Genomic DNA, 461,373 nt, shown 5'->3' with positions numbered 1-461,373 from the left:
CATGTGTATCGAGATGGACATTTTCGATGAATTCCCTTTCGATATTGTCAGATCGGTCAATGGCGGAAGGGGTGGGCGTTTTAGAGAGTCCATCTGTATAGATGATGAAACGGCTTCCTGGTTCATAATGAAAGACTATTTTTTTTATGGGCAATTCGGGAATCGGTCCGCTTGGGGTGGCCCCTTCGTTCAAATTGAGAATTTGATTGGTGCATGGGGAATACAAAAAGGCTGATGGAAGTCCGTAGTTCACATATTCGATGAGTCGATCCTTTGTATTCACGTATGCGATGAAGGCTGTAATACGAGCATGGTTTTTATTTTCCTGTTTAACTCCTTGAAATAAATACCGTATATGTTTGTCCAGTTCCTCCGTTATGAAAATGGGGTCTTTTACACGTTTGATAAGGTCAGGCATCAATGTACGTATCGACATGTTTATAAGTGCTGTATGGATGCCCTTTCCGAATACATCGATCATTATGAAGCCGTAAAGCCTGTCATCAACCTCCGTCCAGTAAAATAAATCCCCTGACAGTTCACTCCAAGGCTGGGAAAGACCTTTGACCTCTATATCTTCATTATTGATCGACAAAGGTAAACCTGAAAGTTGAATTCCCTTTGCAATTCGAAGGCTCCTTGCTGATTTTTGGTGTATCTTTTCGAGCTCCAGCCCCTTCATTTTTGCCGAAAACAGTTGCATGCTGATGTTTCGTAGTGACTTTAATTTAATCCTGACTTCTACCGAATCGGCAGGGACCGCCATGGTTTCATAAAAGGTCTTTTCTGGTAAAGCCAGAGGGGCCTCCATTCCTAAAGCACGTTTGTAAATGAATAAGATAGGGATTTCGTGAGATTCAGCTAAGGCGAACAAAGATGTTTGCTGCCAAGAATCTTTTGATAGGTGTAAAGGTAAAATAAATAATGAATTCATTAAGTCCGTTGAATCCTTGAATAGATGACTTTGATTGAGTGGATCCTCCAAAAAGGTTACTTTCTTGTTCATTTTCTTTAAGATTCGACCAAAATCCCTACATAAAGGAACATCTATTGTGAATATATTCATATAACCCCCATTGTTTTGTTGATAGGTCAATCATACTGCATTTAGACTTATTTACTATAACTTTCGAGTGAAAAGATGGAATATTCGAAAATCTAATGATCCCATATACCTGGAAATTCAAAGGAAATTCATAATAAGTCCTTTCTTTTTCCAACGGGGATAACCGTGGAAGGTGTCCGTTCATTCGAACTAATCCTTCTAATCCTTCCTGAAAAAGGTTTGTTGAAACTATTTGATTTACACACATATCATATATATAAATGGATGTTCGTTTTGTAAAACATATAATATTTCTATTCATAAATGGATACAGTAAGTCGACAAGAGGGTTTGGAAAGGTCTCTTAAAACAGGACTAGGTTACTGTTTCATGGAATCCTCCTAACTGGATTTCTGAAAACGACTGAAACGTTTTTTTAAGGGAAAAACTGTAGGCAAACCCGCTTTCTTCAAATTTTTCTGCAGAATCCACTTTTGCATGAATGGATATAGTAACTACGGTAATCCTATTGAATAAATTAGGCTACACAAATATCAGGTGTAAATATCCAATTTCTTTGTTTTTGAAACGATCTAAAGTTTTTAGTAACTCTGAATGGTGCGATATCCTTTATTGCATTAACAGTTTGAAAATGGTAATATGAGTATGAGTTTAAATGTCTTATCATTGATGATTATTTAAATTAATCAGGTTGAGGCAACAAAATTGTATGTTCTTACATGTTTCATGAGTTCATTCTTGAGATTATTTTAGATTAAATAGGCCGCGCGTCTGGTCATATATAAAAGCTGCATCTATTGGCGGCTTTAGTAGCTATTAGGGAATCAAGCCGCATTTAAGCGCTTTTCCACTTCTGCAAATCCTCAACGCACCGGGCCTGTTTTGTATAAGAATCTTGGCTCTCGTCAAGTTTTGTTCATACAGCCTTTTTAAGTCTGATGAATAATAGGTGCAGCAGCCCTCACCTGAATAAAACGGTGAAACACCCGTTTATGCTACTTTTAATTTTCCATATTGAATTTAATTTTGGTTACATGTACTTTTAAAAAGATGAGCGTATGTAAATGATAAGTATACACGTGCGCGAAGTTAAAAATGCCAGTGAAAGTCCGTACTGGTATATTTCCTTTTTAAAAAATCATATTGAGTTCATTTGAACTAAAAGGCAGACATACTTTTAGGTGATAATGATAAACTTTTTATAAGAGATAAAGAAGAACATCCGTCATGATGATGAGGATTTGAACTAAAACATCTGTGCATGATCCATGAATGCACGTGTAAATTTACGATATAAAAAGGAGTACGAAAACATTGACATTGTTTAGCGAATTAGGATTAGATAGAACGTCCATGAAATCAATAGAAAAAATGGGATTTGAAGAAGCGAGCCCGATTCAATCCCAAACGATACCTCTAGCTCTTGAAGGTAAAGATATCATTGGTCAAGCGCAAACGGGAACAGGTAAAACGGCGGCATTCGGTATTCCATTGATGGAAAACATCGATATTAATAACGAAAACGTGCAAGGGATTGTCATTGCACCTACACGTGAGCTTGCGATTCAAGTTTCCGAGGAACTTTTCAAGCTTGGTTACGGAAAACGCGCTCGTGTACTTGCTGTTTATGGTGGACAAGACATCGACCGTCAAATCCGTGCATTAAAGAAAAAACCACATATTATCGTTGGTACGCCTGGTCGTCTTTTAGACCATATCAAACGTAAAAACATTAAATTAGGCGGAGTACACACTGTAGTTCTTGATGAAGCGGATGAAATGCTTAACATGGGATTCATTGAGGATATCGAATTGATCCTTTCAACGGTTCCTGACGAAAGGCAAACATTGCTTTTCTCAGCTACAATGCCTGATCCAATCCGTAAAATTGCTGAAAGATTCATGCGGGAACCCGTTCTTGTACGTGTAAAAGCAAAAGAAATGACAGTGGATCGTATCGAACAATATTACTTGGAGTTAAAAGAAAGTGAAAAATTCGATACACTTGCACGCCTTTTCGATATTCAAACACCGGATCTTGCTATCGTCTTCGGACGTACGAAACGCCGTGTCGATGAATTGGCATCTGCCTTGAATATCCGCGGTTATATGGCTGAAGGCATTCATGGTGACCTTAGTCAGGCCAAACGCCTTTCTGTATTGAAAAAGTTTAAAGACGGCAGCATCGATGTACTCGTTGCTACTGATGTGGCTGCACGTGGACTTGATATTTCAGGCGTCACTCACGTATACAACTTTGATATCCCTCAAGATCCGGAAAGCTACGTTCACCGTATTGGACGAACAGGACGTGCGGGTAAACATGGTATTGCCATTACGTTTGTAACACCAAGGGAAAGAGGCCAACTGCATGCAGTTGAACATACAACGAAAAAACGTATGGAGAAACTTAAGACTCCTACGTTAACTGAAGCGTTGGAAGGTCAACAAAAAGCAGTAACGGAAAAAATCCTCAATACAATCGAGAATGATGATTTAACATTATACCTCGGTCAAGCAGAAGAATTATTACAAAAACATAGCGCAGCGGATTTAGTTGCAGCCATGCTTAAATCAATGACAAAAGAACCGGATCAAACGCCTATCAAGTTAACGGAAGAATCTCCATCTCCAATGCGTCGCAATCGCGGAGGAAGCAGTTCTTCTAGTAACAGACAGCGCAATGGCCGCAGTTCTTCAGGCAGAAAAGATTACGGTAGCGGATCAAGTAAACGCCCAAGCACAAACCGTAAATCGAATGGTTACGGAAACCGCAGCACGAGCCAAAAAAGAGAAAAAACAAATAAGATTTAATTGAATTGGAAATGCCGCTCATTTGAGCGGCATTTTTTTATGTGCATCTCCATATATGTTATCCGAATGGTTGGCGGTTTTTGGATGGACTGCTCACCTTTGTTTGAAAAGGGGTTAATTCCCAGTATTTAATTATAGTATAATGGATGAAAGCAAAGGATGGATGATGAAGATTCATTTAAAATTACCTGTCCAGAAGAGGAGAAGCACATGGAACCTGAAAATCGTATATCGAATAAGGCCTTGACCGTATGGAAAATCAGTGGTCTTATAAGCTGTTCAATAACTTGGATTATAAGCATCGCCGTACTCGTGCTTACAATCATTTTTGATTGGACATATTGGGTGTTTGGAGCGTTGATCATAATTTCGATAATCCAATCCTATCTGGCCATCTTTCTGATTCCATCGGTGAAATGGAAGAGATGGCGTTACGAAGTAAGAAATACCGAAATTGATATCCAAAGTGGGATTTTCGTCATTAAAAGAACACTCATACCCATGATTAGGGTTCAGCATGTTGAAACGAAGCAAGGGCCATTATTAAGGAAATACGATTTAGCCTCCGTTGAAATTTCCACTGCAGCGACCCTTCATGTCATTCCTGCCCTGGACCTAGCAGAGGCGGATGAATTGCGGCACTATATTTCCAGAATGGCAAGTGTGGAGGAAGAAGATGTCTGAACCTAAAAGGCTTCACCCCATAGCTGTATTGCTTAACATTATTAAATCGATTAAGGAGTTAGTCATCCCTTTTTTATTAGTGGTCGTCATTCCTGGGAAGAATGAAGGGATTCCTGGATGGATACAACCGCTGGTCATTGCCATTATTATACTTTTAATTATAGGGAATGCATTCCTTCAATGGTTACGTTTTACATACCGCATAGAAGATGGTGAATTCAGAATTGAGTCTGGAGTATTCGTAAGGAAGAAACGGTATATAAAGTTTGATCGGATCCATAGCATAGATATATCAGAGGGCATCATCCAGAGGATATTCAGGCTGGTGAAGTTGAATATTGAAACGGCCGGCGGATCTCAGGCCGATGCCGTATTATCAGCTATCAGCAAAAGTGATGCTGATCGAATCAATGCTTTTATAAGTGAGGAAAAAAATGCGAAAAATCTTTTGGATAAGGATAAAGATGAAGTCGCGGATAATGAATATGCAGCAAAATCGTCTTCCGTTTTTAAGCAGACGCTGCCACAACTATTCGTTATGGCTGCCACTTCGGGGGCGGTGGGTGTCTTCCTATCTGGGGCGATCGCTTTTATTTCACAGTTCGATGAAATGATACCTTTCGAGAGGATATTTAAGGATTATGAAGATTTTATTGAAATGGGGACCATCATTCTGACCGTGTTTGCACTTTTGGCCTTATTGGTGGTTTATGTACTGGCCACATTAAGTATGGTAATTAAATATGCTTCCTTTACCGTGATAAAAACGGATGAGGAAATCGTTATTTCCAGAGGGCTTCTCGAGAAAAGACAGCTGACGATCCCTATCCATAAAATACAAGGTATCCGGATCATGGAGAATTTGATTCGAAAGCCATTGGGATTGGCGACGGTTTATATTGAGTATGCGGGAGGCAGTATGGAAGATAAAGAAAGTCTATCCATCATGCTGTTCCCTTTAATCAGGAAGAAGTATTTACATGAAAAAATCCTGGAGATTTTACCGGCATATGAAACAGCTACGGAGATGACACCGATACCTAAGCGTGCACTGTCCCGTTATGTATTTCGTAAGATTCTATACCTAATCCCGATCATTGGTGCCATGGTATGGTTTTTCAGACCTTGGGGTTATCTTTCCCTTTTGCTTGTACCGTTGGCGATTTTTTGGGCTTGCATGCAATATAGGGATGCAGGATGGAGCATAGAAGGGAATTTGTTGCTATTGAGCAGCCGTTTTTTCTCAAAGCAAACATTGATCATGCAGAGAAGCAGAATTCAATCAATCACATATAAAAAAGGTTGGTTTCAGAATCGAAAACAATTAGCTACGATTTCAGCGTCGATTAAATCAGGAATCACCTCCCGGGTCGGCATGGTTGCGGATGTGGAAGAAAAGGATTGCCTAATAATTGAATCATGGTATTTACCTAAAAAAGCAGTCGACTCCCAATGATTGAAAGGAAGAGTCGGCTGTTTGTCCTACCATTTTTTTCTTAAGTATAAGGGAGCTGTTAAAAATCCGGTTGCCAGTCCGGCCAAATGACCGACAACGTTGATCTGTGGTTGAATGAATGTCATGATAATGGCAATTCCGGTCAGTGTATATACTGTATTTCTTTCGTTGTTCGTAAAATTGGTTTTATTGAACAGTACAAGATATAGAAAGAATCCGAGTAAGCCAAAAATTGCTCCGCTGGCACCTACGTGGTTATATGTCAGTGGGTTAATTAGGAAGGTTGCGATATTGGCAAGGATTCCTGTCGATAAAAAGAAGGTTGAAAACTTGACGGTTCCAAGTAATTTCTCTAGGAATGGACCAAAGATGGCAAGTGAGAATCCATTAAACAGTAAATGTGTAAACGTGCTATGTAGAAAGATGGGGGTGATCAAACGCCACCATTGTCCATCAGCGATATATAAGTTTACACCTGTGCCATAATAAAAGAGTACACTTCCGGGAAATATGGGGAAAAGGACGAGAACGAAAACAATCATCATAATGAGTATGAGCACAGTTACAGCTCGATATGAATTTGCGTATTCGCGGAAGCCTTCTGTTCTTGTAAACATAAATTCCTCCTTATTATCGTTTTTAATTAGATACAATATTATCATTTTCAGGTAAAAGAGTCCTCCTAATGATATGCAGCTTATTAAATTAATAGAAGAGGTGTCAAAGTGATTAGAGGTATAGGCGTGGACATTACTGAGTTGGATAGAATGGAAACATTGATTAATCGGCAACCCCGTTTAAAGGAGCGAATATTAACAGAAAGTGAAATCTTGATTTTCGAAAAGTTAAATGGAAGAAGGAAGGTCGAGTATTTTGCTGGGCGTTTTGCGGCAAAGGAGGCCTTTTCAAAGGCAAACGGTACAGGGATCGGTAAGCACTTATCCTTTTTGGATATTGAAATCATATCGGATGATAAAGGAAAGCCGGTGATTTCAAGGCCGTTTTCTGAAGGGGTCCATCTTTCGATTAGCCACAGCAGGGATTATGCGGTTGCTCAAGTCGTAATTGAAGGGTGAATGGAGTTTTGTCCAATCGGGTCATAAACCTTAAGGTTGTCTCATATACATTTAGTGCTATAGGGAGACAAGGCCCGGTAAAAGGTACATGGCAGAGTAGGTGCTCTCGAAAAGTTTTTAGCCGGATCGAGAATGGATCCGTGTCTAAAATACTGAGGAATCTAAGACATCAGTCGAGCCAATGTCCGGATCCTGCCTTTTCCTCTCCCTTTTACGTTCAAATGACAAAAAGGGGTTGAAAAGATGAAGAAGATGTTAATGCTTTTTGCAGGGATCATGCTCTTGCTTGCTCTTTCTGCTTGCGGCCAAAAATCACAGAGTGACGTAGTGAGTGAATTGAATGAGAAGCTTGGCGACATGAAAGGATATAAAGCTAACGCGAAGATGACATTAAAGATGGGTACGGAACCTCAAGTGTATAATGTGGAGATTTGGCATAAAGACCCTTCTTTTTACCGCGTAAATCTGAAAAATGAAGAGAAGGATCAAAGCCAGATGATATTGAAAAATGATGATGGTGTATACGTTTTGACACCAGCTTTGAATAAAAGTTTTAAATTTCAAAGCGAGTGGCCGGAGAACAGCAGTCAGGCCTATTTGTTCGAGTCGTTGGTGAAAGACATTACGGAGGATAAAAGTGCGACATATAAAGAAACGGATAAACATTATGTCTTTGAAACGAAAACGCGCTATCAAAACAATAAAATGTTGCCATATCAAGAGATTACTATAAACAAAAAGGATTTATCTCCAGTCAGTGTAAAAGTCATGGATCCCGATAAGACCGCATTGGTTCTTGTTGAATTCTCAAAAGTTAAATTCGATACGACTTTTGATAAAGATTCATTTGATATGAAGAAAAACATGACAAGTGCACAACTTGAAGCTCCCGTTATGGCAGAAGTCCAAAATGAGGGGTTTGCGGTTAAATACCCTGAAAATATTGGTGATATGAATTTAACGGAAGAAAAAGAAATTACGACGGAAAAGGGAGAGCGTGTCGTTTTGACCTATGAGGGTACAAAAAGTTTTACATTAGTTCAGGAAAAAGCTGAGGTAGTTCAAACTTCCGTTTCGACGAATGTGAATGGAGAACCGGTTGATTTGGGTTATACTGTCGGAGCCATGACAGGAAATACGATTGCATGGACTTTTGAAGGTGTCGATTATATGCTTGCATCAAAGGATTTGACACAGGAAGAGATGATAGAAGTCGCCCGTTCGGTTGGGGAAGATCCAGTCAAATAGGATTACATAACAAGCTGATGTTTCCCGTCTCCTTACGAAGGTTTCTTCTAGGTAGGATAGGCGGGGAAGCGGCTTGTTGACATTTTTAATCCTTCCATCTGATTTAGGTTGGAAGCTGGGAAATTAGAATCAAGGTGAAAAAGCACTTTATCTTTTTAGCGGTTGGTTATAGAATGGTCCTATAATGAAACGAAAACTTCGCTACTGGGAAGAATCTTATTGTGAGTGTAGGAAAGAAGGAAATGGTCTTGGAAACGGAAATATTTCATCGAGATACGTGGGCAGAAGTAAATTTGGATAATATTTTTGAAAATATCTCTTCAATGAAAAAAAGACTGAGAAATGGCATTAGTCTTTTCGCTGTCGTTAAAGCGAATGCTTATGGCCACGGCGACTATGAAGTGGCTAATACGGCGCTTGAAGCGGGGGCGGATTTTTTAAGTGTCGCTTTTTTGGATGAGGCTCTCGCCTTACGGAAAAAGGGAATATTGGCTCCGATTCTTGTACTTGGGGCATCGAGGCCTGAGAGTGCAGCACTTGCTGCCGAGTATGGGATTTCCGTGACGGTTTTCGATGTATCATGGTTGGAGAAGGCAAAGGATTTGTTGAAACCGGGACAAGTTTTGCAAATCCATGTAAAAGTGGATAGCGGCATGGGGAGAATCGGCATTCGTGATAAAGTCCAACTCATGAAAGTGGAAAGTTTGCTTGAGAGGGAAGCCTGTTTCAATTTCCAGGGGATATTCACTCATTTCGCGACGGCGGATGAACTGAAGACCGACTTTTATGAAACGCAGCTTGCTTTCTTTAAAGGGATGCTTTCCGAATTGACTAGAAAGCCGGAATATATTCATGCAGCCAATAGTGCAGCTTCTTTAAGGTTCACCGATCCTGAATGGAATGCAATAAGGTTGGGGATTTCCATGTATGGTTTGAGTCCTTCCATGGAGATGAAGCCGATATTGCCATATCCATTAAAACAGGCCATATCATTGAGAACGAAGATGGTCGCGGTTAAACAGCTTGCTAAGGGTGAAAGCGTAAGTTATGGAGCGACTTATACGGCTGAAGGTGATGAATGGATTGGTACTTTGCCAATCGGTTATGCTGACGGCTGGATCCGTAAGCTGCAAGGTCAGGAAGTTCTTGTGGATGGAAAAAGAGTACCCATAGTCGGAAGGATTTGCATGGATCAATGCATGATCAAGCTGCCTGGACCATACCCTGTAGGAACAGAGGTCACACTCATGGGGAATGATGGGGATGAATCGATTACTGTCGATGAGATAGCGGCAAAACTGGAAACGATCAACTATGAGGTAACATGTATGATAGGAGCAAGAGTGCCCCGTATATATATAAAAGACAATCAGATGAATCATGTACGCAACTTCATTTTGGAATGACCGGATTGTAAAAAAATCCTAAGATTGTGAATAAGATTTCCTTTATTATGCTGATAATAGGATTGAGAATAGAATATACTCTTTGCAGATAGGCATTTTAATGGTAATATTGAAAAGGATATATAATAAAGGTGTGTAGTGATGGTGGAGGTGTATGTTTGTGTCTGAATCCAGCGCAACAAGAGAGATATTAATTCGATTACCTCAAAATTTTTTAACAGAGTTAGATGGGTATGCGAGTGAGGAAAATGTAAATCGCAGTGAATTTATTTATCGTGCCACAAAAATGTATCTTCGCGAACGTAAAAAGAAAGAGTTTCGTGAATCGATGAAACGCGGTTATATTGAAATGGCGGCCATTAATTTAACGATTGCTTCTGAGGCCTTCCAGGCTGAATTCGAGGCTGGTCATTGCGTTGAACGATTAGTTAGCGGAGGCTGAGCCATTGATTGTTGTTAAGCGTGGTGACGTATACTTCGCAGACCTTTCCCCGGTAGTTGGTTCAGAGCAGGGTGGGACCCGTCCGGTACTAATTTTACAAAACGATATTGGTAATCGCTTTAGTCCGACTGTGATCGTGGCAGCCATTACAGCTCAAATTCAAAAAGCGAAATTGCCTACACATGTTGAGATTAATGCAAAAAAGTACGGTTTCGAGCGGGATTCCGTCATTTTATTAGAACAGATCCGGACAATTGATAAGCAGCGTTTAACTGATAAAATTACGCATCTTGACGAACCTATGATGCAAAAAGTCAATGAAGCTTTGCAAATCAGTTTAGGCCTCATTGAGTTTTAAAGAAAATTTTTCCCGTTAAACCGGGCGTTATTATAATACAAATCATTCTTGATGTTATTTAGATGGCACGATTCCTGCAACTGTGGGAATCGTGTTTTTTTTGTGAAATAACATAAGCATGTATCCAAAAAGTATACAGCAGGAAATATGAAAAATTTGACGAATAAAAACAGTATACAGTTAGATATCGGATAGAACGTTATTTTTTTATAGTATCTCCATAACTTTTCTTTAATTGATGTTTTTCTAACCTGAAATTCGGGTATGTAGTTATGTTGTAAATACTTAAAAAAAGCAAAAGTCCCAGTGGGCAGTGGGGATACTCAAAGAAAATCCAAATGGAAATAACATCATTACAGTTAGTTAACATCCTTGTGACGAGGACAGGGAAACATGGCAATTGTGTTAGAATGGGAGGATATTATGAATCAATTGGTTTACGATTTTATTAAGCAAAATCAGGATTACATCCTTACTGAATGGATGGGCATCATGAGAGAAAGTACGGACGAAAGATTAATTAAAGTCGTCTCAGATCGAATGTTCACGCAAACGAGCAGTGAATTTATAGATATGATCATCACGAATGTTGATAGTAAAAACAAGGAATTCACATTGAAGCTTTCAGATTTTGCCGAGAAAGTCGTCCAATTGGGGTGGCCTCTTACTTTCGTCAATGAAGGACTTCATAAATTCACGTTAATTGTCATTAATGGAATGGTGGAAAAGGGTCTGGTGACTCCCGATAATCAAGTCAATCTTGTTAACCATCTGGATAAATGGGCCACACCGATAAATAATGAAATAGTCAATATATATACCCAAACTTGGGAAAGAACTGTTTCCATGCAAAAAATGGCGTTGCAAGAACTTTCGGCACCGCTCATTCCTGTATTGGAAGGCATTACGGTTATGCCGCTGATTGGTACGATTGATACAGAACGTGCCAAACAGATAATGGAGAACCTGCTGACTGGCGTGGTTAAGCATAGATCTGAAGTTGTTCTTATTGATATAACGGGCGTGCCGGTCGTGGATACCATGGTTGCTCATCATATCATTCAGGCGGCGGAAGCAGTCCGATTGGTGGGCGCCAAATGTATACTCTGCGGCATTCGCCCTGAAATAGCCCAAACAATCGTTAATCTTGGAATTAATTTAAATGAAGTGATTACAAAAAATACATTGAAAAAAGGGATAGAAGTTGCGTTGGAATTAACGAGCCGTAAGATCGTAAAGGTGGAGGGATAAGGTATGAGGATTCCGATATTAAAGCTTTATGACTGCTTGTTAGTCTCTATACAGTGGGAATTGGATGATGTGACAGCCCTTCAATTTCAAGAGGATTTACTGCATAAGATTCATGAAACAAGCGCGAATGGCGTTGTTATAGATATTACCTCAATAGATTTTATTGATTCTTTTATCGCAAAGGTATTAGGCGATGTCTTTAGCATGTCTAAGCTTATGGGGGCCAAGGTTGTAATTACGGGGATCCAGCCTGCTGTTGCAATAACATTAATTGAACTGGGAATCAGTCTCGATGATGTTCTGACAGCATTAGACTTAGAGAAAGGCCTGGAGAAATTACAACAGGAATTGGGGGATTAAAGAATGGAGTTCCAATCCTGCGTGAAAATCATAAATGAATGGGACATCGTAGCTGCAAGGCAGCTCGGAAGAAATGTCGCTAAGGAGTTGGGATTCGGTACTGTAGACCAGGCCAGGATCACAACGGCTATTAGCGAATTGGCCCGAAACATATACCTATATGCTGGACAAGGCAGTGTTAGCATAGAAAAGCTAAATATAAATGGGAAGTCAGGATTGAAAATCATTGCAGAGGACCAAGGGCCGGGAATTGAGGATATCCGCAGAGTCATGGAAGATGGATATACCACCTCAGGGGGACTGGGAGCAGGCCTTCCTGGAGCCAAACGTTTAATGGATGACTTTGATATTGAATCAATACCAGGTGAAGGGACTAAGATTATCGCTACGAAATGGCTCCGTTAGGGGGGGACTATGGATATTAGGGAGAACATGGAGAAAAAGTATCATGAGGCGCTTTCTACTTATCTTAAAGACCAAAATGAGCAGGCACTCTACCAAGGGCAAAAGATTAGCCGCCTACATATCAAATACAATATATCTCCAGAAGAAATCATCAGTATGCATAAAAATAACTTATTGGAACTTTACCCGGAATTACCGGGAAAAGTATTGGATTCTTTCGATTTTCTGCTAGAAGTCATGATGGGCTACGGCATTGCATACCGTGAACATCAAAGCCTTAGACATCAACAGCAGGAACTGAAAACGGAAATCGAGATCGCGGCAAACGTACAACATACACTTTTGGAAACGGAAATTCCTGATATCAAAGCTCTTGAAATTGGGGCAATCAGTGTTCCTGCGAGACAGATGAACGGGGATTACTATCACTTCGTCCAAGACGAAAATGACCGTATAGGGGTAGGGATAGCCGATGTCATAGGAAAAGGGATTCCTGCTGCATTGTGCATGTCGATGATCAAATATGCGATGGACAGTCTACCGGAGCATCGTCATGAACCGAAGAGTGTGCTTGAGAGTTTGAACCGTGTTGTGGAGCATAATGTGGATCCAAGCATGTTCATAACCATGTTCTATGGTTTGTATGATCCGCATGACAGGCAATTTTCCTATGCTTCAGCCGGGCATGAACCTGGTTTTTACTATGACGCCGCAACAGGTACTTTTAGCGATTTGGATGCAAAGGGCTTGTTGCTTGGAGTTGATAAAAAAACAAGGTATCGCCAATATGAAAAAACGGTGAATCGCGGAGACATGATCATTTTATTATCTGACGGAGTTACGGAGTGCCGGACGAATGATGGGTTCATAGAAAGGGAAACACTTATTGGTTTCATAAAAAAGAATATGCATTTGCAAGCCCAGGAAATGGTGAATAATATATATAAACAATTGGAGAAAATGCAGAACTTCCAACTGAGGGATGATTTTACACTAATAATTTTAAAATCAAATGTTTAGTATTTTTTCTGCTGGGTATAGATATTAGGAATGAAGAGGATTTGAAGAGGTGGGTCAAGGATGAATATAACAGTGGATGTTAATGAATTAAATACTGAATTTATTGTAAAACTAAAAGGTGAAATCGATGCCTATACTGCACCGAAATTAAGAGAATCACTATTTCCAATTTCAGAGCAGGACAATGTTTCGATTACCATTGATTTAACTGAAGTTTCTTATATGGATAGTACGGGACTTGGGGTATTTGTCGGTGCTTTTAAAAGCGTAAGGGCACATAATGGCGAATTCACTTTAGTTGGCTTATCAGAAAGGTTACGACGTTTATTTGATATTACAGGTCTTGCAGATATTATTGATATAAAAAGTGGTACAGAGGGTGGGTTAGAATGAGTCAAGTATATGATTACATCGAAATGAAAATACCTGCAAAACCAGAATTCATCGGTGTCATTCGTTTAACGCTTTCTGGGATAGGAAGCCGGATGGGCTTTGCATATGATGAAATTGAGGATTTGAAAATCGCTACCAGTGAGGCTTGTACAAATGCGGTACAGCATGCATATAAGGATTCTGAAAAAGGTGAAGTGAAAGTAAGTTTCGGCCTTTATCCTGACCGTTTGGAGGTCATGGTTTCTGATAGCGGTAAGAGCTGTAATTTCGAAGAGGTACGTCAAGGACTCGGTCCATACGAAAATGGACAAAAAGTCGAACTCTTGAGAGAAGGAGGCTTGGGTCTTTACCTCATTGAAACTCTGATGGATGATGTGAAAATTCACCAGCATGACGGGGTTACAGTATTTATGACTAAGTTTTTAGAAGGAGAGCAGGTGGAGATGGATGCAAAAACAGTCTCAACCTAATCAGGCACAAAGAGAACAGGTAAATGAATGGATTAGAGCTTACCAGCAGAATCAGGATGATGAAGCACAGAGTAATCTAGTCATCCATTATAAAAGTTTAGTTGAAACAATCTCCCGTAAATATGCAAAAGGGAAATCATTTCAGGAGGATATCTCCCAGGTCGGCATGATTGGTTTGTTAGGTGCCATTCGGCGATATGATGAATCTTTCGGTAAGAGCTTTGAGGCATTTGCCGTCCCTACTATAATCGGCGAAATCAAAAGGTTTCTGCGTGACAAAACATGGAGTGTCCATGTGCCAAGGAGAATTAAGGAACTTGGTCCGAAAATCAGGGTGACTGTCGAGGAATTAACTACAACCCTGCATCGTTCCCCAAGAATAGATGAAATAGCCGATAGTATAGGCGTGACTGAAGAAGAAGTTTTAGAAGCGATGGAAATGGGAAAAAGCTATCAAGCTTTATCTGTGGATCATTCTATTGAGGCGGATTCTGATGGCGGTACTGTCACATTGCTTGATATATTTGGAAATGTCGATGAAGGTTTTGAAAGGGTCAATCAGCGTCTTGTGCTTGAAAAGGTGCTGCATGTGCTTAGTGACCGTGAAAAGATGATCATACAGCATACTTATTTAGAGAATTTAAGTCAGAAAGAAGCGGGCGATAAACTTGGAATTTCCCAAATGCATGTGTCGAGGCTCCAACGCCGCGCGATCAAGAAACTTCAAGAAGCCATTAATGCTGAAAACTCGGAGTTAATTCAGTGATCAAAGATATTCTGAGGGGAGAAAAAATAGAAGTCCTTGTCTCTCAATCGTCTAAAAACGGGATGGTTTATTGTGGTGATGATTACTTTTTTCTTCATACGAAAGAATACTTTGTGTGTGTACTGGCAGATGGTCTAGGCAGCGGAAAAAATGCTTACGATTCCTCCCATGCTGTCATCGAGGAAGTTAAACGTAATCATGAGTTGGATGTAGAATCACTAATGGCAGTGTGTAATCAAGTTTTAATCGATAAGCGGGGGGCAGCCGTTTCCATTTTAAAGATATTTTATGACAAGAATGAATTTGTATACAGTTCAGTGGGTAACATCCGCTTTTTCCTGTATAATCCAAGCGACGATAAACTAGTTTACCCTTTACCTGTTACAGGTTATTTATCCGGCAGGAAACAAAAATACAGGACGCAGAGATACAAATATGAACCAAATGCAAAATTCATTCTTCATTCCGATGGTTTAGAACTTAAGGGAGCTAAATCTTTTTTGAAAAGGCTGGCCCCTATCGATAAGAACGCCCAATGCATATTAAAAAGCAGTCCATTAACTGCAGATGATACAACTTTCATTTTAGGAAGCTTACTTTCGCCTTAATTCGGAAGTGAGCTTTTTTGTATTGAATTCGCAACTTCATCACTCATTTGCTAGACTATACATATTAGATTAAAAGGTTGGAGGTAAACACAATGATGGTTGTAGAAGATACATTAAAAGAATTGATTGAAAAAATATCCAATGAGCTAACTTTGAAAAATCATCAAGTTCAAAACGTCATACAGATGCTGCAAGAGGGTAATACTGTCCCTTTTATTGCGCGGTATAGAAAAGAAATGACGGGTTCACTTGATGAAGTGCAGATTCGTTCCATTATGGAAAGATGGAACTATCTAGAAAACCTTGGCCAGAGGAAAGCAGAAGTTACGCGTTCGATTGGTGAACAGGGGAAATTGACGGAAGAATTAACAAGACAAATCGAGAAGGCAACAAAACTGCAGGAAGTCGAGGATTTGTACAGGCCATTCAAACAAAAAAGGAGAACGAAAGCGACAGTTGCTAAAGAAAAGGGTCTTGAACCATTGGCTAACTGGCTTCTGGAATGTCAATTGCATGGTCGAGTTAGAGAAAAAGCCGCAGAATTCATATCGGCAGAAAAAGAAGTTTCTTCTATTGAAGAGGCTATTACGGGAGCACAGGATATCATAGCTGAACATATTTCCGATGATGCAGAATTAAGGAAGTGGATAAGGGCTGAAATTTTCAAAGCTGGAAAAGTGATTTCAACTGTGAAAAATGAAGAGAAGGACGAGAAAAAAATCTTCGAGATGTACTATGAATATGAGGAGCCGGTTCAAAGAATCGTACCGCATCGGGTGTTGGCGCTAAATAGAGGTGAAAAGGAGGAGGTTTTACGAATCTCCATTCAGCCTCGAACTGAAATCATCATTGGTCATCTGGAACAGAAAATCATTAAAAATAACAAATCTGAAGCCCAGGTTGTTCTTAAATCTGCGATTGAGGATGGGCTCAAGCGTTTGATCATGCCTTCTGTAGAACGGGAAATCAGAAAAGAGCTGACGGAAAAGGCTGAGGATCAAGCTATCCATATTTTCTCTGAAAACCTCCGGAACCTGCTCTTGCAGCCCCCGCTTAAAGGGAAAGTGGTCCTAGCGTTAGATCCGGCATATCGGACTGGCTGTAAGTTGGCTGTCATTGATGAAACCGGAAAGGTGCTCGATATCAGTGTAATCTATCCGCACCCTCCAGTTGCGAAGCTTAATGCTGCCCGTGAAAAAACGATCGAAATACTTCAGCGGTTCTCGGTTGAGATCGTGGCAATCGGCAATGGTACCGCATCACGTGAATCAGAGCAATTCATCGCAGATATTTTAAAAGAAGTGAAAGGGAATATTTCATATATAATTGTTAATGAAGCGGGAGCCAGTGTGTATTCAGCCTCGGATATTGCCCGTGAAGAGTTTCCGGATCTTCAAGTAGAACAGAGAAGCGCCGTTTCGATAGGCAGAAGGCTTCAAGATCCCCTTGCTGAACTTGTTAAAATTGATCCCCAATCCGTGGGGGTAGGTCAGTACCAACATGATGTGTCGCAGAAAAAGTTAACGGAATCCCTCACGTTTGTAGTAGAAACGGCTGTTAACCAGGTGGGAGTGAATGTCAATACAGCTTCATCATCTCTATTACAATATGTAGCTGGTTTATCAAAATCGGTTGCTCAAAATATTGTAAAGAAAAGGGAAGTCGAAGGGAAGTTTTCAAGCAGGAAGGAATTAAAGAAGATTCCCCGGCTTGGTGCCAAAACATATGAACAATGTATAGGGTTCTTACGTATCATTAATGGAGATGAACCTTTAGATCAAACTGCGATACATCCTGAGAACTACAGTGCCGTGAATAAATTATTAAAGAAAATGGGATTCGCATCTGAGGATTTAGGCAGTGATTCACTGAATGAAGAGTTGGGTAAACTAAAACCGGCTGATTTGGTCAATGAATTGGAAATTGGGGAAATTACGATTAAAGATATCATAGATGATTTGATGAAACCGGGAAGAGATCCTCGGGATGAATTATCAAAACCGCTGCTTAAGCAGGATGTACTAAAAATGGAGGATCTGCAAACTGGGATGGAATTACAAGGCACAGTGAGGAATGTTGTGGATTTCGGTGCGTTTGTGGACATCGGTGTTAAACAGGATGGACTGGTGCATATTTCTAAACTGAGCAACCGGTTTGTAAAGCACCCATTGGATGTAGTTGCCGTTGGGGATGTTGTTACGGTTTGGGTCGAACTGGTTGACTCCCAAAAGCAAAGGGTATCTTTAACGATGCTTGAGCCAAAGGATCAAAACTAGCCTTAGGAAAGCTCCTTCTATATTAGAAGGGGTTTTTTTGAAGTGATGTATTTATTAACAAAGTTGAATCTATAACCTGAGACTTTCTTTCTTTTGATAAAAAAACCAACATTGATTCAACATCTTCACTTGATAATAATCCTTTTCATAAAAGGCTTTGCGGATTTGATTCTGGAACCAATTAGGCATAGCTTTTCCTCCCTTAGTTTCCTATTGTATTATTAGTCTATGTTATAATGGGTTGTCATGTTACCAAGGAAAGGGAGGGGGAAATGGATAATCGGCAATTGCAAAAACTAGTAGAAGAAATTTCGTTGAAAGACTTTAAAAAGGCCTTTAGACACCAAGCCAGTTTTAATCCGCGTCTCCGAACAACAGGAGGACGGTACTTGCTCCGTTCACACAATATAGAAATCAATAAGAAGTATCTTGATGAACGCGGTGTGGATGAAATCATTGGAATCATTAAGCATGAATTGTGCCATTATCATCTGCACATTGAGAGGAAAGGGTACCAACATCGTGATGCGGACTTTAAACATTTACTCAAGAAAGTGGGGGCACCGAGATTTTGCCAGGCGCTGCCATCTAACCAATTAAAGAAAAAGATGAATACTATTCAATATAGATGTGAAGACTGTCAGCACGTATATATAAGAAAAAAGCGAATCGACACTACCCGTTTCGTTTGTGGTAAATGTCGTGGAACATTGATTTATCAAGGGTTTAAGGAGCAAAAAACAAAAATATAAAAAAACATAAAAGAACCCTTGACTTTAAGTTGTAACCTCTTTATAATCATAAGAGTCGACAAGATAACAACTTGTTCTTAACGACAAACACTAAGGTCCTTGAGCGTAAAAAAGGAACCCAATTTTCATTATTCCGCAGTAGCTCAGTGGTAGAGCATTCGGCTGTTAACCGAACGGTCGTAGGTTCGAGTCCTACCTGCGGAGCCATTTTTTGGGGAAGTACTCAAGAGGCTGAAGAGGCGCCCCTGCTAAGGGTGTAGGTCGCGTAAGCGGCGCGAGGGTTCAAATCCCTCCTTCTCCGCCAGTTACATTTTTTATATCAAGGCCCATTGGTCAAGCGGTTAAGACACCGCCCTTTCACGGCGGTAACACGGGTTCGAATCCCGTATGGGTCACTTTTTTACACATAATGCTGGTCCCGTGGTGTAGCGGTTAACATGCCTGCCTGTCACGCAGGAGATCGCGGGTTCGATTCCCGTCGGGACCGCCATTTTTTTTAAAAAACACTTGCTAAAATAACATTATTGTGATAAAATATTATCCTGGTTGTTGATTAGTATTTGATTATTGGGCTATAGCCAAGCGGTAAGGCAACGGATTTTGATTCCGTCATGCGAAGGTTCGATCCCTTCTAGCCCAGCCATTATATTTAGAGCCATTAGCTCAGTTGGTAGAGCATCTGACTTTTAATCAGAGGGTCGAAGGTTCGAATCCTTCATGGCTCACCATTTATTTTCGCGGGTGTGGCGGAATTGGCAGACGCACCAGACTTAGGATCTGGCGCCGCAAGGCGTGGGGGTTCAAGTCCCTTCACCCGCACTGATATTTTTCTTCTTGACATCAAGTAGAAAAGGTGTTAAACTTACAAAGTCGATTTCGCGGTCGTGGCGGAATGGCAGACGCGCTAGGTTGAGGGCCTAGTGGGGGAAACCCCGTGGAGGTTCGACTCCTCTCGGCCGCACCAATAACATCATAGAAATTAGCGCCCGTAGCTCAATTGGATAGAGCATCTGACTACGAATCAGAAGGTTGTAGGTTCGACTCCCGCCGGGCGCACCATATTTTACGGGAAGTAGCTCAGCTTGGTAGAGCACTTGGTTTGGGACCAAGGGGTCGCAGGTTCGAATCCTGTCTTCCCGACCATTCTTTCTGAAAATATTTCAAAATTAAATGCGGGTGTAGTTTAGTGGTAAAACCTCAGCCTTCCAAGCTGATGATGAGAGTTCGATTCTCTTCACCCGCTCCATTATTGCTCTTTGAAAACTGAACAAAACAAAGCGCCAACGTTAAATTTTAAGTGAGCACACACTATCAAAAAAGCAAATGAGCAAGTCAAACATTTCTTCGGAGAGTTTGATCCTGGCTCAGGACGAACGCTGGCGGCGTGCCTAATACATGCAAGTCGAGCGAATCGATGGGAGCTTGCTCCCTGAGATTAGCGGCGGACGGGTGAGTAACACGTGGGCAACCTGCCTATAAGACTGGGATAACTTCGGGAAACCGGAGCTAATACCGGATACGTTCTTTTCTCGCATGAGAGAAGATGGAAAGACGGTTTACGCTGTCACTTATAGATGGGCCCGCGGCGCATTAGCTAGTTGGTGAGGTAATGGCTCACCAAGGCGACGATGCGTAGCCGACCTGAGAGGGTGATCGGCCACACTGGGACTGAGACACGGCCCAGACTCCTACGGGAGGCAGCAGTAGGGAATCTTCCGCAATGGACGAAAGTCTGACGGAGCAACGCCGCGTGAACGAAGAAGGCCTTCGGGTCGTAAAGTTCTGTTGTTAGGGAAGAACAAGTACCAGAGTAACTGCTGGTACCTTGACGGTACCTAACCAGAAAGCCACGGCTAACTACGTGCCAGCAGCCGCGGTAATACGTAGGTGGCAAGCGTTGTCCGGAATTATTGGGCGTAAAGCGCGCGCAGGTGGTTCCTTAAGTCTGATGTGAAAGCCCACGGCTCAACCGTGGAGGGTCATTGGAAACTGGGGAACTTGAGTGCAGAAGAGGAAAGTGGAATTCCAAGTGTAGCGGTGAAATGCGTAGAGATTTGGAGGAACACCAGTGGCGAAGGCGACTTTCTGGTCTGTAACTGACACTGAGGCGCGAAAGCGTGGGGAGCAAACAGGATTAGATACCCTGGTAGTCCACGCCGTAAACGATGAGTGCTAAGTGTTAGAGGGTTTCCGCCCTTTAGTGCTGCAGCTAACGCATTAAGCACTCCGCCTGGGGAGTACGGCCGCAAGGCTGAAACTCAAAGGAATTGACGGGGGCCCGCACAAGCGGTGGAGCATGTGGTTTAATTCGAAGCAACGCGAAGAACCTTACCAGGTCTTGACATCCTCTGACAACCCTAGAGATAGGGCTTTCCCCTTCGGGGGACAGAGTGACAGGTGGTGCATGGTTGTCGTCAGCTCGTGTCGTGAGATGTTGGGTTAAGTCCCGCAACGAGCGCAACCCTTGATCTTAGTTGCCAGCATTCAGTTGGGCACTCTAAGGTGACTGCCGGTGACAAACCGGAGGAAGGTGGGGATGACGTCAAATCATCATGCCCCTTATGACCTGGGCTACACACGTGCTACAATGGATGGTACAAAGGGCTGCAAACCTGCGAAGGTAAGCGAATCCCATAAAGCCATTCTCAGTTCGGATTGTAGGCTGCAACTCGCCTACATGAAGCCGGAATCGCTAGTAATCGCGGATCAGCATGCCGCGGTGAATACGTTCCCGGGCCTTGTACACACCGCCCGTCACACCACGAGAGTTTGTAACACCCGAAGTCGGTGAGGTAACCTTCATGGAGCCAGCCGCCTAAGGTGGGACAGATGATTGGGGTGAAGTCGTAACAAGGTAGCCGTATCGGAAGGTGCGGCTGGATCACCTCCTTTCTAAGGATAATTACGAGAGCGCTTTTGTTTTGTTCAGTTTTGAATGAGTGATTCATTCAAATAGGAAAGACAAACATCACGATGTGATGGATTCTTTCTGCTTTGTTCCTTGAAAACTAGATAATAGATAGAAGGCAATTAATTTTTTTCAAAGCATCTGTAAGATCTTTTTTAACGGTTAAGTTAGAAAGGGCGCACGGTGGATGCCTTGGCACTAGGAGCCGATGAAGGACGGGACTAACACCGATATGCTTCGGGGAGCTGTAAGTAAGCTTTGATCCGGAGATTTCCGAATGGGGAAACCCACTGTTCGTAATGGAACAGTATCTTTACCTGAATACATAGGGTACTGAAGGCAGACCCGGGGAACTGAAACATCTAAGTACCCGGAGGAAGAGAAAGCAAATGCGATTTCCTGAGTAGCGGCGAGCGAAACGGAATTAGCCCAAACCAAGAGGCTTGCCTCTTGGGGTTGTAGGACACTCAACATGGAGTTACAAAGGAACGGGGTAAATGAAGCGATCTGGAAAGGTCCGTCGAAGAAGGTAAAAACCCTGTAGTTGAAACTTCGTTCCCTCCTGAGTGGATCCTGAGTACGGCGGGACACGAGAAATCCCGTCGGAAGCAGGGAGGACCATCTCCCAAGGCTAAATACTCCCTAGTGACCGATAGTGAACCAGTACCGTGAGGGAAAGGTGAAAAGCACCCCGGAAGGGGAGTGAAATAGATCCTGAAACCGTGTGCCTACAAGTAGTCAAAGCCCGTTAATGGGTAATGGCGTGCCTTTTGTAGAATGAACCGGCGAGTTACGATTTCATGCGAGGTTAAGTTGATGAGACGGAGCCGCAGCGAAAGCGAGTCTGAATAGGGCGAATGAGTATGAGGTCGTAGACCCGAAACCAGGTGATCTACCCATGTCCAGGGTGAAGTTCAGGTAACACTGAATGGAGGCCCGAACCCACGCACGTTGAAAAGTGCGGGGATGAGGTGTGGGTAGCGGAGAAATTCCAATCGAACCTGGAGATAGCTGGTTCTCTCCGAAATAGCTTTAGGGCTAGCCTCAAGATGAGAGTATTGGAGGTAGAGCACTGATTGGACTAGGGGCCCCCAACGGGTTACCGAATTCAGTCAAACTCCGAATGCCAAATACTTATTCTTGGGAGTCAGACTGCGAGTGATAAGATCCGTAGTCGAAAGGGAAACAGCCCAGACCACCAGCTAAGGTCCCAAAGTATACGTTAAGTGGAAAAGGATGTGGAGTTGCTTAGACAACCAGGATGTTGGCTTAGAAGCAGCCACCATTTAAAGAGTGCGTAATAGCTCACTGGTCGAGTGACTCCGCGCCGAAAATGTACCGGGGCTAAACGTATCACCGAAGCTGTGGATTGACACCATTAGGTGTCGATGGTAGGAGAGCGTTCTAAGGGCGTTGAAGTCAGACCGGAAGGACTGGTGGAGCGCTTAGAAGTGAGAATGCCGGTATGAGTAGCGAAAGAAGGGTGAGAATCCCTTCCACCGAATGCCTAAGGTTTCCTGAGGAAGGCTCGTCCGCTCAGGGTTAGTCGGGACCTAAGCCGAGGCCGAAAGGCGTAGGCGATGGACAACAGGTTGATATTCCTGTACCACCTATACATCGTTTGAACGATGGGGGGACGCAGAAGGATAGGGTAAGCGCGCTGTTGGATATGCGCGTCCAAGCAGTTAGGCCGGAAACGAGGCAAATCCCGTTTCCATTAAGGCGGAGCTGTGATGGCGAGGGAAATATAGTACCGAAGTTCCTGATTCCACGCTGCCAAGAAAAGCCTCTAGTGAGATGTAAGGTGCCCGTACCGCAAACCGACACAGGTAGGCGAGGAGAGAATCCTAAGGTGTGCGAGAGAACTCTCGTTAAGGAACTCGGCAAAATGACCCCGTAACTTCGGGAGAAGGGGTGCTTTTTAGGGTGAATAGCCCAGAAAAGCCGCAGTGAATAGGCCCAGGCGACTGTTTAGCAAAAACACAGGTCTCTGCGAAGCCGCAAGGCGAAGTATAGGGGCTGACACCTGCCCGGTGCTGGAAGGTTAAGGGGAGAGGTTAGCGCAAGCGAAGCTTTGAACCGAAGCCCCAGTAAACGGCGGCCGTAACTATAACGGTCCTAAGGTAGCGAAATTCCTTGTCGGGTAAGTTCCGACCCGCACGAAAGGTGTAACGATCTGGGCACTGTCTCAACGAGAGACTCGGTGAAATTATAGTACCTGTGAAGATGCAGGTTACCCGCGACAGGACGGAAAGACCCCGTGGAGCTTTACTGCAGCCTGATATTGAATTTTGGTACAGCTTGTACAGGATAGGTAGGAGCCTGAGAAGCCGGAGCGCTAGCTTCGGTGGAGGCGTTGGTGGGATACTACCCTGGCTGTATTGAAATTCTAACCCGCGCCCCTTATCGGGGTGGGAGACAGTGTCAGGTGGGCAGTTTGACTGGGGCGGTCGCCTCCTAAAGAGTAACGGAGGCGCCCAAAGGTTCCCTCAGAATGGTTGGAAATCATTCGTAGAGTGTAAAGGCACAAGGGAGCTTGACTGCGAGACCTACAAGTCGAGCAGGGACGAAAGTCGGGCTTAGTGATCCGGTGGTTCCGCATGGAAGGGCCATCGCTCAACGGATAAAAGCTACCCCGGGGATAACAGGCTTATCTCCCCCAAGAGTCCACATCGACGGGGAGGTTTGGCACCTCGATGTCGGCTCATCGCATCCTGGGGCTGTAGTCGGTCCCAAGGGTTGGGCTGTTCGCCCATTAAAGCGGTACGCGAGCTGGGTTCAGAACGTCGTGAGACAGTTCGGTCCCTATCCGTCGCGGGCGCAGGAAATTTGAGAGGAGCTGTCCTTAGTACGAGAGGACCGGGATGGACGCACCGCTGGTGTACCAGTTGTCTTGCCAAAGGCATAGCTGGGTAGCTACGTGCGGACGGGATAAGTGCTGAAAGCATCTAAGCATGAAGCCCCCCTCAAGATGAGATTTCCCATGGCGCAAGCTAGTAAGATCCCTGAAAGATGATCAGGTTGATAGGTCAGAGGTGGAAGCGTGGCGACATGTGGAGCTGACTGATACTAATAGATCGAGGACTTAACCAACGCTTTAAAAAAATGAAATACCTTCTTATATTATCTAGTTTTGAAGGAATGAAAATTTCTTCTTGCATTCTGATCTCATACATGATATGATAATGGATGTACTGAAAAAAAGATAAAATGTTTGGTGGCGATAGCGAAGAGGTCACACCCGTTCCCATTCCGAACACGGCAGTTAAGCTCTTCAGCGCCGATGGTAGTTGGGGGTTTCCCCCTGTGAGAGTAGGACGCCGCCAAGCTATAATCTTTGTATTCTTTTTGAATAAATGGGAATACTTTAATTATAAAAGCAGCATTTATACCGTCGCGGGGTGGAGCAGTCCGGTAGCTCGTCGGGCTCATAACCCGAAGGTCGCAGGTTCAAATCCTGTCCCCGCAATCATGAAAAAAACGAAACTTAGGTTTCGTTTTTTTGTTTTATCTGAAATTCGAATAATTATGTCCCTAACTTATTTGTTTCTTCTTTTGAAACAAGGTAAACTACATATAGAATGGTTTTTGTTCCATAATATTGCGTTTATGGTTCTCGACTGAACTATAGGACGTTTTCCTAATAATGATAAAGGTGATTGATATATGCAACATGTTGAATTGATTTCGCAGAATGAGGAAGAAACAGCGCAATTTGCGCATAAATTGGCACAAAAGCTTTCCAGTGGAGATGTGTTGGCTTTAGAAGGTGACTTGGGTGCAGGGAAGACGGCATTCACAAAAGGGCTGGCTAAAGGATTAGGTATTACCAGAATGGTGAATAGCCCTACCTTTACGATAATAAAGGAATACATGGGTCGCTTGCCTTTATATCATATGGATGTCTATCGGGTAAGTGAATCGGAAGAAGATTTAGGCTTTGATGAATATTTTGATGGTGATGGTGTGACTGTCGTTGAATGGGCCCATTTAATAAAGGATCACCTTCCAGAGGAAATCTTGACCATTTATATCTATCGTCTGGGCGATACAAGCAGGCGTATTGTTTTGGAAGCCAAAGGCGAAAGATATGTAAAGTTATGTAAGGAGATTATTTGATGAAGGTTTTAGCAATAGATACATCGAATTTCACATTAGGGATTGCACTGGTTAACGGGAGTCAAGTAATTGGTGAGTATACGACGAACCTAAAGAAAAATCATTCGGTGCGGGTAATGCCAGCAATTGAAACACTGCTGAGGGATTGTGATACTAAACCGAAGGAATTGACTAAGATAGTGGTCGCTCAAGGTCCAGGTTCCTATACAGGGGTCAGGATTGGAGTGACGATTGCGAAAAGCTTGGCCTGGACGCTTCAGATTCCGTTATCAGGTGTTTCCAGCTTAGAGGTTTTAGCAGCTAATGGACGTTATTTTAACGGGTTGATATCTCCCTTGTTCGATGCAAGAAGAGGGCAGATTTATACTGGATTATATGAAATGGAAAAAGATTCTTTAAAGACAGTCATTGAAGATTGTAATATTCTATCCTCTGAGTGGGCGAATCAATTGAAGGAATTAAATCGTCCTGTTTTATTTGTTGGTCAAGATGTGGACATCCATCGGGATGCAATTACGGATGCATTAGGCGAATTAGCGATATTTGCTCCAGTACAGTCATATAATTCAAGGCCAAGCGAACTGGCCTTCATTGGTCTTGATAAGACTGAAGTGGATGTTCACCAGTTTGTACCGAATTATATCCGCATGGCTGAAGCAGAAGCTAAGTGGCTTGAACAGCAGGGGAAATAAACAAGGAAAGCGACCGATTATTATGAGTAAAACATTGACGTTCCGAAAGATGAATACGGAAGATATCGACCAAGTGCTTAACGTGGAAAAGCAGTCCTTTACTTTGCCTTGGAGCCGGGAAGCTTTTTTTAATGAATTGAATCATAATCAATATGCTGTATACATGGTGATAGAGGATGAAGGGGAAATTGCCGGTTATTGCGGTGCGTGGATCGTCATTGATGAATCGCACATTACCAATATAGCGATATTACCAGAATACCGGGGGCAAAAGCTTGGAGAAGCTTTGCTCAGGAAGATGATTGAAATCTCCATTTCGATGGGAGTGGTGAGGATGACGCTTGAGGTCCGTGTCAGTAATACAGTAGCCATTTCGCTTTATGAAAAACTAGGTTTCCAAAAGGGTGGAATCCGAAAAAATTATTATACAGACAATCAAGAAGATGCTTATGTTATGTGGGTGAATTTTTCATGAAAAAAGATCAATTTATATTAGGAATTGAAACGAGCTGCGATGAAACTGCGGCAGCTGTCATAAAAAATGGAACGGAGATACTGAGTAATGTCGTGGCTTCACAAATCGAAAGTCATAAACGTTTTGGCGGTGTCGTCCCCGAAATAGCTTCCCGTCATCATGTAGAACAAATTACGATTGTTCTTGAAGAAGCACTGCTTCAGGCAGGTGTTACATATGAAGATTTGGATGCCATTGCCGTTACAGAAGGTCCCGGACTTGTAGGGGCACTATTAATAGGTGTGAATGCGGCGAAGGCTGTAGCTTTCGCACATGGAATACCGATTGTCGGTACGCATCATATCGCGGGTCATATCTATGCAAATCGACTTATTCAGGAGATCCAATATCCTGCGCTTTCTTTGGTCGTTTCGGGGGGGCATACGGAATTGGTGCTTTTAGAGGAACCGGGTTCTTTCAAGGTGATAGGGGAGACGCGGGATGATGCAGCAGGAGAGGCGTATGATAAAGTGGCTCGAACCCTGGGGCTCCCTTATCCTGGTGGGCCTCATATCGATAGGCTTGCACAAGAAGGCTCACCATCTTTGAAACTGCCTCGGGCATGGTTGGATGGCAGCTATGACTTTTCTTTCAGCGGGTTGAAATCAGCTGTGATCAACACTTTGCATAATGCAGAACAGCGCGGGGAAAAAATCGAACCTAAAGATTTAGCGGCAAGTTTCCAAGCAAGCGTCATAGAAGTGCTTGTAATGAAAGCTGTAAAGGCTGCAAAGGAATTTAATGTAAAGCAGGTATTGCTTGCTGGAGGAGTTGCGGCAAATAAAGGCCTTAGGGAAGCATTAACGGAAGCTTTTAAGGATTTACCTATGGATATATCCATTCCGCCCCTCTATCTTTGTACGGACAATGCCGCCATGATCGGTGCTGCTGGCAGTGTCATGTTTGAAAAGGGAAAACGATCTGGTTTGGATTTGAACGGAAATCCTGGATTGGATATAGAAGCATTTTAATTGACGAGAAAACAGGATCCCTCACTTCGGGATCCTGTCTTTTTTATCCTGTTAATAAAAAAATAGAATATTCTGTGGATAAAGTTTTTTTGATATTCATACTGCATGTGCATAAAGGGGTGTTTTTGTGGATAAGTGGATATGTTTCTGTGGATAATGTGTATAACTCAAATTATTGGCTAATGAACGGTAAGCAGTTTGTTAACAAGTTTGTGGATAACTTTCAAGCAACATTTGATTGGAAAAGAAAAGACCGAGTCAATTGACTCAGTCTTTTGTCATTCTTCCAGTTCAGTCCATTCTTCGAGAAGCTGGTCCAAACTTTCCTGTGCTTTATCAAGTTTTGTTTGGACTTCCATTACTTTTTCATGGTCCTGAAAAACATTTGGATCACAAAGGAGGTCATTATATTCGTTTATTTCGGTTTCAAGAAGCTCCATGGCTGCCTCGATTTCCTCAATGCGCCGTTTTCGCTGGCGTTCAGCTTTTTTTGCTTCTTTATCAATTTTGTAATTTGTTTTTTCTACGGCTGCATCTAAAGCTTTAGCCTGATCCTGCTGTTCAAGTGCTTGGATTTCAGCTTGCTCCTGTTTCTTCTCTAAATAGTAATCATAATCACCGAGGAATTCTTCGTTGCCGTCTTTGGAGAGCTCTATCACTTTCGTTGCTATCCGATTTATGAAATAACGGTCATGTGAGACAAAAAGAATAGTTCCCGGATAATCGATCAATGCGTTTTCAAGCACCAATTTACTATCGAGGTCCAAATGGTTCGTTGGTTCATCAAGAATTAAAAAATTCCCTTTTTCCATCATCATTTTGGCTAGAGCAAGCCGTGCCTTTTCGCCCCCGCTAAGTGTGGAAACGGTTTTCAAAACATCGTCCCCGCTAAATAGGAAATTACCGAGTACGGTGCGAATGTCCTTTTCCGGTTTAAGGGGATAGTCGTCCCATAATTCATTGAGTACGCGTTTATTGGAAACAAGGTTAGCCTGTTCTTGATCGTAGTAGCTGACTTCTACGTTCGTTCCAAAACGGAAGTCCCCAGAAAGTGCAGGCAGCTTAGAAATGATCGTTTTCAGCAACGTTGATTTTCCAACTCCATTTGGGCCAACAAGAGCTATGCTCTCTCCTTTTGTCATCCGGGAATTTATATTCCTTGACACCGTTTCCCCTTCGTATCCGATAGCCAAGTCCTGGAGGTGAAGTACTTCATTTCCGCTTTGCCTTTCAATCTGGAAAGAAAAATTCGCGGATTTTTCATCACCTTGCGGCTTGTCCAATACATCCATCTTTTCGAGCTGTTTGCGTCTGCTTTGTGCTCTTTTCGTGGTGGAAGCCCTTGTGATATTACGTTGGACAAAGTCGCGAAGCTTTTCAATTTCCCCTTGTTGCTTCTCGAACAGTTTCATGTCCCGCTCATAATCTTCCGCTTTTACCTCTAGGTAAGAACTATAATTACCATGGTATTTTTTCATGTTATTCCGGGAAATCTCATATACCAGGTTAACTACTTTATCTAAAAAATAACGGTCATGGGAAACAATAAGGACAGCTCCCTGGTAGCTTTGTAAATATTGTTCAAGCCAAGAGAGGGTTTCGATATCCAAATGGTTCGTCGGCTCATCCAGAATCAATATATCCGGTTTCCTTAAAAGCAGTTTTCCTAATGCAAGCCTTGTTTTTTGCCCACCGCTTAAAGTGGAAATCGGGGTAGAATAGTCAAAGTCAGCAAACTGAAGTCCATGCAATACGGAACGGATATCCGCTTCATATTGATAACCGCCCTTCTCTTTGAATGCCACCATCAAAGTGTCATATTCATTCAGCACTTTTCGGTAAATAGTTTCGTTTTCAAAGATGTCAGGTCTGGCCATATCAACCTCAAGGCGACGCAGTTCCTTTTCTTGCTCTATAAGGTCCCTGAATACAGTCAGCATTTCATCCCATATGGTCAGATCGGATTCCAATCCCGTATCCTGGGCCATATAGCCGATGGTGACGCCTTTTGGTTTGATTATTTCCCCGCCATCATGGGAAAGCTGCCCGGCTATGATTTTTAGCAGAGTGGATTTACCGGCGCCATTTCGGCCGACAAGTGCAATTCTATCTTTATTTTGAACTTCGAGCTTCATATTTGATAAAATAAGTTCAGCTCCATAATATTTCGATAATTGATTGATTTGTAACAAAATCATAGATTTCACCTCAATTGATTATTGTTAGTGTAACGTATTTTAGTTATTATCGGCAACAGCTTGGTTCCAAGCTAAAAGAAAAGCTGTTACATAAAGTGGAATAATAGTGTATTATTTAGGAGGGGTTACTTAAATGGGAGACTTAACGCATTTTAATGAACAGGGCAGGGCCAAAATGGTCGATGTGAGTGCTAAGCCTGAAACAACCCGGACGGCTGTAGCTCAATCGAGCATTTTATTGAATGATGAAATATATGAATTGGTCACGAACGAGAAAATGAAAAAAGGTGATGTACTGGCTGTTGCACAAGTTGCAGGAATAATGGCCAGCAAAAATACATCCAATATAATTCCGATGTGCCATCCCATTGCTCTGCAAGGGGTCAATATAGCCTTTGATTGGGAAAAAGAAGAACAGGGATATAGGCTTAGGATTGAAACGGAAGCTAAGACAAAAGGCAGTACAGGTGTTGAAATGGAAGCGTTAACAGCTGCATCCGTGACTGCCTTGACTGTTTATGACATGTGTAAGGCCCTTGATAAGGGAATGGTGATCGGGCCTACATTCTTAGTGGAGAAAACAGGCGGAGTTTCCAGTAACGATTATAAAAGACAAGTAAAACAAACAGATACAGATTAAGTTGAAAAGCATGTGTGAAGGCGGGGAAGAACAATGAACCATGACCCAAAGATACCGCAGGCGACAGCCAAAAGGTTGCCATTGTATTATCGATTTTTAAAGAACTTACATTCCTCAGGCAAACAAAGAGTTTCCTCGGCAGAGCTAAGCGAAGCTGTAAAAGTGGATTCTGCTACCATTCGCCGTGATTTTTCCTACTTTGGCGCGCTTGGGAAAAAAGGCTACGGCTACAATGTCAATTATTTATTATCCTTCTTTAGAAAAACACTAGATCAAGATGAATTGACCAAAGTCGCTTTAATCGGGGTAGGAAATTTAGGAACCGCTTTTTTAAATTACAATTTCATGAAAAATAATAATACAAAAATTGAAATGGCTTTCGAAGTTTCTGAAGAAAAGGTCGGCAAGCGTATAGCTGATGTGCCCATCTATCATATGGATCAAATCGATACATTATTGCAGGAAAATAATATTACTGCGGCTATATTGACAGTGCCTGCACAGGTAGCCCAGACGATAACAGATCGTCTAGTCAAAGCTGATATAAAAGGAATATTGAATTTTACACCTGCACGGCTGACGGTGCCTCCATCCATAAGGGTTCACCACATTGACCTGGCCGTGGAGCTTCAGTCGCTCATCTACTTCCTGAAACATTATCCTGTAGTGGAAGAAGCCGCATTGGAGGAATGAAAAAAACGCTGCATCATTGCAGCGTTTTTTTATTAAATCTTTTCTGTTTGTCTACAAAATGGGGGTGGAACGTTCGCATCCCAAACCATGATTTTAAAAGAAAACTAGATTATCCTTCATGTTTTTTACTTTTTTGGAGTGCAATTTAAACGTTGATTTCCACTCCAGGCACTCGCTTTCCGCGGGCGGTCCGCCCTCGGCGCTCTTTGCGCCTGTGGGGTCTCACTTGGACGCGCTTTTCCCGCAGGAGTCTCGTACCTTCCGTTCCAATCAACTGTTTTTTAAAATTTAGATAGAACCCCTTTGTCTACAATCGGAGGTTCGGAACGGTCTTATCCCGAAACATGATTTTAAAACAAGACTAGATTATCCTTAATGGTTTTTTACAGTAATTCTTATTAGATTGAAGAAATTTGCGACACTCCTGCCGAATAACTGGCTAGCCGAGACCCCACAGGCGCTTGCGGCGAGGAGGCTTGGCAGACAGTCGGCGGAAAGGGAGCGGATTTCTGAAATCAACTGGAACGTTTTTCAAATAAAAAGACTGTAGACAAACTCAATTTTCATCGAGTTTGTCTACAGTCTGAACGCTGTATCATTACAGCGTTTTTTTATTTTTTCTTATTTTTTTGTGCGGCTTTAATCTTAAAGTGCAGCATGATCATGCGTAATCCCGATCCAAAGTCAAGAGTTGCAATAAGGACAAGTATGTAGGCAAAGATTCCCCATCCAGAAGAATTGACGGTTTGAATCGCGATAGCGGTAAAAAGAGCTCCTAAGCCTGCATAGATGATGCCCATGAATAATGGTGATTGACGTTTCATAATAAACCTCCGATGAAGGCCTGTGCAGTATCTAGCATCTTCTCAATATCCTCCCGATATACCACTTGAAGGATGATAACAAGCGTATTCATCGCAATATGAGCGCTCATGGAAACGAGAATGCGGCCTGTTTTTGCATAAAGGAAAGCAAAGGTGAAGCCCATTGCTGTATATAAAAGAAGATGTTCAAATTCACCATGCGCCAAGCCGAAAATAACTGAGCTGATTAAAGCTGAAATAAAGAAGTTAAAGCGTTTATGAAGTGATCCGAAAATGATTTTCCGGAAAATTAATTCTTCCAATATAGGTCCAATTACTGAAGTGACGAAAATGACCATGGGGACTTTGTAAATGAGTGAAATGAGTTGCTGCGTATTTTCAGATTCAGACTCCACCCCAAGCATTTGTTCAATGCTGCCGGCAATGCTTTGCGCAAAAAGAGCCATGAAAACTCCTGCAATTGCCCATAATATGGACATGGGAACGGAAGTTTGGTTTCTCGTGTCCAACTTTTCCCTCATATCTTTTCTCATTAAAAAAAGAATCAAGAATAAAGCAGCGAGAAAACTGAAAACTATCCAGTATGCTGCAGACTTCACATCGAGTTCATCAGCCGGCATTCCGGTATAAGACCCGATCAGCATGAAAATGGGTACCCCAACAATACTGGATAATTGCATGGCAATATAAGTGATGATGACGAACCAATATTCTTTTTTCAAAAATGAAAACTCCTTTTATTTAGTCACCCATTCCGCTTGGAACATATGGGGACAATCTATAAACGCATACTCCAAAATGGTATCAAATATTTAGGCAGAACACCACTTAAAGGTACCCCTAACAAAACATTTTAATTACTTTGTTCAGTAAATCATTATGCTAAAGTAGTATACCCGTAATTTATCAGAAATTAATAAAAAATTTTCAATAAGATACTTGCAAAAAAGGCTCGGTTTATTTAATATTATAAATGTGTTAGCACTCGATGATGAAGAGTGCTAATAATCATGAAACAAATTATCAAGAGAATATGAGGAGGTTGTTTCACTTGTTAAAACCATTAGGTGATCGCGTTATTATTGAACTAGTTCAAACTGAAGAAAAAACTGCAAGCGGTATTGTTCTTCCTGATACTGCTAAAGAAAAGCCACAAGAAGGTAAGGTAGTAGCAGTTGGTACTGGCCGTGTCCTTGAAAATGGCGAACGTGTTGCTTTAGAGGTTGCCCAAGGCGATCTAATTATCTTCTCAAAATATGCAGGTACTGAAGTTAAATACGAAGACACTGAATACTTAATTTTACGTGAAAGCGACATTCTGGCTGTTATCGGCTAATTATACATCATACTTAACTGAACGAAAATTTTCTTAAAATTTTAGGGAGGTACTTATAAATGGCTAAAGAAATTAAATTTAGTGAAGAAGCTCGCCGCTCCATGCTTCGTGGTGTGGACGCACTTGCAGATGCAGTTAAAGTAACGCTTGGACCAAAAGGTCGTAACGTTGTTCTTGAGAAAAAATTCGGTTCACCGCTTATCACAAATGACGGTGTGACGATCGCTAAAGAAATCGAATTGGAAGATGCATTCGAAAACATGGGTGCGAAATTGGTTGCTGAAGTAGCAAGCAAAACAAACGACGTAGCTGGTGACGGTACAACTACTGCAACGGTTCTTGCTCAAGCGATGATCCGTGAAGGTCTTAAAAACGTAACAGCTGGTGCTAACCCAATGGGTATCCGTAAAGGAATCGAGAAAGCGGTCAATACTGCCATTGCAGAATTGAAAGCCATTTCCCAACCTGTTGAAAACAAAGAATCAATTGCACAAGTTGCTGCCATCTCTTCAGCTGATGAAGAAGTGGGCCAACTGATTGCGGAAGCAATGGAGCGCGTTGGTAACGACGGCGTCATCACAATCGAAGAGTCCAAAGGTTTCACAACTGAGTTGGACGTAGTAGAAGGTATGCAGTTCGATCGTGGATATGCTTCTCCATACATGGTTACTGATTCAGATAAAATGGAAGCTGTCCTTGAGAATCCATATATCTTGATCACAGATAAAAAAATCACGAATATCCAAGAAATCCTTCCTGTACTTGAGCAAGTTGTTCAACAAGGGAAACCGCTATTGTTGATTGCTGAAGATGTAGAAGGCGAAGCGCTTGCAACTCTTGTTGTGAACAAACTTCGTGGAACATTCAACGCAGTTGCGGTTAAAGCTCCTGGATTCGGTGACCGTCGTAAAGCAATGCTTGAAGACATCGCAGCTCTTACAGGCGGCGAAGTAATCACTGAAGAAATCGGACTTGATCTTAAATCTGCAACAATCGATTCATTAGGCCGTGCGTCTAAAGTGGTTGTTACAAAAGAAAATACAACGATTGTTGAAGGTGCTGGAAATACAGCTCAAATTCAAGCTCGTGTAAACCAAATCCGTGTTCAATTAGAAGAAACAACTTCTGAATTCGACCGTGAAAAATTACAAGAACGCCTTGCTAAATTAGCTGGTGGCGTAGCGGTAATCAAAGTCGGTGCAGCTACTGAAACAGAATTAAAAGAACGTAAACTTCGTATTGAAGATGCATTGAACTCCACTCGTGCCGCTGTTGAAGAAGGCATCGTAGCCGGTGGTGGTACAGCACTTCTTAACGTATACAATAAAATCGCTGAAATTCAAGCGGAAGGCGACGTAGCAACAGGCGTGAAAATCGTTCTTCGTGCCATCGAAGAGCCTGTACGTCAAATCGCTCACAATGCTGGACTTGAAGGCTCTGTAATCGTAGAGCGCCTTAAAGGCGAAGCAGTAGGTACTGGCTTCAACGCAGCTACTGGCGAATGGGTCAACATGATTGCATCCGGTATCGTCGATCCTACTAAAGTAACTCGTTCAGCTCTACAAAACGCTGGTTCTGTAGCAGCTATGTTCTTAACAACAGAAGCTGTTGTTGCTGACAAACCAGAACCTGCTGGCGCTGGCGGCATGGGCATGCCTGATATGGGCGGCATGGGCGGAATGGGCGGCATGATGTAATCTGCCTGCTTGAATCCCAGTAATAATAGGATTTTAAGCCCCTTATATTCTCTGAAAAAACCTGAAGGGTAACAAAAGGGTAACCTTTTCTTGAATAAGGGATTAAATTAGAGGTTTTCCATGAGTTCTTTGAACTTTTGGGAAGCCTCTTTTTTCATTTCTTTTGTTACATGTAAATAAACATTTTTTGTAGTATCCTCATCCTTGTGCCCTAAACGCTCCATAATTTGTGGAAGACTTACCCCAGCCTGTGCTAATAGAGAGGTATGGGTATGCCGCAATGAGTGTGGTGTTAATTCAGTATTTAATTCTGCTATTTTCAATAAACGTCGCATACGATTCTCTATTTTCTTAATGTAAATCGGATAACCAGGCAGTTCATCATCAATACTTACAAAAACAAAATCTTCACTATGGTAAATATCTCGATATTTCATTATTGTTTGTTTTTGTGCTAACTTATGCTTACTTAGTTCATTAATCACAACCTCATCAATATCAATAATACGTACCGATGTTGGGGTTTTAGGTGTTAACAGCTTATATTCTTTTTTGTTGTTAGTGGGATTATAATATGTTTTTGAAATGTTAATCGTATGCCCTTCAAAATCAATATCTCGCCATTTTAATGCACACAGTTCGCCAGCTCGTACACCAGTATATGCCATTAGTAAAAAGATTGGGTAATCTTGGTCTAATCCAAACTTTTTAGCTATATTGAGGAAGTGCTTAAGTTCCTTTTTCTCTAAATAGTTAGGTAAACCATTTTGTTCTTCCAACTCCTCAATCGTGATTTGCTGTCTAGGAACCTGAGTATACTCTGTCGGGTCTTTTTTAAGTATCTCTAATTCAACAGCTTTTTTAAAGATCATTCTACCAGTACGATGGGCACCGTCAATTGTATTTTGGGCATATCCTCTTTTCTTTAAGTCGTTTAAGGCGTTCTGGTATTGTCTTCTGGTGATGTCTTTTAATTTTAGCTTCGCAAAATAGTCAGATAACCGTTTGATTTCGTGTTTTCGAATTCGTACAGTGCTTACTTTTACAATACCAGTTCCTTCATACAGGGATAACCATTCGTAGGCGAAGTCCTCAAATGTCACATCGCTCTCTTCTACATAGAGGCCTTGATTTATTTCATTTTTAATTAGAGCGGCAGCGGCTTCCGCCTCCTTTTTAGTCCGGAAACCGCTTTTTTTCTTTTGTTTTCGTTTCCCGTTTTTTGGGTCTTTACCTACATCCACGATATAGGCCCAACTTGCGCCACATTTGCATTTTTTACCCTCGCATTTGCAACGTGGTTTATATATATGCATTTCCTAGCCCTCCCCTTCTTTTTCTGATATACGTATTCTATATGCTTCTTGTTTACATGCCTCATTACAGTATTTTTTGCGACCGTATTTTACAAGAGGTAATCGGCAATTCTTATTTTCACAGAGGAATACATTTTTAGAATCGTTGATGGTTTGCCATAAATCATAATAAACTGCGGCAAGCAAATACCTAGTGTATCTCTGTTCTGTAATCATAAATCCCTTTGTTGTAGGATTGGAGATAAGGTCTCCTACAGATAAATTGATCCCATCGGATAAATGTGATTCCAATATTTTTGCAAGTGTATATTGGGCAATTTCCAGCGTAGGCTTGCTCTCAAAGCTTTCGGGTAACATAAGAATTTCTTCTCCATCCCTCCAATGGACAAAATAACGGTCTGTTACCTCCTTATCCTCTGTTAGAATATAAACCATCCCTCTCCGCATTTTAATTTCAACTATTTCGTATATTAGTTCATCAGAACTTGCTTTTCTCACTGCATGATATAATCTCAAAATCTTGCGAACTTGATTAATATGCCATTGCCATACTTGGATAGGCTCCAAAACACTGAAACCATAATTATTGAAAATGAATGAAGGTTGCAAGGTGAATTTAACTGCCGGAGAAAGAGAATTTACCTGTGCATTTTCTGGATGTTGAATACCTAATAGACCATACTTCATTGAAAATGTTTCTATATCATTAAGGGTTTTTAAACTGGAGAATTCCTCCATTAAACCATTAATATTAAAAAATATTTGACGGGATTTCCTTTCTCTCCCAGCAATTTTCAAAGCAGATTTTAAATTCCCCCCTAAAACTATCCTCCAATTATTCTTACTCTCGTTTAAGATTTCTTCGGAGGCAGGCCCCAAATTCTCCTCTTCGACTGCTATGCTGTTTACCTCAACAAGTTCAATTGGGTATACGTCAATTGTCGAACTATAAGACAAAGGATAATAGTTGAACATTAAAGATTCTCTCCTTTTTGGAATAAAGTTACTATCCGTTACGATATATAGTTGTTTTTATGCTTTTTAACGTAACGAATGTAGTTATAATGATTGTATCACCAACACCATCACCAATCAATACAAAAAGGAGGGGTATGATGAAATATCATACTAGAAATGAAGATATTCGGATGGCTAAAGGTTCTGTCCCCAATTGGCTTATAGCTGAAAAATTAGGAATTCATGAAAATTCCTTGTACCGAATATTAAGACAAGAATTACCAATGGAGAAAAAGGAAGAGATTTTAAAAGTAATTGAAGAATTAAAGCGGGAGATGGGGGACTGAATTGTGGAAAAGGCAAACCTTCCCAGCATTTTAACGGCACAACATATTGCAGACTACTTAGGGATATCAAGACGTCGTGTGTATGAGCTGATGCAAATGAGTGAAAAAGCTGGTGGGATAAGAAGTTTTAATATCGGCACATCAAAACGTGTGGATAGGGAAGATTTCCTTCGGTGGATTGAAATGAAGAAATACCAAAAATGGGATTATTATTAGGCGGTGCAAAATGGATAATTCTAGCATATCCCTAAACAGGAAAGCTGCTCAAGCGTATGCAAGTAAATTGAATTGGGCAGTCTTTCCACTTCATACACCAAACAATAAGCATTGTTCATGTCAAAATCCTAATTGTCCAAGTTTAAAAATCCAGGCCAGGTCAAAAATCGGACTAATATATTACCAGGATTAGATGTTAGGGGAGAAGGAGGGTACATAGTTGTATCGCCCTCCCTGCATGCTAGTGGGAAAAGATACGAGTGGGAGTTATCTAGCAGGCCGCTTGAAGTACCATTATCTGATATGCCGGAATGGTTGTTGCGGATGATAGTCGAACCTGTACAGGATAAGCCTGCGAGGAAACCAGACAACTATTGGGTAAAGATTATTCAAGGCGTTGGGGAGGGAGAGCGGAACATGTCTGCTGCTTCCCTTGCTGGGTATTTACTAGGGCACGGTATAACTGCTCCAATAGCCTATGAGTTAATGCTTTTATGGAATGAGAGAAATGATCCACCGGAATCTATTGAAGTTATAGAAACTACATTTCATAGTATTTTAAAAAGAGATTTGAAGCGGTTAAAAGGGAGGCGTAGAGCATGAGTCTTAACATTGAATTAATGGCTGAATACGAGGCCGTAAAAGAGGTTAAGAAAGCAGAACGTAAAAAGGAGCATCAAATAGAATGGCAAGAACCTATCCAATTTGATGACTACATGCTTCCTCCCTTTCCGGTGGATGTGTTTCCAAAATGGTTACGTCATTATGTGGAAGGAGTAGCGGAATCGACACAGACACCTATAGATGCACCGGGAATGGCGGCTATATCCGTATTGTCCACAGCGTTAACCAAACTATTTTATGTTCGCTTAACAGGGGAATGGAGCGAATCGTTAAACACATATACAATTCTAGCGCTGCCTCCAGGTAATCGAAAAAGTTCTGTCTTTAAAACTTTACTTGAGCCAATAATGCACTATGAAAAAGAGGAAAGAGAACGCCTAGCCAAGGAAGTATCAGAGCAAAAGGCAAAGCTGAAAGCTAAACAAAAACGTTTGGACCATCTTGAAAAGGAATATGCAAAAGATGGGAACCCAGCAACGTTAAATGAAATTTTTGATTTAACAAATGAGATTGAAGAGGAAAAAATATTATCCCTTCCTCGTTTTATAACTGAAGATGTCACACCAGAAAAATTAGCTGATTTAATGGCGGAGAATAACGAAAAAATGGCCCTGCTGTCTGCAGAAGGTGGTGGGATATTTAGCATTATGGCCGGACGTTATTCTTCTGATGGAAAAGCAAACATTGAAATTTTTTTAAAAGGGTTCAGTGGTGATTATTGCGCCGTTGATCGGATAGGAAGAGCAGCCATAATCTTAAATGAACCGGCCTTAACTATATGCCTGTTCTTACAGCCTCATGTGGTTCAAGGAGTTCCAGCAATTTTCTTAGAGCGTGGATTAATGCCAAGGTTTTTATTTTCCTTCCCCCATTCATTGGTTGGTCATCGTAAAATTACCCCACAGGTTATAGAAGCAGAAGTAAAGAATGAATATTTGTTGAATGTCAAAAAGTTATTGTATCTGAAAGCTGCAGAAGAGGTTCAGCTTACCCTTCATAACAACGGAAGACAAGCTGAAGAAGCGTTTAGGGGAGAAATAGAAAAGATGTTTTTAGATGGTGGCGAACTGGCAGAGATGAAGGAATGGGGAAGTAAATTATCGGGGCAAATTATCCGGTTGGCAGGATTACTCCATGTAGCCGAACATGTCCAAGCCTTACCAATGGACGTGCCTAACATTGAGGGAATACCAAAACAAATACAAGCGGAAACAATTATCAAGGCTCAGCAGCTAGCTAGATACTTTATTGAACATGCCAAGGTGGCTTATGGCTGCATGGGAGCAGATAAGGGAACACAAGATGCAAAGTATCTACTTGGATTAATTAAGAGACAAAATAAGCCAGTAATTGAATACAGAGAAATTCAGAATCTTACGAGGAAGCGGTTTATAAAAGCCGTACACCTAAAAACGACATTGTTGGAATTAGAGGAGCGAGGGTATATCCATCAAAAAAAGGATGGCCGAAAAAAATTATTAGAAGTAAACCCATATATTTTAGATACTCTGAAAAGCACCCACATTACCCACAATAGTCCACAGACCCCTTCAAAGAGAGAAAAACCACGTGGGGATGCTAAGTACACATCCTTACACAATACACACAATTCAAGTAGGGATAAATCAAAAGTGGGTAATGTGTACCAACGTGTACCTGAAGCGCCCACGCCACAAAACCAAAAGCCACAAGAAATTACACAAAATGTGGGTAATGTGGGTAAATATCCAGGGGTAGAAGGTGATGAGGATTTAATTATCTGATGGACTGTGCAAATATTATCCAATCAGTTGAGCAGTTGGGAGCCGAGTTGTTACTTGATGGTGATCATATTCGCATCAAAAAAGGCAAATATCTCCCTGATTCTCTTATTGCCAGTATACCAGGCAATAAGAGGGGGATATTAGCCATTCTAGAAAGGGATGACCAAGTCAAACGAATTGGTTTTATGGTTGCCATTCCTGGGGAACTTTACACTGTTACCTTAAGCAATGTTAGTTCCATCTTTATTGAGTATATAGAAGGCGGATGGCAAGCCTGGAGGGAAACTAATTATCCGTACAAGCGCAATGCAATAAGCAGCCAAAATAATAGCAATTGGCAACACGTTTGATTTTGTTCTTCTAAAGGTAAAGCAATACCTTGCTTATATTAAAAAAAAGTGAAGAAAACATGACACTCATCCCTTGTTGTGCTTAGATTGCTTCAAAATTCCCCATATTCCAAGGGGAATGAAATGTACTAAAACTTGCTAAAAAATGTACCAGTATATAGGCTTGAGGGCTTGAGTTTAAGCCTTTTAAGGGAGGATTGAAAAAATGGCTCCACTGTATAAAAACGAAGTAAGGTTGAATAAGCCCCAAGACGTTAGGAGAATGTTATCAAGGGTTATCAATTATTTATTAATTACCGGAGAGATGACCAATGAGAAGGCAAAAGCTATAAATGCACTGTCAAACACTACTCTAAAAAGTATGGAAATGGGAGAATTGCAAGAAGAACTGGAACAACTCAAGGAAGTGGTCCAAAAGCTGGAAGGGAGGAATAAATAAGTGAGTGTTAAAGGCAGCGTAAATGCATTGAAAAAAATGAACGAAAAAATGTACCCGAAGTTAAGTGTAGATGAACGTTTTAAAATGGTCATCAAAACCATGGTAAATGGTGACGAAGTGCAACGAGAGAAGCTTGCAAGGTTATGCCCAAGAGTTACCACGCCTATACAGAAAGAATAGAGGCTTCAAGGGATATTGTTACAGTCTTTATAATTCAACTTTTAGAATACGATAAAATTATATCTATTATGAAAATCCTTAAAGGGCTTAATTACGAAGTACAAGGGTTTAATGTCACAAAAATAGTTAATGAGGTTCAGGCCTTTCTATTAGCATTTGATTCCTTTTGTGAGGAGCATGTAGGGCTGGCTTCAAAGGATATGATTCAAGCTTGGTACGGTTATGATGAAAGGTATATAAATATGATGGAAAAAATCAAGCATTTTATAGATTTTTATAAAATCAGTACGGATGCGGAACTTAAGGGTATTTGGTTAGAGAAGGTCTTTTTAAACGCATGGAAAAACAGGGTTAAAGCGTGGTAATAATCCGATCCATGCAGTTTTTTAGGAATGTTATGAGCCATACTTAGTTGAGGCTGAAAATTCCATAAAGAGCAAAAATGAAATCAAGCACTACCCAATGAATCTTGAAAAATAATTTAAAAAAATAAGACCCCTAATGTTTCGTAAGTAGTTCAGATAACGTGGAGAAAATGCTAAATAACAGATTGAATTTCATATCAAAACACAGCAATATTAACACACTAAATAACATACAAAAACGCTTGATTTTATACTCCAAGCGTTTTTTCATTTATCCATATTTCTTTGTTCAACTAAAGCACCCGTTAGGTGTTTTCCATCCTTGCTGATGTTGGTCAATATGGGTAGGGTTCGATGTTTTTATTGGCAGCGTTCCTCAAAATTTTTGGAATCATCATTGCGAAAGAATGGGTACGGAAGGTTGGATTAGTTTTTTTCATGTTTTTGTATGCCCTGATAGCATCAGGGTATATTTTATCGGGTGAAGCCATGAATACAGCAACAGGTGTTTATTTAGCTTTAGCAGTCCTTGCATTATATGGGATTCATGAGGTGAAGGCCCATGCAAACTGAAGTAGCCGTCCTTCGTAAAAAAATCAATTATTTTGAACATGAAAATGTGGAATTAAAAAATCAGGTCAAGGATTTATCGAAGGATGTGGTTTCCCTGATTACCATAAGGGAAACCATGTTGATTAAGTTAGACCAGATTCAGAGACAGCTTGCCGATATTCAGGGAACCATGAATAAGGATTCGGGATGGAGAGGATTCTTTTTGGATTTCATCAAGGAGGCGGTGCAAATCGCCGTTCTGTTGGGAGCGGGTAAGTGGATATTTTAAAGGATAAACCCTCCCATTAAGTCGAGATGCTAAAAATCTGCCAATATGCTGTTCAAGAGAAAGACCCTTTCCTCAGTCATCGCCTCCATAATGCAGCAAACAGCATGATTAATGTAAATGAAGATGATTCTGCAAGAACCATAAGGAGGGTACTGAGAATGGTAAAGAGTGTATACTGAAGCGGTAGGTAAAGTCGATTAGTTAGAAACAGCTGGACATAAATACTTCTACTAAACTCGTAGTTTAAAAGCTGAAAATATGTATATGTTTTTATAACTGCGAGTACTCCAGATTTAAAAAGAGGGGAGCGGGCTCACTTAGGGCAACTTCCAAATTATTTGATGATATTAATTGGAAAGAAAGGGCAACTCAATCCGGATTTTGTAGAACAAATAATGGGATTCCCAATCGGATGGACAGAATTAGATCATTAGGAAATGCGGTTGTACCACAACAAATTTACCCAATATTTGAGGCGATTAAGAAAATAAGCTAAAGTCGCACTTCGAACAAAATATGTACTAATTTTAGGGCGTATCAAAAAGAAATATATATTTTGACACGCTCTACTTATAATTGTTTTTTTAACTTCAAAGCGGGCGATTGTCATAAACAGTCGCTTTTTGTTTGACGAGGATGGATAAAATAAAGTGAATTTATTTAATAAGATTAAAGGCTGATAGAATTAATGATTATATAAAAAAATTATATAATGACGGCAGGAATGTAGTTTAATGTAATTAATAAAAGCGGACTAAGGTTTAAATACTTTTGTCCGTTTTTATATTTATTTCTACTTTAAGTTTAATGATAATATTGTAGTTAAGATACAAATTATTTACAGGGATAATTTTGAAGGAAATTGGTTAATGATCATTTTTTTGTATAAAGGCAAATGTGTCTCACTCTAGGAGGGGTATAAATGAGTACATATTTTTGGAAGCGGCGTTCTTTTTGGAATGATGTAGAACAAGAAATAAAGATAAAAAAACCAAAAAAGATTATTATCTCAAGCGCATACTTGTCACTAAGTGGCGTGGATTATCTAAAAAACTTGGTAGAGACGATTAATCTTAAAAGGGAGGACATTATTGTCTACTGTAGTATTGATTTCAAATAGGAAATTGTTTCGTTTGGCATTTTTATCATGCAAAAACTGATAAGTCAAAATACCGCTTTGAAATAGATAAAGGAACGGCAGAAGAATTTCTTGAATTTTATAAAAAATACGATGAGGACGGGCTTGAAAGCTTTTGTATGCGACATTATCCATTAAATGATGAAAGAATTAGAACGAAAGAAAGTATCGTGAAAGAAGCCCTTAAAACCTTTATAGCACTAATGCCCATTTATCAGGCGATGACTTTCCGTATTCCAACTTCCTTGCGGTAAGGAATTGGTATTGTAATAGAAATACCTGAAAATAATACCTTAAAAAGGGATTCGAAGAATTTTTAAATATGAGGTTAATACAAGATGAATGAACATTTTTTTAAAACCACAGTGAATTTTTGGGGAGATGAAAGGTTAGGACCTAGAGTCGAGTTTTCCCGAAATTCTTATAAAGAATATATATATTGCGGCAAAAGATCTGATACCAGAGAACATGTACCTTCTAAAGTATTTCTTAATAAACCAATTCCTATCGATTTACCAACTTTGCCTGCATGTTTTTTATGCAATAATTCATTCTCGGAGGATGAGTTATTTCTCGCCCTTCTTGTACAAATAATGAAAAAAAGATTTTATGGTTCTCAGTATACCTTTGGTTATATGTGTATAGGAAGTCAATATCATGTGTCATAAAACTAATACATTATTTAAATAATTAAATGAAAAAAACGGATGATTCAACACATATTGAACGCCTGCGGAATATCTTTAGTTTATGAATTTAAAACAACAGTCTTATCATAAGTATTCCTTCTTGCTCATATAAATTATGATGATTGACTAGTCTGTTACTATCTAAAATAATATGAAGAAAGGGGTAGGTGATGAAAGCACTTTATCTAAAAGAGATCATCCCTATATTTAGAGGGGTTTTGGTTCAGGGAAAGGGCAATCCTCTCATAAAAAATGCAGTAACGAAACCCTCAAAGGTCGGTCCTAATACCCTGCTCATCGACTTATATACAAAATCAAAAATTGATTCCGCGTTATTGAGAAAATCAATGCCTGTAGTTGTTGTAACAGAAAAACCAAAGGATTTTACCCGGTATGGAGATGGAATCACGATAATAAAAGTGGATGACATAGATTATGCTTATTGGAGGTTCATTGATTATTATCGAAGTCTTTTTGATATCCCCATTATTGGTATCACAGGTACTGCCGGAAAGACAACGACGAAGGAAATGATCAAACATATTCTTGAAAAACGCTATAAAGTCCAAGCAACCTATAAAAGCTTTAATGGAGGGCAGCGAAGTCACCGTTATTTACTTGGCATTGATGAGAATATTGGGGCAGCTGTTATTGAAATGGGTGTTGACTACCCTGGTGATATTCTAGACTATCTGAAATATTTTCGCCCGAAGATAAGGGTGTTATTAAATATTGATGTCTACCATTTAGTAGGCTGTAAAACACCCGAACGTTATTTGGAAGCAAAATCAGAGATTCTTCATGATTGGGATCCTGTGAATGGAACACTAATCATAAATGCCGATGATCAAAACATAAAAAAAATAGATGTTAGTAAGTTTTCATCTATAACTCAATATATTGGGTGCAGTGAGGGCTGTCACTTTCGAGCGGAAAATGTGACCGCCGACGCTAAAGGTATTCTGTTTACACTCCACCATCAAAATCAAACTTATCCTGTCAGCGTGCCAGGTAGCGGAAAGCATAATGTGTATAATGCACTTGCTGCGATTGCAGCTGCTTGGAGTGCAGGAGTAGAAATAAAAGAGGCTTGTGAAACTTTGTCCACATTCAAACATATGATTGAACATTTAGAGTTCAAAAATGGGTTGGGAGGGGCAACGATTATAGACGACACGTGGAATGTAACACCTATATCCATGTCATCTGCACTTCGGGTATTGGATGAAGTGTCTCTCAACAGAAAAATAGCACTTTTAGGATTTATGCCTCAACTTGGAGATGGAGAGTTTGCGCAGCAAGAGTATGCCAGAATGGGTGGAAAAGCGGTCGATGCCAAGTTAGATCTGCTTATTGTTGTGGGAGATCAGGCAAAAAAAATTGGAAGCCGGGCAATAGAACTTGGTATGGATCCCAGTAAAGTATTTTTTTCTAACGATGGAAACGAAATCTTCCAAATTCTTCAGCCTTATTTAAAACAGGATTCGACCATACTTATTAAAATTCCTCATCGTGTTATGATTCAAGATTCATTTAAAGAGCTAATGACAAAAATCATTGAATCATGAAGGGGGGTACGGTATGAAACATTTATATCTCCAACAGATTGTTGATCAGATAGCCGGAACCTATGTAAAGGGATCCGGGAACCCTTTGATTAAGAATGTAGAATATCGACCTAAAAAATTAAAAGACTTTACCTTACTTTTTTATCGCTATCATGATATGGATATTGAAAAAAAGTTATTTAAGAAATACAAATCTGTTGTTGTAGTGACTGAACAACCTGATAAATTCAAAGATTTGTCAGAGGACGTTATTATCATAAAAGTTTCAAATGTTGAAAAAGCATACTGGAAGTTCATCACCTATTATCGCCAGCTTTTTCAGATACCTGTTATTGGAATCACGGGAACATGCGGAAAAACAACAACAAAACAAATGATAAAACATATTTTAAGAAAACGCTATAAAGTCCATTCTACATTTCTAAGCAACAATCAAAGATCACTCAATTTGAAATATTTACTTGGAATTGATGATGAAACAGAAGCTGCCGTTTTTGAAATGCCTGTTGCCTCACCTGGTTACCTAACGAATACAATCCAATATTTCCAACCCCAAATTCGAATCCTTCTAAACATTGACGTTTACCACCTAACAGATAGCAAAACACCGGAAGCCTATATGAAGGCCAAGGCAGAAATCATAAACGGGCTTAATCCCCAAACCGGTGTCATCATCTTAAACGCAGACGATGAGAACATTAAAAAAGTTTTGGATGTTACGGGCTATCAGCATGTCATATATTTTGGTTTTAGTGATGGCTGTCACTTTCAGGCTAAGAATGTTCAATATGCTGAAGGTGGAATGATGTTTTTATTGGAACATAAAAATCAAACTTATCCTGTTTTCGTACCCGGTTTCGGCAAACCCAATGTTTATAATGCCCTTGCCTCCATAGCTGCAACTTCCTCAGCAGGAATGGGTGTAAAGGAATGTTGTGATAGACTGTCATCATTTGAACAAATGAATGAACATTTGGAATTTCATATCGGAGCCGGAGGATGCACAGTTATTGATGATACATGGAATGCAGCTCCTCTCTCTATGGCCTCTGCCCTTGAAGTCCTTCAAGAATCTTCAGGGACCAAAATTAAAATTGCTCTTTTAGGCTATATGCCACAATTAGGCGAGAGTGATTATGCAGTGGAGCAGTATGCACGCATGGGAGTGAAAGCAGTAGAAACCAAAGTTAATCACTTAGTTATAGTAGGCGATGAAGCAGCAGAAATCGGCAGGAAGGCTCTTAAAGTGGGCATGGATCCAAGTAAAGTCCATTTTTGCCATAACGGATTCGAAATTTATCAACTAATAAAACCGTATTTAAATGAAAATACTGCCCTCCTAATGAAAATACCACACCGTGTCATGGTTCAGGACTCCTTCCAAGAATTAAAGCAAAAAATCCTGAATGAAGGCCAATGATTTTTATACAACTGAAAGGGAGATGGAGATGAAGAAGACAACAAAATTGAGAAATTTAATAAATTCAAATGAATTGGAATTTATTATGGAGGCCCACAATGGTTTATCAGCAAAAATTGTAGAAGAAGCGGGCTTCAAAGGAATTTGGGGGAGCGGGTTATCCATCTCAGCTTCAATGGGAGTCCGTGATAACAACGAAGCATCGTGGACACAAGTTCTCGACACCCTGGACTTTATGAGCGAGGCTACCTCCATTCCCATTCTTCTCGATGGTGATACAGGATATGGGAACTTTAATAATGCTCGGCGGCTTGTAAAAAAATTAGAGTCGAGGCAAATTGCCGGAGTATGTATTGAAGACAAATTATTCCCAAAAACGAATTCTTTTATTGGTGGAGAGGCACAGCCCCTTGCAGATATAGAAGAATTTTGCGGAAAAATTAAAGCAATGAAGGATAGTCAAATGGATGATGGCTTTGTCGTCGTTTCTAGAGTCGAGGCATTTATTGCAGGCTGGGGACTTAGTGAGGCACTTCGGCGTGCCGAGGCATATCGCCAGGCTGGTACTGATGCAATCCTAATGCATAGCAAGAGAAGTGATATCACTGAAATTGGGGCTTTTATGAAGGAATGGGGAGGAAGACTCCCTGTCGTGCTTGTACCAACAAAATACTATACTGTTCCAACCCCAAAATTTAAAGAATTGGGCGCCAACCTCGTTATTTGGGCAAACCATAATCTAAGGTCAGCGATAACAGCGATGCAAAAAACCACTAAGCAAATCTTTGAAGAAGAAAGTCTAATCAATATAGAAAAACGGGTTGTCTCCGTTGATGAAGTGTTTCGAATACAGGGTGCCGATGAGCTAAAAAGAGCGGAAAAACGATATCTTCCATCCACTGGAAAGAATGTAAATGCGGTCATCTTGGCAGCCAGCCGCGGGGAAATGGAAGAGTTGACTGAAGAAATTCCAAAAACCTTATTAGAGGTTGGGGGAAGACCACTGCTGTCTATCCAGGTAGACGAATTTAACAAGGTTGGTATTAAAGATATTTCTGTAGTTAGGGGCTTTGCGAAAGACAGAGTTGACTCTGCAAATTTTTCAGTTATTGATAATGATTTATTTTCGGAAACGAAGGAACTTTATTCATTAAATCTCGCTCGAGATAAAATCAAAGAGAATACTGTCATAAGCTATGGAGATATCATTTTTAAAAATTATATTCTAAACGACCTCCTTAATGATATGAGCGACATTACCGTCATTGTCGACGCAGATGTTGAATCCATCACCAACGATCGCGACTTTGTATCCACTACCACTCCTTACTCCAAAAAGCTATACTCCAGTACTGTTCAATTTACGAAGATGTCCGGTGACTTGAAAGACAAAGAAATCCATGGGGAATTTATCGGCCTCTGGAAGGTAACAAAAAACGGTGCTAACATCGTAAAAAAAGCTCTTGCAGATTTATCGGAAAGAGAAGACTTTAAACAATTGACGATGGCAGACCTCTTTAATCACATTAGTCTTTCACACCCCATCGCTGTTAAATATATCAAAGGTTCATGGCTTGATATTGATACAATTAAAGATCTCCAAAAAGCTGGTGATTTGTTTGATAAACACTAAGGAATTTGGCAATGAATTAAAAAGGCTCGGATTTGACTTTTTTGTCGGTGTTCCCTGTTCATTTTTAAAGAATTTAATAAACTATGCCATTAATGAGTGTGATTATATTGCGGCAACCAATGAGGGGGAAGCAGTGGCCGTTGCCGCCGGAGCCTGCCTTGGTGGAAAGAAACCAGTGGTTATAATGCAAAACTCCGGGCTAACCAACGCCGTTTCACCATTGGTTTCACTAAATTATCCCTTCCGGCTGCCAGTTCTGGGGTTTGTCAGTTTACGAGGAGAGCCGGGAATCCCAGATGAACCTCAGCATGAGCTGATGGGCTATATCACAACGGAAATGCTGGAGCTTATGAATATTAATTGGGAGTATTTATCCACCGATTTTGAGCAGGTAAAGAAACAATTAATTAGATCACATTCATTTTTCCAAAACAATCAACCCTTCTTTTTTGTAGTCAAAAAAAATACGTTTGAGAAAGAACCATTAAAGGAACAAAAGCAACTCTCAAACCAAAATATTACCAAAATCATGAATACAAAAGAAAATGAATTTCCGACAAGATTTGAATCATTAAAGCTGATCAATTCTTTAAAGGGTGAAAAAACGGTTCAATTAGCGACAACAGGAAAAACGGGGCGTGAGCTTTACGAAGTAGAAGATGCAGCCAATAACCTTTATATGGTTGGTTCAATGGGCTGTGTAAGCTCCTTAGGTCTCGGACTTGCAATGACAAAAAAGGATCATGACATAGTTGTGATTGAAGGAGATGGAGCATTGCTGATGAGAATGGGTAGTCTAGCAACGAATGGATACTATGCTCCCAAAAATTTGCTTCATATTCTATTAGACAATAATACTCATGATTCTACAGGCGGGCAACTCACTGCATCACACAATGTTCAATTTGTTGACATTGCTGCAGCATCCGGCTACGTAAATTCTATTCACATCCACAGCCTGACAGAAATAGAAGCCTATATAAATGCTTGGAAGAATGACAAACAACTTACCTTTCTTTATATGAACATTGCAAAAGGATCAAAAGAAAATCTCGGCAGACCAAAAATGAAGCCACATGAAGTAAAAGAGAGATTGAAGGTGTTCCTGGATGGTTAAAACGGCCGTTATCTTAGCTGGGGGTATGGGAACTCGCCTGCGTGAAAAAACAGAAAACCTGCCAAAAGGTTTTCTGAAATTGGATGACAAGCCCATTATTGAGCAATCTATTTTAAAGTTACTGGAGGCAGGTATCGAGACGATTATCATAGGGACTGGGCATTTGTCTGAGGCCTATGAGCAGCTGACTACAAAATATCCACAAATTCACTGTGTACGGAATGATAAATATAGTACGACAAGCAGTATGTATACTCTTTATAACGTAAGGGGACACGTTTCCGAGGACTTCCTTCTTCTGGAAAGTGACCTTATCTATGAAAAACTAGCTTTGGATCGTTTAGTCCAGCAGAAAAAGCCAGATGTCATCTTAGCAAGCGGTTTTACAAATTCTAATGATGAAGTCTTTCTTGAGATAGACGAAAATCAGCATTTAGTGAATATGAGTAAAAACAAACATGATCTAAAGTCTATTGACGCAGAGTTAACGGGAATCTCAAAAATTTCCCATCAAGCATTTCTCGCCATGTGTAATTATGCTAAGACTAGTTTTTTAGAAAATCCACTATTGGATTATGAATCGGCCTTAATTGGCATTTCGAAACAAATTACATTATATGTTGATAAGCTGGATCAATTAATCTGGTGTGAAATTGACAATGAATCGCATTTGATTCGTGCAAAGCAATTTATATATCCGATGATTAAAATGAAAGAAAAGAATTTTCCGTCCGTAAAAAGAAACATATTATTAAATCCTGGTCCTGCTACAACGACTGATACTGTAAAATTTGCCCAGGTTGTTCCAGACATTTGTCCGAGAGAAGAAGAATTCGGTGAAGTAATGGAAATGATCTCAATTGAACTTACAAAGTTGGTTGCAGATCCGACCAATTATACGACCGTATTGTTTGGCGGGTCTGGAACTGCCGCGGTTGAGTCGATATTAAGCTCTGTTATTGGTGATGAAGCCGTGCTCATCATTAATAACGGTTCTTACGGAAAAAGGATGTGTCAGATAGCAGAGGTTTATAGGCTGAATTATCTTGAATACAAAAGTAGTTCGCATGAAGCTATAGACTTAATTGCCTTAGAGGATTACATTCAAAACGCATCCAGGAAAATTTCACATTTATGCGTGGTTCATAACGAAACCACGACAGGACTACTAAATGATATCGAGGAAATTGGGCGTATATGTGGAAAGTACAACATTCTATTAATTGTGGATTCAATGAGCTCATTTGCGGCTATTCCAATCAATATGGACCAAATGAATATTAGTTATCTTGCTGCTTCTTCTAACAAAAACCTGCAAGGCATGGCCGGTGTGGGATTCGTGATTGCCAGAAAGCGAGAATTGGAAAAGACCAAAGTCCTTCAACCACGGAACTTCTATCTTCATCTTTATTCACAGTTTAGCTATTTTTTTAAAACGAAGCAGATGAGGTTTACCCCTCCTGTTCAGACTCTTTATGCACTTAAGCAAGCAATCATAGAAGTGCAGATAGAGGGAGTGACGAGGAGGTATGAGAGATATAAAAAGGCATGGGAGGTTCTCATTAAAGGCATTGAACGGCTGGGATTAACTCATTTAGTCAGGAAGGAACATCACTCCTGCATCATTACTTCCATTATCGAGCCTAATATTGATAGCTATAGCTTTGAGGATATGCATAATTATTTTTATTGTCAAGGATTTACGATCTATCCTGGAAAACTCGACGGTCAGAATACCTTTCGTGTAGCTAATATAGGGGAAATTACACGTGCTGATATGGAAATCTTCATAAAGCTTCTTGAACAATATCTTATAAAGATAGGTTATTGCCCCGAAAGGAACGATATGAATGGCATTTCCAAAACATAGGTTAGCTGTTTCTGTTGCTGTTCTAAATAATAAAAATGAGATTCTTCTTGTTAAAAATTGGAAAAGAGGATGGGAATTCCCCGGAGGCTATGTAGAAAATGGGGAATCATTACATTCGGCAGCCATAAGGGAAGTCAAAGAGGAGTCTGGAATCGAGATTCAATTGTCGAAAATGTGCGGACTGATTCAGGATGTAAATAACAGCCGATGTACGGTTCTTTTTTTAGGAAATCCATTAAGCGGTACGTTAACAGGAGGGGATGATGCCTTGGATGCTAGATATTATTCCATTGAAGAGGCACTAAATAAAGTAACTTGGAAAACTTATAAGGAAAGAATTATTAAATGTCTAAATGTAGATACCCATCCGTTTATTATAGAATCTTAAATCTTTATAAGGAGTTAAGTAATGAGTGTCTCATTTGTCTTGTTATCAACTGATGAAGCAATCGCTAAGTACAACAAGAATTACAATGACTATGACCAAAAAGAATTAGTGAAAGTAGATAAATATCGGGAAACCTATCGAAATTTAAAAGGCAGTCTGGCTGACCAAATTGTGGAAAGAGCGATCTGGTATATGCATCATGGCTATACAGTTTATGGAAATGGTTATAATTCCTATCACTCCCATGGAGTTATTGATTGTTCGGGATTCACCAAATTAGTGTTTGGTGATTTTGGCTTTAAATTAACAGGGGTATCTAAAAAATATGAATCAATTGGAAAAAGAATAGAAGGAATTCGTCATAAACTAATTGATTCATATTGGGGTCTTGATGGTGTTGAAAATCTGCGGATAGGGGATATTTTAACCTGGTGGAAGGAAAGAGCTGACGGAACGTATTTCATCGGTCATGTTGGCATATATATGGGGCAAATTGACGGGAAACCATCGGTTATCTGCACAACCCGAGGAGTACCAACTGCCATCGGGATTATTAGTAAATATAAACACTGGTATGGGAAGCATTTCTATAATGCACAACGGATCCTTCCGGAAGGCTCGTGGACACCTGGTGTGGAAATTGCTGATCACAAAGATAATGGGCCAGTAATTCCGAAGAGTTATGTACTGCCGCCTCAAAATCCTATTATCATGCCCTTAAACCTATGATTATTGCATACTTTTACTAAACGTCATCAAGTCCTTTATTTTTTTTTGATTTTGCTAGTGGAATTCGGTTTTGGGCATATATTTGTGAATTCTTCTCATAAAATAAAGTATTGACTTTTTACCCATTGCAACAAAAAGAGGTGAAGAACGTGCAATCCGATACCGTTGATTTTGGTTTCATCTATCATGAAAAAAAGCAAGAGCAGCTTTATAATATGATGATTGAACAATTCAGTCATTTGTCAAAAACCAAAAATATAAAACTGGTTCTCTTTACTTTAGATCATTTGGATTTAGAAGAACTTGTCGTTACCGGCACACTGATTACGGGTGACCAGATTAGTCAAGGACGATGTAAAGTACCAGCTTATATTTATAATTTTGCTCTCCATTCAACAGCTGATAAAATTGATAAAATGCGCAATTTAAGGAAAATGGAAGCTATTACTGTTATAAATCCTGTAAATCGATTTATACAAGGAATCATTTTCGAAATGTTAACTTCCTGCCCATCCTTTCAGCCCTATCTCTTGCCATCAACATCATTTACTCCTTCCACCTTAAGCGATTATGCACACAAATATGATACATTTTTTCTTCTGCCGGATCATTCATTTCACCCGCCAAAAGCTGTTGTAATCAAAAAAATTCACAACAACGACTATATGATTTACATCGGACAAAATGGGCAGCTCCGAAAAAAGGACGATATAGTTAGTTATATAAAAAAAATGATAAACAAAAAGAAATATCTCTTATTTAAAGGAATCGAGTTTTTGAGAATGGGAAATGATCCGTTAGAGACAAAGATATTTCTGCAGAGAAGTGAGAAGGGCGAATGGTCCATTACAGACCTGGCAGTTAAAAAAGGAATTTTTTCAAGGAAAGAGTTGTCTCATTCTAAATCAATCGGAGCGATTTGCGATTTAATAAGTCAAGTAAACGAAGATCAACTATCAGATGTTTCAATCCAAATCTGCAGGTTTTTAGATTATTATATCCCTTTTATTGGAAGTTACACATTTGACTTTATTTTTGATGAAAACAATTGCCCCTATTTGATTCATGTTAGCGGTTTCGAACAAGATCAAACCTTTTTTCAGCTTCTTGATGTGGATACTCAATTAAGACTTCTCAATAATACGTTTCATTATCTGTATAATCTAATGAATAATTATGTAACGAAAAGGGTGCAGTGAAATGGATTGGATAACCGTTGAGCGAGGTGCTGCTGATTCTTCAAATCTTTTCCAACATATTATTTATACTTCAAAGGAAATGGCCGACAAATTAAAAACCAAGACCAAACTGATCTTTGGCCAAAAAGAAATTCCTATAACAGTAAAAGCAAATCCTGCCATTTTATCTTCAACTGGAATTCATTTTGAAAATCCAGCAATTTTTCAAATGTCCCAAGGTACGATTGAAGAACTACTGCTTCATACATCGGCCACTTATCAAATGTATTATTCCGATTCCACAATTCATATTGGCCCAGTTATTGGCTTCTTGTTAGGCGATCAGCATTTTTATTATCATCACCGCCGAATGAAGGAACTGACGGATGCCATGGGAGTTTATGAACAAGTAGGTGGACTATTCGTTTCTTTCCGATATTGTTCAATTGATTGGAATGATAAATGTATTTTCGGGCAATTTTTTAATTTTATTTCTCAAAAATGGGAGTATGGAAAATTGCCTATACCTTCTGTCGTTTATCGAAGAGGGTTTAACTCTCGAAATAATTTTGTAAATCAGTTTAAAGATGAATTTAATTGGACGGTTTTTAATGACGTTAGATTTGATAAATGGGAGATTTATAATCGAATAAAGGATAATGAATACCTAAATCCCATAATACCAGAAACGGTGGTTTTGAATTTAACAAATCTTATAACGTTTCTTCATCGATATAAAAAAGTGATCCTGAAACCCAAAAATCTTTCTAGAGGCAGAGGCATTTCAATTATTTCTGAGAAACCCAACGGATGGATAGAAATTCACGATCATCAACTATATAACGATTTTATTATTCATCAAACTCAATTAGAGGAGTATTTAAGAAAGGGCATATACCAACAAAATGAATATATTATCCAGCCCTATATAAATTTGGCCAAAATTGATGGCAGACCATGGGATATCAGAGTGGTAATGCAAAAGAACGGAAGTAATCAGTGGCTTTGTAATGGAATCGAGTGCAGACTTGCTCCTATTGGCAGGATGATTACAAATATTTCGAACGGAGGCAGGGCGCTTTACTTAAACGAGGCTTTGGAACTGGCGTTTGGTACGAAGGTGGATATTGATCAAATCGAAAAAGAAATTTTATCAATCTCGCTTGAATTTTGCAAAATAATGGATGAAACAGGACATCATTTTGCTGAATTTGGTTTGGATTTAGCACTTGACCAGCAACAACATCTTTGGTTTATAGAAGCGAATGTCCGACCAGCGTTTAAAGGATTTAAAGAGTTGGATAAGAGAATTTATCAGCGGATTTGCTATGAGCCAATTCTATATTCTGCTCAGGTGGCAGGTTTTGGCAGGGAGGGGCAAGATGAGAACAAAATTCAACATCATTCCGGACCTGAATGCACTAAACTGCATAACCATACATCCGAATATGGCAAAACAGAATAATATTACTGCCAGAAAAAGATGGTTTCTGCGCTTTGGTATTCAAGCTTTAGAAATAAAGCTTAGAACATCCTCTTCTTTAGAAGAAAACGAGTTAAAAATATCAGTCGATGTCATTGAAAATCTAAGGATCCCGCTGAACTGTCGTTTTGAAATTCGCCGGGAGAATAACGAAATTCTCCTCGGACCTTATATCGGAATCCTTACAGCATCTAAAAAGTCTAGTTTGGATGAAAGTGTACAGTATTTATCCAATTATTTATATGATTACGATCATATCGGAGGAGCGGCCTTGGCTTTCTCACTCGAAAGCATCAATCCAATTGAAAACACAATCGAAGGTTATTTATATAATTCAGAAATGAAAAAATGGGAGCCAGGCGTGTTTGCCTATCCTGCATCTGTATTCAAAATTATCTTTTTAAATAAATATTGGCGAAATCATTTTCAAACCGTTTTCGGCAGCCGTTTCTTTAATAGCTATGTGTTTAATAAATGGGAGATGTATAAATGGTTAAGTGAATCTTCAGAGTTCCTTCCCTATCTGCCTAAAACTATGATTTATAATCATGACGAGGATCTTGATTTCCTCCTGGGCATTTATAATGAAATATTTGTAAAACCAGTTCATGGCAGCATGGGAGACCGGATATTTAAGGTATCAAAAAATGGGGTAAATGGACTAAAGTTAGAATATCATCAAAACGGTGTTCCGCATGAAAAGCAATTTTCAAACATTCAAGAGCTGGACGCATATTTCAAAAGCCAATTCAAGAGGAAAATAATCATCCTCCAGCAGGCACTTGATTTGATTTCCTATGAGGGAAAAAGAATTGATTTCCGTATTGTTATGGTGAAAAACCAATCAGGTGTTTGGGAAGATATGTGTATGGTTGCAAAATATGGGCAGCAAGGAAGCATTGTAACCAATATTCTTGCTGGAGGTACTGCCGAAATTGGAGAAATAACCATTCAAAAAATATTCGGTTTGTCAGATGAAGAGGTTTATCGGTTTCGAAAAGAAATTAGTAGAATCGTCCTTAAGGCTGCGGACCGAATTGAGGAGTGCGGCGTGCATTGTGGAAATTTAGGGATAGATGTCGCGATTGACACCTCTAGAAACGTATGGATTATTGAAATGAACAACCTGAATCCTAGTCCGTTGTTTGCTCTGGATATCAATGACAGACAGCTTTTTTATCAAATAAAACGGTTGAATATGCTTTATGCAAAAAGACTTGCTGGTTTCCCGGAGGATTTGCCATGAGTCATTATATAAAAAGGATGCCTATGAAAAAAGACCAACTGATCCAACTTCCCGATGCTTTGTTAAAGGCAGGTGATGCACGGCATCGCAGGATGATCGTGAATATTGGCAAATGGAAAAATGAGGTGGATGTAGAATTTCACAAGGACCTGCCAGATTATTCTATTGGAGTATCAAGTGCGCTAGATATTCCTTTTGAACTTCCTGATCAGCTTCAATATGAATTGAAAATACACAGCAGGAATATTCACATAGGTCCTGTCATTGGATTTCTTGCATTTAGGGAAAAACAGGATATGAATATAGCGGCATTAAATCAATATTTAAGTTATTTTACAAGCTATAACGATGTCAAAGGCCTAATCTTTATTTGTGCGGTAGATAGTATCAATTATTCTAATCAAACAATCGAGGGTTATTATTATCAGGGAGAGTGTGATGAAAAAGAAGTTGTCTGGAAATTTGGTACATTTCCCTTTCCCGATACTTTATACCTTCAAATTAATGTAAACAAAAAGGATTATTATCAAATGGTTTCAGTTTTGGGAAAATGTATGGTGAACACACATTTATATAATAAGTGGGAATTATGGGAATGGCTTAACACGGATAAACACCTTTTAGAACACCTGCCATATACTGAGTTGTTGGAAGACATTCAAAACCTTGAGGAGATGTTAGACAGATTTGGAACAGCTTTTATTAAGCCCGTCGAAGCAGGAACGGGACAAAATTTTTTCAGGGTTGAAAAAACAGGTGAAGAATATCGTTTCGTCGATAATTTTTCTGATGAAATTATTTTTGATAACAGTGAAGAAGTAATGAAATTTTTGAATGTCCTATTATCAAACGAAATGTATATCGTTCAGCAGGTTGTTTCTGCTACGAGATTCGATGAACGAAGCGTTGATTTTTTCGTAATGATGCAGAAAAATGCAACGATGCATTGGAAATGCTCTTATATCGCTGCTCGATTTGGTGAAAAAGGAATTACGCCTTCTAATTCCAATAAGACAGCATTTATTTTAAATGGCAGAGATACTTTTAGGAAGTTATTTCAAATGGATGAAAGAGATGTTTTTTTAAAGGAGCAGGAAATCATAGAACTTTGCATCATTGCTTGTAAAAATATGGAGAATTTTGGCGGAAACTACGCTGAACTGGGCATTCACATTATTTTTGATGAAATCCAGAATGTATGGCTGATCAATATCAGTCCTATGAACAATCATAAGGATTTCATAAACTCAGATAAGCAATTGTATTTGAAAGTTGTTACAGCTCCATTAGATTATTCAAAATCAATAGCAGGTTTCAATTAAAACGGCTATGGTTGAATATAAAAACCGTTTGTTAACCCTTAAATTTTGGATATAATTTAAGGGTTTTTTAAATTTCATAAACTATTAAAACACTCTATTAAGCTTGTTATATTTACATAAAAATTTGCTAGTAAGTATTAATATTAGTAGAAATTATTAATAGATACTTAAAAAAGCAAAAAGAAGTATATGATCCATGACCATATACTTCTACTTGATAAATGTTGTTAATTCTTCTTTAATGTAGGAACCTCTCTTCTCAATAAAATCAAAAATGACTTCTTTTTCCTTCTCTAAAGTTTCGGGATTTGCAGTAATATACGAGTCAAAACTCATAAACGGCTTGATAGTCTCAAAAAGATCTTTAATTATGGGCACTTGTACTTGAGTATTAAAATCATTCTCCAAAATATTGGAAAGAATATCCTTATATTTTCGTTTAAAAGGTGTTAGATGAAGGAGTCTTGCTGTAAGGGTATTATAGCCAGTGAAAGGGACGTAATCGTATTCCATCAGCCGTCCGCGAATATTTCTTCCCCAAGTGCCATCATGGTTCCATGGGTTGATTTCATATAACTGAGTTTTTCCATTTTTATACAATGCATAATTATAGATAAAACCGTCATAGTTTTGGGTGCATACAACGCCTGCAACCCATTTTAAATATTTATCCACATCCCTACCTGATTCCCTTCCAAGTTTAAATGTACCTGCTTTAACAGAAAAAGACATTCGTGATTTACCCTTTATTATAGGGAATGCCGACATTTTGGGGATTTCATTTGTCCACACTCCACTAGACCTGAAAAAACTTCGAGAGGAAATTGAAAGAATTTCCGGAACGAATATCGCGGTTGTTGCAAAAATTGAAACACAGGATGCCGTCCATCAATTAGCAAGAATTATCCTTGAAGGCTTAAAGTTTAGCAGTTTTGGAATTATGATTGCCAGAGGCGATTTAGCTGTGGAGGTTGGTTTGGAAAATTTACCAATTGTGCAGGAAGAAATCCTTAAAATTTATTCCGCCGCTTATATTCCTGTGATTTGGGCAACAGGGGTTTTAGAAAAATTAACAAAAACCGGAAATCCTTCCCGTGCAGAAATGACAGATGCATCCTGTGGAAAGCAAGCTGCCTGTATCATGCTTTATAAAGGACCTTATATTATCGAATCTTTAAAAATGCTACTTTACTCGTCTCAGTTAATAACCCTACGAAAAAGAAAATTAAAATGGTTCTCGGTGAAATTATTGAGGAACAGGATACTTCTATAAAGTTAATGAATAGAAAGAATATCAGAACCAAGTTTAAGAAGGATAAAAAAACAATAAAAATAGAGTATTTGTTCACCGGGCCTTTGTTACCCTGGTTTTACAAAGGCTAGCAGAAGAACCAAATGAAAAGCATAATAATCCACCAGGGCGATTTGATCTTTTAAAAAATGTTATTGATGAACCATGTAAATGGAAATTCTGGAGACCTTGGAAAAATAAAAAAAGTCACTATAATAAATTAAAACAAATAATTGATAATATAGGTTCTCTTAAATTCGTTCAATTAAAACAAGAGTCCGATGGAAAGAATCAATTTATTAATAATTACCAAAGATTTTCTCAGACACTAAACTTCTATACTGAAATGGCAAGGAGAACAACAAGTAAAATTATTGATCGGAAAAGATGGATTACTTTTTGGAAATGGGTTCTTGCCGCCGGTTTATTATTAACAATTTTTATATATATTTGGCAGTTAAGTGGAAATCAAACCACAGTACGCATAATTATTTTTAGTTCTCTAATAGTGGCCACTATGCAGCTGCTCATTGCTATATACAATTCATTATTCAAAAAAGGATGATTTAATTATGAAACCAACTTTAAAAATTAAAAAAATTAATGAAGAAGCGATAATTCCAAGATATGCACACCCAGGTGACGCTGGAATGGATTTACACTCTGTTGAATTAAAAACTATTAATCCTGGGGAAACAGCACTAGTCAAAACGGGTATTCAAATAGAATTGCCTGAAAATACCGAAGCGCAAGTTAGACCTAGAAGTGGACTAGCACTAAAAAACTCAATAACAGTTCTAAATTCACCTGGTACAATTGATGAGGGGTACAAGGGTGAAGTTGGCGTAATTCTTATTAACCACGGAAATCAACCTTTTATAATTGAAAAAGGAATGAGAATAGCTCAAATGGTGATAAAACCAGTTATTAAAGTAGATATTAAAGAGGTATCTATGTTAACCGAAACAGAAAGATCTGAAGGGGGATTTGGGTCAACAGGAACAGGTAAGAATGTTTAAATTGAATGTTTTGGTATATTTAAGCAGATCATATGAGATATGATTATATATTGTAATAGGTAAAACGGGAAGAAACATCCTACTAGATAAGTTATACGATAAATTTTTGCATTATTTATACAGAGCCAGTGATGAAGAAGGAAAGAGGAAATAAGAGCAAAATGATATAAAGTTCATTTAAAAAAATAATGAAATAGACACCCACCAGGAAGGTGGGTGTCTTATTTTTTGATCACATTTTGGTCACGAAACATATAGAAAAGTATATAATTTCATTTCCCTTTTTTAAATAAAATCGGGCTAAACCTCGGTATAAAAAGGATTGTATAATTTTGTTTTTCTTCCTATTATATAAACGAATATAAGAGCGTAAAAAATACGGTCTAAAAAGTTTAGATACTTTAACTATGGATGGGTTTTAGTTTAAGTAGAAATAGATATTGGTTCAATATAAATGCCTATTTATCATACCCTATAATGATAAAAGTGGAGTAACAAAAGGGTAACATAACCCTGTGTTAATCCATGAAATTAAGTTAAAGATGTTACATTACGAATCATATTAAAAACGTTTGATGATGCGGGTTAATTGGCATATGTTAACTCACGTTAAAAATGTTACAGCATAGTGGAAATATGGGCGGCATGATGTAATTTAGCTTATAAAACCCTTATATATTAAGGGTTTGTAGGTGGAATCATCATTTTAGGTGCCGAAAAGGTGCCCGAACCGATCCGAAATTATAATTAGAGGCTTCTCATTAGTTGAGCAAACATTTGAGAAGCTTCTTTTTTTCTGTCTTTTGTAATGTGTAAATAAACCTGTGTAGTTGTTTCATCTTCTGTGTGACCAAGTCGATCCATAATTTGAAGTAATTCAACACCAGCTTCTGCTAACAAAGATATATGGGTGTGTCTTAAAGAATGAGGTGTTAATCGTTTGTTAATAGAGGGTGTTTTTTTTAACAAGCTTTCCATTCGATTTTCTATAGTCTTAATAAAATGTGGATAACCGAAATAAGGAGAATTTAACCTTCCAAAAACAAAATCCTTATCATAGTACTCTTTGCCAACTTGTAGTTTGATTTCTTTTTGCTTCAATCTATGTTTATGGAGGGCATTAATAACTTCATCTTCTACATCAATCTTACGTATTGAACCGTTAGTCTGGGGAGGAAGCAATTTATAATCTTCGGTATTATTCTTTGGATTATAGTAAGTCTTTGTAATATTGATCGTATTTTCTTCAAAATCAATGTCCTTCCACTTAAGGGCTACTAATTCACCAGCTCTGAGACCTGTCCATGCTAAAGTTAAAAAGATAACATAATCATCAATTTCACCTTTAGTTTTAGCTGTTTCTAGAAAATCCCTTAATTCATGTTTTTCTAAATACTTCTCTTCAACTTTTTGGTTCTCTATGTCCTCTACTGTCTTTTTGTCTTTTGGGATAAAAGCATATTCTGTCGGATCAGCAAGAAGTAAATCTTGTTCTAATGCTCGTTTAAAGATCATTCTTGCTGTTCCGTGAATACCAGAAATGGTATTATGGGCTATTTTTTTCTCTTCAAATTATTTAATGCGTTTTGATACATTTTTTTAGTGATATCTTTGATCATATACTTAGCAAAATACCGATTTAAATGCACTATTTCGTGGTTTCTAACACGAATAGTACTAATCTTTACGTCTGTCTCACTATAGACATCAAGCCATTCTTCTGCCATTTCTTCAAAAGTTATATTTGTATGTTCAAATTTTTTACCACTTGTTTTACGTTCGAATTCTTTAAGAGCGTCCTTAGCGTCCTTCTGTTTAATAAATCCCTTTTTAACAATCCTTCTACGTGTGCCAGTCTGTGGATCGATGCCATTCTCTACAACATACATCCACCGATCACCTTTTTTTAGTTTCGTATTTTTTTACATAGGCCATTACAATTCCTCCCTTACTTTTTTAGTTATAAAGAAGTTTCGCTTAGAGATACTTGAACAAGATACCAGAGAATTATTTCAGTTTATTTATAACAGAGAAGACAATAAAACAGTGTATTCCCTTATAGCTAGTACACAAGTTAACAATAGAGATAAAATGAATACTAATAGCTTTTTAGACTAATTGATGAACTATCCACTGAAATGTTTGGTATGGATATTAAGCATTAAAACCTATTTCAGTAGTTCTCTTTACAGACATATAAACCACCAGTCAATTATGATTGTTGTTTTTTAGCGCAAAATGTAATCCACTAAAGGGCCAACACGAGGAAAGACGAACTTATTACGCGTTCTCAATTCGCATCAATCGAGACTCTACTGTTAAGTAATAATAAAGTTGTTTAATTATTTACAATAAAGTCGTTTCTTCCATTTGCTTTTAATTTTCGGTATATTATTTGGTCCGATTTGGCTTCCAATGCTTTCTTTATTTCCAGGGTTAGGAATTGGATTTATTATTCGTTTTCTTTTAATAAAATTTACATCTAGACCCCATTATAGTAGGTGAACTTCCTAAAAGGATATAAGAACAAGATAATTTTTGTGACTATTATTCAATCGGAAAAATTCAAATAAAATATTAACTCACAAAAACGGAATGGATTTCAGGCTCAAAATATTCATTTTACACAAACATAATCATGCCTTGGTAATAGTAAAGCTATCTTTATTAGTGAACTTTTGTAAATAAAAATGACTACTTTTTGCTAAAGAAAAAGTGGACATTTTTATTTAGAAATTAATTAATTAAATTCAATAAATTGATAAAGCATTATTATCACTTTTACAATAATACAATTAATATTTTCGAGACTTTTTATTGAAATTTTGCATAATAAATCCCCCACAGTAAAAAATGAAGGTAGTCTTTTTAGAAGGGGGGATTTTTTATGTTAAGGGTTAACAAAGCTGGTATCACTGTTGAAGAAATCACGGGACGTCTAGGAAAATCACCTGATTTTATATGTAAAAAAATAGAAGCCGCTGAGGGATCCAGCCTTTACTGCATTTATCTTGCATCGATCGTAACGACGAATCAGGTCGATGAAATGCTATTGAAACCCATTTCTGAAGACGATCAGAACATAAAAGCGTCAAAACATACTCCAATTAACTGGTTGAAAAAAATAATCCCCCTTATTCAATGGAAAGAATTATCCGGATCCAACGAAGGTATTTCCGATCTTCTTGAAGGTCATTGTCTTCTTATTCCGGCCTGTGGAAATACTTATCTAAGTTATGATGTCTCAAATGAACAATTTCGAAGTATTTCGGAACCAACAGGGGAGGCTTCCGTTCGTGGTCCAAGAGAGGGTTTCGTTGAAGATGCAGCAAGAAATGTCGCTCTGATCAGAAAGAGATTAAAAAACGAACACCTAATATTTGAGCCATTTACGATAGGATCTGCAACAAGGACGAAAGTGTACCTAACTTATCTCAACAATGTGGGATCAGCGAAAATTTTAGATGAGTTCCGTCGACGCCTTCATTCCATTCAAGCTGATAGTATTTTGGAGAGCGCTTATATTGAAGAATGGATCCAAGATAAGACATTTTCACCTTTTCCTCAACTAGTAAGTACAGAAAGACCAGATTCTATTGCAGCAAAATTACTCGAGGGACAAGTTGCGCTTATTACGGACGGTACACCTATGGTTTTATACGGGCCCATAACCTTTTTTCAAATGTTTTCATCCCCAGAGGACTATTACGAGCGAGCAGATATTGCCACACTCACGCGTTGGCTGCGCATGCTTGCTTTTTTGTTTTCCATATTCGTACCATCTCTTTATATCGCAGTGGTAAGCTATCACCAAGAATTACTGCCAACCTCACTATTAATCAGCTTGGCAGCCCAACGTGAGGAAGTGCCGTTCCCCGCGGTTATTGAAGCGATTATCATGATTGTAACATTCGAGATTTTACGTGAAGCCGGGCTTCGTATGCCACGTATTGCCGGCCAATCCATCTCTATCGTCGGCGCACTCGTTTTAGGACAGGCAGCGGTGGAAGCCGGACTCATTTCTGCAGCGATGGTTATTGTTGTTTCTTTTACGGCTATCTCTAATTTCGTCTCTCCTAACTACAGTTTCAGCATTGCTCAAAGAATTGTTCAATTTTCTTTTATGCTATTAGCTGGGTTTCTGGGTTTCTTTGGAATCATGGTTGGCTTATATTTTCTTTTAATTCATTTAGTATCGATACGATCATTTGGAGTCAAGTATATGACCCCACTGGCACCTTTGGCCTTTTCCGATTGGAAGGATACTTTTGTTCGGTTCCCTCGATTTTTATTGAAACGCATTCCTCGTACGTTTTATGAAAAAAAATTAAAGGAGGGTGAAGAATGAGAAGATCCTATCTTACATTATTAATTCTCTTGTTCTGTTCCGGCTGCTGGGATATGAAGGAAATCAATCAATTAGCGATTGTCAACATAGCTGGAGCCGACAAAGACCCGAGTACGGGAATGATTACTGCTTATTACCAGATTATTAACCCCTCAGGCGTTTCAACCAAATCAGGCGGCGCAAGTGGCGGTGCCGTTTATACATATAAATTAAAGGAATATAGTTCCGGGAGATTTGCGGAAAAAACAAGCTCGGTAATGCCAAGGTTGTTTTACACCCCTCATGTACAGTTATATATCGTATCTGAACGTTATGCTCAGCAAGGTTTATTAGATTTAATTAACTTTCTGGAACGCGATCCTGAGCGTCGGACGAATGTGAATATTGTAGTGACAGATTCCCCGCTATCCACAGTCATGAACAGTTATACCTTTCTGGAAAGAGTGCCAGGCCGGTTTGTTAAATCAATGTTTGACCTTCATGCACGCAGTTATCGTAACAGTATTATGCCTACACGTTTTAGAGATTTGGCAAAAGCGATTAATTATCATCAACCGACAATCATTCCGATTCTGCACTATAAAAGCGAACAGCCTGCTTCTAAAACAGATAGAATGGAAAACATCAACGCAAGTACAGAGGCTATGAGTTTTGAGGATGGAGCGGTTTTCCTTAATGGCCGCATGGTTGGCCGAATTGATTTTGATACAAAAAAGTATTTTTTTATCTTGAATGACAAGCTTAAGAAATTTGTAGAATCGATTGAAGTGAATGGAGAGAATGTCGATGTAGAGGTGCAGGATGTGAAATTGAATAGGGAATTCGACCGTTCTTCCTCTCGTTTAACTATAAAGATTCGTGCTGAACTGCGGATCATTAACAGTAAACAACCTAAACCAATGACCGCAGACAATCTTCATGAAGTAGAATCGGCATTTAATCGAACGCTGAAAGAGAAAGCAAAGTCCCTTGATCAGTTGGGTAAAGATAAAGAATGGGATCTGTTAGGTATTCAGGATGAAGGCGTTAACATTAAAAATTGGAAAGAGTTTCCTGTTGCGTTTGTAGTGAACTCCAAGGTAACAACCATAGGAAATACTGGATCCCCATACAAAGTAGAAAAGAGTGAATAAGAAAATGGAAAATGCTCGACTAAGTGGATGGCAGATGATCACCTTAACTTTTACTTTTGTCTGCGCTACAACGTTCCTTATGTTACCAGGAAAACTTATGGAAGATGCAAAGCAGTACAGCTGGATTGTTTGTGTTTGGTCGTTCTTGTATGGGTTGGTTTTGGCGGGTTTTTGGCTATACTTATCCAAACTTCACCCTGGAAAAAGCCTCGTTCAGATTGCGATACAAGTCCTTGGTAAATGGGCGGGTGGAATGATCGCCTTTCTTTACATTCTCTATTTCATCCAAATTGCATCTTGGGTAACACGTAACTTAAGTGATTTTATGCATAATAACCTTATGCCACGAACTCCCCTTTCCATTTTCAATGTAGTGTTGTTGCTCGTTTGTGCATATGCCGTCGTAAAAGGAATTGAGTCGATCGCAATGGTAAGTGAGCTTGTTACACCGTATATTATTGTGGCTTTCTGGATTCCATTCACGGTCATGCTAAAGGATTGGGACTTGCGGACTTTCCATGTCCCTTTTGACTTTCAGCTTTGGACTACGATCCTTCATACAAAATATGCACTTGCGTTTCCTTTTATGGAAACCATTATGTTTATGATGCTCTTCCCTTTTGTTAAGAGCAGATTGAAAACGGCATTTTTTTTAGGAATTAGCTCCGCTGGTGTTATCCTTTCTATCTGTGTATACATGACGATTGGCATTTTAGGAGTCGATCGAGGCTCACATCTTATATACCCAGTTTACACCATTTTTCGTGAAATGCAGTTTTCGGGATTTTTGGAACATTTAGAGGCGATTCTTTCGATTAATATTCTTCTTTTATTATGTCTAAAATTAAGCTTATTGTTTTATTGTGCAGTCCTCGGGCTTTGCCAGCTATTTAAAATTGAAAGACGCGACATAGTAGCCTTTCCACTAGTATGGATCATCTCCGGTTACTCTCTTTTATTTACCAACGTGATAGAGAACATCGAATGGATTGAAAATTATTTATTTAGCTACTATATGTTGTACGCTGTTATTGTTCCGACCATTCTGATTATTGGTTCTTGGTTACAGACGCTATATAAAATACAGAGGAGAGACAAACCAGCATGATCGGAATGTTAGTCTTATATACACTGTTTCTCAGCGGTGGTTTGATGATATTAAACCGAGTACGAAAGTTGAATAAAAAGGAATGGTTTATTTTTATCGGGGTGACAACAGTGGGGGGAATTCTCTGGGGAAGCATCATTGTACATCATCCACTTGATTTAAATAAGATCATCGCATTGATTATTAATCAATTTAGATAGTTACAAATTTGTTTCACATACATATTGGTTTTCAGCAGCTCCAGATTAAATAAATACATCCATGATCCATTTTCTGCTTTACCTGATAGACTGGTTGGTGGATTTTTTGATTCTTTTGCACATTGCATCAGCTAAGATTAGCAATGTGCATAGTAACTTAAACATCCCTTCCTATTTAGAAAGGGATGTCGGCTTATAAGGTTAACTTTGGCCATCCGTACTTTGTAGAGTTGAAAGTATCTGAGGAGGTGAGGATGCAATCTCTTCTCTCACCACACACCAGTCCTTGTCTTGCTCCACTCTTACAAGATAATTGAGGGTTCCTTTGAATAGGTCAATTCTTGGCCATTCTGGATCTCTTCTCCATCCACAATTTAATTTTACGTTTGCAAATGACGCCCTCTTACCATGGATGGAGGCATGCCAAATCTTTTTTTAAAGACCTTTGAGAAATGAGTCACATTTTCAAATCCTGTTGAGTAGCAAACATCTGTAACCGACAATGCCGAATTTGCAAGTAATTCCTTGGCACGATCTAATTTACGATTTCGAATCCATTGAAGGGGCGAAGTGTTGTAGATTGATTGAAAATCACGTTTAAAGGATGACAAACTCCGCCCTGACAAATAGGCAAGATCGTTTAAAGATACTGGATTGAACAAATTTTCTTCAATGATCTCAGTAATATGCCTTTTTTCTTTGCGTTTTATTTGCAAAAACTGAAACAATAACTTGTCATCTGCGTCTGCGAGATCAAACAGCAACTCTAACAATTTAATTTTAATTAAACCAGGATTAATTCGGTCTGGTTCTTTAATCATCAGTTTTAACGATTCTATAAAGTGAATGAGCCTTTCATTAACTGACAAGACCGATATTGGGACCATAACCGAGGGATAAACAGGCATTACATTCGCCATTTTGATAAAATCGTTTAGTATTTCATCTTTCAAGAAAAACATCATGTAATCAAGACGGTTTTCCGATCCGTCCTCGCCAGATTTCTCATATTCAATGACAATAGATTTTTGCAATAAAACCATTTCATCTTTGCGGACAGTATGTACTTGGTTCCCAAAACGAACGGTGTATGTACCATTGAGCACGAATAATAGCAGGTGGTCTTCTAGAAATAATGAACCTGCTTTACTTTCCAAATAAACGCAGGACTCAAAGACCGTTAACCCATTCAACTTTAACGCTATTTGATGAACATCATTGGTTAAACCCTGTGGTACTTTCATTATCTTTTCGGAACGTACAATCATTTATACCCCTCCTCGCTATTCCATAACATAATATTAAGCCAGTCCGTACAACTTTGCTAGTGCGATTCAAAATAACTACCTTAAGAGCAGCAAGCTGGCATGGGCCATCAAACGGCGCCTACGACTATTCTAAGGGGGGTGAAATGTTGAGTTAAATATTATTGCAAATCATCCAACCGATCGCATTGTTACTCTAAGAAACCTTTTTATTTCCCCAGGTTACAATTCGGCAGGTAGCTGGACATCGAACTTGAGCTAAATAGACAAATGGTTTGAACTACACAGATAAGCACCATCGCTTAAAGTACGATAAAGTTAACTTGTCAGCAGGCATGAGATCGAACGAAGGGAGGGAAAATGATGAAGACATTGTTAATTGTCGCTCATCCTAACTTGGACACATCTCGCGTGAATAAGACTTGGTTGGAGGAAGTTAAGAAGTATCCGGATAAGATCACCGTTCATGATCTATACGCTTCCTATCCGGATTGGCGGATTGATGTTCAAAGAGAACAAGAACTTGCCATGCAGCATGAACGGATCATTTTTCAATTTCCGTTCTATTGGTATAGTTCACCTCCGCTTCTCAAGAAGTGGTTGGATGATGTACTGACTCATGGCGTGGGGCTACACGTCAAAAGGAGGGAAACTGCGGGGGAAGGAGCTGGGTCTGGCTATTTCTATCGGTGGTTCAGAAATGGATTATCAGCCTGGAGGAGGCGATCTCTATACGATTCATGAACTCCTTAGCCCCTTCCATGCTACGAGCAATTTAATCGAAACCGATTTGTTGATACCTTTTACCATCTTTGATACGGATGATAAAAGCGAGGGAGAATTAGTTGAGAGCTCTCGGCAATATGCAGAATATCTCCTTGCTGATAAGATTCCTAGGTTTCCAAGTAGATAACATACAACAAAAATAATAAAAAGGATGGGATTCTACATGACAAAGCAAAAAGTTTGGTTTATTACTGGTGCAGCAAGGGGCATTGGTTTGGAAATACTGAAGGCCGTGTTGGAAACTGGAGATAACGTTGTTGCGACGGTCCGTAGCTCGGCGAAGTCTTTAGCTGATAAATTAGGAAATCCGGAGAATCTTCAAGTTGTTCTTCTGGATATCACCGATGAACAACAGGCAATTGCAACTGCGAATCAAGCCGTACAGAAATTCGGCAAAATTGATGTGCTTGTAAATAATGCAGGATCCGGTCTGCTGAGTGCCGTTGAAGAAGCTACTGCTGAAGAGGTTAGGAAAAATTTCGAAACCAACGTTTTTGGTTTGTTGAATGTGACCCGGGCAGTCCTGCCTCATATGCGCAAAAAACGTTCCGGACATATCATCAATATCTCGTCCGTTGGAGGATTGAGCGGTTATATTGGCTGGGGCGTATACGGTTCAACCAAGTTCGCTGTTGAAGGATTAACGGAGGCACTTGCATTGGAATTAGCTCCGCTTGGAATTCATGCGACCGTAGTAGCCCCGGGCTTCTTCCGTACGGAATTTCTGGATGCTGCGTCACTAACGCGCTCAGGTCACATCATTCCGGATTATGACCAAACGGTAGGAGAGATGAGAAAATTCGCTACCCAGGCAAATAAGAAACAACCGGGCGATCCTGTCAAGTTGGCCAAGGCAATCGTGAAGGTTGCCAACGCGGAGAAGCCGCCGGTTCACTTGCCGCTAGGAAAGGATTCGCTGCAAAGATACCGGGAAAAGACGGCTAATTTTGAAAAGGATATTGAAGCTTGGTATGACGTGATTACAGGTACAGAACACGAAGATGTAAATGTTCAATAAAAATGGCTGAAATGAAATCTTATTAAGACTTGATGGGCTCATCTTTGGATAATTAAGTGTTGCTTTATAAAAGTTTGATTAAAAGCATGCTGCAAATGTTGATTTTATAAAAAGAAGAAACCCATCTTTTAAATAAAGATTGATTAAAATAGATGGGTTTAAATGTTATACACTTCGAGTTTTTATATAAAAGTTTGATAAAAAAAGTTGGTGGAGTTATATAATAGAAGAAAAACACCCTTGGTGCCAAAAAGGTGCCGAATGGGTGCCGATATCTATATTTTTGCATATTGTTGAGTGAATATTCTTGTGAGGAACGAATGTTCATGAGTGTGCTTAAATTAGGGTTAGATGGCATGATATTATCAGGTGAAACCCCGCAATCTATGGGCGGCATGATGTAATCATCGCCTAGAACCCTTGATATAGGGGTTTGTAAGATGGAGATTAGTGAAATGCTAACCTTTTGCTAACTTTCAGTTTTTGAAACAACTTTACTTCATCAATTAGAGGAGACCTTTCGTAAGTTCACTGAACTTACAAAAGGTCTTTTCTTCGATATTTTTTGTCATATGAGCGTAAATGTTCATCGTAATACTTTACGGGCCTATTGTACGGCTTTAAAATTCTACTTTACATATCTAGAACAGCTAGAAAACAGGGGAAAGAAAAATAGACGTTTCTCAGGAATTAATGGATATATACGATGACTATTTGTATGAAGTGATTAATGAATATAAACCGGATCATAAATTTGTTTTTGTTAAACTGGCTGGTGAAAGTCCAGGAACGCCAATGGAATATTATAATATTTATTCTGCTTTTCAAGAACTTAAGGGGAAAATCGGAATCCATATAACACCACATATGTTTCGGCATTCTCATGGTACCCTTTATTATCTTGAAACCTAAAACATCAAAATGGTGCAAGAGGGTTTGGGACATTCACAAATCAAAACAACGATTAAATACTATTTCCACCCATCCGAAGATGAGATTTGGAAGGATTGGGAAAGGCAGCCCACGCTTTTGAAATTGGGAAGCTACTAATTGATAAGGAGAACTCCATTGGAAAATTACATATCGTATCCTCTACGCATAAATCAATATAGGGATATAATAATATCGACTTTATCCTGCTTTTGAGGTTAAGACTATTGCAACTTATGGTTGTGAAAAACAGGTGAATGATGATTACTTCTTCACAACGGATATCTGGAATGTTAATCATATTGGTCAAATTCCTAACTATCACGAGCAATACCGGCTTTACAAGGGGCCGAACGTAAGAATATTTGGAGTAGCATCATCATTCATGGATGAAAAGGCTATTGAGGTTCTATTTTTCTAAATATGATTTGTTATAAACATATTTATATTTTTCGAGAGTTTCGACATTATATTGACAATAATATAGTTACTCTTTACAATTGAAAATGATTCTCAATATTGTACTGGAGGCACCAATGTTATGTCAAAAAGAAGAAACAGCAAACAAGTGTTATTTATATCCGCAATCGTTTTAATTTTATCAACGCTTTTACTTGGATGTACAAATGAATCAAAAGAAAATTCAACTTCAAATAAAGACAGTAAAGACATGCTTACTTTGGCTTGGCCTAGGGATATAGGTGAAATGAATCCGCATGTCTATAATCCTTCTCAATTATTCGCTACATCAATGATATATGAACCTTTGGTCAGCTACCAAGATGGAGGTAAGCTGAAACCGCATTTAGCTGAATCTTGGGAAATTTCCAAGGATGGGAAGGAATATACGTTCAACCTCCGTCAAGATGTGAAATTTTCTGACGGTACGAGCTTTAATGCTGAAATTGTGAAAAAGAACTTTGATACTATATTGAAAAATGTTGATTTACATAGTTGGTTGGGCTTTATTCCGAAAGTGGATCAAACGGAAGTAATTGACCAAAACACATTTAAACTAACATTAAAGGAGCCATATTATCCTACTATTCAAGAGTTAGCCGTTGTTCGTCCAGTCCGATTCTTAGGTGATGCTGGATTCCCTAAAGATGGTGACACTTCTAAAGGTGTTACAAAACCAGTCGGTACAGGCCCATGGATTTTGGAAGAATATAAAGCAGATGAATATGCCATTTTCAAACGCAATGAAAATTATTGGGGTGAACTCCCTAAAGTAAAGAAAATCAAAGTCAAGATCATTCCTGATGCTGAAACCCGAGTTCTTGCTTTTGAAAAAGGTGACCTAGACCTTATTTATGGTGAAGGTGTTATCAGTCTGGATGCTTTCAAACAATTAGAAACAACAGGTACCTATAAGACTAGTATTTCTGATCCGGTTGCGACAAGACAACTAGTTATGAATACGAAGAAAGAACAACTTTCAGATTTACGTGTTCGTCAAGCGTTACAATATGGATTTAATAAAAAAGCAATGGTTGACGGAGTTACTTCTGGGTTGGAAGAGAAGGCAGATTTCATTTTACCGACAAACTTCCCGTATACTTCAGACATTGATGTAACACCGATTGATTATAATGTCGAAAAAGCAAAAGCTTTATTAGATGAAGCAGGATGGAAGCTTCCAAAAGGAAAAAACGTTCGTGAGAAAGACGGGAAACCACTTGAAATCGAGTTAATGTACGACTCTGCAGAATCGATTCAAAAAGCAATGGCCGAAACATTACAATCTGAGTGGGCGGCACTAGGTGTTAAATTAAACATCGTTGGAGTTGAGCTTACGGTACAAATTGAAAGATTCAAAGCTAATGATTTTGAATTGAATTTCTTTAGTAACTATGGCGCTCCATATGATCCACATACTTTCGTAAATGTCGTTGGTTCAGAAGGATTTGGTTTTAATGAAGCCATTTCATCTTATCCGAACAGAGATGAGTTGTTAAAACAAATTGCAGATGTTCCTGGAACAACAGATGAAAAAGAACGTCAAGAACTTTACTTAACTATTTTGGAATCACTGCAAGACCAAGGAGCGATTGTGCCTATTTCTTATATTAAGAAAATAGCTGTTTACCAAAAAGATGTATCTAATTTTACATTCCCTGCTAACCGGGATGAACATCCATTCACAGGAATTAGCATCGAGAAGTAAGTTACAGGAGGGTTTTCATGGGCACTTATATCTTGAAACGAATTATGGCCATTATTCCCATCTTTCTTTTGGCCACTCTTCTAACGTTTGGAATGATTCACCTTTCACCCGTGGACCCGGCTGAGGCATATTTATCTGCAGCACATATCCAATCCACAGATGAGATATTGGCTCAGAAAAGACATGAGTTTGGCTTAGATCAACCCCTCCATGTTCAATATGTAAATTCTATTATTAAGATATGCCAATTTGATTTTGGCATATCTTATCTTTCGAATAAACCTGTTTGGGACGAGGTTACATATCGAATGCCAGCGACCATTCAGTTAGCTTTAGGTAGCATCATATTAGCTATCCTGGTCAGTGTCCCTCTTGGATTTTTGGCAGGCATTAAGAAAAACAGTGGTATTGACCATTTTAGTCGCCTTCTCTCTTTTTTCGGGGCGTCCATCCCTTCTTTTTGGCTTGGTTATTTATTGATTTTTTTCTTTTCTGTTAAACTCGACCTATTTCCTGTCGAAGGAATCGGGACTTGGCAACATCTGGTTCTTCCTTCCGTTACTTTAGCTTTGCCATTAATAGCTTTGTATACTCGACTATTACGTGCTAGCGTTCTTGAAAATTTACAGGAACCTTATGTCCTTTTTGCTCGCACAAGAGGGATTCAGGAAAAAGTCATTATGGGAAAACATGTATTGAGAATAGCCATATCCCCCATGATTACTGGACTGGGGATGAATTTAGGAAAGCTGCTGACTGGAACGATTATCGTCGAAGCGGTCTTTTCCTGGCCAGGATTTGGTCGTTATTTCATTGAGGCTATTTTTAATCGGGATGTTCCTGTCATTCAATGCTATGTGCTTTTAGCTGCGGGACTATTCATTTTTAGCAACTTGATTGTTGACCTAATTCAAATGTGTATCGACCCACGCATCTCCAGAAAAGGAGGGCAACGTCAATGATGACAAGTCTTCGTATTATGATGAGAAGTCAGAAAGTGATTGTCCTTTGTTCGATAATATTGAGCTTCCTATTTATCATCACCATCTTGGCTCCTTGGATTGCACCTAATGATCCTATTGCTGTCAATTTAGCTAATAAACTGCAGCCCTCTTCCTTTGAGTATCCATTAGGAACTGATCATTTAGGAAGATGTACGTTATCACGCATCTTATATGGAGCTCGCATTTCGTTAGGATTTGCCACATTAATCTTTATTTCATCTTTAGGAATCGGTTTGATTGTTGGAACCATTGCTGGTTATAAAGGTGGTTGGGTGGACCAGGTGCTAATGAGACTTTGTGATGGTGTTATGGCATTTCCGAATCTTTTGCTCATTCTTGGACTTGTTGGTATATTGGGACCTGGCCTTAAACAAGTCATCATAGCATTGATGCTTGTGCAATGGGTGTATTATGCGAGAATTTTCCGAGGAATGGTACTTAGTCTGAAAGAACAAAACTATATAGCGGCAGCTAAAATAAGCGGTTCTTCTCAATGGAAGATAATAAGGAAACATATTGTTCCAAATGTACTCCCTCCGCTCGCTGTTATGGGTACATTAGAAATGGGTTGGGCCATCATGGATATATCGGCTATGTCGTTTCTAGGTTTAGGTGTGCAACCCCCTACACCAGAATGGGGAGCAATGATTCATGAAGGGAAATCGTATATTCGGACGAATCCAGAATTAATGCTATATCCAGGTTTGATGATTATGCTCGTTGTCGTCACCTTCAATTTATTAGGCGAAGCGTTATCAGAACGTTTTGGAGTCAAACGTCGTTAATAAAAAGGAATGAGAAGATTGGGAACAGAACGATCGAATGTATTAAAAGTGAGCGATCTACATGTACAAGTACAAACAAATGATGGTGCTTCCACCCTCGTTCAGGATATTAGTTTTGAACTGAAAAAAGGGAAGGTACTGGGTCTTGTTGGGGAAAGTGGGAGTGGTAAAACCGTTACGAGTATGTCCATTCTGCAGCTTCTTGATCGGAAAACAACGACGATTGAAGGTAACATTACCCTCCAAGGACGAGAACTAAATGGATTAGACGATAAAGAAATACGTGAAATTCGCGGCAAGGATATTGCCTTTATCATGCAAAATCCGATGAATTCATTTACGCCTGTTTTTACAATTGGCAATCAATTTATCGAAATGATCAGGTCCCATACCTCATTGAATAAAAAACAAGCAAAAGAGCTTGCCATCGATGCGATGCAAAATGTAAACCTGCCAAATCCCGCGAAACTATTAAAAAGCTATCCTTTTCAATTGAGTGGAGGTATGCTACAACGCGTGATGATTGCGATGGCTGCATGTTTAAAACCTTCCGTTATTATTGCTGATGAGCCGACAACTGCACTTGACGTTCATAACCAATTACAGGTACTTCGCCACTTGGATAAAATTCGTTCTGAATATGGAACATCCATTTTACTCATTTCTCATGATCTTGGAGTCATTTCTGAAATGGCAGATGATGTAGTCGTTATGCAACATGGCAGAATTGTAGAAACTGCAAATGTGTTTGAACTATTTGATAATCCGCAGCATGAGTATACAAAGAAACTGCTAAATGCCTGCCTTAGCATAAATCTTGAAGAACCTATCGCCCATATGTTGTGATATATAGATTGCATTCTTTTGAGGGGTGAACAAATGAGTTTATTACAAGTAAAAGCAGTAACTCATAGCTATAATTCTCATACGTTTTTTAAATGGAAAGACCATTCTAAAAAAGTACTCACTGACATTTCCCTCTCTATTGACGAAGGAACATGTTTAGGACTACTCGGAACGAGTGGAGCTGGAAAAAGCACATTAGGAAAAGTGATTCTTGGCTTGGAACGTCCACAGCAAGGACAGGTTCTGTTTCAAGGGCATGATATCTATACTGCTGATAAGCATATTCGTCAAAAGATACGCCGAGATCTACAAGTCGTCTTTCAGGATTCGTATTCATCTGTCAATCCACGAATGACAGCCGAGCGTATTATAGGCGAGCCATTAGAAAACTATGAAAAACTAACCGTAGCCGAACAAAAAAGAACCGTTATTGAGTTATTGGAAAAAGTAGGTCTAAGTGAAAAGGATTTAAAAAAATACCCACACCAATTTAGCGGTGGACAATTGCAAAGAATTAATATTGCCAGAGCAATCTCTCTTAAGCCACTGCTAATCGTCTTAGATGAATCCGTAAGCAGTCTGGATATGGTTAATCAAACACTAATTTTAGAATTATTAAGTGAGTTAAAAAAAGAATTCGGCTTATCTTATCTTTTTATTACACATGATATTAAAGCGGCCTATTCAATCGCGGATACTTTGGGTGTACTGGAAAAAGGAGAATTAATCGAGCTTTACGATTCTAAAAATCAGTTTTTTTCGTCAGAACATCCTGTCGTTAAACAGATGAGAGGTTCTATCCTTGCTGGGCATCCACGTTTTCGTTCTCTTCCAACGAGGATTAACAAGACCTAGTCTAGAATATATATTTGTTGATTGGAATTCCTCGATTTCAGTTTGAAAATCGAGGCTCTTGTTTATATTTTTTGGAAGAACATATTGGAGGAGTTGCAGTAGGTAGCATTATTTTTAATACTTTATATTGGTTATTCGTTTTTTTACGAGTTAGCGATGTGGATGTTTCGTTTATTATGAATAACGGGTGCTTTAATTGAATATCCGGCTGCCACCTGGCAGCTTCTTTTACTAATACAAGTTATAAATTGAATAGTTTAAAGTTATAGAGCATTTCGCTGTAGAAGAGGGAATTAAAACACAACCGTACTTAGATTCTGTTTTTGAAAAAAATTGAGATCGGACTGGAAGGGCTTTTGTAATCTCTCAGAATTACCAATAATATTCTGGATTGTTTGGCGGCAAAAAGGAAGAAGACAAACATATTTTTTCACAACTTTATGGGGATATATGGATATACAAAAAGGTACACTTTAAATTGAGTGCACCTTTTTGTTTTATGAATTAGATATTTCTCTGTTCATATTCACAATTCTTTACTTGAGAGGGGTTTGAAGTTAGAAGCTGATAACTTCTCTATTACCTTATCCCGTAGGAATGGGGATTTTTCTTTATTTGCTTTTTCCAATGCTTTTGTTAGTTCTTCTTTTGTTAGTTCTGTGCAGTATCCAGAAGTTCCTGGCTGTTGTCTCCACGAATCACTTAAACACTTAGGTGGATTAATGGAATTGGTTTCAATAATCGGCCAGCCGCTTTTAGTAGAAAAGGACTCAGAGCTGGTTATGTAAAAGAGCCTATGAATTATGATGGATTTCTGCTCTTTTCAAGCACTGCGATAGAAAATATACACAAAGTTATTCTAGAAAGCCTGCGATGATAGAATATCATGTATCTAGTGATGGAAATCATCGAACGTTATGGGCTAAATCAGTGGGTGCAGACTATATTAGAGCTAGAGTATACTACTATAAGTTACTATCTTATCAAGCATGACAATTATAAGAGGGTACAATTTAACTTAAGTGATTATACGAAAATTTGTGCGAGTGTGTAACTTGCAACAAAAAAGGGGAATCTTGAGGTTAAGGCTGGCCAGTTTTTTCTAAAGGCACGGGACCAGCCGCCAGGCCCAACCAGTTGTAACATCCACAATGGATAGGTATAGATAGAGGCTATGCAAGAAAAGGAAGGTAAGCGAATAGATTATTTAATCCTATATGGAAACAGAAGAAAGGAAAAGGAAATCTTATCGCTATCCCTAACAACTTCTGGATAGGCTATACTCATCTAGACAGAAAATTTAAGGTCAGGTAGACTACAGATACAACTAGTTATAGAAAAGAGGTCCGATATGCGACGTGATATACAACTGAATGAACGAGCTTTCTCTTCCAAGGAAGTGGCAGAAGAAGTGGGTATTGCAACTCCCACTGTTCGAAAGTATGGTCAAATCTTGGAGCGGAATGGATATGAGTTTTTGAAAGATGGAGATCGACGTATCTTTGTTCAATCTGACATCGTAGCGCTTATAGCGCTACGCGATACGGACAGGCCCCTAGACGATACAGCAAAAGACCTTGTATATCAACAAAAAGAAAGATTAGAAGGATCCAATGAAACACAGATAGCGATACCCGATACATATGAAAATTCACCCCACGATCCCAATCAATTAAACGAGGTCTTAATGTTTTTAGTCAATGAACTCGCAGCCACACGTGAAATGAATGTCCAACTGACAAACGATATGTCCCAGCTTAAAACAAAGGTTTCCCGGCTCCAGCAAGATCATCATGTTATAAGTTCTAGTATTGGAAATTCAGCGCAAAGAACTAATGCTAAAATTGAACAATTAACTGAACAACAAAATACCCAATACGAAACATTGCTGGAACAAGAAAAACAAAAAAGTGAACTCTTACAAAAAGAAATACAAAATATGCGGGACGAACAGAAAAAAGAATGGAGTTCACAAAATGAATTTAATAAACGTTTAGAAGAGGCTATACAAAAACGTTCCGAAAAATGGCGGGGGCTTTTTTCCATATTTAGAAAATAAGGTGACTGTTAAGGTTTTTTGCCTAGCTGTGTATTGATTTGTGGAGCAAATTATTGATGTAGAAACGTTTGATAAATATTTTTTAAATAAATAATGATGGATAAAAGCATTGAGATGCGAATCCATAAAACTTTAAAAAATTCATAGTGCCATATATGATTCGCGCAGCTGAAACATAGATTTTAAGAAAGAATATTTCAACTTTGCAGGATTTGGTACCTACTATATAAGAGCTTGACGATACCAATGTATCGGACGTTCTACCAAAGGCAAACGAAGGCTCAATTGAAATTCATTGAAGATTTGTTTAAGCGATATGCGTCTAAAACAAAATACACAATTTGAAGCAAGCAAAAAAGGTAGTTTGATAAAATGGGAGTTGAAAAGGTTAAGAACTTGTATTCAAAAACAAGAGTCATCCTTACTAGAGTTCCTCCAGACAGGGATTGAGCGGCACTTTTTTTTTGTTTCATATCGCTGGACGATATAACTTGCAAATAAATTCGAAACCTTTAGGTTTAATAGAAAAGCGGCGGTCGATATGCACACATGATATACATCCGAATGAACGAGTATTTTTTTTCTAAGAAAGTGGAAGAAGAAGTGGGGATGCAACACCTACCGTTCTTAGAACGAAACGGATATGAGTTTTTAAGATGGAGGTTGCCTATCTTTATTCAATCTGACATCGAAGCGCATATAGCGTTACGCGATACGGACAAGTCCCTAGAGAGTACAGGTAAAGACCTTGTGTATCTACAAAAAGATAGATTAGATGAACCTAATGAAACAGAGATAGCATACCCGATATATATGAAAACTTAACCCATAATTCCCAACAAATAAAAGAGACTTTGATTGTTTTAACCAATGAACTCGCAGCTACACAAGAAATGAACGTCCACTGACAAACGATATGTCTCAGCTTAAAACAACGGTTTCCTAGCTCTAGCAAGATCCATGTCCTTAATAGTGTTCCTCAAGAAAGGGGCTTATCGCTTCTTTTTTGTGTTTCGTATCGCTGGGCGATATAACATGAAAGCAAATCCACAGAACCTTCATCTTTAAATAGAAAGGAGGTCCGATATGCAAAATGATATACATCCGAATAAATGAGCATCCTCTTCAAAGGAAGTGGCAAAGAAGTGGAGATGCAAAATTAATGTTCGAAAGTATGTTTAAAACTTAGAACGAAATGGATGAAATGTGGAAATTTACATAGCTTCGTATAAAGAAAAAGAAAGATTAGAAGGAACCAATGAAACAGAGATAGCGATACCCGATACATATGACAATTTAACCCATGTTCTCATTCAATTAAAAGAGAGCTAAATTTTTTAACCAATGAACTCGCAGCTACGTGTGAAATGAACATCTGACTGACAAACGATATGTCACATCACTATTTTCAAATTTCAACAATTTCCCGAGAAATAACTACAAATTCTGAGTAGATATCGACAAAATTAGAAGCTTCTAAAAGATGTAGTAAAACATAAGTACATTGAAAAGGCTAAATATGACTAAATTCTTAGCCAGGCACACTTATTGGGTACAATTGATATCTATGCAATAATTATTGCAGGATTTTCAGAAAAAGTTGCAAAGATATATTTTTATGATGGCTAGATTTCTTACTTACTTTACTAGTAATACGATCAGTAAGAGTTGACTTTAGCTTTGATAGTAGGGTATTAGCAAAAATTACAAACAACAAAGCAGTGATCCCAATTTTAGGGATGCACTGCTTTGTTGTTTGTAGATATTCTACGCATTCATCATTAGCTCGATATCTTCTTACCATTTCGTAAATCAAAATCAGAATGATCCTGAACCCTTTCGATTTTACCAACCAAGAAAATGTAGGACAGGGCTCCTGCAAAGGTTATACAAGCAAAAGCGCATGGTGAGGAATGCAATGGAAAAAAATAATACCAAGTATTCATAAGTTATTTTTGCACCAAAACCTTCTAAACTCCCAACAAACTTTGACTATATTAACGAGAATCCAGTTGAATTCAAAAAGCTTGCATTACTAATTATTTTAAGATTATAATACTTGTATACAAGTGTACTTGAACTCTACAAGAAGGTGAATTTATGGTTGAATCAAAGGAATTTCTTTATCCTATAAAATGGCTTTCAAAAGCTTCAGCTGGTGATCGTGTAACATCCGAGCTTAGAATGCGTATTATTTCGGGGATGATTGAAAGCGGTACCATACTATCTGAAAATAAATTAGCTGCTGACTTTGGCGTTAGCCGCTCACCAGTTCGTGAAGCGTTAAAAATACTGGCATCTGAAAATATCATCCGATTAGAAAGAATGGGTGCGGTTGTCATTGGTTTAACAGAAAAAAAATATGCAGAAATATATGATGTACGGATACTCATCGAGACGTTTGTATTTGAACGCCTAGTAAAGGTGGACACTAGTGAGTTAGTAATGGAACTTAGTAAAACACTGGAAATGATGAAAATTTCCATAAAATACAGAGATGCTGATGAGTTTTCCTATCAGGATGTCCTGTTCCACGAAACGATCATTCGGTCCATCAATCATTCCTACATACTGATGATCTGGGATAATTTAAAACCTGTGATGGAAAGTTTGATTCTTCTATCCATGCGTTGTCGTTTTAAAGAAAAGTATGAAGACTTTACACGGATCATTAATAATCATCAACTTTATATTGATGCGATCAGAACAAAAGATCGAGACCTCATGATTAAGTCGTTACATGTAAACTTTGATGATGTTCAAGGGGAAGTTGAAGACTTATGGATGGCCCAACAGATGCTTTCAAAAGGAGTCGAACAAGAAAATGACTAGCTATATGTTAGGTGTAGACATCGGTACAACAAGTACAAAAGCTGTATTATTTACGAAAAAAGGCGATGTCATTCAGCAAGAGAATGTTGGCTATCCCCTTTACACACCGGATATGACAACAGCGGAACAAGACCCTGAGGAGATTTTCCAGGCTGTTCTGAAAGCCTTTTCAAATATAACGAAACAGCATCCAGATAAAAAACTATCATTTATTTCATTTAGCAGTGCGATGCATAGTGTTATAGCTATGGATGAAAATGACCAGCCGCTAACCCGTTGTATCACTTGGGCAGATAATCGCAGTGAAGCTTGGGCCCATAAAATAAAAGATGAATTAAATGGGCATGAAGTTTACAAACGGACTGGAACACCGATACACCCGATGTCACCATTATCCAAAATCACCTGGATTGTGAATGATCGTCCAGAGATCGCAACCAAAGTTAAAAAATATATCGGAATTAAAGAATATATCTTTAAAAAGTTCTTTGATCAATATGTTGTCGATTATTCCCTTGCTTCATCCATGGGCATGTTGAATCTCAAAAACTTGGATTGGGATGAGGAAGCCCTAAGAATTGCTGGAATAACGCGTGATCAATTATCTGAACTCGTACCAACAACAAAGATCTTTAACAACTGTGACCCGGATTTAGCCAAACAAATTGGGATTGATCAACAAACCTCCTTTGTCATTGGGGCAAGTGATGGTGTCCTTTCAAATCTAGGTGTAAACGCTATCCGGAAAGGCGAAATCGCTGTCACGATTGGGACAAGCGGTGCGATTCGGACGATTATTGACGAGCCGAAAACAGACGAAAAAGGAAGAATCTTTTGCTATGCCTTAACGGAAAAGCATTGGGTGATTGGCGGGCCGGTAAACAATGGAGGGATGGTCCTTCGCTGGATTCGTGATGAGTTTGCTTCTTCCGAGGTAGAAACAGCTAAAAGGCTCGGAATCGACGCTTATGAAGTCTTAACCAAGATTGCCGAACGTGTTAGACCAGGCGCTGATGGATTGCTATTCCATCCATATCTTGCAGGTGAACGTGCACCATTATGGAACCCAGACGTACGGGGTTCATTTTTCGGATTAACACTGTCGCATAAGAAGGAACATATGATTCGAGCGGCTCTAGAAGGAGTCATTTACAATTTATACACAGTATTTTTAGCCTTAACCGAATGCATGGACGGTCCCGTGACCCGAATTCAAGCTACGGGAGGCTTCGCAAGGTCGGCTGTTTGGCGGCAAATGATGTCCGATATCTTCGAATCGGAAGTCGTGGTTCCAGAAAGCTATGAAAGTTCGTGCTTGGGCGCTTGTATATTAGGATTATATGCCACCGGGGAAATTGATTCCTTCGAAGTAGTTTCTGACATGATAGGCAATACCCACAAGCACACACCGAAAGATGATTCTGTAAAAGAATATAGGCAGCTACTGCCGATTTTTATTAACCTATCAAGGGTATTGGGAAACGAATATACACAGATTGCGAATTATCAAAGAAACTTAATAAATGCTACAAATTAAAGACAAGGAGGAATTACAATGCCATTAGTTATTGTCGCTTTAGGAATTGTCGCTTTATTAATTTTAATAATGGGCTTAAAATTAAACACCTTTATTTCCTTGATCATTGTATCGTTTGGAGTAGCTTTAGCACTTGGGATGCCACTTGATGGAATTGTCAAAACCATTGAAGCTGGATTAGGCGGAACACTTGGTCACTTAGCGTTGATCTTTGGTCTTGGGGCGATGTTGGGTAAATTAATCGCAGATTCAGGCGGCGCGCAGCGCATTGCCATGACCCTTGTTAAAAAATTCGGTGAAAAGAATATTCAATGGGCAGTCGTAGCAGCATCATTTATTATCGGTGTCGCGTTATTTTTTGAAGTGGGATTAGTATTATTAATTCCAATCGTATTTGCCATTTCAAGAGAATTAAAAGTTTCGATATTATATCTTGGTATTCCAATGGTAGCGGCATTATCCGTAACTCACGGTTTCTTACCGCCGCATCCAGGACCAACCGTTATCGCTGGTGAATATGGTGCAGACATTGGTCAGGTTTTACTTTACGGCTTCATTATTGCGGTTCCAACCGTTATTTTAGCTGGACCAGTATTTACGAAGATAGCTAAAAGATTAGTACCTGAATCATTTACGAAAACAGGCAGCATTGCTTCTTTAGGAGAACAAAAATCATTTAAACTTGAAGAAACACCTGGATTTGGAATCAGTGTATTTACCGCTTTACTTCCGGTTATATTAATGTCAATTGCTACGATTATCACTTTGATGCAAAAAACAATGGGCTTTGAAGACAATGGTCTACTTGCAGCTATCCGTTTTATTGGTGAAGCCGGTACTTCCATGTTGCTTTCCTTATTATTTGCGGTCTATTCAATGGGATTAGCAAGAAAGATTCCAATGAAAGATATTATGGAATCTTGTACATCGGCAATCTTGCATATTGGAATGATGCTCTTAATCATAGGGGGCGGCGGAGCCTTCAAGCAAGTATTGATCGACGGCGGTGTAGGTGACTATGTAGCTGAATTATTCAAAGGAACATCATTATCACCAATCTTACTTGCCTGGATCATCGCGGCAATCCTGCGTATTTCCTTAGGGTCTGCAACCGTTGCTGCTTTAACGACAGCTGGTTTAGTTATTCCGATGTTAGGTCAGACGGACGTTAACCTTGCTCTAGTTGTACTTGCTACAGGAGCGGGAAGTTTAATCGCTTCACACGTCAACGATGCTGGTTTCTGGATGTTTAAAGAGTATTTTGGTTTAAGCATGAAAGAAACATTTGCAACATGGACCTTGCTTGAGACGATTATTTCAGTAGCTGGATTAGGATTTATTCTATTACTAAGCTTATTTGTATAGGCTTTTCCCGGCAGTAAATCCCCCACTTATGGCAGGGATTTACTGCCTATTATTCTTACATAAAAGGAGCAGAAATAAATGTTCAATACAATTGGTGTCATCGGTTTAGGGGTCATGGGCAGTAATATCGCTTTAAATATGGCTAGTAAAGGGGAACAAGTAGCTGTCTATAACTACACAAGAGATTTAACGGATCAGCTTGTTGCTAAATTGGACAGTCAGTCGCTCCATCCGTATTACGAAATCCAAGACTTTGTTCAGTCACTGGAAACTCCAAGAAAGATTTTTCTAATGGTGACTGCGGGTAAACCGATTGACTCGGTGATCAATTCATTACTTCCTCATCTTGAATCAGGCGATATTATCATGGACGGCGGTAACTCCCATTATGAAGATACTGAACGCAGATATGATGAATTGAAATTTAAAGGAATCAGTTATCTAGGAATTGGTATTTCTGGTGGAGAAGTCGGGGCGTTAAAAGGACCATCAATCATGCCAGGTGGAGATAAAGGCGCCTATGAAAAAGTAGCTCCGATTCTGACAAAAGTTGCAGCCAAAGTAAATGATGACCCTTGCTGTACCTATATCGGTCCAAAAGGAGCAGGTCACTTTGTAAAAATGGTACATAACGGGATTGAGTATGCAGATATGCAATTAATCGCCGAAGCTTATACGTTTTTAAGAGAAAAGTTGCATTTGGAAGTTAATGAAATTGCGGACATCTTTGAAACATGGAATCAAGGTGAACTGAAAAGTTATTTAATCGAAATCACAGCCGAAATTTTAAGGAAAAAAGATGAAGTAACGGGCTTACCCTTGATCGATGTGATTCTTGATAAAGCAGGACAAAAAGGCACAGGTAAATGGACCAGCATGCAAGCGATTAATAACGGAATACCAGCATCGATTATTACAGAGTCTTTGTTTGCCCGTTACATTTCCGCTTTAAAAGAAGAACGGGTTAATGCAGAAAATATTCTAACAGGCCCTGAGAACGTTCAGCAAAAATTAGATAAAAATGAGTGGATTGACTATATTAGACAAGCATTATATATGGGAAAAGTCTGTGCATACGCACAAGGTTTCACTCAATATAAAATGACTTCTGAACTTTACGGCTGGGATTTGCCTTTAAAGGATATTGCGCTGATTTTCCGCGGTGGTTGCATCATTCGTGCCGAATTTTTAAACATCATTAGCGAAGCCTATCAAGAGCAGCCGAATCTGGCTAATTTATTAATCTCACCATATTTTGCTGAAAAGGTTACAGGTTATCAGGTAGGATTGCGAAAGGTTGTTTGTGAGGGAATAAATTCCGGTATCTCGTTTCCATGTTTAAGCGCTTCACTTACTTATTACGATAGTTATCGAACAGGCATTTCAAATGCTAACCTTTTGCAAGCACAACGTGATTATTTTGGAGCACATACCTATGAACGACGTGATTTAGCGGGAGTCTTTCACACAAACTGGCAGTGATAGAGTGACAAAAGGAACAGTCATTCCTCAATAACCGTTCTTGAATTTGAGACAGATACTTTACTTCAATAAGAGAGTTGCTTTGGCAGCTCTTTTCCTTATGTAACAAAAGGGGCAGGGTAGTGGATAAAGGAATTTTAGTTATGGCAAAAAGATTTATTATGTTATTTCCAATCAGCAAACGAAGTAAACACAAATTTTAACCCTGGGATAACTTCTACGAAAAGAGGGAAAGTCTAGGTGGAAACATTTATGGGCAAATAATAATGTTTTTGGGGGAGGTTTAATACTCAGGTTAGGTGGTATATAATGGATATCAGTTTATAGCGGTTTATTCCCCTGCTACCTTAAATGGCCGGGGTTCTTTACGAAAGAGTATCGTTTCATGAATAATGTCTGCAAGTAACACATATTCTTCATTTGATTATTACCAATTATTTCTGGATAGAGAAGGAGTGATATATCATGAGGCAAATGTGTATTTACTGTTTTAAATGGGCTGACATAGATACCATGACACCAATTTTTGAACAAGGTAGAGAGTTCGTCAATTATTATTGCGAAGATTGTGTTACTGCTGTTATGGATAATTTGTTTAAGCTCCCATACAAACATGTATGCGAACAATCAAGAACCCACTAGCATCAAGCAATGCGATTTAAAAGTTAAGCGATTGCGCTGAAACAGCAAAACTAGAGGCCATCTCAAACGAGAAGGGCTTTTTTTGTTCGGGTTTGTCCTCTTATTAATAATAACGCATTTTAATTTAAGCTAGTCGAACCCTTGTGAAATAAATATTGATATATAGTCCTTTTTTTATCCATTACTTTCTTTTTTATTTAAAGATGAATGGGGAGATTAAATCTCCTGGTTATAGGGGGGAACGAGGAATCAGTAATGAGTACTCACCTAACATATATTTAAAGTTGAAGGCCTCCCACAGTTTACTGTGTGGGAGGCCTTTTCTTCATGCGAGAATGGAGCTTCATCTTTGTTTGAACATGGATATCGATAATGAATATTAATGTAACTGCAAGTAATTATCTTCAACTAATTTGTATCCAGTAAGCAGATGGTTTAACCCTAGTTATTTCAACCCACTTAAACAATAGGATCATACCGAATATTATTAAGTAGTACTTATGAGGTAGTATATCGGAGTGAGGAAAGATTAAATTTGATGCATGATTTAATTAATGAATTTGGATTAGATATCAACAAAATAGATCTTGTATACAACAGATGGGTAACTATATAAAGTTATAGTAATTTGTCGTTAGCTTTAACAATATTGCTCTTTATTTCTTGTGTATCGATTTTTATCAAAATAAAAACAGTTAAAGAAACTAAAGCATTTAAGGAGAAGATTAACCTGTTAAAGGAATTCCATGTTTGTTATACTCTTGACGCTGATGTTAAGTGGGAGAAAATAAAAAAAGGATTGAGTAGTAAAAAAGAAGACGTTTTACAAGAAGTCTTAAAAAAGATGGAACACTGCGAGTATTTTATTGTAAAAAGTGATAGTAAGCATCATATTATCAATACATCTTTAATACGTTATATACGTATTTTTGATGGAAATAAGTAATCTCACTACTGCTTTCTTAGAATATAAGTTATGTTTGTATTCTCCTAACAGTCTATCTGTGAGGGGATTTTTCTATGGCGAAAAAGGGGCAAACCTTTCATACATATACAGAAGAATTAAAGCGGAAAGTTACCGAAAGTGAGCACAAATAGCGAATTAGGTAAAGAAAGTTCAAAATAATGAGCCATTAGAAGACCAGCGTGGTATATGGAACCGTAAGAATTTTACTATCTAAAGCACAGGTGGACTATTTAAAAAAGCGCAATCCAAATGTGCAGAGAAGGTATATTTGGTACGCCCAAAAACAGCAGAGCAAGCTTATGTAGCTATTCAGGGTTGGTTAACACTTTGAAAGGAGTGTAAAGATGAATAAAGAATTAGATGATGGTTTTATTGGGGCATTAATGGTTTCCCTTCAAGACGAAAGGGTCATTGAAAAGATAAAAGAAATAGCAGAAGCGGGCTCGTTTAGTCAAATGGGGGAACATAAGGAGCTGCTGAGAGAAAAAGAAGAAGAAATTGCAAAGCTCCAACAAGAGATTGATTCGAAAAATGAGGAAATTAGTGAGTACCAAATAATGATCCACCATCTAAATGAGAAAATGGAATCCTATTTTAATGAATTGCAAAAGAGAAGAGCAGACTATCGGGAAGCAGAAGAACTTTACGAAGCTGTTCAACAATTATCCGAAACCACTAAATGTTCCTTAAAAGGAATCTTCAAGGGAGGTTCGGTTCAGGAATTTATTGTCTGTGGTGTGCAATATGAAAACATTTCTTCTTTGTGGGATTTTATTAAAAACGAGATTTTGGAAGGACGAGAGAAGGAAAGAGAGATTTTGCTCGCCCTTTTTCTGTATTTCTTTCAAGAGTACAGTAAAACATACGATACCCCTTTATATAAAATACAGGAAGTGAAAATGAATGAGCTCTTCAGAGAAGACTTGTACATAAGAGCCCTTAATAGCAAAATATCCGGGAACATTACGGACATCCTGCTGCCAGGATATATAAGCATTAATGGTAAAACCATTAAAAAATCCGTTGTGAGAATCTAGCAGGCGAAAAAGAGAATGATAATAAAGGAGAAATAACAATGACATCGATTATTATCCCAGAGATTGAAGAAGGCATTGAAAAAGTCCTTCTTGTGCAATGGTATAAACAGCCAGGCGATTATATTACGGTGGGCGAAAGCTTAGCCAAATTCAGCTGTGAGGGCATCGAATTTGACCTCTTTTCAGAAAAAGAAGGTACCCTTAAAGAATTGCATGTAGCGGAGGACACTATAGCCAAGATTGGTGATCTGATATGTTATTTGGATTCTGGTGAAGCTCTTTCAGGAGAATTATTAAAAGAAGTTGAAAAACAAGAAACAATAGAAGATAAAGAGCCCCTTGAGAATGTAACAAGTTTAGCTGAAAAAAATAACATAGACAGTTCTATTTACTTAATGAATAAGAACGAAGAGCAGGTTCTAGTCTCACCTGACTCCCAAACCGTTCCGGTCTCTGCCATTTCAATGACTTATAAAGAAGTGAGATCTTTAATCAGCCATTTATATCAGAGTGCAGAAGAAACCTTTTTTAAGGATGAAGCGAGCTTCTTTCAAGACATTAAAAAGATGCTCCGTTCCAGATGGGTTTACATGAATAACGGGAATGTTATATATGATCATAACATTGCAGCTTTATTTCCTTATAGAAAATACTATGAATTAGTGGACGAAGATTTTGACTACAAAAAGCATCTGGACGTTTCCGGTTTCATAGGTGATGCCATGACACGGGAAGAAGCTGCCAAAAGTTTCAATACAACCGATCACCCTGTATATAAGAGAATAATAGCTTTAGATGATTACTCCACGAGTAAAAATCCTTCCATTTCAAGGATATTTGCCAATCAAACGGCGAACTCTTCTAAATCAATAGCTTTTAAATTCAACGGGTACGACATTCAAAGTTTCGATGTGGTAAATCAAAAAACCAATTTGCTAGGAAAAGGATTTTTCGTTCCTATTTTCCGTTTAAATGGGGAAAATGCCTTTGAAATCAATGATCAAATGGCTCTCAAACTCTGGCTGGAAAACCGATTGGTACCAAGTGGATTAAGCGCAGAACGCCAGAAGGAGTATGATTATTTGCTGGCATTGTATCAATTAAAGGGTTTAGATCATGAAAGTTTTCTAAAAGAATTGCCATCAATCGCTATCGATTCCAAGACGTTTTATGAGAAGCTTTTAAACTCTGAAAAAGTAAGAGCTGATATTGATACATATGATGAAAAGATGTTAATAGATCCAAACCGAGGACATTGGGATTTATGGCCTGTCGAATCTGATGAAAAACCTTTAACGATAAAACTGAACGAAGAAATAATGGCCAGAAACCCTAAAATGGATATTAGGGAGGACGGCATAGTTGGCATTGATTTTGGAACGAAAAGTACAGTGGTCGTTCATCAAGAGGAAAGTGATTTTACTCTTCCCATGCGTATTGGGGTTGGCTACCTTAACACGGAAGTACAAGACTGGCATTATGAAAATCCAACCGTGATTGAATTTATTGATTTAGAACATTTCCTGGAGATTTATCAAGAAAAAGAAGGAAGACCAGATACAAGGTGGCAGGATGTGACGGTTTCCCACAATGCCCTTAACAACTTGATGAATGGAAAGAGTGACCATTATTATTCCATATTGAATAATCTAAAGCAGTGGGCTGGAGAAAAGAGAAACGAACTCCGATTAAAAGACAAGAGGGGATATGCGGTTGTACTGCGTTCCTTTCTGGATTTAACCGATCAGGAAATCAACCCAATTGAGTTATACGCCTACTACCTCGGTTTGTATATCAATAACCAGAACAATGGAATTTACCTGGACTACACCTTATCTTTCCCGGTGACGTATGAAAAAGAGGTAAGGGAAAAAATTCTAAAGTGTTTTGAGCGTGGGTTAAAAAAGACGCTTCCTATGCCGATTCAGCAGGATGAAGAATTAATGAAAAAGTTTCGTGTTACCGCTGGGGCGAGTGAACCTGCTGCCTATGCCGTTTGTGCGTTACAGGAATACGGGTTTGAACCGGAAGAGGATGAAAAAACGTACTATGGCGTGTTTGATTTTGGTGGAGGAACGACAGATTTTGATTTTGGTATTTGGCGTGAAGCAGGCTTGAAAGAAAGCAGATATGATTATGTCATCGAGCATTTTGCAGCGGGCGGGGACCGTTATTTAGGTGGAGAGAACATGCTAGAGCTTTTGGCGTTCCAAGTGTTTAAAAACAACCAAAGAACAATGCGTGGGCTAAACATTCCTTTTACTCTCCCAGCAGAATGTGTGAAATTTCCCGGAAGTGAAACGCTGATTAATGAGTCACAAGAATCCTATTTAAATACGAAACAATTGGTAGAAAAATTAAGGCCACTTTGGGAAAGACATGAACGGTATGAAGAACAGTTTGGAAAAGGCATGATCCGGGCAGACTTGTTTGACAAAGCCGGCCACGCAAAACTAAATGTGGAACTTTTGATCGATCAAGATGAAATGGAACAACTGATTGAGGAAAGAATTGAAAAAGGCATTAAAAATTTCTTTGAGTCATTAAGGCGCGCTTTTGCCCGGTCAGAACCCGGCAAAATTAGTAAAGTAAATATACTGCTTGCGGGTAATTCAAGTAAATCCCCGGTCGTTATGAATTTATTTAATAAATGGATTGAAAGGGAAGTACAGAACACTCAAAACTGGGGAGAAGTGTCTGATAATCTTTTTGAGATTCTTCCACCACTTGGGACAGAAGGCGCTTATTTAAAGCAAGAAGAGAGAAACAGAGTGGTTAACCGAGATATTTTAACAGCTCCTACAGGAAAAACAGGCGTTGCTTTTGGACTTGTACAAAGCAGAAAAGGCGGAAGCATAAAAGTCATTGACCGCGATATGGTGAATGGCGAATCAAAATTCAAGTATTTTCTTGGCATCGGGAGAAAAGGGAAATTAAAAACAGTGATTGATCAAGAGGAAGAGTATAACATATGGCATCTTTTCATTGATGCGTCAGAAGAAGATTTTGAAATTTATTACACTAGCCTTCCGGAAGCTAGTACCAACCAGCTTGAAATTAAGCAGGCACAGAGGAAAAAGCTTCGAATTGAGCATGCAGATGATTCAGCTTTTGTTTATATTCGAACCATAAGCCCGACTGTTATTGAATATGTTGTTGCAGATGAAGACTCGATTTTAAATGGGGTTTATTTAAGTGAAATTACTAAAGTGGAATTAAGCTGATCTTTGACTTAAAAAATTCAGGAAGATATGTTAAACGAAAAATATTTTCGTAAACACACAACAGATATAAAGATGGGTTACCCATGACAATCCATGTATATGCTGATATACTGCAACAAATGAGACGTGAGATAGCTGAAAGTGCACGAAGACGATTACACCACGTATTAAATTTAGGATATGAATAAATAAAGAAGCTATTTGAGTGTTATAAATGGTAGATGTCCCAACCTGGTGCATCGGTTAAGGTTTTATGTAAAAGGGCCTGAGTGGAAAACAACTCACTTTAAAGTTGAAGGCCTCCCCAGTTTACTGTGGGAGGCCTTTTCATGCTATCGTTATTGTATTTTCATGGTCACCGTTTAATAGCTTCCCGTGGTACTTGAAAATGTTTAAGAAAAAGTTTTCATTCCCAACATTTAATGCTAGAAGCTCATATGTGTTTATCCTGAGGGCTCACTTCTTTAATCCTCCTGATGTTCCATAATCGTTAATGGTTAATTTCACATCATAGTTTATAGTAGTTTCACTAAATCTTTGATCCCAATCCTTTTTGACCTTCTTCCATACTTTGGGGTTCTCAATTCTCAATCGATTTCCAAACCCAGCAACGTCCACTTGGTATTCTTTTTGCATTTTTTCTACTACATTTCTCACCAAGCGTTCCACTTCTTTTTCAAAGGATTTTTCTGCTTTTTTTAGAAATTCATTTTTAAAAGTATTTCCCGGAACCACCCAAGTTTCAGACAGTCTTCCCATTGATTCAATGTTTACATCGAAAGAGATGTTGTCTCCTTTAACTCGTGGTATGATCGTGCTTTTCATGGACTCTATCTCATAAACAATCAGCTGACCCGTTTCTTTATCAAAGCTTTTCACTACACCGCCTTTCCCCTTACCTGTTATCCATGTGACGCCCTCCAGTTCCTCCTCATTCAAAGTACCAGTCATTTTGTGTGTCTTTCCATCGATCACGGCAGCTCCCGCAAATTTGACTTCCCCATTCACTGATAGTACATTTTGCATCAGAAAACTAGATTTTGAATGGATCTGGCTCGCTATTTTAATAAGCGACATAGGAGGCAAAATCCTCGTTGTTCGAAAGGTATTTTCTACAATACCAACCAGACGAAACGCTGGAATTTCTCCTGCTGTCTTTGTTTCCAGTGTTTTGCTTGCTCTTTCTTTACTAATGAGCACAAGACAGCTTGGTCTAAAATCATTATCACGAAGATTAAGATCAAGTAATTGTTCCAAACTATACGATTTTGCAAGCTTTTCACTGACAACAATCACTTTCATATGGTAAGCGGATAAAGGTTGTTCGCTTCTCAATGATAATTCACGAGTCATTTGAAGGACGGAATCTCCCGTTTGAGATACATTAATATAAGCTTTTTTTTGTGGTCCGGCTTGTTTCGTTGTTGAACTTGCTACTTGTGGAGTGATAAGTTGATAGGTTGAAGTAATCAGGTCCTTTCTCAAATATCCCCCCACTTGTTCATTTAACTTTTTCTCGTTGGAGGATTGCTTGCCTTTATCGAATGCCAAACCTATACCTAAACTTTGCTCTTCAATTTCATGACTGCTCCAACATCCTGTAAGGGATAAGAACAAAAGAACGAAGAGGGAAACGAAGAGGGGACGTATATTTTTATGTGTTTGTTTCATAGTTTCCTCCCTTAACTCTTGAGATAATAAGCAGGAGGAGCGGTAGTAAACCAAATAAAAACAATGCGGCATTACCGACGTTATCTCCAAGTTTAAATAGGTCATTGATATTTTTCGGAAGCATGGCAATGATGTATAGAATCGGAAGCAAGCCAAACATAAATGGGTGAATGCTCTTTTTCGTAATTTGAGCTAGCCCTAAAGCGGCAGCGAAGTATGTAATGGTAAATGTCGCAAATATTTGCATGATCCATACCGCGAGCAATAAAGATTCAAACCGTTCAAAAATCAAACCGGCGACTTCAAAACTTCGTATAAGATCAAGTGTCGGCCATGTTCTCGTGACCACTCCATCAATAGATAATGCTCCGATAACCATTACGACCGTTATCACGTAAAAAATCAATGGAATGGAAACTCCAACAAGAACCGCTTTTACTGCTTTTTTGGGCTGATTCATAAACGGAATAAGCAGTAACATGATTTCAGCCCCTGTAAAAGCGAGAGCCGTTGTTTTTACTCCTTTAAGTACAGGGATAACTCCTTCTCCTAATACCGGACGAAGATTATCGATCTCAAATATTTTAATGCTCATAAAGGTAACGACCAAAAAAAGGATTACCGTCAAAGGTAATATAATTTCAAAAAGACGGGCAATCGGGTTAATGCCGCCGATGATCAGATAGAGACCCACCCACATAAACATCATAATAATTGCCCAGATAGGCGTACTTTCAAGAAGTAAATACCTTACAACCTCCGCCATTGAACGGAGCTGAAACCCGGAAGTCGTAAGGAAATAACAGATTATAACTAAACTGAGTAACCCACCCACCCATTTTCCTAAAATTTCATTGATGTATTGATAAAAGGTCTTATCGGGAAACTGTTGGCTTAATTTGACCATGATCACCCCTGCGATTATCGCGATAATTCCGCCTATAATAACGCTTATCCATGTATCTGGTGTATGTACCTTCTCCGTGGATGAACGGGGTAGGGTGAGTAATCCTGTACCAAGTATAAAGTTGATGATAATGACAGCTGTTTGAGGAGTCGTGATTTGGTCTTTCGGATTGAGAATCATTCTTTAACCACCCTTTCACCGATAGGTTATCCTTTACGTATGGGGTTTTTTGTATGCATCATCTTTGGACGGCGCTTCATCATCATAAGTGGCATGCGAACCATCAGGTCTTTCCATTCACTTAAGCGATAAGGAACGGCTGGACTCATATAAGGTACACCAAAGCTTTTTAATTTAACTAAATGGCTGGTCATTAAAAGAAAAAAGAGAATGACCCCGTATAATCCAAATGTGGCAGCACAAATCATAGCTGGAAAACGCAGAATCCGTAATGTAATCCCAATACTATAGTGCGGAATGGAAAATGATGAAATAGCAGTTAACGCTACTACAATCACCAAAACAGGGCTAACGATCCCTGCCTGTACAGCAGCTTCCCCAATGATTAAACCGCCGACGATACCCATTGCTGGACCAATTGGCTTTGGTAAGCGCAGTCCTGCTTCCCTCAGAATTTCGATGGATATTTCCATGAATAATGCTTCGATAAGTGCCGGAAACGGAACCCCGGACCTGGTTCCTATAATGGAGATGGCCAGTTTGGTCGGAATCAACCCTGAATGAAATGAGATGAAAGCTATATATATAGACGGTGTAAAAAGAGCCAGAACAACTGTGAGATAACGGAGTAAACGTATGAATGTTCCAGGAATCCATCTTTCATAATAATCTTCTGGTGATTGCAACATCATGCTTAATGTAACTGGAGCCATCAAAGCGAATGGCGTCCCATCCAATAGGATGGCCACCCGGCCTTCCATCAAAGCAGCAATCACGCGATCAGGACGCTCCGTATTCTGTACCTGCGGAAAAGGACTAAGGTAATTATCCTCGATGAGTTGCTCTACATAACCTGATTCCGGAACATTATCAATATCAATTTTCTTAATTCGATTTTCTACCTCTTGAACTAATTCGGGATCAACAATATCTTTAATGTAAGCGACAACTAAGTCTTTTTTTGATTGCTTACCTACTTGGAATTGTACTAACGATAAACTTTCAATTTCACCACTACTCCTTAAAAAAGATGTATTATCAACTAAAGATTCAGTGAAACCGATCCGTGGACCTCTGACTAATGCCTCTGATACCGGCTCTTCAACAGTCCTTGTTTTTAGTTTTGTTGTACCTAGGATTAGGGCATCCACTAATCCATCAATTAAAAGCGCGGTAGAACCTGTTAATACTTTTGATGCTAACTCTTTAATGGAACCAACTTCTTCTACCTCACTAATAGATAACACTTCATTTTTTATGAATTCTTTTGAAATGCTTCCTTTGATGTACGGTAGGTCCTGTTTATATTCTTCTGAAAAGTCAACCATCAATGATGTCATGATATGTTTATCAATGATGTCTTTATCTGATAATCCATCCGCAAAAATGATAATTGACCGAATACCGGTACGCCCTATATTAAATTCTCGAAAATGCACATCCCAATTATGTCCAATTTCTTGCCTGACCATTTCGAGATTCAAATTAAAATTATCTGTAAACTGATCAGTTGAAACTTGGGAGGTATTTGCTTCTTGTTTGTCTTTATTCGTAACTTTTCCCTTTTTGCTGATCTTTGATATCCACTCTTTCATTTTCATCACTCATCCTTTGAGTTGCGAAGCCGATTAAACAATTTGGAGATTAAATACGGAATAAAAAACACAATAAAAGCTTGTATAAAAACCTGCCATTCTGGAAGGTAGGAAACAATCGTTTTCCACATTTTCATCACCCTATATTTGTCTCAGATGCAGCTGAAATTTCTTTATTTCTTAAATAGTATTAATATCTTCTGCGTTTCTTATGCAAGTTAAAAGCAATTAGCCGTATCTGCATCTCTTGATACTTCGTATTGGCTATGTGGAAAAATATAGTTGAGGAGAGAAAGAGGAGAAATTGAAGTAAGGGGCTATCCGAATGACTCATTTATTATAGTGAGATTTAATAAACGGAGTCGTGGACAATTGATATATATATAGTGAAGCATTAGAAAGAATAAAAGAGGGGATTTTTTATCGGTGCTTTTACTGGGTATTTTAATTAACGATGAAATGCTTTTTATTTTTAATAATTGGCTTTTCCTCTTTGAAAAATGGAGAAGACTTATGCTCAAGATTTGAAATGAAATTTCAAAAATATAAATATCAAATTGAAATGATGTTTGAAGTAATATATACTTAAAATTAAGAATTATTGGTAATTATTATCCACTTTTGGTAAATATCCGCATTTATCAACTTTAGATATCCTAATCGCAACCAGGAACGGAAAAGGATACACGATTAGAGCTTTATAGGGTTGTGAAGCCCGGTGAAAAAAGAATGGAATGAATGAGAATATTATCTTTCGGTATGGGTCAAAAGGTAAAGTTGTTCCTTATTTTCTAAAGTGCGATTTCAAAGGGGTGGAAAATGATGAATATATGGACAAGCTGCACACTAAGTTCAATTCTGGCACTTTCCTTACTAGCACCATCCGTGTCTTTTGCTAATGAAAATCCAAATCAGGAAGCCGCTGTGAGTAAGGAAACTGCCAGCCAGTATCCAATATTAAAGAAAGCAAAAAAACCAGAAGAAGTGGGCTTTTCGTCTGAAAAGCTGGAAAAGGTGGATCAGCTTATTGAAATGGAAGTGGCTGCCGGTTTCCCTGGTGCTGCCCTGATTGTCATAAAGGACGGGAAGATCGTTAAAAATGAAAGCTACGGGTACAAACGGAAATATAATGAACATACACCTCTTAAGAAGTTTCAGAAAATGGAAAATGACACGTTATTTGACCTTGCTTCAAACACGAAGATGTATGCAACCAATTTTGCTATTCAGAAATTAGTCAGCGAAGGCAAGCTGAATATCCAGGCAAGAGTCCAGCAATACATACCTGAATTCAAAGACACGGAGGAGGATGTGATCAAAGGAAAGGACAAGCTGAGGATTATTGATGTTCTTCATCATACTGCAGGGTTTAGACCTGATCCGCAATACCATAATCCAAAGGTTTCGAAAGAACTTTATTCCCAGGAACGGGATAAGACCATCGAGTTCATTTCCCAAACACCGCTCACATATGTACCTGGAACACAGAATGTATACAGTGATGTCGATTATATTCTGCTTGGCGCCATTATTGAAGAAATAACGGGTCATCAGCTTGACACCTATGTTGAAAATGAATTGTACAAGCCGCTTGGTTTGAAAAATACAAAGTTCAATCCTCTTCGAAAGGGCTTTAAGCCAAAGGATTTCGCCGCAACTGAATTGCTTGGTAACACCCGGGATGGAGTAATAGATTTCCCTAACATTCGCACATACACACTTCTAGGGGAAGTACATGATGAAAAAGCCTTTTATTCGATGGGAGGCGTTTCAGGGCATGCAGGTCTTTTCTCCAATACGAAAGATATGGCTGTCCTTCTGCAGGTGATGCTGAATGGAGGGGGATACGGTAAACATACATTGTTTGATCAAGAAACAATCGATGAATTCGTCGCACCTTCCGAAATGAATCCTACATATGGACTTGGGTGGAGACGAAATGGCGATGCTAGCATGGAGTGGATGTTCAGTCCCTATGCGAGCGACAGTGCTTACGGTCATACTGGATGGACTGGGACAGTCACGATCATTGATCCTGAAATAGATTTAGGGATTGTTTTACTTACAAATAAAAAGCACTCTCCGCTCGTTAACCCTGTAGCCAATTCCAATCAGTTTTTCGGAGACCTCTTCAAAACGGGAAGCTATGGAAGTGTTGTAACCGCGATTTATGAAGCATTGGAAACGAATGAATAAATGTATATATCCATAAAGTGAAAGGCCTCCCATTAGTGTCGGGAGGCCTTTTTTCTTGTTATATCAGAATGTCTGGATTTCTTTTAGCCAAGCTTTGATTTATACAGTTTGGGCAAGGATCAGATTTTTATATGCTCCGTCTTGATGGAGCAAATTATCATGGGCACCTTGTTCGATGATTTCCCCATTTTGTACAACGATGATGCGATCGGCATGTTTAATTGTCGCTAATCTGTGTGCAATAACAAGTGTAGTCCGATTAATCGAGAGTCGTTCCAATGCTTTCTGAACTGCTTTTTCGGTCTCGGTGCCAAGAGCGGAAGCGGCTTCATCAAGGATTAATATCGGTGGGTTCTTCAGGAATATACGAGCAATCGAGACACGCTGCTTTTGCCCTCCCGATAATTTCACTCCACGTTCTCCTATCAACGTTTCCAGGCCTTCGGGGCAATTGTTCGATCAAGTCATGCCTCTGTATTGCCGTACATGATGTTATCCCGAATGGTTCCATCAAATAAAAAGACATCTTGTTGTACGATACCGATATGTTTTCTTAATGAAGTCAATTTGTAGTTCCGGATATCATGCTGCCATCACTTTGAATACTGCCTGACTGGATATCGTTGAAGCGGGGAAGCAAACTGCATAATGCTTGTTTTACCACCACCTGAAGCACCTACCAATGCTATCGTGTTACCTGCAGTTACAGAAATGAGATATCTTTTAGTATCGTTCTGTCCTTATCATAGCCAAAAGAAACATTTTCAAAAACTGCATCACCTTTTATATGATCAACTTCGATTGCATCCTTGGCATTATGGATATTTGGAAACATATCAACCAATTCGAGGTACCTTTTAAACCCTGCATAACCCTTGGGCAAGGTTTCCAAAATTGAGCTGGTTTGTTTGATTGGTGCCATGAAGATATTGGATAGCATGATGAAATTCTTCATAAGTCATTTTTCCATGGATGACATACCAAGCCCCGCAGACTAACACGGTTAAGGCAACTAATTTCATGAGAATGAAGTTCATGGACGTACTCCACGCCATAATTTTATTAGTAAGGAGCTTTGTTAGGCGAAATTCTGAGTTGCTGCGATCGAATGGCTGAATTTCATGAGCTTCTTTAGTAAAGGATTGAACAACTCGGATGCCGCTAATATTATTTTCGATACGGGCATTATAATTCGCGATATCACCAAACATCATTTTGAAAGCCCTTGTCATTTTACGGCTGAAATAAACGGATAAGACTAAAAAAAAGCCCATTTTCCAGGATGTTTATGAGAATGGGCTTTTTTGCATTATGGGTGATTTTCAAAGGATATAAATGAGAGCCGTATGGTAAAAAGCAGCATTGGGGTGTTATAAATCATCCCCTAAAAGAAATATTTCAAAAAATATGTTGACTGAATAGCTTGTATCCGCTTACAATGATATTTAGTTATTAGTGTATTTAGAAAATTGTAAAAGAGGTACCTGCATGACAAAGGAATTCGACAAAAGAATCGGGCGCCATGCAATCATGTACGCGTTTGCGGACGAAGAGGAAGAAGTCATATTGACGAATGAACTAAAGCGGATGGATTGGCTTTATGGAAAAGGTAAAGTCGGTTCAATGGAGCTGCAGAAAATAGTTGCAGCCATTGAGACATCAGCGAAAAGACTTGGATTAGTCAATCCCGATATGTATCGTGAAATGCATGCGCTGTATCATGCGATCATCGAAGCACTCCAAGGCGTGACTCGCGGCCAAGTCGAGCTTGGCGGTCTTTTGAGGACTGCAGGCCTTAGGTTTGCAATCGTTCGGGGGAGGCCGTTTAAAAGCGGGGACGAAGGTGAATGGATTGCAGTCGCCGTGTATGGAACGATTGGAGCACCGGTTCGGGGATTTGAACATGAAGCCGTTGGCTTGGGAATTAACCACATTTAAATAATTAAAAGCCTATAGTTATTTAGTAAATTAGGGGGCTGTATTGGAAGACTGGATAAGTCTGTCAATATGGCCTCCTTTTGTTTGTTTAAAAAAAGAATAGGGGTGCAGGAAATGATTATGTTAACGGGTCAAACTTTAACGATTGAAGAAGCGAAAAAAGTATTGTATGGGGAGGCATTTGTCACGGCTTCTGCCGAGAGTGTCAAGAAAGTTGAAAAAAGCCGGGAAGCGGTTGAAAATATTGTGAAACAAAAGAAGGTCATCTATGGTATCACAACAGGTTTTGGAAAGTTCAGCGATGTTTTGATTGATGCAGAGGACGCAGAGCAGCTACAGTGGAATTTGATTCATTCTCATGCATGCGGAGTCGGGGAGCCGTTTCCTGAGGTGGTTTCTAGAGCTATGGTTCTTCTCCGTGCCAATGCACTATTAAAAGGGTTTTCCGGCGTCCGTCCTGTTGTCATTGAACGTTTGATCGATCTTTTGAATGCTCATATCCACCCGGTCATCCCTCAGCAAGGTTCTCTTGGGGCAAGTGGGGACTTAGCGCCGCTTTCCCATTTGGCGCTAGTATTGATGGGAGAAGGGGAAGTGTTTTATAAAGGAGAGCGAATGGAGGCCATCGTAGCTTTATCGAAAGAAGGTATTCTTCCAGTTACACTTAAAGCAAAAGAAGGTCTTGCATTAATTAACGGAACACAGGCCATGACGGGGATGGGCCTCGTAAATTACATTGAAGCTGAACAGCTGGCCCATCAAACTGAAGCGATTGCTTCACTGACATTAGAGGGATTACGCGGCATTGAAGATGCCTTTGATCCGGATGTTCATCTAGCACGCGGTTACCGCCAGCAAACAGAGGTCGCGGAACGGATTAGCCGCATGATCAGCGGCAGCCAGCTCATCACCAAGCAAGGAGAACTGCGGGTACAGGATGCTTATTCACTCCGCTGCATCCCGCAAGTGCATGGGGCATCATGGCAAACTCTTGATTATGTAAAAGAAAAATTGGAAATCGAAATGAATGCTGCAACGGATAATCCGCTTATTTTTGACGATGGGGAAAAGGTTATTTCAGGAGGGAACTTCCATGGCCAGCCGATCGCATTTGCGATGGACTTCATGAAAATCGCTGTTGCTGAGCTTGCGAACATTTCAGAGCGCCGCATTGAGCGACTCGTCAATCCTCAGCTAAATGATTTACCGCCATTCTTGAGTCCTTCACCTGGCTTGCAATCGGGAGCGATGATCATGCAATATTGTGCAGCTTCACTCGTCTCTGAGAATAAAACACTCGCACATCCAGCAAGTGTTGATTCCATTCCATCTTCAGCAAACCAGGAAGATCATGTAAGCATGGGAACGATTGGGTCCCGACACGCCCATCAAATCATTCAAAACGTTCGCCGCGTTTTGGCGATTGAGCTCATTTGTGCCTTACAGGCGGTGGAATACCGTGGAATAGAAAAGATGGCTCCGTTTACAAAAGAGTTTTATACAGAAGCAAGAAAGCTCATCCCAAGCATTACGCAAGATCGTATCTTTTCAAAAGATATTGAAGCAACGGCAAGCTGGTTACATCAAATCGATTGGCATTCATTTATTCATAGGAGTTTACCTACCGCATAATAGGAAGTGCGGAATATCCGAACCTTAAAAAACGGTGTTTCTTTTTTCAATAAACGTTAGGCTTATAGCCCTTTGGTTTGGGCTTTTAAGCCTAACATCGTTATGTAAATGCTACATAGATCCCTGAAATCCAAAAAGGTCCAGCATTAGAGAAAATGACCTTGAAATAGTAATAAATGCAGGAAATGACTATTGATGGAATGATCGACTTTACCTATTCGTGCTAGATTAAATATGCATTTTTGGAGGGGAATCTAATTTGGAAAATCGGCAATTGCAACCACCTGTCATAAATGAACAAAACCAGCCGTCAAACACTTTACAAAGAAAGCTAAAAGCACGCCATCTTACGATGATTTCACTGGGCGGTGCAATTGGAACAGGGCTGTTTCTCGGAAGCGGACCGGCCATTCACTCTGCGGGGCCTGGCGGTGCTTTGGTCGCTTACGCCGTAATTGGTATAATGGTTTATTTTATTATGACAAGCCTCGGAGAACTGGCCTCATTTATGCCGGTCAGCGGAGCTTTCAGTACCTATGCATCGCGCTTCATCGACCCGTCATTAGGGTTTGCGCTTGGTTGGAACTATTGGTTCACTTGGGCGATGACTCTTGCCGCGGAACTATCTGCTGCAACGATGGTAATGAAGTTTTGGTTTCCGAACAGTCCGTCATTTTTATGGAGTTCTTTGTTTTTAGTATTGATATTCTTATTGAATTACGTATCTGTTAAAGGGTATGGAGAAGGGGAATATTGGTTTTCCCTCATTAAAGTGGCAACCATCATCATTTTTATCGTTGTCGGAATATTGATGATATTCGGAATCATGAACGGAGAGGCAATTGGTTTTAAAAACTTCACAGTTGGTGACGCTCCGTTTGCCGGTGGTTTTTTGGCAACATTGGGTATTTTCATTGCTGCTGGATTTTCTTTTCAAGGTACAGAAATAGTCGGTGTGGCAGCCGGTGAAAGTGAAGACCCGGCAAAAAATGTACCTCGTGCAGTTCGCAGTATCTTTTGGAGAATCTTCCTTTTTTACATCCTGGCCATACTTGTAATTGGATTGATCGTTCCTTATACGAATGGCAGTCTGCAGGGACACACGATCATGGTCAGCCCGTTTACGATGGTGTTTGAAAAAGTGGGACTGGCATTTGCTGCATCCGTGATGAACGCCATCATTTTGACGGCCGTATTATCCGCTGGTAATTCAAGTCTTTACGTGACAAGCCGAATGTTGTACTCAATGGCAAATGAAGGGTTGGCACCGCGTATTTTTGGGAAGCTTAACAAGCGCGGCGTTCCCATTTGGGGACTGGTTGTCACTTCTCTTGTAGGGATGTTGGCCTTTTTTGCTTCCATTTTTGGTGATGGAGTTATTTATATTTGGCTTATGAATGCGGTTGGAGTCACTGGATTTATATTTTGGCTCGGTATAGCGGCAAGCCATTACAGGTTTAGAAAAGCTTATATTGCTCAAGGGTATTCACTGGACGATCTTCCCTATAAGTCAAAATGGTTTCCTTTCGGACCGATATTTTCCTTTGCTCTTTGTTTTTTCGTTTTGTTGGCGCAAAACTATCAGGCCTTTATTGGCAATGACATTAACTGGGCTAGTGTGTTCGCTGCCTATCTTGGCATCCCATTCTTTCTGGTGATGTGGCTTGGTTATAAGTTCATTAAGAAAACAAAAGTAGTTCCGCTAGAGGAATGCCAAATTGATTTTGATGAACATAGGAATGCCAATTAGTATGTATCGATAATATGCATTAACCTTGAAATGAAATAGTTGTTTCAAGGTTTTTTTCTGTATATGTGACATATTTCCATGTATGTCTCCAGTAAAACATAACCAATAAAAAAAGTATGAAATTCCAATCTTGCCAGATCCGGAACCGCTTAAATTTACCCGTTATTTATGACTGAAAATCGCTTTTCCCTTTTTCTGGATCATTTAGGGTTTAAAAAAAACTGAAAAAAATTTGTGGCGGATGATGGCCGTTTATGATTATAGGAAGCCAAAGTGTTGGTATATCAAGGTTTTTAGAGTCTTCCGGACCCTTTAGAATCGATGGCGTAAATGGGCTTTTTAGGCAAGAATTCCGTCCCACATCATTTGAACTTATATTCATTCTTTGTTAAGGTAATGAAGTACTTTAGGGATACAGGTTCAGTCAGTGTGCTTGGACTGAACAAAGCCCTAAAATAAAAAACCATTATATTTCAGTTGGTATATGCTGTGCCTGTTAGATTCCTCAGTTGTATTGCACCTCTTTTCCCTGCAAAGCTCAAATTAGACACATTGGGAATCCCATAATCATATTTCTATGCGTTTTGGTGTTATACTGCACTGCAAGTATCATTCCACCTGGTTAAGGAAATGAAGTACTTTAGAGGGTAGTCGTAAGTCCACCATCTGGACAAAACTCTAAGTGGAAATCGTTTATAATACAGTTGGTATATGTTGTGCCTGCTAGTTTCCTCAGTTGTGATTGCACCTCTTTTTTCCTACTTGAAATGCTCAATTTATCACACATAATATAATCCAAGTAAAGAATTACTTCTTGGGAATAATAAATATAGATTATTTTTCTATGCACGTTATGCCCTCTGCCACTGAATAAGTGTCACTTCCGCTTTTTTTGAAGAAAAAAGTAATGGGGCAGAATAGCTTTGTTAATTTCGGTTATTTCAAGATACTTGTGCATTAATAATCATCATTCGCATAAAATGGGGGAATTCAGCAAAACTGAATATCATATGGGCAACTATTAGAATGAGGTGACTTGATGAAGCCGTATGTAGAAGTCAGAAATGTCTCGAAAATTTTTGGCAAATCTCCAAAAGCAGCAACAGACTTATTGAAGCAAGGCAAATCGAAAAAAGAAATCTTGAAAGAAACGGGACAAACGGTCGGAGTGAATAATGTTAATTTCGAGATTTATCCCGGCGAGATTTTTGTCATCATGGGCCTATCAGGAAGCGGGAAATCCACTTTGATCCGCATGTTCAATCGTTTGATCGACCCCACATTGGGTGAAATATTAATTGATAATGAAGATATCGTGAAGATGAACGCTGCCAGGTTAAGGGAAGTCAGACAAAAGAAAATAAGCATGGTATTTCAGAACTTTGCTTTATTCCCGCATAAAACGATATTGGAAAACGCTGAATTTGGGCTCGAAATTCAAAAAGTGGATCCAGCAAAACGTCATGAAAATGCGATGAAGGCTCTTGAGGCCGTTGGATTGAAAGGCTACGAAAATCAGCTGCCATCACAGCTTAGCGGTGGTATGCAGCAAAGGGTTGGGTTAGCCCGGGCACTCGCGAGTGATACGGATATCCTATTGATGGATGAAGCCTTCAGCGCCCTTGATCCATTGATTCGTAAGGATATGCAGGATGAACTGATTCAAATCCAAGATCAGTACAAAAAAACGATCATTTTCATTACCCATGATCTTGATGAAGCATTAAGAATCGGGGATAGAATTGCCCTTATGAAAGATGGAAGTGTAATTCAATTAGGAACCCCTGAACAAATCATGATGAATCCAGCCAATGAATTCGTCGAGAAGTTTGTGGAAGATGTTGATCTATCAAAAGTATTGACAGCATCTCATGTGATGATACGCCCAGAGAAGATCGCGGTGGACAGAGGTCCTAGGGTTGCCTTGGAAATCATGCGCAAACAAGGGTATTCCAGCATTTTTGTTGTGGATAGAAAGCAGAAGTTATTGGGGGCCGTGACAGCTGAACAGGCTCGTCAGGCAATGAGCAATAACCAATCGATCTCTGAAGTGATGTCAACCGATATCCCAACTGTAAAAGAGGATGAATTACTTGGAAACCTCATGGATGTGATGGCGACTTCAAGCTTGCCAATCTCGGTCATCGATGATCAGAAAAGAATTAAAGGGATTCTGCTTCGCGGTGCCGTTATCGGTGCTTTGGCAGGAAATAAAGATTCCTTGAATGAAATGGAGAGTGAATAATTCAATGAATATGCCGAAAATCCCACTAGGAGCTTGGGTTGATTCTTTAGTGGATTGGATAACTATTGTATTTGCTGGATTATTTACACTTATTACGAATGTGATCGAGGGACTACTGGATATCCTGGTCGATGTAATGAGTGCTGGACCTGCCATCTTGTTAATTATAGTCCTAACCCTTCTGGTTACCTATACAAGCAGATGGCCCTTAGGGATATTTACATTCATCAGCTTACTATTGATCGAAAATCTTGGTTATTGGGAATCAAGCATCCAAACACTGGCAATCGTTATATTGTCAGGAGTCTTAACGATAGTGATCGGGATACCGATCGGAATATGGTGTGCCCAAAATAACACGGTGCGTAAGATCGTAACCCCGATCTTGGACTTCATGCAAACAATGCCTGCATTCGTTTATTTGATTCCTTCGATCTTATTCTTTGGAATAGGGGTAGTGCCGGGGATCATTGCGTCATTCATTTTCGCAATCGCACCGACAATCCGTATGACCAATCTTGGGATTCAAGAAGTGCCTAATGATCTGATCGAAGCATCGGATGCTTTCGGTTCAACAAGCAGCCAAAAGTTATTCAAGGTACAAATACCATTGGCTACTCCGACGATTATGGCAGGAGTCAACCAAAGCATCATGCTGGCACTATCCATGGTTGTTACAGCCTCATTGGTTGGAGCACCCGGACTTGGGGCGGATGTCTACAGGGCTGTCAGCCAAATTAATGTGGGACAAGGATTTGAAGCAGGATTATCCATCGTAATCATTGCAATCATACTCGATCGTATCACGCAAAACCTTCGTAAACCAGCTTACGAACATATCGTTAGCAGGAAAATCATTTTTACAATACTGGCCTTACTAGTTGTGGGTACTGCACTATTCAGTGCTTTTACAAAAGATACGGCTGTGAACGGGGATAAAAATAGTTTTGCTGCCAAAGCCAATTATGAAATCATCGGAATTGAACCCGGAGCAGGATTGATGAAGTTGACTAAAACGGCTATAGATGATTATAAGCTGGATGATTGGAAGTTGGTTGAAGGGTCTTCGGCGGCAATGGTTGCTGAATTGAAAAAAGCGATTGATAAAAAAGAACCAATCGTCGTTACAGGATGGTCACCGCATTGGATGTTCTCGAAATATGACTTGAAATATCTCGAAGATCCGAATGAATCCTTTGGCGGGGCTGAAAATATCAATTCGATTGCCAGAAAAGGCCTCGAGCAAGACGCTCCCGGCGCTTATAAAATTCTTGATCAATTCTTCTGGGATACTAAAGATATGGAAGATGTAATGGTCAAAGTTACTGAAGGTATGTCTCCTTCAGAAGCAGCAGAAAAATGGATAAAGGAAAATCAGGACAAAGTATCCGAATGGACCAAAGGTGCTGAATCAGGAAATGGTGAAAAGATCAAACTGGTTTATGTTGCATGGGATACTGAAATTGCCAGCACAAATGTGATTGGCAAGGTTCTGGAGCAAAATGGTTATGACGTAACATTAAGTCAAGTTGAAGTCGGACCAATGTTTGCCGGCATTGCAAACGGAAGTGCGGATGCAATGGTGGCTGCATGGCTCCCGGGAACACATCTTGAATACTACAATAAGTATAAAGCTGAAATGGTTGACCTTGGACCAAACTTAAAAGGAACAAAGAATGGTCTGGTCGTACCGGATTACGTTGATATTGATTCAATTGAAGACTTAAAATAAGGAAAAAGAGGGAATTTGGCATTATCCCCTACAAGTGGACTGAGAAAAAGGAGAGCATGAAAAAATGTTCTTAACAGTTTATCTGGTAGGGGATTTTTCTGTGGAAAAAAGGGGCAAACCTATCAAGCATAAACAGAAGATATAAGCGGGAAGTCTATCGTTTGAAGTTGGAGGGTGATTGGTCATATCGTCAGTAGCGTGAGCGATTTGGTTAGAAAAACCAGCTCTCTTATAGGCTTGGCCTTGGATAAAAGTTAAGGACGACAGTATCCGTCCAGTTTTAACATTGTATAATACCAGTTACGTTAAATCGCCTTAATAAAATTGAGGCGATTTTTTTTTTTTTATCAGAAGTAACATATTGTTTATTCTATTTCAGTTAAACGACGCCTTAATAAAATTCTTGTTAACCGATATGTTAAAGAATCATTTTATACAAGTAGATTTTATTACAGATGCAAAAATAGTTCCTATTCCTAAGAAGGCTTCAGGCTTGATGAAAAAGTCTTTTTAATAGAATGGTGGCAAAATTGAGAATTTTATAAAGTGTAGGGTGTGTAAACCAAGCCGTTTTACAGGAGAAATAAGTTGGCATGGTTTTTGCTGTATAAAATGGTGAGTAAAAATTGGTAGTCATTTACATCCTAATCATTCATGCTGAAGCATTTAGATAGGTGAGCTACTTTAAAAAATGGAAATGAGGTGCTTAGAATGGCAAAGATGAAGAATGAAACACATTACAAGATTTTGATTGTAGGAGGTGGCAGTGCCGGAATTACGGTCGCGGCTCGTCTCTTGCGGGAATCACGCACTCTGAGCGGAAACATTGCCATCATTGAACCTGCGACGAAACATTATTATCAGCCATTATGGACGCTTGTAGGAGCTGGCGAAGCTGACAAAATTGTGACACAAAGGGAGGAAGCATCCGTTATTCCGAACGGAGCCGTTTGGGTACAGGATGCGGTTACCACATTTCAGCCAGATGAAAACGTTGTTGTAACAGCATCTGGAAAGAAATTGCACTACGAATATCTAGTTGTAGCTGCAGGGATTCAAATTGACTGGCATGAAATCAAAGGTTTAAAAGAGAGTATTGGGAAAAATGGGGTATGTAGTAATTACTCTTATGATTATGTTGATAGCACTTGGGAGGCGATCAGAAACTTCAAGGGGGGGACTTCCATTTTTACCAATCCGAACACGCCGGTAAAATGCGGTGGAGCTCCTCAAAAAATTATGTATTTGGCAGAAGACTATTTCAGAAAATCAGGAGTTCGCCAGCAATCCGAGGTTATTTTTGTTTCAGGGAACCCATCCATATTCAATGTGAAAAAATATGAACAGGCACTAAATAAAATAATTGAACGAAAAGAAATCACGACATGTTTTATGCATCATCTCATTGAAATTGATGGTGACAAGAAACGAGCGACATTTGAAAACCTTAACACAAAAGAGCGCGTGAATATGCAATATGACATGATACATGTGGTACCGCCGATGAGCGCTCCTGATTTTATAAAGAATAGTGCGCTCGCGACAAGTAATGGGTGGCTGAATGTGGATAAATATACGCTGCAGCATCAACACTTTGACAACGTATTTGGCATAGGGGATTGCACAAACCTGCCTACGTCGAAAACGGGGGCTGCGATTCGCAAACAAGCACCCGTTCTTGTGCAAAATTTGCTTCATCGGATGCGTGCCAAACTTATGGTTCATAAATATGACGGCTATACATCATGCCCGCTTGTTACCGGATATGGGCGGCTTATACTGGCTGAATTCAATTATGATTTACAGCCGCAAGAAACCTTTCCTATCGATCAATCCCGTGAGAGGTTCAGTATGTATGTATTGAAGAAAAACTTGCTTCCCGTTATGTATTGGAACGGGATGCTTAAAGGTATGATGTAATAACATTTCTGATAGACATAACAAAACAAAAGTAAGCAAGGCCCTTAAAAGGAGGATGATTTATGCTACTCAAGTATTTTTATGATGAGAAACTGGCTCAAGCTTCATATCTTGTGGGATGTCAGGCTACTGGCGAAGCGATCATTATTGATCCGTCACGTAATATTGAACCTTACATAAAAACGGCAAGAGCACATGGTATGAAGATCGTGGGTGTAACGGAAACGCACATCCATGCCGATTTTTTGTCTGGTTCACAGGAGCTGGCTTCAAGGCTTGATACCACATTGTATTTGTCTGATGAAGGAGGGCCGGACTGGAAATATGAGTACGCAACTGCGTATGAACACCGCTTTCTGAAAAATGGAGATGCATTTGCCATTGGAAATATCAATTTTGAGGTGGTACATACGCCGGGACACACACCCGAACATATATCACTGCTTACAACAGATGGGGGTGCATCTACCAAGGATCCACTCGGCATATTTACCGGGGATTTTGTATTTGTCGGTGATGTGGGGCGTCCCGACTTATTGGAAAAAGCTGCAGGGGTGCATGGGTCTTCGGAAAAAATGGCACGCATGATGTATCGGTCTTTACAGCAGTTTAAAAATCTTCCTGACTATCTGCAAGTATGGCCAGGGCATGGAGCGGGCAGTGCCTGTGGAAAAGCGCTAGGTGCAATTCCGTCGTCAACTACGGGCTATGAAAAACGGACAAATTGGGCACTGCAATATAATAATGAAAATCGCTTTATGGAAGCGCTACTGGCTGGACAGCCTGAGGCACCCCCTTATTTTTCAAAGATGAAGCGGTTGAATAAAGAGGGAGCGCAACAAATTCGAGGGCTAGCAGCACCACTTCCAATGGAGGATTCAATAGATATTGTGCAGGAATGGACGGAACAGGGAATTGTCTTGGATACGCGTCCAGCCTGTGAATTTGCCACCAAGCATATACGAGGCGTAATTAATATCCCATATAACAAATCATTTGTAACTTGGGCGGGATGGCTCTTGGATTATGACTTGCCTATATATCTTCTAGCAAGCAATGCAGTTGTTGCAGATATTGTAAACGATCTCCAGTCCATTGGATTGGATCGCGTCATTGCAACAATGGATCCATATATCCTTGAGCACGCTGGCGAATCTGATTCACGCGTTATGAAATATGAAGAAGTGACTATGGATAAGATAGATGACGCAATTCAAACAGAAAGCATATATGTGCTCGATGTCCGAAGCATGGGCGAATGGAAGGAAGGCCATATTCCACGGGCTAATCATGTCATGCTTGGTCATTTACAAGAACAAGCACATAAACTTCCACATGATAAACCAATTTTGGTTTATTGCAAAACCGGAGGAAGATCAGCCATCGCTGCAAGCCTTCTACAAGTTCATGGTTTTAAAGAAGTACAAAGCCTTGTAGGCGGTTATGAGGAATGGAGAAAACAGAAGAAGTTTTGACCCACCGCAGATCTTTATCATCCGTGCGAAAAAATTTCCTAATATTGCAAAAGTGCTAATGCTTAGAATGAAATGTTTTTTAAAAAATGACCGTGTTATTAGGGAATTCAAACAAGATATTCTTGAAAATAAGGAGATTTAATAAGGGAAGTGAGTTGGCATGACAATTGCTTATATAAAAGTCAGGATACTCAAGCAAACATGAGAAGGAGAGATACTCGATGAAATATAATTTTGACCAAGAAATTCGTCGACTAGGTACAGCCTGCGAAAAGTGGGATGATCTTGAAAATCATTTTGGCGTAAAGGATGTTATTCCGATGTGGGTGGCCGATATGGATTTTCAGTCTCCACAACCTGTCATCGAAGCATTGAAACAACGTGCGGAGCACGGTGTATATGGCTACATGCTTAGGCCTGACTCGTATATGGAATCCATTGTTGGTTGGCTAAAAAGAAGACATCGATGGTCCGTTGAGAATGAATGGATTACCCACAGCCCAGGTGTGATTCCAGCCCTATCGTTGGCGATTCAGTCCTTCACGCAGACAGGGGACAAAATTATTATCCAACCGCCTGTATACCATCATTTTGCCCGTGTGATCCAAGCGAAAGGCCGTGAAATCGTAAACAACCCGCTTAAGCTTGAAAATGGACGTTATTCCATAGATTTCGATGATCTAGAGGCAAAGATAGATTCAACGGTAAAAATGTTGATTCTGTGTAGTCCTCATAACCCAATCGGAAGGGTATGGAGCAGAGAAGAATTGACGAGATTGGGACAGATTTGCATGAAGCATAACATTCTCGTTGTGGCAGATGAAATTCATTTTGACTTTGTTTATAAGACACATACACACATTCCTTTTGCCTCTATTTCAGAAGAGTTTGCGAATCATTCTCTTACCTGCATTGCGCCAAGCAAAACTTTTAACCTGATGGGTGTACAGACGTCAAGTATCATTATTCCAAACCAGCAGCTGCGTGAAATGTATGATCGAGAACTTAATGCATTATCCATTGGTTCGCCGAACATATTTGGCGTTGTTGCATTAGAGGCTGCATATCGACACGGAGAAGAATGGCTGAATCAGCTCCTTGAATATTTGCAGGGGAATTTGGAGTTCACTCTGAGTTACTTCAGCAAAAACATCCCGCAAATCAAAGTCATTCAGCCTGAAGGCTCATACCTTGTATGGCTTGATTGCCGGGAATTGGGAGTTGAAGAAATGGATCAATTTATGTTGCGCCGAGCAAGGGTTGCAATGAATGAAGGGCACATTTTCGGTATAGAAGGAGAAGGGTTTATGCGACTTAATATCGCTTGCCCGCGTTCGATGTTGAAAAATGCCTTGGGTGGCATAGAAAAAGCTGTTTCCTCTTTGTGCAAAGCGTAGAAGTTTATTTTATAATAAAATTATTTCATTATTTCATATAGCGCTATAGCAGAGGAGGATAATATGGCAGGCTTTATCGGCATACAGCAGTTTATTCAAGATTACGCTGAGAACACAGCAGGGATCCTTGGTCTGGATATAACCGTGCTTGATGAAAAGGGCGTTCGCATTAGCGGAACCGGCTACTATAAAGATCTCATTGGCAAAACTGCTCCGGAAGGCTCCTTTTTCAGAATGATATTGGAAACAGGGGAGCCTGGAGTGGTTTACGATGTGAAAAGGGATGAGTCGCAGTGTAGGAGTTGTAAATTCGTAAATCAATGCAAAGAACTCGCTACCATCGGGTTTCCTATTGTAAAGCAAGACAAACCAGTTGGCGTCATCGGCATGATTGGTTTTTCCCATGAACAAAAGGAGAAAATGATTATAGAGTCAGAGAATCTGATACAGTTTTTACGCAATGTAAGTACATTGTTAGTCAATAAATTAGCAATGCTGGACCCTGGTAAAGAACCGGGTTGCAAAATTCAAGAAGATATCCCGATCCCCCCGAAATCTATTACTTTTGAAAACATTCTTGGTAAAGATTCCGGGCTTCAAGATGTTATTAAAAAAGCAAGACGGATTATAAACAGCCCATCCACAGTCCTGATTAGGGGAGATAGCGGTACGGGGAAGGAATTATTAGCCAAAGCGATTCATTTTGAAAGCAAGCGCCGGATGCATTCATTTGTAGCAGTTAATTGCGCTGCCATACCTGAGAGCTTGTTGGAAAGTGAGTTGTTTGGTTATGAGGGCGGATCATTTACCGGCTCAAGTCGGAATGGGAAAATGGGGAAATTCGAATTAGCGCACAACGGAACCATTTTTCTTGATGAAATTGGAGATATGCCGCTTTTCTTGCAGCCAAAGTTATTACGGGTTTTACAAGAAAGAGAGATTGAAAGAATCGGAGGAAAAAAAGCAATCGAGATTAATGTACGGGTGATTGCAGCCACTCATCAAAACTTGGAGGAAATGGTGCGAAACGGCACTTTTCGCGAGGATTTATATTATCGTCTCAATGTCATCCCTCTCCATACCAAACCCTTGCGAGAGCGACGTGATGATATCACTTTGTATCTTGAACATTTCATGCATAAACATTGTAAGATCATGAAGAGGTACCCATTGAGACTTGACCCCATGCTGGAGCGATGGCTCATACGCTATGATTGGCCGGGGAATATACGGCAGTTGGAAAACGCTGTAGAATATATGGTCAATATGGCCGAATCAGATATTGTGGGCTTCCATGATTTACCTGACTATCTCTTTCAACAGGATCCTCTCTCTTTTGAGTGTAGTGGATTAAGTTTAGAACAAATGATTTCAGAATATGAAAAAGACATAATCCAGAGCTTTTTCCTGGCTGAAAAATATCGAGATGATAAAGAACAAATTGCCCGGGAACTAAAGATTAGCCTGTCTACTCTTTATCGCAAGTTGGAAAAGTATAAATTATGTTAACTTCATCTATTTCACTCAAGAATGCGGGAGAGTGCTTATAGCATTTTCTCGGCTGAATTTGATAGGAGTGAAGACAAAAACAGAGGTAGAGGTATTTTATGAGTTGACCGAAAATTATAAAAGTAGTCCATCAATAAAGAGATTTTTCAAAAGAACAGTAAGATGAGCCTGCATGCCAATTGTATTTGAACTATGAGTAAACAGGGGGATACACTATGGGGAAATTAGAAGCAGAGATAAGGAACACCCTAGAAGAGCGAAATCCAAAAGCATCATTACAAAGGAAGCTTAAATCCAGACATTTAACGATGATGGCTATTGGTGGCGCTATTGGAACTGGATTGTTTGTATCCAGCGGATCGACGATTAGCACTGCGGGGCCGGGAGGAGCGCTTGCTGCATTCATTCTGGTCGGTATCATGGTCTATTTTGTCATGAATAGTTTAGGAGAGCTATCGGCCTTCTTACCGGTCCCGGGGGCCTTTGACATCTATGCCTCAAAGTATATTGATCCTGCGTTAGGCTTTGCGTTAGGTTGGAACTATTGGTATACGACCGCGATTACGGTTCCTGCAGATTTGGTGGCCTCTACTCTTATTATGAAGTATTGGTTTCCAGACGCACCTTCTATCTTGTGGAGCGCATTATTTCTGGGTTTGTTGATACTCTTAAATATTTTATCAGTCAAGGCATATGGGGAAAGTGAATACTGGTTTGCTGGTATTAAGGTCATCTCGATCATCGTGTTTCTCGTTATAGGGGTTGCCATGATTTTTGGAATTATGGGAGGACATGAGGTCGGGTTCAGTAACTTTACCCAAGGGGATGCTCCTTTCCATGGCGGGCTTATATCTATCTTTAGTGTAGTGCTCATCGCCGGCTTTTCGTTCCAGGGAACTGAGGTGATTGCGACGGCTGCCGGTGAAACCGAAAATCCATCAAAAAACGTACCGAAAGCGATTAGGTCAATCTTCTGGCGAATCCTTATTTTCTACGTAATGACGATTTTTATTATCGGTTTGATTATCCCTTATACGGATCCAAACCTGCTTAAATCCGGCGTTGAAAACGTATCTATCAGCCCCTTTACGCTTGTTCTTCAGAAAGCTGGGTTGGCATTTGCCGCTTCTGTAATGAATGCCGTGCTTCTTACATCTGTATTATCAGCAGCAAATTCAGCAATGTATGCTTCTTCACGCATGCTATGGGCTCTAGCAAAAGAAGGAAAGGCACCACGAATCTTTGCACGCCTTAACCGGAAGGGAATTCCCATGTTGGCCCTCTGTACAACAGCAATTATAGGACTAGTCTCTTTTTTGGCTTCCCTTTTTGGAAATGGTTCAGTTTTTATTTGGCTGGTAAACGCTTCAGCCCTTACCGGATTTATCAAATGGTTCGGGATTGCCGCTAGTCATTACCGCTTCCGTAAGGCATATGTAGCCCAAGGTCGAGATCTAAATGAATTGCCGTTTAAAGCCAAATGGTACCCTCTGGGCCCGGTTATCACGCTGTTATTTTTTGTGGTTTTCATTCTTGGACAGACTCTTTTTTTCGGAGATCAAATTGGCTGGGCGGAAATAATGGCCACGTACATTGGTCTTCCTATTTTCTTGCTTCTCTGGTTTGGTTATAAAATCATTAAGAAAACAAAAATGGTCCCTCTTATGGAGTGTGACTTTGAGCGCAAAGAATAAGGTGGAAGGCTTGTGTAATGTAAGCGTTTTATTCAGAGGGATTTTAAATTCAAGTCCGTTTTACCGGAATTACAAAAAAAAGAGGTGGTTTATATGATAAAAGAAACAATCATAACAAAAGAAGCCCCCAAGGCTATCGGTCCTTATTCACAAGGTATTAAAGTGGGAAATGTAGTTTACACTTCAGGGCAGCTCCCAATTGATCCTGAAACTGGGGAAATGCCTGATAATATTGAGGAGCAAACAAGGGTGTCATTGGAGAATCTTAAGAAGGTTTTAGAAGCGGCGGGATCAAGCTTACAGCAGGTAATAAAAACAACGGTTTTTTTAAGCGATATGAATCACTTTGCCGTGGTGAATCATGTATATGGGGAATTTTTTTCTGATAATTATCCGGCAAGAAGCGCGATTGAAGTTGCTCGTTTACCTAAAGATGCTTTTATTGAAATAGAAGCGGTTGCTATTATTTAATTATATACTTGAAAAGAGAACGTCAGATTGATATTCTCTTTTCTTTAATGTAAATATGACCAGTTTTAAACAGAGAATACGGAGGAGTTTTAATGAATTTAGCACAATTTCCTAGACAGCGATATACACCAACAGATACACCCATTGAGAAATTACATCATTTTTCCGAAGTTCTTGGAGGCCCTTCCATATATCTTAAACGAGATGATTTACTTGGTCTGACGGCTGGGGGAAATAAAACAAGAAAGCTGGAGTTTCTTGTTGCCGATGCATTGGAAAGAGGAGCGGATACGTTAATTACATGCGGAGGTATTCAATCAAATCATTGCCGCTTAACATTAGCAGCTGCAGTTAAAGAGAAAATGAAGTGCATCCTTGTGTTGGAAGAGGGCCTTTCAAATTCTGAACCGGATTTTAACGGTAACTATTTTCTCTATCATTTATTGGGCGCTGAACAAATCAAAGTTGTGCCTAATGGAGCGGACTTAATGCAAGAAATGCAGAGAGTGGCTAAAGAGGTGACAGAGAAAGGACATAGACCTTACATCATTCCGGTTGGGGGATCCAATGTCATTGGCGCAACGGGATATGTTGCTTGCGCCCAGGAGATTTTGGCACAGTCCTTTAATCAAGGAATCGATATGAAGGCTGTTGTTTGTGTAAGCGGCAGCGGAGGAATGCATGCGGGTTTGGTGACCGGGTTTTGTGGAAATCAAAGTGGAATATCGGTAATTGGAATAAACGTAAGCAGAGGAAAAGCTGAACAAGAAGAGAAAGTTTATCAGCTTGTTAAAGAAACTTTAACACACATCGGCATACAAACTTCAATCCCTCGTGAGGCTGTTACGTGTTTGGATGAGTATGTCGGACCGGGTTATGCTTTGCCTACACCTGAAATGGTGGAAGCAGTCAAGCTAATGGCAAGAACAGAAGGGATTCTGCTGGATCCCGTATATACGGGTAAAGCGGCAGCGGGACTCATTGATTTAATCCAAAAAGGCACCTTTAAGCCGGAGGATAACATCCTATTTTTACATTCTGGCGGCGCCTCATCGCTATACGCGAATACTTCTCTCTTTTATTGAAATCTGATTATTATTTGGTGATAGTGTGAATCAAAAAAACAATAAAATAGAAGGCCAAGGTAATATCCGGTTCTGGTTCTAAGATGTATTTAGAATCAATCTCATGCAGCCATATCAAATAATTTATGAATGAACTTCATCTGATTTGGAATAGACTTGGACAATACTTTCTCCTGCTGTGGATAGAATATGATGAAAATTATCCCGTAATTAGACTATTAATAAAGTTTGTTATGTTGCATTCTTCAAAAATGAGCTGGACGAAAATTTCCGGCTCATTAGAATCATAGTTTTTAAGAAAACATTCACCATAATGTATATGTCCTTTCCTTCCACATATTCAGTTTTCAGACGCTGGTTCAAATCCCATCGTCTTTCAAAAGAAAAGCTCCATTTGGCTAAGCAACTTACAGCTTAACCAATGGGGCTTTTTAAAGTATATGTGAGATATCCTTTTTTAAAAATTATATTCAGCTGTTAAAAATATTTAATCGATATACGTTTTTTGGGCATTTTATTAACAAATGGAGATTACATACGGAAAAACAGTTGTTTCTTTCTTTTTATCAAATTCTAAAAGTCTCATCCAATAATTGATAAATTCGTTTATTCAGCCAAAATGAAATTCTCTCTTTATTTAGTTTTAATAGGCCGCTGGGGTTTTAAATACTGAAATTCAATGTATGGAAACGAACTTACTCCTCAATTCCTCTTCCGTTACTTCTATCTTTCCTTTCAAATCTTCAGCAAGTAATACATAACTTTTCACACCAATGAATTCTGAATGTGATATTAAAAAGAATTTGGTTCCCTTCTTATACACAGAAGGATCATCTTCAATTAACTTAAACATTTTCATCCTTTTTCCACCTTGGATATCATGAATTGTACCGCATTTATACAAAACTACCTATGGAGTAGACGTAATGGCATTGAACAAGTTGAAAGGGAAATAAGTCACTACTAAGATACAACTTCTTCTTTCCACTTTTTATATCATTGATATTTATGAGCGGTCAACTATTTTTACTGGCAGATGCAAGAACCAGCCAGCATCGTCATTTGTTTGCAAATTATGAGTATTCCTAACTTTCTGTGGAACTGCCTATCGTTGAATGTTAAAATTCAGTTGGAAAACAGTGTTTCTTGATACATAAGAAAGAGAAAAGAGAGGCATTGAAAGAGCTCTCGAAAAGTGATTTTGGAAGGTGTGGAAATATTGAAACCAATCATATTTGATGTTGATACTGGGATTGATGATGCCATGGCGATGGCGTATGCTTTAAATTCCCCAGAATTGGAAGTGCTCGGATTCACCACTTGCTTTGGTAACGTGCCCATTGTTGAATCGACTCGCAATACACTTGCCGTTTTGGAGAAATTAAATAGGCGCATTCCGGTTTTCGAAGGTGCTGACCAAACTTTGGTGCGCGGAAGGAAGAAGAAATATCCCAAGCATGTTCATGGGGAAGACGGGTTAGGAAATACCCTTCAGTTTGAACCGAGTATCAAAGCTTCACAAGGAAATGCAGTAGATTTCATTATTGATCAAGTGAAAAGACGACCGCATGAAATTACGATTATTGCAGTTGGTCCACTGACTAACATCGCATTGGCGATTAAAAAGGCCCCAACGATCATGTCCTTGGTAAAAGAGGTCGTTATTATGGGCGGTGCCGTAAACGTACCAGGAAATGTAACGCCCTATGCTGAAGCGAACATAATATCAGATCCTGAAGCAGCTGATCAGGTATTTGCTTCAGGGCTGCCAATCACCCTAGTGGGGCTTGATGTGACATTGCAAACATACCTACTGAAATCGAAGCTGGACGATTGGCGTGCCACTGGAAAGGAAAGCGCCAAGTTTTTAGCGGAAATGACCGATTATTATATGAAAGCATATGAAAACTCCCATCCAGGTTTAGGCGGTTGTGCCCTTCACGATCCGCTTGCTGTCGGGGTTGCGATTGATTCCAGTTTTGTGAGTACAGAATGGATGAACGTCAAGGTGGTGACCGAAGGTGAAGAAACAGGCAAGACAATCGGTCAAAAGGGTGGCGGACCTAGAATCCGCGTCTGTACGAATGTGGAAAGTGATCGGTTTGTGAAACATTTCCTGGAACGGGTTATATGACTAAGCAACGTAATTGAACTCATGTATTAGGTATAAAGGCTATCACTTTTCCAAAAACCTTTGGGAAGATATGGCCTGTTTCCGTTGAATAAATTGATTCTCGCTATATGTCGTATTCCTGCTGCAGCTGAAGTAAGTAGCAGGCCGAAAAAAGCGGAGTCAGGCCACATTATTTTATTCAAAAAAAGGACATCCGAATGAACGGAGGACCTTTTTTACGAACAGTATGGAAACGGTTGATTTTCAGACTTTAATCAAACGTTTGATTAATTTCCTAAAAAGAAAGTCTAAAGTCACTATTATTATGGTGCAAACCATATTATTGGATAATGGTTAAGGGATATTGGGTATAAGGAACTTTTTTTACCATGAAAAAGTAAAAAAATAAAAATTAATTTAAAAATGGGTTTAAAGATTTGGAAAAACAGGTACATAGACTTTCATAATGCCATATATAGGTTTTTTTGCATAATCATAATTTACCATTTTTCGACTTTGTATTTATTTATATGGCAGAAAATGTATGGTTCCATTAAAATGTACTATATAAGATAAAAGGAGGATTTTTTCTATGTCACAAATTCGCGTAACACCTTCGGAACTGAAAGATGTAGCTAGACAATATGATAATGAGAGCCAACAAGTAACGGATATGATTGGCCGTTTAGATAGAATGAGAGATCATTTAACTAGTATTTGGGAAGGTTCTTCCAGTGAGGCTTTCGTAGGTCAGTACGAAGAATTAAAGCCTTCAATCATGGACATGGCTCGCTTGTTGAATGAAGTTTCTCAACAATTGAATAAATCAGCTCAAATCCTTGAAGACACAGATAATCAGATTGCTAGTCAAATTCGCGGATAATCATTAGGTCAATGAGATAAAGAAATTTCTAGGAAAAAGCACCGCGACTCTTTATGAAGATCGTGGTGCTTTTTTGCTTTAAAAGAGGTGGCTTCCATATATATTCAACTAACGATCGATTTAAACAGGTATACAGGGGAAGTATTTGATTTGCAAGTGTCGAATTACCGCTCCATCAAGAAGGTTGTGGAAATAATATGGCAGGTAAAGGATATTGCCAGTGCACCTAAAGAAGGCTATTGGGTGCGGGTCCAGAATAAAGAGTTCGTATGTTCAGGTTATGAAACCCTGCTTGATAGCGGAATTACGACGGGGGACCGCCTTGAGATCCTCTAATGGATTAAGTGTGGACTCTTTATAGGAAAAAAGTCTAAAGCCCTTTAGCAGGGGTAAAGGAGTACATAAAATGGATGAGAAACCATATCTGGAGAGAAAAACAGAAGCTGCAATGAAGAAGGATGATAATGGGCATTTGTTCGTTTTCCAACGGGCAAAACTATCGATGCAAGACCCATTGGAATTACAGCTTATTCATGAAGCGGATGATGCTCTCCAGAAAAATATAGTAGTGACAGAGGACGAGGTGCAGATCAGAGTAAATCCACCAGCCTCTTTTTTTGTTTTTACCAAAGCTAAAGAAAAAAATCTAATGGGTAGATGGTTATCGTCATATCAAATCTTGAAGAAAATCAGGAATCATGAGTTGAGTCGCCTGCAACTAGTCGTCTGTCCAGAAAATATCGTTTTTGATTCAGGCTTGGCCCCATATTTCCTGCATTATGGTGTAAAAGACAGTTTGCCTCCTTATGAGCATAATCAAGATGAGCTATTTAAAGAAACGAAGGCAACCATTTCGGCGCTTGTGGATGGGCAGTATACATTCGAAGAGTATCTGCTTTACCATAAAACACTAAAACTATCGAACGAATCACAAAGTATATTGGCATCGGGGACTTGGGATGAACTTTCCACGGTCATTCAAGATCGGATAAATGCTTTAGAGAAGGAACAAAAAACATTTGTGCATATCCCTGAAAAGAAATGGAAAACAGGCCGTTATACACTTTGGGGTACGGTGATCGTTCTAGTGCCACTGCTGTGGTTTACGATTTACACACTATTCTTCTCCCAACCTAAGCAGGATGCATATGTAGAAAGCAGTGAAAGCTTTTTAAAACAAAAATATAGTGAAGTCATTGACCAGTTGGAAAACTATGATCCGAAAAATATGCCGTATGTCGTTCAATATGAACTGGCGAAGTCCTACGTCACTTATGAACCGTTGGAGGGAGTAGCAAGGAAAAATGTAGAAAATGCAATCACTTTGCAGACTGATAGTCAGTATCTCTTATATTGGATTTATATAGGCAGGGGCATGAGTGAGGACGCGATCGATTTGGCGAGAATCATGGAGGATCGCGAATTGATTATGTATGGGCTGGTAAACCAGAAAGAACAGATTAAGTTGGACGATAAACTTTCTGGGGAAGAAAAGGAAACGCAAATTAAAGAAATCGATACTGAGCTGTCCCAATATAAAAAGGAAAAAGAGGAATTGGATAAGCAAATGGAGGAACAACAAGATCGGAACTCTGCTGCAACAGAGTCGAATATAGAGGATGAAGGCGCAGCGGAAGCAAAACCTGCTGTAAAAGAAGAAGTGGAAAATGAACCTGCTTCTGGGGGAAAAGAAGAAAGTAAGGATTCCTCCAAAAAATCATCTGAAGAAAAAGAGAAAAGCAAAGAGTGAGCAATGGGCCTTTTGCGGAGGTGAGATTTAATGAGTTTATTATGGATTTATTCTAAGGAGACCTACCAATCCTATACGATCAAGGATAATCATAACGGTCCAATTACGATTGGGCCATCAAAACAGGATACGATCACCGTTTATTCCATTCCCTTTGAACATGGTCCTATCAATCTGGAAAAACATGAGGGACTTGATGGATATGAGGTGTTTAGGGAGGACAAGAAGCTTGGCGATGTAAAGCCATTCCAAGGCTTCACCTTTCATGAAGGAGAAGAAACGGTCGAGATTTTTTATACGGCAGGAGAATTGGAAGAAAGCCTCTATTATATAGGCAACCTGAAAGAAATCACTTTATCGGCCAAGGTGGGTGCGACTTTCCGTAAAGAAGGACCAGTTTCCGGCAATGGCTTTTCCTTTGTGCTTCATAAAGGGCAGTGGCATCTCATGCCGAAGGAAAACAGGATTTACCTGAATGGTGAAAGGGTAACGAAGGCTGTTCCCATTCAAAATGGTGATCTGATTTGCTGGCCTAATATGGCGCTGAGGTTGATTGAAGGCGACTTATTGATGATTCATAGTGCCGAGAGTTATGAAACTTCTTTATCTAAAATGAAGAAGCCAATCTCTGAAATGAAAAAAAACTATCCACAATATCGCCGGACACCAAGGATGATCTACGAATTGCCGGATGAGAAAGTGACGATATCTTTTCCGAGCCAAGAATCGGAAGATAATAATAGAGGGTTATGGCTAATCCTTATGCCGCCTTTAATGATGCTAATCGTCATGGGGGTCATTACGGTCATTCAGCCTCGGGGCATTTTCATCATCATCTCGATTGTGATGTTCACAACGACTTTAGTTACCTCGACGGTACAATACTTTAAAGACAAAAAGAAGCAAAAATTCAGAGAAGAAAAACGTCAACGTGTATATACCAGGTATTTAGAGAAGAAGAGGGAAGAACTGCAAGAGCTGTCTGAAAAACAAAAAAATGTGCTGTTCTATCATTACCCTTCCTTTGAAAGGATGAAACAGCTAACTGATAGTATTAGCGACCGTATATGGGAGCGAACTTTGGATGGTGAAGACGCTTTGCACTTTAAGATCGGAACGGCGACCATACCCTCAAGTTATGATGTGTCGGTAAATAGTAGTGATATGTCCAATCGGGATATAGATGATTTACTTGAGCAGTCGCAGGAACTTGTGGATGTATACAAAAACCTGGATGATCTTCCGTTATCCATCGATTTATCAAATGGATCGATGGGCCTGGTCGGAAAGGAATCGATTGTTAAACGGGAGCTGCAGCAACTGATTGGGCAACTGGCCTTTTTTCATAGTTATCATGATGTTCGATTTGTGGCCATTTTTCCAGAAAAGGATTACCAAGAATGGGAATGGATGAAATGGCTCCCTCATTTTCAATTGCCGCATGCCTATGCAAAAGGCTTTATATATAATGAGCAATCACGTGACCAACTACTGACCTCGATTTATCAGCTATTGAGGGAAAGAGATTTGGATGAAAACAAAGGGAAAGTGAGATTTACTCCACACTTTGTCTTTATTGTCACGGATCGTAATTTGATTGCGGAGCATGTCATATTGGAATATTTAGAAGGTAAAACGGACGATTTAGGTATCTCGACGATTTTTGCAGCGGATGCAAAAGAGAGTTTGACTGAAAATGTCCATACGCTTGTGAAGTATATAAATGATCTTGAAGGCGAAATTCTCATCCAGCAAAAGAAGGCGGTTCATACTCCTTTTAAACTTGATGCATATTCAAAAGAAGGGAATGAGCGTTATGCACGTACGCTGCGTTCACTAGATCATCAAAAAGGCATGAACAATTCCATACCAGAAACGGTATCATTTCTGGAATTATTGAAAGCTCGTGAAGTGGAAGATTTGCCTATCAGCCAAAACTGGCGGACCAATCAGTCCTCCAAATCCTTGGCAGTTCCCATTGGATTGAAAGGTAAAACGGATAGGGTTGAATTGAACTTGCATGAAAAGGCGCATGGCCCCCATGGATTGGTTGCTGGGACGACGGGATCGGGGAAAAGTGAATTACTGCAAACCTACATCCTATCATTAGCCGTTCATTATCATCCACATGAAGTTGCCTTTTTGCTCATTGATTATAAAGGTGGGGGAATGGCACAGCCATTCAGGCAGATTCCGCATCTGCTGGGAGTCATTACGAATATTGAGGGAAGCAAGAACTTCAGTGCCAGGGCATTGGCCTCCATCAATAGCGAATTGAAGAAACGCCAGCGCATGTTTGATCGATACGAAGTCAATCATATCAACGATTACACCGACTTATACAAAGAAGGCAAAGCGGATGAACCGTTACCTCACTTATTTTTGATATCAGATGAGTTTGCGGAACTTAAAAACGAAGAACCAGATTTCATTCGCGAATTAGTGAGTACAGCTCGAATTGGACGGAGCTTGGGAGTTCATTTAATTCTTGCTACACAAAAGCCAGGCGGTGTAATTGATAACCAGATTTGGAGTAATGCACGTTTTAAAATTTCCTTGAAAGTGCAGGATGCCAATGATAGTAAGGAAATTCTTAAAAATAGCGATGCTGCAAATATCACTGTCACCGGACGGGGATATTTGCAGGTAGGAAATAACGAGGTTTATGAATTGTTCCAGTCTGCGTGGAGCGGTGCACCATATTTAGAGGATACGGTTGGATCTGAGGATGAAGTGGCGCTTGTCACAGACCTCGGTCTGGTTCAAATCTCAAATGTATCGGAACAGATCATTAATAAGAGGAAAGAAAAGATTAGTGAAATTGAAGCTGTGGCGGATCGAATTGTGGCGACACAGGAAGAAATGGAGATTAAGAAGTTGGCAAGCCCGTGGCTGCCGCCTCTTTCGGACCGTTTATCGAGAAACACTGAAAGAAGCCTGATGAGGAATCAATTCCACCTGGGAATGAAGGATGAGCCCGAATTGCAGAGCCAGACAAATTATGTCTATAACTGGATTGAAGACGGGAATGTTGGGGTTTTTGGTTCTTCCGGATACGGCAAGTCAACCACCGTTTTGACACTTCTCGTTAGTTTTGCAGATCAATTCAGTCCTGAAGAACTGCATTATTATATTTACGATTTCGGGAATGGCGCTTTACTGCCAATGCGCCAGCTTCCTCATACTGGGGAATACTTTAGGTTCGATGAGTTAAGGAAAATTGAAAAATTCATGTTATTCATGAAGGCGGAAATGGAAAGGCGTAAGCAGCTTTTTTCAGAAAAGGAGCTTAGTAACATAAAGCTTTATAATGCATTAGTGGAAGATGAATTGCCGATCATTTATATCGTGGTCGACAATTTTGACTTAGTGAAGGATGAGATGCAGGACCAGGAAGCGCAATTCGTTCAGTTTGCACGTGATGGACAATCACTTGGAATATTCATGATTTTAACGGCAACGAGAATCAATGCGATTCGCCAGCCGTTAATGAATAGTCTTAAGACGAAGGTCGTCCATTACTTAATGGACAGTTCGGAACAATATTCAGTTTTGGGGAGAACCCCTTATGAAAATGAACCTGTTCCTGGTAGGGCGTTGGTGAAAAAGGACCAAACCTATCTCACGCAGGTTTATTTACCAGCCGATGGAGCGGATGATATAGCCGTTTTGGAAGAAATGAAACAAGCCGTGGCAGAACATAAGGTTAAATATAAGGAAATGGCCAAACCGCCGGCGATTCCGATGTTACCGACACGTCTTGATTCCAGCAGCTTCAAGAGTTACTGCTCACAAGCCATTAAGAAGGATTCCATTCCAATCGGGCTTTCAGAGGAAAGCGTTACACCTGTTTTCGTGGAATTGAATTCCAATCCATTCCTGCTTGTCGTCGGACAGTCACGTAAAGGGAAAACGAATGTCCTTAAATTGCTCTTGGAATCGTTGCTTACACAGACAATTGGGGAAATTGGTTTATTTGACGGAGTTGATCGTGGTCTATCTTCTTATGCTTTAGAGGAGAAGGTGAGCTATGTGGAAACAAAAGATCAGATAACCGAATGGCTCGAACATATCACTGAAATATTTGAAGAACGTGAACGAAGTTATCTAGCGGCATTGGAAATGAAACCGATGAAGCAACTGGAATTCCCACCGATCATGTTTGTCATAGATAGCATTTCAAGGATCCAACAAACGATAGACGGCAGGATTCAGGATAGGATCAGCGGTTTGATGAAACAGTACAGCCATCTCGGGTTTAGTCTGATTGTCGCTGGAAATGCCAACGACTTCACCAAGGGCTATGATTCGTTGACAACCGAACTGAAACAGGTCAGACAGGCTGTTTTGCTTCTTAAAAAATCGGACCAAAGCTTGTATACTCTCTCCTATTCCAGAAAAGAAGAAGAAATACAGCCGGGTTACGGATATTTTGTTCTGAATGGCCAGGAGAGTAAAATCCAAATTCCACTAAGTGAAGAAAGAAGGAGAGTGCAAGAGAGTGTCTGAAAAAATAAAACCGATGCTATTAATCGGTAAAATAATGGTGATCTTAGCGCTGCCAATCTTGTTTTTTTCTTATATTGGCCAAAATCCAATGAAAAAGACAGAAACGGCTTCTCGTGAAATCGCCATTGTAAATGAAGATAATGGGACTGAATTTAACAATAATCCCATTTACGTAGGCTCAGAGCTTGTTACTACATTGGACAAGGATTCTGAATATGAGTGGTTTGTGGTTAATAGAAGTACGGCGGAAAGTGGACTTGCAAATGAGAAGTATGATGCAGTTATATATTTTCCATCCGATTTTTCAAAGAATATTTATACCTTCGATGATGAACAGCCTGTCAAGGCGGGGATAAAATACAAGGTACAACCCAGTTTGAATGCAGAGAACATGGAAAAGGTACAAAAGGAATTAGAGAAGACAAAGAGCAAAATGAATAAGCATATTTCAACACAGTATTGGAGCTATGTTTCCCAATCAGTCGAGGACATCCGTAAGAAGTTCGATAATGTCCTTGCTAAAGAAATCGCTTTTCAAAACACGATGTATGAGTTTTATACTCCAAGCTCGGAAAGCCTTGCTGGCGAAATCAAGCAGCATAAGGACCTGCTTGAAGGAGTCTTTGCCCAGACGAAGGATGCAGGGAAAACGAGTAATGAAACAATTGATGAAATAGGGAACACTAAGACTCAAATGGCTTCCTTTGTACAAGATGTAGTTTCTTTTGAGGAATATCAAAAAGCTCAAAGTAACCTTTTTGAGAAGGCTTCAGTCCAAAATCAGCAGCTTGTCAAAGAGAGTGTTCAATCATATGACAAGGTGCTGAATGAAGGGAACCAATCTATACCAGAGATTCAGCAAGGAATGAATACGAAATACAGCCTTAATGATCAAGGCATTAGTGAGAATGTTGGAATCATGCAGCAGAAACTTGATTCCAGCAGTAATGAATTGGAACAATTTTCAACAAGCATGAAAGACAAACAAGTAGAACAAATTACGAAAATCACCCAAGATCAACAAAGCTCGATTGATCAATTGAAACAATCGGAAGAGGCGGGTCTTGATAACCTTCAGTCCACCTTGCTTGTGCAAAGAGGAAATCTTGCAAGCAGCTCTGGCGATGGGGAGGTTATTGGTGAAGGAACGACGCCTATAGAAGATATTGAAACGGAAACGGGGAAAGGTGAATCGGTTGCTGCACCTGAAAAGAAGGACCCGATTGATGAACTGTCGCTGCAGGTGGTACTGGATCAAATCAATGGGATCAACACGGCACTTGAAAGTTTGGTGCCGGCAGAAGGAAGTGAAGGAGCTGCTGAACAAATCAACATTCTTACAGCAGAGCTTCAAGCGGAAATCAATAATCTCAGCGGAACGGTAAACGGCAGAACGGGAAATTATAATCAAGTGATAACGGAGTTTAATACACTGGTAGATTCATATAATGATCTTCTGGCGCAGTTTACGCAATTACAAGCTGATTATAATGAACTCGGTACGAATTATAAGGATTTAGGTGACCAATGGAAAAAGTCACAGGAAGATATTCAAAAATTACAGGAAATCCAGAGTATGACAATCGATGAGGCCATCACAGAAATCAAGACTCTCGAACAGTCACTTCTTGAAAAAGTGGGGGGAGAAAGGCGAGCGGTGCTGGTGAAGGCCTTTGAAAACCCTATCACCAATCGGGAGTCAACTACCCTCCTTGCTTATTACGGTTCACTCTCATCTTATGGTGAATTGGCTGAAAGAGTCACGGAAGCAAATGTAGATAAGGTATTTGCAGCCAATATAAAAGAATTGGAAAACTTGAAAAATGGGGTTTCCGGAAACGTAGATGAAGAAGCGAAACTCATTAAAGCCAGTTTAGCAGGAGTCAATGAGAACTTCGGGATGTTCTCAGATTCCATTATGGGTTATATGAAAGAATATGATGCTAACGTTGAAACGGGGCAGAAAGCTACTTTAGATGAATTAGCGGCAATTACCGGGAAGGCTCAAGAAGTGTCTGCCAATTTGTCAGATCATATGGAAGTTCCTGAAATGGAGGCTGAACCGCCAGTTAATCTTGATGGAGAAATGTTTGTATCACTTCAAGACAATACGGCAACAACTGTCGGCTTCATTTCCGACCTTGTCAATTCTGTAGCGGAACGACAGGACACGGTCACGAAGGATACAGCTGACCTGCAAGCGAAAGTGGGGTCAGTACAGGAAAGGGCCGATCAGCTTAATGATAATTGGTCCCAAAATGTAGACTCAACCGTAAAAATCAAGACGGACGTATATAGTGTCTTGAATAACACACTAGTCGATGATCAGCAGAACGGGTATGTGTACGAATATTTAGCGAATCCCGTACAAATAAGCGGGGAAGTCCTTCATCAGGAAAAGGTTAATATACCGCCGATTGTCATGTTGGTGATCATACTCATTTCTGGGTTATTGATCGGTTTCTTCCTGCATCATTATGAAACCATTCCAATGATGGTCCATGCGGCCTTGTTTACCTTATTGAATCTGATCGTAGGTTTAATCATCAGCATGTATGGTTTGAAGATCTATCCACTGGGAGATATGCAGGAGATTAAATGGACCGTTTTCACCGTCCTGCTTTTATTCTTTTGTTCAGCGTTTACCCGGCTTGCCTTCTCGATTGGGCCGTTTGTCGGTGCTATCCTGGTGATTGGTTTGATCAGTTTCTTTACCATTCCATTATTGGATTTAATCATGCCTAATTTCAATGTAGATCACCCGGTTGCAGACGTATACATGTCCATTCAATTCGGTAATCAGTCGGCATTCATTCCGGCTAGTATCATCTTGATTGTGCTGACGCTTATCGCAACGATCATTCCATATATAGTGAAGCGCCTTACAGAAAGAAGAGCAATGGCCCATGAAGTGGAATAAATACGTAATGCCTGTCTTGCTCATCCTGTTTTTTAGCCATGCACCTCATGGCGGGGCGGAAGAGGAACCCATGGTGGAGCCCAATGAATATCAAGAAAAGGATATTGATATTCAAACGGAGTATTTCCATGAAGAAGGTTTGTTGGAACAGAAGCGGAAACTGCCTGAAGAACAAAAGGACCTCACTTTTGAAAGAGGGAAATATGATGCCGTTGACGCGGTGAAGGACTCACTGTTTCTGTCTCCGGTAACGGGGAATCAAAATAATACCATCGCTTCAAAATCAGAACAGCTTGGATTATTCTCGGAAGTCGGCATTCGAACGAGAAGCGAAGAAGAAACTGAGCCTTCCCTTAATTTTGACCTTACGGTATTGCTCGGCATCGTTTTGGCCCTTTTGGTCGTTTGTTTGTTTTTTATCCTTATTCCGAAAATGGGGAAGCTGAATGGAGAGGTTAAACGAAAATGAAAACAGCCCGATTCCTGGCATAAGTCAGGAATCGGGCTGTTTTTGCTACATATCCATAACGGTTTTAATAAGCCCTAAAAGAAGGGCAGCTGTGAAGATCAAAATGAAGAATTTTTTATACATGATCAGTACCTCTTATATCTTATGAGTGGATTGCAATCATTTTAGCATAAACAAGACAGAAAGGAAGTTTATTAAGGATATACAGATCAGAAGGGAGTGGATTCATTGCCCTAATGACCGGAGCGGGAAAAGGAAAAGGATGCGCCAATTTATTGGCGCATCCTCCTTTCGTGTTATTTGAACAAGTCAGGATAAACAGTCTTTGCTGCGAGTTCAACAGCTTCCCCGATCCTTGGTCCAGGACGTGACATTTTCATCAAGTAAATGGACGTGATCGTTCTTCACCGCATCGATATCTTCCCAGCCTTTACGCGATTTAATTACACCAACAGCATCATCTGCATACTTGGCAGTGGTGATGATGGATTTAGGGTTCCTTTTGACGATTTCTTCATCAGATACCTTAACCCAGCCTTTTTGGTCATCAAAGATGTTTTTAATGCCGGCAGTATCCGGATTTCTTGTTGGAATGTTTCCGCTCCTGTTATATAGATTTCCGGAGCAGGGCTAACTTCAAAGTATGTTTGTTCCTTTTCATCTAAAGTTTCCACTTTTTCTTCGACACTTGTAATTAGGGATTTGATATCTTTCACTAATTCATCCCCTTTTTTGGCAACACCCATCACTTTAGCAATCTGCCTGATATCACCGTATACATCATCGGAATTTGCCGCAGATTTAATAATGAACACAGGGATGCCAGCATCTTCGAGTAGTTTCAGTGTCGCTTCATCACCAATGGTATAAGCTATGATGGCATCAGGTTTCAAGGCAATGATTTTTTCTGCATTAATATTAACAGAGTCTGAAACATGTTCGATATTCTTTGCTTCCTCTGGGTAATTATCGAAGTCTGTCACGCCAACGACTTTATCACCCTGTTCAAGGGCAAATAAAATTTCCGTATTGCTTGGCTGAAGTGAAACGACTTTTTCGGGGTTTTCTTGAATTTCATTTTCTTTCCAGTATCATCCGTAACGGTATAGTCTTTGATTTCTTCGGCCTTTTCAGTATCTTTATTATACGTTGCGGCTTGATCATCGTTCACTCCGCATCCGGTAAGGAAAAGGGTAAGCATCAGCATGGAAATCCAACTGAATCGTAGGATTTTCTTCATTATTTATTCCTCCGTTTTCGTTTTCATGGGTTTGGTTGGGTATGATTTTCTTATAATGGGAATCTCCTCGATCCCCTGTTGCTTATTGACGTAGACTGCCATCACGAATAATACATTTGCAAGCAAGTGGGCGTAATCAAAAAGAATTCCTGGAATTCCCCTCTCCAGACTTAACTTGTGTAAAGCACGCACGGACTTTTTGGCTTCACTTCGGCAAGTATGCAAAGTACATGCTGCGGTTGAGCCTTGTGGGAAGGACGAATGTTTCGATTCGATCTTTCACAAGGCGACATACCGGTCGTAGATTGCACTTAAACGGTCGAGATCATCGCCGGTAATGGCTAATTTCCTGCGAACTGAACCATTTAAATGGTAAGCCATGGGCAACAGTTCCATTAAGTCACGGTACACTTCGGGGACATCCTCAGTAAGCGAGGCGGCCATGCCGATTTGTGTCGTCAATGAGTCTGTGCGGATTTCAAAATCGACGGTTGATACGGACTCACGCATGTATGGGTAGCATAAAAAACGAAAGTCTTTCTTTGCCATAACTCTTCCTCCTTTTACGTATTGGGTGAATGTCCTCCGTATTGCTTATCCCGGCAAAACAAATAGCCGACCAAGAGGTTTGGTCGGCTTCGGGCATCTATGTATCTGTAGTAGAAAAAAGATGGGAGAGCCGTACAATCTCCTATCTTCCGAAGAGCATAATACGATGAAGGAAGGCAGGTCTCCTGGCTTGTGCGTCATTTTACTCTAAGAACCTTCCCATTTGGGTTAAATGGACTGTAATCGGGGTCGATTACATCCTCAAATAGTGGTATGCATCTTATTTCATTAGCACTTACAGTTGCGGAAACAGCTTCGGTTTTAAACCGAATTCCCTATTAAGCTGACAAGGCAGCACCTTTTCTCTGCAAGGTTCATATTCACTTAGCAACAGTTTACCGTACCCTTTTCATTAAGCCGCATTAATATTTTTAGACAAATTCGTTTATGGTTTACCGAATATCTAGTAAACTTACAATGTAAGGTTTAATTGGAGCTTAATGTAAAATGCGTGATATAGAAAACATATGAAATAATAGTGATAATGTGAATCCGTGAATCTCGGGAGGTAGAGAATGATTTATAAGCAGGTCAATCAAAAACTGGAAATGGTTCTGGGTAATATCGAAAAGGTGATTATCGGAAAACGGGATATAGCAGAACTAAGCATCGTGGCACTCCTTTCCGGTGGACATGTCTTATTGGAGGATGTTCCTGGTGTGGGAAAGACAGTCATGGTAAGGGCACTGGCAAAATCAATAGGTGCAAGCTTTAAGCGAATTCAATTCACACCTGATTTACTTCCTTCTGATGTTACTGGTGTTTCGATCTTCAATCCTAAGGAACAAGAATTCATTTTTAGGCCAGGTCCGATAATGGGACATATTATTTTAGCTGATGAAATTAACCGAACCTCACCGAAAACTCAGTCTGCATTGCTTGAGGCCATGGAAGAGGCAAGTGTGACGATTGATGGTGTCACAAGAGGATTGGAGAAGCCCTTCTTCGTAATGGCGACACAAAACCCGATCGAGTACGAGGGAACATATCCGCTTCCGGAGGCTCAATTGGATAGATTCCTATTAAAAATGAAAATGGGTTATCCAGGTGTGGAAGAAGAGATAGAGGTTCTTCAAAGGGCTCAATACACGGCACCGCTTGAGGAGCTGGAATCCGTCATCACCTTGGATGAATTGATAGAATTACAGGCTGAGGTAAAAGCGGTGATAGTGGATGACACAATAAAACGATATATTGTTGAATTGGCGAATCAAACACGTACACATGAAGGGGTCTATTTAGGGGTAAGCCCGCGTGGGTCGATAGCATTGATGAAGGCAGCCCAAGCTTACGCGCTGATCCAGGGCAGGGACTATGTTCTGCCGGACGATGTTCAATATTTAGTTCCATTCGTATTTTCCCACCGGCTTATTTTGAAACCTGAAGCGAATTATGATGGCTTCGATGCTGGAATGGTGATACATGAAATTGTCGCGACAACACAAGTGCCTGTGAAGCGGGCTGTGACCTAATGCGCAAATTCATCCACATTTTAAGGGGAAATATGAGTGTGATCGGACTTGTATTACTCATGACCGTTTCCTTTTGCTATGCAATGTTTCAAGGCGGTTTTGTCAGTTGGTTCATTTTTTATTCATTTTTGCCGTTTTCAGTGTACGCTTCGATCCTGCTGTTTTATCCGCTGCATGATTTTACCGTTGAGAGAAAGGTCAATAAAAGGGAATGCCAGGCCGGCGAATCTGTTGAGATAGCATTGACGTTTACCCGTAAAAACCGGCTCCCCCTATTATTTATGGTGGTAGAGGAGGAATTGCCTCAGGAGATGGAAGATAGGGGATTCCAAAGGAAAATAATTATCTTTCCGGGATTCAAGCGTACCTTCAGCATGTCATATACCTTGGAAAACTTGCAGCGCGGAGAGCATTCGTTTCAATCGATCCGCTTTTGGATTGGGGACTTTTTCGGGCTAGTCGAAAAGGAAGCGATATATAGTTCACCTTTGAAAATAACTGTTTTTCCTCGTTATCATGAGCTTGCCTACAGTGATCTTGATCGAGTGTTCAATCAGGGGGCAGTGGTTTCAACAAAGAAAACACAACGGGAGCATTCAGTGGTCTCGGGGGTAAGGGAATATCAGCCAGGCGATCAGTTGTCATGGATTAACTGGAAGGCGACTGCTAGAACGAGTGAAATCATGACGAAGGAATTCGAAGTGCAGAAAAACCGGGATGTATTCATCATGCTTGATGATAAGCCGTCGGATTTATTCGAAGAATCCATTGTAATGGCGGCTTCCATTGCACACGCCATGTTAAAGAAAGGCATGGAAATTGGGTATGCGAGTATGGGATCGAGATTAATCATACCGGCAGCGGCAGGCAATAACCAGAAACGAAAGATTCTTTACCGACTTGTTAAAGAAGAGCCAAGTGTTGTAAACGCATTGAACGAAAATGTCAGGAAGGGAATTCTTCCGGCAAATGCTGCTGTGATATTCATCGTTTCAGACTTAACCTTAGAAAAGGTGGACATATTGAGTGCTTTCCGGCCTAATCAGGGATTAATGGTATGTGTGAAGAAACAGGCAGATCTTACTGATCAGGAAAGGTTGTCAAGTTCTATAGCTGTTTCAAGGGGGATAAAGGTCAGCTTTTTTGAATATGGCCAACTAAAGTCTGACAGATCAGAGGTGATGGCAAAATGAATGTCACTACCGAAAAATTGGAAAAATTCATGCACGTCCTCATGCATGTATTTGGTCTGTTGTTGATTACTGAATGGTTAAGGCCTGTCGATAAACTCACCGATACAGGTAATATCATCATTTTTATCTTATTTTTGCTCTATTCCCTACTACTGCATTATTTCCGCATACATTGGTCAATCCGATTTATTCTCATTAGCGCTTATATAATGATTTCATTACAGTTCCTCCATTCAAAAGACGCTTTATTTCAATTGTCATGGCTGAAAGGATTCCTAGCGGATTTTAAGGGCAATCTTGGTTTTATATATGATGGAAATTGGGAGTTGATCAAAAATCCATTTCGAACGTTTCTATTTTTTGTCCTTCTTTGGCTTGTAACATATTTGATCCATTACTGGGTGATGGTGAGGCAAAGCATCTTTTTCTTTTTTATGTTAACGGTGATTTTTATATCTGTACTTGACACATTCACTCCTTATGTGGGGGACAAGGCAATGATTAGAATCATCATCATCGGGTTCTTGATGCTAGGCCTGCTGTCCCTGCTGCGACTAACGATACAGGAGAGGATTAAGTTTCCGATGGCTTCCATCAATAAGTGGATCTTGATGCTGACCGGCATGATATTGGTAAGTGTCCTTGTTGGTTTCGCTGCCCCAAAGCTCTCTCCGCAGTGGCCGGATCCGGTGCCTTATATTACTTCTTATTCTGATAAAGCGGGGAAAGAAGACGGTGGTTCGAAGCGTAAAAGTGTCGGATATGATGAAGACGATTCGGATCTTGGCGGTTCGATAGAGCCGGATAATTCCATCGTTTTTTATAATAATGCTCCTGCAGGACATTACTGGAAAGTCGAGAACAAGGATATTTATACCGGTAAAGGGTGGGTTTCCATACTGGAAATGGACTTTCACACTTTTTCCAACGGGCAGGATATGGCATCTTTAGATATTTACGACGTTCCTGAAGTGGTGAGGACAGAAGAAATGACGGCAAAAGTGTCCGTGACGGAATCATATTCCCATATCCTTCATCCGCAGTCCGGGTATTTAAAAAAGATTGAGGGCAAAAACGGGATGGATTTCAAATATTATCAGGGTATGGACAAAGTTATTTCTGAACAGGGTAATGGCGAACCACTGTCCATGAAAGAGTATGAGCTGGTTTATGATATGCCAAGTTTTGATATAGCTGAGTTAAGGAAGGTAACGGAACCCGACGAATCGATGGATTTATTAATGGGAAAAAACACGCAGCTTCCAGAGGGATTGCCAAACCGAATATATGAATTGGCATCCCGGCTTACAAGGAATGAAACGAATTGGTACGATAAAGCAAAAACCATAGAGGATTATTTTAAAGGTCCTGAATTCATTTATTCTAAGGACGATATTCCGTATCCGGAGGGCAATCAAGATTATGTCGATCAATTTTTATTCGAGACACAGATAGGGTATTGCGATAATTTTTCAAGTGCAATGGTCGTTTTACTAAGAGCCGCCAATATACCTGCAAGGTGGGTAAAGGGCTATACGGAAGGGGAAAAATCAATCCTTGATGGTGAATCCGTTTATAAGGTGACCAATAATAATGCACATTCCTGGGTCGAAGTTTATTTTTCAGGGATAGGCTGGGTTCCCTTCGAGCCGACAAAGGGTTTCAATGGGGAAGTTGAATTTTACGATTCGAAATTGAAGCAGGAAGTGATCAAGAACCCTGAAGAAACCCCAACTAATGAAGAGCAAACAAAGAAAGAGACCAGGGAACGCCAGGATACACCCGATAGGGAAACTCGATCATCCATGAAACCTGGTATTGGGAACATGGAATGGTTCTTAAAATGGTCTGTCATCACACTGTCAGGTGTATTGATTCTCGCTTCTATTGGTTATTTCTTCAGAAGGAAGTGGATTCCTCATCTGCAGATTCTTCGTTATAGAAAGAAAACCGGTGCACATTTCTCGACAGCCTATTTAATATTATTGAAACAATTAAAACGAGCTGGTTTAGTTCGTCCGGAGGGGCAAACTTTAAGGGAGTACGCCGCCTATGTGGATGCAGTGTACGATACAGATGAGATGAGTGAATTGACGGCTGGATACGAGTTAATGATATATCGTGGAGACGTGGAAGATGGCGAATGGAAACACTTTCAAAAGGGTTGGGAAAGCTTAATGAGAAAAACTAGCTCTTGACCAGGTTTTTATTATATTGATACAATAACAAAAACTAACTTAAACTAATATATCCTTCATATATCCTCGATAATATGGATCGAAAGTTTCTACCGAATCACCGTAAATGATTTGACTATGAAGGCGGATTTTAACAGGAAAGCTGAAAATCTGCCTTCGTCTGTACTTTTTCTGTATTTTTGAGGGTGGATTTTTAGTTTTTCTTTTTTTATGATAATATTTTTTATAAGAAATCATCACTCGATTTTATGAGTGAATTACATTGATAGAGGTGACGTTTGTGCCGGGGAAAACAGAATTGCAAAAAAACCAGGAAATGATCGTAGTACTTGATTTCGGAAGCCAATATAATCAATTGATCACTCGTCGTATCCGCGAATTTGGTGTGTACAGTGAGCTTCATCCTCATACAATTACTGTAGAAGAAATCGAGAAAATGAACCCAACGGGAATCATTTTCTCAGGGGGTCCGAACAGTGTTTATGATGCAAATGCATTTGGTTGTGATGAACGCATATTCGAAATGGGCCTACCGATTTTCGGAATTTGTTATGGCATGCAGCTAATGACTAAACATTTTGGCGGTAAAGTGGAACCAGCGAAAAACCGTGAATACGGAAAAGCGACACTTGCCATCCAAAATGAGTCTAAGTTATTCAGTGACCTGCCGAAAGAACAAATCGTCTGGATGAGCCATGGTGATTTAGTGGTGGAAACGCCTGAAGGTTTCGAAGTTGATGGGACGAACCCGTCTTGCCCGATTTCGGCTATGAGTGACGAGTCACGTAAATTGTATGCCGTGCAATTCCATCCTGAAGTCCGTCATTCCGTATACGGTAATGACATTTTGAAAAATTTCGTATTCGGCGTTTGTGGCTGCAAAGGTGACTGGTCAATGGAGAACTTCATTGAAATCGAGATGGAGAAAATCCGCCAAACGGTCGGAGATAAAAAAGTGTTATGCGCTTTGAGCGGCGGAGTTGATTCATCCGTTGTTGCTGTATTGATCCATAAAGCGATTGGCGATCAGCTGACATGTATTTTCGTTGATCATGGATTACTTCGTAAAGGGGAAGCTGAAGGTGTAATGAAAACATTCAGTGAAGGCTTCAATATGAACGTAATCAAGGTCGATGCAAAAGAACGTTTCTTATCGAAACTTGCTGGCGTTTCAGATCCGGAACAAAAACGGAAAATCATCGGTAACGAGTTCATCTACGTATTCGATGACGAAGCAACGAAGCTCGAAGGAATTGATTTCCTTGCGCAGGGTACACTTTACACAGACATTATTGAAAGTGGTACGGCCACTGCACAAACAATTAAATCGCATCACAATGTTGGCGGTCTGCCGGAAGATATGCAATTTAAATTGATTGAGCCTTTGAACACTCTATTCAAGGATGAAGTGCGTGCACTTGGAAGTGAAATGGGCATTCCAGATGAAATCGTTTGGCGTCAACCATTCCCGGGTCCAGGTTTAGGTATTCGTGTATTAGGCGAAATTTCAGATGAAAAACTTGAAATCGTTCGTGAATCTGACCATATCTTACGTGAAGAAATTAGTAAGAATGGTTTAGAACGCGAAATTTGGCAGTACTTTACGGTGCTTCCTAACATTCGAAGCGTAGGGGTAATGGGCGATGCGCGAACGTATGACTATACAATCGGGATCCGTGCGGTTACATCCATTGACGGAATGACGTCCGATTGGGCAAGAATCCCATGGGATGTACTTGAAATCATCTCGACGAGAATCGTTAATGAAGTAAACCATGTAAACCGCGTCGTGTATGACATTACGTCTAAGCCGCCTGCAACGATCGAGTGGGAATAGAAGATTAGAATCATCCAATCAGTGAAGGAACTAACCTTCACTGATTTTTTTTGTTAATAAAGTATTTGATGTATAGATTACTTACATTTCACGTATGTTGGCGAAGATATAGTAGTGATAAGTAAGGGATATATAGCGAAACGCGAACGTTGCCTAAAATTACATAATAAATATTCGTTTGGTATATTGACGATTATTTTGGTGACTGGTACACTAAACCAATAATAATAAAAAAACATAATTGTCGTATAATATTGGGGATATGGCCCAAAAGTTTCTACCAAGCTGCCGTGAACGGCTTGACTACGATGTGGATGGATTGGCGAGGATAAATCGCCACTTCTGTACATGACCGCAGTCAAGCCCCGTTCGGAACCGAATGGGGCATTTTCTGTTGGCACGATTTTATGATAGGGGAGACTCATAATGAAAAATTATTTTCGGTTTAACGAGCTGGGAACCAATTATCGCCGTGAAATACTTGGTGGACTGACTACGTTCCTTTCAATGGCATATATCCTGGTCGTTAACCCTGTAATGCTGACTTTACAAAGCATCGAGGACTATCCGGATGAATTGAGAATGGACTACGGAGCGGTTTTTGCAGCGACCGCCTTAGCAGCTGCAATCGGCTCGATATTGATGGGACTCATAGCCAGGTATCCAATCTCGCTTGCGCCGGGTATGGGATTGAATGCTTTCTTCGCTTTTACCGTTGTACTTGGTTTTGGAATTCCTTGGCAGACGGCTTTATCAGGAGTATTGATTTCAGGTATTATCTTCGTTTTGCTTTCCCTATCGGGAATACGTGAGAAAATCATTAATGCAATTCCAGTTGAATTGAAATACGCAGTTGGAGCCGGTATCGGTTTATTCATTACTTTTGTAGGGTTTCAGAATGCTGGAATCATCACGAATGATGACAGCGTTCTTGTCGGACTGGGCGACTTGACATCAGGGAATACTTTATTGGCTGTGTTTGGAATTGTCGTAACCGTCATTTTGATGACGAGAGGCGTCAAAAGCGGCGTGTTCATAGGGATGGTCATTACAGCCATTGCAGGGATGATCTTTGGACAAGTGCCTGTGCCGGAGAAAATAATCGGTGCAGTTCCTAGCATAGCGCCTACATTCGGGGTTGCTTTCGATGCCTTTGGAAATCCCGGTGATCTCTTCACTGGTCAAATGTTAATCGTGATATTGACCTTCTTGTTCGTAGCTTTCTTTGATACAGCGGGAACGTTGGTGGCTGTCGCGCAACAAGCTGGATTGATGAAGGATAATGTTCTTCCTAGAGTGGGAAAAGGATTACTTGCTGATTCATTATCCATCGTTTCAGGTGCAATTCTTGGTACATCCACCACGACATCTTATGTGGAGTCTACATCAGGTGTAGCTGCTGGTGCTCGAAGCGGTTTTGCGGCTGTAGTGACAGGTTTACTGTTTGTCCTATCCCTTTTCTTCTTCCCGCTTCTTTCAGTTGTGACATCTGCGGTGACTGCGCCGGCATTGGTTATTGTCGGAGTATTAATGGCATCATCACTTAAAAATATTGACTGGCAGAAGTTCGAAATTGCGGTTCCGGCCTTCTTTACGGTCATCATGATGCCTATGACATATTCAATTGCGACAGGTATAGCTTGCGGATTCATCTTCTATCCGATCACTATGTCGATGAAAGGAAGAGCTAAAGAGGTTCACCCAATCATGTGGGGTCTTGGAGTCGTCTTCCTACTATATTTCATTTTCTTGAAGTAATAATGCAATAAGTAAGGAGAGTCCTGATTTCGGGGCTCTTCTTTCATGTTGTAAGAGAAAGCTCATATCGTGTATAGTAAAAGGACTAAGTACTGAGTACTTTATCCTGTATGGGGCATAGGGATGACTTTGAGAAAAAAAGAGGGAGAAAAATGAATGGTTTTATCGTTGAAAAGGTTTTGAACAATAATGTGGTGATTGCCACGCATCCGTCGTATGGAGAAGTCGTTTCTATTGGAAAGGGCTTGGGCTTCAACCGAAAGAAAGGCGAAGAGTTGAGTCCGGAACTTGCGGAGAAAACGTTTGTCCTGAAAAATGTTAAGGAACAGGAAAGTTACAAAAAACTTTTGCCGCAGATCGATCAAAATCTTCAAGCTGCCATTATAGAATCCATTCATCTCATTAATGACCGAGTAACTGGAAAACTCAATGAACATATACATGTCGGTTTAACTGATCATTTATTGTTCGCCCTTCAGCGTGTTTCACAAGGAATGACTATCAAAAACCCATTCTTGAAAGAAACGATAACCCTTTATCCTTTTGAACATGATATTGCTGTTGATGTAATCGACTTAATTCAAGATAAGACAGGCATAGGCCTACCCCAAGGGGAAATCGGCTTTATTACGCTTCATATTCATAGTGCAATATCAAATAAAGACTTATCGGAAGTCAATCAGCATTCGCAGTTAATCTATCATCTTATCCAAGTGGTTGAAGAACAGCTCAACGTACAAATTAATAAGGATAGCATAGATTATACACGTTTGGTCCGTCATTTAAGATTCATGATAGACAGGGTATTGGCTGAGGAAAAAGTAGAGGAACCCGAAAAAATAGCATTGCTATTGAAAGAAGAATATCCTTTGTGTTACAATATCGCTTGGAAGCTAATAAAAATTATGCAGCAGAAATTAGGCAAACCGGTTTGTGATGCGGAAGCTGTCTATCTAACGATGCATATCCAACGATTACAAAAGAAAATAAAATAAACATACATTAACTTACGTGTTACTGATTCGATCAGGCATAAGTGAGGAGAATGATTGTTATGAAAGAGGGTATTATATACCTGAATTTTCATTTCAATCCTATCTTTGCTTATGCCTTTTTTGTATTTGAATTCTGATGCGTGGGAAGATGAATACCATCGTTAAATGTAACCGTTTTATTAGCATGGAAAACAGTAAAGAGGAGGAAAACCTATGTTTAAGAAGTTGTTTGGTGTTTTGCAAAAAATCGGAAAAGCTTTAATGCTTCCTGTAGCCATTTTACCAGCGGCCGGAATTTTGCTTGCGTTTGGTAATGCATTGCAAAACGAAACTTTGTTGGATATCGCCCCGTTTCTTGCGAGTGGCGGAGTGGAAATGGTCGCATCGGTAATGGAGAATGCCGGAAATATAATTTTTGGGAATCTCCCCTTGTTGTTTGCTGTGGGGGTCGCAATTGGGTTAGCTGGTGGAGATGGTGTTGCCGGCCTGGCAGCGATTATCGGGTTCTTGATTATGAATGTAACAATGGGGACTGTTCTTGGGATTGACGCTGCTGACATTGAGAACAATGGTGCAGTGTATAGCAATGTTCTGGGAATCCCAACGTTGGGAACGGGCGTGTTCGGCGGTATTATTGTCGGTGTCATGGCTGCTGTTATGTATAATAAATTTTATGAAATTGAACTGCCTTCTTATTTAGGATTCTTTGCAGGTAAACGTTTTGTACCAATTGTAACAGCCGCAAGCGCAGTTATTCTTGGGTTATTGATGATTTTGGTTTGGCCGACGATTCAATCGGGGTTAAATTCATTTTCCGAAAATATGTTGGGTGCGAATCTGACTCTGGGAGCTTTCGTGTTTGGGGTTGTAGAACGTGCGCTGATTCCTTTTGGATTGCATCATATCTTCTATTCGCCATTCTGGTTCGAATTTGGCAGCTATATCCCTCAAGGCGGGGGAACGCCAGTCAGAGGAGACCAAGCCATCTTCATGGCACAAATTAAGGATGGCGTACAGAATTTAACGGCAGGTACTTTCATGACGGGTAAATATCCATTTATGATGTTCGGGTTACCAGCCGCGGCTTTGGCCATTTATCATGAAGCAAGACCGGAAAGAAAGAAAATAGTCGGGGGCTTGATGGCTTCTGCGGCACTTACATCTTTCTTGACTGGGATTACTGAGCCACTTGAATTTGCATTCTTATTTGTTGCACCGGTACTTTTCGGGATTCACTGTCTGTTTGCAGGTCTATCATTCATGACCATGCATTTACTGAACGTAAAAATCGGGATGACGTTCTCGGGTGGGTTGATCGATTACGTACTGTTTGGTTTAATTAATCCTCAAACCAATGCTTGGATTGTTATTCCGGTTGGTTTGGTCTTTGCGCTTATCTATTACTTTGGATTCCGATTTGCGATAAGGACGTTTAACCTAAAAACTCCTGGCCGTGAAGTGGAAGAGGACGAGGAAGCGGAAGGGTCTGCAAGTACAGTTGGAAGTCTCCCTGGGGATATCTTGGATGCTATGGGCGGAAAAGAAAATATTTCTCACTTAGATGCTTGCATTACCCGTCTTCGTGTATCAGTCAATGACATCGGTAACGTTGATAAAAATAGGTTGAAAAAACTTGGTGCCGCTGGAGTTCTGGAAGTGGGCAATAACATCCAGGCAATCTTCGGACCGCGTTCAGAAACGATCAAGGGGCAAATGAAAGATATCATCGATGGAAAAAGGCCTCGTAAAGTAGAAGCCTCTCCTGAAGAGGGCGTAGAAAAACAAATTGAGGATATCGTCCCGAAACCTTTACGGACGGATGAAGTTTCCGAGCGATTTGTTTCACCTATTAAAGGGGAATTAAAACCGATCACGGAAGTACCTGATGCAGTTTTTGCTGAAAAAATGATGGGTGATGGATTTGCCATTGTACCGGAGGAAGGGTTGGTTGTTTCTCCTGTAGACGGTACGATCGTTAACCTATTCCCGACTAAACATGCAATAGGTATCGTTTCCGAAGCTGGACGTGAAATCTTGATACATGTCGGGATAGATACAGTTAAGTTAGAAGGCAAAGGTTTCGAAGCTCTTGTCGCTCAAGGAGATAAAGTGACAAGCGGACAGCCATTGCTTAAAGTTGATATAGAGTATGTCAAAAACAATGCCAGCTCTATCATTACGCCAATCGTCTTTACTAACCTTTCCGAAGGTGAAAGTGTGAAGATTGAAAAGGCCGGAAATGTAGAGAGGGAAGAAGCAGACGTCATTTCCATCAATAAATAATCATTAGTAACAGGAGGGTGGCTATAATCAGCTGCCCTCCTGTTTTTGATCATTCATTAGCAGAGTCCGGCTTCTATAGAAAAAAGTAGTATATATATAGAAGAAGGTGGTGGTTCATGAAAAAATGAAGGGAATTTTAAAAGATTAAATTGACTTATATATATGTAAGTGCTAATATATTAAATACACCGCTTGAGACAAAAAAGACAAACAAGTAAATGATAACTTGTTGTTGACTTTATGTTTGGAAGGTGTTAAACTAATTAAGTCGCTAAAGAAGCGATGGAAAATATTGCTCTTTGAAAACTGAACAAAACAAAGCGCCAACGTTAAATTTTAAGTGAGCACACACTATCAAAAAAGCAAATGAGCAAGTCAAACATTTCTTCGGAGAGTTTGATCCTGGCTCAGGACGAACGCTGGCGGCGTGCCTAATACATGCAAGTCGAGCGAATCGACGGGAGCTTGCTCCCTGAGATTAGCGGCGGACGGGTGAGTAACACGTGGGCAACCTGCCTATAAGACTGGGATAACTTCGGGAAACCGGAGCTAATACCGGATACGTTCTTTTCTCGCATGAGAGAAGATGGAAAGACGGTTTACGCTGTCACTTATAGATGGGCCCGCGGCGCATTAGCTAGTTGGTGAGGTAATGGCTCACCAAGGCGACGATGCGTAGCCGACCTGAGAGGGTGATCGGCCACACTGGGACTGAGACACGGCCCAGACTCCTACGGGAGGCAGCAGTAGGGAATCTTCCGCAATGGACGAAAGTCTGACGGAGCAACGCCGCGTGAACGAAGAAGGCCTTCGGGTCGTAAAGTTCTGTTGTTAGGGAAGAACAAGTACCAGAGTAACTGCTGGTACCTTGACGGTACCTAACCAGAAAGCCACGGCTAACTACGTGCCAGCAGCCGCGGTAATACGTAGGTGGCAAGCGTTGTCCGGAATTATTGGGCGTAAAGCGCGCGCAGGTGGTTCCTTAAGTCTGATGTGAAAGCCCACGGCTCAACCGTGGAGGGTCATTGGAAACTGGGGAACTTGAGTGCAGAAGAGGAAAGTGGAATTCCAAGTGTAGCGGTGAAATGCGTAGAGATTTGGAGGAACACCAGTGGCGAAGGCGACTTTCTGGTCTGTAACTGACACTGAGGCGCGAAAGCGTGGGGAGCAAACAGGATTAGATACCCTGGTAGTCCACGCCGTAAACGATGAGTGCTAAGTGTTAGAGGGTTTCCGCCCTTTAGTGCTGCAGCTAACGCATTAAGCACTCCGCCTGGGGAGTACGGCCGCAAGGCTGAAACTCAAAGGAATTGACGGGGGCCCGCACAAGCGGTGGAGCATGTGGTTTAATTCGAAGCAACGCGAAGAACCTTACCAGGTCTTGACATCCTCTGACAACCCTAGAGATAGGGCTTTCCCCTTCGGGGGACAGAGTGACAGGTGGTGCATGGTTGTCGTCAGCTCGTGTCGTGAGATGTTGGGTTAAGTCCCGCAACGAGCGCAACCCTTGATCTTAGTTGCCAGCATTCAGTTGGGCACTCTAAGGTGACTGCCGGTGACAAACCGGAGGAAGGTGGGGATGACGTCAAATCATCATGCCCCTTATGACCTGGGCTACACACGTGCTACAATGGATGGTACAAAGGGCTGCAAACCTGTGAAGGTAAGCGAATCCCATAAAGCCATTCTCAGTTCGGATTGTAGGCTGCAACTCGCCTACATGAAGCCGGAATCGCTAGTAATCGCGGATCAGCATGCCGCGGTGAATACGTTCCCGGGCCTTGTACACACCGCCCGTCACACCACGAGAGTTTGTAACACCCGAAGTCGGTGAGGTAACCTTCATGGAGCCAGCCGCCTAAGGTGGGACAGATGATTGGGGTGAAGTCGTAACAAGGTAGCCGTATCGGAAGGTGCGGCTGGATCACCTCCTTTCTAAGGATAATTACGAGAGCGCTTTTGTTTTGTTCAGTTTTGAATGAGTGATTCATTCAAATAGGAAAGACAAACATCACGATGTGATGGATTCTTTCTGCTTTGTTCCTTGAAAACTAGATAATAGATAGAAGGCAATTAATTTTTTTCAAAGCATCTGTAAGATCTTTTTTAACGGTTAAGTTAGAAAGGGCGCACGGTGGATGCCTTGGCACTAGGAGCCGATGAAGGACGGGACTAACACCGATATGCTTCGGGGAGCTGTAAGTAAGCTTTGATCCGGAGATTTCCGAATGGGGAAACCCACTGTTCGTAATGGAACAGTATCTTTACCTGAATACATAGGGTACTGAAGGCAGACCCGGGGAACTGAAACATCTAAGTACCCGGAGGAAGAGAAAGCAAATGCGATTTCCTGAGTAGCGGCGAGCGAAACGGAATTAGCCCAAACCAAGAGGCTTGCCTCTTGGGGTTGTAGGACACTCAACATGGAGTTACAAAGGAACGGGGTAAATGAAGCGATCTGGAAAGGTCCGTCAAAGAAGGTAAAAACCCTGTAGTTGAAACTTCGTTCCCTCCTGAGTGGATCCTGAGTACGGCGGGACACGAGAAATCCCGTCGGAAGCAGGGAGGACCATCTCCCAAGGCTAAATACTCCCTAGTGACCGATAGTGAACCAGTACCGTGAGGGAAAGGTGAAAAGCACCCCGGAAGGGGAGTGAAATAGATCCTGAAACCGTGTGCCTACAAGTAGTCAAAGCCCGTTAATGGGTAATGGCGTGCCTTTTGTAGAATGAACCGGCGAGTTACGATTTCATGCGAGGTTAAGTTGATGAGACGGAGCCGCAGCGAAAGCGAGTCTGAATAGGGCGAATGAGTATGAGGTCGTAGACCCGAAACCAGGTGATCTACCCATGTCCAGGGTGAAGTTCAGGTAACACTGAATGGAGGCCCGAACCCACGCACGTTGAAAAGTGCGGGGATGAGGTGTGGGTAGCGGAGAAATTCCAATCGAACCTGGAGATAGCTGGTTCTCTCCGAAATAGCTTTAGGGCTAGCCTCAAGATGAGAGTATTGGAGGTAGAGCACTGATTGGACTAGGGGCCCCCAACGGGTTACCGAATTCAGTCAAACTCCGAATGCCAAATACTTATTCTTGGGAGTCAGACTGCGAGTGATAAGATCCGTAGTCGAAAGGGAAACAGCCCAGACCACCAGCTAAGGTCCCAAAGTATACGTTAAGTGGAAAAGGATGTGGAGTTGCTTAGACAACCAGGATGTTGGCTTAGAAGCAGCCACCATTTAAAGAGTGCGTAATAGCTCACTGGTCGAGTGACTCCGCGCCGAAAATGTACCGGGGCTAAACGTATCACCGAAGCTGTGGATTGACACCATTAGGTGTCGATGGTAGGAGAGCGTTCTAAGGGCGTTGAAGTCAGACCGGAAGGACTGGTGGAGCGCTTAGAAGTGAGAATGCCGGTATGAGTAGCGAAAGAAGGGTGAGAATCCCTTCCACCGAATGCCTAAGGTTTCCTGAGGAAGGCTCGTCCGCTCAGGGTTAGTCGGGACCTAAGCCGAGGCCGAAAGGCGTAGGCGATGGACAACAGGTTGATATTCCTGTACCACCTATACATCGTTTGAACGATGGGGGGACGCAGAAGGATAGGGTAAGCGCGCTGTTGGATATGCGCGTCCAAGCAGTTAGGCCGGAAACGAGGCAAATCCCGTTTCCATTAAGGCGGAGCTGTGATGGCGAGGGAAATATAGTACCGAAGTTCCTGATTCCACGCTGCCAAGAAAAGCCTCTAGTGAGATGTAAGGTGCCCGTACCGCAAACCGACACAGGTAGGCGAGGAGAGAATCCTAAGGTGTGCGAGAGAACTCTCGTTAAGGAACTCGGCAAAATGACCCCGTAACTTCGGGAGAAGGGGTGCTTTTTAGGGTGAATAGCCCAGAAAAGCCGCAGTGAATAGGCCCAGGCGACTGTTTAGCAAAAACACAGGTCTCTGCGAAGCCGCAAGGCGAAGTATAGGGGCTGACACCTGCCCGGTGCTGGAAGGTTAAGGGGAGAGGTTAGCGCAAGCGAAGCTTTGAACCGAAGCCCCAGTAAACGGCGGCCGTAACTATAACGGTCCTAAGGTAGCGAAATTCCTTGTCGGGTAAGTTCCGACCCGCACGAAAGGTGTAACGATCTGGGCACTGTCTCAACGAGAGACTCGGTGAAATTATAGTACCTGTGAAGATGCAGGTTACCCGCGACAGGACGGAAAGACCCCGTGGAGCTTTACTGCAGCCTGATATTGAATTTTGGTACAGCTTGTACAGGATAGGTAGGAGCCTGAGAAGCCGGAGCGCTAGCTTCGGTGGAGGCGTTGGTGGGATACTACCCTGGCTGTATTGAAATTCTAACCCGCGCCCCTTATCGGGGTGGGAGACAGTGTCAGGTGGGCAGTTTGACTGGGGCGGTCGCCTCCTAAAGAGTAACGGAGGCGCCCAAAGGTTCCCTCAGAATGGTTGGAAATCATTCGTAGAGTGTAAAGGCACAAGGGAGCTTGACTGCGAGACCTACAAGTCGAGCAGGGACGAAAGTCGGGCTTAGTGATCCGGTGGTTCCGCATGGAAGGGCCATCGCTCAACGGATAAAAGCTACCCCGGGGATAACAGGCTTATCTCCCCCAAGAGTCCACATCGACGGGGAGGTTTGGCACCTCGATGTCGGCTCATCGCATCCTGGGGCTGTAGTCGGTCCCAAGGGTTGGGCTGTTCGCCCATTAAAGCGGTACGCGAGCTGGGTTCAGAACGTCGTGAGACAGTTCGGTCCCTATCCGTCGCGGGCGCAGGAAATTTGAGAGGAGCTGTCCTTAGTACGAGAGGACCGGGATGGACGCACCGCTGGTGTACCAGTTGTCTTGCCAAAGGCATAGCTGGGTAGCTACGTGCGGACGGGATAAGTGCTGAAAGCATCTAAGCATGAAGCCCCCCTCAAGATGAGATTTCCCATGGCGCAAGCTAGTAAGATCCCTGAAAGATGATCAGGTTGATAGGTCAGAGGTGGAAGCGTGGCGACATGTGGAGCTGACTGATACTAATAGATCGAGGACTTAACCAACGCTTTAAAAAAATGAAATACCTTCTTATTATCTAGTTTTGAAGGAACAACGTTCCTTTCATGTTTGGTGGCGATAGCGAAGAGGTCACACCCGTTCCCATTCCGAACACGGCAGTTAAGCTCTTCAGCGCCGATGGTAGTTGGGGGTTTCCCCCTGTGAGAGTAGGACGCCGCCAAGCCATTTCAAAGATCAGCCATCCGGCTGGTCTTTTTTTGTGTATCACATTCATTATGAAGAGAAATCAAATAACGGTAAGACAGTGTAAAGCAGTCTTTTATTATGTGGTCAAGAAAGCAACATTGTATGCGAAAACAGCGATCTTTTTTCATGACCTTATGAAAGCCTATTACAGAAATAACAAAAAAAGTATAAACATATGCCATTTAATCACTCCTTAAAAAAGATTACTTACTATTTTTATATCCCATAATATTCCTTTGCTGAAAAAACAAACTTTACGAAAACAGCCAAAAAGATAAAAACCTTAAATGCTTTGTCGGGATACCTTCAGATCTTTCCAACTAATGTGTGTATTTTTCTTTAGCAAAACGGACCTTTGAGACCATTCTTGATCTAACTTTGAGAAAAAGAATTATTTATTGTGAAATGTGTTGACTTTATAGTGGGAAAGGATTAATATAAATAAGTACCACTAAGACAAACGAAAAACTTCATCACTTTTGGCTGATTGCTGAAAGAAAAAATAACTATTGACTTCTTACTATGAAAATGATAAGATGAAATGGTCGCTGAAAAACACAGCGATTTAAAATAAGTTAAAAACTTCGCAGAAGTTGACAACTAATCAATAAGATGTTATGATGAATAAACAGCCGTTCGAAAGAACGATTGTGAAAATTGCTCTTTGAAAACTGAACAAAACAAAGCGCCAACGTTAAATTTTAAGTGAGCACACACTATCAAAAAAGCAAATGAGCAAGTCAAACATTTCTTCGGAGAGTTTGATCCTGGCTCAGGACGAACGCTGGCGGCGTGCCTAATACATGCAAGTCGAGCGAATCGATGGGAGCTTGCTCCCTGAGATTAGCGGCGGACGGGTGAGTAACACGTGGGCAACCTGCCTATAAGACTGGGATAACTTCGGGAAACCGGAGCTAATACCGGATACGTTCTTTTCTCGCATGAGAGAAGATGGAAAGACGGTCTACGCTGTCACTTATAGATGGGCCCGCGGCGCATTAGCTAGTTGGTGAGGTAATGGCTCACCAAGGCGACGATGCGTAGCCGACCTGAGAGGGTGATCGGCCACACTGGGACTGAGACACGGCCCAGACTCCTACGGGAGGCAGCAGTAGGGAATCTTCCGCAATGGACGAAAGTCTGACGGAGCAACGCCGCGTGAACGAAGAAGGCCTTCGGGTCGTAAAGTTCTGTTGTTAGGGAAGAACAAGTACCAGAGTAACTGCTGGTACCTTGACGGTACCTAACCAGAAAGCCACGGCTAACTACGTGCCAGCAGCCGCGGTAATACGTAGGTGGCAAGCGTTGTCCGGAATTATTGGGCGTAAAGCGCGCGCAGGTGGTTCCTTAAGTCTGATGTGAAAGCCCACGGCTCAACCGTGGAGGGTCATTGGAAACTGGGGAACTTGAGTGCAGAAGAGGAAAGTGGAATTCCAAGTGTAGCGGTGAAATGCGTAGAGATTTGGAGGAACACCAGTGGCGAAGGCGACTTTCTGGTCTGTAACTGACACTGAGGCGCGAAAGCGTGGGGAGCAAACAGGATTAGATACCCTGGTAGTCCACGCCGTAAACGATGAGTGCTAAGTGTTAGAGGGTTTCCGCCCTTTAGTGCTGCAGCTAACGCATTAAGCACTCCGCCTGGGGAGTACGGCCGCAAGGCTGAAACTCAAAGGAATTGACGGGGGCCCGCACAAGCGGTGGAGCATGTGGTTTAATTCGAAGCAACGCGAAGAACCTTACCAGGTCTTGACATCCTCTGACAACCCTAGAGATAGGACTTTCCCCTTCGGGGGACAGAGTGACAGGTGGTGCATGGTTGTCGTCAGCTCGTGTCGTGAGATGTTGGGTTAAGTCCCGCAACGAGCGCAACCCTTGATCTTAGTTGCCAGCATTCAGTTGGGCACTCTAAGGTGACTGCCGGTGACAAACCGGAGGAAGGTGGGGATGACGTCAAATCATCATGCCCCTTATGACCTGGGCTACACACGTGCTACAATGGATGGTACAAAGGGCTGCAAACCTGCGAAGGTAAGCGAATCCCATAAAGCCATTCTCAGTTCGGATTGTAGGCTGCAACTCGCCTACATGAAGCCGGAATCGCTAGTAATCGCGGATCAGCATGCCGCGGTGAATACGTTCCCGGGCCTTGTACACACCGCCCGTCACACCACGAGAGTTTGTAACACCCGAAGTCGGTGAGGTAACCTTCATGGAGCCAGCCGCCTAAGGTGGGACAGATGATTGGGGTGAAGTCGTAACAAGGTAGCCGTATCGGAAGGTGCGGCTGGATCACCTCCTTTCTAAGGATAATTACGAGAGCGCTTTTGTTTTGTTCAGTTTTGAATGAGTGATTCATTCAAATAGGAAAGACAAACATCACGATGTGATGGATTCTTTCTGCTTTGTTCCTTGAAAACTAGATAATAGATAGAAGGCAATTAATTTTTTTCAAAGCATCTGTAAGATCTTTTTTAACGGTTAAGTTAGAAAGGGCGCACGGTGGATGCCTTGGCACTAGGAGCCGATGAAGGACGGGACTAACACCGATATGCTTCGGGGAGCTGTAAGTAAGCTTTGATCCGGAGATTTCCGAATGGGGAAACCCACTGTTCGTAATGGAACAGTATCTTTACCTGAATACATAGGGTACTGAAGGCAGACCCGGGGAACTGAAACATCTAAGTACCCGGAGGAAGAGAAAGCAAATGCGATTTCCTGAGTAGCGGCGAGCGAAACGGAATTAGCCCAAACCAAGAGGCTTGCCTCTTGGGGTTGTAGGACACTCAACATGGAGTTACAAAGGAACGGGGTAAATGAAGCGATCTGGAAAGATCCGTCGAAGAAGGTAAAAACCCTGTAGTTGAAACTTCGTTCCCTCCTGAGTGGATCCTGAGTACGGCGGGACACGAGAAATCCCGTCGGAAGCAGGGAGGACCATCTCCCAAGGCTAAATACTCCCTAGTGACCGATAGTGAACCAGTACCGTGAGGGAAAGGTGAAAAGCACCCCGGAAGGGGAGTGAAATAGATCCTGAAACCGTGTGCCTACAAGTAGTCAAAGCCCGTTAATGGGTAATGGCGTGCCTTTTGTAGAATGAACCGGCGAGTTACGATTTCATGCGAGGTTAAGTTGATGAGACGGAGCCGCAGCGAAAGCGAGTCTGAATAGGGCGAATGAGTATGAGGTCGTAGACCCGAAACCAGGTGATCTACCCATGTCCAGGGTGAAGTTCAGGTAACACTGAATGGAGGCCCGAACCCACGCACGTTGAAAAGTGCGGGGATGAGGTGTGGGTAGCGGAGAAATTCCAATCGAACCTGGAGATAGCTGGTTCTCTCCGAAATAGCTTTAGGGCTAGCCTCAAGATGAGAGTATTGGAGGTAGAGCACTGATTGGACTAGGGGCCCCCAACGGGTTACCGAATTCAGTCAAACTCCGAATGCCAAATACTTATTCTTGGGAGTCAGACTGCGAGTGATAAGATCCGTAGTCGAAAGGGAAACAGCCCAGACCACCAGCTAAGGTCCCAAAGTATACGTTAAGTGGAAAAGGATGTGGAGTTGCTTAGACAACCAGGATGTTGGCTTAGAAGCAGCCACCATTTAAAGAGTGCGTAATAGCTCACTGGTCGAGTGACTCCGCGCCGAAAATGTACCGGGGCTAAACGTATCACCGAAGCTGTGGATTGACACCATTAGGTGTCGATGGTAGGAGAGCGTTCTAAGGGCGTTGAAGTCAGACCGGAAGGACTGGTGGAGCGCTTAGAAGTGAGAATGCCGGTATGAGTAGCGAAAGAAGGGTGAGAATCCCTTCCACCGAATGCCTAAGGTTTCCTGAGGAAGGCTCGTCCGCTCAGGGTTAGTCGGGACCTAAGCCGAGGCCGAAAGGCGTAGGCGATGGACAACAGGTTGATATTCCTGTACCACCTATACATCGTTTGAACGATGGGGGGACGCAGAAGGATAGGGTAAGCGCGCTGTTGGATATGCGCGTCCAAGCAGTTAGGCCGGAAACGAGGCAAATCCCGTTTCCATTAAGGCGGAGCTGTGATGGCGAGGGAAATATAGTACCGAAGTTCCTGATTCCACGCTGCCAAGAAAAGCCTCTAGTGAGATGTAAGGTGCCCGTACCGCAAACCGACACAGGTAGGCGAGGAGAGAATCCTAAGGTGTGCGAGAGAACTCTCGTTAAGGAACTCGGCAAAATGACCCCGTAACTTCGGGAGAAGGGGTGCTTTTTAGGGTGAATAGCCCAGAAAAGCCGCAGTGAATAGGCCCAGGCGACTGTTTAGCAAAAACACAGGTCTCTGCGAAGCCGCAAGGCGAAGTATAGGGGCTGACACCTGCCCGGTGCTGGAAGGTTAAGGGGAGAGGTTAGCGCAAGCGAAGCTTTGAACCGAAGCCCCAGTAAACGGCGGCCGTAACTATAACGGTCCTAAGGTAGCGAAATTCCTTGTCGGGTAAGTTCCGACCCGCACGAAAGGTGTAACGATCTGGGCACTGTCTCAACGAGAGACTCGGTGAAATTATAGTACCTGTGAAGATGCAGGTTACCCGCGACAGGACGGAAAGACCCCGTGGAGCTTTACTGCAGCCTGATATTGAATTTTGGTACAGCTTGTACAGGATAGGTAGGAGCCTGAGAAGCCGGAGCGCTAGCTTCGGTGGAGGCGTTGGTGGGATACTACCCTGGCTGTATTGAAATTCTAACCCGCGCCCCTTATCGGGGTGGGAGACAGTGTCAGGTGGGCAGTTTGACTGGGGCGGTCGCCTCCTAAAGAGTAACGGAGGCGCCCAAAGGTTCCCTCAGAATGGTTGGAAATCATTCGTAGAGTGTAAAGGCACAAGGGAGCTTGACTGCGAGACCTACAAGTCGAGCAGGGACGAAAGTCGGGCTTAGTGATCCGGTGGTTCCGCATGGAAGGGCCATCGCTCAACGGATAAAAGCTACCCCGGGGATAACAGGCTTATCTCCCCCAAGAGTCCACATCGACGGGGAGGTTTGGCACCTCGATGTCGGCTCATCGCATCCTGGGGCTGTAGTCGGTCCCAAGGGTTGGGCTGTTCGCCCATTAAAGCGGTACGCGAGCTGGGTTCAGAACGTCGTGAGACAGTTCGGTCCCTATCCGTCGCGGGCGCAGGAAATTTGAGAGGAGCTGTCCTTAGTACGAGAGGACCGGGATGGACGCACCGCTGGTGTACCAGTTGTCTTGCCAAAGGCATAGCTGGGTAGCTACGTGCGGACGGGATAAGTGCTGAAAGCATCTAAGCATGAAGCCCCCCTCAAGATGAGATTTCCCATGGCGCAAGCTAGTAAGATCCCTGAAAGATGATCAGGTTGATAGGTCAGAGGTGGAAGCGTGGCGACATGTGGAGCTGACTGATACTAATAGATCGAGGACTTAACCAACGCTTTAAAAAAATGAAATACCTTCTTATTATCTAGTTTTGAAGGAACAACGTTCCTTTCATGTTTGGTGGCGATAGCGAAGAGGTCACACCCGTTCCCATTCCGAACACGGCAGTTAAGCTCTTCAGCGCCGATGGTAGTTGGGGGTTTCCCCCTGTGAGAGTAGGACGCCGCCAAGCCATTTAAAAAGATCAGCCATCCGGCTGGTCTTTTTTGCATTATAAGCTAAAAAGCTTTGTGAAAATTATTTCTATTATATAGAAGTTGTTATTTCACCCTTGAGAAGGGGAAATTGAAAATTGATCTCATTTTATATTGAGAATGGTTTTGACCCACCCTGAAATGTATAAGCGAGATATCCTTCCAGCCTTACTTAGACAGGGATATGGGTTATTTAATTCGATTACAAATAACTGGAGAATTGAATTTAAATAAGCAGCAGTACATATATTTTGGATAAAAAGAAATTTATTCAGAAACTGGTAACTAAAAAGTGGGGAATATCGAAATAGTAGGAGACAATCATAAATGATAAAATACTTGTGCCGCAGCAAATAAAAATATTCTTCATCTTGTATGAGCAGTAACAAATCCAAGGTATGGCTAAACTTATAAGATAAATGAGATCGAAGATGAGCACTTCGAAATATAGAAATAAAGAGTATGAGGTATCGCTTTATAGTTATTAAGGACTGCTTCGTGAGTTTGACACAATTAAATTAGCGCAGTATAATAATTTAGTAGAACGATATACTAAATAAAGTTAACTAATTAACTTTAACTTTAACTTTAGCATTAGTGTTAATTCAATACCTATTGAGTTTAGAAACTAATTGCTCAGAATTAGTAGAACGATATACTAACATTAATCTAAGATTAGTAGAACGATATTAGTTATGCTGGAAGTTAGTAGAACGATGTACTAACTGATGTAGGTTAACTTAATGAAGCTTATTATTTAGTATGTAATTTTGTATTTATGGTATGGGGCAAGGGGGCAACTTCTGAAAGACTTAAGAATCAAATTACTTTTCGATAACTTTTTTAATAGGGGTGTGTTTCATGAAAAATCCATTTATAAAAATGGCCACAGGTTTATATATTAGCTATTTTATTTTAGGCATGATCAATATTATCATCGGGTCAAATATGGAAAATTTGTCCAATCAATTAAATACAAGTGCCTCAGGGATAAGTTACTTGGTCTCTGCTATAGGAATCGGTAAGTTAGTTTCTTTGTTTTTCGCCGGCAGAATGTCGGATAAATTAGGAAGGAAACCATTTGTTGTTTCAGCATCTTTTATCTACCTAATCTTCCTCATAGGTATACCTTTGGCTCCTAACTATACATTGGCATTTATATTTGCTGTATGTGCTGGTATTGCAAACTCATTTTTGGACGCTGGTACGTATCCAGCACTTATTGAGGCTTTTCAAAAGAAAGCTGGTTCCGCTACCGTATTAATAAAAGCGTTCGTTTCAGTCGGTGCCGCACTTCTTCCATTTATCATGGCGTTCTTTATAGCTAGAGATATGTTTTACGGGTATACATTCTTCTTAATGGCTGCTGTTTATCTTGTTAATGGATTTTTCCTGCTCAAGGTTTCATTCCCGGATCATAAAGCTCAAAGCCAGACTCAAGATGATAAACAAGCGGTGCCTGTTCAACACCAATTCCTCTCAAAACCGAAGTTTGCCCAGGAGGGGGTGGCCGTCATACTATTGGGCTTCACATCAACTGCTTTATTCATGTTGGTTCAAGTCTGGCTCCCGAACTTTGGACAAGACGTATTGGGGTTAACCCAAGCTAAGGCTGTTCAATTGCTTAGTTACTATAGCATTGGCTCCCTTGTTTCTGTCATTTTACTAGCAGTTCTATTGAATAAAGTAATTAAGCCCATTACCGTCATGATTATCTATCCGATCATTGCAGCATTATCTTTATTGTCACTCATTTACATCCAACAACCATTTATGACTGTTTTGAGCGCTTTCTTCATTGGGCTTTCAACTGCAGGGGTGTTCCAATTAGCCATGACGATAATAACAGAATTCTTCCCAGCCAATAAAGGGACGATTACTTCATATGTAAACATTGCAGCTAGTTCAGCCTTTATCATCATACCTTTCGTTACAGGTATCATTTCTAAGAGCGCTGGTTTAACTGCAGTCTTCTTATTTGATGTGGCAATAGCGGTAGTTAGTATCTTATTGGCCGTATTTGTTGCCTATCGATATAAAAAAGTAATTAAGGTTTCCAATTAAACGGCCTAGCCGAACATCAGTGGGGCATGAATCTCCACTGATGATAATGATTAAAAGGGGGAAAAATCCATGCAAACAATCACGATCAAAGACGTAACGATCGGAGAAGGGGTACCAAAGATCATCGTTCCACTAATGGGGACAACTGAAGAAGAACTGCTTAAAGAAGTTGAAACGGTAAATGCCTTAGATCCGGATATCATTGAATGGCGAGTAGATGTCTATGAACAGGTTGAAAACTTAGAAGCTGTTTCGGATATGATTTCTAAACTTAGAAGTGCTGTACCAAATACTTTGCTGCTTTTCACTTTTAGAAGCCATAAAGAAGGCGGGAACAAGGAAATCAGCGATGATTATTATTTCCAACTTCTTCATGCTGCAATTGGAACGAAGAATATTGATCTTGTCGATGTGGAGTTGTTTTTTGAGGAATCATCAGTGAAGGAGATTGTAAAGGTAGCAGAGGAAAATGGCGTATACGTAGTGATGTGTAACCATGATTTCGATAAGACACCAGCTAAAGAAGAAATCATTTACCGATTGCGTAAAATGCAGGAATTTGGCGCCCATATTCCAAAAATCGCTGTAATGCCCCAAACAGTTGGTGACTTACTCGTTTTATTAGATGCAACTTACACGATGAAAACAAAGTATGCCGATCGTCCATTCATTACGATGTCAATGTCGGGCACAGGCCTGGTCAGCCGATTATCAGGTGCGGTGTTTGGATCTGCTTGTACATTCGGTGCCGGAAAAGAAGCATCTGCCCCAGGACAAATTCCTGTTACTCAATTAAGAGATGTATTGGAGATCATTGATCAAAATATTTAACTCATAATTCCTTCCAAGAAGGAATTTATATAAAGTTTTAAAAATCAGGGGGAATAGAACATGGGAAATCTAGGACGAATTAATGGGAAAACAAAATTAATAGGATTGCTGGCAACACCTATCGGACATTCTTTATCACCTGCCATGCATAATTTAGCTTTTGATAAATTAGGCTTGAATTGCGCCTATTTAGCATTTGAAGTTGGAAATGAACAGCTGGAAGATGCAGTCAAAGGGATGCGTGCATTAAATGTAAAAGGATTTAACGTCTCCATGCCTAATAAAATGAAAATCCTTCCATATCTTGATGAGTTGGCAGACAGTGCTAAATTTTCTGGGGCCGTTAATACAGTTGTCAATGTCGATGGAAAGTTCGTAGGGCACAGTACCGATGGAATGGGATATACTCGGAACCTAAAAGAACATGGTATAGATATTAAAGGCAAGAAAATGACTCTTATCGGTTCTGGTGGGGCTGCCACTCCAATTGCCATTCAATCTGCGCTGGAAGGTGTGGCGGAAATCAGCATTTTTGCTCGTGATGATGCTTTCTTCCCGCAAGCAGAAGAGAATGTACGAATCATCAATGAAGATATGAAGCACTTAAATGTGAAAGCCAATGTATACCCTCTCGAAAATGTTGAACAATTAAAGGCTGAAATCGCAACTAGTGATATTTTGGCAAATGGAACCGGCGTTGGCATGAAACCACTTGAAGGCTTAAGTGTCATTCGAGACGAATCAATGCTGCGTCCTGATTTAATCGTAACCGATGTTGTTTATATCCCACGTAAATCTAAACTAATGGAACAAGCTGAGGCAGCCGGCGCTACAGCTATTAATGGTCTTGGGATGATGCTTTGGCAAGGTGCATTGGCCTTTGAATTATGGACAGGTCAACAAATGCCTGTTGAATACATCAAAGAGCAATTGTTTGCAGAATAATATGATTCCACTCTGGAGATCATTCTCCATTTTATCGTAATAGAGGTTTTTTGATACTCGTTGTTCATCATCTTTAAATGATTACATCAAATGAGTTCTGAAGCCTCGGAGCTAAGAAATGCAGGGAGTGAAATCCCTTGTTTTTCTTAGCGTTTTTTTTTGAAAAGTGGTTTTCATTTAAATGGATAACATAAAGGGGAGGCTTTAATGTAATTACATGTTGCATTAAAGTGTTCTAGGGGAGAAACACAACGTGATTTATTTAGGGGTGTAATAATGAAAAATCAGTATTTTAAAGCGGCATCTGGCATGTATATTAACTATTTCCTACTGGGGATGGTTAATATAATTCTCGCCTCAAACATGTCCTCTTTAACAGAACAATGGGATACGGATTCTACAGGCATCAGTTATCTTATTGCAGCAATAGGAATAGGCAGATTACTCACGTATGGTCTCTCGGGAGTATTATCAGATAAATTTGGAAGAAAGCCATTGATCATTGTCTCTTCGGTTATAATGGGAGTTTTTTTAATCGGGATTCCATTTTCCCCAACATATGAAATGGCCTATGTATTTGCTCTACTTGCGGGAATTTCCAACTCAGCCATGGATGCTGGTACATATCCGGCGCTAACTGAAATGTTTCCTGAGTCTGCTGGTTCCGCCAGTGTTATGGTTAAGGCTTTTGGTTCACTTGGTGCAACCATCCTACCATTCATGATCTTGTTTCTTACTACGAACCAATTATTTTACGGGTTTGCATTTGTATTACCGGCTGTCATCTATTTCATGAATACGTTTTTTGTATTGTCCGCTTCATTCCCAAAAAGCAAATCCGATGCTGTCAGTAATGAGGAGGATTTGCATATGAACAGGTTCATAACTGAGCCTAAATTCTGGAACGAAGGAGTCGCGCTAATCATAATTGGGTTTACATCAACTGCGTTATTTACAGTTTCGCAAATCTGGTTACCGAGTTTTGGCCAGGAAGTCGCAGGGATGTCATCTTCAAGTGCAATTAAATTATTGAGCTATTATAGTATTGGATCACTTATTTCCGTCCTGCTATTATCCATCTTATTAAACAAATGGATTAAGCCAGTGACGGTGATATTGCTTTATCCAATGATTACTTTACTTACGGTAATCATCATATTAACGATTCATTTACCTATTGTCTTAAGTATTAGCTCCTTTTTCCTTGGAGCCTCGACAGCTGGGATATTTCAATTAACCATTGCGATAATGACTGAACTTTTCTGGAGGAAAAAAGGAACTGTAACAGGGATCGTTGCGACGGCATCCAGTTTGGCGAGCGTCATCTTACCAATTGCAACAGGCTTGCTCGCTAAGAGTGGGGATATATCGCATATATTTCTTTTCGATTGCTTTATTACAACTATAGGAATCCTGGCTGCAGCTTTTGTTTATTACCGGTATAAAAAATTGACACAGCCCCAGAACATATTTAACCATGGCTGAAAATTATTGAAGGATTACTTAAAACTCCATCTTCTAGAACTAGGGTGGCGTTTTTTTTTGGACTAATGAATATTGGATATAGATGTATTGGAGTGAGTATTGATCGATGAGATACCTTTGTTCCAAAAGCAAGGGTGTAATAATGACCGTAACTATATTATAGTAAGAACATGATAATAATAAGTACATCAAAAATACATTCAAGATGGTGATTGAACTATGAAACAATCCAAAAAAGGGCGGGTCACGCTGCAACAGGTTGCGAAACATGCTGGGGTATCTACATCCACCGCTTCCCTTATCGTTCGCAATAACCCTCGAATATCGGAAGCGACGCGAAAAAAGGTATTAAAATCCATGCATGAATTGGGTTATGTTTACGATAGAATTGCAGCAAACCTAAGGTCGCAGAGTTCGGATACTGTAGGAATCATTATTACCGACATATCAAATACCTTTTTTTCTGAATTCCTGATAGGCGTTCACGATGCATTGGATGAGGTCGGGTATACAGTGTTGCTGGGGACTACATTCGACTCGGTTGCCAAGCAGGACCATCTCCTTTCAACCATGATGGAACATAGGGTGGGAGGCCTGATTCTTTGTCCTGTCTCTGAAAGCTCACAAGATACAATTGAACGGTTAAATGAAATTGACACGCCGATGGTCCTTGCTGTCAGGGAACTGCCTGGAGTGAATAGCGACTATGTAGGCATAGACTATCCAGAAGGAGCCAGGATAGCTGTTGATCATCTCCTTGGAAAGGGGCATAAAAGAATTGCGCTCCTTGGTGGCATCAAGGAATCTTCTACTTGGATCGAGAGAATGGAGGGATATCGTGAAGCTCTTTCAAGAGCGGGATTGGAAGTTGATGAATCGTTGGTGATAGATAGTGCCCCTACACGGGAGGGAGGGCTGGAGGCTGTTTTGAAAGTACTTGAGAATCCTAATCCGCCTACCGCGATTTTTTGCTTTAGCGACTTAATTGCCTTCGGTGTTATGCAAGGATTAATGATGAAAGGATTTACTCCTGGAAAAGATATAGATATCGTAGGGTTCGATAACGTTCCAGTCGCAGAAATCTATCATCCGCCGCTAACGACCATTTCCTCATTCCCTAGACGTATTGGAAAAGAGGCAGCGAATCTTCTGTATCAGCAAATGGAGAAAATTGAACGTGAACAACAGCGAATCATATTGAATCCAGAACTGATTATTAGAGAATCTTCCTAAAAAAGAAAAATAAAAAGGTGATTAGTTTACAGGAGGCTAGGTATCCATACCACTGTACCCTTTTCATCTTTTCTATTATTCTTTTATTGGGAACATTGATTACCTATAAAAAGGATGGTCTTACTTAAGCGGTTCATAAATATCCCAGGCCACTTTCAATGAATCGACTATGAAGTCTGCCACTTCATCAACATCAAGATCATTGGTATTCACTTTTGAATGATGATAGGAGTATATTTCTTGTCTGGTGTAAAAGAGTTCTTCGATTTCCTCAAGGGACCGACTTTGTAAAACAGGTCTACTATCAATAAGTAAGCCTATTCTTTCTTTCCAGTAATCCCAAGATAAGTCCAGATAAAAGACAATGCAATTGGCTAAACATATATTCCGTATATCCTCTTGTAAAAATGCCCCGCCTCCAACTGAAATGATTTTCAATTGTTGTTGACTAAAGCTTTCAATTACACTTTTTTCTTTTTCGCGAAAAGCTTTTTCCCCAAACTTCTTGAATATTTCTGTAGTGGGCATATTGAATTCCTTTTCAATTTCTTGATCTATATCAATAAAGTCCCTATATAATTTCCTTGCTACTTTCTGTCCGATCGTCGTCTTTCCTACCCCCATAAAGCCAATAAAAACGATACTTTGCATCCTCAAAGATGTGTTTTTATTAATCATTTATAAATCCCTCTCCCAACTATATTTTATAATGATTAAAAGTCTCTTCTGAAATTTTTAAAATATATTTATTATAGTACAAGAAAGTAAAATTGTAAAAAAATTTTTTAATATTTGGACAATGAAAATCCGTGATTTAGCGGTTTATTTCTAAATCAATCTATCCGAAAGGAACAATCAGTTTTTCAGTATTCGATTTTATACATCTAATTATACGTTTCCTCATCTATACCAGGTTGTTATCGCCATTACCTATCACTTGCAGGTTTTATGGATTTTGCCAAAAACATTACTAGGTTGAAGGGGAATATGTTTCAAATGGGGCTTTATTTAATAAAATGGATGGGATCAATGATTTTGTTGGATTATATGTTTTAAGCGGAAGCCAAGGTATGACAGGTACATTTATTCCTCCATATAATTGATTAAATCATTTAACAAGGAAATGTATGAAATGTGTTGACTTTATAGTGGGAAAGGATTAATATAAATAAGCACCAACTAAGACAAATGAAAAACTTCATCACTTTTGGCTGATTGCTGAAAGAAAAAATAACTATTGACTTCTTACTATGAAAATGATAAGATGAAATGGTCGCTGAAAAACACAGCGATTTAAAATAAGTTAAAAACTTCGCAGAAGTTGACAACTAATCAATAAGATGTTATGATGAATAAACAGCCGTTCGAAAGAACGAATGTGAAAATTGCTCTTTGAAAACTGAACAAAACAAAGCGCCAACGTTAAATTTTAAGTGAGCACACACTATCAAAAAAGCAAATGAGCAAGTCAAACATTTCTTCGGAGAGTTTGATCCTGGCTCAGGACGAACGCTGGCGGCGTGCCTAATACATGCAAGTCGAGCGAATCGATGGGAGCTTGCTCCCTGAGATTAGCGGCGGACGGGTGAGTAACACGTGGGCAACCTGCCTATAAGACTGGGATAACTTCGGGAAACCGGAGCTAATACCGGATACGTTCTTTTCTCGCATGAGAGAAGATGGAAAGACGGTTTACGCTGTCACTTATAGATGGGCCCGCGGCGCATTAGCTAGTTGGTGAGGTAATGGCTCACCAAGGCGACGATGCGTAGCCGACCTGAGAGGGTGATCGGCCACACTGGGACTGAGACACGGCCCAGACTCCTACGGGAGGCAGCAGTAGGGAATCTTCCGCAATGGACGAAAGTCTGACGGAGCAACGCCGCGTGAACGAAGAAGGCCTTCGGGTCGTAAAGTTCTGTTGTTAGGGAAGAACAAGTACCAGAGTAACTGCTGGTACCTTGACGGTACCTAACCAGAAAGCCACGGCTAACTACGTGCCAGCAGCCGCGGTAATACGTAGGTGGCAAGCGTTGTCCGGAATTATTGGGCGTAAAGCGCGCGCAGGTGGTTCCTTAAGTCTGATGTGAAAGCCCACGGCTCAACCGTGGAGGGTCATTGGAAACTGGGGAACTTGAGTGCAGAAGAGGAAAGTGGAATTCCAAGTGTAGCGGTGAAATGCGTAGAGATTTGGAGGAACACCAGTGGCGAAGGCGACTTTCTGGTCTGTAACTGACACTGAGGCGCGAAAGCGTGGGGAGCAAACAGGATTAGATACCCTGGTAGTCCACGCCGTAAACGATGAGTGCTAAGTGTTAGAGGGTTTCCGCCCTTTAGTGCTGCAGCTAACGCATTAAGCACTCCGCCTGGGGAGTACGGCCGCAAGGCTGAAACTCAAAGGAATTGACGGGGGCCCGCACAAGCGGTGGAGCATGTGGTTTAATTCGAAGCAACGCGAAGAACCTTACCAGGTCTTGACATCCTCTGACAACCCTAGAGATAGGGCTTTCCCCTTCGGGGGACAGAGTGACAGGTGGTGCATGGTTGTCGTCAGCTCGTGTCGTGAGATGTTGGGTTAAGTCCCGCAACGAGCGCAACCCTTGATCTTAGTTGCCAGCATTCAGTTGGGCACTCTAAGGTGACTGCCGGTGACAAACCGGAGGAAGGTGGGGATGACGTCAAATCATCATGCCCCTTATGACCTGGGCTACACACGTGCTACAATGGATGGTACAAAGGGCTGCAAACCTGCGAAGGTAAGCGAATCCCATAAAGCCATTCTCAGTTCGGATTGTAGGCTGCAACTCGCCTACATGAAGCCGGAATCGCTAGTAATCGCGGATCAGCATGCCGCGGTGAATACGTTCCCGGGCCTTGTACACACCGCCCGTCACACCACGAGAGTTTGTAACACCCGAAGTCGGTGAGGTAACCTTCATGGAGCCAGCCGCCTAAGGTGGGACAGATGATTGGGGTGAAGTCGTAACAAGGTAGCCGTATCGGAAGGTGCGGCTGGATCACCTCCTTTCTAAGGATAATTACGAGAGCGCTTTTGTTTTGTTCAGTTTTGAATGAGTGATTCATTCAAATAGGAAAGACAAACATCACGATGTGATGGATTCTTTCTGCTTTGTTCCTTGAAAACTAGATAATAGATAGAAGGCAATTAATTTTTTTCAAAGCATCTGTAAGATCTTTTTTAACGGTTAAGTTAGAAAGGGCGCACGGTGGATGCCTTGGCACTAGGAGCCGATGAAGGACGGGACTAACACCGATATGCTTCGGGGAGCTGTAAGTAAGCTTTGATCCGGAGATTTCCGAATGGGGAAACCCACTGTTCGTAATGGAACAGTATCTTTACCTGAATACATAGGGTACTGAAGGCAGACCCGGGGAACTGAAACATCTAAGTACCCGGAGGAAGAGAAAGCAAATGCGATTTCCTGAGTAGCGGCGAGCGAAACGGAATTAGCCCAAACCAAGAGGCTTGCCTCTTGGGGTTGTAGGACACTCAACATGGAGTTACAAAGGAACGGGGTAAATGAAGCGATCTGGAAAGATCCGTCGAAGAAGGTAAAAACCCTGTAGTTGAAACTTCGTTCCCTCCTGAGTGGATCCTGAGTACGGCGGGACACGAGAAATCCCGTCGGAAGCAGGGAGGACCATCTCCCAAGGCTAAATACTCCCTAGTGACCGATAGTGAACCAGTACCGTGAGGGAAAGGTGAAAAGCACCCCGGAAGGGGAGTGAAATAGATCCTGAAACCGTGTGCCTACAAGTAGTCAAAGCCCGTTAATGGGTAATGGCGTGCCTTTTGTAGAATGAACCGGCGAGTTACGATTTCATGCGAGGTTAAGTTGATGAGACGGAGCCGCAGCGAAAGCGAGTCTGAATAGGGCGAATGAGTATGAGGTCGTAGACCCGAAACCAGGTGATCTACCCATGTCCAGGGTGAAGTTCAGGTAACACTGAATGGAGGCCCGAACCCACGCACGTTGAAAAGTGCGGGGATGAGGTGTGGGTAGCGGAGAAATTCCAATCGAACCTGGAGATAGCTGGTTCTCTCCGAAATAGCTTTAGGGCTAGCCTCAAGATGAGAGTATTGGAGGTAGAGCACTGATTGGACTAGGGGCCCCCAACGGGTTACCGAATTCAGTCAAACTCCGAATGCCAAATACTTATTCTTGGGAGTCAGACTGCGAGTGATAAGATCCGTAGTCGAAAGGGAAACAGCCCAGACCACCAGCTAAGGTCCCAAAGTATACGTTAAGTGGAAAAGGATGTGGAGTTGCTTAGACAACCAGGATGTTGGCTTAGAAGCAGCCACCATTTAAAGAGTGCGTAATAGCTCACTGGTCGAGTGACTCCGCGCCGAAAATGTACCGGGGCTAAACGTATCACCGAAGCTGTGGATTGACACCATTAGGTGTCGATGGTAGGAGAGCGTTCTAAGGGCGTTGAAGTCAGACCGGAAGGACTGGTGGAGCGCTTAGAAGTGAGAATGCCGGTATGAGTAGCGAAAGAAGGGTGAGAATCCCTTCCACCGAATGCCTAAGGTTTCCTGAGGAAGGCTCGTCCGCTCAGGGTTAGTCGGGACCTAAGCCGAGGCCGAAAGGCGTAGGCGATGGACAACAGGTTGATATTCCTGTACCACCTATACATCGTTTGAACGATGGGGGGACGCAGAAGGATAGGGTAAGCGCGCTGTTGGATATGCGCGTCCAAGCAGTTAGGCCGGAAACGAGGCAAATCCCGTTTCCATTAAGGCGGAGCTGTGATGGCGAGGGAAATATAGTACCGAAGTTCCTGATTCCACGCTGCCAAGAAAAGCCTCTAGTGAGATGTAAGGTGCCCGTACCGCAAACCGACACAGGTAGGCGAGGAGAGAATCCTAAGGTGTGCGAGAGAACTCTCGTTAAGGAACTCGGCAAAATGACCCCGTAACTTCGGGAGAAGGGGTGCTTTTTAGGGTGAATAGCCCAGAAAAGCCGCAGTGAATAGGCCCAGGCGACTGTTTAGCAAAAACACAGGTCTCTGCGAAGCCGCAAGGCGAAGTATAGGGGCTGACACCTGCCCGGTGCTGGAAGGTTAAGGGGAGAGGTTAGCGCAAGCGAAGCTTTGAACCGAAGCCCCAGTAAACGGCGGCCGTAACTATAACGGTCCTAAGGTAGCGAAATTCCTTGTCGGGTAAGTTCCGACCCGCACGAAAGGTGTAACGATCTGGGCACTGTCTCAACGAGAGACTCGGTGAAATTATAGTACCTGTGAAGATGCAGGTTACCCGCGACAGGACGGAAAGACCCCGTGGAGCTTTACTGCAGCCTGATATTGAATTTTGGTACAGCTTGTACAGGATAGGTAGGAGCCTGAGAAGCCGGAGCGCTAGCTTCGGTGGAGGCGTTGGTGGGATACTACCCTGGCTGTATTGAAATTCTAACCCGCGCCCCTTATCGGGGTGGGAGACAGTGTCAGGTGGGCAGTTTGACTGGGGCGGTCGCCTCCTAAAGAGTAACGGAGGCGCCCAAAGGTTCCCTCAGAATGGTTGGAAATCATTCGTAGAGTGTAAAGGCACAAGGGAGCTTGACTGCGAGACCTACAAGTCGAGCAGGGACGAAAGTCGGGCTTAGTGATCCGGTGGTTCCGCATGGAAGGGCCATCGCTCAACGGATAAAAGCTACCCCGGGGATAACAGGCTTATCTCCCCCAAGAGTCCACATCGACGGGGAGGTTTGGCACCTCGATGTCGGCTCATCGCATCCTGGGGCTGTAGTCGGTCCCAAGGGTTGGGCTGTTCGCCCATTAAAGCGGTACGCGAGCTGGGTTCAGAACGTCGTGAGACAGTTCGGTCCCTATCCGTCGCGGGCGCAGGAAATTTGAGAGGAGCTGTCCTTAGTACGAGAGGACCGGGATGGACGCACCGCTGGTGTACCAGTTGTCTTGCCAAAGGCATAGCTGGGTAGCTACGTGCGGACGGGATAAGTGCTGAAAGCATCTAAGCATGAAGCCCCCCTCAAGATGAGATTTCCCATGGCGCAAGCTAGTAAGATCCCTGAAAGATGATCAGGTTGATAGGTCAGAGGTGGAAGCGTGGCGACATGTGGAGCTGACTGATACTAATAGATCGAGGACTTAACCAACGCTTTAAAAAAATGAAATACCTTCTTATTATCTAGTTTTGAAGGAACAACGTTCCTTTCATGTTTGGTGGCGATAGCGAAGAGGTCACACCCGTTCCCATTCCGAACACGGCAGTTAAGCTCTTCAGCGCCGATGGTAGTTGGGGGTTTCCCCCTGTGAGAGTAGGACGCCGCCAAGCCATTTCAAAGATCAGCCATCCGGCTGGTCTTTTTTGCATTCTATGTTATCAGTTTCAGGGAGAATTAACGCAAATTCTTTAAATGAAATAATTAAACCCCGCAGAATTCCGACCAAGATTGGAAAAATCGACCTGTAGGCTAATAAATTCGAACTATCTTTAAATCCTCTCGAATTCTTTTATAATCGACCTCACTTGAATTGAAATGATTCATGAGAGCAATATACGAATATGTATCGATCGTGGAGCAGAGGTTAATTTCATGAGTCAGGCTATAGTAATTCAGAAGGGGGAGAAGGGGAGGATATTAAAGGGGATGTATAATTTATGTGTGTAGGTACTTTTACGAAAGAGAGGGATTTCATAATCGGGGGAATTATGGAATTTGTATTATGATGTAATCGGTTTTATTGAAATGTATTCTTGTCTTTACTTGTTCTTTTCATTATACTATGAAGAATTTATTAATGATATTAATGCAAGTTGGATGCTAAAGAAGAAGACAGACATAATAAAATTATGGAAGGGATCGGTATTGTGAGTAAAAAGAGTAAGGAAAAGTTTGAAGTTATCGAAGGCGAGTCGATCGATGCATGTTTAGATCGAATTAAAGCTGCAGGGTACTTTCCTGTAAGGCGAACGGAAGAGCCTATCTTTGCCGAGAGAATCGAGAATGGCAAAGTCCATTATGTGCCAATTGATCGAAAAATTGTATTCGAAGCAAAATTAATTGAGTAAAACACGAACGATTAGATAATATCGTGTAAAAATATTCGATTTTAACTTGACATTAAAATGGCCGGAAGGTAAGATGAAGTTACATTAATACATCTCATATAATCATGGGGATATGGCCCAAAAGTTTCTACCTGATGACCGTAAATCATCGGACTATGAGAAAAGCATCTGACTATTTTGGAAACTAGCCAAGTCTTTTTGTATTTTTTCAAAAAGGGCTTTCTTTTCCGGACAGGCTGCTTTCTCGATGAGGAAGCAACCTGTCCGGTTTTTTAATTTACATGTGATAGATAATGATAAGCGTCCGTCTGCATACTAGGGACGCCATAATATGAGTGTTGGAGGGAAAGATTATATGAAACCGCAAGTTGGGGTTATTATGGGAAGTGTCTCGGATTGGGAAACGATGAAATACGCTTGTGAGTCATTGGAACAGCTTGAGATTCCCTATGAAAAAAGAGTCGTTTCCGCCCACCGGACGCCGGATTTACTATTTGAATATGCAGAGAGTGCAAAAGAGAGAGAGATTAAAGTGATTATTGCCGGAGCAGGCGGGGCTGCACATCTTCCAGGTATGACCGCCGCTAAAACGATTGTCCCTGTGATAGGCGTACCAATACAGTCGAAGGCATTAAATGGGATGGATTCGTTATTATCGATTGTTCAAATGCCTGGTGGCGTACCGGTTGCAACGGTTGCGATCGGAAAAGCGGGCGCAGTCAATGCCGGTTTGTTTGCGGCTCAAATATTAGCAGCTTTTGATTCTGACATTGCTGATAGGTTAGAGGCTTTACGAGACGAAACCAGAGAAAAGGTGTTACAGAGCAGTGAACAACTTAAATAATACAATCATTTTACCGGGACAGACCATTGGAATAATCGGCGGTGGGCAATTGGGCAGGATGATGGCCTTATCGGCTAAGGCATCGGGCTTTAAGATAGCGGTCCTTGAGCCGACTGCAGAAGGTCCATGTGCTCAAGTGGCGGATATAGAAATCACTGGTGCTTATGATGATATCGAAGCATTGAAAAAATTAGCTGAGGTCAGTGACGTCATAACATACGAGTTTGAAAATATCAGTTCAGAAGCCCTGGATTGGTTAAAGCAACATGCATTTCTTCCACAGGGCTCAGAATTATTAAAGCTGACGCAGGATAGACTTACTGAAAAAAAAGCCATTTCTGATGCGGGAGCTTCTGTTGCTCCATATCAGGAAATACAGGATATTTCAGAAATTCACCTTCATATAGAGAAATTAGGGTACCCTAGTGTGTTAAAAACGACGCGGGGCGGTTATGATGGAAAAGGGCAGTTGGTCATAAAGGAAGAAGCCGATATCAAACAGGCTGAATCTCTGCTCAAAACAGGTAAATGTGTGCTGGAAGCCTGGATTCCTTTCGTAAAAGAAATCTCCATTATCGTGACGCGCAAGGCAGATGGCGAGGCAAGTCATTTTCCGATTGCGGAAAACATTCATATTGAAAACATTCTTCATAAAAGTATTGTTCCCGCCCGTATTAGTCAACAGGCTGAACGGAAAGCTATTAATGAAGCTTTGCAGCTTGCAGAGAAGCTTGATTTGGTGGGGACATTGGCAGTAGAGATGTTTTTAACCGCTCAGGATGAGATCATCATTAATGAATTAGCGCCAAGACCTCATAACTCAGGCCATTATACAATGGAAGCATGTGAGACTTCACAGTTCGAACAGCATATAAGGGCCGTCTGCAATTGGCCGCTCGGAAATACGGCGTTATTGAAGCCTGTGGTAATGATAAACATCCTTGGTGAGCATATCGGACCCTTAATGGATGAAATTCCGACGCTATCAGATTGGAAGGTTCACCTTTACGGTAAGAAAGAAGCCAAGCTTAAGAGGAAAATGGGTCATGTGAATATTTTACGTCCAACGATTGAGGAAGCTCTTTTGGAAAGTGATCGAAGCAAAATATGGAATCAACAGGTTGAAACGGAGGAACTAAAATGATTGAACGTTATACCCGCCCAGAGATGGGAAACATTTGGACAGAAAAGAACCGCTTTAATGCGTGGTTGGAAGTTGAAATCTTAGCTTGTGAAGCATGGTCTGAACTAGGTGTCATTCCAAAAGAAGATGTAAAGCTTCTTCGTGAAAATGCTACATTCGATGTGGACCGTATCAATGAAATCGAAATAGATACACGCCACGATGTTGTTGCTTTTACACGTGCGGTTTCTGAAACGTTGGGTGAAGAACGGAAATGGGTCCATTACGGACTGACTTCTACTGATGTGGTGGATACAGCTCTTTCATATGTGATAAAGCAAGCGAATGATATCCTTGCCAAGGATTTAAATAACTTCGTGGAGATCCTGAAAAATAAAGCGAAAGAACATAAATACACGGTTCAAATGGGACGTACACATGGAGTTCATGCGGAACCGACCACTTTTGGGTTGAAACTGGCCCTTTGGTATCAAGAAATGAAACGGAATGTCGAACGTTTTGAAGAAGCTAGAAAGAACATAGAGGTTGGGAAAATCTCTGGAGCTGTCGGAACCTACGCTAACATCGACCCGTTCGTTGAAAAATTCGTTTGTGAAAAGCTTGGCCTTGAGGCAGCGCCTATTTCAACACAAACATTGCAGCGCGATCGCCACGCACATTATATGAGCACATTGGCTTTAATTGCGACATCAATTGAAAAGTTCGCAGTGGAAATTCGCGGCTTGCAAAAAAGTGAAACACGCGAAGTGGAAGAATTCTTTGCAAAAGGACAAAAGGGATCTTCGGCAATGCCTCATAAACGGAATCCAATCGGCTCAGAAAATATGACGGGTATGGCTCGTGTAATCCGCGGTTACATGATGACAGCATATGAGAATGTGCCATTATGGCATGAGCGTGACATTTCTCATTCTTCTGCTGAGCGCATCATCTTGCCGGATGCAACGATCGCATTAAACTACATGCTGAACCGTTTCAGCAACATAGTTAAGAACTTGACCGTTTATCCAGAAAATATGAAACGCAATATGGACCGTACGCTGGGATTGATTTTCTCACAACGTGTGCTGCTTTCCCTTATCGATAAAGGACTTGTCCGTGAAGAAGCTTATGATACGGTTCAGCCGAAAGCGATGGAAGCATGGGAGCTTCAGGTTCCATTCAGAAGCCTGATCGAAAAGGATGATAAAATCACAAGCTTGCTTACGAAAGAAGAACTTGATGATTGTTTCGATCCTACACATCACTTGAAAAATGTTGATGTAATCTTTGATCGTTTAGGTTTATAAAAGTGAAGGCGGCAAACATGGCACCTCTAAACGGTGATATGTTTGCCAAGCCTGATCAATGGCAGGAAGATTCGTAATATTCACAATGTGGGGGTCTGGACAGATGGAAAAACGAGAATTGTTGTATGAAGGAAAAGCGAAACAGATTTTTGCAACGGACAACAGTGAAATAGTATGGGTGGAATACAAGGATTCGGCAACAGCGTTTAATGGTGAGAAGAAGTCAGAGATTGCAGGAAAAGGTAAGTTGAATAATCAAATTACAAGCTTGCTTTTTTCAAAGCTTGCCCAGGAAAATATCCCGTCCCATTTTATTGAAAAGCTTTCCGACCGGGAGCAGCTAGTCAAGAGGGTATCCATCATTCCGCTTGAAGTCGTTGTCAGAAATACGGCGGCCGGCAGTTTTTCTAAAAGGACTGGCATTGAAGAAGGCCAGCCGCTCAAGAAAACGCTGATTGAGTTTTACTATAAAGATGACGAGCTCGGCGATCCTCTGTTAACGGAAGACCATATTGAAGAATTGGAACTTGCAAGCAAGGAAGATGTAGCCATTTTAAAAGAAAAGGCACAAGAAATCAGTATCGTCTTAACTTCCTTCTTTAAAGAATTGGACATTAAATTGATTGATTTTAAATTAGAGTTCGGTAAAACCCCGAATGGAGACATTCTGCTGGCAGATGAAATTTCACCTGATACCTGCCGATTATGGGATATTAACACGAACGAAAAGTTAGACAAAGATGTATTCCGCCGTAATTTAGGCAGTTTAACAGATGCTTACGAAAAAATACTAGCAAAGTTGGAGGGCACTCAACATGTATAAGGTTAAGGTATATATCACACTACGCGAAAGTGTACTAGATCCACAGGGAGCAGCAGTGCAACAATCTCTTCATAGTTTGACTTATAACGAAGTTAGTGATGTTCGAGTGGGGAAATACATTGAACTTACAATTAAGGATACGGATCGTGATTTAGATCAACTTGTGAAGGAAATGTGTGAAAAACTATTGGCCAATACGGTAATTGAAGCTTACCGTTATGATGTTGAGGAGGTTATCACCCAATGAAATTTGCTGTCATAGTTTTCCCCGGTTCCAATTGTGATGTCGATATGTACCATGCGATAAAGGATGCCCTGGGGGAAGAAGTGGAGTATGTTTGGCACTCTACAGACAATCTAGATCAGTATGATGGGATTCTCCTTCCTGGAGGTTTCTCTTATGGAGACTATTTACGCTCTGGAGCAATTGCACGATTCTCGAATGTAATGGCCGAAGTCGTAAAAGCGGCACAAGCAGGAAAGCCTGTATTGGGTGTCTGCAATGGTTTTCAGATTTTACTTGAAGCAGGACTTTTACCTGGAGCGATGCGCCGGAATGAAGGCTTGAAATTCATTTGCCGCAATGTAGGATTGAAGGTTGAAAATAATCAATCGATGTTCACGACAGGATATGAATTAAATGAAACGATTACGATTCCGGTTGCCCATGGCGAAGGGAATTACTACTGTGATAATGAGACATTGGCTGAATTAAAACGAAACAACCGAATCTTGTTCACGTATGATGGTGAAAATCCAAACGGAAGCTTGGAACAGATAGCGGGAATTACAAATGAACAAGGAAATGTCCTCGGAATGATGCCTCATCCCGAACGTGCTGTTGATTCGCTGCTTGGCAGTAAAGACGGCTTAAAGATTTTTCAATCCATCGTAAAAAACTGGAGGGAATCACATGTTATTACAGCTTGAACCAAGTCCGGAAAAAATTAAATCGGATCGATTGTACGCAACTATGGGACTATCCGATGATGAATTTGCAATGGTGGAGAAAATCTTAGGCAGACTGCCGAATTATACGGAAACTGGATTGTTTTCGGTTATGTGGTCAGAGCATTGTTCCTACAAAAATTCAAAACCCATCTTAAGGAAGTTCCCGATTACAGGGGAGAAAGTGCTACAAGGTCCTGGTGAAGGAGCAGGTATCGTTGATATCGGTGACGATCAGGCTGTCGTTTTTAAAATAGAAAGTCATAACCACCCATCGGCAATTGAGCCTTATCAGGGTGCTGCCACTGGTGTCGGCGGTATTATCCGTGATGTTTTCTCCATGGGTGCCCGTCCGATTGCGATGTTGAACTCGCTTCGCTTCGGTGAGTTAGACAATGATCGTGTGAAATATTTATTTAAAGAAGTGGTTGCAGGGATTGCAGGATACGGGAATTGTATCGGAATTCCAACTGTCGGCGGAGAAATTCAATTTGATCCATCGTATGAAGGAAATCCTCTGGTCAATGCAATGTGTGTCGGTTTGATCGATCATAAGGACATTAAAAAAGGCCAAGCGCATGGAGTGGGCAACACAGTGATGTATGTGGGTGCCAAAACTGGACGGGATGGTATTCATGGAGCAACATTTGCATCAGAAGAGCTATCAGAGTCTTCAGAAGAAAAACGGCCTGCCGTACAAGTAGGCGATCCATTCATGGAGAAACTGCTTCTGGAAGCATGCCTTGAATTGATTCAAAATGATGCCCTTGTTGGTATTCAGGATATGGGAGCAGCGGGTCTTACAAGCTCATCTGCCGAAATGGCGAGCAAAGCTGGCTCAGGAATAAAGATGAACCTTGATTTGGTACCGCAGCGTGAAACGGGAATGACAGCATATGAAATGATGCTTTCTGAATCACAAGAGCGGATGCTGATCGTTGTAACTAAAGGACGCGAACAGGAAATAGTTGACTTGTTTACGAAATATGACCTAGAAGCGGTTGCTGTTGGAGAAGTAACGGATGATAAAAATCTAACACTTTCCCATCAAGGTGAAATCGTTGCTGAGGTTCCGGTTGATGCATTGGCTGAAGAAGCTCCGATTTATCACAAGCCATCTTCAGAACCGCAATATTTCCGTGACTTCCAAAGCATGACGGCAGAAGTGCCAGTCATTGGAGATTATAAAGAAACATTGGTATCACTATTGAAGCAACCGACAATTTCGAGTAAGGAATGGGTCTACGACCAATATGATTACATGGTCCGCACGAATACAGTCGTCTCACCTGGATCGGATGCGGCGGTAGTGCGTGTACGGGGTACAAATAAGGCTCTTGCCATGACGACGGATTGCAACTCCCGCTTTATTTATTTAGATCCTGAAACAGGTGGCAAAATCGCAGTGGCTGAAGCTGCCCGTAACATCATTTGTTCGGGTGCGGAACCTTTAGCGATTACGGATTGCTTGAATTTTGGGAATCCAGAAAAACCTGAAATATTTTGGCAATTGGAAAAAGCGGCAGACGGTATGAGTGAAGCTTGCAGAAGCTTAAGTACTCCTGTAATTGGCGGAAATGTCTCCCTTTACAATGAAACGAATGGTGAAGCGATTTATCCGACACCTGTAGTTGGAATGGTTGGTCTTGTCAGTGACCTTCAGCACATCACTACACAAACATTTAAAAATGAATCCGATTTGATTTATGTGGTCGGCGAAGCGAAAGTTGAATTTGGTGGCAGTGAATTACAGAAAATGCTTGAGGGTAAAATATTTGGACGAGCTCCAGAACTTGATTTGGCCGTTGAACAAAAACGTCAGCAGCAAATTCTAACTGCAATCCAAAAAGGACTTGTTGCATCAGCCCATGACCTTTCGGAAGGCGGTTTGGCAGTGGCTTTAGCTGAATCTTTATTCGGGGCTAGCAAACTTGGGGCAAAAGTGGATATATCCGGCGAACCGGTATCCGAATTATTCAGTGAAACGCAATCACGATTCCTACTTTCCATCAATCCTGAAAACCAAGCGGCATTTGAAGCACTTGTTGAAGATGCGATATGCATAGGCTCAGTAACGGATGATAATAAATTAGTCGTGGCAACAGGCAGTGATAGCAAAGTATTGGAAGCGGACGTTGAAGATTTACAAACAGCTTGGAAGGGAGCCATACCATGCTTGCTGAAATAAGAAGCCTAAACGAAGAGTGTGGTGTTGTTGGAGTCTGGGGACATCCCGATTCAGCACAGCTTGCTTACTACGGTTTGCATAGCTTACAACATCGTGGTCAAGAGGGAGCAGGCATCGTCGTGACGGATGGTGAGCAGATGTCCATCTCTAAGGGCGAAGGTCTTGTCACAGAGATATTCACGGCCGAAAAAATGCAGGCACTTTCCGGTACCGGAAAAGCGGCAATCGGCCATGTCCGTTATACAACGGCAGGCGGTGGCGGGTATCAAAATGTTCAGCCTTTCTTGTTCAATTCACATACAGGAGGGCTGGCCCTTGCTCATAATGGGAATATCGTCAATGCCCATCAGTTAAAAGCACAGCTTGAAGGACAGGGAAGCATTTTTCAAACGACATCTGATACGGAAGTTCTGGCACATCTGATTAAACGCTCCGGCTACTCGGATGTCAGAGATTCCGTGAAGAATAGTTTAAGCATGTTGAAGGGAGCCTATGCCTTTGTCATCATGACAGAGAATCAAATGATCATGGCAAGAGATCCGCATGGCTTCCGTCCACTTTCCTTAGGGAAAATAGGCGATGCATATTTCGCTGCATCCGAAACATGTGCACTTGATATTGTAGGTGCAGAATTCATCCGCGATATTGAGCCGGGTGAACTGGTTGTCATTAATGATGAGGGAATCACATCCGAATACTTTTCGCTTTCCAGTCAACAGGCAATGTGCACGATGGAGTACGTGTATTTTTCCCGTCCGGATAGCAACATTGATGGTATCAATGTTCATACGGCACGAAAAAACCTTGGCAAGCAAATGGCGCTGGAAACCAAAATTGAAGCCGATGTAGTTACAGGTGTACCTGATTCCAGCATTTCGGCAGCGATTGGCTATGCAGAAGCTGCAGGCATTCCCTATGAAATGGGTTTAATAAAAAATCGGTATGTTGGACGGACGTTCATTCAGCCATCACAAAGTCTGCGTGAACAAGGCGTGAAGATGAAACTATCACCTGTAAGAGGGGTAGTGGAAGGTAAGCGGGTCATAATGGTTGATGATTCAATCGTCCGCGGGACAACGAGCAGAAGGATTGTACGCATGTTAAAAGATGCCGGAGCGAAAGAAGTGCATGTAGTAATCAGCTCACCACCGATCAAGAATCCATGTTTTTATGGCATTGACACGTCTAAAAAGGAAGAACTGATTGCGAGCTCTAAATCGGTGGAGGAAATAAGGGAAATCATCGGTGCTGATTCCTTAACCTTTTTAAGTGTCGAAGGTATGGTCGAAGCAATTGGACGACCGTTTCCTGGAGAAACGCGCGGTTCATGCCTAGCTTGTTTCACCGGGAATTATCCGACTGAAATTTTTGAATACGAACGAGAAAAAACAAAATGTTAATCAAGTCGGCAATGAGGATTGATTTTCGGAGGAGGATTTCAAATGGCTAATGCATATAAACAGGCTGGTGTGGATATTGAGGCTGGTTATGAAGCGGTAAATCGAATGAAAAAACATGTAAAGCGCACATTACGTCCAGAAGTAATGAATGGTCTGGGCGGTTTCGGCGGCATGTTTGATTTATCTTCCTTGAACCTTAAAGAACCTGTGCTCATTTCTGGTACGGATGGAGTGGGTACGAAACTTTTGTTGGCGTTCATGATGGATAAACACGATACAATTGGAGTGGATTGTGTAGCTATGTGTGTCAATGATGTTGTCGTTCAAGGTGCTGCACCTTTATACTTTTTAGATTATATTGCCTGCGGAAAAGCAGATCCTGAACGAATTGAAATGATCGTCAAAGGGATTGCAGATGGCTGTGAGCAGGCGGGCTGTGCTTTAATCGGCGGAGAAACAGCTGAAATGCCAGGCATGTACGAGACGGAAGAATACGATGTGGCAGGGTTTACTGTAGGTGCCGTTGAAAAATCACGTCTAATTACTGGTGAAGCGATCTCGGCGGGTGATGTCGTTATTGGACTCGCTTCAAGCGGCATCCACAGTAATGGGTATTCCCTTGTTCGTAAAGTCCTTCTTGAAGACTCAGGTTTGTCGCTTCATGACTTCGTACCGGAACTGGATTGCAAGTTGGGAGAGGAATTATTAAAACCGACAAAAATCTATGTGAAGTCCATTTTATCGACGTTGGAAAAATTTGATGTTAATGGTCTTGCCCATATCACTGGTGGAGGGTTCATCGAGAATATTCCGCGTATTCTTCCTGAAGGATGCGGTGTTGAAATCGAGCTTGGAAGCTGGAAAATTCCAACTATATTCTCATTCCTTGAAGAAAAAGGGAACCTTGTAAAAGAGGAAATGTTCAATATCTTCAATATGGGTATTGGAATGACAGCTGTCGTGAAAAAAGAAGTGGCATCAGATGTGCTAGCCCACCTACGGTCTTGCGGTGAAGAAGCCTCAGTTATTGGAACGGTTGTGGATGGAAATGGAGTGTCGTTCAAATAATGAAACGCCTTGCTGTCTTTGCATCAGGTAACGGTAGTAATTTTCAATCAATTGCTGAAGCAATAAAAAGTGGAAAGTTGGCGGCGGAAATCTGTCTTGTAATTTGCGATCGTGAAGACGCATATGTGCTTGAGAGAGCTAAGCTTGAGAATATTGATTCTTTCTCCTTTTCAGCGAAGAATTACTCTAACAAGACTGAGTATGAATCGGAAATCCTGGAAAAACTTCGCCAGTATGAGATAGAATTTATCATTCTGGCCGGATATATGCGTTTGATCGGTCCGACATTATTACAAAAGTATTCACAGAGGATTGTGAACATCCACCCTTCACTCTTGCCTAGTTTTCCAGGCAAGGATGCAATTGGCCAGGCTTTTAACGCCGGAGTGAAGGAAACGGGGGTAACGGTTCATTATGTTGATGATGGAATGGACACAGGACCGGTCATTGCCCAAAAAGCAGTGCCAATTCTTGAGGGGGATACGAAAGACATCCTCCAAAAAAGAATTCAGGAAATGGAGCATGACTTGTATCCGTCAGTTTTGCAGGAGCTATGCCACAAGAAACTTACTTAATGGAGGGACCAACATAACATGAAGAAACGTGCATTAATTAGTGTATCGGATAAAACGGGTATCGTAGAATTTGCTCAAGGTTTAATTGAAGCAGGTTTTGAAATTATTTCTACAGGCGGTACCAAAAAAACGTTGCAGGATAATGGTATTGAGGTAATTGGAATCAGTGACGTCACCGGTTTCCCGGAAATATTGGATGGACGTGTTAAAACGCTTCACCCGAATGTCCATGGAGCAGTGTTGGCAAAACATGATGACAAAAATCACGCAGCACAGCTTGCAGAGCATAATATTGAACCCATTCAACTTGTCTGTGTAAACCTATATCCATTCCAAGCGACTATTTCCAAACCGGAAGTCACTGTGGAAGATGCTATTGAAAACATCGATATCGGGGGACCGACAATGCTTCGTTCTTCTGCCAAAAACCACGAATATGTGACTGTTATCGTTGATTCCAATGATTATCCTACCGTATTGGCTGAGCTGAAACAAAACGGCGGGGTATCAAAAACCACGAATCGCCGCCTGGCTGCAAAAGTTTTCCGCCATACAGCAGCATATGATGCCGTTATTTCAGAGTATATGACAGAGCTTGCCGATGAAGAAAATCCTGAATCATTGACTGTTACCTATGAATTGAAACAGTCGCTTCGTTATGGGGAAAATCCACATCAAAAAGCCGCATTCTATAAAAAGCCGCTCGGTTCCGTTTTCTCAATTGCAGAAGCGAAGCAATTACATGGAAAAGAACTTTCATACAACAACATTAATGATGCTGATGCAGCACTTCAAATCGTTAAAGAATTCAATGAGCCGGCCGCTGTTGCAGTCAAACATATGAATCCTTGCGGCGTCGGTGTCGGTGCAACCATTTTGGAAGCATATGAAAAAGCTTATGAGGCAGATGCCACTTCCATATTCGGTGGGATCATCGCTTTGAATCGTGAAGTTGATAAGGCGACTGCGGAAAAACTTCATGAAATTTTCCTTGAAATCATCATTGCTCCTGGGTTTACGCAAGAGGCATTGGAAGTATTGACAAGCAAGAAAAACCTTCGCTTATTAACGATCGATTTCGACGCGGTTAAAAAGCCTGAACGTAAATTGACATCCATTGAAGGCGGATTACTTATTCAAGATCGGGATGCACATAGCTTAAAGGATGCAGAGGTAAAAGTGGCAACGAAACGTGAACCTACCCCTGAAGAGTGGAAAGCCATGGAACTTGGCTGGAAAATCGTGAAACATGTCAAGTCGAATGCAATAGTGGTAAGTAACGATCAAATGACATTAGGCGTTGGCGCAGGTCAAATGAACCGTGTGGGAGCTGCAAAAATTGCTCTGGAACAAGCTGGGGAAAGAGCGACAGGAAGTGCATTGGCATCAGATGCTTTCTTCCCAATGGATGATACTGTAGAAGCGGCAGCGAAAGCGGGCGTCACGGCAATCATTCAGCCTGGTGGATCTGTTAAAGATGAGGATTCAATCAAGAAAGCTGATGAATATGGGATTACGATGGTGTTTACAGGAATTCGTCACTTTAAACATTAATCAAAAATGAGGTGCGATAATGAATGTACTAGTAATTGGCCGGGGCGGCAGGGAGCATGCCATAGCCCGCAAGCTATTTGAAAGTAAACGGGTGGGGACTGTTTTTGCAGCACCGGGAAATCCAGGGATGACCGATGTAGCGACTCTTGTTCCAATTGATGAAAACAATCACGGGGATTTGGTTGCCTTTGCCAAGAAGAATGCAGTCTCATTAACGGTGATCGGGCCCGAAACCCCATTGTTGAATGGACTTGCCGATGATTTTACGGATGCAGGATTACAGGTATTTGGCCCTAATGGCCGTGCTGCAGTCATCGAGGGAAGTAAATCCTTTGCTAAAGATTTAATGAAGAACTACAGCATTCCGACAGCAGAATATGAAACATTTTCTGATTATGATTCAGCAAAAGCATATATCGAAAAAATGGGAGCCCCCATCGTCATAAAAGCGGATGGTTTGGCTGCAGGAAAAGGTGTCGTAGTTGCTATGACGATGGAAGAGGCGTTAGACGCCATCCATGATATGCTAGTCGGAGCAAAGTTCGGGGAAGCATCTGCCAAAGTCGTCATTGAGGAATTTCTTGATGGCGAGGAATTTTCATTGATGGCATTCGTTAATGGGGAAAAAGTGTATCCGATGGTAATTGCTCAAGATCATAAGCGGGTTTTTGATGGAGATCAGGGTCCGAACACAGGTGGAATGGGTGCATACTCACCGGTGCCGCAAATTTCCGATGAAATGATTCAGACTGCAGTCGAAACAATTCTTAAGCCCACGGTAAATGCGATGATATCGGAGAATCGGAGTTTTACAGGAATATTATATGCAGGGTTGATCGCTACTGAAAAAGGCACAAAAGTCATTGAGTTCAATGCCCGTTTTGGCGATCCGGAAACGCAAGTTGTTTTACCACGCCTAAAAACAGATTTCGTAGATACGCTAGAAGCGGTTCTTTCTGGAGAGGATTTACAACTTGAATGGCATGAAGAAGCCGTTCTTGGAGTGGTCGTCGCAGCTGATGGATATCCAGGGGAATATAAAAAGGGATCTATCATTAAAGGCTTGGAAAAGATTGATCCGAATGCCCATGTTTATCATGCTGGAACGGCTCTCAATAGTGAGGGGAATTTCATCTCGAATGGCGGACGTGTGCTTCTGGTCGCTGCAAAAGGGAAAGATTTGGCTTCCGCCCAAGCTGAAGTATATAAAGAGTTGGGGCATATTGAGAAAGATGGCTTATTCTGGCGAACGGATATTGGCTACCGTGCAATAAAATACAATTTTTCATCATAATATAAAGAAGCTGACTCTAAGCGGAGTCAGCTTCTTCTTTAGAAAAAACTTAATATGAATCAGGTTGGTTGGATTCATTTTCCTGTTTTGATTCGTTTTTCATAAAGCTTTGTCCGTTTTCCATTGCATCGACGACAGGACAATAGCGGAGAATGCCTTCGCCTATTTTCATGGCGGAAAGCATGACCACGAATAGATAAGATTGATTTTTCCATGGTTTTTTAACCATTTTAGCCATTGCCCATGTTAGAAGTGTAAAACCACAGGTAATTCGCATTAACGCATTTATTATACTGATATTTTGTTTAAACTTCATTTAAAGTCCATCCCTTCACAAAAATTTAACAATATTCTGGATAACATTACTGTTCTAATGAGGCAAGTATGTTACTATGAAATAAAATTGGATTGAAAATGGTTTTTTCATACGACTGTTTCTAAAAAATTATGGGGGAATGTTTAATGCTTGAACAGCGCTATAGATGGAAAAATAAGCATCTAAGAGAACATATAGATGTGCTGGATGGCAATAGGGCACCACACATTCTGCTTAAAAATACGACTTATTTAAATCAGGCTTTACGAAAATGGGTAAAAGCGAATATATGGATATATGATGATCGCATCATATATGTTGGCGATAAGCTTCCTGATAATATAGACCGCTGTGAAATGGTAGACTGTACAAACCAGTACTTAGTCCCGGGTTATATTGAGCCGCATTCACACCCTTCTCAATTATATAATCCCCTTTCTTTTTCACGTTATGCATCTCATTTTGGCACAACGACATTGATCAATGATAACTTGCCGTTTCTATTGCAGTTGGATAAAAAGAAAGCGTTTTCTCTTTTGAAAGAATTACGTAACATTCCTGTAACAATGTATTGGTGGAGCCGTTTTGACGGACAAACGGAATTGATCGATGAAGATATGGTCTTTTCCCATGGGGCCGTTAAATCATGGCTGGAGCATGATGCCGTATTACAGGGCGGGGAACTGACTGGATGGCCGAAGCTTCTCGATGGTGATGACATGATGTTGCACTGGATTCAGGAAGCCAAGCGAATGAGGAAGAAAATAGAAGGACACTTTCCAGGTGCTTCAGAGAAGACTTTAGCAAAAATGACCTTGTTCGGCGCCGATTGTGATCATGAGGCAATGACAGGTGATGAAGTCATGTCGCGCTTGCTGCAGGGCTATTATGTATCGTTAAGACATTCTTCGATCCGGCCGGATCTTCCAAAGATGATCAAGGAAATCCATGAACTGGGCATTGATCATTATGACAAATTCTTTTATACGACAGATGGATCGCCGCCATCCTTTTATGAAGGTGGTTTCATAGACTGCTTGATTAAAATAGCGATAGAGAATGGCGTTCCGGTCATCGATGCATACAATATGGCAACTATCAACATTGCACGATATTATAACATTGAGTACCTTCATGGCAATATTGCCACTGGAAGGGTAGCGAACATCAACTTCCTGACCGATGTAAAGGAACCTGCACCGGTTTCGGTAATGGCAAAAGGTAAATGGGTTAAAAGGGATGGTGAAATCATTCCGGATAAACAGGAAATCGAATGGAGTGATTTCGATTTTAAACCACTTGATCTTGATTGGGAGCTTAGTTTAAAGGAAGATTTTGAATTTTCCATGCCGTTTGGGATTGAATTGGTCAATAATGTAATTACTAAACCGTACTCCCTTGCCAATGATGTTGGGCATGAAGAACTGAACTTTGAGGATGATGAATGCTTTTTCATGCTTATTGATCGGGAAGGGAAATGGCGCATCAATACGATATTAAAAGGGTTTGCGGATAAATTGTGTGGCTTTGCTGGCTCTTATACAAATACAGGTGATATCATACTAATCGGTAAAAGGAAAAAGGATATGCATTTGGCATTTAACCGGCTGAAGGAGATTGGCGGTGGAATCGTTTTAACGGAACACGGAAAGGTGATTCATGAACTTCCTCTGAAATTAAAGGGAGTCATGTCCACCAAAGAAGTTCCTGAACTGATTGAAGAGGAAAATGAATTGAAAACTTTGCTGCGTGAGAGGGGTTATCGCTTCGCCGATCCTGTGTACACCCTTTCATTCTTTTCGACAACCCATCTGCCATATATAAGGCTAACCCAGCGGGGAGTATATGATGTTATGAATAAAACTATACTCTTTCCCACTATAATGCGTTAAAATATAAGAGAAGAAATGGCTAATAAATCAGAGGAGTGGAAAGATGAATTTAAAGAGAGTTCTTTTCATCGTTATTGCTATTTTACTGCTGGCAGGCTGTTCGACGAAAGAAGATCCTGCGACGGATGACAGTAAGCCGAAAGACCAGGCTGTCATCAAAAATACAGATGTGAAAAATGAACCTTCCAATAAGTTTCCACTTACGGGTATAGCCACCGATGAAGGCAGTGAGCAAAGGGCTGCAGCAGTGATGATTAATAATCATCCGGAAGCACGCCCACAATCGGGCCTCTCAGAAGCCGATGTCGTCTACGAAATGCTCGCAGAAGGTGACATAACCAGATTTTTAGCTATCTTCCAAAGTGAAATGCCAAGCCAAATCGGTCCGATTCGGAGTGCAAGGGACTATTATATCGAATTGGCTAAAGGCCTGGATTGCATCTATGTGTGCCATGGGAATAGCCCCGAGGCAAAAACCATGCTGGACAAAGGGTATATTGATAACTTGAACGGATTATATTATGATGGTACTTTGTTTCAACGTTCGGCAGATCGAAAAGCACCTCATAATTCCTACACCTCCTTTGATGATATCCAAAAAGGCGCGGAGGAAAAGGGATATGAGTTGAATGGTGCACCGGAGCCTTATACTTTCCTGACAAAGGAAGAGGAGGCTGGCCTTCAAGGGGAACCGGCATTGAAAACCGAAATTTCCTACGGATCAGACGAGTATGATATACAGTATGAATACGAAGCCACGGAAGAGAAATATAAACGTTATTCGAATGGAGAGCAAACAGTCGAACATAAATCGAATACACCTATTTTACTGGATAATATATTGATCATTGAGGCTGCTCATCAAGTGATTGACGATAAAGGGCGTCGTAAAATCGACTTGAAAAGTGGCGGAAAAGGTTATTTACTTCAAAAAGGAAAAGCGAATGAAGTAGAATGGGTTAATAAGGATGGTCGGATTATACCAGTGAAAAACGATGAAGAAGTAGGGTTGATTCCAGGGAAAACCTGGGTCAATATTATTCCGGATGAACCTGGTTTAGTAGGAGACGTCACATTTTGATACCCATGAAATTGAGGGGGAGTAACATGCAAATTGATAAGTTAAGGGGAAAAGAAACTGATCAGCTGTTTAAGTCGATCCTTTCCTTGCGTGATTTGGACGAATGCTATCGATTTTTTGATGATTTATGCACAGTCAATGAAATATCATCACTGGCACAGCGTCTTGAAGTAGCCCGCATGCTTGAAGAAGGTAAAACCTATCATAAAATCGAAACGGAAACGGGTGCAAGCACGGCTACGATTTCCAGGGTCAAACGCTGCTTGAATTATGGAAATGATGCTTATTCTATGGCACTTAACCGTATTAAGGATAACGTTGAGGAAACAACTGAATCTTAATTCTATCGATTATAATAAAAAGCCGAGGAATTCATTTCCCGGCTTTTTATTTTGGGGGTCCATCACTCTCTTTGCCGGCTGTCTTTCAGCCGTATCCGTGTTATATTGGAATTTAGATTCTGAGGTTCCATTTGGTAATAACATTTTATCGATACTTCTCTTTTTTAATGAAAAATCTTAATGCTATAATGGTGTAATGGGAAGTGTGATTGGAGGATTATAATGTACGATTTTCGCGAGTGGAAGCATGTTTTCAAACTCGATCCAAATAAAGAAATAAGTGATGATGCCCTTGAGAAAGTCTGTGAATCCGGTACTGATGCAATCATGGTCGGGGGAACTGATGGAATCACGCTTGAGAATGTGCTTCATTTAATGGCACGTGTCAGACGATATACCGTTCCATGTGTGATGGAAATTTCTTCTGTTGAAACGGTGACCCCAGGGTTTGATTTATATTTCATTCCGAGTGTCCTGAATAGCACCAACCCGGATTGGATGATGAAACTGCATCAGCAAGCAGTCAAGGAATACGGATACCTTTTGAATTGGGATGAAATTTTCGTTGAAGGGTACTGTATTCTGAATCCAGAGTGCAAGGCGGCCCAATTGACGAAAGCCAATACCGATTTGGATATGGATGATGTGGGTGCATACGCGATGATGGCAGAAAAGATGTTCAACCTGCCGATTTTTTATTTGGAATACAGCGGTGATTATGGCGATGTCCAGATGGTGGAAGCGGCCAAAGAAAGTTTGGAGGATACCGTACTATTCTATGGCGGTGGGATAAAATCGGTTGAACAGGCCAAAGAAATGTCTAAGATTGCGGATGTCATCGTTGTCGGCAATGTGATTTATGAAGATTTGAAAGTGGCACTTGCAACAGTTTCGGCAGTTAAATGAAATCATGTAATAAATATAGTATACTAAAACAGAAACGAATGTTCGTATAGGTGGTGTGATAATGCAATATTTAGCGGAAAAATTACTAATAGGTTTGAATGAACAGCAACAAAAAGCAGTTAAATCAACTGATGGCCCACTTTTAATCATGGCTGGGGCAGGAAGTGGAAAGACGCGTGTGCTGACTCACCGAATAGCTTACTTGATGGTCGAGAAGGAAATAGCGCCTTGGAACATCCTCGCAATCACGTTCACCAACAAAGCGGCACGTGAGATGAAGGAGAGGATCCGTGCCATACTTGGCGGTGCATCCGAAGATATCTGGATTTCAACTTTCCACTCGATGTGTGTCCGCATTTTACGAAGAGATATCGACCGTATCGGATTTAATAGGAACTTCTCGATATTGGATACGACGGATCAGCAATCGGTCATAAAACAAATCATGAAAGATCGTAATATGGATACAAAGAAATATGATTACCGTGCCATTTTGGGTAGCATCAGTTCAGCGAAAAATGAATTGGTCGGGCCGGAAGAGTACCTGAAGACGGCGTCTGATTACTTCACTAAAGTAACTGCCGATGTATATACGGAGTATCAAAAACGGCTGCGTAAAAATTCAGCGCTTGATTTCGATGATTTGATCATGATGACGATTCAATTGTTCCAGCTCGTACCTGAGGTGCTTGAATATTATCAGCGTAAATTTCAATACATTCATGTTGATGAGTACCAAGATACGAACAGGGCTCAATACATGCTTGTTAAACTACTGGCTTCACGCTTCCGTAATCTCTGTGTTGTCGGGGATTCCGATCAATCGATCTATCGTTGGCGCGGTGCGGATATTGCGAATATCCTTTCATTTGAAAAGGATTATCCGAATGCCAACATGATTTTCCTTGAACAGAATTACCGCTCGACGAAAAAGATTCTTGCAGCGGCGAATAAGGTCATCGGTAACAATCAAAACCGTAAGCCGAAAAATCTTTGGACCGAGAATGCAGATGGCAATAAGTTATTCTATTACCGTGCAGACAATGAACAAGGGGAAGCGCAATTTGTAGCCGGAAAGATAAATGAGTTAGTTCAGGGCGGCAGCAGGAAATATTCCGATATAGCAATACTTTACAGAACAAATGCACAATCACGTGTCATGGAGGAAGTTCTGCTTAAATCCAATATAAATTATGCAATAGTCGGGGGAACCAAGTTCTATGACCGTAAAGAGATTAAGGATTTACTTGCCTATCTTCGCCTTATTGCGAATCCTGATGATGACATCAGTCTCCGCCGTGTAATCAATGTACCAAAACGCGGAATTGGTGCAACTTCAATGGACAAAGTGGCAGATTATGCAGATCAATATGATGTTTCCATTTATAAAGCACTCGAATCTGTGGAAATGGTGGGGATAAGCGGGAAGGCTACCAAAGCGGCAAGGGAATTCCATACGCTGATCACCAACTATACAAATCAGCAGGAGTACCTATCCGTGACGGAACTGGTGGAGGAAGTCATTAAGAAAACCGGTTACCGTGAGATGCTGCAGGCAGAGAAAACGATTGAATCACAAAGCAGGCTTGAAAACATAGATGAGTTTTTATCTGTTACTAAAGCATTCGAAAGTAACAGCGAGGACAAATCATTGGTGGGCTTTTTGACTGACCTGGCGTTGGTTGCCGATATAGACCAACTTGATGAGAATTCCGAAGAAGCTACAAATATGGTAACGTTGATGACGCTGCATTCAGCCAAGGGACTTGAATATCCGGTGGTCTTTCTATTGGGCCTTGAAGAAGGGGTTTTCCCTCACAGCCGCTCGCTTATGGATGAAGAGGAGATGGAAGAAGAACGCCGTCTGGCTTATGTGGGAATTACAAGGGCTGAAAATGAACTATTTATAAGCAATGCCCAAATGCGGACATTGTATGGACGGACGAGCATGAATCCAGTTTCACGTTTTATCAGTGAAATACCAGAGGAACTTCTTGAAGATCTAAAACCGAAACCGGCTCCAAGGGCTAGGCAAACACCTTTCAGTTCTTCGAGAACCGGATCTCCTTCAACAGCTTCCACAAGAAAAGTGCCTGCCTTTGGCAGAGCTGTTTCTGCACCATCCGCAACGGGCGGTGAAGAGATCGGCTGGGCTGTCGGCGACCGTGCATCCCATAAAAAATGGGGGATAGGAACAGTGGTGAGCGTAAAAGGGGAAGGCGAAGGGAAGGAACTGGATATTGCCTTTCCAAGTCCAATCGGCATCAAACGCCTATTGGCGAAATTTGCACCAGTTGAAAAAGCATAAGCTATTAATATGCTTCTACTGGTAAAGAATAGGGATATCTGACTTTAGACACCGCTCTTCTAAAAGAAGTGCGGTGGAGTCTTCTTTAGAAAGGATTGAACGTATGGACTTACAAGCTGCAGAGAAGAAAGTTCTGGAACTGCAAACGTTATTGAACCAATACAGCTATGAATATTATGTGATGGACCAGCCATCAGTACCTGATGCTGAATATGATCGGCTACTCCGTGAACTTATTGAGTATGAGGAGAAATTTCCGGAACTGCAAACGGCGGACTCACCGACACAACGGGTCGGTGGCGCCATTTTGGATATGTTTGAAAAAGTGGAGCATACCACACCGATGCTTAGTTTAGGCAATGCCTTCAATGTAAGTGACTTACGGGATTTTGACAGAAAGGTCAGACAATCTGTAGGTGACGATTTTTCCTATGTATGTGAATTGAAAATTGATGGACTTGCCGTCACTCTTCAATATGAGAATGGATATTTCGTAAGAGGGGCAACCCGTGGAGATGGAACGATCGGTGAAGATATTACCGCTAATTTGAAAACGATCAAGTCGATTCCATTAAAGTTGCGGGAGCCGGTTGCCATAGAAGTGCGCGGTGAGGCCTTCATGCCAAAAAAATCATTCGAATCATTAAATAAGGCTAAGGAAGAACGCGGTGAGGAACCATTTGCAAACCCACGAAATGCAGCTGCCGGTTCGTTAAGGCAGCTTGATCCAAAACTTGCTGCAAAACGGAACTTGGATATTTTCCTTTATGCGATTGCCGATTTCGGGGAAACAGGGGTCCGTTCCCACAGTGAGGGTTTGGATTTATTGGATAGGCTCGGGTTTAAGACGAATCGGGAAAGAAAAACATGCTCGAATATAGAGGAAGTACTGGCTTATATAGTAGAATGGACGGAACACCGTCCAAACTTAGCCTATGATATTGATGGAATTGTCGTAAAGGTGGATTCCCTTGAACAGCAGGATGAATTAGGTTTTACTGCAAAAAGTCCGCGATGGGCCATTGCTTATAAATTCCCAGCTGAAGAAGTCATTACAACCCTAAGGGATATCGAGCTCAATGTTGGCCGTACGGGTGTATTGACCCCGACCGCCGTTTTGGATCCCGTTAGGGTAGCGGGTACGACTGTTCAGCGAGCTTCACTTCATAACGAAGACTTAATCCGTGAAAAGGACATCAGAATCGGAGATCAAGTGGTCGTGAAAAAAGCCGGTGATATCATTCCAGAAGTGGTCAATGTACTGGCAGAGCGCCGTACAGGGGAAGAAGTCGAGTTCCAGATGCCGACTGAGTGTCCGGAATGCAGCAGTGAACTTGTTCGGCTGGACGGGGAGGTTGCTTTACGCTGCATCAACCCGAAGTGTCCTGCACAAATACGGGAAGGCTTGATTCACTTTGTTTCCCGCACAGCAATGAATATAGACAGTCTTGGTGAAAAAGTGATTAGCTTGTTGTTTAAAGAAGAACTCATACAAGATGTGGCTGATATTTATAAGCTTACATACGATCAACTGATTGCTTTGGAAAGGATGGGGGATAAATCCGTCAATAAACTTCTTCAAGCAATCGAAGCTTCGAAAACCAACTCGTTGGAAAAATTACTATTCGGGCTGGGCATTCGCCATGTTGGTTCAAAAGCGGCCAAGACGCTTGCGAGGGAATTCGGGACGATGGAAGCATTAAGCATGGCGAGCCGTGAAGAACTAACGGCCATTAATGAAATAGGTGATAAGATGGCCGATTCCATCGTTGCTTATTTTGAATTGGAAGAAGTCCATGCATTACTGAATGAGTTGGATGCAGCCGGTGTAAATCTTACTTTCAAAGGGCCAAGAGCTGTTGCTATTGAAGATATCGACTCCGTTTTTTCCGGTAAAACAGTCGTTTTAACGGGTAAACTGCATAAGCTAACACGTAACGAAGCAAAAGAGAAATTAGAGGCGCTAGGAGCTAACGTTGCTGGAAGTGTCAGCAAGAAAACCGATTTGGTCGTAGCTGGCGAAGATGCCGGTTCCAAACTGGCAAAAGCTGAAAGCCTAGGCGTCATGGTATGGGATGAAGAGAGACTGATTGAGGAACTAAATAAATAAGAGGTGTAGCTATGAGGAAACACTCTATTTTGGGGATGATTCTTATACTGCTTCTTGCTGGATGTGCGCCTAGTTTTGAGGATAAGCAAGAGGTAGTTCAAGACTCCAAAGACAAAAAAGAAACGGCAATTATTCCGAAGTATAAAATTTCGGAAGAATATTATCAAACAATCCTACCGTTTGAACCATCAAAAGCACGCGGTTTGGTCGTATCCAATCTAAATACCCGATATGACATTGAAGAATTCGAAAATGGATTGATGCGGTTGGCCCAAACCCAATTCGACCCGGAAGATTACCTGTTTCAAGAGGGGCAAATACTAGATAGTTCCGAGATATCTTCCTGGCTGAACAGAAAATATACCGATAGTCAGTTGAAAGAAAAGGACATGAAAGCCTCAAAGAATCTTGGCTTGAATCCGGTTGATCCAGGTAAAGGTGACATTGATAAGCGGAATGAAGAAAATCCGATCTATCTTGCCCATATTTTAGAACATAATTACTTGGTAAAAACAAAAGATAATTCAGTGAGCCTAGGCGGAGTTGTAATAGGTCTTGCGCTGAATTCAGTGCATTACTATCAAAAAGAGGCATACGGTGCCACCTATGAAAATAAAATCGATAGTAAAAAGCTAAAGCAAGAAGGGGAGAAAATTGCTGCAGAAGTCTTAAAAAGGCTGCGTAAAAAGGACAAGCTGAAAAATGTTCCGATTACGATTGCCTTATTCGAGCAAAATGAAAAATCTTCAGTAGTCCCTGGGAATTTCATTTCCTATACAAATATCGATAAAAACTCTAACAATATTGGAAAATGGACGAACTTGGACGAAGAGTATTTCCTATTTCCTTCTGCCGGTGCTGAAAAAAAATACCGTGATGACGTCAATACTTTCACGAACTTTAAAGAAGATGTCGAAGAATATTTCCCTAACTTTAATGGAGTCATCGGCAGGGCGTTCTATATGGATGATCAATTGCAAAGTCTGAACATCGATATCCCCATTCAATTTTATGGGAACTCGGAAGCGATCGGCTTTACCCAATATGTTGCTGGGCTTGTAATGGAACGTTTCCCGAACTATATTGCCGTACAGGTATCCATTACCTCTGTAAATGGACCTGAAGCGCTCATAGTCCGTGAAGCAAATCAGGACGAACCAACCGTGCATATATACGAATGAAAAAAGATGAAGCTTACCGGCTTCATCTTTTTTGTGATCCACTTTAAAATTGGAATCTATTTCTTGTGAAATTCAAAATAACCTTTAACCCAGAAACAAAAATATATAGTAGAAAGTAAACCCTTCCATCTCAGGAAGCAAATTCTTTAAAAAGGGAAAAATTGTCGGATTTTAAAGGCCTTATTTTCATTTCCCCGGAAATTTCGGCAACTTTCCCATATTTCCCGGAAAATATCTCTTTTTCCTTATGAAATAATTGAATTTCGACAATGTATCTCTTGTTGCTTTACTGTGTAATAGTTTGATATGATTTAAACGATGATTATATGGAGAAAAGCGACGGAATTCAGTCGATTTTGATATTTTTTCGGAGGTGAAGAGAATGTCACGTATTTCTATGGAACAAGTTAAACACGTTGCCCATTTGGCTCGTTTGGCCATTACGGAAGAAGAAGCACAACAGTTTCAGCATCAGCTTGACCAAATGATTTCATTCGCAGAGCAGTTGAATGAGCTTGATACGGATCAAGTAAACCCGACTTCTCACGTTTTGGATATGAAGAATGTTATGCGCGAAGATGTCGCAAAACCGGGATTGCCAGTAGAAGAAGTAGTTAAAAATGCACCGGATAGCAAAGATGGATATATCCGTGTACCATCAATAATTGAATAAGGAGGGACAATGATGTCGTTGTTCGAACAAAAGGTTTCTGAGCTTCATGAACGCTTACATAAGAAAGAGATAAGTGTCACTGATCTTGTTAACGAATCGTATAAGCGAATCGGACAAGTAGAGGACAAGGTGAAGGCATTTTTGACACTTGATGAAGAAAACGCCCGCAATCAAGCAAAACGATTGGATGATCAATTGGTAAAAGGCGAGAACGAAGGCGCTTTATTTGGTATGCCAATCGGAGTGAAGGATAATATTGTCACTAAAAATTTGCGTACGACTTGTGCGAGCAAAATTTTGGAGAACTTTGATCCAATCTATGATGCAACCGTTGTTCAAAAGCTACAGAAGGCAGAAACGGTTACGATCGGGAAATTGAATATGGATGAGTTTGCGATGGGTTCTTCTAATGAGAACTCCGCATTTCAGGCAACACGCAACCCTTGGAACCTGGAATATGTGCCAGGCGGTTCTTCGGGTGGTTCAGCTGCATCTGTCGCTTCTGGTGAAGTCCTATTCTCTTTAGGTTCCGATACGGGTGGATCGATCCGCCAACCAGCGGCATATTGTGGAGTTGTAGGCTTAAAACCTACATATGGACGGGTTTCCCGATTCGGACTTGTAGCATTTGCGTCTTCATTGGACCAAATTGGGCCGGTTACAAGAACGGTTGAAGATAACGCTTATTTGCTTGAAGCGATTTCAGGTGTAGATTCAATGGATTCGACCTCTGCTAATGTTGATGTGCCGAATTTTGTGAATTCATTAACAGGCGATGTTAGAGGATTGAAAATAGCTGTGCCTAAAGAATACCTTGGTGAAGGCGTTGGCGAAGAAGCACGTAATTCCGTACTTGAAGCGTTAAAAGTATTAGAGGGACTTGGAGCTGAATGGGAAGAGGTATCCTTGCCGCATTCCAAGTATGCTTTAGCTGCCTATTATCTGCTATCTTCATCGGAAGCATCGGCTAACCTTTCACGTTTTGACGGAGTGCGTTACGGACATCGTACAGATAATGCAGAAACTCTTATAGAAATGTATAAGCAAACCCGTGCAGAAGGATTCGGTGACGAAGTGAAACGCCGTATCATGCTTGGAACGTTCTCCTTAAGTTCCGGTTATTATGATGCTTATTATAAAAAGGCTCAAAAAGTACGTACATTAATCAAAAAAGACTTTGAAGATGTTTTTGAAAAATACGATGTCATCGTTGGGCCGACTACACCTACGTCTGCATTTAAAATTGGTGAAAAAGTCGACGATCCATTAACGATGTATGCGAATGATATCTTGACGATTCCAGTCAATCTTGCTGGTGTACCAGGTATATCCGTACCATGTGGATTCGCAGCGAATGGGCTGCCGCTTGGACTGCAAATGATTGGGAAGCATTTTGATGAAAGCACGATTTATCGCGCGGCTCACGCATTTGAGCAAGCAACAGATTTTCATAAACAATTTCCTAAGCTGTAAGGGGTGAAAATAATGGACTTTGAAACGGTGATTGGTCTAGAAGTACACGTAGAATTAAAAACGGATTCTAAAATTTTCTCAGCGAGCCCAAATCATTTTGGTGCCGCTCCAAATAGTAACACGACTGTAATTGACCTAGGTTACCCAGGTGTATTGCCTGTCGTCAATAAAAAGGCTGTTGATTTTGCAATGAAGGCTGCAATTGCCCTGAATTGCGAAGTGGCGGAAATTACGAAATTCGACCGGAAAAACTATTTTTACCCGGACAATCCTAAAGCATACCAAATTTCACAGTTCGATCAACCGATCGGTGAGCATGGTTGGATTGAAATCGAAGTGGGCGGCAAGAAAAAGAAAATTGGCATTACCCGCATTCATATGGAAGAGGATGCTGGAAAGCTGACACATAAAGGGAACTATTCACTGTGTGATTATAACCGCCAAGGTACGCCTCTTGTTGAAATCGTATCCGAACCGGATATCACTTCACCGGAAGAAGCTTATGCTTATCTGGAAAAGTTGAAATCCATCATTCAATACACCGGCGTTTCCGATTGTAAAATGGAAGAAGGCTCACTTCGCTGTGATGCTAACATTTCCTTGAAACCTGTCGGCCAAAAAGAATTTGGTACGAAAACCGAATTGAAAAACCTGAACTCATTCAACTTCGTTCGTAAAGGGTTGGAGCATGAAGAAATCCGACAAGCGGAAATCTTGAATGAAGGCGGCATAATCGAACAGGAAACTCGCCGGTTCGACGAAGCTACAGGCAGAACGGTACTAATGCGAATTAAGGAAGGCTCCGATGATTACCGTTACTTCCCGGAACCGGATTTATTGACAATCCATATCGATGAAGAATGGAAAGCGCGTATTGCTGCCGAGATTCCGGAACTTCCGGATGCACGGAAAAAACGCTATGTCGAAGAATTTGGCTTACCGGAATATGATGCAGCCGTTTTAACGGTAACGAAAGAAAGTGCTGATTTCTTTGAAGCGACAGTCGCTTCGGGCGCTGATGCAAAACTAGCATCTAACTGGATCATGGGTGAGGTTTCCGCTTTCTTGAATGCAGAAGGCAAAGAGCTACATGATGTCAAATTGACTGCTGAATCGTTGGCTGGAATGATCAAGCTTATTGAAGATGGCACGATTTCTTCTAAAATCGCTAAAAAAGTTTTCAAAGAATTGATTGAAAACGGAGGGGATGCTGAAACGATCGTCAAGGAGAAGGGACTAGTCCAAATTTCCGATGAAGGCGCATTGCTTACAGCCGTTGAAGAAGCATTGAATAATAACCCGCAATCGATTGAAGATTTTAAGGCCGGTAAACAAAAAGCAATCGGCTTCCTTGTCGGACAGATCATGAAGGCGACAAAAGGACAAGCCAATCCACAGCTTGTTAATAAAATTTTGGTGGAAGAAATCAATAAACGTTAATATTGACCGTATCACTTTTAAAGTGGTACGGTTTTCTCTTGATTAAGGAAAGAGATCTCTGAGAAAAATAACAAGCGGGAAAAAAATTTTTGGTTTTTTTTGAGTTATCTGTAGGGGTAACTCCTTTTTGTGTCGTCTATTACATGAAAGTTTAACAGGAAAGGAGGAAGAGAAGTGACGGATGAGTTAGTTGAGAAGGTAAGGGCTGGGAATGATCATGCATTCCGAATGTTGATTGAAACTTATAAACAGACGATTTATAGAACCGTCCATTCCGTCTTGCGGAATCAAAAGGATGCTGAAGATGTTACCCAGGAAGTCTTTATCAAAATCTATACTTCTCTTCCTCAATATAAGAACCAAGGTTTTAAAACTTGGATTACCCGAATTGCGGTCAATCATGCAATCGATTTAAAGAGAAAGAGGGAACGCCAAAAGGAAGAATTGCAGGACGAACATTCATCGGAAGCTAATTTGGGCTTAACTGATGATGTCGAGGCAGTATTTTTTCGGAATGAAAGGCGAATGCAAGTAATACGGAAGCTGAATGACCTTCCAGAGGGATACCGGGACGTTGTATATGGCTATTACATAAAGGAAAAGACATTCAAGCAAATTGCAGAGGAACATCAGATTCAAGTGAAATCTGTAGAGGTAAAGCTATATCGGGCAAGAAATTGGATGAGAAAACATTGGAAAGAGGAGGATTTTTCATGAATCATGTTCCTGAAGCAGAATGGGTTGCATATTTGGCAGATGAAATACCAGAGGCTCTAAAAATTGAATATGAAAATCATCTATACTCCTGTGACAAGTGTTTGTCCGCCTATATGGAAGCAATGGAAAAAGAAGAAAACAGTCTGGACATTGAGGGGTTTGATATTGCAGGTCCTGTCATGGAATCGATTAGCCGACTGAAAGGCGACTCTGTTGAAGAGGCCAAGCAACACAGAAAAGAGAAATCACTTCGGACGATCACAAGACATTACTTGATCGCGGCCGGGTTTACGATTTTATTAATGGCAGGCGGAGTATTTCAATCATTGACAGAATATGTGGATTCTGTCGAATCAAGCAGCGAAAAGGAAAAGCAGTCCTTAACCGATGGACTTATTGATAAAACATTTAATTGGATGGACTCTATCGAAAAGAAAAATAAGGAGGGATTTAGAAATGAATAAAAGTCCGGTATTAGCCTTTTTATTATCATTTTTGCCAGGTTTCGGACATTTTTACCTACGAAGGAAATATAAAGGGTTATTTTATTTTCTTGCCACAGTTGGATTGGGGCTTGGAGGTCTTTTTCTTTCGTTGATCAGTCAATCTGATGCGTTTCTTGCTTTTTCCATTATTGGAATGATGTTTTATTTCATCAGTATATTTGATTTGGTGGTCACCTCACTGAGGAAGCCTAAAAGTGAAGAGGATGTAGAGGGAATGGCAGATCAGCCGGAGGCGGAAAGATTTTATGTAATCATCCTTTCATTCGTTCCAGGGTTAGGGCACTTTCAGCTGGGCCTCATGAATCGGGGACTCATTTTTCTCATCGGCTTTTTGGGCCTTGGCATCATGGTGATCTTCATCAGTGTGATGACACAAATGGAAGGTCTGTTAATATTCATGGCACTATTGCCTGTTATCTGGATTTACAGCTTTTTTGATTCTGTTCAACAGCTCAATAAAAAGCAAAGAGGTGAGGAGCTTATCGATCGGACCGTTTTGGAAGATTTCGAGGAGAGGCGGGAATCCGGGAAGAAGAGTAAATCGGTCGCGACTTTATTCGCTATTTTCCCTGGTGCGGGACACTTATATTTGGGGCTGCAAAAACGTGGGATTCAATTGATGGCCGGCTTTTTATTCGCCATTTACATATTGGATTTACTCCGATTAGGTTTCTTCTTTTTCCTTATTCCGATTATCTGGTTTTATAGTTTTTTTGATGGATTGCAAAAAGCCTCGAAAATGGAAGAGGGTCCAGTAGAAGATATCCCCATCATTTCGGGAATGGTCAATCACCAAAAATGGGTAGGATTGGGGTTAATGGGACTTGGAATCTATTTTCTGGCTAGTAATATAATCGTCCCGGCCATTGCTCCTCATTTGGATGAATGGATTGGAAGCAACTTGGAATATTGGTTTAGAGATTATTTTCAAAAAGGACTTGTATGCATCCTTCTTATAGGCGGGGGAATCAAATTGCTGTTGGGAAGTAAAAAAGGGAGAGTCAAGGAGGAGACAAAATGAGAACATGGAGAGTCGGAACGATTTCAATGGGAATCTCCCTGGTTGGTTTGGGTTTCGTTTTACTGGTTCCTCAAATTTTGGATATGAATTTGACGACGATTCTGCTATCATGGTGGCCATTGCTGTTCAATATCTTGGGTGCAGAGATTCTCTTCTATATATATTTTTCCAGAAAAGAAAGTTCTTTTGTAAAGTATGATATTCTTAGCATTCTTTTCGTGGGATTGCTTGGAACGACTGGGATCGTTTTAATTCTGCTGACATCAAGCGGATTGATGGATCAAGTTAGGGCTGCCGTGAATAGTGAAGAGAAAACGGTCAATTTGCCTGGTTTCAATCAAAAGGCAGGGAAAGACATACAGAGAGTTGTCCTGGACCCTGGCCCATACCCATTGACAATTGAAAGTGGTAAGGGCGAGGAAGTTTCCATTTTTGGAACATATGGTGAGCGGGTAATGGAAGATGATGATTCGTTGTTGAACAAGGCGGAAGATTATTTACTCGTTGAGAGAAATGGTGATACGCTTTATATAAGCTTCAAGGATTTGCCGATTCAAAGTGGACTTTTGGACAGTGGTACAATGAATCTTAAGGCAACTCTTATAATCCCTGCTGGATTGGCCATGGAGATAGACGGTAAAAGAACAGATCTTGTTCTGAAGCCAAGAAAGCTTTTGAATGACTGGAGTGTGAAGGACAGCGGAAATCTAAGTGTATTCCTTCAGGATAATAGTGATATCAAGATAGATGCCAGAGGGGCCGAGGAACTTGAAGGACCTGAGAATGGCTGGAAGATGACTGAAGTGAAAGAAGAAACAAGTGAACAAGGCGCTGTTAAAAAGAATGGGATATTCAATATTGGAAAAGGGAAACATACTTTAACGGTTACCGATACATTTAACGTGAAAGTTCAATATCCATGATTGAAATCATTTACTAGAATAAAATTGTAAAAAGCATTATAATTTTCCCTGATAAGATTTCTAGTAAAATGCAAAAGATATGGACCGAAATACGGTCCTCTTTTTTTCGAATATTGCTTTTCATGTAACGAAGGATTAAGATGTAAATTATGGAATCAATATGTATAAGGATGATGGGAAATGAAAAGAGCAAGGTTGATTTACAACCCGACTTCGGGCCGGGAAGCCATTAAGAAGAGCCTGCCAGGTGTGCTAGCGAAACTTGAAGAAGCTGGTTATGAAGCTTCTGCACATGCAACGACCGGTGCTGGGGATGCGACGAAAGCGGCTAAGATCGCGATTGAACGCGGCTATGATATAGTTATTGCAGCAGGGGGCGACGGTACGATTTATGAGGTTGTTAATGGACTGGCCACTGCAGAGAAACGTCCGAAACTAGGAATCATTCCGACGGGAACAACCAATGATTTCGCGCGGGCGCTGCATTTACCGAAGTCAATCGAAGGGGCAGCCGAAATTATTGCCGGTGGGCATACGATGCCGATCGATATTGGGAAAATGAACGATAAGTATTTCATCAATATTGCTGGCGGGGGCAGATTGACCGAATTGACCTACGACGTGCCGATCAAGCTGAAAACCATGCTTGGTCAGCTAGCGTACTATATTAAAGGAATTGAAATGCTTCCTTCAATTAAACCGACGGAAGTTTCTATTGAATATGATGGAAAGCTTTTTGAAGGAGAGATCATGCTTTTCTTGGTGGCTAACACGAATTCGGTAGGCGGCTTCGAGAAACTGGCTCCTGACGCCTCTCTGAATGATGGTATGTTCACGTTGCTTATTTTGAAAAAGGCGAACCTCGCTGATATTGTCCGTGTCGCAACATTGGCAATGCGCGGTGAACATATCCATGATAAAAACGTCATTTATGAAAAAGCCAATCGAATTAAAGTCCAGGCCAAAAACGACATGATGCTTAACTTGGATGGGGAATTTGGCGGGATGGCCCCAGCTGAATTCGTAAATCAGTACCGCCATTTTGATGTATTCATCCCGCAAGGAATACTGCCGGATGATCCGGAAAATAAATAGGGTGAAAAGGCCACTGCATCTGGTGGCCTTTTCAGTTTAATGAAGCAAGGAGAATTGCAAACATGTATATCAGGAAAGCGACACCGGAAGATGCGGAAAAGTCAGCCATATTGACCCGGTTAGCGATTAAGGAAATTGCAGAGGTTTTGACAGGTGAAACGGAAGAGGAAAGAGTACTTTCCGTTCTTGCCGATTTGTTCAGGAAAAGCGGAAATCGGATCAGTTATGAAAATACCTTCGTCAGTGAACATGATGGACAAGTATCTGGATTGATCATTGCTTACCATGGCAAGGATGCCGAAAGCTTGGACGAACCGATAGTGAAACAATTAAGGATGAAAATGAAAGACCCGAGCGTTACACTCGACAAGGAAGCGGAAATGAAAGACTTTTATTTGGATACAGTATCCGTTGACCCAAATTTTCAAGGAAAAGGAATTGGTAGTGAACTGATTCAATATGTTGAGGGATACGCTAAAAAAATGGGGTATCCAAGGGTTTCATTAGTCGTTGAAAATGAAAATGAAGGGGCGAATCGTCTCTATAGCAGATTAGGATATATAGAAATGAAAACCATTTCGATTAGCGGCCATGAATTTCGCTATATGGTAAAGGAAATAGAAGAACCTCCTGTTTAACAGGGGGTCCTTTTTAGTTATTTGAAATTTGGCACTGGATGCAATTACATTTGCTGCCCATTCATGGCTGCCCAATCAGCGTAATCTCCGGAGCCATTACAGCCGGGACAGTCGTGTATATCGGAAAAATGATATTCCGTAGGTACGAAGGAGCTGTATCCGCGTCCGTAACAATCCGGACAGAGTCCTTTTTGCTCCATACTTGCTCGATGTTTTTCTAACCTTGTAGCATTCCAGGCTGATATAGAGTTAAATAAACCCATTTTCTCACCTCATCTGTTTTTCCTTATTTTTCTTTTTTTATTTAACTTTTATTCATGGAACTATGAAAAATCCGTAATTCCTTCCACTATATTTTTATGAAAACCAGGGTAAATTGGTGAGTGGTTTTGTGGCAAGGCCTCTATTGTGGTAAAATACAGGCTAGCATAAAAAAGAAAAGAGAAGATGATATGAAAAAAACAGCACCAGTTGCTAAAAATGATATTATAGAGGTTTTATTTGAAGATTTAACACATGAAGGGGCTGGCGTCGCTAAGGTCGATGGCTACCCAATCTTTGTTCAGAGCGCCCTTCCTGGTGAAAAAGCAAAAATTAAAGTGATGAAGGCCAATAAGGGTTATGGCTTCGGACGCTTGATGGAGATTATCGAAAACAGTCCATACCGGGTTGAGGTCACGACCGAAGACTACCATAAATACGGTGGTTGTCAGCTGCAGCACATGAGCTATGAAGGACAGTTGGAATTCAAGGAAAAGCAAGTACGCGAAGTGATGACACGCATCGGGAAACTTGAGGATGTAAAGGTTCACCCGATCATCGGGATGGAGAATCCAACCCATTATCGCAATAAAGCTCAAGTGCCTGTTGGTGAAAAGGATGGCAAGCTAATAGCAGGGTTCTTCAAACCGCGGACACATGAAATTGTTGAAACGAAAGAAAGCATCATCCAAAGTGAAGTGATCAATGAAGCCGTTCAAGTCGTTAAAGAGATTTTCGGTAAACTTGGTATCCCTGCTTACAATGAAGAGACACATAAAGGTGTATTGCGGCACATCATGGCCCGTTATGGCAAGCAAACAGACGAATTAATGATTGTTCTCGTGACAAGAACGAATAGTATCCCTTTCATTGAAAGCATCGTGAAGGAAATCGTTGAACGTCTTCCGCAAGTTAAATCCATCGTCCAAAACGTGAATTCCAAGAAAACGAATGTTATCTTAGGCGATAAAATGACTTTACTATGGGGCGACGAAGTGATCCATGATATGATCGGTGATGTGAAATTTGCGATTTCAGCAAAATCCTTCTACCAAATCAATCCAGACCAAACGAAAGTCCTATATGATAAAGCTCTTGACTATGCTGGGCTGACGGGTGAAGAAACGGTGATAGATGCCTATTGCGGCATTGGAACCATCTCTTTATTTTTAGCTAAAAAAGCGAAAAAAGTAATCGGAGTCGAAGTGGTCGAAGAAGCGATAGAAGACGCACGCCGCAACGCTGAATTGAATGAAATCTCAAATGCAGAATTCATGGTTGGCGATGCAGGTAACGTTATTGCTGAATGGTATCAAAAGGGCAACACTGCGGATGTCATCGTTGTGGATCCGCCTCGTAAAGGTTGTGAAGAATCCCTTCTGAATACGATCATCGAGATGAAACCTACCAAAGTCGTATACGTATCATGCAACCCAGGCACTCTAGCGCGTGATCTTCATTTCTTGGAAGAAGGCGGATATAAAGCAGTTGATATCCAACCTGTCGATATGTTCCCAATGACGACACATGTTGAAAATGTAGTGTTATTAGAATTGAAATAATGGAGCTGGGCCCGGTCTTAAATGACCGGTTTTCTGGCTTGTACAATTTGAACGTTGATTTCTGGGGCTTTTACCGCAAGTCTCGCGCCACACTCTCCATCAACTTTGTTATGAAATTTAGATGGAAAGAAACTATGCCTGAAGAGGTTGGAGTATTGCTTTGGGTCAGTTGGTTCGGAAACATCATTTTGATGAAAGATACGTTTTCTGTCTACAAACGTGGGCCCGGTCTAAATGACCGGGTCCTTTTGCACGTCGTTAAATTGGTGTAAAGGGAGGGAGATTTTTTTTTGCATGTATATTCTTGACGCTCTGACTTGGACATATATTAAGGAATATATGATTGGGAGGCAAGGTGATTTTATTAATTTTCAAAAAGCGGTGGCTGTAATTGTTGGTAGCTTTTTGGTGGGCATTGGAATCAATTGTTTTTTAGTTCCTCATCATTTAATAGATGGCGGCGTTATTGGGATTGCACTCATCCTTCATTATTTCTTTGGATTTCAAACGGGGCTATCCATGTTGATCCTTAGTATTCCTATATTTTTATATGCGTGGTACTATGAACGGCCTTTTTTCTATAGCAGTGTTCACGGATTGCTTTTAACATCCCTTTTTATGGATTGTCTAAATCCATTGAAAAAGGTCTTTTCCATTTCGATACTAACTAGCTCTTTGATTGGAGGTGCCATCATAGGGATGGGCATAGGTCTTATGCTTCGATATGAGACAAGCAGCGGGGGGACGGATATGTTAGCCAAAATCATCTCAAAATCCACCTCCATGGATATTGCATTGGCGATTATCGTCATAGATACACTAATCATTTCAGCTGCAGCATTCACATTAGGTATCGAAATTTTTCTTTTTTCATGTGTGACGATTATCATCATTGGACTGATCACTTCGCTTATGAAAGTGAGGGATTGAATATAGTGATCAGTTCCTTAAGATATGGGCTACGTCATCTATTGCCTTTTGAAGTTTTTCGCTATTTTTGCTAAACATCTCTTTCGCTTCCTTTGATTCCGTTCCAAGTGCAAACAACTCTAAATCCGCTTGGCATTTTTTCAAGGTAGCGAGCATAAGAGGTTTTTCTTGAGGAGAAGGAACTTTAAGTTTATCATCAAAAAGGTCCACAGTTAATTCTCCGTTAGAATTAGCTTGAGCAAGAAAAACATTCTCGAGGATTACCCCCAACTTATCCAGTTCAGTATGAAGCCAATTTCGGTTCAGTCCAATCGTGGAAAGTGGTTCATCGAGTATGCCGCCGTCCATAATGATGGTTTGTGGCTCCTTTACTGCAGCCACTGGCAGGTTAAGGTCCTTAGCTGTTATAGGTTGATTTTGCTTCTTTAACATTACGGAAAAATCCCCGTTGGCTTCCAATAAGGCAAACTCAACTTCAGAGATATCGAAGACATCCTTTTTTCGGAGCAATCCTAACAATTCATCAATGGTGTATTTCTCTTTTTTTAAATTATCTTCCATGACTTTCCCATCTTTGATGAAAACCGATGCTTTTCCTTCCACAAGATCACGGAACGTTTTACTTTTTAAGGATATTGAACCTGCAATGAAGGGTGCTATGGCAAAAACGAGAATGGACAGTACACCATGTATAATATTGCCCTCCACTTTCGTAGCTAATTCTGCCCCAACATTACCAATGGTTATGCCCGTTACATATTCAAAAAAGGAGAGCTGGGACAATTGTTTTTTTCCTAACACTTTTGTGATCACAAAAAGAACAATTAAAAAGAATAATGAACGCAAAAGAATTTCTATCCAATCCGGCATTACCAAACACCTCCTGCTTGATCATTGTTTTTAAAAACCTTTATATTGTGGTTCTTCCCGTTCTAACTCGCCCACGCGATTCAGTACATCCTTCATAACTTCATTCACCACCAGCATCGTTTCATGCAAGATGCGTTGAGATTCTTCATCTTGAGTCCGGAGTGCTAAGCTGGATAAGCCTGCTTCAACTCCTTTTAGGCTAGAGACACATTGTTTTACATTAGAAGCTATCGTCATACAGCATCCTCCTCATCCTTAGGTCTAAAAATAATCGCTCGAAACACTCCGTGGCTGTTTATTCCGGCACAGTTTACTTCAAACATGCCAGCATGCTTTTCCGTATCCGCGAAGGCTACGGAAACAATCTCAGCAACCACGAATGTTCATCCTTTATGAGCAGGCGTGTGTTTGAATACATCAAACATCTGTCAGATTCCACAAGTAAATCATGTTTGTGGTTCACCGCCATATTCGATCGATACGGCATGGGCAATGCATGGAATCGTCTCACTTTGTTGAAAGGATAGGGGAGATAACAAGGCACCGGTAGCCACGACGAGCAATCGTTTAATCTCTCCCTTTTTCATGCGATTTAACAAATGACCATAAACAACGGTTGCGGAACATCCAGGGCCACTTGCCCCGGATAGGACCGGTTGACCTTCCCTGTATATCATTAAACCGCAATCTTTATATTGCTCTTCTTTAATCGGAGTATTATGTTTTTTAAATAATTCCAATGAAACCTCATGTCCAATTTTTCCTAAATCCCCGGTCACTATTAAATCATAATAGGATGGGTCGAGATTCCGTTCTCTTAAATGGGCTTCAATCGTATCCACAGCGGCCGGGGCCATTGCACCTCCCATATTGAAAGGATCAGTCAATCCCATGTCAATGACACGGCCTATCGTAGCTGATGTGACCCTTGGGCCTTCCCCTGCACTGCTTAATAAAGCTACGCCGGCCCCCGTAACGGTCCATTGGGCTGTTGGAGGTTTTTGCCCTCCGTATTCAGTTGGGTAGCGAAATTGCTTTTCTACTGCGGCGTTATGACTTGATGCTCCTGTCAATAAGTACTCTGCCCCTTTTGTATTGACAAGGTATGCACCAAGAGCCAGTCCCTCCATGGAGGTGGAGCAGGCACCAAATAAGCCGAGATAAGGTGTTCCTAGTGTTCGGCAGGCAAAACTCGTAGGGGTTATTTGGTTGATAAGGTCGCCTCCAAGGAAAAATTGAATCTGTTCCTTTTGAAGACCCGCCTTTTCGATTGCTTTTGTACTCGCTTCTTCCAATAAGACTTTATGTGCCTTTTCATAAGTATCTTGATTTATCCATAAATCGGAATGGAGAAGATCGAAATCATCCGCAAGCAAACCGTCTGCTTCAAATGGACCGCCAACGGTTCCTGTGGAGACGATGACAGGCTTTTGATCAAACACCCATGTGCGATGCCCCGTAAGCATTATAAACCCCCCCATTGTATGAGTATAGTCATTACCAGTGCTGTGATAAAACCAAGGAATAATATAAATGATTCAGCCAATTTGAATATATTGCAGCCATTTCCTAAAACGAAATCTTCTGCCCGGTATTCTATGGCTGCGGATATAGCGGCATTACCGAAACCTGTAAGCGGAACAAAGCGGCCAATTCGGTCATACACCCCAAATCCGGTGAGGAAAATAGCAATGAATATTAATATTCCTGCCATGGGGTTTCCAGCTGTCTGGTCCGTGAAGTCATGGTAAAGGAAATGAAAATTCGGAATCGTTTGTCCGATCATATAAATTATACCGCCGGTCATTACTGACCTTTTAATTTCCAATTGAGTTTGAACTTGCTGATGTTTCTGTTGGATAGGAGTCAGCTTTTTCTTTTTATCATTTAACATCCTCGCATCACTTCTTCCATTCATTCAATAAGGCATTATCCTTTTGAAATCCTTTTATTAAGGTCTTTCTAAAGTTCCTGTCAATCAAATTCTAAAAACGACCTGTTTACCATGATTTTTAAGCGTATGCAATTCATAGCTTTTACATCCGCGACTTCGTGCTTTTCCATTAGCTTTAGGCTTGATTGCCCGCAGTTCGGTCAATTGGATTGCTGATATGTAACCCATTGGTATATTCAAGCCTCGTCCCTTATAATAGCCGTCTGACTTGGGATTTGCTCAAAAATCCTGTCTTACATAAAACGATTGGTATAGAAAAAGGAATGAAAATTTCATTCTGGATTGAAAGATATAAAAAAGGCTGGTTGCTTTAACCAACCTTTTTTATATGAATGATTATTGTTTATATTGAGGTTCCTCGTTTTGAATCTCTTCAATGCGAGGAGTGATGCTGTCCACAATCGTTTGTGTTTGTTGGGCAGCTTGTTGGTATAGTTGTTTGGCTTGCTCATTATCTGTGGAAAGAGCGAAGGTTTCAAAGCTCGCTTGAGCGCTTTTTAGCCCTGCTATAGTTGTTTTGACATCGCTTATTACTGTCATGTTTGAACCTCCTTAGTTTGTAACTGCCTTATTAGAGTAAGGAAAAAATGATTATCTATACCTTCCAAATTTCTCTAGGAATTGATTCAAGTGACTAGCTCATTCCATTAATCAAACGTTTGATTAATGGAAAGTGAACAGGCAGAAGCGTTCTTAAAATCGGATTTATTCGTAGTACAAATCGTTTTTTATTGTTTAATTATTGACTGAATTCAGAATTATAAATATAATTATAGAAAACATAACGTGATTACGTGAGGTGATATGACATTTATATTAGGGATGATTTATATAGTAGAGTTGTTTTTGAAATTTCATCTGAAGAAGTGATAAAAGGACTGCTATTCCATAAAAGCAAACAAGAGTCGGAAATTGAATCGATCAAAGGTAAAATTCATAAATATGAGCAAAAACGAAGAGCCGAGGAAGCTTGGTATCAATCCCTATCACCATTTAAACGTTTTTTTACAGGGCGTGCTCCAAGTCATCACCAGGCAGTTGAGCATTTGGTGAATGTTAAAGATAGATATAAACAAATCGAGAAAATAAAACAGAAGGTCGCTTTTTTAAATGAGGTGATCGGTTTACTTGAAGCTGAACCGGAAAAACGGGAAATGAATTTGCCATCAGACATCATTAAAGAAATAATGGCCTGGCAGAAAGCGGAGGGAACACCAAGATGACTCTAGAAACATTAAACGCTGGCTTGGATACGGTTTGGGTGGTTCTGACAGCAGCCATGATTCTCTTAATGGAGGGCGGGTTTGCCTTATTGGAGGCAGGGTTCGTCCGTACGAAGAATAATGTGAACATCATCATGAAGGTTTTTGCTGATATTACGATCGGAACGCTTTGCTATTTCATCGTTGGTTTTGGCTTAATGTATGGAACGGATGCTTTTGGAACCATTGGAGCAAGCGGCTTTCTGCTGAAAGGTGATTTGTCGCACATCGACCTTACGATTTCCATGGATGCATTTTGGTTATTTCAAGGGGCATTCGTCATCGCCGTTATTTCCATCGTATCCGGAGCAGTTGCGGAAAGGATAAATTTTCGAGCGTACCTTATTTTTGTCGTAATGATGACGGCATTCATCTATCCGATTGCCGGTCACTGGGTATGGGGAGGTGGCTGGTTAAGCGGGTTGGGCATGCAGGACTTCGCAGGGTCTGCGGTCATTCATGCACTAGGCGGTTTTTCTGCACTTGCTGCTGCCATTGTAATTGGGCCGAGAGCAGGTAAATTCACTTCACGGGGGACTAGTTCCATTTCCCTGCCGAGTAATCTCCCATTGGCATCTGTTGGGGCATTCCTTTTATGGTTTGGCTGGTTTGGGTTTAATGCCGGAAGCACCTTGCAAGCTACAGATGGACGCATTGGCCATATTGCCATTGTCACGATGCTCTCAGCTGCATCAGGGGGGGCAGCGACCTTGCTTTATACACTTTTTAGGTATGGTCGTTCGGATGCACCTTCCGTCATCAATGGCTCACTTGCAGGTCTTGTCGGGATTACAGCAGGCTGTGCATTCGTTAGTGATCTGGCGGCGTTACTGATTGGAGCGGTTTCTGGAATGCTTATGTTAGCTGCGACAAATTGGTTGGAAGCCAAAAAAATCGATGATCCGGTTGGCGCCTTTCCTGTTCATGCGGCATCAGGAATGTGGGGTACGATAGCGGTCGGGCTTTTCTCCACTGAAAACGGATTGTTTGCAGGTGGGGGATGGCATTTGCTCGGAGTTCAAACATTAGGATTAGTGGTGTTATGTATCTGGGGCTTTTCATTGACATGGCTCGTTTTTAAAGTTATAAATGTTTGGCTGCCTATAAGATCCACTGAAGAAGAAGAAGAACTCGGGTTGGATATCAGTTATCATGGCATCATGGCCACACATACCTCGCCGGAGTTCATCAAGGTAGAGGACTACTATAAGCAGGAAGAAGAATTGACAAGGTAATGTCCATAATACTCATGGTAGAATCAAGTGAGAGGTGAATTTTATATGGGTACATGCAATCTTAATCATTCGCAGAATGATGTCAGGCTGAAATTTGAGAGTCAAAAGGCATTTTTACCAACTGAATTGAGTCAAACATTGGATCACTATCTTGAAAAAGGGAATTCGAAGGAAACATTGAATGAACTTTTTCATCTATTGAAGAAGTATGACTTGTCTACTCAGGAGGAACAGGAATCAAGAAACGAAAAGTTGAAACAAATAATTTTGTGAATGAGAAAGAACGGGAGTGCAAGCATGACCCCCGTTCTTTTTTTGTTTTTTCCATTATGGAATATCTCCTTTAAACGACTTAAGGGATTTTTGTGATACTATCTCATGAATTATGCACATATTTATATAAGTGGCGAAAGGAAACTTACGCTTTGTGCTATCTATATAAATAACGATGAATGGAATGGAAGTGAGAAAAAACTAAATTTATAGGCTTATAGGCTAAGGAGGAACTAAAGGGAGAGAGGCATAAAAAATGAGACATCGTAAATCATGCGACAATCCTGTGGACGATATGACTCTCGAATTTGCCCATCATGTGGCTCCCCTATTGTTGGTGAAAAACAAATAGTGGAAAAGGAAGCTGCATCCGAGATGAGACAAGAACAAGTAGAGGAGACTTCTACCAAAAGGCATAAGAAAAGAACATTAATCATTACTGCAATATTGGCATTATCATGATTTTTAGTGCAGCCGCTGCCATTATTCTTCATAAATCCCCGAAAGAGCTCTATCTTCTTTCCGAATATAAAACATACCAGAAATACAAACAAGGATGGGTTGATAAGTATAGCGATAAGATGGAATTCCAAGAGAAAATAATGAAGAAACCTTCAAGTTCGGAGATGACTCTAAGCGGCAATATCGAAGAGGATTCATTATCGAATGATCCAAATTTAGAAATGTTTCAAGAATTATTGAACAAGGCAACTCTTACTGCTAAAACTGAACAGGACCAATAAGCAATCAAAGTTATAATAATTTAGCCCTGAATGTCGAGAAGGAAAAGGCAATGGATGTAGAAATGTTCCAAACCAAAGATCGACTAGGTTTGAAAGTACCGTTTTTATATGAAAAATTCTTTTATGTGAATTTTGATGAATATGGTGAGTTCATGCAAATGATCGATCCATCATATTCTGGCCCTGAAACCTTGGAAGCACCCGATCTTGAATGGCAAGACTTGAATTTAACGGAGAAAGAACAGGAATACATCCAAAAACGATATGGGGCATTTCTGTTGGGAAATTTAGAAGATAAAAACTTTACGATGAAAAAGGGCGTGGAGTATGAACATGAAGGCGAAACGATCAAGGTCAGGGAAGTGACGCTTAAACTTTCTTCTTCGGAAACTAAAAACCTAGTAAATGATTTCATGGACCATTTGATTAAAGATGAAAAGCTTCATAGCATGATAGTCACCAGGGCACAAAAAGTGTCAAAGGCCGGTGCACTGACAAAAAAAGTAGGAAGTCCTGATGCAAACGGATTGAAACGGCAATTGGTGGACGGTCTAAATGATGCAAAGAAAGAAATGAAAGGTATCCATTTTTCTAAAGGATTTTCTTCTACATTGCTAATTGATAAGGATGAGCAAATAATCGATCGTAAAGTAACAACGGCTTATGGAGGCAGTACGAATCAACTCAACATGGAATTGAGGAGCAAAAACGTTTCATATGGCAATGATCAATTATTCGAAGAATTTAGCGTGGCACTTTCTCCTGAAGATGATGAGGAATCAAAGCTTTTGTTCCAGGTTACAAATGATGTGGTCGTTAAGGAAGATAATCGGAAAGAGAATCTTAATGCCTTCTTCAAAATTGAAGAGTATGGGGAGTCTGAGGAAATCAATTTTTCGATGAAGAGTGATATTGACGGAGAAAAGGGAGGTAAGCAAAAAATCAGAAGAGATTTCAATCTTAACTTCGTTGTTGGCGATTTCACTGATATGCCATCCGCTTTTAACGGAACCATTAAACAAACGAGTGAACTTAACTTAAAGAAAGACTATTCCAACGCGAAATTCGAATTAAAGCTTGGTTTAGCAGATGAATTGGGCTCTGATACGGTCCCGTTCAAGCTGGGCACGAAAACGAAACTAAAAGACAAACTTGAGATGCCGGATTTGAAACTTGATTCAGGTGCGGGCCTAAACTTAGTGAACATTCCTGAAGGTGAAATGTATCGCATTCAGGGAGAAATGGGAATGAATTTGATGGAGCTGGGCGTTAAATACGGACTTGTTCCAGAAGATGTATATCAGTTCGATAGCTATGATGGTTACTATGATTTAGAAGATGAAGATTCGGTTGTTAAGTTGTAGGCGGGGATGTGTTGCTTTTTATTTAATGGTACTACTGAAAATGGAAAACAGCAGCGGAAATTTGGCAACTCCAATTTTTCTTATTATTGGGCGCATCAGTAATTGGTAACTACTTTTTTAAAGAAGATGTCAGGGTTAACATTCAATGTAGCGAAAAATACACATGATAGTAGTGAAATCGTAAAGCCCTGTAACCCGAATCGGCGTTCCTCAAAATGGATTAATCAGTTTAAGTAACGCGGACAAGGGTTTAGTGGACCTTTAAAGAATTAATCAATCGTTTGATTAATTCTCATGTACTGACTACCAGTGCCTTCAAAAAAAGCATCGGGAAAATAAAAAAGGCGGGAGCCCATAATGAGCTCCTGCTATTTCTTTATTAAAAACCATCATCTGTTGCGGTGAAGGGGATGTTTAGGTTTCTTTCCACGGCCCGAAGTCTTTGATTCAGCCTGTTTAACCTATTCGTATGTCGCTGGTCCACTTGACTTAGCCTGGAGATTTCCTGGTTAATGCGGTTCACTTCACGATTTATCCGCGTGATTTCTTGGTTCTGACGATTGAGTTCCCTCGTTTGACGCTCGTTTTGACGCTCAAGTTCCCGGACTCTTCTTTCAAGTTGTTGAGGCTGCCTTTCTACATCGAATGGGTCGGGCACCTGGCTATATGGATTCTCTTGTACCTGCTGAAGGTTCCAATCTTGCTGTGGCATATAATCAAATCGTTCAGGCTGTTGGAAATATGGGTTAAAATTGGACTGATAGTACTGATGATTTCCATTTTGTTGTGGAAAAGGATAAAATCCGTATGAATTCATAGTCAACTCTCCTTTTTAAAATCGGGATGGATACGTTATAACTTATGTAAGTTCCGGTGAAGTGACTAGGCGTTAGCCCATATGAGTGGAAAGAAGAGGTAATTTACAGAAAAAATTTCAATAAATTTGCAGAAACCAACCGGTTCCTATATCGTTTAGGATAGGAGAAATTCTTTTAGCCATCTTGAAACCAATACCAAGGATAATCCGTATATAAAGAAAAGAGTGTAAGTCAGGAGTGTAATGATTATGAATCGATTTCTTGCTGATTTTGTTCCGATATTAATTGCATTTCCAATAGTTTTGCCGGTGTGGATGATTAGCTATTTTGCATTGAATCAACCGTTTGCCCTGTCCGTTGTCATATCTTTAGCAGGAGGGGTGCTTGTATACTGGCTAAGTTCCGTATATTTTTCCTCGCGATACCTCAAAAAACATGAATTGACGAGAAAAGAATATCAATATATAAAGAAAAATTTAATTGAAGCAAAACCGAAGATATGGCGGGTGCAAAAAGCACTAATCTCGGTCAGGCATATCTCTTCTTTTAAACAGAGGAAAGATATGATTAAAATGACCAGGAAAATATATAGTCTGACAAAAAAAGAACCGAAGCGGTTTTACCAGGCGGAACAATTTTATTACTCGCATCTGGATTCCGCCATGGAGCTTGCGGAGAAATATGTTTTTTTAGCACAGCAGCCAAAAAAGAATAGGGAACTCGAACTTTCCTTAACAGAGACTCGTAAAACCTTAAAGGAACTCACTAATACGATAGAAAAGGATTTATATAAAGTGATTGCCGATGATATCGATAATCTTAACTTTGAATTGGATGTTGCTAAGCAATCCATTAAAACTAGAAAAGAGTCACAAGTAATTGATGAAAGCAGGAGGTTAAAATGAACAACAATGATCCAAACCTGTTGAATAAAACGAATGATGCCAGTTTGATCGATGACCTTTTAGCCAATCCATTTGATGGGGTGCAGGAGCTTGAGAAAGTATCTTCCCAGGAAGGGAAACCGGTTAAACTGATTGATGTCATTCCTGAAGAGAACAGGGCAAAGGCTTATCAGCTTGCCGAACAAATCGACCCGACGAATCACCAGGCGATGATATCCTATGGTACACCGGCCCAATCAAAGCTCCTGACCTTTTCCAATTCCATGCTTGAGCATGTCCAGAAAAAAGATGTGGGTGAAGTGGGCAACATTATCAGTGATTTAATGAAAAAGTTAAACGAGCTGAGCCCGGATGAGCTAAAACCGGATAAGCCCTCATTCTTTGCGCGTATGTTCGGGAAGCTCTCGGGATCTGTCCAGGAGGTGCTATCCAAATATCAAAAAACTGGGGCCCAAATTGATCGAATCAGTGTAAAACTCGATCGGAGCAAAAATATCCTGTTATCGGATATCGTAATTCTTGAAAAGCTATATGAAACGAATAAGGATTACTTCCAGGCATTGAATGTCTATATTGCAGCTGGGGAAATTAAACTCGAGGAAATCCATGAGAAAACGATTCCGGAGCTAAGGAAGTCCGCTGAATCAAGCAATGATCAAATGAAGTTTCAAGAAGTCAATGATATGCTGCAATTTGCCGAACGGTTGGATAAAAGGCTTCATGATTTGAAATTGAGTCGTGAAATCACGATTCAAAGCGCACCGCAAATCAGGCTGATCCAAAACACGAACCAGGCACTAGTCGAGAAAATACAATCTTCGATCATGACAGCCATTCCCCTTTGGAAAAATCAGGTTGCGATTGCGTTGACCTTAATCAGGCAAAGGCATGCTGTAGAAGCGCAAAAACAGGTTTCCAAGACTACAAATGACTTGTTATTGAAGAACTCCGAGATGCTGAAAACGAATACCATTGAAACGGCTAAAGAAAATGAGCGCGGACTTGTCGATATCGAAACATTAAAGAGTACTCAAGCTAACTTGATTTCGACGCTTGAGGAAACCATGCGGATTCAAGAAGAAGGAAGGCATAAACGGCGTCAAGCCGAACAGGAATTGGCGTCAATGGAAAATGAACTGAAGCAAAAACTATTAGAGATAAAGGGATAAGGGGAGATAACATGGAAACTATCGAGGCTATAAAAACGAGAAGAAGCATTGGAATCGTCAAACAGGATCCGGTACCTAAGGAAATGATCGAGCAAATCATTGAAGCCGGGACGTATGCACCCAATCACCATCGAACGGAGCCTTGGCGTTTTTTTGTATTGACAGGAGAAGGAAGAAATAAACTTGGGCAGGTATTCGAAGAAATCACAAGAATTGAAAATGCTGATGATACCCCTGAAAGTTTAATCAGCAAGCTCGAAAGGCAAAAAAAGAATCCATTAAGGGCTCCAGTCATCATCGCAGTGGGCATAGAGCCAAGTGATAAGAATAATGTCCTCGTGGCAGAAGAATATGCGGCAGTGAACAGTGCCATTCAAAACATGCTTCTTGCAGCACATTCTCTAGGTCTGGGAGCAGTATGGAGAACGGGGAAAATAACTTATCATGACAAGGTCCGTGAATTTTTCAATTTATCCTCTAAAGGAGAAGTATTGGCTTTCATATACTTGGGTTATCCTGACATGGAGCCGAAACCTGCTAAGAAAACACCGATAGATGAATTGACCACATGGATCGGATGAAGGATTGAGGGGCAGCTGCATCAGTGCATACACACTGCTGCAGCTTTTTTTTATTGCCTTCAATTGGGTTTTTAATGTAAGGGATTTGGCTTCGTCAGGCTTCGTTTCAAGTGACGATTGATGAATAAGGTTGTACAATACATAGGAAGAATAAATTTTGATGAATTAGGATGTGTCTATAGATGAGAACGATTGATCCATTTGAGATACTCGATGGAAAAGCGATAAAATATTTGGATGTTTTTGGCGTTGATGATGGAATTGCTTTAAAGAGTAAGTACGAAGATAAATCGTATTGGATATATGATTATTATTGCATGCATCAGACTTGTGATTGCCAGGAAGTATACCTTGAATTCGTTGAGGAGCGCAAGGGCAATAAACAGGCAGGACAGCATTTTGGAGTGAGGGTTTCTTTCAGGGATAATCAATTTGTCCTTGAGGATTATAATATTTCCAAACAAAAGGCGATGGATATCGCGGAAGATACGTTAAAGTACAGTAAAGATGTAATGGAGTTATTTAAACAGCGGTATCAGCAAATGAAGGAAAAAGGCACGCAAATTATAATGGAAAGTGCAAAGGCAGCTAAAATGCCGCATGTTCATACAGAACCGGTCATTGGCAGAAATGAACCTTGTCCATGCGGAAGCGGGAAAAAATACAAAAAATGCTGCGGCGCAGCTTAACATCTTGGAAGCTGACTCGATTCGGAGTCGCTTCTTTTTTATTTGCGAAAAATTGGTTGGAAAAAAATTGAGTAATGAATAAAAAAACGTGGCATTAAACGAACGTTTGTTCTATAATAAGAGTACCAGATAATAACACAAAAAGAAATAAAAAGTAGTTATTTAGACGGAATTTTCCGAAAACTTCTTTTTTATTTTCATAAATCTGGTATATATAAGAGAGAAGAGTTTTTTGATCTCATCTCTTTCAACGGTAGACGGCAACCAGACGGGATGGAAATCCCTACACTGATGGCAGTTTAACTTATTGAACGAAGGAAGGGGTAATCAAATGACAAGAGAAAAAAGATTAATACCTTACAAAGTTCTTGAAGTAATGGAAACGGTGAAAGAGAAGATTCCTGAGGGTATCGAACTTGTGAAAGCACCGGCAATTTGGGAGAAAAGCAATTATGGTGAGGGCGTGGTAGTTGCCGTCATCGATACAGGCATTGACAAGGGACATCCAGACCTCAAGGAAAGAATCATTGGTGGGAAGGATTTTACCAATACCGGGGATTATCAAGATGATAACGGGCATGGGACACATGTTAGCGGTACGGTTGTGGCTGCCATTAATAATGCTGGTTTTAGTGGGAGTGGCTCCGAAAGCAAGCATATTAGCGTTAAAGGCCCTAAACGGTCAAGGACAAGGCGATATAGATTGGATTAATGGAGCTCTAGAGTATGCAATCAATTGGCGGGGTCCTAATGAAGAGAAGGTTTCGGTTATTTCACTTTCACTTGGCGGACCTCCGGATGAGGCTGAACACAAACTCATTCAAAGGGCCCTTCAGAACGATATCCTTGTTGTTTGCGCAGCTGGAAATAGTGGTGATGGGCGTCATGAAACGGATGAATTGGATTATCCAGGAGCATATCCTGAGGTAGTGGAAGTCGGAGCTGTGGATTTAAGCAGAAATTTAGCGGATTTTTCAAATACAAATGGTGAAATTGACTTGGTGGCGCCAGGGGTTGATATTCTCTCTACGTATCCAGGAAATAAATATGCCAGGTTGAGCGGAACGTCAATGGCTACGCCTCATGTAAGCGGTGCAGCAGCTCTCTTGAAAGTGATTGCAGAAAAGGAATTTGACCGCAATTTAACTGAAGCGGAATTATATGCACAGCTGGTGAAAAGTACGGAAGACCTGGGAATAAGCAAAAAAGCACAGGGAAATGGACTGCTTAACTTAACGATAGCGGAACAAAGAGCTGAAAAATCGATTAAGATTACCATAGAATCAGAAAACCTTCAGTTACCGAGTAAATCGGTGGTCATGGAATATTAGAAGAGAAAAAAGGTGCCTCAAGAAATTCTGGGGCACCTTCCATAATGATTATTTTTTAGTTTTCCTTAGAGCTGCAAAAAGCGCTACAATGGACAGAATTAGTGAAATGACAGCCAGAGTGATGATCAGCGTTTGATTGCTATCACCATCTGTTGTTGCTGAATCCTTTGAATTGTCAGTTGTCGTGGAATCTTTAGTGTCAGCTTCATCTTTGTGACCATGGTCCACAGGTTCTGCATCAGCCTTGGGCGCAACCGTAATTTCCGTTACAGAATGCGGTAGGTCTGAGCCTTCATCACCGCTCCATTCAACAATTTCACCATCTTCGTAATATTGAAATGCATCCCAGGCAACTTTCGTTTCTTCTTCAGGGTTTTGTGCCACGAAAGAGAATTGCTGGAATTGCCCAGCAGCTATTCCTTCATCAGTTGCTGCCCAAGTTACCGTTTTTACATGGACATCTTTGTCATCTTCCGTTGTTACTTTCCATCCCGTTACAGGCTGATAGCTCTCAAAAGTAACCCCTTCAGGTACTTTTAAAGTCACCTTTGTAGTGGCAGTTTCTTTTTCTACAGGTACTTTGAGTGTATAAGTTTCCCACGCCTCAGGTGCAGATGAACTAGGCTTGACTGTAACGTGAGCATATGCTGAACCGGAGAAAATGAATAATGCAGCAAATGTAAAAATAAGTAGTTTTGAAATGTTTTTCATTAGTATAAATCCCTCCTGTTATGAAATCCCTATGAAAATTATAAAATCAGCATTGATTGAATCCAGGCTTTCAGTTAACCCGTGAACATGGATATTCCACTTTCCCGGCATGGTTAATATAGACTTTGATGTAAATGCACCTGTGTTTTTCTCCTTCATCTGCAGCTTTATTTCACCGCGTGGTGAATCTAATGGCTGCATAGTGATTGTAAGCTGCTCTATTTCAGCAATTGGCTTGCCTTCATTGGAAAGGTTTACTTGAATCAGGTTATCCCCTACTTCATTGGGAGTCACCATTAATGTAACCTCATTATTTTCTTCAGTCCGTAACGTCTTTTCAATGGGTCCGGGAGAAGACATGGCAGTTTGGACATTTGTCAATAGAGCTGCAACGAGAAGTATGACGATTCCTAAACCAAACTCCATTCCCACACTATAACCAAGTTTTTTCGTTTGCTTTTTCCCTCTGAGAAAATGAAAGCCTCCTAAAACGATCATGATTAACATGAGACCGATTTTCGCTAGTAACAATTGGCCATATGTTGTGTTAAACAATGAATGGATAGTCGGTACATGCTGTAAACTGCTATATATCCCGCTAACAATCAGTATGATTACAAACAGAAATGCCCATTTGGAAAACCTTTGAATGATTGACCAGTAAAATGTTTTCTTATCTTCTTGGACTGCCTGCCGATCAGCAAGCCCAGGCAAAATCACCAATAAGGCCATAAGGCCGCCGAGCCATAAAGCCATGGACAATAAATGAAGGAAATCCATCAAAACGGCTAGAGCCTGATTAGTAACGGCTGCTGTATGTCCAGTGAAAGCCTTACAAATCATCAAGCTGGCTATTATGATGAAAGACATGAAAGGTAGTGATTTATTCAAGGAGTTCTCAAGCATGAAATAAATTACTAAAAATAGAAGGAGCAATATTAGAATTTCAATGATCCAGACCGTTCCAAAGTTTGTAGCATTCAATACTTCTTTTATATAACTCACTTTAAATGCATCAGTCCAACCTACGCCAGCATCAATCGTAACTTTTAAAGGCAGGCTGCAGAAGATGGAAAATGCTAAACCTGCATATGAAAGCCAAAGGTATAGACGGGTTCTTCTGCTGGCTTCAAAAAGTCGAGAATCCTTCATTAACGATAATCTAAAAAAAAGGATTCCGGTTAGGGCAGCGAAGCATATGTATTGAAGACTTTGCAGGATAACATTGATGGAATTCGGAAAACTTGCATTCACTTCGGAATTATCTTGGTCTGAAAGGCCAGCTGAATCTCCGAATTGAAAGGGAATGGTTCCTTCAATGGGATGGCCGTCACTCGAAACCACTCTCCATTTAATGTAGTAAATCCCTTCATTGATAGTGCCCTTCCACTTAGCTTCCAGAACTTTTTCACTTTGTACCGAGATTGTACTGTCTTGAATTTGAATTTTGTCACCATCTTGGCTATATACCTCAAGCGAATGGAAAGCTGGTTGTATATTCTCGCTGAATTGAATGCTGATCTTTTCAGGAAGAGTTTCCAACGATTCATTCGGGCTTGGATTTGAGCTTATTACTGTAGCATGACCAAAAGCCATTGCCGGGCATAAAAGCAAACTGAATAGGCTGACTACCAGCCATAAATATTTTTTCATCTTGGTGTGCCATCATCCTTTCATCAGATTATGTAAGCTCATTATAAAAGGAAAATGTGAAAAAACAGTGAAAATAAATTTGTTATCTAAAGGCAGTTTGAGAGGCTCGCTAGAAAAGTGATAACAATAAGGTTGAATTTGCCTTCCTACCCCCATTATAGCCATAATTATTGGTTGGGAATTCCCTTTGCACTTAAGTTTTTGACGAAAGAATCATTGGGTAACCTCCTGTTGTATAAACTCCATTAAGAAATAATTAAGGTTCCTTTGGTAACCTGGCCCTATCATGTTTGAAGGAATTATAGGAGGGATAGGCTTTGCTGAAGAAGGGGTTAAAAGAAAAAAGCGTGAAGGTAATCTTGGCTGGTACTCTTGTGGGGATGGGAACATCCACTTATATGCCCGTGGTAGGGGCTGAGGAAGGCACTTCTCTCATTCAGGAAGAGGCCCAAACGGTAAATAGTCTTTCAAGGCTAGAAATAGATGGTATAGCACTGGATCAAGAATTTTCAGAAGATGTACACGACTATAGTGCAGCAGTGGGAAATGATGTGGAAAAGATCACCTTGCTTGCAGGAAGTCCTAACGAGACTGCAGCCATATACGTGAATGGTGACAAAATGACAGATGGTAAAGTGAAGGACTTAACTCTTCAAACTGGCATGAATACGTTTGAAGTCACCGTCAGCGATGGGGAAAATAAAACGGTTGCCTATTCTCTCAAGGTCGAAAAACTTGAAAGTGATGATAACCTTTTAACATCAATTGGATTATCAAAAGGCTCCTTAACATTCTATTCTAAAGTGACAGCTTATAATGCTTCTGTTGAAAATGAAGTCCAGTCCGTTACGGTAACACCGACATTGAGTGACAGTACCGCAATTGTAAAGGTGAATGGAAAGGATGCAACCAGTGCCGGTGTAAAGGTTACCCTTCCAATCGGTAAGAAAACGGTGAAGATTATCGTTACAGCAGAAAATGGTGATGAAAAAACATATACGCTTACGATTACACGGGCAGCTGCCAAGGAAACCGAATCGAAAGATGCCCCTAAAGAGGATGAAGTACAAAAGGAGCCTTCAACAGGAACAAGTAAAGCTCAACCTTCATCCGATAAGGGGAATAAATCATCTTTAGCATCAGCTGAATCCTCCAATAATCTAAAACCAAGCAGTGGTGTCAGCCAAGTGCCAAAAGCAGAGCAACTTGAAAGTATTTCAACGCAAAATCCGAAAACGGATTCTATAGTGAAGGTAGCGTCAGCAGATTCTTTAGGCGAGGAAGGCAATAATGCACCAGTGTTGAACAATCTGACTGTATCATCCGGAGTATGGAACAAGTCTTTCGAATCTAATGAGCATACCTATCATATCGAGGTCGATAATGATGTTTCTTCAGTCGAAATGAGTGCAATGACAAATGCCAGCGGAGCGACGATTGAATATGACGGTGAGATCAGTAATAAAGTGAAAATCAAGGATAAAGCGAAGACGGCCATTTCCGTTACCGTTTCAAAGGATGGGGAGCGCCGTACTTACGTCCTTGTTTTCGAAAAGGATATGGATGTGGAAATGGATGAGGAAGAAACCGTGGATGATGTCAAAACAAAAGAGGCGGAAGTTGAGGCAACGCAAATGAGTACAGCAGGCAAGACGGAGAGGGATACATCGGGAGGGCAAAGGATACTAAACGGGAAACAACCTGATGAGACCGTGTCATTCTTTGGAAATATAAAGGATTTCTTCACCGCCCTGTTTAAATAGGGATGGTTCTGAATCCTGCAAAAAAAGGACAAGGTTTAGGCTTGTCCTCGAATTTATATATTTATGGGCAAAATGATTTGGACCTCGGTTCCATGGTTAAGTTCGCTGTTAAAGCGGACCTTTCCCCGATGCGCCTCAATGATTCGGCAACTGACTGTCAGTCCTAATCCGGTTCCTTTTTCTTTAGAAGAATAGAAAGGCTCTCCAAGATGCTTTATCCGGTTTTTTTCTATTCCGCTTCCATTATCTTTGATGGTGATGGAAAGGTTATTGTCCATGCGTTCGAAATCAATCCAAATGTGATCGGCGGATGCCTCCATTGAATTCTTAAGCATGTTTATGAATACTTGTTTTAATTGGTTTCCCTCACATAATAGAAGCGGTATTTCGTTTTTAACAGATATTGATATTTGGGTGGGGTACGAGTCCGCCTCTGGTTTCAACAAGGTTTTGACATCATTCATCAGGTCGATGATTTGATGTTTGCTGAATGGAAGTTCCTGTGGTTTTGCTAGAACGAGTAACTCGCTTACAATAAGATTGATCCGGTCCAATTCACTTAACATGATCGTGTAGTATTGTTCATAGGGATGGTCGCTCTTTTTAAGCAGTTGGACGAAACCTTTTAAAGAGGTCAGCGGGTTTCGTACCTCGTGGGCTACACTTGCGGCAAGTTCGCCGACTATTGACAATTTTTCGGTTCTTCTTAAGCGTGCTTCGGTTTCTCGAATTTGAGTGACTTCTTTAGCATAAGTTATGATTCCGACCAAATCCTCGCCAACCATCATCGGGACAAACGTACAAGAAAGTAAGATGGTCTTCCCGTACTTCGTCAGGAATTCTATATCTTTCCCTTTTTTGATCCCCTTTTGGTTTTCTATGACATATTGGCAAGATGTACGGATCAATTCCACGTCTTCTGCTGAAAAGTTGAAATTAATGAATGAAGCGCCATGTATTTCTTTCTGTTGAAAGCCTGTTACTGTTTCAAACCTTGGATTTACGGTCGTGATCATTCCGTTTAAATCAAGCATCAGCATCGGATAAGGGTTGTGTTCAAACAATGATTTATAGCGTTGTTCACTATCGAATAATTGATTCTCCGCGACAACCCTTTCAGAAATATCCCTGCCAATGACGACTAAGCCTTTTCGTGAACCATCCTCATTGAACAGGGGAACTTTAATCGTATCAAAGGTCTTGTGATTGCCATCAGGAAGAGGGACGATTTCTTCACACCTTGTGATTTCCCCTTTTACCCACGTTTCTTCATCGGAAACTTCACAGTAGATCAACGACTCTTTATAAAATTCGGAGTATTTTGCGAGCTCACTGTCTCTTTTTCCCTTATAATCTACATGCTCCAATTGAAATAATTGCAGCCCGAAGGTATTGGATTCAAGCCATCGGCCGTCACCATCCTTGAAGTTAACGAAATCGACCATTGAATTGATGAGAGTACGCCGACGTTGTTCCGCTTCTTTTAATTGTTTGAATTCTTCCCTTTTAGCTAAATAAAGATATAAGATCAAGCCTATTGATAAAAGGAAAACAAAGCCTTCCGCTCTTTGAAGTTGAATGAAGACCTCTTTGTTATGGATATTTGTAGTTAAAAAATAGTCGAACACGACTAATGTAAGAATCCCGGAAAGGATATATATTGCTAAGATGGAGCGTTTGGACATGGAGATTCTCCCTGATTTTAAGACATTTCAAAGGTAAAATTACATACACATTTTAACAAACTATCGGAAAAAAATATATGCAGAATCCTAAATAAAAAAACAGGTGCCAATGAGGTCACCTGTTTTTTCTGAAGAAGGTTAGTTTCTTCTTCTTTTTTGCACGCTTATAGATAATGAAGAATAGTAAGGAGAGGAGTGCGAGAGCAGCTAGCGTATATTGGTTCATTTCAACAGATAGCAATCCATAGGGAATCAGCGATAGGAAGAAAAAGTATATAAGGTTGCCAAGTGCCGTCGCTAATAAAAAATCCTTGAAAGTGACGGTGCTGACTCCAGCTGCCAAGTTAATTAAGCTTGTTGGGATAAGCGGGAAAATCCTGCCTGTAAAAACGTACATGAAGCCATGCTCCACAACAGCATCTTTCCATTTTTCTCCAATTTTCTTTAAGAGAAGCTCCTGAAACCAGTTTCTTGCTGCATAAAAAATGAATCCTGAGGCAACAACACTTGTAAACCAACTCCAAAGATAGCCATATATGAATCCGAATATCGTGACATTGATAATCAGGAGTAAAATTAAGGGGATGATTGTAAAAGAATTTTGTACAAACATCAATACGAATGTCACAATAAATGTAAGCAAAAGGTTTTCCTTCAATATGCCAATGACAGAATCCAGATCACTTTTCCAAACCAAAGTGAACAACTCTGCATTAGAGTACATAAATATTGCGATTACCAGTAGACCAATTATGGTCAGGACTTTTTTCAAAGGGTCACCACCATTCTTACTAATAGTTTATCATTTTCGAGTTCATTGGTGAAAAAAAAGAGCTGCCGCATCATGCAGACAGCTCTTTTCCATTATAGTGGGTTAACGACCCGAAGATTCCTTTAAAGCCACTTTTCAAACTGAATTCTTTTGTTCATTCCATAAACGATTGGGGCACCAATCAGGAGGACAACGAACTCACCGACAGCCGTAGTCATCCAGCTTAGCCAGAATGGCAAGCCAAAGGCAAGGTTCAGTTCAATTGCAATTAAAAACATTGTGAACGTGAAAAAGATAATCGTGGCAATCATCCGTCCTTTAATGCTTTTTATGAACCGTGAAACAAAAATGACGAGCAATAAGGCGAGCAGAGATTGCCCAACCCCAAAAATCAAATCATATGGAACCATCGGAGAAAAGAGCAGATTCGATATGAAGACTCCGCCGACGATACCGTAGATATACTTTTTATTGAATACAATCAGATGATTCAACATTTCCGGTACACGAAATTGGAACATCTCAAAAGCTATTGGTTTAAACACCAATGAGACCGCCACATATAAGGCAGCCAATAACCCGTTTATCACGAGTGTACGAACATTCATTTTACTCTCTCCCTAGTTTTTTATCGTGGGATGGTTACGAACCACGTTTAGGCGTTTATCCGAAGATTAATGGTATCCCATGTAAGCTTGTTTCGTCAATTTGTAAAGAATGGTTTTAATTTATAAGTTTCCAAGCAGGAGAAGTAGCCCAATAGGATTTTGATTTATTGCAATGAAGGATGATATTATTTCAATATGTACTTCAAAGGAGTGAATATAAAATGTCGATCGAGAGTGTCAAAAGCCATCTTAAACAATGGAATCGGGAAGGCGATGTAATGGAGTTCGATACATCGAGTGCTACGGTGATTGAAGCAGCAGAAACCATCGGTGTTATCCCGGCGCGGATTGCTAAGACTCTTTCCTTTAAGGGGGAAGGTGATCATGCAATTTTGGTTGTTGCCGCTGGGGACGCGAAAGTGGATAATAAGAAATTTCGTCAGACGTTCGGTTTCAAGGCACGAATGCTGTCACCTGAAGAAGTGCTTGAGCAGACCGGCCATGCAATCGGTGGAGTTTGTCCGTTTGGGCTGGCAAACGATTTAGCTGTTTTTCTTGATGTATCGATGAAGCGCTTTGAGTCATTGTTCCCGGCATGCGGCAGTTCGAACTCTGCAATAGAACTTAGACTCGCTGAATTATTTGAATATTCAGGTGCGAAGGATTGGGCGGATGTTTGTAAGGGATGGGAAGAAAAGGGGAATGGGGAAACGGCGGTAGGCAATGCAGTTGATGGATTTTGATTAATTAATGGTGCCAAAAAGATTCACAGAATGGGATTAAGTCCACTAGGGTGGACTTTATTTGTGAGGACCGCATGTATTTTATCGGTCTATGATTAAAGCGGAAAATGGGCAGAAAGTGTTCCTGAGCGGAGGTTGAAAGATGTTTAATGGAAGCAATACAAAAAGCAATAGCAGCTATCTTAGTCTTAAAACTCTCTATGAAGAAAATATAACGGTTAAGAGCATTGCCCAGGAGCTTGAGTTTTGCCATAAAAACGATCTGGCGCTGGATATCCAGAAAGCATTGGAAAAAAAGAATTTTGATATATTGGCCGTGCAAGATCAAGGGGAAATCATCGGGTATATCGAAAGGGATGAACTAGGTGAAGGGATTATATCAGAATATTTGAGAAACTTTTCACCAAGGGAAATGGTTTCGGATTCAACCCCTTTGATCCAGCTTCTCCATATTTTCAAGAATAAAACAAGGGTGTTCGTATTAGAGAATAATTCAATTAAAAAGTTGATTACCCATGCCGACCTTCAAAAGCCTCCGATCAGGATGCTGATATTCGGATATATTACCTTATTGGAAATGAGGATGAGCGATATCATCCTGGATAGATTCGGCGATGGCAGCTGGTATCCAATGATCAGCGAAGACCGTTTAGAAAAGGCAACCGAATTATATAAGAAGAGAATCGATAAAAATGAGGATATCAATATAATAGAGTGCCTGCAAATCAGTGATAAATTCGATATCATACATAAAGATAAAGAATTGAGGTGCTTCTTCCAAATCCCTTCGAAAAGTAAAGGGAAGAAGGATGCGAACGCCATCCGGAAATTACGGGATAAGATTTCCCATGCTAATGAACTGGGTCTTGACATGTCATGGATGGAAATCATCGAGGTTGTCGAGTCCTGTGGCCGACTGCTCGAAATCTCTGAATCCTATCAGTATGAAAAATAAAGGATCCGGCTAATCATGCTGGCTCTTTTTAGCGCATCCAGACAGAAAAAAACTGCCCATATCAGGCAGTCTCCCCGAAAAATCAAAACTCCGGCAGTTGATCCAGGTTATTTTCCTTTATCCCATCGGGTTCACTCCGCAAGATGTCACGTCCATATTTATGAAAGACGTCAACATTGGCCAGGTTGCCCGCTTTTGCTTCCGAAAGGGCTGTGGGGTAGTCGAGTTCGCGGCCGGAGTTCGTCTTGATGGCGATAATATTGTCCTCTTCATTTTTCCTTACGGCGATGATTTCTTCTTTTCCTGCTGAATCAGGTTGGTTTGCTTGCGGTGTTCCCTGCTGTTTATATGATTCATAGGCTTTTTCAAATTGGTCCATGTTTTTAGACACCTCCTATATATAGGGTGAGCTATTTTTTCTGCAATATACAAACCGGATTTCGTCCAACTTGGGCCGTTAATTCGTCCAAGTGGGCCGATTTTTCGGCACTATTTTTAAGTGAATGCTGTCGTCTTTGCCTTTTTGCAGTGGCATGGCACTTGCATCTTGTGTAAGTAGTAGGTGTAAGTAGCAGCAAAAAATAATATCCACTGGAATAAGGGAGGAAAATGAATCATGAATGTAAAACAAGGGGCAAGCACTGTAAATGCAAAGCAAAAGGTCAAGACAATGAAAGCGGCGGTCGTCAATGAATTTAACCAAAACCTTGAAATTAAAGAGGTGCCCATCCCGGAATTGGAATATGGTGAGATATTAGTGAAAATTAAAGCCTGTGGCGTGTGTCATACCGATTTGCATGCGGTACATGGTGATTGGCCGGTAAAACCCAAGCTTCCGCTTATCCCCGGACATGAGGGTGTGGGCATTATAGAAAAGGTGGCAGAAGGCGTAACTTCCTTGAAAGTGGGTGACCGTGTTGGGATCCCATGGCTTTATTCGGCCTGTGGCGATTGTGAATATTGTCTGACTGGAAGGGAAACGCTTTGCTTGGATCAATTGAATGCAGGCTATTCCGTGGACGGGGGGTATGCGGAATATTGTAAAGCACCCGCCAAATATGTGGTGAAGGTTCCTGAAGGACTTGACTTTGCGGAGGTATCACCGATTTTCTGTGCAGGTGTTACGACTTATAAAGCGCTTAAGGTATCAGAAGCAAAACCTGGCGATTGGGTAGCGGTTTATGGAATTGGCGGATTGGGACATGTTGCCTTGCAATATGCGAAAGCGATGGGCTTTAATGTCATTGCTGTCGATATTCAAGATGATAAGCTTGATCTGGCAACGGAGCTTGGGGCGGATTACACGGTTAATGGGCTTAAGACCGATCCTGTACAGGCTATAAAGGATAAGGTTGGCGGTGTGCAGGCATCCATTTCTGTAGCGGTTACGAAAAAGGCTTTCGAACAGGCTTACAGTTCAGTCAAGAGGGGTGGGACACTTGTCGTAGTCGGATTGCCGAATGATGAACTTCCAATCCCGATTTTTGATACAGTGCTAAATGGGGTAACTGTGAAAGGGTCAATCGTCGGCACGAGAAAAGATTTACAGGAAGCCGTTCAATTTGCGGCTGAGGGTAAAGTCAGAACGAATATAGAGACGAGGAAACTTGATGAAATAAATGATGTGTTTTCAATGATGGAAAAGGGGGAAATCAACGGACGCATCGTATTGACGCTAGAATAGGAACGAGGAGGATGTCCTGGAACGGGGCATCCTCCTTTTTATTATGTCTGGTTCTTCTCATTTAATATATAGCGTAATTTCCTTATGGATATCTGCAAGCGTTTGGCTGCTTCATTCCGGTTGCCGTAGGTTTTTTGCAGTGCCTGCATGACGAGCTCCTTTCCAATTGTGGATTGAAGCTGTTTGATTTCCGTAAGTATTTCTTCAAGCGTCAGTTCATCCTTCTCATTAAAGTCAGCCACTAGCCTTTTTCGCCATTCTTCAAGAAGGTTATCAGTTGACACGATCCCATTAGTGGACACATTTTTGTCAGGGGTGATCTGGCTGTTAGACAGTGAGATATCATTGGCGGTTATTACCGACTTATGGTCTGCGAGAGTTAATGTGCGCATGACCACATTAGAAAGTTCGCGTATGTTGCCTGGCCAGTTGTATTGCTGTAATTTTTCAATGGCTTCATTAGAAAATGAGATATCTCCATGACCATTTCTCTCCATCAAGTGACGCACCAGCAAGGGAATATCTTCTTTTCGGTGCCTTAAAGGCGGGATATCGAGAGTCACGACGTTCAGTCGGTAAAATAGGTCTTCCCGGAATTTATTCTTATCCACTGCGTGCTGCAGGTTTTCATTGGATGCCGCCACTAACCTGGCGTTCGTCCGTAATGTCCCGCTGCTGCCGACCCGCATGAATTCCCTCGTTTCCAAAACTCGAAGCAATTTGACTTGAATGGCTGGACTCGCATCCGCAATTTCATCTAGGAAAAGCGTACCGTTTCCTGCAATTTCGAAAAAACCCTTTCGCAGCTGGGTCGCTCCTGTGAAAGCCCCCTTTTCATGACCGAATAATTCGCTTTCAAGCAGGGATTCAGAGATCGCTCCGCAATTTATGCCGATAAAAGGCTCATGGTTTCGGGGGCTGGCAATGTGGATGAATCGTGAAAGCACTTCTTTACCGCTACCGGTTTCTCCTTCGATTAATACATTGACGGATTTTTGGGCCACTTTGAAAGCCATTTCAATCAAATTCTTCATTAAAGGACTTTCACCGACAATGAGTCCTGAATCCTCGGCAAGCTTATGGATGAAATGCTGATTCAAATCTTCATTTTCATTCAATAGGTTGTCAATCTGCCTTTCCAGTACTTCAATATCCACAAAGGGTTTTTCCATATAATCACTCGCGCCAAGTTTCATTGCATCAACAGCGGTCTTGACGGTGCTGTATCCTGTCATGATCAGTATCTTGCAACGCGGCTGCAGTTGTTTTAGATGTTGCAGGAGGGAAAGTCCATCACAATCCGGAAGTTTCAGGTCTATCATTGCGACATCAAAACGCTGCTGATTCCAATCGATCTCATGAAATTCCTTCCCGCTATTCACAACTTGTACGTGGTAACCTTTCATCGTAAAAAGGCGGGATAGAAAAGTTCCAACCTCTTTCTCATCGTCTACCACAAGTAAATGAATCACCTTATCCCCCCCCTTTCCTCTTCTGCTTGTAAGGGAAGCCTCAGGAAAAAAGTGCTTCCTTGTCCTGGTGTACTCAAAACGTCGATCTTTCCGCCATGGTCTTTGGCGATGCCAAGGCTTACAGCCAGCCCCAAACCTGTACCTTTTTCACGGTCTTTAGTCGTATGAAAGGGATGGAATATGAAGGGAAGCCGTTCTTTTTCAATCCCCGTTCCGTTATCTGTCACCTGAACCACCATGAACTTGTTTTCTGAATAGGTAGTGATCGCAATCGATTTTTCCGTTTGAGCGGACTCATCCAATGCGTCCTTGGCATTCAATAGCAAGTTGATGATGATCTGTTCTATCTGCGGCTGGCTGCCCTTTATGAAAGGAAGGTCTTCCTGAAGGGTAAGATGGAGGGAGATTTGCTTCTTCCCAAGTTGAAACTTCAAAAGGTTCAGAACCTGGTGAATGGCTTCGTTAATAGAGTAATAGTGGAATCTATACTCATCCTGCCTTGAAAATGTAAGCAGGCTTTTCACTATTTGCCTGCATCGGTCTCCACAAATCTTAATATCGTTCAATAGCATATAATCCGGATTGTCCTGTGGAGTTTTCCGTAATAAAATTTGCGAGTTACCAAGAATGGCCGTTAATGGGCTATTCAATTCATGGGCAACCCCAGCTGCCATTTCACCAATCGCCCCAAGTTTACCGGCATGTAATAGCTGGACTTCCATCTGTCTTCTTTCGGTGACATTTTTATAATAAGCAATGACCCCATAGACTTGATGCTCCTTATTTTGAATCGGGTAAGCATGCATTTCCAAGATGGTATCATGCTGAAGGAGTATTTCCTGAAATCCTGGCTTATTGAATGAAAAGGTATCTTGAATCAGAGATTGGGATTTTTCAATTAATGAAGGCAGGTCGGAAAAGTCCCTGGCTGAATCATTGGATTGATAGACCGTTCCTTTGTGATCAAAGACGATGATCATATCTTGAACTGCCTTGAATGTATCCTCCCACTCCTGTTTGGAATGAAGAACTTCCTTATAAAGCTGGGCATTTTCCAAAGTTAACGCAAGCTGATTGGATAATTGCTCAAGAAATTCCAGTTCATCTTCATGCCATGTTTTCTTTTTCTTCCTGCCGAAAGTCCAAATTCCGATTTTTTTACTTTTTCCGTATAAAGGAACTAATAAAAGTGATTCGATCTCAAGGGATAATAGACGTTCCTTTTCCGGGAAGTCCGGTAACCGTTTAACTTCCACCTGAATGGGCTGTTTTTCTTTCAAGGCGGACGAGAAATCCTGAAAAGGGTGTAACAAGTTTTTGGGATTCATTTCAAGTTCGCAGTGACCATTAGGGCAGATGTGAAGCAGGGCAGGTTCTTCCTCATACAATATGACAAAATGACTGTCATCGAAGGTAATGAGCTGCTTAAGTTTTGTAATGACATTTCGGAGAATCTCTTGGATGTCGATGTCCATATTCATATTTTTAGTGATGTCATTAATGATTTCAAGCTGCATATTCTTCTTCTTCAGCTGATCCACGGTTTTCTTAAGTTCCGTGTAATACGTTTTCTTTGAAGATTTAACACCTGTCATTAAATTTATCATTTCAAGTTTGTTCATGCTTTTCACCTCTTATAGGGCTGTAAGAAGCAGCTGATTTATCTGTTCTAATGACATATCACGAGGATTTGTGATCATGCAGGCATCCTCAAGAGCGGTCATCCCAATGGGATCTATCATTTCTTTCGTAATGCCGACATCACTTAAACACTTGGGAGCCCCTATATCCTGTGATAATTCCCTTACGAAGTGAATGGCTGCCATTCCTGCTTGCTGCTCGGTCAATGCCCGTGTATCGATGCCCATGATGTCGGCAATCTCGCTGAATCGCCTTGGTGAGGCAATTCGATTGAAATCCATGACATGGGGAAGGAGTATCGCATTAATTTCACCATGTGGAAGGAGGTACTTGCCGCCTAGGGCATGTGAAATGGCATGGGCAGCTCCCAAAATGGCATTGGAAAAGGCCAGTCCTGCCTGCAGGCTCGCCATCGCCATCGCTTTTTTTGCTTCCTCATTATGCCTGGATGCAACAGAGGGGCGTAAGTGGCGGGAAACGATGGAAAGCGCGTTTTTAGCTTGTACATCTGTCAAAGGTGTCGCAGCGATTGAAACATAGGATTCAATGGCGTGGGTTAAAACATCCATTCCCGTAGCTGCTGTCAAATCGGGTCCCAAGGTGGTTAAGGTACCAGGGTCGACTATTGCAATATCGGGGACGAGTGATTTTGAAATGATCGTCATTTTTTTCTCGCGGAATGAATCGACGATCACCGAAAACTGAGATACTTCCGAACCCGATCCTGCAGTGGTCATGATCATCACCATGGGCGGGAGGGGAGAGTGGACTTTATCAACCCCTTCATAATCACTGATGATACCGCCATTCGTTACTAAAAGGGCTACCCCTTTGGCGACATCCAAAGCACTGCCTCCACCCAAACCGATGATGGCATCACATTCTTGTTCTTTAAATGCCAAACAGCCGGCTTCGATTTCCCTGTCCTTCGGATTGGTCGTCATTTCAATGAAGGTAGCAAAGGCAAGGCCTGCATCCTGGCAGGATTTAATGACTTTATCCAACCAGCCAGCATTGGCCACCCCGGAGTCGCTGACTATCAGTGCCTTTTTGGCACCCAGCCGCAAGCAGGCCTCGCCAGCTTGTTCAATCGAACCTTTTCCAAAAATCACTTCCGGCATCACGAATTTAGTTATCGACATTTTTACGCCTTCTCCCTGTAAAAATTCTATCTCTTCTGTATTATTTTCCCGAAAAAGAGCGAAAATCCTGTTTGGATTCCAGGGATTTTTATATAATATGACAAAATATCGGATGGTAGAGAACTTTTGGCACGGGTCAAACCTCCTGTTGATTTCTTTAATTTGTAAATTCGTTACTTTAGACATGTGTTAGTTGGGATAAACCTACCTAGTTAGTATTCTCTATGTATTGTAAAATTATGGTGGAATCTATTAAACTGGGAGGCAATCCATGAAAAAACAATTTCTATCGGTTAGCTTAATCGTGGCATTGACACTCGGGACAGCCGGGGCAACCACCGCTTTAGCAGCGCCACACTCATCTCCGGTGCTATCTGCGCCATCCACGGACAAGCAAGTCATTAAAAGTATCGATGCCGATAAAATCTACAAGAATATTGAATACCTCTCACAAACACCTCGGGTGGCCGGTACGGATTCTGAGTATAATGCCGTCCAATTCATCAAAAAGCAATTTCAATCTTATGGCTATAAAGCCGATATTGAAGAGTTCAATTTTTTATCTTATACAGACCCAAATCTGGTCGGGCTGTCCGTTGCAGGGTTTGATGGGGAAATCGAAGCGAACCATCTAACCTATTCAGTTAATGGGGATCTATCCGGTGAAGTGGTATATGCCGGTTTAGGAACGAAAGAAGAGCTAGAGGAGACCGACGTTGCTGGGAAGATTGCCCTTATACAAAGAGGCAGCCTCACTTTTGCAGAAAAAGTATTGAATGCAGCAGAAAAAGGGGCAGCGGGTGTCATCCTGTTCAATAATGCCGATGGGGAATTAAACGGGACACTTGGAGAGGATAATGACAAGTATATTCCATCTGTCACGATAACCAAAAAGGCCGGAGAAGCCCTTCTGGAAAAATTGAATGCTGGAGCTAAATTGACAGCATCATTAAAAATTGAAGGAGCCTATTCCGGAGAAAAGACGTCTTATAATGTAGTGGCAACGAAAAAAGCAACAAAGAACAATAAAGCAAAAAAGAGCGATATCATTTATATTACTGGACATCATGATTCCGTCGCAGGAGCACCCGGAGCGAATGATGATGCATCAGGAACATCCGTCACCCTTGAACTTGCTCGTGTTCTGAAGAATCTTCCTACAGATACGGAAATTCGCTTCGTCACCTTTGGGGCAGAGGAAAATGGATTGTTGGGTTCGCAACATTATGTGGACAATCTTCCTGATGATGATATCAAGCGGACCATTGCCAATTTCAATCTGGATATGGTAGGAAGCAAGGATGCCGGAGATTTGGTCATTTTGACTAATGATGGAGAAATGAACCTTGTAACCGAGCTGGCCCAGGCATCAAGTACAAGACTGAATGGTGAGCCGACTCCATATGGACAAGGCGGGAGAAGTGACCATGTGTCATTTGCTGAGGCTGGAATACCCGCTGCTTTATTCATCCACAGTCCATCAGAACCTTGGTATCATACTCCTGATGATACCATTGATAAAATCTCAAAAGAAAAGCTTCAAGATGTTGCTGAAATTGTCGGCACAGCTGTCTATGACCAAGCTAAAATCGAATCTAAAAAACCTGATCCAAATCATGAAAAAGGGAAAAAGGTGAAAGTTCCGCATTTATTTGACGAAAAGGAATTCAGATAATGCAGTAAAATGAGTATGGAAGTTAGAGAGTGCAGACTGCACTCTCTTTTTGTGTTTAAAAATGGAAAACGAGGGGTAAAAAGTCTAATCTGAAATTGGTGCATATGGGATGAATTCCCTAAATACCTAGCATAAATAGCTTATTTATCCCTATTTAACTCTAAGACTATAATCCTTATAATAAAAATTATGAAAAATATGACAGTCTATATAATGAGAATAGTAGGTTTGAGGTGATCTTTTAAGTGTATGCAAATTCATTGAGTGAAATTCACTCAGCCCTCTCCAGTAAAATGTCCGATGTGAATGAAAAAATCAATCGCTTGGAGCAGGCAAAAAGACAAATCAAAGAAGAACAGAATGCTTGTCTTGGGGAAATCGCTAAAATTAAAAATCCGGATTTGGCAAAAAGCTGGACGGGAAAACGTGCAGAAGACTTTCAAGATGCCCGCAGTGATGCATACAAGGCAATGTCAACGATCATTCATGATGATTATGACGACTATCAAGAGAAAATCGACGGTAAAATCACACTGCTTAATATAGAGAAAAAGGCTCTGAGTGCAGCAGGCACCATAGCCCATGAAGCGGATGTACTTTTAGGTAAAGGAGAAGCCGTCATAGATCAATTGGAAAGCAAAATATCATACTTAAAAGGGTGGTTGTTTTAATGACGACAATCAAACTGAATCATCCTGCCGTAACGAAGCAAGTCGATCAGGTGAAGACGGCACTTGGTACAGTCACGCTAGGAAATTTGCCGGCAGGCGAGCTTGGCAGCAATAAATTGGAATTCACCTCGAAATGGATCGACCGGGAAACGAACCTGGAGAAGGTCTTCGAGCAATATATCAAAATCGTCCAGAAAAATGTGGAAGATACCCGTGCCAACATTGACTTATTAAAAGAACAGGATGAAGCCATCGCCCATACGTCTTCACATGGGTACCAGCGATGAAGATATATGAAGCCGAGACATTGACGGCCGCAACCAAGTCGCGCGCCAAGCAATATGAAGAACTAAAGAAGGAAGTCACAGCCCTGAAAAAGGAATTTCAGGGCATCGTCGGCCTGGATAACGAGTTTCAAGGAGCCGGTGCTGCCGCCATCAAAAACTTCTATGAAGCGCAAATCGAGGTGGCGGACGCCTGGATGGAACTATTCACGACCCAGATCAGTTTTTTAGAAGGCATACCGGCCAATCTGGAAGAGGCGGACCTCTCCGGAAATGCGGTGGTCGAGGTTCCCTTTTTAGATGGCGAAGTCTCGAACGGCATTAACCAAGCGAAGTCGCTTGTCGATCAACAAGCGAACGATCTCCAAAGGATCCTGAACAGCATTGACGATATCCTGCCTCTTGATATGTTCGACCAAAAGGACTTTAATGAAAAAATCACGCTGGCCGGGCACAGGCTGGATGACACCGTGACAAAGGTCGAGAATGTCGACAGGCAATTGGTCGAGGAATATGATGTGTCCATCGGGCAGGAAAACGTGGCCGTTGGTCTCTTCCGTGCCTTGCTTGATGCTACCAAACAGGACGGCAACATTTCGCCGATGACATTCAACCAATCGGCATTCAAGAGCAGTGACGTCTATCAAGTGAAGGATGAAGTCGCCGGTCAGATGAAAGACTATCAGACCTTCAAAAAGCAGCAAGCCGAAGCCCGGAAAATCGAACAAGAAATGGAAGAACTCGAAAACCGCCCATGGTACGAAAAAGCCTGGGATACGACAAAAACCTTTACAGGGGAATTCACGGGATATTATGATTCAATCAGGGCCTCAACCGGAGTCGATCCAGTAACGGGCCGCAAGCTGTCCGATGCCGAAAGAATCGCCGCAGGCGCCATGGCAGCCGCTGGATTCATCCCCGTCGTCGGCTGGGCCGGCCGGGCCATCAAAGGCGGCAGCGCCTTATACAAAACGGCCAAAGGACTCAATGCAGCGGACCATGCACTCGATGCCTATAAAACGAATAAAGGCTTTAGCCTCCTCCAGAAAACCGAATACGGGATATACGGGCTCCTCGCAGCCAACGGCCTCGGCGAAGCGGCCACCGGCAAAGACATCTTCGGCAACCAGCTGACCGAGGAACAGCGCCAGAACGGGATTCTGATGGCACTTGGCATCGGCGGTGTGGCAGGTGCGGCTAAAGTCGCTGATAAAGTAGCGAGTGGTACAAAGTTCGTACCTTACAGTAAGGAATTTGCGGAAAAGCAGGTTCAGTACGCAAAAGCCTTCGGCAGGGAAATTGGTAAAGTGAAAGTGCCACTCCGTATTAGTGACGATGAATTAGCTACTGCGTATGGAAACAGTTACAAGCATGTCACTTTCAATAATACGACGATTAAGGATATCGTCCAGAAGTTCGCGGTGAAGAGTAATGGTGGTAAGGGAACTGGGGCTATTGAAAGACTGCAAAGAGGAAAATATGCAGATAGATTAGAATATTTACACAATAAATTTGGAAAGATGACATCAGCAGAATTACATAAAGAAATTAACACTCCAAAATTAAGGAGAATGGTAAAAGATTATAGTCCCTCAAAAGTTGCTCAAAATTGGCAGGGCTCATATCCGTATGTTGGTGTTGATGATTATGTAGATAAACTGTATAAAAAAGGGGATATTTTTTATGCTGGAGAGCCCTACCCAACAGGATATTTTACTACAAAAGAAGCTATCTTAAACGCTGATAAAAATTCAAAAACCATATTTGAAGGACTACAGGTTAAACCATATTGGGAAAAGGGAATGCAAACGGCGATTTATAGAAACAAAATGGGAGCTTATGTACTAAATGTTGATATTATAGGGGGGAATGGTATAGCTAAAAATAATCCTCAATTTGGAAAAGGTGGTATGGAGCAAATTTTCATGGCCGACTTCAATGAATTATTGCACAATAACTATATAAGGAGATTAAAAAACGAAGAAATTATTTTAAATAATTCTGAAATCTCCTTTGAAGAATATAGTAAAATAATGAATTCTACTAAATGAAAATGAGGTTTTTAATTTGAATGGATTAACAGGTGATATTTTAGTGAAAGGAAACATACTTAATGGCAATACAAATAAACAGGATTTTTGTATAAAATTTCAAAATGAACTACTATCAAGCGATATATCGAATAATATGTTTGTTTTTAAGGACGCAATTATGTTAGATGGAATTTATTTTTGGATTGTAGTTAACTTTCAGAATGGTAAAGTTTCTCGTATTGAACTCGACAATGCTGATGAAAATTTGAAAAACACTTACAATAATTGGTCTAATTATAAAGCTAAAAAAAAGAAAGAGATACATGATAAATGGGTAGAAGAGATATTAGGAAAACCAGATATTAAAAAAGGAGACTCATTAATTTATAATAGAACTTGGGGAGAAGTCACTTCATTTGAAGATAAGAAAAGTGGACAAGTAGAGATCTGGATTAGTTATAGAAAATGACACAGGAAACCGAATGTTGCTAGAATAAAATAAAACCTTGAGTGGCCAAAGCCATTCGAGGTTTTTTAATGAATTGAAATAATACTCCAATTAACGTGAAAGCCCTGGAGAATATCAGGGATATTACTTAAATAAAGGAGGTTCGTAAAATGACACGAAGTGAATATGAAAATAAGATAAAAGAGTTAGGTGTAGATTTACAAGAACTCAATATTGTTATTGGAAGAAAAACTAATGTACCATTTTCAACAGGTTGTTACTTTGAAGATGGAAGTTGGATATTGTATGATGTGGATGAAAGACAAAATTCTTCAATTATCGAAAAGGGTAACGAGGATCGAATTTTTAAATTTTTATATATGATAACGATGGGAAAAATAGGGGAGTAGAATTATTGGAGATAATCCAGTTGATTTGAAAACCAGACTACTTAACCAATGCACCAAAACCATTGCATGCCGTGGTAATATATTTAAGATTATCGAAAATGAAAACCTTATTTTGCTAGTATAAAATGAAACCTTGAGTGGCTAAAGCCATTCAAGGTTTTTTGATGAAATTGACAGTATAATTCTTTGTATGAAAACTATGATAGTAAGCAGGTAGTTTGGGAATACGAAATGATTTTAAAAATATAGGTGAAGAACTAGGCAAAAAAGAAATTCCTAAACGGATAAGTATGGAACAAGTTTCCCTCGCAGGAGGACCAAGCCTTCCCCACATTGTGATGGAAAAGCAGACAATTAAGGAAGCCAATCAGAAATTCACGGTGAAGGATAGCAAAGTAGAGGGTGTTTCAGGGGAGAGTATTTCTAAGGATACGGGTAAACATGTAGAAAACTTATTAAAGAAATCGACATGCAATGCAGTTGAGCTTAAAACTTATCTCATGAAAATAGATGAATACAAAGGAACAAATTATGCTGACGAATTTGAATCATTTGGTAAGTGGCCTGAGGACATTCAGATACCCAAAGATTCTAGCTTACTGAATGCAGATGGTTCAATTAATTGGGCAGAAGTTCCTCAAGGTGGATATGTGCTTGATAAGAATGGAAATGCAATAAAAGAAGAATTTATACCTAAAGTAGGGGGAATTATTGATAGGTACGGGCCACCAAATGGTAGATATACCTCACCAGTTATGGATGGAAAACCGTATGAATATGTACAGAGGTCCTTGCCTTATGTTGAGGATGCGACGAAATATCATCAGTACAAAGTAATAGGGGATTTTTCAAGATTAAAAGAGTATGTTATGAATTGTACGGATAGAGAATTAAAGATGAAAGTAGAAGCTCAAATTGAAAGGTACTACAATGGAGATTACAGCAAAGTTATAACCCAAAAAGGAGGAATTGCAGAAGGTTTTGGGTCACCAGGAGGTGGAATACAATATGAACTTCCTTTACCTGTAGAATGGCTTGAGGGTTAGGGATGTTAAAAGAAATTAAGTAATCAATTCAAAAAGATATTTTTCTATTTATTTAAATTAAAGGAGAATAAACAAATGACACAACAGGAAGCAAAAGAAATAATCGAGCAAGAGAAATTAAAAAGATACAATTGGTTTAATGAACATCCACAAAGAGAAAATGAGGTAGGAATTAGAGTTGATGGTGATCAATGGGTAGTATATGTAACTGATGAAAGGGCTAGTGTGGTTACAGGTTCTATTACAAAATTTAATAATGAAAGTGATGCTTTAGAAAACTTTATAAAAAGATTAAGATTAGAAAAAATATTGTTTTAGTCTCATATAATAGGTAATTATATGTTTAAAATGAGGTTACCCAGTGCCGAATAAACCATCTTTCAAACTTAAAACACATAACCCAAGGAACCCGTATTTTTTAAAAAATTGTTTTACCGCACCTTCAAATGCTTAAAAGTTCGATATTGTATATTGTATGATGTGGTCTGATTACAAAAATTCCTAATAATCAAAAGGGCTTCGAGTTTTTACTTAGACTTTATTATAATAATTCTCCTGAAGTTTCAAAAAAGGAGATAAAAGAACTTTTTGATGAGAATTTTGAAAAAGATCATATATACCATAAAGAGCTGCAATCCTATTCAAGAATTTTTGAAGAAGATTTCTTTTCATTACCACAAGAAGAAATTCAGTCAGATGGTTATGTCGTTCATACGTTGGAAGCAGCCATTTGGTGCTTAGGAAATTCAGATTCGTTTAGCGATGCGGTTTTAAAAGCAGTGAATCTAGGGGATGATACAGATACAGTAGGTACCATTACAGGGACAATGGCAGGTATGTACTATAAAATGGTCGACATCCCTAAAGAATGGCTTGAGAAAATCACAAGAAAAGAAGATATTGATGAATTAATCAAGCAATTCCATAGTTTTTGTGCAGATAAAGCAATTAAAGAAGAGTATGGGGTTTGATGTAAATCACCCATATAAATATAAAACCCCCCCTATAAAAGTCCTTTATAGGGGTTTTTTATGTCGAGATTCCAGTTTATGCGATGTTAAACGGGAAGCGAAGCAGTTTATTTTGATGATGGAAAATTAAATAATGGAGTGGGAAAATGATAAGAAAAGGTGATTATACGATCTATAATGGTAAAGAGTATAGATTCATAGAGTCTGATTCAGTGGAAGCTATTGAGTTAATTAGCAATGATAAAAATGAAATGGACAATGGCTTTACTTATTACAAAAATAATATGTACACTAAAATAGTAGGTGTAAATGAAGTTAAAGAATTATATTCTATTAATCCCTATGCTGTATATAAGGGAGAGATGTTTCCAGCATCTGAAGAAAGAAAAAATGGAAAATTATTGTTGGATACAACAAACACTGAACTTGCCAAAAAGATGAGGTTTGAACGAACAGATAAATATATGTACTCCAAATCAGTGGAATGGGATGAAGTGGAGATAATCGAGGAGAGGAAACCTTACTCATTAGATTAATTTCCTCATTTCAAACACGATTAATATTTATTGCACTATACCCTCTAAGGAGCTTTGGAACTGTTTTGTTAAGGGTCTTCTTTATAGGCGAGTAGATAGGAAGATGAAATGGATAAGAAAAAGCAGTTAATCGACCAAATAAAAGTTGTGATAAATAATCTCGAAAATGATTATTATAATGAAATTACTAGCGGTGTATTACAACTTATATTTAAAAGATATAAGAATGCATTGGATGTATTGGAGAATAATGAAGATATAAGAGAATTTAATATTATTGGTGGTGTACGTGCTTATATGGATAATTATAGTGACTATCAAAATCCATTATTAGGAGAATTACATAAGGCCGAAAAATTAAATATAGAATTATTATAGAAAAACTTATTACAAAAAATTAACTAGAGTTATCTTTATACCTTAACCTAGACCTTGATTTGTTGCAGTGACATTTAAATAATTCTAAATGCAAATATAAGTCCAGTAGTCAAAAAAGAGAAACAGCTTTTTGTGTCTGGATGATGGAAAATTAAATACTGGAGTGGAGAAATGATAAGAAAAGGTGAGTATACGATCTATAATGGGAAAGAGTATAGGTTTATTGAATCTGAAAGCGAAGGCTTTATAGTGCTAATAAGCAATAATAAGGAAGAAATGAATTATGGATTTATCCATTATAAAGATAATATTTATACAAAAATTATTTCCCAGAATGAAGTAGAAAAGCTATTTTTAATTCATTCTTTTGCAAAATATAAAGGAGAGTTGTTTGGAGCTTCTAATGGCGAGAATGGAAAAATTCTTCTATCAACTCCTCATTTAAAACTCGCCGAAAAGTATGGCTTTGAACGTACAGATAAATATCTGTATTCTAAAAATGTTAATTTAGATGAAGTTGAAATAATAGAAGAACGAAAACCGTTTTCGTTAGATTAGATTATATATAAATCAATAAAACATATATAAAGAAAAAAGAGGCTCCTAGTGTTATTAAATAATTTCAAATTAACTAAAGCTGAAAGTTTGAAGCAATAGGGAATGCTGTTTTTGAAATGGGGATTCGCTAATGAATAACTTGAATAATGGAATATTGACAATAGAAGGAATTGAAGTAAAACAAGATACAAATTTGGATTTTTTGGAGAAGTCATTTGTAACAAATCCTAATTTTGAGGTTAGGAAAAGGCAGTCTGATGAAGCAACAGTTGGATCTTTATGGCCTATACAATTAGGAAGCAAAAAATTTTCTGTTAGAATTTCTTTCGAAAATAACATAATACAAGGAATACGTTTAAAAGTTAGTGATCCATCCATTAACCAATGGGACTATGAAGAAAAACTTTCGCAGCATGGCGAATGGCTTACAGAGCAAATTGGGTATCCAGAAGGTATATTGTCTGAAAATGTATTTGAATGGGGGAAGATTACGCAATGGTATCATCCAAGGTCGTGTGATGCAGGAATCAGCATACTATATTTTCAAAGATAAAAAGAAAAAGGTGTATATCCGAATCGTGTAAGAAGATAACTCGGATTATATATTTCTGGAGGTGAACCATATAAAAGAAAATGTACATAATTAGAGGGGAAGGGAATTAATTTGAAAAAGTTGGAATTGGAGAAATTATTAATTAAAGATAATACTCCAAAAAATCTATATAGCCTTAATGGTGGACTAACTAATGAGGTACTTTGCTTAAATAAAAGAGATAATATTTTGGAAGTCTATTATAGTGAATGTGGGTTGAAATCACATTTAAAGAAATTTGATACAGAAGATGAAGCATGTGAATATTTTTATAAAACAGTTTTGGAACTTCTGAATTAATATTCATTTTTCAATACAAGATATTAAATGAGAACAAGTTACGAGGTGAAGCTAAAGTTGAAATATGCCATATATAATCATAAGGATTACCTTCTGAATATCCGTAACGACAGGTTAAGGCTTAGAACCCATGAACCTGAAAAAGGATTTCGTGAACTTGTTGATCAAACAGGGAATAAGACAAATCTATTTATCAAAGATGTGACTAAAGAAGAAGTTGATTTAGTTTATGAACTAAAGTTTGTGGTAGCTTACAAAGGTAATGAGTTTGAGCCATATACATTAGGCAGGCATATCTTGGATGAAAATGAGATTTCGTTATTTAGTATGGATAGTAATGATGTAGACTGCAATCGATTTGAAAAGCAAGAGCAATTTGTTTTTAAAAAGGACGTGCCTCTTGACGACATAGAATCGATTATTGAGGTGAAAAAGCCAATATTAATATTTGAAGAATTACCTGAAAGCAGGAAGGTTATACCAAGGGAAGAAGTTAGAGACTATATAATGAAGCTGAATAGTTTATACATTGAAAATTCCTAAAGGAACTACTATATAAGGGTCTAGCGGCCTTATAAGCTTGAATCTATTCAGGTGTGAAATCAAATATGTGTCAGAGCACTTTGGGAAATAAGGATTTGGTGGATGAAGTTCCAATAACTGTATTATGGGTGATAAACTTGGAGCGAACTTTATTAGTTATTAAGGATGCTTATGTTCGTTTGGTGAAAATATTAACAAAAGAAAAGAATGATATAGAATATGCATTAAGAAAAGCTAAAGCCTCAATTGAATTAATAGATGTTTACTTATTGGATTGTAAATCAGCAGAGCAATATCGTAAAACTATGATGGAATTGAGTAGCATCTATCATGATATAAATAAACCTAGAGTGGGTTTATCTGATTATTTTATTTGGGATGATAACTATGACAAGAGAATCGTTGCTAATAACGAATTAGATGGAATAAAAGGTATTTTATTAAAAGAATTTAAAAGGGACATTTAACTTTATCAGAGTATTTTTCCCGCTAATAAAAGACTTTTAACATAAGTTGAAATGACTGTTTCCCGATGAATGAAATGCAATTTAATATTGATGATAAATACTTACCTCAAAATGGAAGAACCTATGATAAGAAAAGGAAAGTATGCAATACATATATGGTAGCGAGTATAGTTTTAGTTTACTGAAAGATAAGTCTATAAGGTTAATAAGTAATAAACATGCTGATCTATCTCAAGGTTTCAAACATTTAGATAAAAATATTTATATAAAAAATGTTTCTGTAGAAGAGGTAGAAAATTTATTTAAGATAAATTCGAAGGCAATATATAAGGGAGAGATGTTTCCAGCATCTGAAGAAAGAAAAACTGGAAAAGTATTGTTGGATACAACAAACACTTAACTTGCCAAAAAGATGGGGTTTGAACGAACCGATAAATATATGTACTCCAAATCTGTGGAATGGGATGAAGTGGATAATCGAGGAGAGGAAACCCTATACATTAGATTAATTGCCCCGTTAATAAGCCCTTAAGGTTAGGGCCTTTTTTATGGTGGGTATCAAACTACAGACAGCCCCAGTTGATTTGATAGCGACAGTATACTGCCGTTACCAAATCGCCCGAAGGTGCCTGGATTATAATAGCCTAAGCAAAGCCTGTGCGCCTGTTAGGATAAGCCCTATTATAAAACCGCAGACTGCTCCGTTCACACGAATCCATTGTAAGTCTTTTCCTACACCATTTTCCATCATATCAATCAGCGTTTCATTGTCTAGCTTATCTAAATTTTCTTGTACAAGATTGCCGATCTGCGTATGATTTTTTTCAATGAGAGCAGTAATTTGTTTCTGTATCCATTGATTGATGCGGGTGCTATTTTCCTTAATATTGTCCAGTATATGATGAATCATTGGAGTCAGGTAAGTATCCATGAAGTGTTCATCTTCGACGAAATCCAATGCTTCTTGTTGAATTTGTTTTAGGCTTCCCTCTATTGTCGCCTCAGGCTCCCATTTTGTCAGAAGTTGTTTTTTCCATTTTTCAACTCCTTCTAACAGTTCCCGGTTATGGTTAATGCCTTGTATCTCTTTCCTGATATATAAGATTAAAGCCTCTCTATTTGGTTCTTTCTCGTTTTGTAAATTATTTACGACACTTAATAGCAGGTTTTGGATGATATTCCCAAGTTTCTCTTCGTTAAGCAAACTTTGAATGGATTTAACGGCGAACTGAAGCATACCTTCCAGTTCAATCTTGCTGAGTACATCCATGGAAACAGTGCCAAGTCGGTGACTGGTTTCTTTTTTTCCTAACCAATCTTCAGCTTTTTTCAAAACATGATCCAAAGCCTTCTTATCAAACTCTTCGTTAAGTAACTCTGAACTTACTAAATGTAGAATTTTGCTCATGTCTATGCTAGAAAGTGATGCTGTAATTTTTTTTGCAACGAAAGGTGTAATCTTTTCTATATCTATATAACCAATCATTTGCTTGATTAGTTTAATCAGAACTTTTCTAAAAGTATCACTTTGAATCTCTTTTCCTAAAATAGGGATCAATTTTTCAGTAAAAGGAATATGTTTTACTTTGTCCTGAATACTTTCCTTAGAAAGCCAGTCGTTTTTTAACATCGAAACAAGTGCATTTGTCATTCTTTTACGATTGTTGGGCAAAAGCGCTGTATGGGGGATTGGTAATCCAAGCGGATGGCGGAATAATGCAGTGACTGCAAACCAATCTGCCAATCCGCCGACTAAACCAGCCTCAAACCCTCCATGTAATAAATCTAGAGGCAATGAGCCTTGAAATGGAGTGGTTGCAATATAACCCGCCCCCATGATAATTAGTGAATATCTAGCTATTTTTCTTGAAGATTTTATTTTTGGTGACATTATATTCCCTCATCCTTAAAATGATAGTCAATTACTATAACCCGAATCATTAGCAAATTTAATAATTTACTTTCATCTAGTAGTATAGCAGGTAGTTCAAAAAAATAACCACAACAAGGCAGTAAGTTCATTAATTTTGGGCATTGAATATTTGTTATTTTCCCTTGAATGTTCAATATTCAGATGGTTAATGCACAAAAAAAGCCGATTCACTCAATCAGCTCAGACTGTAGACAAACTCGATGAAAATCGAGTTTGTCTATTTTTATGGCTTGTACAATTTGGACGTTGATTTCCACTCCAGGCACTCGCTTTCCGCGGGCGGTCGGGGAGCCTCCTCGGCTTTCGCCTGCGGGGTCTCCCCTAGACGCGCTTTTCCCGCAGGAGTCTCGTACCTTCCGTTCCAATCAACTTTGTCTTACCTTTTAGATAGAACACTTTTGCCTGGAGTCATTTTTGTTTTAAAATAGAAGTATTAAAACTTGAGGTGATGAGGATGCTTTCTAAACATGATTCTATTCAGCGAGATCAACTTGAAATGATTACTTTAGATCAACTGGTGCCACCGAACCATTTGGTTCGTAAAATGGAGGCTGCCATTGACTTCACTTTCATTTATGACTTGGTGAAAGATATGTATTCAGAGGTAGGACGCCCAAGTATTGATCCAGTTATTTTAGTTAAACTGACTTTCATTCAATATACCTTCGGTATTCGTTCCATGCGTAAAACGATTGAAGAAGTTGAAACCAATATGGCTTACCGTTGGTTCTTAGGCTATGGTTTCCATGAAAAAGTACCTCATTTCTCTACGTTCGGGAAAAATTATGAGCGACGCTTTAAAGATACAGACCTGTTTGAACAGATTTTCTATCGCATTTTAATGACAGCTGCTAATAAAAAGTTAATAAGTGCTGAACACGTTTTCGTGGATTCCACACATGTGAAGGCCAGTGCGAATAAACGGAAATTTGAAAAGAAAATCGTTCGTAAAGAAACACGAGCGTATCAAGGACGTCTTCAAGAAGAAATCAATCAAGATCGTGAAAACCATGGAAAAAAGCCTTTTCCACCAGATAAATTTGATAAAGAAGAGACCAAAGAGATTAAAGAAAGTACAACGGATTCTGAGAGTGGCTACTATGTGAAAGATGAACGAACAAAACAGTTTGCCTATTCATTCCACGCGGCCGCAGACCGCAACGGTTTTGTATTGGGAACGATTGTAACACCTGGAAATACACATGACAGTCAGATCTTAGAGCCACTAGTTGAACAAGTGATTGAGAACGTTGGAAAACCGGAAGCCGTTGCCGCAGATGCAGCTTATAAAACACCAGCGATTACAAGCTACCTATTTAACAAAGAAATCATACCGGCTTTACCTTATACACGTCCTCGCACCAAAGATTTTTCCGCAAACAGGACTATGTATACGATGAACATTTTGATTGTTACCTTTGCCCTTCGGGCGAAACTTTAAAGTACTCAACAACAAATAAAGAGGGCTATCGCGAGTACAAATCGCCAAAACAAATTTGTACAACATGCTCATTTTTATCTCGATGTACAGAAAGCAAAGACTGTCAAAAAGTGGTGACACGGCATATCTGGCAAACACATGTGGAAGAAGCAGATCATCTGCGTCATCATCAAGATGTAAAACCTATATATGCAATACGTAAAGAAACGATTGAGCGTGTATTCGCAGATGCAAAAGAAAAGCATGGTATGCGTTGGACTACTTTAAGGGGACTTAAAAAATTGTCGATGCAGGCGATGCTTACTTTCGCTGCCATTAATTTAAAGAAGATGGCCAATTGGACATGGCGAGGTCCAAAAATGGCCTAACATAGTGGGCTCGTAGAGCCCCAATCTCTTAACTTTAGGCGAAAATTCAAAGGGAATTTCAAAAGGGGTTCAGAATTTTTTAATTCCGAACCCCTTTTGTCTACAAACTGAGCCGATTCACTCAATCGGCTTTTTTTATTCATTTACTGAAAAGCGTTTTTGGTTCATCTCCAACTTATTATGATGCGTCTGTTTTTATCGAACTACTTTTAACGGTCCCTACTTTTTTCTTATCTTTCATGCGACTGAAAATAAAGGCCAGAACGGAGCCTGATATATTATGCCAAACACTGAAGATGGCACTAGGTACAGCGGCCAAAGGCGAGAAGTGGGCTGTTGCTATGGCTACACCTAAACCAGAGTTCTGCATACCAACCTCCATTGCAACAGCTTTCTGTTTAGCTAAATCCATCCCGCATAAACGAGCAAAGAAAAAGCCGAGTAAAAAACCAAGAACATTATGAAGAACGACTACTGCAAAAATCAGCAAACCTGTTTTAGCCAGCTGAGCTTGGCTGCCAGCTACTACGGCAGATACGATCAGAACGATAGAAATGACAGATACTAGAGGTAAAGCCTTTGCACCGGCCTCTGCCTGTTTGCCGAAAAACTTTTTAACGATGAATCCAAGCAGCAGTGGGATAATCACCACTTGAATGATCGAAATGAATAACGACCCAATACTGATATTGACCCATTTACTTGCCAAGAGCAGAATAAGCAGGGGAGTTACGATAGGTGCTAGAATAGTGGAAACAGAAGCAATGGCAACTGCAAGCGCAACATTCCCTCTCGCAAGAAACACCATGACATTTGAAGCTGTTCCACTAGGGCAACATCCTACCAAAATAACACCAACAGCCACTTCTTTGGGCAAATCGAACCCTATTGCTAATACAAATGCCAATAAGGGCATAATGATAAAATGTCCTGCTACCCCTAGTGCCACTTCTTTCGGACGTCGGAATACTTCTTTAAAATCCGATGCTGATAATGTAAGTCCCATGCCAAACATGACAATTCCTAATAATGGAACAATATAGGCTCCAATCCATATAAAATGATTAGGTAAGATATACGCAATAACTGCAAATAAAATGACCCATAAGGTAAATGTTTTACCAGCGAATCCGCTGATTTTCTCTACTACTCCCATAGTGACCTCCTAGATGTTTTAAAATAAAACAATTATAATTTATATTCAGAATATTTGAAACCATTTCGGACGATAAAAAATATTAATACGTTTTCTAAGCAGCCTTTTGGATGGTTTCATTATGGACAGTCATATTGAAAAAGGGGATTCTTTTGAACTGTAATTCTCTAGCGCTGAAATTGTATGAATATGATGGGTTAACAAAGAAAAAGGTTTTAGAAATTCTGTTCACTTTTAAGAGGGGTGCAAATTATTTGCATACTAATTATATGGAAAGTAGCTACAGGTTTTCTAGAGCAGGAATTAGTATTTGTTGTTTTACAGGATTAATTATTGCTATTGTATGTTTAGCCAGGGTTATAAAAGAAGTGGAGATGTGGTTTCTTTGATACATATATTAATTGCGGATGATGATCGGCATATTCTGGAGTTGCTTAAATTTCACTTGGAAAAGGAAGGGTACATGGTATCAGAAGCTAAGGACGGGAATGAAGCTTCCTTGATACTGGAGAAGGAACGAATCCATCTGGCGGTTGTTGATATTATGATGCCGTTTAAAAACGGGCTGGATCTTTGTAAGGAAATCCGGGATCAATATGATCTGCCGGTCATTTTATTGACAGCTAAAGATCAACTTATCGATAAGGAAAAGGGGTACTTTGCAGGGACGGATGATTACCTAGTAAAGCCATTTGAGCCAAGGGAACTTCTATTTCGGATAAAAGCGCTATTGAGAAGGTACCTTATGGTAAATTCTGAATCAATCTCATTGAATCAAACGGTGATTGACCGTAAAAGTTATGAGGTTCGAATAATGGGTAATACGCTGCTCCTGCCGCTAAAGGAATTTGAGTTGCTGGCTCAGCTGGGGAGTTTTCCAGATCAGGTCTTTACGCGTGAGCAGCTTATTGAATTGGTGTGGGGTACTGATTTTGAAGGGGATGATCGGACGGTTGATGTCCATATTAAACGGTTAAGGGAACGTTTTGCCGGGCGGACCGATGACTTTGTTATAACCACTGTCCGTGGCTTAGGTTATAAACTGGAGGTCAACAAGAAGTGAAAACACTCTATTTCAGGATAGTTATTCAAACCATTTTGATCATGGTTCTTGCCAGTGTCATCGCTTTTTTGATTTCCAATGTTTATTATCATCAGGTTCAAAAACCCTATAATGGTGAGAAGATAAACAAAGTTGCAAGTGATATCGTCTCCTTGTATGAGGAAAAACCTGATCAGGATATTGATGCGTATTTAAATCATATTGCAGGATTGCACTATCAAATGTATCTATTTAATGAGCAGGGTGAAGGAACTTTATATGGTGAGCCGTTTCGGGAAACGGCTTTGGATCGAGATACGATTTCTGGAGTTTTGAACGGGAAGACTTATCAAGGTACCGCCAATTATAATAATGGTTTATTTATTACCGGATTTTTTGATGATGTATTGATTAATAGCGTTGGGGTCCCAATAGACGTGAATGGCGAAAAGCATGCATTGTTTGTAAGGCCGAATATAGAGCTGCAGTTTGGCGAAATCCGCTTTTTCCTTGCAGTTTTGCTCATACTCACACTCCTTCTGAGTTTTTTATTTGTGATCATTAATACACGTTTCATCGTTAAGCCGATTACGAAATTAACGGAAGCTACAAAAAGAATCGCCGATGGGGATTATAGTAGTGAATTGAATGTCACCCGAAGTGACGAGATAGGGGATTTGGCACAGCATTTCTCGAAAATGACCCATAGTATCCAACGGTTGGATGAGATGAGACAGGAGTTCGTATCGAATGTATCCCATGAAATTCAATCTCCGCTTGCATCCATCCAAGGTTTTTCTCAAACCCTCCAGTCGGAGGAATTAACAAAAGAACAAAGAAATCAGTACTTGTCCATTATTGAAAAAGAAAGCAGGCGCATGTCGTTGTTAAGCAAACAGCTGCTCATGCTTGCTTCGTTGGATAAAGTGGATGATCCGCTGCAACGGTCAAATTTCGATTTAGCGCAGCAAATCCGGCAAGTGTTGTTCATGCTGGAATGGAATTGGCGGGAAAAAGATATGGTGATCGAAATGGATTTGCCTTCAACCGTAATTTCTGCAGATGAGAAGCTTTTAAATCAAGTATGGACCAATTTGATAACCAATAGCATTAAATACTCGGAAAGCGGCAGTTCGATCGATATTCGGATTAAAAGAATAGGCAGTGCTGTTGAAGTGATGATCGCGGATAAGGGCAAGGGAATTCCAGTAGAAGACCTTCCTTATATCTTTGATCGCTTTTATAAAGTCGACAAAGTGAGGAACAGAAGTGAAACAGGCAGCGGATTGGGACTTTCGATTACGAAGAAGACGGTTGAACTTCATGGGGGAACCATCGAAGTTCAAAGCGAACTTGGTAAAGGGACCACTTTTTATATACGGCTGCCCCTTATGTAATCAGTTGTTCATCTTCCATTCATATTGATTGTTTACAATCGGATCATACCGATTCAGGTAGGACTTGATCGGTAAACAAAAGGAATGGGAGATGAAATGATGTTTTTGGCAATACGTGAACTAAAGCATTCAAAGTTACGTTATCTGCTGATTGGTTTGATCATGGTATTGGTCGCTTTGCTTGTCTTTATCATTTCAGGATTAGCTAATGGACTTTCTTCAGATAATGCTTCATCCATACAAAACATGAAGGCCGACTATTTCGTTATGGAGCATGACTCTAAAAATAAATTGAACCGATCCATCATATCCAAGGAAATGCTAGATGAAATTTGGGCCTCATCGGATGTTAAAGCAGCCGAAGGTCTGGGGCAAATGATGATCACGTTGAATAAAATCGGCTCATCGGAGAAAACGGATGTCACCATTTTTGCGACCGATGCAAGTGGTATTTTAGCACCGAGGGTCATAGAAGGAACGAACTATGACAATAAGAAACAAGGTGAAGTCGTTGCAGATCGTTCTTTAAAAGAAGTGGGTTATAAATTGGGTGATTCACTTAAATATGACCTATCAGGTAAGGTTTTCACCATTGTCGGTTTTACTGAAAAGCAATCTTACAGCCATTCACCGGTAGTTTACATGAATGTTAAGGGGTGGCAGGAGATTAATCCTGCATTGAAAAATCAAGAGACAGATTCAATCAGCACAATAGCCGTGCAAATGGATTCGAAGGCAGAAGAAAATGTACGTGAATCATTGCCTGAAGGCGTAACGCTCATTTCGAAAGAAGAATCACTTCAGAGTATACCAGGCTACAAAGAGGAACAGGGTACATTGACGATGATGATTGCCTTCTTGTTTGTCATAGCAGCTTTCGTTTTAGCTGTATTCTTTTATGTGATTACCTTGCAGAAGACGAATCAATTTGGAGTCCTTAAAGCACTCGGGGCCAATACGGGCTACCTGGCAAAAAGTATCGTTGGTCAAGTAATGCTGCTTGCCGTGACGTGCATAGCCATCAGTGTTGCACTGACATATGGCGTCACTTTAATCATGCCAGAAGGAATGCCATTTGAATTGAGTACCGATTTGGTCATTAAATATTCCGTGATACTTTTGGTTGTATCCGTATTGGGTTCTCTGCTATCACTATACCGAGTAGCGAAGATAGACGCGATCGAAGCAATAGGGAGGGTATCATGATGGGGGATAAACTATTATTTGAAAACGTCAGTAAGATTTATGGGGAAGGCGATAATAAAGTGACTGCCCTTGATAATATTTCCCTGAATGTGAGAGCGGGGGAATTCGTCGCCATCGTGGGTCCTTCAGGCTCAGGAAAAAGTACTTTTCTTTCAATAGCAGGTGCGTTACTTTCCCCGAGCAAAGGTCGCTTACTGCTGAATGAAGAGGATATTACAACATTATCCCCAAAGGAATTGACTAGAGTCCGCCTTGAAAAGATCGGTTTTGTATTCCAATCGTCGAATCTTGTCCCATATCTCACCGTACGAGATCAGCTTTTGCTACTTTCTGAACTGATTGGCAAGCGAGATAAAAAAACTGTGAAAAAAGCGGACCAATTGCTTAGCCACCTTGGACTTGGACAGCGGGCAGGTCACTTGCCGGAAGCGCTGTCGGGCGGTGAGCGGCAGCGTGTAGCCATCGCCCGTTCGCTGATGAATGATCCAGAAATCATTTTAGCGGATGAACCAACCGCAAGTCTTGATTCCAAAAGAGGCAGAGATGTTGTTGAAATGCTTGCACATGAGGTGAAGTCAAGAAATAAAGCGGCCATCATGGTAACGCACGATGAAAGAATGTTAGATTTATGTGATCGAGTGGTCAATATTACTGATGGCAAGGTATTCGGATGAGTTATACGTAAAACACACTCTCAATAAGCGGTAAATAGGCTGCCGTTTCTCCAAAGGAATTAGGAGAGGCGGCGGCCTGAATCGCTTGAATTGGAACCTAGTTAATCACAGTAAGCAGCTGAAATACTAGTCGTTATTATGTATCATCTTTTGCTTGGATCCCAGATGGTTATCTTCGGATTAATCATGTTTTTTTATTTTAAAGAACAAACAGTGATAGGTTGCTTTCACACCTGATTCATCTCGGTATTCTGTGTCGTATATGTTGATTAACTCTCGAAAAAAGGAAGGGCGCTGGCAGTGGTTTTCTTTGTTGCTGTTAGCAGCACCAATCTTTTTTATGGAAGTGAAAAATTCACGTACTGTCTGAAAGTACTCTAGTTCAAGCTTTTCTTTTTTTGTAATCTCGATTGGAAATGATGATGAAAAGGGGATTGCTTCTTCACAAACTTGGGATAATTCTTCTAGAGTGTAAAACATTTGGCCTGGTGAACTATCAATGGAAAGTTGAAGCTTTTCTTTCGCATGTTCATATGACCTATGAAGCTCTTGAAAGGTATCGATTCCGAACGTTGAAAATATCAGGCTTCCATCAGCCGTTAATCGTGTAAACAACTTTTCTAAGGTTGCAGGAAGATTATTCAGCCATTGAAACGTTGCATTAGAAATAATCAAGTCGTAATTTTCATTAAGCGCCATTTCTTCGATATCAGTACATAAAAATGAAACACGATCTTCCTTTGTCATTCCTTTCGCCACTTCAACCATTCCTGGTGCCAAATCAACAGCCGTAATAGCGGCATTAGGGAATGTTTTGACGAGTAACCTCGTTAAGTAACCCGTTCCGCAGCCAATTTCAAGAATATTGATTCTATGATTGGTGTTTTTTTCAGGAAGCAAATCCACTAATTGTTTTGCCATGTTTTTTTGAACATTGGCATACGCATCATATGTTTTCGCGTGTTCACTGAACCGCTTACTTAACAATCGTTTATCTATCATGAATGTACTCCTTTTGAATAAATGTTTTTATATGCTCCATACATTCCTGTGGTTTTGTTAAAAATGGAATATGACCAGCGCCTTCGATAATATGAACCTCGGCTTTCCCACCCAGATTTTCTTTAATGAAAGAAGAGGCTTCGAGTGGACAAATTTTGTCTTCTCTCCCATGAATCAATATAAAGGGGGCTTCAATCCGGTCGAGTCTTGCTCTAGCATCTTTCTGAATTAGATAATCCAAACCAATCAGAAGTGAAAACACATCATCGCCATGAAACTCGCTTTGAATTGTCGTGATGAATTGATGATAAAAACCTTCTTCTTTTTCAGCTTCGGAAAACATAGCTTCATAGAAAGAAGTCAAAGTCTTCTCTTTATTGCGCTGCAGTTGTTTCTTCATGCGCTCGACCATTCGTGGATCCCAGCCAAATGAATAATTTTCTCCAGTGGTAAACCGACTTGTTGCGCCAAAAAGGATAAAACCTTTTATTTTTTCTCGATGCGAACTTGAAAGTTCAAGTGATACTATTGATCCTAATGACCAGCTCAGTAAATAAACAGGACCATCGAGGGAAGCGATTGTGTCTATGACTCGTTCTTCAAAGTCATTTAGTGTTTTCATATCTCTCCATTCTATAAATGAGAGATGAAATACTTCTGACAGCGGTTTGATTAACGGTTGAAACACATCTTTTTCCATTCCCCATCCAGGAAGCATGACTAAATTCGGCTGTTTCATTCAATAACACCCATTTCCTTTCCAATGATCGAAACTTTTTCAACTGCCCAATCAAGGTCTTTTTTATCGTGGAGAGCTGTTACGGTAAACCGGATTCTCGCCTCATTTTCAGGAACGGTCGGCGGCCTGACAGCAATAGCCGCAATTCCTTCTTTCTGCATACGTGTGGCAAATTCCATCGCTTTTTCGTTTTCCCCGATGACGATGGGAACAATTTGTGATCGACTTCCGCAAATATTAAACCCGTAATTTGTGAGTTCTTCTCTAAAGTGTTCTGAATGTGTTTGGAGCAGAGAGCGGCGTTCTGGTTCTTGCTGTACAAGTTCCATCGCTGTTTTTATAGCACCGAGTATGGCCGGGGGGAGTGCAGTTGAATATATGAATCCGCGCATGCGATTTTTTAAATAGTCGATGAGCCATTTTTTCCCGACGACATAGGCCCCGAATGAACCGAGCGCTTTACTGAATGTTCCCATTTGGATATCTATTTTATTTTGAAGATGGAGATGACCGGCATAACCTTCACCGTTTTCCCCGTAGATGCCGCTTCCGTGTGCTTCATCAGTCATTAACATTGCGTTATAACGTTCTTTTAACCGAACAAGGTCTTCAAGATAAGCAAAGTCACCGTCCATGCTGAAGACCGTATCCGTCACGATTAATTTACGTGCTTCCATCGGTGATTTTTTCAATAATGCTTCTAAATGATCTAAATCATTATGACGATAGCGTAGATGCTTTGCACGGCTTAAAAGGGCTCCATCGACAATGCTTGCATGATTCAATTTATCGCTATAAATAATATCGTTACGGGACAGCAGGGTGGAGATAATTCCAAGGTTCGCGTTATATCCACTGTTAATAATGAGTCCTGCTTCGGCTTTCTTCCAATTGACAAGAGCTTGTTCCGCTTGCTCGTAAAGAGGGTGATTGCCAATAATTAAACGTGAAGCCGTTGCTCCTGCACCATATGTATGTACTGCATCTACCATGGCCTTTTTCAGCCGCTCATCTCCTGCATATCCTAAATAGTTATTAGAAGCTAGATTTAACATCCTGCACCCGTTGATCATAAGCCATGGCTGCTCGGCGAATTCCGTTGAAACGAGTTCACGTTTTTGCGATATCTCTTCTAAATAAGCCAGTTCTTTCTTAATTTTTTCTTCCCAACAAGGTAATTTTTTTTCAGTATGCATGGCCATTCTCCTTTTTATATGTTAACTAAAATATATATAAGTTAACATATAAAACATTCTAATCATGACTCAATGAAACTGTCAAGCTTTGAAAAGGAACATGATAATAAATTGATTATCCATTAATCTAGGAGAAATCAAGGGTTGAAAAAAGATATTTATCATAAGCGTGCTGTTGGTTATTTGAACCAAGTCGAGGAGCATGAAACTAACATAAAAATAGGTTAATGAGAAGGAGACAGTGGCTTTGTTAAGCTAATGTATAAAAGAGCTTAGTGAAAATTAGTACCTTTGTATGTATTAAGCTCGTTCATTGAAGATAATCTAACTTCCAAGGTAGTCTTTTTGTTAAACCTTCAAATCTTTGAAGGATTAAATGGAATTCCATGTTACTATAGAGCAGTGAAATTAACCGATTCACATTAACCATTACATAAAGGAAGGGTAATAAATATGAAAAAGATTTCTTTAGATGTTTTCTTTATATTAATAGGAGCTTTTATTTTCGCCTTGGCAATAAATCTTTTCGTCATTCCCAATGAACTTGGTGAGGGAGGAGTCACGGGGATAACCATCATTTTATTTTATCTTTTTGAATGGTCACCAGGGCTGTTAAGTTTGATCATTAACGCTTTCCTGCTCATTGTCGGTTATAAATATTTGTCGAAATTAACAACGGTATATACAATCATAGCCGTTGCATTTAATTCACTTTTCCTTCATTTAACCGAAAGTTGGACGATATCTTCAGATGAATTGGTCATCAATGCGATATTTGGCGGGGTTTTTGCAGGTGCAGGAATAGGCATGATCATTCGTGTTGGTGGCACTACTGCCGGTACGACGATCCTAGCCCGGATTACGAATAAGTATTTGGGATGGAGCTTAAGCTATGGACTTCTGTTTTTCGATTTAATCGTTGCGTTCTCATCCTATTTCATCATTGGTGCAGAAGGTCTGATGCTCACTATCCTTATGCTTTATATTGGAACAAAAACGATGGAATTCATCATTGAGGGGTTGAACCCGAAAAAAGCGATTACCATCATTTCAAAAGAAGCGGACCAGATTGCAAAACAAGTAACCGAATTGATGGACCGGGGGGTCACTGTTTTTAGCGGTCATGGATACTATACAAAAGCATCCAAGGATATTTTATATATCGTTATAAGTAAGCAAGAGGTACTAAAGTTAAAGAGAATAGTGCAGTCAACGGATAGCAATGCTTTTATAGCCATACATGATGTTCGGGACGTATTTGGTGAAGGATTCCTGGATATTTCGAAGTCCTGATGCGAATTATCGGGAGGTGGATATGGTATAAGCGAAATGAAAAGGCCTAATAGGCTTTTTTATTTTGTATTGCAAAAAATCTGTAAATTCTGAATAACTTGTTATATTATGTAAGTAAGAAACCACACACCCTGAGGAGTGCAGCCATTAAATGTGGAGGTGTCCAAGATGATCCTTTTAAAAGTGGATGACAGAAAGTTTGGGAAAAGCAATATCAAGTACAGTGTCGTTGATAAGGAAACGAATGAATTGATTATTAGTGGTGTGTTTAAAGAATTTGGACAAGCAAGCGATAAATATTATGAATTGAAGGATGAATACGGTTCATCCAATGTGAAGATGATATTGAAGTGAAAAGAGGGGGACCGACGGGTTTCCCTCTTTTCGTGAAAATGCGAGGAATGAAAATGGCCCGTACGATAAATAATCGGATAAAGGAATAATCAAAGGTTTCTGAATCATATAATTAGGCTAAGAAGGTTCTTAACATCCTTTTTTTACAATATACTACAATTTTATTGTAAAGTATGGAATTTGGTGGTAATATAAAGCGCATAAATGTAAACGTTTGCAAAGAGTTTTGTGAGGAGGTGATGTAAAAGAAGTACGATAGACTATGAGTTTTATAGAATGAAAGGCTTTTATTTTACTATTTTATGCAAACGTTTTCTTAAAATTGCATGAATATTATGAGAAAAAGGGAGAGTCGGTAGGCATGAAGCGTAAAAAATGGTACGGGGGAATCTTTACTGTTTTATTAATTTTTAGTGTGATTTTGGCTGGATGCTCTTCTTCAACTGGTGGAAACAGCGACTCAAAGGATGTCGTGACGCTGGATATATTTCAATTCAAGGTAGAATTCAAGTCGCAATTCGAGACATTGGCAAAACAATATGAAAAAGAAAATCCAGATGTGAAGATCAAGGTATCGACAGTCGGCGGTGGAAATGATTATAAATCTGCCATAACGGCAAAGTTCGCTTCAGGTGAGGAGCCAGCGGTTTTTAACATTGGCGGACCGGTAGATGTCGCACAATATAAAGATAGATTAACAGATTTAAAGGACACGAAGGCTGCTGCTGCAGCGCTTGACGGTACTTTGGATGGCGTGGAAGAGGACGGGCAAGTCCTTGGACTTCCATTTAACCAGGAAGGATACGGCTTGATTTATAACAAACGAATATTTAAAGAAGCCGGAATTAATCCTGATGAAATTACAAGTTATGAAGCCTTAGAGGCGGCAGTTAAGAAAATGGATTCGCAAAAAGACAAATTGAAAATCGATGCAGTTTTCGCTTATCCGGTCAAAGAGAAGTGGGTGACAGGAAATCATTTATCCAATGTATTCTTAGCACCGGAGTTTGATGGGAATGTGTTAGAAGCAAGCAAGGCTCCAACGGTTAAATTCACGGATGGTGACAAGTTTAAACAAATGGTCGATATCCAAAATAAATATTCCGTCCAGCCGACAGCGAGTCTCGATTACTCCCAACAAGTGGAAGAGCTGTTCTCACTTGAAAAGGTTGCGATCATTCAGCAAGGTAACTGGGTGTATAACACAGTGTATGATATGGACCCTGAGTTAGCGGAAAAGGGAATTGGCATCATCCCGATTCCAAATGGAGACAATGCAGGCATGCCGGTCGGCGTACCGAACTATTGGGCGGTGAATAAGAAATCGGATGAAAAGGTACAGGAAGCAGCGAAGAAGTTCCTTGACTGGATGTATACATCCGAAGAAGGGAAAAAAGCCGTCTTGGAAGATTTTAAATTCATTCCTGCTTATGAAGGATATGATGTAGAAAAAATTGCCGATCCAATTTCAAAAGAAATTTATAAATACTCCCAAGAAGGAAACACGATTGGGTGGGTGTTTAATGGTTATCCGGTTGGTTGGAATGATGACCTTGGTGCTAGTGTCCAAAAATACGTAACTGGTAAATTGACTTGGGAGGAATTTGTCCAACAGAACATTGAAAATTGGGAGAAGATTCATAGCAAATAAAGTGTTGGGAAATGCAAGTGACCAATCGGCATGAAAAGTGTGTCGATTGGTTGTTCCTTGTTATAGAAAAGTCGCATTGCCTCAACGAGGGATTCAGCAAATAACCCAGTCATGATCTAAAACCCATTAACTATTAAATCATTTCAAGGAGGTCGGTTTCGTTGAGAAATCGGGATGCCGCATATTGGCTGTTTTTGACACCTGTTCTTGCTGCACTCATTTTGGTTGTGATCGTGCCACTCATCTTCGGATTTTATTATTCCTTTACGAATTGGAACGGTTTAGGGACACCGGATTTCATTGGTCTTAAGAATTATATGGACTTGTTTACGGATAAAGGGTTCCTTGATACATTTTGGTTCACCATTAAATTTTCCGTGGCGGCAATTGTGGTAATCAATATCATCGGATTAAGTTTGGCTCTCATCGTGACTTCGAAAATTAAATCAAGCAACATACTGCGGACCGTTTTCTTTATGCCCAATTTAATTGGCGGCTTGATTCTCGGCTTTATTTGGCAGTTCATTTTTATTAAGGTCTTCGGTGCGATTGGTGATTTGACTGGGATCGAAGCATTTAATGGATGGTTATCAACAACAGATACAGGTTTTTGGGGATTGATCATTTTAACGTCTTGGCAAATGGCCGGGTATATCATGATCATTTATATTGCCTATCTGCAGGCTGTTCCTGAAGACTTGATCGAAGCGGCAAAAATTGATGGAGCTAACAGCTTCCAGCGTTTTCGCCATATAACTTTTCCGCTAGTGGCACCTGCTTTTACCGTCAGTTTGTTTTTGACGCTTTCCCACTCGTTCAAGATCTATGATCAAAATCTTTCTTTGACGAATGGAGCTCCCTATAATTCAACTGAAATGGTTGCGATGAACATTGTAAAATCCGCCTTCACCGAAAACGATATGGCATATGCACAAGCAAAAGCCGTTATCTTTTTCGTAATCGTGGCGGTCGTATCACTGACACAAGTCTATTTCAATAAAAAACGGGAGGTTGAGCTGTAATGAGGGGAAAATGGAAATTGTGGCTGATTGGATTCATCGGATTCATTTTGGCTATGTTATGGCTCACTCCGTTTTATTTAATGCTTGTCAATGCCTTTAAAATGAAACGGGATATATTTGCCGATACACTGGGACTGCCTGAAACCTGGACATTCGAAAACTTCATTCAAGCTTTTGAGCAATTGGATTTTCTCCGGACTTTATTCAATTCTTTATTGATATCGGGCGTCAGTGTAGTCATCATCATCATTTTTTCTGCGATGGCAGCATACGCTCTTTCCCGAAACAAAAGTAAAATAAGTTCCCTGCTTTTCTTTGTGTTTGTAGCTGCCATGCTGATCCCGTTTCAGTCTGTGATGATACCGCTCGTTGCCCAATTCGGACAGCTTGGGATGTTGAACAAGGCCGGACTGATTTTCATGTATTTAGGTTTTGGCTGCAGTCTTTCCATTTTCTTATATCATGGTACCCTAAAAGGGATTCCCCTCTCACTTGATGAGGCAGCAAAGATTGATGGTGCTAACCGGTTTCAAGTATTTTGGTATATCATATTTCCATTATTAAAACCGATGTCCATTACAGTTGGGATCTTAAATGTCATTTGGATATGGAATGACTATTTGTTGCCATCCCTTGTTATTGGCGGCGCAGGATCTGAGACCATCCCACTTAAATTATTCTTCTTTTTCGGTCAATATACGAAGCAATGGCATCTCGCCTTGGCTGGCCTTACTTTATCCATCATTCCAGTCATCATTGCTTACTTTTTTGCTCAGAGGCAAATTATCAAAGGAATTGCAGATGGAGCCGTTAAATAACTATTTAAATATAGGGAATATTAAACCATGTGCGGTGAACGGGGAGTGTTGATGAAATTGTCTGTTACTATAAAAGACGTTGCCAAAAAAGCGAATGTCGCTCCATCAACGGTATCGCGTGTAATCCATAACAGCCCGACAATCAGTGAAAAGACAAAGCGTAAAGTACGCAAGGTATTAAAGGAAATGGGCTATCATATGAATGAAAATGCCCGGAACTTAGTCACGAAGTCAACTAAGGCCATTGGGATCGTCATGAAAAGCTCGGCAAGGGAATCACTTTATAATCCCTTTTTTCCAGAAGTGATCCGAGGCATCGGGGATTTCTGTAATAAAGAAGGGTACAGTCTTTCCTTGACAACCGGCGAGACGGAGGATGCCATCTTTGAGGATGTCGTGAAAATGGTTCAGGGCAGAAGAGTGGATGGCATGATTGTTTTGTACTCTAAAAAGGACGATAAAGTGGTGCCGTATTTATTAAAGCAGGGCTTCCCGTTTGTTTTGATCGGGAAGCCAAGTACGAACATGAGCGGAATCACATTCATTGATAACGATAATGTTCAAGCGGCCAGGGAAGTATCGGAGTTTGTAATAAATCTTGGACATGAGCGAATCGCCTTTTTAGGGGGCAGTCCCGAGTTTGAGGTGATCCAGGACCGCTTGACAGGCTTTCAACAAGCGATGGAACAGGCCGGGGTGGATGTGCGACAGGAATATATCAAATTGATTCCTTTAAATCGAACGGATGGAATAAAGGCCATTGACGAATTGCTGGAATTGAAAGAGGCACCAACCGCATTTTTGGTTATGGATCTTTTATTGGGTGTTCTCTTGCTTGGAGTGTTAGCTGAAAAGAACTTGAAAGTTCCACAGCAAATAAGCGTCGTCTGTTTTAACCACTCAGAATTCATAGAATTTTTAAGTACGCCGCTGACAACGGTTGATATCCATACGTATCAGTTAGGGTATGAGGCGGCAAAATGCGTGTTCGATTTAATTGCAAATCCGGAAATGATTGAAAAGAGTATCAGTATTCCTACCAAAATCATAAAACGGGAGTCGCATTTTGTTGCCGAAAAGGAAATTAAATGAAAAATGTAGAAATGTTTTACCAATTAAAGCTTGATTTTTGCTAACATAAATTTACAATATAGATTATCACTATTATTTTTGAAAATTCATACTTACTGAAGTCAATAAGTATGTTCTTATATTTTGATCACACCTAACGCAAACGTTTGCGTTAAAGAGGTAATAGTTAAACATACAAAGCAAGTTGCCGTGAAATGAATCTTGAATGGAGGAGGTTGTTCATGAGAGTCCTAGTATGGAATGAGTTTCGCCACGAGAAAACAAAGCCTGAAGTAGCAGAAGTATATCCGGATGGTATCCATGGTGCAATTGCCGGCTTTTTACAAAGTGAGCAGGTCGAGGTGAGGACCGCCACTCTCGATGAAGAAGAGCATGGGTTAACTGAAGAGGCACTGAAACGAACCGATGTACTTCTATGGTGGGGGCATGTTGCACATGATGAAGTTCAGGATGAAATCATTGCAAGGGTTCACAAACGTGTACTCGAGGGAATGGGTCTCATCGTCCTCCATTCCGGTCATTTTTCAAAGATCTTCAAACGATTAATGGGCACGACTTGCGATTTGAAATGGAGGGTGGCGAATGAAAGGGAACGGCTCTGGGTTGTCGATCCCAGCCATCCCATCGTTGATGGAATCGGAGAATATATAGAGCTTGAGAAGGAAGAAATGTACGGGGAGCATTTTGATATTCCTGCACCAGATCAATTAATATTCGTCAGTTGGTTTGAAGGTGGGGAAATATTCAGAAGCGGTTGCACGTATCAGCGGGGAAAAGGGAGGATTTTCTACTTCCGCCCAGGTCATGAAACATATCCTACCTACCATAATCCGGAGATTCAAAGAGTAATTAAGAATGCCGTTGATTGGGTCAAGCCGGAATTTGGAATGGTAACGAACTATGGGAAAGCCGAACCGTTGGAATCCATCTCAGGCAAAGAGATGAAGTGAAGGAGAGAACAAAATGGGCAAAGTGAAGGTAGGGGTCATTGGATGCGGGAGTATCGCAAAAAACAGGCATTTTCCGGAGTATGATGCACATCAGGAAACTGAGATCATTGCCGTTTGTGATATTGTGCTGGACCGGGCGAATGCAGCAGCACAAAGGTATGGCGCGCAAGCATATACTGATTATATAGAACTTTTGAAGAATGAGGAGATTGAAGCGATCAGTGTATGTACACCGAATTACCTGCATGCACGCATAACAGTTGCGGCCTTGGAAGCTGGTAAGCATGTCCTTTGTGAGAAACCAATGGCTACTTCTTTGGTAGACGCTGAAAAAATGAATGCAGCAGCAGCGAAAAGTGGCAAAATACTAATGATTGGTCATAATCAGCGTTTTGTTCCCTCTCATCAAAAAGCGAAACAGCTTATTGAGAGCGGGGAGTTAGGGAAGGTCTATAGCTTCCGGACGGCATTTGGACATTCCGGGCCGGAAACCTGGAGCGTGGACGGACTGGAAAGCTGGTTTTTTAAGAAGGATCAGGCAGTCATTGGTGCAATGGGCGATTTAGGCGTTCATAAAGCTGATTTATTACGGTTTATCCTTGGAGAAGAATTTGTTGAAGTGGGAGCCTTTGTGGAAACGACTGCCAAGAAAAATACGGACGTTGATGACAGTGCGGCCTGTATCCTCCGGACGGAGAGCGGTATCATCGGAACTCTTACCGCCAGCTGGTCATATGCAAAAGAAGACAATGCTACAGTCATTTATGCGGAAAAAGCGGTATTGCGCCTTGAAGACGATCCGAAATACTCACTGATCATCCATCATGATAATGGAAAGACAGAAACCATCCAATTAGGAAGCATCCAGACTAATGACTCAGAAGGACAGCATGATTCCGAAGTAATCAGCCACTTTGTAAAATGTGTGGTGGACAATGAGGAGCCTCTTGTCTCAGGAGTTGAAGGATTAAAATCATTAAAAGTCATTCTTGGCGCGATGGAATCAAATGCATCCCGAAAAATCATCCGCTTATAAAGGGGTTAAAAGTCATCATGTACAAAATAAAAATGGGTATTATCGGCGCTGGCGGAATTGCCCAAAAAAGGCATATCCCAGCTTTTCAAAAATTTCAAGATAAAGTGGTTTTATACGCCATTCAGGATATAGATGAAATGAAGGCGCGGGAAGTGGCGCGGGAATTTCATATCGAGAAGGTTTTCACCAATTATGAAGAAATGTTTGCTGAAGTGGATGCCGTTACGATTGCAACGCCAAACAAGTTCCATGCGGAGATTTCCATTGCTGCTCTGCAAGCGGGTGTACATGTGTTATGCGAAAAGCCAATGGCCATTACAACTGAGGAATGTATAGCAATAACCGAGGCTGCAAACATATCGGGTAAAGTTTTATCGACTGCTTATCATTACCGCTTCATGAAGGAAGCCCAGGCTGCAAAGAAAATGATTCAGGCCGGTGAAATCGGTGAACCATATGTAGCGCGTGTACAGGCAATCAGACGACGTAAAGTCCCTGGCTGGGGAGTGTTTACAAGCAAGGAATTGCAAGGCGGGGGAAGCGTGATCGATTACGGCTGCCATTTGCTTGATTTGGCGTTATGGCTGATGGATGACCCAGAACCGATTGAAATCGTAGGTTCGACATATAATTATGTCAGTAAGGGTGTCGATCAGGTCAATTTGTGGGGGAATTTCGATGCCTCCGTATTCGAAGTGGATGACCATGCCACGGCATATATCAAATTTGCTAACGGAGCATCTCTATTATTCGAAACATCCTGGGCCGCGAATATTCGTGAAGAAGCCACTGTTTTGAGTTTATCAGGAACGCAGGGAGGACTTGATGTGTTCCCGTTGGTCTTGAATCAAGCTAAGCACGGCATGCTTTTAAATAGTGAGGCAGTATGGATGCCAGGGGAGGATACACCTGACCTGCAACAGGCAGAGAACTTTATTAATAGCTGCCTGGGGTTGGCAGAACCATTGGTAAAACCATCGGAAGCCATGAAAGTTTCAAAAATAATCGAAGCCATTTATCAAAGCTCGGCAAGTGGGAAGGTCATGAGCATAAATTAATGAAAAGGTGAGGTGGGGCTTATGAAATTAGGGATTTTCACAGTGCTATTTGCTCAAAAATCATTCGAGGATATGCTTGATTATGTCGCGGATTCCGGTTTAAAAACAGTTGAAATCGGTACAGGCGGGTATCCAGGAAATATCCACTGTCCACTTGATGAACTGCTGGAAAGTGAAGAAAAACGTCAAAAATACCTCGAATCCGTTCAAACAAGAGGGCTAACAATCAGTGCATTCAGCTGCCACGGCAATCCAATCTCCCCAGATGAAGCATTCGCTAAAGAAAGTGATGAAACACTGATTAAAACAATCAGGCTTGCATCCTTACTGAACGTCCCGGTCGTCAATACCTTTTCTGGTACAGCTGGTGATCACGAAGGAGCTAAATATCCAAACTGGCCTGTCGCCCCATGGCCGAATGAGTACACAGATGTTCTGAAATGGCAATGGGAAGAAAAATTGATCCCTTATTGGAAAAAAGCTGCTGCCATTGCCGATGAGCACAATATAAAAATCGGACTTGAACTGCATGGGGGCTTTCTCGTCCACACACCCTACACCTTGTTAAAACTGCGGGAAGCTACATCTGATGCAATAGGCGCTAACCTTGATCCAAGCCATCTTTGGTGGCAGGGCATCGAACCAGTCGGGGCCATCAAAATCCTAGGAAAAGCGGGAGCAATCTACCACTTCCACGCTAAAGACACATACTTGGATCAGGATAACATCAATATGTATGGATTAACCGACATGCAGCCATATGGAAATATCCAGAGCCGTGCCTGGAACTTTCGCTCTGTTGGATGCGGCCACAGCCTGCAAGAGTGGTCCGACATCATGAGCGCCCTTCGCACATACGGTTACGATTATGTCGTCAGCATCGAACACGAAGATCCGTTAATGTCAGTTGAAGAAGGATTCCAACGGGCCGTAACCAATCTGAAAACTGTACTCATCAACGAAAGCCCAACTGATTTATGGTGGGTATAATTTGTAGCTGATAACGAGCAGCCTATTGCAGGTTGATTTTTTATTTTGGCCCTTACTCGTGAAAAAGTAGAATTCACGAGTAAAAGCGTGGAATTCACGAGTAAAAGTGGAAAACTCACGAGTAAAAGCGCGAAACTCACGGGTAAAAGCACCTAAATACAAATAAAAAAGCAAATTATTTCTGGAAATTCTTCTGAAATAAAAAAAGCGATGCCCCCGGAATTCTGGGGCATCTTCATTATCATCTTTGCCTTGGGGTATAGTCCAATTCCTTAAATAGTTCAGTCAATTCATCCTCGGTCAGGTCGCGCCATTGTCCGATAGCCAGTCCGTCCAGATGGATGTTCATGATCCGGATTCGATGTAAATCACGGACTTCATAACCTAGTGCGGAGCACATACGGCGGATTTGTCTGTTCAGTCCTTGCATCAAAGTGATGTTAAATGTATATTTGGTCAACTGCTCGACCTTACAAGGAAGTGTTTTTGTATCCAAAATCTCCACTCCGGATGACATATCTTTAATGAAGGAAGCGGTAAGTGGCTTATCCACGGTTACGACGTATTCTTTTTCATGTTTGTTTTCTGCACGAAGGATTTCATTTACGATGTCTCCGTCATTTGTAAGAAGGATCAGACCGCTTGAGTCTTTGTCCAGCCGTCCGATATGAAAAATGCGAAGCGGATGATTTACAAAATCAACGATATTCCCTTTTATGTGTTTTTCCGTCGTACTTGTAATCCCTATCGGTTTATTCAGTGCAATATAGACATTTTGCTGTTCCACTTTTATCGGCTTGCCGTCTACACGAACATCATCGCCGGGTTCAGCTTGACTGCCGAGCTCAGCTACAGTGCCATTAATCGTCACACGGCCCTCGGCTATCCATTTGTCTGCGCCTCGTCGCGAGGTAATTCCGGATTCACTGATAAATTTATTGATCCTCAACTAAAGCACACCTTTACATTCAGATTTTCTTCTTTAAAGGATAACGTAAATCATGGTGCATAGACAAGGGGGAAAGACAAGATAGCGTTCGTTGATGAGAATCACTGGATGTTTTTTACATGTGCTTTCGTGACATCTGCCGGATCTTCCTTTTTCTTTTTGCTTGTAAGGTAGACGCCAATGAAGACGAGTAAACCTCCTAGGATTTGGACGATAGTAATCGCATGACCTAAAATCAGGCTAAGGATGGCGGTAAATACAGCAATCAGATTCAGATAAATTCCAGCCTGGCTGGCATTGATATGACGAAGGGAAATATTCCAGAAAATAAAGGAACCGATAGACGGGAAGATTCCAATATATAAGAGACCCGTGATGGATTTACTGCTTAAATCAAGGTTCATTCCCGAGCCAATGGCGAATGGAGCGACGAGAATCAGTCCGAGAAATACGGAAACGGCAGTGGCTGAGATGATCGGAATGTTTTTCAGTTTTTTACCGATTATTGAATAGAAGGTCCAAACGAGAATCGCCAGGATCATCAATAAGTCGCCTTTATTGTAAGTGAGCTGGAAAATATCCTGAAGGTGTCCTTTTGTCAAGACCAATAAAACGCCGAATAAAGATATGATAAGTCCAAGTGCATGGAGGGATGTAATTTTCTCCTTTAACAGCAAAGCGGAAAAAAGAACAATTAAGGCAGGGTTCATGGAATTGACAAGAGCGGCATTCATGGAAGTTGTATAGGTCAGAGCCCAATAAAGGAAAAAATTATAACTGATGATTCCGAGCACACCCATTACTAATAGTAATTTCCAGGCTTTCCATACACTCTTCCAGTCTGGCTTTTCAATCCATTGGGCTAAAGGGAACAATAAGAAAACGGCTATTAGCCATCGCGTAAATGTTAGTTGGATCGGGGAAAGTTCGGTCACAACGTATTTTCCGAAAATGTAATTACCGGCCCAAAACAAACTTGCCAAGATAAGAAATAATATAACAATAGATTTTTTCATCAGACTGCCTCTTCCTTAATTGGTGGAATATTCACTAAATATAACAAAACAGAAGTACCTAAGCAATATAGAGAACCTAGTAGTCAATTTTTTGTCCAAGGATGGACCACAGAGCAGGATAAATAAAGAAAAGGCCGTTCAACTTGATCTGAACAGCCTTTTCACATCTATATTAAGCGAAAATGGTACTGATTTCGGCGATTTCATCCATGGTTAAATCGACATCCAATGCTTGTAAGTTCCGTGTGACCTGTTCTGGCTTTTTCGCTCCGGGAATCAGTACATCTATCGAGTGCCGAGTTAAATACCAAGCCAGTACCACATCGGCGACATCGGTATGTTTCCTGTTGGCGATTGCCCGTACTTCTTCCACTTTTTGCAGGTTGCTTACAAAGGCTTGTCCTTGGAAAAGCGGACTTTTTGCCCGGCCGTCCTCGAATGTTGATTCCTGATTATATTTGCCGCCGAGCAGTCCGGAAGCAAGGGGGAAATAAGGAATGAAGGAAATATTATTTTCGGCTGTATATGGCAGTAGGTCTTGTTCTGCCTCCCGTTTGAATAGATTGTACTCGGATTGCAGGACATCGACATAGCCGTCTTTATTCGCTTCCTTCAATTGTTCGAACGAAAAGTTCGAGACGCCGATTGACTTGATTTTGCCTGCATCCTTCAATACCTTCAAGGCACCTACTGCTTCGTCTTTAGGGGTATCCTCATCAGGGAAATGGATATAGAATAAGTCGATGTAGTCTGTCTGGAGCCTTTTTAGACTGGAATCCACGGCATTTTTCAGAAAATCGGGAGAGTTATCAAAGACGATGTTGCCATCGACAAATTTATGTGCCCCTTTAGTGGCAAGGACTATATCCTCGCGTTTGCGACTCTCTTTAAGGATTTCACCGATAAGTTCTTCTGAACGCTCAGGACCGTAAATGTAAGCTGTATCCCAAAAGTTAATTCCCTCTTCCAATGCCGTTCTCAAAACATCCCTTCCTGTATCCTCGCTTAGATTAGGGAATAGGTTATGTCCGCCAATTGCATTCGTGCCAAGGCCAATCGGATTTACATACAGATCTGTTTTACCAATACGGGTTTGCTTAGACATATTACTTATCATCTCCTTTGACCTCATCATAACAAAAAGCGGATGTCTATTTCCAAAATAAAGCAATGAAGGTGTATAAAGAAATAAGCAGATGATCCGTAAAATCACCTGCTTCCTTCATTAATATAATGTTTCGATTTCCAACTCCTCAGCTGGAGCCTTTTGTCCGATTTGACTGAGCAGAAGGCCAAAGGCTGTACCGACGAGAGCAGGGATGATCCACTCCATGCCGTAGGCAGAAAGGGGAAGGACATCACTCAAGGTTTCCACGGGTCCTAATTGTAAACCGAATGCATTCAGTCCATCTATCAAGGCGAAAACTCCTGTGAAAGTCATTGCACTCCGATAAACCTTCTTCGGGTTTTTGAAATGACGGCTGAAGAATGTCAGGACAATCAAGACGATCGTTAACGGATAAGCCATCACAAGGAATGGTACCGATACTTTTAAAATTTGATCCAGACCCATATTTGAAAGGATGAAACCGACGATTGTTACAATCAGAATGACGGTTTTGTAGTTCAGCTTGGGGAACAGTTTCGAGAAATACTGTCCGCAAGCAGTCGTCAATCCGACGACGGTGGTGAAGCATGCTAAAGTGAAAATGATGCCGAGAAGGACCTTCCCGCCGGTTCCAAGTAAAAGGGTGGATGCGACAGTGAGGATATCCGTTCCGTTTTCGAATGACCCATCGGCTGCCATGCGTGCTCCCATTACACCTAAGGAGATATAAACTAAAGAAAGCAAAACACCAGCGATGAGACCCGCTTTTACTGTATATCTCGTCAATTGTTTTCGTTCGGAAATCCCCCTTTGCTGGATTGAAGTAAGGATGACGATCCCAAAAGCCAAGGCAGCTAGAGCATCCATCGTGTTGTAGCCTTCAATGAACCCTTTCGAAAATGCTCCTGCAGCATATGCTTCGGTTGGAGCTTGGAATGGAGCATCAAGCTTTACGAACCCAACGACACAGAGAATGACCATGGATAAGAGTAGAACGGGTGTAATCCAGCGTCCCATGAAGGTTTCCATTTTTTTAGGATTCAATGAAATGGCATAAACGATGATGAAAAATATGGTTGTGAACATGAATAAAAATAGTGATTGATTCATTGAGTCGCCAAGATACGGCTTGAATCCCATTTCATAGGCAACATTCGCATTCCGTGGAATGGCCAGAAAAGGCCCGATGCTTAAATAGATGACCACCATGAACAACGTGCTGAATAGAGGATGTACACGGGCACCGATGGTTTGTGCCCCGCCTCTAACAAGTGAGACTGCAAGAAGCACCAAAATTGGCAGGCCGACTCCGGTGACGACAAAACCGGCAATGGCTGGCCAGAAAGAAGTTCCCGAAGATGCTCCTAAAAATGGAGGGAATATGAGATTCCCCGCTCCGAAGAACATTGAGAAAAGCATAAGGCCGATAAATAATGTGTCTGTTTTTTTTATGGTGATTTCTCCTTTTTTTAAAATGATAACTCTCGCCGACTGACCTGAAAAAGGCTAATTAAAGTGTTTGTGCAAATAAAAAACTCGCCCCTGAAAATCAGGGACGAGTTTGTGCTCGCGTTACCACCCATATTCCGCACTTCAAAGAAGCTGCGGCACTCAGTCAACGTACGAATTCATACGTGATCCATTGTAACGGCGGAAACCCGTCAAAGCCTACTGCATTTTCAGCTTTGCATCTCAAAGATGATTTTCGGATAGGCCTTGGACATCGACTTCCACCACATGTCGACTCTCTGTGGAACAGGGTTCTCATCTTACTCTTTCTCTTCATAGATTTTATAATATAAAGATAATTTAGCAAATTCTGATTATGAAGTCAACATATTTTATCATTAATCCTTTTAAAGGAGCAGGAAATTAGTCCCCAGTTGGCGAAACTTCCTTTATTAAGAGTGTTTTTTAAAAAAGAATAGGATATTACTCCCTATTATCTTTCTAATCGCAACTATATTATAATAGAAGGCAGAACACTAAAGGAGACAACAGTATGTCTGAAAATAAAAAATTAAGCCTGGCGGATGCAGTCAAACAAAAACTGGCTCAAAAGCAAGCAGGATCAAGTAAAGATAAACTGGAAACAGGCGTTGTGAAGAAAACGAAACAGCTTAAAAGCCAGTTGACCAAAAAGCCGAATAACCAACGTAAGCGTACAGGGGTATAATCCTAATTTGTCAAAGGACAACGACTGTTCGGAGCTTATCAGAGAGCAGTTACCTTTTATGAATGAGGGTACTGCTTTTTTATATGAACGCAAAAATGGGGATTTAGTAATGGACGAGGCAGAGTGATTTTGTTTTTTACCTTTTATATTTAGTTGAAGGGCTGGGCTTATGGTAATTTAGAGGTATGAAGAATGGTTCGCTCACCACTATCTGATATGTGGTAAAACTAGAAAAAACCTATTTTCTCGAATATGGAAATGACATCTCTGTATCGGTTTATTAAAAACATTACAGTTCCGTTTGTTTCTGTTTTAAAATTGTAAGAGTGGTGACATGTTGTTACCATATTGTTTTGCTAAAATAATATTTTAAGGTTTTGTAAATGATTTTTTAACTAAAGGAACCTGTAAATTGAATGTTAGGTCTAATAGAGGGCTTATAGAATCAGTGATTATCCTTTAATTGAAAATATGAAATATATCGGGGGAATAAAGATGGACGAACGGCTGATCGGAAAAAAATATTATGAAACGATGATTGAGGATACAAGGAAGCACCCCATTCAAGCTTTGGGTGAATTGTTTCTCGTGGAACAAAAAAAGGAAAGAGTAGATTTAACCGCAATTCGATTTGCTCAAGGAGAAGTATATTTTCAGCATCATGACTATGAAGCAGCCATTTTTAAATGGGAAAACATAGAAGGGGAACTTGGTTCATGGGCGAAGAAAAACATCGCTGATGCTTATTTTGAACTGGAAATGTATTCAACCGCAGAGGATATCTATAAATCCGTCGATACGAATGAAGCGGTTTTGAAAACAGAGGTTCTTTTGCAACTTTTTTCCCTTTACATAGTGGAATCGAGAAATGACCTGGCTTCCAAAGTCGTGAAAGAAGCAGTCGAGTTTCAACCGGACTACCCGAATGTCACGGAAATCGCACGCGCCTTTTTTGAAGAACAAAAGGATTGGAACAGTGCGGTGGTATTAGCGGCGAATGAAAGTATCCGTACAGAATCAATGGGCTGGTTCGATGTGCTGAAGACGTATATCCAGCAGGGTGTTGCACAATCGATGGATCCGGATTATTTTTCAACTGTCCTTGGTTCGCTATACACACTCGACCAGGAACGTTTCGAAAAGGTGACGGTTGCCCTTTGGAAAAATTATAAATATACGGATTCTTATTTCGAATGGCTAAGAGTGATTAATAACTTGATAGATACCATCGAATTAAACCATGCGGATGTATGGGATGAGCTTTCCGTCTATTACAGGGATGCATATGCAGGTCTGTTAGAAGGAACGCACCTAATCAAAGATTTAAGTCCTGTCGTGCCAAGGTTGCTGGAAAACTGGCTCAAAATCGCAGATGGGGAGCTCTCGCTGTTTGCGGCGGCATCCGCGTTGTCCTGGAATGAAATCTTCCCGGATACGATCAATGCGCTGGTCATTCAGGATGCAGAAAGCCTGCTTTCGAAATCGCCTAAATTGGGAGGCGGACTGGAAGCGGGAGAGAAACTGTTCAATTCCATTATCCAGTGGGCTGAAGATAATGATTTAAGGGTTGGCAATAAGCTTAAATGGATGGTAGAGGGGCTTAAGGATACCAGGAATTTCAATCTGCTTCTTGCAGGAAGTACAGGAAATGGCAAGACATCCTTTATTCAGTCAATCGTTGGCGAAAGCATTGCCGCTGAAGATCATTCGTCCCTAGTCAGTGTCAAAGACGGGGATGATTTGGAAATCCTTGAAATTACAGATACAGATAGCAAAGTTGTCGAGGAGCTAACTGATTTGGATGAAACACGCCGCCAGCGCGGGACTATTGTCGATGTGACCATCATCAGTGACTACCTAAGAAATAATCATCTGCGATTACTGGATACACCGGGGTTCAATGGGGAAAAAAGCGTGGAATCCGATTTCCAAGCCTATTTACATGGCAGTGATGGCCTGATGTTCGTTCTTGACGCCCGGGCGCCTTTCACGGGCAGCGAACGGGATCTGTTATTGGAAATTCAAATGATGGCTCCGAAACTGCCGATTCATTTCCTATTAAATAAAATGGATACGATATACAGTGATCAGGTCGCAGTCCGGATGGAAGACGAAACATGGGATAAAGTGAATGCATATTTCCCGAATGCGAAAGTATTCGCTTTCTCAAAACATTATGACAGCAGGCAGCAATTGAAGGACCTTTCAGCCTTCCTTCAATCGAATTATCAAGATGATAATTGGAAGGAAAGAAGATCTGAAAAAATCCTGGCATTCATTCGTAAAACTTTATCTTATCTATTAGAAAAACGGGCAGCCAATGAGCGGAAATGCGAGCATTCCATCTCTTGGAATGAACAGATGGAAGTCAAACTGAATGGGGCGGTCAATCAACTGGCTGATTTGGAAAAAGAAAAAAGTGAAAATATCATAAGGTCGTATCGTTCGCTTAAGGACGAAGTGAAAAATCAGCTTTATTCAAAAATTCCTGAATTACTGAGGGATTGCTCTAAATCGTTAACGGAAAGCAGTGATTTCAGTCAGGTCCATGTACAGTTAAACCAGGAAATGAATGAGCGGATTCAAAACTTCATTTCTGACAAGATCATGCCTCAATATTACCGTTCTCTTCAAGACTGGATTGCCAGTTCCCAAATGGAGTTCTCACAAAGCCAGCAGTTTATGGATGAGATGAGTGCCGGATTCAATGAATTATACAAAGAAGAACGGATTACGCTGGCAGGTGACTTCAGGGTATTGGATGACTGGCGCCGTGATGCCGACCGGATGACAAGCAGTATCCGCATCGAAAACGTTAATATCCTTTTGCGCAGGACTCCATCACAATTGCTGCTTAAAGGAGCAGGGAAGCTGTTTGGGGCAATACCGCAAAATAAAGCCAATATGTACAATCGTTATAAGAAATACCTGGAAAGTGAAGATTACCTGGATGTTGCCGAAATGATCACGGAACGTTTCCTTACCCAATTTGGATTGTTTGAAAAATCTTTGGATCGGGACATCTCACTTTTCTATCGCAGTTCATTTGCCTTACTTCAAAAAACGATAGAGCAAACGCAGACTGAAATAAAAGACTACCAGGCTGCATTGGAGCATATGAAAGAAAATCCGGAAGTTTACCGTGACCCGATCACTTTGTTCGAAGTGAAATTAAGGCAGTTGGAGAGGCTTGAAAAAATCGAGAAAAAGCGTCTAGCCCAGCTTCAAAGAAAATGAAAAATGACAGGGAACATTTCAAATATTCAAAAATCTATTGACTTTACGACTATATCCCTATAAAGTGATAATTACGAAAACGTAACACAATATATCTCTTATCAAGAGTGGCGGAGGGACTGGCCCTAAGATGCCCAGCAACCGTTCCATTAGGAATTGGTGCTAAATCCTGCAAAACAGAAATGTTTTGACAGATAAGAGAGGGACAAGTCTGCAAAACAGCCGATTAAACCTCTCTATAATTAGAGAGGTTTTTATTTTGGGATTTACACCAACTTAACAGATAAGACTAATAAGAAAATATGGAGGGAAACAAGATGAGAAGGTCTATTAAAGGGATATTCATTTCAGCCATCGCTTCGGCTTTGCTTTTAACGGGTTGCTCTACTGGGCAGAGTTCCACAGAATCGAAGAAAGAAGAAAAAGTATCATTTGAAAATGTCCCGGAAAGATTTGCTGATGGGGATGGAGCCAGAATCAAAGTGATCCGTAAAATTGGCGGTGATGATCATACGGCCCAATACCTGGCGGGGGCAAAAGAAGAAGGAGAAGCACTGGGATTTCAAGTGGATACGTATACAGCAAATGGTGATACGGCTAAATTCCATGATGCGATAGCGCAAGCTTTGGAGGAAGATTACGACGGCTATATCATTTCCCATGGTGATGATGCAGCAACTGTGAATGACGTTCAAAAGTTGGTTGATGCAGGTAAAAGCGTTGTCACATTCGATTCAATAAGCGATCTATCTAAAATAGAAGGCGTAACATTAACTTCACAAGATGATGAAGCTTTGGCAACATTGGCTTTTGATAAACTGATAAAAGAACAGAAAGGTGAAGCGGCAATTGCATATCTTTGGGTGGACGGTTTTCCTCCAATGGTAAGAAGAAATGCAGTCTATCAGGAAAAATTAAAAGAAAATCCTGGGATTAAAGAAGTCGAAAGGTTCGGAGTGGCATCTGCTGATACTTCGGTTCAGACACAAAATGCTGTAGCAGCAATGCTGAATAAATACCCTAAAGGTAAATTGGATGCCATTTTCGCAACATGGGATGCCTTTGCAATCGGTGCAGCCCGGGCGATTAAAGAAGCGGGCAGAGATGAAGTGAAGATATATGGAATTGATGTATCTAATGCAGATCTCCAGGAAATCCAATCAGCTGATAGCTCGTGGTCCTACACGGCAGCAGTCGATCCCAAGTTGATCGGGGCAGTGAATATGAGGATATTGGCAAAAAAATTAGCGGGCGAAGAAACGCCGCAAACATATGACCTGGAGGCATCACTTATTTCACAAAAGCAAATCCAAGCTTCAAAAGAAGCGGTAAACATGGCAAACCTGTCTGGTATTGTCGATGGCTGGGGTGTATCGGCGGAATTTGAAGAAGATTGGATGAAGGTTTTGAAAGATCATTATAAAAAGTAAAAAGAGACACTCTCTTTCCAGTGAAGGGAGTGTCTGTTCAATAAGGGGGAATGGACATGGGCACGAAACTAGAAATGAAGAAGATTTCGATTGAATTTCCGGGGGTGAAGGCGCTGAGTGAAGTTGATTTTTCCGTACAATCAGGGACAGCCCACGCATTGGTCGGTGCAAACGGAGCAGGGAAATCGACGTTAATGAAAGTTTTATCGGGAGCCCATGTCCATTATTCAGGTGACATTTTTATTGATGGGATGATGCGGGATATCCGCTCGCCAAAAGCGGCTCAGGAACAAGGCATTCAAATTGTTTATCAGGAAGTGGATACCGCCCTCATCCCTTATTTAACGGTTGGGGAAAATGTAATGTTGAATGATATGGTCCAAAACATGGGAAAAAAACAGAGAATCCAATGGAAAGAGCTGCACAACCAAGCCGCTTATATTCTTGAAGATATGAAAATTCGTGTCCCTTCGAAAAAGCTGGTAAGAGACCTTACCTTGGCTGAAAAACAGATGGTCCTGATAGCAAGAGCCGTTTCGACAGAATGCAAATTCCTGATTCTCGACGAGCCAACTGCTCCGTTAAGTCATACGGAGACGACAGAACTTTTTCGAATTGTAAATGAATTAAAGCAAAAAGGCGTGGGAATCATTTTCATTTCACATCGTCTGCCTGAGATCTTTGAAATCTGTGAGGAAATCACGATCATGAGGAATGGGGAGCGTGTCACGTGTCGAAAAAGGGAGGACATAACCCGTACCGATGTGGTAGAAAACATGCTCGGGAAAACCATGGATGAACAGTTTCCTGAAGTGAATACTTCGATTGGCGACGTTATTCTGGAAGTGAAGGGATTGTCGGATGCAGAGAAAGTTAAAAATGTCAGCCTGAATATTAAAGCAGGCGAGATAATCGGCTTGGCAGGTTTGGTCGGGGCTGGGAAAACGGAGCTGTGTAAAACCCTTTTCGGGCATACTTCGATCACAGCGGGCGAAGTTATCCTGAATGGTCGAAAGCTTTCTTTAAAATCACCGCACGAAGCAGTAAAAAGCGGTCTGGCACTTGTACCTGAGGAACGCAGGAAAGAAGGGGTCCTTGTTCAGGAATCAGTCTCGGCGAACTTGACTGCAGCCAGTCTCGGCAAATTCTGCAAGAGGTTCAGCTTCGTGGATCGTAAGGCGGAAAAGGAAAGAGCGAAGGAAATGATTACAAGCCTTGGCATTAAAACTCCTTCAGGGGAAGTGAATGTCGAAAACCTTTCAGGTGGTAACCAGCAAAAAGTTGCCATTGGAAAATGGCTTATGGCCGATGCGGATGTATATATATTCGATGAACCAACGAAAGGGATCGATGTTGGAGCAAAGAAGGATATATTCGAATTGATTGCAAAGCTTGCAAGGAATGGGAAAGCGATCATTTATGCCTCATCCGAGCTTTCCGAAATCATTGGCATTACCAACCGGACATATGTGTTATATGACGGGAACACTGTCATCGAATTAGAAACGAGCAAAACGAATGAAGAAGAACTACTATTCTATTCAACAGGAGGAAAATAGGATGAGCATACCCATTCCTGTTACACAGACAGCGAAAGCGAAGAAAAAGGTGGAACTATTCGACTTTTTCTATAAATACGGCACAATATTGACGATTATCATTCTGATTGGAATTTTTGCCGTGTCCAATCCATCTTTCATTCAAACTACTAATTTGGTCAACATCCTGCGTTCCATTTCAATCGTGACCATCATCGCGATCGGCATTACGATATCCCTGACCGTGGATGGCTTCGACCTTTCCGTCGGCTCCGTCGCATCATTGGCGAATGCCATTGTCATATCAATGTTTGTCTGGTTTTCTCAGGATACATTTATCGCCATATTAGCAGCGGTTGGTGCCTCACTTGTCGTAGGGGCTTTGAATTCATTCATGATCGTTAAATTGAGAATTCCCGACATGCTGATGACATTGGCCACCATGTTCATTATCCAGGGAATTGCCCTTACTTATACCAAGGGGGCAACGGTCTCGCAAAATATGGTCATGCCCGACGGGACATTCGCAACAGGACTGATCAGCCCGTTTTTCGCCAAAATTGGCCAGGTACCATGGATAATCCTGATCATGGCCGTCATTGTGATAGCGACACATATCTTTTTGACTGATACGAAGCACGGTCGTTATATGTACATTATTGGGGGGAATAAGGAAGCGGCGAGACTTTCCGGGATATCGGTTAATAAATACAAAATCCTTGCCTATCTGCTTTCAGCTCTATTTGCTGCAATCGGGGGGATTGTCCTTGCTTCAAGGGTCATGACATCGGAAATCAATTCAGGGTCCCCCTATTTAATGGATGCCGTTGCAGCAGCCTTCATTGGTTCCTCCGTTTTAGGGGCGGGAAAACCGAATGCCTTTGGAACCTTTGTCGGAGCAGTCCTGATCGGAATCCTACAAAATGGGCTGATCATGATGTCCGTTCCGTATTATGCGATGGATATCGTCAAAGGAACAGTGCTGGCCCTTGCGCTCGCAGTAACCTATTACAAGCAAAAACACTAAAATGAATCCGTTACGTTACTATACAGAAATCCAAAATTATGAAAAAAATCCTGTTGGATATGCAACAGGATTTTTCCTTTTAAAAAAGGGACGGGTTATGGATATAAATTATCTCCATTTTTAATTAATAATATTTATTAACGCTAATATGGGGTAGCCACGATAGCGAAATTTTAGAGGAAACGTACTTTACCTTTCAATAAAATTGATAATGATCTATTGTAAAGTATGAACATTCAAATCCTATACTTAACCAAAGGAGAGTGTAAACTTATGCGCGAAACCTGTGTTCCGACTGGCGTGAAACCAAATGACACTGGCTTTGGATATACGTTGTCCTTAATAGGCGGCAAATATAAAATGATCATTATGTATTGGCTGTCTGAAAATAAGGTTATGCGGCATAATCAGCTGAAGCGGAGTATCGGCACAATTTCCTTTAAAACGCTAAGCATCATGTTAAAGGAGCTGGAGGCAGACGGTCTTATCATACGCAAGGAATTTCCCCAAATACCTCCAAAAGTAGAATATTCATTATCTGAACGTGGTCTATCTCTCATTCCATTGTTAAATATGATGTGCGAGTGGGGAGAGAAAAACAGTTTGCCAGCTCAGGAGACTCTACAGCCGTAGGTGTAGCTATTTTGATTAAATCAAAAGAAGTATTTCCCTAACAAGGAAATACTTCTTTAATGAAACTGCCTATTAGAGGTTGTCGACAAAATTTAAATAATCTTGTGCGCTTTTTTCCAATTCGCTTGCGGACGGCTCATTTTCAGCACCATAAAACGCAAAGAATGAACGATAATCTGCATTACAGTATAGGAAGGTAATTTCAAAGGGAGATAATAAATGTTCAAGTGTATAGCGATATCTTCCCTCTTCACTATAATCCTCTTTGTTAATTCCGGCAGATACAGCTAAAGCAGCTTTGCGATTCTTTAATTTATCGCCTCCATTTGAACCATAAGCCCAACCATAAGTAAAAACATCGTCAAGCCATCTTTTTAGGAGAGGCGGACAATTAAACCAATAAAAAGGGAACTGTAAAACAAGATTACTATGCGATTCGATTAATTGCTGTTCTTTTTCCGCATTAATGTTTCCGTCAGGGTAAACCTTATACAATTCGTGTACTGTATACTTTTCCGGATATTTCCTTAGCGCTTCTACCCATCGCTTATTTATGACGGATGTTTCTAGACTTGGGTGTGATACGATAACAAGAGTTCTCAAAGATTTCTCCTCCTTAATTTTTATTTATTTTAAGTATAAAGTGCACTCTGCAAGTATGTAAGTATGCACTTTTAGTATAGGTACTTACCTAAAGGAGAGTTTTAAATCAGGTATAACTAAAAAAACGGTTAGTTGAATTTGTAATATTTTATTAAATGAATAACTTGCATTATAAAGTAATATAAAATATATCAATTCCGATATATGGAAAAATCGGATATTAATAAGGAAGTCTTAGAAGGTCATATAGACACGCTCATCCTGTCACTTTTACATAGGAGGGATATGTACGGCTTTGAATTAGCCAAAATTGTTCGTGAAAAGAGTGATGACCAATTTGAATTAAAAGAAGGTACACTTTATCTGTCTTTAAAGAGATTAGAAAAGAATGAATGGATTTCTTCTTACTGGGGGGGATGAGCAAGGACCAGGAGGAAGAAGAAAATATTACAGACTTACATCAGTGGGTAAAGAAGGATTTAAACAAAAGCGCCTGGAATGGGAATTTGTAAGAGATGTGATTGATTCCTTTTTAGATTGGGGGGAATAAGGAAGCGGCGAGACTTTCCGGGATATCGGTAAATAAATACAAAATCCTTGCCTATCTGCTTTCAGCTCTATTTGCTGCAATCGGGGGGGATTGTCCTTGCTTCAAGGGTCATGACATCGGAAATCAATTCAGGGTCCCCCTATTTAATGGATGCCGTTGCAGCAGCCTTCATTGGTTCCTCCGTTTTAGGGGCGGGAAAACCGAATGCCTTTGGAACCTTTGTCGGAGCAGTCCTGATCGGAATCCTACAAAATGGGCTGATCATGATGTCCGTTCCGTATTATGCGATGGATATCGTCAAAGGAACAGTGCTGGCCCTTGCGCTCGCAGTAACCTATTACAAGCAAAAACACTAAATGAATCCGTTATGACTATATGATAAGTCTGCATGTGGATGATATAAGAGACTGGTAACTCGTGGTAAGTTTTAACTATAATAAGATAGGGGAAGAGGGTTCTTTTTAACCCTCTTTCCACACTAATTTCCAATATCCAAATTTTAAAAAAGTAATTGCACTCACTATATTTTGTTTTTATAAATGACTTTGTTAACATCGTGCCTTACTGTTTTGTGACCTTCTTTAATTCCTTTCCCCATGGCAATAAGCATAACATCTAAATACCTATCAGAAATTTTTAAGGCTGACTTTAATTGTTCGGAATCATACCCGGACATTGTAATGGTTTCAAGACCTGCCTCGTTCGCCAATAAAACTAACGACATTGATGCCAGGCTTGCGTCTCTTATTAATTCAACCTTTAAATCTTCTTTTGATTTATTTAGATAATAATTGATTGCCGCGTTTGTTAGATAATCTCTTACTGATGCGTCAAAATAACCTTTTTGAAACTCATCCTCATGTATCATTATGATATTTTCTTTTTCAAATGCTTGATAATCACCTAGTATAACAATCAGTACTGAGGCTTCAATTACCTGTTGCTGATTAAAAGCAATGGGCAGTAGCAAATTCTTTAAATATGGTTCATCTATAACCAGGTATCGTGTTGCTTGAATATTGTTTCCGTTAGGTGATTTACTCGCTCCTTCAATAAATGTCGCCAACGTTTCTGGACTAATTTTATAATGGGGATCATACTGCCTTACGGAACGTCTTTTTTCTATAATCTCTCTTACACTCATCGTGTTCACTCCCAAGTGTTATATTTGCTTCATAATTCGATTATAATGGACCATGATGTAGTAGAAAATAACGCACAATAAAGTGGCATAGCCACCTTTATGTGCCTATTCAGGAGGAATGAATAATGAAGAGTTTAAATACTGGAATAAATATTTTCATGAATACTGTAGGAGGAAAGTGGAAATGTTTAATCCTCTTTTTTCTGAGTCAAAAACCAATGAGGACGAAAGAGTTTTATATTCTAATGCCGGCCATTACCCAGAAAGTCTTAACCGACCAATTAAAGCAGTTGGAAAGAGATGGGCTTGTCCGAAGAGAAGTGTATAAGGAAGTACCACCAAAAGTAGAATACAGTTTAACTGAGTTAGGTCAATCCTTTGTACCTGTATTAAATACAATGTGTGAATGGGGCAATACATATGCAGTCGAACAAAACCTAGAAAGACAAGAACAAATCTGTCGGCATCATAAATAAGTAAGAGCTGAATGATGTGTGTTGCTTACTTCAACTAGGAGTATGGCTTTTTTTTGACAAGATCAGTGATGCAAGCAGGATTTATTCAAGCTTTCAGTATAATTGTAAGAAATTTCTTAATAGAGGAAATGTCTTGAAGATGAACTTTTTGGCAGTTTCTCTAAAGATCGTATGAAGCCAACAGATCCTTTTACTTTAAAGTCGTTGCTTTGCCCCGTTCATTTTCTTATGGGTTTAAAGGTAACGGTTAGTTGCATAAGATTTTTTTTGCTTTATAATTAGTACCAGGTATTAATATCAAGTTACAGAATTGATGCAATTCATACACACGAGGTGGCTATTCTATGTTCAAATCCAAAGCACGTATTACTGCGATAGGTTCGTATGTTCCAGAAAAAAGGTTAACAAATAAAGAATTAGAAAAAATGGTTGAAACCAATGATGAATGGATTGTTAAACGTACTGGTATTAAAGAACGAAGAATTGCACATGAAGAAGAGTTTACTAGTGATATAAGTTATAAAGCTGTAAAGGATTTAATGGAACGGTATGATAAATCTGTCGAAGATGTTGATATGATCATTGTCTGTACCTTTACACCTGACTTCAACACTCCAAGTGTAGCTTCTTTAGTCCAAGCAAAGCTAGGCATTAAGAATACTGGAGCTATTGATTTAAACGCTGCTTGTGCAGGATTTACTTATGGGTTACATGTAGCTAATGGATTAGTAACATCTGGTTTAAATAAGAAAGTTCTTGTTATTGGAGCCGATACTTTATCTAAAATTATGGACTATGAAGATCGAGCCACTTGTATTTTATTTGGAGATGGTGGAGGAGCAGTTCTTGTAGAATATGATGAAAAACAGCCAAGTTTTATTTCTTCACATTTATATTCGGAAGGAGAAGGCGGAAAAAATTTATATAGTACAAACCTATCGACACGTATAAATGGTGAAGACTTGAATAATAGTGGTAACCTTGTTCAAAATGGACGTGAGGTTTATAAATGGGCTGTTACTACTGTTCCAAAAGGAATGCAAACTGTGATGAAAAATACTGAATTTCATTTGAATGATGTTGATTGGTTTGTACCGCATAGTGCAAATTTAAGAATGATTGAGTCAATATGTGATAGAAGTGGCTTTCCAATTGAGCGTACTTTATATAGCTTAGTGGAGTATGGAAATACTTCTTCAGCAACAATACCATTAGCTTTAGATCAAGGAGTAAGTGAAGGAAAGCTCAGTAATGGTGAGAAGATTTTATTATATGGTTTCGGTGGTGGGTTAGCTCAAGCTGGATTGCTTATCAATTGGACCTTATAACACTTTTTTCTGTTACTGATCAGCAGCTTTGTTCTTATTGATCTAAAGGGCCAGTTTAAGTTACAAGGATACTAAAATAACAAAAGACACCGTACCAATAGGTATGGTGTCTTTGAATTATCTTAAGGGAGTTCAAAATCCCCAAATGGGCGGAAAGAAGGATACGTGGGTTTAGTCCTGCAATCTATCGTTCCATCAAAAGAGGCTAATTTTATTTCTGCGGACCTATTCCTTTTATGGAAGCAATCAATGAGGCCCTAAATAAATGGAGTGTATCGAAAGACCATATTCATTATGAAGTATTTAGTCCACTCGCTATTTTAGGAGAAAAATAAGTAAACTAAATTTGTGAATAAAAAGGATCTTTCATTGAAGTGAACCCAAAAAGTTAGACACATTATTTACTTAGGCATCCTTGAGGGCATGAACCCGGAAATCTACCGGGCTCATGCCTTTTAATTTTACCTTGATATATTCTTCTAGTTCTTGTTTGAAATGCTTTCTTTCCTGTGCAATAGATTTATGTTTTTTACCTTACAAGTACTCTAAAACAGCATGTGATTTTTCATTTATCGAATATTTAGTCAAAAAAACTGCACTTCCAATTGTTAGTTGGTGACTAACAATTGGGGTGCAGTTCATTTTAGGGTTCTCTATTATCGACACCTTTACTTAACATATTTCTCGGAAGCGTCTGTCTTCTCCATGGAACCGATCTCTTGTTTATTTATTGCATTTCCAGCTATATTCAACTTTTTTCTCATTGGGAAGTAATACAAAACAGCTGGGACAACTAACCCAATAATCCAAGCGATATCTGCCCCTTCAAAGGCCTTGGCTATCGGTCCTACATAGAATGATGTGTTTATAAAAGGGATTTCCGCCAAGATTGATACAAGAAATGCCATACAAGTAATCCAATTTATTTTTCCATATTGACCGTTTACATCAAAAATATCTTTTACATTGTAATGGCCATGTCGCAGCAAATAATAATCAACAAGATTGATGGATGTCCAGGGAATTAAAAAATAACTAATAAAAAAGATGAAGTTCAAGAAAAAGGAGAGGAAATTACTCTGACCCAGTAAGCACAAAACGGTACCTGCAACTGTTACACAGAATATCATTCCTATTCTAACTTTCGGTGTGACCTTTAATTTAATAAACGGTTCAATTGTTGTTATGGTTGCCATGAATGCCCCATATAGGTTAAAGACATTTATGGCAAGCTGTCCAAAGATGATTATAAAGAACATGATTATAGCAAAATTTCCAAACAGGCTGGCCAAGTTACCGCCAGAGTGATCAAGGAAGTTAGGAATCGCTATGGTTAAGGTTGCTCCTAATGTCATCATCCATATAGTCCCGATGACTGTGCCAGCGTAACTATACCAAAATGTATGAGCCGTAGGTGTAGTTATCGGTAGATAGCGAGAATAGTCTGCAACGTAGGGGGCATATGCTAATTGCCATGTAGCAACCATACTGACCGCCAACAAAAACACTGGTAAATCCAAATTTCCTATTGCCCAACTGTCTGCCGGAACTTGCAATTGGAAGACTATATATGTAGCTACAATATAAATACAGAGAGATGCCCAGGACAATAATTTTTGCATTTTATGAATTAAGTTATAGCCATAAATGGTGGCCACGAAACAAAGAACATTTAAAAGTATTATGCTCCATGTTTGGTCAATCTTTGTTAAGCTGCTTAAGGTTTGTGCTGCAAGCAAACCGCTGCTGGCAAAGAAGCCTAAATAGACAAACATAACGAGAAACAAGGGGAAAATGGCTCCGATTACACCAAATTGAGCCCGGCTTTGGATCATTTGCGGAATTCCGAGTTGAGGTCCTTGAGCTGAATGGGAGGCCATGAAAATGGCGCCTAATAAGGTACCGACAATTATTGCAGCCAGACTCCAAAATAAATTAAGACCTAATGTAATTGGCAATGCTCCAGTCACAAGGGTGGTAATATGCATATTCGCCCCAAACCAAATTGGAAATAAATCACGGGCCTTGCCATGGCGTTCATCTGCCGGAATATATTCTATACTGCGAGTTTCAACTTTCATCAATTTACCCCCTATCAAAATTGGTTTACTACCATGTACCATGCAAGCTTATTTTATAGAATCACTATAATTGTAAGCGTATACAGATGTCAATATTTTCAGAAAAAATAATTTTTAAGGAAATTATCCTAAATAATCAGTTCATTCATCTAGTGGCATTTCAATAAATCAGATTAATTGTTAGATTGAATTATTGAAATATTAATCAGAAATTTTGATTCATATAGAAGAATGTATCTTCGAATAAAAAATAAAATTTTATATTTTTTTGAATTGACAGTCTATTTATCATGACCTATAATTGCACTTATCAAGAGCTTGCATGGTACATGGTACAAACTTTTTGGAAGGAGGGGCTTTTCATTACAGCTATCTTAACGTTGGGGATTACGGCTCAGGTTACGAACGCTATACGCGAATCAATAGTAACTGGAGAATATGAACCAGGACAAAAACTATCGGAAACTGTTTTATCTGAATATTACAAAGTCAGCAGGACCCCTATTAGGGAAGCATTTAAACAGCTAGAAAGAGAAGGGTTAGTCGAGATCATTCCAAGAGTTGGAACATGTGTGACCAAACCAACTGAAAAGGAACTAGATGAGTTATTTACTTTAAAGGAAGTAATGGAAGGGCTTGCAGCGGGTTTGCTTGCAGAAAGCGGGAATGCTGAAGACATTAATAACCTTAAGCAAGCAGTGGCTGACATGGAGATTGCTATGCAAACCTCGGATAAAAAGCTATATGTCGAGGCTAATGAAGTTTTTCATTCAGTCATTCAAGAAGGCGCCAATAACTCTAAATTAAGTTACATGCTAAATTTGCTGCTAAATCAAATACCTTATAGACAGTATGTCTTTTTAACAATCGAAGATCCGAATCGCCGTGAGAGGTCACTAAAGGAACATCAGGCGGTCTTGATGGCTATAGAAAAAGGTGATCGAGAGGAAGCGGAGAAGGCTATGCGAGAGCATGTAAAAGCAAGTGGAATGCAACTTAAAATGGACATAGCAAAAAAACTTGGTCAAAAAAAGTGATATGAGGAGGAATGAGTTCTATGAAGTTTGGAATCTTTGCAAATCTTGCAGGACAGGGAAGACATGATGAGTATTATAAAGTGTTGGATGAAGCCCGTGAGCAAGCTATTTACTGTGATGAAAATGGTTATGATTCGATTTGGTATACCGAACACCACTTTGGTCATGAAGGAAATGAATTGATTTCTAACCCGATCTTAATGGGGGCTGATATTGCTGCTCGTACAAAGAACATTCGAATTGGACAAGCAGCGAATGTCGCCACTTTCTGGCATCCACTGCGTTTGGCGGAAGACATAGCTATGCTTGATCAGTTAAGCAAAGGACGTGTGGAAGTTGGACTGGCACGTGGATTATACGGACGGGAAGCGGCTAATTTAAACACTTTGGCAGATCCAGCAAATCAAGAACAAAACCGTGCACTTTTTGAAGAAACATTGGAAATTTTAAAAAAGGCTTGGTCAAACCGTTTCTTTTCACATCAAGGTGACATCTATCAATTTCCTCCTAAAGGTTTAAAGTGGAGTCATCCTATGAGTCCATCAACTTCGGAATTTATGGATATGGAAAAAGGCGAAATTGATAAAATTTCCATTATGCCTAGACCTTACCAGCAATCACTTCCTCTGTGGCAAGTAATTGATTCACCGCGGTCTATTGAATTGGCTGCGGAGAACGATATACAAGGAATGTTTTGGATGCCTACCGTCAAAGAATTAAAAGGCCGTTTTGAACTGTATCGTGAAAGGGCTTCCAAATCCAAAGGCTATGAAGTTCCACTTGGTCAGGGTATTGCTTTAGTACGTGATGTATATGTAGCGGAAACCATGGAACAGGCTCGTCAGGATGCGGCAGAAGCAGTATTGAACAATTATCGCTGGATTTGTCACTGGAGGGGGCTTAGCAATCTTATGGATCCGGGCGAAACAGTAAAAGAAGGACAGGAATTGAACTATGAATTCTTACATCCAAGAAATTTATTGTTTGGTACACCTGACTATGTAGCTGAGAAAATTCAAGAATTGAAGGATGAACTGAATTTAGAAACATTACTGCTTTGGGTGAATCATAATGGTCTGCCTCATGAAAAAATGATGAAAAGTTTAAAATTGTTCACGGAAGAAGTTATGCCAAGATTCACAAAAACTAAACTGGGGGTAATGTAAATGTTAGATATTCGTAAAGTGTATACAGCTATTGAAGAAACACGTATTGAGGGTGGTAAAAAAGTAGAGAATCCTATCAAGATGATAACAACTATGGCGGTTATCAAAAACCCATGGGCAAACAGAGGGTATGTTGAAAATTTAAAACCGGAAATTGACGAATATGCACCGCAAATTGGCGAACTATTAGTTGCTGAACTATTTAAGCACATTGATTCCGCTGATGACGTCGAAGCATTCGGCAAGGCAGCTGTCGTGGGAGTTGATGGCGAAGTTGAACATGCATCAGCCTTTATCCATACTTTGAAATTCGGTAACAAATTCCGGGACGCCGTGAAAGGAACGAGTATCTTGAGCTTTACTAATAAGCGTGGTGGCGCTGGATCTGCGGTGCTCATACCGATGGTACATAAGACAGATGAGTCTGAACGCTCTCATTTCATTACATTTGAAGCTTCTATACCTGATGCACCGAGGGCCGATGAGATCGTTGTTGCCATTGGGGCTTCTACAGGAGGACGTCCTCATCCGAGAACAGGAAACAGGCATCAAGATATGGTTGAAATGGGGCTAGTTTAATGCCAACTACATTGCATGGAAAAGATTCGCTTCATTATGAAGAGAAAGGGATTGGTCAATCGCTTATCTTTATTCATGGTGTTGGTCTTGATCTTACGATGTGGGAAAAACAAGTGGAAGATTTGTCGAAACATTTCCGTGTTATCGTATATGACATGGTTGGGCACGGAGGATCTGAGCATCCTCCGGGTCCTTATTCCCTTTCACAGTTTGTTGAGCAGTTAGCAGAACTAATGAATCACTTACGAATTGAGAGAAGTCATATTATTGGTTTCTCCATGGGTGGTATGGTCGCTCAGGCATTTTCATTAAAATATCCGGATAAAGTGAAAACGCTAACAATCATGAACGCAGTGGCCAATCGGACGAAGGAACAGAGGAAAGCCGTTTTAAAAAGGGTAGAAGAAGTGAAAAGAACAGGACCTTTGGCAACTATTGAACCAGCCATTAAACGCTGGTTTAATCTTGAATTCTTAAACTTACAGGAAGAAACTGTGAGTAAAATTCGGAAAAGACTTCAGACAAACGATGCTGCTTCATATTTAGAGGCCTATACACTTTTTGCAACTGCGGATGAAGAGTTGTGGCCACAGATTCACCAGATTAATGTACCGACCCAAATTATAACAGGGGAGCAAGATGTAGGTTCAAATCCCGAGATGGCGAGACAAATGCATGAAATGATTGTGGATTCAGAACTAATGATAGTACCTAATATGAGGCATATGCTACCGATAGAAGGATCCAAAATAGTGAACGAAGCTATTAGGTCGTTTATTGAAAGACAAAAGCAAAAGGGGTGACTCGATGTGAAAGAGCTGAAGAAATATCAGATGTATATAAACGGAGAATGGGTAGAATCATCAAGTGGTGAATATTTCGATAGTTATAACCCTGCAACCGAAGAAGCTTGGTGTCAAGTCGCAAAAGGAAATGCTGAAGATGTAAATCTTGCCGTTCAATCTGCGCATAATGCATTCTTGCATTCAGGATGGACTGATATGACATTCACTGAGCGGGGACGTCTGGTTAGAAAGCTTGGAGAGCTGATTGCTGATCACTCTGAAGAGCTTGCGAAAGTCGAATCAATGGATAATGGAAAATTAATACGTGAAATGCGAGGTCAGGTAAAATATTTACCTGAATTTTTCTATTACTATGCAGGACTTGCAGATAAAATCCATGGTCAAACTTTACCGATTGATAAAAAAGATATGTTCGCTTTTACATCCAAAGAGCCGCTGGGGGTAGTAGCCGCCATTACTCCTTGGAATTCCCCTCTTTATTTAACAACATTGAAACTTGCACCTGCTCTTATAGCAGGAAATACTATAGTCATTAAACCTTCGGAAATGACATCGGCATCTCTATTGGAACTGGTGAAACTGGTTGAAGAAGCTGGTTTTCCACCTGGTGTAGTCAATGTAGTTACCGGTTTTGGAACGCCTGTAGGTGATACACTCACCTCACATCCTCTTGTAAGGCGTGTGGCCTTTACGGGAGGTTCAGAATCAGCACGGCATATTGTTCGTAATTCGGCTCAAAACTTTGCACAGGTATCACTTGAACTTGGAGGGAAATCACCCAATATCGTGTTTGAGGATGCTAATCTGGATAATGCCGCGATGGGAATCATAGCTGGTATATTTGGTGCTTCAGGACAAAGTTGTGTGGCTGGTTCACGTGCATTTTTACATGTCGATATTTACGATGAAGTGATGCAAAAACTCGTAGACCGTGTATCGAAAATTAAGATTGGTGATCCTTTTCAAGATGATACAGAAATGGGACCGCTGGCAACGCAAGCCCAATTGGAGCGTGTCGAAAAATACGTAGCTATCGGGTTAGATGAAGGTGGAAAGCTTGTTTGCGGAGGGAAAAAGCCTGAATGTTTAGAAAAAGGCTGGTATTTTGAGCCCACGATCTTCGAGCATCAGGATAACAATTCCCGTATTACTAAGGAAGAAATATTTGGTCCTGTGCTAAGTGTTATCCCTTTTAAAGATGAAGAAGAGGTTATTCAATTAGCAAACAGTACTGATTACGGATTGGCAGCTGGAATTTGGGTGAGTGATATTGCAAAAGCTCATCGAGTCGCGAAAGCTATACGTGCTGGAATCGTTTGGGTGAATACCTATCGAAGTATTTCACCAATTGCGGCAATCGGCGGATCTGGCCTAAGTGGTTATGGAAGAGAAGGTGGTTATGAAGCGATTCATGAATATATGCAAGATAAAGTGGTTTGGATCAATACATCATCTGAACCGATTCCTGATCCGTTCATAATGAGGTAGTGAAAATTTGAAGGGGAGACGCTTTTTATCGAAGGGTTTTAATAAGGAGGAAAAGTGAAATGAAATTACTGGGGATTTCAGGAACGAAAATAGGAACAAAGACAAAAGTTGTTATTGAAAAGGTTTTAGAGGAAGTTAAGAATAACCATCCTGATATCGAAATCGAATTGCTTGATTTGAAAAAGTATGATGTTCAATTTTGTGATGGCCGTAATCCGTCAACATACACTGGAGATACTAAAAAAGTAATTGATATCGTTACCTCAGCAGACTTTTACATTATAGGAACACCAATATTCCAAGGGTCGATTACGGGTGCTCTTAAAAACTTATTTGATTTAATACCCCCGAAGGATTTCCGTAATAAAGTAATGGGGCTTGTGGCTACTGGTGGAACCTACCAGCATTATTTAGTCATTGAAAATCAGCTGAAACCTATAGCCAGTTATTTCCGTGCATTTGTTGCACCTGGCTCTGTTTATGCTCATAACGACCATTTCAATCCACAAAACGAACTGGTTGATGAGGAAGTTTTGGAACGTATTTCAATGCTGAGTGAAGAAGTCGTTTTTATGCAAAAAGCATTGAAGAGTACTAGACCAGAGCACCAATTAAGTTGAGTAGATTTACAAAATGAAAAAAACTCCAGCTGATAAATCGTTTTGGAATTGAGTACATTTTCAATTAGCAGAGCTAAGTAGCAAGGAGGGGACAAATTGCTATTAGATGTAGAAGAGATAATAAACTTAACTGATTTATCCTTTATTAAAGTCTGTAATGAACAGTATGGGATTAATAGAGGGGTTTATAATACCATTGATGCCTGGTTTTATAAGCAAGGAATTAGTAACATTCTAGAAAGACGAAATAGCATATTATTTTTTCTTGAATTTATTAAGCGAAATTCCGGGAAAGAAAATAACTGCTGTAAATTTGGCCACGGTGGATTAACGACAAAATTGGAAGAGTATTATTTTCCAAGAATGGAATCGACTGTTTCAAAAATTGCCTCTAATCTTTAGATGAAGCACATACAAAGAGTGAAGGGTGGCTAAGAATATGACAATCATAGATAAAGTAGAAAAAAAACATTTACTAATTAAAGGGGAATGGGTGGAGGCCAAGGAGTATAGTCAACTTCGATCTCCTTTTTCAGGAGAAGTCATAGCTGAAATCCCCCTGGCTACAGACGAAGAAACTGACCAAGCTATCGAAGCGGCGCAAAAAGCTACAAAGGTGATGGCAAAAATGCCGGCCCACCAGCGTGCGAAAATCCTTGAAACATTGGCGCATCTTCTTGAGGAGCGCGCAGATGAAGCAGCTCAAATCATATCTATTGAATCAGCAAAGCCGGTTACGACCGCGAAGGGCGAGGTGGCGCGAACAATTGAAACCTACAAGTTTGCCGCTGAAGAAGCGAAACGAATTCACGGGGAAACGCTTACGCTGGATGCCGCTCAAGGTGGCGAAAACCGACTTGGTTACACTGTACGTGAACCGATTGGAGTGATTGGGGCCATAACACCTTTCAATTTCCCTATGAATCTAGTCGCTCATAAAGTAGGTCCTGCTATCGCGGCAGGAAATACAATTGTATTAAAGCCCGCAAGCCAAACGCCTCTATCCTCTTTGTTCCTTGGAGAACTATTACAGGAAGCAGGATTGCCTGCAGGAGCATTAAATGTGGTCACGGGTGGAGGAAGAGTGGTTGGAGATAAGTTGGTCACTGATTCTAGAGTAAGTATGATTACTTTTACCGGTAGCCCAGGTGTTGGGATTGGCATCCGCAACAAAGCAGGATTGAAACGAGTGACGCTGGAGCTGGGATCCAATGCAGCTGTCATCATTGACAGGGGTGTGGATATCGATAAGATTATTTCTCGTTGTGTGACTGGGGCATTTTCCAACCAGGGACAAGTATGTATTTCTTTGCAAAGGGTTTATGCTCATGAAGAAGTCTATGATCGTTTTGTTGAAAAGTTTATAGAAGCAACGAAACTATTAAAATTAGGTGATCCGCTTGATCCAGAAACGGATGTTTCCGCTTTGATCTCCCCAAATGATGTTGAAAGAACCCTCAATTGGATTGAGGAGGCGAAACAGGATGGAGCCAAGATTGCAACAGGTGGAATAGCGGAAGGCAATATCCTTCATCCGACCGTCATATTAGATGCAGATACTCACACAAAGGTATCTTGTCAAGAAGTGTTTGCCCCAATCGTCTTGATTAACAAGGTTCAATCAGTAGAACAAGCAATTGATTTAGTGAATGATTCCAATTACGGCCTGCAAGCAGGGATTTATACGAACGATGTACGTACAGCACTGGATGCGGCAGAAAATTTACAAGTTGGTGGAGTCATGATCAACGACATTCCGACATTCCGTGTGGATAATATGCCGTACGGTGGAGTGAAGGAAAGTGGAACTGGCCGTGAAGGACTAAAATATGCAGTGGAAGAAATGACAGAAATGAAGCTGGTTGTCTGGAACCGAAATTAGGGAGTGGAGAAGCATGGCTTATTATGCAGCAATTTTACATATGATTGATGCTGAAAAAAATATTGAAGTGCGCCCACAGCATATTGAGTATTTAAACGAACTTGATCGTAAAGGGAAGGTTTTTGCAAGGGGGCCCTTTGCGGATGGATCAGGCGGCTTGGTTGTCTATATTGCAGACACATTTGAAGAAGCACTCTCATTAGCGGAAAATGATCCCCACGTTGTACATAAAGTTCGTAGACTGGAATTAAAAGAGTGGAACATTTAATAACGAAACGTTATGAATGCGTATCATTGCAATGAAATTATACCAGGAGCTTGAGACAGTTCCTTCATTATAGGGAGGGTTGCCGAGGCAACCTTTTTTTATGCATGTGCAGGTCAACTCCATAATGAAAAGATAAAGTTCTAACAAAAGTGAGTAACGATATTAATCAGACCTTACTACCCTTTGATAACTGCCGGTTGTTATACGTGAAAAAAGGTTCAAAGAGCGAAATTAAAAAAATGTTTCGTGAAATTAAACAAGCGGGGATTACACCGATTTTATAAAAAATAGGTTTAAAAGTCTTGTCTATACAAGGATTTTTTTGAATTAAGGTCAATTGGCTAATTCTTGAAATATGTGAGGGCAAGATGGCTTATTAAGCTGAAAAATTATAGAATTGAGTAGCTGCTTAACTGGCTGGCCGAGACCCCGCAGGTGCTTGCTTTGATAAGGCTTGGCAGACGGGGAACGGATTTCTGAAAACAGTAGGTACTTTAAATTTGAACGTTGATTTCCACTCCAGGCACTCGCTTTCCGCGGGCGGTCCGGGAGCCTCCTCGGCGCCTTTGCGCCTGCGGGGTCTCCCTTGGACGCGCTTTACCCGCAGGAGTCTCGTACCTTCCGTTCCAATCAACTTTGTTTTAAAAGCTTAGATAGAAACCCTTTTGTCTACAAAAGGGGGTTCGGAATGGTCTTGAGTGGCTGCTAACATAGTTGCTTTTTTTGTTATTTCCAAAGCCACCGCCGCTTTTTTTGACTGTCTGCAATTTCTTTTTAGTTTGAACTTTCTACAGCAGTTCCAGAAAATTAAACCGATTCCCTTGATATATCAAGGTTTTCTTCGGTGTCACTCATAAGCTGCATAGAAATGCGCTTATTACTATCTTTACTTTGCATAATTCATCTCACAATACTAGGAGTAGGAAAGGCGATGAACTCATTATGATTTTTAGCGAACGATTAAAAAAAGAACGGGAAAAAAGAAATTGGTCACAAAATGATCTTGCAGGAAAGATTCACGTGAGTCGCCAATCTGTGTCCAAATGGGAAACGGGAAAAAATTATCCAAGTATTGAAGTACTCATTAATTTAAGTGATTTATTCCAAATTACGGTAGATGAATTATTAAGGAGTGACGAGGAATTGAAAGAAAAAATAATACGGGAAAGTAAGCAGTTAGCATTTCCAAAATGGAAAATGTTTTTTGATATCGCGTTATTAATAGGAGCATTTTTGTTAGTGTCTAAATTAATCATTTTTGGTCTTAATAAATTTGCTGGCACCAATATTACAGTTTTAAAAAGCATGCCAGTTGTATCGAATTTTTTACCATTAGCTTTGATGGTTATTGGTGGTGTAGGTTCAGACTATTTGAAAGATAAATATGTAGATTGAAAGGACCTTGCGTATAAAACTGTATAATGAATCGCAAAATGGAATCCTTTTCCCCTTATATTGGGGGAAGGGAACACTCTTGATTGAACTTGATCATAAAGGAACAGAACCTTTGAATTTAAGGTTCTGTTCCTATTTGTTATTTGAACTTTTGCACTTCTTCTTTTCCCTCGAATTTGTTATCTTTCAATATTCCGATTTCTTCAATATGGTTTAGTGCCGTTTCATCCCCTAACTTATAAATGAGGGCATAAAGCCTTTTCATGGCTGCATCGTATTTATCATTTGCCCGGTCATGATGATACAGAAGGTAGGGCACATGTGAACGGGCATATGCCTCCAGGTCATCTGTCCGATGTTCCTCCAAGCAATGTTTCAATTCTGCAAGTTCCTCATCAGTTGCGTGTATAGTGAAGCTCGGATTCTCTTCAAGTTTTTGTCCGAGTATGTCGCCGCTGACCAAATCGACATGATAGGTCTGTTTTTCCTGCATCATTCTGCACATCATCCTTTCAAGCGTTTGTCTATTCTGTACCACTATTTGTAAAAAGTTAATCATGTACGTAAACATTTCCTTAATGAAAAAGATAGGAAATAGAGGTATCGGATTGCTTACCAAATGGTTTAAGATGGATTTACAGAATATTATGGAAAAGTGAGGAGTGACATAGTGAAGAGATCAATCATGGTTATTTTTTTTGTGTTGATTGCTTCAGGCTGCGTAACAAGGAATTATGATTCCAATATGGATTTAGGGAAAAGTCAGTTGAATGAGGAAAATTATTTAGAAGCCCATGAGGCATTTGAATTAGCTTATAAAGAAGCAAAAACACCGGAAGCAAGGGAGTTAATGGATGTTTCAGGTTTTCTGGCAAGCGGGATGAAGAATTACGACGAACAGGATTTTGGTTCGGCCAAAAGCGATTTTGAAAAAGCAACCGCATATAAAGTAAAATACCGGGAAGGTAAACAAATGGTTTCAAAGGCGGTGGAAATGCACTCGGTATCAAACTCCGCCACGATAGAAACTGTAGAGGGGAATGACGAACCGGTGGAGGAAGCAACTGAGGACGGATCCAAAGTAGACGAGAAGGCGGCCACGGAAACAAAAGGCAAAGGAAGCAAGGATTTGGTCAGTACATTAAGTAAATCTCAGGCGGAAAAGCTTGTGAAGGATTATGTGGACATGGAAAATTTCCCGGATTTGCATATCGAACATGATCATGATTCCGAAAAGGGAGATTACATTTTTCATGTTTTCGAGGTGGATGAACCTAGTCAGAAAAGCGGCCACAAAACCACTTGGGGCTGGTATGGCGTGAATAAGAAGACTAAAGAAGTTTATGAAGTCATGTAAGGATAACTGAATGGTCGGATTAAAGGCCCCTGTTGAGGCCTTTTTATTTTGTGGCGCGGCAAAGTACAGGATTCGATAAAATTTTAAAATTTTTTTAAAAAGGTCACCTTATTCTTTATTTTCTTAAGAATTTTTTAATATTTACTGTTTATGATTGAGCCAAGTAAAGGACAATCCTAGGAGGGATAAAGATGGAGAATTATAATGGTGATGAGCAAGTCAGAGTTAAAACAGAACGGAAAAAGGGTAAATCCCTTTGGATAACCAGTCTTGTTTCCGGAACGGTTGCTTCTATGGTTACATCGTCTGTATTTCTATTTGGCGGGGATTTTATAGATCAAGGGAAAAGTTCAGTGAATGAGGCAACCGAAACGGCAGGCGTACAGCAAACGGAAAGTGTTGAAAAGGATAAAAGTGTCACGGCGGAAAAGTTATCGACAAGTACGGATTCAAATGATAGGGCAGAGATGGTCGAATCAGCATCCAAATCCATTGTAGGGGTCGTGAATTTACAGGAGATGCAAAACCAGTACCCGTACCAGCAGCAAAGCACGGAGAGCGAAACGGTTGAAAGCGGCACTGGCTCAGGGGTCATATATAAAAAAGCTGATGGGAAAGCCTATATCATCACGAACAATCATGTTATTGAAGGGGCTAAGGAAGTCGAAATTTCATTGTATGATGGACAAAAGGCAACAGCAGCGGTTGTCGGCGCGGATGCTTTGACGGATTTAGCGGTTTTGACAATTGATGCCTCGAAAGCACCGGAGGGAATTAAATTCGGTAATTCTGATAGCATGCGTCCAGGTGAAGAAGTATTGGCAATTGGCAACCCACTTGGACTTGATTTTTCACGATCGGTTACACAAGGGATCGTCAGTGCGACCGGACGTTCCATTTCAGTCGATACCTCGGGTGGGGAGTGGGAACTTGATGTCCTCCAAACAGATGCAGCGATCAACCCTGGCAATAGCGGCGGTGCATTGATCAACACCGCTGGGGAAGTGATCGGCATAAACAGCTTGAAGATTTCCGAAAACGGTGTGGAAGGCTTAGGGTTTGCCATACCAAGCAATGATGTGATTCCGATTGTTACGGAGCTGATTGAAAATGGAAAAATCACGCGCCCATATTTAGGAGTCAGCTTGGCCAGTATGGAAGAACTGCCGCAATATTACATTCAGAATGTTCCTGAAGCCGTAAAGTCCGGTGTAATGGTGACGAGTATAGAAGCGGGATCGGCTGCGGCGAATGGAGGGCTTAAGCAACAGGATATCATCGTTGAGATTGATGGAACGAAAATAAATACTGCCGCTGCATTAAGGAAGTACTTATATACAGATAAGAAAATCGGCGATAAAGTAAAGGTTAAAGTATATCGGGGTACTGAAGAGAAAACGGTAACGTTAACCTTGCAAAAACCATAGAAATTAGTTAGCCCCTGATTATTCATCAGGGGCTTTTAATTGGAAGTCAAGGAGTTTTTAGTAGTATAGAAAAGGATAATATCGGAAAAAATAGATAGTGTATTTGCACTGTTTTGCAGATTTTTCATATAGTCTTGAATACCTAAAAGCTAATAGTAACGCGTTCTATTTGTCAAGGTTTTCATTGTGAATATGTTAAAAAATAGAAAAGATTTGACAAATTTGTGAAATGTCATAAAATAGAAAGAAAGGGGATGAAATTATGGAAGCTAATCAGAAGATGTTAGATGCAGTGAAATGGGTATCGGGCACAGGTTGTGTAATCGGAATTATTATTTTTGCTTTAAGTTTCTTTGTAAGCGATTACAATAAAGATTATATATTTACCGCCGTGGGAATCGCCATCACACTAAGCGCAGCTGCAATTTTTCTAGTTGGTATATTTTTTGTCCTGACAGAAGAAATGGTAATGAAAACACATAAAGGTGAGAGAATTGTACCGGAAACGACTAAAATCATAAAAATGAAGTCAAAGGCTAACACTCAAACAAAAAGAAGTACAGAATTCAGTAACTAAAACGAGGAATATAGCATAATGAATTTGCATTCTATCATCAGATTTACTAACATGGATGAACGCCTTTCTAAAGAATTTGAGTCAACGTGATCCGAATGATTGAATGCGCTTTCATTTTGTGGAGGACTTGGGTTAATTATCAGTTGGCTACTTTTTAATTCAATAAAATATACTGCACTCGTCATGTACCAAAAAAATTTCAAGTAACCCTTTGTATTTGAAATACATACGATGTGCTTGGACATTCAAACCAAACTGGCTGAACGCCAGGAAGTTTTCACTTTGCATTTTAAACGATACCCACGAGAAAAGGACACTTTTAAAAAGTCCTTTTTTTGTGGTTTTTTTATGCACTTTTCCTAGAAGATACAAAAGGGATGTCGTTGATTTTTGAGTAGTGAGTTTCCAAAAGCCGAAGTTTATTGAACCACCAAATGTACTTTTTTGTAAAATGGTTTTTGTCCTGTCCTACTGATATTGCTTGACTAGTTGTAACTAGTTTGACTGACCCCTGAATTACTTCACCCACGACTACTGCTAAACGGCTGTTTAGGAATCCTGACAGGACAATAAGTATTGCGAGGAGAAAAAAACCAATTACATTTCACACTCGTTATTTCCTTATATATATATAATATTGACCAGTGTTGGATCATAAGGGTATTGAAGCATGGAAACAACATCGTGTACAATGCGGCTACCATTTACCAACTTCCATGGCCGAGTGAAAAAAATCGGCTATAAATCATGTTTTCCAATGATAGATACCTAATTAACAGGATAGGTAATATAATTCATAATCTTTATAAGTCTTAAGGCAATAAACGCGGTGATATAATGTGAAAATTTTTTTTCATTATATTAGAGTAATATTAAAGGGAAAGTGACCGATCCTATCAGCAATTCTGTACTAATAAGTGAATTTCCATAGGTAATTTATTAAACAATTATTATATTTCATTTGCTGAAGATTTTCGAACATTTCTGTTCATTTACCATCTTCTTACTGCTCTTTATTGAACTTTATGTGACAGATGTCACTTTATATTGTCTTTTTTTAAACTTGGGATTAATATTGGTATGTCGGGTTTGTGAACTTGGTAACACTTTGTCCGAATAATTACCAATTGGAATTTTATTATGTAAGAAAGGGGTAGTACTATGAAAATAAAATGGGCTCTATTAACTATACTTTTTACAATTGCCACTGTGCTAACCGGTTGCGATAACCCATTAATGGTCTTGGACCCTAAAGGGCCAGTAGCTGCAACACAAGCAGATGTTATTATGATTTCGATATGGACAATGGCCTTTGTCGTCCTTGTCGTTATGGTACTGTATATCTTCATGATAATGAAATATCGTGCTTCCAAACAGCGTGACGATTATGAACCGCCTCATATTGAAGGAAGTAAGGTTCTTGAAATAATTTGGGTTGCGATCCCAATTTTGATCGTCGCTTTCCTATCCGTTGTTACTGTTAAAACAACAAATGAAGTGGAGGCAACACCTAAAGGATACGCAGATCAAGAACCGTTAGTAATTTATGCTTCATCTTCTAACTGGAAGTGGCATTTTAGTTATCCGGAAGAAGATATCGAAACGGTCAACTATCTGTTTTTACCAACTGACCGACCAATTGAATTTAAACTTTACTCATTCGGTCCAATCTCCAGTTTTTGGATTCCGCAACTTGGAGGACAAAAATACGCGATGTCGAACATGGTTAATACGTTGCACTTAGCAGCTGATGTACCAGGAGAGTATATGGGTCGAAATTCAAACTTCAGTGGTTCAGGTTTTGCTCAACAAACGTTCAACGTTAATGTACTGTCAGCAAAAGATTACGATAAGTGGGTAGATGAAATTAAAGCTACTGCTAAACCGATCACTGAGGAAAAATTCAATGAATTATTAAAACCTGGTCATGTGGGACAATCCACTTACACTGGAACTCACTTAGAGTTTTCACCAGCTCCTGAAGGGGAACATGCTGGTCATGGTAACCACGGATCTTCTGATACTGAAGAAAATGATTCCAAGGATTCACACGAGGAACATTCAGAACACAGCAACATGAATCATGATCATTAAGAATTAATTTCGTTCGATAAAACAACTAGGTATACAAGATAAGGAATATTTTCCTGAAAGGAGTCACAAAAGTATGGATTACTTTGATCGATTTGCCGTACCTCATCCAAGTCCTGCGATTTATGCATCCATGGTTGCCATTGGTTTAACCATGATTGCGGTTGTTGCCGGAATTACCTATTTTAAAAAATGGGGTTACTTATGGCGTGAGTGGTTAACAACCGTTGACCATAAACGTATTGGTATCATGTACATCTTGGCAGCACTGCTTATGCTTTTCCGTGGTGGCGTCGATGCCCTTATGATGCGTGCTCAAACAGCTATTCCAGATAACGGTCTTTTGGATGGACAGCATTATAATGAGGTATTTACAACACACGGGGTCGTCATGATCCTGTTCATGGCTATGCCATTTATCATTGGGTTAATGAACATTGTCACACCATTGCAAATTGGAGCGCGTGACGTAGCATTCCCACGTCTGAACGCAGTAAGCTTCTGGTTATTCTTCATGGGGGCAATGCTATTTAACATCTCTTTCGTAGTCGGTGGTTCTCCTGATGCAGGTTGGACATCTTACTTCCCTCTGGCAAGTAACGATTTCAGTGAATCAGTAGGTTCGAACTATTATGCGATTTCACTTCAAATAGCTGGTATTGGTACATTAATGACTGGTATCAACTTTATCGTAACCATCTTGAAAATGAGAGCACCTGGCTTGAACCTAATGAAAATGCCAATGTTCACATGGTCTATCTTGATCACAAACTTCATCATCGTTTTCGCTTTCCCTGTATTGACAGTGGCACTTGCGTTGATGACAATGGATCGTCTATTCGGAACTCAATTCTTTACGATGGCCAATGGCGGTAGCGATATGCTTTGGGCAAACTTGTTCTGGGTTTGGGGACATCCTGAAGTTTATATAGTTATTCTTCCAGCCTTCGGTATCTACAGTGAAATCATTTCGACATTTGCACGTCGTAACCTGTACGGGTATAATTCGATGGTTATCTCCATGGTAGCTATTTCTACACTATCTTTCATTGTATGGGCTCACCATTTCTATACAATGGGTCACGGTGCAATGGTTAATGGTATTTTCTCGATTACCACGATGGCAATTGCCGTTCCGACCGGTGTTAAGATTTTCAACTGGTTATTCACACTTTGGAAAGGTAAAATCGTATTTACCGTTCCAATGCTATACTCCTTAGCTTTCATTCCGATTTTCACGCTCGGTGGGGTAACAGGGGTTATGCTTGCCATGGCAAGTGCTGACTACCAATACCATAATACAATGTTCTTGGTAGCTCACTTCCACTACGTATTAATTCCAGGTACTGTATTTGCCGTACTTGCTGGTTTCACGTACTGGTGGCCAAAAATGTTCGGTTTCATGTTGAGCGAAAAAATTGGGAAATGGTCGTTCTGGTTCATTATAATCGGCTTTAATGTAACATTCTTTCCGATGTTCATCACTGGTTTAGATGGGCAGGCACGTCGTATGTATACGTACTCTGAATCAACAGGGTATGGTCCGTTGAATATGCTCTCTTTCGTTGGAGCGATTGGCTTGGCAATAGGTTTTGCACTTATTGTGTACAATATCTATTGGAGTACTCGTTATGCGTCAAGAAATATCTCAAACGATCCATGGGATGCACGTTCTCTAGAGTGGGCTACACATACACCAATCCCTGAATACAACTTTGCAATTGTGCCAACAGTTGATTCTACAGAAGCATTCTGGGATTCAAAGAAAAAAGGCTTTAAATTATTTAGCGGTAAAGTAGAAAAGATTCATATGCCAAATAACAGTGGCGTGCCGTTTATCATGAGCTGTATCTTCTTCGTTTGGGGCTTTGCATTGGTATTCAGCATGTGGATCATTGCAATCATTGCAACGATCGGTATCTTTGCTTGTATGATTCACCGTTCATTCGAAAAAGATCACGGACGTTATATCTCTGTTGAAGAGATCGAAGAAACTGAAAATAAATTGCGAGGTGCTAAGTAATGAAAATAGATAACTCGCTGCCACTAGAATATAGCACGGAAGAAAATCGCTTAAAGATTTTTGGGTTCTGGATTTTCCTGGGGGCAGAAATAGCTCTTTTCGCTACACTGTTCGCCACTTATTTTGTCTTAGTTGATGGTACTGCAAATGGTCCAACAGGGGAACATCTTTTTAAAGTCCCAACCCTAATGTTTCAAACAATCTTTCTTTTAACTAGTAGTTTTACCATAGGTCTTGGAATCAATGCAATGAGGCTTGGCAGGCAGAAAGCAACGATTGGTTTCTTCATTATCACCCTTATTCTTGGTTTAGGCTTCTTAGGAGTCGAAATTTATGAATTCGTGGAGTATGTACATGAAGGAGCAACGATTCAAACAAGTGCTTTCTTATCTAGTTTGTTCACATTACTAGGGACGCATGGAGCTCACGTTACACTTGGTTTATTCTGGGGAGCCTTCATCACCATGCAGATTAAAAAGCGCGGTATGACTCCACAAACAACAAACAAGGCTTTCATCTTTTCACTTTACTGGCATTTCTTGGACGTTGTCTGGATTTTCATCTTCAGTTTCGTCTACCTGAAAGGAATGATGTAATATGAAAGAATTATTCCCACGGGGCCAAGTTATGGGATTTGCTTTTTCGCTAGTCCTGACTTTGGTCGCACTATCAGTTATTGTGTTTGATCTCTCACTTAAAATGGCTGTGATCATCCTACTTGTTACAGCTTTCATGCAAGCTGCACTTCAATTTGTTATGTTCATGCATGCAGGAGAGTCTGAAGATAAAGCATCGATTTACACAAACGTTTATTACGGATTGTTCGTTGCATTGGTTACAATTTTCGGTACATTGCTAACAATGGTTTGGGGATATCAATAATCCATTCGGGAAAACTGGGCGTCTTGATGACGCCCAGTTTTTTTGTGTTTAATAGTAGAAAACATATACTGCTTTATCCACTTCATTCATAGGAATTTGTATGGTTAAGAAGGATGTGGATGACCCATTTTGTTTAGTATAACCATTTCGTAACATTATATTTATTAAACAGAAAATTTTCCCATTTTGGAGTGCACCCTTGCGTTTAAGTGCAAGGTTTTACTAAAGTAAAACGTTAATAGAACGGACACATTCTCTAAAAAAAACTGTCAGTCCTTTTGGTATAATATGCGTTATAAGAATTAATTTATAAACGTGGCGGAGATGATGAAATTGACATTGCCGGTTTTGATTTTGACAATTATCTTGAGTTTGTTAAAAATATTGGTTTCCTGTCTTCCAACCGATGCTGTTAATTGGATTATCAGCAAATTTAAAATACACTCAGAAATTAGTGACGAGAGTGCGATCGTAACCTTTGATGGAAAACGTTTGGAAGGTGAAGAAAAAATTCAAGTTATTAATTATTTTAATAACGCTAGATTTTTGAAAAAAAATCATATATTCCCAGGGAACGAGCAATTGTTTTTACATCCAGAGAACAGTGTGACTCCATTGGTCATTGATACTAAAAGAGGCAAAAAGGATGTTAGGTTATTTGTGTACATTTACAATGACCACGTGGATGTAGTTAAACAGTACAAGAAGAAAGTCATTTCTTATAGTCTGTTTTCCGATAGCCTCCAAGGACGTTCCTTGCCATTAATAAGTAATTTAGCTTAAAAGAACATTAAAACGACGGTCCATAAAAAGACCGTCCTTTTTTATAAGTCTTTTTATTGTGTAATCCCATTTCATTTAGGTGCTTTTTTCATCATAAAAAATTCTAAATTACTTGTCATTCATTGAGAGGTTAACGTACACACTGAAGTCTTGGATTTTAGTGTATTTTGGGAAAAACAAGTACAAGTGAGGGAATTGCTGTAAGAGGTTCTTTAATAGTGCACATGTATAGTATTTTGGAAATTAATATAATGGTAATAAAAAAGCAGGTATCTATTACGATGCCTGCCTTTTTATGCTTTCCATTGTTTTTCAACTTGATGAAGGGCTTGTTGTAAAATGACTTCATGGTCAGTACCCGGTTTAGTAAGGACATTTGTTTGATAAGATTTTCCTTGGAAATCAACTGTTACTGTAACTTTTACCATTATGCATCTTTCCTTTCTTAATTCAGAATTAAATGAGGTGGTTGTACCTATTTCTTTAATACCCGTGGCAGAGGATTTTTCAAACATTTCAAAAGCTGTAAAATCTAAAGAATTAATATTCAAAATTATCTGTTATTTTTAGGGATGTGTCAACATTTTTTTTTTTGACCAACCTCATTTCCCAGCTAACTACAAAAAAGACCTGGCTTGTGTGCACATGACAGCCAGGTCGTTTTTGCAAATCAACTATATTCATATTTTAGTTAAGATAATACCGATTAATGCTGCAAGTACGCCGGCAATTTGATAGGTTTTTAGTTTTTCCTTGAATAAATAACATCCAGCGAATACGACAACCAAACAGTTCAGGCTGACGACAGGGAAAATGATGCTTGCGATGCCGGTGTTCAATGCAAAGAAATAACATCCATAGCCTATGGTGCTTAATAAGCCTACTAAGGAACCGATTTTGACTTCCTGTAGCTTGATTTTTTCATTTTTAAAGGCCAGCACCGAAAGAAGATAAAGCATTCCTCCTCCGTACATTGATACTAGGATATCGAGGGAGTTTAAATGAAGACGTGTTGATGTCGTCATTAGAATGCCGAGTACACCAAAAGATAAGATGGATAATAATGTGTGCATCATCCAAGGGACATATTGGTGGTTACCTTTAGCATTAGGTGTATACTGAATGACTAAGGTAGCGAGAAACATGCAGACAATTCCACTCCATTGCAAGGAAGAAATATGTTCGTGAAAAATTAAAGCTGCACAGAGTATGGGGAATATTGCATTCGCTGCGATTAATGGAGATGTCAAGCTTGCCGGCCCTTTTTCAAAAGCGCTTGCCATCTGTAGATTACCATTAGCGTTCAGTACCCCAATGGCTGCACCAAGCATGATAGACAGCCAGTTCAGCTGCAAACCATCCACAAGTACTCCATAAAATATAGACAAAATAAAAGCTGAAAAATAAAAGAAAAATTGGATATGTACCTTTGAGTAACCTTTTCCGCTACTCCATTTAAAAATGCTGTTATTGATTCCGAAACATAAACTAGTGATGAGCGCTGCAAAAATCCACATTGACTTAATCTCTTCCTTCATGTAGGATAAACTTCTTCTACATTTTAAGCTGAAAGCATGTAGGAATCAAACCAAATTAAAAAAGTATGATTGACAGATTAGATATTTTTTTCTATATTTACTATGACAATTTTAAAATATTTCCCGATAAACGGGAGAGGTTCATAGCATCACCCTCTTAAAAAAACTATGGCTTTGATATTTTTCGCGAATCAACCATATCTTTGAGGAGATATGGTTTTTGTTATATAGAGGCCCACTTTATGAATCTCCCTGTAACCTGGGATTAGGAGGACTTTTAATGTCTGGAAGAAAAGAAGAAGAATTAAAAAAAGATATCACATTGCTTGGGAATCAAGGAACAAAATATACATTCGACTATGCACCTGAAATCCTTGAGTCATTCGATAACAAGCATCCGAACCGGGATTATTTCGTCAAATTCAATTGTCCGGAATTCACTAGCTTATGTCCGATAACGGGCCAGCCCGATTTTGCAACCATTTACATCAGCTATATTCCCAATGTGAAAATGGTGGAAAGCAAGTCTTTGAAACTTTATTTATTCAGCTTCCGCAATCACGGTGATTTCCATGAAGACTGCATGAACATCATCATGAATGATTTAATCGAATTGATGGATCCTAAATATATTGAAGTCTGGGGCAAGTTTACACCTAGGGGCGGAATTTCCATCGACCCTTACACAAATTATGGGAAACCAGGTACGAAGTATGAGGAAATGGCGGATTACCGCTTGATGAACCATGATTTATACCCGGAAACAGTCGATAATCGCTAAAGAATACGAGAGACAATGGGCATATACCCGTTGTCTTTTTTTGGTTTTTAGCCATTCTCGAACGATGGTCCTATCGCTTTGTCCTTTTTAAAAATACAAATGTCCTCCCGTAATGGAATTCCCACTTGATTGTTTCGCAAAAAAGCGTAATAATAGGGAGAGTTGATTTTGACAGAATATTTACGAAAATAGGGGATGTCGAGATGAAAGTTGCAAAGTTTGGCGGAAGTTCACTTGCATCAGGTGAACAGTTGAGGAAGGTATTCGAAATTGTTGTTTCTGATCCAGAGAGGAAGATTGTAGTCGTTTCGGCTCCAGGGAAACGCAATTCCGATGATATAAAGGTGACGGATTTATTGATTGGGGCGGCGGAACAGCAACTGCGCGGGGATAATGGAGAGCATTTGATGGAAGATGTCGTATCCCGATATGCGAGCATTGCTGAAGAGCTGGATATCTCCGAGAGTGTCATCACTGGGATTCATGAAAATTTAATGGAACTGTTACATGCAGACCAAACTAACCCGAAGCGGTATTTGGATGCCTTGAAGGCCAGTGGCGAAGATAATAATGCGAGGCTGGTCGCAGGTTATTTCCAAAGTCGTGGGGTAGAGGCACAGTATATAAATCCAAAGAAGGCTGGCTTGATCGTGACGGATGAAGGTGGATTTACCAAGGTGCTGCCAGAGTCTTATGATCGGTTATATGCACTGCGTGATGAGCCTGGAATCGTAGTATTCCCAGGGTTCTTCGGGTATACGTTAGATGGTGATGTTTTAACCTTCTCAAGGAGCGGTTCCGATATTACGGGTTCTATTCTTGCGAATGGGGTCAAAGCTGATTTGTATGAGAACTTTACGGACGTGGATGCCGTTTATGCGGTGAATCCAAATGTGGTTTCCAATCCCAAGGGAATCCGGGAATTAACCTATCGTGAAATGCGGGAGCTTTCTTATGCAGGTTTCTCGGTATTTCATGATGAGGCGCTGATTCCTGCATTCCGTGCTGGAATACCTGTCCATATCCAGAATACGAACAATCCGGCGGCACAAGGGACCCGCATTGTGAGTACACGGGATAATACGAACGGGCCGGTTATTGGTATAGCAAGTGATAAAGGATTTTGCAGTATTTACATTAGCAAATATTTGATGAACCGGGAAGTTGGTTTTGGCCGGAAACTGCTGCACATCCTTGAAGATTATGGAGTTTCATATGAGCATATTCCATCAGGCATTGATGATGTGACGCTTATTCTAAGGCAGGACCAGATGAAGGGTGAAGCCGAGAAGAAAATCATTTCACGAATCAAGAAAGAGCTTCATGCCGATGAAGTGAATGTGGAGCATGATCTTGCCTTGATCATGGTTGTTGGGGAAGGAATGCGTCATAATGTCGGTACAACGGCAAGAGCGTCAAAGGCCTTGGCAGAAGCAAAGGTGAATATTGAGATGATAAACCAGGGGTCTTCGGAGGTAAGCATGATGTTCGGTGTGAAAGGGTATAACGAAGAGACGGCAATTCAGGCATTATATCACGAGTTCTTTTGAGTATGAGCGTTTAGGAACCTCCTTGAAAAGGGAGGTTTTTTTGGTTATGAATGTTCCAAGCCGGTAATAATGTGGATTCCATGATTGTGAAAAACGAATGATGGAAAACAATTAAGTTCGAGTGAATAAAAGACGCGCCGAGGGTTCAGCGCGTCATGTTTAGTTCAGTACCCATTTGTCCTTTAAGAATAATATCCTTGAGACAGCAAAGAAGAGGATGATCGAGACAATGAAGGAGCTGGCTGTAAGGAAGATATTCTGAATATCGTTCACACCATATATATCAATTCTTTAAAGAGTGGCATCATGGCAGGAGGAAAGAGGGGAGATAGCCCAAATCACGATCGATTTTAATAAAAGGAGCGGTATGTATCTATTATCATGGAATAACAGCTGTCTGCCATACCTAATCCCATTCAGGATGCACTGTTTGAAAAACACGCTCAAACCACGAATTTGGGGTCGGATGAAGGGATGGGTACGAAAATAATCGCAGACATCGTGAAAAAAACATCAAGGGTATTTGGATTTTACCTATAAAAGTGAAGAATTCAAATTGAAAATTAAGGTGCCGGCTATTATATAATCATTTTTAAGGGATTATGATAAGTGAAATACAACATTTGTCCGCTAATCATTGTTTGCCCATAACTATAAAAGGAAAGCCTCCAAATGGAAGATTGGAGGCTTTCCTTTTATGTTAGTCCATAATTGTCAGGAGTTGATTGATTTCGTTCCTTGGCCGTGGGGCAGGGATCATATCGGGATAGCCAACGTGAAGGCTGCCGACAATCTTCTCACCGGGTTTCACGCCTAAAGCTTCACGAAATTCCATGCTGTGTATCATGCCGTATGTTTCCCATATCATCCCGATTCCTTGTTCCCAGGCAAGCAGGCTGAAATTCTGGATCAAGGCACTTGTAGCCGCATAATCTTCTTCACGTGTCATAGGATTCGGATTCTCTTCCATGATCACTGCGACAAACATCGGTACACCCATAAGTTTATTATATCCTCGCTGTCCGGCAGCTTTTTTCTTTTCAGGGTCCTTCTCTTTGCTTGCCATGAAAGCACGTGTTGCTTCTGCGAGTTTTAAACGGCTATCACCATGCACCACGACGAAGCGCCATGGCTGGGTCATTTTATGGTTCGGTGCCCATGTCGAAGTTTCCAATAAAGATTGGATCGTATCAATAGGAACAGGAATGTCCTTAAATCGTTTGATGCTGCGCCGTTCTTTTATGATATCTACTAGTTTCATGATCATCCTGCTCCTTTAATCATATATGTAAGTTTAATAGTTGAAAAAAAATAATCCCCGGCTGCCTAATATGCTTCCAACGAGAATAAATTACTTGAATAAAGAGGGGGCAATATTCTAGTGACTTGCATTCGCTAATGAGCATATAATTTTTACTAGGCACAGAGAAGCCGGGGCGACATTGTATCTATGTACAATATCAAAAGGGTACGATAAGAGATTATCGTAATTGCTTATCAAATTTCAGAGATCAATAATGAAATTGAAAATCATTATCATTTAGAATTTTCGCTTATTTCCTGTTATTTGTCAAGGGTATTTATAAAAAAAATTCAAGATGTTTACCAATCCTTTAAAACAGTTAAAATCTTTTAAAAAATCTGTATAAAAATGTATAATGAGAGGATGAAAAGATGCTATCTACATATGAGGAATCGAAGGTGTAATAGATGAAAAAATTGTCTTCATTTCTTAAGCCGTACTGGCTTTTGATCATTCTTGCTTTATCCTTAATGATTGTCGAGCTCGGGGTAGAGCTATTGCAACCTCTATTTATAGCAAAAATAATTGATGATGGCATTTTGCAGAAGGATTTATCGGTGGTGATTAAATGGGGAAGTGTCATGGTTGGGCTTTCCGTTTTTTCATTTCTTGGCGGGATCGTTAATTCCTTTACGGCATCACATGTAAGTCAAAGCTTTGGACATGATGTCAGGAAAAGCCTTTTTGGTAAAATACAGGCGTTTTCTTTTGCAAATTTGAATAATATCCCGACCTCCTCTTTGATAACAAGGATGACGAATGATGTGACTCAACTTCAAAATACGGTTTTTATGGGCCTGCGTATCATGGCAAGGGCGCCATTGATCGTAATCGGCGGAGCGATAATGGCTATTGCGGTCGATTTGAAACTATCACTTGTTTTGGTCATTTCAATTCCGGTTCTTGTTTTCTTCCTTAGATGGGTCATGAAACGAGCAGCTAAGCTGTTTAAGCTCGTGCAGAAAAAACTCGATAATGTCAATGGCGTCATGAGGGAAAACCTGATAGGCATGCGCTTGATCAAAGCTTTTCTTCGTAAGGAGCATGAAATAGTCCGATTTGACGATGTGAATGAAGAGTTGAAAAGAAAGACTGTGACTTCCCTTCGTTTAATTGAAACGACGATGCCTGTGTTGATGCTTGTCATGAATGTGGCGATTCTGATCATTCTGTGGCTTGGAAGCGAATTTATAACAACGGGTGATATACAGGTAGGGGAAGTTGTGGCAATTGTCAACTACGCCACGAGGATTGCGGCATCCCTTTCCGTTTTTTCATGGCTGATCATGGTCATTTCCCGTGCGAAGGCTTCAGCGGAACGTGTGACGGAAATATTTGAAACCCCGATAGATATTGATGAAGGTAAGGTGGAAAGCAAGAGTGGGGACGTCAATAGGGGAGGCATTAAGTTTCTGGATGTATCTTTCCGCTATCCTGGAACCGATACCCCGATTTTGAAAAACTTGACCTTCTCCATCGATCCGGGAGAATCGCTGGCCATCATAGGAGGAACAGGATCAGGGAAAACATCGCTGTTTCAGTTGATTCCGAGATTATACGAAGTTGAAAGCGGATCCATCCAAATTGATGACCAGGATCTGAAAGATATTCCCTTGGATTCGCTGCGGAAAAGGATCGGCTATGTACCGCAAGAGGCCCTGCTTTTTTCAGGAACCATAAAAAATAATGTCGCTTGGGGAAAAGAAGGTGCCTCGATGGAGGAAATCATGGCAGCGGCCATGCATGCCCAGGTGCATGAGACCGTAATGAAACTCCCGAAACAATATGAAACCCAGTTAGGGCAAAAAGGAGTGAATCTGTCCGGAGGGCAAAAACAGCGCTTATCGATCGCAAGGGCATTGGTGCGCAGACCAAAGATTCTCCTTCTGGATGATAGCACGAGTGCTCTGGATTTGAAAACGGAAAGTAAATTGCTTGCCGCTTTAAAGGACTATACATGCACAACGCTCATCATTACACAAAAAATCAGTACGGCCATGGAGGCGGACAAAATCTTGTTGCTGGAAAGTGGTCAAGTGCTTGCGCTGGGGAAACACCAGGATTTGATTCAAACAAGTGATCTTTATCGAAAAATCGCTCACTCACAGTTTGGGGAGGAGGGGATTTCTCTTGAGTCGAAGAATATCTCCCGATAAAGCAAAGTCTAAACCGGTTAACTCCTGGAATACGATAAAAAGGATCATTCCCTACTTAGCAACGAATAAAAGCCTGCTATTTTGTGTCCTTTTCATGGTACTGATAAGCTCGGTTTTGGGATTGCTTGGCCCCTTTCTTGTTGGGATTGCCATTGATGATTATATTGTCACAAGAGATAGCGGGGGGCTGATCAGCCTTCTTTTCGGACTTCTCGGAGTCTATGTATTCTATTCCCTATCCATGTGGCTTCAGAATTATTGGATGATCGGAATCGCGCAGGATACGGTTTATGCAATGCGCAATCAATTGTTCAAAAAACTTCACCAGTTGTCCATTCCCTTTTTTGACCAGCGTCAGCATGGGGAATTGATGAGTAGGGTCACGAATGATATAGAAAATGTCAGTTCCACTTTGAATAGTTCCGTCATCCAGATTTTTTCAAGTGTGCTGACACTGGTCGGGACGATCGGAGTCATGCTGTATTTGAGCCCCTTATTAACTGTTTTAACCTTATTAATCGTTCCTCTTATGTTCTTCGGTCTGAGGTGGATAACGAACCGGACGGGAAAGCTGTTTAAAGCACAGCAGAAGAACCTTGGAGAACTGAATGGGTTTATAGAAGAAACGATTTCCGGACAACGGATCGTAAAGGCATTTTCACAGGAAGATAAAGTGATAAGGGATTTTATCATCCGGAGTGAAAACTTAAAGAAAGCCGGATTTCTATCACAATCATACTCTGGGCTGATTCCAAAACTGATGAATTTACTGAACAACTTAAGTTTCACGGTGATAGCAGCTGTCGGCGGTTTTTTGGCGCTGAGTGGGATAGGAACGGTTTCCATCGGGGTCATTGTCATTTTCACCGAGTATTCAAGGCAATTCACCCGTCCGCTCAATGACCTTGCTAACCAATTCAATACACTACTATCAGCTGTTGCCGGTGCGGAGCGGGTTTTCGCCATACTTGATGAACAAGAAGAAGAAGTGGATGAGAAACAGGCCTCGGAACTTCGTGATGTCCGTGGTGAGGTGGACTATGAGGGTGTTTCCTTTTCATATAATGATGATGAGCAAACGATAAATGATGTTAGTTTCCATGCAGAAAAAGGGGAGACCATCGCGCTTGTAGGTCCCACAGGGGCCGGTAAGACTACGATCATTAATCTTCTTGCCCGTTTTTACGAGCCGAACAGCGGCCGGATAATGATTGATGGCCAGGATATCCAACAGGTGACGAGGTCCAGCCTCCGCAAGCATATGGGCTTCGTTTTACAGGATTCCTTTTTGTTTCAAGGTACGATTCGTGAAAACATCCGCTACGGCCGACTGGAGGCGGTAGATGAAGAAGTGGTGGATGCAGCCAAGCTTGCCAATGCCCATTCCTTTATCATGAAACTGCCAGATCGATATGATACCATCTTGAATCAGGATGGCAGTGGAATAAGTCAGGGGCAGCGCCAGTTATTATCGATTGCCAGGGCTATTTTAGCTGATCCCGTTCTATTGATTTTGGATGAAGCGACAAGTAGCATAGATACGATTACCGAGCTTAAAATCCAGGAAGCATTACACCGTTTGATGGAGGGGAGGACGAGTTTTGTCATTGCCCATCGATTGAATACAATTCAGCAAAGTGATCAAATCCTTGTACTTGATGAAGGAAGGATCATTGAAAAGGGATCCCATGATGAATTGTTGCGGCAAAGGAGTTTTTATTACGACCTATATCGCAGTTCATTAAGGGGAAACCAGATTGGATGAAGAAAGAATGTGTGCCGTCAGGCGCACATTTTTTGCGTTGGTTCCATAAAACAAGGACCTTAGATGAATCCGCTGATATTATGGACTTCCTTATCGTAGCCATTTTTGTGCTGGATTTTTTACCCGTTACGGTTTTTATATAGCGTGAATTCCTAAATTAATATCGGTGGGAAAAGAGGGAATTATCGACAAAATAATGGAAAATTCTTTACAAATTGACCAATTAACTATTGCTAAAAAACCTTATGGTAACATATAATTCAGAATATATATAAAATTCTTTAAATTTAATGGGTTAGGGAGGAATATAGCCCTGGCCCCTTATAAATGAAGGTTTTTTATAAGTGCACACTAGTTCAATAGAGAGGAGATGGAAAAAATGAAAGCGCTTAAGTCGGTCATTCTTTGGGGGATCATTTCTGCATTGGGTGCGGTGAGTTTTGGTTTCGTCGCGCTAAACCGAGGGGAAAGCATCAATGCCATGTGGATTGTCACTGCAGCACTCTGTGTTTATTCAATTGCATACCGCTTTTATAGTAAATTCATTGCACGGAAAGTGTTTGAACTAGATGACAATCGCCAGACCCCATCGGAAGCGAATAATGATGGTAAGGACTACGTACCTACAAACAAATGGGTGTTGTTTGGCCACCATTTTGCAGCAATTGCCGGAGCTGGCCCGCTCGTAGGTCCCATCCTTGCAGCGCAGATGGGATATTTGCCAGGGACACTATGGCTTGTTGTCGGAGTTGTATTAGCTGGTGCCGTACAGGATTTCATCATTCTCTTCGGTTCGATGCGCCGTAACGGCAAATCATTGGGAGAGATGATCAAGGAGGAAATTGGCCCTATTACAGGCTTGATAGCGATGATCGGTATCCTGGGTATCATGATCATTTTATTAGCGGTACTTGCCCTGGTTGTCGTAAAAGCGCTGGTGGGAAGTCCGTGGGGGATGTTCACGATTGCCTCGACCATACCGATCGCTGTGCTTATGGGCATTTACATGCGCTATATAAGGCCGGGACGGGTTGGTGAAGGATCGATTATCGGCATCATACTATTGATGCTCGCGTTATATTTCGGCCGCTTTGTATCCGAGAGCGCAACATTGGCGCCGATGTTCACTTTCAATGGGGAAACGATCGCCATCATGTTGATTGTATATGGATTCGTTGCCTCCGTTTTGCCTGTATGGATGTTATTGGCACCGCGTGATTACTTAAGCACATTCTTGAAAATCGGTACGATCATCGGACTTGCACTTGGTATCTTTATTGTGATGCCGAGCCTTGAAATGCCTGCCGTCACTCAATTCATCGATGGAACAGGACCCGTATTTTCCGGGAATTTATTCCCGTTCCTATTCATTACGATCGCTTGTGGAGCGGTATCGGGATTCCATGCACTCGTTTCATCAGGTACAACTCCTAAAATGATCGAACGCGAATCCCATTCACGTCCAATCGGATACGGGGCGATGTTGACGGAATCATTTGTAGCCATCATGGCGATGATAGCAGCCTGTGTATTGACGCCAGGGATCTATTTTGCTATTAACAGCCCTGGGGCCGTAGTGGGAACGGAACCTGCTCAAGTGGCTGCTACGATATCCGATTGGGGTTTCATTTTGACACCTGAGATGATTACCGGCCTTGCAGACGATGTTGGGGAAGAGACCATTATATCCCGTACTGGAGGAGCTCCAACCTTTGCTATCGGCATGGCCCATATCTTCTCGAAAGTGATTGGAGGGGCGTCTCTAATGGCGTTCTGGTATCATTTCGCGATCCTGTTCGAGGCATTGTTCATATTGACCACCATTGATGCTGGAACCAGGGTAGGGCGTTTTATGATACAGGATATCATCGGCACCTTTTACAAACCATTTGCCGAAACGAATAAATGGCTACCCAATATTATTGCGACTGCCATTTGTGTAATCGGTTGGGGGTACTTCCTTTATCAAGGGGTCATTGATCCTCTTGGAGGAATCAATACCCTTTGGCCGTTGTTTGGAATTGCGAATCAGATGCTTTCCGCCATTGCGTTGCTGCTTGGGACGACGGTCCTTTTCAAAATGGGCAAAAAAGCGTACACATGGGTCACTCTTGTGCCTACTACATTCTTGTTGATAGTGACCATGACGGCAGGGTGGCAAAAGCTGTTCCACGAAAACCCGGCAATTGGCTTTTTAGCACACAAGGATAAGTTTAAAGCGGCCTATGAAAGTGGGGAAATCCTTGCTCCGGCTGCTAATCTAGCTGAGATGAAGCGGGTTATCGTCAATGATCATGTGGATGCTGCCCTTTGTGCCATCTTCATGATCGTGGTGATCACGGTCCTGATTTCTGCCATTAGGTTATGGATAAAGGTCTTGAAGAACCAGAAAATAGATTTACATGAATCACCTTATGTATCAAGGTCGTCATAAGGGAGGGAAGGACATGTTGAAAAAATTAATTAAAATTCTAAGCTACAGAAAGCAATTCGTCAGTTTGCTTGTCGGCGTGCCAAGTTATGATACCTATGTGGCACATATGAGAGTGCACCATCCGGAAGATCCTGTGAAAACCAGGAAAGAATTTTTCTGCGAAGCCCAGGATGAACGATATAATGCAAAGGGTGGGAAAGTGTCTCGTTGCTGTTAACTGAATATTTTTATGAAGGGTCCTCAATAGGTGGGCCCTTTTTTTAGTGGGATTTTTTGGAGTGGGACATAAGTAGCGGGGGAAATGTAACACCATGGAGTCGTAAAAATGTGGAAAAGTAATAATTAAACCAACAAAATCAGATTTTCTAATCCTTTATTCATAGTAATGTTATTTAATCTAACATTTTTTAAATGAAAAATAAAAATTAAGTTGAATTATTAGAGAATTAAGTATATGATAAAAAATATAACATAATAGTGTTAATAAACATAACATATAAAAAATAAGGGGGAAAAAATAGTATGCTAATGGCAGATTCGGTATTCATGTTTTTGGCGACGATGATGGTTTGGATAATGACACCAGGGATTGCCCTATTTTATGGAGGGATGGTAAAAAGTAAAAATGTCCTGAATACGGCAATGCATAGTTACATGCCACTGGCTGTCATTTCGATTCTTTGGGTGCTGATTGGGTATTCATTATCATTTTCACCTGGTAATACACTTCTAGGCGGTCTGGACTGGGTTGGGTTAAAGGATGTAGGTTTTGCACCTGGACCATATAGCGAAACGATTCCTCATAGCTTGTTCATGTTATTCCAAATGACTTTTGCCGTTTTAACGGTCTCGATCATTGCTGGTGGCATTGCCGAGCGGATGAAGTTTTCAGCATTCCTGATTTTTACGATCCTTTGGTCTTTATTCGTATATGCTCCGGTTGCACACTGGGTATGGGGAGGCGGCTGGTTAGCGGAACTGGGTACACTTGACTTTGCAGGTGGTAACGTTGTTCATATTTCTTCAGGGGTTGCAGGTCTGGTTTTAGCGATCATGTTAGGTAAAAGGAAAGAGTCGGGGGACAGTGCACCACATAATCTTCCGTTAACATTCCTTGGCGGATCATTAATTTGGTTCGGTTGGTACGGCTTCAACGTCGGAAGCGCACTGACAATCAATGAAGTGGCGATGAATGTATTCGTTAATACAGCTGTTGCAGCAGCAGCTGGTATCATAGGCTGGCTGATCGTTGAGTATATGGCTAATAAAAAGGCAACATTGCTGGGTGCGGTATCCGGAGCTATTTCTGGCTTGGTAGCCATTACACCTGCTTGCGGATTCGTAACTCCTGCCTCTTCAATCATCATAGGGGTCGTGGGCGGTGCCGTTTGTTTCTGGGGCGTATTCTTCCTCAAGAATAAATTGGGTTACGACGATGCACTTGATGCTTTCGGATTACATGGGATCGGTGGGACATGGGGGGGCATCGCTACAGGTTTGTTCGCGACCACTTCCGTAAACGAAAACGGTGCAAATGGTTTATTCTATGGCGATTTCAACTTGTTGTGGAAACAGCTCGTAGCGATCGTTGCGACATATATCTTCGTTGGCGTGGTCACTTATATCGTTGCTAAAGTCATTAACCTTTTCGTGCCGTTGCGTGTCAGTGAAGAAGATGAGTCAATGGGGCTTGACCTTACACTTCATGGAGAAAAAGCTTATCACGAATCAATTTAAAAGGGGGTTGATCATATGTCCGAGGTTTTAACGAAAATAGAAATCATTACACGTCCTATCAAGTTTGAACAATTCAAAGCGGAACTTGCAAAAATTGGGGTAAGCGGAATGACAGTATCGGAAGTAAAAGGAACGGGTCTTCAGAAAAGTTATGTGGAAACATATAGAGGCAGAAATCGTGAAATGTCATTGCATGACCGAATGAAAATCGAAATCGTCGTGTGTGAAGTGCCAGTTCAGGATGTTGTGGATGTAGCAAGGAAATTCTTGAGTACCGGTAAACCAGGTGACGGTAAAATATTCATTTATGAATTGGCGAATGTTGTAAATATCCGTACGGGAAAAGAAGGTCATGATGCGTTAAAGAATGATATCTGATGCTGTGATGGCCCGGATAGTATAGTAAAGAAAGGGAGCTGAAAATGGGGAGACTGGTCCGAATTGTTAATGTGAAAAAACAGAAGATCGTTAATATGCTCATTTCAGAGGATGTATATCAACCTGATGACCGACCCTTTTTATTGGAATTGCCACTGAAAAATTTAGAAGAGATTTTATCCCTTCGAATAAAATCCCCGTTTCCAAATCCCCGCTTAAAAAAATAACCTTTCAGCCGTAATCCCATATGGGGAGAGCGGCTCTTTTATGCGCTTAATGCCCATTCCCGGCAGTGGCATATAAATGTTAGTATATTTAGTATATAAGGAAACTTTTTTCTAGAATCCCCCATAGAAATCGGGGAGATTTCCAACTATAATGAATAAGGATATAAATTTAAATACGATTTTTTTGCTTTTTTTGACGATTTTCGCTTAGTTACTTCAATTTTTCTTTGATTTTACGAAAAGTAAATTCAAAAAAATGTAAGTTTTCCAAAAAACTATGAGTTAATTCATGAATGCCCTGTTTAATAATAGGGAAATTATTAATATGTTCTTTTAAGAGGTGAAAGGAAATGGATCAATTTACGGTCGAATCCGTTTTAAATATCATCAGGGAGTTTGTACCGAAGGATGCTTCAATTTCTGTGGCTGATTCCGAAAAATACATTTATTATCAACCGAGCAAACAAGTTGACTTAAGAATAAAACCGGGTGATTTAATCAGTGAAAACACGGCGACATATAAAGCGCTGAGTGTCCGTAAAAAAATAGGGGTGCAAGTTGAAAGCAATGTATTTGGCGTACCTTACTATGGGCTGAGTGTTCCTATCATGGACGAGGGCAATCCTTTAGGAGCGGTAACGGCCATCTTGCCGTCAAAGCCATTAATTTTACCGACATCATTCTTGACCATTAAAACAGATGATCGCTGGATACCGCTTCCATACGATGAAATCATGTATTTGGAAGCTCAAAATAGGAAAACTAAAATTCAGTCCGAACGTGTGAGTGGATTTCATAAAATGAACTTAAGTGAATTGGAATTCATTTTACCTAGTGATTTATTCATTCGTGTGCATCGTTCGTACATCGTCAACATCAATTATATACAAGAGATCCTTCCCGATTTTCATTCTACATTTTTACTGATAATGAAAGACCATTCCAAAATCCAAGTCAGTCAAACATATGCAAGTCAATTCAGAAGGGCTTTAGGATTTTGATTCTCCCTTGTGTGAAAAAAATGCTGGTTTATGCTCTATTTAAGGCTTTTCATTCGAAAATGAATGTGACAATTACACCGGATTGGTAAAATTAAGTGTAAGAAAAGCGAAAATGGGGGTCTTTTGTATGAACGAAAGCGTTTTCAGAAAAATTCGCAACGAACAATTTAAGGGGAAAGTAGTTACAGCGGAAGAAGCAGCTTCATGGATTAAAGATGGGATGAAACTCGGTATGAGTGGATTTACCCGTGCTGGTGATGCTAAGGTTATTCCGATGGCTTTAGTTGAAAGAGCTAAAACTGAAAAATTCAAAGTTGACGTTTATACTGGTGCTTCATTAGGACCGGAAGTCGACCAACATATGGCGGAAGCCGGTATCATAAACAAACGTTTGCCGTTCCAAGCGGATAAAGGCATTCGCAATAAAATCAATGCTGATGAAGTCACTTATGTGGATCAGCATTTATCTCATACAGCTGAACAAGTTCGTCAAGGCATTGTCGGACCTATAGATTTTGCAATCATCGAAGCTTTGGCGATTACGGAAGATGGATTGATCATCCCGACAACTTCTGTAGGTAACTCAGCCATATTCGTTCAAGAAGCTAAACATGTAATCATTGAATTGAACGTGTCCCATCCAGAAGGATTGGAAGGGATGCATGATATATATACACCAGCTAAACAAGGGGAACGCGAACCGATTCCTATGACTAACGTAAGTGATCGCCTTGGATCGATCGGTATTGCTGTTGATCCTGAAAAAGTAATGGGAATCGTCGTTTCTACAGATCTTGATGCACCTTCTACAATCGTGCCGCCGGATGAAGAAACTGCAACAATCGCCAACCACCTTATTAACTTCCTTCGTGAAGAAATCAAGGCTGGCCGATTAACTGAAAGCCTTGCTCCGCTTCAGTCGGGTGTAGGTTCAGTGGCAAATGCAGTATTCGCTGGCTTCCTTGATTCTGAATTTAAAGATTTGGAAGTTTATTCAGAAGTGCTGCAAGATGCGGTATTTGATTTAATCGATGCTGGAAAAGTTAAATTCGCTTCAGGTTGTTCGATTACATTAGCTGAAGAAAAAGGTAAACAAGTTTACGGTGAGCTTGAAAAATACCGTGATAAACTAGTTCTTCGTCCACAAGAAATATCTAACCATCCTGAAATCATCCGTCGCCTTGGCTTGATTTCAATCAATACAGCGTTAGAGTGTGATATCTATGGTAACGTGAATTCGACACATGTTTCTGGGACAAGAATGATGAATGGTATCGGTGGTTCAGGAGATTTTGCCCGTAACTCACGCCTAGGCATTTTCGTAACGAAATCATATGCAAAAGGCGGCAAAATTTCTAGTATCGTTCCTTTCGTTTCTCATGTGGATCATACTGAACATGATGTGGATGTATTGGTGACAGAGCAAGGGATTGCTGATTTACGTGGTTTGGCACCAAAAGAGCGCGTAGAATTAATCATAGAAAACTGTGCGCATCCTGACTACCGTCCGCAGCTTCGTGCATACTTCACTGAAGCTGTTGCGCAAACGGGTGGGCATCAAACTCCACACATTCTTGAAAAGGCATTTTCATGGCATACAAACCTAGCTAAAAACGGTACGATGCTTGAAGCCGTACTTCAAGATCAAAAATAAAGTCAAAACCCCGCCAATACAGCGGGGTTTTTTTATTTGGGTCCGTGTCCCGTATTGGGTGAAAACCGATGAATCTTTCGTCACACCAATGGAATATTGAAAGGTAAATAGATTATTTCCCCTAAGTAATTTATGTGATGTTGCCAATTAATCCATTTTCTTCCAACATATAACGGAATTAAAGTGTAAAATGAAGCTTAGCCATCAAAAAGATAGGTAACTGTATCTTTAGGCTTTTTTCTTTTATTTTTGTATATAATTATTCATTCAAGTTATAGAAATATGGTAAACTGCTAACAATGAAAGATTATCATACATAGAATTTTTCGTATTTATGATGTTGTTTCCTTAGAAATTGGGAGTTAAATAGAATGCTTATAGTGGAGGAGATAATTTGTTCAAGACAAAATTACATTTTTGGACGTTAGAGTTATTACTATTGTCTTTACTTTTTTATGTTGGTACAAAGATTTCTTTTCTTTTTGAACCAATAGTCATTTTTACATCTACATTGTTCTTTCCAATCCTGATTTCAGGTTTTCTCTACTTTTTGTTCAATCCCACTGTTGATTTCCTGGTTAAAAGAAAAGTGCCTAGGGGATTGTCGATATTATTGCTTTATGTATTGTTCCTGGGATTGATTAGTTTGTTGGTCGGTCTGGTTGGCCCGTCACTGTCCAAACAGGTTACGGATTTAATCAATAACCTCCCGGAATATTTCAATCAAGTAAGGAAGTTCATTGAAGATTCAGCTGATTCAAAATGGTTTTTGTGGACGATGGAACAAGACTATGTTTCCCTGAAAGAAGTGGGAGACTCGCTTCAGAAATATTTGACTGATTTACCTAGTAATATAACGAACAGTTTATCTTCCGTCTTCAGCGTAGTGACGAATATTACTTTAGTGGTCGTAACGGTTCCTTTCATCCTGTTTTATATGTTGAAGGATGGGGATAAGCTTCCGGCCGCCATCATGAAATTCGTACCGGTTAGCTATAGAAAGCCAGCTTTGACAGTACTTTCAGAGACTGGGGACACACTTACTACATACATACAAGGGCAGATGCTTGTTTGCATGTTTGTCGGGATCGGAACGTTCATCGGATATTTGATCATTGGTTTGCCATACGCGTTCTTATTTGCGCTGATTGGTGCAGTAACCAATATCATTCCATATGTAGGTCCGTTTATCGGGGCGGCTCCTGCGGTCATAGTGGCGTTGATTCATTCACCGACAGAGGCGCTATTGGTCATTCTCGTTGTAACGATCATCCAGCAATTGGATGGTAATGTGATTTCACCTTTAGTCATCGGGAAGAAATTGAACACACATCCGCTTACCATCATCATACTTTTGCTCGTTGCCGGAAACATTGCCGGTATCATCGGCATGATTTTGGCCGTTCCGACTTACTCCGTTGTTAAAACGATTGTATTGAATATTGTAAAATTCATCAGGATCCGAAAAGAGGAAAAGCTTGAAGAAGATATATTGGAATGAAAAAACGGGTCCGACTCAGTTGGGTCGGACCCGTTTTCTTAGTGAAGGAGCAAAAGCGCCCAATTGGTTACAAACCTAAGGAAATATATTTTACTTCCAGGAATTCTTCGATGCCTTGATGTCCACCTTCACGGCCGAGCCCGCTTTGCTTGAATCCGCCAAATGGAGCTTGCGGAACGGAAGGAAGTCCATCGTTCAAGCCTACAATACCGAATTCAAGTGCCTCGGTGAATTTGATGCCCTTGGTGATATTTTCAGTGAAGACGTAAGCTGCCAAACCGAAGATGGAGTCATTTGCCCTCTTGATTGCCTCTTCATCAGTCTTATAGGAGGCAATAGGAGCTAGAGGACCAAATGTTTCCTCCTTCATGCAGAGCATGCTGTCATCAATGTTGGACAGTACGGTTGGTTCAAGAAAAAGGCCGCTTATTGATTTACCGCCAGCTTCGAGCTTAGCACCGCTGCTGATTGCTTCATCTATTTGTTTTTGAACCTTATCCACTGCATTTTGATCGATAAGAGGACCGATATCGACGCCATCTTCCAGTCCATTCCCTACTTTTAGTTCTTTGACCTTGGCAACGAGCTTTTCGATGAAGGCTTCTTGAATGGCTTCGTGGACATATATGCGATTTGAACAGACGCATGTTTGTCCTGCGTTACGGAATTTTGAACTGATGATGCCATCAACCGCTTTATTAAGGTCGGCATCCTCAAGAACGATTGCGGGTGCGTGACCTCCGAGCTCAAGCGAGATTTTCTTTACCGTGTCAGCTGAGCCCCTCATAAGGGTTTTACCGACTTCTGTAGAACCGGTAAACGTCAATTTACGAACCCTTGTATCTTGAAGCCAAGTTTCGCCGATTTCTGATGATTTTCCTGTCACGACATTGATGACTCCTTTTGGAATGCCAGCTTCTTCAGCCAATTCAGCCATTTTTAAAGCTGTTATGGGAGTCAGGTTTGCCGGTTTAATGACGACTGTGCAGCCGACGGCAAGCGCCGGTGCAACTTTTCTTGTAATCATGGCTGCAGGAAAGTTCCATGGCGTAATGACAGCTACAACTCCGACAGGCTGTTTAGTCACGAAAAGCCGCTTATTGGACACGGAAGCAGGAATCGTTTCGCCGTACACCCGTTTTCCTTCTTCGGCAAACCAAGATAAAAAGCCATTTGCATATGTCATTTCACCAAGAGCCTCTTTAAGGGGCTTGCCTTGCTCTTCAGTCATGATTTTGGCTAGTTCTTCTTTATTATCATCAATCAATCGATGCCATTTCCAAATTAGTTCAGCACGTTCGTATACTGAGAGTGCAGCCCAGCCCGCAAAGGCTTCATATGCGGCATCTGCAGCCTTCGCTGCTTCAGTTGCACCGCCTTTAGGAACCGTGGCAACTATTTCATCCGTTGCCGGGTTTCTCACTTCAATTTTATCCAATCCAAAATCCGACCACTCACCGTTAATAAATAATCCGTAATCCTTCATGATAAAACCTCCTAATTTGGTTAAATCCATCAAACTACTAAAACTTTTAATTTTATACTTTTACCTGTTACATAAAAGTATAAACACTTTTCAGTGATTCTGAAATTTATTTGATTGGCTATTTATAGAAAATTGGCTATTCATTGATAGAAAGGGAGCATTACATAAAAAAAGAGGTGCAAGTTGCACACCTCTTCATTCAGGGTTCTATTATTTTTCCGATGAGACGGCCACTTCACTCATATCACCTGAGATGGCTTGATTTGGATTGAATTCACCTTCTGATTTAGAAATGACCACTGTAGCCACACTGTTACCGATTAGATTAGTGATGGCACGTGCTTCAGACATGAAGCGGTCGACTCCCAGCAGTAATGCCATTCCTTCAACTGGAATCATTGGGAAGGCGGCTAATGTTGCAGCAAGTGTAATGAAACCGGATCCCGTTACACCGGCAGCTCCTTTGGATGTTAACATCAAGATTCCTAGAAGGGTCAATTCCTGCCAGATGCTTAAATCGACACCATATGCTTGGGCGATGAAAATCGCTGCCATGGATAAGTAGATGGATGTGCCGTCAAGGTTGAAAGAATAACCAGTTGGGACAACTAAACCGACTACCGATTTTGAGCAACCGTATTTTTCGAGTTTTTTCATCACGCTTGGTAGTGCGGATTCCGACGAAGATGTTCCTAAAACTAAGAGGATCTCTTCTTTTAAATAGGCTATGAACTTGAAAATATTAAAGCCGTAGATTTTTGCGATCGAACCAAGGATAAGAATGATGAATAGTGCCATTGTGATATATACGCTACCCATTAATTGTCCTAACGAGCTTAAAGAACCAAGGCCAAACTTACCGATTGTATAAGCCATTGCTCCGAATGCGGCCAATGGAGATACTTTCATGATCATACCGACGATGCCGAAGAAAATATCGGCAATATGCTGAAAGAAAGAAACGACTGGCTGCACTCTCGGTCCCATTGCCGCCATTGATAATCCGAATAATACGGCAAAGAATAAAATAGGGAGTAAGTCTCCGCCAGCCAGTGCGGCAACGGCATTATCAGGAATGATATTAGAAATGAAAGCAACGGCGCCATGTTCCGTTTCGGAAGCGGCTGTTGTATATTGTGATACATCTCCGCCCTCGACTGAATCGATGTTAAAGCCTTTACCAGGTCCCAGGAGATTGACTACGATGATTCCGATGGCAAGTGCGAAAGTGGTAACGATTTCAAAATAGAGCAGGGCTTTTCCGCCGATGCGGCCAACCTTTTTCATATCACCCATACCGCCAATTCCGATTACGACGGTTAAGAAGATGATTGGTGCAATGACCATTTTAATCATTTTAATAAATAAATCAGCTAATATCTTCAGCTGTTCACCAAAAGCAGGGAAGAAGAAACCGACTGTTATACCCAGAATGATACCGATGATGACCTGAACCGTTAGATTTTTTAATATTTTCAAGGTGCATTCTCCTTTGTTATATGATAGCGCTTTCTTAACTTGATAATAGTGTAACAGAAGAAAGAATCAGAATATTATTTTGGTGATATTGTTTTCTTTTTGTTCTTTTTGGTCTTGGGGATTTCAAATAACTGAAGGGTAGAAGAGGAATTAAAAGTTACTATTTAGGATATAGATAGACTACTAAACCAAAAAAAATACCGGTGGAGCGCCGGTATTGGGGAAAATCAATTTTCAAATGGTTTTATGAGTGCATATAGGGTTCCAATCACAGGAAGTTTCAAACCGGCCTTGTCGGCAAGGCGCAGTGCACCGCCCTGTAAATGTTCCACTTCGAGGGTTAGGCCTTTCCGGCGGTCCTGGTGCATGGAAGAGGTAGATTCATCAGGTAAACCTGCCATGTTTTCCAACGCATGAGCAATATTCTCCACGGTAATGCCGACGTCATAAGCATTTGCAAGCTCCTTCATTTCAACAAGGACCTTTTCTAGCAATCCATTGGTTTCCGGGAATCTCCGTATCGTGCCGATAGGGAGGTTGGAGGCAGTTGTCACACCGGAGAAAGCAGTGATGAACATGTATTTGATCCACATCCTGATTAATATGTTTTCCGTTCTGCTTACCTTCATGATAGCTGATCCGGCCGCCTGTTCGAATTCATCACAAATCTTCTTTTGTGAAGGATGAAGCGGGCCATAGATTAAATCGTGATTATCATTGGAGTGAATGACATGACCCTTTTCATCAAGGGTGGCAATGATGAAGGCACTTCCTCCCAAGACGGCTTCATCGCCCATTTCGTCCTGTAAAATGGATACATGTTCCAATCCATTCAAAAGCGGGAGGACCTTTGCGCCCTTTTCAACAAGTACCTTTAAATCTTTAAGGGTGCCTTGCAGATGCTGGCCTTTTACGGCGAGAATCACGAGGTCGACCTTTTCTATATCACTTACATTCTCTGTGATATGAAGGTAGTTAAATTGGTAGTTTCCTTGTGGGCTGGTTATGCTGATGCCGTTTTCTTTCAATTGTTTGGCGCGGTTTTTACGGACAAGGTATTGAACATCCTGCCCGGCCTGCTGCAACCTGCCTCCAAAGTAGGAGCCGAGTGCCCCGGCCCCTATAATGACAATATTCAAAGTGCACACCTCTCTTTTGATTAAGATGTACTAATCATAACATTGACTGAAATTTCAGTAAATATTTCCGTTTGAAGGTAAACTGGTTGTTTAGATGTTTGTAGAATGGGAAAAACAAAAGACCAGCCTGAAAGGTTTCAGGCTGGTGCTTATCATTATTTATAGATTTTTACTTTAACGGTTTTTCTGCCCCAATTGATAGCTTTTGAGTGAGAAGAGTAGAAGACGTCGATTTTATTCCCTTTGATTGCGCCGCCTTTATCTGCCGCAATGGCATCCCCGTAGCCTTCTACATGAACTTTTGTTCCTAGTGGAATGACCTTAGGGTCGACTGAGATGGCTTTTGCGTTAGGGTTTTTCTTTAAGTTAAGACCCGATGCTGTAATACCGCTGCAACCTTTGCAGTTCGCAGTGTAAGCTGTTGCCTTAACGGTGATCGTTTTATATTTCTTGGATGATGATGTTTTTGCTTTAGCTTTAGGTTTAGCAGAGGTCGAAGTCTTCTTGACCTTTAAAACTTGTTTTGGATGGATGTTATCTTTTTTCAGGTTGTTCCAACTTTTGAGTTGATTGACTGTTATATTATGTTTATTGGCGATACCCCATAGTGTGTCGCCGCTTTTAACTTTGTATGTAGTAGTAGCAGCCGATGAAACTCCGGAAAAACTAAATACCAGGAAGAAAGCAGTGAATAGTGGAAGTAGTATTTTTTTCAAAATGAATAGTCTCCTTTGTTTTAAATCGTAGACTTAGAATAACAGGTCTTTATGACAATGATGTTTCGGTGAAATAGTAATTGTGTTACAAAATCGTTTCCCTTGATAAATAAATGTAATATAAACTAGGGCAAAAGGACTTATCCAGTAAATGTAAATATATTATTTATTATGTCAGTATAAGCGTATTTTTGTTAAATAGTGTTGTTGTAATGGCGTATACTGCCTATTAAGGTAAAATACGGGCTCGTAATCCCTGGTTTTAAAGTCCCGCATATTTTGTAAAAAAGCAGCGCAATAATAGACAATTGAATGCCGTTTATTTTAGTAGGAGAGGATATTCGGAACATGAAAAAAGCCAACATCTATGTGATGCCGGCTTTTTTCATGATTTGGATTAATTTAAAGCAAATTCAGAAGCGAAATCGACTAGCATTTTTTGATAGACTGCAACCGATTCAAGATTGACGCATTCCCTATCTCCATGCCAGTTCTCACCTTTTGGTCCGAATTCAATGGCTGGGATATCATATGCCGCAAAAAAGACGGTATCTGCGGAGCCGTGTTGTCCAAAAATGACGGCGTCTTGCTTGGTGTTTCTTTCGATAATTGGGCGAAGCAGAGTGATGAATGGGTCGGATTCTTCTGTTTTTACAGGTTTACTGTACATATTAAGATGGACATTATTTCCTGTCACACTTTCGATCTGAGCAATGATATCTTCCATTGTTTGCGTAGGAAGATAGCGGATATCAAGACTTAGCAAACAGGCATCCGGTACCTTATTATAGACATCCCCGCCTTTTATTTTTGCTAGGTTAAGGGAAGGGGAAGTGTAAAGGGGAGTATGATCCCGGGTGAAAGGAAGTTCCTTTATTTTTTGATAGAGATCATAGGCTTTTTCAATCGCATTCACGCCTTCCCATGGACGGCTTCCGTGTGCCGATTTGCCGGATACTTCAATATCGAGACGTAGGGCACCCTTTGCTTGGAGTCCGATTCCCAATTGCGTCGGTTCAGCACAGATTACAAAGTCCCCTCTATAACCATGTTTCGCTAAATATCCAGAACAGTTCAACCCGCCAATCTCTTCATCTGATACGATCTGTAGCTGGATTTTCAAACCTAAGTCCTTATCTTTCAGTTCGGTAAATGCACACATCATCCCTGCAACTCCAGCTTTCATATCGGCTGTCCCGCGTCCATATAAGTTTCCTTCATGAACCTCAGGGAAAAATTGATCCGGCGTTCCGCTGACAACATCGACATGGCCATTCCAAATTAGGGTTTTATCTCCGCTACCAATCTCGCAAACAAGCATTTTATAACCGTTATTTACAATTACATTCACGGAAAGTCCTTGTTTTTTAAGCCAGTCCGCACAGTAATCAACTGCTTGGTTAGCTCCTTCTTTCGATGAACTGTCAATAGATACTAAATCTTTAAGTAACTCGATGAGCAAAAAGAAAACCTCCTAAAAATATGCATACTATTATTATATATACCCTTTCCAAGTAAGGGTTAACTCAAAAATATTTTCCTGTTAAATGACGTTTAGCCTTTTCATCCCCTGGGGTATGTAAAGGGGGAGCGACAATTTACATTCTTTAAGGAGGATGATAGATATGGATAAACGTATAATTGGTGTATATGAAACTGGAGAAGAAGCCATAAAGGCTGTTGAGTCATTACAGGCCCAAGGGTATAATCGTGAAGATATTTCAGTGGTAGCTAAAGATAAAGAAGAATTAAAGTCAGTGAATGAAGAAACAGGTACAAAAGTTGAAGAGGGGCTCGCAGCTGGAGCGGCGACTGGAGGTATTTTGGGTGGTGCGGCCGGATTATTAGCAGGTGTGGGTGCATTGGCGATTCCTGGAATCGGACCGGTACTGGCAGCTGGACCGCTTGCTGCAACATTAGCCGGAGCGGCTGTAGGTGCTGGTACAGGAGGATTGGCCGGTACATTAATCGGTATGGGCATACCCGAAGACGAAGCGAATCGTTATGAAGCGGATGTAAAGAGTGGCAAGCTGCTTGTGTTAGTCGATTTGGATGCGAGAAAATCCAGTTCTTCTTACTCAGGAATAACTGAAACCGATGAAACGCTAACGAACAGCAGAAGAACTCTATAAGTCGTAAGTAAAAAAGGACGGATCCCTTTAGGACCCGTCCTTTTTTTGATTAGAATGTGAATCTCTTTATTTCTTTGTGCATTTCCTGGGATAGGGCATCCAATTCACTAGCTGGGCATTTAATTGTTCCATGGAAACATTCGTTTGTTCTACGGAAGCAGATACTTCTTCAGTTCCAGCTGCAGTTTCCTGACTGATAGAGTTTAATTTTTCTGCATTGTTCGCCATCCGTGTGACCTCGTTCACCATATCGTTCATCATCCTTTTTATTTCGTCAAAATTGCTGAATGTGTTCGCGATAATGGATGCAATGTGATTGATTTTCCGTATCCGTTACAGAAGTATCCTGAAGCTGGATTTTTTGATTGACTTGATCAATCAAATGAACGTATTGATTGTATCGGTTTGCATGGCTTGAATGATTACAGAGATTTCTTTCAGTGAGTTTTCCGTCTGTTCGGCCAATTTCTTCACCTCATCGGCAACAACTGCAAACCCTTTTCCGTGCTCACCAGCCCTAGCTGCTCCGATGGCAGCATTCAGAGCGAGTAAATTCGTTTGGCCTGCAATCCCGCTTATGGTCTTTATGATCGCACTAATATCGTTGGACCGTGCATCCAAAGATTTGACTGCCGTACTCATCCTACTGGAAATCAGGGACGTTTCATTGAATTGTTGTTTTAGGCCTTGTGAAGCGGGGACCACTGATGGATTCCAAGGAGAGGCGGCCGAATAATCTGCAGTTTCCTGAGTATGAATAAACTAGTGGATCTTTTCTTTTTATATGACCGTAAAATGGACAAGATAGAAGTGGTGAGTTTTTAGAGTGGGAGTGATAGGTTTGACATATAAAAGGAAGTTAAGTTTTATATTCTTCCTGTTTTTGATTTGTTTTTTTGATGGAGAATCGATGGAGGCTGCTAATGAGAATGGAAACCTTGGGCAGGAAATTCAACAAATATTGAATGATTCGCAGGGATTGGCTGGGGCGTTGACGGGAATTTCCATCCGTTCAGCTGAAACGGGGGAAACGATTTATGAACGGGGGGCGCAAACGAGATTGCGGCCTGCTTCGAACCTTAAGCTATTGACTGCAGCAGCTGCGCTGGAAACTTTAGGGGAAGATCATACTTTTCAAACCGAACTATACATAAAGGGAGTGCAGGGTGGCCATGTTCTGCAGGGTAATGTATACCTGAAGGGAAAAGGAGATCCCACCTTATTGGAAAAGGATTTTGATGAGCTGGCAGCTTCACTGAAGCACAGGCAAGTTAAGCTTGTTCATGGGGATCTTATAGGCGATGATTCTTGGTATGATGATGTTCGCTATTCCCAAGACTTAGTTTGGAGCGATGAACAGGAATATTACGGAGCAGCAGTTTCAGCTTTAACCGCTTCCCCGAATGAAGACTACGATACCGGTACCATCATCTTGGAGATAACCCCTGGGGAAAAGGCTGGTAAAAGGGCAACGGTGAAGCTGAAGCCGGAAACGGATTACGTGAAGGTCATCAACAAAACGGAAACCGAACCGGAAGACGGCAATAAGAAAATTGAAGTCGAACGGTCTCATGGCACACAAGTCATAACGGTGACCGGGACCATTCCGGAGCATGCCGGTGTGACAAAAGAGTGGATCTCGGTGAAAGATCCCACAGAATATGCCCTGAGCCTATTTGAAAAATCAATGAAGAAACATGGAATTAAAGTGTTGGGAAAAAGGAAAAAAGGGAAAACGCCAGTAGGAGCGGACATGATTGCCACTCATCAGTCCATGCCGCTTTCACAACTGCTTGTTCCTTTCATGAAACTGAGCAATAACAGCCATGCCGAGGTTTTGGTGAAGGAAATGGGCAAAGAGGCAGAAGGGGAGGGAAGCTGGAAAGATGGTTTGAAGGTTGCTCGAAATCAGCTGAAGAGTATGGGTCTCAATATGCAAACGATCATGATGCGTGATGGATCTGGCATTTCCCAAGTCAATATGATTCCAGCGAATGAAATAACGAAGCTGCTGTATACCGTACAGGAAAAAACGTGGTTTCCTGCTTACTTGAATGCTTTGCCGATTGCAGGCAACGAAAATCGGATGGTGGGCGGCACTCTAAGAAAGAGGATGAAAGGGACATATGCAGCCGGGAATGTTCGCGCGAAAACAGGAACAATTTCAGGAACGAGCTCCTTATCAGGTTATGTAACGACCAAAAGGGGGGAAAAAGTCATATTTTCGATCATCTTGAATAATTTTGTAGAAGAAAAAGGCATCACGGCAGTCCAGGATAAGATAGCCGTGATGCTCGCAGAACAGGAAAACCTATTGGGGAGTGGCCTTTAATATCCATGGAAAGCTAAGTTTGAAGTTCAGAAAAATCTGCGAAAAACAGATCGGCATCTGCCAATTCAGTTTCTTCGGCAAACCCGAATTGGCAGCATACAGCCGATACGCCATTTTTCTTTGCTCCCTCTATGTCGGGTTTCGATCGCAGATCTGAATGGCGTATTCAATCGATGGCCATTGTAAATTGGATGTTATCCAATGCCAGCACCCTTCTTCTTAGTTTTTTTCATTTTATCTCCTCAAGGAAGGAATTTAAGGGAGGATGAATAGAAATAAGTAGTATAGGGGGAATGCTTATGAACTTTCCAACACTAAATGGATTGTATACGATTAGCAGTCTTATAGCTGAAATTCACGAAATTTCATAAAAAAATGATCTTTCTATATTTTGATCATAGATGGCGGGGGCAGGTCTTGAAAAAGGTCACTCACTTCCCGTATCCAAGCAGAATTTCCAGGTAGCACGGTCGTTCATATGGATGATTTTTATTTGCCATCATCGAATAGGGTTCATCTGCCTCCATCCCAAAAAGAGATGGGTGCGGATTATGATTGGGAACGGTTTATAACAAAATCCTAAAACCGCTTACAAAAGAGTGGGGAGCAAGGTATCAAAGATATGATTGGGAAACGGAAAACTATGGCCGAATGGCATGAGGTTCCTGCTGGGGGCCTTGTCATTATAGAAGGAACGCATAAAGAATTGGCAGGGTACCATGATTTCACTATTGGGGTGGAATATATGTCCCCGTGATCAGCGTTTGGTCGTGGCCTTGAGCAGGATGGTGAAGATGCGCGTCAAATGTGGGGGGATAATTGGATGGTTCATGAAGATCTCCATGTGGGCGCGCAAAGGCATGAAGAAAGAGCGATTTTCTTGTTGAACGGAACGAGCTGAATCCGGGGATTTCTGGAACTCGCTTTTAATTGTAAGGGTTTACCTATAAAATATACTGTATGTTTAGATAAATTTCTGGGGAGCCGGAAACATGGGGGGAAACTATGTTTACTAATGAAGAACAAGCTGCCGTATATAAAGCCATTTATAACCGAAGGGATATCAGGAGTTTTTTGCCTAAGCCCATTTCAAAGGATATACTCCGCAGAATTTTGGATGCTGCACATCATGCTCCGTCTGTAGGATTCATGCAACCTTGGAGTTTCATCGTGATTTCATCACAGGAAACCAAGAACAGTTTGGCATGGGCAGCGGATAAAGAAAGAAGGGCACTCGCTATTCATTATGAAGGAGGTAAAGAAAATAAGTTTCTTAGTTTGAAAGTGGAAGGGTTAAAAGAAGCACCATACACCATTTGTGTTACATGCGACCCGACACGGGGCGGCTCCCATGTTTTAGGGAGGAACTCCATTCCGGAAACCGATATCCTATCCACAGCCTGCGCGATTCAAAATATGTGGCTTGCTGCCTGTGCGGAAGGATTGGCAATGGGATGGGTAAGCTTTTATAAGAAAAATGATATTCGTGATATTTTGGAGATTCCGCCGCATATAGAACCCGTCGCACTCCTGTCGATTGGATATACGGATCAATATCCGGATAAACCCATTCTTGAACTTGCTAATTGGGAGAAAAGAAGGCCGATGGATGAACTTATTTTCGAGGATAAATGGGGGAATAAATAAAACTATTCAAAACTCGTTTATTAAGCCCCTGGTTCAGGGGTTTTTTGTTGTGAGGAAATGATTTTTTAACAAAAAAATGAAATGAAGCAGTGAAAATATAGAAGACTCTTACGAAAGATACATCCTTAGTAAGAGTCTTTTAAAATACGTTATTCCGTAATGTGGACACAACATGAAAAACAAAATTTGGTTTGATTTTAAAATCTGCGCCGTTTTGAAGATCCCGGTATACCGAGATCTTCACGGTATTTTGCAATAGTACGGCGGGAGATCTTCGTCCCTTCATTTTCGAATATTTGACAAAGTTTTTGATCTGAAAAGGGCTTTATTTTATCTTCATCGGCAATCAATACCTTTATTTTTTCTTTGATGGTGGTCGATGATTCGGTTGCTTGGCTGTTCACGCGGTTTAACCCTCTAGTAAAGAAGTTCCTTAGTTTAAAGAGGCCATGCGGAGTCTGGATATATTTATTGCTCGTCGCCCTGCTGATTGTTGATTCATGAAGCTGAAGTTTTCCCGAAATGTCCTTCAATGTCATAGGTTTTAATCCCGTAATTCCCTTCATGAAAAACTCTTGCTGCTCGTCCACGATTGAAGCTGTCACTTTGTAAAGTGTCATTTGCCTTTGTTCGAGCCCTTTTAAAAGTAATTGGGCATCATTTATGTGCCCTTTTATATAATCTTTAGCTGGATTAACAGGATTCATAGCGATTTGGTTCTTGTAGTAAGGACTGATAGAAAGTTTAGGTGTGCAGCTATCGTTGACCGTTATCAGAAAACCTTCTTTTTCTTTTTCCACGTAAACGTCCGGAACGATGTAATGAGTCATATCATTGGAAAAGTGACTGACGGGACGCGGGTTTAACGTACGGATGAAATCCGAGGCCTCTTGTACTTCCTGAATGGTCACTTGGTGAAGCGCGGCAATTTTCCTGTAGCGTTTTTCTGCTAAATCAGTTAAGTGCTTTTTAACGATCTTATACGCCAATTCATGGCGATACTCATGCTCACGCAGCTGAATGAGTAAACAATCGGTCAGATCTTTAGCCCCGACTCCAATTGGGTCAAGGGACTGCAATAATTGAATCATACTTTCGATTTCGTCCACGGATACGGAAAAATGCGAGGCAGCCCATTTAGCATCCAATTCAAGAAATCCATAATCATTTAAGTTCCCAATCAAAAATTGGAGAATCTTCATTTCAAATGCTTTCAAACTTAGTAAACTCAATTGTTCCAGTAAATGGCTTTCCAGTGTTTCTGTGTTGATTGAATAATTGTTGATTGGGTTGTAATCATTGTCCCCGTTGAAACTTTTACTTTTAGAGGACTGTGTCAGAGAATTTATTTTATGTGTACGAATGCTAGATTCAGAAAGTGATGCGAGGGGTTCTTTAAAGCTTATTTCGAGAACGGGATTTTCGTGTGCCTGCCGGTTTAGGAAATCCATTAGTTCATGTGTGGAATATTGAAGGATATTGATCGATTGCTGTAATTCTGGGGTTAATGACAATTTCAAGGTTTGTTTTTGGTACAGTTCAAATCCTACCTGCATATATATCAACTTCTTTCGTTTAGATTAACATAGCGGCTCAAAAGGAATGAAAAAATATTAACATGATAATAATACAAATCTTCCGAAAATTCAACATCGTGTGTCAGGTTTTGTAACATCATTTAGGAAATAAAGAGGGGGATTCGAAAAAATACTTGTAAATTAGTATTTAATCTAATGAATGGAAACTAAATGATTCAAATGTGAATCGAATGATTCATATAAGAATCAACAGGCACTCCTATCGATTTATATATGAATCATTTTAACTTGAATACCTTTAATATAAGGCTCATATAATTTGGCATGCATCTTGCTATATCTATAAATATAAAAATAAACTAGCTTGAAAAAATCCATTACATGAGAAGGGTGTTTTTTACATGATTAAAGAGAAGACGGGTATTCAGGAATTAATCGATCTGGATAAAAAGCATTTTATTCATCCGACTACGGCAATCGAACAACAGCAGGCTGATGGTCCAAGTTTCATCTTTAAGGAAGGGAAGGGAATATATCTTACGGATGTCACGGGCAGGACTGTCATTGATGGCATGGCTTCACTTTGGAATGTGAATATTGGACATGGACAAGAAGAGATGGCTGATGTCGCGAAGGAACAAATGGCGAAGTTAGCTTTCACCTCAAGTTTCGCCACTTTCAGCAATGAGCCGGCAATCCGTTTAGCGGCCAAAATCGCTTCCATCGCGCCTGGGGATTTGAACGCAGTTTTCTTCACTTCAGGTGGATCGGAATCAAATGATACGGCTATCAAACTTGCTCGTCATTACTGGCTTTTGAAAGGGCAGCCTAACCGTCAAAAAATCATTTCCCGCTCGAAATCCTATCATGGAGTGGCAATGGGAGCTACAAGTGCGACTGGCTTGAAGCTGTTCCGGGACTTCACGAATTCAATCGCACCGGATTTTTACCATGTGGACGGTTCCTCCATTGAGGAGTTGCGTAAGGTCATAGAACAGGAAGGACCAGAAACGATTGCGGCATTTATCGCTGAACCGATTCAAGGGGCAGGTGGCGTGAATCTTCCTCCTGAAGGCTATTTTAAGGAAGTAAGGGAGATTTGTAATGAATACGGCATTTTAATGGTGACGGATGAAGTCATTACAGGTTTCGGAAGAACAGGGACTTATTTTGGGACTGAACACTTTGGTGTTGTACCTGATATGATGTGCTTTGCAAAAGGTGTGACGAGCGGATATGCACAGTTAGGCGGGGTCGTCCTGAATGATAAGATGCATCAGGATTTCATTGCCCTTTCAAAAGGTACGCTTTTACACGGCTACACATACAGTGGCCATCCTATGGCTTGTGCGGTTGCTTTGAAAAATATTGAAATAATTGAACGTGAAAATCTTATAGAAAACTCGAAACAGCGTGGTGAAGAGTTGCTTGCCGGCTTTAAGAAGCTTCAAAGCAAACATCCGATTGTTGGTGATGTTAGGGCACTGGGACTAATTGGTGGCATCTCCATCGTAAAGGACAAACAAACAGGCGAAGGCTTTGAGACTCAGCTTGCTCCAAGACTGGTTGCTGAAGCGGCGAAGAATGGTTTAATTTGCCGGTCTGTTACGTTTGATCAAGATACACTCGTATTCGCACCGCCTTTAATCATTACCAAATCGGAAGTCGAAAGAATAATTGAAATCCTGGATGAGACATTTACTGCTGTCGAAAAAGAAATTTTATAAGAGGTGAAAGTGATGGTCATGACGGAAACGCTGAAAAAGAAATTATTCATTAATGGTAAATGGCAAGAAGCTGAAAAGTTCACGACACTAAAGTCTCCCTATAGCGGGGAAGTTCTGGCGGAAATTCCTTCAGCAAGCCTTGAAGATGTCGAGTTGGCAATAGAATCAGCCTATCAAGCTAGAAAAACAATGGCAGCTTTACCTAGTCATAAACGGGCTGCCATCCTTGAAAAGCTCGCTAGTCTATTGGAAAGCCGCAAAGATGAGGCAGCTGAAATTATTGCTAAAGAGGCAGCGAAACCGATTAAAACGGCAATGGTTGAAGTATCCCGGACGATTGCCACATATAAATTTGCAGCAGAGGAAGCAAAAAGGATTCATGGAGAAACATTGACGATGGATGCCACAGCTGACGGAGAAGGAAGGATCGGATACACCGTCCGTGAGCCTCTAGGCGTTGTGGGTGCAATTACGCCATTTAATTTTCCGATGAACCTGGTTGCCCATAAAGTAGGCCCTGCCATTGCTGCGGGAAATACACTTGTCCTGAAACCTGCTAGCCAAACACCACTATCTTCGCTATTTCTTGCTGAACTATTAGCCGAAACGGATTTGCCGACAGGTGCGTTTAATTTAGTCACCGGAAGCGGTTCTGTAATTGGTGATAAATTAGTCACCGATTCACGGGTGAAGAGCATTTCATTTACTGGTAGTCCGGCTGTCGGAATCGGGATCCGTAATAAGGCCGGGTTAAAGAAAGTGAGTCTTGAACTAGGTTCGAATGCGGCTGTCATCGTTGATAAAGGGATCAATATCGATAAAATCATCCAACGCTGTGTATCGGCAGCATTCGCTTTTCAAGGGCAGGTCTGTATTTCCTTACAGCGCGCATATGTTCATGAAGAGGTATATGATGAGTTCGTCAAAAAATTCACAGAAGCAACGAATGGCTTGAAATTAGGAGATTCTTTGGACCCGTCAGTGGATATTTCGGCATTGATCAGCACTGGTGATGTACAGCGAAGCCTGGATTGGATCGGTGAAGCTAAACAACACGGTGCAATTGTTGCAGCAGGAGGTAAATCTGAAGGGAATATCCTGCATCCCACTGTGTTGCTGGAAGTGGACGCAATGCTTAAGGTATCTTGTCAGGAAGTCTTTGCTCCCATTGTTTTGATCAATAAAGTTTCGTCCGTTGAGGAAGCGATTGATTTGGTCAATGATTCCGAATTTGGATTGCAGGCCGGGATTTACACAGAAAATATCAATCTGGCTCTTTCTGCCGCAGAAAAATTGGAAGTCGGCGGTGTTATCATTAATGATATCCCAACTTACCGTGTCGACAACATGCCATATGGCGGAGTCAAAAAAAGCGGAACGGGCCGCGAAGGGCTAAAATATGCCATTGAAGAAATGACGGAAATGAAACTGGTCATTATTAACCGAAATTAATCAAAAAAGAGATGGGCAGCTGCTCATCTCTTTTTTTTGAGCTGCGGGTTTATTTTTCTATGAATCTTGAAAAAGATTGAGATGAAGGATTGCCCATATGTTATGCAAAAATGAATAGGTAATTCACGACTGAATTTAAATGAGGCAGGAAAGGGCAAAAAAACGAGAGTTACCTAATATTTCAAACTGGCATGAATCTTGCTCATATCTTATATATAGGTAGATAACTTAAAACCGAGGAGGAATTTACATGCAGGAAACTTTACAAAATAATACGAAAAAAGAAGGGACGGGAGCACTGGACTTAAAGATGTTCATCAATGGGGATTGGGTGAATTCGACTTCAGGTGAGAAGAGGGATATATTGAATCCGGCCACGGGGGAAGTTATTGCCCAAGCTGCGGAAGGAACACAGGAAGATGTGGATGCAGCGGTCGAGGCAGCAAAATATGCTTTCTATGAAGGGGGTTGGTGGGGAACTCCTGCAGTGGAAAGAGCGCGCATTTTATTCAAAATAGCCGACAGAATAGAAGAAAAAGCTGAAGAACTGGCTGCGTTGGAAACATTGGATAATGGGAAACCATTGCGTGAGGCTCGTTATGATATAGCGGATTCAGCAGCCTGTTTTAGATATTATGCAGGTTTGGCTACAAAACCGACAGGTCAGACTTTTGAAGTTCCTGACGGCCAGCAAGCGATGGTCGTAAGGGAACCGATCGGTGTATGCGGGCAGATCGTTCCATGGAATTTCCCTCTAATGATGTCAGCCTGGAAACTTGCTCCAGCGCTTGCTGCAGGAAATTCCGTTGTGTTCAAACCATCTGAGATTACTCCGGTGACAGCGGTCAAACTATTTGAAATCATGGATGAGGTAGGATTGCCAAAGGGTGTCGCAAACCTTGTGTTAGGAGCGGGTCCAGTTGTGGGACAAGCCATTGCTGAACATGAGGAAATCGATAAAGTAGCCTTCACAGGAGGAACGGAAACAGGACGTAAGATCATGGAGGCTTCACTGGGTAACCTAAAGAAAGTGACATTGGAGCTTGGCGGGAAATCGCCTAATATCGTATTTGCGGACTCTGACTTTGAGACTGCCGTTGATTATGCTCTATACGGGATTTTCTGTAATCAAGGACAAGTGTGTTCAGCAGGCTCCCGTTTACTGTTGGAAGAGTCCATTTACGATCAGTTCATTGCAAGTCTTACTGCGAAGGCGAAAAAGATCAAAGTAGGCTCAGGTTCTGATGAAAACAGCCAGATGGGACCTATCGTTTCAGAAGCCCATATGAACAAAATATTATCGTATATCCAAATCGGAAAAGAAGAAGGTGCCAAAATAATCGTCGGTGGAAATCGAATTAAAGAAGAAGGCTTGGATAAAGGTTACTTTGTCGAACCTACTATTTTTGTTGATACGACACCGGACATGCGGATCGTGCAGGAAGAAATTTTTGGACCGGTGCTTGTCGTTCAAAAGTTCAAGGATGAAGCGGAAGCTCTTCGACTTGCCAATGATACGAAATATGGTTTAGCGGGAGCGGTGTTCACGAATGATATCGCAAAAGCTTACCGTGTCATTAAAAAAGTGCGTGCCGGCATCACGTGGATAAACTCATATCATCCGACTTATAACGAAGCTCCTTGGGGAGGGTTCAAGCAAAGTGGAAATGGACGCGAACTGGGAACTTTCGGTTACGAAGCTTATACGGAAGTGAAGCAAATCAATAACAACTTGGATATCCAGCCAACAGGTTGGTTTGATGAAGAGTAAATAGCTTGATAAAAAGGCTGTTCCTTGTGGAACAGCCTTTTTTGTGGAACCGGAGAAATATTCCTGAATTCGGAGATGAAATGCCGAAATCGGAGATATATTCCCGAGAACCGCAGATAAAACGCCGGAACCGGAGATAAATCTCGAAAACCGAGATATATTCAAAGATTGCTAAACATTGATTTACTTTTGTTGGACTTTTTCAAGATCGACCCGTCCTGAAAAGAAAACGGCGCCATTACCCATATCCGAGAGTCGATCTGGGGTAAGGGAATTGATGTGTTGTTTTGTTTCAGGTGTATTCTGCCACAATCCTTGGCTGACAAGAACGCCGGGTAACACATTTTCACCGGGAGCAGCGGTAAGCAAACATTCACCGCGACCGTTCCAGATTTTAACCATATCTCCGGGGGCTATCCCCATTGTTTTGGCATCAGCGGCATTCATGTGCAATTTCGGTTCCTTTTCCAATGAGATATGTTTGGCATTATTTGAAAAGGTTGAATTCAAGAAATTGTGATTAGGTGCCGGAATGAATAAAAATGGCAGGTCGCTGTCTTTTATGATTGGCGTATATGTTGGCAAAGGCTCGTACCCATCCTGCATCATCCGTTCGGAATAAAGTTCGATTTTACCGCTTGGTGTCGGGAGTTTTCCTGGGAACATAGGCTGCATCTTTGCTTTGACAAATTGATTCCTTGAAAGGGAGTCATAGGTGATGCCTTCTAAATGCGGGTTATAGGGAAAATTTAGTGCCTGCCGTATCATATCTTCCTCTGAATCTCTAAATGCTTGTTCCCCAAATCCCATTCCAACAGCTAACAGTTTGAACAATTCAACATTCGATTTCGACTCGCCATATTTTTCGACTATAGGTTTTTGTATTTGGACGTAATTATGCCAGTATGAATTATAAAAATCCTCCGTTTCATAAGATGATGCGGCAGGAAGGACGAGGTCGGCAAACATGGCCGTTTCGGTTAAGAATAGATCATGGACCACGGTGAATAGATCTTCCCGCATTAGACCTTCCTGCACCTTATTTGCATTCGGAGCGACAAGTGCTGGGTTGGAGCCGTATACAAACATGGAGCGAATCGGGTTTTCTTTTTCCAGAAGAGCTTGACCGATTTGGTTCATATTAATGGTCCGGGTAGCTTTATTATGCAATAAATCAGGGCGTCTTAAGGCATTTGTATTAAAAGCCAGATATCCTGAATTCCCTTTGATGGCTCCGCCGCCTTCCACCATCCATTGGCCGGTAAGTGCAGGCAGGCAGGCAATGGTACGTACCGCCATGCCGCCATTGTCATGGTGCTGCAGGCCATTGCCTATCCGAACGAATGATGGACTTGTGGTGCCGTACATCCTGGCTAATTCATATAAGTCATCAATTGGAACGCCAGTGATCGCGGAGACTGTCGCAGGATCATATTGGCGGACGTGTTCGCGCAAATCAGCTGCACCCACTGTGTATTCATCGAGAAAGGGCTGGTCGACTAGATTCTCGGCATATAGAATATGCATTAATCCGAGGGCGAGCGCACTATCGGTGCCAGGCAAAATTGGTATGAACCAATCAGCCCACTTGCCGGTTTGATTTTTATGTACGTCAATGACGACTACTTTGGCCCCGTTTTTTCGGGCTTGCTGGGCAAGTGTAACTTGGTGCATGTTTGTGCTCACAGCGTTAATGCCCCACATGATGAAAAGCTTTGTATGAATCGTTTCTTCTGGATCGGTACCGAAGGAACCACCCATTGTATAGCTATATCCGACTGAACCGGCCGCGTTACAAATGGAACGCTCGAGCATGCTTGCACCGAGTTTGTGGAAAAAACGGCGATCCATCCCCTCGGCGCTGAGGTTGCCCATGTTTCCGTAAAAGCTGTAGGGAAGTATGCTTTCCGGTCCGTGCATTTCGATCAGTTCTTTCCATTTGGAAGTGATTGTGGTTATGGCCTCTTCCCAGCTGATTGGAGCGAAATTCCCTTCTCCTTTCGGACCGATGCGCTTTAATGGCTGCTTTAAGCGCTTGGGGTCATATAGGCGGGCAGTCATGTTTCGGACTTTATTGCAAATATTCCCTTTGGTGACTGGATGATCAGGGTCTCCTTGAACTTTAATGATTTTCCCGTCTTTTTTGTGCAGCAGTAAACCGCATTGATCAGGGCAGTCAAGAGAGCAAACAGAGGGAAAGACTCCATCTGGCTGATTGATATAGGATTGCATGGCGTATTCCTCCTAATAATTTAATCTGATAAAATGAATTTTCTTAGTTATATTGAAAGTGAAATCGTTGATAGGTGCAAGAACTTCTTAACATATGTTTTTTTTTCTGATAAGCTTACAAGATGAAAATTAACCTATAAATAGGAGGATTCATTTTTGGAATATGGAATTATAATATCAATTGGAATATACATGGCAGGCATGCTGTTAATTGGTTATTTGGCCTATCGGAGAACGGCCAACTTAACCGATTACATGCTTGGCGGCCGGAACTTGGGCCCAGCTGTAACTGCATTGAGTGCAGGTGCTTCAGATATGAGCGGCTGGCTGTTGATGGGTCTTCCCGGTGCAATGTACATAAGCGGGTTAAGTGCCGGCTGGATTGTCATCGGCCTGTGTGCAGGGTCTTATTTAAACTGGTTATTCGTGGCACCAAGACTTCGGACATATACGGAAGTGGCCGGCAATTCGATTACGATTCCCGACTTCTTGGGAAATCGGTTTAAAGATGGCTCCCGTGTCTTAAAAGTGGTATCAGCATCGGTCATTTTAATTTTCTTCACCTTTTACACCTCTTCAGGCATGGTAGCAGGCGGTGAGCTTTTCCGCTCGGCTTTCAATTTGGATTACAGGTGGGGCATCTGGCTGACGGCGAGCGTCGTTATTCTTTATACATTATTTGGTGGATTCCTGGCTGTTAGCTGGACGGACTTCGTACAAGGTACAATTATGTTCATTGCCTTAATTCTAGTACCAGTAGTCACGATTGTAAATATTGGTGGCTGGGATCCTACCTTCAATGAAATAAAATCGATTAACCCAAATTTATTGCATGCATTTGAAGGAACATCGACCATTGGCATCATATCTCTTCTGGCATGGGGGCTTGGCTATTTTGGGCAGCCTCATATAATCGTTCGATTCATGGCGGTTTCATCTGTTAAAGAATTGAAAAGTGCACGGCGAATCGGTATGGGCTGGATGATTTTTGCTATCGTCGGAGCGATGTTCACCGGATTGGTGGGGATAGCTTATTTTAACCTGACAAACAGTCCTTTAGGGGAAAAAAATGCTGAGTCCGTCTTCATCATTTTAGCAAAAGAACTATTTCCTTCTTTAATAACAGGCTTCCTGTTGGCCGCGATTTTAGCAGCGGTCATGAGTACGATCGCATCACAGCTGTTAGTATCGGCAAGTGCTCTGACCGATGATTTCTATAAGCAGTTCATTCGGCCGAATGCATCTGATAAGGAATTAGTGCTGGTAGGTCGGTTTGGTGTATTGGCGATATCTGCCATTGCCCTATTGTTGGCTTTTAATCCAAGCGGTACGATCCTTAAATTGGTGGGTTATGCATGGGCTGGTTTTGGAGCGGCATTCGGTCCTGTCATTCTGTTAAGCCTGTACTGGAAACGGATGACGAAATGGGGAGCCCTGGCGGGAATGATTGTCGGTACGGCAACCGTGATCGTCTGGGATATGATTGATAAGTTCGCTGAAGTATACGAAATCATCCCTGGTTTCATCGCTGGGTCAATAGCGGTGGTCGTTTTCAGCTTATTATCGGCCAAGCCTACAAAAGATATAGAAGAAGAATTCAATCAAGCCATTAAAAACCTCTCTTGATCATTGTAGTTCCAGTTAAAATGCTGCCGGATTTTTTAGCGATATAAAACAATGAATGCAATATATATGGTACAATATCCATAGAGTCCTTATGTTGAAAACATGAGGGCTTTTTTTGAGCGATTTGGGAATAATAAACCAAAAACAATACAAAGGAAAAAACATGAACCAATCTCATAAAATTGCATGTAAAGTGGCTATTATATATATAATCATTGGTGTCTTATGGATTTTCGTTACGGATTACATCTCTATGACACAGGCAAACGCAGATGTACAGATATATGCAATGTTTCAGCATTCCAAAGGGTGGATGTTCATTTTCATAACCGGGCTTTTCCTATACTTCATAATCAGGTATTGGACGGGGAAAATGTTGAGGTCCCAGCAGGAATTCATTCTGAAAGATGAACAGTATCAGTCGTTGTTCAAGCATAACCCGGATTGTGTCCTTGAGCTGAATCTCGAAGGAAATGTCGTTTCGATAAACCCGGAAGCTGAAAAACTGTTAGGTCATAAAAGTGACAATTTGAAAGGCAAGAATGCGAATCATCTCATCAACTGGAATGAAAGTGATAAAGTAACTGTATTCTTTATGCAGTCCCTTCAAGGGGAGGCTGTAAAATTTGAAACGACCATCCAGAATAGCAGTGATGAAAAACGGATAATCCGTGTAACCTTTTTACCGATCATCGTTCAAACGGAAATGCTTGGAGTATATGCAATCGTTAGGGATATTACTGAATTGCGGCGCGAAGAGGAATTGATGATCATGTCTGAAAAGCTATCTGTAATCGGACATCTGGCCGCGGCCGTCGCTCATGAGATAAGGAATCCGCTGACATCGTTAAAAGGATTCGTACAGTTAATGGATATGACCCAGGAAGTAAACCCGCTGCATTCTGATATCATGTTGAAGGAAATTGACCGAATTAATATTATCTCAAGTGAACTTTTGGTTCTCGGGAAGAAACAGGATGTCGCATTCCGTAAGATCGATCTTGCCGACAGTTTACACCAGGTATTCACGTTGATGAAAGCGGAAACGAATTTGAATAATATCGAAATGGGGTTCAGGGTTAATACCGACGAACCGATTTATATTATGGCTGATTCAATTGAACTTAAACAGTTGATAATCAACATCGTCAAGAACAGCATTGAAGCGATTGAGGATAATGGGAAGATTGATATATCGCTGCAAATCATCGATGGACAAGCTGTGGTCAGCGTGAGTGATAATGGCATGGGAATGGTGCCCGAGCGCCTTGAACGGATAGGTGAGCCTTTTTATTCGACGAAGGAAAAGGGCACAGGGATCGGGCTTGCAATTTGCCGGAAGATCGTTCATCGCCTTCAGGGGGAAATGCATTTTGAAAGTGAGATAAACAAAGGGACGACGGTTACAATTCGTATTCCGTTGGCTACTGGACAAGAATAAATGGTACTATGAAAGATAGGAAAAGTTTTATATAAAAGGAGAACGATATGAGCGAATTACCTGCATTAGTGAACGATAGAAAACCATATATACAAGAGGTCTGGAAAAAGTCCGGATTCGGACAACTTACCCCGATTCAAACCAAAGCGATTCCCGTGATTGTGGAGGGAAAAGATGTCATGGCCGAATCACCGACTGGAACAGGAAAAACATTAGCATATTTATTGCCATTACTGGAAAAGATAGATCCTGAAAAAAAATCGCCCCAAGCTTTGATTTTGGCATCATCACGAGAACTGGTCATGCAAATCAATGAAGAAATTCGCATTTGGTCAGAGGGAAGCGGCATAACGGGTGCAGCATTCATCGGCGGTGCTAATGTGAAAAGGCAGTTGGACAAACTGAAGAAGCATCCACAGGTGATTGCTGGGACACCGGGACGGATTTACGAATTGATTGCCCAAAAGAAATTGAAGATGCATGAAGTTAAGACGATAGTACTAGATGAAGGTGACCAATTGATCACTTCGGAGCATATGGGAACGATCAATAATATTATTAAAACTACGCTAAAAGACCGGCAAATCATGGTTTTTTCAGCGACCCTGCCAGAGGAAACGGAAAAAGCGGCCCGGGGATTCATGAATGAACCCGAAATGATAAAGGTCGATAAGCATGAAAAAATGGAATCAAAGGTGGACCATCTTTACTTTGTTGTTGAGAGACGGGAAAAGTCCAAGATTCTCGAGAAAATCACAAGGCTTAAAGATGTGAAGGCACTTGCTTTCCTGAATGATATAGCAGAGCTGAGCGTCTTACATGAAAAGTTGAGTTATAAAGGTATTGAAATGGGCGTGCTTCACGGTGAATCCAATAAAGTTGACAGGGAGAAAGCGCTCCGCAAGCTTCGTTCCGGAAAATCCCCAATGCTGATAGCAACGGATGTAGCGGCAAGGGGGCTTGATATTAAAGGTCTTACTGCGGTCGTTCATATTGATATGGCTGACAACGTTGAACAATATATCCATAGATCTGGGAGAACTGGGCGTGCAGGTGCAGATGGCACTGTCATTTCAATCGTAACGGAAAGAGAAGAGCGAGAGTTGAAAAAAATGGCTCGTGAACTGGAGATTCCATTAACGAGAGTAACCTTCTATGGTGGAAACATCGTAGTCGATGAATGATTCGGAAAAAGGGTCGGCCATGGCGGCTGTCTCTTTTTTTTACAAATGCCCGTTAAGATTAAATATTAAAGAGTTGCTCATTTTGCAGAATCCACACTACAGGCCTTTTCCACTGTCTGAATATGGTGGGATTCCCAGTTAACCAAAAAGATGCCGATGAAAATGAGTGATCCTCCAACTGCAACGTACCAGTGAACAGGCTCATCCAGCAAGAGGTAGCCAGATAGGACACCGAAAAAGGGAGCTAGAAATAGGAAAGCGCTTGTTTTTGCTGAATCACCCTTTTGTAATAGGAAATACCAAACCGAAAATTGAACGATGGATGCCATGATGGCCAGCCAAAACAAAATAATGATGGATGCCTGGGTAATCTTGAAAAAGGGCTGTTCAAAAAGAAATGATCCAATGAGCAAGAGAATACCCCCGCAGAGCATTTGATAGGCTGTCATGACCCAAGTGTCGAAAGTATGTCCCCAATTTTTCATCAATAGGGTTGCTATGGACCAAGAAATGGCTGACATCAATCCAAGGAGGGTGCCGGTCTTCAAATCAAGATGTGCGCCCAGTGTGATAAAGACGCCGATAAAGCCGAGCAGAACCCCCGACCATTGTTGGAGGGTGTATTTCGTTCTAAGAAATAACGTACCAAAAATGACCACTAATAATGGGTTCATGAATGTCAAGATTGACAGTTCCCCGGCTGAAATGGTCCTTAAACCTACAAAGATGCATCCCATGACACCAGCTGTCTGGAAAAAACCGATGATACTCAATATCGCCCAATCCATAATCTTTTTTGGATGCGGGCGCTTGATGAGCTTAACGACAATGGCCATGATGAAACCTGCTAGGATGAAACGAATCGCTGCAAGTAACATCGGGGAAGTATACGCTAAACCAATTTTTCCTATTGCGAATGATGACCCCATTAAAGCAGTCGTTAAAATGACCAGAAAACCAAAAATGAATTTGTTCATCTTTTTCACCCCTAAAATATTCCATTATATTTGATTGTGAAATTATATCACACTTACTAAATTCAAGAGTTCGTTAATGGGGGGATAATCATAAATGAAAACGCTTCCTTTATATGTTTTTTTGGCATATGATAGCAATAGACATAGGTTAGGAGGAGACGGTATGACAGGAAAGTATAAACAGTTTGAAACTGCAGTCATCCATGAAGGATATGATTCGAATAAACATTTAGGAAGCTTGGCAACACCCTTATTCCAAACCTCGACATTCACTTTCGAAAGTGCCGAGCAAGGGGAAAGGCGTTTTGCCGGTATGGAAGATGGATATATTTATTCTCGCCTTGGAAATCCAACGGTAAAGGTGCTTGAAGAAAAGATTGCCGCTTTGGAAGGCGGGGAAGCTGGCCTTGCTTTCGGTTCAGGGATGGCTGCGGTTTCAGCAGTACTTTTTGCTTTAACAAAAACAGATGACCACATCCTGTGCTCACAGGGGTTATATGGTTGTACATTCGGTCTTCTGCAGCTAATGAAAAATAAATACCGCATCACTCATGATTTTTGTGAAATGGATACAGAAGAACAGGTAAGGAATATGATCCGGCCGGAAACGACCTGCATATATGTAGAAACCCCGATCAATCCGACGATGAAAATGATTGACTTACAGATGGTGGTGAGAGTTGCGAAGGAGTATAATGTGACGGTCGTAGTCGATAATACGTTTTCGACGCCCTACCTACAGAGACCGCTTGAATATGGCTGTGATATCGTCCTTCATAGCGCTACCAAATATCTTTGCGGGCATGGGGATGTCGTTGCGGGCCTTGTCGTCGGTAAAAAGGAATTCATGAATCATGTAGCTGGGACTACACAGAAAGATATCGGTGGAATCATTTCACCATTCGATGCTTGGTTACTATTGCGGGGATTAAAGACCTTGCCTGTCAGGATGGACCGTCATTCGGCCAATGCAATGGCAATCTTTCATGAACTTAAGAAACATCCAAAGGTGAAAAGGGTATATTATCCAGGTGATGATGCTTCACCGGATCATTATATAATGCAAAAACAGATGAAACATGGCGGCGGCCTTATCTCTTTCGAATTGCATGGCACAAAACAGAATGCACAGGAATTCCTCAATAAATTGAAACTTATCAAAATTGCTGTCAGTCTGGGGGATGCCGAAACATTGATCCAGCATCCCGCTACCATGACGCATTCTGCCGTTCCTGAAGATTCGCGTGAACAAATGGGCATCAGTGACCAGCTGGTCCGTCTCTCAGTTGGCCTTGAAGGTTGGCAGGACGTCTGGCAAGATCTTCAGCAAGCATTTTAGGCTACCATATTCCTTATTCAGTTCCTTCTATTTTTAATGAATATGGTGATAGATACGATAAAAATGATGGCTGCCAGGATATAAGAAATGTCTGTAACTACCGGATATGCGGCGCTATTTCGTATCCCGATGCCTATGAACGACCAAACGAATACGAGAGGATAGCACCAATCCCGGTTTTTACCTGCAAAGACAAAGGCCAGGATTGTTGTTGCAATCAGCAGGACGATCGTCCAGGTTAAACTAGTTAGCCCAAAACTGTCCCAGTTGATATAGGTGAGGTAATAAGAAATGTCAGCGATGGTTGCAACACTTACCCAGCCTGTATAAACGGAAAATGGAAATAGGTCGAAAGTATCGTGCTCCACTTTTTTTATGCTTGTATAAATGACCATTAAAGTAGCCAACAGAGCAATGATAATGAATACGGATAAAAAAAAGTGTTCATAGTGCCAAGCCAAAAGCCAAGTTCCATTTAGGACACAGCTTAAAGCGAACCAAGGGAAGGATGCATTATAAACAGGGCTGTTTTGATGTTTACTTAAAAACTGCCTGAATACCCAGATGGCGAGCAGGAAATAGATCAAGCCCCATATGGAAAATACATAACCGGCAAGAGTGAAAAGGACATCCAGTTTATCGGAAATCTCTCCTGATGTTTGGCCGTTCAATGGCAGGAAATTGGCAAAAAAAATTCATCGTGACGACGAACAGATAGAAAATCAAGTTAATGATGGAAATAATCATGGGCTTCCTCCTTGTATGAATTGTGATCCTGCTAACCTTATTCCACATATTTAGCCTGCTTAACCTTTTAGGAGCACATCGGGGTACTTGGGGGTCATTTTTCCATAAAGAGAGGAAGTTCCTGTAACAATTGAACCATTTAAGGTTAGAAATTTTACATCTTCACTTTATGGTGATAAAATATTCAAAGATTCATATTATTTTAGTCCTTCGGGGTCGGGTGAAAATCCCAACCGGCGGTGATGAAGAAATTCTAAGCCCGCGAGCCTGTTAAAGGCAGGATTTGGTGAGATTCCAAAGCCGACAGTAAAGTCTGGATGGGAGAAGGACGTGTGGAACCCAAGTGTATACGTACGCCTAATTTTTCGAAATGGAAATATTGGGCTTTTTAGGTATACAATTTTTTTCACTCATTTCTCCTGCTAACTCCTTAGGTCATCCTAAGGGGTTTTTTATATTTTATAAAAGGGGGAAAAACATGTTTACGGGAATCATTGAGGATATCGGTACCGTACATTCCTTGAAAAAAGGAAAAAGCAGTATGGAGTTATCGATTCGTTCTGAAAAAATCCTTGAAGATGTGCATCTAGGGGATAGTATTTCAGTCAACGGGGTCTGCTTAACGGTAACGTCCTTCACGAAAAGTTTGTTTACGGTCGACGTGATGCCGGAAACGGTCAAAGCTTCCTCGATCCGGACGTTAAAATTGGGATCACCTGTTAATCTCGAACGAGCCATGAGTGCACAGGGAAGGTTTGGCGGTCATTTTGTTTCAGGTCATATCGACGGAACGGGAACAATCATAAAAAAAGAACGAAAAGAAAATGCCGTATATTATGTAATCCAATTGGAAGAAGGGCTTAGTACCTTTTGCATTCCAAAAGGTTCCGTGGCCATTGATGGAACAAGCTTGACGATATTTGGGATTGAAAGGAACCTTTTGACTGTATCATTGATTCCATTGACCCATCAGGACACCATATTGGGACAAAAAGCGGCTGGCGATATCGTTAACATCGAAAACGACATGATAGGGAAATATATAATACATCAAATGAAAAATGGCAATCCAAAACCAGGACTGAATTTAGAGTTTTTGGCAGAGCATGGATTCTAATAAAAGGGCGGTGTAATGATGTTCCATACAATAGAAGAAGCAATAGAAGATTTGAAGGCTGGCAAGGTAGTAATCGTATCCGATGATGAAGACCGTGAAAATGAAGGAGATTTTGTAGTGTTGGCCGAAAAGGCGACACCGGAAGCGATTAATTTCATGGCGACTCATGGACGTGGTCTGATTTGTACAACCATCACTGAAGAACTTGCAGCGAAATTGAAACTGCATCCTATGGTAGGAGAAAATACCGATCATCATGGCACTGCTTTTACGGTAAGTGTCGATCATAAAAGCACCTCTACAGGAATCAGTGCTTTTGAAAGGTCCTTGACCATCCTTGAGCTTCTTAATGAAGATTCGGTCGCTGAAGATTTCCAACGGCCAGGTCACACTTTTCCGATAGTCGCTAAAGAAGGCGGCGTATTAAGAAGGGCAGGACATACGGAGGCATCGGTGGACTTGGCGAAGTTATGCGGTGCCGCTCCAGCTGGTGTCATTTGTGAAATCATGAATGAGGATGGATCGATGGCCCGCGTATCCGATTTAGAAGTCATCGCTGACAAATTCAACCTGAAATTCATTACGATAGCCGATTTGATTCGGTATCTTCAACAAAATGATACAATCGGGAAACAGGAACTTGAACTGAACATCCCGAAAGCTTGAAGGATTTTAAGGAATTAAATCTTAAAATGAAAAAAAATGATATTGTTTTTAAAAATTAGGAGGAATTGGACATGGGGAAAACTATTGAAGCACAATTAATCGGATCAGGATTGAAAGTCGGAATCGTGGTAGGAAGATTTAATGAGTTTATCACAAGCAAGCTTTTAGGAGGGGCGTTGGATGGCCTTAAGCGTCATGGCGTTGATGAGAATGATGTGGACATCGCGTGGGTCCCGGGTGCTTTTGAACTTCCGTTAATTGCTAAGAAACTTGTGAATACAGGTAAATATGATGCGGTAATCGGTCTTGGAACGGTAATCAGGGGTGCCACTTCACATTACGATTATGTCTGCAATGAAGCAGCTAAAGGTATGGCTTCCGTTTCATTGGAAACAGGTGTACCGGTTATCTTCGGTTTACTGACAACTGAGAATATTGAACAAGCCATTGAACGTGCAGGAACAAAATCAGGTAACAAAGGCTATGAAGCTGCGGTTAGTGCCATTGAAATGGCCAACCTTGGAAAATTGATAGAACAGTGATTCACATAAGGAAGCCGCAGGGATTAACATTCCTGCGGCTTTTTTTGATGTGCCGGCTCATGTCAACTTTCTTAAACCGTTAAGCAATTCTTCAGAGTTCGTAAAGTTCCTGGCCATTTGATCGATTAGCGAATGCCGATCTTCGACACTCGCCGCAACCTCCACAAGGGAAGCGGCATTCTCTCGGGCTTTTCCATTATCAAACAGGTAACTTCCAAGATTTGGTTAATCTCGTTTGTGACTTCCTCGGACATTTTCCCTGTAGTATGGACGTTTTCTTGAAGTCCATTATAAAAATCGGTCAATCCTTTATTGGACCGTGTGATTTCATCAAGCATGGCTGATTGTTTGATTTCTGCTTTCCGGCTCTTTTCCAATTCTAACAACGCGACGTTTATGGATGCGATTCCAATCAAACTTAGAAGGATGGAGGGGGCGGAAGTAGTATAAAAAATGGAAAATAAAGAATCATTAGGGAATTTACGATAAAAAAACAGAACAAAAGCATCACGTAATGGAAGCATGATAAAATATGCGGATATGATTATGCTACAATTGTAAAGATTGCAATTGAAATTCATGTCTTTAGGGAAAAGTAAATTTATTAGTTATTAGGAGGGGTTTGTGTGTACCATCTCTTTACACATAATGATTTAGATGGAGTCGGCTGCGGCATTGTAGCTAAGCTGGCATTCGGAGAAGAAGTAGTGGTTAGTTATAATTCAATTGGTCGCCTTAATCAGAATGTAGGAGCATTTCTTGAGCAGGCTAAAATTGAAGATACATTGATCGTTACTGATCTATCGGTTGATGAAGATAACGAAAAAATGATTACTCAGTTTGTGGAAGATGGAGGCAAGGCGCTGCTGATTGATCATCATAAGTCAGCACTGCATTTGAACGAACATGATTGGGCATCTGTAACTGTCGAACAGGAAGATGGTAAACAGACGGCAGCGACATCATTATTCTATCAGTATGCAGTTGAAAATAAATTGCTGGAACCTTCAAGCATTGTCGCTGAATTCGTTGAATTGGTCCGTCAATACGATACTTGGGAATGGGAAGTCAATAAAAATACAACGGCAAAACGATTGAATGACCTGTTTTTCATGATTCCGATAGAGGAATTCGAAATGAAAATCGCAAATAAGCTGTCGACGGCTGAAAGTTTTACTTTTGACGAAGTGGAGCAAACCCTTCTGAATGTTGAAGAGAGTCGGGTTGATCGATACATAAACAGAAAAAAAAGGGAAGTCTATCAGGCTACGGTCGGTCCCCATACAGCTGGTGTGGTCCATGCAGAGTCATACCACTCAGAATTGGGTAATGAACTGTCGAAAGAGTTCTCGCATCTGGATTATATAGCCATCCTGATGGTAGGAAGTAAAAGAATCAGCTTCCGGACAATCCACGATGATATAGATGTTTCTGAGGTTGCTGGCAAGTACGATGGGGGCGGCCACCAAAAAGCCGCCGGTTGTACCATGTCCGAAAAGGCGTATAGCCAATATGTCGAAAAGACCTTCTATGCCGAGCCCCTTAAACGAGACGCACATAAGAATCAATTGAATGTAAAAGAATCCCCAGAGGGTTGCCTATATTCAACGAGAGACAAACAGGACATATTCATCTATGAAGATGAAGAAGAGGAATGGATTGTTGAAATCAACGGAAAACAACAGAAAAAAACATTCGATACATTCGCGGAAGCGGAAAAATACATGAAGCGGAAATACGCTGCATGGCTGGCCCATGATGAAAGATATGAAGAGTTTGTCAATAAGGGATGAATAGGAAGCGGCTGTCCGAATGGGACAGCCGCTTTTCAATCTTCCATTGTAATTCATGATCTACCTTTTAAGCGGGACAGGATGAACGATCGTGCGTGACTGTTTTTTTGGAATGGAATTTTGCCGATGAAGAATTGCATTGATTTCTCCGCCGATCACAAAAATCAGACCACTCATATACAGCCATAGCATCAAGATGATGACGCCTCCTAAACTGCCGTAAGTGGAAGAGTAGTTGGAAAAGTTACTGACATAGAATGAAAATCCAAGTGATATTCCAAGCCAAAGTACGGTTGCGGTCACTGCACCTGGGATGACATGTTTAATGGGAAAACTTTTATTCGGTGCAAAGCGATATAAAAAGGCCAGGACAAGTGAGATGACCACAACTGCGATAACCCACCGTAATAAGCTGAATAAAATTTGTGTTTCTTCAGGGATCGGAATGACTTGCTTTAATAAATCGATGATGACTTTTCCGAAGACGGGGAGACCCAACATGACGATGAATGCTACAACCAGGCCTAATGTCAATACAATGGAAATGAAGCGGGCTTTAATGAAATTCCTTGTTTCTTCAACATCATAGGCGATATTCATGGAATGGATGAACGCATTCATTCCGTTGGAAGCGGACCATACGGTGCCAAGGAAACCAAAAGTCAGTAAGCCGCCGTTCCGTTCAGATAATATGTTTATGATATTTTTCTCGATGACTTCCATCGTTTCCGCAGGCATGAAGGTTTTTATCGTGTCAAGGGCTGTCTGAATATCGATGTTCAGATAAGGTAATATGGACAGCAGTAAAATGAGCAAAGGGAATAGTGCCAGTAAATAGTAATAAGCTTGTTCTGCTGCCAGCCCCGTCACACGATCTTCCTTTATTTCTTTAATCAGTTTCTTTGAAAATTTTACCGACTTATTCATCTGGGCATCACTCCTGAATAGTTACTTAGGTTATCTGCTTCTTTTCCCTCTGTTCATGTAAGTTAATCCTAAAAAGAAAAGAAATTGAAAGCTCTAATCCGCGCGCTTGCAGAAGCTTGTGACAATGACATAACCTGCAACTACTCCAGCGATATGTAACGTGGGAAAGAGGCAAATCAGTTTTAAATGCTTCATTAAGGATGACCAACCTTAGCCAATTCACTTACCAATGCCCTTTTTTTTGAAAGTTTTGCAGAGTTCGGGGGATGGCGAGTATCATGCCTAAAAAACCGGAAGTGAAGATTCGTACAGCAAGTATCCCTAAATCTCGTAAGTTTCGCGATTAACTGTAAATAGGTGCTGTTGTTACTTTAAGCCTATGAATAATACGGCCAAATACTACTGCTAGGTATGATTTTATCCCCCCTTTAAAACAAGTATAATCATATTCGGAAAATCATGGAGGTGAGTGATAAATGGTAAACAGAAAAAAGGCCAGACAGAAATGTCTGGCCTCAGACTGTAGACAAACTCGATGAAAATCGAGTTTGTCTATTTTTATGGCTTGTACAATTTGGACGGTTGATTTCCACTCCAGGCACTCGCTTTCCGCGGGCGGTCGGGGAGCCTCCTCGGCTTTCGCCTGCGGGGTCTCCCCTAGACGCGCTTTTCCCGCAGGAGTCTCGTACCTTCCGTTCCAATCAACTTTGTCTTACCTTTTAGATAGAACACTTTTGCCTGGAGTCATTTTTGGTTTAAAATAGAAGTATTAAAACTTGAGGTGATGAGGATGCTTTCTAAACATGATTCTATTCAGCGAGATCAACTTGAAATGATTACTTTAGATCAACTGGTGCCACCGAACCATTTGGTTCGTAAAATGGAGGCTGCCATTGACTTCACTTTCATTTATGACTTGGTGAAAGATATGTATTCAGAGGTAGGACGCCCAAGTATTGATCCAGTTATTTTAGTTAAACTGACTTTCATTCAATATACCTTCGGTATTCGTTCCATGCGTAAAACGATTGAAGAAGTTGAAACCAATATGGCTTACCGTTGGTTCTTAGGCTATGGTTTCCATGATAAAGTACCTCATTTCTCTACGTTCGGGAAAAATTATGAGCGACGCTTTAAAGATACAGACCTATTTGAACAGATTTTCTATCGCATTTTAATGACAGCTTCTTATAAAAAGTTAATAAGTGCTGAACACGTTTTCGTGGATTCCACACATGTGAAAGCCAGTGCGAATAAACGGAAATTTGAAAAGAAAATCGTTCGTAAAGAAACACGAGCGTATCAAGGACGTCTTCAAGAAGAAATCAATCAAGATCGTGAAAACCATGGAAAAAAGCCTTTTCCACCAAATAAATTTGAGAAAGAAGAGACCAAAGAGATTAAAGAAAGTACAACGGATTCTGAGAGTGGCTACTATGTGAAAGATGAACGAACAAAACAGTTTGCCTATTCATTCCACGCGGCCGCAGACCGCAACGGTTTTGTATTGGGAACGATTGTAACACCTGGAAATACACATGACAGTCAGATCTTAGAGCCACTAGTTGAACAAGTGATTGAGAAAGTTGGAAAACCGGAAGCCGTTGCCGCAGATGCAGCTTATAAAACACCAGCGATTACAAGCTACCTATTTAACAAAGAAATCATACCGGCTTTACCTTATACACGTCCTCGCACCAAAGAAGGATTTTTCCGCAAACAGGACTATGTATACGATGAACATTTTGATTGTTACCTTTGCCCTTCGGGCGAAACTTTAAAGTACTCAACAACAAATAAAGAGGGCTATCGCGAGTACAAATCGCCAAAACAAATTTGTACAACATGCTCATTTTTATCTCGGTGTACAGAAAGCAAAGACTGTCAAAAAGTGGTGACACGGCATATCTGGCAAACACATGTGGAAGAAGCAGATCATCTGCGTCATCATCAAGATGTAAAACCTATATATGCAAAACGTAAAGAAACGATTGAGCGTGTATTCGCAGATGCAAAAGAAAAGCATGGTATGCGTTGGACTACTTTAAGGGGACTTAAAAAATTGTCGATGCAGGCGATGCTTACTTTCGCTGCCATTAATTTAAAGAAGATGGCCAATTGGACATGGCGAGGTCCAAAAATGGCCTAACATAGTGGGCTCGTAGAGCCCCAATCTCTTAACTTTAGGCGAAAATTCAAAGGGAATTTCAAAAGGGGTTCAGAATTTTTTAATTCCGAACCCCTTTTGTCTACAAACTGAGGCCAGACAGAAATGTCTGGCCTTTCTTCACTATTGCACTTCTTTTCCTTGTTCCTTTTGAACCTTAGGAGGGGTCCATTTGAAGACTTTATTTAGGATAGTATAGATGTGTTTGGATTCTTTTGTAAGGATCGGCCCAAGAATCGCTAAGGTCAAAACATAAAGTGCCGCAAACGGGGTTAATATAGGCATTAAACCGCCAGCAATGCCTAAGTTGGCTAAAATAATGGAGAATTCGCCGCGTGAAACGATCGTTAAACCGATGTTTGCGGATGCTCTGTGAGATAAACCGGATTTGCGTCCGGCAATCATACCAGCGGCAAAGTTACCGATTATGGTGATGATGACGGCTCCAAGAACCATCCAGACAGCTCCGCCAAGGGTCGTCGGATCGATACTCAAGCCAAAGCTGAAGAAAAATATGGCCCCGAAGAAGTCTCTGAAGGGAATGACAAGTTTCTCGATCCTGTCGCTATGTTCCGTCTCAGAAAAGACTAGGCCGAGCAGTAATGCACCGATGGCTTCCGCAACATGAATCGTTTCCGAGAAACCGGCAATGAAGAATAGTAATGCGAAAACAACGATGATAAAAATCTCATCGGAGGTTATATTGAATAGTTTGTTAAGGACCCCAGATGCTTTCCGGGCGATAACAAAAAATATCAGCATATACCCAATCGCGATAAATGTAGAAAGTAATGTTCCCCAAACGGAACCAGAAGAGCTTAATACCAATCCGGATACGACTGATAAATAAACAGCGAGGAAGATATCTTCAAACATGATGATGCCAAGGATTAGCTCGGTTTCATTGTTACCGGTCCTTTTAAGGTCCACAAGTACCTTTGCCACAATGGCACTTGAAGAAAAACTGATGATCCCGGTTAATATCAGAACCTCTTTTAATGGAAGACCGAGCAGGAAACCGTACAGCAATGCCATTCCCACGTTGATTAAAATGTAATAGGTTCCGCCTGTCACGATATTTTTCCCGGACTTCATAAGCTTTTTGACGGAAAATTCAAGCCCTAGGTAAAACAGAAGGAATAAAATACCGACACGACCGAGGAATGCTATGATTTCATCACTTTCAATGAAACGCAGGTCAATTAATCCGAAGTGCGGGGCATGGGGGCCAACGAGCATCCCGATGATAATTAATAGTGGAACATTTGATATTTTGAATTTACCTGCAACGAGAGCAGCTAATGCTACTAGAAGTAGGGCAGTTCCCACTTCAAAGACTAAATGGTCCATACGAGCTTAGTCACTCCTTTCGTCGGTCAATAATTCTCTTATAAGGTTACGGATATCTTTTCTTTCACCGGATATCACAAGGGTATCGCCTGTTTCGATGATGGAGTCAGGGCCAGGATTATTCAGTTGTTTTTTTCCTTTTTTAGAATGGGCGATGACGGTCACGTTATAATTGCTCCTGATATCAATCGATCCGATCGTTTGATTGATGGCCTTTGAACCCGGTTCGACTTTGAACCATTCAATCACCAAGTCGCCCAATGACATTTCAATCGTTTCAAGTGCTTGTGGTTTATAAACCATGCCGCCTATGATGGAAGCCATTTGCCGGGATTCCTGATCGTTAAGGGTGATGCTTGATATGACGTCTTCATGTTCATTATCAAAATGGTATAATTCCCGCCGGCCGTCATCGTGAATGACGATTACTAACTTTTCATCATTTCTCGTTATGATTTCGAATTTTTGGCCAATACCAGGAAGTTCACTTTCTCTAATTCTCACTGGAATTCCTCCTTAAAATGTTGGTTAGAGTTAATAGAAGATAGCAGAATGTTTATAAGTTAACGTCAATGTTCGTCTTGAATTTCTTCTCTTTGGATATGCCGATGTATTTTAATGTCTCCGATGGACTGGAATGATGGTAGTGCTTCTGTATCAAGGCCAGTGACACTCCTTGTTTATAGGCATGGTAGCCAAAAGTTTTACGCATCGAACTTGCTCCGAATTTGCCTGTCAGCCCTGCACCTTCCACAGCATCATGGATGATTCGATGCGCCTGTTGACGTGTAATCGGCTTTTTTGTCTTTGGGGAAAGAAATAAAAATTGACCTTCGATAACCTTCGAGCCTTTAAGGTACTCTTGTAAGGCGGTACGGACTTTCAGGTTCAAATAAATTTGGTTGACTTCGTCATTTTCCGTCCGTTGCTCATAGAACTCCTTGACTTTGCCCGTTTCATCCAGAACGCTGGCGACGGTGATTTCGAGCATTTCATTTATCTTCATTCCTGTATTGATGCCGAGTACAAACAATAAATAATCCCGACTGGAGTGAGCGCGTAAGTATGTTTTTATTTTGCTGATTTGATTGATATCCTTAAAGGCTTCTACATATTCCATAGATCTTCTCCTCTTACCAATGTAACATAATTACATTATAACACAAGTTATGTAACATTGCATGCATTTAGTACTGCGGTATTGATTCCTATCCAAACAGTAATGCATGCTGTCGAACGTAAAAAAACTTTTTCCTTATTCTCTACTCAAACTAGGTAAAATATTTCAGGGAAGTTATTTAACGTGAGATTGCTGTTTGCATCATGGGGGACATCAGCCTGGAATGATAAAAAAAAGAAACCCCAAGTTGGGGTTCCCTCATCTTTTTAGTACACGGCTTTTTGTAATTTGTGAATGACCTCAAGTGAAAGCCCGGTTCCGATGGCAACTGATTCAAGCGGGTTATCTGCAAGTTTGACTGGGACGACAATTTCATTCGTCAGCCACTCTTGTATCCCGTTGAGAAGTGCACCCCCGCCGGATAAGATGACACCTTGATCGACGATATCCCCGCTCAATTCAGGAGGACAATCTTCCAAAGTGGCCCTGATTGCTTCCAGTATATGAAGAAGCGATTCCTGAATGGCTTGCTGGACGTCAGTGGATGATATTGTAATCGGCTTTGGAAGACCCGTCACAAGATCCCGGCCTCTGACTTCCATGGTAATCACGGAATGTTCAACGAGTGCGTAGCCGATTTCTTTTTTTATTTCCTCGGCTGTTCTTTCCCCAATCAGCACATTATGTTTTTTCCTGACATATTGGCTGATATCTTCATCCAATTGATCTCCGCCAATTCTGATTGAATTGCAAGAAACGACGCCGCCATAAGAGATGATTGCGACCTCAGTCGTTCCGCCGCCGATATCAACGATGACATTGGCAACGGGCTCTTCGACAGGCAGGCCCGCACCGATTGCTGCTGCTACTGGTTCCTCGATAAGGTGGACCTGTTTCGCTCCGCAGCTTTTGACTGCATCCTGAATGGCCCTTCTCTCAACTGATGTGGAACCTGATGGCGTACAGACCACTACACTAGGTTTGCGTATCGATAAACCTAGGGCCTTACTTGCTTTTTTCATGATTTCCCGAAGCATTTGCGCGGTCACATCAAAATCCGCAATGACACCATCCTTAAGCGGACGGATTGCCACAATATTTCCAGGTGTTTTCCCGATCATGTTTTTTGCATCCACACCGACTGCCAATACTTTATTAGTCTCTATATCAATGGCCACCACAGATGGCTCATTAAATACGATTCCTTTATTTTTACTGTAAACTAGCGTATTTGCAGTTCCTAAGTCAATGCCTATTTCTGTATTTGATAACATCTAGTCACCCCTCCATAAGAGTTTGACCCCTATATACTCATTCTACCTTTTATATCGAGTTTGTGGGGGTGGGAAATCTAGTAAATGGTGGAAGTGCCATGCTGTTTCTTTTCATAGAGTGAAAACATGATGGAATATAAAAGTTCACTGGCGATGGCAAGCGGCCTAGAACGGCAAATGTCCAATTGTAACCAATCCATCCTTACATCGGAATGGCTAATGGCGCCAACATTCTGCCTAGTATATTACACCACTGCACCCCTCGCTCAAGTCGAATACAAGTGTGGATGGCAGCTTTGAATCAGCTTATTTTATGTTAAGATATAGATGAAAACCCGCTAAGATAAAGAAGGTAATTTTGTGAGTGCAAATTTAATCGAGAGTAAGAGTTTTAGAGTCATCTTTACAGCTTTTCTAGCTTTCCTGGGTGGTTATGCGTTTGATAGCCTTGGAATATACCTGCCATGGATGCTTGGACCATTATTCGTCGTGATGATCGCGAAAGTGAAGTTAGGGAAGTACCTGTTATGGTTAAAAACCTTTAGAAGTACTGGATTGGTCATTTTAGGTTTACAACTGGGCAGTTCATTCACGAAACAATCGTTAAATGAGATGTTTGAATATCTGCCTGTTATGCTTTTTACGACAATCGCAATCATTTCATTTACAGTGTTGACTGGCTGGTTTGTCGGGAAACGAATGAACTTATCCTTAGGCACATCCATGCTTGGCAGTTTTCCTGGAGGTCTTTCCCAGATGGTGGTCTTAAGTGAGGAAATGAAGGATAGTGATGAAACGGTTGTAGGTTTCATGCAAACACTGCGGGTCATCCTGGTGATTTCCATTGTTCCTTGGATCGTGACCCATGTAATGTCAGTTGAATCAGGTGCGGTAATGGCCGTAACGGAGCGGCCGTTTTTCTTTTTTGATTATGATGGGAAATTAGCCATCATGATGTTGTTAACCTTGCTATTATTCATCTTCATCACAAAGAAAGTGAATTTTCCGCTGCCTTTTTTGCTAGGACCTCTCATGGCCGCAACACTATTCAATTTAGTGGGCCCAGGTGCCCCGCAGATTCCTGACTTTTTGTTGAACTTGTCACAATTGTTGATCGGCGCACATTTAGGCTACACACTGAAGGTTGATAATCCCCGACTTTTTAGAAAGATGTTCGGGGCCGTATTCGTCAGTAATGTCCTATTGATTGGATTTTGTTATTATCTTTCCATTCAGTTTGCCCCGATCCTATCTTTACAGGCGAACGAATTATTTTTAAGCATGGCGCCAGGCGGCGTCGCCGAAATGGCAGTCACAGCCATGTCTGTGCATGTGGATTTATCCGTTGTCACAAGCTTTCATTTATTCAGGATCTTATTCATTTTATTTTTCCTGTCACCCATCATAAAATGGCTGATTGGAAGAAAACAGGGAAAACAAGAACAGGGACAAAGCTGACAGGCTTTGTCCTTTTTTCTTTTCGGAAAAACTGAAGAGTGAAAAGAAAAAATGTCAGGTGTTATGCGGAATTCACGAGTAAAATGCAGAAACTCACGAGTAAAAGCGGAAAATTCACGAGTAAAATGCAGAAACTCACGAGTAAAAGCGGAAAATTCACGAGTGAAATGCAGAAACTCACGAGTAAACCGCCAAAACTCACGAGTAAAAGTGCATATTCCAGACGTTATGAGAAAATTACGTACGGAACATGCTTGTAATTCCATTCTCGAAAGAATATTATGCCCGAACCATTGAAATGTGCTGTTTAATAAGCTCATGTAGGCAATGATTCCCCCAGCAATGAGCCGTCGTCACCAGAACAAAAACAGGTGCAGAAGATCTTGAGAAGCTAGGGAAAAACGAGCAAGAAGAACTTATGGAAGTTCAGGAGCGTGTAAATGACTACATCCAAAAGAATGATTTAACGGATAAATTGGGAACGAACCTTACTAATGAAGGCATGTTGATTTCAATTAGGGAAAACGTGCTGTTCGAATCGGGTGTGGCTGAGGTGAGAAGTGAAAACTGAAAAATCGCTAAGGAAATCTCGGATTTACTGGTCATGGACTTACCCAGAAACATTATCGTAATCGGGCATACCGATAATATTCCTATTAAAAATTACCAGTATGAATACAACTGGGATCTGAGCGTGATGCGTTCCGTTAATTTTATGAAACTTCTCCTCGAAAATAATGAGTTGGATCCCGAAATGTTCAGTGCTAAAGGACATGGGGAATTCAAGCCGGTTGCTTCTAATGAAACGAAAAAAGGAAGAGGGAAAAACCGGAGAGTTGAAATCCTAATTGTTCCACGGATAGTGATAAATGAGTGAAGACCTGTCAGGAATGTACGGGTTTTTGTTTTTGAAGGAGAATATATGGAAAGAGAATATACAAATGTGATGGAAGAAATCGTTGTGACATGGGTGCAGGTTTTAATGTCAGGTATGGAATACCAAACATTTTGTTCATGCAGGAAATGTAAAAACTAATTACTATGTAACCACGGAAGAAGGGTGGAAAAGGTATTTGGAAATTTGAATACAGAAGAAAACAGGAAATGGATCAATAAAAGAATCATCAATGCGATACACGTTGTTGGCCAGTATCCTAAACATTGATCAAAAGGCTGCCATTATCTTTTTTCCGATATTAAAAAAGGCGGACAGCGACCGCAGAAGGGATTTCGGAAATATAGCGGTATTTCCTCATAAACAAAAGGGACAAACAATTATGTGTTTTATGTATGGTGGCAGAGGGAACATGAATAAAGTACAAAGTAGGTTCATTCGACCAAATATTGAGGAGATGAATGATTATGGGTAAAAATATTGCATGTGTAGTAACGAATATGTTTGAGGACTCGGAGTATAGTGAACCTGCAAAAGCATTTGAAGAAGCCGGCCATACGGTAACGACGATTGAAATGATAAAAGGGAAAACTGTTAAAGGGAAACAAGGGGAGGTAGAAGTCGAGATTGGTGAAAGCATCGAATCGGTGAAACCAGAAAATTTCGATGCATTATTCATCCCCGGTGGGTTCTCGCCTGATGAACTGCGTGCTGATGAACGCTTCGTATCTTTCGCCAAATCGTTCATGGATGATAAAAAACCTGTATTTGCGATCTGCCATGGACCGCAGTTGCTGATTACAGCCAAGACACTTGAAGGACGCCACGCAACAGGATATACATCCATTAAAGTCGATATGGAGTATGCAGGTGCCACATATTTGGACAAAGAGGTTGTGGTTTGCGGCAACCAGCTTGTAACCAGCAGGACACCCGAAGATCTTCCGGCATTTAACCGGGAATCGCTCAATTTATTGAAATAATGAAAAATCCCGGCAGCTGCCGGGATTTTTCATTTTAAAGGATTCATATACTTCCATCTTTGCAGTAAAATAAAAGGAGAGACGAATAAAAAAGGAAGTGTCACGATTGATCGTATTAAAATCTGCACGTGAAATTCAAGCGATGCATGAATCGGGTAAAATTTTGGCAGCTTGTCATAGAGAGATTGCAAAGTTGATTGTTCCTGGGGTGACAACATGGGAAATAGAAGAATTTGTTGAAGGATTCTTAAAAAAACATGGTGCGAAGCCGGAACAAAAGGGTTACAAAGGGTATGAGTATGCGACATGCGCCAGCATAAATGAAGAAATCTGTCATGGTTTCCCTCGTAAGACCCCTTTGAAAAATGGAGATATCGTAACGATTGATATGGTCGTCAATTATAACGGGGCCCTTGCTGACTCTGCCTGGACGTATACGGTCGGTAAGGTTTCAAAGGAAACCGAACATTTAGTGCATGTGACGAGGGAATCTTTATATAAGGCGATTGAAGTATGTGTGGAAGGAAATCGGATTGGAGATATTGGTCATGCCATACAAACGTATGTCGAAGCCGAAGGCTTCTCTGTCGTTCGTGATTTCATCGGACACGGGATAGGAAATGTCATTCATGAAGAGCCGCAGGTTCCGCATTATGGACTGCCGAATAAAGGTCCGCGTCTTAAGGAAGGCATGGTATTCACCATCGAGCCAATGGTAAACGTGGGTACATATAAAGCAAGCCGGAATCCGAATGGATGGACGGCATCCACTGCAGATGGGAAATACTCGGCTCAATACGAGCACACGATTGCCATTACGAAAAACGGTCCGCTTATTCTTACCGAACAATGAATATAAAAAACAGCATCGATTATGATGCTGTTTTTTCATTTTAATCAATTGGGCGTTCCAAAGAATATAAATCTTCTTCGATATTTCCTATTCTGTCCTCAATGACTTTTTTTGCATCTTTGATACCTTCATTATAAATAAAGGGAGCAATATTTTCGAAAATGAACTGCAAGTGATTTTCAGCAGCGATTTCTCCGATTTCCTTGCCATGTTCCTGATATACATATTCTTGGATACTTTCGATCATCTTACGGCGTTTTTCTAAGGGAAATTGAATGAACATTGTGCCCTCCTTCATATTTGTTCTAAAAACCATGTAATGAATTGATCCGAATCCAAAGGGAAGACGGGTACTGAAGAATGATTCCTGGTTAGTTCCAGGCATTCAGGCCAAGCCACCGCTGCTTTGACATTAGTAAGCTGTTCCAATAACAGAAGGTCACTTTCTTCTTTGATTAAAATGACCTTAGGAAAGTCCTCTTGCTTATAACCTTCAATTAAAATCACATCAGGGAGAAATAGACACAGTAATTGAATCAGCTCAATGATAGGGGCTTCCCCTTTGAAATTGCCGAGCAACTCGATTGTTCCATCTCCTTCAACAAGTGAAGCGGCCGCCCCAGCCTGAAAGTGTTTATTGGAATCCTTCATGCTTGTGACATCTGGTTTTCCGCCATGTCCATGATGTTTTAAAACGGCTGTCTCTAATTTTGCCGCACGAAGCTTTTTGATTATATTCGTTATGAAGGTCGTTTTTCCTCTATTTTGGTAGCCAACCACCTGAAAAATAAAGGGCCTCACCAAGGCCATTTGGATCCTTCCTGGTCATCGAGAAGCAGGATGTCCACGAAATCTCCCGTTTGGAAACCACGGGTCCCCCCAGGTAAGACGGTGAGTGAATTGGCACCTGCCAAGCTTGTTGTAATATTGGATTTATCCACACCGCTAGGAATTACCTTCAACTGGCCGGATTCGTAAAATAATCGGGTCCGAAGCAGACGTGAGAATGGATTGGGTTTTAAGAAGTCCTCCGCCAATTGTGCCGTCTCTTTTCGTAAATGCGGATGTTCCGAAAACAGCATGGTGCGGATGATCGGTCTAGCAAATAGTTCAAAGCCGACATAACTGGCGGATGGATTGCCGGATAAACCGAATAAAAATTTATTATTATATACCGCTACGGTCGTCACGCTACCGGGGCGCATGGCCACTTTGTTGAATAAGACATCAGCGCCAATTTTTTGATAAATATCCGGGAGAAGGTCAAAATCACCGACAGAAACTCCTCCTGTTGTAATGAGCAGATCCACTTCCTCCAAGGCAGTTGAAATGGCCTCGTAGCTTAATTTGAATTCGTCCTTAAGCTTTCCATAAAAACGGACTTCTCCTCCAGCCCTCCGAATTTGGGCAGAGATGACATGTGAATTGCTGTTGCGAATTTTCCCGGGCTGCAACGGTTCATTAACATCAAGAAGCTCCGAACCCGTAGCGAATAATCCGACGACAGGCTTCATGGCAACTGGCACTTCGGCATAACCGAATGTTGCCAGCAAGCCGATGATCCCTGGATTGATAGCTGTTCCTTTTTTCACAAGAACATCGCCTTTCTTTGCATCCTCTCCTTGAAAAGAAACGTTTTCCCCTTCCTTAAGTGAGCGCTTAAATGATATGTACTTCTTTCCATATTTTTCGAATTCTTTCGTAAGCTCGAGCATGATTACGGCATCACACTCAGCTGGCATCTGAGCTCCAGTCATGATTCTTACCACTTGATTTTTTTGTACAGGAATAGTCGATACCATACCCGCAGCCAACTCTTCAACCACTTCGAACTCGAGAGGGTTATTTATGGAACCTTCAGCCGTATCCTTGGACCTAAGGGCGAATCCATCATATGGCGAGCGGTTAAAATACGGAACATCATTTGTAGCTACAATATCTTGAGCCAAAAAACGGTCTTGGCTTTCCTCGAGGGGAATCAGTTCCACACGTCCTATTAATTTATGCTTCATCACTTTTTCCACTGCTTCTGCGATACTGATGGGCGTTCTTCTTTCTACCATGCTTACAACTCCTGTCGGTTTTCAATTTCTATATCAAATGTAGCAGAATTTTTTTGAAAATGAAAAAAATCCTCACCGGTATGGGAGGATTTGAATGTTACTTATTACGCAGTCTTCCAAGTTCTTCAGCGATCGCTTCCATTTCACGGACACTGAAATTCGTTTTTTTCATCACCATTGTATAAATATCGTGCAGCTCTTCGTACATTTCGATATCAAAATGGGTCGATTTGATTGCACCGAAGTTCATCACTTTTAATTTATCCTTAATTGCTTCGATCATAAACTCGACACTTTCGGCTGTGTTTTGCGTTAAATCCATTTCCCTCATCCTTTCATACGTTCCTAAATTATTTTCATCTTTGCATGATTACCTCTAGAAGTCAATGAATATTCGGGTGGAAAACGAAGCTTGATCCCCGATATACTTGGTCATCTCCACGTTTTAAAGTGAGATAGTTTGGGAAAAGATAGGAAAAAACTTTTTTAAACATTGTATAATGGAGATAGCTACCATTATCCATCACTAATATATGACGAGGAGGAGAATATATGAGCAACATTCGAGAAGAATATAAGTGTGCCAAGAAAAGTAAATTTATGCAAGCGGTCTTTATTGGGGCGTTAGCTGGTGCTGCGATAAGCCTTTTTGATAAGGATACGCGTTATTCTGTATTGGAAAACAGCAAAAGCTGCATGAGTAATATGAAAGAATTCGTGAAGAATCCCAATGGGGTGCTTAAACAAGTAAGTGAAACATCATCCAAGGTCCGATCCACTGTTGAAAAAATTTCCGATGATGTATCCTTCATTTCCCAAAAGGTGGAGGAAATGAAAGACATTCCATCGCAAGTTGCCCAAGTGGTGATGGAGACGAAGGAAGTTTTTGCTGCAGAGGAAGAAGAGTCGTCTTCAAGTCATGAACGGACTTCCTTAAATTAGAAAATGGGGTGGAGGTATGGCCAATAAAAAAGAATGGCTGAAAGGCTCATTCTTCAAGACATTCATAAAACGGTTACAGGTGGATGATGTGTCGGGGCTTGCCGCACAGCTGTCTTATTTCTTCTTACTTTCCCTGTTTCCGTTACTTATTTTTTTATTCACTTTATTGGCCTACCTGCCATTTTCCCAAGAAGATATATTAAACACCGTCCGTACATATGCCCCTGACGATTCGATGAAAATCATTGAGGCTAACCTATCTGAAGTGATGGAAGCGAACGGGACTTTATTGTCGTTTGGTGTCATTGGAACGATATGGTCGGCCTCGAATGGGATGAATGCAATCATTAAAGCATTTAATCATGCATATGGTGTAAAAGAAAGTCGAACTTTCTTTATTTCCCGGGGAATGTCGATTCTTCTTACTTTAGCGATGATTTTTGTTTTTATTGTCGTTTTATTGCTGCCGGTATTCGGAAAACAGATCGGAGTATTCCTATTTGCCGAAATTGGACAATCCGATGAGTTTCTTACAATTTGGAACCAACTTCGCTGGGTGATCAGTACACTTGTATTTTTAATTGTGTTCACCATCCTTTATTGGATTGCGCCCAACATAAAGCTGAAATGCATAACCGTAATGCCTGGTGCTATCTTTGCAACGGCAGGATGGAGTCTTGCTTCCTTTTTGTTTTCTTTTTATGTAGACAACTTCGCAAATTATTCCGCAACATATGGAAGTCTTGGAGGGGTAATCGTATTAATGGTCTGGTTTTATTTATCAGGACTCATCATCATACTGGGCGGGGAAATAAATGCGCTCATAAGTGAAAAGGAAAAACCAGAATGTGTATGAGCTTCCGGGAGTTCCCGTAATAGTGAGCTAACATGCTGCAGATACTATTCAAGAAATGAAAACTTTTGAAGAGGAGGAGTTCTTTCATGAGTAAAAAGGATGGCAGCACAAAGCAAAAAGGAAAAAATAAAGGTTCGAACCATAAAACATCAGGTTCTGCAAACGGTAAGAACGGATATCACTAAATGAAACGATCATAAAAAAAGGGAGCCTTGGAGGGCTCCTTTATCATGTTTAGCTTCTCAAAAGTCTTAAGCTGTTCAGTATAACGAGAATTGTACTTCCTTCATGGCCAATGACGCCATATGGGAGGTCTAGGAATTGAAGGAAATTGGATGCTATCAGGATCATGATGACCGAAATTGAAAAGATGACGTTTTGTTTGATGATTCGATTCATTTTCTTGGATAATTTGACTGCTTCCGCGATGCGCGGCAGGTCATTTTTCATCAGAACAACATCCGCTGTCTCCAAGGCAACATCCGTGCCTTCGCCCATTGCAATTCCGACAGATGCTGTTGCTAATGCAGGTGCATCATTAATGCCATCCCCAACCATTGCTACAGTGCCAAAATGTTCTTTCAGCCTTTTCACTTCCGTCACTTTGGTTTCTGGTAGGCATTCGGCAATATATGCATCAATATGGCTTTCCGACGCAATCGCTTTAGCCGTTTTTTCACCATCGCCTGTCAGCATGACGGTATGGATGCCCTCATTTCTCAAAGCTTCGATGGCAGTAACGGTTTCTTCACGCACGACATCTTTCAACGTGAGTATACCGGCAATCCCTTGATCATCTTTTGCATAAACGATTGTCTTACCTTGTTCAGCCAATGTCAGTGCAATGCCATTTTGGAATCGTTCTGCTTCGCTGCAACCGACGAAATCAGCTTTTCCGACTTGCCAAAGCACGCCATTGATGTATGCTTGAACCCCATTACCTGAGATATCTTCCATGTTATCCGGTTTAATGAGGTCCCTTTTCAATTTCGTTTTGGCATAACGTACGATCGATGTTGCCAAAGGGTGATTCGAATAATTTTCAACAGATGCAATATGAAATAAGAAATCTTCTTCGTTTAAATCTTCGCGGATAATGACATCCGTTACCTCCGGTTTTCCTTTTGTCAATGTACCGGTTTTATCTAAAGCAATTGCCCGCAGGTTACCTAGATTCTCAAGGTGGATGCCGCCTTTAAATAAAATGCCATGACGAGCACCATTTGAAATGGCAGAAAGTGTAGCCGGCATAATAGAGGCCACAAGGGCACAAGGAGAAGCGACAACGAGCAGGATCATCGCTCTGTAGAATGTTTCGGTCCAGCTCCACCCCAATATGAAATGGGGTACGAACATCATTAAGCCGACAACCGTCAAAACCACTTTTACATAAGTCCCTTCAAAGCGTTCAATGAACAGCTGGGAAGGGGACTTTTCACTTTGAGCGGATTGAACGAGGGTGATGATTTTTTGAAATAATGTTTCACTTGCTGGTTTGGTGATTTCCACGGTTATGGTACCACGGAGATTAACCGTTCCGGCAAAAACTTCATCATCCAATGATTTACTTACTGGTATGGATTCGCCAGTGATGGCGGCTTCATCGATATTGGTACGGCCGTCTGTGATTTTCCCATCTGAAGGAACTCTCTCACCTGGTTTCACTAAAATCAGATCCCCGACATGCAGCTGTGAAACGGATACGGTTTCTTCATATCCGTTTGTGATGCGCAGTGCTTCCTCAGGCTGTAAGTCCATAAGTGCCGAGATTTCTTTATGGCTTTTATTCATCGTGTATGTCTCAAGGGCACCGCTTAAAGCGAAGATGAAAATCAAAATGGCACCTTCCGTCCAGTATCCGATGACAGCAGAACCGATGGCCGCAAAAATCATCAGCATCTCAACATTCAATTCCCGGTCGGCAATCGTATCTTCTATGCCTTCTTTTGCCTTGGAATATCCGCCAATCAAGAAAGAAGCTAAGTATATGACAATGGAAGTGGACTCCATTCCGTTCTTTGAAAGGACCCAGCCAAATACTATTAATAATCCGCTGAATAATGCAGCAATAAGTTCTAGATGAGGTTTGGCTTTTTCCAACCAAGAGGTTTTGCATGTAGCCGGTTGGGTTAAATGTTTAGTATCTGTAGTCATAAGATTCCCTCCCACATTCTTCTCTATTTTGTGTAAATGATATAGATTATCATTTGTGTGATATCTAATTGAGAAAGATAATCAACGTCATTCTCTGGATAAAATATGAAAGCTGCCACCGTAATTGCGATGACAGCAATGTTTTCAAAGGTTTATAAACTTTATTCCCTTTTGTTATTATTATAATACCATATATCCTATTCGGAAATAAAGAAGAATGATTCTAATCTAGTAAAAAATATAAAGTATTTCCTATCCAATATACAGTCACTAATGATAAATACCGTTCAAATTGAATAATAAAAGAAGTAGTCCAGATAATAAACTATACTACATAACTGAAGCAGGCATTTTCTCCTTAAACAAGGCCAATGAAATGAAGACAAGGAAAAGCATGATACTGATCATATAGAAAAAATTCCCACCTTGTATATGTTCAATGACCAGGCCGCCAAAGAATGGACCGCCGATGCTGCCGAGACTAAAGAAAATACTGCATAATAAATTTCCAGCAGGTAATAGGTTTCGAGGCAAAAGATCTGCCATATAACTGATTCCCAGCGAGAAAGTCGAACCAACCATCATTCCGCCAAACATAAAGCAGATGAAAAGGCCAAGCACTGAAAAGGAATAAATCCCTGCAAGAGTGAATATGGTAAACCCTGAAAAAAGGATCGTCAGCAAGGTCTTTCGCCTGCCAAAGCGGTCACTGATCATCCCCAAGGGAATCTGTGTAAGCAGAGTCCCCGCAGAAAATGCCGGAATGATGATGGATACTGCGGTTAAATCGATTCCGGAACGCAGGGCGAATACAGGGAAATTGCTATTCAATGATGCTTCAAGCACGCCAAATGTGAAAGGAAGTAAAAAAGCGACCCAAGCTATGCGGCTCACTTTCTTAAACCTTTTGAGTGTGCCAAGGAATGATGTGCTTTCAGAACCATCTTGTTCAGGAAGCTCATTTCTAATAAGGAAAACAGTGGTCCAAGTTAGAAGGCTAAGTATGGATGTGATGATAAAAGGCAAAGCCTGATTAATCTCGAGAAGCTTTGTCATCAGCGGGCCAACCATGAAGCCAAGACTGAAGAAAAGTCCATAAATGGCAAGATTCCTTCCGCGCTTTGCTATTGGTGAAATGGCAGTGATCCATGTCTGGGTAGCAAAGTGAAGTGTATGATCGCCGATTCCAATGAGGAAACGCAGTACGAACCAAAACCAGAATGATTTCCAAACAGGAAATAAGGCAAGTGATACAATGACCGTTATACCGCCAAATAATATTAATGGCTTATACCCGTATTTACGGAGTGGGGCTTCCATGAAAGGAGAAATCAACAGAATTCCAATATAAAGGGAGGCTGCATGAAACCCGTTCAGGGATGAGCTTATTCCGTCATTTTCAAAAATGATGGCAATGATCGGCAGAAGCATTCCTTGAGAAAACCCCGATATGCCAACAATTAAGATTAAAACGCTAAAAAGCAATTTATTATTCATAAAATCATGTCTCCTAAGAAATGTATACCTTCTTGATGTTACATCTTAGGAAGAGGATTAAGCAATAGGAATTTGGGTAAATATTGACAAGAAGAGAAGTGATGATAAAATTTTCCTTTGTCATCGCCCGAAGATTATGTATGATAGTTTTTGTTACAAGAACTAAAGGATTGTGAGGAGAAGTATCGTGAATAAAATTTTTTTGGGGCTTGTCCTGTTAGGCGTCCCTTTATCTGTCATTGGGTCATTATTGCATTGGCCGAGTGTAATCATGTTCATAGTATATTGCTTAACAATCGTAGCGCTTGCAGGCTTCATGGGCCGGGCCACTGAAAGCTTAGCGATCGTTATGGGACCAAGGATTGGCGGTCTTTTGAATGCAACCTTTGGAAATGCAGTAGAATTGATCATATCCATCTTTTCATTAAAGGCGGGCCTTGTGGGTGTCGTGTTGGCGTCTTTGACTGGTTCCGTTTTAGGAAACTTATTGTTGGTGGCAGGACTTTCATTCTTTGTCGGAGGGACTAAATACAAACGGCAGAAATTTAATGTATTCGATGCCAGGCATAATGCCGGTCTAATGATTTTTGCAGTTATTGTAGCCTTCGTCATACCGGAAGTATTCACACAAAATATGAGTGAATCAAGCACGATGTCGCTAAGTGTCGGAATTTCCATTATTTTGATCTTATTATATCTTGCTGCATTATTCTTTAAATTGGTTACTCACCGCGGGGTATATCAGCATACGGAGAAACCCGAGGAACATGAAGAGGAAGTACCCGAGTGGAGCAAGAAAAAGGCAATTATAATACTTGCTGCCGCTACATTGGCTGTTGCGTACGTATCGGAAAAACTTGTCCATACTTTCAGCGAAGTAGGGGAAACCTTCGGATGGTCGGAGTTATTCATCGGTGTCATTATCGTTGCAATCGTAGGTAACGCGGCAGAGCATGCATCCGCCGTCATAATGGCCTATAAAAACAAAATGGATGTCGCAGTGGAGATTGCCGTTGGTTCCACGCTTCAAGTAGCGATGTTCGTAGCTCCTGTACTCGTACTTATTTCGTTAATGTATCCAACGCATATGCCGCTTGTTTTCACAATGCCAGAACTGATATCAATGGTTACAGCAGTCTTTCTGATGATCATGATTTCAAATGACGGGGAAACGAACTGGTTTGAAGGCCTTACCTTATTGGCCGCTTACTTCATTATGGGAATAGGATTTTACTTATTATAAGAATGCAGGCCTTCCGATGTGGGAGGTCTTTCTTTTTATAAAATAAAAATGACTCTGCTCAGGTTAGATTTAGCAGAGTCATTTCTATATTAATAAATTACCATTCATAAGTTATTCCAAAATTTTTCATCATGCTTTTGTAAAAGTTGAGAAAATATTCTAGAGTGTCACACCATCCTTTTACATCAGATTTAAGTATAGGCGAATTCGTTTTCTGTCATCCTTTAAAAGGGTGTCATGGATTGTTCGATAAGCATACCTCCTGAAGGTTTAATAGGTATGAACGATTTCGCCTCCTTTTTATAATGTAAAATAAGTATAACCGATTTGAATAGAAAAGTAAATATTCTGAACTTTACAAATTCATTACAAAATCGAAATCGGATTGAAATGTATAGAATGTTGGCTAAAAACAAAATCTATAAATAAAATGATTGAACCCCTCAAAGGAGTGCGACAGCATGAGAAGAATTATTCTTATTACGATGATTGGCCTAATTGCCTTCATACAGGCGAATGTAAGTTTTGCAGCTGATATACCAGGAGACAAAGCAAGTCCGCATAAGGTGAATATCCCACCTTCCGTATTGAATATTGCAAAGGAGAATACTTATCCGAACCCGACCCAGGATCTTCCGATGCTGCAGCCGAGTAAGTTTACCGAACAATTGATCGATTCGTCGGATATCAAGATTGAAAATCCAGAACTCATCCATATGTTGAATGAATCGGCAATTGCAAAAGCTCCGCTTGCTTTTGGTTACAGGGCGACCATTTACCTTGGCCATTGGGCATTGAATTATGAGTCTTTGGAATCGGCACCAAACTGGGAATACCAAAAGATCAATACGAATTACTATGATAATCGCGGCGGTGAAGTTCCATACAGGATCCGTTATGTCCAGGAAAGTCAGAAGGCAGTGAGTGGAGGTCTGACAGCGAAAATCCCTAAGGCAGAGGATGTTCAAAAGATGATGCTGTTAAAAGCCACTGAGAAAACGAATTTGCCATTGGCTTTTGAAACGATCATCGGAGCTGGTACGAAAAAAGATGAAGTATACAATGTTGCTTCAAATAGGATTGGTTACTTATCCAGTTATGCGTCCGCTGTCAATGAAAAAGGCAAGGTCACATATGGGGAAGTGTATTTGAACCTAAAAGGAAATAAAAGAACCATTACGATAAAGAACATCACTTCACAAGGCATCGGTGCATGGATACCGGTTCAGGACCATGTTTCCTTCAGCTTTACAGTCTCGCAGCAACCCAGGTAAATTGAAAAACTCGCCGGATTGGCGAGTTTTTCTTCATATGGTTGACTTCCTGATCCTGAAGTCCTCCTTCGGGTAGTATGCATTTTTGACGAGAACATTCGGGCCTAGACATTTGACTTCCGGGCAGTGGCAATTCAATTCATTGGCCAGTTTCGAATTCATCCATGTGTCATAGGATTCGGTCAAGGGCTGGTCTTTGATATTCCCTAATGTAGGCGCGTCCCCGAAATCGGTCACGATCACTTCCCCGGTGAAAATATTGATGTTCAACCGTGAACGTCCATCAGGGTCATTTCGAACAGTCACTTTATGTGAACCATAAAGGCGTTGAAGCAGTTTTATATCCTCTTTACTGTTATTGCAAGGATAAAATGGCAGGGTACCGAAAAGCATCCAAACATTTTCATCACGGATATCAAGCAAATGATGAATCGCTTCACGCATATTGTCCAATGATAAAGTTTCAAGAGCCGAAGCGAAATCGCTTGGATACATCGGATGAATTTCATGCCTTTGACATCCCATTTCATCGACGATCTGTCTATGAATATGCTCAAGATGAGGCAATGTCCGCTTATTCAGCATCGTTTCTGCAGAAACCAGCACACCAGCTTTTGTCAGGGCACGGGAATTTTCGATCATTTTATCAAATAATTTCTTTCGCTGTTCCCGAGATGGTTTTCGGTCCATCATGGCAAAGCCGATATCAATGAATTCGTCGATCGTTCCCCAGTTATGGGAAATGTGCAGAACATCCAAATAAGGAATGATTTCCTCATACCGTTCCAAGTCAAGGGTCAAATTGGAATTGATTTGTGTCCGGACCCCGCGGCTACGGGCATATTTCAATAGCGGCAAAACATAATTCTTCACTTGTTTTCTTGAAAGCATCGGTTCCCCGCCAGTGATACTGAGCGAGCGAAGCAAAGGGATTTCATCAAGGCGCTGAATCAGTAATTCCAGAGGCAGTGCATCCGGGTCCTTGGGCTGAAGTGTGTAACCGACGGCACAATGCTCACAACGCATATTGCAAAGGGTGGTGGTGGTGAACTCCACGTTGGTGAGGCTAAGTTTTCCATATTGTTCAACGTCCATATATGCTTCCCAAGGATCATAATTGGGTGTAATTGGTGTTAAAAGATCTTGCTTGATTATTGACATGTTTAAAACTCCTTACGTAATAATGCACTAACCCATTATGAACAATGGGGATAAAAATTGTCAAATGGCGTAGAGCTGCCTTTATAGCTTGGCATTGCACTTTCAAGCAGATTTCGTTACGATGAAAGAAGAACGGAAGGAGAGTGCCTTATGGGAAAATCCATTACAGCTAAAAACGAACAATTAACATACTTAAAAGAACGCCTCACGATGTTCATGGAAGTTCTTGATCATATCGAACCGGAAAATACGGAGTTGGAAGATATAGACCGTTTAATCGGCATGATAGATGATTTGGAAGGCAAAGTGGAACAATTCAAAACCCGGGAAGACTAATATCTGTTTCGATAGTATGATTTTTTCAATGTTAATATTCATGAAGGGGATGACGAGAAACCTGCGTCATCCCTTTTTAATATCAAATCTCCAGCTTGGAAATGATTGGTGATTGAACTTTGACTCATGGGCTATTTAAGGCGCTTTGATCATTTCTCTCCTGATTGCTGTTCATTAAGAAAAATAATTACTTGTTTTCGAAAGATTGTGTTAGATGTATAATAAAACGGGTGTTGAATCATTCGCTATTTATAGAGAAGCAGGGAAATGATTAAATCTAATCTAGGGGAAATAAGAGGGGGAAGAGAAATTTGGATATTCAAAAGTTCCAAGAAAGTATGTACAGTCTTATCGTTGAAACTTCAACGAATCTTCCAAAGGATGTTCGTCGTGCGGTCAAAAGTGCAAAACAACGTGAAAATGCAGGTACTCGTTCTGCATTGAGCTTGGCCACCATCACGAATAATATTACAATGGCTGACGACAATGTATCACCGATTTGTCAGGATACTGGTCTGCCGACTTTCAAAATAAAAACTCCAGTTGGCGTGAACCAACTTGAAATAAAAGAAGCAATTCGAAATGCGATCATTTTAGCGACAAAAGGCGGAAAACTTCGTCCAAACGCAGTCGACTCTTTATCGGGTGAAAATAGTGGGGATAACCTTGGGGAAGGTCTTCCTGTCATTAAATTCGAACAATGGGAAAAAGACTATATTGATGCTCGTCTCATCTTAAAAGGGGGCGGCTGTGAAAATAAAAACATCCAATACAGTCTGCCTATGGAGCTTGAAGGATTGGGGAAAGCGGGCCGTGATTTGGACGGAATCCGTAAATGTGTCCTTCACTCTGTCTACCAAGCACAAGGTCAAGGCTGCAGTGCCGGCTTCATCGGCGTTGGTATCGGAGGGGACCGTTCATCCGGATATGATCTGGCTAAGGCTCAACTTTTCCGCAGTAATGAAGATGTGAATCCGAATGAAGACCTTCGTAAACTTGAAGAATATATCATGAAGACAGCTAATGAATTGGGTATCGGTACGATGGGCTTTGGCGGCGAAACTACTCTGCTTGGATGTAAAATCGGTGTCATGCACCGTATTCCGGCAAGCTTTTTCGTATCCGTTGCTTACAACTGCTGGGCGTTCCGCCGTTTAGGAGTGAAAGTCAATCCTGAAACAGGGGAAATCAATGAGTGGTTATATCAAGAAGGCGAAAAAATCGACTTTGCTCTAGAAGCAGAAAAAGCAGCGAAGGATGAAGTGGCAGCCGCTGCAGAATCGGACGTTGAAGCTTCACGTGAAATTACCCTGCAAGCACCAATCACGGAAGAACAAATCCGTGAGTTAAAAGTTGGTGACGTAGTTCATATTAACGGCAGAATGTATACAGGCCGTGACGCCATCCACAAGCACTTATCTGAAAATCCTGCACCAATCGACCTAGATGGACAAATTATCTATCACTGTGGACCAGTTATGCTGAAGGACGAAGAAGGCAAATGGCATGTGAAGGCTGCCGGACCAACAACAAGTATTCGTGAAGAACCGTACCAAGGCGATATCATGAAACGATTCGGCATCCGTGCAGTTATCGGTAAAGGCGGAATGGGACCAAAAACACTAGAAGCACTAAGTGAACACGGCGGCGTTTATCTAAATGCAATCGGCGGGGCTGCTCAATATTATGCAGACTGCATCAAATCCGTCGAAGGTGTGAACTTCACCGAGTTTGGCATTCCAGAAGCGATGTGGCATCTGAATGTTGAAGGATTTACTGCCGTAGTTACCATGGATTCACATGGAAACAGCCTGCATAAAGACGTTCAGCAATCTTCATTGGAAAAATTGGCACAATTCAAAGAACCGGTATTTAAATAATTGTATGGAAAAGACGCTCACCAAACGGTTGAGCGTCTTTTCCATATCTCACTCTTCGATTTCCGGCAGTGGATCGATCCTTGATGCATCCTCTAAATTCAATCCACTTTTCACAAAATGAACAAACACTCCGCCACCTAAACCAAGACAACCTACAAAGCCTATAGTGATAACCCATTCCAGCATTTCATTCCCCCCTTGCTAAATGTATATGAAAAAAAAGGCGAAAATTACCTCCGAAAAGTACAATCTTTTGGAATGGTCGCACATACATTAGAAGAGAAAGGGGGGATTTTCATGCAGAATAGCCATTTCTTATTCTTTATCGCCATGTTAACTGGTTTTGCTTTCATCCAACTTCCTGTGGCAAACACGATTTTCTCCGGTCTTGAAACATTCCTAGACGTAGTTGGAATTGTAATCGCTCTCATTTTCGCTATCGCCACTATTTGGAAGGCCGCACAAGCGTTATTTAAAGGATGAACAAAATAAGGAGGGCCAATCCTTTTCGGAGGAAAGGCCTTTTTTTGCGTGTGATAAGGTTAGGTCGGGAGAGACGTGAAATTAATTCGACTTACTTCGAGTAATTCGACCCACGGAGCAAAAATTCGACCTTCACAATATCATGCATATAAATCTCCATGTTCCAAACAATAAGAAAAAAGAACATGGGGGATATTCCAATGAAAAAAATGGTGATTTTATCCGCTTTTATTTGCTTGATATGCTCTTTGGCTAGCCCGGCTTTTGCAGAATCCTATAACTGGGGTTTCAATAAAGGAAAAAATGGGACACCTGCAGATGCCGGTAAAAAATTCAATGAAATGCTGCCTGAATATGAAGCGATTTATATAGGGGATACAAAGAAAAAAGTCGTTTATTTAACGTTTGATAATGGTTATGAAAATGGCTATACGGCCCAGATTTTAGATGTTCTGAAAAAACATGGTGCTCCTGGAGCATTTTTTGTCACGGGACATTATTTAAAAACGGCACCTGAGCTTGTTATCCGTATGGCTAATGAGGGGCATATCGTAGGAAACCATTCATGGAACCATCCGGATATGACCAGTGTGACGGAGGATGTGATTCGCACGGAGCTTGAGCGGGTAAAAAGAGAAACGGAAAAATTAACGGGTCAAAAGGGAATGAATTACTTAAGGCCGCCTCGTGGGGTATTTAATGAGAGAACAATGAGGATCGCAAAAAAAGAAGGGTATTACCACATCTTCTGGTCACTGGCATATAAAGACTGGATTGTTGATCAACAAAAGGGTGCCGCGTTCGCACACGATGAAGTACTGAAGCAGATTCATCCCGGCGCGATTTTATTACTGCATACCGTATCGAAGGATAATGCGGAAGCATTGGACTCGATTCTGACGGACCTTAAAAAACAGGGGTACACATTCGGCAGCCTTGATGATTTAATGATTGAGAAACAGTTGCCGAACCGAATGCTTTATTAAGATGAGAAGCGGGTCCTGTAGTGATAATTCAGGTCCCGCTTTTATTCATTCTCCTCAATTTCAAGTAATATTTCAGGAAACATGCTATAATACGTGGAAAACTGCTAAAGGATGGATCGCTTGTGTGGACAGAAAAATTACAGGTTCAAGGACCCTATAATTTCGATCTAGTTCTCGAACGATTATCGTTAGACCCACTTCAGGTAGTTGATTTTACTAACAGGACGGTAAAAGTTCCGCTATATATAGAAAAAGAACCAATCGTTTTGCAGGTTCAGGCAATAGGAAATATCGATGAACCATCTTTTATCATCAAAGGTCATTCAGAGGTGTACAAGTCAAAAGCAATCGAACGGTTAAAAAAGGTTTTTCACTGGCATCAGCCATTAGAAGGCGTTTCCCGGCATTTCCGGGAATCCGATTTGCGGGAAATCTTCGAAGAGCACCGCGGTACTGCCATAGTCTTGGACTTCGATTACTACAGTTGCCTCGTCAAATGCATCATACATCAGCAATTGAACTTATCCTTTGCCCATACGCTCACGGAACGATTCGTTAAAACTTTCGGCTACCAGATGGAAGGTGCCTGGTTTTATCCGACACCGGAAACAACCGCCCGACTTCAAATCGAGCAATTAAGAGCCATTCAATTCAGTGGCCGGAAAGCGGAATACGTCATCGGACTTTCCGAGCAGATCATTCTGGGCCATCTTAACCTTGATATAATGGAAAAGCTATCCGATCAAGAGGTTATGGATACACTAATAAAAATACGCGGTATCGGTAGATGGACGGCTGAAAACTTCCTGCTTTTTGGACTTGGCCGTCCGAACCTGTTTCCTAAAGCCGATATTGGCATTCAAAATGCCTTGAAAATATTATATGGCTTACCGCAAAAGCCAACCCAAGAAGAAATGGAGTCCTATAGTGTGAAATGGGCTCCATATCTAAGCTACGCTTCCCTCTATTTGTGGAGAAGCATTGAAAAACGGAGTGAAAAGAAATGACAAACGTTCAAGATACAAAACTAGAAGTGAATCAAACCCTTCCCCTTACGATTAAGCGGCTTGGAATTAACGGAGAGGGAGTCGGTTATTTCAAAAAGAAAGTCGTCTTCGTCCCAGGAGCATTGCCTGGTGAAGAAATTGTAGCTTTGGTCACAAAGGTACAGCCAAACTTCACCGAGGCGAAAATAAAAACCATCCGTAAAGAATCACCGCATCGCATTGCAGCGCCATGTCCTGTTTACGCTGAATGTGGCGGATGTCAGTTACAGCATTTAAGCTATGCCCAGCAGCTCATTGAAAAACGCGATATCGTCATTCAAGCTATGGAACGGCATTCAAAATTCCCAGTTTCTTCATTAAATGTAAAAGAAACGATCGGCATGGAGGATCCTTGGAATTACCGCAATAAAAGTCAGTACCAAGTTGGCCAAAAAGATGGCAAATTGATTGCTGGCCTATACGGCTTGAATTCCCATACTCTAATTGATATCCCGAATTGCCTTGTACAGCATAAGGCAACAAATAAAGTAACGCGTACAGTGAAAAAGATACTAAAGAACCTGAACATCTCGATTTATAACGAAAGAAAAAGAAAAGGTGTCATCCGTACGGTCATTACACGGGTAGGCTTTGAAACAGGTGAAGTGCAGGTTGTCCTTGTTACAGGTGCGGAGGAAATTCCACAAAAAGATCAGTTGCTAAAACAAATTCGGGACCAATTGCCAGAAGTGAAATCGGTCGTTCAAAACATCAACAACCAGAACACATCACTGATCTTTGGCGAAAAAACGATTCACCTGGCAGGCGAAAAAGTCATCAACGAAACATTGGGTGATCTATCATACGAACTATCAGCCCGTACTTTCTTCCAGCTTAACCCCGTTCAAACTGTTCGCTTATATGATGAAGTGAAAAAAGCAGCAGCCTTAACCGGCACGGAAAAAGTGGTTGACGCTTATTGCGGTGTTGGTACCATTGGGCTATGGCTGTCAAAAAATGCCAAAGAAGTCAGAGGAATGGACGTCATTAAAGAATCCATTGAGGACGCCAAGAAAAATGCCAAAAAACATAAACGCAACAATGTATACTATGAAACAGGCAAAGCCGAGAATATCCTTCCACGCTGGACCAAAGAAGGCTGGAAACCGGACGTACTGGTCGTGGACCCGCCAAGATCCGGCTGTGATCAATCTTTACTGCAGACAATCTTGAAAGTTAAACCGAAAACCATAGTGTACGTATCATGCAACCCGTCCACATTGGCCAAGGACTTACAAGAACTGGGCTCTTCTTATCGAGTGGAGGCCATGCAGCCGGTGGACATGTTCCCGCAAACGAGCCATGTTGAAGTAGTTACCTCGTTGAAGCTGATTAAAGAATAAGCAGAGTGATCCGGGAATCTGTATAAGGTTCTCGGATTTTAATCTGCGTTTATTTCCATCCATTTGTGAAATAATGAAAGTACTGTGAAAATCGAGAATACATAGGAGGTTTTTGGATGCATAATCATGATATATTAATTCGTTTAAGATATGCGCTGGATATTAAAAATAAAGATATGGTAGAAATATTTAAACTCGGGGAGATTGAAGTGACAAGAGAAGAAGTCATGCAGATGCTAACAAAGCCAAAAGAAGATTACTATGATGAGTATGATGATGATATGGATGAAGATGAAGATGGGATAAACTGCAATAACATGATGTTAGAGTCCTTTTTAAATGGTTTGATCATTTTTAAAAGAGGGAGACAAGAGCCAAAACCTGGTCAGCCCCAAAGTCAGGCACCGGCTGTAAAGAATAAGGAAAGTGTGAATAATATCCTTCTGAAGAAACTGAAAATAGCATTGACATTAACCAGTGAGGATATGATTGATATATTGGAAGAAGCAGGAGTCATGATAACCAAAGGGGAATTAAGCGCTATATTAAGAAAAGTGGGGCATAGGAATTATAAAGAGTGCGGGGATCGATACGCCAGGAATTTCTTAAAAGGATTAGCTTTGAAATATAGGGGATAAGGGTTCAGTAACTGTTTTTATCATGCACATCATGATAATTAGGCCTTGATTTCGTGAGAAGTACTTTTCCGATTTCAGGGTCTTTTTCTATTCGTATGAACGTTATTGAAGACATTAGAAAGTGCGAAATAGGTAAAAACAGAAGGCATCCCTAAGACACCTTCTGCATATTCATACAAGTTCATTAACTACATCTAAAATGGCGAAAGGTCCAAGAGGTGTTCCTGTTGCGACCATCCACGGTTTATCGATGGTTTCCGTATCAGCCACTCCTTTTAATAAGAGCATTGGGCTGCATCCAAAAGAGGAACCAATAAGGAATTCAAAATATAGCCTGGCTGCTATTTATGTAATGGCAAAGGAACCATTCCAATCGCGTTTGCTAATTCAATCACTTCATCGAACACTTCATTATCCGTTCCAGGATGTTTCATGATTTCTGCCGTATTGTTTTTCCAGATTTCATTAGGGAAAGTGTAAAGCCAGGAATTATTTTGGACGGCCAGTCGCTTCGGCAAATTGGCTTGGTAGAAGAGTTCGTAGCGAAAATTGTTTTTCCAGGAGCAACTTTTCCTAACTCTGTGTAAAAATCCGTTTTGATTTGAGCCACTTCTGGAATCGCTTCAATCACAAGGTCAGCTTCTGCAACTGCCGCAGATAAATCACCGTGGAAAGAAATGCGGGCATAAGCAGTATTGAGATCTTCCTCCGTAGCGCCTATGTCTTCTTTATAGTATGGCGTTAAATTAGTGATCCTATCTTTTGCACGTTCTAATGCTTCATCATTTATGTCATATACAGATACGTTGAATCCTTTGAATGCGGTTTAAAATGCGATCTGACTTCCTAAAACGCCGCTGCCGGCAATCGTGATATTTTTATAATTCATAGCCATTCTCATTTATTGCTTTGGATATCTCTACTTGTTAATTATTGCACTTATAATGGCCTGTATATGCTGCATTATCGGTGCTTCTAATGGATGAAATCCCCAAAGGATTTATTATGTGGTTGAGTAATTGTTAAATGCCAATAATCATTATGGTCAATATTTGACCTTTTATATGACGAGTTTTGTAATTGGGGAAAACAATCATTCAGATGGTCCGTTACTTCACAGAATGAAAAAGATGAATCAATATGTGAATTTTAAGTCCGCATCGCTGAAGGGAGCTGGCTTGAATTTTCAACTAAATAAGGTTGTGCACAAGGTGTGGATAAAGGAAGAAGGAAATAGGGGAAATCCTCATTCTTCAAACTTTCCACCTGATAATGTGCATAACTTTTTTGTTTTTTTTTGATCTCTTTGTACGTGAACGTAACTTCAATATCCGGAGCTGTTCAGCAGCTTTTTTTAATGTTGTAATGGACTTAAGCGTCCATTAGTACAATGTAAAACAAACAAAAAAGAGGAGGAATAATCCCCTTAGTTTACTTGTCTTCTTTTGTTTGTTCATCAGATTTTTGGATGATTTCTTTTAATTCCCCGATGTCACCTTTTGCATTGATAATCTCAAAAATCTCATTTAGGCCTTCTGAGGTTTTTTCATCTTCGGTTTTCACTATAACCCTCCTTAGTTGTGGTTATTTGTTAAGGTATCCAAAAAACAGAAGATAAAACATCATTTACCTAGAAAAATATTCTCCTCGTATTTCCGTTGATATAAGCGCATTTTAGGCGGATCTTTATTGGAAGACTACAAAAATTCCGATTTTTTTGTCCGTACAATATGGACAACATTAAAATTATCCATTATTATGATTGTTATAACTCTTAGTATAAAGGGATTTGTGTTAATACTGTGTGTGTTTTTGGAGAGGACACGTGTATTTTTGGAAAAAAGGGAAAAATACAATATTTTTTAAATAGGGGTAAAACATATAAAGATCCTGCATTTATTCCAACCATCAATGAGGGGGTATATTAAATGTCAAGTGAAATATTAAATCAATTTTTGAAAGAAAATTTGGAAGATTTAAAAGAAAAGGGACTTTACAACGTTATAGATCCAGTGGAAGGTCCAAACGGTCCGGTAATCACCATTGCAGGCAGGGAGTTAATTAATTTATCATCAAATAACTATTTAGGTTTAGCAACAGATCGACGCTTAATAGAGGCTTGCATAGAAGCGACGAAAACATATGGTGTCGGAGCCGGTGCCGTTCGTACGATTAACGGAACATTGGATATTCACGTCAAATTAGAAGAAAAGCTTGCTGAATTTAAACATACAGAAGCAGCCATTGCTTATCAATCTGGTTTTAACTGTAATATGGCAGCGATTTCAGGAGTGATGGATAAACATGATGCCATTCTTTCAGATGAACTGAATCATGCTTCAATCATTGATGGATGCCGATTATCCAAGGCGAAAATTATTCCCTTTATCCATTCCGACATGGACGATTTACGGACAAAAGCACGTCAAGCAAAGGAGTCCGGATTGTATAACAAAGTCATGATCATTACCGATGGAGTTTTCTCGATGGATGGGGATATTGCCAAGCTTCCTGAAATTGTGAACATTGCCGAAGAGTTCGATTTAATTACGTATGTTGATGATGCGCATGGTTCGGGCGTATTAGGTAATGGTGCCGGAACGGTAAAACATTTTGGGTTATCGGATAAAGTGGATTTCCAAATTGGAACATTATCCAAAGCCATTGGTGTTGTTGGAGGCTATGTAGCAGGAAAGAAAGATTTGATTGATTGGTTAAAGGTGAGAAGCCGTCCATTTTTATTTTCAACGGCTGCCACACCGGGAGCAGTTGCAGCTAGTATAGAAGCCATCGATATTTTGATGAATAGCTCAGAACTTCAAAATAAGCTGTGGGAAAATAGCGATTACTTGAAAAAAGGCCTAAAAGAATTAGGGTTTGATATCGGGGAGAGCGAAACACCGATTACGCCTTGCATTATAGGTGATGAAGCAAAAACGCAGCTATTCAGTAAGAGGCTGAATGAAGAAGGTGTGTATGCCAAATCCATCGTATTCCCTACCGTTCCTAAGGGTACAGGAAGAGTGAGGAATATGCCTACTGCTGCTCATACAAAAGAGATGCTGGATCGTGCAATTGCCATTTATGAAAAAGTAGGAAAAGAGATGTCAATCATATAAGAGATTGCTTGTTTCGGAGATTAAAACATGGGGAGGGATTTTTGATGAAAAAGGTCTTGGTAACGGGGGCTTTAGGTCAAATTGGTTCAGAACTGACGCTGAAAATGAGAGAGATTTATGGAGCTGACAATATCATTGCAACAGATATTCGAAAAACGGACAGCGATGTTGCCCTATCAGGTCCATTTGAAATTTTAGATGTTACAGATGAAAAAGCGATGTTTAACATGGCAAGAAAACACGAAGTGGATACGATTATACATTTAGCCGCTTTATTGTCAGCAACAGCTGAAAAGAAGCCACTTTTAGCTTGGCATTTAAACATGGGCGGATTGGTCAATGCTTTGGAATCGGCACGAGAACTCGATTGCCAATTATTCACACCTAGTTCCATTGGTGCGTTTGGTCCAACCACTCCTAAAGATTGGACACCGCAAGACATCATTCAAAGACCGAATACGATGTACGGAGTGAATAAAGTATCCGGTGAGTTATTATGTGATTATTATCATCATAAATTTGGGGTTGATACGAGAGGGCTTCGATTCCCGGGACTGATTTCGTATGTCACACCTCCTGGCGGTGGAACTACCGACTATGCAGTTGAAATTTACTATGAAGCGATTAAAAACAAACGATATACTTCTTACATCGATAAGGGAACGTATATGGATATGATGTATATGCCTGACGCTTTAGCAGCCATCATTAATTTAATGGAGGCAGATGCATCAAAATTAAAACATCGCAATTCTTTCAATGTGTCAGCCATGAGCTTTGATCCTGAGCAAATTGCAGCCGAGATTAAAAGGCATATTCCGGAATTTGTCATGAATTATGAGGTCGATCCTGTAAGACAATCCATTGCCGATAGTTGGCCAAATACAATAGATTCAACTTGTGCAAAGGAAGAGTGGGGATTCAAGGCGGAATATGATTTAGAGAAAATGACGAATGATATGTTGGTAAAGCTGAGATTAAAGTCACTTTTAGTAACAGCCTAAATAAACCTGCCAGCCGAATAAAAGAGTTGCAATACTCTTTTATTCGAGTTATTTTATACAGAGGAATTTTAACTTTTAAGAGGTGAGCTTTTATAACCGATAAAAAGTAAGCGCTTTCTATGGTACCTTGAACAGAATTAAGAAATTACATGAAATTTGATAGTAATCTTTCAAACTGTCAGGAATGCTTAAAAGTGAAGAATGATTTTATGAGGCAGCTTTAAGAATGGTTTAAAAAAGTGGAGCCTGCTATATCATTTCTATACTAAATAGGGAGTGTATTAAGCATCTTGCATAAAATTTCGACTATTAGTAGTGTAGGGGGAAATGGAATGGCAAACAAAGATTTGAATAGGGAGTTGAAAGGTCGTCATATTCAGATGATCGCTTTGGGCGGAACTATTGGTGTCGGTTTATTTATGGGTTCAGCCAGCACGATTCAATGGACAGGTCCGTCGGTAATGTTAGCCTATGCGATTTCTGGGATTTTTATATTCTTAATCATGCGTGCAATGGGGGAAATGTTGTATTTAGAGCCAAGTACAGGTTCATTTGCAACATTTGGTTATAAGTACATTCATCCATTGGCAGGGTATATGACTGCATGGAGTAACTGGTTCCAGTGGGTTATTGTTGGGATGGCAGAAATTATTGCAGTGGGGACGTATATGCAGTATTGGTTCCCTGATCTCCCTGCTTGGATTCCAGGTTTAATCGCAATGGTGATTCTTGGAGCAGCGAACTTAATTTCCGTTAAATCCTTTGGGGAAATTGAATTTTGGTTTGCACTGATTAAAATCGTAACGATTATTTTAATGATCGTTGCAGGATTTGGACTTATTTTCTTTGGAATCGGTAACGGGGGGGAAGCCCTGGGATTATCGAACCTTTGGGAACATGGTGGATTATTTACAGGTGGTTGGAAGGGCTTCTTCTTTGCTCTCTCACTGGTGGTTGCCGCTTATCAAGGTGTAGAATTAATTGGGATTACAGCTGGTGAAGCAAAAAATCCGCAAGAAACGATAACCAAAGCGATTCAAAGTACCATTTGGCGTATTTTAATCTTCTATATCGGTGCAATTTTCATTATTGTAACCGTTTACCCTTGGGATCAATTAAGCGCGATTGGCAGTCCGTTTGTTGCGACTTTTGCGAAAGTTGGTATTACAGCAGCAGCTGGAATCATTAATTTTGTCGTAATCACGGCTGCCATGTCTGGCTGCAATAGTGGTATTTACAGTGCAGGACGTATGCTTTATACATTAGGGGTGAATGGACAAGCGCCAAAATTCTTTGCGAAAGTATCTAATAGCGGTGTCCCTTTATTCGGTACGTTCGGAGTGATAGCCGGGTTAGCGATTGGGGTTGTTTTAAGTTATATTGCACCAGAAAATTTATTTGTGCATGTATACAGTGCGAGTGTACTACCTGGTATGATTCCGTGGTTTGTCATTCTGATCAGTCAAATTCAATTCAGGAAAATTAAAAAAGCTGAAATGCACAATCATCCATTCAAAATGCCTTTTGCACCTGTTACAAACTACCTGACCATCGCTTTCTTGGTTATGGTATTAATCGGTATGTGGTTTAATGATGACACACGTATTTCACTTATGGTTGGAATAGGCTTTCTGGCTATCGTTGTAATTAGTTATTTCGCTTTTGGAATAGGCAAGCGTGTACAAGCCGATGTTCAGACAGAGGCTCAGGAAGATAAAGTGGGTTAATTATCATTCACTTTGGGTTTTGAAAAGGGTTGCTGCGGCAGCCCTTTTCCAATGAAACTAAAAGGGCAGTTTAGTTTTAACAAAAGATGATAAAATGGAATAAAATGATTGCTTCATTGTGAAGGGTGAACTTTTTATGTTCGGACTTAAAAATCAGAAGAAAGGGAGAAGTTGATAATGACAACTTCAAAGAAAAATTTGAGGACTTGCGAAAAGGGATACAATTACTATAAATCCAGCGACTGCCCGACCTGCCCTGTATGTGAGCAGGAACGCAAATCTGACACGGGATTTCTTTCATTGCTCTCGGCACCAGCCAGACGTGCATTGGAAAACAATGGTGTAACCTCTCTACAACAGCTATCAACATATAGTGAAAAAGAGATATTGAAATTCCACGGTATGGGACCAGCTTCATTACCTAAACTTAGGGATGCTCTGGAGACAGGTGGGTTATCATTCAAAGATTAATCACCTAGAATGATTAATCTTGCAGGAATGCCTTTTATACCTGCTGGATCGATACATTCCATTTCTTTCTCAAGTTACAGGGTCTTTATGTAAATAAGGGATCAGGAACATCTTTTTTATGGTCATCATCCTTGTTAAACTGATAGTAACTCTAAAAAGTGAGGTAACGAAAAATCATGAGTTCCTATACTCCCTATTTTGAATTCAATCGAAAAAAGTGGGCATCTTTGCGAAACCATACTCCTCTTCCTTTAACTGAAGAAGAATTGGATAACTTAAAAGGAATAAATGAAGAAATATCCATTCAGGAAGTGGAAGAGGTTTACTTGCCTTTGACTCGTTTAATCAATTTATATGTTGAAGCATCTCAGCAGCTTAATACAGCCACTTCTTCATTTCTAAAAACTAATGATAAAAAAGTACCTTATATCATTGGAATTGCAGGGAGTGTTGCTGTAGGAAAGAGTACGACAGCAAGGTTACTTCAGACTTTATTATCTAGATGGGATAATCACAGAAACGTAGGTCTTGTCACTACCGACGGTTTTTTGTACCCAAATGATCTTTTAGAAGAAAAAGGACTGATGAAAAGAAAAGGGTTTCCTGAAAGTTATGATACTCAAAAATTAATTAATCTTATCGGAGATGTAAAAGCAGGGAAAAATAAAGTGGAAGTTCCCATCTACTCACATTTGAAGTATGACATTTTGCCAAATGAAGTGCAGACTATCTGTAATCCGGATATTTTAATAGTGGAAGGTGTTAATGTTCTTCAAGTTGACAAGGAAAATCAAGTATTCGTCAGTGACTTTTTTGATTTCTCACTCTATGTTGATGCAGACGTAAACGACATAGAGCGGTGGTATGTTGAAAGGTTCCTTTTACTTCAAAAGACCGCATTTCAAAGTCACGAATCCTATTTTCATCGTTATATTGACTTGTCTAAAGAACAAGCCATTAAACAAGCGACTCAAATTTGGGAAGAAATTAATTTGAAAAATTTAGATGAAAATATACTGCCGACAAAAGGACGGGCAAAACTCGTTTTAAAAAAAGGATCAGATCACAAAGTTGAAAATATCTATTTGCGAAAATAATAATTTCAATGGAGATGTTTATGTATTAGAAATAATGTTTTTTTGTAATAGCAATAAAGTAAGAAATTTTAATTATAAGGAATATGAAATAAATCTTAAAATTATGAATATTATCAAGGGTCGTACCTTATATTGGTTTAATTATCAGTAATTATTGGTATTGTTATAATATCTAATAATTGGGTGAAATTTATGATCCAAGTTAAAAAGGTAGGAGTTTGGCAATTTCAGGAGGATCATTGTTTTTTCGGGAAATGGTTACAGAAACTTCTAATTTCGCTTCTGTTTTTGTCAATAAATGTGTATTTTCGTTACTTTTTCTGATGTGTCAATATTATTTCACTAACAGTTTCTTCCTTCAATAAGGGGAAGTTGCTGAAGAAATCTTTTTATGCGGCTATCGTGGCGGATAAGATTAAGCTAATTTCTTCACAAAATCAATATTTTAACAAAAAAAGTAATAGTAGAATATTTTAATCTATGAAATAATAATAATAGATTATGATATAGTTATAAGGAGACAGAAAAGGTGTGTTCCTAGTTCGTGCCTGGCTTTTTGTGACACCTAAGCAGGAGCGCCTACATCTTTTTTGCAAATATAGGGGATAAGGAAGGTTATAATGAGCAACATACAGAAACAAACAGACGTTATCTTAATTGGCGGCGGAGTCATGAGCGCGACTTTGGGATCATTACTGAAAGAGTTAGCACCGGAATGGGAAATCAAAGTATTTGAGAAGCTTGCAAACGCAGGAGAAGAAAGCTCTAACGAATGGAATAATGCGGGTACGGGACATTCTGCACTGTGCGAGCTTAACTATACATCCGAAAAATCTGATGGATCTATAGATATTAGCAAAGCAATTAAAATTAATGAACAGTTCCAAGTTTCATTGCAGTTTTGGTCGTATCTTGTAAACTGTAAGCTGATTGATAATCCGCAAGACTTTATCATGCCATTGCCTCATATGAGTATGGTACAAGGGGATGAAAATGTAGCGTTTTTAAAGAAACGTTTTGAAGCGCTGTCGAAAAATCCTCTGTTCCAAGGTATGGAGTATTCCGATGACCCAGCAAAACTGATGGAATGGATTCCACTTATTATGCAAGACCGTCCATCGAATGATTCTATAGCGGCAACAAAAATTGATTATGGTACAGACGTTAACTTCGGTGCTTTAACACGCATGTTGTTTGACCACTTAAAGACTAAAAACGTCGATATCAAATATAAACATAGTGTTGATAATGTTAAACGGGCTAGCGATGGCTCATGGGAATTAAAAGTGCGTAATGTCGATACTGGTAGCGTAGAACGCCATAATGCTAAATTCGTCTTTATCGGAGGCGGCGGCGGAAGCTTGCATTTGCTGCAAAAATCCGGTATTCCTGAAGGGAAACATATCGGCGGATTCCCAGTAAGCGGATACTTCATGGTATGTAATAATCCGGAAGTTGTTGCGCAGCATCATGGAAAAGTATACGGAAAAGCTAAAGTTGGTGCTCCACCAATGTCTGTTCCGCATCTTGATACACGTTTTATCGACAATAAAAAATCGTTGCTATTTGGACCATTTGCGGGCTTCTCACCGAAGTTCTTAAAAACAGGTTCAATGTTCGATTTAATAACTTCCGTAAAACCGAATAATGTTTTGACTATGTTGGCGGCAGGAGCAAAAGAGATGCCATTGACAAAATACCTGATCCAGCAAGTGATGTTATCGAAAGAACAGCGCATGGAAGAGTTACGAGAGTTCATCCCGAACGCTAAGAGCGAGGATTGGGATTTAGTGGTAGCTGGCCAACGTGTACAAGTTATCAAAGATACTGCTGAAGGCGGCAAAGGTACACTTCAATTTGGTACGGAGGTTGTCAGTGCATCTGATGGCTCGATTGCAGCATTGCTAGGTGCTTCTCCAGGTGCTTCTACTGCTGTACACGTTATGCTTGAGGTAATTAATAAATGCTTCCCGCAACGTATGGAAGAGTGGGAACCGAAAATTAAAGAAATGATTCCTTCTTATGGGGAGTCACTAATGGAAAATACAGAGCTTCTGCACGAAATTCAAACTTCAACAGCAGTGACGCTTGGTCTGAGCAAAAAAAAAGAGCTAGTTTATAGTTAATTTTTGGATATGGAAGCAACATTGAAATTAAAAACAACAGAACCTTTAATCTATCTTTGATTGAAGGTTCTTTTTTTGTCTTAAAGCTTATTCAACTAAGGATGCTTACTTCGAAAGGGAAGGTTAGACTAAAGAGGGCAGTATAGTCTTAATAAGAAAAATTTATAAGGGATGCTATCATGGCATCCCTAGAGATTTCGGCCTCTAATGTGTATATTTGAATTTATTTGGGAAATGGTCTCTTTATCGCAAATAATGAAAAGCTGTGCATCATCAGGAATTCGTTCATCTAATTTTTGGTTTATGTTAAGATCACCACGATCTGCTACCAGTGTGGCTCCTTTGTTAAGAAGATCTATAAATGCATCACGATAGGTTCGCCATTCATCTTGTTTAGGAATCTCATACATGGTTTCTTCATACTTGGTGCTCATAAGTTCAGAATACATGTGAGTGACTCCATGGGAAAATAATGATCGTACTGCTGCGTGGGAGATCATTTCTTGTGTAGGAATAAACTCATCCACCTTAACACGCTCGAATAAACGAATATGCTTTTGATTAATCACTTCGGCGGTGACATGAATGGACGTATTCGTTTTTTCTTCAATGGCCGTTATGGCAGTGGCAACTAATAATGTCTTCCCATCGACAAGTAACGGATCTTTTGTAGCATAATTATCTTGTGTAATTTGGTCAGCAAAAATGATAACCCCTTTTGCTCTAGGCAGGTTTGCACGGAGTAATGTTTCTTCATCGGTAGCATCCCCGCGAACATAAAACAGACGCTCCTCCATCATAGGAGCTTTTTCCAAGTTATCAATGATTACAATATCAATGGTTTCATCAGATTTAAAAATTTCTTGGAGTGCTGATTTTGATTTATCACTCCATCCAATCAGAATGATATGATTTTTACCTGTATATTTCATTTTTCCACCAACTTTACGTTTTTCGATAAGATATACAGATTTAATGATTTTTCCAATAAAAAGACTAACAAGCCCAATACCCGTGATGTAAAGGCCGATGGTAAATGCTTTTCCAAGATCGGTGACAGGTGCATAGTCTCCAAAGCCAACCGTAGCAAGCGTTGTAAGAACCCAGTAAACTGAGGTTAAATATGATTCGAACGTCTGTGGCTCTATAGAAAAAGCAACATACGCTGCAACTAATATGTATAAAATGGCAAATGGTAAAAATATTCTACCTCTTAATTTAATCAGGTAATATATTATTTTTTTTACCGTTATTCTCATCATACCCATCCTAGTTTTCAAGTCATTGATTAAATTTATATTTCCCCAATTTAACAATTAATTAAACGTAAGTGTAAAAACTATTTTTACCGAAGTGGGAACAAGAAGCATATAAAAGAGGGGTTTAGTTCTTTAAAGACCTGTGACGTCTTTTCTTATGTAAAAAAAGGGGCAGGAACGTTGAGCATTCTATTGAGTTTTATCAAAGTAATTCAACCCTATATAGAATAGTAATATCAGTATGCCCAAGTTTAATAGACTACACAATCAGTTTAAGTTTTTTGCACAAAACCACAGATTCTGCTATTAAATTTCACTTTAATTTAATATAGATTATAAAATGAACAATAGTAGATGAATTTTTGTAAATAAATTATAAAATAAACATTAAACAATAAAAGTATTATTAGAATTTTCAGTATACAATGAATGTTAAATAATGAGTGGGTTCATCAAATGAAAGCGGATACAAAAAATGAAATAGTAACGTTATGAAGGAACAGAATTGCATACAAAAGGCAGTGCTTCGTATGTTAATGAAAAATTTAGACCTTGATGTAGCTGAGCACCCAGATGGTGGTATATGGCGTGATTTGAAAAACGGCAGATAACTGGGAGTGTTTTGATTCGATTGTTCAATCATTAAAAGAGCTGGAAGAGGGTGAAACTTTACTTGTCCAATCTGGGAAACTCGTGGTCATTTTTAAAACGGATACCGATGCATCACGCGCGAATTTGCTGGCAATGATCATTTATGCAACCGGACCCAGCATGCAATTATATAATAGGGGGAATAATTATGGGATCACCAAATGTGGCAGCAAATACGAAACAAGAGAAGCCGCAAATTCAATCAACTACGAATATACTGAAGTTTATTATATATAGTTTAATAGGAAGTTTTATGTTTTTTATTCCTATTACCATAAATGATGTTTCAAGCATACCAATCGATCATATAGTAACATGGATCAAAGTAAACTTACCGTCAGCCGTTCCTATTTATGCGCTTCTTGTCATTCTATTGGGAGCTGTTTATCCATTTATTTCAAAAAGCTGGAATAAAGATAAGGTATCAATAGTTTTTTCTTTCTTAAAGGTAATCGGGGCTCTTGTTGCGATCTTAATATATTTCAAGATTGGACCTGAATGGTTAATGGCCCCAAGTATGGGTCCTTTCCTTTTCGAAAAACTTGTCATACCTGTTGGACTTGTCGTTCCTTTTGGTGCTATATTTTTGGCGCTTCTCATTGGATACGGACTTCTCGAATTTTTGGGTGTACTGATGCAGCCAATCATGAGGCCGATATTTAAAACGCCAGGGCGTTCAGCGGTTGATATGGTTGCTGATTTAGCAGGTAGCTATTCTATTGGTATGCTTATTACGAATCGACTATATAAAGAAGGAAAATACACACTTAAAGAAGCTGCTATTATTGCAACCGGTTTTTCAACCGTTTCAGCAACGTTCATGATCGTTGTAGCAAAAACTCTCGGGCTTATGGACATTTGGTCCCTTTTCTTTTGGGTTTCTTTAGGAATAACGTATCTTGTCACTGCCATTTCCGTACGTATTTGGCCATTAAATAAAATGAGCGACGATTATTATTCCGATAATGCCGATCCAGAAGAAGTTATCAAAGAGGGACTTTTCCGAAATGCCTGGAACAGTGCGATGGTGGGAGCGAACAATTCCGTAAGTCTTGGCAGGAATTTATGGGAAAATTTAAAGGACGGTTTTCTTATGACAATGAGCATTCTACCGTCCATTTTATCCGTTGGTCTCATCAGCCTTGTATTAGCGGAGTATACTCCACTATTTAATTTACTTGCCTATCTTTTTTACCCATTTACCTGGGCATTACAAATACCTGAACCATTTTTGGCTGCAAAAGCTTCAGCTATAGGAATTGCAGAAATGTTCCTGCCGGCGCTTCTGGTAGTTAAGGCACCTCTGGTAACTAAGTTCATTATTGCCGTGGTATCTGTATCATCAATATTGTTCTTTTCAGCGACGATACCTTGTATTCTATCAACAGAAATCCCAATCAGCATTACGAAGTTGGTTGTAATCTGGTTTGAACGGACGCTCATCACGTTAATTATTACTGCACCTATCGCAATATTGCTGCTTTAGTACAAATCAGCGAATTAATGGATGAGAACTTAATCGATCACAAATCGAACAAGTGCGTTCGTTATTATAAGGTCGACCAGTAAAAAAAATACTGGTTGACCTTTTTTAATCGAATCTATTATATCAGTAGCCAGGGTAGGACGTACGGGTGCGCGCCCTACTTGTAGAACATCTTTGAAGGCTTGTTGGGAGGTGGATTTCGTATAACAAGCGAAGATAAAACACTGCATGGAGGACTAGGGGTACTGGTTAGTAAGTAGAGGAGGAAAAAACAATTCCTGTATTCTAAAGTTAATTGATTTAGTTTTTTTCTTATGCAACTAACGGGGGAGTTAGTTGCTTGAATTTAGTGCATATAAAGGGGTATCTCTATTAGGGGTGACTGAAAATCAACCTGGATAAAATCGCCTCTAATGGTTTGTTTTACAGGTACTGGTAGCGTGATCGGCTATTTTTATAGAGAAGGATTCCATACCCTTTTGATATTTTTCATCACTTGAACAATAATAGGAAAAACATCCATAAACATTATTTAAAGAAAATAATATTTATTCTAAAAATTCATACTATAATACTTTGTTCTTATGCTATATTATAGGGAGAATTATTTATTATCACGTATAATCTAAGAACTGGAGTGATTTGAATGAAGAAACTTGGTTTACTTAGTATGTTTTTGATTCTAACTATCTTTATCTCGGCTTGTGGCACCAATGATGAAAAAAATGCAGGTGAAGAAAAGAAACCTGAAAAGGTATATAAAGTTGGTGTGGATACGACTTATCCTCCTTTTGAATTTAAAGAGGGGAACGACTATAAAGGTATTGATATTGAATTGATCAATGCAATAGCGAAAGACCAGGATTTTAAAATCAAATTGTCTCCGATGGATTTCGGCGGAATCATCCCAGCGATGCAAGCCAATCAGCTTGATGTGGCCATTGCGGGAATGAGCATTACAGAGGAAAGAAAAAAGGTAGTGGATTTCTCAACACCGTATTTTGATGCAGGATTAACGATAGTTGTCAAAAAAGATAATACAAGTACTAAAACTGTTAAAGATCTTAAAGGAAAAACCATAGCAGTGAAAAAAGGGACAACAGGTGCTAAATATGCACAGGATAATGCTACGAAACTAGGAATTAAAGTTGTTCAATTCAATGATAGTCCAGCGATGTTCCAGGAAGTGGCAAACGGCAACGCCGATGCTCTTATAGAAGATTATCCTGTTATCTCCTATGCAATCGCCCAAAAAGATCTTGGGTTGAAGATAGTAGGTGACCGTTTGAATGGTGACCAGTATGGAATTGCTGTATTAAAAGGGCAAAACGAAGATTTATTGAAGAAAATAAATGATGGTCTTGCCAATCTGAAAAAAGACGGTACGTATGATGAAATAATTAAAACGTATCTTGGTGAATAATTAATAGATTAAAGATTTATAGGCGCGCTTAAAGCGCGCTTTCTTTTTCAAAGGGGTGAAAGGAATGGATATAATTGTTGCGGCATTACCTATTTTATTAAAAGGACTTCAGGTGACACTTTATATCTTTGTGATTGCCATTATCCTAGGTTTTTTGATTGGTTTAGTGGTGGCTTTGCTGCGACTTGCCCCTATCAAGATCTTGAACTGGATTGCAAAGGTTTATGTGGATGCGATACGGGGGACACCGTTCATTGTGCAGTTGTTTTTTATATATTTTGGTGTGAATTCACTGAATTTGATTTCTTTGAACAGTACAACAGCTGGAATAATTACCGTTGCAATCAATGCAGGGGCATATTTTGCTGAAATAATAAGGGCAGGGATACAATCCATCGATAAAGGACAAACGGAAGCGGCAAGGTCCATCGGGTTCACTGGTACTCAAACGATGAGATATGTCGTGCTGCCGCAAGCCTTTAGAAGGATGCTCCCTACCATTACGAACCAATCGATCATCAGCTTGAAAGACACTTCTCTATTATCAGTCATTGGTATAGCGGATTTAACCCAGCAAGGCCAGATTCAGGCTTCGGCAACCTTTGAAGCATTCAAGATTTGGCTGGCTGTTGGTGTGATTTACTTTATCATCATCTATTTGTTAACCCTAATTGCTAATTTCATAGAAAGGAGGGTACAAGTTCGATGAGCATCATTACTGTAAAAAAACTGAGAAAATCATTTGGGACGGTCGAGGTTTTAAAAGATATTAATGCAGAAGTGCAGGAAAAGGAAGTAATTTGCGTAATAGGCCCTTCTGGATCTGGAAAGAGTACATTTCTGCGTTGCCTGAATCTCCTTGAGGAAGTTACGGGCGGTGAGGTGGTCATTAACGGACATGATATAACCGATCCTAAAAGGAAAATCAATATAAACAAAGTCCGGCAAGAAGTTGGAATGGTTTTTCAACATTTCAATCTATTTCCTCATAAAACCGTTATGGAAAACATAACATTGGGCCCTATTAAAATTCGTGCCACCGATAAAGCGGAAGCAGGAAGATTAGCGCTTGAGTTATTGGATAAGGTTGGTCTTAGGGAAAAAGCAAATAGCTATCCAGGGGAACTTTCAGGCGGACAAAAACAACGGGTCGCCATCGCAAGGGCATTAGCGATGAATCCGAAGATCATGCTATTCGATGAACCGACTTCGGCCCTTGACCCTGAAATGGTCGGGGATGTTTTGGAGGTAATGAAACAACTTGCTAAAGAAGGCATGACAATGGTCGTTGTTACGCATGAAATGGGCTTTGCCCGGGAAGTCGGGGACCGGGTCATATTCATGGATGGAGGGTATATCGTGGAAGAAAATGAGCCGAATGAATTATTCGGTAACCCTCAACACGAAAGAACCAAAGCATTCTTGAGTAAAGTGCTTTAAAGGGATGCCTGTAAGAAATCATGGTAGATCATGAATGAAGTTGTGCATAAAGTGTGGACAAAGGAATGCGGGAAATGAGGGGAAGCCCAAACGCATAGACTTTCCCTTATCTTTGTGCATAACTTTTTTGTTGTAAAGTAGAATCCTATCAGTCAGGCGATGTTTTTATTTATATCTGCTTCAATCGGGCAAACATCAAAAAAAGAAACCTATGCATTCGACACATGCATAGGTTTCTTCTCTATTTACTTGGCACCGTAACTAATCAAATTCGTCATGATCCGATATCCGCCTGGAACCTGGCCTTGAATTTGCCTGTATAGGACAAGGTTGGTATAGAGGTAGGTGCCATTACCGTATTTAGCCATAAGGATTCCGCCATCAAATGGTTCTTCATTTGGATCAGCCATGGAAATGAATGTTTCAAACCGTTCATCCCACTTCATTGGGAAGTACAATCCTCTTTCTTGCACCCAATTGCTCCAGTCATCACTTGTTATTTTATTTGGATAGTTAAATAGCGCTGATTCTGGTTTCGACACATTTACCGTGGCATTTTCGTCGGTTACCCGCCAGCGAATGGAAGGATTCCCGAGGGTAAGAGGATATGGAGCAGTCTTCATTGCATCCCAACCATCACCCGGTTTATGGTATTGAACGACGAGATGACCGCCGTTTTCTACATATTCAAGTAAGCGCGCGTTATTTGCCTTTAAATCTTCCCTGGATAGATAGGCACGTATTCCTGTAACGATCGTGTCATATTGGCTTAAATCACCCTCAGCTAAATCAGCTTCAGTTAACTTCGTAATGTTAAGACCTGCATTGCTTAAGTAATCTGCCACTTTATCGAATCCGCTTTCAATGTAACCCACTTTTAATGAAGCTGGCATCAAAAGCTCAAATGCAACGGTGTTGATAGCTGCTGGGTATTGGTAATAGAATGTTCCGATATGGTCATAGGAAATTTCCTGAATGGTCGAATCAAAGGTTTTTCCATTGACAGTAGCAACTGCCTTAACCTGATATTCACCATTCTGAATTGCCTTCGGTGGTCTGAGGGTGAACTTCACTTGTTTTTCTTCTGATTTTTCATTAAATGGCACAGTAACATTTTTGGGTTGAACTCCCCAATTTTCAGGGACTTTTAAAGCGACCTTTGCTGATGCTTTTCCATCTGTATAGTTTTTCAAGGTAAGGGTCACTGGGATTTCCTCTTTTACATCTGCTGTATTTACGACGATATCTTCAGGAGATAGGGTAAGGCCAACTTCGGGAAGGACAGCGATCGTTCCGTCCAATTCTTCCTTTATGGCAGTTTTTGTGCTGCCGTATTTATAAGAAATGCTGGTCGTAATGGTTGACTCATCATAGGCATGGTAATAGGCTGCATCTTCAGGGACTTCAACCAGGTAGGTCATTGTCGTTGATTTATTAGGTGCTAGATTGACATCTTTAGATTTTGTTTTGGTCTTCCATCCTTTAGGCACGTTCAATGCGGCAGCGACTTTTTTCAATGTTTGTTTCCCGTTATTCTTCACGGTTACGGATACGTACGTATTTTGACCTTTCGTAAGGATCTTTGAAGCTGCTTTAGCTTGAACTTCGAGTCCTGAGGAGACATAACTGACGCTTTGCAATTGCTCTTCTTTTAATGAGAGCTTATGAAGCAAGTCGTTCTTAATGGCAGGGCTTAGCTTTGCCTTTTTGACTTTCGCAGTAATTGAACGAACATTGGAGAGAGCTGTTTGGGATGTTGAAAAAACACGTTTATCATTTGGATAAGCCGCAATAACAGCGTCCAAATTCCGTTGCAGGTATTTAACTTCACCTTTTAATTTTGAAGCTGAGCGAGGGAGTTTTTCAGCCCATTCAGTAAAATTGTAAGGTACACCCGCAAAGAGGTCCGACCGGCTTTTTGTATCAACCGCGCTTTGCTTCAAATTTAGATGGATCTGGCGAGGTGCTGCAGGGATATCAGAACCCATGCCTTGGCTTTTATGCAGATAGCGGGATTGTTCTCCAAGCTGTGGATAAGTCATATTGTATATTGGGTCATATTTACCGATTTCAATCGAAGTGGTTGCTTGATCTGCCGAGGAAACGGGCAAATATAACTTTTTCACTTGCCATACCGATAGACCTTGTTTCAATTGTTGTGGAAACACGGTTGGGTCGGCGGCATCCTTAAAGGCGCGTTCACTTAAGATTGTCATTGTTCGATGATGTCCATGCTGGGTATCATCATTTTGAAAGGATGGCATCAATATATCCGGCTGATACGTACGAATAAAGCGGATAAGCCGTTCATAGGTTAGTTCTTCGCCCCATTTTTCTAATGTTTCCTCTGGTGTTTTAGAGAAGCCGAAATCATAAATGGGATCTGAGGTAGTTTCACTTAGATGATAGGCTTTAACCCCGGTGATTTTTGCAGCTTCTATCATTTCCCTCGAACGGATGATTCCAAGAGCATTGTCCAGTTCATCCCCAATTTCATTTTGTCCACCTTCACCACGGTTTGCAATCAGGCTGGATGTCTTCACCCCTAACCCTCTGGATAGATAAGCGAGAAAGTCACTGCGTTCGTCATCTGGATGGGCACCGCTGTTCAAGAATGTCACAGTCGTCTCGAGCGGCTTGACCGCATTCCATAACTCAAAGTTGGTTTCATCAGGATTTGCAGCGCTACCTCCAAGCGGCAATAATGCTAGAACTAACAATAGGGAAAGCAACGATAACAAAGCTTTTTTCATTATTCTTTTAACCTCCTTCAACTTTAATGAAACACCTAAGCGTTTAATGAAGAAAATAATGTAGGTTAGTAATATTTTCTAACTAACCAGGCGAAAAATCTTATTTAATAAATAGCACTATTGGTTATAAATGTAAATGATACGAAATAACTATTAAAGTTCTAATAATTTGAATGTTCAGATAAATAACTTGTGTGAAGATTTTTTTTAAGTTATATTTTTACTTAATTAGGAAGGTTTACTAACTAAATAATGTAAGGCCGTGATGTGATGAGTTTTAAAAGAACACCCAGTCATCAAAAATATGTAAATAAAAAAAGAATCATTCAATGCATCCAAGAATGTTCACCCATTTCAAGAGCTGAAATCGCCGTTAAACTTCAACTAAGTAAACCAACTGTTTCTCTGGCTGTGGATGAACTTATACAGGAGAAATGGGTATTTGAGAAAGGAATAGGAGAATCCTCTTCTCAAGGTGGGAGGAGGCCTATCCAGCTCTTTTTTAATGAAAAGGCTGCCTATATCATGGGGGTCGATATAGGCGGGACGAAGGTGAAAATCGTTTTAAGTGATTTAAGTGGCAACATCCTTGCCGATACTAGTTTTTCAACAAACACCTATTTACATTCAGGGCTTCTTAAACAAATGGCGATTGAAACGGAACGGTTAATTGCAAAGAATCAGATTGCGAAAGGCAGGATATTAGGGATGGGAGTCGGGATCCCTGGTATAACGCAAACGGCAAGCGGATTAGTAATAGAGGCACCTAGTTTAGGCTGGGTACAATATCCGTTTATAGCCGAAGCGAAGCGGTATTTTGATTTCCCCATTTTTCTGGACAATGATGTAAACGCGGCTGCACTAGGTGAACAGTGGCTGGGTAATGCACAAAATAAGCGGAATTTGCTGTTCATTGCGGTTGGCACGGGGATAGGAAGCGGCATTATCTTGAATAACCAGTTATACAGAGGGGCTTCCAGTGCAGCTGGGGAAATGGGATATATGGTAACGGACAAAGAGGATATGAAGCGTGAATTCAAGCCGATTTTCCATAGATACGGCTATTTGGAAAGTGTCGCAGGAGGAAAATCGATTGGCGGTCATTTTACAAGGGAGGTCCTCAAGGATCCTCATCATTTTTTATTCGAACGGGCCAAATCTTCCGAACTATCGGGGGAGGATGCTTTTTTGTCAGCAAAAAAAGGAGACGCGACAGCTATGGCCGTCATAAATGAAGCCATCGAACATTTAGCCTGCGGAATTGTCAATGCGGCTAGTTTGCTAAATCCAGAAGTGATTATTTTAGGAGGTGGTGTATTAAATTCATCTGAATACATTTTACCTAGAATTCGGGAGATCGTTGATCGATATCTTCCAAGTTTAGTAGAAATGAAAACTTCACAACTGGGAGAAAACGCAGGAGTACTAGGAGCGGTTTCCCTATTCTTAAGGGAACATGATGGCATTTTGAATTTTCGTGATGAGGGGGATTATTAATGAAAAATAGGAAAAAGTCGCTTGTTTCAGTACTGACCTTATCGGCAGCACTATTGATTTCGGGATGTAACGGTACAGATACGAAAACGAATTCGGATGCTGGCGGTGCCAAGGGAGAAAAGGGTGAGCTGGAAGATAAAATCGTTGTTTATTCACCGCATGGCAAAGATATTTTATCAAAATTCGAAAAGCAGTTCGAAGATAAGTATGGTATTGATGTTGAGTGGCTTGATATGGGGTCCCAGGAAATCCTTGACCGTGTTCGATCAGAGAAAAGTAATCCGCAGGCAGACGTTTGGTGGGGTGCACCTTCCACGAACTTCAATCAAGCAAAGGGTGATGGGCTGCTGGCTCCTTATAAGCCTAGCTATTCCGATAGTCTCGATGGAGGATTCCACGATCCGGAATGGTATTGGACGGGAACGAGCCAGACACCGGAAGTCATCATGTATAACAGCAAAGAACTATCAAAAGACGAGGTTCCGAAAGATTGGGATGAGCTGCTTGATCCGAAGTGGAAAGACGAAATCATCATCCGCTATCCGTTAGCCTCCGGAACGATGAGGACAATTTTTTCTGCGATGATCTATCGTACGTATAAGGATACAAATGATCCAAAAGAAGGGTATGACTGGTTAAAGAAGCTCGACCAAAACACAAAGGAATATTCAGCGAACCCTGAAATGATGTATAACAAGGTAGCCAAAGGAGAGGGCTCACTTTCCGTTTGGGCAATGCCGGATGTTGTCATGCTGAAAGAAAATAAAAATTATCCGTTTGAGTTCGTCATTCCAGAAAGCGGAACGCCAGTATTGACAGAAGGTATCGCCATCGTTGAAGGTGCCAAGCATCCAAAAGCGGCTGAAGCCTTTTATGAGTTTGTGAATTCACCAGAAGCAGCAAAAACCTTGGCAGAAGAATTTTACAGGATTCCGACCAGAAGTGATGTGAAGGATTTACCTGAATGGATCACGGAAACAGAAATTAAAACGATGGATATTGATTGGAATGCATTCCAGGAAAAAGGTGACGAGTGGATGAAATATTGGGACGAAAATATTAAAAGTGGAGATAAAGAAATTAAAGAATAAGGAAGTGTCGTTGGGATGGCGTCAATAAAAATAGAGAATGTCCAAAAAGCCTTCGGGAAAACGATAGCTGTTGACCATTTAAATCTGGAAATCCAGGAAGGTGAGTTTTTTACCTTTCTTGGTCCAAGTGGCTGCGGTAAAACGACGACGCTTCGGATGATTGCAGGTTTTTATTATCCAACAAAAGGTGTCGTCCGATTTGGCGGCAAAGATATGACGCGTGTACCTCCGGAGAAAAGGAATACAGGCATGGTTTTTCAAAACTATGCCCTCTTTCCCCACATGACTGTTTTTGAAAATGTAGCTTTTGGCTTGCGTGTGAGAAAAGTTTCTTCCGCTGACTTAAAGAGGAGAGTGCTGGATGCCCTCCAAAAGGTCAGGCTGGAGAGCTACTCGAATCGTCAAGTGAGCCAGTTAAGCGGAGGACAGCAGCAGCGGGTGGCCCTTGCGAGAGCACTGGTCATTGAACCGGAAATATTACTGCTGGATGAACCATTAAGTAATCTGGATGCCAAGCTTCGTGATGAAATGAGAGTGGAAATCTTAAGGCTGCAGCGTGATTATAAGATTACCACCATTTATGTCACACATGATCAGGCTGAGGCATTATCGATGAGCGATCGAATCGCTGTCTTCAATTATGGTGTCTGTCACCAGGTCGGGACGCCGGCAGAAATTTATAATCGGCCGGCCAATGATTTTGTGGCGAGTTTTATAGGCGAGATTAATCTATTGCCCGTTCAAGTCGAAAAAATTCAACAAGATAATATAGTGGTTGCCCTTAAAAATAGTGAAAAACCGATTAAATTGAATGTAGAAAATCAGGCTAGGGAAGGAATTTCAATCTTACAGACTGATGATGACCTTGCTGTTTCTATTCGTCCTGAAGCAATCAGAATTCTGGATGTGACAGAAGAAGGAATGAATATCTTTAAAGGTAAAATAAATTCCGTCCAATTCTTTGGATCTGTTGTGAATGTCATGGTGGATGTCCAGGACTTGTTACTAAGGGTCGACGTATTTAACACTCATGATTTTGGATACTTTTATCAAGGGAAGGAAGTGTATGTCCAGCTTCCTGAGAAACAGCTGCGTCTTATCCCTGTCATAAGCGGTGATACTCCATGATTAAAAATCGTGATACGAGATTGACGGTTTGGCTCCTTATACCAGTTGTATTGGTGCTCGTAGCTTATGTACTCTACCCATCGTTGAGGACCTTTATAGAAAGTCTGCAAAAAGACGGAACGATATCCCTTGGAAATTATCAGGACTTCTTCGTACAGGAATCGAAAACGAACTTAGAGGCTCTATGGAATTCTGTTTATATATCCTTATTGAGTGTATTGGTCAGTGCCTTGATTGGCATTCCGCTCGCATTCATTTTTAACCGTTACGATTTTCCCGGCAGAAGCTTCTTTTCATCAGCAGCGATTTTGCCGATTGTCCTTCCATCATTGGTGGGGGTCATGGCCTTTATGTTTTTATATGGAGAATCGGGATTAGTTCCAAATGCCATCAAGGATTTGTTTGATCTCGATGAAGTTCCATTTAAAATTGGCGGGGTATCGGGAATCCTTATCGTTCATGCCTATACGATGTATGTTTATTTTTATATGACCGTATCCGCTGCAATCAACAAAATAGATCCGTCCCTTGAAGAAGCTGCTTATAACTTAGGCGCAAATAAATTCAAGGTTTTTTGGAAGGTGACATTTCCATTATTGACACCTGCCATCGTTGCAGCTTCTTTACTTGTTTTCATGATATCAATGGCTTCTTTCAGTGCCCCGTTTTTATTAGCTGGCGGATACAGGGTGTTGAGCCTGCAAATTTATTTTTCTAAAATCAATGGTGATATGGAAATTGCCGCTACTCAATCCGTCATTTTATCCATCGTTTCGATTTCATTCCTATTATTCATGCGTTGGTACCAGAATAGGAAAGATTATCGCATGGCTTCGAAAGGAATTGGGGCACACAGGAGTGAAGTGAAAAACCCGTTTATGAAATGGGTGATGGTCGTAACGGGTATCATCGGAGTAATCATTCTGCTTTTACCGCACTTTACGATTCTATTGCTTTCACTTGTGCCGGATGGAACCTGGACATTTCAAACGTATCCAACAGTATTTAATATGGAAAATTTCCGGCTTTTGTTTGAAAACCCTAATATCTTCAAACCGTTACGAAATAGCTTACTGATGGCGTTTATAGCAACGTTGGCGAATCTGGTGTTTGGGGTCATAGCGTCCTATGTACTTGTCAAACGGAAATTCGTCGGGAAAAGCTTTGTTGATATTCTAGTCATGATTCCTTGGGCGTTGCCTGCAACGGTCATAGGGATGAACTTGATATTCGCATTCAATGAACCTAGCGTTTTTTCTTTCGGTCAAATATTAGTTGGAACATTTTGGATATTACCACTTGCCTATTTCATCAGACATATTCCACTCGTTGTCCGTTCGACTAATGCCGTTCTGGAGCAGCTGGATGATTCGATTGAAGAAGCAGCCAGAAACTTGGGGGCAAAGTGGTTTTATACCTTCAGAAAGGTCATATTTCCGATTATTATGCCTGGTGTTTTATCAGGGACGTTATTGGCATTTATCGAATCTGTGGGGGAATTCCCGACCTCGGTCCTTTTGTACACGATTTCAAACAGGCCTATATCCATTGAAATCATGAATCAGCTTCGGATGTTCAATATGGGGCAGGCAGCTGCCTATGGGATGATTCAAATCACGCTGATTGTAATCGTTCTCTTTATTTCGAACAAGTTTTTTGGAATCAAAGCGGAAAAAGCTTTATAAATTGGAGGTTCAAAGATGAGCAGGATTGAAGAATTCATCAAAAATGAAGGTAGTGACTTTCCCGGAAAAACATATGCAGAAGAGCTTCTGATGCCTGTTTTTAATGATCAAAGAGATTACTTATTTCATGCTATGTTCGATATTCATCGGGCACATGTCATCATGCTTTCGGAACAAAAGATCATTAAAGATGAAGAGGCGAAAACCATGCTTGATGGGATTCGGAAAGTGGCCCAAACAGATCTCACGCAGTTGACTTATCAGCCCCAATTCGAAGACTTATTTTTCATGATGGAGGCAAAGGTCGGTGAGGAAATCGGTCATGAACTTGCAGGAAAGATTCATATCGGCCGCAGTCGTAATGATATGGGAGTTGCGATGTACCGGCTTGTTTTGAGAGGTCATCTGCTCCAATTGATTGGCTATGCAAACCATTTGAGTGAGGCGTTCTTGGTGCAGGCTGAAAAACATACAGAAACCTATATTACAGGTTACACGCATACCCAACCGGCTCAGCCGACTACGGTAGGACATTACTTTTTAGCCATTTATGATGTGCTTCAAAGGGATATTGGCCGGTTATGGGCAGCCTATGAAACGGTTAACCAATCCCCTTTGGGTGCGGCAGCGTTAACGACTACCGGTTTTCCGATCAGCCGGAACCGTACTGCTGAACTGCTTGGATTTGATTCGGTGATTGAGAATTCCTATGACTCGATAGGCGGGGCAGATTATTTATTGGAAACCGCAACTGCCATCATGACGTGCATGGTCAATACTGGAAGATGGATTCAAGATTTCCTGCTGCATGTGACAAGGGAGTTTGGTACATTTCATGTGGCGGATCCTTATGTTCAAGTGAGCAGCATCATGCCGCAAAAAAGAAATCCAGTCTCAATTGAACATTCCCGTTCGATTGCAAGCAGTTCCTATGGTGATGCACTTGCTGCAATGAATATGATCCACAATACACCATTTGGTGATATCGTCGATACGGAAGATGATTTACAGCCGCATTTATATCGAGCTTTTTCGAATGCAGGACGTGTCATGAAAATAATGTATGCCGTCATATCGACTTTGAAAGTAAATGAAGAACATACAAAGAAAATGGCCGCAAAATCCAGTATAACGGTTACTGAATTAGCGGATACCCTATCAAGAGATTACGACATATCCTTTAGAAAAGCCCATACTATAGCCAGTCATATTGCAAAAAGGTCAATTAGAGAAGGGAAAGAGCTATATGATTGGGACACACAAGAAATCAACAAGATTATCAATGAATTCGTTTCAGTGAATTTAGCAGAAGATGAATGGAAAAAAATAATCTCTCCCGAATATTTTGTGGAGATTAGAAGCATTCAAGGCGGGCCCAGTCCGAAAGAGGTTATGAGGATGATTGTAAATAGAAAACAAAAACTGGAACAAGAGTTGCAGGAATATAAGGAAATGGTCAAAGCATTGAATGATTGCAGGAAAGCTTTAGTGGATTACTGAAGTTACGTGGTGAAAACGGAAATGAGTTTTAACGCGCATGAAACTCACGAGTATTTGCGCCAAACTCACGAGTAAAAGCGTGAAGCTCACGAGTATTTGCGCCAAACGCACGAGTAAAAGCGTGAAACTCGAGTATTTGCGCCAAGCACACGAGTAAAGGCGTGAAACTTACGAGTATTTGCGCCAAACTCACGAGTAAAAGCGTGAAACTCACGAGTATTTGCGCCAAACTCACGAGTAAAAGCGTGAAACTCGAGTATTTGCGCCAAACACACGAGTAAAAGCGTGAAATTCACGAGTATTTGCGCCAAACTCACGAGTAAAAGTGTGAAATTCACGAGTATTTGCGCCAAACGCACGAGTAAAAGCGTGAAACTCGAGTATTTGCGCCAAACGCACGAGTAAAAGCGTGAAACTTACGAGTATTTGGCTCGAAAGCAATACGATGCATTTGATCTGCTAACTGCGAAAGCTCATATTTCATGATATATAGTCATTCTTTATTAAGGTGGCTATTTATTTTGGTTTTTCTAACTGAAATCTCCCCAATGATAATAAATGTATATTATTTCCAAAAAAATGATGCTATTATTTGTAAAATACATAAAGGCGGAATGTTAATGTCAAATAGATCTCAGTTCGGTTTTATCCTGATTTTAATAGCTTTCGTAATATCGATTACTTTTTGCTTTAATCCGGAAACCTTATGATTATTTTTTCGTTGTATTCATTAGTTAAAATAGGAGATTTGATAATAAACAAAAAAGATTAGTAGTATATTTTGAGACATTGTTTTTTGTCTGCCATTAACTTTCCATTATCACTCTTAAGAAAAAGGACATTATGACTTTGGATGTCGATAATAAGGAAGGCTCAGTCTTTTGACTGAGCCTTCCGATGTTCGTGCGCCCGGCATGGGTGCAATCTATAGGGTGAAAGTCCCGAACCATGAAGGCAGTAGTAGTGGTTAGCTTAATGCAAGGGTGTCCACGGTGACGTGGAATCTGAAGGAAGCAAGCGGCAAACCTCCGGTCTGAGGAACACGAACTTCATATAAGGCTAGGTATCATTGGATGAGTTTGCGAAACAAAACAAAGTCCTTACTGCCGAAGGTGGTACAGAGTAAATGAAGCAGATAGATGGAGGGAAAGATTGCACTCTTACCCGGGGAGGTCTGATGACAGCCAAGTACACTTGGTAACCTGTCCAGTGATGGACAGCTGAATCATCAGAAGTCAGCAGAGGTCATAGTACTTGTCTACTCGAGAAGATAAGGAAGGACCGAACAGATTAAGGAGGATGAATACTAGGCGTTCGTTATCTGCAAAGAAGCAAACAATTCCTAACGGAACTTATTTGAAGGAAGAAGTGGTGAATACACGGGGAACTTCAAAAGGGTGGAGCAGATAAAGGCACAAATAGACCATTTATCCACGTAGAAAGGATATCAACGATGTTAATGGAACAGATACTAGAGAGGGAAAACTTAATACAGGCATTGAAGCGTGTAGAAAGAAATAAGGGAAGCCATGGTGTAGATGGAATGCCGGTTCAAAACCTGAGACCGCACCTCGTAACCGAATGGTACAACATGAAAACTGCCCTTTTACAGGGTACCTATCAACCGCAGCCCGTCCGTCGTATCGAAATCCCGTAACCAAACGGCGGAGTTCGGCTATTGGGTATTCCAACCGTTCTAGACCGTTTCATTCAACAAGCCATTGCCCAAATATTGACGAAGATATATGACTCAACCTTTTCGGAGAATAGCTATGGATTTCGCCCTAACAAACAGGGGCACCAGGCGGTTCGAAAGGCAAAGTCCTATATAACCGAAGGTTATACATGGGTAGTGGATATGGACTTGGAGAAGTTCTTCGATAAAGTGAATCATGACAAGCTCATGGGAATGTTAGAGCGGAAAATTGAAGATAAACGAGTTCTCAAACTGATTCGTAAATTCCTTCAAGCAGGCATTATGATAGGCGGACTTTTTCATAAAAGTGAGGAGGGAACTCCGCAAGGAGGTCCGTTAAGTCCTTTATTATCTAATATCATGTTAGACGAGTTAGATAAAGAACTAGAGAAACGCAATCTTCGATTCGTAAGGTATGCGGATGACAGTACTATCTTTGTGAAGACACGAAAAGCCGCCAAACGTGCAATGGGAAATATCTCAAGCTTCATTGAAAATAAACTGAAGCTAAAGGTCAACTACGAGAAGTCGAAGTATGATCGCCCTTGGAACAGAACGTTTCTCGGTTTTAGTTTCACGAAGTCAAAGAAGAACCCGAAGGTTCTACTGGCTAAACAAACGGTGAAGAGAGTAAAGAAACGAATCAGGGAAATGACCTCGAGAAAATTACCGATACCCATGAAACTCCGAATAAATAAGTTAAAGCAATACCTTAGAGGTTGGATGGGGTATTTCGCCCTCATTGATACTCCGAACGTATTGAAGAATTTAGATTCATGGATTCGAAGAAGACTCAGGATGTGTCTATGGAAGCAATGGAAATTGCCAAGAACGAGGGTGAGGAAACTCAAAGGATTAGGCGTCCCATTTGGAAAAGCATATGAATGGGGAAATAGCAGAAAGGGTTATTGGCGCATAGCGCATAGTCCTATTCTAGACAAAACCCTTAATAATGTTTATTGGCTCCATCATGGGTTAGTAAATCTATATGAACGATATACAAAACTACGTCAGACTTAAACTGAACCGCCGTATACCGAACGGTATGTACGGTGGTGTGAGAGGTCGGAGGCTAGGCGCCTCCTCCTACTCGATTTCTAATGTTTCTTTATCCAAAATAATCAGCATCAGAGAGTGCTTCATATATCGTTAACGGTTTTAGGTTCCAACTGAACCGTGTGCTTTCTGGAAGCAAGGCTTACTGTGATCATCACAATGAAATTGACTGCCAATGCGATGATTCCCACATTCAAATCTTTCGCTGCTTGCGGCAAGGATGGAAACAAGGTCCCTATTGTCGAATGACTGAGTGTAATGCAGATTACGATGGCCAATCCTGTGATGATGCCGGCGATTGCGCCAAATTTATTGATCGGATTATTCCTTTTCAGACTAAAGAGAAGGGACGGGAATAGCTGTGTGATGAGACTGTATCCCATAAGAATTAATGCTGACATCGTTTCGCCGCCGTTTAAGGTGAAGTAGACGGCTATAAGGGCAATGACTGGAACAAGGAACTTTGCCAATCGTACAACGTGGCGATCGGATACTGCAGGTGCAAATTCCTTATAGACGTTTTTCGCGAGCAGTGTAGCGACGCTCATCAAAAGCATGGATCCAGGCACCAATGCGGTCAACAATCCAGCTCCGCCGATTATGCCTATAAACCATGGATCAAAGGTCTCGATCGAAAGGCGCAGCAATGAGAGGTCTGCATCTGCCCCAACGAGTCCGGGCACTTTCAATATAGCAGTAAACCCAACGAAAAAGACGAATAATAGCATGAGTGTATATAAAGGGCTGATGATGGCATTTTTTCGAAATACCTTGCCGCTGCGTGCTGAATAAACAGCACTGAAAACTTGGGGCCACATATAGAAACCGAATACGAGCAATATTACGGTGGAGATAAACCATGATACGCTAAGACCCTGATCAGGGAACTTTAAAAAACCAGGCTTGACCGCATCAATCGCTTCAAACATCGGCTGAAATCCGCCAAAGTAATGAATCGGCAGATAAATCCCTAAGAATCCTATTATGGCGACCATCATGATATCTTTAATGACCGCTGTCCAAACTGAACCGTGTATACCGGAAATCATCACATAAATGGTAAGGCTGATTGCCCCCATCCAAACTGCCTCAGACATTGAGATGGCACCATAAGATGCTTCTGAGACAATGATCCCCAATCCTTTCAGCTGCACGACGATCACTGGAATCATCGACACCACACCTACAAGCGCAGCCAAAATTCCTAAACTAGGACTCTTATATTTGCTTACAAAAAAATCGGATTGAGACATCAGTTTATTTTCTTTGGCATATCTCCAAATTTCCGGTAGGAGCCAATAGGATAATACGTAAGACAAAGTAATGTAAATTAGTACATATAGAGCGGGTGCACCCTTGCCATAAGCCCAGCCGCTGCCGCCAAGGAAGGAGAAGGTCGTATAGATTTCCCCGGCCATCAGCAGAAAGACGAAGATCGCACCAAAACCACGTCCGCCCACCGTCCATTGTTCCAAGTCCATATCTTTTCCTTTTGAAGAGAGTATGCCTAAAAATATCGATAGAAGTAAAAATGCTAAAATGATTAAGAGAGCAATATTCATTCCTGGTCACCTTCCCGATTCCTTGGATCCAGTTTATACATGATGCCCAGTATGGCAGAGGTAAGGACCACCCACATAGCCATCCAGAACATATTGAAAGGCATCCCTAATACATATGGTTCTATTCTATTAACAAAAGGTAGAAATCCTAGTATGCCTATAAAAGGAACTAGAGTAAGAATATATATAATCTTCATTAAACAAACCCCTCCGTTTAAAATAAAGTGAAACGTCCACCAATGGGGGTTTATTCTTCAATGCCACTGATGGATGGGTGGACCAAACCGGGATGAAAAATTCATACATGATAGATTGACCTTCTTTAAGAAGGTCCGATAATATATATTAGCTTACACTATTTTGATATAAAATTTAATGCAGTTGCCTGATATATTTTAGCAACAACGCGCAGACAGCCGAACCCTGACGTGTTTCATAAAACGGATAAAGCCTTGAATTCATATTGAGTTCAAGGCTTTATTTGCATTAGCTATCTTTTTTTTCGATAGTTATATAGTATCACCAAGAGTATGAACCATATTGGGGTCAAGAGCAGTGATAGTCGTGTAGCTTCAGCGAATAGCATAACAATAAGGATGAACAGGAATAATCCTAAAATGACGTAATTGACAAAGGGTGTAAAAGGAGCCTTGAAAGTCGATTCGGCTCTTAGGTCAGGCCTTGTTTTTGAATACTTGATATGGGAGATCAAGATAATGCTCCATACCCATATGAAACAGATGGCACTGATGGTCGTTACGACGGTAAATGCATTTTCCGGTATCAGCATGCTTAATAATGCCCCTATTGATACAACGATTGTAGATGTTAATAAGGCATTGCTCGGAACCGCCTGTTTATTTAATTTTTCCAGTTTAGCAGGGGCTTCGCCATTCCTGCTTAACGTATAGAGTATTCTGCTTGTTGAAAATAAACCGCTGTTGCATGCCGAAGCAGCGGATGTCAAAACGACGAAGTTGATGATCCCTGCAGCGACTGGAATGCCGATTAACGCAAAGACCTCTACAAATGGGCTGCTCGTGGCATCCAGTTGTGTCCATGGGTTGACGCAGAGAATGACGAATATAGCACCAACATAGAAAAGTAAAATCCGGACAGGGATTTTATTGATGGCAGATGGAATGTTCTTTCTCGGGTTAGCCGTTTCTGCTGCGGATACCCCGACCAATTCGACACCGACAAATGAGAAGACGACCAACTGTAAAGATAATAGGAATCCGGAAATGCCATTGGGGAACATGCCACCATGATTCCATAGGTTCGTTAGGGAAACAGTTCCGGTATCGGTATTGAAACCGATGATCAAAAGAAAGATTCCTACGATGATCAAGGCGATGATCGTGATTACTTTAATGATGGCAAACCAGAATTCCAATTCGCCAAATATCTTAACGGTCAATAGGTTCAATCCTAACAGAATGACCAGGCATATTAGTGCCGGAATCCATTGAGGGACATCATACCAATATTGTATATAGACACCGACAGCTATGATATCGGCCATTGCGGTCATGATCCAACAAAACCAATATGTCCAACCTGTCACGAAGCCAGCCCATGGACCGACATATTCGGTTGCGAATTCAGTGAATGATGCATACCCTGCATTGGATAAGAGCAATTCCCCTAGGGCCCTCATCACAAAAAACAAGGCAATCCCTATTATCAGATAGGAAAATAAAATGGAAGGTCCCGCCAATTGTATGGCTTTTCCGGAACCTAAAAATAAACCGGTGCCAATGGTTCCTCCTATTGCAATCAGTTGTACATGTCGATTTTTTAAATCTCTTTTTAATTCCTGTTTAGCCAATTCGAACTCCCCCGTCTTTTATGGTCTTGGTAGTGAATGATTTCAATCTGCATGGTCTTGGAGAGGGACGTGATTTTTTCGCCCAGCTTGCCTTTCCCATTGGTTTTAAAGATGTTGTTTTTAGTCCAATCACAAAATGGACAATAAAAAAAGAGATTGGATAATACCAATCTCTTAAAGGGTTCAGAATAACAATTTATCATTCGTTACTCTTCTGTCCTTTTGCCTGAGATTGTGAATCCTTCGGCGCTGCATCTTGTACAGTCTCTCCAGAAGCTGCTCCTGCTATAGTGTCATCCATAGCATTCATCGCTTGCTTGTATGCGGTTGTGAAGAAATGTCAGTCAGTGATAATCTTCCACTGCTGGATCATTCATTATACTTATAAAATAATATTGGAATTCTATCATCTATTATTCGGTAGGTCAACAAATTTTTAAAGGGGAAACAGGCATTATAGGCGATTTTATAATGAACGTTACTTGTAAAGGTTTAAGCACTAGTGATTGTTTTCTACTCATTTTGAATTATCACTATTATGAAATACTGAACATCATTTTTTTAAAATGATATTTTTAGATTGGGGAAATCGCCAAGATATATTTGGTAACTGTTTTTTTCAAAAATACAATTGTATTTTTACAGAATATTTACTATTATAAGATAAGAAAATAAAATTGAAGTGTTATGTAATATTGATTACGATAAAGCATTTCTAACCGCAATAATTAATGGAGAGTCATTCGTGGTAAGGATAGAAAAGCATTACCGATATTGCACCTGGGGGAGTTTATCATGTCAAACAAGGAATTAAAGAGAGGGCTGGAAGCACGTCATATTCAAATGATAGCTTTGGGCGGAACCATCGGTGTCGGGTTATTCATGGGGTCGGCCAGCACGATCAAATGGACCGGGCCCTCTGTAATGCTTGCTTATGCCATCGCAGGCATTTTTATATTTTTCATCATGCGTTCTATGGGTGAGATGCTATATTTAGAACCGACTACAGGTTCTTTTGCAACCTTTGCAAGCAGCTATATACATCCTTTGGCAGGTTATATGACTGCTTGGAGCAATTGGTTTCAATGGGTAATCGTCGGAATGTCCGAAATCATCGCGGTTGGGTTGTATATGCAATATTGGTTCCCGGAGTTACCGGCTTGGATACCAGGTGTGGTCGCCATGATCATCTTGGGGGCTGCCAACCTCATTTCCGTTAAATCCTTCGGGGAATTTGAATTCTGGTTTGCGCTTATAAAAGTCATAACGATTGTATTGATGATCATTGCCGGCCTTGGCCTTATCTTCTTTGGAATAGGGAATGGCGGGGATGCGATTGGATTATCGAATCTATGGGCAAATGGCGGCTTCTTTACGGGAGGATGGACAGGATTCTTCTTTGCGCTTTCGCTTGTCGTGGCTTCCTATCAAGGCGTTGAGCTTATCGGCATCACAGCCGGAGAAGCAAAAAATCCAACGAAGACCGTAACAAAAGCGATCCAATCAATCATATGGCGCATTTTAATTTTCTATATTGGTGCCATATTCGTCATCGTGACGGTTTATCCTTGGGATAAACTAGATGATATCGGAAGTCCATTCGTTTCAACCTTTGCTAAAGTCGGTATCACTGCGGCGGCAGGCATCATTAACTTTGTAGTAATCACTGCGGCAATGTCTGGATGCAACAGTGGTATTTTCAGTGCAGGGCGTATGCTTTACACACTGGCATTGAACGGCCAGGCACCGAAAATCTTTGCCAAAGTATCTAAAAATGGAGTGCCGGCTTATTGTACGATCGCTGTACTATTAGGATTGGGCATCGGGGTTATCCTGAATTACCTTGCACCGCCTCAATTATTCCTTTATGTGTACAGTGCGAGTGTATTGCCCGGGATGATTCCATGGTTTGTCTTGCTTATCAGTGAGCTTAAATTCAGAAAGGTAAATGCCGCTGAAATGGAGAAGCATCCGTTCAAAATGCCGTTGGCCCCATACAGTAACTATGCGACAATAGCCTTTTTGCTGATGGTGCTGGTGGGTATGTGGTTCAATCCGAGTACCCGGATTTCCTTGGTTGTCGGGATCGTTTTCCTAGCCTTGGTCGTGGCAAGTTATTACATGCTGAAAATGGATAAACGAACACCATTGGATGTTAAATCCGATGATGAGATTTCCAGTTAGAAGCCTCGTGCCATTTCAATAAAAAGATGAGTTATTCTTTTATAAGGATATAGGGACATCATCTTGTTTAAGGAAACGTTAACATACTTAAATATAATAGACACTAATTAAAGTTGTGCATAAATTGTGGACAAAGCAAAGAGAGATTTTCTTCCCTCAGGCATTTTCCCAACTTGTGCATGACTTTTTTTTGAGGAAGAAAAGAACAGTTATTGTAGAAAAATGCTCAATAAAGGTATGGAGGATTTCAAGAATTTCCTCTGTTAGATCCAATAAAATTTTAACTACCTGGTGCATTGCCTCTATGTGAATGTTTGGATATAATTTGTAAAATATGAACGGTTTATTTTGCACGTATAAGCTCTTAAAGATTTTCAAGTATAATGTTAAAGGGAAAATGATTATATTGATGTAGCATGTGTTCTGTAAATCGAATGTTTGTTTTTTAAACCTTAATTCACCTGTTTTTTTCAAATTAAAATGAATATAGATAGGAAATTACGAAAGATAAATAAGATTATAGATAAAATATAAATGTTTTTCAAGTGTTGTGAAATTCAAAATAATCCTATATACTAAAAAAAAAGCTATTTTCCTATATGTAACTGGCGCAACATGGAGTACCATGGGGGAGCATATAGAGTATAAGCCGCGCGCCTGGGCAAACACTTGATTTATAGATCAAGTGTTTTTTATTTTCCTAGGAAGAGGTGTAGGTAGAGATGAGTAATATGCATAGAAAGATGGGGACTTTTGCTTTAACTATGACAGGTATAGGTTCTATTATCGGCTCAGGTTGGTTGTTCGGAGCGTGGAAAGCTGCCCAGATTGCTGGACCAGCAGCTATTTTTTCTTGGATTATCGGTATGCTTGTAATTTTATTTATTGCATTATCTTACGCAGAGCTTGGGGCAATGTTTCCTGAAGCTGGAGGTATGGTTAAGTATCCTCAATATTCTCATGGCTCTTTTATTGGATTTTTAGCTGCGTGGGCGAACTGGATATCCATCGCTTCGACTATTACCGTTGAGGCAATTGCTTCGGTACAATATATGAGTACGTGGCCTTGGGAATGGGCCAGATGGTCTCATTCTTTAGTTGATAACAATATCTTGACGACCAAAGGATTATTCATAGCTTCTTTACTACTATTGTTCTATTTCTTCGTCAATTATTGGACAGTTAACCTTTTTGCTAAGGCAAATTCATTTATTACTATTTTTAAATTAATTGTTCCAGGTGTAATGGCAGGATCGTTATTTTTTGCTGGATTTCATGGTGAAAACTTTACAAGTTCTCAAGGAATCGCACCATATGGTTGGGCAAGCGTTTTAACAGCAGTAGCTACTTCTGGTATAGTGTTTGCGTTTAACGGATTTCAAAGTCCCGTTAATATGGCAGGAGAAGCGAAGTCGCCGAATAAGTCTATACCTATTGCTGTTATTGGGTCTATTCTAATTGCAGGTTTTATATACGTTATTTTACAAGTTGTTTTTATCGGTGCAGTCGATCCGTCTATGATCGTGAACGGATGGAGTCATCTGAATTTTAATTCACCTTTTGCAGATTTGGCAATTGCTCTTAGTCTTAACTGGTTAGCTATTGTATTGTATGTAGATGCGTTTGTATCACCCTCTGGTTCAGGTGCCACTTATACAGCTACAACTTCGCGAATGCTTTATGGAATGCAGAAAAATGGGTACTTACCGAATATCTTTGGTACATTACATCCACTTTATGGTGTTCCTCGTCCAGCGATGTTATTAAACTTATGCGTATGTTTTATCTTTTTATTTTTATTCCGCGGATGGGGCGTACTTGCTGAAGTGATTTCAGTTGCTACACTTATTTCGTATATCATGGGGCCAGTTGCATTGGCAACATTAAGACGTACTGCTTCTCATTTTAACCGTCCATTTCACTTAAAAGGTGCTTCTATTATTGCACCTTGTGGATTTGTTTTTGCATCGCTTACTTTATACTGGGCGCGTTGGCCATTAACAGGAGAAGTCGTTTTCATCATTGCCATTGGACTACCTATTTACTTTTATTATCAAGCTAAAAATAAATGGAATGGATTCAAAAAACAATTTTTATCAGGTGTTTGGATGCTTCTTTACTTAGGTTGTATGATTTTGATTTCTTATATTGGAAGTGAGAAGTTCGGCGGAAAAAATATTCTTACATTTGGCTGGGATATGGTGGTCATCGCATGTCTGGCACTTGGCTTCTATTGGTGGGGAGTTAAGAGCGGGATTAAAACAGAATACATGGCTGAGGCCGAAAAAATCAACAAAGAATTTATCAATAAATAACTATTAGTGTAGACACAGCTATATGGGTAAAAAGAAAACATGGTTACTTTATGACCATGTTTTTTTTATTTATTAAAAAGTGTTCGCAAATTGGGACACCTGACAATATTAATGAAAAATTCAAACTTTTACCACACGTTTATAGCGAATCTCGCTGAATAAGGGATTGGCAGGAAGTACAAACATTTCATCTCCCAAGTCTAGTCGTATCTGATGAGAGAAAATGTCTCCGTTATATACGAATGAGTGATATTCACCAAACTCACCACATGGACCAACATCCTCTGGTGAATTTTCCATAAATTTTTGGTCCAGATTTCGTCCAAAAAAAGAAGGACGGGTTTATCTAAACGAATGCTGACAATTTTTGCTTTATACCCTAAATCAATAAATTCCTGGACTATCTGTTTCGTGTTGATTCCGGCTAAAGAAAGGATTAGTTCATAACTATTAGACTCAACTAAGTTCTTTTTGTACTCGATACAATCCTCCAGAAAAAGGTTTCCAAATGCAATTTGTAAGATACCTCCGTTTCCAAAAAAATCCACGGGGTCAATAAGGCCCTTTTCAAAACCTTTTCCATCATATAAAGGATACTGAATTTTGTATAATGGAATTCCAATGGATGCTGCTTGAGCTTGGGTCTTTTTTTCGTCTTTGCGAGTAAATTGGTGGAATTCACGAGTAAATCATGAAAACTTGCGAGTTAATTATGCTCTATCATATAGAAAAAAATTATATCCTACTTTTTAAGGTACGGATGTTGGAGTAAAAGTAAGAATTAGATTAATTGAAACCCTTTCCCGCCTATAGAATGTGTCTTTTCCTAAAGATTTTTCATAGTATATAACATCTTCCCTGCATCATCTGAGAAAGGGGGTTATATTTTGGAAAGGACAAAGCTTACCGGGCGTATCGTTACACCTAATGATGCTGAGTACGAGCATGCCAGGATAAATAATAATTTAAGTTTTCCTAAATTCCCAAAGATCATTGTGTTTTGTCAAAATTCCAAAGATGTGTTGAATTCACTGAAGTGGGCCCGGGAAAATCATACATCTTTCCGGGTTAGGAGCGGCAGGCATAGTTATGAAAATTTTTCATTGGTAAATGGCGGTCTAATCATTGATATTAGTGAAATGTACAAGATCAAGGTCAATCGTGAAAAAATGATCGCAAAAATTGAAGCCGGTGCTGATTTAGGGCAAGTATATAATAAGTTATGGGAATATGGCACGACGATTCCGGCTGGAACCGAAAGCAATGTGGGTCTTGTCGGACTTACGCTCGGCGGTGGAATCGGTATGTTAACGAGGCACTTTGGACTTACTTGTGACAATCTGGTTGAAATAGAAATGGTAAGGGCGTGTGGAAAGAAGGGCGCCAAACTCATTAAAGCAAATAGGAAAATAAATAGTGATTTATTTTGGGCATGCTGCGGGGGCGGAGGGGGGAACTTTGGCATAGTCACTTCTCTTACTTTCAGGGTTCACCCAGTATCCAGGGTATCGGTTTTTTCCGTTACATGGGGGTGGGAAGATTTTGAAGAGATATTTAATGCCTGGCAGGATTGGGCCCCTTACACTGATGAACGACTAACATCAGAAATAGAATTTAAGTCAAAGGAAGTAAATCAAATTATCGCTCAAGGTGAATTTGTCGGAACGTCATATAGGTTAAAGCAGCTTCTAAAACCTTTGACGAAAACTGGTTCACCAATAAATGTCATGATAAAGGAAGTCCCGTACATTGATGCTGTACGATTCTTTGATGATCCGAGTGGAAATCGACCGGGCCATCGTAAGAAGTCAGGATCTTTTATTGAAAAACCTTTTTCACAACAAGCAATCTTGACGATGAAGCATTTTTTGGAAAACGCTCCAAATGAAAATGCAGCCATTTGGCACCAATCCCTTGGAGGAGCAGCAGGCCAGGTCAACCCAATGGAAACGGCTTTCTATTACCGGGACGCCATTATTGCTCAGGAGTACAAGCTACATGGATCAACCCTGAAGAAGAACGGGAAAACATACGCTGGATCAAAGAATTAAGGAATGCCTTATCACCGTATACGACTGGTGACTATGTGAATTGGCCTGATCGGCAAATCAAAGATTGGCCAACAGCATATTATGGGGGGAATTTTAAACGGCTTCGAGAAGTTAAAACTGAATATGACCCGTTTAATACGTTTAAATTCCCTCAAAGCATCCCGCCTTATAATAGGTGGTTTTAAGAAAAACAGGGGCGTTCCCATTTTATAAGGTTAAACTGTGAGTAACTAAAAGGCCTATTCCGCTTAAGGATATAGGCCTCTTAACAAATAGCTTATGTGACATTCTGTTCTTAATTTACTCCGTTTTTTGAGTTTGTGCTACACTGTATACTTGACTTACATATGATTGGGCTTGTGCGATTTCCGAAGCAGCTTGTTTAATTGCTTCCTGTGCCAAAGTTGGGTCCGACGAAGATTTTTCAATTGCTTGACTAAGTAAAGTTTGAGTAAGGGTAACGTTTGCTTTTGCTTGGTTTAATTGATTGACATCAATTTGTTGTTGAGGCATATTGCTTCACTCCTTATGTCATTATTTGAACTACTCCATTAGGATGACCTTTCTTTTCTTTTTTATAAGGAGAAAAAAATATAACGTAGACAGGATGGACTGAAACGGCCAAGTCCATTGGGATAAACAATTAAAAAAAACTATGCAAAATTTATGGAAATACAAATTCGTAAAATAGATACACCCTTAGGAGTGAAAAACAGGCAGAAAGAGAATGAAATTATTAGTTTTATTTACTTAGAATCCTTAAAATTTCATCTGCATAAATAGTATTACCTTCCTTGAATATCATGTTGTATGAAATCGCAATAAATATATCGTTACTTGTTGGTTGTTCAGTTAAATTACACTTTACTTATTGGTTTTATAAGATTAAAATCGGAGAAAGAATCATTATAAGAGGAAGAGCTGATTGGACAACCAAAAGCTCCTGAACGCGATAAGCGAACAGGAGCTTTTTGCGTTCATTTTGGAAAGAGGAGTTGGCAAGATGAATATTGATCATATTGAAGCTTTTATGTATGTTGTTCACCTTAATAGTTTTCATAAAGCCGCAGAGGCAATGTTTTTATCACAACCGACTGTTTCGGCAAGAATTAAGACCCTTGAGAGTGAACTCGATTCAGTACTATTTGAGAGGCAAGGGAGAGGGATTATTTTAACCGAAAAAGGGAAAGCCTTCATTCCATTTGCAGATCAAATTATTCGTACCTTTCACCAGGGGAAAAAGCAGTTGAAAACAGGAAGCGAACTGGAGGAAATAACCATAGGGGCTAATATCATTACATCGCAATACTTTATTCCATATGCTCTTCCTCTATGGAAAAAGGAAAACCCCAATTTACGCTTTAAATTTATTTCAGCAACAAATGATGCATTAATGGAAAAATTGCTTCAGAAACAGGTTGATATAGCCTTTATGAAGGATGTTACACATAGTGGTCTGCAAAATTACAAAACCCTTGATAATTCGATTCGTTTAGTCGTGTATCCAGGACATCCATTTCAACTTCAAACTGAGCTAACAGTACAGGAATTAGCATTGGAGCCGTTGGTGTTTTTTGAGTGTGGTGCGTTTGACTGGAACCACGTTCATAAAATTTTTGAAGTATCTAATGTAGAGCCGCGCATTGAATTTCAGGTTGATCACCTGGAAGTGGCGAAGTCGCTAATTCTTAGCAGAAGCTGTATCGGATTTTTACCGTACTTATGTATTAAAAAAGAGTTAGAACAGGGCACTCTGGTTGAAGTGGATGTGTCACATTTAATCAAGATAAAGCAGCACATCTATCTAACGCATTTAAATCACGGGTTGGAATCACCCTTACTATGGAAAGACATTCTTTTATCAATTCGGAAATTTGAGAAAAACCATCAGCCATTACAGATACAATCGAATTGATAGATATTTTCTATCAATACAATATTTTTTTCTATTAGTTAGACCATTGCCATTAGCATGTTTAAGGTGATAGGATAAGTCGAAATATAATTATTCGCATAAGCAAACTTTGAATTAAGGCGGAGGAGAGAATATGAATTATAAGCTTGGCATTTTAGACCAGAGCCCGATATTTCCAGGAGCTTCAGCATTTGATGCACTACAGCAAACCATTAATCTGGCTAGACATGCAGAAGAGTGGGGTTATACCCGTTTCTGGGTATCTGAACATCATCATGCCGAACAGCTAGCGGGGTCCTCCCCGGAAGTATTGATTTCTTATTTATTGGCCCAAACAAAATCGATTCGGGTAGGGTCCGGAGGTGTTATGCTTCAGCATTATAGCCCATATAAAGTGGCGGAAAACTTTCACGTGTTATCAAATCTTTCGCCAGGCAGGGTAGACCTTGGCATCGGAAAGGCACCAGGTGGTCTCCCCTTATCAACGAAGGCACTACAGTTTGGAAATGTGAATGATGGAAAAGATTTCGAAGAGCGGTTATCTTTCTTGCAAAAAATAATCGAAAATTCAGTTAATGAAGCTCACCCGCTTGCAGGCATTCAAGCGACACCACTCCCTTCCAAAAAGCCAGAGATGTTTCTGCTTGGTGCAAGTGCTGAAAGCGGCAGGTTAGCGGCCGAACTTGGTATAGATTATGTATTTGCCCGATTTATCAATAGTAATGAGACTGTACTCGAAGATGCTTCACGCATTTACCAAAGTATTTATCCATCAGGAAGCTTTAAGGTATCAGTTTCAGTGATTGCTGCTCCTACACAACTAGAAGCAGAACAGTTAACAGGTGATCAGAAGATTGTGAAAGTTTATCTCAAAAGCGGTCGTTCTGTTACGGTCCAAACACAGGTGCAAGCAGAGTTATTTGGGAAGCAATCTGGGGAGTCTTACGAAATAGACGAACAGGATTCCAATATTATTGCTGGAACTCCCTCTTATGTAAAAGAAGTCTTGGCAAATTTACATGAAAAGTACGGGGTAGATGAGTTTATCCTACATTCGCCGATTTTAAAGGAAGCAGAAAGGTTCCGATCTTTTCGATTGTTGAGTCCACGTCAATTAGCCTTATCTGAAGAGTAACACGTTACGAGCAAAAATTAAAAAGTCTTCAGTAATTAGGGAAGATGCTAGATGTCAGCAAAGCTAAATACCGATTAATTAAAGGAGGAGTATTGATGTCTGAGCATAGAAAGTTGAAATTTGGAGCGCTTATTCATGGAGTTGGAGGGAGTATATCTGGTTGGAGACATCCTGATATTCAAGCAGATGCCAGTGTTAGTCTTGAATTTTATAAGGAGCAGGCCCAGAAGGCTGAAGAGGGAAAGTTCGATTTACTTTTCATTGCTGACGGTTTGTTTATCAATGAGAAGTCAATTCCGCATTTTTTAAATCGATTTGAACCACTTACCATATTATCCGCACTCGCTGCTTTCACATCAAGAATAGGGCTTGTCGGAACAGTTTCCACCTCATACAGTGAGCCATTTACTGTAGCCCGGCAATTTGCTTCACTTGATCACATTAGTCAGGGGCGTGGCGGATGGAACCTTGTTACTACCCCTCTTGAGAGTACGGCCTTGAACTATAACAAAACGATTGAAGAACACCCTGATCATGCCAAACGCTATCGGATAGCATCAGAATATATACAAGTTACCAAAGGGCTTTGGGATTCATGGGAGGATGACGCGTTTACTCGGGATAAAGAGTCCGGTGAGTTTTTTGATCCTTTTAAAATGCATCAATTAAAACATCAAGGGGAATTTTTCTCCGTGCAAGGACCACTCAACATTGCTAGATCTAAACAGGGGAGACCTGTCGTTTTTCAAGCAGGTTCATCAGAAGATGGAAAAAATCTTGCGGCTAAAGAAGCGGATGCAATCTTTACAGGTCAACCAACTTTGGAAGATGCCAAGATTTTTTATCAAGATGTAAAAAACAGGGCTATTGCATTCGGGAGAAAACCTGATGAAATTGTTATTCTGCCAGGTATCGCGCCAATCATTGGTGTAACTGAGGAAGAGGCTGAGCACAAATATCAAGAACTCGCTAACCTGGTTTCTATAGATAAGGCGCTTGACTATTTGGGACGATACTTCGATCATCATGATTTTACCCAATATGAACTGGATGTACCTTTCCCAGATCTCGGAGACATCGGAAAAAACAGTTTCCGAAGTACGACTGATCGAATTAAACAGGAGGCCAAGGAGAAACAGTTAACGCTCCGTCAAGTAGCACTTAAAGAGGCTACACCCCGGACTTCTTTTATTGGAACTCCCGAGAAAGTGGCGGATTTGGTTCAGCAATGGTTCGATGAGAAGGGTGCGGACGGATTTATCTTTGCTTCAAGTGTTCCAAATGCTTTAAGTGACTTTGTATCTTATGTGATTCCTATACTTCAAAAAAGGGGAATATACCGTACTGAATACGAAGCAGAAACATTAAGAGGCAACTTGGGGCTTCCATTCCCGGAAAATCGTTATGCGAAAGAAAAGATTAATCAATAGTTGATGTATTATTTTAAAAATTGAAGGAGGAATAAGAAATGGGAGAAGCGTTATCTGTCGTCGTTTGGTCAAAACAAGGTTGTCACTATTGCGAAGAGGTTAAACAATACTTAAAAGAAAAGGAGATCGCTTATCAAACGGTGGATGTCACCAATCATGATGAACGGCGAGATATTTTAGAAATCAAATATGGTGTTCGGTATGTGCCTATTATTGAAATTGGGCGAGGTAACGTATATGAGAGTGTTACGGAAATTGGCATACCTTATCTTGAAAAAGTACTCGAGCGCATACAATAACAAAATTTAGCGGACTTAAAAAGTTGACTTATTCTTAAATGGAAATGAACATTTTGAAATAGAGATAGAACGAGTGATTAATGGGAAATTGCAGATGTAAATCCGACTATTCTTGTGTAAATAATATGTTATAGAAACGGGGAGTTAATCATGACACAGCTAATCCGTCTTGCTACTGTAAAGGATGCTCCAGAAGTGCTAAACGTCACACTTCGGGCTTATGAACCAATTAGAGAATTGAATATTAACTTTCTGGCTGCGACTGCTGATTTGCAGCTAGTGACGAATAATATTAGGCGGAATCTCACTTATGTTTTAGAACAGGAGGGTCAAATTGTTTCCACTGTGACAGTTCGTCATCCATGGAATGATCCTGACCATTTCAGTCCGTACCCATTCATTTGGTGGTTTGCAGTCGACCCGCTATACAAACAAAAAGGTATAGGTTCGACTTTGTTAACCTGGGTGGAAGAGAATGCACTTCGGAAACAGGTGAAGGCGCCGGCCGTCTATTTGGCGACAGCTGATCGTCATCCTTGGCTTGTTTCCATTTATGAAAGAAGAGGCTATGAGGTTTTTGCTGAACGAGATCACGATGGAGAAAAAATTGTGTATCTTCTTAAAATTCTAGATGAAACGCTGTATCGCATTATTGAAAATAAAGAACCAATTGTTAGTAATTAAAAACGTCGGGGGAATTTGAGATGAAAAAAACAATATTAATTGTTATGGCACTGCTACTTACTTTTTTGGGAGCTTGCTCTTCGAAAGAAACAACGAGTACTGCTAAATCAAGTTCTGGAGATTCAAAAAATAAAAAAGTTCAGAAAATCATTGTCGGAACAGGAACGCAATTCCCGAATATTTGCTTTTTGGATAGTAATGGTAAGCTGACAGGTTATGATGTCGAGTTGGTTCGGCAAATCGATGAAAAGCTGCCTGAATATGAATTTGAATTTAAAACGATGGAATTTTCCAATCTATTATTAAGTTTAGAAACGAACAAAATAGATTTTGTTGCTCACCAAATGGAGGTGAATGAAGAACGAAAAGAAAAATTTCTATTTAATAAAGAACCATATAATGTCTTTCCCCTTCAAGTTACAGTTCATCAGGACAACAATGATATTCACTCCATTAAAGATCTAAAAGGAAAAAAAGCGATAGTGAGTGCAACGAGCAACTCTGCCGTTTTTCTTGAAAAGTATAATAAAGAAAATAATGCCGGTATTGAAATTGTCTATTCTGGCCAAGGCGTAGATGATACGAAGAATCAAATCAAAACTGGTCGGGCGGATGCTACCATTACTACACCATTTGCAGTCGACTTCTTAAATGAACAAGCAGATGCACAGCAAAAGGTTGTGGGTGAGCCACTTCTTAATTCAAAAGTATACTTTTTGCTAAGAAAAGACGAAACGCCTTTACAGAAGAGAATTGATGAAGCACTTGTGGAGCTGAAAAAAGATGGGGTAGTTAGCGAACTAAGTAAAAAGTGGCTGGGCGCAGACTATTCAGTAGGATTTTAATTAGTTAGTAGTAAGCGCGGAGGTGCTAAAGCATGGGGAAAGCATTTGATCCTTCATTAATCGTCGGTTTCATTCCGACTTTAATATATTATCTTGGAGTAACATTGCAAATTCTGGCAGCATCCGTTTTATTAGGAATGGTCATCGGGATAGCGGCAGCCATCCTGAGATTATTTCGTATCCCTGTTTTGAATCAATTTGTCATTTTGTATATTTCATTCATTCGGGGAACGCCTATTTTAATACAATTATTTCTAGTTTTTTATGGACTGCCTGCAATCCTTTTATTCATTAATATTGATATTTCAAGAATGGATGCTCTGTATTTTGTCATTATTACTTATGCATTAAGTAATGGGGCGCATTTCGCAGAAATATTCCGAGGAGCTATTAAGGCTGTCGATTATGGGCAAACGGAAGCAGCCTATTCTGTTGGGATGAATAATAGTCAAAGTTTTTTTCGAATTGTGCTTCCTCAGGCAATACGGATTGCTTTCCCGAATATCGCAAACTCTATTATCGGATCCTTGAAGGATACCTCACTTGCCTTTACCATCGGCGTAATGGATATGATGGGTAGGGGAGAGACATTAATTGCTGCAACTGCACATGCTCTCGAAGTCTATCTCTCATTAGCTGTTATCTATTATGCAGTCGTGCTATTGTTTGAGAAAATATTCAGACTATATGAAAACCGCATTAATCGGCATCAAACTGTTGATGTGTCTGTTACTGGTTAAAAAAGGGAGGAGGGAAGGGCTTGACGATTGATATTCTATTTATTTGGACTGCTTTCAAGGAGATTATTAAAGCACTTCCGATCACACTTATCTTAACGATACTTCCTCTTCTTGCAGGTTTTATTATCGGTCTCGCTATTGCCTTGATTAGGATATATAAAGTGAAATTTCTATGTAAAGTTGCAAATGGTTATGTTTCCTTCTTTAGAGGAACACCGATTGTCATGCACATAATGCTTATTTATTTCGGTTTTCCATTATTAATCGATCAAATTTCCAAGAAATTTGATTTAGGTATACAATCTAATTCCATTCCGATTATTTTATTTGTCTTAACCGCCTTATCGTTGAGTGCGGGTGCTTATTTATCAGAAATATTCAGATCGGGAATTATCAGTGTCTCCAATGGCCAAATGGAGGCAGCCTATTCCGTGGGTATGAATTCGTTTCAAGCCATGACGCGAATTGTTTTGCCACAGGCCATTGCTCAGTCCATCCCGAATTTCACGAATATTTTCATTGGATTTCTGCATACGTCATCCATTGCTTTCATTGTATCGCAAAAAGAAATGACAGGAGCAGCCAATATTGTTGCATCCACCAATTTGAAATTTTTGGAGTCTTTTATCGCTGCTGGTTTAATTTATTGGGGTCTCACAATCATTGCAGAGGGGCTTTCGTTTTTAATTGAGAAAAAGGCCAATGCCTATAATCGAGGAGGAGTAAAATGATTTATTTAAAAGATATAAAAAAATCATTTAACCTGCAGCCAGTTTTAAAAGGAATTAATTTGAAAATAGGCAAGGGAGAAGTAGTTACCATTCTTGGACCAAGTGGATCTGGGAAAACCACCCTGCTTAGATGCTTGAATTTTCTGGAGAAACCAGATGAGGGAATCGTTCAAGTGGGAGATATACAGGTGAAGTCCAAGAAGGCGACTAAAAGGGAAATCTTGTCCCTTAGAAGACAATCGGCGATGGTTTTTCAGCATTATAACTTATTTGCTCATAAAACTGTTTTGGAAAATGTAATGGAAGGGTTAATTGTTACAAAAAAATATAAGAAAGCTGATGCAATTCGGGAAAGCAAGCTGTTATTGGAAAAAGTAGGTTTGGGAGATAAGCATAACTATTTCCCTTCGCAATTGTCAGGAGGTCAACAGCAACGTGTTGGAATTGCCAGGGCACTTGCATTAAATCCGGAGGTCATTCTATTTGACGAGCCAACGTCGGCACTCGACCCTGAGTTGGTTGGGGAGGTGCTTTCTGTCATAAAAGCAATTGCACAGGAAGGCATCACGATGGTGATTGTAACCCATGAAATGACTTTTGCTAAAGAGATATCGGATCGCGTTCTTTTCATGGATGGCGGGGTCATTGTAGAAGAAGGGTCACCATTGGAGATTTTCAATGCTCCAAAGGAAGAGCGAACACGAAAATTTTTAAACCGGATATCAAGAGATTTTTCCTTATCGGTTTTAGAAGAAAGGGCCAATTAAAGAAAGGGGCCAAAGGAGGACGTATGATTAATACAATCGTGGTCGATGAATTGATTGAAGAAGATAAAGAGACGGTGCGCCGCTTATTGGTAGAAAGTTATCAACAATATGAACATGAATATTCGAACCCGGAAGCTTGGGAAGGATATTTAAAAAATATTGAATCCTCGGTGGATAATCCACATGTTGATAAGGTGTTGGTTGCAAAGTGCAATCAGGATATCCTTGGTACATTACAGCTTTTTCAGTCCTCTGAAAAAGCATATGAAAAGCCGGAACTTGGGATTTTTTCACCAATCATTCGGTTGTTGGCCGTTCATCCCGAATCAAGGGGACGCGGTATCGCGCAGGAATTATTAAAAGCTAGTGTGAATTATGCAAAATCGCAAGGTGCGTCCAGTTTGTATCTACATTCTACTGATAAGATGCATAAAGCCATTAAACTATATGAATGGTTTGGCTTTAAACGGGATCGAACGAAAGAATTTCAAAATCATGATATTTTAGTAAAATGCTATCGCTTAGATTTATAGAAGGAGGCGACTGTATGAGTCGAGAGCTGGAAAAGCGCTTAATATCGATACGGCGCCATTTACATCAATATCCGGAGTTATCAAATGAAGAATTTGAAACGACAAAATCGATACAAAATTGGCTCGAGGAAGAGGGCATTGAAATACGAAATACAGGATTGAAAACAGGTGTTTTTGCAGATATAAAGGGTGGAAAACCCGGACCGACAGTAGCCATAAGGGCGGATATAGATGCTCTTCCGATTGAGGAACGAACCGGGCTTCCATTTGCTTCGAAAGTAAAAGGAGTGATGCATGCTTGCGGCCATGATTTTCATACGGCAGCTGCAATAGGTGCTGCCTACCTTTTAAAAGAATATCAATCAGAGTTGTGCGGGACAGTGCGATTGCTTTTTCAACCCGCAGAAGAATTAGGTGGCGGAGCGGTGCATGTTATAAAGGATGGTCAAATTGACGATGTAGCGGCTGTGATTGGGCTGCACAATAAACCCAATTTGCCTGTAGGCACCATTGGGATAAAAGATGGTCCGTTAATGGCGGCAGTGGACCGTTTTCATATTTTTCTACAAGGAAAGGGGAGCCACGCGGCCATCCCTCAAAACGGAAAAGATCCAATAACAGCTGCAGCCCAGCTTATTACCGCTCTTCAAACTATCGTCAGCCGGAATGTATCCCCATTAGAGAGTGCTGTGGTGAGTGTTACGAGAATAACAGGTGGAAACACTTGGAATGTAATTCCGGGTGACGTAATACTGGAAGGAACGATTCGAACCTTTGAATCTACAATCCGCGAAGAAGTAAAGGATAAGTTTTATTCGATTGTGAATCATATTGCAGCTGCTTTTTCACAGGAAACTGAGATTGGTTGGTTTCCTGGACCGCCCGCGCTTCTTAATCATCCGGCAGTCACAGAGATGGCACGCAGGTCTGCTTTGGAGCAATCATTACATGTAATCAATCCAGAACCTTCAATGGGTGGTGAAGATTTCGCTTATTACCTTCAACATATCCCCGGTACTTTCGCCTTTTTTGGTACAAACGGAAACGAAGATTGGCATCATCCAGCTTTTACTGTTGATGAAAAATCCATTATTAAAGCCGCTCATTTTTTATCTGAAAGTGCCAAGTATTTATTAAATAACCATGGTAAGTGGTGAACATACATTACAAAGGTGCCAGACACGATTTCGTGCCTAGCACCTTTGTTGTTGTAATTCCAAAGGTTTCGTTCCAACTTGATTTCAAGCATAGCCATGATGTGAACATTCCCCCCATTTTACCTTCCATACATAGCCACTCTTCATTCTTTCATTCCAGCTTTTCATAGACTCCTCTCTCCTTTTCTCTTCCTCTCATTGATGAATCCTATTCTGATAGCGGTAAGAAGAATAGATCTAGGCGAGAGCGTGGTTAATTATTAGGCAAAGGCATTCCAAATTCATAACCAATTGATAGAATTTTTTTATCAAATAAATAAATTTTTCTATCAAATAAGGTGTTGTCAAGTGCTTGTTTACAATGTTAGGATGAATTTCAAATACATTAAAACAACTAATTCGATTTGTAAACTTGGTATTAATGATTGGAGAGAAAGTCATATGAGTTTTAAGCTTGGAATATTAGATCAAAGCCCTATTTTTCCTGGGAATTCGGCAGTTGATGCACTTAAGCAAACCGTAAACCTAGCTCAAAAAGCTGAAGAATGGGGATATACCCGTTTTTGGGTATCGGAACATCATCATATGGAACAAGTTGCCGGATCTTCACCGGAAGTATTAATTTCTTATTTATTATCGAAAACCACATCCATTCGTGTAGGTTCGGGAGGTGTCATGCTTCAGCACTACAGTCCTTATAAAGTCGCTGAAAATTTTCATGTTTTATCCACTCTTGCCCCGGGCAGGGTAGATCTTGGCATTGGTAAAGCACCAGGTGGATTTCCTTTATCAACAAAGGCCTTACAATTTGGAACTGTGAATGATGGAAAAGATTTTGGGGAACGTGCATCCTTGTTGCGAAAGTTTATTGAAAATTCAATTAATTATGATCATTTGCTCTCTGGTATTCAAGCAACACCGATACCGCCTGAAAAGCCAGAAACCTTTCTGCTAGGTGCAAGTTCAGACAGCGCTCAACTAGCCGCTAACCTCGGAATGGATTTTGTATTCGCCAGATTTATTAATAGTGATGATACCAGGCTGTATGAAGCTTCCTCTGCTTACCGAAGCAAGTACCCAGAAGGTCGTTTTATCGTATCAGTAGCGGTTGTGGCAGCTCCTACCCAACAAAAAGCAGAGGAGCTGGCAAGCGAACAAAAACTATTTAAAGTTCATCTTCAAAGTGGCCGGACGCTGACAGTTCAATCACGTGAGCAGGCTGAGTCATTTGAGAAGCAGGCTGGTGAAGCTTACGAAATAGAAGAGCAGACCGCAAGTGTTATTGCTGGGACTCCAGGATATGTTAACGGGGTTTTAAAGGAACTTCAGAAGGTTTTTCAAGTGGATGAATTTATTTTGCATACACCGCTTCGAACAGAAGCGGAACGGATCCAATCCTTTCAGTTGTTGAGTCCGCTTCTACTAGGGGAAGAGACTATCATATAGAAGGAAAAGAAAAGATCCAGCGGGCATGAAGCAGCTGATAAATATATGTTATTCCAATATAAAAGGATAAAAAAAAAGGAGCGAGAAACATTGAAGAAAATTAAATGGCTGTCCGTTACGGTTTTAACAGTAGTATTGCTGATATTAGGAGCTTGTGGAAGTAATGAGCAAACATCATCGGAGAGTAAAGGAGAAAAGGATGAGGAAGTGACTTTGAAAATTAGTGCAGCCTCAATACCACATGCAGAAATTTTAGAGTTTATCGCACCGGATTTAGAAAAACAAGGCGTGAAACTGGATGTAGTGATTTCTACGGATGGTATTCAAACGAATCAACAAACAGCAGACAAAGAATTGGATGCAAACTTCTTCCAACATACCCCTTACTTAGAACAAGTAAATAAAGATAGTGGTTTGAATTTGGTTAATGTGAAGGGTGTACATATTGAACCATTTGGTGTCTATTCCAATAAAATTAAGTCTATAGGTGAATTGTCAGACGGAGCGAAAGTAGCCGTACCGAAAGATCCAGTAAACTTTTCGCGATCGTTACAGCTTTTTGCGGCAAATAATATCATTGAGCTGGATGCTTTTAAGTCAGGGGATTATACGATTGAGGACATTACAAAAAATGATAAAAAAATAGAATTCATTCCAGTCGATTCCCCTCTTTTAGTTCACTCGCTAGATGATGTGGAAGCATCGGCCATTAACACAAACTATGCTCTGGAAGGAGGGTTAAAACCTCTCGATGATGCACTGATAATTGAAGGGAAGGATTCACCATATGTTAACATTTTAGTTGCTCGTCCAGACAATAAGGACGATAAAGCCATCCAAAAGCTTGCGAATGCATTAACGACGGAAAAGGTCAAAGAATTTATTTTAGATCAATATGAAGGAGCCGTCGTGCCCGCGTTTTAGGGGGTTTTCTATACCAAGCTAGTTAAAAAGAGGAGGTGGCCACTTTGATAGAATTTCGTCGGGTTTCAAAAGTTTTTGATGACGGGGAGAAGAAAATTGAAGCGTTAAAGGAGATTAATATAACCGTTGAAAAAGGGGATATATTCGGGGTTATCGGTTTTAGTGGAGCCGGAAAAAGTACACTCATCCGAACTGTGAATCTACTGGAATATCCTACTTCAGGTGAAGTGATTGTAGAAGGAAAAGATCTTGCGAAGATGTCTGAAAAAGATATGCGTGAAGCTAAGAAAAATATTGGCATGATTTTTCAGCATTTTAATTTACTTAATTCCAAAACAGTCTTTGATAATGTGGCGATGCCATTATTGTTAAGTAAAAAAAAGAAAAAAGAGATTGAAGAACGAGTTAATGAGATTCTCCGCTTTGTTGGTCTAGAAGACAAAGCAATGAACTATCCAAATCAGCTTTCAGGTGGACAAAAGCAGCGTGTCGGGATTGCCCGTGCTTTGGCTACAAACCCTTCGATTTTATTATGTGATGAAGCAACATCGGCATTGGATCCACAAACAACAAAATCAATCCTGAATCTGTTGAAACGGATAAATGAAGAATATAAAATTACCATTCTAATTATCACGCACGAAATGGAAGTGATTAAAGAAATTTGTAATCGGGTTGCAGTGATGGAGGATGGGAGCGTGATTGAATCAGGAAATGTGATCGATATTTTTGCCCGTCCACGAACAGAAACAACACGTAACTTCATTCGATCGGTTGTTCGAGATGAAGTGCCATCAAGTGTTTATGGATTGCTCAATGAGGATGCCTATTTCAGCCGAATTTTTAAAATTGATTTTTGGGGATTGAGCTCTGGGCAGCCTATCGTTTCAAAAACAGCGAAGAGGTTTAATGTGGAAATAAACGTTCTGTTCGGCAATATTACTGAGTTACAAGGCATCCCATTTGGTAATTTAATTGTTGAAATAATAGGAAATGAAGATGAAATTGATCGGGCATTACAGTTTATAAAGAATCAAAATGTCAAAGTGAAGGAGGTTACGAAGGATGGAAGTAAGCAAAGAGCTCATTTTAAACGCCTTGTGGGAAACGCTGTACATGGTTAGTATTTCACTTTTTTTTGGAAGCATCATTGGAATATTCTTAGGCATTTTATTGGTTGTAACAAGAAAAGGTCATATTTATGAAAATAGATTTATTTTTTCTATAGTGAATCCGATTGTAAACATTTTCCGATCGATTCCGTTTATTATCTTGCTTGTGGCGATTATTCCATTTACAAGACTAATTGTTGGTACGTCGATTGGTACGACAGCAGCAATTGTGCCACTCGTGCTTCATATTGGCCCATATATCTCAAGACTTGTGGAGAATTCGCTATTGGAAGTGGATGAAGGCATTGTTGAAGCCGCGAAAGCCATGGGAGCAACGCCGTTACAAATTATTTTCAGGTTTTTAATGCCTGAGGCTTTTGCGTCATTAATTCTAAGTATAACAACTGCAACAATTGGTTTAGTGGGCGCTACAGCCATGGCAGGAGCTATAGGTGGCGGTGGACTTGGAGATGTAGCGATAACATATGGCTATCAACGCTTTAGCACTATTACGATATTCGTCACCGTTGTAATTCTAGTAATTGTTGTTCAGGGAGTACAAAGTTTAGGAAATATATTCGAACGGAAAATTAGAAGAGTGTAGTGGCGGTAGTGTACAGAGGGAGAGTGGAATGAATGATGAAAAAGTGTATTTTACCTATACTGCTTATCTTGGGGGTGTTATTGGCAGGTTGCTCAAGTGATTCAACGAATGCAGGAGGGAAACAAACGAAAGTGAAGGTAGGGATTAGAAATTCTGAACTTCGAACATGGGAATTTTTAAAGGAACAGGCTGAAAAAGAAGGGGTGGAAATTGAAATTGTTAATTTCTCATCGGCTTATGATCCGAACGAAGCGCTGGCAGAAGGGGATATTGATATCAACGCCTTTCAACATGTTGCCTATTTAGATTCATTTAATGCGAAAAATAATACAGACATCGTTCCAATTGGGACTACAATTATTGCTCCTCTCGGTTTGTATTCAAGCAAATATAAATCGGTGGAAGAGATCCCAAATGGTGCACAAATTGCTGTGCCCAATGACCAAGCTAACTGGGGAAGAGCTTTATTGCTATTACAAGAAGCAAAACTCTTAGAGGTTGTGGATGACTTTGACGGGAATGGTGGACAGGACAAAATAAAGGAAAATCCGAAGAAAATCAAAATTGTTCCTGTCGATGGTGCCAGTGCCCCACGTGTGATGGAAGATACAGCTGGTTCGGTGATTAATAATGGAGTTGCGGTAGAAGCGGGACTAAATTTAAAAGATGCTCTTATTTATGAAAGTAGTACTGCAAAGCCTTATATTAATATCATAGCGGCTAGGAGTGAAGATCAAGACAATGAAATTTACCGAAAATTAGTTGATCTCTATCAATCAGAGAAAACGGCTAAATTTATTGAAGAAACTTACAATGGAAACTATATTCCAACATTCATTACCTTGAAAGAATTAAGCAGTTATAAGGAGATATATTCTAATAAATAAGGAAGGAAGGAGAGATTAGAATGGCTCAAGACAGAAAGATGAAGTTAGCTGCTTATCTGATTGGAACAGGTATGCATGTTGCGTCGTGGCGGCATCCGGCATCAAATCCGAATGCAAGTATTGATGTGAAAGCTTTGCAAAGACTCTCAAAAATTGCGGAAAAAGGGAAATTTGACCTTGCCTTTGTGGCAGATAGTTTGGCCATTAATCATGAATCGCATCCTCAAATACTTAATCGATTTGATCCGATTGTACTAATTACAGCATTAGCTGCAGCGACAGAAAAAATCGGCGTTGGGGCGACAGCTTCTACAACGTATAGTGAACCATATGTACTCGCTCGCCAATTTGCTTCTGTTGACCATATAAGCGGCGGACGGGTGGGATGGAATGTTGTTACTACAGCTGATGCGACCGGAGAGACGGCCTTGAATTTCAGTCGTGATAAACATTGGGCACACGATCATCGTTATGAACGAGCGGAGGAGTTCATCGACGTTGTCCAAGGATTATGGGATTCGTGGGAAGATGATGCGTTTGTGCATAACAAAGAAACGGGGACAATTTTTTGATCCTGATAAAGTGCATGAGCTTCGGTATAAAGGCAACTATTTTTCGGTAAAAGGTCCGTTGAATATTGCACGTTCGGCGCAGGGGCAGCCGGTTATCATTCAAGCGGGTGCGTCTATACCAGGGCAGCGATTAGCCGCTCGAACAGCCGAAGTCGTTTTCACACATTGGGATAACATTGAAGAATCCAAACGATATTATCAAGAATTAAAATCGTCTTTAATGGATTTTGGAAGAAGCGTGGAAGAGCTCCACATCCTTCACGGCATTTCGCCTATTATCGGAGAAACCGAGGAAATAGCCATTCAAAAATACAATAAACTCCAAAGTCTCGTCGACCCTTATGAGAGTTTGAAATTCGTTTCGGGTTATATGGGCAACGTGGATTTTTCAAAATATTCTTTAGATACACTAGCGAAGGATGTCGAATTTCCATTAGTAAATAGCATACAAAGTAACTTTAATGAAATGAAGAAAATTATTGGTGAAGAAGACATAAAAGTGGGTGAATTATATGCGAGATTTTTCAGTCCTGCCAGACGAGATAGATTTGTCGGTACACCAACTCAAGTAGCTGATGAAATGGAGGTATGGTTTACTGAAAAAGCTGCAGATGGCTTTATGCTTCAATTTCCACTGTTACCAGGCGACTTAGAGGATTTCGTCGAGAAGGTTGTTCCAATTTTACAGGAGAGGGGTTTGTTCCGTTTGGACTATGAAGGAGACACTCTCCGTGATCACCTTGGATTAAAGAATCCAAAAAATCGCTTTGCTAATGAAATAATAGCAAATTATTTGGAATAAGGGATATCTCGCATTTTCATTAAAATCCATTCAAATAAGGTCATATATATGGTGAGGACAAAGAAAAGAGAGACTAAGGAGAAATCCCCAGTCCCTCAAGTTCTTTTCTCCTATACATACACATAAGTGTTTCTTGCTAATAAGCTAAGTTAAGTTCAGCCTTTTCCTGCTTGGAATCCTGGATATTTGGTCATTCCGCCATCAGCGTATAAGGTCATTCCCGTTACGTAGCTCGATTCGGCGGAGGCCAGCCAAGCTGCACAAGCAGCAATCTGTTCCGGTTTTCCGATGTATCCCATCGGTATCAGGTCGATGACTTCTTGTTTAGCTTTTGGATCGTTGAACTTTTCGGCATTGATGGGTGTGTCGATTGCCCCAGGTGAAATATTATTAATGCGAATCCCATAGGAGCATATTCAAGTGCAAGAGTTTCAGTCATCATCTTGATTCCGCCCTTACCTGCTGCATAGTGGACAAAATGAGGCCAAGGTATCCGATCATGAACGGAAGACATGTTAATGATATTGCCCTTAATACCATGATCGAGCATATAACTGATTGCTTCCCTGCTTGCCAGGAACATCCCCGTTAGATTTACATCGATGACTTTCTGCCAATCTTCCAGAGTCAATTTTTCGCTGGGCACTTCATTTTCAATACCTGCATTGTTGATCATGATGTCGATTGTACCAAAGGTGTCCACAGCGAATGACAGCAATTTCTTCACATCCGCTTCCTTTGGAAGTCGCCTTGAATGGCTGTGGCTTTCCCGCCTGAAGCTTCAATCGTTTTGATGATTTCCTTATGGTCGCCATTTTCAGTGTGATAATTTAATACGACATGTGCTTTTTCTTTACCGAACCTTTCGGCCATGGCTTTTCCTAACCCTTTTGCCGCCCCAGTGATCACTACCACTTTTTTCTCTAAATCGTCATACATCATTTATCTCTCCTTTGACTATTCTTTTGTAAAGCCGATCATGATTCCGCCAGCAATTACGAGTACACACCCGATGATGACGAAGGCCATTTGCTTTTGGATTTTTTCTCCCCTAAAAGAAAGATGCCGCCTAAAGTGGAAATGACGATTCCCATTTGGGAAAATGAAAATGCGATGGCAACGCCCACTTTTGGATTAGCGAGCAGGAGGCCGATATTACCGACTGCCCACATCATTCCGGTTAAAACATTTCTTCCGGCATATTTATTAAACGGTTTATGTTTGATGGATAGGAGCAGGGCAGCCAGGAACATGCCAATTGCTTGCGGCAGGATCGCCGACCATCCATCAACTTCATTCCATCTGACAATAATGACATATGTAACATAACCCACCGTTGAAATGGAAAGGTAAAAAACCCTTTTTTTCATGCTTTCTTCTTTTTTGTTATCACCATCGCCATAGCTCGTCAGCAAGACACCTGTAATCAAACAGATTATTGCCACAATGCCGATTATGATTGTCATCTTGTCATTCCATTCCTTGAAAATGATTACCGCAAAAAATGTATTTCCTAGAATTTGCAATCCTGTTGAAATTGGAACGGTTTTCGATACACCGATTTCCTTGACGCTATTGAATTGAAATAACTGCCCGAATGCCCAGCCTATCCCGGAAATGATGCCGACAATCCAAACTAGACTGCTCCATTCCGGCGGATTGATGAAAGACATCATGATGGCAAACATTAATGAACCGATTGTAATGCCAAGTGTTTGATTATAAGAGTTACCTCCGAGTTTTTCGGAAACAAGCACTAAGCTGCCCCAAGTCAAAGCAGGGAGGGGCGCAAAGAGAAAACCTTCCACAAAATTTCATCTCCTAAACTAGAAAACAATGTTTTAATGAATATAAAATAGGTAGTTAGTAAGCTATTGAATGTAATTAGAGTTTTCTCTTTACAAGGGAAAGAAAAACATGGTTTTAATTTACCAATTTGTCATTTTATTTTTCAGGGTGGAAACAATGAAATAATAAGGGGTTTATGGTACTTTTAATTTAAAAATAGTTAGGAGAAATAGTATGACGACACTGAATGAATGGTTTGAAAAGGGGATTCCTGCTAAAGAATTTGTATTTTCGATGAAAGTTCATAAAGAAAACTTACAATCGATTCAGGAGGGTTTTTCCATTTCTGCAGAGGACCAAGGTTTTTTTGATGAACTAAAGACGAAGGAACTTCGAGCCATTGTCATTACTGAAGACTGGTGCGGAGACGCAATGATGAACATTCCAATACTGCTGAATATATCTGAAGCGGCAAATATTGAAACTCGCATGGTTTTACGAGATCAAAATCTTGAACTGATGGATCAATACTTAACGAATGGAACAGCGCGTTCGATTCCCATTTTTATATTCATTGATAAGAATGGTGAAGAAAAAGCTGTTTGGGGACCTCGTGCACCAAAGGTACAAGAGTACGTAATGGAGTTAAGGTCTGACCTGCCGGCCAAGGATGATGAACGTTTCGAGGCAGAGCAAAAAGCAGTTATTAAAAAGATAACTGCGGCTTTTGCTGAAGAAAAACACCTGTGGGACGAAGTATACAACAGTATCAAGGAAGCATTGGGGAGCTGCTGACAGCGGGTATATCACTTTCTGACCTGTCCAAAAGTGGGTGGTAAGCCCATTTTGGAGTTTCTTCCATTATGAAGGGCTGTTTCAAAACGGAGACTGCAACCTGATTGGTTGGTGAATATATAGATATGTTTCCTAACCGTTTTTTCTATAGTATTCATGGTTCTTGAGTGCATGGTTTTGGAACAGCCTTTTCATTTTTATGATTCTGGAATAATTGTAACGCCGATTGTTCGAATAGGAGAGTCTTGTTTGGCACTTTGATTCGTAGCTTTGTAGTATTTTAACATTAAATCGTTCAATTCATTTTGGAAGTTAATAAAGCTTTCATCATCAAGCTTTAGTTCTAAAAGGGAAAAGGTTGAACCATCTTCCGCGCAGTCTTTTTCTTCTAATTTAGTAAGATAGTTTTGATATTGAGTCATAAGCGATAATTGATAATAAGAAAAATAGTTCACCTTTTTCTCATTAGAAGATTTTTTCCATTCTTCCCCGCTAAGTCGCGCTTCTTCTTCATTTAAAACATAGTATTTTTCGGATACGGATCTCACTTTTTTCTCTTTTGCAATACGAATGACCCCTGAATCCAACAAAACCTGTATATGTCTATATAATGTTGCTTGGGGCACATCTTTAATGACTTTTAACATTTCTAATGGTGTTAAACCATTTTCCCTGTTTCTCATTAAAGCTTGGGAAATCTTTATTCGTACAGGGTGCATTAGAATTTCAGCTTTATTAATCATCTTATTCTCCTCACATTGGAAATTATAACTGGATAATTTTTAATCAATTTTAATGTTGGTCATGAATAATAAGGTTAATTCGTCATATATTGTAATGTTTGAATCATTTTCATTTAATAAAAATGACACGGTTCGAAAAATAATATTACCGAAATATGTTTTCGAAGTAAATAATAAGCCTTTTTAAATAATTTTAATTTTAAGAAATTAATTTCTTTATGTAAAACTTAATAAAAATATCACTATATTTTTATTATTATTCATTATGATAATATTATCATTATAAATAACAATAAAAACTAAAACAATATTTTATTAAAGAAAAAAATAGGTGCAAAATTCCAATTTAGATGTTATCATTATCGATAATGATAATAATATTTCGTTTTCAAAGGAGTGGTATATATGGAATTGCATTATGGATGGAACGAATTGAAAGATATTGATTTCATGTCTATTCTGCCGATTATTTTACCGGTAATTGCTATTGGAATGATTTTAGTCCTTATAGCATTAATTGATTTATACAGAAATCGAAAGACGAGGAAAAATGTTTTATTGTGGACACTTATCATTATTTTTGCAAATACTATCGGTCCAATTCTGTACTTCGTTATTGGTAGAAAGGACAGTGAGAGAATATGAAATTAGAGATTAAAAATGTTACAAAAAAATTCAAAGAAAAAACAGCGGTCAATAATTTTTCAATGGAACTGCAATCAGGGGAATGTGTTGGTTTGATAGGGCCAAATGGGGCTGGTAAATCGACACTGATAAAAGTGATTGCAGATATTATAGATCCAAGTATGGGAGAAGTATTGCTTGATGGTAAGAAAATTTCAAAAATGAAAAAGGAAATAGGCTATTTACCACAATACCCAAACTTCTTTCAATGGATGACTGCCAAAGAAACCCTCACTTTCATGGGTCAGCTCTCAGGTATCAAGGGAGACGAATTAGTAAGCGGCATTCCAGAGATATTGTCGAAAGTGGGGTTGAGCGGGGAAGAGAATTCCAAGGTGCGGACTTTTTCAGGCGGAATGAAACAAAGGCTTGGAATTGCACAGGCGCTGTTACATAAACCAGCATTGATTGTCATGGATGAACCGGTTTCTGCATTGGATCCAATCGGCCGGAGAGAAGTGTTAAACATCATAAAAGAGATAAAGCAAGATACGACAATTTTATTATCCACGCATATATTAAGCGATGCAGAAGAAATATGTGAGAGGTTTGTCATTATAAAAAGTGGTAAAAAAATTGAGGACACAACAATGTCGGAATTATTAAACAGGAATAGCGGAAATAAAATCAATGTCGACATAATCTCTAAAAGTCAAAAATGGATTGAAGACGTTAAAAGCTTGAACTTTGTCAAAGGTGTAGAGGTAATGGGGAATAAATTGAAGATAGAAGTGGAAAATATTGAGTCAAACAAGAATATGTTACTGGCGAATGCTTTGGAGCATAATGTTGATCTTGTAAGGTTCGAAATAGATAACGATACATTGGAAGAGATATTCTTAAAATTGGTGGTGGAAAAATGAATAATTTTGCCGTTTTAGCTAAAAAGGAATTTGTTCAGATGGTACGTGAATATAAAGTGATTTGGCTGCCGCTTGTATTTATATTTTTAGGAATAACTCAACCAGTCGTAAGCTATTATTTACCTTCAATATTAGAGGCGCTGGGCGGGGGCCAAGGAATCACCATCGATCCAAGCATGGCTGCCCAAAAAGGCGGCGAAGTTCTTGCTAGTACCTTAGGATCTCAATTTGATCAGCTAGGGGTCATGATCATCATCGTTTCCATGATGGGAGTCGTACAATCCGATAAAGCGAATGGTATGCTGGCTTTCATTCTTACAAGGCCCGTGACGGTTGGATCTTATATAGGCGGGAAAATCATTTCCAATTATCTGTTTGTTGCCTGCAGTGTAGCATTGGGATATTTGGTTTCATATCTGTATGTAGTTTTTTTGTTTACGAGTGTTGATTTTTCGGATTTAATAGTGGCTTTGCTGTTCTATCTGCTGTGGATCCTATTTATCGTTTCATTCACGACGATGATCAGTACCATTTTTAATAGTCAGGGTATTATTGCATTAATTTCGATAGTATTTCTCCTCGGCTGCAGGATCATAGTTGGGTTAAGTCCGGTTATAGACAATGTGAATCCGGCAAGCATGAGTAAACATGCCATGGAAGTACTGATTTTAGGTACAGTCAATTCACAGGCGATTTGGGGTGCAATGGCGGCACTTGCGTTAACGGCAGTAACGATATTGGTAACGAACATATGGATTTTAAAAAAGAAATTCAATAACGAGTAAGTTGGGGATGGAAATGTGTTAATCATGAAGTGATGGGAGGATGATAACTTTGTTAAGCATCACAGATTTAGAGAAAAGCTACTCGGCCAAGAAGATTTTGAATGGTGTAAATCTAGAAATCAAAAAAGGGGAAATCTTAGGTTTTATAGGGGCAAACGGTGCAGGGAAAACCACGACGCTGAACATTATTACGGGCATTTTAGATTCTGAAAATGGAAAGGTTGAAATAAACGGCCAGACCAAAGAAGACGGAATAGCATATAAAAAACAATTTTTCTTCATCCCTGATACTATCAATGTTTTTAACAATGTTTCGGGATTTGATTGGATTCGTTTCTTGATGAACCTATATGGAAATGATGACAAAGAACGCTTGGGGAAATATATCAATCGGTTTGGGATGCAGGAGTCCATTAAAAAGCCAATGGGAAGTTATTCTTATGGAATGATGCATAAGGTATCCCTGATAGCGGCTTTTACCATTAATCCCCCGATCATCATTATGGATGAACCGTTAAATGGATTAGATCCAAACGCCGTTTTAGTTTTTAAGGGGTTAATCAAACAATATGTTGAAACGGGCGGTACAGTGTTTTTCTCGACGCATCTGCTGGATGTGGCAGAGAAAATTTGTAATACAGTGGCTATTTTAAAAGAGGGGAAAATCATCCTGCATGATGAAATACAAAATATAATAGGTGAAAGTTCATTAGAATCTACCTTTATGGAGGCTCAGGTATATGAAGGAAAAACTTCAGTTAACTAGATTTTTCATTACTTCCTTCTATAAAATGCCCAAGCAGACAATGTTGCAGGCTGTACTGATAATAGCGGTTTTTTATATGTTTTTGCAGCTGACTGTCGTAAACGCCTTTGTTTATTTTCTTGGAGATACCGAGGTCTTCCTGTTTTATAATGTAACGATTTCTAGCATTCTCGTCTTTGCATTGGTTTGCTATTTGTCCACATCACAAATATTTGCGTATTATGAATTTAAAGTTTTGGCGCCGCTGCCACTCACCTATAAAGAAATATCAAGGGCTAAGGTGTTAAGTAGCTTATGGGTCCCCATCATCTTATCAATGGTAATCCAGGTGCCAACAATAGGCTTCTTGATAGTCGATCTAAAGTTTATGGAAGCGTTTAAATTATTTATATTTTTACCGATTGTCAATGGTTTAACGGCTTTGCTCCTGCTTTTTATCCTATCGTGCATTAATAGGTATTATTATAGATTCAAAAATAAAGTAGCATACTTAATGGTGAACATTGCTGTCATCCTCATGCTTGCGATTATTTCCATTGTATATTTTGCTGGAAAATCATCGATTGCCATATCAAAGGCCATCTCGGAAATAGATTTGAATTCTATTGAAGGGCTAAAAAACTGGTTGGAATTCATAATGAGACATATGTTTGAAACCGCAAATATGATTCCAGTGATTAAGTGGATACTGGATGCTTTTGTATCAAATGAAATAACCGTTCAATTTTTTATTATTTATATTTCGATACTAGTAATTGGTTTCCTATTGTATTCATTTATTATAGAAAACATTTCTGTTAATTATTTCAAAAACGGGTTATTGGGAAATAACAAAACGAATGTGAAAAACTCAAAGGTTAATATATCCAAAAATCAATGGAGTAACTATTTACAAAGAGAGATATGGATCATTAAGTCTGAAGCATATTTTAAGATGCAAATCGCATTAGGTCTTTTATTGCCGCCGATCTTTTCAATTGTCATGTTATTGTTGATTCAGAATGAAGTGTTCCCGAATTATTTGAATATAACGAAAGAGGGAGTCTTTGATAAATACTTTTCATATTCAGTCCTTTTCTTGTGTTGTATAAATAATATAAGCGGAACCCCATATTCAAGAGAAGGGAAATATCACTATTTACTGAAAAGTGTCCCTTTTGATGAAAAATATGTTTATTTTTCTAAAGTGATATTTTCATCAATAATCAGTATTATTGCTGTAGTGATCAGCTTTTTGATATTTGCACTATTTGGCTATTGGGAAATGGAAAATGCAATCATGTTATTAATTACTTCTTGTTTAGTGGTTTGCTATAATCTTCTAACACCATTATATGATATGAAAAATCCTAGTATAGAATGGGAGAACCCATCTGCTGCCATTAAATCAAATCCCAATGTATTAATAAGCCTGCTTTATGGATTGCCATTATTAATCATGGTAACAGCCATTCATTTTGGCTTGGTTTGGTCCAGTGTCCAACCCCTGATGGGAGCTCTCATAATTTTAATGATCGCAATAGCGATCAATTACATTTTGATTAATAGATTGAAACTCTATTTATGAGAGTCTTTATAGTAGAAAAATATTTCCGTTTGATAAAGGAAGTACAGAAAATCGGCACTAAATAAATTTAAAAAAGGAGTGTCTTATTATGGGGAAACACCATGATAAAGATTTTAAAATTTATGCTGCTCGATTAGTATTGGAAGAAGGCAGAAAACCTAGAGAATTGGCCGAAGAACTTAATATCTCCATACCTACATTAAGAAATTGGATCAATATCTATAAAGAAACAAATGTAGAGGGATCGACAGACTTCAGTAATGGTTTTTCAGGGCTCAGTCTGAAAGAGGAAAAGGATAAAATAATTAGAGATTTACAGGAAGAGAATGAGATATTAAAAAAGGCAATGCACATTTTTACGAAACAACCAAAATGATTGAACAGTATTAAAGCCATATTTTATTTTTCACAAATTATAGTGAAAAATAAAATATGGTTTTTTAATTGGAAAATTTATTCTTTTCATGTGCACTTTTTAAAGTGAAGTTTTTCAGACCGAATTTCACACGATAAGTCCTATGAAAATACTACTAAAGAGGAAACATGATGAAAATTGGTAAAGTCATTATGTAATGTAGATAATTTACAAATTTTTAATGGACTCGGCAAAATTGTTGTGATAAAGTGTTATCGATAATGATAATAGGTAATAATTAACCTAGAAAATGAAATAATTGTTTAAAAAAAGAAATTTTTGAGGAAAAAAATGGGTTAAAATTGTGGGATTTGAAAAAAAAGAGGGGAGGGAAATTATAATTGATTGAATATTTTATGAATAAGAAAAAAATTTATAAATCTTACATCAAATTTTATGCAGCGGATTCAGTCAATTTGGACTATGTTGATGATATTTTCAACGAAAAAGAATGGAGTTATCTTAATTTGCAAAATGGACCCAAAAGAACCATCGAAGCAAAGAAAAGTTTGTACTGTGGAAAAAAAGCAATTATGGAGTTTTTAGATATAGGCTTGGATGAAATAAAGAATGTATCCCTGTTGAAAGGAGTCTTTGGACAGCCGGTTATTGTTGCTAATTTGTTCTTATTAATGAACATGGGTATATCCATCACACATACGGATAAAACATTCGGAATATTGATTTTTGATCAACTGCATCCAATGGGAATCGATATCGAGACTAAAACGAAATCTGATTCTGAATTTTTGGAGACCTATTTAACGGAATCCGAGAAAAAAATGATTAAGGAAAGTGATGGTGTTCTAAGTAAAGAAATTTTCTTTAGTGCAAAAGAAAGTCTATCAAAGATACTAAAAACAGGATTGACCTCTCCACTTGAAATCTATGAGATTTCCAAGGTGGATATGGATCATGATAACATCTCACTTTTCTATAAAAATTTTTCCCAATATAAATCAACGGTTGTACTCGTGAACGAAGAAATAAGAAGTGTTACCTTTCCAATAAATTCTACGAAAATAATTGAGGGGGAATACCAATGGAATTAAAAATGGAAGCAAATGCTGAATATAAAAACAATAACAAATTAGTACAATATCTTTTTAAAAAAGAGGATAGAGTTCATAAATTAATAATTTCGTTATTGATACTCAGTTTAATTGCAGGTATCGAAACGACGCTTTTGTTATATTCTGCAGATCAAAAAGGGATGAATGTATTAAATGGCATGTCCATTTCAGAGATCGGAGCCATGAGTTTTGCCATTAACACAATTGTAATGGGGGCTCTAGGATTATTGGTTACATTTCTCATTCAAATATTAATTGTGTGCCTATTATTTTTAGTTTTAAAGGAAAGGCCGGTAAATATAAAAAGGATTTGCCAAGCTGTCATAAATGCAGGGATATGCATCGTGGTTGGATCTGGTGTTAATGCAATCATCGCATTATTGGTTAAGAGCAAGGAAACGACATTTACTAGTTTATCCTTACTGGTGCATGATAAAAACTCCATCCTTCACACATTCATGGCTGAGTTTGAATTGTTTTACATTATCAGTTTAATTCTATTCAGTTATAGTCTGGAAAAATTAGCGCTCATTAAGAGAAGAAATGCATGGATCATAACGATTGTAATAGCTTTAATTTCTTTAGTTTTTCATATGTTGACAGTTGCATCAGGCACATATTTAAAATAATGGGGGAAAATGATGAATATGAATTCTTTAGCGAATTTATTTGAAGAAAGTGTTAGGGAATATGGAGACAATATTGCAGTAAGAAATAAGGATATGCAATTTACATATAAAGAAACGAATATCTTGGCAAATAAAATGGCGATGTACATAAAGGACAAAGGGGTAAATAAAGTAGACAATGTCGGAATCTATATTGAAAAATCCGAGCATGTTTTATTTTTAATCATAGCACTCCTTAAATTGGGTGTTACCTATGTACCTATCGACCCTAAAAGTCCTGATGAAAGAGTAAAGCATATAATAAAGAATTCAGAATTGAAGTTATTAATTGGGGATAAAAGCCGAATTAACGACATTGATTGTAATTATGTATCCATTGATGAAGTGATAGAGAATTCAAAAGATATGACATGTGAGAATTTACATACCTTAATTGACCCAGAGGATCCAGCCTATATCATTTTCACATCGGGCTCTACAGGAAAGCCTAAAGGAGTTTGTGTTTCACATGAAAATGTAATGAACTTGTTTTTAGGCTGCGATGATTTGTTCGAGTTTAATAATAAAGATAAATGGACATTTTTCCATTCCTACGCATTTGATTTCTCCGTATGGGAGATGTGGGGGGCATGGATTTATGGCGGAGAAGTTGTAGTGGTTTCATTTGAGGAAAGCAGAAATCCAATATCCTTTGTTGAATTATTGATAAGTACACAAACAACCGTTTTTAATTGTACACCAAGCGCTTTCTTCGAGGTGAGTGGTGAGCTCATAAATCGTCAAAATGAATTAAGTTTAAAATACATTATTTTTGGAGGGGAAGCATTAAACTTCAAGAAATTGACGCAGTGGTTTTCTCCCGAAAATAGCAGGCTGCCAAAGTTAATAAATATGTATGGAATAACTGAAACCACCGTTCATGTGACTTATAAAGAAATCGCTAAGAATGATGTGGAAAAAGGAATTACCAATATCGGAAAAGTCTTGCCTCATCTTGGGTTCAAAGTGATGAATGAAAATGGAGAAGAAGTAACTGGAGATGAAGAGGGCGAGTTATACGTTTCAGGAAAAGGTGTATCGCTAGGCTACTATAAAAATCCCATGATGAATAAGATGAAATTTACGGATATTGATAATGTCCGCTACTATAAGTCAGGGGATGTAGTGAAACTGTTGGATGATGGTGATCTGCAATATATCTCGAGGAATGATGAGCAAGTGCAGTTAAGAGGTTTCAGGATTGAATTAGGGGAAATAGAGAGCTCGTATAATGATTTGAAAAACATCAAGAATGCAGTTGCAACAATGGATAAAGCGTTTAATGATGATATGCATTTATTTTTATACTATGTTGCTGATGAAGAATTAGCTGCTGATTATTTGAGGGAAAGTGTAAAAAGCTCATTGCCAGCCTATATGATACCAAGCTTTTTTATCAAGGTGGACAACATCCCCCTAACTGTAAATGGAAAACTGGATAAATCATTATTACTAAAATTCATCATAAAAGACTGTGAAGCTCCATCGAATATCAAGAGTCCAGTAAATGAAACGATAAGTGAAAAAGTAAGAGAATTGGTGGTTAGCATCATAGGCAATGGGGTTATAAAAAATAATCAGTCTCTACTTGAAAGTGGAATGAACTCATTATCGATAATGAGATTAATTGTCAATATAAAAAAGCAATTTCAAATTAAAATTGCTCCTTCAGTTTTATTGGATAACGATACGATTATGGAATTAGCCCAAGTGATTGAAACTCGTCAAAAAGAAGAGGAAAAGCAAGATTATATTCCTATCAATATAAATGCCAGAAATACATACCCTTTAACATATGAACAAGAAAATCTGTGGTTCATTCACCAAACCAATATAGACAAATCGTTATATAACATAGTTTTTTCGTATGAAATATCAGGTGAAGTGAATGAAGGGAATCTGGAACTTTCTTTAGATAATCTATGCAATAAACATCAAATTTTAAAAAGTGTCATTAGAGAAGAAGCTGGAATGGGCATCTTGGCTTTCGATGAGTCGATTCATCATTATATTAACTATTTCGATGTTTCGGATATTCCTTTAGACATGCAGGAAGAAAAAATAAATCACTTGGTGAAGGAAGAAACGGAACGGCAATTTGATTTAGGAAATGGTCCCCTCTTATCAACTGCGTTAGTGAAGACAAATGAATGTGAATATCAATTATTATGTAATATCCACCATATTATTTTTGATGGTTGGTCGATTCCATTAATGATCAATGATTGGTTTGCCATTTATCAGGAAATCGAGAATGGCGAACGAAATGATAGGGGTAACCAATCCATCCAATATGGAGATTATGCTTTATGGCAAAAAAACTCACCAAATTATGTAAGTAGTAAGGATAATGAGTTCTGGAGTAATGAAATACCTGCATTACGGCAAAAATCCTTATTACAATATGATCATCAAAAAACCGGAGAAGGTAAAAGCACTTCCGATATTATCAGCTTTTTGTTACCTAAAGAAATTCAAAACAACCTGGAAAAACTTCATAAAAAAACGAAGTCGACTTTGTTCATGAGTTTACTTACCGCCTATCAAACCTTTTTATCGGTTTATTTTGATGAAGAGGAAGTAGTCGTCGGGAGTCCTTTGGCGAAGAGAAACCATGTGGATACTGAACAATTGGTAGGATATTTCGTCAACACCTTGCCCTTTAAATTAAATGTATCTCAGGAAGATTCATTTGAAGAGATTTTGCGAAAAAATATAAAAAATATTGCAGGTGTTTTTGACCATCAAAATTTACCTACTAAGGAAATTTTGAAATATTTATCGGTAGAAAGAACCATGGAAAATACGCCATTGTTCGATACAGTATTTGTCCTGCAAAATAACCAAAAAGAAAAGCTGGCATATAGAAATTTCAAGTTAAAACCGAAAAAAATCAATACCTTTAAAGCTAAATTTGATCTGGTTGTTCAGGCAGAAGAAATGGATGAGGATGAATTAGTCATTTCGTTTGAATTCAACAAATCATTATTTAATAAAACGACGATTCAAAGAATGGCTAGTAATTTTCAGTATTGGCTGCAAGAGATTACAACCCAGGAAGGCAAGCGGATAAAGGACATTACCTACTTGGAGCCTGCACAGTTACGATCAATAATCGAAATGGGTACAGGCAATGTAAATCAAGAAGTGGAAGATCATCGTTTTGAAGATGTAATAACTAGGTTTGAGAATAAAGTAAGTACAAATTTCAATGATGTTGCCATTGTTCATGGAGAAGATCAGGTGACGTATAGCGAGTTGAATGCCCGGGCAAATCAGGTGGCACAACGATTATTCCGGAACCATGTAGATGTAGAGGATAGAATTGGGATTTTCATGGATCGATCGATCAATATGGTTACCGCTATTTTAGCCATTATGAAAGTTGGGGCGGCATATGTGCCTTTGGACCCATCACAACCAGAGTCACGGCTGAAACATATGATTGAGGATGCTCAAATCACATATTGTTTATGTAATGAAGAAGGACTTTCAAAGTATCCCGGTGATGAAGGAAACCTAATATGTATCGAAGACATACTAAAAGAACGAGAAATTGAGTGTGTAGAATTCGATTCAAGAAAGATATCGGAACGTGATCTGGCCTATATCATCTACACTTCAGGAACAACGGGAAAACCTAAAGGGGTCATGATTGAACATGGAGGATTGGCTAACCTCTGTAATTGGCATATCAATTATTATTCTGTCGATGAAAAAGATGCAGCAGTACTAGTTTCGAATACATCTTTTGACGCTTCCGTTTGGGAGATATTCCCTTACCTGACGAATGGGAATAAACTCTTGATACTGGATTACTATGATTTATTGGATGTAGAAATCCTTTCGGAGAAGTTAGAAAAGGAGAAGGTCACACTCGCGTTTTTTTCAACGGGACTGCTCGAGCAATTATTTATCAACGATATGAAATTTCCAGAATCGATCAGAGCTATTTTGACAGGGGGAGATCGTTTAAAAACGATACCCGACCGTTTGAGTTTTGATTTATATAATAATTATGGGCCAACGGAGGGCACTGTCGTTTCGACAGCATATAAGGTACTTCCAAGTGATGATACAGTGATCCCGATCGGAAAGCCAATCTTGAATGCAGAAGCATACGTGTTCAATTCCAGGATGAAGCCTACTCCTAAAGGTCAAATAGGCGAGCTGTATATCGGCGGGAATGGGATTGCAAGAGGATATATAAATAATCCGGAGAAAAACGATGAAAGCTTTATTCCAAATCCGTTCAATCCATCAAGGAAGCTATATAAAACTGGAGATTTAGTTAAGTATACCGAGGATGGAAATCTACTATTTGCAGGTAGAGCTGATGACCAAGTGAAAATCCGGGGATATCGTATCGAACTTGGAGAGGTCAGTGCAGTTCTAAATAAATGCACGGGTATAAAGGATTGCTTGATTACTATAAAAGATGAGTCTAAATCGAAGAAATTCATCATTGCTTATTATATCACCGACAATGACCTTGAAGAAAATGATATCCGGGATTATATGAAGAATCATCTTCCCCATTATATGATTCCTTCTTATTTCATTAAAATGGAGTCATTTCCGCTAACCGTTAACGGCAAAGTGGATACGAAAAGCCTACCGGATACAAAAACGAACTCGGAAGGAGCTAACAGTAAAAGTGTCATAAATGAAACGGAACAAAAATTGTTAAAGATATGGAAAGAGGTACTGAATAAGCAGGAAATAACCATCCACGATAACTTTTTCGAATGTGGAGGAGACTCCATCCTAAGCATCCAAATTTGTTCACTTGCGAAGAAAGAAAATCTTTTCATTACTTCAAAAAACATCTTTGAAAAACAAAGTATCGAAGAGCTGGCACAGGTTGTGGAATTGACGGGCGATTTAACGATAAATCAGTCTGATGTTTTTGGAAAGGCACCATTTACACCTATTCAAAGTTGGTTTTTCACTCAACAAATAAATAATTATAATCATTGGAATCAATCTGTAACGTTAAAGGGCTACCCGCAATTGAATGAGAAGCGGCTGCAAAGAATCATGGCCCATATCGTTAAACATCATGATGGGCTTAGATCAAGGTTCAATAGAGAAGAATCATTTTCGCAAGTGGAAAAGCATATCGACCCGACTGAAAATTGGACTTTGAATTACGTAAATCTATCAAACATGAATAAGGACAAACAGGAACGGGAAATAGCTAGACTCAGGATCGGTGCACAACAGGGCATAAACATTTCAAACGGACCACTGATGAAAATAGTATGCATCCATACAGGCCAAAACGAGCATGTAATCATTTGGATCATACATCATTTACTTGTTGATGGGGTTTCCTGGAGAATCTTGATCGAAGATTTTGACCGGCTATATATTCAAGATATAAACAATCAAGAACTAAATCTGGATAATAAAACGACATCATATAAGGAATGGGCGAATAACCTAAATGAATATAAAAATAGCATTCCTTTAGGCATTAAAGAGTACTGGCTGAATGAACACGACACAATATATGAAAACGCCCTAGTCAAAACAGGGAATGTTTACGATGGAAAATCATTTGAAATGAAGCTGAATAAAGAGATTACAAACAAAATCTATAATGAAATGACAAAAGCTTATAAAGCATCTATCGATGAAATATACTTATCTATTTTCGCAACGCTAATCGGGAAATATTTTAATAAAAAATATATTCATTTTACTTTGGAGGGACATGGTCGCGAAGAATTATTTGCAGGTGTCGATCTGTCCAGGACAGTAGGATGGTTTACGACCATGTGCCCGGTTTATATAGAAAATAAAGAATCCATTTCGAACACGATTCAAGGTACAAAGAAAAAGGTAAGGACACTGCCTAATAAAGGGATTGAGTATGGAATCATAACCGAATTATGTGGCGAGACACATATGAAACGAAATCGGCCGATCATCAGTTTTAATAATTTAGGTAGATTTCACCAAAACAATGAATTGGCTGCAAAAGAGGTCATCTTTTTTAGTGAACAAGATATTCAACACAATTCCTATACCGAACATGAAGTCGATATCGAATTGCTTGTAGTGAATGAGGAGCAAACTATAAAAATAAACTATAACAGACATTTCGTAAGAGAAGATTTCGAAAAATATATTCAACACAATTTGCCGGAATTGTTACGGACATTGGAAGAAGAAACGAAATTGGGAAAACAGATGTACCATCCGGAAGACTTCCCATTGGTGGATATGCCTGAAGAGGAACTTAACCAGCTACTGCACAAAGAAACAGGAATTGTTGATATTTATGAATTGACGGCTTTGCAAAAAGGGATGTTGTACCATAGCTTGTTTGATAGTGAAAGCAGCCAGTATAAAGTGCAGCTCATTTTTGATATTAAAGGTTTTCTGGACGTCGGGAAATTAAAGAATGCCATTGTGACAACTGCAGGGAAACATGACATTTTAAAAACCAAATTATATTCAAGCAGAAAAGGGGTATTCTACCAACTGTTAATGAGTTCCATGGATACCGAGATTGAATATGAAGAAATAATCGATCATCAAGGGAAGTTGGAAAAGTTGTTGGCAGATCAATATAAGATCATAGATATCGAGAACAATAGGTTGAATCGCTTCATGATCGTTAAGCTTGCGGAAAATGAATATCAATTAATATGGACATTCCATCATATTATTATGGATGGCTGGAGTTATTCGATGGTGATTAATGACATTTTTGATTCTTATCATTCAATAACACCATCATCATCCGTGAGTGCTCCATTTAAAAAGTATGTTGAATATATGAAAGATTATACGAGTAATAAGGAGCTGCGGGACTATTGGGTAAGGAAATTGGAAGGTGCTCGCAATTCTGGATCTAGTTTAACGGGAGTGTCGGAAGGTGAGGGGTACATGGAGAGTAGCTACTTGAAAGTATTGGATGAGGAATTGAGTGATTCCATTCAACGATTCTGTCAGGAATACAAGATTACCATGAATACTTTCTTTCTAACCATTTGGCTAGCCACATTAAAAGAAGTAAAAGGTACGGAAAATGTGTGTTGCGGCGTAGTGACATCCGGCAGGAATATCCCTGTTCAAAATATTGAGGCTATGGTTGGTCCATTTATCAATACTGTGCCGTTTATAAAGCATATAAGCCAAGAAAAGACCTACCTGGAAATACTGGATGAAGTTCAAAACGAATTTTTGGAATTAAGTTCTTACGAGAATACACCATTATCAGAGATTTATGAGTGGGCTAATTTGGAAAATCATTTGTTTGAATCATTATATGCTTTTGAAAACTATCCCATGCTATTAGCTAATAATGTTGAAATCAATGTGAGTCTGAAAGAAGGAAGGGAAACGACCCATTATCCAATCGTCATTATCATCACCCCTGGTTCAAGTGTTCAAATTAAGTTTAATGAGGCAGCGGTCAATCAAAAGTTAAGGTCATCAGTCATTTCTATATTTAATCAAATCTTGGGCGAAATGTTAGAAAAAATGAAAGTGAAATGAGGGGAAATATATGGAGACAACAATTGCGGTAAAGGAAAGGTTAATTGAGGAAAAGCTTATTGGATTTTGGAAAGAGATTTTAGAACAAGAAACAATAGGTGCAGATTCCAACTTCTTTGACTTAGGCGGGAATTCCCTTTTAGCCATGCAATTTATTCAAATGGTGAAGAATAACATGGGAGTGAGATTACCAATAAAAGTGATGTTCGAACAATCCACCATCCAGGAACTATCTGTACTCATCAAACAATTGGCCGATATGAATAAGTTAAGTTGAATGGAAAAGAATTGAGGTGTTTTTTCTATGAACAGGATAATCAGTGAAACGGAAGATAGGCTATTAAACTTGATTTCAATTGTTATCGAACCTTTTAAAATATCACTAGTAGAGGACATGAATGAATCACTAAGCACAAATGAAAAAAAAGATGAGTTTTTGACTTCGATAAAACGGGAGTTTGGTATTCAATTAACACCGGAAATCATTTCAAGTCAATGGAATATAGAGAGGCTGGCAAGTTTTCTGGACATGCTTCTCGACATGAGGGAAGTCGAGGTAAATAAGCCTTATAAACGTGGGAAAAGTGAAGGGATGCTTTCTCATAATCAAGATCGAATGTATCTATTTGACAGCCTGAATGAAAGGAAAACGCTCTATAATATGCCATTTAAATTCATTTTAAATGGCGTAGTGGAGATTGATGACCTACAACAGGCCTTAGATTTCATGATTGAACGCCATGAAATTTTGCGAACCAATTTCAAGGGTGAAGAACATCAAATCCTTCAATTCTTATCAAAAAAAAGCAGAAACATAATTGCTTATGAAGACTGTCGGGAAGTAGATCCCGAAATCAGTAATATAATGGTCAACTCCCATCTAACTGAAGAAATGGAAAGATGTTTCGACCTGGAAAATGATCATTTATTTAATATGAAACTAATTCGAATTGACGAAGAAAAGCATTATTTAGTATGCAATTTTCACCATATCATTTTTGATGGAGTATCGTTTGTCACCTTTTTCGAAGAGTTAATGGAGGTTTATGAAAGAATTCACACGGGCAGGGTTGGGGATATCCCTACTCTAGACATGCAATATTTAGATTATGCTGCCTGGCATAAGGAGTGGGTCAAGGAAAGTACGCCAAGCCAAAGGAGGTTTTGGGAAAGTTATTTAGATCAAGAGGAAGAAGCATTAGAACTTCCATTTGACTTTCAACGTCCAAAATCACCTTCTTACTCAGGTGGAAGACTGGAAATGACCATAACGGATGAACTCCGGGTATTGATAGACAGGATTTTAAGGGAGAATGGTACGACTTTATATGCTTTTATGATGACCGCCTATCAAGTGTTTTTAAGTCAGTATACCGGGAAGAATCAAATCATTGTCGGGAGTACCGTGGCAAACCGCGGCCAAGAAGAATTTGCCCGGACAGTTGGATGCTTTGTCAATACTCTGCCATTGAAGTTAACCGTGGATGCCACAGAATCATTTCATGAAATATTGAACCGAAATCGTAAAGTGATTTTGGATGTATTGGAACATCAGGCTTTTCCATTTGAAAAAATCGTAGAAATCATTAATCCAGAAAGGGATCTCAGCCATTCCCCATTGTTCCAAACAGCTTTGGCAATGGAGGAAAGCTTTGATGGGAACTTTAGCAATTCATTCTTCACTCTTGAACAAGACAAATTCGACATTCCTTATTCAAATTATGACCTGACTATAAAGGTAAAGGGTTCTCATGACCTAATCCTGGAATTCGAGTATTCCGATGAACTTTTCAGACGGGAAACGATTGAAAGACTCATGTTGAGTTTCGAAAAGTGGTTATTCCAAATTTGCAGAAATGCAGATATACCCATCTGTCATTTGGAGTATTTAGATGACAATCAACTAAATCAATTGTTATTTGAGTGGCAAGGTGAGGTTTCGGATGCACATCAAAATGAGACGATCACCTCCATATTCGCAAGAATCGTCAAGAAGCATTCAAACAAATTGGCCGTAGCTGATAATGGTAAGACCATTACCCATTCGGAATTAGATCAAAGATCAAATGTGATTGCGAAATTGGTTAGAAATAATATCGAAAACGGCTCTAATAAGGTGGGCCTGCATGTAAACAGATCGATTGATATGGTAATTGGCATGTTGGGAATCATTAAAGCCGGATGTGCATACATTCCGCTTGATCCTATGCTGCCAGCTGAAAGATTGGAATATATCATCAATGATTCGAAAATGGATATATGCATTACTAATCAAGTTGAGGTCCCTGCCATTAAAAAAATAACTAAAGTGATTGATCTTGAATCCGTACATTACGTGGATACCGAGTGCTGTAACGAATACATCGCACCTTCCGATCTGGCTTACATAATCTATACTTCGGGAACGACAGGAAAACCTAAAGGTGTCATGTTATCTCATAGAGGAGTAGTGAATTTAATAATAAGTCAAAACAAGTACTTACAACTTGATGAGACCTCAAAGGTATTACAATTTGCCACTTTTAATTTTGACGCTTCTATATATGAGATTTTTGGAAGCTTATTAAATGGTGCAGAGCTGCATATCGGGAATAATAAGGAGGAAATGTTTGATTTATTCGCATTGGAAAATCAAATCAAAAGTGAAAAGTTAACGCATCTAGTATTGCCGCCAGCAGTATTACAAGAGCTCAATATAGAGGGATCTGATGTGAAATTCGCTGGTTCAGCCGGATCTGAATGTCCAGTAGCTTTGCTGGATCGCTATCAAAATATAAATTTTTATAATGCCTATGGTCCAACGGAATATTCAGTATGGACCACGATTGAAATGTTTAAAGCGTTTGAAAACAATGAAACTACTACTAATAAAGTATCGATCGGCAAACCAATCCTGAATACTGACGTCTATTTATTAAGTCCAGAGCAAAGACTTGTACCAATAGGTGCTGCAGGGGAAATATATATTGGTGGTGAAGGGTTAGCTGTTGGATATGTGAATAATGATGATTTAACAAAAGAAAAGTTCATTCAACATCCTTTTAAAGCTGGAAAGCGTTTGTATCGTAGCGGTGACCTTGCAAAATTCACGAGCGATGGTGGGTTGATTTTCCTGGGACGTAAAGATAATCAAGTGAATATAAGGGGTTTCCGTGTGGAAGTTGATGAGATTTCGGTCAATCTCAATGCGTATCCGCAAGTTAGTGACTCATTCATTAAGGTTCAGGATCAGCCAAACTTAAATAAACAAATAATCGCTTATTTCACATCCAAACAACAAGTTGATTACGATCACTTAAAAGCATTTTTAAAAGAGAGATTACCAAGTTACATGATTCCTTCATTCTTTATGCAAGTGGACAAATTTCCGTTAAATGCAAATGGGAAAATTGATTCAGCGCTTCTTCCGGTACCAGTAACTAGAAGCAATATATTGGAAGAACCTGAGACGTTCAATGAGAAAGTGCTTCTTCAGATTTTTAAGAGTGTCTTAGGCTTAGATGACATCAGTATCCGGGATAACTTTTTTGAACTTGGCGGCGATTCCATTCAGAGCATTCAAATATGTTCTCTAGCAAGGCAGGAAAATATAATCATTAGTCCAAAATCAATTTTTGAAAATCAAACGGTAGCAGAGCTGGCAGCGATCGCGAAAACCGAAAATAAGGTCGTGATTCAACCTATAGCTACTAGAGGGAATGTGGAACTGACCCCCATCCAAGAATGGTTCTTTGCAGAGCACACTACTTCCATCAATCATTGGAACCAGTCTATTGTTTTTAGTAAAGATTCCTGTGCTCAAATGGAGGACATTGAAAAAATTCTATCTCATATCGTGGAACATCATGATGGATTGTTAACCCTATTTAAAAAACATGACAATAACTATATCGGGAATATAGACTCCGAACACAAAACATGGGAGTTAGTCTATAAGGATATACATCATTTAGATGAGGAAACGCGAATGAAAATGAGAGATGAATGGGAAAGTAAGTCTCAAGGTTCATTGGACATAAGTAATGGACCGATCATGAAAATGCTTGTTTTAAAAGAACAATCGAACAAGTATCGCTTCTTTTGGGTAATCCATCATTTATTGATTGATGCAGTTTCCTGGAGAATTTTACTTGAGGATTTCAATACTCTCCATGATCAAGCATTAAACAATCAAACAGGGAAGCTGGCTTATAAAACTTCATCATTCAAAGACTGGTCAAACTTCTTGAAGAAATACAATGAATCGTTGATGGAGCCTGAAACACTCCGTTATTGGGAACAAAAAACAAAAAGTGAAATAACGGGATTTAAGATAGCGGAAGACTTTATAGCTAAAGAAGAAAGAACGATGGAGAAATCATTCAGTGAAGAAGAAACTGAATTATTGATCCAGGAATTATCAAGGCAATCAAAAGCGACTGTAGAAGAAGTATTGTTGTCATTAATTGCAAAGAGTTTGAAACAATCTTTTGAAGTGAAGAACTTCTGGATGGAAGTAGAAGGGCATGGCAGGGAAATGGTGGACGAAACAATGGATGTTACTAGAACCGTTGGCTGGTTTACTGCGATGTATCCCATATTGCTGCATTCAGATGAAACGTTTGCTAGCACTTTAAAAAACACGAAGAATGCAATAAGGGAAATCCCAAATAAAGGTTTTGATTATGGCGTTATCAAATATTTACGCCCTGGGGTCATTCAGGAGCCGGATATCCATGTTTCTTTTAATTATTTAGGAAGATTGGACTCTCAATTTGAAACATCCAATAGCAGGGACTTTGGTGAGTTTGAAAATAAACCGAAACTACATTTTCTGGCATTGATCCAGGACGGAAAACTAATCATAAAAATAATTTCAAAATTAGCTGAAGAAAAGATGGGCCTAATAATAGAAGCTATTGGTAAAGTCGTCATGGAAATCAAGGGGACTGAATTTGACCAAGGTTCTTTAATAGAAAGTGATTTTCCAGATGCGATGCTTACTGAGGAAGATTTGTTTCATATATTGAATTCTAATAAATAAGGTGATTACTGGTTTAATGGAATGATTGTAGTCAGAAGGTATGGATGACACAAGATAATGGAATCGGGAGGCGCAAAATTGGAGAAATCTATTCAGAATATCTACTCATTAACTCCGCTTCAAGAAGGAATCCTTTATGAACTGGAAATGAACAATACAGCAAAGAACCTTTACATTTCTCAAATGCGAATCAGGATAACGGGCGCTCTTGAAGTGAATGCATTGTTCCAGGCATGGAGTCAGGTAGTGGAACGTCATGAAGCATTAAGAATGAAGGTCATCTCTAAAAAAATAGAAAATAATGTTCAAGTTGTATTCAATACAATGGATTATCAACCAGAAATAACTGATATGACAGGGTTAAGTGAACATGAACAATTAAATGAAATTCAGAGAGTGACTTCCGAATCCCAGGAGATGGATGTAAATAACTCTAATTTGATGAAACTCCAGTTAGTGAAAGTTGAAGAAAATCAGTTTATCTTGATTTGGACTCATCACCATATAATTTTGGATGGCTGGAGCACCAGCATAGTCATCGACGAACTCTTTGTTATTTACAGCCGAATTGTAGGAAAAGACTCCAAAGGACTTATTGAAAAGCCAAAGCAATATGGAGATTTTATCCGGTATATGAATAAAACCGATGCGGAAGATCAAAATCGTTTTTGGAAAGAGCTGGCAAATGGTATTGAACAGCCGACGATAACATTTCCCGTCATGAAACATGTGAATGGAAACCAGCAGGAAAATGATCTATTTTGGGAGCTGGATAAAAAACAGAGTAAGCTTTTAAGAGAATTTGCCGCTATAAACCATGTAACGATTAATGTATTATTGCAGTTAATTTGGTCAATCGTCCTAAAGGAAATGTCCAATCGAAATCGAATAGTCTTTGGAATTGTGAGCTCTGGCAGGTCGAATAATTTATTCAAATCGGAGGAAATTGTTGGGCTGCTCATTAATACGATTCCTATGATAGCTGAAATAAACGAAACAGACAGCGTTACTGATTTACTGAAACGGTTCCAGGAAACATTAAACAATATGCTGGATTACTCCCAAATTTCTTTAGTGGATATCAAAAGGCATACGAAATTAAAGAAGGAAGATCCGATTTTCGAAACTTTATTTGTTTATGAAAATTATCCGGAAGCGAAAGATGAAGGCTTTAGCATTAACTGGGAGGTCGAAGGCGGAAAAGAATCGCATAGCTTTCCGTTATCATTACAGGCCCAGGATAATAAAGAAACGATTAATTGCAAATTGTATTTTAATCCCTGTTTCTTAGAGCGTTCACTAGTAAATGATATCCAATCAGCCTTCATGCAGATTGCCCATCAAATTACTAAAGCTCAGCAAATTGATGAAATATATGTGGATGTTGATTTTTCAAAAATGAAAAATAATGTGAGTAAAGACGATCAAGCAACAAGTAACCATTCGATCACATCCACATCGGTTAATCAAGGACTTAAAGAAATATGGCAAGAGTTTTTCTTGAACAGGGAGATTAATGAGGATTCTGATTTCTTTCAATTGGGCGGGCATTCGATAACAGCCATGAAATTGGTGTCTAAAATAAATAAAAGGCTTGAAGCGAATATGATATTAGCTGATTTGTTTGAAAATCCTACATTGAAAATGCTAAGTCATAAGGTCTTTCCGGAAATGGTTACACTTCCGAGAAATGAAACGCAGGTAGTATCATCTTTTGTGGAAAAGACATTTTTGGAAGTCTTATCAATAAGTGAAATCGATAAAGATGCCGATTTTTTTGAAATGGGCGGACACTCGATTTTAGCCATGAAGTTATTGACAAAATTAAACAAGGAATACAATCAAATTCTAACTTTGAAAAATATTTTTCAAAATTCAACAATCGATTCGTTGACGGCCTTCATCATTAATGAAATTTCAAATCATGACATTGGGCACATAGAAGTGCAACAAAAAAATCACGTTCTATCCAGTAACCAAGAGGCTTTGTGGTTTAACGAAAAACTCAATGGCGAGACAACCAATTATAATATCCCTCAGAAATATAAAATTACTGGTACAGTGGATACTTCCATACTGGAAAAAGCCCTAAATCATGTCGTTAATAGACATGAGATTTTAAGGACCACCGTCCGTGAAAAATCCGGTAAAGGCTATCAGGAAATCCGGGAAGATTTGTGCATTAAAATAGGTGAAATTGACCTCTCTGTGTTAAAGACCGAACAGCAAACGACTCGTATGCTGCAAATCGAAGACGATGTCCAATCGGAAATCTTGGAAATTGAAAAAGGTCCACTCATGACAGTGAAACTAGTTAAATTAAGTGAAAAAGAGTCTGTTTTATTTGTGAATCTCCACCATTTCGTTTTTGACGGATGGTCAGTGAGTGTATTTTTAGATGAATGGTTATCTTTTTATGACAGTGAAGTGAATGAAAAGGAACTTATCCTTGGAAACGACTTTAAACAATATAAGGATTTTGCCTTTGAGCAGAAAAGCTGGTTGGAAAATAACATTAAAGAAGAATCACTATTTTGGAAAACAAGCTTATCTGGGGAATTACCTAAATTGGAGCTTCCTTTAGATACGATACGTACAAAAGAAAATCACAACGAAGGCAGTAGTTTTATAGTGGAACTAACAAGTGAAGAGCTCCAGGGTTTAAAGCGGATGTCCCTTGAAAAAAACTCGACATTATTCATGACACTTCTAACGATGTACCAGTCCTTTCTAGCAAAATATACAGGTCAAAACGATATCATCGTTGGAAGTCCTTTGGCTAATAGAATGATTGAAGGAACAGAAAAATCGATAGGTTATTTTGTCAATACACTACCCTTTAGATTAAAGCTGGGACTTGAGGAAACATTTGAAGAGATTCTTCAAAGAAATACAAACCAAATCATCGACATCTACGATCATCAACAAATGACATTGGAGAAAATTGTTGAAGTCATTAACCCTGAAAGAAATTTAGCAAGCACTTCTTTATTTCAAACCGTCTTCATCTTACAAAATAATGCCAAAGCTGCATTTGAAAGTGAATACATAAAGATAACGCCTGAAGTAATCAAATCAAAGGTAGCAAAATTCGATTTGAGTTTAGCTGCAGAAGAATATGAAGATAGGCTTTTATTCGCTTTTGAGTATAATTCAGGGATCTTCAATGAACAAACCATTCAAATATTAGCTGAGAATTTCTTAGAGTGGATTAGGAAAATTACCTATCAGCCTGAACGGTCGATTGACAAGGTATCCGTCGTGAGTAAGAAGCAGGAGAAAGTATTATTGGAAGAATGGCAGGGAGAAACCATTCGTTTTGAAGGGATCAATGACACAATCCCAGAAGCCTTCCATAAAATTGTTGAGCGATTTCCTGATAAGATAGCCATTGTTGATGGTTCCAGAACCATTACATATCGTGAATTGAATGATAAGAGCAATCGACTTTCACACTATTTACTAAGCAAAGGGATTTCTAAAGAAGAAAGAATCGGAATTTACGTCAATCGATCAATTGATATGGTAACAGGGATGTTGGCAGTAATTAAAGCTGGTGCTGCGTATGTTCCATTGGATCCTCATTATCCTCATGAGCGATTAAGCTACATGGTTGAAGATTCGTCCATTTCCTATTGCTTGAGTCACAAAGAACTCGGAAAGAATGGGTTGATCGACTCATCCAAAATAATATATTTTGAAGATATTGAAAAAGAATCGGATTTGTTAATGGAAGCGAATCTTCTCATTGCGGATCAACGAGACTTAGCAT

At 40.4% G+C, this 461,373-nt stretch carries 370 protein-coding genes, 12 tRNA genes, 12 rRNA genes, 22 pseudogenes, 10 riboswitches and 1 other annotated feature (2 of these 427 only partly in view); of the genes and pseudogenes, 325 read left to right on the top strand and 91 right to left on the bottom strand.

Features of this window, described 5'->3' with window-relative positions; all coding sequences use genetic code 11:
* A protein-coding gene (locus QFZ73_RS09845) for a PP2C family protein-serine/threonine phosphatase (RefSeq protein WP_307265746.1) crosses the window boundary here: on the bottom strand, positions 1–1,066 show its 5' portion. 86 nt of this gene lie to the left of the window's left edge; 1,066 of the gene's 1,152 nt are visible here — the first part of the coding sequence; its start codon is at positions 1,064–1,066; its stop codon lies off the left edge, out of view.
* Between the two features lie 1,314 nt (positions 1,067–2,380).
* Here QFZ73_RS09845 and cshA point away from each other — a divergent pair.
* From cshA to QFZ73_RS09830, 3 genes are all read left to right on the top strand, one after another.
* Positions 2,381–3,880, top strand: coding sequence for a degradosome RNA helicase CshA (cshA, locus tag QFZ73_RS09840; RefSeq protein WP_307265744.1), 1,500 nt, complete (start codon positions 2,381–2,383; stop codon positions 3,878–3,880).
* A 159-nt stretch (positions 3,881–4,039) separates the two neighbouring features.
* Positions 4,040–4,564 carry a PH domain-containing protein gene (locus tag QFZ73_RS09835; RefSeq protein WP_307265742.1) on the top strand — a complete coding sequence of 175 codons (525 nt, stop codon included), beginning with the start codon at positions 4,040–4,042 and terminating at the stop codon, positions 4,562–4,564.
* Positions 4,557–6,020 carry a PH domain-containing protein gene (locus QFZ73_RS09830; RefSeq protein ID WP_307265740.1) on the top strand — a complete coding sequence of 488 codons (1,464 nt, stop codon included), beginning with the start codon at positions 4,557–4,559 and terminating at the stop codon, positions 6,018–6,020. The genes QFZ73_RS09835 and QFZ73_RS09830 overlap by 8 nt, the downstream gene beginning before the upstream one ends.
* 26 nt (positions 6,021–6,046) lie before the next feature.
* Here the strand turns inward: QFZ73_RS09830 and QFZ73_RS09825 are convergent, their stop codons facing one another.
* The gene (locus QFZ73_RS09825; protein WP_251437403.1) at positions 6,047–6,637 is read right to left on the bottom strand and encodes a rhomboid family intramembrane serine protease; all 591 of its coding nucleotides are present in this window, start codon (positions 6,635–6,637) and stop codon (positions 6,047–6,049) included.
* A 108-nt stretch (positions 6,638–6,745) separates the two neighbouring features.
* Between QFZ73_RS09825 and acpS the strand changes: the two genes are divergently transcribed.
* The 14 genes from acpS to QFZ73_RS09755 all read left to right on the top strand — a co-directional run bounded on the left by acpS (position 6,746) and on the right by QFZ73_RS09755 (position 18,099).
* The gene (gene acpS, locus QFZ73_RS09820) at positions 6,746–7,096 is read left to right on the top strand and encodes a holo-ACP synthase (protein ID WP_307265737.1); all 351 of its coding nucleotides are present in this window, start codon (positions 6,746–6,748) and stop codon (positions 7,094–7,096) included.
* 243 nt (positions 7,097–7,339) lie between these two features.
* Entirely contained in the window at positions 7,340–8,344 is a 1,005-nt protein-coding gene (locus QFZ73_RS09815; RefSeq protein WP_251437401.1) for a LolA family protein, read from the top strand.
* 242 nt (positions 8,345–8,586) lie between these two features.
* On the top strand, positions 8,587–9,750 hold the full coding sequence (gene alr, locus QFZ73_RS09810) for an alanine racemase (RefSeq protein ID WP_307272718.1): 1,164 nt from the start codon (positions 8,587–8,589) through the stop codon (positions 9,748–9,750).
* A 160-nt stretch (positions 9,751–9,910) separates the two neighbouring features.
* Positions 9,911–10,192: a CopG family ribbon-helix-helix protein gene (locus QFZ73_RS09805; protein WP_034306380.1), complete on the top strand. Its 282-nt coding sequence runs from the start codon at positions 9,911–9,913 to the stop codon at positions 10,190–10,192.
* Positions 10,193–10,199: 7 nt separating this feature from the next.
* Positions 10,200–10,550 carry a type II toxin-antitoxin system PemK/MazF family toxin gene (locus QFZ73_RS09800; protein WP_034306610.1) on the top strand — a complete coding sequence of 117 codons (351 nt, stop codon included), beginning with the start codon at positions 10,200–10,202 and terminating at the stop codon, positions 10,548–10,550.
* A 423-nt stretch (positions 10,551–10,973) separates the two neighbouring features.
* The gene (locus QFZ73_RS09795) at positions 10,974–11,801 is read left to right on the top strand and encodes an RsbT co-antagonist protein RsbRA (protein WP_251437400.1); all 828 of its coding nucleotides are present in this window, start codon (positions 10,974–10,976) and stop codon (positions 11,799–11,801) included.
* Positions 11,802–11,804: 3 nt separating this feature from the next.
* Positions 11,805–12,161, top strand: a complete 357-nt coding sequence (locus QFZ73_RS09790; RefSeq protein WP_048682053.1) for an STAS domain-containing protein — start codon at positions 11,805–11,807, stop codon at positions 12,159–12,161.
* A 3-nt stretch (positions 12,162–12,164) separates the two neighbouring features.
* Positions 12,165–12,566, top strand: coding sequence for an anti-sigma regulatory factor (locus QFZ73_RS09785; RefSeq protein WP_048682056.1), 402 nt, complete (start codon positions 12,165–12,167; stop codon positions 12,564–12,566).
* A 9-nt stretch (positions 12,567–12,575) separates the two neighbouring features.
* Positions 12,576–13,586 (top strand): PP2C family protein-serine/threonine phosphatase, encoded by a 1,011-nt coding sequence (locus QFZ73_RS09780; RefSeq protein WP_307265729.1) that lies wholly within the window; start codon positions 12,576–12,578, stop codon positions 13,584–13,586.
* Between the two features lie 60 nt (positions 13,587–13,646).
* A complete protein-coding gene (locus QFZ73_RS09775; protein ID WP_063236355.1) occupies positions 13,647–13,979 on the top strand; it encodes an anti-sigma factor antagonist in 333 nt (110 codons plus the stop codon).
* Positions 13,976–14,449 carry an anti-sigma B factor RsbW gene (gene rsbW / locus QFZ73_RS09770; protein WP_034306366.1) on the top strand — a complete coding sequence of 158 codons (474 nt, stop codon included), beginning with the start codon at positions 13,976–13,978 and terminating at the stop codon, positions 14,447–14,449. Before QFZ73_RS09775 ends, rsbW begins: the two co-directional genes overlap by 4 nt.
* A complete protein-coding gene (gene sigB, locus QFZ73_RS09765; protein WP_251437396.1) occupies positions 14,427–15,215 on the top strand; it encodes an RNA polymerase sigma factor SigB in 789 nt (262 codons plus the stop codon). The genes rsbW and sigB overlap by 23 nt, the downstream gene beginning before the upstream one ends.
* Positions 15,212–15,823: a PP2C family serine/threonine-protein phosphatase gene (locus QFZ73_RS09760; protein WP_251437393.1), complete on the top strand. Its 612-nt coding sequence runs from the start codon at positions 15,212–15,214 to the stop codon at positions 15,821–15,823. The genes sigB and QFZ73_RS09760 overlap by 4 nt, the downstream gene beginning before the upstream one ends.
* A 92-nt stretch (positions 15,824–15,915) precedes the next feature.
* Positions 15,916–18,099 carry a Tex family protein gene (locus QFZ73_RS09755; protein WP_373458925.1) on the top strand — a complete coding sequence of 728 codons (2,184 nt, stop codon included), beginning with the start codon at positions 15,916–15,918 and terminating at the stop codon, positions 18,097–18,099.
* Positions 18,100–18,168: 69 nt separating this feature from the next.
* Here the strand turns inward: QFZ73_RS09755 and cmpA are convergent, their stop codons facing one another.
* Complete coding sequence (gene cmpA / locus QFZ73_RS09750; protein WP_089364909.1) at positions 18,169–18,288, bottom strand: cortex morphogenetic protein CmpA; 120 nt, start codon at positions 18,286–18,288, stop codon at positions 18,169–18,171.
* Between the two features lie 83 nt (positions 18,289–18,371).
* On the opposite strand from cmpA, the gene QFZ73_RS09745 reads away from it, so the two are divergent.
* From QFZ73_RS09745 to tsaD, 20 genes are all read left to right on the top strand, one after another.
* Positions 18,372–18,851 (top strand): SprT family protein, encoded by a 480-nt coding sequence (locus tag QFZ73_RS09745; protein WP_307265722.1) that lies wholly within the window; start codon positions 18,372–18,374, stop codon positions 18,849–18,851.
* Positions 18,852–18,983: 132 nt separating this feature from the next.
* A tRNA-Asn gene (locus QFZ73_RS09740) sits at positions 18,984–19,058 on the top strand.
* A gap of 6 nt (positions 19,059–19,064) precedes the next feature.
* A tRNA-Ser gene (locus tag QFZ73_RS09735) sits at positions 19,065–19,155 on the top strand.
* Positions 19,156–19,174: 19 nt separating this feature from the next.
* Positions 19,175–19,246: transfer RNA gene (locus QFZ73_RS09730), tRNA-Glu, on the top strand.
* 19 nt (positions 19,247–19,265) lie between these two features.
* Positions 19,266–19,341, top strand: a tRNA-Asp gene (locus QFZ73_RS09725).
* Positions 19,342–19,419: 78 nt separating this feature from the next.
* Positions 19,420–19,494 (top strand) — tRNA-Gln (locus tag QFZ73_RS09720).
* Positions 19,495–19,503: 9 nt separating this feature from the next.
* Positions 19,504–19,579 (top strand) — tRNA-Lys (locus QFZ73_RS09715).
* A 9-nt stretch (positions 19,580–19,588) separates the two neighbouring features.
* Positions 19,589–19,670, top strand: a tRNA-Leu gene (locus QFZ73_RS09710).
* 59 nt (positions 19,671–19,729) lie between these two features.
* Positions 19,730–19,815 (top strand) — tRNA-Leu (locus QFZ73_RS09705).
* A gap of 18 nt (positions 19,816–19,833) precedes the next feature.
* Positions 19,834–19,910, top strand: a tRNA-Arg gene (locus tag QFZ73_RS09700).
* 7 nt (positions 19,911–19,917) lie between these two features.
* A tRNA-Pro gene (locus tag QFZ73_RS09695) sits at positions 19,918–19,994 on the top strand.
* A gap of 29 nt (positions 19,995–20,023) precedes the next feature.
* Positions 20,024–20,097, top strand: a tRNA-Gly gene (locus QFZ73_RS09690).
* 95 nt (positions 20,098–20,192) lie between these two features.
* Positions 20,193–21,743, top strand: a 16S ribosomal RNA gene (locus QFZ73_RS09685).
* A gap of 176 nt (positions 21,744–21,919) precedes the next feature.
* Positions 21,920–24,852, top strand: a 23S ribosomal RNA gene (locus tag QFZ73_RS09680).
* Positions 24,853–24,972: 120 nt separating this feature from the next.
* Positions 24,973–25,088: ribosomal RNA gene (rrf, locus tag QFZ73_RS09675) — 5S ribosomal RNA — on the top strand.
* Together the 16S, 23S and 5S rRNA genes with 12 tRNA genes alongside form the textbook arrangement of a ribosomal RNA operon.
* 66 nt (positions 25,089–25,154) lie before the next feature.
* Positions 25,155–25,228: transfer RNA gene (locus tag QFZ73_RS09670), tRNA-Met, on the top strand.
* 197 nt (positions 25,229–25,425) lie between these two features.
* Positions 25,426–25,878, top strand: coding sequence for a tRNA (adenosine(37)-N6)-threonylcarbamoyltransferase complex ATPase subunit type 1 TsaE (gene tsaE / locus QFZ73_RS09665; protein WP_251437604.1), 453 nt, complete (start codon positions 25,426–25,428; stop codon positions 25,876–25,878).
* Positions 25,878–26,570, top strand: a complete 693-nt coding sequence (gene tsaB, locus QFZ73_RS09660; RefSeq protein WP_251437602.1) for a tRNA (adenosine(37)-N6)-threonylcarbamoyltransferase complex dimerization subunit type 1 TsaB — start codon at positions 25,878–25,880, stop codon at positions 26,568–26,570. The genes tsaE and tsaB overlap by 1 nt, the downstream gene beginning before the upstream one ends.
* A 22-nt stretch (positions 26,571–26,592) precedes the next feature.
* A complete protein-coding gene (gene rimI / locus QFZ73_RS09655; RefSeq protein WP_251437606.1) occupies positions 26,593–27,045 on the top strand; it encodes a ribosomal protein S18-alanine N-acetyltransferase in 453 nt (150 codons plus the stop codon).
* Entirely contained in the window at positions 27,042–28,055 is a 1,014-nt protein-coding gene (gene tsaD, locus QFZ73_RS09650) for a tRNA (adenosine(37)-N6)-threonylcarbamoyltransferase complex transferase subunit TsaD (protein ID WP_307265717.1), read from the top strand. The genes rimI and tsaD overlap by 4 nt, the downstream gene beginning before the upstream one ends.
* 278 nt (positions 28,056–28,333) lie before the next feature.
* Here tsaD and abc-f read toward each other — a convergent pair whose 3' ends face one another.
* On the bottom strand, positions 28,334–30,253 hold the full coding sequence (gene abc-f, locus QFZ73_RS09645; protein ID WP_307265715.1) for a ribosomal protection-like ABC-F family protein: 1,920 nt from the start codon (positions 30,251–30,253) through the stop codon (positions 28,334–28,336).
* Between the two features lie 133 nt (positions 30,254–30,386).
* On the opposite strand from abc-f, the gene moaC reads away from it, so the two are divergent.
* Both moaC and QFZ73_RS09635 read left to right on the top strand, forming a co-directional pair.
* Positions 30,387–30,893 (top strand): cyclic pyranopterin monophosphate synthase MoaC, encoded by a 507-nt coding sequence (moaC, locus tag QFZ73_RS09640; RefSeq protein ID WP_251437596.1) that lies wholly within the window; start codon positions 30,387–30,389, stop codon positions 30,891–30,893.
* Between the two features lie 33 nt (positions 30,894–30,926).
* Complete coding sequence (locus QFZ73_RS09635; RefSeq protein WP_034306345.1) at positions 30,927–31,586, top strand: redox-sensing transcriptional repressor Rex; 660 nt, start codon at positions 30,927–30,929, stop codon at positions 31,584–31,586.
* Between the two features lie 611 nt (positions 31,587–32,197).
* Here QFZ73_RS09635 and QFZ73_RS09630 read toward each other — a convergent pair.
* Complete coding sequence (locus QFZ73_RS09630; RefSeq protein ID WP_063235583.1) at positions 32,198–32,410, bottom strand: YdiK family protein; 213 nt, start codon at positions 32,408–32,410, stop codon at positions 32,198–32,200.
* Positions 32,407–33,132, bottom strand: coding sequence for a CPBP family intramembrane glutamic endopeptidase (locus QFZ73_RS09625; RefSeq protein ID WP_251437594.1), 726 nt, complete (start codon positions 33,130–33,132; stop codon positions 32,407–32,409). The genes QFZ73_RS09630 and QFZ73_RS09625 overlap by 4 nt, the downstream gene beginning before the upstream one ends.
* Positions 33,133–33,461: 329 nt before the next feature.
* Here QFZ73_RS09625 and groES point away from each other — a divergent pair, with 329 nt between their 5' ends.
* A complete protein-coding gene (gene groES / locus QFZ73_RS09620) occupies positions 33,462–33,746 on the top strand; it encodes a co-chaperone GroES (protein ID WP_034306337.1) in 285 nt (94 codons plus the stop codon).
* Between the two features lie 59 nt (positions 33,747–33,805).
* Entirely contained in the window at positions 33,806–35,443 is a 1,638-nt protein-coding gene (gene groL, locus QFZ73_RS09615; protein ID WP_063235581.1) for a chaperonin GroEL, read from the top strand.
* A 107-nt stretch (positions 35,444–35,550) separates the two neighbouring features.
* On the opposite strand, the gene QFZ73_RS09610 is transcribed toward groL, so the two are convergent.
* Positions 35,551–36,759, bottom strand: a complete 1,209-nt coding sequence (locus QFZ73_RS09610) for a tyrosine-type recombinase/integrase (protein WP_307265705.1) — start codon at positions 36,757–36,759, stop codon at positions 35,551–35,553.
* A gap of 3 nt (positions 36,760–36,762) precedes the next feature.
* Positions 36,763–37,734, bottom strand: a complete 972-nt coding sequence (locus QFZ73_RS09605; RefSeq protein WP_307265703.1) for a hypothetical protein — start codon at positions 37,732–37,734, stop codon at positions 36,763–36,765.
* A 140-nt stretch (positions 37,735–37,874) separates the two neighbouring features.
* On the opposite strand from QFZ73_RS09605, the gene QFZ73_RS09600 reads away from it, so the two are divergent.
* The 23 genes and pseudogenes from QFZ73_RS09600 (at position 37,875) to QFZ73_RS09490 (ending at position 58,622) form a co-directional block, all read left to right on the top strand.
* Positions 37,875–38,063 (top strand): hypothetical protein, encoded by a 189-nt coding sequence (locus QFZ73_RS09600; RefSeq protein WP_307265701.1) that lies wholly within the window; start codon positions 37,875–37,877, stop codon positions 38,061–38,063.
* Between the two features lie 3 nt (positions 38,064–38,066).
* Positions 38,067–38,279 carry a helix-turn-helix domain-containing protein gene (locus QFZ73_RS09595; RefSeq protein WP_307265699.1) on the top strand — a complete coding sequence of 71 codons (213 nt, stop codon included), beginning with the start codon at positions 38,067–38,069 and terminating at the stop codon, positions 38,277–38,279.
* Positions 38,280–38,411: 132 nt separating this feature from the next.
* Complete coding sequence (locus QFZ73_RS09590) at positions 38,412–38,882, top strand: bifunctional DNA primase/polymerase (protein ID WP_307265697.1); 471 nt, start codon at positions 38,412–38,414, stop codon at positions 38,880–38,882.
* Entirely contained in the window at positions 38,879–40,666 is a 1,788-nt protein-coding gene (locus QFZ73_RS09585; RefSeq protein WP_307265695.1) for a YfjI family protein, read from the top strand. Before QFZ73_RS09590 ends, QFZ73_RS09585 begins: the two co-directional genes overlap by 4 nt.
* Entirely contained in the window at positions 40,666–41,016 is a 351-nt protein-coding gene (locus tag QFZ73_RS09580) for a hypothetical protein (protein ID WP_307265693.1), read from the top strand. The genes QFZ73_RS09585 and QFZ73_RS09580 overlap by 1 nt, the downstream gene beginning before the upstream one ends.
* A 205-nt stretch (positions 41,017–41,221) precedes the next feature.
* Positions 41,222–41,455, top strand: coding sequence for a hypothetical protein (locus tag QFZ73_RS09575; protein ID WP_307265691.1), 234 nt, complete (start codon positions 41,222–41,224; stop codon positions 41,453–41,455).
* Positions 41,456–41,635: a hypothetical protein gene (locus tag QFZ73_RS09570; protein ID WP_307265689.1), complete on the top strand. Its 180-nt coding sequence runs from the start codon at positions 41,456–41,458 to the stop codon at positions 41,633–41,635. It begins immediately after the preceding gene.
* Positions 41,599–42,000, top strand: coding sequence for a hypothetical protein (locus QFZ73_RS09565; RefSeq protein ID WP_307265687.1), 402 nt, complete (start codon positions 41,599–41,601; stop codon positions 41,998–42,000). The genes QFZ73_RS09570 and QFZ73_RS09565 overlap by 37 nt, the downstream gene beginning before the upstream one ends.
* Before the next feature lie 354 nt (positions 42,001–42,354).
* The gene (locus QFZ73_RS09560; RefSeq protein ID WP_307265684.1) at positions 42,355–42,573 is read left to right on the top strand and encodes a hypothetical protein; all 219 of its coding nucleotides are present in this window, start codon (positions 42,355–42,357) and stop codon (positions 42,571–42,573) included.
* On the top strand, positions 42,563–42,841 hold the full coding sequence (locus QFZ73_RS09555) for a hypothetical protein (RefSeq protein WP_307265682.1): 279 nt from the start codon (positions 42,563–42,565) through the stop codon (positions 42,839–42,841). The genes QFZ73_RS09560 and QFZ73_RS09555 overlap by 11 nt, the downstream gene beginning before the upstream one ends.
* A gap of 415 nt (positions 42,842–43,256) precedes the next feature.
* Positions 43,257–43,337: pseudogene (locus QFZ73_RS09550) on the top strand (DNA (cytosine-5-)-methyltransferase); the annotation flags it as partial.
* A gap of 426 nt (positions 43,338–43,763) precedes the next feature.
* The gene (locus tag QFZ73_RS09545; RefSeq protein WP_307265681.1) at positions 43,764–43,961 is read left to right on the top strand and encodes a hypothetical protein; all 198 of its coding nucleotides are present in this window, start codon (positions 43,764–43,766) and stop codon (positions 43,959–43,961) included.
* An 877-nt stretch (positions 43,962–44,838) separates the two neighbouring features.
* Complete coding sequence (locus tag QFZ73_RS09540) at positions 44,839–46,236, top strand: Mur ligase family protein (protein ID WP_307265679.1); 1,398 nt, start codon at positions 44,839–44,841, stop codon at positions 46,234–46,236.
* Between the two features lie 13 nt (positions 46,237–46,249).
* Positions 46,250–47,656: a Mur ligase family protein gene (locus QFZ73_RS09535; protein WP_307265677.1), complete on the top strand. Its 1,407-nt coding sequence runs from the start codon at positions 46,250–46,252 to the stop codon at positions 47,654–47,656.
* A 28-nt stretch (positions 47,657–47,684) separates the two neighbouring features.
* A complete protein-coding gene (aepX, locus tag QFZ73_RS09530) occupies positions 47,685–49,289 on the top strand; it encodes a phosphoenolpyruvate mutase (protein WP_307265675.1) in 1,605 nt (534 codons plus the stop codon).
* Positions 49,276–50,406, top strand: a complete 1,131-nt coding sequence (aepY, locus tag QFZ73_RS09525) for a phosphonopyruvate decarboxylase (protein WP_307265673.1) — start codon at positions 49,276–49,278, stop codon at positions 50,404–50,406. The genes aepX and aepY overlap by 14 nt, the downstream gene beginning before the upstream one ends.
* The gene (locus QFZ73_RS09520; protein ID WP_307265672.1) at positions 50,399–52,276 is read left to right on the top strand and encodes a 2-aminoethylphosphonate aminotransferase; all 1,878 of its coding nucleotides are present in this window, start codon (positions 50,399–50,401) and stop codon (positions 52,274–52,276) included. The genes aepY and QFZ73_RS09520 overlap by 8 nt, the downstream gene beginning before the upstream one ends.
* Positions 52,257–52,664, top strand: coding sequence for an NUDIX hydrolase (locus QFZ73_RS09515; protein ID WP_214806410.1), 408 nt, complete (start codon positions 52,257–52,259; stop codon positions 52,662–52,664). The genes QFZ73_RS09520 and QFZ73_RS09515 overlap by 20 nt, the downstream gene beginning before the upstream one ends.
* 21 nt (positions 52,665–52,685) lie before the next feature.
* On the top strand, positions 52,686–53,393 hold the full coding sequence (locus QFZ73_RS09510; RefSeq protein WP_307265642.1) for an NlpC/P60 family protein: 708 nt from the start codon (positions 52,686–52,688) through the stop codon (positions 53,391–53,393).
* 149 nt (positions 53,394–53,542) lie between these two features.
* Positions 53,543–54,592, top strand: coding sequence for a YheC/YheD family protein (locus QFZ73_RS09505; RefSeq protein WP_307265641.1), 1,050 nt, complete (start codon positions 53,543–53,545; stop codon positions 54,590–54,592).
* 1 nt (position 54,593) lies between these two features.
* Positions 54,594–56,036, top strand: coding sequence for a YheC/YheD family endospore coat-associated protein (locus QFZ73_RS09500; protein WP_307265639.1), 1,443 nt, complete (start codon positions 54,594–54,596; stop codon positions 56,034–56,036).
* Complete coding sequence (locus QFZ73_RS09495; RefSeq protein ID WP_307265637.1) at positions 55,954–57,300, top strand: YheC/YheD family endospore coat-associated protein; 1,347 nt, start codon at positions 55,954–55,956, stop codon at positions 57,298–57,300. The genes QFZ73_RS09500 and QFZ73_RS09495 overlap by 83 nt, the downstream gene beginning before the upstream one ends.
* Before the next feature lie 98 nt (positions 57,301–57,398).
* Positions 57,399–58,622 (top strand): YheC/YheD family protein, encoded by a 1,224-nt coding sequence (locus tag QFZ73_RS09490; RefSeq protein ID WP_307265635.1) that lies wholly within the window; start codon positions 57,399–57,401, stop codon positions 58,620–58,622.
* Positions 58,623–58,832: 210 nt separating this feature from the next.
* On the opposite strand, the gene QFZ73_RS09485 is transcribed toward QFZ73_RS09490, so the two are convergent.
* A complete protein-coding gene (locus QFZ73_RS09485) occupies positions 58,833–59,354 on the bottom strand; it encodes a CotH kinase family protein (RefSeq protein ID WP_307265632.1) in 522 nt (173 codons plus the stop codon).
* On the opposite strand from QFZ73_RS09485, the gene QFZ73_RS09480 reads away from it, so the two are divergent.
* The gene (locus QFZ73_RS09480) at positions 59,257–59,895 is read left to right on the top strand and encodes a pyruvate kinase (RefSeq protein WP_307265630.1); all 639 of its coding nucleotides are present in this window, start codon (positions 59,257–59,259) and stop codon (positions 59,893–59,895) included. The two genes, QFZ73_RS09485 and QFZ73_RS09480, sit on opposite strands and share 98 nt — an antisense overlap.
* Positions 59,896–60,485: 590 nt before the next feature.
* A complete protein-coding gene (gene dut, locus QFZ73_RS09475; protein WP_307265629.1) occupies positions 60,486–60,932 on the top strand; it encodes a dUTP diphosphatase in 447 nt (148 codons plus the stop codon).
* Positions 60,933–61,679: 747 nt separating this feature from the next.
* On the opposite strand, the gene QFZ73_RS09470 is transcribed toward dut, so the two are convergent.
* Both QFZ73_RS09470 and QFZ73_RS09465 read right to left on the bottom strand, forming a co-directional pair.
* On the bottom strand, positions 61,680–62,447 hold the full coding sequence (locus tag QFZ73_RS09470; RefSeq protein WP_307265627.1) for a tyrosine-type recombinase/integrase: 768 nt from the start codon (positions 62,445–62,447) through the stop codon (positions 61,680–61,682).
* Positions 62,448–62,485: 38 nt separating this feature from the next.
* A complete protein-coding gene (locus QFZ73_RS09465) occupies positions 62,486–62,821 on the bottom strand; it encodes an Arm DNA-binding domain-containing protein (protein WP_307265624.1) in 336 nt (111 codons plus the stop codon).
* A 998-nt stretch (positions 62,822–63,819) separates the two neighbouring features.
* On the opposite strand from QFZ73_RS09465, the gene QFZ73_RS09460 reads away from it, so the two are divergent.
* The 4 genes from QFZ73_RS09460 to QFZ73_RS09445 are packed head-to-tail and all read left to right on the top strand — an operon-like array spanning position 63,820 to position 67,721.
* Positions 63,820–65,280: a spore germination protein gene (locus QFZ73_RS09460; RefSeq protein ID WP_307265622.1), complete on the top strand. Its 1,461-nt coding sequence runs from the start codon at positions 63,820–63,822 to the stop codon at positions 65,278–65,280.
* Positions 65,277–66,413 (top strand): Ger(x)C family spore germination protein, encoded by a 1,137-nt coding sequence (locus QFZ73_RS09455; protein ID WP_307265620.1) that lies wholly within the window; start codon positions 65,277–65,279, stop codon positions 66,411–66,413. The genes QFZ73_RS09460 and QFZ73_RS09455 overlap by 4 nt, the downstream gene beginning before the upstream one ends.
* A gap of 4 nt (positions 66,414–66,417) precedes the next feature.
* Positions 66,418–67,521 carry a GerAB/ArcD/ProY family transporter gene (locus tag QFZ73_RS09450; protein WP_307265618.1) on the top strand — a complete coding sequence of 368 codons (1,104 nt, stop codon included), beginning with the start codon at positions 66,418–66,420 and terminating at the stop codon, positions 67,519–67,521.
* Positions 67,518–67,721, top strand: coding sequence for a hypothetical protein (locus QFZ73_RS09445; RefSeq protein WP_307265616.1), 204 nt, complete (start codon positions 67,518–67,520; stop codon positions 67,719–67,721). Before QFZ73_RS09450 ends, QFZ73_RS09445 begins: the two co-directional genes overlap by 4 nt.
* A gap of 380 nt (positions 67,722–68,101) precedes the next feature.
* Here QFZ73_RS09445 and QFZ73_RS09440 read toward each other — a convergent pair whose 3' ends face one another.
* A complete protein-coding gene (locus QFZ73_RS09440) occupies positions 68,102–68,989 on the bottom strand; it encodes a helix-turn-helix domain-containing protein (protein WP_307265614.1) in 888 nt (295 codons plus the stop codon).
* Positions 68,990–69,346: 357 nt separating this feature from the next.
* Here QFZ73_RS09440 and QFZ73_RS09435 point away from each other — a divergent pair.
* The 8 genes and pseudogenes from QFZ73_RS09435 (at position 69,347) to nikE (ending at position 77,377) form a co-directional block, all read left to right on the top strand.
* Positions 69,347–69,899, top strand: a pseudogene (locus QFZ73_RS09435) (NAD(P)H-dependent oxidoreductase).
* 36 nt (positions 69,900–69,935) lie between these two features.
* Complete coding sequence (locus tag QFZ73_RS09430; protein ID WP_307265612.1) at positions 69,936–70,790, top strand: oxidoreductase; 855 nt, start codon at positions 69,936–69,938, stop codon at positions 70,788–70,790.
* A 693-nt stretch (positions 70,791–71,483) separates the two neighbouring features.
* Positions 71,484–71,702 (top strand): tyrosine-type recombinase/integrase, encoded by a 219-nt coding sequence (locus QFZ73_RS09425; RefSeq protein ID WP_251435114.1) that lies wholly within the window; start codon positions 71,484–71,486, stop codon positions 71,700–71,702.
* Between the two features lie 559 nt (positions 71,703–72,261).
* Positions 72,262–73,887, top strand: coding sequence for a nickel ABC transporter substrate-binding protein (gene nikA, locus QFZ73_RS09420; protein ID WP_307265610.1), 1,626 nt, complete (start codon positions 72,262–72,264; stop codon positions 73,885–73,887).
* Positions 73,888–73,904: 17 nt separating this feature from the next.
* Entirely contained in the window at positions 73,905–74,849 is a 945-nt protein-coding gene (gene nikB / locus QFZ73_RS09415; protein ID WP_251435108.1) for a nickel ABC transporter permease subunit NikB, read from the top strand.
* Positions 74,846–75,676 carry a nickel ABC transporter permease subunit NikC gene (nikC, locus tag QFZ73_RS09410; RefSeq protein WP_251435103.1) on the top strand — a complete coding sequence of 277 codons (831 nt, stop codon included), beginning with the start codon at positions 74,846–74,848 and terminating at the stop codon, positions 75,674–75,676. Before nikB ends, nikC begins: the two co-directional genes overlap by 4 nt.
* An 18-nt stretch (positions 75,677–75,694) precedes the next feature.
* Complete coding sequence (gene nikD / locus QFZ73_RS09405) at positions 75,695–76,522, top strand: nickel import ATP-binding protein NikD (RefSeq protein WP_307265606.1); 828 nt, start codon at positions 75,695–75,697, stop codon at positions 76,520–76,522.
* Between the two features lie 33 nt (positions 76,523–76,555).
* Complete coding sequence (nikE, locus tag QFZ73_RS09400) at positions 76,556–77,377, top strand: nickel import ATP-binding protein NikE (protein WP_251435097.1); 822 nt, start codon at positions 76,556–76,558, stop codon at positions 77,375–77,377.
* A 497-nt stretch (positions 77,378–77,874) separates the two neighbouring features.
* On the opposite strand, the pseudogene QFZ73_RS09395 reads toward nikE, so the two are convergent.
* Positions 77,875–78,083 (bottom strand): annotated as a pseudogene (locus tag QFZ73_RS09395) (3-hydroxyisobutyrate dehydrogenase); the annotation flags it as partial.
* 645 nt (positions 78,084–78,728) lie between these two features.
* On the opposite strand from QFZ73_RS09395, the gene QFZ73_RS09390 reads away from it, so the two are divergent.
* The 8 genes and pseudogenes from QFZ73_RS09390 to QFZ73_RS09355 all read left to right on the top strand — a co-directional run bounded on the left by QFZ73_RS09390 (position 78,729) and on the right by QFZ73_RS09355 (position 92,522).
* The gene (locus tag QFZ73_RS09390) at positions 78,729–79,436 is read left to right on the top strand and encodes an SH3 domain-containing protein (protein ID WP_307265602.1); all 708 of its coding nucleotides are present in this window, start codon (positions 78,729–78,731) and stop codon (positions 79,434–79,436) included.
* Positions 79,437–81,536: 2,100 nt separating this feature from the next.
* On the top strand, positions 81,537–82,268 hold the full coding sequence (locus tag QFZ73_RS09385) for a GntR family transcriptional regulator (protein ID WP_307265600.1): 732 nt from the start codon (positions 81,537–81,539) through the stop codon (positions 82,266–82,268).
* Positions 82,261–83,805, top strand: coding sequence for a gluconokinase (gene gntK / locus QFZ73_RS09380; RefSeq protein WP_307265598.1), 1,545 nt, complete (start codon positions 82,261–82,263; stop codon positions 83,803–83,805). The genes QFZ73_RS09385 and gntK overlap by 8 nt, the downstream gene beginning before the upstream one ends.
* An 18-nt stretch (positions 83,806–83,823) precedes the next feature.
* Positions 83,824–85,170, top strand: a complete 1,347-nt coding sequence (locus tag QFZ73_RS09375; RefSeq protein ID WP_076372451.1) for a GntP family permease — start codon at positions 83,824–83,826, stop codon at positions 85,168–85,170.
* A 78-nt stretch (positions 85,171–85,248) separates the two neighbouring features.
* A complete protein-coding gene (gnd, locus tag QFZ73_RS09370) occupies positions 85,249–86,652 on the top strand; it encodes a decarboxylating NADP(+)-dependent phosphogluconate dehydrogenase (RefSeq protein ID WP_307265595.1) in 1,404 nt (467 codons plus the stop codon).
* A 1,662-nt stretch (positions 86,653–88,314) separates the two neighbouring features.
* Positions 88,315–88,500: pseudogene (locus QFZ73_RS09365) on the top strand (IS3-like element ISBth8 family transposase); the annotation flags it as partial.
* A 105-nt stretch (positions 88,501–88,605) separates the two neighbouring features.
* Positions 88,606–89,298 (top strand): hypothetical protein, encoded by a 693-nt coding sequence (locus tag QFZ73_RS09360; protein ID WP_251435083.1) that lies wholly within the window; start codon positions 88,606–88,608, stop codon positions 89,296–89,298.
* Positions 89,299–89,336: 38 nt separating this feature from the next.
* Positions 89,337–92,522, top strand: a complete 3,186-nt coding sequence (locus QFZ73_RS09355) for a biotin/lipoyl-containing protein (RefSeq protein ID WP_307265592.1) — start codon at positions 89,337–89,339, stop codon at positions 92,520–92,522.
* A 456-nt stretch (positions 92,523–92,978) separates the two neighbouring features.
* Here QFZ73_RS09355 and QFZ73_RS09350 read toward each other — a convergent pair whose 3' ends face one another.
* The 3 genes from QFZ73_RS09350 to QFZ73_RS09340 are packed head-to-tail and all read right to left on the bottom strand — an operon-like array spanning position 92,979 to position 96,875.
* On the bottom strand, positions 92,979–94,193 hold the full coding sequence (locus tag QFZ73_RS09350) for a Ger(x)C family spore germination protein (protein ID WP_307265590.1): 1,215 nt from the start codon (positions 94,191–94,193) through the stop codon (positions 92,979–92,981).
* Positions 94,177–95,280 carry a spore germination protein gene (locus QFZ73_RS09345; RefSeq protein WP_307265588.1) on the bottom strand — a complete coding sequence of 368 codons (1,104 nt, stop codon included), beginning with the start codon at positions 95,278–95,280 and terminating at the stop codon, positions 94,177–94,179. The genes QFZ73_RS09350 and QFZ73_RS09345 overlap by 17 nt, the downstream gene beginning before the upstream one ends.
* A gap of 26 nt (positions 95,281–95,306) precedes the next feature.
* Positions 95,307–96,875, bottom strand: coding sequence for a spore germination protein (locus QFZ73_RS09340; protein WP_373458924.1), 1,569 nt, complete (start codon positions 96,873–96,875; stop codon positions 95,307–95,309).
* An 822-nt stretch (positions 96,876–97,697) separates the two neighbouring features.
* Here QFZ73_RS09340 and pbp4b point away from each other — a divergent pair.
* Positions 97,698–99,071: a penicillin binding protein PBP4B gene (pbp4b, locus tag QFZ73_RS09335; RefSeq protein WP_307265584.1), complete on the top strand. Its 1,374-nt coding sequence runs from the start codon at positions 97,698–97,700 to the stop codon at positions 99,069–99,071.
* A 99-nt stretch (positions 99,072–99,170) separates the two neighbouring features.
* Here pbp4b and QFZ73_RS09330 read toward each other — a convergent pair.
* A pseudogene (locus QFZ73_RS09330) lies at positions 99,171–100,333 on the bottom strand (ABC transporter ATP-binding protein); the annotation flags it as partial.
* Between the two features lie 226 nt (positions 100,334–100,559).
* Between QFZ73_RS09330 and hutP the strand changes: the two are divergent.
* The 12 genes from hutP (at position 100,560) to cuyA (ending at position 117,919) form a co-directional block, all read left to right on the top strand.
* Positions 100,560–101,009, top strand: coding sequence for a histidine utilization transcription antiterminator HutP (gene hutP, locus QFZ73_RS09325; protein ID WP_251435067.1), 450 nt, complete (start codon positions 100,560–100,562; stop codon positions 101,007–101,009).
* 114 nt (positions 101,010–101,123) lie between these two features.
* Entirely contained in the window at positions 101,124–102,641 is a 1,518-nt protein-coding gene (hutH, locus tag QFZ73_RS09320; RefSeq protein ID WP_251435064.1) for a histidine ammonia-lyase, read from the top strand.
* 352 nt (positions 102,642–102,993) lie between these two features.
* Positions 102,994–104,391, top strand: coding sequence for an amino acid permease (locus QFZ73_RS09315; RefSeq protein ID WP_251435184.1), 1,398 nt, complete (start codon positions 102,994–102,996; stop codon positions 104,389–104,391).
* 1,039 nt (positions 104,392–105,430) lie between these two features.
* Complete coding sequence (locus QFZ73_RS09310) at positions 105,431–106,636, top strand: quaternary amine ABC transporter ATP-binding protein (RefSeq protein ID WP_230160371.1); 1,206 nt, start codon at positions 105,431–105,433, stop codon at positions 106,634–106,636.
* Between the two features lie 4 nt (positions 106,637–106,640).
* Positions 106,641–108,368, top strand: a complete 1,728-nt coding sequence (locus QFZ73_RS09305; protein WP_251435058.1) for a glycine betaine ABC transporter substrate-binding protein — start codon at positions 106,641–106,643, stop codon at positions 108,366–108,368.
* A gap of 720 nt (positions 108,369–109,088) precedes the next feature.
* Entirely contained in the window at positions 109,089–110,288 is a 1,200-nt protein-coding gene (locus tag QFZ73_RS09300; protein WP_251435182.1) for an FAD/NAD(P)-binding oxidoreductase, read from the top strand.
* A 62-nt stretch (positions 110,289–110,350) separates the two neighbouring features.
* Complete coding sequence (locus QFZ73_RS09295) at positions 110,351–111,763, top strand: MBL fold metallo-hydrolase (RefSeq protein WP_307265578.1); 1,413 nt, start codon at positions 110,351–110,353, stop codon at positions 111,761–111,763.
* Positions 111,764–111,984: 221 nt separating this feature from the next.
* On the top strand, positions 111,985–113,160 hold the full coding sequence (locus tag QFZ73_RS09290) for a MalY/PatB family protein (RefSeq protein ID WP_307265576.1): 1,176 nt from the start codon (positions 111,985–111,987) through the stop codon (positions 113,158–113,160).
* Between the two features lie 63 nt (positions 113,161–113,223).
* Positions 113,224–114,669, top strand: coding sequence for a sigma-54 interaction domain-containing protein (locus tag QFZ73_RS09285; protein ID WP_307265574.1), 1,446 nt, complete (start codon positions 113,224–113,226; stop codon positions 114,667–114,669).
* A gap of 215 nt (positions 114,670–114,884) precedes the next feature.
* Positions 114,885–116,363: an amino acid permease gene (locus tag QFZ73_RS09280; RefSeq protein WP_251435046.1), complete on the top strand. Its 1,479-nt coding sequence runs from the start codon at positions 114,885–114,887 to the stop codon at positions 116,361–116,363.
* A gap of 93 nt (positions 116,364–116,456) precedes the next feature.
* Positions 116,457–116,834, top strand: a complete 378-nt coding sequence (locus QFZ73_RS09275) for a RidA family protein (RefSeq protein ID WP_285847335.1) — start codon at positions 116,457–116,459, stop codon at positions 116,832–116,834.
* A 92-nt stretch (positions 116,835–116,926) separates the two neighbouring features.
* Entirely contained in the window at positions 116,927–117,919 is a 993-nt protein-coding gene (gene cuyA / locus QFZ73_RS09270; RefSeq protein WP_307265570.1) for a D-cysteate sulfo-lyase, read from the top strand.
* Between the two features lie 676 nt (positions 117,920–118,595).
* Here the strand turns inward: cuyA and QFZ73_RS09265 are convergent.
* Complete coding sequence (locus QFZ73_RS09265) at positions 118,596–118,778, bottom strand: hypothetical protein (RefSeq protein ID WP_251435040.1); 183 nt, start codon at positions 118,776–118,778, stop codon at positions 118,596–118,598.
* Between the two features lie 360 nt (positions 118,779–119,138).
* Here QFZ73_RS09265 and QFZ73_RS09260 point away from each other — a divergent pair, with 360 nt between their 5' ends.
* From QFZ73_RS09260 to essA, 7 genes are all read left to right on the top strand, one after another.
* Positions 119,139–120,053: a nucleoside hydrolase gene (locus tag QFZ73_RS09260; protein WP_251435037.1), complete on the top strand. Its 915-nt coding sequence runs from the start codon at positions 119,139–119,141 to the stop codon at positions 120,051–120,053.
* A gap of 571 nt (positions 120,054–120,624) precedes the next feature.
* Positions 120,625–120,915, top strand: a complete 291-nt coding sequence (locus tag QFZ73_RS09255) for a WXG100 family type VII secretion target (RefSeq protein ID WP_251435033.1) — start codon at positions 120,625–120,627, stop codon at positions 120,913–120,915.
* Positions 120,916–121,011: 96 nt separating this feature from the next.
* Entirely contained in the window at positions 121,012–121,251 is a 240-nt protein-coding gene (gene yukD, locus QFZ73_RS09250; protein WP_053537134.1) for an ESX secretion system protein YukD, read from the top strand.
* 70 nt (positions 121,252–121,321) lie between these two features.
* Positions 121,322–122,665, top strand: a complete 1,344-nt coding sequence (essB, locus tag QFZ73_RS09245) for a type VII secretion protein EssB (RefSeq protein WP_307265560.1) — start codon at positions 121,322–121,324, stop codon at positions 122,663–122,665.
* 30 nt (positions 122,666–122,695) lie between these two features.
* Positions 122,696–127,174 (top strand): type VII secretion protein EssC, encoded by a 4,479-nt coding sequence (gene essC, locus QFZ73_RS09240; RefSeq protein WP_307265556.1) that lies wholly within the window; start codon positions 122,696–122,698, stop codon positions 127,172–127,174.
* The gene (gene esaA / locus QFZ73_RS09235; protein ID WP_307265553.1) at positions 127,167–130,094 is read left to right on the top strand and encodes a type VII secretion protein EsaA; all 2,928 of its coding nucleotides are present in this window, start codon (positions 127,167–127,169) and stop codon (positions 130,092–130,094) included. Before essC ends, esaA begins: the two co-directional genes overlap by 8 nt.
* Entirely contained in the window at positions 130,081–130,563 is a 483-nt protein-coding gene (gene essA / locus QFZ73_RS09230; RefSeq protein ID WP_307265550.1) for a type VII secretion protein EssA, read from the top strand. The genes esaA and essA overlap by 14 nt, the downstream gene beginning before the upstream one ends.
* Before the next feature lie 296 nt (positions 130,564–130,859).
* On the opposite strand, the pseudogene QFZ73_RS29145 reads toward essA, so the two are convergent.
* Together QFZ73_RS29145 and QFZ73_RS28905 are read right to left on the bottom strand one after the other, a co-directional pair.
* Positions 130,860–131,803 (bottom strand): annotated as a pseudogene (locus QFZ73_RS29145) (ABC transporter substrate-binding protein).
* A 3-nt stretch (positions 131,804–131,806) separates the two neighbouring features.
* Positions 131,807–132,352, bottom strand: a pseudogene (locus QFZ73_RS28905) (hypothetical protein).
* Between the two features lie 158 nt (positions 132,353–132,510).
* Positions 132,511–132,729, bottom strand: a riboswitch (cobalamin riboswitch).
* Positions 132,730–132,927: 198 nt separating this feature from the next.
* Between QFZ73_RS28905 and QFZ73_RS09205 the strand changes: the two are divergent.
* From QFZ73_RS09205 to QFZ73_RS09120, 18 genes are all read left to right on the top strand, one after another.
* Positions 132,928–133,884, top strand: coding sequence for an AAA family ATPase (locus QFZ73_RS09205; protein ID WP_307265541.1), 957 nt, complete (start codon positions 132,928–132,930; stop codon positions 133,882–133,884).
* Between the two features lie 38 nt (positions 133,885–133,922).
* Positions 133,923–135,077: a DUF58 domain-containing protein gene (locus QFZ73_RS09200; RefSeq protein WP_307265536.1), complete on the top strand. Its 1,155-nt coding sequence runs from the start codon at positions 133,923–133,925 to the stop codon at positions 135,075–135,077.
* Positions 135,074–137,275 carry a DUF4129 domain-containing transglutaminase family protein gene (locus tag QFZ73_RS09195; RefSeq protein ID WP_307265533.1) on the top strand — a complete coding sequence of 734 codons (2,202 nt, stop codon included), beginning with the start codon at positions 135,074–135,076 and terminating at the stop codon, positions 137,273–137,275. The genes QFZ73_RS09200 and QFZ73_RS09195 overlap by 4 nt, the downstream gene beginning before the upstream one ends.
* A 36-nt stretch (positions 137,276–137,311) precedes the next feature.
* Positions 137,312–137,413: riboswitch (purine riboswitch) on the top strand.
* Between the two features lie 178 nt (positions 137,414–137,591).
* The gene (gene guaA, locus QFZ73_RS09190; protein WP_251438126.1) at positions 137,592–139,112 is read left to right on the top strand and encodes a glutamine-hydrolyzing GMP synthase; all 1,521 of its coding nucleotides are present in this window, start codon (positions 137,592–137,594) and stop codon (positions 139,110–139,112) included.
* 224 nt (positions 139,113–139,336) lie between these two features.
* Positions 139,337–139,438: riboswitch (purine riboswitch) on the top strand.
* A 100-nt stretch (positions 139,439–139,538) separates the two neighbouring features.
* Positions 139,539–140,870 carry an NCS2 family permease gene (locus tag QFZ73_RS09185; RefSeq protein WP_063235528.1) on the top strand — a complete coding sequence of 444 codons (1,332 nt, stop codon included), beginning with the start codon at positions 139,539–139,541 and terminating at the stop codon, positions 140,868–140,870.
* A 152-nt stretch (positions 140,871–141,022) separates the two neighbouring features.
* On the top strand, positions 141,023–141,865 hold the full coding sequence (glcT, locus tag QFZ73_RS09180; RefSeq protein WP_251438123.1) for a glucose PTS transporter transcription antiterminator GlcT: 843 nt from the start codon (positions 141,023–141,025) through the stop codon (positions 141,863–141,865).
* A gap of 213 nt (positions 141,866–142,078) precedes the next feature.
* On the top strand, positions 142,079–144,148 hold the full coding sequence (gene ptsG, locus QFZ73_RS09175) for a glucose-specific PTS transporter subunit IIBC (RefSeq protein WP_251438124.1): 2,070 nt from the start codon (positions 142,079–142,081) through the stop codon (positions 144,146–144,148).
* Positions 144,149–144,532: 384 nt separating this feature from the next.
* Positions 144,533–146,083, top strand: a 16S ribosomal RNA gene (locus QFZ73_RS09170).
* 176 nt (positions 146,084–146,259) lie between these two features.
* Positions 146,260–149,192: ribosomal RNA gene (locus QFZ73_RS09165) — 23S ribosomal RNA — on the top strand.
* Positions 149,193–149,255: 63 nt separating this feature from the next.
* Positions 149,256–149,371, top strand: a 5S ribosomal RNA gene (gene rrf / locus QFZ73_RS09160).
* Positions 149,372–150,143: 772 nt separating this feature from the next.
* A 16S ribosomal RNA gene (locus QFZ73_RS09155) occupies positions 150,144–151,694 on the top strand.
* 176 nt (positions 151,695–151,870) lie between these two features.
* Positions 151,871–154,803, top strand: a 23S ribosomal RNA gene (locus QFZ73_RS09150).
* A gap of 63 nt (positions 154,804–154,866) precedes the next feature.
* A 5S ribosomal RNA gene (rrf, locus tag QFZ73_RS09145) occupies positions 154,867–154,982 on the top strand.
* Between the two features lie 883 nt (positions 154,983–155,865).
* A complete protein-coding gene (locus tag QFZ73_RS09140; protein WP_307265524.1) occupies positions 155,866–157,068 on the top strand; it encodes an MFS transporter in 1,203 nt (400 codons plus the stop codon).
* A 69-nt stretch (positions 157,069–157,137) separates the two neighbouring features.
* On the top strand, positions 157,138–157,899 hold the full coding sequence (gene aroD / locus QFZ73_RS09135) for a type I 3-dehydroquinate dehydratase (RefSeq protein ID WP_251438250.1): 762 nt from the start codon (positions 157,138–157,140) through the stop codon (positions 157,897–157,899).
* Positions 157,900–157,959: 60 nt separating this feature from the next.
* Positions 157,960–158,844 (top strand): shikimate dehydrogenase, encoded by an 885-nt coding sequence (locus tag QFZ73_RS09130; RefSeq protein WP_251438249.1) that lies wholly within the window; start codon positions 157,960–157,962, stop codon positions 158,842–158,844.
* Between the two features lie 276 nt (positions 158,845–159,120).
* Positions 159,121–160,329 carry an MFS transporter gene (locus QFZ73_RS09125; protein ID WP_307265518.1) on the top strand — a complete coding sequence of 403 codons (1,209 nt, stop codon included), beginning with the start codon at positions 159,121–159,123 and terminating at the stop codon, positions 160,327–160,329.
* Positions 160,330–160,548: 219 nt separating this feature from the next.
* Entirely contained in the window at positions 160,549–161,562 is a 1,014-nt protein-coding gene (locus tag QFZ73_RS09120; RefSeq protein ID WP_144481205.1) for a LacI family DNA-binding transcriptional regulator, read from the top strand.
* A gap of 120 nt (positions 161,563–161,682) precedes the next feature.
* Here the strand turns inward: QFZ73_RS09120 and QFZ73_RS09115 are convergent, their stop codons facing one another.
* Positions 161,683–162,240: a shikimate kinase gene (locus tag QFZ73_RS09115; protein WP_307265515.1), complete on the bottom strand. Its 558-nt coding sequence runs from the start codon at positions 162,238–162,240 to the stop codon at positions 161,683–161,685.
* A gap of 799 nt (positions 162,241–163,039) precedes the next feature.
* Here QFZ73_RS09115 and QFZ73_RS09110 point away from each other — a divergent pair.
* The 16 genes from QFZ73_RS09110 (at position 163,040) to purD (ending at position 181,743) form a co-directional block, all read left to right on the top strand.
* Positions 163,040–164,590, top strand: a 16S ribosomal RNA gene (locus QFZ73_RS09110).
* Between the two features lie 176 nt (positions 164,591–164,766).
* Positions 164,767–167,699, top strand: a 23S ribosomal RNA gene (locus QFZ73_RS09105).
* 63 nt (positions 167,700–167,762) lie between these two features.
* A 5S ribosomal RNA gene (gene rrf / locus QFZ73_RS09100) occupies positions 167,763–167,878 on the top strand.
* Between the two features lie 537 nt (positions 167,879–168,415).
* On the top strand, positions 168,416–168,616 hold the full coding sequence (locus tag QFZ73_RS09095) for an NETI motif-containing protein (protein ID WP_207440658.1): 201 nt from the start codon (positions 168,416–168,418) through the stop codon (positions 168,614–168,616).
* 74 nt (positions 168,617–168,690) lie between these two features.
* Positions 168,691–168,792, top strand: a riboswitch (purine riboswitch).
* A gap of 179 nt (positions 168,793–168,971) precedes the next feature.
* The gene (purE, locus tag QFZ73_RS09090; protein WP_251432251.1) at positions 168,972–169,460 is read left to right on the top strand and encodes a 5-(carboxyamino)imidazole ribonucleotide mutase; all 489 of its coding nucleotides are present in this window, start codon (positions 168,972–168,974) and stop codon (positions 169,458–169,460) included.
* On the top strand, positions 169,444–170,604 hold the full coding sequence (gene purK / locus QFZ73_RS09085; protein ID WP_251432250.1) for a 5-(carboxyamino)imidazole ribonucleotide synthase: 1,161 nt from the start codon (positions 169,444–169,446) through the stop codon (positions 170,602–170,604). The genes purE and purK overlap by 17 nt, the downstream gene beginning before the upstream one ends.
* Complete coding sequence (gene purB / locus QFZ73_RS09080; protein ID WP_251432248.1) at positions 170,601–171,893, top strand: adenylosuccinate lyase; 1,293 nt, start codon at positions 170,601–170,603, stop codon at positions 171,891–171,893. The genes purK and purB overlap by 4 nt, the downstream gene beginning before the upstream one ends.
* A gap of 103 nt (positions 171,894–171,996) precedes the next feature.
* Positions 171,997–172,716, top strand: a complete 720-nt coding sequence (purC, locus tag QFZ73_RS09075) for a phosphoribosylaminoimidazolesuccinocarboxamide synthase (RefSeq protein ID WP_063235720.1) — start codon at positions 171,997–171,999, stop codon at positions 172,714–172,716.
* Entirely contained in the window at positions 172,709–172,963 is a 255-nt protein-coding gene (gene purS, locus QFZ73_RS09070) for a phosphoribosylformylglycinamidine synthase subunit PurS (RefSeq protein WP_034306118.1), read from the top strand. Before purC ends, purS begins: the two co-directional genes overlap by 8 nt.
* On the top strand, positions 172,960–173,646 hold the full coding sequence (purQ, locus tag QFZ73_RS09065) for a phosphoribosylformylglycinamidine synthase subunit PurQ (protein WP_034306116.1): 687 nt from the start codon (positions 172,960–172,962) through the stop codon (positions 173,644–173,646). Before purS ends, purQ begins: the two co-directional genes overlap by 4 nt.
* A complete protein-coding gene (gene purL, locus QFZ73_RS09060) occupies positions 173,630–175,852 on the top strand; it encodes a phosphoribosylformylglycinamidine synthase subunit PurL (RefSeq protein WP_307265503.1) in 2,223 nt (740 codons plus the stop codon). The genes purQ and purL overlap by 17 nt, the downstream gene beginning before the upstream one ends.
* A complete protein-coding gene (purF, locus tag QFZ73_RS09055) occupies positions 175,837–177,252 on the top strand; it encodes an amidophosphoribosyltransferase (RefSeq protein ID WP_207440664.1) in 1,416 nt (471 codons plus the stop codon). Before purL ends, purF begins: the two co-directional genes overlap by 16 nt.
* Before the next feature lie 42 nt (positions 177,253–177,294).
* Positions 177,295–178,320, top strand: coding sequence for a phosphoribosylformylglycinamidine cyclo-ligase (purM, locus tag QFZ73_RS09050; RefSeq protein WP_251432244.1), 1,026 nt, complete (start codon positions 177,295–177,297; stop codon positions 178,318–178,320).
* On the top strand, positions 178,320–178,895 hold the full coding sequence (gene purN, locus QFZ73_RS09045; protein ID WP_307265498.1) for a phosphoribosylglycinamide formyltransferase: 576 nt from the start codon (positions 178,320–178,322) through the stop codon (positions 178,893–178,895). The genes purM and purN overlap by 1 nt, the downstream gene beginning before the upstream one ends.
* An 18-nt stretch (positions 178,896–178,913) precedes the next feature.
* Complete coding sequence (gene purH, locus QFZ73_RS09040; protein ID WP_307265494.1) at positions 178,914–180,449, top strand: bifunctional phosphoribosylaminoimidazolecarboxamide formyltransferase/IMP cyclohydrolase; 1,536 nt, start codon at positions 178,914–178,916, stop codon at positions 180,447–180,449.
* Positions 180,450–180,468: 19 nt separating this feature from the next.
* Positions 180,469–181,743, top strand: coding sequence for a phosphoribosylamine--glycine ligase (gene purD / locus QFZ73_RS09035; protein ID WP_307265490.1), 1,275 nt, complete (start codon positions 180,469–180,471; stop codon positions 181,741–181,743).
* A gap of 49 nt (positions 181,744–181,792) precedes the next feature.
* Here the strand turns inward: purD and QFZ73_RS09030 are convergent, their stop codons facing one another.
* The gene (locus QFZ73_RS09030; protein ID WP_251432233.1) at positions 181,793–182,059 is read right to left on the bottom strand and encodes a YgaP-like transmembrane domain; all 267 of its coding nucleotides are present in this window, start codon (positions 182,057–182,059) and stop codon (positions 181,793–181,795) included.
* A 146-nt stretch (positions 182,060–182,205) separates the two neighbouring features.
* Between QFZ73_RS09030 and QFZ73_RS09025 the strand changes: the two genes are divergently transcribed.
* From QFZ73_RS09025 to QFZ73_RS08950, 16 genes are all read left to right on the top strand, one after another.
* The gene (locus QFZ73_RS09025) at positions 182,206–183,951 is read left to right on the top strand and encodes an adenine deaminase C-terminal domain-containing protein (RefSeq protein WP_307265485.1); all 1,746 of its coding nucleotides are present in this window, start codon (positions 182,206–182,208) and stop codon (positions 183,949–183,951) included.
* A 43-nt stretch (positions 183,952–183,994) separates the two neighbouring features.
* A complete protein-coding gene (locus QFZ73_RS09020) occupies positions 183,995–185,032 on the top strand; it encodes a DUF3048 domain-containing protein (protein WP_307265482.1) in 1,038 nt (345 codons plus the stop codon).
* A gap of 26 nt (positions 185,033–185,058) precedes the next feature.
* Entirely contained in the window at positions 185,059–185,373 is a 315-nt protein-coding gene (locus QFZ73_RS09015; RefSeq protein ID WP_034306094.1) for a YerC/YecD family TrpR-related protein, read from the top strand.
* A 222-nt stretch (positions 185,374–185,595) separates the two neighbouring features.
* Positions 185,596–186,279, top strand: a complete 684-nt coding sequence (gene pcrB / locus QFZ73_RS09010) for a heptaprenylglyceryl phosphate synthase (protein ID WP_251432224.1) — start codon at positions 185,596–185,598, stop codon at positions 186,277–186,279.
* Positions 186,280–186,340: 61 nt separating this feature from the next.
* A complete protein-coding gene (gene pcrA / locus QFZ73_RS09005; protein ID WP_305159051.1) occupies positions 186,341–188,587 on the top strand; it encodes a DNA helicase PcrA in 2,247 nt (748 codons plus the stop codon).
* A 103-nt stretch (positions 188,588–188,690) separates the two neighbouring features.
* On the top strand, positions 188,691–190,697 hold the full coding sequence (gene ligA, locus QFZ73_RS09000) for an NAD-dependent DNA ligase LigA (RefSeq protein ID WP_307265476.1): 2,007 nt from the start codon (positions 188,691–188,693) through the stop codon (positions 190,695–190,697).
* A gap of 11 nt (positions 190,698–190,708) precedes the next feature.
* A complete protein-coding gene (locus tag QFZ73_RS08995; RefSeq protein WP_251432215.1) occupies positions 190,709–191,878 on the top strand; it encodes a CamS family sex pheromone protein in 1,170 nt (389 codons plus the stop codon).
* A 382-nt stretch (positions 191,879–192,260) separates the two neighbouring features.
* A complete protein-coding gene (gatC, locus tag QFZ73_RS08990; RefSeq protein WP_137018236.1) occupies positions 192,261–192,551 on the top strand; it encodes an Asp-tRNA(Asn)/Glu-tRNA(Gln) amidotransferase subunit GatC in 291 nt (96 codons plus the stop codon).
* Between the two features lie 12 nt (positions 192,552–192,563).
* Positions 192,564–194,024, top strand: coding sequence for an Asp-tRNA(Asn)/Glu-tRNA(Gln) amidotransferase subunit GatA (gene gatA, locus QFZ73_RS08985; protein WP_307265466.1), 1,461 nt, complete (start codon positions 192,564–192,566; stop codon positions 194,022–194,024).
* A 12-nt stretch (positions 194,025–194,036) separates the two neighbouring features.
* A complete protein-coding gene (gene gatB / locus QFZ73_RS08980; protein ID WP_251432209.1) occupies positions 194,037–195,464 on the top strand; it encodes an Asp-tRNA(Asn)/Glu-tRNA(Gln) amidotransferase subunit GatB in 1,428 nt (475 codons plus the stop codon).
* A gap of 174 nt (positions 195,465–195,638) precedes the next feature.
* Positions 195,639–196,181: a sigma-70 family RNA polymerase sigma factor gene (locus QFZ73_RS08975; protein ID WP_307265461.1), complete on the top strand. Its 543-nt coding sequence runs from the start codon at positions 195,639–195,641 to the stop codon at positions 196,179–196,181.
* Complete coding sequence (locus tag QFZ73_RS08970; RefSeq protein WP_307265458.1) at positions 196,178–196,645, top strand: hypothetical protein; 468 nt, start codon at positions 196,178–196,180, stop codon at positions 196,643–196,645. Before QFZ73_RS08975 ends, QFZ73_RS08970 begins: the two co-directional genes overlap by 4 nt.
* Positions 196,638–197,708, top strand: a complete 1,071-nt coding sequence (locus QFZ73_RS08965) for a hypothetical protein (protein ID WP_307265455.1) — start codon at positions 196,638–196,640, stop codon at positions 197,706–197,708. The genes QFZ73_RS08970 and QFZ73_RS08965 overlap by 8 nt, the downstream gene beginning before the upstream one ends.
* On the top strand, positions 197,705–198,631 hold the full coding sequence (locus QFZ73_RS08960; RefSeq protein WP_307265452.1) for a hypothetical protein: 927 nt from the start codon (positions 197,705–197,707) through the stop codon (positions 198,629–198,631). Before QFZ73_RS08965 ends, QFZ73_RS08960 begins: the two co-directional genes overlap by 4 nt.
* Before the next feature lie 180 nt (positions 198,632–198,811).
* Complete coding sequence (locus tag QFZ73_RS08955; protein WP_251432197.1) at positions 198,812–199,726, top strand: diacylglycerol kinase; 915 nt, start codon at positions 198,812–198,814, stop codon at positions 199,724–199,726.
* 62 nt (positions 199,727–199,788) lie between these two features.
* Positions 199,789–200,364, top strand: coding sequence for a GNAT family N-acetyltransferase (locus QFZ73_RS08950; RefSeq protein WP_251432196.1), 576 nt, complete (start codon positions 199,789–199,791; stop codon positions 200,362–200,364).
* Between the two features lie 44 nt (positions 200,365–200,408).
* Here QFZ73_RS08950 and QFZ73_RS08945 read toward each other — a convergent pair whose 3' ends face one another.
* Complete coding sequence (locus QFZ73_RS08945; RefSeq protein ID WP_251432193.1) at positions 200,409–200,627, bottom strand: methionine aminopeptidase; 219 nt, start codon at positions 200,625–200,627, stop codon at positions 200,409–200,411.
* 189 nt (positions 200,628–200,816) lie between these two features.
* Here QFZ73_RS08945 and rlmD (QFZ73_RS08940) point away from each other — a divergent pair, with 189 nt between their 5' ends.
* Together rlmD (QFZ73_RS08940) and QFZ73_RS08935 are read left to right on the top strand one after the other, a co-directional pair.
* Positions 200,817–202,187: a 23S rRNA (uracil(1939)-C(5))-methyltransferase RlmD gene (rlmD, locus tag QFZ73_RS08940; protein ID WP_307265445.1), complete on the top strand. Its 1,371-nt coding sequence runs from the start codon at positions 200,817–200,819 to the stop codon at positions 202,185–202,187.
* Positions 202,188–202,481: 294 nt separating this feature from the next.
* Positions 202,482–203,117, top strand: a complete 636-nt coding sequence (locus tag QFZ73_RS08935) for a YitT family protein (protein WP_307265442.1) — start codon at positions 202,482–202,484, stop codon at positions 203,115–203,117.
* 9 nt (positions 203,118–203,126) lie between these two features.
* Here the strand turns inward: QFZ73_RS08935 and QFZ73_RS08930 are convergent, their stop codons facing one another.
* From QFZ73_RS08930 to QFZ73_RS08905, 6 genes are all read right to left on the bottom strand, one after another.
* Positions 203,127–203,987 carry a DUF421 domain-containing protein gene (locus QFZ73_RS08930; RefSeq protein ID WP_307265439.1) on the bottom strand — a complete coding sequence of 287 codons (861 nt, stop codon included), beginning with the start codon at positions 203,985–203,987 and terminating at the stop codon, positions 203,127–203,129.
* Positions 203,988–204,017: 30 nt separating this feature from the next.
* Positions 204,018–204,224, bottom strand: coding sequence for a DUF1657 domain-containing protein (locus QFZ73_RS08925; RefSeq protein WP_251432183.1), 207 nt, complete (start codon positions 204,222–204,224; stop codon positions 204,018–204,020).
* On the bottom strand, positions 204,221–204,364 hold the full coding sequence (locus QFZ73_RS08920) for a hypothetical protein (protein WP_307265435.1): 144 nt from the start codon (positions 204,362–204,364) through the stop codon (positions 204,221–204,223). Before QFZ73_RS08920 ends, QFZ73_RS08925 begins: the two co-directional genes overlap by 4 nt.
* Positions 204,365–204,433: 69 nt before the next feature.
* Positions 204,434–205,453 carry a stage V sporulation protein AD gene (gene spoVAD / locus QFZ73_RS08915; protein ID WP_307265432.1) on the bottom strand — a complete coding sequence of 340 codons (1,020 nt, stop codon included), beginning with the start codon at positions 205,451–205,453 and terminating at the stop codon, positions 204,434–204,436.
* The gene (locus QFZ73_RS08910; protein ID WP_307265428.1) at positions 205,453–205,881 is read right to left on the bottom strand and encodes a SpoVA/SpoVAEb family sporulation membrane protein; all 429 of its coding nucleotides are present in this window, start codon (positions 205,879–205,881) and stop codon (positions 205,453–205,455) included. The genes spoVAD and QFZ73_RS08910 overlap by 1 nt, the downstream gene beginning before the upstream one ends.
* Positions 205,882–206,277: 396 nt before the next feature.
* Complete coding sequence (locus tag QFZ73_RS08905; RefSeq protein WP_141992742.1) at positions 206,278–206,481, bottom strand: DUF1657 domain-containing protein; 204 nt, start codon at positions 206,479–206,481, stop codon at positions 206,278–206,280.
* A 326-nt stretch (positions 206,482–206,807) separates the two neighbouring features.
* Here QFZ73_RS08905 and QFZ73_RS08900 point away from each other — a divergent pair, with 326 nt between their 5' ends.
* The 5 genes from QFZ73_RS08900 (at position 206,808) to QFZ73_RS08880 (ending at position 210,818) form a co-directional block, all read left to right on the top strand.
* Entirely contained in the window at positions 206,808–207,164 is a 357-nt protein-coding gene (locus tag QFZ73_RS08900) for a hypothetical protein (RefSeq protein WP_230160220.1), read from the top strand.
* Positions 207,161–208,438: an ammonium transporter gene (locus tag QFZ73_RS08895; RefSeq protein ID WP_307265421.1), complete on the top strand. Its 1,278-nt coding sequence runs from the start codon at positions 207,161–207,163 to the stop codon at positions 208,436–208,438. The genes QFZ73_RS08900 and QFZ73_RS08895 overlap by 4 nt, the downstream gene beginning before the upstream one ends.
* Positions 208,439–208,483: 45 nt before the next feature.
* The gene (locus QFZ73_RS08890) at positions 208,484–208,711 is read left to right on the top strand and encodes a hypothetical protein (protein WP_307265417.1); all 228 of its coding nucleotides are present in this window, start codon (positions 208,484–208,486) and stop codon (positions 208,709–208,711) included.
* 458 nt (positions 208,712–209,169) lie between these two features.
* Entirely contained in the window at positions 209,170–209,454 is a 285-nt protein-coding gene (locus QFZ73_RS08885) for a hypothetical protein (protein ID WP_307265414.1), read from the top strand.
* Between the two features lie 50 nt (positions 209,455–209,504).
* Complete coding sequence (locus QFZ73_RS08880) at positions 209,505–210,818, top strand: hypothetical protein (protein ID WP_373458923.1); 1,314 nt, start codon at positions 209,505–209,507, stop codon at positions 210,816–210,818.
* A gap of 379 nt (positions 210,819–211,197) precedes the next feature.
* Here QFZ73_RS08880 and QFZ73_RS08875 read toward each other — a convergent pair whose 3' ends face one another.
* Entirely contained in the window at positions 211,198–211,530 is a 333-nt protein-coding gene (locus QFZ73_RS08875; RefSeq protein WP_251432262.1) for a hypothetical protein, read from the bottom strand.
* Between the two features lie 354 nt (positions 211,531–211,884).
* On the opposite strand from QFZ73_RS08875, the gene QFZ73_RS08870 reads away from it, so the two are divergent.
* The 5 genes and pseudogenes from QFZ73_RS08870 to QFZ73_RS08850 all read left to right on the top strand — a co-directional run bounded on the left by QFZ73_RS08870 (position 211,885) and on the right by QFZ73_RS08850 (position 216,311).
* The gene (locus tag QFZ73_RS08870; RefSeq protein WP_251432165.1) at positions 211,885–212,541 is read left to right on the top strand and encodes a 5-bromo-4-chloroindolyl phosphate hydrolysis family protein; all 657 of its coding nucleotides are present in this window, start codon (positions 211,885–211,887) and stop codon (positions 212,539–212,541) included.
* Positions 212,538–213,710: a toxic anion resistance protein gene (locus QFZ73_RS08865; RefSeq protein WP_251432162.1), complete on the top strand. Its 1,173-nt coding sequence runs from the start codon at positions 212,538–212,540 to the stop codon at positions 213,708–213,710. Before QFZ73_RS08870 ends, QFZ73_RS08865 begins: the two co-directional genes overlap by 4 nt.
* Positions 213,711–213,721: 11 nt before the next feature.
* Positions 213,722–214,291 carry a nitroreductase family protein gene (locus QFZ73_RS08860; protein WP_048686185.1) on the top strand — a complete coding sequence of 190 codons (570 nt, stop codon included), beginning with the start codon at positions 213,722–213,724 and terminating at the stop codon, positions 214,289–214,291.
* A gap of 611 nt (positions 214,292–214,902) precedes the next feature.
* A pseudogene (locus QFZ73_RS28900) lies at positions 214,903–214,980 on the top strand (SEC-C metal-binding domain-containing protein); the annotation flags it as partial.
* A gap of 331 nt (positions 214,981–215,311) precedes the next feature.
* Positions 215,312–216,311 (top strand): annotated as a pseudogene (locus QFZ73_RS08850) (S8 family peptidase).
* A gap of 48 nt (positions 216,312–216,359) precedes the next feature.
* Here the strand turns inward: QFZ73_RS08850 and QFZ73_RS08845 are convergent.
* Both QFZ73_RS08845 and QFZ73_RS08840 read right to left on the bottom strand, forming a co-directional pair.
* Positions 216,360–217,022 (bottom strand): YcnI family copper-binding membrane protein, encoded by a 663-nt coding sequence (locus QFZ73_RS08845; RefSeq protein ID WP_307265403.1) that lies wholly within the window; start codon positions 217,020–217,022, stop codon positions 216,360–216,362.
* Between the two features lie 18 nt (positions 217,023–217,040).
* Positions 217,041–218,675, bottom strand: a complete 1,635-nt coding sequence (locus QFZ73_RS08840; RefSeq protein WP_307265401.1) for a copper resistance CopC/CopD family protein — start codon at positions 218,673–218,675, stop codon at positions 217,041–217,043.
* A 317-nt stretch (positions 218,676–218,992) separates the two neighbouring features.
* Here QFZ73_RS08840 and QFZ73_RS08835 point away from each other — a divergent pair, with 317 nt between their 5' ends.
* Positions 218,993–220,438 (top strand): cadherin-like beta sandwich domain-containing protein, encoded by a 1,446-nt coding sequence (locus tag QFZ73_RS08835; protein WP_307265397.1) that lies wholly within the window; start codon positions 218,993–218,995, stop codon positions 220,436–220,438.
* Between the two features lie 53 nt (positions 220,439–220,491).
* On the opposite strand, the gene QFZ73_RS08830 is transcribed toward QFZ73_RS08835, so the two are convergent.
* From QFZ73_RS08830 to QFZ73_RS08820, 3 genes are all read right to left on the bottom strand, one after another.
* Entirely contained in the window at positions 220,492–222,123 is a 1,632-nt protein-coding gene (locus QFZ73_RS08830) for a PAS domain-containing sensor histidine kinase (RefSeq protein ID WP_307265395.1), read from the bottom strand.
* Between the two features lie 115 nt (positions 222,124–222,238).
* Positions 222,239–222,895 carry a TVP38/TMEM64 family protein gene (locus QFZ73_RS08825; RefSeq protein WP_307265392.1) on the bottom strand — a complete coding sequence of 219 codons (657 nt, stop codon included), beginning with the start codon at positions 222,893–222,895 and terminating at the stop codon, positions 222,239–222,241.
* Positions 222,896–223,017: 122 nt separating this feature from the next.
* Complete coding sequence (locus QFZ73_RS08820) at positions 223,018–223,503, bottom strand: QueT transporter family protein (RefSeq protein WP_251432138.1); 486 nt, start codon at positions 223,501–223,503, stop codon at positions 223,018–223,020.
* Positions 223,504–223,509: 6 nt separating this feature from the next.
* Positions 223,510–223,554: riboswitch (PreQ1 riboswitch) on the bottom strand.
* 170 nt (positions 223,555–223,724) lie between these two features.
* Between QFZ73_RS08820 and QFZ73_RS08815 the strand changes: the two genes are divergently transcribed.
* Together QFZ73_RS08815 and QFZ73_RS08810 are read left to right on the top strand one after the other, a co-directional pair.
* The gene (locus QFZ73_RS08815; RefSeq protein ID WP_307265385.1) at positions 223,725–224,246 is read left to right on the top strand and encodes a YbaK/EbsC family protein; all 522 of its coding nucleotides are present in this window, start codon (positions 223,725–223,727) and stop codon (positions 224,244–224,246) included.
* Positions 224,247–224,388: 142 nt separating this feature from the next.
* On the top strand, positions 224,389–225,201 hold the full coding sequence (locus tag QFZ73_RS08810) for a hypothetical protein (RefSeq protein WP_307265382.1): 813 nt from the start codon (positions 224,389–224,391) through the stop codon (positions 225,199–225,201).
* Positions 225,202–225,283: 82 nt separating this feature from the next.
* Here QFZ73_RS08810 and QFZ73_RS08805 read toward each other — a convergent pair whose 3' ends face one another.
* Positions 225,284–225,580 carry a DUF3892 domain-containing protein gene (locus tag QFZ73_RS08805; protein ID WP_214745573.1) on the bottom strand — a complete coding sequence of 99 codons (297 nt, stop codon included), beginning with the start codon at positions 225,578–225,580 and terminating at the stop codon, positions 225,284–225,286.
* 291 nt (positions 225,581–225,871) lie between these two features.
* Here QFZ73_RS08805 and adhP point away from each other — a divergent pair, with 291 nt between their 5' ends.
* Positions 225,872–226,885 (top strand): alcohol dehydrogenase AdhP, encoded by a 1,014-nt coding sequence (adhP, locus tag QFZ73_RS08800; protein WP_307272699.1) that lies wholly within the window; start codon positions 225,872–225,874, stop codon positions 226,883–226,885.
* A gap of 41 nt (positions 226,886–226,926) precedes the next feature.
* On the opposite strand, the gene QFZ73_RS08795 is transcribed toward adhP, so the two are convergent.
* The 3 genes from QFZ73_RS08795 to QFZ73_RS08785 are packed head-to-tail and all read right to left on the bottom strand — an operon-like array spanning position 226,927 to position 231,140.
* The gene (locus QFZ73_RS08795; RefSeq protein WP_307265377.1) at positions 226,927–228,357 is read right to left on the bottom strand and encodes a sigma-54-dependent transcriptional regulator; all 1,431 of its coding nucleotides are present in this window, start codon (positions 228,355–228,357) and stop codon (positions 226,927–226,929) included.
* A complete protein-coding gene (locus QFZ73_RS08790) occupies positions 228,354–229,979 on the bottom strand; it encodes a sensor histidine kinase (protein WP_307265374.1) in 1,626 nt (541 codons plus the stop codon). The genes QFZ73_RS08795 and QFZ73_RS08790 overlap by 4 nt, the downstream gene beginning before the upstream one ends.
* 12 nt (positions 229,980–229,991) lie before the next feature.
* The gene (locus QFZ73_RS08785; RefSeq protein ID WP_307265372.1) at positions 229,992–231,140 is read right to left on the bottom strand and encodes an iron-containing alcohol dehydrogenase; all 1,149 of its coding nucleotides are present in this window, start codon (positions 231,138–231,140) and stop codon (positions 229,992–229,994) included.
* A gap of 271 nt (positions 231,141–231,411) precedes the next feature.
* On the opposite strand from QFZ73_RS08785, the gene QFZ73_RS08780 reads away from it, so the two are divergent.
* From QFZ73_RS08780 to QFZ73_RS08700, 17 genes are all read left to right on the top strand, one after another.
* Positions 231,412–232,815 (top strand): M28 family peptidase, encoded by a 1,404-nt coding sequence (locus tag QFZ73_RS08780; protein WP_307265369.1) that lies wholly within the window; start codon positions 231,412–231,414, stop codon positions 232,813–232,815.
* Positions 232,816–233,060: 245 nt separating this feature from the next.
* Positions 233,061–233,486, top strand: a complete 426-nt coding sequence (locus QFZ73_RS08775; protein WP_307265366.1) for a YwqH-like family protein — start codon at positions 233,061–233,063, stop codon at positions 233,484–233,486.
* Complete coding sequence (locus QFZ73_RS08770) at positions 233,486–233,773, top strand: YwqI/YxiC family protein (RefSeq protein WP_307265363.1); 288 nt, start codon at positions 233,486–233,488, stop codon at positions 233,771–233,773. Before QFZ73_RS08775 ends, QFZ73_RS08770 begins: the two co-directional genes overlap by 1 nt.
* On the top strand, positions 233,770–235,821 hold the full coding sequence (locus QFZ73_RS08765) for a ribonuclease YeeF family protein (protein WP_307265360.1): 2,052 nt from the start codon (positions 233,770–233,772) through the stop codon (positions 235,819–235,821). The genes QFZ73_RS08770 and QFZ73_RS08765 overlap by 4 nt, the downstream gene beginning before the upstream one ends.
* A 16-nt stretch (positions 235,822–235,837) precedes the next feature.
* Positions 235,838–236,272 carry a hypothetical protein gene (locus QFZ73_RS08760; protein ID WP_251432095.1) on the top strand — a complete coding sequence of 145 codons (435 nt, stop codon included), beginning with the start codon at positions 235,838–235,840 and terminating at the stop codon, positions 236,270–236,272.
* A 149-nt stretch (positions 236,273–236,421) separates the two neighbouring features.
* Entirely contained in the window at positions 236,422–236,661 is a 240-nt protein-coding gene (locus QFZ73_RS08755; protein WP_307265356.1) for a hypothetical protein, read from the top strand.
* Positions 236,662–236,879: 218 nt separating this feature from the next.
* Complete coding sequence (locus tag QFZ73_RS08750) at positions 236,880–237,707, top strand: TNT domain-containing protein (protein ID WP_307265354.1); 828 nt, start codon at positions 236,880–236,882, stop codon at positions 237,705–237,707.
* Between the two features lie 75 nt (positions 237,708–237,782).
* The gene (locus QFZ73_RS08745) at positions 237,783–238,025 is read left to right on the top strand and encodes an Imm59 family immunity protein (protein WP_251432086.1); all 243 of its coding nucleotides are present in this window, start codon (positions 237,783–237,785) and stop codon (positions 238,023–238,025) included.
* Between the two features lie 167 nt (positions 238,026–238,192).
* A complete protein-coding gene (locus QFZ73_RS08740; protein ID WP_307272697.1) occupies positions 238,193–238,678 on the top strand; it encodes an ADP-ribosylglycohydrolase family protein in 486 nt (161 codons plus the stop codon).
* A 146-nt stretch (positions 238,679–238,824) separates the two neighbouring features.
* Complete coding sequence (locus QFZ73_RS08735; protein ID WP_307265349.1) at positions 238,825–239,214, top strand: hypothetical protein; 390 nt, start codon at positions 238,825–238,827, stop codon at positions 239,212–239,214.
* Positions 239,215–239,322: 108 nt separating this feature from the next.
* The gene (locus QFZ73_RS08730; RefSeq protein ID WP_307265346.1) at positions 239,323–239,592 is read left to right on the top strand and encodes a hypothetical protein; all 270 of its coding nucleotides are present in this window, start codon (positions 239,323–239,325) and stop codon (positions 239,590–239,592) included.
* Between the two features lie 171 nt (positions 239,593–239,763).
* Positions 239,764–240,150 (top strand): hypothetical protein, encoded by a 387-nt coding sequence (locus QFZ73_RS08725; RefSeq protein WP_307265343.1) that lies wholly within the window; start codon positions 239,764–239,766, stop codon positions 240,148–240,150.
* A gap of 130 nt (positions 240,151–240,280) precedes the next feature.
* On the top strand, positions 240,281–240,703 hold the full coding sequence (locus QFZ73_RS08720; protein WP_307265340.1) for a hypothetical protein: 423 nt from the start codon (positions 240,281–240,283) through the stop codon (positions 240,701–240,703).
* 111 nt (positions 240,704–240,814) lie between these two features.
* Entirely contained in the window at positions 240,815–241,042 is a 228-nt protein-coding gene (locus QFZ73_RS08715) for a hypothetical protein (RefSeq protein ID WP_307265338.1), read from the top strand.
* A gap of 57 nt (positions 241,043–241,099) precedes the next feature.
* Positions 241,100–241,585 carry a hypothetical protein gene (locus QFZ73_RS08710; RefSeq protein WP_307265336.1) on the top strand — a complete coding sequence of 162 codons (486 nt, stop codon included), beginning with the start codon at positions 241,100–241,102 and terminating at the stop codon, positions 241,583–241,585.
* 80 nt (positions 241,586–241,665) lie between these two features.
* Complete coding sequence (locus QFZ73_RS08705) at positions 241,666–242,052, top strand: hypothetical protein (protein ID WP_307265332.1); 387 nt, start codon at positions 241,666–241,668, stop codon at positions 242,050–242,052.
* A 142-nt stretch (positions 242,053–242,194) separates the two neighbouring features.
* Positions 242,195–242,452, top strand: a complete 258-nt coding sequence (locus tag QFZ73_RS08700; RefSeq protein ID WP_307265330.1) for a hypothetical protein — start codon at positions 242,195–242,197, stop codon at positions 242,450–242,452.
* Positions 242,453–242,686: 234 nt separating this feature from the next.
* Here QFZ73_RS08700 and QFZ73_RS08695 read toward each other — a convergent pair whose 3' ends face one another.
* A complete protein-coding gene (locus QFZ73_RS08695; RefSeq protein WP_307265327.1) occupies positions 242,687–243,943 on the bottom strand; it encodes a DUF445 domain-containing protein in 1,257 nt (418 codons plus the stop codon).
* Positions 243,944–244,439: 496 nt separating this feature from the next.
* Here QFZ73_RS08695 and QFZ73_RS08690 point away from each other — a divergent pair.
* Positions 244,440–245,794: pseudogene (locus tag QFZ73_RS08690) on the top strand (IS1182 family transposase).
* Between the two features lie 178 nt (positions 245,795–245,972).
* On the opposite strand, the gene QFZ73_RS08685 reads toward QFZ73_RS08690, so the two are convergent.
* Entirely contained in the window at positions 245,973–246,950 is a 978-nt protein-coding gene (locus tag QFZ73_RS08685; protein WP_307265324.1) for a bile acid:sodium symporter family protein, read from the bottom strand.
* Positions 246,951–247,335: 385 nt separating this feature from the next.
* On the opposite strand from QFZ73_RS08685, the gene QFZ73_RS08680 reads away from it, so the two are divergent.
* The 4 genes from QFZ73_RS08680 (at position 247,336) to QFZ73_RS08665 (ending at position 251,269) form a co-directional block, all read left to right on the top strand.
* Entirely contained in the window at positions 247,336–248,013 is a 678-nt protein-coding gene (locus QFZ73_RS08680) for a response regulator transcription factor (protein WP_251432048.1), read from the top strand.
* On the top strand, positions 248,010–249,389 hold the full coding sequence (locus QFZ73_RS08675) for a HAMP domain-containing sensor histidine kinase (protein WP_307265319.1): 1,380 nt from the start codon (positions 248,010–248,012) through the stop codon (positions 249,387–249,389). The genes QFZ73_RS08680 and QFZ73_RS08675 overlap by 4 nt, the downstream gene beginning before the upstream one ends.
* Before the next feature lie 99 nt (positions 249,390–249,488).
* Positions 249,489–250,595 carry an ABC transporter permease gene (locus tag QFZ73_RS08670; protein WP_307265316.1) on the top strand — a complete coding sequence of 369 codons (1,107 nt, stop codon included), beginning with the start codon at positions 249,489–249,491 and terminating at the stop codon, positions 250,593–250,595.
* The gene (locus tag QFZ73_RS08665; RefSeq protein ID WP_251432039.1) at positions 250,592–251,269 is read left to right on the top strand and encodes an ABC transporter ATP-binding protein; all 678 of its coding nucleotides are present in this window, start codon (positions 250,592–250,594) and stop codon (positions 251,267–251,269) included. Before QFZ73_RS08670 ends, QFZ73_RS08665 begins: the two co-directional genes overlap by 4 nt.
* Before the next feature lie 180 nt (positions 251,270–251,449).
* Here QFZ73_RS08665 and bioC read toward each other — a convergent pair whose 3' ends face one another.
* From bioC to bioF, 3 genes are read right to left on the bottom strand one after another with little or no spacing between them, the layout of a single operon-like run.
* A complete protein-coding gene (gene bioC, locus QFZ73_RS08660) occupies positions 251,450–252,271 on the bottom strand; it encodes a malonyl-ACP O-methyltransferase BioC (protein ID WP_307265311.1) in 822 nt (273 codons plus the stop codon).
* Positions 252,261–252,989: an alpha/beta fold hydrolase gene (locus QFZ73_RS08655; RefSeq protein ID WP_307272694.1), complete on the bottom strand. Its 729-nt coding sequence runs from the start codon at positions 252,987–252,989 to the stop codon at positions 252,261–252,263. The genes bioC and QFZ73_RS08655 overlap by 11 nt, the downstream gene beginning before the upstream one ends.
* 17 nt (positions 252,990–253,006) lie before the next feature.
* On the bottom strand, positions 253,007–254,206 hold the full coding sequence (bioF, locus tag QFZ73_RS08650; RefSeq protein ID WP_307265308.1) for an 8-amino-7-oxononanoate synthase: 1,200 nt from the start codon (positions 254,204–254,206) through the stop codon (positions 253,007–253,009).
* A gap of 453 nt (positions 254,207–254,659) precedes the next feature.
* On the opposite strand from bioF, the gene QFZ73_RS08645 reads away from it, so the two are divergent.
* From QFZ73_RS08645 to QFZ73_RS08600, 10 genes are all read left to right on the top strand, one after another.
* A complete protein-coding gene (locus tag QFZ73_RS08645) occupies positions 254,660–255,499 on the top strand; it encodes a YitT family protein (protein ID WP_207440611.1) in 840 nt (279 codons plus the stop codon).
* Positions 255,500–255,667: 168 nt separating this feature from the next.
* Positions 255,668–255,853 (top strand): hypothetical protein, encoded by a 186-nt coding sequence (locus tag QFZ73_RS08640; protein ID WP_063235290.1) that lies wholly within the window; start codon positions 255,668–255,670, stop codon positions 255,851–255,853.
* Between the two features lie 361 nt (positions 255,854–256,214).
* Positions 256,215–257,504, top strand: coding sequence for an ABC transporter substrate-binding protein (locus tag QFZ73_RS08635; protein WP_251432031.1), 1,290 nt, complete (start codon positions 256,215–256,217; stop codon positions 257,502–257,504).
* A gap of 161 nt (positions 257,505–257,665) precedes the next feature.
* Positions 257,666–258,526, top strand: coding sequence for a carbohydrate ABC transporter permease (locus QFZ73_RS08630; protein ID WP_251432028.1), 861 nt, complete (start codon positions 257,666–257,668; stop codon positions 258,524–258,526).
* Complete coding sequence (locus tag QFZ73_RS08625) at positions 258,526–259,344, top strand: carbohydrate ABC transporter permease (RefSeq protein WP_305159106.1); 819 nt, start codon at positions 258,526–258,528, stop codon at positions 259,342–259,344. The genes QFZ73_RS08630 and QFZ73_RS08625 overlap by 1 nt, the downstream gene beginning before the upstream one ends.
* Positions 259,345–259,401: 57 nt before the next feature.
* A complete protein-coding gene (locus tag QFZ73_RS08620; RefSeq protein WP_307272690.1) occupies positions 259,402–260,436 on the top strand; it encodes a LacI family DNA-binding transcriptional regulator in 1,035 nt (344 codons plus the stop codon).
* A gap of 221 nt (positions 260,437–260,657) precedes the next feature.
* Positions 260,658–261,386: a ThuA domain-containing protein gene (locus tag QFZ73_RS08615; RefSeq protein ID WP_307265300.1), complete on the top strand. Its 729-nt coding sequence runs from the start codon at positions 260,658–260,660 to the stop codon at positions 261,384–261,386.
* A 13-nt stretch (positions 261,387–261,399) separates the two neighbouring features.
* Positions 261,400–262,422: a Gfo/Idh/MocA family protein gene (locus QFZ73_RS08610; protein WP_307265297.1), complete on the top strand. Its 1,023-nt coding sequence runs from the start codon at positions 261,400–261,402 to the stop codon at positions 262,420–262,422.
* Positions 262,423–262,439: 17 nt separating this feature from the next.
* Entirely contained in the window at positions 262,440–263,480 is a 1,041-nt protein-coding gene (locus QFZ73_RS08605; RefSeq protein ID WP_251432017.1) for a Gfo/Idh/MocA family protein, read from the top strand.
* A 21-nt stretch (positions 263,481–263,501) separates the two neighbouring features.
* A complete protein-coding gene (locus tag QFZ73_RS08600; protein ID WP_251432013.1) occupies positions 263,502–264,470 on the top strand; it encodes a sugar phosphate isomerase/epimerase family protein in 969 nt (322 codons plus the stop codon).
* Between the two features lie 241 nt (positions 264,471–264,711).
* On the opposite strand, the gene rluF is transcribed toward QFZ73_RS08600, so the two are convergent.
* The 4 genes from rluF to brnQ form a co-directional block, all read right to left on the bottom strand.
* On the bottom strand, positions 264,712–265,419 hold the full coding sequence (rluF, locus tag QFZ73_RS08595) for a 23S rRNA pseudouridine(2604) synthase RluF (RefSeq protein WP_307265292.1): 708 nt from the start codon (positions 265,417–265,419) through the stop codon (positions 264,712–264,714).
* Between the two features lie 101 nt (positions 265,420–265,520).
* Complete coding sequence (locus QFZ73_RS08590) at positions 265,521–266,435, bottom strand: DMT family transporter (protein ID WP_307265289.1); 915 nt, start codon at positions 266,433–266,435, stop codon at positions 265,521–265,523.
* Between the two features lie 172 nt (positions 266,436–266,607).
* Positions 266,608–267,540, bottom strand: a complete 933-nt coding sequence (locus QFZ73_RS08585) for an aldo/keto reductase (protein WP_307265286.1) — start codon at positions 267,538–267,540, stop codon at positions 266,608–266,610.
* A gap of 120 nt (positions 267,541–267,660) precedes the next feature.
* Entirely contained in the window at positions 267,661–268,995 is a 1,335-nt protein-coding gene (brnQ, locus tag QFZ73_RS08580; RefSeq protein ID WP_307272686.1) for a branched-chain amino acid transport system II carrier protein, read from the bottom strand.
* Between the two features lie 96 nt (positions 268,996–269,091).
* Positions 269,092–269,338, bottom strand: a binding site (T-box leader).
* 207 nt (positions 269,339–269,545) lie between these two features.
* On the opposite strand from brnQ, the gene QFZ73_RS08575 reads away from it, so the two are divergent.
* From QFZ73_RS08575 to QFZ73_RS08550, 6 genes are all read left to right on the top strand, one after another.
* Complete coding sequence (locus QFZ73_RS08575) at positions 269,546–269,719, top strand: hypothetical protein (protein WP_164468807.1); 174 nt, start codon at positions 269,546–269,548, stop codon at positions 269,717–269,719.
* A gap of 495 nt (positions 269,720–270,214) precedes the next feature.
* On the top strand, positions 270,215–272,956 hold the full coding sequence (locus tag QFZ73_RS08570) for a GTPase domain-containing protein (protein ID WP_307265281.1): 2,742 nt from the start codon (positions 270,215–270,217) through the stop codon (positions 272,954–272,956).
* 95 nt (positions 272,957–273,051) lie between these two features.
* A riboswitch (SAM riboswitch) is annotated at positions 273,052–273,157 on the top strand.
* A gap of 116 nt (positions 273,158–273,273) precedes the next feature.
* Positions 273,274–274,386, top strand: coding sequence for a sugar ABC transporter substrate-binding protein (locus tag QFZ73_RS08565; RefSeq protein WP_251431999.1), 1,113 nt, complete (start codon positions 273,274–273,276; stop codon positions 274,384–274,386).
* Between the two features lie 56 nt (positions 274,387–274,442).
* Positions 274,443–275,945, top strand: a complete 1,503-nt coding sequence (locus QFZ73_RS08560) for a sugar ABC transporter ATP-binding protein (RefSeq protein WP_307265277.1) — start codon at positions 274,443–274,445, stop codon at positions 275,943–275,945.
* A 1-nt stretch (position 275,946) separates the two neighbouring features.
* On the top strand, positions 275,947–276,951 hold the full coding sequence (locus QFZ73_RS08555) for an ABC transporter permease (protein WP_307265274.1): 1,005 nt from the start codon (positions 275,947–275,949) through the stop codon (positions 276,949–276,951).
* A gap of 273 nt (positions 276,952–277,224) precedes the next feature.
* On the top strand, positions 277,225–277,584 hold the full coding sequence (locus QFZ73_RS08550; protein WP_251431990.1) for a winged helix-turn-helix transcriptional regulator: 360 nt from the start codon (positions 277,225–277,227) through the stop codon (positions 277,582–277,584).
* Between the two features lie 72 nt (positions 277,585–277,656).
* On the opposite strand, the gene QFZ73_RS08545 is transcribed toward QFZ73_RS08550, so the two are convergent.
* On the bottom strand, positions 277,657–278,187 hold the full coding sequence (locus tag QFZ73_RS08545) for an NAD(P)H-dependent oxidoreductase (RefSeq protein ID WP_307265268.1): 531 nt from the start codon (positions 278,185–278,187) through the stop codon (positions 277,657–277,659).
* Positions 278,188–278,391: 204 nt separating this feature from the next.
* On the opposite strand from QFZ73_RS08545, the pseudogene QFZ73_RS08540 reads away from it, so the two are divergent.
* A pseudogene (locus tag QFZ73_RS08540) lies at positions 278,392–278,737 on the top strand (PadR family transcriptional regulator).
* A pseudogene (locus tag QFZ73_RS08535) lies at positions 278,724–279,093 on the top strand (ABC transporter permease); the annotation flags it as partial. The pseudogenes QFZ73_RS08540 and QFZ73_RS08535, both read left to right, overlap by 14 nt.
* Positions 279,094–279,257: 164 nt before the next feature.
* On the opposite strand, the gene QFZ73_RS08530 reads toward QFZ73_RS08535, so the two are convergent.
* Complete coding sequence (locus QFZ73_RS08530) at positions 279,258–279,881, bottom strand: nitroreductase family protein (RefSeq protein ID WP_251431985.1); 624 nt, start codon at positions 279,879–279,881, stop codon at positions 279,258–279,260.
* Positions 279,882–280,006: 125 nt separating this feature from the next.
* On the opposite strand from QFZ73_RS08530, the gene QFZ73_RS08525 reads away from it, so the two are divergent.
* Together QFZ73_RS08525 and QFZ73_RS08520 are read left to right on the top strand one after the other, a co-directional pair.
* Positions 280,007–280,357 (top strand): winged helix-turn-helix transcriptional regulator, encoded by a 351-nt coding sequence (locus QFZ73_RS08525; RefSeq protein WP_307265265.1) that lies wholly within the window; start codon positions 280,007–280,009, stop codon positions 280,355–280,357.
* A gap of 344 nt (positions 280,358–280,701) precedes the next feature.
* On the top strand, positions 280,702–281,685 hold the full coding sequence (locus tag QFZ73_RS08520) for a ketoacyl-ACP synthase III (RefSeq protein ID WP_307265263.1): 984 nt from the start codon (positions 280,702–280,704) through the stop codon (positions 281,683–281,685).
* A 668-nt stretch (positions 281,686–282,353) separates the two neighbouring features.
* Here the strand turns inward: QFZ73_RS08520 and QFZ73_RS08515 are convergent.
* Positions 282,354–283,766, bottom strand: coding sequence for a purine-cytosine permease family protein (locus QFZ73_RS08515; RefSeq protein ID WP_307265261.1), 1,413 nt, complete (start codon positions 283,764–283,766; stop codon positions 282,354–282,356).
* A 329-nt stretch (positions 283,767–284,095) separates the two neighbouring features.
* On the opposite strand from QFZ73_RS08515, the gene QFZ73_RS08510 reads away from it, so the two are divergent.
* From QFZ73_RS08510 to QFZ73_RS08465, 10 genes are all read left to right on the top strand, one after another.
* Positions 284,096–284,803, top strand: coding sequence for a GntR family transcriptional regulator (locus QFZ73_RS08510; protein WP_307265258.1), 708 nt, complete (start codon positions 284,096–284,098; stop codon positions 284,801–284,803).
* 20 nt (positions 284,804–284,823) lie between these two features.
* Entirely contained in the window at positions 284,824–285,969 is a 1,146-nt protein-coding gene (locus QFZ73_RS08505; RefSeq protein ID WP_307265255.1) for an LLM class flavin-dependent oxidoreductase, read from the top strand.
* Positions 285,970–286,548 carry an amino acid synthesis family protein gene (locus QFZ73_RS08500; RefSeq protein ID WP_307265252.1) on the top strand — a complete coding sequence of 193 codons (579 nt, stop codon included), beginning with the start codon at positions 285,970–285,972 and terminating at the stop codon, positions 286,546–286,548.
* Positions 286,548–287,351 (top strand): alpha/beta fold hydrolase, encoded by an 804-nt coding sequence (locus QFZ73_RS08495; protein WP_307265249.1) that lies wholly within the window; start codon positions 286,548–286,550, stop codon positions 287,349–287,351. The genes QFZ73_RS08500 and QFZ73_RS08495 overlap by 1 nt, the downstream gene beginning before the upstream one ends.
* A 6-nt stretch (positions 287,352–287,357) precedes the next feature.
* Positions 287,358–288,842 (top strand): aldehyde dehydrogenase, encoded by a 1,485-nt coding sequence (locus tag QFZ73_RS08490; RefSeq protein ID WP_307265247.1) that lies wholly within the window; start codon positions 287,358–287,360, stop codon positions 288,840–288,842.
* A gap of 59 nt (positions 288,843–288,901) precedes the next feature.
* On the top strand, positions 288,902–289,462 hold the full coding sequence (locus QFZ73_RS08485) for an NADPH-dependent FMN reductase (protein ID WP_307265244.1): 561 nt from the start codon (positions 288,902–288,904) through the stop codon (positions 289,460–289,462).
* A 96-nt stretch (positions 289,463–289,558) separates the two neighbouring features.
* Positions 289,559–289,864, top strand: coding sequence for a hypothetical protein (locus tag QFZ73_RS08480; RefSeq protein ID WP_307265241.1), 306 nt, complete (start codon positions 289,559–289,561; stop codon positions 289,862–289,864).
* A gap of 37 nt (positions 289,865–289,901) precedes the next feature.
* A complete protein-coding gene (locus tag QFZ73_RS08475) occupies positions 289,902–291,344 on the top strand; it encodes an aldehyde dehydrogenase family protein (protein ID WP_307265240.1) in 1,443 nt (480 codons plus the stop codon).
* A 13-nt stretch (positions 291,345–291,357) separates the two neighbouring features.
* Positions 291,358–291,612, top strand: coding sequence for a YciI family protein (locus tag QFZ73_RS08470; RefSeq protein WP_307265237.1), 255 nt, complete (start codon positions 291,358–291,360; stop codon positions 291,610–291,612).
* Positions 291,613–292,554: 942 nt separating this feature from the next.
* Positions 292,555–293,007, top strand: coding sequence for a helix-turn-helix domain-containing protein (locus QFZ73_RS08465; RefSeq protein WP_307265235.1), 453 nt, complete (start codon positions 292,555–292,557; stop codon positions 293,005–293,007).
* 139 nt (positions 293,008–293,146) lie between these two features.
* Here QFZ73_RS08465 and QFZ73_RS08460 read toward each other — a convergent pair whose 3' ends face one another.
* Entirely contained in the window at positions 293,147–293,503 is a 357-nt protein-coding gene (locus QFZ73_RS08460) for a hydrolase (protein ID WP_307265234.1), read from the bottom strand.
* Between the two features lie 174 nt (positions 293,504–293,677).
* Here QFZ73_RS08460 and QFZ73_RS08455 point away from each other — a divergent pair, with 174 nt between their 5' ends.
* The 8 genes from QFZ73_RS08455 (at position 293,678) to QFZ73_RS08420 (ending at position 302,147) form a co-directional block, all read left to right on the top strand.
* A complete protein-coding gene (locus tag QFZ73_RS08455) occupies positions 293,678–294,364 on the top strand; it encodes a hypothetical protein (RefSeq protein ID WP_307265232.1) in 687 nt (228 codons plus the stop codon).
* Positions 294,365–294,555: 191 nt separating this feature from the next.
* The gene (locus QFZ73_RS08450) at positions 294,556–295,791 is read left to right on the top strand and encodes a S1C family serine protease (protein ID WP_251431364.1); all 1,236 of its coding nucleotides are present in this window, start codon (positions 294,556–294,558) and stop codon (positions 295,789–295,791) included.
* A 262-nt stretch (positions 295,792–296,053) separates the two neighbouring features.
* The gene (locus QFZ73_RS08445; RefSeq protein WP_179891008.1) at positions 296,054–296,368 is read left to right on the top strand and encodes a hypothetical protein; all 315 of its coding nucleotides are present in this window, start codon (positions 296,054–296,056) and stop codon (positions 296,366–296,368) included.
* 1,161 nt (positions 296,369–297,529) lie between these two features.
* A complete protein-coding gene (qoxA, locus tag QFZ73_RS08440) occupies positions 297,530–298,462 on the top strand; it encodes a cytochrome aa3 quinol oxidase subunit II (protein WP_251431366.1) in 933 nt (310 codons plus the stop codon).
* 73 nt (positions 298,463–298,535) lie between these two features.
* Positions 298,536–300,482: a cytochrome aa3 quinol oxidase subunit I gene (qoxB, locus tag QFZ73_RS08435; protein ID WP_307265228.1), complete on the top strand. Its 1,947-nt coding sequence runs from the start codon at positions 298,536–298,538 to the stop codon at positions 300,480–300,482.
* Complete coding sequence (qoxC, locus tag QFZ73_RS08430; protein ID WP_251431371.1) at positions 300,482–301,078, top strand: cytochrome aa3 quinol oxidase subunit III; 597 nt, start codon at positions 300,482–300,484, stop codon at positions 301,076–301,078. The genes qoxB and qoxC overlap by 1 nt, the downstream gene beginning before the upstream one ends.
* Before the next feature lies 1 nt (position 301,079).
* Positions 301,080–301,364: a cytochrome aa3 quinol oxidase subunit IV gene (gene qoxD, locus QFZ73_RS08425; RefSeq protein WP_076370787.1), complete on the top strand. Its 285-nt coding sequence runs from the start codon at positions 301,080–301,082 to the stop codon at positions 301,362–301,364.
* A 327-nt stretch (positions 301,365–301,691) separates the two neighbouring features.
* Positions 301,692–302,147 carry a YfmQ family protein gene (locus tag QFZ73_RS08420; RefSeq protein WP_373458922.1) on the top strand — a complete coding sequence of 152 codons (456 nt, stop codon included), beginning with the start codon at positions 301,692–301,694 and terminating at the stop codon, positions 302,145–302,147.
* Between the two features lie 293 nt (positions 302,148–302,440).
* Here the strand turns inward: QFZ73_RS08420 and QFZ73_RS08415 are convergent, their stop codons facing one another.
* Together QFZ73_RS08415 and QFZ73_RS08410 are read right to left on the bottom strand one after the other, a co-directional pair.
* Positions 302,441–302,698, bottom strand: coding sequence for a BA3454 family stress response protein (locus QFZ73_RS08415; protein WP_251431375.1), 258 nt, complete (start codon positions 302,696–302,698; stop codon positions 302,441–302,443).
* 129 nt (positions 302,699–302,827) lie between these two features.
* The gene (locus QFZ73_RS08410) at positions 302,828–303,685 is read right to left on the bottom strand and encodes an EamA family transporter (RefSeq protein WP_251431377.1); all 858 of its coding nucleotides are present in this window, start codon (positions 303,683–303,685) and stop codon (positions 302,828–302,830) included.
* Positions 303,686–303,815: 130 nt separating this feature from the next.
* Positions 303,816–303,861: riboswitch (PreQ1 riboswitch) on the top strand.
* Positions 303,862–303,965: 104 nt separating this feature from the next.
* Here QFZ73_RS08410 and queF point away from each other — a divergent pair.
* Both queF and QFZ73_RS08400 read left to right on the top strand, forming a co-directional pair.
* Positions 303,966–304,466, top strand: coding sequence for a preQ(1) synthase (gene queF / locus QFZ73_RS08405; RefSeq protein WP_251431379.1), 501 nt, complete (start codon positions 303,966–303,968; stop codon positions 304,464–304,466).
* Positions 304,467–304,669: 203 nt separating this feature from the next.
* Positions 304,670–306,016 (top strand): aspartate kinase, encoded by a 1,347-nt coding sequence (locus QFZ73_RS08400; protein ID WP_251431381.1) that lies wholly within the window; start codon positions 304,670–304,672, stop codon positions 306,014–306,016.
* 700 nt (positions 306,017–306,716) lie between these two features.
* Here QFZ73_RS08400 and QFZ73_RS08395 read toward each other — a convergent pair.
* Complete coding sequence (locus tag QFZ73_RS08395) at positions 306,717–307,277, bottom strand: nitroreductase family protein (protein WP_307265217.1); 561 nt, start codon at positions 307,275–307,277, stop codon at positions 306,717–306,719.
* A gap of 449 nt (positions 307,278–307,726) precedes the next feature.
* On the opposite strand from QFZ73_RS08395, the gene QFZ73_RS08390 reads away from it, so the two are divergent.
* The 10 genes from QFZ73_RS08390 (at position 307,727) to QFZ73_RS08345 (ending at position 320,172) form a co-directional block, all read left to right on the top strand.
* On the top strand, positions 307,727–309,475 hold the full coding sequence (locus tag QFZ73_RS08390; RefSeq protein ID WP_307265215.1) for an ABC transporter ATP-binding protein: 1,749 nt from the start codon (positions 307,727–307,729) through the stop codon (positions 309,473–309,475).
* Positions 309,450–311,240, top strand: coding sequence for an ABC transporter ATP-binding protein (locus tag QFZ73_RS08385; RefSeq protein ID WP_307265213.1), 1,791 nt, complete (start codon positions 309,450–309,452; stop codon positions 311,238–311,240). Before QFZ73_RS08390 ends, QFZ73_RS08385 begins: the two co-directional genes overlap by 26 nt.
* Positions 311,237–311,383, top strand: a complete 147-nt coding sequence (locus QFZ73_RS08380; RefSeq protein ID WP_307265210.1) for a hypothetical protein — start codon at positions 311,237–311,239, stop codon at positions 311,381–311,383. Before QFZ73_RS08385 ends, QFZ73_RS08380 begins: the two co-directional genes overlap by 4 nt.
* A 236-nt stretch (positions 311,384–311,619) precedes the next feature.
* Entirely contained in the window at positions 311,620–313,674 is a 2,055-nt protein-coding gene (locus QFZ73_RS08375; RefSeq protein ID WP_307265206.1) for a carbon starvation CstA family protein, read from the top strand.
* Positions 313,675–313,687: 13 nt separating this feature from the next.
* Positions 313,688–313,891, top strand: a complete 204-nt coding sequence (locus tag QFZ73_RS08370) for a YbdD/YjiX family protein (protein ID WP_251431395.1) — start codon at positions 313,688–313,690, stop codon at positions 313,889–313,891.
* Between the two features lie 305 nt (positions 313,892–314,196).
* Complete coding sequence (locus QFZ73_RS08365; RefSeq protein WP_251431398.1) at positions 314,197–315,411, top strand: ammonium transporter; 1,215 nt, start codon at positions 314,197–314,199, stop codon at positions 315,409–315,411.
* 15 nt (positions 315,412–315,426) lie between these two features.
* The gene (locus QFZ73_RS08360; protein ID WP_063235326.1) at positions 315,427–315,789 is read left to right on the top strand and encodes a P-II family nitrogen regulator; all 363 of its coding nucleotides are present in this window, start codon (positions 315,427–315,429) and stop codon (positions 315,787–315,789) included.
* A 577-nt stretch (positions 315,790–316,366) separates the two neighbouring features.
* The gene (locus tag QFZ73_RS08355) at positions 316,367–317,017 is read left to right on the top strand and encodes a LytTR family DNA-binding domain-containing protein (RefSeq protein WP_307265195.1); all 651 of its coding nucleotides are present in this window, start codon (positions 316,367–316,369) and stop codon (positions 317,015–317,017) included.
* 127 nt (positions 317,018–317,144) lie between these two features.
* A complete protein-coding gene (scpC, locus tag QFZ73_RS08350) occupies positions 317,145–318,671 on the top strand; it encodes a succinyl-CoA:acetate CoA-transferase ScpC (protein ID WP_307265191.1) in 1,527 nt (508 codons plus the stop codon).
* Positions 318,672–319,065: 394 nt separating this feature from the next.
* The gene (locus tag QFZ73_RS08345) at positions 319,066–320,172 is read left to right on the top strand and encodes an AI-2E family transporter (protein ID WP_251431411.1); all 1,107 of its coding nucleotides are present in this window, start codon (positions 319,066–319,068) and stop codon (positions 320,170–320,172) included.
* Between the two features lie 67 nt (positions 320,173–320,239).
* Here QFZ73_RS08345 and QFZ73_RS08340 read toward each other — a convergent pair whose 3' ends face one another.
* The 5 genes from QFZ73_RS08340 to QFZ73_RS08320 form a co-directional block, all read right to left on the bottom strand.
* Positions 320,240–321,658, bottom strand: coding sequence for an NAD-dependent succinate-semialdehyde dehydrogenase (locus QFZ73_RS08340; protein WP_307265188.1), 1,419 nt, complete (start codon positions 321,656–321,658; stop codon positions 320,240–320,242).
* A gap of 210 nt (positions 321,659–321,868) precedes the next feature.
* The gene (locus QFZ73_RS08335) at positions 321,869–323,137 is read right to left on the bottom strand and encodes a dicarboxylate/amino acid:cation symporter (protein WP_307265185.1); all 1,269 of its coding nucleotides are present in this window, start codon (positions 323,135–323,137) and stop codon (positions 321,869–321,871) included.
* Positions 323,138–323,364: 227 nt separating this feature from the next.
* Positions 323,365–324,276 carry a ketopantoate reductase family protein gene (locus QFZ73_RS08330; protein WP_307265182.1) on the bottom strand — a complete coding sequence of 304 codons (912 nt, stop codon included), beginning with the start codon at positions 324,274–324,276 and terminating at the stop codon, positions 323,365–323,367.
* Positions 324,277–324,431: 155 nt separating this feature from the next.
* Positions 324,432–324,992: a 3D domain-containing protein gene (locus tag QFZ73_RS08325; protein ID WP_063235334.1), complete on the bottom strand. Its 561-nt coding sequence runs from the start codon at positions 324,990–324,992 to the stop codon at positions 324,432–324,434.
* A gap of 397 nt (positions 324,993–325,389) precedes the next feature.
* A complete protein-coding gene (locus QFZ73_RS08320; protein WP_251431434.1) occupies positions 325,390–326,454 on the bottom strand; it encodes a M20 family metallopeptidase in 1,065 nt (354 codons plus the stop codon).
* 163 nt (positions 326,455–326,617) lie between these two features.
* Here QFZ73_RS08320 and QFZ73_RS08315 point away from each other — a divergent pair, with 163 nt between their 5' ends.
* On the top strand, positions 326,618–327,124 hold the full coding sequence (locus QFZ73_RS08315; protein WP_251431437.1) for a general stress protein: 507 nt from the start codon (positions 326,618–326,620) through the stop codon (positions 327,122–327,124).
* Positions 327,125–327,190: 66 nt separating this feature from the next.
* Here QFZ73_RS08315 and QFZ73_RS08310 read toward each other — a convergent pair whose 3' ends face one another.
* Positions 327,191–327,373, bottom strand: coding sequence for a hypothetical protein (locus QFZ73_RS08310; protein WP_307265172.1), 183 nt, complete (start codon positions 327,371–327,373; stop codon positions 327,191–327,193).
* Positions 327,374–327,561: 188 nt separating this feature from the next.
* Positions 327,562–327,706, bottom strand: a pseudogene (locus QFZ73_RS29140) (methyl-accepting chemotaxis protein); the annotation flags it as partial.
* A gap of 259 nt (positions 327,707–327,965) precedes the next feature.
* On the opposite strand from QFZ73_RS29140, the gene dacB reads away from it, so the two are divergent.
* Both dacB and bluB read left to right on the top strand, forming a co-directional pair.
* On the top strand, positions 327,966–329,456 hold the full coding sequence (dacB, locus tag QFZ73_RS08300; protein WP_307265165.1) for a D-alanyl-D-alanine carboxypeptidase/D-alanyl-D-alanine endopeptidase: 1,491 nt from the start codon (positions 327,966–327,968) through the stop codon (positions 329,454–329,456).
* Between the two features lie 1,005 nt (positions 329,457–330,461).
* Positions 330,462–331,103, top strand: coding sequence for a 5,6-dimethylbenzimidazole synthase (bluB, locus tag QFZ73_RS08295; protein ID WP_063235341.1), 642 nt, complete (start codon positions 330,462–330,464; stop codon positions 331,101–331,103).
* A 197-nt stretch (positions 331,104–331,300) separates the two neighbouring features.
* On the opposite strand, the gene rpoN is transcribed toward bluB, so the two are convergent.
* Positions 331,301–332,659: an RNA polymerase factor sigma-54 gene (gene rpoN / locus QFZ73_RS08290; protein ID WP_251431461.1), complete on the bottom strand. Its 1,359-nt coding sequence runs from the start codon at positions 332,657–332,659 to the stop codon at positions 331,301–331,303.
* A 383-nt stretch (positions 332,660–333,042) separates the two neighbouring features.
* Between rpoN and QFZ73_RS08285 the strand changes: the two genes are divergently transcribed.
* The 3 genes from QFZ73_RS08285 to QFZ73_RS08275 all read left to right on the top strand — a co-directional run bounded on the left by QFZ73_RS08285 (position 333,043) and on the right by QFZ73_RS08275 (position 337,591).
* Complete coding sequence (locus tag QFZ73_RS08285) at positions 333,043–334,368, top strand: aminotransferase family protein (RefSeq protein WP_307265158.1); 1,326 nt, start codon at positions 333,043–333,045, stop codon at positions 334,366–334,368.
* Between the two features lie 18 nt (positions 334,369–334,386).
* On the top strand, positions 334,387–335,820 hold the full coding sequence (locus QFZ73_RS08280) for an aldehyde dehydrogenase family protein (RefSeq protein ID WP_373459002.1): 1,434 nt from the start codon (positions 334,387–334,389) through the stop codon (positions 335,818–335,820).
* Positions 335,821–336,070: 250 nt separating this feature from the next.
* Entirely contained in the window at positions 336,071–337,591 is a 1,521-nt protein-coding gene (locus tag QFZ73_RS08275) for an aldehyde dehydrogenase family protein (RefSeq protein WP_251431470.1), read from the top strand.
* Between the two features lie 183 nt (positions 337,592–337,774).
* Here the strand turns inward: QFZ73_RS08275 and QFZ73_RS08270 are convergent, their stop codons facing one another.
* Positions 337,775–339,823 (bottom strand): molybdopterin oxidoreductase family protein, encoded by a 2,049-nt coding sequence (locus tag QFZ73_RS08270; RefSeq protein WP_251431473.1) that lies wholly within the window; start codon positions 339,821–339,823, stop codon positions 337,775–337,777.
* Between the two features lie 156 nt (positions 339,824–339,979).
* Between QFZ73_RS08270 and putP the strand changes: the two genes are divergently transcribed.
* The 3 genes from putP (at position 339,980) to QFZ73_RS08255 (ending at position 344,074) form a co-directional block, all read left to right on the top strand.
* Positions 339,980–341,449, top strand: a complete 1,470-nt coding sequence (gene putP / locus QFZ73_RS08265; RefSeq protein ID WP_251431476.1) for a sodium/proline symporter PutP — start codon at positions 339,980–339,982, stop codon at positions 341,447–341,449.
* Between the two features lie 115 nt (positions 341,450–341,564).
* Entirely contained in the window at positions 341,565–342,890 is a 1,326-nt protein-coding gene (locus QFZ73_RS08260; RefSeq protein ID WP_307265152.1) for an ATP-binding protein, read from the top strand.
* Between the two features lie 47 nt (positions 342,891–342,937).
* Positions 342,938–344,074, top strand: coding sequence for a DEAD/DEAH box helicase (locus QFZ73_RS08255; RefSeq protein WP_251431482.1), 1,137 nt, complete (start codon positions 342,938–342,940; stop codon positions 344,072–344,074).
* A 77-nt stretch (positions 344,075–344,151) separates the two neighbouring features.
* Here QFZ73_RS08255 and QFZ73_RS08250 read toward each other — a convergent pair whose 3' ends face one another.
* Positions 344,152–345,051, bottom strand: coding sequence for a DMT family transporter (locus QFZ73_RS08250; protein ID WP_307265147.1), 900 nt, complete (start codon positions 345,049–345,051; stop codon positions 344,152–344,154).
* A 163-nt stretch (positions 345,052–345,214) separates the two neighbouring features.
* Between QFZ73_RS08250 and megL the strand changes: the two genes are divergently transcribed.
* Positions 345,215–346,390 (top strand): methionine gamma-lyase, encoded by a 1,176-nt coding sequence (gene megL, locus QFZ73_RS08245; RefSeq protein ID WP_307265144.1) that lies wholly within the window; start codon positions 345,215–345,217, stop codon positions 346,388–346,390.
* A gap of 17 nt (positions 346,391–346,407) precedes the next feature.
* Here the strand turns inward: megL and QFZ73_RS08240 are convergent, their stop codons facing one another.
* Positions 346,408–347,061 (bottom strand): tryptophan-rich sensory protein, encoded by a 654-nt coding sequence (locus QFZ73_RS08240; RefSeq protein ID WP_307265141.1) that lies wholly within the window; start codon positions 347,059–347,061, stop codon positions 346,408–346,410.
* A gap of 278 nt (positions 347,062–347,339) precedes the next feature.
* A riboswitch (FMN riboswitch) is annotated at positions 347,340–347,470 on the top strand.
* Positions 347,471–347,615: 145 nt separating this feature from the next.
* Here QFZ73_RS08240 and ribE point away from each other — a divergent pair.
* From ribE to ribH, 3 genes and pseudogenes are all read left to right on the top strand, one after another.
* Complete coding sequence (gene ribE, locus QFZ73_RS08235; protein ID WP_251431494.1) at positions 347,616–348,254, top strand: riboflavin synthase; 639 nt, start codon at positions 347,616–347,618, stop codon at positions 348,252–348,254.
* Between the two features lie 18 nt (positions 348,255–348,272).
* A pseudogene (ribB, locus tag QFZ73_RS08230) lies at positions 348,273–348,911 on the top strand (3,4-dihydroxy-2-butanone-4-phosphate synthase); the annotation flags it as partial.
* An 80-nt stretch (positions 348,912–348,991) separates the two neighbouring features.
* On the top strand, positions 348,992–349,462 hold the full coding sequence (gene ribH, locus QFZ73_RS08225) for a 6,7-dimethyl-8-ribityllumazine synthase (protein ID WP_048685088.1): 471 nt from the start codon (positions 348,992–348,994) through the stop codon (positions 349,460–349,462).
* 125 nt (positions 349,463–349,587) lie between these two features.
* On the opposite strand, the gene QFZ73_RS08220 is transcribed toward ribH, so the two are convergent.
* Positions 349,588–349,986: a hypothetical protein gene (locus tag QFZ73_RS08220; RefSeq protein WP_307265134.1), complete on the bottom strand. Its 399-nt coding sequence runs from the start codon at positions 349,984–349,986 to the stop codon at positions 349,588–349,590.
* 102 nt (positions 349,987–350,088) lie between these two features.
* Between QFZ73_RS08220 and QFZ73_RS08215 the strand changes: the two genes are divergently transcribed.
* Positions 350,089–351,255 carry a DHH family phosphoesterase gene (locus tag QFZ73_RS08215; RefSeq protein WP_307265131.1) on the top strand — a complete coding sequence of 389 codons (1,167 nt, stop codon included), beginning with the start codon at positions 350,089–350,091 and terminating at the stop codon, positions 351,253–351,255.
* Between the two features lie 60 nt (positions 351,256–351,315).
* Here QFZ73_RS08215 and QFZ73_RS08210 read toward each other — a convergent pair whose 3' ends face one another.
* Positions 351,316–352,182, bottom strand: coding sequence for a YihY/virulence factor BrkB family protein (locus tag QFZ73_RS08210; protein ID WP_251431505.1), 867 nt, complete (start codon positions 352,180–352,182; stop codon positions 351,316–351,318).
* 790 nt (positions 352,183–352,972) lie between these two features.
* Here QFZ73_RS08210 and QFZ73_RS08205 point away from each other — a divergent pair.
* Complete coding sequence (locus QFZ73_RS08205; protein WP_307265127.1) at positions 352,973–354,331, top strand: IS1182 family transposase; 1,359 nt, start codon at positions 352,973–352,975, stop codon at positions 354,329–354,331.
* Between the two features lie 141 nt (positions 354,332–354,472).
* Here the strand turns inward: QFZ73_RS08205 and QFZ73_RS08200 are convergent, their stop codons facing one another.
* The 4 genes from QFZ73_RS08200 to mreBH all read right to left on the bottom strand — a co-directional run bounded on the left by QFZ73_RS08200 (position 354,473) and on the right by mreBH (position 358,093).
* Positions 354,473–355,699, bottom strand: coding sequence for a cation:proton antiporter (locus tag QFZ73_RS08200; protein ID WP_307265123.1), 1,227 nt, complete (start codon positions 355,697–355,699; stop codon positions 354,473–354,475).
* Between the two features lie 6 nt (positions 355,700–355,705).
* On the bottom strand, positions 355,706–356,203 hold the full coding sequence (locus tag QFZ73_RS08195) for a cation:proton antiporter regulatory subunit (RefSeq protein ID WP_251431508.1): 498 nt from the start codon (positions 356,201–356,203) through the stop codon (positions 355,706–355,708).
* Positions 356,204–356,255: 52 nt separating this feature from the next.
* Positions 356,256–356,819, bottom strand: coding sequence for a tyrosine-type recombinase/integrase (locus QFZ73_RS08190; protein WP_307265118.1), 564 nt, complete (start codon positions 356,817–356,819; stop codon positions 356,256–356,258).
* Between the two features lie 266 nt (positions 356,820–357,085).
* Entirely contained in the window at positions 357,086–358,093 is a 1,008-nt protein-coding gene (gene mreBH, locus QFZ73_RS08185) for a rod-share determining protein MreBH (RefSeq protein ID WP_251431526.1), read from the bottom strand.
* 360 nt (positions 358,094–358,453) lie between these two features.
* Here mreBH and QFZ73_RS08180 point away from each other — a divergent pair, with 360 nt between their 5' ends.
* The 4 genes and pseudogenes from QFZ73_RS08180 to map all read left to right on the top strand — a co-directional run bounded on the left by QFZ73_RS08180 (position 358,454) and on the right by map (position 362,282).
* Positions 358,454–359,551 carry an AbrB family transcriptional regulator gene (locus tag QFZ73_RS08180; protein WP_307265114.1) on the top strand — a complete coding sequence of 366 codons (1,098 nt, stop codon included), beginning with the start codon at positions 358,454–358,456 and terminating at the stop codon, positions 359,549–359,551.
* Positions 359,552–359,954: 403 nt separating this feature from the next.
* Positions 359,955–360,428: pseudogene (locus QFZ73_RS28895) on the top strand (OmpA family protein); the annotation flags it as partial.
* 485 nt (positions 360,429–360,913) lie between these two features.
* Positions 360,914–361,429, top strand: coding sequence for a type 1 glutamine amidotransferase domain-containing protein (locus QFZ73_RS08165; protein WP_307265105.1), 516 nt, complete (start codon positions 360,914–360,916; stop codon positions 361,427–361,429).
* A gap of 106 nt (positions 361,430–361,535) precedes the next feature.
* Positions 361,536–362,282: a type I methionyl aminopeptidase gene (gene map, locus QFZ73_RS08160; protein ID WP_251431535.1), complete on the top strand. Its 747-nt coding sequence runs from the start codon at positions 361,536–361,538 to the stop codon at positions 362,280–362,282.
* Between the two features lie 40 nt (positions 362,283–362,322).
* Here the strand turns inward: map and QFZ73_RS08155 are convergent, their stop codons facing one another.
* From QFZ73_RS08155 to QFZ73_RS08140, 4 genes are all read right to left on the bottom strand, one after another.
* The gene (locus QFZ73_RS08155; protein ID WP_307265102.1) at positions 362,323–362,565 is read right to left on the bottom strand and encodes a DUF2164 domain-containing protein; all 243 of its coding nucleotides are present in this window, start codon (positions 362,563–362,565) and stop codon (positions 362,323–362,325) included.
* Between the two features lie 11 nt (positions 362,566–362,576).
* Positions 362,577–363,092, bottom strand: coding sequence for a molybdopterin-guanine dinucleotide biosynthesis protein B (mobB, locus tag QFZ73_RS08150; RefSeq protein ID WP_307265099.1), 516 nt, complete (start codon positions 363,090–363,092; stop codon positions 362,577–362,579).
* Complete coding sequence (locus tag QFZ73_RS08145; protein ID WP_307265095.1) at positions 363,080–364,345, bottom strand: molybdopterin molybdotransferase MoeA; 1,266 nt, start codon at positions 364,343–364,345, stop codon at positions 363,080–363,082. The genes mobB and QFZ73_RS08145 overlap by 13 nt, the downstream gene beginning before the upstream one ends.
* A 97-nt stretch (positions 364,346–364,442) precedes the next feature.
* On the bottom strand, positions 364,443–364,667 hold the full coding sequence (locus tag QFZ73_RS08140) for a DUF1128 domain-containing protein (protein WP_034305672.1): 225 nt from the start codon (positions 364,665–364,667) through the stop codon (positions 364,443–364,445).
* Between the two features lie 230 nt (positions 364,668–364,897).
* Between QFZ73_RS08140 and QFZ73_RS08135 the strand changes: the two genes are divergently transcribed.
* Positions 364,898–365,287 carry a YtxH domain-containing protein gene (locus QFZ73_RS08135; protein ID WP_251431548.1) on the top strand — a complete coding sequence of 130 codons (390 nt, stop codon included), beginning with the start codon at positions 364,898–364,900 and terminating at the stop codon, positions 365,285–365,287.
* Positions 365,288–365,303: 16 nt separating this feature from the next.
* Positions 365,304–366,143, top strand: a complete 840-nt coding sequence (locus QFZ73_RS08130) for a YihY/virulence factor BrkB family protein (RefSeq protein WP_251431551.1) — start codon at positions 365,304–365,306, stop codon at positions 366,141–366,143.
* Positions 366,144–366,377: 234 nt separating this feature from the next.
* Here the strand turns inward: QFZ73_RS08130 and QFZ73_RS08125 are convergent, their stop codons facing one another.
* Positions 366,378–368,297 (bottom strand): heavy metal translocating P-type ATPase, encoded by a 1,920-nt coding sequence (locus QFZ73_RS08125; RefSeq protein ID WP_307265087.1) that lies wholly within the window; start codon positions 368,295–368,297, stop codon positions 366,378–366,380.
* Between the two features lie 330 nt (positions 368,298–368,627).
* Entirely contained in the window at positions 368,628–369,794 is a 1,167-nt protein-coding gene (locus QFZ73_RS08120) for an MFS transporter (RefSeq protein ID WP_307265085.1), read from the bottom strand.
* A 184-nt stretch (positions 369,795–369,978) separates the two neighbouring features.
* On the opposite strand from QFZ73_RS08120, the gene cax reads away from it, so the two are divergent.
* Both cax and QFZ73_RS08110 read left to right on the top strand, forming a co-directional pair.
* The gene (gene cax, locus QFZ73_RS08115) at positions 369,979–371,037 is read left to right on the top strand and encodes a calcium/proton exchanger (RefSeq protein ID WP_307272680.1); all 1,059 of its coding nucleotides are present in this window, start codon (positions 369,979–369,981) and stop codon (positions 371,035–371,037) included.
* Positions 371,038–371,498: 461 nt separating this feature from the next.
* Positions 371,499–372,311: a YfkD famly protein gene (locus tag QFZ73_RS08110; RefSeq protein WP_307265082.1), complete on the top strand. Its 813-nt coding sequence runs from the start codon at positions 371,499–371,501 to the stop codon at positions 372,309–372,311.
* Between the two features lie 33 nt (positions 372,312–372,344).
* On the opposite strand, the gene yfkAB is transcribed toward QFZ73_RS08110, so the two are convergent.
* A complete protein-coding gene (gene yfkAB, locus QFZ73_RS08105) occupies positions 372,345–373,472 on the bottom strand; it encodes a radical SAM/CxCxxxxC motif protein YfkAB (RefSeq protein ID WP_307265079.1) in 1,128 nt (375 codons plus the stop codon).
* Positions 373,473–373,622: 150 nt separating this feature from the next.
* Between yfkAB and QFZ73_RS08100 the strand changes: the two genes are divergently transcribed.
* Positions 373,623–373,808 carry an SE1561 family protein gene (locus QFZ73_RS08100; RefSeq protein ID WP_307265076.1) on the top strand — a complete coding sequence of 62 codons (186 nt, stop codon included), beginning with the start codon at positions 373,623–373,625 and terminating at the stop codon, positions 373,806–373,808.
* A 311-nt stretch (positions 373,809–374,119) separates the two neighbouring features.
* Positions 374,120–375,688: a fumarate hydratase gene (locus QFZ73_RS08095; RefSeq protein ID WP_285847171.1), complete on the top strand. Its 1,569-nt coding sequence runs from the start codon at positions 374,120–374,122 to the stop codon at positions 375,686–375,688.
* 48 nt (positions 375,689–375,736) lie between these two features.
* Here QFZ73_RS08095 and QFZ73_RS08090 read toward each other — a convergent pair whose 3' ends face one another.
* Entirely contained in the window at positions 375,737–375,874 is a 138-nt protein-coding gene (locus QFZ73_RS08090; protein ID WP_251431569.1) for a hypothetical protein, read from the bottom strand.
* Between the two features lie 111 nt (positions 375,875–375,985).
* Between QFZ73_RS08090 and QFZ73_RS08085 the strand changes: the two genes are divergently transcribed.
* From QFZ73_RS08085 to QFZ73_RS08065, 5 genes are all read left to right on the top strand, one after another.
* Positions 375,986–376,171 carry a hypothetical protein gene (locus QFZ73_RS08085; protein ID WP_251431573.1) on the top strand — a complete coding sequence of 62 codons (186 nt, stop codon included), beginning with the start codon at positions 375,986–375,988 and terminating at the stop codon, positions 376,169–376,171.
* Positions 376,172–376,371: 200 nt separating this feature from the next.
* On the top strand, positions 376,372–377,157 hold the full coding sequence (gene pdaA / locus QFZ73_RS08080) for a delta-lactam-biosynthetic de-N-acetylase (RefSeq protein ID WP_373458920.1): 786 nt from the start codon (positions 376,372–376,374) through the stop codon (positions 377,155–377,157).
* Positions 377,158–377,279: 122 nt separating this feature from the next.
* Positions 377,280–378,164, top strand: a complete 885-nt coding sequence (locus tag QFZ73_RS08075; RefSeq protein ID WP_307265069.1) for a DNA-3-methyladenine glycosylase family protein — start codon at positions 377,280–377,282, stop codon at positions 378,162–378,164.
* The gene (rlmD, locus tag QFZ73_RS08070; protein ID WP_307265067.1) at positions 378,161–379,546 is read left to right on the top strand and encodes a 23S rRNA (uracil(1939)-C(5))-methyltransferase RlmD; all 1,386 of its coding nucleotides are present in this window, start codon (positions 378,161–378,163) and stop codon (positions 379,544–379,546) included. The genes QFZ73_RS08075 and rlmD (QFZ73_RS08070) overlap by 4 nt, the downstream gene beginning before the upstream one ends.
* Positions 379,547–379,662: 116 nt before the next feature.
* Positions 379,663–380,184, top strand: coding sequence for a YehS family protein (locus QFZ73_RS08065; protein WP_307265064.1), 522 nt, complete (start codon positions 379,663–379,665; stop codon positions 380,182–380,184).
* Positions 380,185–380,370: 186 nt separating this feature from the next.
* On the opposite strand, the pseudogene QFZ73_RS08060 reads toward QFZ73_RS08065, so the two are convergent.
* Both QFZ73_RS08060 and QFZ73_RS08055 read right to left on the bottom strand, forming a co-directional pair.
* Positions 380,371–381,073: pseudogene (locus QFZ73_RS08060) on the bottom strand (3-hydroxyacyl-CoA dehydrogenase); the annotation flags it as partial.
* Between the two features lie 542 nt (positions 381,074–381,615).
* Entirely contained in the window at positions 381,616–381,747 is a 132-nt protein-coding gene (locus QFZ73_RS08055; protein WP_307265062.1) for a hypothetical protein, read from the bottom strand.
* Between the two features lie 365 nt (positions 381,748–382,112).
* On the opposite strand from QFZ73_RS08055, the gene QFZ73_RS08050 reads away from it, so the two are divergent.
* The 6 genes from QFZ73_RS08050 (at position 382,113) to QFZ73_RS08025 (ending at position 389,728) form a co-directional block, all read left to right on the top strand.
* Positions 382,113–383,303: a glycine C-acetyltransferase gene (locus tag QFZ73_RS08050; protein ID WP_251431585.1), complete on the top strand. Its 1,191-nt coding sequence runs from the start codon at positions 382,113–382,115 to the stop codon at positions 383,301–383,303.
* Between the two features lie 44 nt (positions 383,304–383,347).
* A complete protein-coding gene (locus tag QFZ73_RS08045; RefSeq protein WP_251431588.1) occupies positions 383,348–384,307 on the top strand; it encodes an L-threonine 3-dehydrogenase in 960 nt (319 codons plus the stop codon).
* A gap of 332 nt (positions 384,308–384,639) precedes the next feature.
* Positions 384,640–386,034, top strand: coding sequence for an amino acid permease (locus tag QFZ73_RS08040; RefSeq protein ID WP_251431591.1), 1,395 nt, complete (start codon positions 384,640–384,642; stop codon positions 386,032–386,034).
* A 177-nt stretch (positions 386,035–386,211) separates the two neighbouring features.
* On the top strand, positions 386,212–386,505 hold the full coding sequence (locus QFZ73_RS08035) for an RNA polymerase alpha subunit C-terminal domain-containing protein (RefSeq protein WP_307265054.1): 294 nt from the start codon (positions 386,212–386,214) through the stop codon (positions 386,503–386,505).
* A gap of 176 nt (positions 386,506–386,681) precedes the next feature.
* A complete protein-coding gene (gene coaA, locus QFZ73_RS08030; RefSeq protein WP_307265049.1) occupies positions 386,682–387,602 on the top strand; it encodes a type I pantothenate kinase in 921 nt (306 codons plus the stop codon).
* A 620-nt stretch (positions 387,603–388,222) separates the two neighbouring features.
* Positions 388,223–389,728, top strand: a complete 1,506-nt coding sequence (locus QFZ73_RS08025) for a malate:quinone oxidoreductase (RefSeq protein WP_307265047.1) — start codon at positions 388,223–388,225, stop codon at positions 389,726–389,728.
* Positions 389,729–389,916: 188 nt separating this feature from the next.
* On the opposite strand, the gene QFZ73_RS08020 is transcribed toward QFZ73_RS08025, so the two are convergent.
* Positions 389,917–390,987, bottom strand: coding sequence for a potassium channel family protein (locus QFZ73_RS08020; protein WP_307265044.1), 1,071 nt, complete (start codon positions 390,985–390,987; stop codon positions 389,917–389,919).
* Positions 390,988–391,478: 491 nt separating this feature from the next.
* Here QFZ73_RS08020 and QFZ73_RS08015 point away from each other — a divergent pair.
* The 5 genes and pseudogenes from QFZ73_RS08015 to QFZ73_RS07995 all read left to right on the top strand — a co-directional run bounded on the left by QFZ73_RS08015 (position 391,479) and on the right by QFZ73_RS07995 (position 395,987).
* A pseudogene (locus tag QFZ73_RS08015) lies at positions 391,479–391,875 on the top strand (hypothetical protein).
* Positions 391,787–393,124: a YjiH family protein gene (locus tag QFZ73_RS08010; RefSeq protein WP_307265041.1), complete on the top strand. Its 1,338-nt coding sequence runs from the start codon at positions 391,787–391,789 to the stop codon at positions 393,122–393,124. The pseudogene QFZ73_RS08015 and the gene QFZ73_RS08010 overlap by 89 nt, the downstream one beginning before the upstream one ends.
* A 646-nt stretch (positions 393,125–393,770) precedes the next feature.
* The gene (locus QFZ73_RS08005; RefSeq protein ID WP_251431608.1) at positions 393,771–394,547 is read left to right on the top strand and encodes a transporter substrate-binding domain-containing protein; all 777 of its coding nucleotides are present in this window, start codon (positions 393,771–393,773) and stop codon (positions 394,545–394,547) included.
* Between the two features lie 64 nt (positions 394,548–394,611).
* Positions 394,612–395,256, top strand: a complete 645-nt coding sequence (locus QFZ73_RS08000) for an amino acid ABC transporter permease (RefSeq protein WP_251431611.1) — start codon at positions 394,612–394,614, stop codon at positions 395,254–395,256.
* Entirely contained in the window at positions 395,253–395,987 is a 735-nt protein-coding gene (locus QFZ73_RS07995; protein WP_307265034.1) for an amino acid ABC transporter ATP-binding protein, read from the top strand. Before QFZ73_RS08000 ends, QFZ73_RS07995 begins: the two co-directional genes overlap by 4 nt.
* Positions 395,988–396,232: 245 nt before the next feature.
* On the opposite strand, the gene QFZ73_RS07990 is transcribed toward QFZ73_RS07995, so the two are convergent.
* Positions 396,233–398,740, bottom strand: coding sequence for an NEW3 domain-containing protein (locus tag QFZ73_RS07990; protein ID WP_307265030.1), 2,508 nt, complete (start codon positions 398,738–398,740; stop codon positions 396,233–396,235).
* A gap of 270 nt (positions 398,741–399,010) precedes the next feature.
* On the opposite strand from QFZ73_RS07990, the gene QFZ73_RS07985 reads away from it, so the two are divergent.
* The 7 genes and pseudogenes from QFZ73_RS07985 to ltrA all read left to right on the top strand — a co-directional run bounded on the left by QFZ73_RS07985 (position 399,011) and on the right by ltrA (position 408,357).
* Positions 399,011–400,237, top strand: a complete 1,227-nt coding sequence (locus QFZ73_RS07985) for an ROK family transcriptional regulator (RefSeq protein WP_251431615.1) — start codon at positions 399,011–399,013, stop codon at positions 400,235–400,237.
* Complete coding sequence (locus tag QFZ73_RS07980; RefSeq protein WP_307265026.1) at positions 400,237–401,328, top strand: extracellular solute-binding protein; 1,092 nt, start codon at positions 400,237–400,239, stop codon at positions 401,326–401,328. The genes QFZ73_RS07985 and QFZ73_RS07980 overlap by 1 nt, the downstream gene beginning before the upstream one ends.
* A 15-nt stretch (positions 401,329–401,343) precedes the next feature.
* Entirely contained in the window at positions 401,344–402,456 is a 1,113-nt protein-coding gene (locus QFZ73_RS07975) for an ABC transporter ATP-binding protein (protein ID WP_307265023.1), read from the top strand.
* Positions 402,453–404,141, top strand: coding sequence for an ABC transporter permease (locus QFZ73_RS07970; RefSeq protein ID WP_307265020.1), 1,689 nt, complete (start codon positions 402,453–402,455; stop codon positions 404,139–404,141). Before QFZ73_RS07975 ends, QFZ73_RS07970 begins: the two co-directional genes overlap by 4 nt.
* A 15-nt stretch (positions 404,142–404,156) precedes the next feature.
* Complete coding sequence (gene argH, locus QFZ73_RS07965) at positions 404,157–405,641, top strand: argininosuccinate lyase (protein ID WP_307265017.1); 1,485 nt, start codon at positions 404,157–404,159, stop codon at positions 405,639–405,641.
* 1,254 nt (positions 405,642–406,895) lie between these two features.
* Positions 406,896–407,051: a hypothetical protein gene (locus QFZ73_RS07960; RefSeq protein ID WP_307263198.1), complete on the top strand. Its 156-nt coding sequence runs from the start codon at positions 406,896–406,898 to the stop codon at positions 407,049–407,051.
* Between the two features lie 43 nt (positions 407,052–407,094).
* Positions 407,095–408,357: pseudogene (gene ltrA / locus QFZ73_RS07955) on the top strand (group II intron reverse transcriptase/maturase).
* A 119-nt stretch (positions 408,358–408,476) separates the two neighbouring features.
* Here the strand turns inward: ltrA and QFZ73_RS07950 are convergent.
* The 3 genes from QFZ73_RS07950 to QFZ73_RS07940 all read right to left on the bottom strand — a co-directional run bounded on the left by QFZ73_RS07950 (position 408,477) and on the right by QFZ73_RS07940 (position 411,786).
* Positions 408,477–409,955, bottom strand: coding sequence for a sodium:solute symporter family protein (locus QFZ73_RS07950; RefSeq protein WP_307265014.1), 1,479 nt, complete (start codon positions 409,953–409,955; stop codon positions 408,477–408,479).
* The gene (locus QFZ73_RS07945) at positions 409,952–410,152 is read right to left on the bottom strand and encodes a DUF3311 domain-containing protein (RefSeq protein ID WP_125161884.1); all 201 of its coding nucleotides are present in this window, start codon (positions 410,150–410,152) and stop codon (positions 409,952–409,954) included. Before QFZ73_RS07945 ends, QFZ73_RS07950 begins: the two co-directional genes overlap by 4 nt.
* A gap of 293 nt (positions 410,153–410,445) precedes the next feature.
* Entirely contained in the window at positions 410,446–411,786 is a 1,341-nt protein-coding gene (locus tag QFZ73_RS07940) for an amino acid permease (protein WP_307265011.1), read from the bottom strand.
* 204 nt (positions 411,787–411,990) lie between these two features.
* A riboswitch (glycine riboswitch) is annotated at positions 411,991–412,069 on the bottom strand.
* Positions 412,070–412,581: 512 nt separating this feature from the next.
* Here QFZ73_RS07940 and QFZ73_RS07935 point away from each other — a divergent pair.
* The 3 genes and pseudogenes from QFZ73_RS07935 to QFZ73_RS07925 all read left to right on the top strand — a co-directional run bounded on the left by QFZ73_RS07935 (position 412,582) and on the right by QFZ73_RS07925 (position 418,521).
* Positions 412,582–413,970, top strand: a complete 1,389-nt coding sequence (locus QFZ73_RS07935; RefSeq protein WP_251431636.1) for an amino acid permease — start codon at positions 412,582–412,584, stop codon at positions 413,968–413,970.
* A gap of 591 nt (positions 413,971–414,561) precedes the next feature.
* Positions 414,562–414,640, top strand: a riboswitch (ZMP/ZTP riboswitch).
* Positions 414,641–414,692: 52 nt separating this feature from the next.
* Positions 414,693–416,285 carry a glutamate/serine transporter AimA gene (locus QFZ73_RS07930; protein ID WP_251431639.1) on the top strand — a complete coding sequence of 531 codons (1,593 nt, stop codon included), beginning with the start codon at positions 414,693–414,695 and terminating at the stop codon, positions 416,283–416,285.
* Between the two features lie 887 nt (positions 416,286–417,172).
* Positions 417,173–418,521: pseudogene (locus tag QFZ73_RS07925) on the top strand (FAD-binding oxidoreductase).
* 115 nt (positions 418,522–418,636) lie between these two features.
* Here the strand turns inward: QFZ73_RS07925 and QFZ73_RS07920 are convergent.
* A complete protein-coding gene (locus QFZ73_RS07920; protein WP_144550500.1) occupies positions 418,637–418,849 on the bottom strand; it encodes a hypothetical protein in 213 nt (70 codons plus the stop codon).
* A 490-nt stretch (positions 418,850–419,339) separates the two neighbouring features.
* On the opposite strand from QFZ73_RS07920, the gene QFZ73_RS07915 reads away from it, so the two are divergent.
* From QFZ73_RS07915 to QFZ73_RS07835, 17 genes and pseudogenes are all read left to right on the top strand, one after another.
* Complete coding sequence (locus tag QFZ73_RS07915; protein WP_251435508.1) at positions 419,340–420,251, top strand: LysR family transcriptional regulator; 912 nt, start codon at positions 419,340–419,342, stop codon at positions 420,249–420,251.
* 133 nt (positions 420,252–420,384) lie between these two features.
* Complete coding sequence (locus tag QFZ73_RS07910) at positions 420,385–421,386, top strand: LLM class flavin-dependent oxidoreductase (RefSeq protein WP_307265001.1); 1,002 nt, start codon at positions 420,385–420,387, stop codon at positions 421,384–421,386.
* 95 nt (positions 421,387–421,481) lie between these two features.
* Entirely contained in the window at positions 421,482–422,816 is a 1,335-nt protein-coding gene (locus QFZ73_RS07905; protein WP_307264998.1) for an LLM class flavin-dependent oxidoreductase, read from the top strand.
* A gap of 38 nt (positions 422,817–422,854) precedes the next feature.
* The gene (locus QFZ73_RS07900; RefSeq protein WP_251435514.1) at positions 422,855–423,115 is read left to right on the top strand and encodes a glutaredoxin family protein; all 261 of its coding nucleotides are present in this window, start codon (positions 422,855–422,857) and stop codon (positions 423,113–423,115) included.
* Between the two features lie 150 nt (positions 423,116–423,265).
* Complete coding sequence (locus QFZ73_RS07895; RefSeq protein WP_307264994.1) at positions 423,266–423,799, top strand: GNAT family N-acetyltransferase; 534 nt, start codon at positions 423,266–423,268, stop codon at positions 423,797–423,799.
* 20 nt (positions 423,800–423,819) lie between these two features.
* A complete protein-coding gene (locus QFZ73_RS07890; protein ID WP_307264991.1) occupies positions 423,820–424,644 on the top strand; it encodes an amino acid ABC transporter substrate-binding protein in 825 nt (274 codons plus the stop codon).
* Between the two features lie 32 nt (positions 424,645–424,676).
* Positions 424,677–425,384, top strand: coding sequence for an amino acid ABC transporter permease (locus tag QFZ73_RS07885; RefSeq protein WP_307264988.1), 708 nt, complete (start codon positions 424,677–424,679; stop codon positions 425,382–425,384).
* A 20-nt stretch (positions 425,385–425,404) separates the two neighbouring features.
* Positions 425,405–426,115: an amino acid ABC transporter permease gene (locus QFZ73_RS07880; RefSeq protein WP_307264985.1), complete on the top strand. Its 711-nt coding sequence runs from the start codon at positions 425,405–425,407 to the stop codon at positions 426,113–426,115.
* The gene (locus QFZ73_RS07875) at positions 426,112–426,882 is read left to right on the top strand and encodes an amino acid ABC transporter ATP-binding protein (protein WP_307264981.1); all 771 of its coding nucleotides are present in this window, start codon (positions 426,112–426,114) and stop codon (positions 426,880–426,882) included. The genes QFZ73_RS07880 and QFZ73_RS07875 overlap by 4 nt, the downstream gene beginning before the upstream one ends.
* A gap of 23 nt (positions 426,883–426,905) precedes the next feature.
* The gene (locus tag QFZ73_RS07870; protein ID WP_089362828.1) at positions 426,906–427,415 is read left to right on the top strand and encodes a GNAT family N-acetyltransferase; all 510 of its coding nucleotides are present in this window, start codon (positions 426,906–426,908) and stop codon (positions 427,413–427,415) included.
* A gap of 14 nt (positions 427,416–427,429) precedes the next feature.
* Positions 427,430–428,572, top strand: a complete 1,143-nt coding sequence (locus tag QFZ73_RS07865; RefSeq protein WP_307264976.1) for an amidohydrolase — start codon at positions 427,430–427,432, stop codon at positions 428,570–428,572.
* A gap of 441 nt (positions 428,573–429,013) precedes the next feature.
* On the top strand, positions 429,014–430,018 hold the full coding sequence (locus QFZ73_RS07860) for an LLM class flavin-dependent oxidoreductase (protein WP_307264974.1): 1,005 nt from the start codon (positions 429,014–429,016) through the stop codon (positions 430,016–430,018).
* 90 nt (positions 430,019–430,108) lie between these two features.
* Positions 430,109–430,942: a MetQ/NlpA family ABC transporter substrate-binding protein gene (locus QFZ73_RS07855; protein WP_307264971.1), complete on the top strand. Its 834-nt coding sequence runs from the start codon at positions 430,109–430,111 to the stop codon at positions 430,940–430,942.
* A gap of 44 nt (positions 430,943–430,986) precedes the next feature.
* Entirely contained in the window at positions 430,987–432,066 is a 1,080-nt protein-coding gene (locus QFZ73_RS07850; protein ID WP_307264965.1) for a methionine ABC transporter ATP-binding protein, read from the top strand.
* Entirely contained in the window at positions 432,008–432,658 is a 651-nt protein-coding gene (locus tag QFZ73_RS07845) for a methionine ABC transporter permease (protein WP_307264962.1), read from the top strand. Before QFZ73_RS07850 ends, QFZ73_RS07845 begins: the two co-directional genes overlap by 59 nt.
* Before the next feature lie 35 nt (positions 432,659–432,693).
* Entirely contained in the window at positions 432,694–433,545 is an 852-nt protein-coding gene (locus QFZ73_RS07840) for a MetQ/NlpA family ABC transporter substrate-binding protein (RefSeq protein WP_307272675.1), read from the top strand.
* Positions 433,546–433,565: 20 nt separating this feature from the next.
* Positions 433,566–434,919 (top strand): annotated as a pseudogene (locus QFZ73_RS07835) (LLM class flavin-dependent oxidoreductase).
* A 155-nt stretch (positions 434,920–435,074) separates the two neighbouring features.
* Here QFZ73_RS07835 and QFZ73_RS07830 read toward each other — a convergent pair.
* Positions 435,075–435,858, bottom strand: a pseudogene (locus QFZ73_RS07830) (glucose-1-dehydrogenase).
* Between the two features lie 18 nt (positions 435,859–435,876).
* Positions 435,877–436,727, bottom strand: a pseudogene (locus tag QFZ73_RS07825) (GRP family sugar transporter).
* 214 nt (positions 436,728–436,941) lie between these two features.
* Here QFZ73_RS07825 and QFZ73_RS07820 point away from each other — a divergent pair.
* Positions 436,942–437,502 (top strand): thioredoxin family protein, encoded by a 561-nt coding sequence (locus QFZ73_RS07820; protein WP_307264959.1) that lies wholly within the window; start codon positions 436,942–436,944, stop codon positions 437,500–437,502.
* Positions 437,503–437,699: 197 nt separating this feature from the next.
* Here the strand turns inward: QFZ73_RS07820 and QFZ73_RS07815 are convergent, their stop codons facing one another.
* A complete protein-coding gene (locus tag QFZ73_RS07815) occupies positions 437,700–438,245 on the bottom strand; it encodes a helix-turn-helix domain-containing protein (protein ID WP_251435558.1) in 546 nt (181 codons plus the stop codon).
* Positions 438,246–438,650: 405 nt separating this feature from the next.
* Here QFZ73_RS07815 and QFZ73_RS07810 point away from each other — a divergent pair, with 405 nt between their 5' ends.
* The 12 genes from QFZ73_RS07810 to QFZ73_RS07755 all read left to right on the top strand — a co-directional run.
* Positions 438,651–438,890 (top strand): PLD nuclease N-terminal domain-containing protein, encoded by a 240-nt coding sequence (locus tag QFZ73_RS07810; protein ID WP_034305547.1) that lies wholly within the window; start codon positions 438,651–438,653, stop codon positions 438,888–438,890.
* On the top strand, positions 438,887–439,792 hold the full coding sequence (locus QFZ73_RS07805; protein WP_307264947.1) for an ABC transporter ATP-binding protein: 906 nt from the start codon (positions 438,887–438,889) through the stop codon (positions 439,790–439,792). Before QFZ73_RS07810 ends, QFZ73_RS07805 begins: the two co-directional genes overlap by 4 nt.
* Positions 439,789–440,577, top strand: coding sequence for an ABC transporter permease (locus QFZ73_RS07800; protein ID WP_307264944.1), 789 nt, complete (start codon positions 439,789–439,791; stop codon positions 440,575–440,577). The genes QFZ73_RS07805 and QFZ73_RS07800 overlap by 4 nt, the downstream gene beginning before the upstream one ends.
* 49 nt (positions 440,578–440,626) lie before the next feature.
* On the top strand, positions 440,627–441,343 hold the full coding sequence (locus QFZ73_RS07795) for an ABC transporter ATP-binding protein (RefSeq protein ID WP_307264940.1): 717 nt from the start codon (positions 440,627–440,629) through the stop codon (positions 441,341–441,343).
* Positions 441,318–442,910 carry a hypothetical protein gene (locus tag QFZ73_RS07790; RefSeq protein WP_307264937.1) on the top strand — a complete coding sequence of 531 codons (1,593 nt, stop codon included), beginning with the start codon at positions 441,318–441,320 and terminating at the stop codon, positions 442,908–442,910. The genes QFZ73_RS07795 and QFZ73_RS07790 overlap by 26 nt, the downstream gene beginning before the upstream one ends.
* Before the next feature lie 88 nt (positions 442,911–442,998).
* Complete coding sequence (locus QFZ73_RS07785) at positions 442,999–443,286, top strand: transposase (protein ID WP_251435572.1); 288 nt, start codon at positions 442,999–443,001, stop codon at positions 443,284–443,286.
* Between the two features lie 380 nt (positions 443,287–443,666).
* On the top strand, positions 443,667–444,377 hold the full coding sequence (locus QFZ73_RS07780; protein WP_307264934.1) for a 4'-phosphopantetheinyl transferase family protein: 711 nt from the start codon (positions 443,667–443,669) through the stop codon (positions 444,375–444,377).
* Positions 444,368–445,027, top strand: a complete 660-nt coding sequence (locus tag QFZ73_RS07775) for a hypothetical protein (RefSeq protein ID WP_251435578.1) — start codon at positions 444,368–444,370, stop codon at positions 445,025–445,027. The genes QFZ73_RS07780 and QFZ73_RS07775 overlap by 10 nt, the downstream gene beginning before the upstream one ends.
* A 12-nt stretch (positions 445,028–445,039) precedes the next feature.
* Positions 445,040–452,578: a non-ribosomal peptide synthetase gene (locus tag QFZ73_RS07770; protein WP_307264928.1), complete on the top strand. Its 7,539-nt coding sequence runs from the start codon at positions 445,040–445,042 to the stop codon at positions 452,576–452,578.
* 10 nt (positions 452,579–452,588) lie between these two features.
* Positions 452,589–452,855 (top strand): phosphopantetheine-binding protein, encoded by a 267-nt coding sequence (locus QFZ73_RS07765; RefSeq protein WP_251435583.1) that lies wholly within the window; start codon positions 452,589–452,591, stop codon positions 452,853–452,855.
* 27 nt (positions 452,856–452,882) lie between these two features.
* Positions 452,883–457,601 carry a non-ribosomal peptide synthetase gene (locus tag QFZ73_RS07760; RefSeq protein ID WP_307264923.1) on the top strand — a complete coding sequence of 1,573 codons (4,719 nt, stop codon included), beginning with the start codon at positions 452,883–452,885 and terminating at the stop codon, positions 457,599–457,601.
* 78 nt (positions 457,602–457,679) lie between these two features.
* Positions 457,680–461,373, top strand: partial view of a non-ribosomal peptide synthetase gene (locus QFZ73_RS07755; protein ID WP_307264920.1) — the start only. Its footprint extends 3,992 nt past the window's final position; the window shows 3,694 of its 7,686 coding nt (coding positions 1–3,694); its start codon is at positions 457,680–457,682; its stop codon lies off the right edge, out of view.

Origin of the sequence: Peribacillus sp. V2I11, from assembly GCF_030817135.1 — a bacterium.
In the GTDB taxonomy this organism is placed as follows: domain Bacteria; phylum Bacillota; class Bacilli; order Bacillales; family DSM-1321; genus Peribacillus; species Peribacillus simplex.
This window is presented reverse-complemented; position numbering and strand designations above follow the sequence as displayed.

What these genes read in the sequence shown, in the direction of transcription:
- QFZ73_RS09835 (WP_307265742.1), top strand. Translation starts at nt 4,040, where the DNA reads ATGGATGATGAAGATTCATTTAAAATTACCTGTCCAGAAGAGGAGAAG.
- QFZ73_RS09830 (WP_307265740.1), top strand. Translation starts at nt 4,557, where the DNA reads ATGTCTGAACCTAAAAGGCTTCACCCCATAGCTGTATTGCTTAACATT.
- QFZ73_RS09825 (WP_251437403.1), bottom strand. Translation starts at nt 6,637, where the DNA reads ATGTTTACAAGAACAGAAGGCTTCCGCGAATACGCAAATTCATATCGA.
- QFZ73_RS09815 (WP_251437401.1), top strand. Translation starts at nt 7,340, where the DNA reads ATGAAGAAGATGTTAATGCTTTTTGCAGGGATCATGCTCTTGCTTGCT.
- alr (WP_307272718.1), top strand. Translation starts at nt 8,587, where the DNA reads ATGGTCTTGGAAACGGAAATATTTCATCGAGATACGTGGGCAGAAGTA.
- QFZ73_RS09795 (WP_251437400.1), top strand. Translation starts at nt 10,974, where the DNA reads ATGAATCAATTGGTTTACGATTTTATTAAGCAAAATCAGGATTACATC.
- QFZ73_RS09790 (WP_048682053.1), top strand. Translation starts at nt 11,805, where the DNA reads ATGAGGATTCCGATATTAAAGCTTTATGACTGCTTGTTAGTCTCTATA.
- QFZ73_RS09785 (WP_048682056.1), top strand. Translation starts at nt 12,165, where the DNA reads ATGGAGTTCCAATCCTGCGTGAAAATCATAAATGAATGGGACATCGTA.
- QFZ73_RS09780 (WP_307265729.1), top strand. Translation starts at nt 12,576, where the DNA reads ATGGATATTAGGGAGAACATGGAGAAAAAGTATCATGAGGCGCTTTCT.
- QFZ73_RS09775 (WP_063236355.1), top strand. Translation starts at nt 13,647, where the DNA reads ATGAATATAACAGTGGATGTTAATGAATTAAATACTGAATTTATTGTA.
- rsbW (WP_034306366.1), top strand. Translation starts at nt 13,976, where the DNA reads ATGAGTCAAGTATATGATTACATCGAAATGAAAATACCTGCAAAACCA.
- sigB (WP_251437396.1), top strand. Translation starts at nt 14,427, where the DNA reads ATGCAAAAACAGTCTCAACCTAATCAGGCACAAAGAGAACAGGTAAAT.
- QFZ73_RS09755 (WP_373458925.1), top strand. Translation starts at nt 15,916, where the DNA reads ATGATGGTTGTAGAAGATACATTAAAAGAATTGATTGAAAAAATATCC.
- cmpA (WP_089364909.1), bottom strand. Translation starts at nt 18,288, where the DNA reads ATGCCTAATTGGTTCCAGAATCAAATCCGCAAAGCCTTTTATGAAAAG.
- QFZ73_RS09745 (WP_307265722.1), top strand. Translation starts at nt 18,372, where the DNA reads ATGGATAATCGGCAATTGCAAAAACTAGTAGAAGAAATTTCGTTGAAA.
- tsaE (WP_251437604.1), top strand. Translation starts at nt 25,426, where the DNA reads ATGCAACATGTTGAATTGATTTCGCAGAATGAGGAAGAAACAGCGCAA.
- tsaB (WP_251437602.1), top strand. Translation starts at nt 25,878, where the DNA reads ATGAAGGTTTTAGCAATAGATACATCGAATTTCACATTAGGGATTGCA.
- rimI (WP_251437606.1), top strand. Translation starts at nt 26,593, where the DNA reads ATGAGTAAAACATTGACGTTCCGAAAGATGAATACGGAAGATATCGAC.
- tsaD (WP_307265717.1), top strand. Translation starts at nt 27,042, where the DNA reads ATGAAAAAAGATCAATTTATATTAGGAATTGAAACGAGCTGCGATGAA.
- abc-f (WP_307265715.1), bottom strand. Translation starts at nt 30,253, where the DNA reads ATGATTTTGTTACAAATCAATCAATTATCGAAATATTATGGAGCTGAA.
- moaC (WP_251437596.1), top strand. Translation starts at nt 30,387, where the DNA reads ATGGGAGACTTAACGCATTTTAATGAACAGGGCAGGGCCAAAATGGTC.
- QFZ73_RS09635 (WP_034306345.1), top strand. Translation starts at nt 30,927, where the DNA reads ATGAACCATGACCCAAAGATACCGCAGGCGACAGCCAAAAGGTTGCCA.
- QFZ73_RS09630 (WP_063235583.1), bottom strand. Translation starts at nt 32,410, where the DNA reads ATGAAACGTCAATCACCATTATTCATGGGCATCATCTATGCAGGCTTA.
- groL (WP_063235581.1), top strand. Translation starts at nt 33,806, where the DNA reads ATGGCTAAAGAAATTAAATTTAGTGAAGAAGCTCGCCGCTCCATGCTT.
- QFZ73_RS09610 (WP_307265705.1), bottom strand. Translation starts at nt 36,759, where the DNA reads ATGCATATATATAAACCACGTTGCAAATGCGAGGGTAAAAAATGCAAA.
- QFZ73_RS09605 (WP_307265703.1), bottom strand. Translation starts at nt 37,734, where the DNA reads ATGTTCAACTATTATCCTTTGTCTTATAGTTCGACAATTGACGTATAC.
- QFZ73_RS09600 (WP_307265701.1), top strand. Translation starts at nt 37,875, where the DNA reads ATGAAATATCATACTAGAAATGAAGATATTCGGATGGCTAAAGGTTCT.
- QFZ73_RS09585 (WP_307265695.1), top strand. Translation starts at nt 38,879, where the DNA reads ATGAGTCTTAACATTGAATTAATGGCTGAATACGAGGCCGTAAAAGAG.
- QFZ73_RS09580 (WP_307265693.1), top strand. Translation starts at nt 40,666, where the DNA reads ATGGACTGTGCAAATATTATCCAATCAGTTGAGCAGTTGGGAGCCGAG.
- QFZ73_RS09575 (WP_307265691.1), top strand. Translation starts at nt 41,222, where the DNA reads ATGGCTCCACTGTATAAAAACGAAGTAAGGTTGAATAAGCCCCAAGAC.
- QFZ73_RS09565 (WP_307265687.1), top strand. Translation starts at nt 41,599, where the DNA reads ATGCCCAAGAGTTACCACGCCTATACAGAAAGAATAGAGGCTTCAAGG.
- QFZ73_RS09560 (WP_307265684.1), top strand. Translation starts at nt 42,355, where the DNA reads ATGTTTTTATTGGCAGCGTTCCTCAAAATTTTTGGAATCATCATTGCG.
- QFZ73_RS09555 (WP_307265682.1), top strand. Translation starts at nt 42,563, where the DNA reads ATGCAAACTGAAGTAGCCGTCCTTCGTAAAAAAATCAATTATTTTGAA.
- QFZ73_RS09545 (WP_307265681.1), top strand. Translation starts at nt 43,764, where the DNA reads ATGAGTACATATTTTTGGAAGCGGCGTTCTTTTTGGAATGATGTAGAA.
- QFZ73_RS09540 (WP_307265679.1), top strand. Translation starts at nt 44,839, where the DNA reads ATGAAAGCACTTTATCTAAAAGAGATCATCCCTATATTTAGAGGGGTT.
- QFZ73_RS09535 (WP_307265677.1), top strand. Translation starts at nt 46,250, where the DNA reads ATGAAACATTTATATCTCCAACAGATTGTTGATCAGATAGCCGGAACC.
- aepX (WP_307265675.1), top strand. Translation starts at nt 47,685, where the DNA reads ATGAAGAAGACAACAAAATTGAGAAATTTAATAAATTCAAATGAATTG.
- QFZ73_RS09520 (WP_307265672.1), top strand. Translation starts at nt 50,399, where the DNA reads ATGGTTAAAACGGCCGTTATCTTAGCTGGGGGTATGGGAACTCGCCTG.
- QFZ73_RS09515 (WP_214806410.1), top strand. Translation starts at nt 52,257, where the DNA reads ATGGCATTTCCAAAACATAGGTTAGCTGTTTCTGTTGCTGTTCTAAAT.
- QFZ73_RS09510 (WP_307265642.1), top strand. Translation starts at nt 52,686, where the DNA reads ATGAGTGTCTCATTTGTCTTGTTATCAACTGATGAAGCAATCGCTAAG.
- QFZ73_RS09500 (WP_307265639.1), top strand. Translation starts at nt 54,594, where the DNA reads ATGGATTGGATAACCGTTGAGCGAGGTGCTGCTGATTCTTCAAATCTT.
- QFZ73_RS09495 (WP_307265637.1), top strand. Translation starts at nt 55,954, where the DNA reads ATGAGAACAAAATTCAACATCATTCCGGACCTGAATGCACTAAACTGC.
- QFZ73_RS09485 (WP_307265632.1), bottom strand. Translation starts at nt 59,354, where the DNA reads ATGTCTTTTTCTGTTAAAGCAGGTACATTTAAACTTGGAAGGGAATCA.
- dut (WP_307265629.1), top strand. Translation starts at nt 60,486, where the DNA reads ATGAAACCAACTTTAAAAATTAAAAAAATTAATGAAGAAGCGATAATT.
- QFZ73_RS09470 (WP_307265627.1), bottom strand. Translation starts at nt 62,447, where the DNA reads ATGATCTTTAAACGAGCATTAGAACAAGATTTACTTCTTGCTGATCCG.
- QFZ73_RS09465 (WP_307265624.1), bottom strand. Translation starts at nt 62,821, where the DNA reads ATGTATGTTGTAGAGAATGGCATCGATCCACAGACTGGCACACGTAGA.
- QFZ73_RS09460 (WP_307265622.1), top strand. Translation starts at nt 63,820, where the DNA reads ATGTTAAGGGTTAACAAAGCTGGTATCACTGTTGAAGAAATCACGGGA.
- QFZ73_RS09455 (WP_307265620.1), top strand. Translation starts at nt 65,277, where the DNA reads ATGAGAAGATCCTATCTTACATTATTAATTCTCTTGTTCTGTTCCGGC.
- QFZ73_RS09450 (WP_307265618.1), top strand. Translation starts at nt 66,418, where the DNA reads ATGGAAAATGCTCGACTAAGTGGATGGCAGATGATCACCTTAACTTTT.
- QFZ73_RS09445 (WP_307265616.1), top strand. Translation starts at nt 67,518, where the DNA reads ATGATCGGAATGTTAGTCTTATATACACTGTTTCTCAGCGGTGGTTTG.
- QFZ73_RS09440 (WP_307265614.1), bottom strand. Translation starts at nt 68,989, where the DNA reads ATGATTGTACGTTCCGAAAAGATAATGAAAGTACCACAGGGTTTAACC.
- QFZ73_RS09430 (WP_307265612.1), top strand. Translation starts at nt 69,936, where the DNA reads ATGACAAAGCAAAAAGTTTGGTTTATTACTGGTGCAGCAAGGGGCATT.
- QFZ73_RS09425 (WP_251435114.1), top strand. Translation starts at nt 71,484, where the DNA reads ATGGATATATACGATGACTATTTGTATGAAGTGATTAATGAATATAAA.
- nikA (WP_307265610.1), top strand. Translation starts at nt 72,262, where the DNA reads ATGTCAAAAAGAAGAAACAGCAAACAAGTGTTATTTATATCCGCAATC.
- nikB (WP_251435108.1), top strand. Translation starts at nt 73,905, where the DNA reads ATGGGCACTTATATCTTGAAACGAATTATGGCCATTATTCCCATCTTT.
- nikC (WP_251435103.1), top strand. Translation starts at nt 74,846, where the DNA reads ATGATGACAAGTCTTCGTATTATGATGAGAAGTCAGAAAGTGATTGTC.
- nikE (WP_251435097.1), top strand. Translation starts at nt 76,556, where the DNA reads ATGAGTTTATTACAAGTAAAAGCAGTAACTCATAGCTATAATTCTCAT.
- QFZ73_RS09390 (WP_307265602.1), top strand. Translation starts at nt 78,729, where the DNA reads ATGCGACGTGATATACAACTGAATGAACGAGCTTTCTCTTCCAAGGAA.
- QFZ73_RS09385 (WP_307265600.1), top strand. Translation starts at nt 81,537, where the DNA reads ATGGTTGAATCAAAGGAATTTCTTTATCCTATAAAATGGCTTTCAAAA.
- gntK (WP_307265598.1), top strand. Translation starts at nt 82,261, where the DNA reads ATGACTAGCTATATGTTAGGTGTAGACATCGGTACAACAAGTACAAAA.
- QFZ73_RS09375 (WP_076372451.1), top strand. Translation starts at nt 83,824, where the DNA reads ATGCCATTAGTTATTGTCGCTTTAGGAATTGTCGCTTTATTAATTTTA.
- gnd (WP_307265595.1), top strand. Translation starts at nt 85,249, where the DNA reads ATGTTCAATACAATTGGTGTCATCGGTTTAGGGGTCATGGGCAGTAAT.
- QFZ73_RS09360 (WP_251435083.1), top strand. Translation starts at nt 88,606, where the DNA reads ATGAATAAAGAATTAGATGATGGTTTTATTGGGGCATTAATGGTTTCC.
- QFZ73_RS09355 (WP_307265592.1), top strand. Translation starts at nt 89,337, where the DNA reads ATGACATCGATTATTATCCCAGAGATTGAAGAAGGCATTGAAAAAGTC.
- QFZ73_RS09350 (WP_307265590.1), bottom strand. Translation starts at nt 94,193, where the DNA reads ATGAAACAAACACATAAAAATATACGTCCCCTCTTCGTTTCCCTCTTC.
- QFZ73_RS09345 (WP_307265588.1), bottom strand. Translation starts at nt 95,280, where the DNA reads ATGATTCTCAATCCGAAAGACCAAATCACGACTCCTCAAACAGCTGTC.
- QFZ73_RS09340 (WP_373458924.1), bottom strand. Translation starts at nt 96,875, where the DNA reads ATGAAAGAGTGGATATCAAAGATCAGCAAAAAGGGAAAAGTTACGAAT.
- pbp4b (WP_307265584.1), top strand. Translation starts at nt 97,698, where the DNA reads ATGAATATATGGACAAGCTGCACACTAAGTTCAATTCTGGCACTTTCC.
- hutP (WP_251435067.1), top strand. Translation starts at nt 100,560, where the DNA reads ATGACAAAGGAATTCGACAAAAGAATCGGGCGCCATGCAATCATGTAC.
- hutH (WP_251435064.1), top strand. Translation starts at nt 101,124, where the DNA reads ATGATTATGTTAACGGGTCAAACTTTAACGATTGAAGAAGCGAAAAAA.
- QFZ73_RS09315 (WP_251435184.1), top strand. Translation starts at nt 102,994, where the DNA reads ATGATTTCACTGGGCGGTGCAATTGGAACAGGGCTGTTTCTCGGAAGC.
- QFZ73_RS09310 (WP_230160371.1), top strand. Translation starts at nt 105,431, where the DNA reads ATGAAGCCGTATGTAGAAGTCAGAAATGTCTCGAAAATTTTTGGCAAA.
- QFZ73_RS09305 (WP_251435058.1), top strand. Translation starts at nt 106,641, where the DNA reads ATGAATATGCCGAAAATCCCACTAGGAGCTTGGGTTGATTCTTTAGTG.
- QFZ73_RS09300 (WP_251435182.1), top strand. Translation starts at nt 109,089, where the DNA reads ATGAAGAATGAAACACATTACAAGATTTTGATTGTAGGAGGTGGCAGT.
- QFZ73_RS09295 (WP_307265578.1), top strand. Translation starts at nt 110,351, where the DNA reads ATGCTACTCAAGTATTTTTATGATGAGAAACTGGCTCAAGCTTCATAT.
- QFZ73_RS09290 (WP_307265576.1), top strand. Translation starts at nt 111,985, where the DNA reads ATGAAATATAATTTTGACCAAGAAATTCGTCGACTAGGTACAGCCTGC.
- QFZ73_RS09285 (WP_307265574.1), top strand. Translation starts at nt 113,224, where the DNA reads ATGGCAGGCTTTATCGGCATACAGCAGTTTATTCAAGATTACGCTGAG.
- QFZ73_RS09280 (WP_251435046.1), top strand. Translation starts at nt 114,885, where the DNA reads ATGGGGAAATTAGAAGCAGAGATAAGGAACACCCTAGAAGAGCGAAAT.
- QFZ73_RS09275 (WP_285847335.1), top strand. Translation starts at nt 116,457, where the DNA reads ATGATAAAAGAAACAATCATAACAAAAGAAGCCCCCAAGGCTATCGGT.
- cuyA (WP_307265570.1), top strand. Translation starts at nt 116,927, where the DNA reads ATGAATTTAGCACAATTTCCTAGACAGCGATATACACCAACAGATACA.
- QFZ73_RS09265 (WP_251435040.1), bottom strand. Translation starts at nt 118,778, where the DNA reads ATGAAAATGTTTAAGTTAATTGAAGATGATCCTTCTGTGTATAAGAAG.
- QFZ73_RS09255 (WP_251435033.1), top strand. Translation starts at nt 120,625, where the DNA reads ATGTCACAAATTCGCGTAACACCTTCGGAACTGAAAGATGTAGCTAGA.
- essB (WP_307265560.1), top strand. Translation starts at nt 121,322, where the DNA reads ATGGATGAGAAACCATATCTGGAGAGAAAAACAGAAGCTGCAATGAAG.
- essC (WP_307265556.1), top strand. Translation starts at nt 122,696, where the DNA reads ATGAGTTTATTATGGATTTATTCTAAGGAGACCTACCAATCCTATACG.
- essA (WP_307265550.1), top strand. Translation starts at nt 130,081, where the DNA reads ATGAAGTGGAATAAATACGTAATGCCTGTCTTGCTCATCCTGTTTTTT.
- QFZ73_RS09205 (WP_307265541.1), top strand. Translation starts at nt 132,928, where the DNA reads ATGATTTATAAGCAGGTCAATCAAAAACTGGAAATGGTTCTGGGTAAT.
- QFZ73_RS09195 (WP_307265533.1), top strand. Translation starts at nt 135,074, where the DNA reads ATGAATGTCACTACCGAAAAATTGGAAAAATTCATGCACGTCCTCATG.
- guaA (WP_251438126.1), top strand. Translation starts at nt 137,592, where the DNA reads ATGATCGTAGTACTTGATTTCGGAAGCCAATATAATCAATTGATCACT.
- QFZ73_RS09185 (WP_063235528.1), top strand. Translation starts at nt 139,539, where the DNA reads ATGAAAAATTATTTTCGGTTTAACGAGCTGGGAACCAATTATCGCCGT.
- glcT (WP_251438123.1), top strand. Translation starts at nt 141,023, where the DNA reads ATGAATGGTTTTATCGTTGAAAAGGTTTTGAACAATAATGTGGTGATT.
- ptsG (WP_251438124.1), top strand. Translation starts at nt 142,079, where the DNA reads ATGTTTAAGAAGTTGTTTGGTGTTTTGCAAAAAATCGGAAAAGCTTTA.
- QFZ73_RS09140 (WP_307265524.1), top strand. Translation starts at nt 155,866, where the DNA reads ATGAAAAATCCATTTATAAAAATGGCCACAGGTTTATATATTAGCTAT.
- aroD (WP_251438250.1), top strand. Translation starts at nt 157,138, where the DNA reads ATGCAAACAATCACGATCAAAGACGTAACGATCGGAGAAGGGGTACCA.
- QFZ73_RS09130 (WP_251438249.1), top strand. Translation starts at nt 157,960, where the DNA reads ATGGGAAATCTAGGACGAATTAATGGGAAAACAAAATTAATAGGATTG.
- QFZ73_RS09125 (WP_307265518.1), top strand. Translation starts at nt 159,121, where the DNA reads ATGAAAAATCAGTATTTTAAAGCGGCATCTGGCATGTATATTAACTAT.
- QFZ73_RS09120 (WP_144481205.1), top strand. Translation starts at nt 160,549, where the DNA reads ATGAAACAATCCAAAAAAGGGCGGGTCACGCTGCAACAGGTTGCGAAA.
- QFZ73_RS09115 (WP_307265515.1), bottom strand. Translation starts at nt 162,240, where the DNA reads ATGATTAATAAAAACACATCTTTGAGGATGCAAAGTATCGTTTTTATT.
- purE (WP_251432251.1), top strand. Translation starts at nt 168,972, where the DNA reads ATGAAACCGCAAGTTGGGGTTATTATGGGAAGTGTCTCGGATTGGGAA.
- purB (WP_251432248.1), top strand. Translation starts at nt 170,601, where the DNA reads ATGATTGAACGTTATACCCGCCCAGAGATGGGAAACATTTGGACAGAA.
- purC (WP_063235720.1), top strand. Translation starts at nt 171,997, where the DNA reads ATGGAAAAACGAGAATTGTTGTATGAAGGAAAAGCGAAACAGATTTTT.
- purS (WP_034306118.1), top strand. Translation starts at nt 172,709, where the DNA reads ATGTATAAGGTTAAGGTATATATCACACTACGCGAAAGTGTACTAGAT.
- purQ (WP_034306116.1), top strand. Translation starts at nt 172,960, where the DNA reads ATGAAATTTGCTGTCATAGTTTTCCCCGGTTCCAATTGTGATGTCGAT.
- purL (WP_307265503.1), top strand. Translation starts at nt 173,630, where the DNA reads ATGTTATTACAGCTTGAACCAAGTCCGGAAAAAATTAAATCGGATCGA.
- purF (WP_207440664.1), top strand. Translation starts at nt 175,837, where the DNA reads ATGCTTGCTGAAATAAGAAGCCTAAACGAAGAGTGTGGTGTTGTTGGA.
- purM (WP_251432244.1), top strand. Translation starts at nt 177,295, where the DNA reads ATGGCTAATGCATATAAACAGGCTGGTGTGGATATTGAGGCTGGTTAT.
- purN (WP_307265498.1), top strand. Translation starts at nt 178,320, where the DNA reads ATGAAACGCCTTGCTGTCTTTGCATCAGGTAACGGTAGTAATTTTCAA.
- purH (WP_307265494.1), top strand. Translation starts at nt 178,914, where the DNA reads ATGAAGAAACGTGCATTAATTAGTGTATCGGATAAAACGGGTATCGTA.
- purD (WP_307265490.1), top strand. Translation starts at nt 180,469, where the DNA reads ATGAATGTACTAGTAATTGGCCGGGGCGGCAGGGAGCATGCCATAGCC.
- QFZ73_RS09030 (WP_251432233.1), bottom strand. Translation starts at nt 182,059, where the DNA reads ATGAAGTTTAAACAAAATATCAGTATAATAAATGCGTTAATGCGAATT.
- QFZ73_RS09025 (WP_307265485.1), top strand. Translation starts at nt 182,206, where the DNA reads ATGCTTGAACAGCGCTATAGATGGAAAAATAAGCATCTAAGAGAACAT.
- QFZ73_RS09020 (WP_307265482.1), top strand. Translation starts at nt 183,995, where the DNA reads ATGAATTTAAAGAGAGTTCTTTTCATCGTTATTGCTATTTTACTGCTG.
- QFZ73_RS09015 (WP_034306094.1), top strand. Translation starts at nt 185,059, where the DNA reads ATGCAAATTGATAAGTTAAGGGGAAAAGAAACTGATCAGCTGTTTAAG.
- pcrB (WP_251432224.1), top strand. Translation starts at nt 185,596, where the DNA reads ATGTACGATTTTCGCGAGTGGAAGCATGTTTTCAAACTCGATCCAAAT.
- pcrA (WP_305159051.1), top strand. Translation starts at nt 186,341, where the DNA reads ATGCAATATTTAGCGGAAAAATTACTAATAGGTTTGAATGAACAGCAA.
- ligA (WP_307265476.1), top strand. Translation starts at nt 188,691, where the DNA reads ATGGACTTACAAGCTGCAGAGAAGAAAGTTCTGGAACTGCAAACGTTA.
- QFZ73_RS08995 (WP_251432215.1), top strand. Translation starts at nt 190,709, where the DNA reads ATGAGGAAACACTCTATTTTGGGGATGATTCTTATACTGCTTCTTGCT.
- gatC (WP_137018236.1), top strand. Translation starts at nt 192,261, where the DNA reads ATGTCACGTATTTCTATGGAACAAGTTAAACACGTTGCCCATTTGGCT.
- gatA (WP_307265466.1), top strand. Translation starts at nt 192,564, where the DNA reads ATGTCGTTGTTCGAACAAAAGGTTTCTGAGCTTCATGAACGCTTACAT.
- gatB (WP_251432209.1), top strand. Translation starts at nt 194,037, where the DNA reads ATGGACTTTGAAACGGTGATTGGTCTAGAAGTACACGTAGAATTAAAA.
- QFZ73_RS08970 (WP_307265458.1), top strand. Translation starts at nt 196,178, where the DNA reads ATGAATCATGTTCCTGAAGCAGAATGGGTTGCATATTTGGCAGATGAA.
- QFZ73_RS08965 (WP_307265455.1), top strand. Translation starts at nt 196,638, where the DNA reads ATGAATAAAAGTCCGGTATTAGCCTTTTTATTATCATTTTTGCCAGGT.
- QFZ73_RS08960 (WP_307265452.1), top strand. Translation starts at nt 197,705, where the DNA reads ATGAGAACATGGAGAGTCGGAACGATTTCAATGGGAATCTCCCTGGTT.
- QFZ73_RS08955 (WP_251432197.1), top strand. Translation starts at nt 198,812, where the DNA reads ATGAAAAGAGCAAGGTTGATTTACAACCCGACTTCGGGCCGGGAAGCC.
- QFZ73_RS08950 (WP_251432196.1), top strand. Translation starts at nt 199,789, where the DNA reads ATGTATATCAGGAAAGCGACACCGGAAGATGCGGAAAAGTCAGCCATA.
- QFZ73_RS08945 (WP_251432193.1), bottom strand. Translation starts at nt 200,627, where the DNA reads ATGGGTTTATTTAACTCTATATCAGCCTGGAATGCTACAAGGTTAGAA.
- rlmD (WP_307265445.1), top strand. Translation starts at nt 200,817, where the DNA reads ATGAAAAAAACAGCACCAGTTGCTAAAAATGATATTATAGAGGTTTTA.
- QFZ73_RS08935 (WP_307265442.1), top strand. Translation starts at nt 202,482, where the DNA reads ATGTATATTCTTGACGCTCTGACTTGGACATATATTAAGGAATATATG.
- QFZ73_RS08930 (WP_307265439.1), bottom strand. Translation starts at nt 203,987, where the DNA reads ATGCCGGATTGGATAGAAATTCTTTTGCGTTCATTATTCTTTTTAATT.
- QFZ73_RS08925 (WP_251432183.1), bottom strand. Translation starts at nt 204,224, where the DNA reads ATGACGATAGCTTCTAATGTAAAACAATGTGTCTCTAGCCTAAAAGGA.
- spoVAD (WP_307265432.1), bottom strand. Translation starts at nt 205,453, where the DNA reads ATGCTTACGGGGCATCGCACATGGGTGTTTGATCAAAAGCCTGTCATC.
- QFZ73_RS08910 (WP_307265428.1), bottom strand. Translation starts at nt 205,881, where the DNA reads ATGTTAAATGATAAAAAGAAAAAGCTGACTCCTATCCAACAGAAACAT.
- QFZ73_RS08905 (WP_141992742.1), bottom strand. Translation starts at nt 206,481, where the DNA reads ATGACAGTAATAAGCGATGTCAAAACAACTATAGCAGGGCTAAAAAGC.
- QFZ73_RS08895 (WP_307265421.1), top strand. Translation starts at nt 207,161, where the DNA reads ATGACTCTAGAAACATTAAACGCTGGCTTGGATACGGTTTGGGTGGTT.
- QFZ73_RS08890 (WP_307265417.1), top strand. Translation starts at nt 208,484, where the DNA reads ATGGGTACATGCAATCTTAATCATTCGCAGAATGATGTCAGGCTGAAA.
- QFZ73_RS08885 (WP_307265414.1), top strand. Translation starts at nt 209,170, where the DNA reads ATGATTTTTAGTGCAGCCGCTGCCATTATTCTTCATAAATCCCCGAAA.
- QFZ73_RS08880 (WP_373458923.1), top strand. Translation starts at nt 209,505, where the DNA reads ATGGATGTAGAAATGTTCCAAACCAAAGATCGACTAGGTTTGAAAGTA.
- QFZ73_RS08875 (WP_251432262.1), bottom strand. Translation starts at nt 211,530, where the DNA reads ATGCCACAGCAAGATTGGAACCTTCAGCAGGTACAAGAGAATCCATAT.
- QFZ73_RS08870 (WP_251432165.1), top strand. Translation starts at nt 211,885, where the DNA reads ATGAATCGATTTCTTGCTGATTTTGTTCCGATATTAATTGCATTTCCA.
- QFZ73_RS08865 (WP_251432162.1), top strand. Translation starts at nt 212,538, where the DNA reads ATGAACAACAATGATCCAAACCTGTTGAATAAAACGAATGATGCCAGT.
- QFZ73_RS08860 (WP_048686185.1), top strand. Translation starts at nt 213,722, where the DNA reads ATGGAAACTATCGAGGCTATAAAAACGAGAAGAAGCATTGGAATCGTC.
- QFZ73_RS08845 (WP_307265403.1), bottom strand. Translation starts at nt 217,022, where the DNA reads ATGAAAAACATTTCAAAACTACTTATTTTTACATTTGCTGCATTATTC.
- QFZ73_RS08840 (WP_307265401.1), bottom strand. Translation starts at nt 218,675, where the DNA reads ATGAAAAAATATTTATGGCTGGTAGTCAGCCTATTCAGTTTGCTTTTA.
- QFZ73_RS08830 (WP_307265395.1), bottom strand. Translation starts at nt 222,123, where the DNA reads ATGTCCAAACGCTCCATCTTAGCAATATATATCCTTTCCGGGATTCTT.
- QFZ73_RS08820 (WP_251432138.1), bottom strand. Translation starts at nt 223,503, where the DNA reads ATGAATGTTCGTACACTCGTGATAAACGGGTTATTGGCTGCCTTATAT.
- QFZ73_RS08815 (WP_307265385.1), top strand. Translation starts at nt 223,725, where the DNA reads ATGTCGATCGAGAGTGTCAAAAGCCATCTTAAACAATGGAATCGGGAA.
- QFZ73_RS08810 (WP_307265382.1), top strand. Translation starts at nt 224,389, where the DNA reads ATGTTTAATGGAAGCAATACAAAAAGCAATAGCAGCTATCTTAGTCTT.
- QFZ73_RS08805 (WP_214745573.1), bottom strand. Translation starts at nt 225,580, where the DNA reads ATGGACCAATTTGAAAAAGCCTATGAATCATATAAACAGCAGGGAACA.
- adhP (WP_307272699.1), top strand. Translation starts at nt 225,872, where the DNA reads ATGAAAGCGGCGGTCGTCAATGAATTTAACCAAAACCTTGAAATTAAA.
- QFZ73_RS08790 (WP_307265374.1), bottom strand. Translation starts at nt 229,979, where the DNA reads ATGAACAAACTTGAAATGATAAATTTAATGACAGGTGTTAAATCTTCA.
- QFZ73_RS08785 (WP_307265372.1), bottom strand. Translation starts at nt 231,140, where the DNA reads ATGTCGATAACTAAATTCGTGATGCCGGAAGTGATTTTTGGAAAAGGT.
- QFZ73_RS08780 (WP_307265369.1), top strand. Translation starts at nt 231,412, where the DNA reads ATGAAAAAACAATTTCTATCGGTTAGCTTAATCGTGGCATTGACACTC.
- QFZ73_RS08770 (WP_307265363.1), top strand. Translation starts at nt 233,486, where the DNA reads ATGACGACAATCAAACTGAATCATCCTGCCGTAACGAAGCAAGTCGAT.
- QFZ73_RS08765 (WP_307265360.1), top strand. Translation starts at nt 233,770, where the DNA reads ATGAAGATATATGAAGCCGAGACATTGACGGCCGCAACCAAGTCGCGC.
- QFZ73_RS08755 (WP_307265356.1), top strand. Translation starts at nt 236,422, where the DNA reads ATGACACGAAGTGAATATGAAAATAAGATAAAAGAGTTAGGTGTAGAT.
- QFZ73_RS08745 (WP_251432086.1), top strand. Translation starts at nt 237,783, where the DNA reads ATGACACAACAGGAAGCAAAAGAAATAATCGAGCAAGAGAAATTAAAA.
- QFZ73_RS08735 (WP_307265349.1), top strand. Translation starts at nt 238,825, where the DNA reads ATGATAAGAAAAGGTGATTATACGATCTATAATGGTAAAGAGTATAGA.
- QFZ73_RS08730 (WP_307265346.1), top strand. Translation starts at nt 239,323, where the DNA reads ATGGATAAGAAAAAGCAGTTAATCGACCAAATAAAAGTTGTGATAAAT.
- QFZ73_RS08725 (WP_307265343.1), top strand. Translation starts at nt 239,764, where the DNA reads ATGATAAGAAAAGGTGAGTATACGATCTATAATGGGAAAGAGTATAGG.
- QFZ73_RS08720 (WP_307265340.1), top strand. Translation starts at nt 240,281, where the DNA reads ATGAATAACTTGAATAATGGAATATTGACAATAGAAGGAATTGAAGTA.
- QFZ73_RS08700 (WP_307265330.1), top strand. Translation starts at nt 242,195, where the DNA reads ATGCAATACATATATGGTAGCGAGTATAGTTTTAGTTTACTGAAAGAT.
- QFZ73_RS08695 (WP_307265327.1), bottom strand. Translation starts at nt 243,943, where the DNA reads ATGTCACCAAAAATAAAATCTTCAAGAAAAATAGCTAGATATTCACTA.
- QFZ73_RS08685 (WP_307265324.1), bottom strand. Translation starts at nt 246,950, where the DNA reads ATGGGAGTAGTAGAGAAAATCAGCGGATTCGCTGGTAAAACATTTACC.
- QFZ73_RS08670 (WP_307265316.1), top strand. Translation starts at nt 249,489, where the DNA reads ATGTTTTTGGCAATACGTGAACTAAAGCATTCAAAGTTACGTTATCTG.
- QFZ73_RS08665 (WP_251432039.1), top strand. Translation starts at nt 250,592, where the DNA reads ATGATGGGGGATAAACTATTATTTGAAAACGTCAGTAAGATTTATGGG.
- bioC (WP_307265311.1), bottom strand. Translation starts at nt 252,271, where the DNA reads ATGATAGATAAACGATTGTTAAGTAAGCGGTTCAGTGAACACGCGAAA.
- QFZ73_RS08655 (WP_307272694.1), bottom strand. Translation starts at nt 252,989, where the DNA reads ATGCTTCCTGGATGGGGAATGGAAAAAGATGTGTTTCAACCGTTAATC.
- bioF (WP_307265308.1), bottom strand. Translation starts at nt 254,206, where the DNA reads ATGCATACTGAAAAAAAATTACCTTGTTGGGAAGAAAAAATTAAGAAA.
- QFZ73_RS08645 (WP_207440611.1), top strand. Translation starts at nt 254,660, where the DNA reads ATGAAAAAGATTTCTTTAGATGTTTTCTTTATATTAATAGGAGCTTTT.
- QFZ73_RS08640 (WP_063235290.1), top strand. Translation starts at nt 255,668, where the DNA reads ATGATCCTTTTAAAAGTGGATGACAGAAAGTTTGGGAAAAGCAATATC.
- QFZ73_RS08635 (WP_251432031.1), top strand. Translation starts at nt 256,215, where the DNA reads ATGAAGCGTAAAAAATGGTACGGGGGAATCTTTACTGTTTTATTAATT.
- QFZ73_RS08625 (WP_305159106.1), top strand. Translation starts at nt 258,526, where the DNA reads ATGAGGGGAAAATGGAAATTGTGGCTGATTGGATTCATCGGATTCATT.
- QFZ73_RS08615 (WP_307265300.1), top strand. Translation starts at nt 260,658, where the DNA reads ATGAGAGTCCTAGTATGGAATGAGTTTCGCCACGAGAAAACAAAGCCT.
- QFZ73_RS08610 (WP_307265297.1), top strand. Translation starts at nt 261,400, where the DNA reads ATGGGCAAAGTGAAGGTAGGGGTCATTGGATGCGGGAGTATCGCAAAA.
- QFZ73_RS08605 (WP_251432017.1), top strand. Translation starts at nt 262,440, where the DNA reads ATGTACAAAATAAAAATGGGTATTATCGGCGCTGGCGGAATTGCCCAA.
- QFZ73_RS08600 (WP_251432013.1), top strand. Translation starts at nt 263,502, where the DNA reads ATGAAATTAGGGATTTTCACAGTGCTATTTGCTCAAAAATCATTCGAG.
- QFZ73_RS08590 (WP_307265289.1), bottom strand. Translation starts at nt 266,435, where the DNA reads ATGAAAAAATCTATTGTTATATTATTTCTTATCTTGGCAAGTTTGTTT.
- QFZ73_RS08585 (WP_307265286.1), bottom strand. Translation starts at nt 267,540, where the DNA reads ATGTCTAAGCAAACCCGTATTGGTAAAACAGATCTGTATGTAAATCCG.
- QFZ73_RS08575 (WP_164468807.1), top strand. Translation starts at nt 269,546, where the DNA reads ATGTCTGAAAATAAAAAATTAAGCCTGGCGGATGCAGTCAAACAAAAA.
- QFZ73_RS08570 (WP_307265281.1), top strand. Translation starts at nt 270,215, where the DNA reads ATGGACGAACGGCTGATCGGAAAAAAATATTATGAAACGATGATTGAG.
- QFZ73_RS08565 (WP_251431999.1), top strand. Translation starts at nt 273,274, where the DNA reads ATGAGAAGGTCTATTAAAGGGATATTCATTTCAGCCATCGCTTCGGCT.
- QFZ73_RS08560 (WP_307265277.1), top strand. Translation starts at nt 274,443, where the DNA reads ATGGGCACGAAACTAGAAATGAAGAAGATTTCGATTGAATTTCCGGGG.
- QFZ73_RS08555 (WP_307265274.1), top strand. Translation starts at nt 275,947, where the DNA reads ATGAGCATACCCATTCCTGTTACACAGACAGCGAAAGCGAAGAAAAAG.
- QFZ73_RS08550 (WP_251431990.1), top strand. Translation starts at nt 277,225, where the DNA reads ATGCGCGAAACCTGTGTTCCGACTGGCGTGAAACCAAATGACACTGGC.
- QFZ73_RS08530 (WP_251431985.1), bottom strand. Translation starts at nt 279,881, where the DNA reads ATGAGTGTAAGAGAGATTATAGAAAAAAGACGTTCCGTAAGGCAGTAT.
- QFZ73_RS08525 (WP_307265265.1), top strand. Translation starts at nt 280,007, where the DNA reads ATGAAGAGTTTAAATACTGGAATAAATATTTTCATGAATACTGTAGGA.
- QFZ73_RS08520 (WP_307265263.1), top strand. Translation starts at nt 280,702, where the DNA reads ATGTTCAAATCCAAAGCACGTATTACTGCGATAGGTTCGTATGTTCCA.
- QFZ73_RS08515 (WP_307265261.1), bottom strand. Translation starts at nt 283,766, where the DNA reads ATGAAAGTTGAAACTCGCAGTATAGAATATATTCCGGCAGATGAACGC.
- QFZ73_RS08510 (WP_307265258.1), top strand. Translation starts at nt 284,096, where the DNA reads ATGGTACAAACTTTTTGGAAGGAGGGGCTTTTCATTACAGCTATCTTA.
- QFZ73_RS08505 (WP_307265255.1), top strand. Translation starts at nt 284,824, where the DNA reads ATGAAGTTTGGAATCTTTGCAAATCTTGCAGGACAGGGAAGACATGAT.
- QFZ73_RS08500 (WP_307265252.1), top strand. Translation starts at nt 285,970, where the DNA reads ATGTTAGATATTCGTAAAGTGTATACAGCTATTGAAGAAACACGTATT.
- QFZ73_RS08495 (WP_307265249.1), top strand. Translation starts at nt 286,548, where the DNA reads ATGCCAACTACATTGCATGGAAAAGATTCGCTTCATTATGAAGAGAAA.
- QFZ73_RS08485 (WP_307265244.1), top strand. Translation starts at nt 288,902, where the DNA reads ATGAAATTACTGGGGATTTCAGGAACGAAAATAGGAACAAAGACAAAA.
- QFZ73_RS08475 (WP_307265240.1), top strand. Translation starts at nt 289,902, where the DNA reads ATGACAATCATAGATAAAGTAGAAAAAAAACATTTACTAATTAAAGGG.
- QFZ73_RS08470 (WP_307265237.1), top strand. Translation starts at nt 291,358, where the DNA reads ATGGCTTATTATGCAGCAATTTTACATATGATTGATGCTGAAAAAAAT.
- QFZ73_RS08465 (WP_307265235.1), top strand. Translation starts at nt 292,555, where the DNA reads ATGATTTTTAGCGAACGATTAAAAAAAGAACGGGAAAAAAGAAATTGG.
- QFZ73_RS08460 (WP_307265234.1), bottom strand. Translation starts at nt 293,503, where the DNA reads ATGATGCAGGAAAAACAGACCTATCATGTCGATTTGGTCAGCGGCGAC.
- QFZ73_RS08450 (WP_251431364.1), top strand. Translation starts at nt 294,556, where the DNA reads ATGGAGAATTATAATGGTGATGAGCAAGTCAGAGTTAAAACAGAACGG.
- QFZ73_RS08445 (WP_179891008.1), top strand. Translation starts at nt 296,054, where the DNA reads ATGGAAGCTAATCAGAAGATGTTAGATGCAGTGAAATGGGTATCGGGC.
- qoxA (WP_251431366.1), top strand. Translation starts at nt 297,530, where the DNA reads ATGAAAATAAAATGGGCTCTATTAACTATACTTTTTACAATTGCCACT.
- qoxB (WP_307265228.1), top strand. Translation starts at nt 298,536, where the DNA reads ATGGATTACTTTGATCGATTTGCCGTACCTCATCCAAGTCCTGCGATT.
- qoxC (WP_251431371.1), top strand. Translation starts at nt 300,482, where the DNA reads ATGAAAATAGATAACTCGCTGCCACTAGAATATAGCACGGAAGAAAAT.
- qoxD (WP_076370787.1), top strand. Translation starts at nt 301,080, where the DNA reads ATGAAAGAATTATTCCCACGGGGCCAAGTTATGGGATTTGCTTTTTCG.
- QFZ73_RS08420 (WP_373458922.1), top strand. Translation starts at nt 301,692, where the DNA reads ATGAAATTGACATTGCCGGTTTTGATTTTGACAATTATCTTGAGTTTG.
- QFZ73_RS08410 (WP_251431377.1), bottom strand. Translation starts at nt 303,685, where the DNA reads ATGAAGGAAGAGATTAAGTCAATGTGGATTTTTGCAGCGCTCATCACT.
- queF (WP_251431379.1), top strand. Translation starts at nt 303,966, where the DNA reads ATGTCTGGAAGAAAAGAAGAAGAATTAAAAAAAGATATCACATTGCTT.
- QFZ73_RS08400 (WP_251431381.1), top strand. Translation starts at nt 304,670, where the DNA reads ATGAAAGTTGCAAAGTTTGGCGGAAGTTCACTTGCATCAGGTGAACAG.
- QFZ73_RS08395 (WP_307265217.1), bottom strand. Translation starts at nt 307,277, where the DNA reads ATGAAACTAGTAGATATCATAAAAGAACGGCGCAGCATCAAACGATTT.
- QFZ73_RS08390 (WP_307265215.1), top strand. Translation starts at nt 307,727, where the DNA reads ATGAAAAAATTGTCTTCATTTCTTAAGCCGTACTGGCTTTTGATCATT.
- QFZ73_RS08380 (WP_307265210.1), top strand. Translation starts at nt 311,237, where the DNA reads ATGAAGAAAGAATGTGTGCCGTCAGGCGCACATTTTTTGCGTTGGTTC.
- QFZ73_RS08375 (WP_307265206.1), top strand. Translation starts at nt 311,620, where the DNA reads ATGAAAGCGCTTAAGTCGGTCATTCTTTGGGGGATCATTTCTGCATTG.
- QFZ73_RS08370 (WP_251431395.1), top strand. Translation starts at nt 313,688, where the DNA reads ATGTTGAAAAAATTAATTAAAATTCTAAGCTACAGAAAGCAATTCGTC.
- QFZ73_RS08365 (WP_251431398.1), top strand. Translation starts at nt 314,197, where the DNA reads ATGCTAATGGCAGATTCGGTATTCATGTTTTTGGCGACGATGATGGTT.
- QFZ73_RS08360 (WP_063235326.1), top strand. Translation starts at nt 315,427, where the DNA reads ATGTCCGAGGTTTTAACGAAAATAGAAATCATTACACGTCCTATCAAG.
- QFZ73_RS08355 (WP_307265195.1), top strand. Translation starts at nt 316,367, where the DNA reads ATGGATCAATTTACGGTCGAATCCGTTTTAAATATCATCAGGGAGTTT.
- scpC (WP_307265191.1), top strand. Translation starts at nt 317,145, where the DNA reads ATGAACGAAAGCGTTTTCAGAAAAATTCGCAACGAACAATTTAAGGGG.
- QFZ73_RS08340 (WP_307265188.1), bottom strand. Translation starts at nt 321,658, where the DNA reads ATGAAGGATTACGGATTATTTATTAACGGTGAGTGGTCGGATTTTGGA.
- QFZ73_RS08315 (WP_251431437.1), top strand. Translation starts at nt 326,618, where the DNA reads ATGGATAAACGTATAATTGGTGTATATGAAACTGGAGAAGAAGCCATA.
- QFZ73_RS08310 (WP_307265172.1), bottom strand. Translation starts at nt 327,373, where the DNA reads ATGGTGAACGAGGTCACACGGATGGCGAACAATGCAGAAAAATTAAAC.
- bluB (WP_063235341.1), top strand. Translation starts at nt 330,462, where the DNA reads ATGTTTACTAATGAAGAACAAGCTGCCGTATATAAAGCCATTTATAAC.
- rpoN (WP_251431461.1), bottom strand. Translation starts at nt 332,659, where the DNA reads ATGCAGGTAGGATTTGAACTGTACCAAAAACAAACCTTGAAATTGTCA.
- QFZ73_RS08285 (WP_307265158.1), top strand. Translation starts at nt 333,043, where the DNA reads ATGATTAAAGAGAAGACGGGTATTCAGGAATTAATCGATCTGGATAAA.
- QFZ73_RS08280 (WP_373459002.1), top strand. Translation starts at nt 334,387, where the DNA reads ATGACGGAAACGCTGAAAAAGAAATTATTCATTAATGGTAAATGGCAA.
- QFZ73_RS08275 (WP_251431470.1), top strand. Translation starts at nt 336,071, where the DNA reads ATGCAGGAAACTTTACAAAATAATACGAAAAAAGAAGGGACGGGAGCA.
- QFZ73_RS08270 (WP_251431473.1), bottom strand. Translation starts at nt 339,823, where the DNA reads ATGCAATCCTATATCAATCAGCCAGATGGAGTCTTTCCCTCTGTTTGC.
- QFZ73_RS08255 (WP_251431482.1), top strand. Translation starts at nt 342,938, where the DNA reads ATGAGCGAATTACCTGCATTAGTGAACGATAGAAAACCATATATACAA.
- QFZ73_RS08250 (WP_307265147.1), bottom strand. Translation starts at nt 345,051, where the DNA reads ATGAACAAATTCATTTTTGGTTTTCTGGTCATTTTAACGACTGCTTTA.
- megL (WP_307265144.1), top strand. Translation starts at nt 345,215, where the DNA reads ATGACAGGAAAGTATAAACAGTTTGAAACTGCAGTCATCCATGAAGGA.
- ribE (WP_251431494.1), top strand. Translation starts at nt 347,616, where the DNA reads ATGTTTACGGGAATCATTGAGGATATCGGTACCGTACATTCCTTGAAA.
- ribH (WP_048685088.1), top strand. Translation starts at nt 348,992, where the DNA reads ATGGGGAAAACTATTGAAGCACAATTAATCGGATCAGGATTGAAAGTC.
- QFZ73_RS08220 (WP_307265134.1), bottom strand. Translation starts at nt 349,986, where the DNA reads ATGCTTCCATTACGTGATGCTTTTGTTCTGTTTTTTTATCGTAAATTC.
- QFZ73_RS08210 (WP_251431505.1), bottom strand. Translation starts at nt 352,182, where the DNA reads ATGAATAAGTCGGTAAAATTTTCAAAGAAACTGATTAAAGAAATAAAG.
- QFZ73_RS08205 (WP_307265127.1), top strand. Translation starts at nt 352,973, where the DNA reads ATGCTTTCTAAACATGATTCTATTCAGCGAGATCAACTTGAAATGATT.
- QFZ73_RS08200 (WP_307265123.1), bottom strand. Translation starts at nt 355,699, where the DNA reads ATGGACCATTTAGTCTTTGAAGTGGGAACTGCCCTACTTCTAGTAGCA.
- QFZ73_RS08190 (WP_307265118.1), bottom strand. Translation starts at nt 356,819, where the DNA reads ATGGAATATGTAGAAGCCTTTAAGGATATCAATCAAATCAGCAAAATA.
- mreBH (WP_251431526.1), bottom strand. Translation starts at nt 358,093, where the DNA reads ATGTTATCAAATACAGAAATAGGCATTGACTTAGGAACTGCAAATACG.
- QFZ73_RS08165 (WP_307265105.1), top strand. Translation starts at nt 360,914, where the DNA reads ATGGGTAAAAATATTGCATGTGTAGTAACGAATATGTTTGAGGACTCG.
- QFZ73_RS08155 (WP_307265102.1), bottom strand. Translation starts at nt 362,565, where the DNA reads ATGTTCATTCAATTTCCCTTAGAAAAACGCCGTAAGATGATCGAAAGT.
- mobB (WP_307265099.1), bottom strand. Translation starts at nt 363,092, where the DNA reads ATGGCCTTGGTGAGGCCCTTTATTTTTCAGGTGGTTGGCTACCAAAAT.
- QFZ73_RS08145 (WP_307265095.1), bottom strand. Translation starts at nt 364,345, where the DNA reads ATGGTAGAAAGAAGAACGCCCATCAGTATCGCAGAAGCAGTGGAAAAA.
- QFZ73_RS08140 (WP_034305672.1), bottom strand. Translation starts at nt 364,667, where the DNA reads ATGGATTTAACGCAAAACACAGCCGAAAGTGTCGAGTTTATGATCGAA.
- QFZ73_RS08135 (WP_251431548.1), top strand. Translation starts at nt 364,898, where the DNA reads ATGAGCAACATTCGAGAAGAATATAAGTGTGCCAAGAAAAGTAAATTT.
- QFZ73_RS08130 (WP_251431551.1), top strand. Translation starts at nt 365,304, where the DNA reads ATGGCCAATAAAAAAGAATGGCTGAAAGGCTCATTCTTCAAGACATTC.
- QFZ73_RS08125 (WP_307265087.1), bottom strand. Translation starts at nt 368,297, where the DNA reads ATGACTACAGATACTAAACATTTAACCCAACCGGCTACATGCAAAACC.
- QFZ73_RS08120 (WP_307265085.1), bottom strand. Translation starts at nt 369,794, where the DNA reads ATGAATAATAAATTGCTTTTTAGCGTTTTAATCTTAATTGTTGGCATA.
- QFZ73_RS08110 (WP_307265082.1), top strand. Translation starts at nt 371,499, where the DNA reads ATGAGAAGAATTATTCTTATTACGATGATTGGCCTAATTGCCTTCATA.
- yfkAB (WP_307265079.1), bottom strand. Translation starts at nt 373,472, where the DNA reads ATGTCAATAATCAAGCAAGATCTTTTAACACCAATTACACCCAATTAT.
- QFZ73_RS08100 (WP_307265076.1), top strand. Translation starts at nt 373,623, where the DNA reads ATGGGAAAATCCATTACAGCTAAAAACGAACAATTAACATACTTAAAA.
- QFZ73_RS08090 (WP_251431569.1), bottom strand. Translation starts at nt 375,874, where the DNA reads ATGCTGGAATGGGTTATCACTATAGGCTTTGTAGGTTGTCTTGGTTTA.
- QFZ73_RS08085 (WP_251431573.1), top strand. Translation starts at nt 375,986, where the DNA reads ATGCAGAATAGCCATTTCTTATTCTTTATCGCCATGTTAACTGGTTTT.
- pdaA (WP_373458920.1), top strand. Translation starts at nt 376,372, where the DNA reads ATGAAAAAAATGGTGATTTTATCCGCTTTTATTTGCTTGATATGCTCT.
- rlmD (WP_307265067.1), top strand. Translation starts at nt 378,161, where the DNA reads ATGACAAACGTTCAAGATACAAAACTAGAAGTGAATCAAACCCTTCCC.
- QFZ73_RS08065 (WP_307265064.1), top strand. Translation starts at nt 379,663, where the DNA reads ATGCATAATCATGATATATTAATTCGTTTAAGATATGCGCTGGATATT.
- QFZ73_RS08050 (WP_251431585.1), top strand. Translation starts at nt 382,113, where the DNA reads ATGTCAAGTGAAATATTAAATCAATTTTTGAAAGAAAATTTGGAAGAT.
- QFZ73_RS08045 (WP_251431588.1), top strand. Translation starts at nt 383,348, where the DNA reads ATGAAAAAGGTCTTGGTAACGGGGGCTTTAGGTCAAATTGGTTCAGAA.
- QFZ73_RS08040 (WP_251431591.1), top strand. Translation starts at nt 384,640, where the DNA reads ATGGCAAACAAAGATTTGAATAGGGAGTTGAAAGGTCGTCATATTCAG.
- QFZ73_RS08035 (WP_307265054.1), top strand. Translation starts at nt 386,212, where the DNA reads ATGACAACTTCAAAGAAAAATTTGAGGACTTGCGAAAAGGGATACAAT.
- coaA (WP_307265049.1), top strand. Translation starts at nt 386,682, where the DNA reads ATGAGTTCCTATACTCCCTATTTTGAATTCAATCGAAAAAAGTGGGCA.
- QFZ73_RS08025 (WP_307265047.1), top strand. Translation starts at nt 388,223, where the DNA reads ATGAGCAACATACAGAAACAAACAGACGTTATCTTAATTGGCGGCGGA.
- QFZ73_RS08020 (WP_307265044.1), bottom strand. Translation starts at nt 390,987, where the DNA reads ATGAGAATAACGGTAAAAAAAATAATATATTACCTGATTAAATTAAGA.
- QFZ73_RS08010 (WP_307265041.1), top strand. Translation starts at nt 391,787, where the DNA reads ATGGGATCACCAAATGTGGCAGCAAATACGAAACAAGAGAAGCCGCAA.
- QFZ73_RS08005 (WP_251431608.1), top strand. Translation starts at nt 393,771, where the DNA reads ATGAAGAAACTTGGTTTACTTAGTATGTTTTTGATTCTAACTATCTTT.
- QFZ73_RS08000 (WP_251431611.1), top strand. Translation starts at nt 394,612, where the DNA reads ATGGATATAATTGTTGCGGCATTACCTATTTTATTAAAAGGACTTCAG.
- QFZ73_RS07995 (WP_307265034.1), top strand. Translation starts at nt 395,253, where the DNA reads ATGAGCATCATTACTGTAAAAAAACTGAGAAAATCATTTGGGACGGTC.
- QFZ73_RS07990 (WP_307265030.1), bottom strand. Translation starts at nt 398,740, where the DNA reads ATGAAAAAAGCTTTGTTATCGTTGCTTTCCCTATTGTTAGTTCTAGCA.
- QFZ73_RS07985 (WP_251431615.1), top strand. Translation starts at nt 399,011, where the DNA reads ATGAGTTTTAAAAGAACACCCAGTCATCAAAAATATGTAAATAAAAAA.
- QFZ73_RS07980 (WP_307265026.1), top strand. Translation starts at nt 400,237, where the DNA reads ATGAAAAATAGGAAAAAGTCGCTTGTTTCAGTACTGACCTTATCGGCA.
- QFZ73_RS07975 (WP_307265023.1), top strand. Translation starts at nt 401,344, where the DNA reads ATGGCGTCAATAAAAATAGAGAATGTCCAAAAAGCCTTCGGGAAAACG.
- QFZ73_RS07970 (WP_307265020.1), top strand. Translation starts at nt 402,453, where the DNA reads ATGATTAAAAATCGTGATACGAGATTGACGGTTTGGCTCCTTATACCA.
- argH (WP_307265017.1), top strand. Translation starts at nt 404,157, where the DNA reads ATGAGCAGGATTGAAGAATTCATCAAAAATGAAGGTAGTGACTTTCCC.
- QFZ73_RS07950 (WP_307265014.1), bottom strand. Translation starts at nt 409,955, where the DNA reads ATGAATATTGCTCTCTTAATCATTTTAGCATTTTTACTTCTATCGATA.
- QFZ73_RS07945 (WP_125161884.1), bottom strand. Translation starts at nt 410,152, where the DNA reads ATGAAGATTATATATATTCTTACTCTAGTTCCTTTTATAGGCATACTA.
- QFZ73_RS07935 (WP_251431636.1), top strand. Translation starts at nt 412,582, where the DNA reads ATGTCAAACAAGGAATTAAAGAGAGGGCTGGAAGCACGTCATATTCAA.
- QFZ73_RS07930 (WP_251431639.1), top strand. Translation starts at nt 414,693, where the DNA reads ATGAGTAATATGCATAGAAAGATGGGGACTTTTGCTTTAACTATGACA.
- QFZ73_RS07920 (WP_144550500.1), bottom strand. Translation starts at nt 418,849, where the DNA reads ATGCCTCAACAACAAATTGATGTCAATCAATTAAACCAAGCAAAAGCA.
- QFZ73_RS07915 (WP_251435508.1), top strand. Translation starts at nt 419,340, where the DNA reads ATGAATATTGATCATATTGAAGCTTTTATGTATGTTGTTCACCTTAAT.
- QFZ73_RS07910 (WP_307265001.1), top strand. Translation starts at nt 420,385, where the DNA reads ATGAATTATAAGCTTGGCATTTTAGACCAGAGCCCGATATTTCCAGGA.
- QFZ73_RS07905 (WP_307264998.1), top strand. Translation starts at nt 421,482, where the DNA reads ATGTCTGAGCATAGAAAGTTGAAATTTGGAGCGCTTATTCATGGAGTT.
- QFZ73_RS07900 (WP_251435514.1), top strand. Translation starts at nt 422,855, where the DNA reads ATGGGAGAAGCGTTATCTGTCGTCGTTTGGTCAAAACAAGGTTGTCAC.
- QFZ73_RS07895 (WP_307264994.1), top strand. Translation starts at nt 423,266, where the DNA reads ATGACACAGCTAATCCGTCTTGCTACTGTAAAGGATGCTCCAGAAGTG.
- QFZ73_RS07890 (WP_307264991.1), top strand. Translation starts at nt 423,820, where the DNA reads ATGAAAAAAACAATATTAATTGTTATGGCACTGCTACTTACTTTTTTG.
- QFZ73_RS07885 (WP_307264988.1), top strand. Translation starts at nt 424,677, where the DNA reads ATGGGGAAAGCATTTGATCCTTCATTAATCGTCGGTTTCATTCCGACT.
- QFZ73_RS07875 (WP_307264981.1), top strand. Translation starts at nt 426,112, where the DNA reads ATGATTTATTTAAAAGATATAAAAAAATCATTTAACCTGCAGCCAGTT.
- QFZ73_RS07870 (WP_089362828.1), top strand. Translation starts at nt 426,906, where the DNA reads ATGATTAATACAATCGTGGTCGATGAATTGATTGAAGAAGATAAAGAG.
- QFZ73_RS07865 (WP_307264976.1), top strand. Translation starts at nt 427,430, where the DNA reads ATGAGTCGAGAGCTGGAAAAGCGCTTAATATCGATACGGCGCCATTTA.
- QFZ73_RS07860 (WP_307264974.1), top strand. Translation starts at nt 429,014, where the DNA reads ATGAGTTTTAAGCTTGGAATATTAGATCAAAGCCCTATTTTTCCTGGG.
- QFZ73_RS07845 (WP_307264962.1), top strand. Translation starts at nt 432,008, where the DNA reads ATGGAAGTAAGCAAAGAGCTCATTTTAAACGCCTTGTGGGAAACGCTG.
- QFZ73_RS07840 (WP_307272675.1), top strand. Translation starts at nt 432,694, where the DNA reads ATGAAAAAGTGTATTTTACCTATACTGCTTATCTTGGGGGTGTTATTG.
- QFZ73_RS07820 (WP_307264959.1), top strand. Translation starts at nt 436,942, where the DNA reads ATGACGACACTGAATGAATGGTTTGAAAAGGGGATTCCTGCTAAAGAA.
- QFZ73_RS07815 (WP_251435558.1), bottom strand. Translation starts at nt 438,245, where the DNA reads ATGATTAATAAAGCTGAAATTCTAATGCACCCTGTACGAATAAAGATT.
- QFZ73_RS07810 (WP_034305547.1), top strand. Translation starts at nt 438,651, where the DNA reads ATGGAATTGCATTATGGATGGAACGAATTGAAAGATATTGATTTCATG.
- QFZ73_RS07805 (WP_307264947.1), top strand. Translation starts at nt 438,887, where the DNA reads ATGAAATTAGAGATTAAAAATGTTACAAAAAAATTCAAAGAAAAAACA.
- QFZ73_RS07800 (WP_307264944.1), top strand. Translation starts at nt 439,789, where the DNA reads ATGAATAATTTTGCCGTTTTAGCTAAAAAGGAATTTGTTCAGATGGTA.
- QFZ73_RS07790 (WP_307264937.1), top strand. Translation starts at nt 441,318, where the DNA reads ATGAAGGAAAAACTTCAGTTAACTAGATTTTTCATTACTTCCTTCTAT.
- QFZ73_RS07785 (WP_251435572.1), top strand. Translation starts at nt 442,999, where the DNA reads ATGGGGAAACACCATGATAAAGATTTTAAAATTTATGCTGCTCGATTA.
- QFZ73_RS07775 (WP_251435578.1), top strand. Translation starts at nt 444,368, where the DNA reads ATGGAATTAAAAATGGAAGCAAATGCTGAATATAAAAACAATAACAAA.
- QFZ73_RS07770 (WP_307264928.1), top strand. Translation starts at nt 445,040, where the DNA reads ATGAATATGAATTCTTTAGCGAATTTATTTGAAGAAAGTGTTAGGGAA.
- QFZ73_RS07765 (WP_251435583.1), top strand. Translation starts at nt 452,589, where the DNA reads ATGGAGACAACAATTGCGGTAAAGGAAAGGTTAATTGAGGAAAAGCTT.
- QFZ73_RS07760 (WP_307264923.1), top strand. Translation starts at nt 452,883, where the DNA reads ATGAACAGGATAATCAGTGAAACGGAAGATAGGCTATTAAACTTGATT.